The organism is Bacillus sp. Root920, assembly GCF_001429445.1.
In the GTDB taxonomy this organism is placed as follows: domain Bacteria; phylum Bacillota; class Bacilli; order Bacillales; family Bacillaceae; genus Bacillus; species Bacillus safensis.
The window spans coordinates 1-461,373 of sequence record NZ_LMJV01000007.1; the positions used below are offsets into that span (position 1 = coordinate 1).

At 41.6% G+C, this 461,373-nt stretch carries 498 protein-coding genes, 1 tRNA gene, 2 other RNA genes, 3 pseudogenes, 4 riboswitches and 1 other annotated feature (1 of these 509 only partly in view); of the genes and pseudogenes, 95 read left to right on the top strand and 409 right to left on the bottom strand.

Annotated features, from left to right (window positions below; translation table 11 throughout):
* Positions 1–2,812, top strand: a pseudogene (locus ASE42_RS19360) (beta strand repeat-containing protein); the annotation flags it as partial.
* 21 nt (positions 2,813–2,833) lie between these two features.
* Here the strand turns inward: ASE42_RS19360 and ASE42_RS11285 are convergent.
* From ASE42_RS11285 to ASE42_RS11325, 9 genes are all read right to left on the bottom strand, one after another.
* Positions 2,834–3,394: a CatB-related O-acetyltransferase gene (locus ASE42_RS11285; RefSeq protein WP_041117656.1), complete on the bottom strand. Its 561-nt coding sequence runs from the start codon at positions 3,392–3,394 to the stop codon at positions 2,834–2,836.
* A 64-nt stretch (positions 3,395–3,458) separates the two neighbouring features.
* Entirely contained in the window at positions 3,459–4,826 is a 1,368-nt protein-coding gene (locus ASE42_RS11290; RefSeq protein WP_029705978.1) for an MATE family efflux transporter, read from the bottom strand.
* 25 nt (positions 4,827–4,851) lie between these two features.
* Entirely contained in the window at positions 4,852–6,336 is a 1,485-nt protein-coding gene (dacB, locus tag ASE42_RS11295) for a D-alanyl-D-alanine carboxypeptidase/D-alanyl-D-alanine-endopeptidase (RefSeq protein WP_056767016.1), read from the bottom strand.
* 126 nt (positions 6,337–6,462) lie between these two features.
* The gene (locus ASE42_RS11300) at positions 6,463–7,437 is read right to left on the bottom strand and encodes a pectinesterase family protein (RefSeq protein WP_056767018.1); all 975 of its coding nucleotides are present in this window, start codon (positions 7,435–7,437) and stop codon (positions 6,463–6,465) included.
* Between the two features lie 89 nt (positions 7,438–7,526).
* Positions 7,527–8,228: a DUF421 domain-containing protein gene (locus ASE42_RS11305; RefSeq protein WP_024422641.1), complete on the bottom strand. Its 702-nt coding sequence runs from the start codon at positions 8,226–8,228 to the stop codon at positions 7,527–7,529.
* 66 nt (positions 8,229–8,294) lie between these two features.
* Positions 8,295–8,618: a nitrite reductase small subunit NirD gene (gene nirD / locus ASE42_RS11310; RefSeq protein WP_056767019.1), complete on the bottom strand. Its 324-nt coding sequence runs from the start codon at positions 8,616–8,618 to the stop codon at positions 8,295–8,297.
* A gap of 23 nt (positions 8,619–8,641) precedes the next feature.
* Positions 8,642–11,053 carry a nitrite reductase large subunit NirB gene (gene nirB, locus ASE42_RS11315; RefSeq protein ID WP_056767021.1) on the bottom strand — a complete coding sequence of 804 codons (2,412 nt, stop codon included), beginning with the start codon at positions 11,051–11,053 and terminating at the stop codon, positions 8,642–8,644.
* Between the two features lie 69 nt (positions 11,054–11,122).
* Positions 11,123–13,282 carry an assimilatory nitrate reductase catalytic subunit NasC gene (nasC, locus tag ASE42_RS11320; protein ID WP_056767023.1) on the bottom strand — a complete coding sequence of 720 codons (2,160 nt, stop codon included), beginning with the start codon at positions 13,280–13,282 and terminating at the stop codon, positions 11,123–11,125.
* Positions 13,279–15,528, bottom strand: coding sequence for an FAD-dependent oxidoreductase (locus ASE42_RS11325; RefSeq protein WP_056767025.1), 2,250 nt, complete (start codon positions 15,526–15,528; stop codon positions 13,279–13,281). The genes nasC and ASE42_RS11325 overlap by 4 nt, the downstream gene beginning before the upstream one ends.
* Before the next feature lie 171 nt (positions 15,529–15,699).
* Here ASE42_RS11325 and ASE42_RS11330 point away from each other — a divergent pair, with 171 nt between their 5' ends.
* A complete protein-coding gene (locus tag ASE42_RS11330) occupies positions 15,700–16,902 on the top strand; it encodes an MFS transporter (RefSeq protein ID WP_056767027.1) in 1,203 nt (400 codons plus the stop codon).
* Between the two features lie 60 nt (positions 16,903–16,962).
* On the opposite strand, the gene gltD is transcribed toward ASE42_RS11330, so the two are convergent.
* The gene (gene gltD, locus ASE42_RS11335; RefSeq protein WP_024428371.1) at positions 16,963–18,447 is read right to left on the bottom strand and encodes a glutamate synthase small subunit; all 1,485 of its coding nucleotides are present in this window, start codon (positions 18,445–18,447) and stop codon (positions 16,963–16,965) included.
* 16 nt (positions 18,448–18,463) lie between these two features.
* Complete coding sequence (gene gltB / locus ASE42_RS11340) at positions 18,464–23,035, bottom strand: glutamate synthase large subunit (RefSeq protein ID WP_056767029.1); 4,572 nt, start codon at positions 23,033–23,035, stop codon at positions 18,464–18,466.
* A 153-nt stretch (positions 23,036–23,188) separates the two neighbouring features.
* Between gltB and ASE42_RS11345 the strand changes: the two genes are divergently transcribed.
* The 3 genes from ASE42_RS11345 to ASE42_RS11355 all read left to right on the top strand — a co-directional run bounded on the left by ASE42_RS11345 (position 23,189) and on the right by ASE42_RS11355 (position 27,744).
* Entirely contained in the window at positions 23,189–24,091 is a 903-nt protein-coding gene (locus ASE42_RS11345) for a LysR family transcriptional regulator (protein WP_024422648.1), read from the top strand.
* Positions 24,092–24,185: 94 nt separating this feature from the next.
* Positions 24,186–25,922: an ABC transporter ATP-binding protein gene (locus tag ASE42_RS11350; RefSeq protein WP_056767031.1), complete on the top strand. Its 1,737-nt coding sequence runs from the start codon at positions 24,186–24,188 to the stop codon at positions 25,920–25,922.
* Complete coding sequence (locus tag ASE42_RS11355) at positions 25,915–27,744, top strand: ABC transporter ATP-binding protein (RefSeq protein WP_056767033.1); 1,830 nt, start codon at positions 25,915–25,917, stop codon at positions 27,742–27,744. Before ASE42_RS11350 ends, ASE42_RS11355 begins: the two co-directional genes overlap by 8 nt.
* 50 nt (positions 27,745–27,794) lie before the next feature.
* Here ASE42_RS11355 and ASE42_RS11360 read toward each other — a convergent pair whose 3' ends face one another.
* A complete protein-coding gene (locus ASE42_RS11360; RefSeq protein WP_056767035.1) occupies positions 27,795–28,622 on the bottom strand; it encodes a MerR family transcriptional regulator in 828 nt (275 codons plus the stop codon).
* Between the two features lie 87 nt (positions 28,623–28,709).
* On the opposite strand from ASE42_RS11360, the gene ASE42_RS11365 reads away from it, so the two are divergent.
* Positions 28,710–29,282 carry a GNAT family N-acetyltransferase gene (locus ASE42_RS11365; RefSeq protein WP_056767038.1) on the top strand — a complete coding sequence of 191 codons (573 nt, stop codon included), beginning with the start codon at positions 28,710–28,712 and terminating at the stop codon, positions 29,280–29,282.
* A gap of 67 nt (positions 29,283–29,349) precedes the next feature.
* Here ASE42_RS11365 and ASE42_RS11370 read toward each other — a convergent pair whose 3' ends face one another.
* The 3 genes from ASE42_RS11370 to proC (ASE42_RS11380) are packed head-to-tail and all read right to left on the bottom strand — an operon-like array spanning position 29,350 to position 32,580.
* Positions 29,350–30,618 (bottom strand): glutamate-5-semialdehyde dehydrogenase, encoded by a 1,269-nt coding sequence (locus ASE42_RS11370; protein WP_056767039.1) that lies wholly within the window; start codon positions 30,616–30,618, stop codon positions 29,350–29,352.
* 18 nt (positions 30,619–30,636) lie between these two features.
* On the bottom strand, positions 30,637–31,755 hold the full coding sequence (gene proB, locus ASE42_RS11375) for a glutamate 5-kinase (protein WP_024428364.1): 1,119 nt from the start codon (positions 31,753–31,755) through the stop codon (positions 30,637–30,639).
* A gap of 27 nt (positions 31,756–31,782) precedes the next feature.
* Positions 31,783–32,580, bottom strand: coding sequence for a pyrroline-5-carboxylate reductase (gene proC, locus ASE42_RS11380; protein WP_056767042.1), 798 nt, complete (start codon positions 32,578–32,580; stop codon positions 31,783–31,785).
* 470 nt (positions 32,581–33,050) lie between these two features.
* Here proC (ASE42_RS11380) and ASE42_RS11385 point away from each other — a divergent pair, with 470 nt between their 5' ends.
* Both ASE42_RS11385 and ASE42_RS11390 read left to right on the top strand, forming a co-directional pair.
* Positions 33,051–34,247, top strand: a complete 1,197-nt coding sequence (locus ASE42_RS11385) for a cytochrome P450 (RefSeq protein WP_025093141.1) — start codon at positions 33,051–33,053, stop codon at positions 34,245–34,247.
* 130 nt (positions 34,248–34,377) lie between these two features.
* A complete protein-coding gene (locus ASE42_RS11390; RefSeq protein ID WP_034621412.1) occupies positions 34,378–36,420 on the top strand; it encodes a molybdopterin oxidoreductase family protein in 2,043 nt (680 codons plus the stop codon).
* Positions 36,421–36,463: 43 nt separating this feature from the next.
* On the opposite strand, the gene ASE42_RS11395 is transcribed toward ASE42_RS11390, so the two are convergent.
* From ASE42_RS11395 to xylA, 3 genes are all read right to left on the bottom strand, one after another.
* Positions 36,464–37,150, bottom strand: coding sequence for a glycoside hydrolase family 11 protein (locus ASE42_RS11395; RefSeq protein WP_025093139.1), 687 nt, complete (start codon positions 37,148–37,150; stop codon positions 36,464–36,466).
* 87 nt (positions 37,151–37,237) lie between these two features.
* Positions 37,238–38,737 (bottom strand): xylulokinase, encoded by a 1,500-nt coding sequence (gene xylB / locus ASE42_RS11400; RefSeq protein WP_034621368.1) that lies wholly within the window; start codon positions 38,735–38,737, stop codon positions 37,238–37,240.
* A 35-nt stretch (positions 38,738–38,772) separates the two neighbouring features.
* A complete protein-coding gene (gene xylA, locus ASE42_RS11405) occupies positions 38,773–40,110 on the bottom strand; it encodes a xylose isomerase (protein WP_025093137.1) in 1,338 nt (445 codons plus the stop codon).
* A 210-nt stretch (positions 40,111–40,320) separates the two neighbouring features.
* Here xylA and ASE42_RS11410 point away from each other — a divergent pair, with 210 nt between their 5' ends.
* Positions 40,321–41,481, top strand: coding sequence for an ROK family transcriptional regulator (locus tag ASE42_RS11410; RefSeq protein ID WP_056767044.1), 1,161 nt, complete (start codon positions 40,321–40,323; stop codon positions 41,479–41,481).
* Positions 41,482–41,526: 45 nt separating this feature from the next.
* On the opposite strand, the gene ASE42_RS11415 is transcribed toward ASE42_RS11410, so the two are convergent.
* The 3 genes from ASE42_RS11415 to csaA all read right to left on the bottom strand — a co-directional run bounded on the left by ASE42_RS11415 (position 41,527) and on the right by csaA (position 45,396).
* Entirely contained in the window at positions 41,527–43,134 is a 1,608-nt protein-coding gene (locus tag ASE42_RS11415; protein WP_056767045.1) for a glycoside hydrolase family 43 protein, read from the bottom strand.
* Positions 43,135–43,158: 24 nt separating this feature from the next.
* Positions 43,159–44,550, bottom strand: a complete 1,392-nt coding sequence (locus ASE42_RS11420) for an MFS transporter (protein ID WP_024428356.1) — start codon at positions 44,548–44,550, stop codon at positions 43,159–43,161.
* Positions 44,551–45,063: 513 nt separating this feature from the next.
* Complete coding sequence (gene csaA / locus ASE42_RS11425) at positions 45,064–45,396, bottom strand: chaperone CsaA (RefSeq protein ID WP_025093134.1); 333 nt, start codon at positions 45,394–45,396, stop codon at positions 45,064–45,066.
* Positions 45,397–45,642: 246 nt separating this feature from the next.
* Here csaA and ASE42_RS11430 point away from each other — a divergent pair, with 246 nt between their 5' ends.
* Positions 45,643–46,122, top strand: a complete 480-nt coding sequence (locus ASE42_RS11430) for a hypothetical protein (protein ID WP_024422662.1) — start codon at positions 45,643–45,645, stop codon at positions 46,120–46,122.
* Here the strand turns inward: ASE42_RS11430 and ASE42_RS11435 are convergent.
* From ASE42_RS11435 to ASE42_RS11465, 7 genes are all read right to left on the bottom strand, one after another.
* On the bottom strand, positions 46,119–47,744 hold the full coding sequence (locus ASE42_RS11435; RefSeq protein ID WP_056767426.1) for a YndJ family protein: 1,626 nt from the start codon (positions 47,742–47,744) through the stop codon (positions 46,119–46,121). The two genes, ASE42_RS11430 and ASE42_RS11435, sit on opposite strands and share 4 nt — an antisense overlap.
* Positions 47,737–48,345, bottom strand: a complete 609-nt coding sequence (locus tag ASE42_RS11440; RefSeq protein WP_056767047.1) for a DUF4166 domain-containing protein — start codon at positions 48,343–48,345, stop codon at positions 47,737–47,739. Before ASE42_RS11440 ends, ASE42_RS11435 begins: the two co-directional genes overlap by 8 nt.
* Positions 48,308–49,189: a hypothetical protein gene (locus ASE42_RS11445; protein WP_056767050.1), complete on the bottom strand. Its 882-nt coding sequence runs from the start codon at positions 49,187–49,189 to the stop codon at positions 48,308–48,310. The genes ASE42_RS11440 and ASE42_RS11445 overlap by 38 nt, the downstream gene beginning before the upstream one ends.
* 148 nt (positions 49,190–49,337) lie before the next feature.
* Positions 49,338–49,910 carry a TetR/AcrR family transcriptional regulator gene (locus tag ASE42_RS11450; protein WP_056767051.1) on the bottom strand — a complete coding sequence of 191 codons (573 nt, stop codon included), beginning with the start codon at positions 49,908–49,910 and terminating at the stop codon, positions 49,338–49,340.
* Positions 49,911–49,913: 3 nt separating this feature from the next.
* Positions 49,914–50,633 carry an MBL fold metallo-hydrolase gene (locus tag ASE42_RS11455; protein ID WP_056767053.1) on the bottom strand — a complete coding sequence of 240 codons (720 nt, stop codon included), beginning with the start codon at positions 50,631–50,633 and terminating at the stop codon, positions 49,914–49,916.
* Positions 50,634–50,669: 36 nt separating this feature from the next.
* The gene (locus ASE42_RS11460; RefSeq protein WP_056767055.1) at positions 50,670–51,143 is read right to left on the bottom strand and encodes a GyrI-like domain-containing protein; all 474 of its coding nucleotides are present in this window, start codon (positions 51,141–51,143) and stop codon (positions 50,670–50,672) included.
* Positions 51,144–51,197: 54 nt separating this feature from the next.
* Positions 51,198–52,130, bottom strand: a complete 933-nt coding sequence (locus ASE42_RS11465) for a helix-turn-helix transcriptional regulator (protein ID WP_024428349.1) — start codon at positions 52,128–52,130, stop codon at positions 51,198–51,200.
* Between the two features lie 118 nt (positions 52,131–52,248).
* Here ASE42_RS11465 and ASE42_RS11470 point away from each other — a divergent pair, with 118 nt between their 5' ends.
* Entirely contained in the window at positions 52,249–52,773 is a 525-nt protein-coding gene (locus ASE42_RS11470) for a hypothetical protein (protein WP_024428348.1), read from the top strand.
* A gap of 31 nt (positions 52,774–52,804) precedes the next feature.
* Here the strand turns inward: ASE42_RS11470 and czrA are convergent, their stop codons facing one another.
* Positions 52,805–53,134, bottom strand: a complete 330-nt coding sequence (gene czrA, locus ASE42_RS11475) for a Zn(II)-responsive metalloregulatory transcriptional repressor CzrA (protein ID WP_024422670.1) — start codon at positions 53,132–53,134, stop codon at positions 52,805–52,807.
* A gap of 184 nt (positions 53,135–53,318) precedes the next feature.
* Here czrA and ASE42_RS11480 point away from each other — a divergent pair, with 184 nt between their 5' ends.
* Both ASE42_RS11480 and ASE42_RS11485 read left to right on the top strand, forming a co-directional pair.
* On the top strand, positions 53,319–54,644 hold the full coding sequence (locus ASE42_RS11480) for an APC family permease (RefSeq protein ID WP_025093128.1): 1,326 nt from the start codon (positions 53,319–53,321) through the stop codon (positions 54,642–54,644).
* Between the two features lie 97 nt (positions 54,645–54,741).
* On the top strand, positions 54,742–55,404 hold the full coding sequence (locus ASE42_RS11485) for a lysozyme family protein (protein WP_024422672.1): 663 nt from the start codon (positions 54,742–54,744) through the stop codon (positions 55,402–55,404).
* Between the two features lie 34 nt (positions 55,405–55,438).
* On the opposite strand, the gene prpB is transcribed toward ASE42_RS11485, so the two are convergent.
* From prpB to ASE42_RS11505, 4 genes are all read right to left on the bottom strand, one after another.
* A complete protein-coding gene (prpB, locus tag ASE42_RS11490) occupies positions 55,439–56,356 on the bottom strand; it encodes a methylisocitrate lyase (protein ID WP_034621354.1) in 918 nt (305 codons plus the stop codon).
* A 12-nt stretch (positions 56,357–56,368) separates the two neighbouring features.
* Positions 56,369–57,805 carry a bifunctional 2-methylcitrate dehydratase/aconitate hydratase gene (locus ASE42_RS11495; protein WP_034621351.1) on the bottom strand — a complete coding sequence of 479 codons (1,437 nt, stop codon included), beginning with the start codon at positions 57,803–57,805 and terminating at the stop codon, positions 56,369–56,371.
* A 2-nt stretch (positions 57,806–57,807) separates the two neighbouring features.
* Positions 57,808–58,950: a citrate synthase gene (gene mmgD / locus ASE42_RS11500; RefSeq protein ID WP_034621348.1), complete on the bottom strand. Its 1,143-nt coding sequence runs from the start codon at positions 58,948–58,950 to the stop codon at positions 57,808–57,810.
* Positions 58,951–59,118: 168 nt separating this feature from the next.
* Positions 59,119–59,658, bottom strand: a complete 540-nt coding sequence (locus ASE42_RS11505) for a DUF420 domain-containing protein (RefSeq protein ID WP_024422676.1) — start codon at positions 59,656–59,658, stop codon at positions 59,119–59,121.
* Between the two features lie 198 nt (positions 59,659–59,856).
* Here ASE42_RS11505 and ASE42_RS11510 point away from each other — a divergent pair, with 198 nt between their 5' ends.
* Positions 59,857–60,369 carry a GNAT family N-acetyltransferase gene (locus tag ASE42_RS11510; RefSeq protein ID WP_029708157.1) on the top strand — a complete coding sequence of 171 codons (513 nt, stop codon included), beginning with the start codon at positions 59,857–59,859 and terminating at the stop codon, positions 60,367–60,369.
* 153 nt (positions 60,370–60,522) lie between these two features.
* On the opposite strand, the gene ASE42_RS11515 is transcribed toward ASE42_RS11510, so the two are convergent.
* The 8 genes from ASE42_RS11515 to ASE42_RS11540 all read right to left on the bottom strand — a co-directional run bounded on the left by ASE42_RS11515 (position 60,523) and on the right by ASE42_RS11540 (position 66,264).
* Complete coding sequence (locus ASE42_RS11515) at positions 60,523–61,344, bottom strand: LysM peptidoglycan-binding and 3D domain-containing protein (RefSeq protein WP_024422678.1); 822 nt, start codon at positions 61,342–61,344, stop codon at positions 60,523–60,525.
* Positions 61,345–61,578: 234 nt separating this feature from the next.
* A complete protein-coding gene (gene recQ / locus ASE42_RS11520) occupies positions 61,579–63,381 on the bottom strand; it encodes a DNA helicase RecQ (protein WP_034621342.1) in 1,803 nt (600 codons plus the stop codon).
* Positions 63,382–63,514: 133 nt separating this feature from the next.
* Positions 63,515–63,700: non-coding RNA, 6S RNA (ssrS, locus tag ASE42_RS18670), on the bottom strand.
* A 132-nt stretch (positions 63,701–63,832) separates the two neighbouring features.
* Positions 63,833–64,333, bottom strand: coding sequence for a TraR/DksA family transcriptional regulator (locus ASE42_RS11525; protein ID WP_024422680.1), 501 nt, complete (start codon positions 64,331–64,333; stop codon positions 63,833–63,835).
* A gap of 91 nt (positions 64,334–64,424) precedes the next feature.
* A complete protein-coding gene (locus ASE42_RS11530; RefSeq protein ID WP_041109476.1) occupies positions 64,425–65,072 on the bottom strand; it encodes an SDR family oxidoreductase in 648 nt (215 codons plus the stop codon).
* Between the two features lie 175 nt (positions 65,073–65,247).
* On the bottom strand, positions 65,248–65,586 hold the full coding sequence (locus ASE42_RS11535) for a PH domain-containing protein (RefSeq protein WP_024422682.1): 339 nt from the start codon (positions 65,584–65,586) through the stop codon (positions 65,248–65,250).
* A 278-nt stretch (positions 65,587–65,864) separates the two neighbouring features.
* The gene (locus ASE42_RS18675; protein ID WP_075611524.1) at positions 65,865–66,002 is read right to left on the bottom strand and encodes a DUF4025 domain-containing protein; all 138 of its coding nucleotides are present in this window, start codon (positions 66,000–66,002) and stop codon (positions 65,865–65,867) included.
* Between the two features lie 49 nt (positions 66,003–66,051).
* Positions 66,052–66,264 carry a DUF6501 family protein gene (locus tag ASE42_RS11540; RefSeq protein WP_024428339.1) on the bottom strand — a complete coding sequence of 71 codons (213 nt, stop codon included), beginning with the start codon at positions 66,262–66,264 and terminating at the stop codon, positions 66,052–66,054.
* A 213-nt stretch (positions 66,265–66,477) separates the two neighbouring features.
* Between ASE42_RS11540 and ASE42_RS11545 the strand changes: the two genes are divergently transcribed.
* The 4 genes from ASE42_RS11545 (at position 66,478) to ASE42_RS11560 (ending at position 72,050) form a co-directional block, all read left to right on the top strand.
* Complete coding sequence (locus tag ASE42_RS11545; RefSeq protein WP_024422684.1) at positions 66,478–67,962, top strand: aldehyde dehydrogenase family protein; 1,485 nt, start codon at positions 66,478–66,480, stop codon at positions 67,960–67,962.
* Between the two features lie 299 nt (positions 67,963–68,261).
* The gene (locus ASE42_RS11550; protein ID WP_056767057.1) at positions 68,262–70,136 is read left to right on the top strand and encodes a prenyltransferase/squalene oxidase repeat-containing protein; all 1,875 of its coding nucleotides are present in this window, start codon (positions 68,262–68,264) and stop codon (positions 70,134–70,136) included.
* Positions 70,129–70,950, top strand: coding sequence for a superoxide dismutase (locus tag ASE42_RS11555; protein WP_056767059.1), 822 nt, complete (start codon positions 70,129–70,131; stop codon positions 70,948–70,950). The genes ASE42_RS11550 and ASE42_RS11555 overlap by 8 nt, the downstream gene beginning before the upstream one ends.
* A gap of 149 nt (positions 70,951–71,099) precedes the next feature.
* Positions 71,100–72,050 carry a bile acid:sodium symporter family protein gene (locus ASE42_RS11560; protein ID WP_024428336.1) on the top strand — a complete coding sequence of 317 codons (951 nt, stop codon included), beginning with the start codon at positions 71,100–71,102 and terminating at the stop codon, positions 72,048–72,050.
* A gap of 35 nt (positions 72,051–72,085) precedes the next feature.
* Here the strand turns inward: ASE42_RS11560 and odhB are convergent, their stop codons facing one another.
* The 7 genes from odhB to cdaS form a co-directional block, all read right to left on the bottom strand.
* Entirely contained in the window at positions 72,086–73,342 is a 1,257-nt protein-coding gene (gene odhB, locus ASE42_RS11565; protein WP_024422686.1) for a 2-oxoglutarate dehydrogenase complex dihydrolipoyllysine-residue succinyltransferase, read from the bottom strand.
* Positions 73,343–73,356: 14 nt separating this feature from the next.
* Positions 73,357–76,191 carry a 2-oxoglutarate dehydrogenase E1 component gene (gene sucA / locus ASE42_RS11570; protein WP_056767061.1) on the bottom strand — a complete coding sequence of 945 codons (2,835 nt, stop codon included), beginning with the start codon at positions 76,189–76,191 and terminating at the stop codon, positions 73,357–73,359.
* A 224-nt stretch (positions 76,192–76,415) separates the two neighbouring features.
* Positions 76,416–78,332: a vWA domain-containing protein gene (locus ASE42_RS11575; protein ID WP_025093121.1), complete on the bottom strand. Its 1,917-nt coding sequence runs from the start codon at positions 78,330–78,332 to the stop codon at positions 76,416–76,418.
* 11 nt (positions 78,333–78,343) lie between these two features.
* A complete protein-coding gene (locus tag ASE42_RS11580; protein WP_024428332.1) occupies positions 78,344–79,222 on the bottom strand; it encodes an ATP-binding protein in 879 nt (292 codons plus the stop codon).
* A gap of 89 nt (positions 79,223–79,311) precedes the next feature.
* Positions 79,312–79,890, bottom strand: coding sequence for a superoxide dismutase family protein (locus ASE42_RS11585; protein WP_056767063.1), 579 nt, complete (start codon positions 79,888–79,890; stop codon positions 79,312–79,314).
* A 78-nt stretch (positions 79,891–79,968) separates the two neighbouring features.
* Entirely contained in the window at positions 79,969–81,291 is a 1,323-nt protein-coding gene (locus ASE42_RS11590; RefSeq protein ID WP_024428330.1) for a LysM peptidoglycan-binding domain-containing protein, read from the bottom strand.
* Positions 81,292–81,695: 404 nt separating this feature from the next.
* A complete protein-coding gene (gene cdaS / locus ASE42_RS11595; RefSeq protein ID WP_024422691.1) occupies positions 81,696–82,322 on the bottom strand; it encodes a sporulation-specific diadenylate cyclase CdaS in 627 nt (208 codons plus the stop codon).
* Between the two features lie 82 nt (positions 82,323–82,404).
* Between cdaS and ASE42_RS19365 the strand changes: the two genes are divergently transcribed.
* Positions 82,405–82,530, top strand: a complete 126-nt coding sequence (locus ASE42_RS19365) for a hypothetical protein (protein WP_008359993.1) — start codon at positions 82,405–82,407, stop codon at positions 82,528–82,530.
* Positions 82,531–82,589: 59 nt separating this feature from the next.
* On the top strand, positions 82,590–83,951 hold the full coding sequence (locus ASE42_RS11600; RefSeq protein WP_056767065.1) for an MATE family efflux transporter: 1,362 nt from the start codon (positions 82,590–82,592) through the stop codon (positions 83,949–83,951).
* 45 nt (positions 83,952–83,996) lie between these two features.
* On the opposite strand, the gene bshB2 is transcribed toward ASE42_RS11600, so the two are convergent.
* The 4 genes from bshB2 to rarD all read right to left on the bottom strand — a co-directional run bounded on the left by bshB2 (position 83,997) and on the right by rarD (position 86,299).
* Positions 83,997–84,662 carry a bacillithiol biosynthesis deacetylase BshB2 gene (bshB2, locus tag ASE42_RS11605; RefSeq protein ID WP_024422693.1) on the bottom strand — a complete coding sequence of 222 codons (666 nt, stop codon included), beginning with the start codon at positions 84,660–84,662 and terminating at the stop codon, positions 83,997–83,999.
* Between the two features lie 18 nt (positions 84,663–84,680).
* Entirely contained in the window at positions 84,681–85,031 is a 351-nt protein-coding gene (locus ASE42_RS11610; RefSeq protein ID WP_008359999.1) for a YojF family protein, read from the bottom strand.
* Positions 85,028–85,309, bottom strand: coding sequence for a hypothetical protein (locus ASE42_RS11615; RefSeq protein WP_024428326.1), 282 nt, complete (start codon positions 85,307–85,309; stop codon positions 85,028–85,030). Before ASE42_RS11615 ends, ASE42_RS11610 begins: the two co-directional genes overlap by 4 nt.
* 78 nt (positions 85,310–85,387) lie before the next feature.
* The gene (rarD, locus tag ASE42_RS11620) at positions 85,388–86,299 is read right to left on the bottom strand and encodes an EamA family transporter RarD (RefSeq protein ID WP_048239421.1); all 912 of its coding nucleotides are present in this window, start codon (positions 86,297–86,299) and stop codon (positions 85,388–85,390) included.
* An 86-nt stretch (positions 86,300–86,385) separates the two neighbouring features.
* On the opposite strand from rarD, the gene ASE42_RS11625 reads away from it, so the two are divergent.
* Entirely contained in the window at positions 86,386–86,859 is a 474-nt protein-coding gene (locus tag ASE42_RS11625; RefSeq protein WP_056767067.1) for an Hsp20/alpha crystallin family protein, read from the top strand.
* A gap of 41 nt (positions 86,860–86,900) precedes the next feature.
* Here the strand turns inward: ASE42_RS11625 and ASE42_RS11630 are convergent, their stop codons facing one another.
* Entirely contained in the window at positions 86,901–87,119 is a 219-nt protein-coding gene (locus ASE42_RS11630; protein ID WP_024422697.1) for a hypothetical protein, read from the bottom strand.
* Between the two features lie 75 nt (positions 87,120–87,194).
* The gene (locus ASE42_RS11635; RefSeq protein WP_056767069.1) at positions 87,195–87,527 is read right to left on the bottom strand and encodes a winged helix-turn-helix transcriptional regulator; all 333 of its coding nucleotides are present in this window, start codon (positions 87,525–87,527) and stop codon (positions 87,195–87,197) included.
* 138 nt (positions 87,528–87,665) lie between these two features.
* Here ASE42_RS11635 and ASE42_RS11640 point away from each other — a divergent pair, with 138 nt between their 5' ends.
* From ASE42_RS11640 to ASE42_RS11650, 3 genes are all read left to right on the top strand, one after another.
* Positions 87,666–88,283, top strand: a complete 618-nt coding sequence (locus tag ASE42_RS11640) for a nitroreductase family protein (RefSeq protein WP_024428323.1) — start codon at positions 87,666–87,668, stop codon at positions 88,281–88,283.
* A gap of 238 nt (positions 88,284–88,521) precedes the next feature.
* Complete coding sequence (locus tag ASE42_RS11645; protein WP_024422700.1) at positions 88,522–88,725, top strand: DUF3311 domain-containing protein; 204 nt, start codon at positions 88,522–88,524, stop codon at positions 88,723–88,725.
* A complete protein-coding gene (locus ASE42_RS11650) occupies positions 88,725–90,218 on the top strand; it encodes a sodium:solute symporter family protein (protein ID WP_056767071.1) in 1,494 nt (497 codons plus the stop codon). The genes ASE42_RS11645 and ASE42_RS11650 overlap by 1 nt, the downstream gene beginning before the upstream one ends.
* A 40-nt stretch (positions 90,219–90,258) precedes the next feature.
* On the opposite strand, the gene ASE42_RS11655 is transcribed toward ASE42_RS11650, so the two are convergent.
* A complete protein-coding gene (locus ASE42_RS11655) occupies positions 90,259–91,644 on the bottom strand; it encodes a S41 family peptidase (protein WP_034621308.1) in 1,386 nt (461 codons plus the stop codon).
* 150 nt (positions 91,645–91,794) lie between these two features.
* Here ASE42_RS11655 and ASE42_RS11660 point away from each other — a divergent pair, with 150 nt between their 5' ends.
* A complete protein-coding gene (locus ASE42_RS11660; protein ID WP_024422703.1) occupies positions 91,795–92,493 on the top strand; it encodes a class I SAM-dependent methyltransferase in 699 nt (232 codons plus the stop codon).
* Positions 92,494–92,585: 92 nt separating this feature from the next.
* Positions 92,586–92,837, top strand: coding sequence for a hypothetical protein (locus ASE42_RS11665; protein WP_024422704.1), 252 nt, complete (start codon positions 92,586–92,588; stop codon positions 92,835–92,837).
* 50 nt (positions 92,838–92,887) lie between these two features.
* Here ASE42_RS11665 and ASE42_RS11670 read toward each other — a convergent pair whose 3' ends face one another.
* The 12 genes from ASE42_RS11670 to cgeC form a co-directional block, all read right to left on the bottom strand.
* Positions 92,888–93,718, bottom strand: a complete 831-nt coding sequence (locus ASE42_RS11670; protein WP_024422705.1) for a D-alanyl-D-alanine carboxypeptidase family protein — start codon at positions 93,716–93,718, stop codon at positions 92,888–92,890.
* Positions 93,719–93,786: 68 nt separating this feature from the next.
* Positions 93,787–94,482 (bottom strand): purine-nucleoside phosphorylase, encoded by a 696-nt coding sequence (deoD, locus tag ASE42_RS11675; protein WP_012010274.1) that lies wholly within the window; start codon positions 94,480–94,482, stop codon positions 93,787–93,789.
* A 112-nt stretch (positions 94,483–94,594) separates the two neighbouring features.
* Complete coding sequence (locus ASE42_RS11680) at positions 94,595–94,912, bottom strand: hypothetical protein (RefSeq protein WP_056767072.1); 318 nt, start codon at positions 94,910–94,912, stop codon at positions 94,595–94,597.
* A gap of 54 nt (positions 94,913–94,966) precedes the next feature.
* Complete coding sequence (locus ASE42_RS11685) at positions 94,967–95,575, bottom strand: phosphatase PAP2 family protein (protein ID WP_056767074.1); 609 nt, start codon at positions 95,573–95,575, stop codon at positions 94,967–94,969.
* Positions 95,576–95,625: 50 nt separating this feature from the next.
* Positions 95,626–95,796, bottom strand: a complete 171-nt coding sequence (locus tag ASE42_RS18685; RefSeq protein ID WP_065214722.1) for a YozD family protein — start codon at positions 95,794–95,796, stop codon at positions 95,626–95,628.
* Positions 95,797–96,046: 250 nt separating this feature from the next.
* Positions 96,047–96,727 carry a hypothetical protein gene (locus ASE42_RS11690; protein WP_024422708.1) on the bottom strand — a complete coding sequence of 227 codons (681 nt, stop codon included), beginning with the start codon at positions 96,725–96,727 and terminating at the stop codon, positions 96,047–96,049.
* A gap of 142 nt (positions 96,728–96,869) precedes the next feature.
* Complete coding sequence (locus ASE42_RS11695) at positions 96,870–97,094, bottom strand: YozE family protein (RefSeq protein ID WP_056767076.1); 225 nt, start codon at positions 97,092–97,094, stop codon at positions 96,870–96,872.
* A gap of 79 nt (positions 97,095–97,173) precedes the next feature.
* Positions 97,174–97,455, bottom strand: coding sequence for a YokU family protein (locus tag ASE42_RS11700; RefSeq protein ID WP_082580750.1), 282 nt, complete (start codon positions 97,453–97,455; stop codon positions 97,174–97,176).
* A gap of 2 nt (positions 97,456–97,457) precedes the next feature.
* The gene (gene ablA, locus ASE42_RS11705; protein WP_024428317.1) at positions 97,458–98,858 is read right to left on the bottom strand and encodes a lysine 2,3-aminomutase; all 1,401 of its coding nucleotides are present in this window, start codon (positions 98,856–98,858) and stop codon (positions 97,458–97,460) included.
* A 118-nt stretch (positions 98,859–98,976) separates the two neighbouring features.
* Positions 98,977–100,353, bottom strand: coding sequence for a sigma-54 interaction domain-containing protein (locus ASE42_RS11710; RefSeq protein WP_056767077.1), 1,377 nt, complete (start codon positions 100,351–100,353; stop codon positions 98,977–98,979).
* A 147-nt stretch (positions 100,354–100,500) separates the two neighbouring features.
* Positions 100,501–101,796, bottom strand: coding sequence for a glycosyltransferase family 2 protein (locus tag ASE42_RS11715; RefSeq protein ID WP_056767079.1), 1,296 nt, complete (start codon positions 101,794–101,796; stop codon positions 100,501–100,503).
* A gap of 17 nt (positions 101,797–101,813) precedes the next feature.
* Positions 101,814–102,134 (bottom strand): spore maturation protein CgeC, encoded by a 321-nt coding sequence (gene cgeC, locus ASE42_RS11720; RefSeq protein ID WP_024422713.1) that lies wholly within the window; start codon positions 102,132–102,134, stop codon positions 101,814–101,816.
* Between the two features lie 206 nt (positions 102,135–102,340).
* Here cgeC and ASE42_RS11725 point away from each other — a divergent pair, with 206 nt between their 5' ends.
* Entirely contained in the window at positions 102,341–102,742 is a 402-nt protein-coding gene (locus ASE42_RS11725; protein WP_024422714.1) for a hypothetical protein, read from the top strand.
* A 15-nt stretch (positions 102,743–102,757) separates the two neighbouring features.
* On the top strand, positions 102,758–103,720 hold the full coding sequence (locus tag ASE42_RS11730) for a DUF3880 domain-containing protein (RefSeq protein ID WP_056767081.1): 963 nt from the start codon (positions 102,758–102,760) through the stop codon (positions 103,718–103,720).
* Positions 103,721–103,939: 219 nt separating this feature from the next.
* On the opposite strand, the gene ASE42_RS11735 is transcribed toward ASE42_RS11730, so the two are convergent.
* The gene (locus ASE42_RS11735) at positions 103,940–104,662 is read right to left on the bottom strand and encodes a cytidylyltransferase domain-containing protein (protein WP_044335174.1); all 723 of its coding nucleotides are present in this window, start codon (positions 104,660–104,662) and stop codon (positions 103,940–103,942) included.
* 250 nt (positions 104,663–104,912) lie between these two features.
* Here ASE42_RS11735 and ASE42_RS11740 point away from each other — a divergent pair, with 250 nt between their 5' ends.
* Positions 104,913–105,941, top strand: coding sequence for an SDR family NAD(P)-dependent oxidoreductase (locus ASE42_RS11740; protein WP_041109529.1), 1,029 nt, complete (start codon positions 104,913–104,915; stop codon positions 105,939–105,941).
* Between the two features lie 51 nt (positions 105,942–105,992).
* On the opposite strand, the gene msrB is transcribed toward ASE42_RS11740, so the two are convergent.
* Entirely contained in the window at positions 105,993–106,424 is a 432-nt protein-coding gene (gene msrB / locus ASE42_RS11745; protein WP_056767083.1) for a peptide-methionine (R)-S-oxide reductase MsrB, read from the bottom strand.
* The gene (msrA, locus tag ASE42_RS11750; protein ID WP_056767086.1) at positions 106,424–106,957 is read right to left on the bottom strand and encodes a peptide-methionine (S)-S-oxide reductase MsrA; all 534 of its coding nucleotides are present in this window, start codon (positions 106,955–106,957) and stop codon (positions 106,424–106,426) included. Before msrA ends, msrB begins: the two co-directional genes overlap by 1 nt.
* A 138-nt stretch (positions 106,958–107,095) precedes the next feature.
* Between msrA and ASE42_RS11755 the strand changes: the two genes are divergently transcribed.
* From ASE42_RS11755 to ASE42_RS11765, 3 genes are all read left to right on the top strand, one after another.
* Entirely contained in the window at positions 107,096–107,527 is a 432-nt protein-coding gene (locus tag ASE42_RS11755) for a MarR family transcriptional regulator (protein WP_007500780.1), read from the top strand.
* Positions 107,528–107,581: 54 nt separating this feature from the next.
* On the top strand, positions 107,582–107,842 hold the full coding sequence (locus ASE42_RS11760; protein ID WP_024422721.1) for a hypothetical protein: 261 nt from the start codon (positions 107,582–107,584) through the stop codon (positions 107,840–107,842).
* A gap of 69 nt (positions 107,843–107,911) precedes the next feature.
* Positions 107,912–108,628: a DUF4397 domain-containing protein gene (locus ASE42_RS11765; protein ID WP_235183633.1), complete on the top strand. Its 717-nt coding sequence runs from the start codon at positions 107,912–107,914 to the stop codon at positions 108,626–108,628.
* A gap of 32 nt (positions 108,629–108,660) precedes the next feature.
* On the opposite strand, the gene ypmT is transcribed toward ASE42_RS11765, so the two are convergent.
* The 7 genes from ypmT to ilvA all read right to left on the bottom strand — a co-directional run bounded on the left by ypmT (position 108,661) and on the right by ilvA (position 113,491).
* Positions 108,661–108,858, bottom strand: coding sequence for a protein YpmT (gene ypmT / locus ASE42_RS11770; protein ID WP_024422723.1), 198 nt, complete (start codon positions 108,856–108,858; stop codon positions 108,661–108,663).
* Positions 108,859–108,882: 24 nt separating this feature from the next.
* Positions 108,883–109,449 carry a YpmS family protein gene (locus tag ASE42_RS11775; protein WP_024422724.1) on the bottom strand — a complete coding sequence of 189 codons (567 nt, stop codon included), beginning with the start codon at positions 109,447–109,449 and terminating at the stop codon, positions 108,883–108,885.
* 10 nt (positions 109,450–109,459) lie between these two features.
* Positions 109,460–110,221 carry an SGNH/GDSL hydrolase family protein gene (locus tag ASE42_RS11780; protein ID WP_041118143.1) on the bottom strand — a complete coding sequence of 254 codons (762 nt, stop codon included), beginning with the start codon at positions 110,219–110,221 and terminating at the stop codon, positions 109,460–109,462.
* A 69-nt stretch (positions 110,222–110,290) separates the two neighbouring features.
* The gene (locus tag ASE42_RS11785; RefSeq protein WP_056767088.1) at positions 110,291–110,881 is read right to left on the bottom strand and encodes an SCO family protein; all 591 of its coding nucleotides are present in this window, start codon (positions 110,879–110,881) and stop codon (positions 110,291–110,293) included.
* A 23-nt stretch (positions 110,882–110,904) separates the two neighbouring features.
* On the bottom strand, positions 110,905–111,747 hold the full coding sequence (locus tag ASE42_RS11790) for a DegV family protein (protein WP_024422727.1): 843 nt from the start codon (positions 111,745–111,747) through the stop codon (positions 110,905–110,907).
* Positions 111,748–111,934: 187 nt separating this feature from the next.
* Entirely contained in the window at positions 111,935–112,186 is a 252-nt protein-coding gene (locus tag ASE42_RS11795) for a YpmP family protein (RefSeq protein ID WP_024422728.1), read from the bottom strand.
* A 36-nt stretch (positions 112,187–112,222) separates the two neighbouring features.
* Positions 112,223–113,491, bottom strand: a complete 1,269-nt coding sequence (ilvA, locus tag ASE42_RS11800) for a threonine ammonia-lyase IlvA (protein WP_056767432.1) — start codon at positions 113,489–113,491, stop codon at positions 112,223–112,225.
* 180 nt (positions 113,492–113,671) lie between these two features.
* Between ilvA and ASE42_RS11805 the strand changes: the two genes are divergently transcribed.
* Together ASE42_RS11805 and trhA are read left to right on the top strand one after the other, a co-directional pair.
* Positions 113,672–114,625, top strand: a complete 954-nt coding sequence (locus ASE42_RS11805) for a sigma 54-interacting transcriptional regulator (RefSeq protein ID WP_056767090.1) — start codon at positions 113,672–113,674, stop codon at positions 114,623–114,625.
* A 14-nt stretch (positions 114,626–114,639) separates the two neighbouring features.
* Positions 114,640–115,278, top strand: a complete 639-nt coding sequence (gene trhA, locus ASE42_RS11810; RefSeq protein ID WP_056767092.1) for a PAQR family membrane homeostasis protein TrhA — start codon at positions 114,640–114,642, stop codon at positions 115,276–115,278.
* A 37-nt stretch (positions 115,279–115,315) separates the two neighbouring features.
* On the opposite strand, the gene ASE42_RS11815 is transcribed toward trhA, so the two are convergent.
* From ASE42_RS11815 to ASE42_RS11870, 12 genes are all read right to left on the bottom strand, one after another.
* Positions 115,316–115,939, bottom strand: a complete 624-nt coding sequence (locus tag ASE42_RS11815; RefSeq protein WP_056767094.1) for a lysophospholipid acyltransferase family protein — start codon at positions 115,937–115,939, stop codon at positions 115,316–115,318.
* A gap of 19 nt (positions 115,940–115,958) precedes the next feature.
* The gene (folA, locus tag ASE42_RS11820) at positions 115,959–116,444 is read right to left on the bottom strand and encodes a type 3 dihydrofolate reductase (protein WP_041109543.1); all 486 of its coding nucleotides are present in this window, start codon (positions 116,442–116,444) and stop codon (positions 115,959–115,961) included.
* A complete protein-coding gene (locus ASE42_RS11825) occupies positions 116,441–117,235 on the bottom strand; it encodes a thymidylate synthase (RefSeq protein WP_024422734.1) in 795 nt (264 codons plus the stop codon). The genes folA and ASE42_RS11825 overlap by 4 nt, the downstream gene beginning before the upstream one ends.
* A 103-nt stretch (positions 117,236–117,338) precedes the next feature.
* On the bottom strand, positions 117,339–117,866 hold the full coding sequence (locus ASE42_RS11830) for a phosphatidylglycerophosphatase A (protein WP_024428140.1): 528 nt from the start codon (positions 117,864–117,866) through the stop codon (positions 117,339–117,341).
* Between the two features lie 18 nt (positions 117,867–117,884).
* On the bottom strand, positions 117,885–118,502 hold the full coding sequence (locus ASE42_RS11835; RefSeq protein WP_034623509.1) for a YpjP family protein: 618 nt from the start codon (positions 118,500–118,502) through the stop codon (positions 117,885–117,887).
* A gap of 298 nt (positions 118,503–118,800) precedes the next feature.
* Positions 118,801–119,589 (bottom strand): class I SAM-dependent methyltransferase, encoded by a 789-nt coding sequence (locus ASE42_RS11840; RefSeq protein WP_041109546.1) that lies wholly within the window; start codon positions 119,587–119,589, stop codon positions 118,801–118,803.
* A 66-nt stretch (positions 119,590–119,655) separates the two neighbouring features.
* Positions 119,656–120,090: a BrxA/BrxB family bacilliredoxin gene (locus ASE42_RS11845; RefSeq protein ID WP_024422738.1), complete on the bottom strand. Its 435-nt coding sequence runs from the start codon at positions 120,088–120,090 to the stop codon at positions 119,656–119,658.
* Positions 120,091–120,171: 81 nt separating this feature from the next.
* Positions 120,172–121,848: a dihydroxy-acid dehydratase gene (gene ilvD / locus ASE42_RS11850; protein WP_024422739.1), complete on the bottom strand. Its 1,677-nt coding sequence runs from the start codon at positions 121,846–121,848 to the stop codon at positions 120,172–120,174.
* Positions 121,849–122,155: 307 nt separating this feature from the next.
* On the bottom strand, positions 122,156–123,292 hold the full coding sequence (locus ASE42_RS11855) for a conserved virulence factor C family protein (RefSeq protein ID WP_041109549.1): 1,137 nt from the start codon (positions 123,290–123,292) through the stop codon (positions 122,156–122,158).
* A gap of 30 nt (positions 123,293–123,322) precedes the next feature.
* Positions 123,323–123,934 carry an HD domain-containing protein gene (locus ASE42_RS11860; RefSeq protein WP_235566770.1) on the bottom strand — a complete coding sequence of 204 codons (612 nt, stop codon included), beginning with the start codon at positions 123,932–123,934 and terminating at the stop codon, positions 123,323–123,325.
* Between the two features lie 13 nt (positions 123,935–123,947).
* Positions 123,948–124,430 carry a glutathione peroxidase gene (locus tag ASE42_RS11865; protein WP_041109551.1) on the bottom strand — a complete coding sequence of 161 codons (483 nt, stop codon included), beginning with the start codon at positions 124,428–124,430 and terminating at the stop codon, positions 123,948–123,950.
* A gap of 74 nt (positions 124,431–124,504) precedes the next feature.
* Positions 124,505–126,187, bottom strand: a complete 1,683-nt coding sequence (locus ASE42_RS11870; RefSeq protein WP_056767096.1) for a formate--tetrahydrofolate ligase — start codon at positions 126,185–126,187, stop codon at positions 124,505–124,507.
* Between the two features lie 139 nt (positions 126,188–126,326).
* Between ASE42_RS11870 and metA the strand changes: the two genes are divergently transcribed.
* Together metA and ASE42_RS11880 are read left to right on the top strand one after the other, a co-directional pair.
* A complete protein-coding gene (metA, locus tag ASE42_RS11875; protein ID WP_024428133.1) occupies positions 126,327–127,235 on the top strand; it encodes a homoserine O-acetyltransferase MetA in 909 nt (302 codons plus the stop codon).
* A gap of 228 nt (positions 127,236–127,463) precedes the next feature.
* Entirely contained in the window at positions 127,464–128,615 is a 1,152-nt protein-coding gene (locus tag ASE42_RS11880; RefSeq protein ID WP_041109555.1) for a diglucosyl diacylglycerol synthase, read from the top strand.
* A 33-nt stretch (positions 128,616–128,648) separates the two neighbouring features.
* Here ASE42_RS11880 and ASE42_RS11885 read toward each other — a convergent pair whose 3' ends face one another.
* Complete coding sequence (locus ASE42_RS11885; RefSeq protein WP_024422745.1) at positions 128,649–129,350, bottom strand: AIM24 family protein; 702 nt, start codon at positions 129,348–129,350, stop codon at positions 128,649–128,651.
* A 261-nt stretch (positions 129,351–129,611) separates the two neighbouring features.
* Between ASE42_RS11885 and cspD the strand changes: the two genes are divergently transcribed.
* Entirely contained in the window at positions 129,612–129,812 is a 201-nt protein-coding gene (cspD, locus tag ASE42_RS11895; protein WP_024422747.1) for a cold-shock protein CspD, read from the top strand.
* 51 nt (positions 129,813–129,863) lie between these two features.
* On the opposite strand, the gene ASE42_RS11900 is transcribed toward cspD, so the two are convergent.
* The 3 genes from ASE42_RS11900 to ASE42_RS11910 form a co-directional block, all read right to left on the bottom strand.
* Positions 129,864–130,046 (bottom strand): hypothetical protein, encoded by a 183-nt coding sequence (locus tag ASE42_RS11900; protein ID WP_008346368.1) that lies wholly within the window; start codon positions 130,044–130,046, stop codon positions 129,864–129,866.
* 172 nt (positions 130,047–130,218) lie between these two features.
* Positions 130,219–130,401: a zinc-finger domain-containing protein gene (locus ASE42_RS11905; RefSeq protein WP_024422748.1), complete on the bottom strand. Its 183-nt coding sequence runs from the start codon at positions 130,399–130,401 to the stop codon at positions 130,219–130,221.
* 1 nt (position 130,402) lies between these two features.
* Positions 130,403–131,074 (bottom strand): ribonuclease H family protein, encoded by a 672-nt coding sequence (locus ASE42_RS11910; RefSeq protein WP_041109557.1) that lies wholly within the window; start codon positions 131,072–131,074, stop codon positions 130,403–130,405.
* Between the two features lie 94 nt (positions 131,075–131,168).
* Here ASE42_RS11910 and ASE42_RS11915 point away from each other — a divergent pair, with 94 nt between their 5' ends.
* From ASE42_RS11915 to ASE42_RS11925, 3 genes are read left to right on the top strand one after another with little or no spacing between them, the layout of a single operon-like run.
* Complete coding sequence (locus ASE42_RS11915; protein WP_024422750.1) at positions 131,169–131,858, top strand: queuosine precursor transporter; 690 nt, start codon at positions 131,169–131,171, stop codon at positions 131,856–131,858.
* A gap of 1 nt (position 131,859) precedes the next feature.
* The gene (locus ASE42_RS11920; protein WP_041109559.1) at positions 131,860–132,255 is read left to right on the top strand and encodes a reverse transcriptase-like protein; all 396 of its coding nucleotides are present in this window, start codon (positions 131,860–131,862) and stop codon (positions 132,253–132,255) included.
* Between the two features lie 42 nt (positions 132,256–132,297).
* A complete protein-coding gene (locus tag ASE42_RS11925; protein ID WP_003215584.1) occupies positions 132,298–132,423 on the top strand; it encodes a hypothetical protein in 126 nt (41 codons plus the stop codon).
* A 19-nt stretch (positions 132,424–132,442) separates the two neighbouring features.
* Here ASE42_RS11925 and ASE42_RS11930 read toward each other — a convergent pair whose 3' ends face one another.
* The 7 genes and pseudogenes from ASE42_RS11930 to ASE42_RS11955 all read right to left on the bottom strand — a co-directional run.
* Positions 132,443–133,330: a 5'-3' exonuclease gene (locus tag ASE42_RS11930; RefSeq protein ID WP_024428128.1), complete on the bottom strand. Its 888-nt coding sequence runs from the start codon at positions 133,328–133,330 to the stop codon at positions 132,443–132,445.
* 278 nt (positions 133,331–133,608) lie between these two features.
* Positions 133,609–133,872, bottom strand: a complete 264-nt coding sequence (locus ASE42_RS11935; protein WP_041109561.1) for a YpbS family protein — start codon at positions 133,870–133,872, stop codon at positions 133,609–133,611.
* Between the two features lie 41 nt (positions 133,873–133,913).
* Positions 133,914–137,510, bottom strand: a complete 3,597-nt coding sequence (locus ASE42_RS11940) for a dynamin family protein (protein WP_056767098.1) — start codon at positions 137,508–137,510, stop codon at positions 133,914–133,916.
* Positions 137,511–137,643: 133 nt separating this feature from the next.
* The gene (fbpC, locus tag ASE42_RS19370; protein ID WP_306299200.1) at positions 137,644–137,751 is read right to left on the bottom strand and encodes a Fur-regulated basic protein FbpC; all 108 of its coding nucleotides are present in this window, start codon (positions 137,749–137,751) and stop codon (positions 137,644–137,646) included.
* Between the two features lie 64 nt (positions 137,752–137,815).
* Positions 137,816–138,325 carry an isoprenylcysteine carboxyl methyltransferase family protein gene (locus tag ASE42_RS11945; protein WP_034623498.1) on the bottom strand — a complete coding sequence of 170 codons (510 nt, stop codon included), beginning with the start codon at positions 138,323–138,325 and terminating at the stop codon, positions 137,816–137,818.
* Complete coding sequence (locus tag ASE42_RS11950) at positions 138,322–139,422, bottom strand: type III polyketide synthase (protein ID WP_034623497.1); 1,101 nt, start codon at positions 139,420–139,422, stop codon at positions 138,322–138,324. Before ASE42_RS11950 ends, ASE42_RS11945 begins: the two co-directional genes overlap by 4 nt.
* 324 nt (positions 139,423–139,746) lie before the next feature.
* Positions 139,747–140,140 (bottom strand): annotated as a pseudogene (locus ASE42_RS11955) (hypothetical protein); the annotation flags it as partial.
* 267 nt (positions 140,141–140,407) lie between these two features.
* Between ASE42_RS11955 and ASE42_RS11960 the strand changes: the two are divergent.
* Positions 140,408–141,265: a polysaccharide deacetylase family protein gene (locus tag ASE42_RS11960; protein WP_025093086.1), complete on the top strand. Its 858-nt coding sequence runs from the start codon at positions 140,408–140,410 to the stop codon at positions 141,263–141,265.
* A 189-nt stretch (positions 141,266–141,454) separates the two neighbouring features.
* Here ASE42_RS11960 and pbuX read toward each other — a convergent pair whose 3' ends face one another.
* The 12 genes from pbuX to ASE42_RS12010 all read right to left on the bottom strand — a co-directional run bounded on the left by pbuX (position 141,455) and on the right by ASE42_RS12010 (position 154,413).
* Positions 141,455–142,774: a xanthine permease PbuX gene (gene pbuX, locus ASE42_RS11965; protein ID WP_034623494.1), complete on the bottom strand. Its 1,320-nt coding sequence runs from the start codon at positions 142,772–142,774 to the stop codon at positions 141,455–141,457.
* Positions 142,771–143,355 (bottom strand): xanthine phosphoribosyltransferase, encoded by a 585-nt coding sequence (gene xpt / locus ASE42_RS11970; protein ID WP_024422759.1) that lies wholly within the window; start codon positions 143,353–143,355, stop codon positions 142,771–142,773. Before xpt ends, pbuX begins: the two co-directional genes overlap by 4 nt.
* Positions 143,356–143,472: 117 nt before the next feature.
* Positions 143,473–143,572, bottom strand: a riboswitch (purine riboswitch).
* A gap of 136 nt (positions 143,573–143,708) precedes the next feature.
* Entirely contained in the window at positions 143,709–145,214 is a 1,506-nt protein-coding gene (locus ASE42_RS11975) for a carboxypeptidase M32 (RefSeq protein WP_025093083.1), read from the bottom strand.
* Between the two features lie 125 nt (positions 145,215–145,339).
* Complete coding sequence (locus ASE42_RS11980) at positions 145,340–147,277, bottom strand: ATP-dependent DNA helicase (protein ID WP_024422761.1); 1,938 nt, start codon at positions 147,275–147,277, stop codon at positions 145,340–145,342.
* A 75-nt stretch (positions 147,278–147,352) separates the two neighbouring features.
* Positions 147,353–147,550, bottom strand: coding sequence for a hypothetical protein (locus tag ASE42_RS11985; RefSeq protein WP_024422762.1), 198 nt, complete (start codon positions 147,548–147,550; stop codon positions 147,353–147,355).
* Positions 147,551–147,655: 105 nt separating this feature from the next.
* Complete coding sequence (locus ASE42_RS11990) at positions 147,656–148,810, bottom strand: THUMP domain-containing class I SAM-dependent RNA methyltransferase (RefSeq protein ID WP_056767100.1); 1,155 nt, start codon at positions 148,808–148,810, stop codon at positions 147,656–147,658.
* A 108-nt stretch (positions 148,811–148,918) separates the two neighbouring features.
* An RNA gene (gene rnpB / locus ASE42_RS18695) (RNase P RNA component class B) lies at positions 148,919–149,305 on the bottom strand.
* A 61-nt stretch (positions 149,306–149,366) separates the two neighbouring features.
* The gene (gpsB, locus tag ASE42_RS11995; RefSeq protein WP_012010336.1) at positions 149,367–149,672 is read right to left on the bottom strand and encodes a cell division regulator GpsB; all 306 of its coding nucleotides are present in this window, start codon (positions 149,670–149,672) and stop codon (positions 149,367–149,369) included.
* A 75-nt stretch (positions 149,673–149,747) separates the two neighbouring features.
* Positions 149,748–150,290 carry a DUF1273 domain-containing protein gene (locus ASE42_RS12000; RefSeq protein ID WP_056767102.1) on the bottom strand — a complete coding sequence of 181 codons (543 nt, stop codon included), beginning with the start codon at positions 150,288–150,290 and terminating at the stop codon, positions 149,748–149,750.
* A gap of 48 nt (positions 150,291–150,338) precedes the next feature.
* Positions 150,339–150,578 (bottom strand): CotD family spore coat protein, encoded by a 240-nt coding sequence (locus tag ASE42_RS18700; protein WP_073206049.1) that lies wholly within the window; start codon positions 150,576–150,578, stop codon positions 150,339–150,341.
* A 316-nt stretch (positions 150,579–150,894) separates the two neighbouring features.
* Entirely contained in the window at positions 150,895–152,142 is a 1,248-nt protein-coding gene (locus ASE42_RS12005; RefSeq protein WP_024422764.1) for a ribonuclease H-like domain-containing protein, read from the bottom strand.
* Between the two features lie 24 nt (positions 152,143–152,166).
* Positions 152,167–154,413, bottom strand: coding sequence for a DEAD/DEAH box helicase (locus ASE42_RS12010; protein ID WP_056767104.1), 2,247 nt, complete (start codon positions 154,411–154,413; stop codon positions 152,167–152,169).
* Between the two features lie 159 nt (positions 154,414–154,572).
* Here ASE42_RS12010 and ASE42_RS12015 point away from each other — a divergent pair, with 159 nt between their 5' ends.
* Entirely contained in the window at positions 154,573–155,691 is a 1,119-nt protein-coding gene (locus tag ASE42_RS12015) for an NADH-dependent flavin oxidoreductase (RefSeq protein ID WP_024428115.1), read from the top strand.
* A 54-nt stretch (positions 155,692–155,745) separates the two neighbouring features.
* Here ASE42_RS12015 and ASE42_RS12020 read toward each other — a convergent pair whose 3' ends face one another.
* On the bottom strand, positions 155,746–156,252 hold the full coding sequence (locus tag ASE42_RS12020) for a PTS glucose transporter subunit IIA (protein ID WP_024422767.1): 507 nt from the start codon (positions 156,250–156,252) through the stop codon (positions 155,746–155,748).
* Positions 156,253–156,421: 169 nt separating this feature from the next.
* Between ASE42_RS12020 and ASE42_RS12025 the strand changes: the two genes are divergently transcribed.
* Complete coding sequence (locus ASE42_RS12025; protein WP_056767106.1) at positions 156,422–156,841, top strand: Hsp20/alpha crystallin family protein; 420 nt, start codon at positions 156,422–156,424, stop codon at positions 156,839–156,841.
* Positions 156,842–156,860: 19 nt separating this feature from the next.
* Here ASE42_RS12025 and ASE42_RS12030 read toward each other — a convergent pair whose 3' ends face one another.
* From ASE42_RS12030 to ASE42_RS12040, 3 genes are all read right to left on the bottom strand, one after another.
* On the bottom strand, positions 156,861–157,322 hold the full coding sequence (locus ASE42_RS12030) for a YppG family protein (protein ID WP_024422769.1): 462 nt from the start codon (positions 157,320–157,322) through the stop codon (positions 156,861–156,863).
* A 108-nt stretch (positions 157,323–157,430) separates the two neighbouring features.
* A complete protein-coding gene (locus ASE42_RS12035) occupies positions 157,431–157,811 on the bottom strand; it encodes a YppE family protein (RefSeq protein ID WP_226340828.1) in 381 nt (126 codons plus the stop codon).
* A gap of 49 nt (positions 157,812–157,860) precedes the next feature.
* Complete coding sequence (locus ASE42_RS12040; RefSeq protein WP_223251001.1) at positions 157,861–158,094, bottom strand: DUF5446 family protein; 234 nt, start codon at positions 158,092–158,094, stop codon at positions 157,861–157,863.
* Positions 158,095–158,291: 197 nt separating this feature from the next.
* On the opposite strand from ASE42_RS12040, the gene sspM reads away from it, so the two are divergent.
* Positions 158,292–158,396, top strand: coding sequence for an acid-soluble spore protein SspM (gene sspM / locus ASE42_RS12045; RefSeq protein ID WP_024422772.1), 105 nt, complete (start codon positions 158,292–158,294; stop codon positions 158,394–158,396).
* A 24-nt stretch (positions 158,397–158,420) separates the two neighbouring features.
* On the opposite strand, the gene ASE42_RS12050 is transcribed toward sspM, so the two are convergent.
* Complete coding sequence (locus tag ASE42_RS12050) at positions 158,421–159,377, bottom strand: DUF2515 domain-containing protein (RefSeq protein ID WP_056767111.1); 957 nt, start codon at positions 159,375–159,377, stop codon at positions 158,421–158,423.
* 46 nt (positions 159,378–159,423) lie between these two features.
* Between ASE42_RS12050 and recU the strand changes: the two genes are divergently transcribed.
* Together recU and ASE42_RS12060 are read left to right on the top strand one after the other, a co-directional pair.
* Positions 159,424–160,059: a Holliday junction resolvase RecU gene (recU, locus tag ASE42_RS12055; protein WP_024428112.1), complete on the top strand. Its 636-nt coding sequence runs from the start codon at positions 159,424–159,426 to the stop codon at positions 160,057–160,059.
* A 19-nt stretch (positions 160,060–160,078) separates the two neighbouring features.
* Positions 160,079–162,796 (top strand): PBP1A family penicillin-binding protein, encoded by a 2,718-nt coding sequence (locus ASE42_RS12060; RefSeq protein WP_056767113.1) that lies wholly within the window; start codon positions 160,079–160,081, stop codon positions 162,794–162,796.
* A 36-nt stretch (positions 162,797–162,832) separates the two neighbouring features.
* Here the strand turns inward: ASE42_RS12060 and ASE42_RS12065 are convergent, their stop codons facing one another.
* From ASE42_RS12065 to ASE42_RS12140, 17 genes are all read right to left on the bottom strand, one after another.
* Positions 162,833–163,342 (bottom strand): YpoC family protein, encoded by a 510-nt coding sequence (locus ASE42_RS12065; RefSeq protein ID WP_025093074.1) that lies wholly within the window; start codon positions 163,340–163,342, stop codon positions 162,833–162,835.
* Positions 163,339–164,001 carry an endonuclease III gene (gene nth / locus ASE42_RS12070; RefSeq protein ID WP_024422776.1) on the bottom strand — a complete coding sequence of 221 codons (663 nt, stop codon included), beginning with the start codon at positions 163,999–164,001 and terminating at the stop codon, positions 163,339–163,341. The genes ASE42_RS12065 and nth overlap by 4 nt, the downstream gene beginning before the upstream one ends.
* A gap of 17 nt (positions 164,002–164,018) precedes the next feature.
* Positions 164,019–164,723, bottom strand: a complete 705-nt coding sequence (locus tag ASE42_RS12075) for a DnaD domain-containing protein (RefSeq protein WP_024422777.1) — start codon at positions 164,721–164,723, stop codon at positions 164,019–164,021.
* Between the two features lie 99 nt (positions 164,724–164,822).
* The gene (gene asnS, locus ASE42_RS12080) at positions 164,823–166,115 is read right to left on the bottom strand and encodes an asparagine--tRNA ligase (protein ID WP_024428109.1); all 1,293 of its coding nucleotides are present in this window, start codon (positions 166,113–166,115) and stop codon (positions 164,823–164,825) included.
* 114 nt (positions 166,116–166,229) lie between these two features.
* Entirely contained in the window at positions 166,230–166,715 is a 486-nt protein-coding gene (gene tseB / locus ASE42_RS12085) for a cell wall elongation/penicillin-binding protein regulator TseB (RefSeq protein WP_056767115.1), read from the bottom strand.
* A 12-nt stretch (positions 166,716–166,727) separates the two neighbouring features.
* Entirely contained in the window at positions 166,728–166,898 is a 171-nt protein-coding gene (locus tag ASE42_RS18705; RefSeq protein WP_065214698.1) for a YpmA family protein, read from the bottom strand.
* A 132-nt stretch (positions 166,899–167,030) separates the two neighbouring features.
* Positions 167,031–169,823 carry an ATP-dependent DNA helicase DinG gene (dinG, locus tag ASE42_RS12090; protein ID WP_056767117.1) on the bottom strand — a complete coding sequence of 931 codons (2,793 nt, stop codon included), beginning with the start codon at positions 169,821–169,823 and terminating at the stop codon, positions 167,031–167,033.
* A gap of 113 nt (positions 169,824–169,936) precedes the next feature.
* On the bottom strand, positions 169,937–170,320 hold the full coding sequence (gene panD / locus ASE42_RS12095; RefSeq protein WP_024422780.1) for an aspartate 1-decarboxylase: 384 nt from the start codon (positions 170,318–170,320) through the stop codon (positions 169,937–169,939).
* A complete protein-coding gene (gene panC, locus ASE42_RS12100) occupies positions 170,313–171,179 on the bottom strand; it encodes a pantoate--beta-alanine ligase (RefSeq protein ID WP_056767120.1) in 867 nt (288 codons plus the stop codon). Before panC ends, panD begins: the two co-directional genes overlap by 8 nt.
* Positions 171,176–172,015, bottom strand: coding sequence for a 3-methyl-2-oxobutanoate hydroxymethyltransferase (panB, locus tag ASE42_RS12105; RefSeq protein ID WP_024422781.1), 840 nt, complete (start codon positions 172,013–172,015; stop codon positions 171,176–171,178). The genes panC and panB overlap by 4 nt, the downstream gene beginning before the upstream one ends.
* A gap of 197 nt (positions 172,016–172,212) precedes the next feature.
* Positions 172,213–173,196 (bottom strand): biotin--[acetyl-CoA-carboxylase] ligase, encoded by a 984-nt coding sequence (locus ASE42_RS12110; RefSeq protein WP_056767122.1) that lies wholly within the window; start codon positions 173,194–173,196, stop codon positions 172,213–172,215.
* The gene (locus tag ASE42_RS12115; protein WP_056767124.1) at positions 173,169–174,371 is read right to left on the bottom strand and encodes a CCA tRNA nucleotidyltransferase; all 1,203 of its coding nucleotides are present in this window, start codon (positions 174,369–174,371) and stop codon (positions 173,169–173,171) included. The genes ASE42_RS12110 and ASE42_RS12115 overlap by 28 nt, the downstream gene beginning before the upstream one ends.
* Positions 174,364–175,509 (bottom strand): N-acetyl-alpha-D-glucosaminyl L-malate synthase BshA, encoded by a 1,146-nt coding sequence (gene bshA, locus ASE42_RS12120; RefSeq protein WP_024422784.1) that lies wholly within the window; start codon positions 175,507–175,509, stop codon positions 174,364–174,366. Before bshA ends, ASE42_RS12115 begins: the two co-directional genes overlap by 8 nt.
* A gap of 2 nt (positions 175,510–175,511) precedes the next feature.
* Complete coding sequence (gene bshB1 / locus ASE42_RS12125; RefSeq protein WP_034623468.1) at positions 175,512–176,216, bottom strand: bacillithiol biosynthesis deacetylase BshB1; 705 nt, start codon at positions 176,214–176,216, stop codon at positions 175,512–175,514.
* A complete protein-coding gene (gene mgsA, locus ASE42_RS12130) occupies positions 176,203–176,622 on the bottom strand; it encodes a methylglyoxal synthase (protein WP_024422786.1) in 420 nt (139 codons plus the stop codon). The genes bshB1 and mgsA overlap by 14 nt, the downstream gene beginning before the upstream one ends.
* Before the next feature lie 17 nt (positions 176,623–176,639).
* Entirely contained in the window at positions 176,640–177,443 is an 804-nt protein-coding gene (dapB, locus tag ASE42_RS12135; RefSeq protein ID WP_024422787.1) for a 4-hydroxy-tetrahydrodipicolinate reductase, read from the bottom strand.
* 5 nt (positions 177,444–177,448) lie between these two features.
* Positions 177,449–177,784: a nucleotide pyrophosphohydrolase gene (locus ASE42_RS12140; protein ID WP_024422788.1), complete on the bottom strand. Its 336-nt coding sequence runs from the start codon at positions 177,782–177,784 to the stop codon at positions 177,449–177,451.
* A gap of 137 nt (positions 177,785–177,921) precedes the next feature.
* Here ASE42_RS12140 and ASE42_RS12145 point away from each other — a divergent pair, with 137 nt between their 5' ends.
* The gene (locus ASE42_RS12145; RefSeq protein WP_024422789.1) at positions 177,922–178,794 is read left to right on the top strand and encodes a YitT family protein; all 873 of its coding nucleotides are present in this window, start codon (positions 177,922–177,924) and stop codon (positions 178,792–178,794) included.
* 30 nt (positions 178,795–178,824) lie between these two features.
* On the opposite strand, the gene ypjB is transcribed toward ASE42_RS12145, so the two are convergent.
* The 36 genes from ypjB to ASE42_RS12325 all read right to left on the bottom strand — a co-directional run bounded on the left by ypjB (position 178,825) and on the right by ASE42_RS12325 (position 210,504).
* Positions 178,825–179,628 (bottom strand): sporulation protein YpjB, encoded by an 804-nt coding sequence (gene ypjB / locus ASE42_RS12150; RefSeq protein WP_024422790.1) that lies wholly within the window; start codon positions 179,626–179,628, stop codon positions 178,825–178,827.
* A 65-nt stretch (positions 179,629–179,693) separates the two neighbouring features.
* Positions 179,694–180,287, bottom strand: coding sequence for a DUF1405 domain-containing protein (locus ASE42_RS12155; protein ID WP_024428102.1), 594 nt, complete (start codon positions 180,285–180,287; stop codon positions 179,694–179,696).
* 100 nt (positions 180,288–180,387) lie between these two features.
* On the bottom strand, positions 180,388–181,155 hold the full coding sequence (locus ASE42_RS12160; RefSeq protein WP_024422792.1) for a menaquinol-cytochrome c reductase cytochrome b/c subunit: 768 nt from the start codon (positions 181,153–181,155) through the stop codon (positions 180,388–180,390).
* Between the two features lie 41 nt (positions 181,156–181,196).
* Positions 181,197–181,871 carry a menaquinol-cytochrome c reductase cytochrome b subunit gene (gene qcrB, locus ASE42_RS12165; RefSeq protein WP_003215804.1) on the bottom strand — a complete coding sequence of 225 codons (675 nt, stop codon included), beginning with the start codon at positions 181,869–181,871 and terminating at the stop codon, positions 181,197–181,199.
* A 2-nt stretch (positions 181,872–181,873) separates the two neighbouring features.
* Positions 181,874–182,380 carry a ubiquinol-cytochrome c reductase iron-sulfur subunit gene (locus ASE42_RS12170; RefSeq protein ID WP_007500911.1) on the bottom strand — a complete coding sequence of 169 codons (507 nt, stop codon included), beginning with the start codon at positions 182,378–182,380 and terminating at the stop codon, positions 181,874–181,876.
* 144 nt (positions 182,381–182,524) lie between these two features.
* On the bottom strand, positions 182,525–182,971 hold the full coding sequence (locus ASE42_RS12175; RefSeq protein ID WP_056767126.1) for a YpiF family protein: 447 nt from the start codon (positions 182,969–182,971) through the stop codon (positions 182,525–182,527).
* Positions 182,972–183,032: 61 nt separating this feature from the next.
* A complete protein-coding gene (locus ASE42_RS12180; RefSeq protein ID WP_008344562.1) occupies positions 183,033–183,572 on the bottom strand; it encodes a ReoY family proteolytic degradation factor in 540 nt (179 codons plus the stop codon).
* A gap of 75 nt (positions 183,573–183,647) precedes the next feature.
* Positions 183,648–184,919: a tetratricopeptide repeat protein gene (locus ASE42_RS12185; RefSeq protein ID WP_056767128.1), complete on the bottom strand. Its 1,272-nt coding sequence runs from the start codon at positions 184,917–184,919 to the stop codon at positions 183,648–183,650.
* 280 nt (positions 184,920–185,199) lie between these two features.
* A complete protein-coding gene (aroA, locus tag ASE42_RS12190) occupies positions 185,200–186,486 on the bottom strand; it encodes a 3-phosphoshikimate 1-carboxyvinyltransferase (RefSeq protein WP_056767130.1) in 1,287 nt (428 codons plus the stop codon).
* Positions 186,487–186,496: 10 nt separating this feature from the next.
* Positions 186,497–187,612 carry a prephenate dehydrogenase gene (locus tag ASE42_RS12195; RefSeq protein ID WP_056767439.1) on the bottom strand — a complete coding sequence of 372 codons (1,116 nt, stop codon included), beginning with the start codon at positions 187,610–187,612 and terminating at the stop codon, positions 186,497–186,499.
* A gap of 114 nt (positions 187,613–187,726) precedes the next feature.
* Positions 187,727–188,824: a histidinol-phosphate transaminase gene (gene hisC / locus ASE42_RS12200; RefSeq protein WP_056767132.1), complete on the bottom strand. Its 1,098-nt coding sequence runs from the start codon at positions 188,822–188,824 to the stop codon at positions 187,727–187,729.
* An 11-nt stretch (positions 188,825–188,835) separates the two neighbouring features.
* The gene (gene trpA, locus ASE42_RS12205; protein WP_056767134.1) at positions 188,836–189,639 is read right to left on the bottom strand and encodes a tryptophan synthase subunit alpha; all 804 of its coding nucleotides are present in this window, start codon (positions 189,637–189,639) and stop codon (positions 188,836–188,838) included.
* Positions 189,636–190,835 carry a tryptophan synthase subunit beta gene (gene trpB / locus ASE42_RS12210; RefSeq protein ID WP_056767136.1) on the bottom strand — a complete coding sequence of 400 codons (1,200 nt, stop codon included), beginning with the start codon at positions 190,833–190,835 and terminating at the stop codon, positions 189,636–189,638. Before trpB ends, trpA begins: the two co-directional genes overlap by 4 nt.
* Complete coding sequence (locus tag ASE42_RS12215) at positions 190,816–191,484, bottom strand: phosphoribosylanthranilate isomerase (RefSeq protein ID WP_056767138.1); 669 nt, start codon at positions 191,482–191,484, stop codon at positions 190,816–190,818. The genes trpB and ASE42_RS12215 overlap by 20 nt, the downstream gene beginning before the upstream one ends.
* Positions 191,481–192,233, bottom strand: coding sequence for an indole-3-glycerol phosphate synthase TrpC (gene trpC / locus ASE42_RS12220; protein ID WP_025093058.1), 753 nt, complete (start codon positions 192,231–192,233; stop codon positions 191,481–191,483). Before trpC ends, ASE42_RS12215 begins: the two co-directional genes overlap by 4 nt.
* On the bottom strand, positions 192,226–193,248 hold the full coding sequence (gene trpD / locus ASE42_RS12225) for an anthranilate phosphoribosyltransferase (protein ID WP_056767140.1): 1,023 nt from the start codon (positions 193,246–193,248) through the stop codon (positions 192,226–192,228). The genes trpC and trpD overlap by 8 nt, the downstream gene beginning before the upstream one ends.
* Positions 193,220–194,767, bottom strand: coding sequence for an anthranilate synthase component I (trpE, locus tag ASE42_RS12230; RefSeq protein ID WP_041109626.1), 1,548 nt, complete (start codon positions 194,765–194,767; stop codon positions 193,220–193,222). Before trpE ends, trpD begins: the two co-directional genes overlap by 29 nt.
* Positions 194,768–194,998: 231 nt before the next feature.
* A complete protein-coding gene (gene aroH / locus ASE42_RS12235) occupies positions 194,999–195,382 on the bottom strand; it encodes a chorismate mutase (RefSeq protein WP_024422804.1) in 384 nt (127 codons plus the stop codon).
* The gene (gene aroB, locus ASE42_RS12240; RefSeq protein ID WP_041109628.1) at positions 195,379–196,470 is read right to left on the bottom strand and encodes a 3-dehydroquinate synthase; all 1,092 of its coding nucleotides are present in this window, start codon (positions 196,468–196,470) and stop codon (positions 195,379–195,381) included. The genes aroH and aroB overlap by 4 nt, the downstream gene beginning before the upstream one ends.
* Positions 196,470–197,642: a chorismate synthase gene (aroC, locus tag ASE42_RS12245; RefSeq protein WP_024422806.1), complete on the bottom strand. Its 1,173-nt coding sequence runs from the start codon at positions 197,640–197,642 to the stop codon at positions 196,470–196,472. The genes aroB and aroC overlap by 1 nt, the downstream gene beginning before the upstream one ends.
* 73 nt (positions 197,643–197,715) lie before the next feature.
* Complete coding sequence (locus ASE42_RS12250; protein ID WP_024422807.1) at positions 197,716–198,495, bottom strand: CheR family methyltransferase; 780 nt, start codon at positions 198,493–198,495, stop codon at positions 197,716–197,718.
* 145 nt (positions 198,496–198,640) lie between these two features.
* Positions 198,641–199,087, bottom strand: coding sequence for a nucleoside-diphosphate kinase (ndk, locus tag ASE42_RS12255; RefSeq protein ID WP_024422808.1), 447 nt, complete (start codon positions 199,085–199,087; stop codon positions 198,641–198,643).
* A gap of 129 nt (positions 199,088–199,216) precedes the next feature.
* Positions 199,217–200,179 (bottom strand): heptaprenyl diphosphate synthase component II, encoded by a 963-nt coding sequence (gene hepT, locus ASE42_RS12260; protein ID WP_041109630.1) that lies wholly within the window; start codon positions 200,177–200,179, stop codon positions 199,217–199,219.
* A 24-nt stretch (positions 200,180–200,203) separates the two neighbouring features.
* Entirely contained in the window at positions 200,204–200,908 is a 705-nt protein-coding gene (locus ASE42_RS12265; protein ID WP_024422810.1) for a demethylmenaquinone methyltransferase, read from the bottom strand.
* Positions 200,909–200,911: 3 nt separating this feature from the next.
* Complete coding sequence (locus ASE42_RS12270) at positions 200,912–201,679, bottom strand: heptaprenyl diphosphate synthase component 1 (RefSeq protein WP_041109632.1); 768 nt, start codon at positions 201,677–201,679, stop codon at positions 200,912–200,914.
* Positions 201,680–201,793: 114 nt separating this feature from the next.
* Entirely contained in the window at positions 201,794–202,024 is a 231-nt protein-coding gene (mtrB, locus tag ASE42_RS12275) for a trp RNA-binding attenuation protein MtrB (RefSeq protein WP_008344541.1), read from the bottom strand.
* Between the two features lie 24 nt (positions 202,025–202,048).
* The gene (gene folE, locus ASE42_RS12280; protein ID WP_003215789.1) at positions 202,049–202,618 is read right to left on the bottom strand and encodes a GTP cyclohydrolase I FolE; all 570 of its coding nucleotides are present in this window, start codon (positions 202,616–202,618) and stop codon (positions 202,049–202,051) included.
* Between the two features lie 190 nt (positions 202,619–202,808).
* Positions 202,809–203,087, bottom strand: coding sequence for a non-specific DNA-binding protein Hbs (gene hbs, locus ASE42_RS12285; protein WP_003215863.1), 279 nt, complete (start codon positions 203,085–203,087; stop codon positions 202,809–202,811).
* 373 nt (positions 203,088–203,460) lie between these two features.
* Complete coding sequence (gene spoIVA / locus ASE42_RS12290; RefSeq protein WP_008344534.1) at positions 203,461–204,939, bottom strand: stage IV sporulation protein A; 1,479 nt, start codon at positions 204,937–204,939, stop codon at positions 203,461–203,463.
* A 204-nt stretch (positions 204,940–205,143) separates the two neighbouring features.
* A complete protein-coding gene (locus ASE42_RS12295) occupies positions 205,144–205,869 on the bottom strand; it encodes a hypothetical protein (RefSeq protein ID WP_024428087.1) in 726 nt (241 codons plus the stop codon).
* Positions 205,870–205,887: 18 nt separating this feature from the next.
* Entirely contained in the window at positions 205,888–206,091 is a 204-nt protein-coding gene (locus ASE42_RS12300; protein ID WP_024422813.1) for a DUF2768 domain-containing protein, read from the bottom strand.
* A gap of 266 nt (positions 206,092–206,357) precedes the next feature.
* Positions 206,358–207,395, bottom strand: coding sequence for an NAD(P)H-dependent glycerol-3-phosphate dehydrogenase (locus ASE42_RS12305; RefSeq protein WP_056767143.1), 1,038 nt, complete (start codon positions 207,393–207,395; stop codon positions 206,358–206,360).
* 14 nt (positions 207,396–207,409) lie between these two features.
* Entirely contained in the window at positions 207,410–208,720 is a 1,311-nt protein-coding gene (gene der, locus ASE42_RS12310) for a ribosome biogenesis GTPase Der (RefSeq protein ID WP_056767145.1), read from the bottom strand.
* A 159-nt stretch (positions 208,721–208,879) separates the two neighbouring features.
* Entirely contained in the window at positions 208,880–209,074 is a 195-nt protein-coding gene (locus ASE42_RS12315) for a capping complex subunit for YIEGIA (protein ID WP_008344527.1), read from the bottom strand.
* A gap of 6 nt (positions 209,075–209,080) precedes the next feature.
* Complete coding sequence (locus ASE42_RS12320; protein WP_024422816.1) at positions 209,081–209,965, bottom strand: YIEGIA family protein; 885 nt, start codon at positions 209,963–209,965, stop codon at positions 209,081–209,083.
* Complete coding sequence (locus ASE42_RS12325; RefSeq protein WP_056767147.1) at positions 209,962–210,504, bottom strand: hypothetical protein; 543 nt, start codon at positions 210,502–210,504, stop codon at positions 209,962–209,964. Before ASE42_RS12325 ends, ASE42_RS12320 begins: the two co-directional genes overlap by 4 nt.
* Positions 210,505–210,684: 180 nt before the next feature.
* Here ASE42_RS12325 and ASE42_RS18715 point away from each other — a divergent pair, with 180 nt between their 5' ends.
* The gene (locus tag ASE42_RS18715) at positions 210,685–210,816 is read left to right on the top strand and encodes a YpzI family protein (protein ID WP_073206119.1); all 132 of its coding nucleotides are present in this window, start codon (positions 210,685–210,687) and stop codon (positions 210,814–210,816) included.
* A 217-nt stretch (positions 210,817–211,033) separates the two neighbouring features.
* On the opposite strand, the gene fni is transcribed toward ASE42_RS18715, so the two are convergent.
* The 17 genes from fni to ASE42_RS12410 all read right to left on the bottom strand — a co-directional run bounded on the left by fni (position 211,034) and on the right by ASE42_RS12410 (position 227,075).
* On the bottom strand, positions 211,034–212,089 hold the full coding sequence (gene fni / locus ASE42_RS12330) for a type 2 isopentenyl-diphosphate Delta-isomerase (RefSeq protein ID WP_056767149.1): 1,056 nt from the start codon (positions 212,087–212,089) through the stop codon (positions 211,034–211,036).
* Between the two features lie 14 nt (positions 212,090–212,103).
* Positions 212,104–213,255 carry a 30S ribosomal protein S1 gene (rpsA, locus tag ASE42_RS12335; RefSeq protein ID WP_056767151.1) on the bottom strand — a complete coding sequence of 384 codons (1,152 nt, stop codon included), beginning with the start codon at positions 213,253–213,255 and terminating at the stop codon, positions 212,104–212,106.
* Between the two features lie 223 nt (positions 213,256–213,478).
* On the bottom strand, positions 213,479–214,156 hold the full coding sequence (cmk, locus tag ASE42_RS12340) for a (d)CMP kinase (protein WP_056767153.1): 678 nt from the start codon (positions 214,154–214,156) through the stop codon (positions 213,479–213,481).
* 71 nt (positions 214,157–214,227) lie between these two features.
* Positions 214,228–214,410 carry a DUF5359 family protein gene (locus ASE42_RS12345; RefSeq protein WP_024422820.1) on the bottom strand — a complete coding sequence of 61 codons (183 nt, stop codon included), beginning with the start codon at positions 214,408–214,410 and terminating at the stop codon, positions 214,228–214,230.
* A gap of 63 nt (positions 214,411–214,473) precedes the next feature.
* A complete protein-coding gene (locus tag ASE42_RS12350) occupies positions 214,474–215,121 on the bottom strand; it encodes a flagellar brake protein (protein WP_056767155.1) in 648 nt (215 codons plus the stop codon).
* 102 nt (positions 215,122–215,223) lie between these two features.
* A complete protein-coding gene (gene ypeB / locus ASE42_RS12355) occupies positions 215,224–216,573 on the bottom strand; it encodes a germination protein YpeB (protein WP_056767156.1) in 1,350 nt (449 codons plus the stop codon).
* Between the two features lie 16 nt (positions 216,574–216,589).
* On the bottom strand, positions 216,590–217,501 hold the full coding sequence (gene sleB / locus ASE42_RS12360; RefSeq protein WP_056767158.1) for a spore cortex-lytic enzyme: 912 nt from the start codon (positions 217,499–217,501) through the stop codon (positions 216,590–216,592).
* Positions 217,502–217,635: 134 nt separating this feature from the next.
* The gene (prsW, locus tag ASE42_RS12365) at positions 217,636–218,292 is read right to left on the bottom strand and encodes a glutamic-type intramembrane protease PrsW (protein WP_024422824.1); all 657 of its coding nucleotides are present in this window, start codon (positions 218,290–218,292) and stop codon (positions 217,636–217,638) included.
* Between the two features lie 155 nt (positions 218,293–218,447).
* Positions 218,448–219,419, bottom strand: coding sequence for a YpdA family putative bacillithiol disulfide reductase (locus ASE42_RS12370; RefSeq protein WP_056767160.1), 972 nt, complete (start codon positions 219,417–219,419; stop codon positions 218,448–218,450).
* A gap of 124 nt (positions 219,420–219,543) precedes the next feature.
* Positions 219,544–220,818 carry a Glu/Leu/Phe/Val family dehydrogenase gene (locus ASE42_RS12375; RefSeq protein ID WP_007500982.1) on the bottom strand — a complete coding sequence of 425 codons (1,275 nt, stop codon included), beginning with the start codon at positions 220,816–220,818 and terminating at the stop codon, positions 219,544–219,546.
* Positions 220,819–221,014: 196 nt separating this feature from the next.
* The gene (locus ASE42_RS12380; protein WP_024428080.1) at positions 221,015–221,593 is read right to left on the bottom strand and encodes a genetic competence negative regulator; all 579 of its coding nucleotides are present in this window, start codon (positions 221,591–221,593) and stop codon (positions 221,015–221,017) included.
* A gap of 165 nt (positions 221,594–221,758) precedes the next feature.
* Positions 221,759–222,547, bottom strand: a complete 789-nt coding sequence (locus ASE42_RS12385; protein ID WP_024428079.1) for a metallophosphoesterase — start codon at positions 222,545–222,547, stop codon at positions 221,759–221,761.
* Between the two features lie 86 nt (positions 222,548–222,633).
* Positions 222,634–223,089 (bottom strand): DUF2663 family protein, encoded by a 456-nt coding sequence (locus ASE42_RS12390; protein WP_024428078.1) that lies wholly within the window; start codon positions 223,087–223,089, stop codon positions 222,634–222,636.
* Between the two features lie 64 nt (positions 223,090–223,153).
* Positions 223,154–223,939: a LysM peptidoglycan-binding domain-containing protein gene (locus tag ASE42_RS12395; RefSeq protein ID WP_056767162.1), complete on the bottom strand. Its 786-nt coding sequence runs from the start codon at positions 223,937–223,939 to the stop codon at positions 223,154–223,156.
* A complete protein-coding gene (locus ASE42_RS12400; protein ID WP_056767166.1) occupies positions 223,884–224,525 on the bottom strand; it encodes a CPBP family intramembrane glutamic endopeptidase in 642 nt (213 codons plus the stop codon). Before ASE42_RS12400 ends, ASE42_RS12395 begins: the two co-directional genes overlap by 56 nt.
* Positions 224,522–226,030, bottom strand: a complete 1,509-nt coding sequence (locus ASE42_RS12405; RefSeq protein ID WP_056767169.1) for a RecQ family ATP-dependent DNA helicase — start codon at positions 226,028–226,030, stop codon at positions 224,522–224,524. Before ASE42_RS12405 ends, ASE42_RS12400 begins: the two co-directional genes overlap by 4 nt.
* Positions 226,023–227,075, bottom strand: coding sequence for a helix-turn-helix domain-containing protein (locus ASE42_RS12410; protein WP_056767172.1), 1,053 nt, complete (start codon positions 227,073–227,075; stop codon positions 226,023–226,025). The genes ASE42_RS12405 and ASE42_RS12410 overlap by 8 nt, the downstream gene beginning before the upstream one ends.
* 267 nt (positions 227,076–227,342) lie before the next feature.
* On the opposite strand from ASE42_RS12410, the gene ASE42_RS12415 reads away from it, so the two are divergent.
* A complete protein-coding gene (locus ASE42_RS12415) occupies positions 227,343–227,591 on the top strand; it encodes a ferredoxin (protein ID WP_008361239.1) in 249 nt (82 codons plus the stop codon).
* Positions 227,592–227,625: 34 nt separating this feature from the next.
* Here the strand turns inward: ASE42_RS12415 and ASE42_RS12420 are convergent, their stop codons facing one another.
* Entirely contained in the window at positions 227,626–228,207 is a 582-nt protein-coding gene (locus tag ASE42_RS12420) for an ECF transporter S component (RefSeq protein ID WP_041109656.1), read from the bottom strand.
* Positions 228,208–228,351: 144 nt separating this feature from the next.
* A riboswitch (FMN riboswitch) is annotated at positions 228,352–228,482 on the bottom strand.
* A 287-nt stretch (positions 228,483–228,769) separates the two neighbouring features.
* Here ASE42_RS12420 and serA point away from each other — a divergent pair.
* The gene (gene serA, locus ASE42_RS12425) at positions 228,770–230,344 is read left to right on the top strand and encodes a phosphoglycerate dehydrogenase (RefSeq protein ID WP_024422834.1); all 1,575 of its coding nucleotides are present in this window, start codon (positions 228,770–228,772) and stop codon (positions 230,342–230,344) included.
* Between the two features lie 34 nt (positions 230,345–230,378).
* Here serA and ASE42_RS12430 read toward each other — a convergent pair whose 3' ends face one another.
* The 15 genes from ASE42_RS12430 to ASE42_RS12500 form a co-directional block, all read right to left on the bottom strand.
* Positions 230,379–231,026: a M23 family metallopeptidase gene (locus tag ASE42_RS12430; RefSeq protein WP_056767175.1), complete on the bottom strand. Its 648-nt coding sequence runs from the start codon at positions 231,024–231,026 to the stop codon at positions 230,379–230,381.
* 104 nt (positions 231,027–231,130) lie between these two features.
* Entirely contained in the window at positions 231,131–232,237 is a 1,107-nt protein-coding gene (locus ASE42_RS12435) for a hypothetical protein (protein ID WP_056767178.1), read from the bottom strand.
* Positions 232,149–232,757, bottom strand: a complete 609-nt coding sequence (sigX, locus tag ASE42_RS12440; protein ID WP_024422837.1) for an RNA polymerase sigma factor SigX — start codon at positions 232,755–232,757, stop codon at positions 232,149–232,151. The genes ASE42_RS12435 and sigX overlap by 89 nt, the downstream gene beginning before the upstream one ends.
* A 203-nt stretch (positions 232,758–232,960) precedes the next feature.
* Positions 232,961–234,742 (bottom strand): ATP-binding protein, encoded by a 1,782-nt coding sequence (locus tag ASE42_RS12445; protein ID WP_034623436.1) that lies wholly within the window; start codon positions 234,740–234,742, stop codon positions 232,961–232,963.
* On the bottom strand, positions 234,739–235,461 hold the full coding sequence (locus ASE42_RS12450) for a response regulator transcription factor (protein ID WP_003215596.1): 723 nt from the start codon (positions 235,459–235,461) through the stop codon (positions 234,739–234,741). Before ASE42_RS12450 ends, ASE42_RS12445 begins: the two co-directional genes overlap by 4 nt.
* 85 nt (positions 235,462–235,546) lie before the next feature.
* Entirely contained in the window at positions 235,547–236,725 is a 1,179-nt protein-coding gene (gene ccsB, locus ASE42_RS12455; protein ID WP_024428071.1) for a c-type cytochrome biogenesis protein CcsB, read from the bottom strand.
* Positions 236,709–238,388, bottom strand: a complete 1,680-nt coding sequence (locus ASE42_RS12460; protein ID WP_024422840.1) for a cytochrome c biogenesis protein ResB — start codon at positions 238,386–238,388, stop codon at positions 236,709–236,711. Before ASE42_RS12460 ends, ccsB begins: the two co-directional genes overlap by 17 nt.
* 1 nt (position 238,389) lies before the next feature.
* On the bottom strand, positions 238,390–238,920 hold the full coding sequence (resA, locus tag ASE42_RS12465; protein ID WP_024422841.1) for a thiol-disulfide oxidoreductase ResA: 531 nt from the start codon (positions 238,918–238,920) through the stop codon (positions 238,390–238,392).
* A gap of 90 nt (positions 238,921–239,010) precedes the next feature.
* Complete coding sequence (gene rluB, locus ASE42_RS12470; protein ID WP_024422842.1) at positions 239,011–239,745, bottom strand: 23S rRNA pseudouridine(2605) synthase RluB; 735 nt, start codon at positions 239,743–239,745, stop codon at positions 239,011–239,013.
* 135 nt (positions 239,746–239,880) lie between these two features.
* Positions 239,881–240,417 carry a spore maturation protein gene (locus ASE42_RS12475; protein ID WP_024422843.1) on the bottom strand — a complete coding sequence of 179 codons (537 nt, stop codon included), beginning with the start codon at positions 240,415–240,417 and terminating at the stop codon, positions 239,881–239,883.
* 4 nt (positions 240,418–240,421) lie between these two features.
* Positions 240,422–241,009 (bottom strand): nucleoside recognition domain-containing protein, encoded by a 588-nt coding sequence (locus ASE42_RS12480; protein WP_056767181.1) that lies wholly within the window; start codon positions 241,007–241,009, stop codon positions 240,422–240,424.
* Positions 240,997–242,148 carry a D-alanyl-D-alanine carboxypeptidase family protein gene (locus tag ASE42_RS12485; protein WP_039179629.1) on the bottom strand — a complete coding sequence of 384 codons (1,152 nt, stop codon included), beginning with the start codon at positions 242,146–242,148 and terminating at the stop codon, positions 240,997–240,999. The genes ASE42_RS12480 and ASE42_RS12485 overlap by 13 nt, the downstream gene beginning before the upstream one ends.
* A 113-nt stretch (positions 242,149–242,261) precedes the next feature.
* Positions 242,262–242,741: a YpuI family protein gene (locus ASE42_RS12490; protein WP_024422846.1), complete on the bottom strand. Its 480-nt coding sequence runs from the start codon at positions 242,739–242,741 to the stop codon at positions 242,262–242,264.
* Positions 242,742–242,854: 113 nt separating this feature from the next.
* Positions 242,855–243,448 carry an SMC-Scp complex subunit ScpB gene (gene scpB / locus ASE42_RS12495; RefSeq protein ID WP_056767184.1) on the bottom strand — a complete coding sequence of 198 codons (594 nt, stop codon included), beginning with the start codon at positions 243,446–243,448 and terminating at the stop codon, positions 242,855–242,857.
* On the bottom strand, positions 243,438–244,196 hold the full coding sequence (locus ASE42_RS12500; RefSeq protein ID WP_024422848.1) for a segregation/condensation protein A: 759 nt from the start codon (positions 244,194–244,196) through the stop codon (positions 243,438–243,440). The genes scpB and ASE42_RS12500 overlap by 11 nt, the downstream gene beginning before the upstream one ends.
* A 209-nt stretch (positions 244,197–244,405) precedes the next feature.
* Between ASE42_RS12500 and ASE42_RS18725 the strand changes: the two genes are divergently transcribed.
* Together ASE42_RS18725 and ASE42_RS12505 are read left to right on the top strand one after the other, a co-directional pair.
* Positions 244,406–244,498 carry a YjcZ family sporulation protein gene (locus tag ASE42_RS18725; protein WP_012010430.1) on the top strand — a complete coding sequence of 31 codons (93 nt, stop codon included), beginning with the start codon at positions 244,406–244,408 and terminating at the stop codon, positions 244,496–244,498.
* A gap of 90 nt (positions 244,499–244,588) precedes the next feature.
* Complete coding sequence (locus ASE42_RS12505) at positions 244,589–245,113, top strand: DUF309 domain-containing protein (RefSeq protein WP_056767187.1); 525 nt, start codon at positions 244,589–244,591, stop codon at positions 245,111–245,113.
* A 24-nt stretch (positions 245,114–245,137) separates the two neighbouring features.
* Here ASE42_RS12505 and ASE42_RS12510 read toward each other — a convergent pair whose 3' ends face one another.
* The 7 genes and pseudogenes from ASE42_RS12510 to ASE42_RS12540 form a co-directional block, all read right to left on the bottom strand.
* Positions 245,138–245,491: a GNAT family N-acetyltransferase gene (locus tag ASE42_RS12510; protein WP_024422850.1), complete on the bottom strand. Its 354-nt coding sequence runs from the start codon at positions 245,489–245,491 to the stop codon at positions 245,138–245,140.
* 113 nt (positions 245,492–245,604) lie between these two features.
* Positions 245,605–246,069 carry a 6,7-dimethyl-8-ribityllumazine synthase gene (gene ribE / locus ASE42_RS12515; protein WP_029706184.1) on the bottom strand — a complete coding sequence of 155 codons (465 nt, stop codon included), beginning with the start codon at positions 246,067–246,069 and terminating at the stop codon, positions 245,605–245,607.
* Positions 246,070–246,116: 47 nt separating this feature from the next.
* Positions 246,117–246,722: pseudogene (gene ribB, locus ASE42_RS12520) on the bottom strand (3,4-dihydroxy-2-butanone-4-phosphate synthase); the annotation flags it as partial.
* 11 nt (positions 246,723–246,733) lie between these two features.
* Positions 246,734–247,384, bottom strand: coding sequence for a riboflavin synthase (gene ribE, locus ASE42_RS12525; protein ID WP_056767189.1), 651 nt, complete (start codon positions 247,382–247,384; stop codon positions 246,734–246,736).
* A 253-nt stretch (positions 247,385–247,637) separates the two neighbouring features.
* Positions 247,638–247,779: riboswitch (FMN riboswitch) on the bottom strand.
* Between the two features lie 108 nt (positions 247,780–247,887).
* Positions 247,888–248,232 (bottom strand): hypothetical protein, encoded by a 345-nt coding sequence (locus ASE42_RS12530; protein ID WP_008344451.1) that lies wholly within the window; start codon positions 248,230–248,232, stop codon positions 247,888–247,890.
* Between the two features lie 229 nt (positions 248,233–248,461).
* Entirely contained in the window at positions 248,462–248,698 is a 237-nt protein-coding gene (locus ASE42_RS12535) for a DUF2164 domain-containing protein (RefSeq protein WP_024422853.1), read from the bottom strand.
* Positions 248,699–248,910: 212 nt separating this feature from the next.
* On the bottom strand, positions 248,911–249,492 hold the full coding sequence (locus ASE42_RS12540) for a TetR/AcrR family transcriptional regulator (RefSeq protein ID WP_056767192.1): 582 nt from the start codon (positions 249,490–249,492) through the stop codon (positions 248,911–248,913).
* A 272-nt stretch (positions 249,493–249,764) separates the two neighbouring features.
* Between ASE42_RS12540 and ASE42_RS12545 the strand changes: the two genes are divergently transcribed.
* Positions 249,765–251,018, top strand: coding sequence for an MFS transporter (locus ASE42_RS12545; RefSeq protein ID WP_056767195.1), 1,254 nt, complete (start codon positions 249,765–249,767; stop codon positions 251,016–251,018).
* Positions 251,019–251,046: 28 nt separating this feature from the next.
* Here the strand turns inward: ASE42_RS12545 and ASE42_RS12550 are convergent, their stop codons facing one another.
* Positions 251,047–251,484, bottom strand: coding sequence for a peptidylprolyl isomerase (locus ASE42_RS12550; protein ID WP_008359679.1), 438 nt, complete (start codon positions 251,482–251,484; stop codon positions 251,047–251,049).
* A gap of 322 nt (positions 251,485–251,806) precedes the next feature.
* On the opposite strand from ASE42_RS12550, the gene ASE42_RS12555 reads away from it, so the two are divergent.
* Positions 251,807–252,691 carry a DUF1002 domain-containing protein gene (locus tag ASE42_RS12555; protein ID WP_024422856.1) on the top strand — a complete coding sequence of 295 codons (885 nt, stop codon included), beginning with the start codon at positions 251,807–251,809 and terminating at the stop codon, positions 252,689–252,691.
* Positions 252,692–252,730: 39 nt separating this feature from the next.
* On the opposite strand, the gene lysA is transcribed toward ASE42_RS12555, so the two are convergent.
* The 23 genes from lysA to ASE42_RS12670 form a co-directional block, all read right to left on the bottom strand.
* Entirely contained in the window at positions 252,731–254,056 is a 1,326-nt protein-coding gene (gene lysA / locus ASE42_RS12560) for a diaminopimelate decarboxylase (RefSeq protein ID WP_056767198.1), read from the bottom strand.
* A 115-nt stretch (positions 254,057–254,171) separates the two neighbouring features.
* Positions 254,172–255,644, bottom strand: coding sequence for a spore germination protein (locus tag ASE42_RS12565; protein ID WP_029708045.1), 1,473 nt, complete (start codon positions 255,642–255,644; stop codon positions 254,172–254,174).
* Positions 255,598–256,206, bottom strand: a complete 609-nt coding sequence (locus ASE42_RS12570; RefSeq protein ID WP_024422859.1) for a stage V sporulation protein AE — start codon at positions 256,204–256,206, stop codon at positions 255,598–255,600. Before ASE42_RS12570 ends, ASE42_RS12565 begins: the two co-directional genes overlap by 47 nt.
* 6 nt (positions 256,207–256,212) lie before the next feature.
* Positions 256,213–256,563 carry a stage V sporulation protein AE gene (gene spoVAE, locus ASE42_RS12575; protein WP_007501045.1) on the bottom strand — a complete coding sequence of 117 codons (351 nt, stop codon included), beginning with the start codon at positions 256,561–256,563 and terminating at the stop codon, positions 256,213–256,215.
* Positions 256,563–257,579, bottom strand: a complete 1,017-nt coding sequence (gene spoVAD / locus ASE42_RS12580) for a stage V sporulation protein AD (protein WP_056767201.1) — start codon at positions 257,577–257,579, stop codon at positions 256,563–256,565. The genes spoVAE and spoVAD overlap by 1 nt, the downstream gene beginning before the upstream one ends.
* Positions 257,580–257,591: 12 nt before the next feature.
* Entirely contained in the window at positions 257,592–258,044 is a 453-nt protein-coding gene (spoVAC, locus tag ASE42_RS12585; protein ID WP_024422861.1) for a stage V sporulation protein AC, read from the bottom strand.
* Between the two features lie 20 nt (positions 258,045–258,064).
* Positions 258,065–258,481, bottom strand: coding sequence for a stage V sporulation protein AB (locus ASE42_RS12590; RefSeq protein ID WP_024422862.1), 417 nt, complete (start codon positions 258,479–258,481; stop codon positions 258,065–258,067).
* Positions 258,471–259,091 (bottom strand): stage V sporulation protein AA, encoded by a 621-nt coding sequence (locus ASE42_RS12595; protein ID WP_024422863.1) that lies wholly within the window; start codon positions 259,089–259,091, stop codon positions 258,471–258,473. Before ASE42_RS12595 ends, ASE42_RS12590 begins: the two co-directional genes overlap by 11 nt.
* Positions 259,092–259,205: 114 nt before the next feature.
* Positions 259,206–259,973: an RNA polymerase sporulation sigma factor SigF gene (gene sigF / locus ASE42_RS12600; protein ID WP_024422864.1), complete on the bottom strand. Its 768-nt coding sequence runs from the start codon at positions 259,971–259,973 to the stop codon at positions 259,206–259,208.
* Between the two features lie 13 nt (positions 259,974–259,986).
* Positions 259,987–260,427 carry an anti-sigma F factor gene (gene spoIIAB / locus ASE42_RS12605; RefSeq protein ID WP_024422865.1) on the bottom strand — a complete coding sequence of 147 codons (441 nt, stop codon included), beginning with the start codon at positions 260,425–260,427 and terminating at the stop codon, positions 259,987–259,989.
* Positions 260,424–260,777, bottom strand: coding sequence for an anti-sigma F factor antagonist (spoIIAA, locus tag ASE42_RS12610; RefSeq protein WP_024422866.1), 354 nt, complete (start codon positions 260,775–260,777; stop codon positions 260,424–260,426). The genes spoIIAB and spoIIAA overlap by 4 nt, the downstream gene beginning before the upstream one ends.
* 161 nt (positions 260,778–260,938) lie before the next feature.
* Positions 260,939–262,093, bottom strand: coding sequence for a D-alanyl-D-alanine carboxypeptidase family protein (locus ASE42_RS12615; RefSeq protein ID WP_370880883.1), 1,155 nt, complete (start codon positions 262,091–262,093; stop codon positions 260,939–260,941).
* 158 nt (positions 262,094–262,251) lie between these two features.
* Positions 262,252–263,064 (bottom strand): purine-nucleoside phosphorylase, encoded by an 813-nt coding sequence (locus tag ASE42_RS12620; protein ID WP_056767204.1) that lies wholly within the window; start codon positions 263,062–263,064, stop codon positions 262,252–262,254.
* An 11-nt stretch (positions 263,065–263,075) separates the two neighbouring features.
* Positions 263,076–264,260, bottom strand: coding sequence for a phosphopentomutase (gene deoB, locus ASE42_RS12625; protein ID WP_056767208.1), 1,185 nt, complete (start codon positions 264,258–264,260; stop codon positions 263,076–263,078).
* Positions 264,261–264,413: 153 nt separating this feature from the next.
* A complete protein-coding gene (gene xerD, locus ASE42_RS12630) occupies positions 264,414–265,304 on the bottom strand; it encodes a site-specific tyrosine recombinase XerD (protein ID WP_056767212.1) in 891 nt (296 codons plus the stop codon).
* 6 nt (positions 265,305–265,310) lie between these two features.
* Positions 265,311–265,538: a YqzK family protein gene (locus ASE42_RS12635; RefSeq protein WP_024428058.1), complete on the bottom strand. Its 228-nt coding sequence runs from the start codon at positions 265,536–265,538 to the stop codon at positions 265,311–265,313.
* A 117-nt stretch (positions 265,539–265,655) separates the two neighbouring features.
* Entirely contained in the window at positions 265,656–266,108 is a 453-nt protein-coding gene (gene fur, locus ASE42_RS12640; RefSeq protein ID WP_024422872.1) for a ferric iron uptake transcriptional regulator, read from the bottom strand.
* Between the two features lie 110 nt (positions 266,109–266,218).
* Positions 266,219–266,863, bottom strand: a complete 645-nt coding sequence (gene spoIIM, locus ASE42_RS12645) for a stage II sporulation protein M (RefSeq protein ID WP_024422873.1) — start codon at positions 266,861–266,863, stop codon at positions 266,219–266,221.
* 116 nt (positions 266,864–266,979) lie between these two features.
* Complete coding sequence (locus tag ASE42_RS12650; protein ID WP_082580756.1) at positions 266,980–268,110, bottom strand: S8 family peptidase; 1,131 nt, start codon at positions 268,108–268,110, stop codon at positions 266,980–266,982.
* Between the two features lie 110 nt (positions 268,111–268,220).
* Positions 268,221–268,442, bottom strand: a complete 222-nt coding sequence (locus ASE42_RS12655) for a hypothetical protein (RefSeq protein ID WP_024428056.1) — start codon at positions 268,440–268,442, stop codon at positions 268,221–268,223.
* Positions 268,443–268,510: 68 nt separating this feature from the next.
* Positions 268,511–268,963, bottom strand: a complete 453-nt coding sequence (locus ASE42_RS12660; RefSeq protein WP_056767217.1) for a GNAT family N-acetyltransferase — start codon at positions 268,961–268,963, stop codon at positions 268,511–268,513.
* The gene (locus ASE42_RS12665) at positions 268,950–270,131 is read right to left on the bottom strand and encodes a TIGR00375 family protein (protein WP_056767221.1); all 1,182 of its coding nucleotides are present in this window, start codon (positions 270,129–270,131) and stop codon (positions 268,950–268,952) included. Before ASE42_RS12665 ends, ASE42_RS12660 begins: the two co-directional genes overlap by 14 nt.
* On the bottom strand, positions 270,128–270,685 hold the full coding sequence (locus ASE42_RS12670; protein WP_046311676.1) for an NUDIX hydrolase: 558 nt from the start codon (positions 270,683–270,685) through the stop codon (positions 270,128–270,130). Before ASE42_RS12670 ends, ASE42_RS12665 begins: the two co-directional genes overlap by 4 nt.
* Before the next feature lie 168 nt (positions 270,686–270,853).
* Here ASE42_RS12670 and ASE42_RS12675 point away from each other — a divergent pair, with 168 nt between their 5' ends.
* Positions 270,854–271,777 (top strand): aldo/keto reductase, encoded by a 924-nt coding sequence (locus tag ASE42_RS12675; RefSeq protein ID WP_056767444.1) that lies wholly within the window; start codon positions 270,854–270,856, stop codon positions 271,775–271,777.
* A gap of 135 nt (positions 271,778–271,912) precedes the next feature.
* Here the strand turns inward: ASE42_RS12675 and ASE42_RS12680 are convergent, their stop codons facing one another.
* Complete coding sequence (locus ASE42_RS12680) at positions 271,913–272,317, bottom strand: antimicrobial peptide LCI (RefSeq protein WP_235566773.1); 405 nt, start codon at positions 272,315–272,317, stop codon at positions 271,913–271,915.
* A 194-nt stretch (positions 272,318–272,511) separates the two neighbouring features.
* Complete coding sequence (locus ASE42_RS12685) at positions 272,512–272,736, bottom strand: YqkE family protein (RefSeq protein WP_056767226.1); 225 nt, start codon at positions 272,734–272,736, stop codon at positions 272,512–272,514.
* Positions 272,737–272,859: 123 nt separating this feature from the next.
* Between ASE42_RS12685 and ASE42_RS12690 the strand changes: the two genes are divergently transcribed.
* The gene (locus ASE42_RS12690) at positions 272,860–273,786 is read left to right on the top strand and encodes an alpha/beta hydrolase (RefSeq protein ID WP_056767231.1); all 927 of its coding nucleotides are present in this window, start codon (positions 272,860–272,862) and stop codon (positions 273,784–273,786) included.
* Positions 273,787–273,812: 26 nt separating this feature from the next.
* Here the strand turns inward: ASE42_RS12690 and ASE42_RS12695 are convergent, their stop codons facing one another.
* From ASE42_RS12695 to ASE42_RS12715, 6 genes are all read right to left on the bottom strand, one after another.
* Positions 273,813–275,075 carry a tetratricopeptide repeat protein gene (locus ASE42_RS12695; RefSeq protein WP_024428051.1) on the bottom strand — a complete coding sequence of 421 codons (1,263 nt, stop codon included), beginning with the start codon at positions 275,073–275,075 and terminating at the stop codon, positions 273,813–273,815.
* Positions 275,076–275,203: 128 nt separating this feature from the next.
* A complete protein-coding gene (locus ASE42_RS18935; RefSeq protein WP_155762198.1) occupies positions 275,204–275,350 on the bottom strand; it encodes a hypothetical protein in 147 nt (48 codons plus the stop codon).
* 27 nt (positions 275,351–275,377) lie between these two features.
* A complete protein-coding gene (locus ASE42_RS12700; RefSeq protein WP_024422884.1) occupies positions 275,378–275,617 on the bottom strand; it encodes a YqkC family protein in 240 nt (79 codons plus the stop codon).
* Positions 275,618–275,629: 12 nt separating this feature from the next.
* The gene (locus ASE42_RS12705; RefSeq protein WP_025093021.1) at positions 275,630–275,956 is read right to left on the bottom strand and encodes an iron-sulfur cluster biosynthesis family protein; all 327 of its coding nucleotides are present in this window, start codon (positions 275,954–275,956) and stop codon (positions 275,630–275,632) included.
* A 79-nt stretch (positions 275,957–276,035) separates the two neighbouring features.
* Complete coding sequence (locus tag ASE42_RS12710; RefSeq protein ID WP_056767236.1) at positions 276,036–277,010, bottom strand: GNAT family N-acetyltransferase; 975 nt, start codon at positions 277,008–277,010, stop codon at positions 276,036–276,038.
* A complete protein-coding gene (locus ASE42_RS12715) occupies positions 277,007–277,486 on the bottom strand; it encodes a GNAT family N-acetyltransferase (RefSeq protein WP_024428048.1) in 480 nt (159 codons plus the stop codon). Before ASE42_RS12715 ends, ASE42_RS12710 begins: the two co-directional genes overlap by 4 nt.
* A 272-nt stretch (positions 277,487–277,758) precedes the next feature.
* On the opposite strand from ASE42_RS12715, the gene ASE42_RS12720 reads away from it, so the two are divergent.
* The 4 genes from ASE42_RS12720 (at position 277,759) to ASE42_RS12735 (ending at position 281,388) form a co-directional block, all read left to right on the top strand.
* On the top strand, positions 277,759–278,208 hold the full coding sequence (locus tag ASE42_RS12720) for a YfmQ family protein (RefSeq protein ID WP_024422888.1): 450 nt from the start codon (positions 277,759–277,761) through the stop codon (positions 278,206–278,208).
* Positions 278,209–278,360: 152 nt separating this feature from the next.
* Positions 278,361–279,593, top strand: a complete 1,233-nt coding sequence (locus ASE42_RS12725; protein ID WP_041109696.1) for a DNA polymerase IV — start codon at positions 278,361–278,363, stop codon at positions 279,591–279,593.
* A gap of 15 nt (positions 279,594–279,608) precedes the next feature.
* A complete protein-coding gene (locus ASE42_RS12730; protein WP_024428046.1) occupies positions 279,609–279,953 on the top strand; it encodes a YolD-like family protein in 345 nt (114 codons plus the stop codon).
* Positions 279,954–280,152: 199 nt separating this feature from the next.
* Positions 280,153–281,388 carry an MDR family MFS transporter gene (locus tag ASE42_RS12735; RefSeq protein WP_024428045.1) on the top strand — a complete coding sequence of 412 codons (1,236 nt, stop codon included), beginning with the start codon at positions 280,153–280,155 and terminating at the stop codon, positions 281,386–281,388.
* A gap of 33 nt (positions 281,389–281,421) precedes the next feature.
* Here the strand turns inward: ASE42_RS12735 and coaA are convergent, their stop codons facing one another.
* Positions 281,422–282,381: a type I pantothenate kinase gene (gene coaA / locus ASE42_RS12740; RefSeq protein WP_024428044.1), complete on the bottom strand. Its 960-nt coding sequence runs from the start codon at positions 282,379–282,381 to the stop codon at positions 281,422–281,424.
* Positions 282,382–282,570: 189 nt separating this feature from the next.
* Here coaA and ASE42_RS12745 point away from each other — a divergent pair, with 189 nt between their 5' ends.
* On the top strand, positions 282,571–283,899 hold the full coding sequence (locus ASE42_RS12745) for a CoA-disulfide reductase (RefSeq protein ID WP_056767240.1): 1,329 nt from the start codon (positions 282,571–282,573) through the stop codon (positions 283,897–283,899).
* 63 nt (positions 283,900–283,962) lie between these two features.
* On the opposite strand, the gene ASE42_RS12750 is transcribed toward ASE42_RS12745, so the two are convergent.
* Both ASE42_RS12750 and ASE42_RS12755 read right to left on the bottom strand, forming a co-directional pair.
* A complete protein-coding gene (locus tag ASE42_RS12750; RefSeq protein ID WP_056767243.1) occupies positions 283,963–284,739 on the bottom strand; it encodes an SDR family NAD(P)-dependent oxidoreductase in 777 nt (258 codons plus the stop codon).
* Between the two features lie 12 nt (positions 284,740–284,751).
* On the bottom strand, positions 284,752–285,702 hold the full coding sequence (locus ASE42_RS12755) for an MBL fold metallo-hydrolase (RefSeq protein WP_056767246.1): 951 nt from the start codon (positions 285,700–285,702) through the stop codon (positions 284,752–284,754).
* Positions 285,703–285,871: 169 nt separating this feature from the next.
* Positions 285,872–286,083, top strand: a binding site (T-box leader).
* Between the two features lie 41 nt (positions 286,084–286,124).
* On the opposite strand from ASE42_RS12755, the gene proC (ASE42_RS12760) reads away from it, so the two are divergent.
* Complete coding sequence (gene proC / locus ASE42_RS12760) at positions 286,125–286,952, top strand: pyrroline-5-carboxylate reductase (protein WP_024428040.1); 828 nt, start codon at positions 286,125–286,127, stop codon at positions 286,950–286,952.
* 35 nt (positions 286,953–286,987) lie between these two features.
* Here the strand turns inward: proC (ASE42_RS12760) and ASE42_RS12765 are convergent, their stop codons facing one another.
* Both ASE42_RS12765 and ASE42_RS12770 read right to left on the bottom strand, forming a co-directional pair.
* On the bottom strand, positions 286,988–287,467 hold the full coding sequence (locus ASE42_RS12765; RefSeq protein ID WP_056767249.1) for a DinB family protein: 480 nt from the start codon (positions 287,465–287,467) through the stop codon (positions 286,988–286,990).
* Positions 287,468–287,574: 107 nt separating this feature from the next.
* The gene (locus ASE42_RS12770; RefSeq protein WP_056767253.1) at positions 287,575–289,188 is read right to left on the bottom strand and encodes a M20/M25/M40 family metallo-hydrolase; all 1,614 of its coding nucleotides are present in this window, start codon (positions 289,186–289,188) and stop codon (positions 287,575–287,577) included.
* A gap of 140 nt (positions 289,189–289,328) precedes the next feature.
* Here ASE42_RS12770 and namA point away from each other — a divergent pair, with 140 nt between their 5' ends.
* Positions 289,329–290,345: an NADPH dehydrogenase NamA gene (gene namA / locus ASE42_RS12775; RefSeq protein WP_082580757.1), complete on the top strand. Its 1,017-nt coding sequence runs from the start codon at positions 289,329–289,331 to the stop codon at positions 290,343–290,345.
* A gap of 120 nt (positions 290,346–290,465) precedes the next feature.
* Entirely contained in the window at positions 290,466–291,230 is a 765-nt protein-coding gene (locus ASE42_RS12780; protein WP_024422899.1) for an alpha/beta fold hydrolase, read from the top strand.
* 46 nt (positions 291,231–291,276) lie between these two features.
* Here ASE42_RS12780 and ASE42_RS12785 read toward each other — a convergent pair whose 3' ends face one another.
* Together ASE42_RS12785 and rnz are read right to left on the bottom strand one after the other, a co-directional pair.
* Positions 291,277–292,584, bottom strand: coding sequence for an aminotransferase class I/II-fold pyridoxal phosphate-dependent enzyme (locus ASE42_RS12785; RefSeq protein ID WP_056767262.1), 1,308 nt, complete (start codon positions 292,582–292,584; stop codon positions 291,277–291,279).
* A 138-nt stretch (positions 292,585–292,722) separates the two neighbouring features.
* A complete protein-coding gene (gene rnz / locus ASE42_RS12790) occupies positions 292,723–293,652 on the bottom strand; it encodes a ribonuclease Z (RefSeq protein WP_056767266.1) in 930 nt (309 codons plus the stop codon).
* A gap of 221 nt (positions 293,653–293,873) precedes the next feature.
* Between rnz and zwf the strand changes: the two genes are divergently transcribed.
* A complete protein-coding gene (gene zwf, locus ASE42_RS12795) occupies positions 293,874–295,349 on the top strand; it encodes a glucose-6-phosphate dehydrogenase (protein ID WP_024422901.1) in 1,476 nt (491 codons plus the stop codon).
* A gap of 47 nt (positions 295,350–295,396) precedes the next feature.
* Here the strand turns inward: zwf and ASE42_RS12800 are convergent, their stop codons facing one another.
* The 10 genes from ASE42_RS12800 to ASE42_RS12845 all read right to left on the bottom strand — a co-directional run bounded on the left by ASE42_RS12800 (position 295,397) and on the right by ASE42_RS12845 (position 305,551).
* Positions 295,397–296,119 (bottom strand): GntR family transcriptional regulator, encoded by a 723-nt coding sequence (locus ASE42_RS12800; protein ID WP_024428032.1) that lies wholly within the window; start codon positions 296,117–296,119, stop codon positions 295,397–295,399.
* Between the two features lie 189 nt (positions 296,120–296,308).
* Entirely contained in the window at positions 296,309–297,715 is a 1,407-nt protein-coding gene (locus ASE42_RS12805; RefSeq protein ID WP_029706057.1) for a glycoside hydrolase family 1 protein, read from the bottom strand.
* Positions 297,699–299,045: a PTS cellobiose transporter subunit IIC gene (gene celB / locus ASE42_RS12810; protein ID WP_024428031.1), complete on the bottom strand. Its 1,347-nt coding sequence runs from the start codon at positions 299,043–299,045 to the stop codon at positions 297,699–297,701. Before celB ends, ASE42_RS12805 begins: the two co-directional genes overlap by 17 nt.
* Positions 299,046–299,070: 25 nt before the next feature.
* Positions 299,071–299,403 carry a PTS lactose/cellobiose transporter subunit IIA gene (locus tag ASE42_RS12815; protein WP_024422904.1) on the bottom strand — a complete coding sequence of 111 codons (333 nt, stop codon included), beginning with the start codon at positions 299,401–299,403 and terminating at the stop codon, positions 299,071–299,073.
* A gap of 3 nt (positions 299,404–299,406) precedes the next feature.
* Positions 299,407–299,718 (bottom strand): PTS sugar transporter subunit IIB, encoded by a 312-nt coding sequence (locus ASE42_RS12820; RefSeq protein ID WP_024422905.1) that lies wholly within the window; start codon positions 299,716–299,718, stop codon positions 299,407–299,409.
* A 140-nt stretch (positions 299,719–299,858) separates the two neighbouring features.
* A complete protein-coding gene (locus ASE42_RS12825) occupies positions 299,859–300,644 on the bottom strand; it encodes an SDR family oxidoreductase (protein WP_056767269.1) in 786 nt (261 codons plus the stop codon).
* A 12-nt stretch (positions 300,645–300,656) separates the two neighbouring features.
* Positions 300,657–301,505, bottom strand: a complete 849-nt coding sequence (locus ASE42_RS12830; protein WP_024428029.1) for a GRP family sugar transporter — start codon at positions 301,503–301,505, stop codon at positions 300,657–300,659.
* Positions 301,506–301,621: 116 nt separating this feature from the next.
* Positions 301,622–303,031: an NADP-dependent phosphogluconate dehydrogenase gene (gene gndA / locus ASE42_RS12835; RefSeq protein WP_024428028.1), complete on the bottom strand. Its 1,410-nt coding sequence runs from the start codon at positions 303,029–303,031 to the stop codon at positions 301,622–301,624.
* 98 nt (positions 303,032–303,129) lie between these two features.
* Positions 303,130–304,374: a DNA polymerase IV gene (locus tag ASE42_RS12840; RefSeq protein ID WP_024422908.1), complete on the bottom strand. Its 1,245-nt coding sequence runs from the start codon at positions 304,372–304,374 to the stop codon at positions 303,130–303,132.
* Positions 304,375–304,573: 199 nt separating this feature from the next.
* Positions 304,574–305,551, bottom strand: a complete 978-nt coding sequence (locus tag ASE42_RS12845) for a carbon-nitrogen hydrolase family protein (RefSeq protein WP_200956595.1) — start codon at positions 305,549–305,551, stop codon at positions 304,574–304,576.
* A gap of 165 nt (positions 305,552–305,716) precedes the next feature.
* On the opposite strand from ASE42_RS12845, the gene ASE42_RS12850 reads away from it, so the two are divergent.
* Entirely contained in the window at positions 305,717–305,998 is a 282-nt protein-coding gene (locus ASE42_RS12850; RefSeq protein WP_024422910.1) for a hypothetical protein, read from the top strand.
* A gap of 28 nt (positions 305,999–306,026) precedes the next feature.
* Positions 306,027–306,845 (top strand): membrane protein insertase YidC, encoded by an 819-nt coding sequence (locus ASE42_RS12855; RefSeq protein WP_056767272.1) that lies wholly within the window; start codon positions 306,027–306,029, stop codon positions 306,843–306,845.
* Positions 306,846–306,881: 36 nt separating this feature from the next.
* Here the strand turns inward: ASE42_RS12855 and ASE42_RS12860 are convergent, their stop codons facing one another.
* Genes ASE42_RS12860 through mce form a run of 4 tightly spaced genes read right to left on the bottom strand, consistent with a single transcriptional unit; the run spans position 306,882 to position 310,377 of the window.
* Positions 306,882–307,346, bottom strand: coding sequence for a chemotaxis protein CheW (locus ASE42_RS12860; protein WP_024422912.1), 465 nt, complete (start codon positions 307,344–307,346; stop codon positions 306,882–306,884).
* A gap of 14 nt (positions 307,347–307,360) precedes the next feature.
* The gene (locus tag ASE42_RS12865) at positions 307,361–308,482 is read right to left on the bottom strand and encodes a M20/M25/M40 family metallo-hydrolase (RefSeq protein WP_056767275.1); all 1,122 of its coding nucleotides are present in this window, start codon (positions 308,480–308,482) and stop codon (positions 307,361–307,363) included.
* Between the two features lie 16 nt (positions 308,483–308,498).
* Complete coding sequence (locus ASE42_RS12870) at positions 308,499–309,962, bottom strand: acyl-CoA carboxylase subunit beta (RefSeq protein ID WP_080652973.1); 1,464 nt, start codon at positions 309,960–309,962, stop codon at positions 308,499–308,501.
* The gene (gene mce, locus ASE42_RS12875; RefSeq protein WP_056767278.1) at positions 309,955–310,377 is read right to left on the bottom strand and encodes a methylmalonyl-CoA epimerase; all 423 of its coding nucleotides are present in this window, start codon (positions 310,375–310,377) and stop codon (positions 309,955–309,957) included. The genes ASE42_RS12870 and mce overlap by 8 nt, the downstream gene beginning before the upstream one ends.
* Before the next feature lie 101 nt (positions 310,378–310,478).
* On the opposite strand from mce, the gene prli42 reads away from it, so the two are divergent.
* Positions 310,479–310,571, top strand: coding sequence for a stressosome-associated protein Prli42 (prli42, locus tag ASE42_RS19375; RefSeq protein ID WP_149126490.1), 93 nt, complete (start codon positions 310,479–310,481; stop codon positions 310,569–310,571).
* A gap of 38 nt (positions 310,572–310,609) precedes the next feature.
* Here prli42 and ASE42_RS12880 read toward each other — a convergent pair whose 3' ends face one another.
* The 6 genes from ASE42_RS12880 to ASE42_RS12905 form a co-directional block, all read right to left on the bottom strand.
* Positions 310,610–311,119 carry a L,D-transpeptidase gene (locus ASE42_RS12880; protein WP_025093002.1) on the bottom strand — a complete coding sequence of 170 codons (510 nt, stop codon included), beginning with the start codon at positions 311,117–311,119 and terminating at the stop codon, positions 310,610–310,612.
* A gap of 52 nt (positions 311,120–311,171) precedes the next feature.
* On the bottom strand, positions 311,172–312,125 hold the full coding sequence (locus tag ASE42_RS12885; protein WP_025093001.1) for an aromatic acid exporter family protein: 954 nt from the start codon (positions 312,123–312,125) through the stop codon (positions 311,172–311,174).
* 120 nt (positions 312,126–312,245) lie between these two features.
* Complete coding sequence (locus tag ASE42_RS12890; protein ID WP_024422918.1) at positions 312,246–312,968, bottom strand: amino acid ABC transporter ATP-binding protein; 723 nt, start codon at positions 312,966–312,968, stop codon at positions 312,246–312,248.
* A complete protein-coding gene (locus tag ASE42_RS12895) occupies positions 312,961–313,617 on the bottom strand; it encodes an amino acid ABC transporter permease (protein ID WP_024422919.1) in 657 nt (218 codons plus the stop codon). Before ASE42_RS12895 ends, ASE42_RS12890 begins: the two co-directional genes overlap by 8 nt.
* Positions 313,618–313,731: 114 nt before the next feature.
* Positions 313,732–314,496: a transporter substrate-binding domain-containing protein gene (locus tag ASE42_RS12900; RefSeq protein ID WP_024422920.1), complete on the bottom strand. Its 765-nt coding sequence runs from the start codon at positions 314,494–314,496 to the stop codon at positions 313,732–313,734.
* Positions 314,497–314,691: 195 nt separating this feature from the next.
* Complete coding sequence (locus ASE42_RS12905) at positions 314,692–315,129, bottom strand: BrxA/BrxB family bacilliredoxin (protein WP_024428021.1); 438 nt, start codon at positions 315,127–315,129, stop codon at positions 314,692–314,694.
* A gap of 169 nt (positions 315,130–315,298) precedes the next feature.
* Between ASE42_RS12905 and ASE42_RS12910 the strand changes: the two genes are divergently transcribed.
* A complete protein-coding gene (locus tag ASE42_RS12910) occupies positions 315,299–316,192 on the top strand; it encodes a YegS/Rv2252/BmrU family lipid kinase (protein WP_056767281.1) in 894 nt (297 codons plus the stop codon).
* A gap of 14 nt (positions 316,193–316,206) precedes the next feature.
* On the opposite strand, the gene ASE42_RS12915 is transcribed toward ASE42_RS12910, so the two are convergent.
* From ASE42_RS12915 to ASE42_RS12955, 9 genes are all read right to left on the bottom strand, one after another.
* Positions 316,207–316,500: a YesK family protein gene (locus tag ASE42_RS12915; RefSeq protein ID WP_024428019.1), complete on the bottom strand. Its 294-nt coding sequence runs from the start codon at positions 316,498–316,500 to the stop codon at positions 316,207–316,209.
* A 66-nt stretch (positions 316,501–316,566) separates the two neighbouring features.
* Positions 316,567–317,823: a dihydrolipoamide acetyltransferase family protein gene (locus ASE42_RS12920; RefSeq protein ID WP_056767285.1), complete on the bottom strand. Its 1,257-nt coding sequence runs from the start codon at positions 317,821–317,823 to the stop codon at positions 316,567–316,569.
* A 19-nt stretch (positions 317,824–317,842) separates the two neighbouring features.
* A complete protein-coding gene (locus ASE42_RS12925) occupies positions 317,843–318,826 on the bottom strand; it encodes an alpha-ketoacid dehydrogenase subunit beta (RefSeq protein ID WP_056767288.1) in 984 nt (327 codons plus the stop codon).
* 12 nt (positions 318,827–318,838) lie between these two features.
* Positions 318,839–319,831: a thiamine pyrophosphate-dependent dehydrogenase E1 component subunit alpha gene (locus tag ASE42_RS12930; protein WP_056767291.1), complete on the bottom strand. Its 993-nt coding sequence runs from the start codon at positions 319,829–319,831 to the stop codon at positions 318,839–318,841.
* A 17-nt stretch (positions 319,832–319,848) separates the two neighbouring features.
* Entirely contained in the window at positions 319,849–321,273 is a 1,425-nt protein-coding gene (lpdA, locus tag ASE42_RS12935; protein WP_025092998.1) for a dihydrolipoyl dehydrogenase, read from the bottom strand.
* Positions 321,263–322,384, bottom strand: a complete 1,122-nt coding sequence (gene buk / locus ASE42_RS12940; RefSeq protein WP_024428016.1) for a butyrate kinase — start codon at positions 322,382–322,384, stop codon at positions 321,263–321,265. Before buk ends, lpdA begins: the two co-directional genes overlap by 11 nt.
* Positions 322,385–322,417: 33 nt before the next feature.
* On the bottom strand, positions 322,418–323,512 hold the full coding sequence (gene bcd, locus ASE42_RS12945; RefSeq protein ID WP_003215658.1) for a branched-chain amino acid dehydrogenase: 1,095 nt from the start codon (positions 323,510–323,512) through the stop codon (positions 322,418–322,420).
* Between the two features lie 26 nt (positions 323,513–323,538).
* Positions 323,539–324,432: a phosphate butyryltransferase gene (gene yqiS, locus ASE42_RS12950; RefSeq protein ID WP_024422929.1), complete on the bottom strand. Its 894-nt coding sequence runs from the start codon at positions 324,430–324,432 to the stop codon at positions 323,539–323,541.
* 124 nt (positions 324,433–324,556) lie between these two features.
* A complete protein-coding gene (locus ASE42_RS12955; RefSeq protein ID WP_056767294.1) occupies positions 324,557–326,629 on the bottom strand; it encodes a sigma-54 interaction domain-containing protein in 2,073 nt (690 codons plus the stop codon).
* A 149-nt stretch (positions 326,630–326,778) separates the two neighbouring features.
* Between ASE42_RS12955 and ASE42_RS12960 the strand changes: the two genes are divergently transcribed.
* Entirely contained in the window at positions 326,779–327,015 is a 237-nt protein-coding gene (locus ASE42_RS12960; RefSeq protein WP_024422931.1) for a DUF2627 domain-containing protein, read from the top strand.
* Positions 327,016–327,051: 36 nt separating this feature from the next.
* Here the strand turns inward: ASE42_RS12960 and ASE42_RS12965 are convergent, their stop codons facing one another.
* The 29 genes from ASE42_RS12965 to ASE42_RS13105 form a co-directional block, all read right to left on the bottom strand.
* On the bottom strand, positions 327,052–327,789 hold the full coding sequence (locus ASE42_RS12965) for a glycerophosphodiester phosphodiesterase (RefSeq protein WP_024422932.1): 738 nt from the start codon (positions 327,787–327,789) through the stop codon (positions 327,052–327,054).
* Between the two features lie 227 nt (positions 327,790–328,016).
* On the bottom strand, positions 328,017–329,117 hold the full coding sequence (locus ASE42_RS12970; protein WP_056767297.1) for a Rap family tetratricopeptide repeat protein: 1,101 nt from the start codon (positions 329,115–329,117) through the stop codon (positions 328,017–328,019).
* 456 nt (positions 329,118–329,573) lie between these two features.
* Positions 329,574–330,377 (bottom strand): sporulation transcription factor Spo0A, encoded by an 804-nt coding sequence (gene spo0A / locus ASE42_RS12975; RefSeq protein ID WP_024422935.1) that lies wholly within the window; start codon positions 330,375–330,377, stop codon positions 329,574–329,576.
* Between the two features lie 284 nt (positions 330,378–330,661).
* Entirely contained in the window at positions 330,662–331,939 is a 1,278-nt protein-coding gene (spoIVB, locus tag ASE42_RS12980) for a SpoIVB peptidase (RefSeq protein ID WP_025092993.1), read from the bottom strand.
* Positions 331,940–332,138: 199 nt separating this feature from the next.
* Positions 332,139–333,872: a DNA repair protein RecN gene (gene recN / locus ASE42_RS12985; protein WP_024428012.1), complete on the bottom strand. Its 1,734-nt coding sequence runs from the start codon at positions 333,870–333,872 to the stop codon at positions 332,139–332,141.
* Positions 333,873–333,905: 33 nt separating this feature from the next.
* Positions 333,906–334,355 carry a transcriptional regulator AhrC/ArgR gene (ahrC, locus tag ASE42_RS12990; protein WP_024422938.1) on the bottom strand — a complete coding sequence of 150 codons (450 nt, stop codon included), beginning with the start codon at positions 334,353–334,355 and terminating at the stop codon, positions 333,906–333,908.
* A gap of 159 nt (positions 334,356–334,514) precedes the next feature.
* Positions 334,515–335,369 carry a TlyA family RNA methyltransferase gene (locus ASE42_RS12995; RefSeq protein WP_024428011.1) on the bottom strand — a complete coding sequence of 285 codons (855 nt, stop codon included), beginning with the start codon at positions 335,367–335,369 and terminating at the stop codon, positions 334,515–334,517.
* Positions 335,366–337,267, bottom strand: a complete 1,902-nt coding sequence (gene dxs / locus ASE42_RS13000) for a 1-deoxy-D-xylulose-5-phosphate synthase (RefSeq protein ID WP_056767300.1) — start codon at positions 337,265–337,267, stop codon at positions 335,366–335,368. The genes ASE42_RS12995 and dxs overlap by 4 nt, the downstream gene beginning before the upstream one ends.
* Positions 337,268–337,417: 150 nt before the next feature.
* Complete coding sequence (locus ASE42_RS13005; protein ID WP_414730826.1) at positions 337,418–338,314, bottom strand: polyprenyl synthetase family protein; 897 nt, start codon at positions 338,312–338,314, stop codon at positions 337,418–337,420.
* The gene (locus ASE42_RS13010; RefSeq protein WP_003215880.1) at positions 338,298–338,558 is read right to left on the bottom strand and encodes an exodeoxyribonuclease VII small subunit; all 261 of its coding nucleotides are present in this window, start codon (positions 338,556–338,558) and stop codon (positions 338,298–338,300) included. The genes ASE42_RS13005 and ASE42_RS13010 overlap by 17 nt, the downstream gene beginning before the upstream one ends.
* Positions 338,555–339,901, bottom strand: a complete 1,347-nt coding sequence (gene xseA / locus ASE42_RS13015) for an exodeoxyribonuclease VII large subunit (protein ID WP_056767306.1) — start codon at positions 339,899–339,901, stop codon at positions 338,555–338,557. Before xseA ends, ASE42_RS13010 begins: the two co-directional genes overlap by 4 nt.
* Positions 339,902–339,971: 70 nt before the next feature.
* A complete protein-coding gene (folD, locus tag ASE42_RS13020) occupies positions 339,972–340,823 on the bottom strand; it encodes a bifunctional methylenetetrahydrofolate dehydrogenase/methenyltetrahydrofolate cyclohydrolase FolD (protein WP_024422943.1) in 852 nt (283 codons plus the stop codon).
* An 11-nt stretch (positions 340,824–340,834) separates the two neighbouring features.
* Positions 340,835–341,230, bottom strand: coding sequence for a transcription antitermination factor NusB (gene nusB, locus ASE42_RS13025; RefSeq protein WP_012010530.1), 396 nt, complete (start codon positions 341,228–341,230; stop codon positions 340,835–340,837).
* Positions 341,231–341,440: 210 nt separating this feature from the next.
* A complete protein-coding gene (locus ASE42_RS13030) occupies positions 341,441–341,848 on the bottom strand; it encodes an Asp23/Gls24 family envelope stress response protein (RefSeq protein WP_024422944.1) in 408 nt (135 codons plus the stop codon).
* 25 nt (positions 341,849–341,873) lie between these two features.
* Positions 341,874–343,223: an acetyl-CoA carboxylase biotin carboxylase subunit gene (gene accC, locus ASE42_RS13035; protein WP_024422945.1), complete on the bottom strand. Its 1,350-nt coding sequence runs from the start codon at positions 343,221–343,223 to the stop codon at positions 341,874–341,876.
* An 11-nt stretch (positions 343,224–343,234) separates the two neighbouring features.
* On the bottom strand, positions 343,235–343,717 hold the full coding sequence (gene accB, locus ASE42_RS13040) for an acetyl-CoA carboxylase biotin carboxyl carrier protein (RefSeq protein ID WP_024428007.1): 483 nt from the start codon (positions 343,715–343,717) through the stop codon (positions 343,235–343,237).
* A 194-nt stretch (positions 343,718–343,911) separates the two neighbouring features.
* A complete protein-coding gene (locus ASE42_RS13045; protein ID WP_024428006.1) occupies positions 343,912–344,544 on the bottom strand; it encodes a SpoIIIAH-like family protein in 633 nt (210 codons plus the stop codon).
* Positions 344,544–345,215, bottom strand: coding sequence for a stage III sporulation protein AG (gene spoIIIAG, locus ASE42_RS13050; protein WP_056767307.1), 672 nt, complete (start codon positions 345,213–345,215; stop codon positions 344,544–344,546). Before spoIIIAG ends, ASE42_RS13045 begins: the two co-directional genes overlap by 1 nt.
* Entirely contained in the window at positions 345,208–345,840 is a 633-nt protein-coding gene (gene spoIIIAF / locus ASE42_RS13055; RefSeq protein ID WP_024422949.1) for a stage III sporulation protein AF, read from the bottom strand. The genes spoIIIAG and spoIIIAF overlap by 8 nt, the downstream gene beginning before the upstream one ends.
* A gap of 14 nt (positions 345,841–345,854) precedes the next feature.
* Entirely contained in the window at positions 345,855–347,048 is a 1,194-nt protein-coding gene (gene spoIIIAE / locus ASE42_RS13060) for a stage III sporulation protein AE (RefSeq protein ID WP_024422950.1), read from the bottom strand.
* Between the two features lie 19 nt (positions 347,049–347,067).
* On the bottom strand, positions 347,068–347,481 hold the full coding sequence (spoIIIAD, locus tag ASE42_RS13065; RefSeq protein WP_087978339.1) for a stage III sporulation protein AD: 414 nt from the start codon (positions 347,479–347,481) through the stop codon (positions 347,068–347,070).
* Positions 347,478–347,684 (bottom strand): stage III sporulation protein AC, encoded by a 207-nt coding sequence (gene spoIIIAC, locus ASE42_RS13070; RefSeq protein ID WP_003153142.1) that lies wholly within the window; start codon positions 347,682–347,684, stop codon positions 347,478–347,480. The genes spoIIIAD and spoIIIAC overlap by 4 nt, the downstream gene beginning before the upstream one ends.
* 19 nt (positions 347,685–347,703) lie before the next feature.
* On the bottom strand, positions 347,704–348,219 hold the full coding sequence (gene spoIIIAB / locus ASE42_RS13075) for a stage III sporulation protein SpoIIIAB (RefSeq protein ID WP_024428003.1): 516 nt from the start codon (positions 348,217–348,219) through the stop codon (positions 347,704–347,706).
* Positions 348,213–349,136 carry a stage III sporulation protein AA gene (gene spoIIIAA / locus ASE42_RS13080; protein ID WP_025092985.1) on the bottom strand — a complete coding sequence of 308 codons (924 nt, stop codon included), beginning with the start codon at positions 349,134–349,136 and terminating at the stop codon, positions 348,213–348,215. Before spoIIIAA ends, spoIIIAB begins: the two co-directional genes overlap by 7 nt.
* A gap of 66 nt (positions 349,137–349,202) precedes the next feature.
* Entirely contained in the window at positions 349,203–349,484 is a 282-nt protein-coding gene (locus tag ASE42_RS13085) for a YqhV family protein (RefSeq protein WP_024422953.1), read from the bottom strand.
* A gap of 170 nt (positions 349,485–349,654) precedes the next feature.
* Complete coding sequence (efp, locus tag ASE42_RS13090; protein WP_024422954.1) at positions 349,655–350,212, bottom strand: elongation factor P; 558 nt, start codon at positions 350,210–350,212, stop codon at positions 349,655–349,657.
* A gap of 25 nt (positions 350,213–350,237) precedes the next feature.
* Positions 350,238–351,299: a M24 family metallopeptidase gene (locus ASE42_RS13095; protein WP_056767308.1), complete on the bottom strand. Its 1,062-nt coding sequence runs from the start codon at positions 351,297–351,299 to the stop codon at positions 350,238–350,240.
* Entirely contained in the window at positions 351,296–351,739 is a 444-nt protein-coding gene (aroQ, locus tag ASE42_RS13100) for a type II 3-dehydroquinate dehydratase (RefSeq protein ID WP_024422956.1), read from the bottom strand. Before aroQ ends, ASE42_RS13095 begins: the two co-directional genes overlap by 4 nt.
* 108 nt (positions 351,740–351,847) lie before the next feature.
* Positions 351,848–352,375 (bottom strand): YqhR family membrane protein, encoded by a 528-nt coding sequence (locus tag ASE42_RS13105; RefSeq protein ID WP_024422957.1) that lies wholly within the window; start codon positions 352,373–352,375, stop codon positions 351,848–351,850.
* Positions 352,376–352,597: 222 nt separating this feature from the next.
* Between ASE42_RS13105 and ASE42_RS13110 the strand changes: the two genes are divergently transcribed.
* Both ASE42_RS13110 and ASE42_RS13115 read left to right on the top strand, forming a co-directional pair.
* Positions 352,598–353,554, top strand: a complete 957-nt coding sequence (locus ASE42_RS13110) for a DUF1385 domain-containing protein (protein WP_056767309.1) — start codon at positions 352,598–352,600, stop codon at positions 353,552–353,554.
* A gap of 38 nt (positions 353,555–353,592) precedes the next feature.
* Positions 353,593–353,988 carry an SA1362 family protein gene (locus ASE42_RS13115; protein WP_024422959.1) on the top strand — a complete coding sequence of 132 codons (396 nt, stop codon included), beginning with the start codon at positions 353,593–353,595 and terminating at the stop codon, positions 353,986–353,988.
* On the opposite strand, the gene ASE42_RS13120 is transcribed toward ASE42_RS13115, so the two are convergent.
* From ASE42_RS13120 to ASE42_RS13130, 3 genes are all read right to left on the bottom strand, one after another.
* On the bottom strand, positions 353,985–354,860 hold the full coding sequence (locus tag ASE42_RS13120; protein WP_024422960.1) for a patatin-like phospholipase family protein: 876 nt from the start codon (positions 354,858–354,860) through the stop codon (positions 353,985–353,987). The genes ASE42_RS13115 and ASE42_RS13120 overlap by 4 nt on opposite strands.
* Positions 354,861–354,964: 104 nt before the next feature.
* Positions 354,965–355,399: a transcriptional regulator MntR gene (gene mntR, locus ASE42_RS13125; RefSeq protein ID WP_024422961.1), complete on the bottom strand. Its 435-nt coding sequence runs from the start codon at positions 355,397–355,399 to the stop codon at positions 354,965–354,967.
* 85 nt (positions 355,400–355,484) lie between these two features.
* Positions 355,485–356,321 (bottom strand): biotin/lipoate A/B protein ligase family protein, encoded by an 837-nt coding sequence (locus ASE42_RS13130; RefSeq protein ID WP_056767310.1) that lies wholly within the window; start codon positions 356,319–356,321, stop codon positions 355,485–355,487.
* Between the two features lie 219 nt (positions 356,322–356,540).
* On the opposite strand from ASE42_RS13130, the gene ASE42_RS13135 reads away from it, so the two are divergent.
* Positions 356,541–356,921, top strand: coding sequence for a rhodanese-like domain-containing protein (locus ASE42_RS13135; RefSeq protein WP_024422963.1), 381 nt, complete (start codon positions 356,541–356,543; stop codon positions 356,919–356,921).
* A 44-nt stretch (positions 356,922–356,965) separates the two neighbouring features.
* Here the strand turns inward: ASE42_RS13135 and gcvPB are convergent, their stop codons facing one another.
* The 3 genes from gcvPB to gcvT are packed head-to-tail and all read right to left on the bottom strand — an operon-like array spanning position 356,966 to position 360,879.
* Entirely contained in the window at positions 356,966–358,426 is a 1,461-nt protein-coding gene (gcvPB, locus tag ASE42_RS13140) for an aminomethyl-transferring glycine dehydrogenase subunit GcvPB (protein ID WP_056767313.1), read from the bottom strand.
* Positions 358,419–359,765: an aminomethyl-transferring glycine dehydrogenase subunit GcvPA gene (gcvPA, locus tag ASE42_RS13145; RefSeq protein ID WP_056767316.1), complete on the bottom strand. Its 1,347-nt coding sequence runs from the start codon at positions 359,763–359,765 to the stop codon at positions 358,419–358,421. Before gcvPA ends, gcvPB begins: the two co-directional genes overlap by 8 nt.
* Before the next feature lie 16 nt (positions 359,766–359,781).
* A complete protein-coding gene (gene gcvT, locus ASE42_RS13150) occupies positions 359,782–360,879 on the bottom strand; it encodes a glycine cleavage system aminomethyltransferase GcvT (protein ID WP_041117963.1) in 1,098 nt (365 codons plus the stop codon).
* A 201-nt stretch (positions 360,880–361,080) separates the two neighbouring features.
* A riboswitch (glycine riboswitch) is annotated at positions 361,081–361,187 on the bottom strand.
* Between the two features lie 253 nt (positions 361,188–361,440).
* On the opposite strand from gcvT, the gene ASE42_RS13155 reads away from it, so the two are divergent.
* From ASE42_RS13155 to sinR, 4 genes are all read left to right on the top strand, one after another.
* Positions 361,441–363,111 (top strand): DEAD/DEAH box helicase, encoded by a 1,671-nt coding sequence (locus tag ASE42_RS13155; RefSeq protein ID WP_025092978.1) that lies wholly within the window; start codon positions 361,441–361,443, stop codon positions 363,109–363,111.
* Positions 363,112–363,125: 14 nt separating this feature from the next.
* On the top strand, positions 363,126–363,923 hold the full coding sequence (locus tag ASE42_RS13160) for a YqhG family protein (RefSeq protein WP_024422968.1): 798 nt from the start codon (positions 363,126–363,128) through the stop codon (positions 363,921–363,923).
* A gap of 182 nt (positions 363,924–364,105) precedes the next feature.
* Positions 364,106–364,270 (top strand): anti-repressor SinI family protein, encoded by a 165-nt coding sequence (locus ASE42_RS18735; RefSeq protein WP_073206269.1) that lies wholly within the window; start codon positions 364,106–364,108, stop codon positions 364,268–364,270.
* Between the two features lie 33 nt (positions 364,271–364,303).
* Complete coding sequence (gene sinR, locus ASE42_RS13165) at positions 364,304–364,639, top strand: transcriptional regulator SinR (RefSeq protein ID WP_024422969.1); 336 nt, start codon at positions 364,304–364,306, stop codon at positions 364,637–364,639.
* A 67-nt stretch (positions 364,640–364,706) separates the two neighbouring features.
* Here sinR and tasA read toward each other — a convergent pair whose 3' ends face one another.
* The 3 genes from tasA to tapA are packed head-to-tail and all read right to left on the bottom strand — an operon-like array spanning position 364,707 to position 366,714.
* The gene (gene tasA / locus ASE42_RS13170; RefSeq protein ID WP_024422970.1) at positions 364,707–365,507 is read right to left on the bottom strand and encodes a biofilm matrix protein TasA; all 801 of its coding nucleotides are present in this window, start codon (positions 365,505–365,507) and stop codon (positions 364,707–364,709) included.
* Positions 365,508–365,561: 54 nt separating this feature from the next.
* Positions 365,562–366,134 carry a signal peptidase I SipW gene (gene sipW / locus ASE42_RS13175; protein WP_056767319.1) on the bottom strand — a complete coding sequence of 191 codons (573 nt, stop codon included), beginning with the start codon at positions 366,132–366,134 and terminating at the stop codon, positions 365,562–365,564.
* A 52-nt stretch (positions 366,135–366,186) separates the two neighbouring features.
* Positions 366,187–366,714: an amyloid fiber anchoring/assembly protein TapA gene (gene tapA, locus ASE42_RS13180; RefSeq protein WP_056767322.1), complete on the bottom strand. Its 528-nt coding sequence runs from the start codon at positions 366,712–366,714 to the stop codon at positions 366,187–366,189.
* A gap of 299 nt (positions 366,715–367,013) precedes the next feature.
* Here tapA and ASE42_RS13185 point away from each other — a divergent pair, with 299 nt between their 5' ends.
* Positions 367,014–367,292, top strand: coding sequence for a DUF3889 domain-containing protein (locus ASE42_RS13185; protein WP_171464609.1), 279 nt, complete (start codon positions 367,014–367,016; stop codon positions 367,290–367,292).
* 34 nt (positions 367,293–367,326) lie between these two features.
* On the opposite strand, the gene ASE42_RS13190 is transcribed toward ASE42_RS13185, so the two are convergent.
* The 9 genes from ASE42_RS13190 to ASE42_RS13230 all read right to left on the bottom strand — a co-directional run bounded on the left by ASE42_RS13190 (position 367,327) and on the right by ASE42_RS13230 (position 372,590).
* On the bottom strand, positions 367,327–367,521 hold the full coding sequence (locus ASE42_RS13190) for a YqzE family protein (protein ID WP_056767455.1): 195 nt from the start codon (positions 367,519–367,521) through the stop codon (positions 367,327–367,329).
* 59 nt (positions 367,522–367,580) lie between these two features.
* Entirely contained in the window at positions 367,581–367,964 is a 384-nt protein-coding gene (locus tag ASE42_RS13195; protein WP_044334107.1) for a competence type IV pilus minor pilin ComGG, read from the bottom strand.
* Complete coding sequence (gene comGF, locus ASE42_RS13200; RefSeq protein ID WP_321164570.1) at positions 367,961–368,488, bottom strand: competence type IV pilus minor pilin ComGF; 528 nt, start codon at positions 368,486–368,488, stop codon at positions 367,961–367,963. Before comGF ends, ASE42_RS13195 begins: the two co-directional genes overlap by 4 nt.
* On the bottom strand, positions 368,400–368,714 hold the full coding sequence (gene comGE / locus ASE42_RS13205; protein WP_024427988.1) for a competence type IV pilus minor pilin ComGE: 315 nt from the start codon (positions 368,712–368,714) through the stop codon (positions 368,400–368,402). The genes comGF and comGE overlap by 89 nt, the downstream gene beginning before the upstream one ends.
* A complete protein-coding gene (gene comGD, locus ASE42_RS13210; protein ID WP_044334110.1) occupies positions 368,698–369,144 on the bottom strand; it encodes a competence type IV pilus minor pilin ComGD in 447 nt (148 codons plus the stop codon). The genes comGE and comGD overlap by 17 nt, the downstream gene beginning before the upstream one ends.
* The gene (gene comGC / locus ASE42_RS13215) at positions 369,137–369,430 is read right to left on the bottom strand and encodes a competence type IV pilus major pilin ComGC (RefSeq protein WP_024422977.1); all 294 of its coding nucleotides are present in this window, start codon (positions 369,428–369,430) and stop codon (positions 369,137–369,139) included. The genes comGD and comGC overlap by 8 nt, the downstream gene beginning before the upstream one ends.
* 16 nt (positions 369,431–369,446) lie before the next feature.
* Positions 369,447–370,487 carry a competence type IV pilus assembly protein ComGB gene (gene comGB / locus ASE42_RS13220; protein WP_034621603.1) on the bottom strand — a complete coding sequence of 347 codons (1,041 nt, stop codon included), beginning with the start codon at positions 370,485–370,487 and terminating at the stop codon, positions 369,447–369,449.
* Positions 370,468–371,538, bottom strand: a complete 1,071-nt coding sequence (gene comGA, locus ASE42_RS13225; RefSeq protein ID WP_056767329.1) for a competence type IV pilus ATPase ComGA — start codon at positions 371,536–371,538, stop codon at positions 370,468–370,470. The genes comGB and comGA overlap by 20 nt, the downstream gene beginning before the upstream one ends.
* 176 nt (positions 371,539–371,714) lie before the next feature.
* Complete coding sequence (locus ASE42_RS13230) at positions 371,715–372,590, bottom strand: STAS domain-containing protein (protein WP_056767330.1); 876 nt, start codon at positions 372,588–372,590, stop codon at positions 371,715–371,717.
* A gap of 97 nt (positions 372,591–372,687) precedes the next feature.
* On the opposite strand from ASE42_RS13230, the gene ASE42_RS13235 reads away from it, so the two are divergent.
* Positions 372,688–372,758 (top strand) — tRNA-Gln (locus tag ASE42_RS13235).
* Positions 372,759–372,813: 55 nt separating this feature from the next.
* On the opposite strand, the gene ASE42_RS13240 is transcribed toward ASE42_RS13235, so the two are convergent.
* Positions 372,814–373,194 carry a Spx/MgsR family RNA polymerase-binding regulatory protein gene (locus ASE42_RS13240; RefSeq protein WP_007501232.1) on the bottom strand — a complete coding sequence of 127 codons (381 nt, stop codon included), beginning with the start codon at positions 373,192–373,194 and terminating at the stop codon, positions 372,814–372,816.
* 212 nt (positions 373,195–373,406) lie between these two features.
* Between ASE42_RS13240 and ASE42_RS13245 the strand changes: the two genes are divergently transcribed.
* Positions 373,407–373,649 (top strand): DUF2626 domain-containing protein, encoded by a 243-nt coding sequence (locus ASE42_RS13245; protein ID WP_003217440.1) that lies wholly within the window; start codon positions 373,407–373,409, stop codon positions 373,647–373,649.
* Positions 373,650–373,696: 47 nt separating this feature from the next.
* On the opposite strand, the gene ASE42_RS13250 is transcribed toward ASE42_RS13245, so the two are convergent.
* Positions 373,697–374,335: an MBL fold metallo-hydrolase gene (locus tag ASE42_RS13250; protein WP_056767335.1), complete on the bottom strand. Its 639-nt coding sequence runs from the start codon at positions 374,333–374,335 to the stop codon at positions 373,697–373,699.
* Between the two features lie 157 nt (positions 374,336–374,492).
* Between ASE42_RS13250 and ASE42_RS18740 the strand changes: the two genes are divergently transcribed.
* Complete coding sequence (locus ASE42_RS18740) at positions 374,493–374,666, top strand: DUF2759 domain-containing protein (RefSeq protein ID WP_003217333.1); 174 nt, start codon at positions 374,493–374,495, stop codon at positions 374,664–374,666.
* A gap of 25 nt (positions 374,667–374,691) precedes the next feature.
* On the opposite strand, the gene ASE42_RS13255 is transcribed toward ASE42_RS18740, so the two are convergent.
* The 11 genes from ASE42_RS13255 to rpmG all read right to left on the bottom strand — a co-directional run bounded on the left by ASE42_RS13255 (position 374,692) and on the right by rpmG (position 384,321).
* Complete coding sequence (locus tag ASE42_RS13255; RefSeq protein WP_024427984.1) at positions 374,692–375,006, bottom strand: MTH1187 family thiamine-binding protein; 315 nt, start codon at positions 375,004–375,006, stop codon at positions 374,692–374,694.
* Between the two features lie 76 nt (positions 375,007–375,082).
* The gene (locus ASE42_RS13260) at positions 375,083–376,336 is read right to left on the bottom strand and encodes an MFS transporter (protein ID WP_056767338.1); all 1,254 of its coding nucleotides are present in this window, start codon (positions 376,334–376,336) and stop codon (positions 375,083–375,085) included.
* Between the two features lie 155 nt (positions 376,337–376,491).
* On the bottom strand, positions 376,492–377,616 hold the full coding sequence (locus ASE42_RS13265) for a M14 family metallocarboxypeptidase (protein ID WP_056767341.1): 1,125 nt from the start codon (positions 377,614–377,616) through the stop codon (positions 376,492–376,494).
* An 85-nt stretch (positions 377,617–377,701) separates the two neighbouring features.
* Positions 377,702–379,621 (bottom strand): LTA synthase family protein, encoded by a 1,920-nt coding sequence (locus ASE42_RS13270; protein ID WP_056767345.1) that lies wholly within the window; start codon positions 379,619–379,621, stop codon positions 377,702–377,704.
* Positions 379,622–379,834: 213 nt separating this feature from the next.
* Positions 379,835–380,788: an ROK family glucokinase gene (locus ASE42_RS13275; RefSeq protein WP_025092968.1), complete on the bottom strand. Its 954-nt coding sequence runs from the start codon at positions 380,786–380,788 to the stop codon at positions 379,835–379,837.
* A 13-nt stretch (positions 380,789–380,801) separates the two neighbouring features.
* On the bottom strand, positions 380,802–381,005 hold the full coding sequence (locus ASE42_RS13280) for a YqgQ family protein (RefSeq protein ID WP_008342322.1): 204 nt from the start codon (positions 381,003–381,005) through the stop codon (positions 380,802–380,804).
* A 70-nt stretch (positions 381,006–381,075) separates the two neighbouring features.
* Positions 381,076–382,614, bottom strand: coding sequence for a rhomboid family intramembrane serine protease (locus ASE42_RS13285; protein ID WP_056767348.1), 1,539 nt, complete (start codon positions 382,612–382,614; stop codon positions 381,076–381,078).
* Between the two features lie 86 nt (positions 382,615–382,700).
* On the bottom strand, positions 382,701–382,874 hold the full coding sequence (locus ASE42_RS18985) for a hypothetical protein (protein ID WP_162176177.1): 174 nt from the start codon (positions 382,872–382,874) through the stop codon (positions 382,701–382,703).
* A gap of 71 nt (positions 382,875–382,945) precedes the next feature.
* Positions 382,946–383,506, bottom strand: coding sequence for a hypothetical protein (locus tag ASE42_RS13290; protein WP_235566778.1), 561 nt, complete (start codon positions 383,504–383,506; stop codon positions 382,946–382,948).
* A 56-nt stretch (positions 383,507–383,562) separates the two neighbouring features.
* A complete protein-coding gene (locus ASE42_RS13295) occupies positions 383,563–384,123 on the bottom strand; it encodes a 5-formyltetrahydrofolate cyclo-ligase (RefSeq protein ID WP_056767350.1) in 561 nt (186 codons plus the stop codon).
* A gap of 48 nt (positions 384,124–384,171) precedes the next feature.
* Positions 384,172–384,321: a 50S ribosomal protein L33 gene (gene rpmG, locus ASE42_RS13300; RefSeq protein WP_008360061.1), complete on the bottom strand. Its 150-nt coding sequence runs from the start codon at positions 384,319–384,321 to the stop codon at positions 384,172–384,174.
* Positions 384,322–384,734: 413 nt separating this feature from the next.
* Between rpmG and ASE42_RS13305 the strand changes: the two genes are divergently transcribed.
* Together ASE42_RS13305 and ASE42_RS13310 are read left to right on the top strand one after the other, a co-directional pair.
* Complete coding sequence (locus tag ASE42_RS13305) at positions 384,735–385,082, top strand: hypothetical protein (RefSeq protein WP_024422989.1); 348 nt, start codon at positions 384,735–384,737, stop codon at positions 385,080–385,082.
* The gene (locus tag ASE42_RS13310; protein WP_024422990.1) at positions 385,079–385,579 is read left to right on the top strand and encodes an endolytic transglycosylase MltG; all 501 of its coding nucleotides are present in this window, start codon (positions 385,079–385,081) and stop codon (positions 385,577–385,579) included. The genes ASE42_RS13305 and ASE42_RS13310 overlap by 4 nt, the downstream gene beginning before the upstream one ends.
* Before the next feature lie 41 nt (positions 385,580–385,620).
* Here ASE42_RS13310 and pstB (ASE42_RS13315) read toward each other — a convergent pair whose 3' ends face one another.
* The 9 genes from pstB (ASE42_RS13315) to ASE42_RS13360 form a co-directional block, all read right to left on the bottom strand.
* A complete protein-coding gene (gene pstB / locus ASE42_RS13315; protein ID WP_024422991.1) occupies positions 385,621–386,403 on the bottom strand; it encodes a phosphate ABC transporter ATP-binding protein PstB in 783 nt (260 codons plus the stop codon).
* A 15-nt stretch (positions 386,404–386,418) separates the two neighbouring features.
* Positions 386,419–387,231, bottom strand: coding sequence for a phosphate ABC transporter ATP-binding protein PstB (pstB, locus tag ASE42_RS13320; RefSeq protein ID WP_024422992.1), 813 nt, complete (start codon positions 387,229–387,231; stop codon positions 386,419–386,421).
* Between the two features lie 23 nt (positions 387,232–387,254).
* Entirely contained in the window at positions 387,255–388,139 is an 885-nt protein-coding gene (gene pstA, locus ASE42_RS13325; protein WP_025092964.1) for a phosphate ABC transporter permease PstA, read from the bottom strand.
* The gene (pstC, locus tag ASE42_RS13330; protein ID WP_024422994.1) at positions 388,139–389,065 is read right to left on the bottom strand and encodes a phosphate ABC transporter permease subunit PstC; all 927 of its coding nucleotides are present in this window, start codon (positions 389,063–389,065) and stop codon (positions 388,139–388,141) included. The genes pstA and pstC overlap by 1 nt, the downstream gene beginning before the upstream one ends.
* A 79-nt stretch (positions 389,066–389,144) precedes the next feature.
* Entirely contained in the window at positions 389,145–390,062 is a 918-nt protein-coding gene (locus ASE42_RS13335) for a phosphate ABC transporter substrate-binding protein (protein ID WP_024422995.1), read from the bottom strand.
* A gap of 214 nt (positions 390,063–390,276) precedes the next feature.
* Entirely contained in the window at positions 390,277–392,412 is a 2,136-nt protein-coding gene (locus tag ASE42_RS13340; protein WP_024427976.1) for a peptidoglycan D,D-transpeptidase FtsI family protein, read from the bottom strand.
* A 122-nt stretch (positions 392,413–392,534) separates the two neighbouring features.
* On the bottom strand, positions 392,535–393,821 hold the full coding sequence (locus ASE42_RS13345) for an MFS transporter (protein WP_041106889.1): 1,287 nt from the start codon (positions 393,819–393,821) through the stop codon (positions 392,535–392,537).
* Positions 393,822–393,943: 122 nt separating this feature from the next.
* Positions 393,944–394,552: a superoxide dismutase SodA gene (gene sodA / locus ASE42_RS13350; RefSeq protein ID WP_007501264.1), complete on the bottom strand. Its 609-nt coding sequence runs from the start codon at positions 394,550–394,552 to the stop codon at positions 393,944–393,946.
* 181 nt (positions 394,553–394,733) lie between these two features.
* Complete coding sequence (locus tag ASE42_RS13360; protein WP_024427974.1) at positions 394,734–395,219, bottom strand: DUF456 domain-containing protein; 486 nt, start codon at positions 395,217–395,219, stop codon at positions 394,734–394,736.
* A gap of 145 nt (positions 395,220–395,364) precedes the next feature.
* Here ASE42_RS13360 and ASE42_RS13365 point away from each other — a divergent pair, with 145 nt between their 5' ends.
* Positions 395,365–396,123: a DUF1189 domain-containing protein gene (locus ASE42_RS13365; RefSeq protein ID WP_025092961.1), complete on the top strand. Its 759-nt coding sequence runs from the start codon at positions 395,365–395,367 to the stop codon at positions 396,121–396,123.
* 56 nt (positions 396,124–396,179) lie between these two features.
* Here the strand turns inward: ASE42_RS13365 and ASE42_RS13370 are convergent, their stop codons facing one another.
* Complete coding sequence (locus tag ASE42_RS13370; protein WP_056767353.1) at positions 396,180–396,725, bottom strand: GNAT family N-acetyltransferase; 546 nt, start codon at positions 396,723–396,725, stop codon at positions 396,180–396,182.
* Between the two features lie 197 nt (positions 396,726–396,922).
* Between ASE42_RS13370 and ASE42_RS13375 the strand changes: the two genes are divergently transcribed.
* The gene (locus tag ASE42_RS13375) at positions 396,923–397,225 is read left to right on the top strand and encodes a hypothetical protein (RefSeq protein WP_056767356.1); all 303 of its coding nucleotides are present in this window, start codon (positions 396,923–396,925) and stop codon (positions 397,223–397,225) included.
* A 105-nt stretch (positions 397,226–397,330) separates the two neighbouring features.
* Complete coding sequence (ispG, locus tag ASE42_RS13380) at positions 397,331–398,446, top strand: flavodoxin-dependent (E)-4-hydroxy-3-methylbut-2-enyl-diphosphate synthase (protein ID WP_024423001.1); 1,116 nt, start codon at positions 397,331–397,333, stop codon at positions 398,444–398,446.
* A gap of 43 nt (positions 398,447–398,489) precedes the next feature.
* On the opposite strand, the gene ASE42_RS13385 is transcribed toward ispG, so the two are convergent.
* The gene (locus tag ASE42_RS13385) at positions 398,490–398,852 is read right to left on the bottom strand and encodes a DUF308 domain-containing protein (RefSeq protein WP_025092959.1); all 363 of its coding nucleotides are present in this window, start codon (positions 398,850–398,852) and stop codon (positions 398,490–398,492) included.
* A gap of 139 nt (positions 398,853–398,991) precedes the next feature.
* Here ASE42_RS13385 and ASE42_RS13390 point away from each other — a divergent pair, with 139 nt between their 5' ends.
* Positions 398,992–399,570: a 5' nucleotidase, NT5C type gene (locus tag ASE42_RS13390; RefSeq protein ID WP_056767359.1), complete on the top strand. Its 579-nt coding sequence runs from the start codon at positions 398,992–398,994 to the stop codon at positions 399,568–399,570.
* 66 nt (positions 399,571–399,636) lie between these two features.
* On the opposite strand, the gene ASE42_RS13395 is transcribed toward ASE42_RS13390, so the two are convergent.
* The 5 genes from ASE42_RS13395 to ASE42_RS13415 all read right to left on the bottom strand — a co-directional run bounded on the left by ASE42_RS13395 (position 399,637) and on the right by ASE42_RS13415 (position 403,733).
* Entirely contained in the window at positions 399,637–400,554 is a 918-nt protein-coding gene (locus tag ASE42_RS13395) for an ROK family protein (protein ID WP_056767362.1), read from the bottom strand.
* 119 nt (positions 400,555–400,673) lie between these two features.
* Positions 400,674–401,102, bottom strand: coding sequence for a Fur family transcriptional regulator (locus ASE42_RS13400; RefSeq protein ID WP_003217433.1), 429 nt, complete (start codon positions 401,100–401,102; stop codon positions 400,674–400,676).
* Positions 401,080–401,940: a metal ABC transporter permease gene (locus tag ASE42_RS13405; RefSeq protein WP_024423005.1), complete on the bottom strand. Its 861-nt coding sequence runs from the start codon at positions 401,938–401,940 to the stop codon at positions 401,080–401,082. The genes ASE42_RS13400 and ASE42_RS13405 overlap by 23 nt, the downstream gene beginning before the upstream one ends.
* A complete protein-coding gene (locus ASE42_RS13410; RefSeq protein WP_024423006.1) occupies positions 401,940–402,716 on the bottom strand; it encodes a metal ABC transporter ATP-binding protein in 777 nt (258 codons plus the stop codon). Before ASE42_RS13410 ends, ASE42_RS13405 begins: the two co-directional genes overlap by 1 nt.
* A gap of 135 nt (positions 402,717–402,851) precedes the next feature.
* Entirely contained in the window at positions 402,852–403,733 is an 882-nt protein-coding gene (locus ASE42_RS13415; RefSeq protein WP_024427967.1) for a YitT family protein, read from the bottom strand.
* Between the two features lie 140 nt (positions 403,734–403,873).
* Between ASE42_RS13415 and ASE42_RS13420 the strand changes: the two genes are divergently transcribed.
* Positions 403,874–404,128: a DUF2624 domain-containing protein gene (locus ASE42_RS13420; protein ID WP_024423008.1), complete on the top strand. Its 255-nt coding sequence runs from the start codon at positions 403,874–403,876 to the stop codon at positions 404,126–404,128.
* A gap of 48 nt (positions 404,129–404,176) precedes the next feature.
* Here ASE42_RS13420 and ASE42_RS13425 read toward each other — a convergent pair whose 3' ends face one another.
* Positions 404,177–405,070, bottom strand: a complete 894-nt coding sequence (locus ASE42_RS13425) for a deoxyribonuclease IV (RefSeq protein ID WP_056767365.1) — start codon at positions 405,068–405,070, stop codon at positions 404,177–404,179.
* A gap of 9 nt (positions 405,071–405,079) precedes the next feature.
* On the bottom strand, positions 405,080–406,399 hold the full coding sequence (locus ASE42_RS13430; protein ID WP_024423009.1) for a DEAD/DEAH box helicase: 1,320 nt from the start codon (positions 406,397–406,399) through the stop codon (positions 405,080–405,082).
* 155 nt (positions 406,400–406,554) lie between these two features.
* Between ASE42_RS13430 and vrrA the strand changes: the two genes are divergently transcribed.
* Both vrrA and ASE42_RS13440 read left to right on the top strand, forming a co-directional pair.
* The gene (gene vrrA / locus ASE42_RS13435) at positions 406,555–407,259 is read left to right on the top strand and encodes a VrrA/YqfQ family protein (protein WP_025092954.1); all 705 of its coding nucleotides are present in this window, start codon (positions 406,555–406,557) and stop codon (positions 407,257–407,259) included.
* Between the two features lie 157 nt (positions 407,260–407,416).
* Positions 407,417–408,361: a 4-hydroxy-3-methylbut-2-enyl diphosphate reductase gene (locus tag ASE42_RS13440; RefSeq protein ID WP_024423011.1), complete on the top strand. Its 945-nt coding sequence runs from the start codon at positions 407,417–407,419 to the stop codon at positions 408,359–408,361.
* A 38-nt stretch (positions 408,362–408,399) separates the two neighbouring features.
* Here ASE42_RS13440 and ASE42_RS13445 read toward each other — a convergent pair whose 3' ends face one another.
* The 25 genes from ASE42_RS13445 to rpsU all read right to left on the bottom strand — a co-directional run bounded on the left by ASE42_RS13445 (position 408,400) and on the right by rpsU (position 431,752).
* Positions 408,400–409,521: a Nif3-like dinuclear metal center hexameric protein gene (locus ASE42_RS13445; RefSeq protein ID WP_056767368.1), complete on the bottom strand. Its 1,122-nt coding sequence runs from the start codon at positions 409,519–409,521 to the stop codon at positions 408,400–408,402.
* Positions 409,514–410,230 carry a tRNA (adenine(22)-N(1))-methyltransferase gene (locus tag ASE42_RS13450; protein ID WP_056767372.1) on the bottom strand — a complete coding sequence of 239 codons (717 nt, stop codon included), beginning with the start codon at positions 410,228–410,230 and terminating at the stop codon, positions 409,514–409,516. The genes ASE42_RS13445 and ASE42_RS13450 overlap by 8 nt, the downstream gene beginning before the upstream one ends.
* A gap of 120 nt (positions 410,231–410,350) precedes the next feature.
* Positions 410,351–410,710 (bottom strand): cytochrome c550, encoded by a 360-nt coding sequence (gene cccA, locus ASE42_RS13455; protein ID WP_024423014.1) that lies wholly within the window; start codon positions 410,708–410,710, stop codon positions 410,351–410,353.
* A 301-nt stretch (positions 410,711–411,011) separates the two neighbouring features.
* Positions 411,012–412,133, bottom strand: a complete 1,122-nt coding sequence (rpoD, locus tag ASE42_RS13460) for an RNA polymerase sigma factor RpoD (protein WP_008342392.1) — start codon at positions 412,131–412,133, stop codon at positions 411,012–411,014.
* A 206-nt stretch (positions 412,134–412,339) separates the two neighbouring features.
* The gene (dnaG, locus tag ASE42_RS13465) at positions 412,340–414,169 is read right to left on the bottom strand and encodes a DNA primase (RefSeq protein ID WP_056767377.1); all 1,830 of its coding nucleotides are present in this window, start codon (positions 414,167–414,169) and stop codon (positions 412,340–412,342) included.
* A gap of 33 nt (positions 414,170–414,202) precedes the next feature.
* On the bottom strand, positions 414,203–414,703 hold the full coding sequence (locus tag ASE42_RS13470; RefSeq protein WP_024423016.1) for a YaiI/YqxD family protein: 501 nt from the start codon (positions 414,701–414,703) through the stop codon (positions 414,203–414,205).
* Between the two features lie 261 nt (positions 414,704–414,964).
* Positions 414,965–415,786, bottom strand: coding sequence for a pyruvate, water dikinase regulatory protein (locus ASE42_RS13475; RefSeq protein ID WP_008342399.1), 822 nt, complete (start codon positions 415,784–415,786; stop codon positions 414,965–414,967).
* A gap of 25 nt (positions 415,787–415,811) precedes the next feature.
* The gene (locus ASE42_RS13480) at positions 415,812–416,450 is read right to left on the bottom strand and encodes a helix-turn-helix transcriptional regulator (protein ID WP_024423017.1); all 639 of its coding nucleotides are present in this window, start codon (positions 416,448–416,450) and stop codon (positions 415,812–415,814) included.
* A gap of 167 nt (positions 416,451–416,617) precedes the next feature.
* The gene (glyS, locus tag ASE42_RS13485; protein ID WP_056767379.1) at positions 416,618–418,663 is read right to left on the bottom strand and encodes a glycine--tRNA ligase subunit beta; all 2,046 of its coding nucleotides are present in this window, start codon (positions 418,661–418,663) and stop codon (positions 416,618–416,620) included.
* Positions 418,656–419,543 (bottom strand): glycine--tRNA ligase subunit alpha, encoded by an 888-nt coding sequence (gene glyQ / locus ASE42_RS13490; protein WP_012010611.1) that lies wholly within the window; start codon positions 419,541–419,543, stop codon positions 418,656–418,658. Before glyQ ends, glyS begins: the two co-directional genes overlap by 8 nt.
* A gap of 329 nt (positions 419,544–419,872) precedes the next feature.
* Positions 419,873–420,643: a DNA repair protein RecO gene (gene recO, locus ASE42_RS13495; RefSeq protein WP_024423019.1), complete on the bottom strand. Its 771-nt coding sequence runs from the start codon at positions 420,641–420,643 to the stop codon at positions 419,873–419,875.
* Positions 420,644–420,678: 35 nt separating this feature from the next.
* The gene (locus ASE42_RS18745) at positions 420,679–420,822 is read right to left on the bottom strand and encodes a YqzL family protein (RefSeq protein ID WP_003217288.1); all 144 of its coding nucleotides are present in this window, start codon (positions 420,820–420,822) and stop codon (positions 420,679–420,681) included.
* Between the two features lie 148 nt (positions 420,823–420,970).
* Positions 420,971–421,876, bottom strand: coding sequence for a GTPase Era (gene era, locus ASE42_RS13500; RefSeq protein ID WP_007501305.1), 906 nt, complete (start codon positions 421,874–421,876; stop codon positions 420,971–420,973).
* Positions 421,869–422,267: a cytidine deaminase gene (locus ASE42_RS13505; protein ID WP_008356263.1), complete on the bottom strand. Its 399-nt coding sequence runs from the start codon at positions 422,265–422,267 to the stop codon at positions 421,869–421,871. The genes era and ASE42_RS13505 overlap by 8 nt, the downstream gene beginning before the upstream one ends.
* 113 nt (positions 422,268–422,380) lie before the next feature.
* Positions 422,381–422,767 carry a diacylglycerol kinase family protein gene (locus ASE42_RS13510; protein WP_024423020.1) on the bottom strand — a complete coding sequence of 129 codons (387 nt, stop codon included), beginning with the start codon at positions 422,765–422,767 and terminating at the stop codon, positions 422,381–422,383.
* Complete coding sequence (ybeY, locus tag ASE42_RS13515) at positions 422,745–423,224, bottom strand: rRNA maturation RNase YbeY (RefSeq protein ID WP_024423021.1); 480 nt, start codon at positions 423,222–423,224, stop codon at positions 422,745–422,747. Before ybeY ends, ASE42_RS13510 begins: the two co-directional genes overlap by 23 nt.
* A complete protein-coding gene (locus ASE42_RS13520) occupies positions 423,225–425,336 on the bottom strand; it encodes an HD family phosphohydrolase (RefSeq protein WP_370880885.1) in 2,112 nt (703 codons plus the stop codon).
* A 114-nt stretch (positions 425,337–425,450) separates the two neighbouring features.
* Positions 425,451–426,410, bottom strand: coding sequence for a PhoH family protein (locus ASE42_RS13525; protein WP_024423023.1), 960 nt, complete (start codon positions 426,408–426,410; stop codon positions 425,451–425,453).
* 3 nt (positions 426,411–426,413) lie between these two features.
* The gene (yqfD, locus tag ASE42_RS13530) at positions 426,414–427,604 is read right to left on the bottom strand and encodes a sporulation protein YqfD (protein ID WP_024427959.1); all 1,191 of its coding nucleotides are present in this window, start codon (positions 427,602–427,604) and stop codon (positions 426,414–426,416) included.
* 18 nt (positions 427,605–427,622) lie between these two features.
* Positions 427,623–427,904, bottom strand: a complete 282-nt coding sequence (gene yqfC / locus ASE42_RS13535; RefSeq protein ID WP_012010618.1) for a sporulation protein YqfC — start codon at positions 427,902–427,904, stop codon at positions 427,623–427,625.
* 206 nt (positions 427,905–428,110) lie between these two features.
* Positions 428,111–428,608, bottom strand: a complete 498-nt coding sequence (locus ASE42_RS13540) for a hypothetical protein (protein ID WP_024427958.1) — start codon at positions 428,606–428,608, stop codon at positions 428,111–428,113.
* Positions 428,609–428,639: 31 nt separating this feature from the next.
* Entirely contained in the window at positions 428,640–429,632 is a 993-nt protein-coding gene (floA, locus tag ASE42_RS13545) for a flotillin-like protein FloA (protein WP_024423026.1), read from the bottom strand.
* A 27-nt stretch (positions 429,633–429,659) separates the two neighbouring features.
* Positions 429,660–430,973, bottom strand: coding sequence for an NfeD family protein (locus ASE42_RS13550; protein ID WP_056767381.1), 1,314 nt, complete (start codon positions 430,971–430,973; stop codon positions 429,660–429,662).
* Between the two features lie 141 nt (positions 430,974–431,114).
* Positions 431,115–431,564: a GatB/YqeY domain-containing protein gene (locus ASE42_RS13555; RefSeq protein ID WP_024423028.1), complete on the bottom strand. Its 450-nt coding sequence runs from the start codon at positions 431,562–431,564 to the stop codon at positions 431,115–431,117.
* Positions 431,565–431,578: 14 nt separating this feature from the next.
* Positions 431,579–431,752, bottom strand: coding sequence for a 30S ribosomal protein S21 (gene rpsU / locus ASE42_RS13560; RefSeq protein WP_003152957.1), 174 nt, complete (start codon positions 431,750–431,752; stop codon positions 431,579–431,581).
* 182 nt (positions 431,753–431,934) lie between these two features.
* Here rpsU and ASE42_RS13565 point away from each other — a divergent pair, with 182 nt between their 5' ends.
* Positions 431,935–432,864: a Na/Pi symporter gene (locus ASE42_RS13565; RefSeq protein WP_024423029.1), complete on the top strand. Its 930-nt coding sequence runs from the start codon at positions 431,935–431,937 to the stop codon at positions 432,862–432,864.
* Positions 432,865–432,905: 41 nt separating this feature from the next.
* Here ASE42_RS13565 and mtaB read toward each other — a convergent pair whose 3' ends face one another.
* From mtaB to gpr, 12 genes are all read right to left on the bottom strand, one after another.
* A complete protein-coding gene (mtaB, locus tag ASE42_RS13570) occupies positions 432,906–434,264 on the bottom strand; it encodes a tRNA (N(6)-L-threonylcarbamoyladenosine(37)-C(2))-methylthiotransferase MtaB (RefSeq protein WP_024423030.1) in 1,359 nt (452 codons plus the stop codon).
* Positions 434,264–435,034 carry a 16S rRNA (uracil(1498)-N(3))-methyltransferase gene (locus ASE42_RS13575; protein ID WP_024427953.1) on the bottom strand — a complete coding sequence of 257 codons (771 nt, stop codon included), beginning with the start codon at positions 435,032–435,034 and terminating at the stop codon, positions 434,264–434,266. Before ASE42_RS13575 ends, mtaB begins: the two co-directional genes overlap by 1 nt.
* A 23-nt stretch (positions 435,035–435,057) precedes the next feature.
* The gene (gene prmA / locus ASE42_RS13580; protein ID WP_056767384.1) at positions 435,058–435,993 is read right to left on the bottom strand and encodes a 50S ribosomal protein L11 methyltransferase; all 936 of its coding nucleotides are present in this window, start codon (positions 435,991–435,993) and stop codon (positions 435,058–435,060) included.
* Positions 435,994–436,015: 22 nt separating this feature from the next.
* Positions 436,016–437,149, bottom strand: coding sequence for a molecular chaperone DnaJ (dnaJ, locus tag ASE42_RS13585; protein WP_024423033.1), 1,134 nt, complete (start codon positions 437,147–437,149; stop codon positions 436,016–436,018).
* A gap of 165 nt (positions 437,150–437,314) precedes the next feature.
* Positions 437,315–439,153 carry a molecular chaperone DnaK gene (dnaK, locus tag ASE42_RS13590; RefSeq protein WP_024423034.1) on the bottom strand — a complete coding sequence of 613 codons (1,839 nt, stop codon included), beginning with the start codon at positions 439,151–439,153 and terminating at the stop codon, positions 437,315–437,317.
* A gap of 24 nt (positions 439,154–439,177) precedes the next feature.
* Positions 439,178–439,735 carry a nucleotide exchange factor GrpE gene (gene grpE / locus ASE42_RS13595; RefSeq protein WP_024423035.1) on the bottom strand — a complete coding sequence of 186 codons (558 nt, stop codon included), beginning with the start codon at positions 439,733–439,735 and terminating at the stop codon, positions 439,178–439,180.
* 63 nt (positions 439,736–439,798) lie between these two features.
* Positions 439,799–440,830, bottom strand: a complete 1,032-nt coding sequence (gene hrcA, locus ASE42_RS13600) for a heat-inducible transcriptional repressor HrcA (protein ID WP_003217350.1) — start codon at positions 440,828–440,830, stop codon at positions 439,799–439,801.
* A gap of 81 nt (positions 440,831–440,911) precedes the next feature.
* Positions 440,912–442,051 carry a radical SAM family heme chaperone HemW gene (gene hemW / locus ASE42_RS13605; RefSeq protein ID WP_024423037.1) on the bottom strand — a complete coding sequence of 380 codons (1,140 nt, stop codon included), beginning with the start codon at positions 442,049–442,051 and terminating at the stop codon, positions 440,912–440,914.
* Positions 442,052–442,165: 114 nt separating this feature from the next.
* Positions 442,166–444,004, bottom strand: coding sequence for a translation elongation factor 4 (gene lepA, locus ASE42_RS13610; protein WP_056767387.1), 1,839 nt, complete (start codon positions 444,002–444,004; stop codon positions 442,166–442,168).
* 141 nt (positions 444,005–444,145) lie between these two features.
* A complete protein-coding gene (locus ASE42_RS13615; protein ID WP_034622832.1) occupies positions 444,146–444,478 on the bottom strand; it encodes a YqxA family protein in 333 nt (110 codons plus the stop codon).
* A gap of 13 nt (positions 444,479–444,491) precedes the next feature.
* Positions 444,492–445,700 carry a stage II sporulation protein P gene (locus ASE42_RS13620; RefSeq protein WP_025092944.1) on the bottom strand — a complete coding sequence of 403 codons (1,209 nt, stop codon included), beginning with the start codon at positions 445,698–445,700 and terminating at the stop codon, positions 444,492–444,494.
* Between the two features lie 66 nt (positions 445,701–445,766).
* Positions 445,767–446,882 (bottom strand): GPR endopeptidase, encoded by a 1,116-nt coding sequence (gene gpr / locus ASE42_RS13625; protein WP_024423041.1) that lies wholly within the window; start codon positions 446,880–446,882, stop codon positions 445,767–445,769.
* A gap of 198 nt (positions 446,883–447,080) precedes the next feature.
* Here gpr and rpsT point away from each other — a divergent pair, with 198 nt between their 5' ends.
* A complete protein-coding gene (gene rpsT / locus ASE42_RS13630) occupies positions 447,081–447,347 on the top strand; it encodes a 30S ribosomal protein S20 (protein WP_024423042.1) in 267 nt (88 codons plus the stop codon).
* A 134-nt stretch (positions 447,348–447,481) separates the two neighbouring features.
* Here the strand turns inward: rpsT and holA are convergent, their stop codons facing one another.
* Entirely contained in the window at positions 447,482–448,501 is a 1,020-nt protein-coding gene (holA, locus tag ASE42_RS13635; protein ID WP_024423043.1) for a DNA polymerase III subunit delta, read from the bottom strand.
* A 236-nt stretch (positions 448,502–448,737) separates the two neighbouring features.
* On the opposite strand from holA, the gene ASE42_RS18750 reads away from it, so the two are divergent.
* Positions 448,738–448,872, top strand: a complete 135-nt coding sequence (locus tag ASE42_RS18750) for a YqzM family protein (protein ID WP_012010638.1) — start codon at positions 448,738–448,740, stop codon at positions 448,870–448,872.
* Positions 448,873–448,911: 39 nt separating this feature from the next.
* Here ASE42_RS18750 and ASE42_RS13640 read toward each other — a convergent pair whose 3' ends face one another.
* The 3 genes from ASE42_RS13640 to ASE42_RS13650 all read right to left on the bottom strand — a co-directional run bounded on the left by ASE42_RS13640 (position 448,912) and on the right by ASE42_RS13650 (position 452,496).
* The gene (locus tag ASE42_RS13640) at positions 448,912–451,239 is read right to left on the bottom strand and encodes a DNA internalization-related competence protein ComEC/Rec2 (RefSeq protein ID WP_056767390.1); all 2,328 of its coding nucleotides are present in this window, start codon (positions 451,237–451,239) and stop codon (positions 448,912–448,914) included.
* Positions 451,232–451,801 carry a ComE operon protein 2 gene (locus ASE42_RS13645; protein ID WP_024423045.1) on the bottom strand — a complete coding sequence of 190 codons (570 nt, stop codon included), beginning with the start codon at positions 451,799–451,801 and terminating at the stop codon, positions 451,232–451,234. The genes ASE42_RS13640 and ASE42_RS13645 overlap by 8 nt, the downstream gene beginning before the upstream one ends.
* Positions 451,802–451,866: 65 nt before the next feature.
* Positions 451,867–452,496 carry a helix-hairpin-helix domain-containing protein gene (locus ASE42_RS13650; RefSeq protein WP_056767394.1) on the bottom strand — a complete coding sequence of 210 codons (630 nt, stop codon included), beginning with the start codon at positions 452,494–452,496 and terminating at the stop codon, positions 451,867–451,869.
* A gap of 90 nt (positions 452,497–452,586) precedes the next feature.
* Between ASE42_RS13650 and comER the strand changes: the two genes are divergently transcribed.
* Entirely contained in the window at positions 452,587–453,435 is an 849-nt protein-coding gene (comER, locus tag ASE42_RS13655; RefSeq protein WP_024423047.1) for a late competence protein ComER, read from the top strand.
* Positions 453,436–453,483: 48 nt separating this feature from the next.
* Here the strand turns inward: comER and ASE42_RS13660 are convergent, their stop codons facing one another.
* From ASE42_RS13660 to ASE42_RS13695, 8 genes are read right to left on the bottom strand one after another with little or no spacing between them, the layout of a single operon-like run.
* Positions 453,484–454,227, bottom strand: coding sequence for a class I SAM-dependent DNA methyltransferase (locus ASE42_RS13660; RefSeq protein ID WP_041106941.1), 744 nt, complete (start codon positions 454,225–454,227; stop codon positions 453,484–453,486).
* The gene (rsfS, locus tag ASE42_RS13665; RefSeq protein WP_003217467.1) at positions 454,224–454,580 is read right to left on the bottom strand and encodes a ribosome silencing factor; all 357 of its coding nucleotides are present in this window, start codon (positions 454,578–454,580) and stop codon (positions 454,224–454,226) included. Before rsfS ends, ASE42_RS13660 begins: the two co-directional genes overlap by 4 nt.
* A gap of 13 nt (positions 454,581–454,593) precedes the next feature.
* Positions 454,594–455,157 (bottom strand): bis(5'-nucleosyl)-tetraphosphatase (symmetrical) YqeK, encoded by a 564-nt coding sequence (gene yqeK, locus ASE42_RS13670; protein WP_025092939.1) that lies wholly within the window; start codon positions 455,155–455,157, stop codon positions 454,594–454,596.
* The gene (locus ASE42_RS13675) at positions 455,147–455,716 is read right to left on the bottom strand and encodes a nicotinate-nucleotide adenylyltransferase (protein ID WP_034622820.1); all 570 of its coding nucleotides are present in this window, start codon (positions 455,714–455,716) and stop codon (positions 455,147–455,149) included. The genes yqeK and ASE42_RS13675 overlap by 11 nt, the downstream gene beginning before the upstream one ends.
* 13 nt (positions 455,717–455,729) lie before the next feature.
* Positions 455,730–456,020 carry a ribosome assembly RNA-binding protein YhbY gene (gene yhbY / locus ASE42_RS13680; RefSeq protein WP_008342507.1) on the bottom strand — a complete coding sequence of 97 codons (291 nt, stop codon included), beginning with the start codon at positions 456,018–456,020 and terminating at the stop codon, positions 455,730–455,732.
* Positions 456,014–456,856 carry a shikimate dehydrogenase gene (gene aroE / locus ASE42_RS13685; protein WP_056767398.1) on the bottom strand — a complete coding sequence of 281 codons (843 nt, stop codon included), beginning with the start codon at positions 456,854–456,856 and terminating at the stop codon, positions 456,014–456,016. Before aroE ends, yhbY begins: the two co-directional genes overlap by 7 nt.
* A 21-nt stretch (positions 456,857–456,877) precedes the next feature.
* The gene (gene yqeH, locus ASE42_RS13690) at positions 456,878–457,978 is read right to left on the bottom strand and encodes a ribosome biogenesis GTPase YqeH (RefSeq protein WP_056767402.1); all 1,101 of its coding nucleotides are present in this window, start codon (positions 457,976–457,978) and stop codon (positions 456,878–456,880) included.
* 2 nt (positions 457,979–457,980) lie between these two features.
* Complete coding sequence (locus ASE42_RS13695) at positions 457,981–458,502, bottom strand: YqeG family HAD IIIA-type phosphatase (protein WP_008356191.1); 522 nt, start codon at positions 458,500–458,502, stop codon at positions 457,981–457,983.
* A gap of 361 nt (positions 458,503–458,863) precedes the next feature.
* Between ASE42_RS13695 and ASE42_RS13700 the strand changes: the two genes are divergently transcribed.
* Positions 458,864–459,004 carry a sporulation histidine kinase inhibitor Sda gene (locus tag ASE42_RS13700; protein ID WP_003217327.1) on the top strand — a complete coding sequence of 47 codons (141 nt, stop codon included), beginning with the start codon at positions 458,864–458,866 and terminating at the stop codon, positions 459,002–459,004.
* Between the two features lie 135 nt (positions 459,005–459,139).
* On the opposite strand, the gene ASE42_RS19100 is transcribed toward ASE42_RS13700, so the two are convergent.
* From ASE42_RS19100 to ASE42_RS13715, 4 genes are all read right to left on the bottom strand, one after another.
* On the bottom strand, positions 459,140–459,289 hold the full coding sequence (locus tag ASE42_RS19100) for a hypothetical protein (protein WP_162842499.1): 150 nt from the start codon (positions 459,287–459,289) through the stop codon (positions 459,140–459,142).
* 78 nt (positions 459,290–459,367) lie between these two features.
* Positions 459,368–460,096 (bottom strand): SGNH/GDSL hydrolase family protein, encoded by a 729-nt coding sequence (locus ASE42_RS13705; protein ID WP_192929534.1) that lies wholly within the window; start codon positions 460,094–460,096, stop codon positions 459,368–459,370.
* Positions 460,097–460,180: 84 nt separating this feature from the next.
* Complete coding sequence (locus ASE42_RS13710; RefSeq protein ID WP_025092934.1) at positions 460,181–460,921, bottom strand: polysaccharide deacetylase family protein; 741 nt, start codon at positions 460,919–460,921, stop codon at positions 460,181–460,183.
* Positions 460,922–461,089: 168 nt separating this feature from the next.
* On the bottom strand, positions 461,090–461,373 hold the final stretch of the coding sequence (locus tag ASE42_RS13715; RefSeq protein ID WP_024427938.1) for a tetratricopeptide repeat protein. The gene runs 838 nt beyond the window's last position; only the last 284 of its 1,122 coding nucleotides appear in the window; the start codon falls outside the window, past its right edge — the gene reads right to left on this strand; it ends in the stop codon at positions 461,090–461,092.

Here is a 461,373-nt window from a genome sequence, read left to right on the forward strand (position 1 = left end):
GGTATCACTGGACCAACAGGGCCTACCGGCGCTACAGGCAGCACTGGACCAACGGGTCCTACCGGCGCTACGGGGATCACTGGTTCAACAGGGCCTACCGGCGCCACAGGGATCACCGGATTAACTGGGCCTACTGGTGCAACGGGGATTACTGGATCAACAGGGCCTACCGGTGCGACGGGGATTACTGGATCTACTGGTGATACGGGTGCCACTGGTATCACTGGACTAACAGGTCCTACCGGCGCTACAGGGATCACTGGAGATACCGGACCTACTGGTGCAACTGGGATCACTGGATCAACAGGTCCTACTGGTGCGACGGGGATCACTGGTCCTACCGGCGCTACAGGGATCACTGGAGATACCGGACCTACTGGTGCRACKGGGATCACYGGATCAACAGGTCCTACTGGTGCGACGGGGATCACTGGATCAACTGGTGATACGGGTGCCACTGGTATCACTGGTTCAACAGGTCCTACCGGCGCKACGGGGATCACTGGGGCTACTGGAGATACGGGCGCTACAGGGATCACTGGTTCAACAGGTCCTACTGGTGCGACGGGGATCACTTCAACTGGTGATACGGGTGCCACTGGTATCACTGGTTCAACAGGTCCTACCGGCGCGACGGGGATCACTGGGGCTACTGGAGATACGGGCGCTACAGGTATCACTGGTTCAACAGGTCCTACCGGCGCGACAGGGATTACTGGATCAACAGGGCCTACCGGTGCGACGGGGATCACCGGAACAACTGGAGATACGGGTGCTACAGGCAGCACTGGACCAACAGGTCCTACCGGCGCGACAGGGATCACTGGAGATACCGGACCTACTGGTGCAACTGGKATCACTGGTTCAACAGGTCCTACTGGTGCGACGGGGATCACTGGATCAACTGGTGATACGGGTGCTACAGGCAGCACTGGACCAACAGGTCCTACCGGCGCGTACCGGCGCTACGGGGATCACTGGGGCTACTGGAGATACGGGCGCTACAGGKATCACTGGTTCAACAGGTCCTACTGGTGCGACGGGGATCACCGGATCAACTGGTGATACGGGTGCTACAGGTATCACTGGGGCTACAGGACCTACCGGCGCGACGGGGATCACTGGGGCTACTGGAGATACGGGTGCTACAGGCAGCACTGGACCAACAGGTCCTACCGGCGCTACGGGGATCACTGGGGCTACTGGAGATACGGGCGCTACAGGGATCACTGGTTCAACAGGTCCTACTTCAACTGGTGATACGGGTGCCACTGGTATCACTGGTTCAACAGGTCCTACCGGCGCGACGGGGATCACTGGGGCTACTGGAGATACGGGCGCTACAGGKATCACTGGTTCAACAGGTCCTACCGGCGCTACAGGGATTACTGGATCAACAGGGCCTACCGGTGCGACGGGGATCACCGGATCAACTGGTGATACGGGGGCTACAGGGATCACTGGGGCTACAGGACCTACCGGCGCGACGGGGATCACTGGGGCTACTGGAGATACGGGCGCTACAGGGATCACTGGTTCAACAGGTCCTACTGGTGCGACGGGGATCACTGGAACAGGTCCTACCGGCGCGACGGGGATCACTGGGGCTACTGGAGATACGGGCGCTACAGGGATCACTGGTTCAACAGGTCCTACTGGTGCGACGGGGATCACCGGATCAACTGGAGATACGGGGGCTACAGGGATCACTGGGGCTACAGGACCTACYGGTGCGACGGGGATTACTGGATCTACTGGAGATACGGGGGCTACAGGCAGCACTGGACCAACAGGTCCTACCGGCGCTACAGGGATTACCGGATCAACTGGACCTACTGGTGCRACKGGGATTACTGGATCWACTGGTGACACTGGACCAACAGGTCCTACCGGCGCTACAGGGATTACCGGATCAACTGGACCTACTGGTGCAACTGGGATTACTGGATCAACTGGTGATACGGGTGCCACTGGGATCACTGGACCAACAGGTCCTACCGGCGCTACAGGGATCACTGGATCAACTGGACCTACCGGGGCTACAGGTATCACTGGATCAACTGGACCTACCGGCGCCACAGGGATCACCGGATTAACCGGACCTACCGGGGCTACGGGGATCACTGGATCAACTGGAGATACGGGTGCCACTGGGATCACTGGACCAACAGGTCCTACCGGCGCTACAGGGATCACTGGATCAACTGGTCCTACTGGTGCAACTGGGATCACCGGATTAACCGGACCTACCGGGGCTACGGGGATCACTGGGTCAACTGGACCTACTGGGGCTACAGGGATCACTGGTTCAACAGGTCCTACCGGCGCCACTGGTATCACTGGGGCTACAGGACCTACTGGTGCAACGGGAATCACCGGGGCTACTGGAACAGGTGGTTTTACAGATACTGCACTTTATGCTGCTAATAGTTCTGGACCTACCATTGTTACTGTAGCCGGTGGAACGAATATTCCTCTGCCAAACTTTCAAAACATTACTGGTTTTACGGCAAACGGCACAAGCACTGTTTTTACCGTTCTGCAAACTGGTAAATATTATATTACGTATCAAGTCAACACCACTACAGCTCTTTTGATTAGTACACGTTTGCTATTAAATGGAGCAACTACTATTTCTGGTTCTGTTCAAGCACCTGTTATCTCAACTTCATTAATCAACAACACTGTTATTGTTAATTTAACAGCTGGTAATACCATCTCACTGCAGTTTTTTGGGGCAGTTGTCACAGCTATTTTAGTTGGCGGGGGCGGTGCTGCAGGTGCTACCTTGACCATCATACGGCTCAGCTAAAAATAAAAAAGAAAGGCTTTCTCAGCCTTTCTTTTTTATATCTTCTATTACAGTTATACAACGTTCAATATCATGAGATTGTAAAAGTTGAAAAATAGATTGGATGATTGAAAACTCCAAATTCCACCATTCTAATAACTGCAGTTTTTCGATTATTTCGGATGAAAATCGATATTTCATGAGCTGCTGGGGATTTCCTGCGGCAATTGCATATGGCGGCACATCTTTTGTGATCACACTATTTGCCCCGATCACGGCCCCGTTTCCTATACATACTCCTGACATAATCGTTGCACCATATCCAATCCATACGTCATGTCCAATATGAACATCCCCCTTCGATTTGGGATGTCCTTTAATATGAGCAGCTTCTTTAAAAATTTGATTAAACGGATACGTTGTGACCCAATCAGTACGGTGTTCCCCGCCTAGAAAAATTTTCACCTCGTTTGCAATGGAACAAAACTTCCCAATATGTAATGTCGTTCCTTCCCCCCAAGTCAACACTTGGAAATCTGGCCCGGCATAAGAAAAGTCACCAATATTGTGCGAGCTCAGTTCACTTCTTTGATTCAAAAACATAGAAGATTCGGCCTCCTTAAAAGTGAGAGATCTTCGTATGTATATGCTGCCTCACACCTTTACATTATGATTGAACAAGCGAGACAATTTGTTTTTTCTTCCATACGAGCTGATAGTAGCTGTATTGGAGGAGTAAGTTCACAAAAAAAGCAGCTGGGTAGCCAATCCATATTCCTTTAATGCCAAGAGATGTATAGTGTGATAGCACATAAGCGACTGGTACTTCTACAAGCCAAATGGAACAAATACTAAAGATCGTCGGCCAAAGAACCGTCCCGCTTGCTCTCATTGTGGCTGCAACAATTTGGGCCGTTCCAAAAATGAGATAGCTCCATAGTGTAATGACGACCAAACTATAGGCAATGTCTATCGTCTTAGGATCTGTTAAAAAGATAGATAAAATCTGCGGTGCAAAAATATAAACGAAAATAATGATACATCCGCCTATGGCAAAGTTAAGACCTAACCCAATTTTAATGACATCTTTCAGTCGATTCATATTTCCTGCACCAATGAATTGTGCTGCAAAGATCGAGACCGCAATACCAAGACTCACTGCCGGCATCTGCACATAACTTACGACTTGATTGACAACACCATAGGCAGCTGTCGCCTGTGATCCATAATCGTTAACGAAAGAAATAACGGCAATTTCTGATAAAGAAATGAGGATCATATTAATGCTTGATGGGATACTAAGCTTTAATAACGTTTTTAATAGATCCCCTTTCATCAATAAATGCTTTCTCACCGATGCATCAATGCGAAGCGGATGCTTTGTCTTATATAAGTAGATATGTAGAATGATAAACGTCACAATTGTTGAAATCACAGAAGCATACGCAGCGCCGTATAAGCCGAACGCCGGCAGTCCCAGCCAGCCAAATAATAAAATGGGCAGCATCAAAATATTCGTTGCCGTACTAATCATTAAAAAATAAAAAGGTGTTTTCGAATCCCCTGTTCCCCTCAAGAAGGTCGTATAAACAAAATAAAGAAATAAGATCGGCATTGAGATGAATAGAATTCTGGCATATGCCGCACTTTCCTCCACGATATTAGCGGGTGTTCCCATGAGGTTTAAGATATCAGTTGCGAAAAAACCTCCAATGATCGCTAAAGATACTCCGATTAAAAAAGTGAATGAAAGCGTTGTGCCAATAATTTCTTTTAATTTCTGTTCATTTTTTGCTCCATACGCTTGTCCAATAAGGATCGAGCTTCCCGATCCAATGCCAATGGAAAAAGAAACGAGTAAAAAGAAAAGCGGAAAGAATGCAGAAATGGCAGCTACTGCATCCTCTCCAATCCATCTTCCGACAAGAACAATTGACACTAATTGTCCGATCGATTGCAAAATATTACTTAGCAAAAGCGGGATGAGAAAAATGGACATGGTTTTTACTAAAGATTGATTATTATCTAACGTCATGATGGTTCTCCTTCTCTCTCTAAATCTAAAGATTCTCAGCTAGTATGCTGACAATACGGTCTTCTATCTCTTTCCCTTTTTCGTCATCAACAAGGTGATTTAATAAAATGGAAAAAGCGAGCGTTTTTCCGCCCTGCGTGTCAATATATCCAGAAAGTGTGCTAACCGTTGTTAACGACCCTGTTTTTGCACGTACTTTTTCTAGTGTAGCTGGTTCCTTCAATCTGTTCCTTAACGTTCCCCCCACCATTCGTTCACTTGCCCCTGCTAAAGGGAGCGCATGTTCATAGGTTTTAAACCATTTTTCCTTTTGAATGTTTGTCAAAAATAAAGTGAACTGGTTAGCAGAGACAAGGTTAATAGGTGATATCCCCGATCCGTCACGCAGCACTGCAAGCGAAGGATCAACGCCAAACGCAGGAAGCCGTTCATTCATGACGTCCAGCCCAGCTTCAAAGCTCCCTTTGTTCTTCACTTTTTTGCCTAGTTCCTTTAGCAAAATTTCTGCATGGGTATTGTTGCTTAATTTCATCATAGGAACAAGCAGCTCTGATAATGGCATCGATGTATGGGAGGCAATTTTTTTGGCTTTTTTAGGAACTTGTTTTGATTTCAGCGGTCCCTTTACTTGAATCCCTTCCGCCTTTAACGCTCGTTTCATTAAGTCTAAAGCATAGGCGGCCGGATCCCATAAAGCTACCCATTGTTTAGATGAGCTTGCTTTAACCGGAATGGTTCCAGTCAACGTTATCTTGTTGGTTCCGTGAGAGCGCTTAAAAGAAATTTTCTTTTTTCCGCCTTCTGGAACTGTTTTCACTTGATTGATGACTTGAGCGACATCCGTCTTCGGGATCATATCATAGGCGGCTTTCTGTCCTGCTTTTTTTCCTGGCTTTACTTCGAGAATCACGGTCCCTGCATCATAATCTTGATTCGGTGAAGCCGTGAGAGCAGAAATTTGTGCCCCGTAATATTGATCCTCATCACTCCAAGGCAGGTCAATCGAGTATCTCGTGTCATCAAACCAAGTGTCATCTGCCGCAAGCTGTCCGCGAATGGTATGTATTCCGGCCTTTTTGACCTGTTTGGCGAGTGCTGCAAAATCCTCCTCTAATAAAGTTGGATCGCCGGTGCCACGAAGATAAAGGCTGCCATGTAGCGTTTTCTTTTGAATGGAACCATCCATCCAGATGTCTGTAGGGAATGTGTGTGTTTCTCCAAGTATATCAAGTGCGATGGCTGATGTGAGCAGTTTCGTATTAGAAGCAGGAGTGAGACGAATATCGGCTTGATGTTCATAAAGAAGAGATGTGTCAGAAGTATCGCGGACGCTGATGCCAGAGATCGCGCCCTCTAAATCAGGTGCTGTTCGTATGAATTCGTCTAAAGCTGTGATCCAATGAAGGGAATCGTCACGAGCTTTGAGTTGTTCATCTTTCGCTGAAAAAGGGAGAAATAAAATCGACAGGATACATATTTGTAAAAACATGAGCTGTGAAAAACGCTTCACGCAATCCCTCCTTTTTGTTGCAGCCAATTTTAGAAGAATATGTTCATTATACACAAAAGAACGTTTGTTCTCAAAGGTTTTTTAAACAGAAAAGTCAGCTTTCTTTGACGAAAACTGACAAGCCCTTTACCTCTTTTCTGGATTCCAGCCATCGGCTCCGCCAAGAACAGCCTGAACTGTGATTTGACTTGCTTCATTTTGGGTTAAAATGGTTGACCATTTTACGCGGTTTGCTGGGCTGCTTCCTGCTCCTGTCGATCCAAATTCTTTGTACCTGGCCGTTCTTTCGTTGTCACGGTTATCCCAGTTATGCCATCCCTCCGCTTTTATATGGTCATCCATTTTTGTATGGAGGAATGTCACAGCCGAATAAGGTCTCCACGGACGTCCTAAATAAACCGATTGCGCAGCTGCCGTTCCCTTTTTCAACGTAGAATCTATGAATACATAGCCGTACCTTTGTGCTTCTGTTGTGGATGCTGCAGTAATATACCCATTTCCAAGACTTTTTATTTCAGCTCTTTTAAACACAGCTGTGGCTGATCCAAAAATAAAATCGACCGTGCCTTCAATATAGCAGTTTTCGTAATATTGCCGCCCTGTGCCTGTTGCATAAAGTGTATCTTGATAGCCTAACACACGTATTTGTTTGAACACAGCCCGGTCGCCAGACACATACAGCGCAACTGCCTGACCCGCATGTCTGCCAGCTGTATTTTGAAAAGTGATATTTTCTGCATAAAAATCGTTTGCACGAATCATTGTGCTTGAGCTGTTTGTTGTACTGCCGGTGCTTGCATTTGTATCATCATACGTAAGAATCGTTTTGTGCTGGTTTTCGCCAATAAAGGATACGTGTGGTTTATTTTGCGGAAGCAATATTTTTTCTTTATATACGCCATTTTTAATATAGATCGTTGCCGGTTGTTGATTGTTTGCTGGAATCGCATCAATGGCAGACTGAACGGTGCGGTATGTCCCGCTTCCCTTTTGATCAACGACAAGGACACGGTTATGCCCAGCTTCTGCTGCTTGAAGTGAAGCTGGGTCAAAAAGAAAGAAAGACAAGACCATGACCATCCATATGTTTCTAAGTTTCATCACATATCTCCCCCCTCATTTTGTGAACGTTTTCATCAAACATTCTTTTTGATCCTATTCCGTACACGCACAAAAAAACACCCACGTTTTTATGTTGTGGATGTTTTTTTAGACTTTTCATATTGCATCGCATAAATCCCTTCATTTTCAATCCATTCACAAAATAGAACGTCTCGATAAGAGGAAATATGCTGCTTTTTTAATTGCTCATTCAGCCAGGATTCATCAAAGCCGGCTTCTTGAAGATCTTTTTTTAAAATTTCGCCGTCAATAATAAACGTTCTAGGCAATTTCACTTCTTTTCCCTTCACGTTCACATCTTCGGCTGTGGCTGGGGCGTATTTCATTTTCGGAAGAACGCTGACAGAGCCGTCCGTTTCCAAAATAGCATATTCAATTTCATTCAGGGCAAAATGACCTTTTGCGCGAACCAGTGTCTGCAGCTGATTGATATCAAGCATATTTTTCTTCAACCGGTTGTAGTGAATCTTCCCCTTATCAATCACAAGAGTAGGTCTTCCTTCTAAAAAAGCGCGAATGGATTTAAAGCGCTGTGAAAGCCATTCAACTGTATAAATGAGAACGCCCCATACTGCAACAGCAAATAAAATGTGCTGAATCCTGACTTCCGGATCAAAAATAGCGTTTCCGACCATTTCGCCTAAAATTAGTGCAGAAATGAAATCAAACGGTGTGATTTGTGCAAATTGTGTTTTCCCTAATAATTTTGTAATAAAAAATAAAGCGAAGAATCCGATTAAGAGTTCAATCAAAATATTAACGAACGGCACAAAGATTCCTTCCTTTCTTGCTGCATTTATATACAGCATATACATGAAAGGAAGGATCTAAACCATTTATGAAGGCAATAAAATAAAGACATTGTCCCCTTCAACGAATGTTTCATATGTTTTAACGCATCCGTGATCTGGTGCTTGTACGTTTCCTGATGAAAGATCAATTTTCCAATCATGCATTGGACAGAAAACGTGATTGCCGCTGACCATGCCTTCAGCCAGAACGCCGCCTTTATGAGGACAGCGATTTTCAATGGCTTTGAACTGCTTATTAGAGGTTTGAAAAACAGCTAATTCAAGTGGACCGGCTTCAACTGTTTTCCCTAGCTGGAGCGGAAAATCTGATAGGGTGCCAATGTGAACTTTAACAACTGAAACTGTCATATGATCTCATCCCTTCAATTGATTTATACGGAAGCCGTCGCTTTTTGAAATAATTGTCTCGTGTCTTTTTGGCTCTCGCGAAGCTCCTGCCAAGGCTCTTCATATGTTGAAAGCGCAATGTCCATTCTTTCGATTAAGGCTGCTCGTTTTTCATCATCTAGGAGTACTGATTGAATATGCTCTAACCCAAGTCGCTCAACCCAAGCAGAGGTTCTTTCTAAATAATTTGCCGTTTCTCTGTAATATTGAAGGTATGCTGCGGCCATTTGCTCTACTTCTTCTGCTGTACTGACCTTCATTAATAAATCTCCAGCCCGCAGGTGTGTGCCGCCATTTCCGCCGGCGTACAATTCAAACCCTCCATCTATCCCCACGATACCGAGGTCTTTAATTCCGGACTCTGCACAGTTTCTTGGACAAGCAGAGACGGCCATTTTTACTTTATGAGGTGTCGCAAGACCTTCAAATTTCTTTTCAAGTGCAATTCCAAGAGCCATGGAGTCCTGCGTGCCGAACCTGCAAAATTGTTCTCCAACACATGTTTTAACTGTTCTTAAAGATTTCCCATATGCATAACCCGATGGCATATCTAGATCCGCCCACACTTTTGGTAAATCTTCTTTTTTGACACCTAGAAGATCGATACGCTGACCGCCAGTCATTTTCACAAGCGGTATTTCATATTTGTCGACGACATCGGCTATTTTCCTCAAGTCATTTGCATTGGTGACGCCGCCGTACATTCGCGGAACAACTGAATAGGTACCATCGTTTTGAATATTGGCATGCATGCGTTCATTTACAAAGCGTGAGCTCTTTTCATCTTTGTATTCAAGTGGATAAAGCATGCCTAAATAATAATTCAGTGCAGGTCGGCATTTTGAACAGCCCTCTTCTGTATTCCAGTCAAGTACATTCATCACTTCTTTGACATGCTGCAAGCCTTTTTCTTTGATTTCATAAATGACTTCATCTCGTGAAAGAGTGGTGCAGGCGCAGATGGTTTCTTTTTGGGCTGTCCGGCTTGCATCCTCACCTAGCGTATGCCAAAGAATCTCTTCGACAACAGGCTGACAGCCTCCGCAAGATCGTGAGGCACTTGTACATTGCTTGACTTCCTGAAACGTTGTTAAGCCTTCTTTCTGAATGGCTTCTACAATCTGCCCTTTTGACACGCCATTACAGCCGCAAACGATATGGTCGTTTGCCATGCTGTCAATCGTGCTTTCTTGCGCCGGATCATTGGAGGTTAAGACAGATACCTTCTCCATATCCGACATATCTATTCCTTCTTTAATGTACGAGAATAAACGAGGTCCGTCGCTTGTTTCTCCAAACATGACGGCGCCTACTAATCGGTTTTGCTGGAAGACGAGTTTTTGATAGATGCCTTTTTGTTCGTCAAAAATTTTAATCGCCTTTTTCTCATCGTTTTCAATAAAATCACCAGCTGAAAACACATCAACTCCTGATACTTTCAGCTGTGTTGACAGAACAGAGCCTTCATATGGAGCAGGGTTCAAGCCGCATACATGCTTGGCAAGTACAGTCGCTTGATCGTATAAAGGAGCAACTAATCCGTACGTTTGTCCCCTGTGTTCCACACATTCTCCGACGGCATAAATGCCCGGGACACTCGTTTCCATAAAATCATTGACGATAATCCCACGGTTCACTTCAAGCCCGCTTATTTCTGCAAGCATTTTACTCGGTTTAATTCCCGCAGCCATGACAACTAGGTCTGCCTCAAGTGTAGTGCCGTCTGAAAATAATAAACCTTCTACTCTTGTATCTCCTAAAATCTCATTTGTCTGTTTTCCAAGCAGGAATTTCATCCCCTGTTCTTCTAATGCTTTTTGAAGAAGCTGTCCTGCAATAGGGTCTAGCTGGCGTTCCATTAAATGAGAGCCGAGGTGAATGACATTCACTTCCATGCCTAAGTTTAATAGACCGCGTGCTGCTTCAAGCCCAAGGAGTCCGCCTCCGATGACTGCTGCTTTTTTGTACATATTAGAGGCATTGACCATTTCCTCAGTGTCTTGCAATGTACGAAAAGCCGTTACGCCTTTTTTATCACTCCCTGGAATTGGCAGGATAAATGGAAGTGACCCTGTTGCTAAAATCAATCGGTCATAATATACGGTCCGTCCTTGATCACTGGTGACTGTTTGGTTCTCTGTATCGATCTTCACAATGGTCTCGTTTGTAAACAGCTGAATATCATGCTTTTGATACCAGTTCCAATCGTTTAACGTAATATCTTCGACTTTCGTATCCCCTTGAAGCACTTTCGATAAAAGAATTCGGTTATAGTTAGGATGCGGTTCAGTCCCAAATACCGTCATGTCGAATCGTTCGCCGTCTGTTTTTAAAATGTTTTCAAGGCTTCGAATGCCGGCCATACCGTTCCCTACTAATACGAGTTTTTCTTTCATGAAAAAACACCCCTCATGTGATCATTTTTTAGAAAGTACCACACTCTAAACATAGATGGAAAATACATGTTAAAATTTCTCACATAGTTTTTCATTCACGTAGGCTGACAGCTGTACAGGACAATATTTAAAGCCTGGCATTTTACTGTACGGATCTAGTTGATCATCAATTAATTGATTAATTGATTGATGTTTGCTCCAGTGAAATGGAACAAATACGGTATCTTTTCGAATGGTGTCTGATATGCGGCATCTGATGATAACACTTCCTCTTTTTGACTTGATGGTCACGAGCTCCCCGTGCTGAAGTCCATACGTTTTCGCTGTATCAGGATGAAGCTCTGCATATGCTTCAAACTGTCTGGCAACAAGAGAGGTGCTCCTTCTTGTTTGAACGCCTGTTTGGTAATGAGCCATCACCCTGCCGGTCGTTAAATAAAGAGGGTATTCTTGACTGACGGGTTCCTTTGCAGCCTTTTTATCGTGTGTGACGACGGCAAACTTCGCTAAACTGTCAGAATGTGAGAATGCATGTTCAAATAATCTTTCAGTTCCCGGGTCTTCTAAATGAGTACAAGGCCACTTTATGCCTTGTTCCTTCCTCAGCCTTTCATAGGTTATGCCTGAATAATCAGCCTTTGCACCTTTCGTTACGGCTCTTAATTCCTCAAAGATCTCTTCTGCGGATGAAAAGGAAAAATGGCTGCCTTTGCCTAATACAGCTGCTATTTCACAAATGATTTGCCAATCGTGCTTTCTTTGGTGTTTAAGTGGATATGTTGCTTCTCTAAGCGTAACGCGCCCCTCTACGTTTGTCACGGTACCTTCATCCTCTAAATATGACGAAGCAGGTAAAATTACATCTGCCAGCGCAGCTGTCTCAGACATAAATAAATCAACGGCAACAAAAAAGGACAAGTTCTTGATGGCTTGCTGAATCAAGTGCGCATTTGGCCCTGACTGGACAGGATTTGAGCACATTAAAAAGAGCGCTTTGATTTCACCTGCCTGCATTTTTTCAAACATTTCAAAAGCAGACACACCCTTTCCTGGAAGTTCCTTTTCATCAATGTTCCATCGTTCAGCCATTTCTTTTCTGTGAGCAGGATTTGAGATATCTCGATATCCTGGAAGCTGATCTGCTTTTTGCCCATGCTCTCTTGCTCCCTGGCCATTTCCCTGGCCGGTTATTGCGCCATAGCCGCATCCAAAGCGGCCGATCTTCCCAGTAACAAGCAGAATATTCAGGAAATTACGGACAGAGGCTGTACCGTCTATTTGCTGCTCAATGCCTCTTGCTGTAAAAATCATGCCTGTCTTTTCTTGCGCGAATTTCCGTGCTATTTTCTGCATCACATCAATCGTCACGCCAGTTTGCTCAGCAATGTCTGGCAAGGAGATGCGTGAGGTGTGCTCCTTTAGTTCTTGGAAACCTGATGTTCGTTGATGAATAAATGATTCATCGATTAAATGCTCATGCAGCATGATGTGCAATATGCCGTTTGCCAGTGCGGCATCAGACCCTGGTTTGAGGCTGACATGTAAATCGGCTAATTGGGCTGTCGGAGTTTTTCGCGGATCAATGACGATGAGAAAAGCGCCATTGTTTTTTGCCTCTTCTATGTAGGGCAGGAAGGTTGGCTGACATTCCGCTATATTCGTTCCAACCAATATCAACACCCGTGCATGCTTGATGTCGCTTAAAGGAAAGCTCAGACCACGGTCAAGTCCGAATGTTTGATTTGCGGCAGTTGCTGCCGAAGACATACATAGTCTGCCGTTATAATCGATGTATTTCGTTTTCAGCGCCACTCTTGCAAATTTCCCGAGTAAGTACGCTTCCTCATTTGTAATTGATGCGCTTCCGTACACACTGATCACATCATGGCCATGTGACAGCTGAAGGGATTCTATGTTTGTTTTGATTTCTTCGAGAGCCTCCTGCCATGTCGCTTTTACAAATTGTCCGTTTCTTTTGATCAGCGGGTGATTCAGGCGATCTTTATGAAGCGCGTGCTGGTGGGCATGCTGTCCTTTCATACAAAGTCTTCCGTGCGTAGTTGGATTGTGTACACCAATCGTTTGGTAACGTGTTCGCCCTTCCACATGCTGCTCGATTAATTGCATTTTGCACTGCATACTGCAAAAAGGACATTGGGCTGGGAAGACTCGCTTTTGTTCTTCCTGCTTTGATTTTTGCTGGGCATATTGTAAAAAAGATTGACTCATACCTTCACATCCTTATGTCTTACATTTCCTTGTCTGCTTTGGTCAAATTGCGCACAGAGGTCTTCTCTTATTTCCTCATCAAGTAACTTTTCTCGAATAGAAATGTTTCCTTGCCGTGACAGCCAATCGCCAATAGATTCTTGAAAGTAAGCATTTTTTCTATACTCTTCAAGCAGCGCTTTTAAAAAAGAAATAAGCTCACTTGAATGAGCCAAGGTGTAAAAAAGCTGGCCTCCTATATAAATGTTCCATTCACCCAGCTGCTTTTTCAGACAGATATCATCAATTGGAGCAAGTTTACACGTGCAAGAAGCACCGGTGATATGAATGGAGGTGACAGCTGGTAAAAGTGTATCTTCCACTTGTCTTTCCAGCTCCATCACAAGTGACGTGACAGCTGGATCGTCACAGTCGCATGAAAGGATATGAGATAGTCTTCTTTTCTCATTAGGCATAATTGGCCAATGATTTTTGACGATTTGTGCCGCCTGTTTTGACACACCGATGAGCCGTATTCGTTTATGCCTTGTCAGCTCTGCCTGCTCAATCAGCCCGTTCTCTAACAAAGACGTAATGATTTTCAAAAAATCCAGATCAAGCCGGCCCCCATATAATTGAGGAATCAACACGTCTTCCTGTTCAGCAGCGCCAATTTTTTCCACCGATCTTTGGAATTGCTCGAGATAGTATTGAATGGCCGGCCGGCAGATACCGCAGCCGTGATTCGTTTTCCATTGAAAATGTCTTCTTATTTCTTTAGCATTCACCTGCTGCTGCTTTTGAATAAACGAAAAAATGGTCTGCTCCTCTACTTCTGTACATGGACAAAAAAAGGCCTGCGATTCCGTTTGTTCATGTGATGGTAACTGGCAGCAAGCACGGACGAGCTCTTGACAGCCGCCGCACCCAGTTGCTGCTCCTGTCTTTTTTTTCACCTCGTCTAAGTTTGTCAGCTGATGAACCGAAATGCTTTTTAAAATCGTCCCTTTTGTAACGGTTTGACATTGGCAGACGAGGTCTTCCATTTTTAATGAATCTAGTGGGGATGATGGCTTTTCATGAAGGGCTTTCATGACCACACTTTTATCACGTCCCACTTTTACATCTTGCAAAAGCTGATCGGCATTCCCCAGCTCTCCGACGAATAAAATACCTGCCAGCGCCTGACGTTCAAAGACGAATTTTTTATACACCTCTTGCTCTTCATCTAAATAAGTCACAGCTGACATAAACGGAGAATGATGTTCAATACATCCAGCAGAATAAATCGGCAAATCAGGTACTTTTAATTTTGTTGAGTAAATGGGCTTTGGTGTATGTGTGATTTTTTCTCCTAAAAGATGCTTAGCGAGCACGCTTGCTTGTTCATAAATGGGCTGAACAAGGCCATGCACCATCCCTTGGTGCTCTGCACATTCTCCAATCGCATAAATATTCGGGATATTAGTCTCCATCACGTCATTGACAACAATGGCTTTTCTCGTGTGTATGCCATGATTCTCTGCAAGCTGTATATTCGGACGGATACCTGTTGTAAAAACAACAAGATCAGCATCCACGATGTCTCCATTTTTCAATAGAACGCCTTCTACCCTCTCACCGCCTAAGCATGCAATGGTATGGGCATTTGTTTTCACCTGAATGCCTTTTCTTATGAATTTTCGCTGTAATAATCCGGCTGCTGTTTCATCTAATTGGCGCTGCATCAGCCGCTCCGTATGATGAATGATGGTCGTTTCAAGCCCCGCCATCTGCAGACCAGCTGCTACCTCCACACCAAGCACGCCGCCTCCGATCACTGCTGCTTGTTGATAATGCACCGCATCGGCACAAATGGCCTCATAATCATCAATTGTCCGAAAAGCGTATATCCCTTTTTTGGACACACCCTGAATAGGAAGAAAATTTGGCGATGAACCCGTTGCAATGACGAGCTTGTCATAGGGAATTTCCCGGCGCGCATCTGTCATGACACACTTTCGATTTGTATCGATATGTACAACTGATTCTCCTTTGTACAATGTGATGTCATGTGCGGTGTACCATTCTTTTTCCTTTAGTTGAATTTCAGCTAATGATTCGCTTTTTTGTAAAATCGACGAAAGTTTTATGCGATTGTAGGCAGAGTGCTTCTCTTTTCCAATGACTGTTATGGCATAATGTTCTGGCTGCTTTTGAATGATCTCTTCGATACATTTCATACTCGCCATGCCGTTTCCGATAAACACAAGTTTGCGTTTTGCCATCTGAAATCAACCTTTCTAAGCCTCTTGCTCGAGCACATTGTATGGATTGATTATGGCACACACTTGTAAAAAAGTGTTTATTCATGTCAATTTTTCTCACATAATACTTTCATTACATAAGTGAACTCGCTATCTTTAAGTCAGAAAATTCAAAAATAGAGGAGGCGTTTTATGAAACTCTCAGAATTAAAATCAAGTGGTCATCCTAAGACATTGTTTGGTTCCTTTTTATATTTTGATGTGAGCTTTATGATTTGGGTTTTGTTAGGGGCGCTGGGTGCTTTTATTGCACAAGATTTTGCTTTATCAACCGTAGAGAAAGGCATGATTGTGGCCATTCCAATTCTATCTGGTTCTTTTTTTCGGATTGTGCTTGGTTTATTCACCGATCGAATAGGACCTAAAAAGACCGCAGTGATAGGAATGCTTTTAACGACCATTCCGCTTATTTGGGGGTTTATCGCTGGTACAACCCTTTCAGAGCTTGTACTGATTGGGATTTTGCTTGGAGTAGCAGGAGCAAGTTTTGCTGTTGCTTTGCCAATGGCAAGCCGCTGGTATCCTCCTCACTTACAAGGAGTAGCCATGGGGATTGCAGGCGCCGGGAATAGTGGAACACTAATCTCCACCTTATTTGGTCCAAGGCTTGCGGAGATTTACGGGTGGCATGCCGTAATGGGGCTCGCTCTGATTCCGTTAAGTCTTGTCTTTTTGTTTTTTATTTTCACTGCAAAAGATGCACTAAATCAGCCCGCTCCTCAGCCGATTCGGTCGTACTTTTCAGTATTTCAAGTGAAATCGACATGGTTTTTCTGTTTGCTTTATGCGATCACATTCGGAGGGTTTGTCGGGCTTTCCAGTTTCCTCAGTATTTTCTTTGTGGATCAATATGGGGTTTCGAAGATTCATGCTGGTGATTTTGTGACACTTTGTGTGGCGGCAGGCAGCTTCTTTCGGCCTGTGGGCGGTCTCATTGCCGATAAAATAGGCGGAATGAAAGTACTGCTTGGATTATTCGGAATCATCGGCATCTGCTTAGGAGGCGTGAGCAGTCTTCCAGCTTTACCTGTGGTCATTGCGCTTTTATTTGTGGGGATGATGTGCCTTGGGATGGGAAATGGCGCTGTTTTTCAGCTGGTGCCTCAAGTATTTCATAAAGAAATTGGGATTGTGACCGGAATTGTTGGGGCTGCTGGAGGCATTGGCGGATTCTTTTTACCTAATATTCTTGGCAGTTTAAAAGAATTGACTGGCTCATATACGTTTGGCTTTTTGACCATTTCCCTTTTTGTTCTGATTGTCTTCCTCTGTTTAGTCGTATCGCAGCTTAAACGTAAAAAAGTGTTGATCAACCGTACCATTTCTGAATCATAAAAAGCCATGACCACACGTTGGTCATGGCTTTTCTTTATATTGTAACACCCTTTGTTTGACCTATTTTGGCAGAACCGAACTCCCCATTAAATAACGGTCTACCTCGTGCGCCACTTGTCTGCCTTCATTAATCGCCCAGACAATCAAGCTTTGCCCGCGTCTTGCATCTCCCGCTGCAAATACGCCTTCTACATTTGTTGTATATTCCCCATATTTTGCGTCAATGCGATTGTTTTTGCTGTCCACGCCAAAGTGTTTCACAAGCGGCTGTTCAGTTCCCTCAAAACCAATTGCAATAAAGACGAGCTGAGCAGGCCATACCTTTTCTGTCCCTGGAATTTCATGAAATTCAAACTTCCCTTGTTCGTTTTTCACCTTTTCCATTTGAATGGTATGAAGCTCTTTTAATTTTCCATTTTTATCTGCCACAATTTTTGTGGTTTGAATTGAATATTGACGCGGATCTTCTCCGAATTTTGCTTGTGCTTCTTCATAAGCATAATCCAGCGAGAAGACATAAGGCTGTTCTGGCCACATGTTATCCCCTACACGTGTATCCGGAAGCTTTGGATGCTTCCCGAATTGAACAACACTTTTTGCTTTTTGGCGAAGTGCAGTTGCAACGCAGTCCGCACCTGTATCTCCTCCGCCAATCACAATCACGTCTTTTCCTTTTGCATCAATGAAGTTTTTGTCTTTAAATCCTGAATCAAGCATGCTTTTCGTTGCGAGGGTTAAATAATCCATCGCAAGGTGAATTCCTTTTGCTTCCCGGCCTTCAATCAACAGATCACGCTGCTTTTGTGCACCTGTACAAAGGATAACTGCATCAAACTGCTCTTTCAGTTCGTCGGCAGTTATATCTACGCCGATTTCTGTGTTCGTCACAAAGTCAATGCCTTCTTGTCTGAGAAGTTTGACTCTTCGCTCGACCACTTCTTTGTCGAGCTTCATATTCGGAATCCCGTATGTCAGCAGTCCGCCAAGACGGTCAGAACGCTCGAACACTGTGACAGCGTGCCCTGCTTGGTTTAATTGATCAGCACTTGCAAGTCCTGCTGGGCCTGAGCCGACAATGGCAATTTTCTTCCCTGTACGGCTTGAAGGGATTCTTGGTGTGATCCATCCATTTTCAAAACCTTTATCAATGATCGTGCGTTCGATATTTTTAATCGAAACAGCCGGATCATTGATAGCGACTGTACATGACCCTTCACAAGGTGCAGGACATACTCTCCCAGTAAACTCTGGGAAATTATTTGTTTTTTGCAGTCTTTCGAGTGCTTCCTTCCATCTCCCGCGATAGACAAGATCATTCCATTCTGGAATTAAGTTGTAGATCGGGCAGCCAGACACGCCGCCCCTGATCTCCATCCCAATTTGACAAAACGGTGTTCCGCAATCCATACATCTAGCGCCCTGCTTTTTCAATACGTCATCTGTATAAGGAGCTGAATATTCTTTCCAGTCATTTTGACGAGTGAGAGGGTCACGTTCATTTGGCTTTTCTCTTTTATAATCCATAAAACCTGTTGCTTTGCCCATTGTCCTCTCCCCTTTCTTAATGAGCGAGGGCTGCTTTTTGCCCGTTTGCCGTTTCTTGATTTTTCGGTTTTGTGTTTGCTTCAAAGGCAAACATCACCGCTTCTTCATGACTGAGGCCCGCTTGTTTTTGTTCTTCAATACTTTGAAGCATCATTTTGTAATTTCTCGGAATGACTTTGATGAATTGATCCTTTTCTTGCTCCCAGTTTTCAAGAAGTGCTGCTGCTTTTGAGCTGTTTGTATAATCAAGGTGTTCCTTGATCATTTGCTTTACTTCTAGTTCTTCTTCATGATCTGTGAGCTTTTCAAACATGATCATTTCCATATTGCACATTCTTTTGAACTGTTTTGCATCCGATGTATGGATGTAAGCCACACCGCCAGACATACCTGCACCAAAGTTTTTCCCAACGTCTCCTAAAATAACGACACGTCCGCCAGTCATGTATTCACAGCCGTGATCTCCAATTCCTTCAACAACCACATGTACACCTGAATTACGAACAGCAAATCGTTCACCAGCACGCCCGTTAATATAAGCTTTTCCGCTAGTTGCACCGTAAAATGCAACGTTTCCTACAATGACGTTTTCATGTCCATTTTGTACAAAATGATCAGACGTTTTAACAGCAATTTTGCCTCCTGAGAGTCCTTTGCCGATATAGTCATTTGAATCACCTGTTAAATAGAGAGACATGCCCTTTGGCACAAATGCGCCAAAGCTTTGTCCAGCTGAACCAGTGAATCTGAGTGTGATCGTATCCTCTGGCAAGCCCTCTTCCCCGTAGCGCTTAGACACTTCACTGCCAGTAATGGTTCCGGCCACACGGTTGATATTGCGAATGTTCAATGATAGATCAACCGGTGTTTGATGATTCAGCGCTTCTTGCACATAAGGAAGGATTTCATTCATATCCAGCGATTCGTCAATTTTATGATTTTGCGGTGTTCTGAATGTCCGCGCTCCTTCTGGCTGATAAAGCAGTGTTTCAAGGTTTAGCTGGCCTGCTTTCCAGTGAGCTTTTGCTCGTTCACTGACCGCTAGGACGTCCGTACGTCCGATTAATTCATCCATTGATGTAAAGCCAAGTTCCGCTAAGATTTCTCTTACTTCTTCTGCAATAAACATCATGAAGTTCACAATGTGATCAGGGTTACCCATGAACTTTTTGCGAAGCTCTGGATTTTGTGTGGCAACACCGACTGGGCAAGTATCTAAATGACATGCTCTCATCATCACGCAGCCCAGCACGACAAGTGGAGCTGTCGCAAAGCCGTATTCTTCTGCTCCTAAAATCGCAGCCATCACAACGTCGCGGCCAGTCATTAACTTTCCGTCTGTTTCAAGAACGACTCTTTCGCGAAGACCATTTAACACAAGAGTTTGATGCGCCTCTGCCAATCCAAGCTCCCAAGGAAGCCCTGTATGTTTAATACTTGTTTTCGGTGAAGCTCCTGTACCGCCATCATAACCACTGATAACAATGACGTCCGCAGTTCCTTTTGCTACACCTGCTGCAATCGTGCCAACGCCGGCTTTAGATACAAGCTTGACACTGATGCGTGCATCACGGTTCGCGTTTTTCAAATCATGAATCAGCTGTGACAAATCCTCAATGGAATAAATATCATGATGCGGCGGTGGTGAAATCAATCCGACACCTGGCGTAGAACCACGTACATCGGCCACCCAAGGATACACTTTATTTCCTGGCAGCTGTCCGCCTTCTCCAGGTTTTGCTCCTTGCGCCATTTTAATTTGCAGTTCATCTGCATTGACCAAGTAATGACTTTTCACACCAAATCGGCCAGAAGCGATTTGTTTAATCGCACTTCTGCGGTCATCACCGTGTTCATCTACTGTAAAGCGGGCAGGATCTTCTCCGCCTTCTCCGCTGTTACTTTTACCGCCAATTCGGTTCATCGCAATCGCAAGTGCCTCATGCGCTTCTTTACTTAAAGATCCAAATGACATGGCACCTGTCTTAAAGCGGCGCACGATGGATTCAGCAGATTCAACCTCTTCCAGACGAACCGGCTTTTGTTTTGGCTGAAATGCAAACAGGTTTCTGAGGAAGCCGATTCTTTCTTCATCCGCTGCTTTTGTATATTGTTTAAATAGATCGTAATCTTCATTACGGCATGCCCACTGGAGCGTATGGATCGTTTTTGGGTTAAAGGCATGATGCTCTCCATTTTTTCTCCACTGGAATTCACTGCCTGATTCAAGTGTCTGGTCAGTTGCTGCTTGATACCCTGCTTCATGGCGAAGTTTTGCCTCATGAGCAATGGTGTCAAGATCAATCCCGCCAAGCTGAGAAGCTGTTCCTGTGAAATACGCTTGAATGACGTCTTCACTAATCCCAACTGCTTCAAAGATTTGTGCGCCTCTATAGCTCTGCACAGTGGAAATCCCCACTTTGGACATGACTTTGACGACACCTTCTGTCACGCTTTTACCAAACTTTGTAACAGCTTCATCAAAGCTGATCGAAATCGCTTCGTCTGCAATCAGCTGTTTGTACGTTTCATAGACAAGGTAAGGGTGAATCGCATCTGCGCCGTAGCCAATTAGTGCGGCAAAATGATGGACCTCTCTCACCTCTCCAGATTCAACGATCAGACTGACCTTTGTCCGTAGACCTTGACGCACAAGATGCTGATGAAGTGCACTTAGCGCAAGAAGTGGTGGAATCGGTACTTTTTGTGCTGTCATTTCACGGTCTGAAAGGATTAATAAAGAGACACCTTCTCTGATCGCTTTTTCCGCCTCTTCAAACATCGCATCCAGTCCGCGCTTTAAATCATCGGTGAAAAGTGTATGGATTGTTTTGCTTTTAAAGGCATTATGAACAATCGTTTTCAAGCCGTTAAATTGTCCGCTCGTTAAGACCGGTGTATAAAGTTTAATTCTTCGGCATGAATATTCATTCGGATGTAAAATATCGCCTTCGGCACCTAACCAAGTCATGGTTGATGTCACGAGCTGCTCACGAATGGCATCAATCGGCGGGTTCGTGACTTGTGCAAACAGCTGCTTAAAATAATGAAAAAGAGACTGCGCACGATCTGATAACACAGCAAGCGGTGTGTCACTTCCCATTGAACCGATTGGGTCCTTGCCTTCCTCTAGTAAAGGAATTAAATACTTTTGAATGTCTTCATACGTATAATGGAACGCACGCTGACGCGTCAATAAATCGTCCATTATACTAGAATTTTCTGAATTTTCTTCTGAGCGATTGACGTGGACCATTTCTTCATCGAGCCATTTTTGATAAGGAAGTTCATTCGCAATGGTCGATTTCACTTCTTCGTCAGAAATAATTCGTCCTTCTTCTAGATCAATGAGCAGCATTTTACCAGGCTCAAGACGATCTTTATACTTCACATCTTCTTCATTTGTGTCAATTACGCCAACCTCAGAAGAGAAAATGATATGATCATCATTCGTGACATAATATCTTGCCGGTCTCAATCCGTTTCGGTCTAAGATCGCCCCGATTTGTTTCCCGTCCGTAAAGGAAATGGCTGTTGGTCCATCCCACGGCTCCATGAGAGAACTATGGTATTCATAAAATGCCCGTTTCTCTTTCGACATGTGCGTGTTTTCCGTCCAAGGCTCAGGAATCAGCATCATTGCTGTATGAGCAGGTGTACGGCCTGCAAGCACAAAGAATTCAAAGGCATTGTCTAAAATGGATGAATCACTTCCGTCTGCATTCAGCACTGGCAAAATCTTGTCTAAATCGTCTCCGAAGGCTTCAGATACGAATTGTTGTTCTCTTGCTCTCATCCAATTGATGTTTCCTCTTAATGTGTTGATTTCTCCGTTGTGAATTAAGTAACGGTTTGGATGGGCTCTTTCCCATGTAGGAAATGTATTTGTACTAAATCTTGAATGAACAAGTGAAAATGCAGAAACAAATGTTTCATCCTGTAGATCAAGATAAAAAGCATCGACTTGATCTGATGTTAAAAGCCCCTTGTATACGATGGTTTGACTCGACAGGCTGACAAAGTAAAATTGCTTTTCCTCTCTTGTTCCCCAGTTCTCAGCCTGCTTACGGATGACATATAATTTTCGTTCAAATGACAAACGATCTGTGATGTTGCCGTTTGCTCCGATAAAGACCTGTCTCACAACAGGACAGCTCTTCGCTGCGACAGTACCAATTTTTCCTGGATCGACAGGAACCGTTCTCCAGCCAATTAATGTTTGACCTTCTTGTTTAATGAACCCGTTGATTTTCTGTTCGATGGCTTGACGCGTTTTTTCGTCATCATCTTTTGAAAAGAAGACCATTCCTACCCCGTAACGGCCTTTTTCAGGAAGTGCAAATTCTTTGCAGTTCTTTCTAAAGAAAGCGTCTGGCAGCTGTACCATTAAACCGGCACCATCACCTGTATACGGATCACTGCCTTGCCCGCCGCGATGATCAAGCTGGCACAGCATTTGTAATCCCTTTTTGACGATGCTATGTGTCGCCTCCCCTTTTAAATGGGCGTACAGTCCGATTCCACATGCATCATGTTCAAATTCAGGACGGTAGAGACCTTGTGGTTGTGGTAGTTGATTATAAGTCATCGTTTCTCTCCCCCGTTTAAAAGATCCGTTTTTTCACAGTAATAAAATCTCACAAACTCTGTAACTTATTTTAAGTTTTCAAATTGATATAAACAATATATAATTTAGATCAAAACAATCTCTTTTTGAGATAGATGGGTGTGAAGTGCAAAAATGGAGCTTCGTCAGTTACGTTATTTTGTAGAAGTCGCAGACCGTGAACACGTGTCAGAAGCGGCTGAAAACTTACATGTTGCCCAATCTGCCATCAGCCGGCAGATTGCGAATTTAGAAGAAGAGCTTGGAGTGGCCTTATTCGAACGAGAAGGACGAAATATCAAATTAACGAAGATCGGCAGACAATTTTTAGATCATGTCAGAACTGCACTCAAAGCCATTGATTATGCGAAAGAGCAAATTGATGAATACTTAGACCCGCACAAAGGAACGGTGAATATTGGCTTTCCTACAAGTCTAGCAAGCCAAGTGCTCCCTTCTGTCATCTCCGCCTTTAAGCAGGAATATCCAGAGGTCGATTTTTTACTTCGTCAAGGGTCCTATAAATTTCTCATTGAAGCGGTCAAAAACCGAGATATCGATCTCGCCTTTTTAGGACCCGTACCGACAAACGATTCTCAAATAGAAGGAAATATTTTGTTTTCCGAAAGCATTTATGCCCTTTTACCGGTTAGCCACCCCTTTAGCGGACAAAGGAGTATTCATTTAAGTGATTTAAGAAGGGATCATTTCGTGTTATTTCCTGAAGGGTATGTGCTGAGACAAATTGCGGTTGATGCTTGCAAGCAGGCAGGCTATGAGCCTACCATTTCATCTGAAGGAGAAGATTTGGATGCGATTAAAGGTCTCGTCTCGGCAGGTATGGGTGTTACCTTATTACCCGAAAGCGCCTTTTATGAAACAACACCCCGATTTACAGTGAAAATTCCAATCGATTTTCCTCAAGTGAGACGAACGGTTGGCATTATTGCATCTAAAACGCGCGAAATGTCTCCTTCTGCCCATGATTTTTATGTGTTTGTGAAGGATTTCTTTTCTAAAATTGAACAATATAAATAATTCATTAAAAGAAGACATTTCATTTGTAGAAATAATCCCTCTTTGTATATGATGGGTTACAGAACAAAAGACTATATGGAAGAAAGGTATTCGTATGAAATCAATTTTATCGTTTTTAAAGCCGTATCGGCTGTCCGTTGTGTCCATTGTCATTCTCACCTTTTTAAGCAGTATGCTCCAGCTGTATTTACCGACGTTAACAGCAGATATCGTTGATGTCGGTATCGTCCAGGGAGATATTGCTTACATATGGAAGGTTGGCGGCTGGATGGTGGCTTGTTCTTTACTCGCCATTTTGCTCACCATTTGGAAGTCTTACTTGTCATCAAAGACAGCACTTGGCTTCGGCCGTGATATGAGAAGACAGCTGTTTGTGCATGTCGAACAATTTTCATTAGAAGAATTTCAAAAGATCGGCACATCTTCCTTTATTACTAGATCAACAAATGATGTGAAACAAGTCCAAGATGTGACGATTATGATTTTACAAATGATGACGCGAGCCCCGCTCATGCTTGTGGGCGGAATTATTTTGGCAGTTTCCAGGGATGCTGTCCTGTCTCTTATCTTTTTAGCGGCCCTCCCCCTTCTTGGCGGATTCATCTATTTGGTGTCAAGAAAAGCCATCCCTCTATTCGGCCAGCTTCAGAAAAAAACAGACCGGCTGAATTTAATTATGCGGGAATCTCTTTCAGGCATCCGCGTTATTCGTGCGTTTAACCGTGTGGATGATGAAAAGGAGCGATTCCAAGAAGCCAACACGTCCTATAAGGACACTGGTCTTAAAGTCAACCGATTAATGGCTTACTTGTTTCCATTTATGCTGATCATCATGAACTTCACGAATATCGGTATTGTCTGGCTTGGTGCAAACCGAATTGATGCCGGAGAAATGGAAGTTGGGAATCTCATTGCCTTCATTCAATATGCGATGATGATTTTAATGGCACTGATTATGCTGTCGATGAGCTTTATTATGGTCCCAAGAGCACAAGCATCAGCTAAACGCATGAATGAAGTGTTAAACATGGAACCAAAGATTAAAGATAAAGAAGAATCTATGACTGAGCTTCACGAGCCCGCTCAATCCATTCGCTTTGAGGATGTGTCATTTTATTACTCAAATGCTGAGAAACCAGCCGTTCAAGGTATCACGTTTGAAGCCAAAACTGGTGAAACGACAGCCATTATCGGAAGTACGGGTTCTGGAAAAACAACACTTCTCCAGCTGATGACGCGCTTTTATGAAGTGTCAGAAGGCCGGATTACACTAGATGGTGTAGACATTAGAGAACTACCTCAGGAAAAACTGAGAAACCAAATGGGCTATGTCTCTCAAAAAGCTGTTTTATTCAGCGGAACCATTGCCGAGAATGTACGCTTTGGCAAACAGGATGCAAGCGATGAAGACATCTGGCAGGCGCTGCGAACTGCGCAGGCCGAAGAATTTGTTTTGCAAAAAGATGACGGAATTGATGCAGAAATTGATCAAGGTGGTTCCAATCTATCCGGCGGCCAAAAGCAGCGACTTTCCATTGCAAGGGCGCTAGTGAGAAGACCATCATTCTATCTGTTTGACGATAGCTTTTCAGCACTTGATTACAAGACAGATGCGAAGCTGCGGGCATCATTAGAAGCAGAAAAAGCTCATGCAGCCCTCATCATTGTGGCTCAACGAATCAGTACAGTGAAGCATAGTGATAAAATCATTGTACTTGATGAAGGGAAAATCGCAGGTATTGGAACACATGAACAATTATTAAAGGACAATCTTGTATACCAAGAGATTGTCGCCTCTCAGGAAGGTCAGGAGGTGAGCGAGGATGAGTAAGAAAATGTCTTCCGGCATGGGCCATAAAGGCGGCCACCCTAAAGGGCCAGCCGCAAAACCGAAGGAATTTAAGAAAACACTGCTACGTTTGACAGGCTACTTAAAACCAAGGAAATTTCAGCTGATCATCGTCTTTATTGCAGCGATTGGTTCAACTGTCTTTAACGTCATTAGTCCAAAGCTGCTTGGGGATGCTACCTCTTCCCTATTTGACAGCTTTACGAATGGAACAGCCGTTCAATTTGACGTCATTTCACGAATTCTTTTACTGCTTGTCGTGCTGTACGTCGTTGCCTCCCTCTTTTCATTCGTTCAGCAATATGTCATGGCTGGTGTCTCTCAACAGACCATTGCTGAATTACGGCAGGAAGCAAATGACAAGCTCACACGTCTCCCCCTTCGTTATTTTGATAAAACAACCCACGGGGACACGCTAAGCCGTGTGATGAATGATATCGATAATATTAATACATCGCTTCAGCAGGCGCTCACCCAAGTGATTACATCTGTGATTACAGTCATTGGGATTGTCGTCATGATGCTCTTCATCAGTCCGCTGCTTACATTGCTTGTTTGTTTGACGCTGCCACTCAGCCTGTTTGCGATTCGCGGTATTACGTCATTTTCTCAAAAGCATTTTAAAGCGCAGCAAAAAGAGCTTGGCACGATCAATGGACATATCAATGAGATGTTCACAGGACATCAGACAGTTCGTGCGTATGGCTACGAAAAGAAAGCAATCGATACATTTGATGAATTAAACGAAAAGCTGTATGAATCTTCAAGGAAAGCGCAGTTCATTTCTGGTTTAATGATGCCAATGATGACCTTTATCGGGAACCTTGGCTATGTGGCAGTCAGTGTAGCCGGCGGGATTCTTGTCATTAACGGGAATATTCGTGTCGGGGATGTGCAGGCGTTTATCCAATACACACAGCAAATGTCTCAGCCGCTTGTGCAAGCATCAAGCGTCGCAAACTTAGTTCAATCAGCGATCGCGTCTGCTGAAAGGGTGTTTGAAATCCTTGATGAGGAAGAAGAAAGCACCGAAGAAGATGCGGCAATTGATCTTGCATCACTCTCAGGCGATGTGAGCTTTGAACAAGTTCAATTCGGATATGAAAAAGGTCATCCGATTATTAAAGATTTGAATTTAGATGTGCAAGAAGGACAGACGGTTGCCATTGTCGGACCAACAGGCGCGGGAAAAACGACCATCATTAATCTTTTAATGCGTTTTTACGAATTAGATCAAGGCTCCATACGCATTGGCGGTGTCAAAACAACTGACCTCAGCCGTCAGCAAGTACGAGAATTATTTGCGATGGTTCTTCAAGATACATGGCTCTTTGAAGGAACGATTTACGACAACATTGCCTATGGCAGGCAGCACGTTTCCAAAGAGGATGTCATCAAAGCCGCCAAACATGCCTATGCAGATGATTTCATCCGCACGCTTCCAGATGGATATGACACACTGTTAACAGAAGATGCAGGCAACCTGTCTCAAGGTCAGCGCCAGCTGTTAACCATCGCCCGTGCCATTTTATCTGATCCAAAGATCTTGATATTAGATGAAGCAACAAGCAGTGTGGATACACGGACAGAGATGCATATTCAAAAAGCAATGAATGAATTGATGAAAGGCAGAACGAGCTTCGTGATTGCACACAGACTTTCAACAATCAAGGATGCAGACCTTATTTTAGTCATGAAGGATGGAAGCATCATTGAAAAAGGATCGCACAGCGAACTTTTAAAACAAAAAGGCTTCTATGCAGACTTATATATGAGTCAATTTGCCGAAAATCAAGTGGGATAACATCAAAAAAAGAGGATAGACACGCATGTCACATGCTGTCTATCCTCTTTTCAATTGCCATCTGCTCGATTCTTCACTTTTACACTGAGCTTCGTTATATATTCTGCTTCATCTTTAGACATGAGCGAATGTAGTAAATACTCCTCAAATACATCTCCATCCAGCATCATGCCCTCTTTCTCGATTTCATCTAACAAATGCGAATAAGCAGATTCGATCTCATCAAATGTTCCTTGATCATACATCACCGCATAGAGCCCGCCAGGTTTTTTGACTGCCCCCGGGCCATCCATTCGGCAGAACAGCTGATCTGACTGATGATAGTGCCGCTTACGGAACTGCTCCTTTTTTAAGACAGAACCATTTGCCGCAGCCCCTTTTATGCCAACTCCCTTTAAAAATTCCCCTACAATACGTGATATTTCTTCTACAGGTGTATTGAAGTCGATCGGGTTTGATGCACTTAGTACAACAGGTTCTTCTGGCAGCTCTTGAAACAGGACCTCGCCTATTTTCACATTTGCTAATTCATGTGTCGTCTCCATCACCCGCATAAGAAAAGCTTGGATGTCTTGAAGCTTTTCAATCTCTTGTTTGACCTTTTTTATTTGGTCGGCCGCTAGGCTTTGCAGTCTCTCGCGGGAAGGTTCTGTGAAATATTGTTTTAACTCTTTGATCGGAAATTGAACAGCCCGCAAGGATTGAATCGCAATAAAATGGTCAAATTGCTCAAGTGTATAGTAACGGTATCCATTTTCGTGAACACCAGCCGGCTTAAATAAATCGATTTTATCATAATACAGAAGCGTATCTTTTTTGACATCAAATAGCTTGGCAAATTCTCCAGTAAAAAACGTTTTTTGCACATCATTGATCATGATGAAGGCTCCTTCCTTGACTATGGAGTAACTCCATCCTTTATTATAACATCCAGAAACATCACTACGCATGGAAAGGATAAAAAAATGAACAAAATAACTCAACATGAAGTAACATTAGCACAAGCAAATAAAGAGGACTTCCCTTCAATGAAAAAAGAGCTCCAAAAAGCTTTTACAGCTGGTGTGATCGATGCATTTGGCGATGCGCATGATGGACCAATTCCTCCAGATGAAGTGATTGATGAATCTTTTCATTCGAATGAACACATTGTTTATCATATTATGCTAAATGGTGAAAAGGCAGGAGGCGTTGTGATCAAAATCAACCAAGAGACACATCACAACTCGGTTGATTTGCTATACATTTCATCATCCTTTCACGGCCAGGGCATTGGTCAGGCAGCATGGAAAGCCATCGAGGCGCAATATCCAGAAACGATTGTATGGGAGGTTGTGACTCCATACTTTGAAAAACGCAACATTCATTTTTATGTCAATAAGTGCGGCTTTCAAATAGTTGAATTTTATCACTTACACCATCCAGATCCAAACGCACCTCATGAAGCACATCAAGGCAATGAACCTTTAGCACCTGAGGAATTTGAATTTTTTAAATTTGAGAAGATCATGAAGAACAATTGTGCAAACGTAGGATAACGTGTATTTCTTTTAAATAAAGTTAAAAACACTACCTCATAAAAAAGGTAGTGTTTCTTGAATCTTTCTAGCTTCTAATCTGACCGTCACCACACAGAAGCAGCTTAGTTGTCGTGAGTGCAGGAAGTCCCATTGGCCCTCTGGCGTGCAGCTTTTGCGTGGAGATGCCGATTTCAGCTCCATAGCCAAGTGCACCGCCGTCTGTAAAGCGAGTCGATGCGTTATGATAAACAGCCGCCGCATCGACTTCGTTTAGAAACGTGAGTGCATTTTTTTCATCTTCTGTCACGATCGCTTCTGAATGTTTTGTGCCATACTGATCGATATGGCTGATCGCTTCGTCAATTGAATCGACTACCTTTACTGCAAGATCCAGACTTAAATACTCATCTGTCCAATCCACTTCTCCAGCAGGAACCGCGTTTGAAAAGTAAGACTCTGCTGCCTGGTCGCCATGTACAGTGACACGATGCTCCTGCAAAGCTTCATTTAATGAGGCTGCATTCTCTTTCAGCCATTCGCGATGAATGATCAGCGTCTCAAGTGCATTACATACAGCCGGACGATTCGTTTTTGCATTGATCACAATTTCAATGGCTTTTTTCACATTTGCGGTTTGATCAATAAAGACATGACAGTTCCCTGTCCCTGTTTCAAGCACTGGGATAGTGGATTCTTCTACCACTGTTTTGATTAAAGAGGCTCCGCCTCGCGGAATTAAAACATCGATCCACTCTTTTAGTTGAAACATCGCCTGAACGGATGAACGATCTGTTTGTTCAATTAATTGCACCGCATCACGAGGAATCTTTGTTTGATCCAATGCTTCATGGATCACACTGACAATGGCTTTGTTGGAAGAAATAGCGGAGGAACCGCCTTTTAAAATCACTGAGTTGCCTGCCTTTAAGGCAAGGCCTGCTGCATCGACAGTGACGTTCGGTCTCGCTTCATAGATCATCCCGATCACACCGAGCGGTACTCTTCGGCTTTTTACGTGTAAGCCGTTATCAAGAGTCCATTCATCCAATATTTCTCCAACAGGATCTGTTAATCTCGTCACGAGCCGCAAACTTTCAGCAAACTCATGAATTCTTTCTTCATTTAACATTAATCGATCCAAGAGTGCCTCTGTGAAGCCCTTTTCTTTGCCAGCATCTAAATCCTTTTGATTCTCCTGTAAAATAAAGCGGCTGTTTTGCTCTAATGCTTCTGCCATTTTAAGAAGCGCGTCATTCTTTTCCTCTGTTTGAAGTAAACTTAGTTTTTTTGAAACATGCTTTGCTTTTTTCGCTTTTTCTTTGACCGATGTGACAACTTCAGCTGTCAGTGTCATGGAATTCCTCCCTTTTGGTTAACAAACTGGAATCGATAAATCTAAATGACAAACAAATGCTTCAAGATCGACGACATGCACGATTTCATCTTGTAACAAATCACTCTTACGTGCGAGTTCATCTGACGCATAATTCACAATGCCAAGACCTATTTCTCTTCCATCTTGATCTAAAATACGGACCACATCGCCTTTTTTAAACGAACCTTTTACGTTGACAATCCCATCAGAATCAAGGCTTCCCTCTCGGTGCATGAGGAATTCCTGTGTTTTCTCTTGAACCACGATCTCACCCTTTGGTCCAGAATGAAAGGCAATCCACTGCTTCTTATAATTGAGCGGCGCTACATTTTCGTCAGCGGTAAAATAAGTACCGTCCTCTGTCCCATTGATGGCTTTGTCTAAAATGTCAGGCGTATCTGCTTTTCCTAAAAAGCCGTTGATCCCTGCGGCCATTGATATTTTAAACGCATCGAGCTTTGATTTCATTCCGCCTGTACCTACGCTGCTGCCAGCGTCTCCAGCAGCTGCTTCGATGTCTTCTGTGATGTCTGTCACTTCAAGAATTCTCTTTGCATTTGGATTTGTATGAGGATTATCTTCATACAAGCCATCAATATCAGATAAAATGGCAAGGAAATCCGCATCAATGAGTCCAGCTACTTTTGCAGACAATGTATCGTTGTCTCCAAACTTCAACCGATTGATCGTCACTGTATCATTTTCATTAATAATTGGGATGATGCCTCGATCTAATAACACGTTCATTGTGTTACGCACATTTTGATAGCGCGTTTCATCAGAAAAATCACTTCTTGTAATTAAGAGCTGTGAGGCAATATAACCGTGTGATAAAAATAAAGTAGAATATGATTCCATTAAAAGCCCTTGCCCAATTGAGGCAGATGCCTGCTTTTCCGGCAGTGTTTTGGGTCTATCAATAAATCCTAGTTTTCGGTAACCAGCTGCAACCGCACCAGATGAAACCAAAATGACTTCATGTCCTTCATCTTTGAGTTTCACAATTTGATTGACGAGGTTTTCTAGTTTTTTCAAACTAATCTCACCTTGAAAGCTAGTAAGAGAGCTGCTTCCGATTTTCACAACAATTCGTTTTCTCTCTTTATCTGCGTACACCTAATCACTCCTGTACCTGAGCTCTATTTATATAGATACTTTTTGTTTTTGCTGATTGCTTATCTCTTTTGATCGATTGGCAGCATGCTTGACAGCCTGCTTGATCGCTTCTCCTCCGCCAAAATCATCTAATGCATTGAGTCCTGCAGCAGTTGTTCCATTTGGTGACGTAATTTTCTCTCTTAGGACAGAAGGATTTTCCTCTGTTTTTTGCAGCATTTTTGCCGCACCGAGGAGTGTCTGCGCGCCAATTTGGCGAGACAATTCCTTTGATAAACCTGCCTCTTCTCCTGCTTCTTCGATTCTTTCCATTAAGAAATAAAAGTAGGCGGGCCCGCTTCCAGCAATTCCAGTAAAAATATCCATTTGCTCTTCCTGAATGGTATAGACTTCGCCCATTTCAGATAAAAGAGCCTGGCTTATGCTCATATGGTCGTTTTTCACGTAACGTCCAGCAGATAAAGCAGTCGCTGATGCTCCGATCGTACTTGATGTATTTGGCATGACCCTCATAACAGGCTGGCCTTCATGCAGCATGTCTTCAATATACGATAGCTTAACACCTGCAAGGACAGACATGATGAGCTGATCTGGCTGAATACGAGGTTTTAATGATTCAAGGGCTGCTTCAGCATCCTTTGGCTTCATGGCCAGGATCAACATATCCATTTCTTCAAAAGGAAATGAATCCATTGCGGCTGTTTGGATTCCGTATCGTTTCGTTAGTTCATTCAATCGAAGTTGATTTTGTCTGTTTGTTGCGTAAATTTGGTCTAGCGGCATCTGTCCTGATCGCACAATCCCTGCAATCATTCCTTCCGCCATAGAACCTGCTCCAATGAAAGCAACTTTCTTTTGATCAATGATATTGATCCTCTCCCTTGTTCGCTTTTTGTTCGTGTTTTTCGCACGTTAGTAATCGTAACATGATGAGAAATCGTGTCAAGAAAGAGCCAGCGCTTTTCAAAAGTCCCGAATGCATGGCCGGCAGCTTGCTGCAAGTATGTTAGCCGTGTTTTTCAAATACAGTAATTTAGATCAAAAGAACTATGTTCATTTGAATCATAGGACCCTTTCGTTCGACTGGATTCACCAATTTATTTTTGGTTTCGGTGACTTCAATTCTATTTTTCAGAAAGCGCTCTCATTTTAATGACTTTCTATTTTCCTATATAGTGAATGTGCTTGAATCTTTCGATTAGACTATTGACATATTTTAGAAAACATGTCCGTTGAAATGATATTTTACTGGTGATACCGTGAAAGAGAAATCATGTGAAAAAGGAGCGTTCATAATGAAAGTGAAAGAAAACTATGTCAATGTGATTCCAATGAAAGAAATCCGTTCTACCGATGACCTTCTTTTCCCATTCCCTATTTACAATGAGCTGCGTGCAGAGAGTGATATTAGATATGATGAGACAAGAAAGTGTTGGGATCTCTTTCGATATTCGGATATCCAGTCTGTTCTAAAACAGCCTAAAGTGTTCTCTTCACAGCGAGGAAGAAGCACGTCTAAAACAAGTATTTTAACGATGGATCCTCCAAAACATACAAAGATGAGAGCGCTTGTGAATAAAGCGTTCACCCCAAAAGCGATCAAGCAATTAGAAGATAAGATCAAAGACTTGACACATGATCTATTAAATCAAGTTAAGGACCAACGTACGTTTGATATTGTGCAAGATTTAGCAGCTCCCCTGCCAGTGATGATCATCGCTGAGCTTCTCGGTGCAGAGGTGCAGGACAGAGAGCTGATTAAAAAACATTCTGATGCCCTTGTGGCAGGTGCTAAGGATGAATCAAAAGAAGCCATTCAGGCTGTTGTAGATATGCAGAAACGCGCTGAAGAGGAGCTGTCCGTTTATTTTGCTCATTTGATCAAAAAACGAAAAGAAACACCAGCCGATGACTTGATCTCGCTTCTCATTCAAGCGGAAATTGATGGAGAGCGTTTAACGGAAAATGAACTGCTTGGCTTTTGTATTCTACTACTCGTTGCAGGCAATGAGACAACGACCAATTTAATAACCAATGCCGTACGACTGCTGACAGAGCAGCCGCATATCGCTGAATCAGTTCGGCAGGACCCCTCTCTTATTCCTCAATTGACTGAGGAAACGTTACGGTATTATCCCCCTGTTCAAGCCATTGGCCGAATCGCTGCAGAAGATGTTGAAATTGCAGGCGCGCACATTGAAAAAGGAGACTATCTCATCAGCTGGGTTGCTTCAGCAAATCGGGATGAACAGAAATTTGAAGATCCAGATACGTTCCGGCTTGACCGAAAATCAAATCCACATATGAGCTTTGGGTTTGGCATCCACTTTTGTCTCGGTGCACCGCTTGCCCGGCTTGAAAGCAACATTGCGCTTGACGTTTTACTCCATACGTTTCAAGACATCACCTGCGCTACAGATCAGCTAAAACCTATTCAAAGCACGTTTGTTTTTGGGGTAAAAGAATTTCCTGTACAAGTCACCCGTTTTTAAAAGTCCCTTTTCAGGGGCTTTTTTTCATTTTCTTCAATTCATCATCTCTTTCTTACCTTCCTCCTCCGAACATGCTAAAATAAAATCCATACAAAGTGATAACGGAATGCAGAAAGGAAGCCGAAAACTCATGACCGATTATACAGCGATGAAAGACGGAATATTCAAATCAGTTTGTTCGTTAGATTGCCCGGATCAGTGCGGTCTTTTAATACATAAAGAAAATGGAAAGATCGTGAAAGTGCAGGGAGATCCGGACCACCCTGTCACACAAGGAAACATTTGCAACAAAGTGCGTAATGTCACAGCCCGTTTATATGATGAAAAAAGGCTGACCACTCCTTTAAAACGTGTTGGCCAAAAAGGCGAAGGTCAGTTTGCACCGATTACGTGGGAAGAAGCCATTGAAACCATTCGGCAAAAATGGACAAAGCTGATCGAAGAAAAAGGACCAGAAAGCATTCTGCCTTACAGCTTCTATGGAAACATGGGCAATCTCAACGCAGAAGGAATGGACCGCCGCTTTTTTTATCGTCTTGGTTCAAGTCAGTTAGACCGAACGATCTGTCAGTCTGCGGGAACGACTGGCTATAAATATACAATGGGTGCAAGCATTGGGACAGATCCTGAAGAAACCATTCATACGAAACTATTTATCTTTTGGGGCATCAATGCCGTATCGACAAATATGCACCAAATCACCTTGGCACAAAAAGCACGAAAGCAAGGAGCGAAGATTGTCGTAATTGATGTTCACAAGAACCAAACCGGCCGGATGGCAGATTGGTTCATTCCGCTTCGGCCTGGTACTGACAGTGCACTTGCCCTTGGCATCATGCACGTCCTTTTTAAAGAGGAACGTACAGATGAAGCCTTTTTAGAGGCTTACACGGTCGGCCATAAGGAGCTGCGCGAGCATGTAAAGCAGTATGATCCAGACACAGTTGAGCGGATCACGGGTGTTCCTAAAGGCGATATCATTACACTTGCAAGAATGTACGCTGAGACATCGCCCTCTCTCATTCGGATTGGGAATGGTTTACAGCACCATGATAATGGCGGGATGAGTATTAGAACCATTTCCTGCCTCCCTGCCCTGACTGGTCAATGGCTGCACAAGGGCGGCGGAGCGATGAAATCAAACTCTTCTTTTCTCAGTTATAATGAAACAGCTCTTCAGCGGCCGGATTTATTAAAAGAACGCACACCTAGATCATTTAATATGAATCAACTGGGCAGCGTGCTGACAAGCGCAGAGCCTTCCGTTGATTCTCTCTTTATCTACTCGTGCAACCCAGCGGTTGTGACACCTGAAGCGAATAAAGTCAGAGAAGGTTTGCTGAGAGAGGATTTATTTACAGTGGTTCATGATTTATTCCTGACAGAAACAGCGGCGTATGCAGACATTGTCCTGCCAGCGACATCAGCCTTTGAAAACGAGGATTTTTATACATCGTACTGGCATCATTATATTCAAATTCAGGAGCCTGTGATAGAACGCTACGGAGAAAGCAAATCAAATACTGAAGTATTCCGCCTGCTTGCCCATGCGATGGGCTTTGAAGATGAAGCCTTCCGCGAGACAGATGCTGAACTGATGGAACAAGCTCTTCATCATCCAGAAAATCCGCATTATGAGGACATTTCATACGAAGCATTAAAAGAAAAGAAATGGATCAAAGCGAAACGTGGACCTTTCCAGGAATTAAAGCTTCAAACCCCAAGCGGGAAAATTGAGCTTTATTCTGAACAAATGAAAAAAGACGGGTATCCAGCACTTCCAACCTATGTGCCCCTTTATCAGGAAAGCGATTATCCGCTTACCTTTATACCGGGACCGAACCATAATTTTCTGAATTCCACCTTCTCACTTCATGAAAAGCATCAAAAGCTAGAGAAATTTCCGAAGCTTCACATGAATGAACAGGATGCAAAGGAAAGAAAAATTGAAGATGGTGATATGGTACGTGTGTTGAACGACCGAGGAGAGTGTGAGCTTGTCGTGTCAGTCGGTCAAAATGTATTATCTGGTGTTGTGGTCAGTCAAGGATTATGGGCAGATCAAAAAGGCAAAAAGCATTTAGTGAATGGATTAACACCTGATCGATTGGCAGATATGGGCGGCGGCGCGACGTTCTTTTCTGGCAGAGTGGAAGTTGAAAAATTATCATAGAAAAAGTAAAAGCCAGCAAAAACTGCTGGCTTTTTATAAGCTTTTATCGTCCAATAAACAGCTGGTTGGTCATCACATTCGCACTTCCGCTGCTCTGGTAGCCTTCTACAGTAAATGCTGTTTCATACATTTTACCCATTGGCATGCCTAAGCTTTCCCATTTATTAAAATGCGCACTGACGGAGACCGTTCCGCTTGTACGTTTTGTTTGACGTACACTCCAATATTGCTTGAAGGTCGCGATCCCGATAATGGAAGGCTGATTAACGCGGGTCGTTTCATAAATGTCATATGTGCCTCCATCTGCATAAAATGATCCTTTATACGCTCCTGTTGGACGATATGTGCCCCATGAATCAACAATGTAGTATTCTGCTAATGGAGATTGTGTCCAGCCATAGACACATAAATAGGAATTCCCGCCTGGGTTAAAGTTTGCGTTGTAATTGATGGAGATGTTGCCAAGCTGATGATGAGTTTTAGTGGAATCAAACTTCTTTCCTTTCCGAAATAAAGCATTTCCGATACTGTTCCAGCCTGCAGTAAATGCCCCGCCGTTATTGAGTGTCATTGAGGTGTTTCCATAATCCTTCCATAATTCATAATCGTATCCGCTATGTGTACCCATTTCATTATTATAAATCGTTTTCGCATCAGCTGGCACAGCCGTCAGTGTCAGCACAAATCCAATACACACCACAAACAAAAGCCTCAATCTTTTCAAATTCATTTTCCATCCCTCTCCTTTTTTCATCCGTATTGTTCTGTCATCCCTAAGGTGAAAAACCCATCACCTCCTTTCATGCAGCCTTCTCAGTTAGATGGAACGATACTGCTTTAACCCGGCATGGATATCTTTTGTTTGTGTATAAATCCTTTGATACAAATGAAATAGATCAGCATATACTTCCGCATGCTGCTGCTCTGGCTCATAAACAGCGGCTTGATGGATCAATTGATTAGCACATACTTCAAGTGACGGATACCATCCGCAGCCAACCGCAGCAAGCATGGCTGCACCTAAAGCAGGCCCTTGTTCATTGTCTAACTGGATGACTTCAGCCTGAAAAATGTCTGCTTGCATTTGAAGCCAAGTCCGGCTTCTCGCACCGCCGCCAATGGACACAATAGAATCTATGTTTTTTCCTGCCTGCCGGAATAATGCGATAGATTCATTTAGCGAAAAGGTAATTCCCTCTAACACAGCTCTGACAACATGTGCCCTTTCATGCCTGCTGTCTAATCCAATCAAGCTGCCGCGAATGATCGAATCCGCATGAGGTGTTCTTTCCCCGACTAAATAGGGAGTAAAGAGCAATCCTTTCGCTCCTGGCGCTACATGAGCCGCACCTTCTAAAAGTGATTGAAACGATTCCTCAGGAGCCAGTAAGTGTTTTGCCCAGTTAAGACTATATCCTGCTGAGAGGGTGACACCCATTGTGTAAAAAGCGTCTTTTTTTGCATGATGAAACAAATGTAAATTCCCTTGAAGCTCCCTTTTATGATCCTCTTCGTAGGAGAGAATCACCCCAGATGTGCCGATGCTGCATAACGTGCGGTCAGAGGACAAGATGCCAGCACCAATTGCTCCGCAAGCATTATCTGCCCCGCCGGCAAAAACCTTCGCGCCTTCTTTCATCCCAACATCACGTGCAATGTGCGGCAAAAGTGTACCAACCTCCGCCTCTGATGTGACAAGCGGCGGGCAAATATGAGGAGAAATATCAAATGCCTGACAAATCTCCTCACTCCACGTCTGTTCACCGATATTTAACAGCAAAGTGCCCGCCGCATCAGAATAATCCATATGGACAGCGCCTGTTAAACGAAATCTGACATAATCTTTTGGGAGTAAAAACATGTCGATTTGCTGATCAATATGTGGTTCATGTTCCTTTACCCATAATAATTTTGGCAGTGTGAATCCTTCTAACGCCTGGTTTTTTGTGATCTTTTGCAGCCGGTCTCCCAGCTTTTTTGTGATGTGAGCACATTGTGCTGTCGTTCGTGTATCATTCCATAAAATTGCAGGGCGGAGCACTTCGCGAGATTCATTTAATAGAACTAATCCATGCATCTGGCCGGAAAAGCTGATGCCTTCAACTTGTCTTGAATGAACAGGCTGCTTTGCCATCAGTTCTTTCATCACAGCCATTGTCTGGTTTACCCAATCCTCGGGGTGCTGCTCACAATATCCAGGCTTCTCTTGAATGAGGCGGTACGGCTTAGAGGCTTCGCAGCACACCTTCCCGCTCTCATCCACTAATATCGCCTTGACCCCGCTCGTTCCAAGATCAATTCCCATCACATATTTCATGTTTTCACTCCTTCAAAACAGGTCAGCCCCTTCAATTAATCTTCTAACAAGTATTGATTTAAACGGGCTTTCAGCTGTTCCTCTCTTCCCGATTCGTTTCTGATTAAAGGATGTTTCAGCGCATATTCTTCTAATGTATGAAAGTTTGCCTTCCCTTCTGAAATGTCACGGCCAATTCCTTCAGAAAAGCTGCGATACCGGTGCTTTATCACATCCTCAAACACACGGTCTTCTATGAGTCTATGAGCGACCCGCAGTCCTTTTGCGAATGCATCCATCCCAGCAATATGAGCATATAAAATATCTTCAAGTTCAAAGGAAGCTCTTCTCACTTTTGCATCAAAATTAAGACCGCCAGACCCTAGACCGCCATTTTGCAAAATTTCATACATGGCAAGAGTTGTGGCATACAGATCGGTTGGAAATTCATCTGTGTCCCATCCAAGAAGCGAATTACCTTGGTTTGCATCAACAGAACCGAGCAGCCCATGTATTCTTGCGACACGTAATTCATGCTCAAACGTATGGCCGGCCAGTGTCGCATGATTGGCCTCGATATTTAATTTAAAATGGGAATCTAATCCGTATTGTTTTAAAAAGGCGATGGATGTCGCTGCATCTGTGTCGTATTGATGAGTGGTTGGCTCCTTTGGCTTTGGTTCGATTAAAAATTGGCCAGTGTACCCAATTTCTTTTGCATAATCAACAGCCATATGCAAGAAAGCCGCCATGTGATCAAGCTCTCTTTTCATATCTGTATTGAGCAGCGTATCGTACCCTTCTCGTCCACCCCAGAAAACATAATTTTCTGCACCGAGTTCTTTGGCGGTTTCGATGCCTTTTTTAACCTGTGCGGCCGCATAGGCAAAGACATCTGCATGACAAGAAGTCGCAGCACCGTGTACAAATCTAGGATGCTTGAACATATTGGCCGTGTTCCACAGCAGCTTTACTCCGCTTTGCTTCATGTATTCTTTCATTCTTTCTAAAATGATGTCTAATTGTTGATTGGTCTCTTGAAGCGTCTCCCCCTCTGGCGCGATGTCACGGTCATGGAATGAAAAATACGGAACATCTAATAGGTCAAAAAGCTGAAAAGCGACTTCCAATCTAGCTTTTGCTAAATCCATTCCGCTATAGGTGTCCCAGGCTCTTTGCATCGTCCCAGTTCCAAACATGTCTGTTCCATCAGCCGTCAATGTATGCCAATAAGCGACTGAAAAACGCAGGTGGTCTTTCATTGTTTTTCCACCAATCACTTCGCTTGGATTATAGTATTGAAAAGCGAGTGGATTTTTTGATTGTTTTCCTTCATATTGAATTTTGCCGATTCCTTCTAGACTGTATAATGTTTTCATATTTGATTTGGCCATTCTTCATTCCTCCTGAGTACACTTTGTAAGTTGATACAACAAACTAATGATCAATCTATAAAAAAATCACTTTGAATTTTCCATATTTTTTAGTTTTTTAAAAATATTTTCGTTATAATAAAGTTAAAATCATCTATCTTACTGAATACATGCCGAAAAAAGCAGCTCTTCTCAACTTAATCTAAAGACGAAACAAATGGAGTGGATAACGTGGATATCGCTGATCAGAACTTTGTCAAAAAAATAAATCAAAAACTTTTATTAAAAGAAATTCTCCAGCATGCGCCCATTTCGAGAGCAAAATTATCTGAACGCACTGGATTAAATAAATCGACTGTTTCTTCTCAAGTAAGTACGTTAATGAAAGAACATCTCGTCTATGAGATCGGTCAAGGTGAGTCTAGCGGCGGGAGAAGACCGGTTTTACTGATGTTTAATAAACGTGCTGGCTGTTCCATCGGAATCGATGTCGGCGTTGATTACGTCAATGGCATATTAACTGACCTTGAAGGGTCTATTCTTTACGAAGAGCAGATCAAGCTCCCACCCAGCTCTCCTGAGGTGACGATACGTAAATTAATTGAATTAATACAGCAGCTCATCACACAAATGCCCTCTTCCCCATACGGGCTCATTGGCATTGGCCTATGCATACATGGTTTAGTGAATGCAGGTGAACAAATCGTGTTTACGCCTCATTCAAAATGGAAAAATGTTGATCTAAAAACCACGCTCCAAGAGAAATTCCAAGTACCGATCTTCATTGAAAATGAAGCAAATGCCGGTGCATATGGAGAAAAAATCTTTGGTGCCGCTAAACATTATGACCATTTGATCTATGCAAGCATCGGCACTGGCATCGGGATTGGAATCATCATCAATCATCATTTATACAGAGGAGCGTATGGCTTTTCTGGTGAAATGGGACATATGACGATCGATTTTAACGGACCAACATGCAGCTGCGGGAACCGTGGGTGCTGGGAATTGTATGCTTCTGAGAAAGCCTTGTTTCAGTCTCTTCAAACAGATGATCAGCACATCTCCCATCAAGATCTGGAACAGCTGGCCAAGTTAAATGATATGAAAACGCTCAATGCCCTGCGCAACTTTGGCTTTTACCTTGGTGTCGGTCTCACAAATGTCCTGCATACCTTTAACCCGCAAGCCATTATTTTAAGAAACAAAGTGATCGAATCACATCAGGCGGTTCTACATGTGATTAAGGAGGAGGTATCCTCGCGAATGGATACGCAATTCAGCTCACATGTAGAGCTGCTCCCTTCATCATTAGGACACAATGCACCAGTATTGGGGATGACATCTCTTGTCATAGAAGCTTTTCTGCAAGATGCCACCCTCACAACCTGATCTATATATTTTTCAAAAAGAGGCAGCTCGTAGCGAGTTGTCTTTTTATTCGTCTGTTTCCTCATAGCGAAAATAGTGAAAATCAGCAGGAAGACACTCGCCGCTCGTATCTTGGCACTGCATACCGACAAATGCCCCTGTAAAAAAACCTCCACCTCGAATGAAATCATCGGATAAATGGATGGATTCAAGCGGTACATCAATTTCCTTCCACTCTTTCTGATCAAATGAATAAGAATATTTATATGTCTCTTTCCGAACGGTCACTTTTAAATAGACATAAGTGACCTCGTCAGGAATGATGATTTTATGTGCCAATGGCTGAGAAAAGGCAAGGTTTTGACAAACAGATAGTTCCAGCGTGCGGCCAAGTTCCTCATCATTTGTCACCTGGAGTGCTGTCCAGTTTTCCGTATTATAATAATTCACAAGACCTGCGGCTTGCTGAAAGTTTTCTGGGAAGAACGAAACAGCTGTCTCTGCTTCAAAATAAAAGCTTTGCCAGCGTCTTGCAACAAATGCTTGGGTAAACTTAGACGTTAAAGATTCGCGGCCGAATAACCTTAAATGCTGAGGTTTCTCTGTTAACGAACCAATCTGATCGGTAAACGGAATTCTTAATGTTTGGAAGTGTCTATTTAGTGTTGATTCTTTAAATTCATCGACTGTATGATAGGTTGGTGCAAAAACCTTTTCTTCGATCTTTGGCGCTTCAACCTCTAGCGTCCCCTCTTTTCCGCCTACAACATAAGGCCATCCATCCTTCCATTCAAGCTTTTGGATCGCTGTTTCTCTTCCTAAAGGGCACCACCCTCTCTGTTGAAAAATCGATTCCTTGCTGGATTGAATCGGGCGGCCAGTGAGATGAGCGAGATACCATTCATTTGTATGCGTTTGAACGATTGAAGCATGCCCGCATTTTTGAAGCGGATGTTCAGGCACATGGAAGGCACTTAAAATCGGGTTATCAGGATGAACCTCATAAGGCCCTTCAATATGCGAGGACCGGGCGATCGTTGCTGCATGCTCATACCGGGTACCTCCTTCTGCCGTTAATAAATAGTAGTAGTCACCGATATGATACAGATGCGGCGCTTCTGTCAGTTTAATCGGTGTGCCTTTAAAAATGACCTTCCTTTGACCGATGAGCTTCTTTTCAGCCACACTATATTCCTGCAAGGCAATACCTGCAAAGGAATGATGCTTTTCCCTATGATCCCACAGCATATTTAAGACGTATTTCTTCCCGCTGTGATCATGGAATAAAGATGGATCAAAGCCAGAGCTGTTGAGCAGGATCGGTTCACTCCAATCGCCGTCCACCTCGCTTGCCGTGACCAAATAATTATGACCGTCTTTAAATGGGCCATCCACTACTTTGATATCTGAATAAATAAGCCAAAACTGCCCATCAGCATAGCTTAAGCACGGCGCCCATACCCCGCCAGAGTCAGGATTCCCCTTCATATCCAGCTGCGACGTTTTTTGCAATGGACGCGCAGCAAGACGCCAATGGACGAGATCCTTTGAATGATAAATTTGCACCCCTGGAAACCATTCAAATGTAGAGACGGCCATATAATAATCTTCTCCTACACGGCAAATACTTGGATCAGGATTAAACCCTTTGAGCACTGGGTTGGTAATCTTCATTGAACTTCCTCCTCTTTCAGAGACCTACATTTTAAAATCGTCCATATGATCGATATACACTTTGTCTCTATTCTCAAGCTCCCGTACGACTTTTTTATGTTTTTCTTCGTCTAGGTTATAAAAATTAATATCCACCATCGCTAAAATCAGTAAGCATACAGGAATCACCGTTGTCGTGATTAAAATGCCCAGTAATGCTTCTGGTGTTTGCATTTGGTTCGCAACATAGCCAAAGCGATCGAGTACAAGCCCTGGCACAATCCCGCCTAATGCCATCCCAAATTTAAAGAAGAATCCGATGATGGCATAGATGAGCCCGCCCATCCTTTTTCCTGTTTTATATTCGCCATATTCAACGGTTTCAGGAATAAGCGCCCACATGTAAGCACCGGCTGTAATACTTCCTGCAGCTGCAACGAGCCTAAAAATCAGTATTAAAGTGATTTGACTCGGCGGTATCACAAGTAATGCAAGAAGACCTACGATATTCAGCAATAATGAATAATTCAGCAGCTTTTTCTTTCCTAACAGCTTGTGCAGTTTTGGAATAAACGGCAGCACCATTAAAGCTGGCAGACTGCCAATGAGTCCGTACCATTTCACTAAATCTTCTCTGCCGAGGTTATACGTCACATAATAGATCCCAACAGAGTTACTGATCGAGTTCACGCCAAAAATAATAATAAAGAAAATGCTTAATACAACAAGCGGACGATTGACACGTAACTGCACAAAGATATCACTGAACTTAATTTTTTCCTCCGGCTTTTGAAGCGTGACACGTTCATTCGTGCTTTTAAAACAGAAAATAAGTAATGCACCGCCAAGAACGCCGAGAAAAGCCATCGTCATCTGCCAGCCGAGGGCTGTATTTCCTGTTTTATCGCTCAAAAAAGTCGCAAGAAAAGGAACAAAAAAAGCAACAACTAGACCTCCGAGATTAGCAAAAAGCATACGAACAGACGTAATACTGACAACCTCTTGGTTATTTCTTGTCATTGCGGATGTTAAAGCACCATAAGGAACATTGATGAATGTGTATGTAAGCGATAAACCAACATACGTGATGTAGGCATAAACGAGTTTACCCATTTCAGAAAGATCAGGTGTTGTAAAGCAAAGGATAGCAAGTACCACAAAAGGAAACGCACCGAATAACAAGTAAGGTCTAAACCTGCCAAAACGGCTGTTCGTTCGATCCACCAATGCACCAATAAACGGATCTGCAAGCGCATCAATGGCGCGAACAACTAAAAACATCGTTCCTGCTGCCGCCGCTGATAAACCATACACATCTGTATAAAAAAATAATAGATACGTAGAGACAGTTGCATAAATTAAGTTACATGCGAAATCTCCTGAAGCATATCCCACTTTTTCAGACATACGAATCTTTTTTAAATTCTCACTTACCATGAGCTTTCTCCCTTCTTCTCTTAGCCTCTTCTAATGAACAGATGATGGAGGGCAGCAGCAGTCAATACAAAGAATATAAAGCGCTTTCAATTTGTTGTAAAAATGAAGCTGAACATCTGATCCTTTCAGCTTAGCCCACATACACAGCAAATGATTTGAATGACGGAATCATCCCCTTTAATGACCGGATCATCACTTGGAATTCATCTTAGTTTATCGACTAAACAAACTAAGATGAATTCATTTTATAAAATCTGATCTGACTTTTCAATATTTTTTGAAAAAATAATCCAAATAATTGATTTCTTGTCATTTTTCTGCTGAAATGACGTGAAAAACTGAAGTAAAGCATTTAATGGTTGCAATTCCGATCACCTCATGCTATATTAATCAAGCGATGAGCTGAATTGTGTAAGTCGGGTAACATGTCTCCTTGAGACACACACGAATGTGGCGTGTGGTTATTCCGCCTCAATACGCAAAAGACATCTTCTCAGGAAGATGTCTTTTTTATTACCCTATTTTTGTTCCATTTTCGACAGGCTCATCTGTGGCTAGTAAAACCACGTCTTCTTTTGATGGCATGCCCCCTAAGACAAGCACTTCTGATTTGAATCCTGCAATTCTTCTTGGCGGAAAATTGACGACTGCTACGATTTGTCTGCCAATGATATTCTCAGCTGTATACCGTTTTGTCAGCTGAGCACTGGATTGCTTTAGACCAACCTCTTCACCAAAATCAATCTTGAGTTTTAATGCAGGTACTCTTGCCTCTGCAAAGAATTCTGCTTCAATGATCGTCCCAACACGAATATCTAACGCCAAAAACTGTTCAATATCTGCCATCTGATTCTCTCCTCTTCATTCAAGGGTAGGTTCATTTACTAGAGTTATCTATTGTTTTTTTCATTGTAGCACATTCATTTCGTAAAAAAAGTGAGTCAAAAAGCCGATTCATCGCAAAAACTTCCCTTTAGTTTACATAATGTTTTTATCGTCATGTATTAAATATTTGCATCCTGAAAATGAATTCAGTAAAATGGCAAATAATCCTACTGCTTCCTCCCAAATATATTGGGGAGGGGTTAACACTTGTTTACATTATCAGATATGTGGACATTTTGCTGGTCGTTTTTCGTCATTCTTCCTATCGTTGCCATCTTGCATCAGCTTGGCCATATTATGGTCGCATGGATGTTTGGCGCAAAGGTTTCTTTTGCTCTTGGCAGAGGCAAAAAAGTATTGAAAATAGGTGTTGTTGAAATTAGACGAATCTATTTTCTAGATGCATTTTGCCATTATGAAGAAATGAGGAAAAATAACCGATTCTCGCATATTCTTGTCTACCTAGGCGGATCATTATGCAACCTGCTCAGTGTTCTCATACTGAATACAATGATCGCCAATGATATCCTGCCAGAACATCAATTTTTCTATCAATTTGCTTACTTCTCTGTCTACTATGTATTTTTTGCACTGCTGCCAGTCCAGTATGCAGATCATCATCCGAGTGATGGGCAAGCGATTGTGAACATCATTCGGCACGGTGAACCATGTGACATCATTGATTAACAGGATGGCTTCCCGCTGTCAATTTGATAATGAATCGTTAAAAAGGGAATACCGAATAGCTTCATTTGATGAACTGCTGTGAGACTTTTATCTGTCTCCGGCTTCATATGAAAGCTTTCTTCCATTGGCAGTTTCATGGTGATAAAAGGTGTATGCAAATACAATCCTTCGTCACCGGTACTGCCTTTTGGACATGCACTTTTTAAGAGAAAGTCTTCATTTTCATTAAAAGGTTTTAAAATGGCGGTCATCTGAGAATATGGAAGCGGCAGCGCAATATTCATATAGCCCGCAGCTGCATCGTGATGATGAGCATAAAGTGCAAAAAAAACCTGCTCCCCTTTTTCGTTATAACGGATCCACGCCCTGACATTCTTTCGCCCTTCTTTAGGATGTTGAAATGTAGTCAGACGCCCCTTCATTTCATACGGGATACAAGATGTCCCCAAATAGAGCTGGCCTATTTTCTTAAAAACTGGCTGAAGTAAAAAAACAAACGGCCTCACCCACCAATGAAAACAGACTGCTGCTTTTAACGTAAACGCCATCGGGTTCTCATAAAACCTTCGAATCACAGGTGACACCCTATCAGCTGAAAATGTCGTTCCATTTAAATCATCAAGTGAATCGACTAAACCAAGGTTCTCTCGATCATGCATTCTTTCCTTTTGAAAAGAGATCAAATGAAAACGGCCATGCACTTTTGATATCGGAAAGTCCTTCTGCTTCAATTGATCCTTTGGCCCTTCGATCAGCCATCCAATCAAACCTGGTAAAATAACAAAAAAGGCATTAATACTGCCATGAAACCAAATCATCTGATCAATGCTGATGTAGGTCACGCGCATGAGCATGCCAGCGGAATAAAGAAGAGATAGCACGATCGTTCCCATTAAGACGCAGCTAGAAAACACAATCAGCACTTTTGCCACAGACGATCGAAACCTTGTTTTCATACAAAGAATACCGTACAAGTAGAGTGCAATGACATATAGCGTAACGCTGAACGTATCAAATAGACGGGAGAAGCTAATCCCAACAGCAATCATCACAGGCGACAGCAAAATCACCCAGCCTGCCGCTTTGTATAAAGCTGTCTCTTTTTCTCGCTGTCTCCCTAATAATCCATAGAAAAGCGGGATAAAAAAAGCCGAGTAATGAAAATGAATAGCGGTCAAAAGCACGATGATTGGTGAAAAGGTCATCACCTGTATATCTGCCGTGTACAGCCAAAACCAAAGCCCTCCTAAAGCGAGATACATCCATGCACCATCGATGATCAATTCATGAAGCGGAAAGATTCCCCTTTTCAGCAAACGAGTACAGCCATATAACGCCAAAAGAATCGTATACAAAAACCATCCCGATGCAAACAAGGCAGAATGATAGATGAATGCAGCCGTTGCACAAAGAGCAGCTAATGGAAAGGTTTTCATTAAAAAGCCGAGCAGTATCCCCGGCTTACTCTCCCTCTCTTCCTTCACAAAAAAGGCTAAAATTGCAGGAAGGAAAAACAGAATGGCGATCAGTAAAAATAACTCTGCTACCGGACCTGTCATCAAGCGGGTGGCGATAAAACAGCACATGAAGACGAGGCTTGATATCAAATGCCATTTATTCATCATGAGACATCACCCTTTCAGTAAACCGGCCTTTATATGTAAAAAGGGTCCCAAACAATCGGTTTTTCACATGCACATCAATGGTATACACACCCGCGTGCTCGTCGTAGCCTTCTGTGACATCTGACACACCGTAAAGCCATGAAGGCAGCGGCCACTCACGTCCTAACATCAACAGCTTCTGCCGGCCGGATTGAATGCGAAGGAACCCATGCTTTGTTACTGTAAAATGAAGCTCTGACATAAGAAGTCTAGGCTTTCCAAAATAGTCTAGTACTTTATGACTCTTCTGATCAATGATCATATCTGCATCAAAGTGCCGTTCCTTCTTTGGGAAATAAAACGTACGAAACCAGTGCATGCCTTCCTCTCTCTTATTTGTCATAAAGGGTTTATTCACAATCCGGAAAGGAATGTTTTTTCCTCTCTCAGGGAAAAAACAGCGAAACAGTGGACCAATTTTGAAGAAAAATCGAATGAGCCTCGTTCCGCCGCCTATTTCCTCCATGGTGCCTTCAGCGGTAAATGCACGATTGTATCTTTCTTTTAATTTTGGGTGCAGCTTATCGTAATCCTTTACTTGATGACGATGAACGACCATGTCTACCTCCCCTTTTTCGTTTGATCGAAAATACGTCTATACAATCTTTTAAATTAATCATTCCTGCAATGGATAGGATCAAAAATGCACTCATCACAAGCGGCTCATGGAGTGTCGTTTGGGGGGATAGGATCCCGATACAAAGCATCAGCAGCAGAAACACACTTTGAAGAATGAACAAATATTTCTTTGATAGCTTAGGTATCAGCCATGATACGCCTATAAGGGCATAAAACAACCGAAATCCGGTGCTATGATCCAAAGCAGAATGTGAAAAAGGGATAACCGCTTGACACAGCCAGACGATGGCAAACAGCAAACAAATTCCATAATGGGCAAGTGTTCTCTCCAGTAACAACCGAGGGTGCGTACCCTTTTCAAGCCACGTCTTTAGTGCGCCAAAACTAAAGGCCGTCATAAACCCCATCATCGGGCGAAAAAGAAATCGATCTGCCCACGCCCATCCTTTTCCTTCTTTCGGTTCATAATCAAATTGCGTTTGAAACACAATATGATCGTTCGTTTTCACATATTTCCAATAGCCGCCGCCTTCTTTGATAAAAGACAATGGGTGTGACGATTTGAATTTAAGCGAGGATGCCCGTTCATTCCGTTCATCCATCATTCTAGTTCGATATGCTCCTGTCCCTGTGACACTTACCCCAAAACCAAGATGCTTTTCATACAAAAAAGTTTGGGGCTGTTCATCTTGGGGTCCATTTAATGAAATGGTTGAAAAGCGCAAATCCCACTGTTCATGAAGCTTTGGATTTTGCGTATATTCCCATACTTTCTCTAAAGGTGCATGAATGGTTGTTTCCACATAAACAGGCTTTCTTTTCATCTGCCTCTACTCCTCTATGTGAATTATTTCACATAATAAGCATACCATGTTTCACAAAACTGTCAAATCTTTATTCGTTTTTCTCGCTAAAAAATTGTGCCAGACGGACGCTCCTTTATGATATCGATTTGCTATAAAAAAAGACCTGTCAAATAGACAGATCTTCTTTTTGCAATACACCTGTGATATAGAGCCGAACCGCATAGCTCACACTTTCTTCAAGCTGTTCTTTTCGTTGAAATCCCTTTTTATTAGAAATATCACCGAAGCCGTGCAGTAAGCTTCTCAGTCCTCTGACGACATGCGTCATTTCCTCTTCCTTTACACCAAAGCGTGACATAATGGATTGAACAAACTGAACAAGGCGCTCTGCTGCAAGTCGTACTTCTTTTTCGTTCATATGTGAAAAGGCAGCTTCATAAAGACCGGGGTGTGTTCGGACAAATTGCACATATTGTCTGGCAAAGGCTAAAACAGCTGCTTCTTTTTCTAGCCCCTCTGTGACTTGCATCCCTTCCTCACAAAGCATGGAGAGCCCCTTTACTGCGAGTGCTGCCTGAATCTCATGAAGGCCGGATACATGATTATAAAGAGAAGGCGGCCTGATATTCAGCCTTTTAGACAATGTAGCAATGGTCAAAGCGGAGAAGCCCTCTTCATCAACAAATGCAGCCGCTGTATCCATAATTTTTTCTTGTGTAATTCCCATTCTTGGAGACACGGTTTACTGCCCTCCTTTTTTTAGCTGGTGCTGTCTTTTTTTAACGGCAGCTTGAAGCTTTTCATGAGGCTCTATGATAAGGTCACCATGTCCTGCAGCAAGACAGGATATGCGCAGCGCTAGTAATTTTTCAGCGCTTTTTAATGCGGTTTCTGCATCCCATGTGGCAAATGCCGGGAACGGGAAGCTCCACCGAAACTCACCCGTAACCGATAAGCCGCCTTTTGTCACAAGTGCATCCCCTGCAATGACAACTCCTGACCTTTCATCGTATAAAGAAATGCTGCCGGGTGTATGCCCTGGTGTTGCAATCACTTTGAGCGGCCCAATCTCATCTCCTTCTTTGACAAGCACATCTGGTTTTGTATGGATATTTTTCATAAAACTGCCTTTAATTTTTTGCTGAGGTTCATCAGGGAGCAAGGAAAAATCACCTTCAAAAAGGCGTGCATCACGTTTTGATAAATAGACAACTGCCTCTGGAAAAGCCTTCTTCACCTCATCTAATGCGCCGATATGATCCATATGGCTATGAGTGAGAATAATCTTATGAATTGGTTTGTTCTTTTTACGGGCAAATTCGATGATCGAGTTCGCCGCCATTTTTAAAGCAGCATCAATTAAGATGAGTCCTTCCTCTTCCTCAAAGACATAGCAATTTACCGGAAATAATCGCGGCATCAATGTAAGCTGGTGCAGACGGTCAAAAGTTGTTAATCTCATGATTGTCCTCCTAAAACTAATATCGTTAGTTTTATATTAACTAATGGTATTAGTTTTAGCAATCATTTTTTCATCAACCGCAATATAAATATCAATTTGCGCTTCTTTTGGATCAATAGATCTTTCATCATACCATTCAAAATCACCTGTATAAGTGCGGTATTGACGCTGATCCCACGTCCAAATCTTGTGCCATGTTTCAAGCACGACCTCTTCAATCGGTCCTTTTCTCGTTTGAAATCTTGCGTAGGTGGACGCAGGAATCTCTTTTACATGTTCGATCTGCTGATCCGCAAATTGCCCAGCTGTAAATAAATAAGAACCATGTTCATCTTTTTCATAATCTGAATACAGCCCTATGACTGGAGCTTGTCCCCCATAAAGCTGCTGCGCAAAAAAATCCTGCCAAAGCGGTGCAATCTTCCGCTCTTTTGTTTTCTCTATTTCATTTGTTGTTCGAACAGACAACCCTTTGACCCATTGTTTCTCTAATGTGACGATATCGTACATACATTCTCATCTCCTTTTCTCCCATCATATAAAAAGAAACCTGACAACAGTGTGTCAAGTTTCTAATCGCTTCATAAATTGTTTTAATTGGAGATCAAATGCTTCCTTGATGTGCTGAGGTGAAACAATGTCGACGTCCGGTCCTAAATGGAATAGGAAACTGTGCAGCCAATCATCTTGCGGCACAGTCAATGCTGCCAGATAGGTCCCGTCTGAACATATGATCAATTCGTTCTCATCCACCCATTCCTTCACTTTGCCAACTGATGCTTCCGTTAACCTGAGCGTGAGGGTTGTGACTGAAGGTTCTTCATGCCAAGAGTCATTCCAAGGCTTCTCTTCATTTTTGATTCTTTTCGGCCTGAAATATGCTGAAATGGTGATGAGGTCTGTCATTCTGGTCAGCTTGAATAGACGAAAATCATGTTTCACACAACAAAACGCATACAAGTACCAATGCCTTCCTTTTAAGACAAGCGTATAAGGCTCCACTTTACGTGGAAGTGTTTCACCTTTTGCGTTGCGATAAGTGAATTGAATGAATTGATGCGCGGAAGCAGCTGTATGGATCAGCTGAAGCTTCTTTTCTGCCTGGCTGTCTTTCCCCCATGAGCTTAAATCAATAAAGACATGGTGCTGTTTCTCGCTTTCATCACTTTGTGGCGGAATGAGAGATTTGATTTTTTTCAGTACATGTTCACTTTCTTTAAAGGAGTATGCACTCGTCATGCTTTCAAGGGCAGTTAAAATAAGCTCAATGTCATCATCGGTAAATAATTTTTTCTCTAAACGATAGTCGTCAACAAGCGAAATGCCACCGCCTGCTCCTTGTGTTGTCACAATAGGAATCCCGGCTTGATTGATGGTCTCAATATCGCGATAAATCGTCCTTACGCTCACTTCGTGAAGTTCAGCAAGGTCTTTCGCTTGTATTTGCTTTTTGCTAATGAGCAGCATCACAATAGACAAAATACGATCGATTTTCATGCCTTTTCCTCTTTTTCATAAATGTAGGTTTTGATTTGATAAAAAATGAAAGAATGGTAAAGATAAGGAACAGCCAGCATTCGTTTACATCCCTGCACATGCAGGAGGAGGTTGCATCATGACACATCACGTGTGGCAGTTATTCATAATTGGGGGCATTATGCTGATCTGCATCATCTTTCGAATGAATCGAATGAGACGCTATCAGCTTGTGCGCCCGATCAGTCTTTTGATGAGAATGTATGTATTTGGACTCACTGCCCTTATTCTCTTATTAGAAGGCTGGCAAAATCACAGCATTTTCATCTATGCCGCTATTGGTATGCTCTTTGGAAGCAGTCTGGCCGTTCATGCCTATGAGACGATCCGCATGAAAGAAGAAAATGGCCGTCTTTACGTGAAAACGAGTAAATGGATTGAAAGCTTCATTTTATGTTTATTTTTATCTCGACTTAGTTTTAAGCTGGGTGAGCTGACGAACCATTCGCTCACAAAGATTGGTGTCGTTGAACTGTATCAGCATATTGTGAGTGATGATGCCATGACCATGCTCAGCTTTTTTCTGTTAGCTGCTTACTATGTCGTTTTTTCTTATCAAATGATGAAAGCAGGTAAACGATCAACACGTATGCATCATGCGTAAAAACCTTCCTACTCATATAGGAAGGTTTTTATTAGTCATGCTGTGCATGATGAATCATTTGTTCAAGTACTTCCATCACATGCTGATCTTCAGGACTGTAAAAGATCGATGTCCCTGCTCGTCTAGATTTCACGAGACGAAGGTTTTTTAAAAAGCGCAGCTGATGAGAAACTGTTGATTGCATGAGATTCAGCGTTTCTGCGATATCATTTACCGAGTATTCACCTTGAGACAAGAGGTGCAGAATACGAATACGTGTCGGATCAGATAAGGCTTTAAACGTTTGGGAGACAAGAAATAAACTTTCTTCATCCAGCTCCATCCGTTCCTGTTCTTGATTTGTATTCAGTTCTTCCTTCATTTCGCTTCACCTTTCTTGTTAGTCAAATCACGACTTATTCTATGTATCATCATATACTAAAACGTCCGGCGTGCAAAGCGGGCACACTTTAAACAAAAGATTTATTCAAATAGCATTGACACTTGGTAGCATTCTTTTTAAAATGAGCATTATTTATTCATTTTTAGAGGAGCTGATAGGCAAATTGACTGAAGAGCCAAGACTAAAACGCAGCCTGACTGTCTTTCCACTTGTTGTGATCGGGCTTGCTTATATGGATCCACTTGTCGTATTTGATTCATACGGCATTGTTGCTCAGCTGACGAAAGGACACGTCGCTGCAGCTTATATATTTACGTTGCTGGCATTACTATTGACAGCGCTTAGCTATGGGAATATGGTGAAGGCTTTTCCAAAAGCAGGATCTGCTTATACATATGCACAAAAAAGTATTCATCCTCATGTCGGCTTCCTTGTGGGCTGGACACTCTTACTGGATTATTTATTTCTGCCTATGGTGAATTTTGCGATTGGAAGTGCTTATTTAACCGCAGCCTTTCCTGATGTACCTCATTACATTTGGATCATCATACTTGCTATCGCCATAACGACTGTCAATGTCATCGGTATACGGCTTACAGCCAACATTACGGCGCTGTTTGTGACATTTCAGGTCATTGTCGCCGTCACCTTTGTTGGATTTGTTATTTATGGGCTCACGCAAAACGCTGGCAGTGGAGAGTTATTGTCAGCCCGGCCTTTTTATTCAGCGAGCTTAGATCCAGCGCTTATTTTTTCAGGAGCGACCATTTTATGTTTCTCCTTTCTAGGATTTGATGCCATTTCCACTATGTCTGAGGAAACCATTAAACCAAAAAAGACGATTCCGCTTGCCATTTTCTTAACAGTTGCGATTGGAGGCGTACTGTTTACTTTGACGTCTTATTTTTTGCAGCAGGTGTTTCCAAATTTTCAGCAGTTCAAACATCCTGATGCAGCCTCACTTGAAATTGCAGAATTTGTGGGCGGCGCATTTCTCCACTCGTTCTTTTTAGCCGGCACAATGGTCGCTGTCATTTCTTCCTCCTTATCGTCACATGCGAGTGCAGCAAGGCTTTTATATGCAATGGGAAGAGATCAATCGTTACCAAAGCGTTTCTTCGGGTATATTCATCCGAGATTAAAAACCCCTGTTTTTAATATTTTGTTAATCGGAGCTTTCTCATTAACCGCAGTCGTTGGCGAACTTGAAGTCATTTATTCCTTTATCAGCTTCGGCGCCTTAATTGGATTTACCTTTGTGAATTTGTCTGTTTTTGCGTACTTTTTCGTCAAACAAAAACAAAGAGGTGTACTGAATACATTGAGATATGCCGTGATCCCTCTATGCGGGACGGCGTTTTGCATTTGGCTGTTAACGAGCATCAGTACAAATGCATTAATCATTGGCTTGATTTGGCTAATTATCGGTTTTGTTTATTTCTGCTTCAGGCTGAAAACAAGATCTGAATTTACGTTTGGATATGATTGATTATAAGGTTTTCACTTGGTATCCTGCACAGGATATGGCATAATGAAAAGGCTGTACTTCCCTTTTAAAAGCGGGGCAAAACAGGGGTGAACTGACCTTGAAAAAGAAAAAAACAGGATGTTTTGCCATTTCAGGCTGTTTCACGATTTTTCTCTTTGTTTTCGTATTAGCAGCCATTGCCATCTCCTTTAATCAAAAGGAGTTAAAAAAGCTGCCGATTGATACGGAATCAATTGTTTTGTCGAGATTGGATGATTACAAACCGCTTGTAGAAACAGAGTTAAGAGATCAAGATTTAGATCAGTATACCGGGTTAATCCTCGGTATGATGTATCAAGAATCAAAAGGCAGGGGCGGAGATCCAATGCAGGCCTCTGAATCTCTTGGTTTGAAACGAAATGAAATCAATGACCCTGAGAAAAGCATTAAACAAGGAGTCCATCATTTTTCGACTATGTACAAGCATGGGAAGAAAAAAGGCGTTGATTTGGAAACCATTATTCAAAGCTATAACATGGGAATCGGCTATATTGATTTTGTTGCAAAAAACGGGGGAAAACATTCCGAGAAACTGGCAAAGCAATACTCCAAAAAGCAAGTGAAACGAAACCCCGAGGTCTATACGTGCGGCGGCAATAAAGATAACTTCCGCTATCCGTATTGCTACGGTGACTTCACTTACGCTGAAAAAGTAAAAGAAAAAACGAAAACAGTTGAAGAAAAGATGAAATTGGCTTCTTCATCCACACCATCATCGTAAAAAAAGCACTTCCGTCAAGGAAGTGCTTTTCATTTTATCGCTGTTCTTTCCCAATTTCCGGGAGGATCGTTTTTGCTAAATGCTGGTCCATTTCCTCATATTCATCATAATGAATCGTTTCATACAGCTCTTTTCTCGTTTGCATATCCCCAAGTATCCCCTGCTGCGTTCCCTTTTCCATGATTTCTGTAAATAAACGCTCATACGCTTTTGCAGCAACTCTAAGTGATGACACAGGGTAAATGACCATTTGAAAGCCAAATATAGAAAATTCATCTGCATGATAATAAGGCGTCTTGCCAAACTCCGTCATGTTTGCAAGGAGCGGACCTTTAATATGGTTTGACGCATGCGTGAAGTCCTCTGCTGTAATGAGTGCCTCAGGAAAAATAGCATCAGCTCCTGCTTCTACGTAAAGATTGGCCCGGCGGATGACATCCTCCATTCCATTTACGGACTTTGCATCGGTTCTCGCAATCACCAAAAGCGTTGGTGCCGCTTGTTTGATGGCTTTGATTTTTGCGACCATTTCTTCTACTGGAACGAGTGATTTCCCGTTTAAATGCCCGCATTTTTTCGGCATTTGCTGATCTTCAATTTGAACAGCTGCCACTTTGCTCTCAACCATTTCTTTTGCCGCTCTTGCTGCATTTAAAACACCGCCATAACCTGTGTCCATATCGACCAAAAGCGGCAGCTGGGAAGCTCGAATAATCTCCTTCGCTTTTTCAGCCATTTCTGTTGAATGGATCATGCCGAGGTCTGGCAGTCCTTTGCTGGCACAAAAAGCGGCACCTGATAAATAGAGCCCTTGAAAGCCCATTTTTTTCGCATAGAGCGCAGACATTCCATCGTGAACGCCTGTAATTTGAAATAAAGCTGATTTGTTCATTTGTTCTTTAAAGGCTGCGGCTAAATCAGCCTGACTTCTTTCTTCATTCACGATCCACACGCTAGCTCCCCCTTATATGACGAATAAGTCCATAAATGCTGGTACTGTTGTTGTTTTTAATTGATTTGGATTTTGGCAGAGTGACACAATTTGATCCACTTGCTTTTGTGGAAACCTTGTCTTTAAATGATAGACCCATTTCTTTTCAAGCAGCGGAATGCCTTCCTCTCTTCTTCTGCGGTGACCGAGCGGGTATTCAATTTCAATTCGGTCTGTCATCGTCCCGTCTTTAAAGAAAATTTGTACACAGTTTGCAATCGATCTCTTTTTCGGATCTAAATAATCCTCTGTGTAACGTTTATCCTCTTTCACAATCATTCGGTCACGAAGACGATCAATGGCTGGATTTTGCGCCGTTTCTTCTTCATAATGGTCAGCTGTTAGTTCACCATAGATCAGTCCAATAGCTGTAATATACTGCAAGCAATGATCACGGTCTGCCGGATTATAAAGCGGACCTTTCTTATCAATAATCCGAATCGCTGACTCATGTGTCGTAATCTCTACCCGGTCAATTTCATCTAAACGATCTTTTACAGCGTCATGCAGCATCACAGCCGCCTCTGCAGCTGTCTGTGCATGAAACTCAGCAGGATAAGCAATTTTGAAAAGAACATTTTCTATGACGTATGATCCAAGGGGCTGGGCGAGCGTAAGTGGTTTTCCTTTCATAAGAACATCTTCAAAGCCCCACTTCTCTGCACTGAGAGGCGTTTGATAACCCATTTCCCCTTTACGTGTCATCATTGCCAGCCTCACTCCGCGGCTTGTTGCATCCCCTGCTGCCCATGATTTCCTCGATCCTGTGTTTGGGGCGTGGCGATACGTCCTAAGCGGGGAATTATCAACAAACGCTTGTGATAACACATGCTGGACCTCTTCCTTTGTTCCGCCAAGCATTGCACACACAACTGCACTTGTTGCCACTTTGACAAATAACACATGGTCCAATCCATTTCGATTTAGACAATTTTCTAAAGCAAGGACACCTTGAATTTCATGTGCCTTGACGATTGCATGCAGTACGTCATTCATCGTTAGCGGCTCTTCTCCGTTTGCAAGGCGTGTTCTGCTGATATAATCACTTACAGCTAATATTCCGCCTAAGTTATCTGACGGATGCCCCCACTCCTGTGCAAGCCACGTGTCATTATAATCTAACCAGCGGATCATACAGCCAATATCAAAAGCCGCTTGAACAGGATCTAGCACAAATGAAGTGCCTGGAACTCTTGCTCCGTTAGGCACAACAGTTCCAGGTACGATAGGTCCAAGGTGCTTCGTACATTCTGGAAAATTAAGAGCCAGCATTCCGCACCCGAGCGTGTCTATGAGCACATACCGCGCGGTTTCAATGGCCTCTTTGCTTGTAATTTCTCCGTCTACTGCATAGGCAGCGATTTCTTCTAATAGCTGATCTGTTTGATTGGCGACTGCTGTTTTGTTCATGTTCATTCCCCCGTTTTTCCATCATCATTTGAAACCTTTAATCCTCTTGGCCCTAAATACCGGACTCTCGGTCTAAAAATGCGATTATGCAAATGCTGTTCAATAACATGTGCGGCTAATCCGCTAGCTCTTGCAGCAAAGAAAATGGGTGTATAAAGTGAAATAGGAATTCCGAGCACGTAATAAATCGGTGCAGCATAATAATCAAGATTTGGATAAAGGTTTTTCTGCTCTTTCATGTATGCCTCTCCTGCTACACACATGTCATATAGCGTTGTATCTCCCTTTGATTCAGTAAGCGTTTTCAATGAACGTTTTAAAAGAGCGGCTCGCGGGTCCATTTTTCTCATGTATACTCTGTGGCCAAAGCCCATCATTTTTTCTTTTGCAGCTAATTTTCGTTCAATGAGCGCAAGAAATCCTTCTGTTGTTTTTCCTTCAAGAAGCATGTGCATGACAGCTTCATTTGCTCCTCCGTGGAGGTCACCTTTTAATGAAGAGATCGCTCCAGTAAATGCACCGTACATGTCAGAATGCGTGGATGCAATCACTCTAGCCGCAAACGTTGAATTCGGCAGCTCATGTTCGCTATATAATGTGAGTGTTTGGTCAAAAGCGGTAATTTCGTCTTGTGTCGGGGTGCGTCCAGTTAGCATGGATAAAAAGTTTTCAGTGTAGGATTTGGTCTGATCTGGAGAAATAGCGGCGTCTTTTGTGAGAATATAATAGCTTCCAGCAACAATGGCCGGCAGCTGTCCTAGTAATCGAACTGCACGCCTTTCTTGGCACGCTTCAGATCGATCATGTAATGCGTCATCATACCCTGCAAGAGCAGATAAACACGTTCTCATCGCATCCATAGGGTGAGTGGTTTTTGGAAGATTCGTTAATATGGTTTGAATGGTTGGATGTAAGTTCGTTTGTGAGGATATATCTTGCTGAAATTGGTGATATTCCATCTTATCTGGTAATCTTCCATAAATAAGCAGATAGGCTGTTTCTAAATATGTCTTGTTTTGTGCCAGCTCAATGAGGTCGTACCCGCGAATCACAATTTCCTCTTGCTCCACATCTAAGTATGATATGGACGTTTCGCTTGCCACAATGTCTTCAAGCCCCGGTTTATACTGCAATTGTTCAGTCATCATATAACCCCCGTTTCGTCCAATTGTTGATCTCCAAACGAGCAAACGGCCAGAAATGATGTGAATCTATAGATGGGAAGATACCGTGCTAGTCGGATATCCAATTTCCATTCTATCCAAAGCACTTCATCTTGTAAATAAAAGAACGTATGTCCAGTTGGACATACGTTAGCTGTAATATGGAGAAATCATGATATAGACAATGACGCCAGTGAGACTAACATAGAGCCAAAGCGGCATCGTCCAGCGGGCAATTTTACGGTGGCGCTCGACCTGCATCTGTGCGCCTCTAAATAGTGTAATCAATGCAAGTGGTACAATAATTGCTGAAAGCACAATATGTGTAATCAAAATAAAGAAGTAAATTGGACGGATGATCCCTTCTCCGCCGAAGTGTGTATCAGCTGCCATTGAATGATATGTCACATAGGAAATTAAAAAGACAAGTGTTGTTGAAAATGCAGCAAAGATAAATCGTCTATGTGCTTTAATGTTCTTTTGTTTAATCATAATGAGTGCTGAAAGTAAGAAGATAAACGTAAAGCTGTTCATCACGGCATTCAGTAACGGCAGAAATGTAATGTCCAGATGACTAAATTTATCTGTTTTTGGCATTAAAAATAATAAAGCGATTAATCCGTTTATGGCAATTGTTAAAATGACAACAATGCCGGTGAAATTTTTCGGTTTTTGATTCTGTTCGTTCATGTTTGAAAACCTCTCTTTATTAGTTCCGACTAAGAGTATGTTATTTAACTTTCTCTATAAAGTCAATGAATTCGCTGTCTTCGTCGAATTTTAGACAAACTTGCCGATTACTGGCGTTCTAACGGGTTGAAAGATTCATCCACTTCCTTTAAAATTGGAATTTATGTGATTTTTATCATTTCTTATATGAAAGGAGTAATGGACTTGTCAATCTTACAGGAAACACCCAAAGATGTGAAGGCGTTAGAGCAAGAATTACAGCAATTGCAGTTCCAAATGTATCGAATGCAAGAAAATATGAAAGATATTTCGAAAAAGGCAAAGATCATTGGCATTGATCAGGCGAAAGAAGATGAATGGATGATTGTCTCTGCCATTGAAAATGCTGATACATGTAAAATCATGCTGACCGATTGTGAAAAAGCTTTTCGCGGACAATCTGATTTTTCCTTAATTGCTGAATATCCTGAAGAAGGAAAGATTCATATTGCCGATATTAAAGGACCTCCCGATAATGGATACGGTTCAATCTGTATGAAGCATTTAAAAGAAATCGCAAGAGAGCAGAACATCCCAGTCATCACAGGTGACCTCGTCAAAAGAGATTGGAATCACGTGGACCGATTGATTCACTTTTATGAAAAGCACCAATTTGATGTCCAAATCAATTGGAAAGAACAAAGCGGAGAAATTTATTGGGTGGACAGCTAACGACAAAAAAACAGCGTGTATGATGGAATATACGCTGTTTTTTGTCGAAAATGCAAATTTTTCTGAAAAATGTGTGTTTTTTTGACCAAAAAAAGGGTACAATAAAAGCATCAGGCCGCCACCTGATGCTTTCTTCCAAAAAACAATAAGTTACTAGTTAAGTACTTTCACTTTGACTGATTTTACGCCCCAATTTTTTGCTTGGGATTTGCTTGGTACATGAACATCAATTTTGTTACCTTTAATTGCGCCGCCAGTATCTGCTGCGATGGCTTCACCGTAGCCTTCAACATAAACCTTACTTCCTAATGGAATGACATTAGGATCTACTGCAATCACCTTCGCATTTGGGTTTTTGTTTAAGTTTACCCCTGTTGCAGTGATACCTGAGATGCCACCATCATTTGCTGTATAAGCCGTAGCCGTTACAGTCATTTCTTTTTGTACACTTTGACTAGCAGAAGATGATTCTGCTTTAGCTGTTTCCTGTTTAGGAGCAGCTTTTTTCGGTGCTTCCTGTTTTGGAGCAGCTTTTTGTGTTGTTTGCTCTTTTTGGACAGGCTCCTGTTTTTGTACAGGCTCTGAGCTTACCGGAGCTGAGCTTTGACCAGCAACACTTAGTGTTGAACCAATCATAATTATATCTGAGTTTAAGTTATTCCAAGACTTAATATCGCTAATTGACACATTGAATTTTTGAGCGATTTTCCAGAGGCTGTCCCCCTTCTGGACTTTATACTGCTCCTGAGTTTTCTCTTTTGAAGAGATTGTCAATTTATCACCTACATAAATCATGTCTGTAGATAAATTGTTCCAACCCTTTAGGTCCTTTAGAGACACATCATTTTTTTGAGAGATTCCCCAAAGTGTATCACCTTTCTTCACAGTGATTTCCTTTGCAGAAGCTTGCTGTGCTCCAAATGCTGTTGTAGAGATTGCTGCAACAGCAACCAAGGACATAATAGTCTTCTTCATAAAGTAAATCCTCCCTTGTTAGCTTTTTATGGCGGCTAACGAGTGCTATCGTAACATATGTAAATGTCAATTCAATAACAAAACGATATGTTTTAGATTACAGTTCCTTTACATGAAACATCTCTCTCCATTGGTAAATCAGACCACAAAACAGCTCGATTACCCGCCATATCAAGGTTTTGAAAGGATCAGAAACCTCCTGTTGAAAACGTGTCCAAACGCAGCGAAAAAAATTTATTTTTCTTCTTCAACCTTTTTATTTTTCTCTTTTTCTATAAATAAACGGATTTCTTCTAAAAAAACATCCCCGTATTTCTCTCTTTTTTGAGCGCCTATTCCCTTAATATGGAGAAGTTCTTCTTCTGTTTTAGGCTGAACGGCTGACATTTCCTTCAAGGTTTGATCAGAAAATACAACAAATGGCGGAACGCCCTGCTCTCTTGCCAGCTTCATTCTCACCGCTCTCAGCTGCTCAAATAATGCATCGTTTTCTTGAATCGCCTCTCTTTTAACTGCCTGCTTTTTATACACAGCCTCTTGCCCGACTAACACTTTCTTTCCTTTATGTGTCACTTTTAATGTTGGATAAGCTCCTTCAGACATGTGCAAATACTCTTCGGTAATTAAAAATTCGATGAAATCACTGATTTGCTGGGCGGATTGCTGCTTCATTAAAGCGTATGTAGGAAGACGGTCGAAACCGAGGTCAAGCACTTTTTTATTTTTAGAGCCTGCCAGTACTTGAGCAATCATCATTTTTCCAAAGCGCTCGTTCATTCTAACCGTACACGATAAAACCATTTGCGCTTCTCGAGTGACCTCTTCACGCTCTCTTTCATCAAGGCAATTACTGCATTTTTGGCAAGGGGCACTTGCTGATTGATCAAAGTAGTCCATCACAAATTGCTGCAGACATTGCTCAGTGTGACAGTAATCGACCATTTGTCTAAGTTTAAGCAGCTCATGCTGAAAGCGCACTTCATCTTCTGTTGACTGTTCAATGAGGAATCGCTGCATTCGTACGCCCTGCGGCGAAAACAGTAAAATGCATTCACTTTGGAGCCCGTCTCTGCCGGCGCGTCCAGCCTCTTGATAGTAGCTTTCAATATCCCTTGGAATTTGATGATGTATCACAAAACGGACATTTGACTTATTAATTCCCATGCCAAATGCAGATGTAGCCACCATAACCTGGATGTCATCATTTAAAAACAGGTTTTGCTGCTCTTCTCTCACATCATCATCTAACCCGCCATGATAAATGCCCGCTTTGATCTTTTGTTTCTTTAGCCGATTGTAAATATTTTCGGCTTCTTTTCTTGTAGCAGTATAGATAATGCCGGACTCAAGCTTATTTTTCTTCATATAATGTGTGATAAAGCGGTCACTATTTTCTCCTTTGACCACCTGAAAAGATAAATTTTCTCTAGCAAAACCAGTAAAAATGGTTTCTTCTTCGTTCATGCCAAGCTGTTCACATATATCTCGGTGAACCTTTTTCGTGGCTGTAGCCGTTAATGCGACAATCACTGGCCTTTTTGTCAGCCGATTTAAGCATTCTTGAATAAAGCGGTAGCTCGGCCTAAAATCATGCCCCCACTCAGATATACAGTGTGCTTCATCAATTGCAATTAAAGGGATCGTTAACCGATCAAGCAGCTGAAAAAAACGTTCATTTTGTAAACGTTCAGGTGTGATATAAAGCAGCTGATATTCCCCATCTTCACATTTTTTCAGCCTTTTATTCATTTCAGCTGCGGAAAGTGTGCTGTTTAAAAAGGACGATCGTATGCCCATCTCATTTAGTGCATCGACTTGATCTTTCATTAAAGAAATTAGCGGGGATACAACGATCGTTGTTCCTTCCATCATCAGGGCAGGAATCTGGTAGCAAACCGATTTCCCCCCGCCTGTCGGCATAATACAGACGGTATCCTTCTGTTTGTTTACAATCGATTCAATGGCTTGCTTCTGTCCCTGCCTAAAGGCGTCAAAGCCAAAGTATTGTTTCAGGAGTGCTTCTGCTTGTTCTAACATCCAATTCCCTCTCCGTCTTTTGTTTTGTCTATTTTAACATACATTCATGCCTCTTCCGGCTGACTGTGCAATTTCGTTTTTTCACAAAATAAAAAGCCATTTTCCAAAATGGAAAATGGCTTGAATCATCCTAGGAAAAGCTGCGGATGCCGTAATCTAAGTAAGAAAGTTTTAAACCACCACTCCTCAAAGTGGGTGTTTGCAGAAACGTTCCTGTCTTCCTCGCTAAGGAGGCATGACATTCCGGCTTCAATATAAAACTCCCTATTACAGCTTAAAGGTTAAAACTTAATTAACATTACGCGCATCGCAGCCTTTAAACTATATTACACGAAAGTTTATTAAATTTCAAGAGATCTTTTTTCTATGAAATACTCATGTATACAAGTTATTTGTTCATGTGTACATAAGAAAAAATTATTCTGAAAAAATTTAACCTTCGCTTATGATCCTATTTTTCCTCATCTACATCAGCATCTTGCTCTTCCTCTAATCTTTCATACGTATCTGAATGCATCTGATCCATTGTTTCTCTATTTGTTAAATCGCGCATTTGATCGGAGAATGAACGGTCAAATTCGTTTGGATCTTGAGTGGTTTCTTCATTTTTCTTTGCATCTATTGAATAACGTGTATATGGAACTGCTTTTAAACGCTCGTATGGAATCTCTTTTCCCGTTTTCTCACATATCCCATATGTTCCGTCTTCCATTCGTTTCAGTGCTGCATCGATTTCACCTTCAAGCTGATCATCGACCTGATCCAGCGTTTGTTCTGTCATACGGTCTAAATAGATGCTCCCATGATCAGCGATATGATTCCCAACACCATTTGAAATCTCACTCGATTCAACGAGCATCGATTCTTCTTTCTTTTTTGATCCCTTCACATCTTCTTTTAATTGAATCAATCTTTCGTATAAATCAGCTTGTTGTTCTTTCGTTAAGCCCACGGTCAATCACTCCTTTCTCATTACCTTCCCGCTGAAAGAGAAAAGAAAACATCAAAAAAGCCGCCGCCTCTTTGGCAGCAGCTTTCTTTTCTTACAGATGACGAAGTGCTTCTTCTACTGATTTTTCGCCTTTCATCAAGTCAAAGGACTTATTTTTCACATTGGATTCTGTTAAACTCTCCACAAGAACAATGGCTACGTCCTCTCTTGAAATCTCGATGTTTTGATCATCTGGAATATGTTCGGCAGCTTCAATCTTTCCTGTCTTCTCCTCATGTAGCAGGGCACCTGGGCGGACAATCGTATAGGAAAGACCAGACTGTTTTAAGTGCTCATCAGCTTTTCTTTTTGCTTCATAATAAGTTTCCATACTTCCTTGCCCTTTTCCTTGATTCGGATCATCTGCATTATAGGCACTAAGCATAACAAAATGCTGTATGTTTTCTTTTTTCGCTGTATCAACGAGGCGTTTTGCCCCTTCTTGATCGACCGCAATGGTCTTATCTGCACCTGTTTTTGAGCCTGAACCAGCTGCAAAGATGACAGCGTCTGCTTGTTTCACAGCATCTGTCACATCTTTTTCAAGATCACCGATGACAGGTGCTGCACCAAGTTCTTTTAGTGCATCAGCTTGTTTTTCATCTCGAATGAGAGCAAGCGGCTCATGTCCTTTTTCTTTTAAATAACGAACGACAAGTCTGCCTGTATGTCCATTTGCTCCTGCAACTAATACTTTCATTGTTCATTCTCCTTTCTGTATCTGTTTCATCTTTATCCTTTTTTGCTATCATTCAAACACTTAAGCAGAAAAAAGCCCTTCTCATCAGATGGGAAGGACTTAGCAATGTGCGATCTATAAAAATAAGAACGAAGAATGAGAAAAGTGCATATGATCTATGTAATCGCAAGATTGATCAGCAAAGATGTTTTGTCAAAATGGCTTGCACATCACTCAAATCCGTCTCTTTGGAAAAGTCGAGTTCAAATACTTTTGAGCTTGTGACAAGCAGCATACCTGTGTCCTGATCAAACACGCCAGCTTCTTGTATGGCAAAACTTTCAATTGATCGATACGGCAAGGAGACCCTGACTTTCTTCTTAGAAAATACGCGGTTATCGCCAAAGATCAGTCGTTTATTGGTAAAGCAAATTTGGTCGTGACGCAGTCTGTAAACAGCCTCAATTCTTTCCCCTTCAATCAATAAGGATTCGAATTTCTTATCATTTTGTTTACTGACAGAAAAAATACCCACGTAAACCCCCTCTTCCTGCATCAAATTCCTTTATGACAAAACGGCCACACGGCTCTGTGGGTACGTTTTATTCTCACTTATAGAATACGCTATAAATGGTTGTTATTCCATTACGAATAGATTAAATTTCATTTAACTTTTTCTTTTTGATCCGATGCTCTTTCCTCTACTTATTTAGACAGTTAAACCAGGAAAAAAGTTTCAGTTCTTTTCGAGAAAAATGCTGAATCATTCCAATAAAAAAACAGTGATTATGCCAAATCACTGTTTTTAAATAACTATTCGTCTTTTGGTGTATCAATCGTTCCCTCGGCATACACATCGGAAATCTGTTCAAGCGTAATCGCCATATCAGCGTCCTCGTGTTCATGCCATGCATTTTGATTTTTCTGCTCGTCATTTTGCTGCTTTTTCATCATCATCACCCTTTACTGTTTTTCTTAGTATGAGTGATGACCCTCAAAATCATTCAGCTGAAATATCTTCGAAATACTCCTTGTAATACCCGCCTACTTTACCCGTATTGTCTACGACAAACAGGAATTCTTCTGTTTCATTTTTCACTTCATATGTTCTTCCAACCGTTAATGCCCGGTCGACCATATATTTTTTCGCATTTGTATGTACACATTTTACTTGTTTTAACGTTTGAGCCGTTTGCCAGTTTTGATGGATCATGATTTAAAAACTCCTTTTTTCATCTATACATTTATTGTAGCCAAATTTTCGCGAAATGCAATGAGTGTTATGGATTGCTTTCAAACAGGTCGTGTAATATGATAATTGTATACGTTTACATCTTTGTGCGTATACAATTTAAGTTGCATGTCCGCTTTTCCCACCTAGAACTCGCAGAAAACAATCCATATCTTTAAGGAGGTTTGTTTATTTATGAGCTCTACAACACTTCAAATTAGTTCAAAACTCGAATCTTTTCTCCAAGGGACGAAAAAACTCTACATTAATGGTCAGTTTGTCACAAGTCACGATAACAAAACCTTTGCTACTCCTAACCCAGCCACAGGCGAAACCCTTATTGATGTTTATGAAGCAGGTGCAAAAGATATTGATGAGGCCGTAAAAGCTGCAAAAAAAGCCTTTCATGGTCCTTGGCGCTCAATGTCTGCCGCTGAACGCGCCCGCCTCATGTTCAAGCTTGCTGATTTAATGGAGGAAAATCAGGAAGAGCTTGCACAGCTAGAAACTTTAGATAACGGAAAACCAATTAATGAAACAACAAATGCAGATATCCCCCTCGCTATTGAGCACATGCGCTATTATGCGGGCTGGACGACAAAAATGAATGGACAAACCATTCCTGTCAGTCAAGGATATTTTAATTATACCCGCCATGAGCCGGTTGGGGTTGTAGGACAAATCATCCCATGGAACTTCCCGCTGCTCATGGCTATGTGGAAAATGGGCGCCGCACTTGCAACAGGGTGCACCATCGTTTTAAAGCCAGCCGAACAAACTCCACTCTCTGCTCTTTACTTAGCAGAATTAGTGGACAAAGCCGGCTTCCCAGAAGGCGTGATTAACATCGTTCCTGGATTTGGCGAAACAGCCGGAGAAGCCTTAACTGATCATCCTGACGTGAACAAGCTGGCCTTCACAGGGTCAACAAGTGTTGGGAAATTAATTATGGAGAAAGCGGCTAAAACCATTAAGAGGGTCACATTAGAGCTTGGCGGAAAATCACCGAATATTATTTTACCTGATGCCGATTTAAAGAAAGCCATTCCAGGTGCTTTAAATGGCGTCATGTTTAACCAAGGTCAAGTATGCTGCGCAGGGTCCAGAGTCTTTGTTCACCGGAGCCAATATGATGAAGTGGTCGATCAAATGGCCAAATATGCAGGATCCCTTAAACAAGGCGCTGGTCTTCATCAAGATACGCAAATTGGACCTCTTGTAAGTAAAGAACAGCACGAACGCGTGTTAGGCTATATTGAAAAAGGTAAATCCGAAGGGGCAACAGCCGTTGTCGGGGGCGATTGCCCTTATGAGGCTGGCTATTTCGTCTCCCCTACTATTTTTAAAGATGTAGAAGATGAAATGACCATTGCCAAAGAAGAAATCTTTGGACCTGTCTTATCTGCCATTCCTTACGATTCCATTGATGAAGTGGTCGAACGAGCCAACCAGTCTGAATATGGATTAGCAGCAGGACTATGGACAGAAAACTTAAAGCATGCCCATGATATCGCTGCACGTCTTGAAGCAGGAACAATTTGGGTCAACTGCTATAATGTCTTTGATGCCGCCTCCCCGTTTGGAGGATATAAGCAATCAGGTCTTGGCAGAGAAATGGGATCATATGCCCTTAACAACTATACAGAAGTCAAAAGTGTATGGATTAATCTCCAAGACTAATAACGTCAAGAAAGCCGTGACCCTGTCATCGGCTCAGATCGTTGACAAAGTGCTAAAATGATTTTTATTTTAGCACTTTGTCTTCTTTTCAGCGTGATAGAAAACCTTTGCAGTCTAGGAAGGACGAGCACTGGCGCGGAGCGAATTGACATTCGTGAGCACCAGCGCGCAGACCTGACACCGAATGCGAGGGTTTGTCTACACGCTGAGCCGGTGACCCTGTCATCGGCTTTTTTTGTGTTTGCATGTGACAGGCCGGCTCCTGAATATAGTATGAAAGGAAAGGAGCATGGCCGCATATGCAAGATTTTAAATTGAAAGTAAACGAATTTATTGAAGAATTGCACATAGAAATGCAGCGAAGACAACGAGAAGATGGTGCCTTTGTTTTCTGCTTTGAAGGTCCTATGATGACAAATGCTTTTTTGATTATGCTGTTAAAGGCTGTCGGCGATTCGGATCAGGCTTTGGTTCATCAATTAGCAGAAGCGATACGTGAAAAACAAAATGAGGATGGGTCTTTTTCTTTGTATCATGATCAAACGGGACATGTAACAGCTACTGTGCAGGGCTATTGCGGAATGCTCGTTTCAGGCAGGTTTCAACAAGATGAGCCTCATATGGAAAAAGCAGCGCAATATATTCGATCAAAAGGCGGATTAAAGAACGTTCACTTTATGACAAAGTGGATGCTCGCCGTCAACGGCATGCACCCTTGGCCGTACTTCTATGCACCACTTTCCTTTTTACTCATCCCTACATACTTTCCGCTGCACTTCTATCATCTTAGTGCATATGCAAGAATTCACTTTGTGCCAATGATGATTGCACTCAACAAACGATATACCTCTCATGAGAAATTCCCAAGCCTAGCACACCTTGATGCAAACATGACTAAAAATCCATTTGACTGGTTTATGGCAAGAGAAGAACGTTCCACTCATCACTTTCTGACTTACATGCGATCGTATACAGCACTTGACAGCCGGCTGGACTTTTTCGGATATGAAGCAGCAAAGCGATATATGTTTGACCGCCTCGAAAAAGATGGCACACTGTACAGCTATTTAAGTGCAAGTATTTTTATGGTCTATGCACTTATGAGTCTTGGGTACTCGCCGGGACATCATCTCATATTAAAAGCAGTCAAAGGCATGAAAAAGCTAGTCACTGACTGTCAGGGCAGAATGTATGCAGAAAATTCCACATCCACAGTTTGGGATACAGCGCTTGTCAGTTATGCTTCTCAAAAAGCTGGCAAAAAACAAGAAGATCCAGTCATCACAAAGTCTTTCTCATACTTATTGAACCGGCAGCAAATGAAGAAAGCAGATTGGGCGATTCATAACCGGCATGCTGCTCCGGGAGGCTTTGGTTTTTCAGATATCAATACGAATAACCCTGATTGTGATGATACGCAAATTGTATTAAAAGCCATTCCGAAAACATACGCACCAGTTCAGTGGAAGCGAGGATTTCATTGGCTTCTTTCCATGCAAAACCGTGACGGCGGGTTCTCTGCCTTTGAAAAAAATCAAGATCACTTCCTGCTTCGACATCTGCCGCTTGAATCTGCGGAGGATGCAGCAATTGATCCATCGACTCCCGATATTACAGGCCGTGTGCTTCATCTCATTGGTCTTGAAGAGAAAAACATGTCACCCCCAATTCACAGACAAAAAGATCAATGTGTTAAGTGGCTCCTAGATCATCAAGAGAAAAATGGATCATGGTTTGGCAGATGGGGTGTTTGCTATATTTATGGAACGTGGGCAGCATTAACAGGACTAAAAGCTGCCGGCATCCCCTCCACCCATCCTGCTGTCCAAAAAGCATACCGATTTTTAAAGCAGATTCAACGAGAAGATGGCAGCTTCGGAGAATCGTGTAAAAGTGCAGAGGTAAAAACGTATGTCCCTCTTCCGTTTGGCACAGTGGTTCAGACGGCTTGGGCAGCAGAGGCACTTTTACAATATGAGAAGCCAGATGACAAAACGATTTTAAAAGCCATCTCATTTTTGATCCATCATCAGCACACGAGTGAAGCCGTGCACTATCCAGTAGGCATTGGCCTGCCAAAGCAATTTTACATCACTTATCATAGCTACCCATTTGTCTTTCCGATGATGGCTTGTTCCACATTTTTAGAAGAAATGAGGCGTAAGAATGAATAAGGAAGAGTACCGTTTGCAGCTCAAAGAGTGGCTTAGCTCCATTCAACCCGCGATTCAAGATGACAACATCCGTAAGAAAGTAGACCATTTATGGTTTTCAATGGATGATGAACATTCCAGTGAACAAGAGTGGTACGAACTGGCAGAACGTATTGCTGAGGACATGAACCCACAAGAAGACATGCGAGAGGTAGCAGCTGGAAGTCACAAGTTACCTCCTCTCCCTTACCGGTATGATGCACTAGAACCGTTTATATCAAAAGAAATTATGTATTTGCATCACCAGAAGCATCATCAATCATATGTAGATGGTTTGAACCAAGCTGAGCTTGCATTAAAAAATGCAAGAAGAACCAATGATTTTAAAATGATCAAACATTGGGAACGGGAGCTTGCCTTCAATGGTGCGGGGCACTATTTACATTGTATTTTTTGGTTTTCCATGAGTCCTTCAGGAAAACGAAAGCCCACTGGACAAATGCTTCGTCTCATTGAACAATCGTTTGACAGCTATGATGCATTTAAATCTCAATTTTCAGCAGCGGCCAAACAAGTAGAGGGTGTTGGCTGGGCCATTCTCGTATGGGCGCCCAGATCTCAGCGATTAGAGATTTTACAAGCAGAACGCCATCAATTTTTGTCACAATGGGACGTGATCCCCCTTCTAGCCCTTGATGTATGGGAGCACGCCTACTACCTTCAATATCTGAATGAAAAAGCGAAATACGTCGATCGTTGGTGGAATGTAGTCGACTGGCGTGAGCCAGAAGCTAGGCTTAAGCAAGCACAGCAAGTGAAATGGACCCCTTTTTAAGACGATGCTCCATATAGGCTAATGCTTATATGGGGTATTTTTAGTTTACATAATTTTATTATTAACACCTTTATAAAGAATGGGTTGTTTTTTCAGAAAATTCGTTTAAAATAGGAAAGATATGTGAGGAAAGTGAGATGAAGCAATGAATGAACATTCTTTTAACCATTAGTCAATTTGCAGGAAGAACCTTTGCAATCTGGGTCATTATCTTTGCATGTCTTGGATTTGCTTTTCCTGACGTATTTTCTCAGATTGGACCGTATATCCCTTTTTTACTAGGTGTCATTATGTTTGGGATGGGGCTTACGTTATCTGGTGAAGATTTTAAGGAGCTTTTTCGTAAACCTCTCTATGTGTTAATTGGGGTTTTGGCGCAGTACACACTCATGCCGCTGATCGCCTTTCTATTAGCTTACGGATTACGGCTGCCGTCTGAAATTGCAGTAGGCGTTATTCTTGTGGGCTGCTGCCCAGGCGGTACAGCATCCAATGTCATGACCTTCCTTGCAAAAGGCAATATGGCATTATCCGTAGCGGTCACAACTATATCGACCCTTCTTGCTCCCTTTTTAACGCCTCTCTTTATCTATATTTTTGCAAGATCATGGTTACCTGTATCACCGGAGGCATTATTTTTGTCGATTGTCCAAGTTGTGCTAATTCCTATTATCTTAGGGGTTATCGTTAAGGTATTTTTCAAAAAACAAGTAAACTATGCAGTTCAAGCATTGCCGCTTGTATCTGTTGCTGGAATTGTGTTGATCATTGCAGCGGTTGTCAGTGCAAATAAAGAGCAGATTCTTCAATCTGGATTGCTGATATTTGCCGTTGTTATATTACATAATGGACTTGGTCTCTTATTTGGTTACCTGATCGCAAAGTGGTGCAGAATGGATATCCCTTCTCGTAGAGCGATCTCGATCGAAGTAGGCATGCAAAACTCCGGGCTCGGTGCAGCGCTAGCAACAGCACACTTCTCACCGCTCGCAGCCGTACCAAGTGCGATTTTTAGTGTGTGGCATAATTTATCTGGTTCCTGGCTTGCGACGTATTGGTCAAAACGAGGACAACATGACAGTGAAAAGAAAAAAAGCTAGCCCCTGTTAGGGTGCTAGCTTTTTATAATTGAAGATTATCCTTCAAGTAATAGCTGCTCAGGATCTTCAAGCAGATTTTTAATCGTAACGAGGAATCCAACTGCTTCTTTACCATCGACAATGCGGTGGTCGTAAGAAAGAGCTAAATACATCATCGGACGGTTTTCAAAACGTTCTTCATCAATCGCTACCGGACGAAGCTGAATTTTATGCATCCCTAAAATTCCAACTTGCGGGCTGTTTAAAATCGGAGTTGAAAGCAGAGAACCAAATGTTCCGCCGTTTGTGATCGTGAATGATCCACCTTGTAACTCATTAAGAGACAATTTGTTATCTCTTGCTTTTTTCGCAAGATGACCAATTTCTTTTTCAATCCCCGCAAATGACAATCTGTCTGCATCACGGACAACCGGTACGACAAGTCCTTCGTTTGCAGCAACAGCGATGCCGATGTCATAGAATTTCTTCAAGACAAGCTCATCACCTTGAATTTCTGCGTTAAGCAGCGGATATTTCTTCAGTGCTGCTACAACTGCTTTTGTAAAGAAGGACATGAAGCCAAGCTTGACATCATTTTGTTCTAGGAAGGCATCTTTACGACGCTTTCTTAAATCCATTACTGCTGTCATATCGACTTCATTAAATGTCGTCAGCATCGCAGCCGTTTGTTGAACTTCAACTAAACGTTTTGCAATTGTTTGTCTGCGGCGTGACATTCTTTCACGTTCAATAGGCTTTCCTGGTTGTTCAGTTTGCACCGCAGCATTTGCTTTTGGCGCGGCTTTCGGTGCACTTGCAGGTGCTTCATTCTTTTGATAAGAAGCGACATCCTGCTTTCGTACCCTGCCCAGCGGATCTACGGTTGGAATCTCAGATAAGTCTAACCCCTTCTCTCTCGCTAATTTTCTAGCTGCAGGAGAAGCGATGGTTCTGCCATTACCAGCTTTCGGCTCTTCTTTCACTGCTTCTTCTTTTTGAGCAGCTGCCGGTTCTTCTTTCGAAGCTGGTGCAGAAGCTTGCTCAGGTGCTGGAGCTGCGGACTCGCTTCCGCCAGCTTCACCTGCTGCAATCGTTCCGATGACCTCTCCAACTTGTACAGTGTCACCAGAATCTTTCAGCACTTCTTTTAATACACCAGATTCTTCAGCAGTCAGTTCGACATTGACTTTATCTGTTTCAAGTTCTAGCAGGTACTCCCCCTGCTCCACATAATCGCCCGGCTGCTTTAGCCATTGAGCAATCGTTCCTTCCGAGATTGATTCCGCTAATTCAGGTACTTTAATTTCCGCCATTTTTCATTTCCCCCTTAGTTTTTGCGAGTCAAGCTATCAGATACAATTCGTTCTTGTTCTTTTTTATGCACAGTTGGATCACCCTCAGCCGTACTTGAACGTCTTCTTCGGCCGATGTAACGTACTTTTACTTTTTCAGGCGCAATTTCACGTAAATATGGCTCAATGTATCCCCAAGCTCCCATATTTTGCGGTTCTTCTTGCACCCATACGATTTCTTCTAAGTTTGTCAGCTTTGTTAAAATTCCTTTAATATCTTTGGCTGGGAACGGATATAGCTGTTCCACTCTTGCAACGTGAAGCCAATCCTTCGGCTCTTCCATTTGAGTAAAACGATCACTAATATCAATGGATACCTTCCCGCTAGATAGCACGAGACGCGATACTTTTTCGTGATCATGTACAAGACCTGGCTGTTCAAGAATTGGACGGAACTGTCCATCTGTTAATTCCTGGACTTCAGACAATGTGTTCGGGTTACGAAGCAGACTCTTCGGTGTCATAATGACAAGCGGACGAATCTCTTCACGAAGCAGCATTTTCGCCTGTCTTCTAAGAATATGGAAATATTGCGCTGCACTTGTCAGGTTCGCAACTGTCCAGTTATTCTCAGCAGCTGATTGCAGGAAACGCTCTGTTCTTCCACTTGAATGCTCAGGACCTTGTCCTTCATATCCATGCGGCAGCAGCATGACTAAACCTGATTTTTGTCCCCATTTTGCACGGCCAGCTGAGATAAATTGATCGAAATACACTTGAGCCGCATTTGCGAAGTCTCCGAATTGAGCTTCCCAAATCACTAACGTTTCAGGAGAATAGACATTATAACCATATTCAAACCCGATGACTGAGCCTTCTGACAGTGGACTGTTATGAACTGTAAACGAAGCATTCGCATCACTTAGTTCATGAAGAGCAATAAATTCATCTCCCGTTTGACTGTCGTGAAGAACAAGGTTTCTTTGAGCAAAAGTACCACGCTCTGAATCCTGTCCGGTCATTCGAATTGGCGTACCGTCTTTTAATATAGATGCAAATGCGAGTGCTTCCCCAAGTGACCATTCTACTTTACGGTCATCTGTAAACACTTTTGCACGTTTTTCAAGGATCCGCTTCAGCTTACCAAATACTTGGAAATCATTCGGCCAGCTGATCAATTCTTCATTCAGCTTTCGCAATACATCAAATTCTACTGATGTATCCACTGCTGGGAAGCCGTTTGATACAGGCTCTGGCAGTTCGATTTCTTGAATCGTATGCTCTTTCTTTGAAGGCACCTTTTTATAAGCTTCTTCTATTTTTGCCGTCACAGCCTGCTCGATTTCTTCACGCTGCTCTTTTGTCAAAAGACCTTCTGAGACAAGTTTATCTGCAAAGATATTCTTGACCGTTTTGTGCTTTCTGACCGCATCGTACAGCATTGGCTGAGTTGTAGAAGGCTCATCCATTTCGTTATGACCGTATCTGCGGTAACCGATCAAGTCAATCAGGAAATCCTTCTTGAAGCGTTTGCGGTATTCTACTGCTAGCTGAACAGCCGCTAAACACGCTTCTGGATCATCTGCATTGACGTGAACAATAGGGATCTCAAATCCTTTTGCAAGGTCACTCGCATATTTCGTCGAGCGGGATTCATTGCTTTCTGTTGTAAACCCGATCATATTATTGGCAATAATATGGATGGTTCCGCCCACTTGATAGCCTACAAGTTGGCTTAAATTTAATGTTTCTGCCACAATTCCTTCTCCAGGGAATGCTGCATCCCCATGAATTAAGATGGCTAACGCTTTTTCAACGTCTTGAACTGGGTAGCCTTTTTGAGTACGTGATTCCTGAGCGGCACGCGTGCTTCCTTCAATGATTGGATCAATGAACTCCAAGTGACTTGGGTTATTAGCAAGCGTGACTCTCGCACTCTTTGTATCTTCGTCTTTAATTTGACGGTCAGCTCCAAGATGGTACTTAACATCCCCTGTCCATCCGTAGCTGATGCCAATAGAGCCTTCTGATGGAACGAGCTCTTTATTTGGCGCATGCTGGAATTCTGAGAAAATGATCTCATATGGCTTTCCTAACACATGTGCTAATACATTTAAACGGCCTCTGTGTGCCATTCCAATGTTAATATTTGAAGTCCCTTGTGTAACAGACTCTGAAATAATTTCATCAAGTACTGGGACAAGTGCGTCTAAACCTTCTATAGAGAAGCGCTTTTGCCCAACAAATGTTTTATGAAGAAACTGCTCGAACTGCTCAACTTCTGTTAATCTCTTGAATACAGAAACTAGTTTATCTGCTGGTTTTTTCTTAAATAGTTCACCAGATTCGATTGATTTTGAGAGCCAGTTTCGCTCTTCGAAGTCATGCACGTGATCAAACTCAAATGAAATGGTACGTTTATACGTATTTCTCAAATGGTTAATGGCTTCTATGCCGTTTGAAATGTGTTTTGGTGCATCCGGACTAATAATAGATATCGGAATATTCTTGACATCTTCTTCTGTTAAACCGTACTCCTTTAAAGGAAACAGCTCTTGTAATTCCTTTTCTTTGCGAAGAGGATTGACGGAAGCATTTAAATGGCCATACGTTCTGATGTCTTCTGCCAGTTTAACGACTGATGCTATCTTTTGGATTTGTTCAGAAGTAACTATGCTATTTTCTTTTTTCCCAATTTCCTCCTTCATTTCACTCGGTGGTGCACCAAGTTCATCAAATATGCCTCTTAGATCTTCATCAACACTAGTAGGATCCTGGACATACTGATCGTAGAGCTCGAGCACATAGCCGAGGTTCGGACCATGAAATTCTTCCCAACTCAACGGTTGTTTCACATCATTTTGAAACATTTTGAACACTACCCCCAACTTTGATCATCAAGTGATTGAACACTATCTCGATATAACTTCCAGAACACAATGACCAAATTTATGTAATAAAACGCTTCCAATAATATTCTACCACTGTTTTGGATTACTTTCTACATTCTTTGTTCAATTAAAGATAAAAAATTCACAGAAAAACAAAAAATTTAAATCATTCCGAAAAATAATTTGAAGAAAGGGGCAAAAGCTTATGCCCCAATGCTTTTATGCAGCAGTTTCTTCAGTAATGGATATAAAACATCTGGCAATGTATCGACATCTGGTACAAAAATGCTGAACTTGCCGTACATATCTTGAATGGTTTTCATCTGCGCTTCTTCTATCGGCGAATTGGATAAAAACACATTGATCACCTCAATGCCCTTTTTCCTCGCTTCAAGAACTGCTTCATGCGTATCGACAATCCCATTTTGTTCGTAGCTGAACGCAGCTGGCTCTCCGTCTGAAAAGACAATCAGAAACTTTTGTTCTTCTCTTCTCTTTAAAATCATCTTTGTCATTTGGCGAATCGCATAGCCATCCCGGTTATCCTCTTCTGGCTCAAGAGACATAATAGAAGGCCCTGCGTCAAATAGAGAATCTTTAAACGACACAACTGTGTTGAAGTAGTTTGGCTGGCTTGTTTCTGTTGCGTCGTTTGTATCTTCCCAAAACCCAACAATTTGATGTGGGACTTGCACGGATTTTAACGCTTCATGAAAGAGAACAATGCCTTTTTTCGTCTCATCCATCTTGTCAAACATGCTCGCTGAACAGTCTACTAATAAGGTGAAAACAGCATCAATCTGAGAAGACGGTGCCTGTTTTTTATAGAAAAGACGCGGGTTAGACTCTGTAAAGTAGCGAATCAGCTTTTTACTGAGACGTCCTGCATGAAGGTCTGTTTTAGGCCATGATTTTTTATGTTCAAGTGTTTTTTGGATCATTTGTTTTAAGCGTTTCTGATAAGGCTCAATTTCCTTCGCATGCTGCTTGTATACATCGATTTGTTCTGGCTTAGGAGGATCTGGTGAAATCATGACTGGAAAAGCATATTTGTTTTCTTTTCCATTCTCATAACCATCTGCTCCGCTTTCTTCACCTTCAGCCTCTTCCAGCGCTTCAAGCTTTGAATAATCTTTTCGGTGTGTTTGCTTTGCAGAGCCTTGGACAGTTCCGAGTGCCTGATCTCCGTCATCACCTTCTCTTGCCGCATCCTTACCAAGATCACTTTTTCCGCCGTGCTCTAAATCAAATTGAAGGAAGCTTTTGGATGGCGCTTCGGTTTCTCGATGCCACACTTCCATATACTCTTGGTGAATGTCTTCATCGCCTTCTTTTTCTCGGTCGACTTTAATGTCCTCACTTAATGTAGGTTTTCTTTTTAAGTCATGGAACAGCGGTTCTTTTGCCGCTTGTTCATAGTCCAATTCAGGGAAGAAAAAGTACGTATTCAGCATATCCTTTTCAAGGAGTTCATCGAAGCCTTCCATCAATTCTTTGACAATAGCTGCGATGTCTGCTGTTGAACCCGCATCATACACACGTTCAAGACTTGACTCAATAAACGGAATCATCGGGTTGATCTGCTCATGAAGAGGCGGAATCTCTTCGAGCGGAGAATCAGCTGTCAGCTTCACATAAATCGCACAAAAGAGTGCATCTGTTAAAATACTTCGTTCTTGGTTAATCGTTAATTGTGTCTTAAAGTGACGCCGGTACAGCTCTCTTCTTCGTTTAAATACCTTTTTTGTTCCTGGGCGGTCATGTTTAATCCGCTCTTCGATCCGGATATCTTCAAACAGCATAAACAATTGTTTACATACATCAGGAATGGATAATGTATGAGCAAAGCGAATGATCTCCTGAAATACCGTAAGATCACTATAAACCGTGCCTACTGCACGAAGGAACACATCACTTTTCAGCCCTGCTAGCATATCTTCTTGTTTACGATCATCCCAAAAATGACTGATGAAAATTTTCTTTTCAAACGGTTCATAGTAGGACTGTACACCGTATTCAAGCTCGACATCATCACTTTTTGCTAACGTTTTGGCTAAATCCGTTAATTCCATAAATAAAAATGAATCGATTCTGCTGTCATTAAATTTGATGAATTTCAAAAGTCAGAACCTCACTCGAATAATGTTTGAGCGATATTTCTTACCGCTGCTTTTTCCCGGTCATCTTCCAGCTTTTCAACAATGCCTCGTTCAACGGCACGAAGCGGTGGGATGTATTGCGCAAGATCACAAGTATCTAGGAGTGCGCGGATGGATGCTGCTTCTTCACTCACCTGTCCGTTATGAGCTTGTGTAATGAGATCTGATGAGAGCTGAACGAATTGATCAATTAACCGCTCATCCTTTAAAACAGATTGAGATTGCAGTACATCTTTCAGGATACCGCCGCCAATATATGGAACGTCAATGACAACAAAACGGTTTTTTAACGCTTCATTTAGAGGTACTGTGCCGACATATCCTTCATTGATTGCCGCAATGACGCCAAAGCCTTCTTCTGCTCGAACAACCTCACCTGTAAATGGGTTTGTCATCATTTTTCTGTAGTCGAGTACACCATTTAAAATAGGGAGTGTTTCTGGCTTCGCCATGTTGATTTCATCAATATATAAAAGATGGCCCTTTTTCATTGCTTTTGTCACAGGTCCTTCAATGAATTCAATCGAAGCCACCTGACCATCATTGTGAATGGTTTTATAGCCAATCAAGCTTTCAGCATCAAGATCAACCGAGCAGTTCACACTGTGCATCGGCTGCTGAAAGAAAGCGGATAATGTTTCTGCTAGTTTTGTTTTACCTGAGCCGGTCGGCCCCTTTAAAAGAACGTTTTTTCCTAGTGCTAATGCAATCATGGCATCTTGAATGATAGAAGTATCCTGTGATTCATAGCCGCCTGTTCCAATAAGTGGACGAAATTCTTCTTCCAGCACTTTTGCTTTTGCTTCAATCATTGCTTGAATTTCTTCTGGGAGTGATTGTTCGTTAAACATGTATGATTAATTCCTCTCTTCGATCATTTTCCTCACCAAGTATACTAAAAAAACCTTTATGCACTCAATACATAAAGGTTAGACTTCTGTTATTTTACCATTTCTTTTGTGATCGATCCGCAAGCAATGCGTTTCCCTGAATTTCCAGAAGGGTTACTTAAATAATCATCTGCTTCTGCATGAATGATAAAGCTTCGCCCATTTTGATCGATTAATTGATTCGGGCCTCCCTTTAACGTCACATCCGGTACGTTCACAACCACATCAATTTGTCCATCTGCTCCTACCTCTAAATTAGGCATATCTCCAGCATGGTGCCCCTTTGGATTGTCAAAACCATGCTCTCTATGGGTTGGATTAAAGTGAGCTCCTGCCGTTTCAAAATCTGGCGTTTCACATATTCCTGTTTCATGAATATGAAAACCGTGGGGACCTGGCGGCAGCCCTTTCGCTTTCACATGCAGATCCAGCCCATTTTCTGAGGACTCTCTTATTTCAATGCTTCCTATTTTTTGCCCGCTTTCGTTTATGAGTGACGTCGTGACTGGTGATTGTTTAGGTGCTGAAACTTCGCTTGTTTCTTCTGTCGTTTCTTTTTTCGGCGGTGCATGACATGCTGACGCAGCAAAGACCAAACATATCATGATCATCCACACTGACTTTTTCATTTATGACTGCCCCCTTTTGTTATCAGTATGGACAATCACAGCAGCGGGCAAACAAAAAAAGCCGAAAATCGGCTTTTTTTAGAAGAAACGTTTTGCACCTAAGTAGGCTTTTTTCCAATATGGGTTGCTTAAGTTCGAGATCCCTACTCCATTGTCACTTGCATGAAGGAAATCTCCTCCGCCAAGGTATAGTCCCATATGAGAAGGGCCTGCTTTGTACGTTGTAAAATAAACAAAATCTCCAACTTGTGGTGTGCTTACAGGAGTCATCATATTCCAGTAGCCAGCTGTGCTTAATCTGGATACAGATGAAACTTTGTTAATAAGATAGTAAACAAAGCCGCTGCAGTCAAATCCTGCTGGTGTATTACCGCCCCATCTGTAAGGAACGCCTGTCAGCTTTTTCCCCTCTTGAATCATTGTCGTGATCTTTGCATTCATTGGTACATCATTTTTGTTATTGTCGACTGGCTTTGTTGAACCGTTAGACGTAGAGCCATTCGATCCAGTTGAGCCGGAAGCTGCACCATTAATTTTTAATACTTGTCCAATTCTAAGCACATCACTTTTTAAGTTGTTGGCTGTGCGGATTGATTGAACCTGTACTTTGAATTGATTCGCAATTTTCCATAACGAATCGCCTGATTTTACAGTATAAGAGGTTGTTTTCCCGCTAGAAGACTGGTTACTGTTTGAATTGCTTGGTGTAGTAGGTTTTGACTGACTTGGTTTTGATGCAGCCGTTCCTTTTACTTTCAATACTTGATTCGGATAAATCATATCAGATTTTAGTCCGTTCAATGTTTTGATTTCACCAATCGACATATTTAGCGAATTCGCAATTTTCCAAAGTGAATCCCCTAATTTAACCTTGTATGTACTTGAAGATGATGAACTATTTGAGTTCGTTGTCTTGTTGCTTGAGCTGGAATTTGAAGATGAGTTTGAATTTGATGACTGGCTTCCGCTCGTCTTCGTGCTGCCAGATACCTTTAGCTTTTGACCAGGACGAATCAGGTCGCTGTTTAAGCTGTTTAGGCTCTTTAAGCTTGCAACTGACATTTTATGATTTTTTGCAATCAGCCATAAAGAATCGCCAAGCTTTACAGTATAGCTGGAAGTCGTTGAAGCACTTGATTTCTTTGCTTTTGACCCTGTTGATGAACTGGATTTCTTGCTTTTTTCACCAGGAATTTTTAAGCTTTGCCCTGCAAAAATCATTGTCGTTTTTAATTGATTAAGAGATTGAAGCTCCGAAATAGTTGTATTGTACTGTTCGGCAATCTTCCAAAGTGAGTCACCGCTTTTCACCTTGATCGTCTGTGCTTCTGCCGGTGCAGCAAACACAGCTGAGCCAGCGATCGCTGAAACTGTAAGGCCGGTTACTACTTTTTTCTTCATAGAGGAATCTCCGCCTTTCGTGATTTTGTCCATTAAGACGTATGTACTAGTTTTGAGTTTAGCATTTAATGGTTCTGCTTCTCTTGCACTATTTTATCTTTATTTCTATTATATTACTCGACATGAAGACGTTGGGCAATAACAAATAGGCTAAAGCAGCCAACTCAAAATGCTAAAAAACAAAGCCATATCGTTTCTATCGGCTGTTTGTTGTATTTATAAACATTTTTTAAGGAATTTTTAAGTTGACGTTTAGAAATTTGTCAAAACAAGCACACTGCTAGTTTCATAGTTCTATTCTACATGACAAATTTTTCTGTATCAAATGACTTTTTACTTAATTGGTCGATTTTTCTCCGCAAATAAAAAAGCATCCTTCCGAATGAAGAATGCAGCGTTCGTTTTTATTTTCTTATTTCCGGATCTTTTACGGTAAGCGGGTAAAGCACGCCTTCTTTCGCAAACGACATTTTTCCCGTTTCTTCTGATACGACAAGAACAAGTGCATCTGTCATACCAGAGAGTCCGATCGCTGCCCTGTGCCTTGTGCCAAGCGAAGGACTCACTTTTTTCGATGTAAGCGGCAGCACATTTGCAGCAGAAACAAGTGTATTTTCTTTGACTAAAAGAGCACCGTCATGCAGTGGATTTCCCGGGTAGAAAATGCTTTCTATTAAGGAAGCGCTAATTTTCGCATGAAGGTTTGTCCCTTTTTGAATAAAATCCTCAACCTCATCGCGTCTTTGGATCACAATGAGTGCTCCATGCTTTTGTTTTGATAAATTCTCAATGGCTAAAGAAAATTGAGCAAATCCTGGTGTGAATTCTTCCATATACGCTTGTAGATAAAACGACGAGGCCTCTGCATGCATTTCATTAAACTGATCATGCAATGCTTCGAGATCACAAAGTAAACACTGCTCTGTTTCATCAAGAGAATCAATGATGTCACTTGCATCCTTCATAATGTTCATTAAATGTGTTCTCATCCCGGCTTTAAATATCACTTCTTCGTTCGTCCGATGGATCATCTGATCTTTTCCCTCCTTCTTTCGCTTGTTGTTATAAAATAGCAAATTGTGCACATTCTATTTGTATGGAGGTGAGCTTAATATGACCATTCAGAAAATCATCCAATATGCTTGCAGCATTTTAGGTGTTGTCAGTCTTTCTTTTATTTATGCCCAAATGTTTAAAAAAACGAAGCCATCTAAGAAAAATAATCCGACGGAGAATTGATTTTTTTACATAGCATGATATAATTCCTCTCGTTATTTCTGTTCAGAGAGGAACTTATGATGAGAGAAACGAATAGCATTCGAGCAAAGCTGACACTATTTTTAACCATTTTGATTCCGATTTTAATCACCCAAGCAGGTCTTTCGCTTATTACCTTTTTAGATACGGTGATGTCTGGAAAAGTGAGTGCAGAAGACCTTGCGGGTGTTGCGATCGGTTCTAGTATTTGGACACCTGTTTATACGGGACTTGCCGGGATTTTGATGGCCGTTACTCCGATTGTGGCTCAGCTGATGGGCGCTGGGCATAAAGATGATGTTCCCCGGGCTGTCTTTCAGGCGATTTATTTATCCTTTCTTTTAAGTATCGCTGTGATTGTCATTGGTACGATCAGCGTTCCTTACATACTAGGAGGACTTGGACTCGAGCACTCTGTAGAGGATATTGCCCGGCATTTTCTCAGCTTTCTTGCTTTTGGCATCATTCCGCTGTTTGGTTATTCGGTGCTAAGGTCATTTATTGATGCATTAGGGAAAACACGTGTGACAATGTTCATCACGCTCACAGCACTTCCTATTAACTTTGTTTTAAATTACGTATTGATTTTTGGGAATTTTGGCTTTCCAAAGCTTGGCGGCGCGGGTGCCGGTCTTGCATCTGCAATGACGTATTGGGCGATTTTCATCATGAGTATTTTTATTGTCATTAAAACAGAACCATTTGCCTCATTTCGTTTGTTTCAAAAACTGCCCCGAATGAATATCTCCCGTATAGGGCAAATACTGAAAATTGGCCTTCCTATCGGGTTTGCGATCTTTTTTGAAACGAGTATCTTTGCAGCAGTGACGCTATTAATGGGGCACTTTGATACTATTACTATCGCCAGTCACCAAGCAGCGATGAACTTTGCTTCTATTCTTTATATTTTACCGCTTAGTATCTCAATGGCATTAACGATCGTTGTTGGGTTTGAAGCGGGGGCTAAGAGGTATAAAGACGCGCAAAGCTACAGCTATATCGGCATTGGAACGGCGGTATTATTCTCATTATGTACGGCGGCCCTCATCTTGCTATTCAGACCAGAGATCGCTGGTTTATATACAGCTGAATCAGCTGTTTTACAAATGACACAGCACTTTTTGATTTACGCGATCTTTTTCCAGCTGTCAGATGCGATTGCTGCACCCATTCAAGGGGCTCTGCGCGGCTATAAAGATGTGAATTATACGCTGATTGCTGCTTTTGTCTCTTACTGGGTCATTGGTCTTCCTGCCGGTTATCTCATTGGCACATATACCTCCTTTGGGGCGTTTGGTTATTGGATCGGACTGATTGCCGGGCTTGCCGCAGGCGCCATCGTCCTCTTTATCCGTCTCAGATTGATTCAAAAACGTCAACTCAGGCATGTATCGAATCACTAAATACAACACAAAAAAGCAGCTGACATAGATCAGCTGCTTTTTTGTTTAGTCATTCCATTGATACGTCCAGAAAATTTCTTCATCAAACCATTTTTGGACAACTGGTTCTTTGTTTTTCAGCTTTTGTTCAAGCTCTCTCAACATGCCCTCTGTTTGCGTTCTATGCGCTCTCAGTGCATTTAATTTGATATCTGCAACATCTGTAATATCAATCACAATATCCGCATGTCCAAGGACTTCTTCTCTATTTTTCGTAATGGCCATGCAGTATGTGACAGGACGGTCTTCTTTTTTCTTGCGGTAAAGAGCACGAATCACAGCTTCACCTGTCGCATCATGATCAGGATGTACACCGTGTCCTGGATAAAACGTCACAATGAGTGTCGGTTTGACTTCATCAATGATGGTTTCCATCACATCTGCTAAATACTCGTCGTCTTCAAATTCCAATGTTTTATCACGCAGGCCAAGCATACGTAAGTCTGTGATATCCATTTCTTTGCAGGCATTGATTAATTCCTGTTTTCTTAATTCAGGAAGTGTTTCACGGTTCGCATATGTCGGGCTTCCCATATTTCTGCCCATTTCTCCAAGTGTCCCGCATGCATATGTGACGGGAATTCCGCGTTTTCTGCTTTGTGCAATGAGACCAGCAACCCCAAAAGATTCATCATCGGGGTGAGGCAGCATCACTAGTACATGTTCGTTCATGACTTGTCACCCTTTCTTCTACACCTGAAATGGTGTTTCACTAATTTGTAATGAGATCGCTAGTTTGCCGTCTGGCAAGTGTCCAGCTAATAGCAGGCGGCCTTGGTCATCAAACACATAATCGGTTAATCCTTCTGCGTAAATCCAGCCATCTTCTGTTTTCATTCCAACTCGGTATGGACCTTGTCCTTTTATTTTCGCCTGTGAATAGACGACTTTCGCATTGCGGATATACGCCACAACCGTCATATTTTGTTCATTTACATGAGCTGAATAAGAACCAGTTGTCGTTTCAAGATGAACGAAGACTGGACGATTTAAAAACGATTCAAGATGTGCAGTGACATCTTCCGTTTGAATTGGTTTCATGAGTGGTTCCTTCCTTCATTTTGAATTAATTCTCGCAGCTTTTTCGTATGTAAGCTGATCAGCTGCAGCTGATGATCATGCTTAAGCTCACTTTCTAAAATTCTCTCCACAGCAAGCACATACTTTTGGTGTAATGATTTCCTTGCCCGCGGATGTGTTCGTGCATCAAGTAAATCATCACATATGGCCTCGTGTAAAGAAGACATATCATCAACATCAAGCTGACGATTTTTCCATAAAGATTGATAGGCGGCTGCAAGCTCATGAGCTGACGACATATGATCACCTCTACAGTTTTGGTAACAATTTATTATGACATGATCCGCCTGCAAAAAAAAGCAAATTGCTCGTTTGGCTTAATGAGAATTCGCTGTTTTTTTCATGCGTAATTGAGAGGTGGTAAACAGTAAAATCGCCACCCAAATACAAAGGAATGTCACAATTTTAGCTGCGGATAAGTGTTCGTGATAGACAAACAGCCCTAAAAACAGCGTAATTGTCGGTGCAATGTATTGCAAAATGCCCACTTGATAAAGTGGAATTCTTTTTGCGCCTTCTGAGAATAAAAGAAGCGGCACGGCTGTAAAAACGCCTGCAAAAAATAAGAGACCGAGCGACCCGAAGCTGTTAGGATTCATAGTCACGACAGGTTCTTTTAAGAAAAATAATAAGTACACAAGTGCAGCCGGTGCGAGAAGCAGCGTTTCAATCGTCAAACCAATCGCGCTCGTGAAGCTCATCCTTTTTTTAATCAAACCATAAAAGCCGAAGCTAAGAGCTAATAAGAAAGCAACGACAGGAAATGACCCGTATTGAACTGTTGAAAGGATCACACCAAATGCGGCAATGAGGATGGCAATGGTTTGCAATTTATTTAGTCGTTCTTTTAAGAAAATAATGCCTAATAGAACGGATACAAGCGGATTAATATAGTACCCTAAACTTGCTTCTAGCATAAGACCATGATTGACTGCCCAAATGTAAACATACCAGTTGACCGAAATTAAAATAGCAGATAAAAGTAATGAAAAAAATGCTTTACCATCCAGTATGAGACCCTTCACTGTCTGCATTGCTGGGCGGACTTGTTTTAAATACAAAAGAATACCGCACATAAACACAAATGACCATAAAATTCTGTGCGCTAAAATTTCGCCTGACGAAATATGCTCCATCAGCTTCCAATATAACGGGAATAAGCCCCAGAGTGTAAAAGATGCTGCCGTGTAGAGAACACCTTTTGATTGCTGTTCGTTCAATGTAACCATCCCTTTCTAAATCTAACGTATATTATAGCACGCACGCAGGCGAATGGGCATATACTAATTCAGGGCATTTAGAAAGGATGATTCACATGTTTGACTGGAACCGATTATTCCCTTTTCAAAAGCAGTTCTCAAAAGAAGCCTTAAAGAATTCAGATCCTAAAGACGTTGAGCAGTATGTCAATCAAGTCATGGAAAGTGTATTCGGCTCCAATTATCCTGCTCAGTTCCCATTTCAGGACCCCCTTTCTCAAAATCAAAAAACGAGAGAAACTGATGCCGAAAAAGAAAAAGAGCCAGAAGTCGAAGTGTTCGAGACGACTGATCATGTGTTTGTCAAATTTGAACTTGCTCGTCCGAACACAGAAAAAGTCAAAATCAAACATACAGCCAATCTGCTGTTTATTGATCATTTTCCTGAAGAAGGGACGCAGAAGAAAGTCGTTCTCCCTGCTGCTGTGAAACGAAAAGGAACGAAGGCGTCGTATCAAGACGGTATATTGGAAATTATGTTTTTAAAGCATGATGATCCAGGAATTTCTGAAATTGATATTCCATTATAAAAAGCCTGCTTTAAGAACGGAAGCAGGCTTACTCTTTTTTCTTAATAGTATGGTGGATATCCGCCGCCATATGGTGGTGGAGCAGGCGGTGGTGGCGGCGGGTAATATGGACGGGGATAATTAAAAATCGCACTTCCTAGAAATCCGCCAAGCAGTCCGCCGACTAAAGGAGCGCCAAAACCAAAAAACAAAGGGACTCTGGATTCATATGGCGGAATGCCAGGGGCGCCGCCTCGAAAATACGGAGTATGAGGGTACATGCATTTCTCCTCCTTTGTCATGTGCCTAACATCAGCATATTCATCAGGAGTCAAAATGTTTGGGCAAACCTGAAACTAGGCTTGCTCCTTTTTCCCGTGTGAGTCTGTATACTCGCCTGCCCACCGAGATACCTCATGAAACACATCATGTAACGCATTCCCTTTTTCAGTTAAACTGTAAATGACTTTGACAGGCGTCTCAGGCAGGACGGTACGCTCTATAATCCCTTCTTGCTCGAGCTCTTTTAAACGCTCTAAGAGCATTTTTTGACTGATCGACGGGATCGTGTCTGTGAGGTCTTTAAAACGCTTTGGTCCATCAAGCAATACATGTATAATGAGACCGTTCCACCTTTTGCCTAGGAGTAAAAAAGCTTGCTGAATGTGTGGACATAATTGGAATTCCATAAATTTCAGCCTTTCTTTTCATGATTGTTTGACAAACTAACGGTGTACAATTTAAAATAACTCTAGTTACAATAAGTAAGTTTCTCACTTTTTAGTTATTGTACCATATTATTTGCAAAAACGGGAGGAAATATCCATATGGCGACCGATCAAAAAACAATTGACATCTTAAAACAAAGAGCTTCAGTAAAAGAGTATGATACTTCTCATGAAATGACAAAAGAAGAGTTAACAGAGCTTCTTGAAATCACAACAAAAGCACCATCTGCTTGGAACCTTCAGCATTGGCATTTCACTGTTTTCCATAGTGCTGAAGCAAAAGCAAAATTACTTCCAATCGCTTACAACCAAAAGCAAGTATCACAGGCATCAGCTGTTATTGCAGTTCTAGGTGACCTTGAAGCTAACCAAAATGGCGAAAAAATCTACAGTGAGCTGGCAGAACAAGGTTTCATTACTGAAGACATTAAAGAAACATTGATGACTCAAATCAATGGCGCATACCAAAGCGAGCAATATGCACGCGAAGCAGCGTATTCAAATGCTTCATTAGCTGCTATGCAATTAATGATTGCGGCCAAAGCAATGGGCTATGATACATGTGCAATGGGTGGTTTCAGTAAAGACGCGTACATCAAAGAATTCAATGTAAGCGGCCGCTACGAGCCGGTTATGCTGATTTCAGTTGGTAAAGCAGCGAAAGAAGCTCATAAAAGCAACCGTTTCGACATCGAAGAAGTTTCTGATTTCCTTTAAAAATTGGCAAAGCCTCAGCCTTTATGCTGGGGCTTTTTTATTGGCTTTAAATATTATTTCTACATACTTTCTTTCACCTTCCCCCTCTTTACAACTTCACTCTTTCTCCTTTTTCAAGAATGAAAGCGTTATATTAGTATGATATTCACTAAAATGATTGTTTTTTCTGAAAATGGTCTTGTGATCTAATCTGACAACTGCTATTATTATGAAATTACAAAATATTCAGGAGGAAATCATGAACAAAAAATTGATGCTGGCACTACTAATCGCGATTCCATTCATCGGACAGCTCGCATTGCTGCCTTTTGCGAACCGCATTCATCCATTTGTCATCGGCCTGCCCTTTTTCCACTTCTGGCTCTTGCTATGGATTGTACTCACACCAATTTGCACATTTATCATTTATAAGATGCAACATTCAAATGGAGGAACTGACTAATGCAAGGAAATTTAACAGCTTTATTGATTACTGCAAGTATTATTTTCATCGTCGTGGTCATCGGATTTGCCGCTGGTCGTGACAAATCATCAAGACAGTCAGTAGAAGAATGGTCTGTCGGCGGAAGAAAATTTGGCGGACTGCTCGTCTGGTTCCTCGTTGGCGCAGATTTATATACAGCTTATACCTTTTTAGGGCTTACAAGTACAGCCTATACAGCTGGAAGCGTCGCTTTTTTCGCTATTCCTTATTCAGTCTTAGCTTATTTTATTGCTTATTTCTTTTTACCGAAACTATGGACGGTTGCGAAAAATCACAACCTTACAACACTTGCCGATTATGCACGTGAGCGGTTTGACAGCAAGCTGTTATCCAGTTTGATTGCGATTGTTGGAGTACTTATGCTGATTCCTTATATTTGTCTTCAGCTGAGCGGAATTCAAGATACGTTAACTGTCGCTGGAACTAATTATATTAATGTGAATGCAGTAGTTATTATTTCATTTATTTTAGTCGCACTTTATACATTTTTTAGTGGTATTAAAGGTCCTACATATACAGCCATTATTAAGGATATTCTCGTTTGGGTGATCATGCTGTTTATGGTCGTTTCACTGCCAATTATTCATTTTAACGGCTGGACACCGATGATGAACACGTTAGCCAAAGAAGCACCTCAGCTTCTAACCATCCCTGAAAGCGGTCCTAAGGGAATTTTATGGTTCATTACTGCTTCAGGCGTTTCTGCTCTTGCTTTGTTTATGTGGGCACACGCCGCAACTGGGGTTTTTACAGCCAAAAGCGCAGATGCCATCCGTAAAAACAGCATGTTTTTGCCTCTTTATAATATTGTATTGATTTTGGTCATCTTCCTTGGATTTATTGCTTTTTTAGTCTTACCAGAAGATACAAATCCAAGATTTGCTCTTCTTCATTTAATTCAAACATCATATGGCGGCGTGATGCAGGGGCTCGCTTATTCAACGATTGCACTGGCTTCCCTCATTCCATGCTCCATCATGGCCATTGGCGCATCAAATTTATTTGCCAATAATTTATACCGTGACTTAATTCATCCGAATGTGTCACCTAAAAGATTGACCATCATTACACGTTCGATGGTGTTTATCGTCATCGGACTCGCTCTTTTATTCGGGATGCTGTTCCCAACTGCACTTGTCACGCTTCAGCTCATTGGTGTTTCAGGAATGGTTCAAATCTTCCCAGCTATTGCCATCAGCTTGTTCTGGAAAAAACAATCGAGAGAAGCAACGATTGCCGGGTTAGTCGTTGGAATCATCGTTACCTTTACAGCCAATATCTCACAAGTTACGTTTGGTCTTTACGAAGGTTTTCTTGGTTTACTAGCAAACGTCGTCGTCATCTTGATTTTGAATCCATTCTTCCAAAACAAGGTCACATCCAATTCTGTCATGAATGATCTATTTGAAAAGGATCATGAAAAAACAGAAGCGATCACAAACGAAGTGTAAGGATAAGAAAAAGCAGTCCCCTGATGAGGACTGCTTTTTTTTATTTCATTTCTTTTTTCAAGACTTCAATGGCTTTTTTCATTTGTGTATCGTTGTTCTTTAGCTTATCTTGGATCTTTGTCATCAGAACGGTCGTTGTATCTCCTGTCAGAATACCGTCTGCCTTGAGATCGTTGTCTGTTTGGAAGTTTTTGACGATAGACTGGAATGCTTGATCGTACTCACCGTTTGCTTTTGCTTTGTAGCCAAGCGCTTGGAACATTTTTTGAGCTGCTTTGACTTCATCTCCATTGTCATTTAGCTCATATGATTTTTTCGGGCTTAAGTACGGCAGCTTTGCATAACTTGGGAGAGCTGCTTTCACCTGTGGTTCGATACCTTTTTTGTGAATCCAAGAACCGTCTGGTGTCAGCCATTTTGCAATGGTTAACTTGACACTAGAACCATCATTATAGTTTTGCGCATTTTGAACAGTTCCTTTGCCAAACGTCTTTTCACCCACAATTTGAATGCCTGAAGATTGGTGCAGAGCCGCCGCCATGATTTCAGCAGCGCTGGCTGAACCGCCATTTACAAGGACAACTGCCGGCTGATGGACTTTGCGTTCTTTTTCAGCCTTGTACACTTGTTTCTTCCCTTTTTCTTCAACCTGCATGATGACTTTCCCTTTATCAATAAAGTCATTGCTCATTTCAATGGCTTCTGTCATGATGCCGCCTGGATTATCTCTCAGGTCAATGACAAAACCTTTTGCCCCTTTTTTCTCAAGGTCATCAATTGCTTTATCCAGCTCTTTCGATGTGGTTTCAGCAAAGGACGTAATTTGGATTTCTCCTATTTTGTCTTTTGTGAGTTTTGCATACACCGTTTCAAGTGGAATCGTGTCTCTTGTGATGGTCACATCTACATTGCCGACTCCTTGACGGTTAAGATGCAGCTTAACATCCGTTCCTTTTTTCCCTCTAATGAGAGAGACTGCTTTATTGACCGACATTCCTTTGGTGCTTTTTCCATTCACTTTTAAAATATGATCATGCGGTTTCAAACCAGCTTTTTCAGCAGGAGAGCCTTTAATCGGCGCAACAATTAAAATTTGTCCATCCTTCTCTTCAACTTGTGCACCAATTCCTTCAAATGAAGAAGAAATGGTATTGTTAAATCCTTCGGCTTCCTCCTGATCCATATATGTAGAGTATGGATCATCAAGTGATGCAATCATTCCTTGGATCGCACCATCTACTAGTTTTTGATCATCCGTTTTTTCGTAATACTCATCCTTTACCTTCGTATACGCAGCCATGAGTTTACTAAACTTCTCGTCTCCTGAGACGCTGACAGCACCTTGTTTTGTGATCACAAATGTAATCGCTGAGGACAGTGCAGCAGTCACGAGAATGGCTACCACGAACTTCATTTGTTTTTTCAAAAAAACACCACCTTTATCTCCTTTCATTATTATCAAGGACGAGGCTTCATCCGTCAACCAAAGGATCAACTTCTATTTGAAAAGATAAGCCATTTGCCCCTCTATTGCATAATCTTTAGAGAGGAACAGGATAAGGAAAGAAGGGATTATATGAGTGATTATGTAGAAATGCTTGCTTATTTTGGCGTATCAGGTGCCCATCCTGGCGGAATTGAGTTAACAAAAACGATGATTGAGCATATAAAACTGCCGCCTCATGCACGAATACTGGACGCTGGATGCGGTACAGGACAGACCGCCGCCTATTTAGGAAATATTGGTTATCAGGTGGAGGCCATTGATACGCATCCATTGATGATTGAAAAGGCGAACCTGCGATTCAAACGGGAGGAACTGCCGATCCGTGCTTTAGAGGCATCCATTGAGCAGCTGCCCTTTCCAGATCAAGCGTTCTCTCTACTCATCAGTGAATCTGTTTTAAGCTTTACCAAGCTGCCTGATGCACTAGCTGAAATCAAACGTGTGCTTGCTCCTGGCAGTCAACTGATTGCAAATGAAGCTGTGTTAAAAGCCCCTCTTACGCCTGAAGAGCTGGCAGCTGTTCGAAATTTTTACGGCTTTCACTCGCTCTTGTCGCTTGAAGAATGGAAGGAGCAGTTAACAGCAGCAGGCTTCCGTGACATTCAGATTCTTTCATTCGATGAACATATGGTGCAGGAGGAACCGACAGAGATGGAATTATCTGAACACATACCGCCTTCTCTTTACGAGACACTGCAAACACACTACGATCTCATTCAAGCACACCGAAAGCAGCTAAGCCACATTCTATTTGAATGTACCGTATAAAATGAGCGAATCTCCTATATGTTTTGTCCAAACTCTATGAAGTCTCTCGCATAGGATAAGAGTGAAAAGAGTTTGTCATAAGGAGGAAAAACATGGAGCGCTACTACAAGCTTTGTCAGCAGCACATGGGGAAAGTCGCTAGAATTACTGACCGTAATGGCAGAGTACACGTCGGACGCATTGAGCGTGTGACAAACCGCAAAGTTTATATTCGTCCAGTCGGCGGGTCTCGCGGAGGCTTTGGCTTTGGCTATTGGGGCGGATATTATGGCTGGGGTGCAGCGTATGGCATCGGCCTCGGTTTCATTACCGGCTTCGCATTAGCAGGATTGTTCTTTTTTTAAAAGAAGAATAAGAGAAGGCCTCCCGAATAGCTGGGAGGCCTTTAACTTGTTTAGATTTTCTTTACTTTGTTCATGTATTCTTCAAATGTTAAATCATGATCATGCATCGCTTTTGCGGCTTCTTTTCCCACATAGCGCAGATGCCACGGCTCATATTCGTATTTCGTAATGTCTTCTTTTCCTTTTGGATAACGGATGATAAAGCCATATTTATAGGCGTTTTTAGCCACCCATTTGCCATCTGGTGTTTCACCAAACTTTTCAGAGATCTCAAAACCGGCACTTTTCGAGGAAATGTCCATAGCTAAACCTGTTTGATGTTCACTTTCGCCTGGTAAAGCGACTGCTTCTTGTGCTTTTTCTTTGCCTTTTAATTTGACCTCACTATCAAAAATGACTTTTTGACGGTCATAGGAGCGATAGCCAGATACTGCAGCAAGCTCGAAGTTTTCCTTTTTTGCACCTTTGAATAACTTCTCAAGCGCTTCCGCTGCTTCTTTGCGAATATATCGCTTTTCAATATCTTCCGAAAAAGAGAATTCTACTTTTGGTACAACGAGATCAGAAGGTTTATAGGTTCCTGGTAATGCATATTCTTTGTTGACAAGTGCTAGCACATTTTCAGGATTTTGAATGGTTTTCAGACCGCTCACAACCTTGATGTCATTGAAATATTCACTCTTTAACGTCAGCTCTTGATTCGATGAATCTGCCTTATCGTTTGAGTTGTGCTGGGGAGATGAACTTGCTGCGTTTTTTTGTTCGTTTGTTTTGTTTGATTCAGATGTACCGCTTTTTTGATCCAGCAACTGGCAGCCTGATAGCGCGGCTGTCAAACCAAGAATCGATGCGATTGAGAGTATTTTGTAGCTTTTCTTCATGACATACCTTCCTTTTGCTCTTCTAAAAAAATAAAGATGCGCTACATTGTAGCACACCCTTTATACTATTATAAAACAGAGTCTAGCGCAATTAAGATCATTTCATCAAACGTTGTTTGACGCTCTTCAGCCGTTGTTTCTTCTCCTGTAAGAACGTGGTCACTCACAGTCAAAATGGATAACGCTTTTCGATCAAATTTTGCTGCAAGAGAATAAAGAGCGGTTGTCTCCATTTCGATCGCTAGGATACCATATTGAGCCATGAGCTCAAGTGGTTTTTCATTGTAAAATTGGTCTGCTGTAAATACATTTCCGACACGTACAGCGACATTTTTTGCTTCTGCCGTGTCGTAGGCTTTCTTGAGCAGGCCAAAATCAGCACATGGCGCATAATCAATCGGTCCAAATGCCACACGATTCATTTGTGAATCTGTTGATGATGTCTGGGCTAAAATGACGTCACGTACATTGACATCCCTTTTGATAGCTCCGCAAGATCCAACGCGAATTAAGTTTTGAACATCATAGCTTTGAATGAGTTCATTCACATAAATTGAAATAGACGGTACGCCCATTCCAGTGCCCTGTACAGAAACACGTTTCCCTTTATAGGTTCCAGTGTAGCCATACATTCCGCGCACTTCGTTATAGCACTCAACATCTTCTAAATATGTATCTGCAATATATTTCGCACGAAGCGGATCGCCTGGAAGCAATACCGTTTCTGCAATTTGTCCTTTTTCTGCTCCAATATGTACACTCATTTTTTAGCCTCCACTTACGTTTACTATGTATTTTATCCTATTTATTATAAACGATCGAGCTTAAAAAGGAAAATACCAGCTGGGTCTCAAGCTGGCATCATTCATGATCTATTTAACTTATCGTCATTAGTCGTTCACTGCGTTTCCACCCTGCCGGAGAGAGCTGATAATAGCACTTCCCCTTTTTCTTATCATCAATCACAACAATATCACCTGTTGTGATAAACCGCGCATTGTAATCATTAGGGACTGTATCATGTACATTAAATGTCGAGAATGCTTTTTCCAGTACATCAAGGTGTGTTCTGCCGCCAATCTTTGTCCGGTACACAGGCTGATGCCCGCTTGCAGCGCCATATTCAGGTGTCTGATAAATGGTTAAGTGAAATGCTGAAGGTTTCTTTTGAAAAAATCTCAACGTCAATTGCATTCAAATCCCTCCCCTTTTATATAAAATTGGCTGGGATCTGTCAATTTCCTTCTTCTATTTTTGTCGAATGACAGGCAATCTTTCGTCAATCTTTTTACAAATGAGAAATAGAGCGAGTCCTATCGCAAAGCCTCCTGCAACATCTGTCAAATAATGCACCCCGATATACATCCGGCTGATGCCAATGGCCAGAACGCAAAGCCCTGTGATCAAATAGACGATTTTTTGTCTTTCTTTCAGCCATGGGATCATTTCAACTAATAGATAAGCAATAAAAGGGTAGATTGTGGCTGCATTCATCGAATGTCCGCTCGGAAAGCTGTAATACGCTTCAACTACAAGGTGATCAAAGGCCGGACGCTCTCTAGCAAACAGCCCCTTTAATTCATGATTGATTGTTTTTTCTGTGAGATATAATAGAAAAAGCATCATGATAGAGTAGTAGCGCTTATACATAAACAAGACCACACTAAAAATGAGCATGATTGGAACGAGCAGCGCGCTGATGCCTAAGTCCGTCAAAGCGAGCATGACATCATTTAAAAAAGGGAATCTGATGCTTTCAAACCATAAGATGATCTGGTTGTCCAAATCTTGAAAAGCCCCAGATACCATGAGCGCAGCAATGGCGCCAAATAAAATGAAAAGAAATAGGATGTACACGCGAAGGATTCCCCTCCCTCTCTCTTCAGAATCTCTTCAAAGTATAGAGCCTACCACGCCTCTTCTTCAACTATCATTGCTTTTTTCAGCATATATTCAAATGTAATGTCAGCCAGCTCAAATGTTTCAAGCTCAGCAGGTATGTACCCTCTTTTGATCAGCTCCACGTAGAAGAACTCCGCAATTTCCTCTGTATCAATCACCAAATCTGCTTCTTTCATTGCATTCCGCCTCCTTTTTTATGATGTATGAACGCCGGCTGTTTTTTATTACAGTTTGTCATAATGGCTCATTCCATACATATAAATGCAGTAAACAAAAAGAAAAGGGGCTTGAAAGAATGAAATGGTTAAGCATATTAGATGGAGAAACTTTTGATCAGGTGATGGGCCGTATCTTGAGGGGATGGTTTTATGTGATTGCATTTTTCTGTGTGCCTTATTTTTTATTCGTGTTAGGACAAGTCTTTCTTTAACCAAAATGTTCGTGTAAACTTTCCAAAATAAAATCCATCATATCCTTATATTCTGGATCTTTGAAAAATTCATAGAGAATTTTATAATCGTTATAAATATCAAGAAGCTCATCCACTATAGATACAGCCAGAAATTCAAGTGAAGATTCGCTTTCTTGTTTCTCTTCTAGCTGCAATAGAGCCGTTTGGACCATATCTTCTTCTAACTCTTTTGAGGTTTCTCCGACGTAATGCACAAAAAGAAGCTGATGAACAAACTGGTCCATCTCATATTTTCTTAGGACAAGCGTTAAATCTTCCTCTTCTGTTTCCAGCCACTCTCCGTCTTTCAGCCTCGTGAGTTCGTAAATGACATCTTCCCAGCCATCTTCAAGGTAGCGCCAAATTTCAGTCCGATGGCCGATGATTTTAAATAGCTCTTTTCCGTAATCTTTTACATATACAACATCGCCAATGAGGAACTCATATTCAATGTCCAGCTTTTCTGTATCGACAATCACTCCGCTATACTCATCGTAAAGCTGAAGTGATGTTTCAAAATAAAGCACCTCATTATGATTGACCTCATATAAATAGTGCTGGTCAATTTGATGGACTTTTGTAATCGTTCCGACTGTGCCGTACATGACAACGACGACAATATCCCCTACTTGATATTTTGGTGCTTTCGCCTTCATTCTGTCTCCCCCTTGCCCGACTTTTGGTCTTAACGTATCGTATGCCGGCGCAAGGAATTCTGCATGGGCAACCACACCATGCAAAACGCCATTTTATTTCTCATGAAAAAACCGCTTCTCCATTCGGATAAGCGGTTGTGTGTTATTTTTTTTTGACTTCTACTTCGTATTGCTCAAACGCTTCGTCAAATGTTGTCATTGAGCTTAAATAATCACCATTTAATTCTAAATAAGCGCACAGCTCATGATAATCTGTGGAAGCTTTAGGAAAGCTGTGATCCTCATACGCAGTATTTGCGAAATGGCTGATTTCATCTTTCGGTTTTGGATGTCTGAACTTCATTAAATAATGGTAAAACGACTTCACCTGTTTTTCCCTCCGCGACACACTATTTTGTTGTTATATTATACAGCAATTTGATGACTTGTATAGGCGGAGGTACAACTTATGATGAAAAGTCAAAGTAATTTCGCTTTAATAACCGCTCCATGCTCATTAATTCCTCGTAGGAGATTTTTTCTGGAAGTTTTGTCTGATCCACTAAAATTAATTGATCCTCAATCTCTTTGACCGTCTCATCTTTTTGATAGATCATCCCGCAGTGCGTGCAGGAAATGGACGGCGTTTCGATGATTTCAATTGATTGTGTGCCCGTGATCAGTTCCCAATAGACTGTTGTCTGCTCCGCATTTGCTTTGTTTTCCTCACACCAATCACATGTCATCAAGGCTATTTCTCCTCCTTTACGGTTTGTTCTTTTTTGAGCTGCGCTTGATATTTCTTCTCTTTTAATTCATCTCGTTTTTCACGTTTGTTTTTAAGTGTGTCGTGCTCAGGATTTGTCTCATATGCTTCTCTACGTTTCATTCGGCTTAAATTCTCAGGCGTAAACGATCTCGCTTCATCCTCAAATAGTGCGGTAATACCAATTGCCGGTTCTTGTTTCTCTTCATAAATTTCATTAAAATACGCATCTGCCTGGCCTGCGACGTAATGCTCTGGTTCTGGATAAGAGGTGATGACACCTTCAAAGTTACGAAGGACGACTTTGTCAGGGCTTTGCGATAATAAATAATTTGGCTGTAAGGCAATTTTCCCTCCGCCTCCTGGCGCATCTACAACAAAGCTTGGTACTGCGTAACCACTCGTATGTCCTCTTAAGCCCTCAATGATTTCAAGCCCTTTTGATACCGGCGTTCTAAAGTGGCCAATGCCCTCAGATAAATCACATTGATAAATATAATATGGTCTGACCCGAATCTTCACAAGATCGTGCATCAGCTTCTTCATAATCGGCACACTGTCGTTAATACCTGCAAGGATGACGGCCTGATTCCCTACAGGAACGCCGGCATTCACAAGACGTTCGCACGCTTCTTTTGCTTCTTTTGTGATTTCAATACTTGTATTGAAATGGGTGTTCAGCCAAACTGGGTGATATTTTTTCAAAATCTCGCACAGCTCATCTGTAATACGCTGCGGAAAGACAACCGGCGCGCGGGTTCCAATCCGAATGATCTCAACGTGCGGAATATCTCGTAAGTTTTTCAAAATGTATTCAAGCACTTGATCATTGATTAAAAGCCCATCTCCGCCAGAAATTAACACGTCCCGCACCTCAGGTGTTTCTCTAATATATCCAATTGCAGCATCTAACTGCTTTTTCGGCACACCCATACCAATCTGGCCGGAAAAACGTCTTCTCGTACAATAACGGCAGTACATGGAGCACTGATTTGTCACAAGAAACAGCACACGATCTGGATATCGGTGCGTGAGCCCTGGGACAGGTGAGTCCTCATCTTCATGCAGCGGGTCTTCCAGATCATATTTTGTTTTATGAAGCTCTTCTGCAATTGGCACAGATTGCATACGTATTGGACATCTTGGATCGTCTGGATTCATCAGTGAGGCATAGTAGGGTGTAATGTTGAGTGGAATGGTTTTGGTGGAAATCTTCACCCCTTCTCGTTCCTCTTCTGTTAAGTTTACGATTTTTTCTAAATCCTCAAGCGTTTTCACGGTATGCGTCAGCTGCCAAATCCAGTCGTTCCACTTTTCCTCAGGTACATCCTTCCAAAGCTCAATGTCCTTCCAGTGACGTGCCGGTTCATACAATTTCTGATTCATATCCATTCCCCCTATCAGCATTCACTTTATACTATGCAAGTTATGTGCCAACATGGGAAAATGCCCCTATTCTTTACAAAAGGAGCTTTTACCCGTCATATTCAATTGGATGTTGTGCCTATATTTCGGCATCTGCATATTTCTTTAATTTATATTGCAGCGTTTGTCGAGGGATTTTTAAAGCAGCGGCGGTTTTTTTAATATTCCCATTATGCTGATGTAAAGCTTCTTGAATCAATGTTTGTTCAAATGAAGACACTTGATTTTTTAAGGAGAATTCAGATGTTTCTTTTTCCAGCTTTTGCTCACGTAAATGAGCCGGAAGGTATAAAGGGATGATCTCTTCCGCTTCCTTTGGCATCATCAACACAGCATGTTCTATTGTATGTTTTAATTCTCTGACATTCCCAGGCCAGTGGTGCGCCATAAACAATCGTTCCGTTTCTTCAGAAAGGCGTGTAACGTTTTTTGAAAACTGCTGATGATAGGTTTGAATGAAGTGGCGGGATAGCAGCGTGATATCTTGCTTTCTTTCACGAAGCGGCGGGATATGAAAAGATGATACATGCAGTCTATAAAATAAATCTTCTCTTAAAATTTGCTTTTTCACTGCTTCGAATGGGTCCATATTGAGCGCAGTAATGAGCCGAACATCCACTTGAATGGACTTTGCATCACCAATGCGGCGGACAACGCCATCTTCTAACACACGTAATAATTTCGTCTGCAGCGTGAGCGGCATCGCTTGCAGCTCATCAAGAAAAAGTGTGCCCCCATCAGCTAATTCGAAAAGTCCCTTGCGATCAAGCGCGCCCGTATAGCTCCCTTTGACAGATCCGAACAATAAACTTTCAAGTAATGATTCTGGGAGTGCTGCGCAGTTTTGCGGAATGAACACTTGATTTTTTCGATCAGATTCATGGACAATGGCTTGAACGAGCACTTCTTTTCCTGTCCCTGTTTCCCCGTAGACAACAACTGATGATGGATAAGCAGCTGCTTTTTTTGCCCTTTCAAGCATTTCTTTTAAAAGCGGATCATTTGTTAAAAATGAAGCAAAATCATGCATTTGTACGGCCTCAGCCGCATCTTGTGTCCGCTTTTTTTGACCTAAACGATTGGAAAGGGCTGACAGCTTTGAAACATCTTTTGCGACTTCGACCGCGCCTATTAACTCGTTATCTTCGATAATAGGCAATGTCGTGTTCACTGTTTCAATCCTTTCTCCATTTTTATTCAAATAGGTTTGCAGCGAATGATAAATGGGCTTTCCTGTTCGCAACACATGCATGAGCGTACTTGTTTTTTCAGTTAAAGAGGGATACACATCAAGGATGTACTTGCCAATCACCTCTTCTTTTTGTAAAGAGTCAAACTTAGCGGCATTATGATTGTAAAAAATCGTCATCCCTCGATCATCTACAACGTGAATGGCTTCATCAATAGCTTCTAAAATCAATTCAAACCAATCTGCTCTTTCGACAACCTTCCCCATTCTTTCCCCCCTCACTTTCAGTGCCAAAAAACCGGCATCAATTGCCAAGTTTTCAGCGGCTTGATCGTTTCTTAAAGGTTCCTGTCCTTTTCATGTTTCGCTTTTTCCTTTCTACTTCCTGCAATCATTGCGAAAAAAGCACCCCTCTTATGAGGAGTGCTTTCGTCCGGATGTTTGATAAAGAGACATATCGAATTCTTGCAGCGATTCCCTATACAGCGGCACAATCGGCTTTCCTTCCTGAAAAAACGCAAATTGGGATGGGTACAGCTTAATCGGCTGATGATAAAAAGCAAATCGCTTCACGACCTCAGGATCAATTCGGCAAAAGGTATGATGCACAAGTAAATAAACATCTTGTTTCCATTTAAACAGGCGCCTGTTTGGCGGACTGAAAACTGGAGAAGCTTGAATGATGCTGCCATCCTCAAATGCCTGGAGCTGATCATTTGAAATCGTATAGATCTCCTTTGGGTGAAACTGAAAATATTGCACGTCACGTTTTGAAGCAAACCGTCTTTTTTTCTGATCTTCAATATAAAAGAACGTTTTCCCATAATCTGCGGTGACAACTGTATAATTGGGTACTGCCAGCTTCTCTTTCATTTCATATTTCATCTCACATAACAGTGGAACACGGATCGCACGCCTGTTCTTTTCATTGATCCAGCGTTTTTCAATTCCATGAAGTTTCCCGTCTGCGATTTGATAATAATCTCCTTCTTTTTCAATGACCGTTCCGTCAATTAAATCATACGGCATACTCGAAAACAGATGATGAAAGGAATGAGGCGTTTTATACGTTGTATCCAGTACATCTTTTAATGGAAAAAACGCAGCGAAGTGATTCAGCCTCATCCAAAATACAGAATCTGCATGATGCCAGTGCTTTGGCTCATCGTCCCAATATTGTCCGTATTTTTCATAAATCAGTGGAAGCAAGCAGCTTCTGTGCATGACCGAACAATGGTCCACTTGAAAGGACGCATGCTCTAAGATTTGATCTGCTTCTCGAATAAAACTCATCGTTTCCACTAAATGCTGATCAACATGCACGACCCGCTGCGAGGAATACACAATATCTATGTGAGGCATCGACCGAAAAACATCCACCATTTTAAGCAAACGATCTTTATGGTACACGGTATCATCGGTTAAATAACAAATGAGCTCACCTGTTATACGGGTTAATGCTTCATTAATAAGCGTCGCATATCGTGCGGTTAACAGCCGTTTTGCCGGATGAACTGTGTGCGAATACAGCTGAATGCGTTCATCACTTAAATAGGGCTGGATCTTTTGAATGGTGCCCTCTTCTGAGCCATCATCCATAATCAAAAGCTCCCAATGCGGATACGTTTGATCTACCATACTCTTTAGCACACGATCAATGAAATCTGGTTTATTGTAGCTTGTTAAAATCACCGATACTTTCATGATCATTATCCTTTTTGATTAGATTAAAAAGCCCCCCAGCTGACAATGTTCACATAAGGAACACTCACTCTTAGCTGATTTGTCGCGTTTTTAAAGACTGCAACCGTATCAAACAATTGCACGACAACCACGTTTTGAAGTACATCTCCATTGACTAAATGAACACGCGGCACTGGAATGCCAAGCTCAAGCCATGGACGAAGTAATTCTTTGATGTCTGACACATTCTCTTCCCCACTTTCTTCTAAAAGACGAAGAAGAAGTAAAATCAAGATAACTTCAAGCACTCCTTCCGACTCTAGTAATTCTTCGTTCCAACCATCTAATAATTGTTCAAATTCCATTCATAATCCCTCTCTCTTCACATTTAATCTTTACTAGAGTATGAGCGCCACTTCATTTAGCCTCAGCATTTGAAAACATTTTTAAAAATGTGTGAAGTGATTAAATGAAAAAAAGATCAGGAATCAGCGTTCTGCTTATGCCAAAAAAAATGAACGGCATATACATAGGGGTGAGTTTGAATTGATGAAGAAAGGATGGGGAAAAAATGAGCGAAAAGCGTGCTGAATTAAAAAAGGAACTATTGAAAGTGTTTTTCAAGCCAATTACTCATGCATTAACAGCTAATCTCGAAGAAGGAGGAGTTCAAATGGAAGAAAAATTGAACGATTTATTAAGTGAAGTGGCAGCTGAGGCATCACCTTCAGATTCTGCTACAACACTCGATGTATCTCAGCCAGCAAGATGGATCTTTGCAAGACTTGCACCAGGAACAGTCATTAGCATTGTCACTGACTCAGGAGATTTAATTGGGCCAGTTCAATTTGTATCATTCGATGCTTCAACAGGTGTTGTATTTGTTACACAAGAAAGCTCTGTCACACCTACAGGCTCAGCAACGACTCTATTAGATGTAGATAAAGTTGAAAGTGTTACATTCACATCTTAATGTGAGAGGATCATCATGAAGCTTCTTTATATCAGTTCTGGCTACGGCGGAATCTATCACATGTTTGATCAATGGGTAGAAGAAAGCTTCATTGATTCCCCCTTTTCATGTGTAAAGATTGATAGAGAATCTCTACCCACTAACATGCACAAAATCCGGACATTTTCTCCGGATTTTGTTTTGATGATGATCGGTGATCATGTTCCGAAAGATGTACTTCATCAATTCAAACAAGAAAAAATCCCGATTGTTCTTTGGATGACAGAAGATCCCTTTTATACAGATGTGTCAGCTGCTTGCGCACATGAAGCTCAGCTTATATTAACGATTGATGAAGGGGTTTTGCCATTTTATAAACAATTAGGCGCTCTAAATACGCACTACTTTCCCATTCCGGCAAATACACGTGTCTTTCAGAAAAATGAATCGCCAGAAGAGATGTGCGCGTATGACATTGCTCTCATTGGCTACCCTTATCCCAACCGCATCAAAGCCATTGATACACTCTTGCAGCAAAACAAATGGCGTATTCTCGTTGCAGGTAAGGAATGGCACCGTCACTTAAATAAATCACGGAGACATTATCGTGATTTCACACTGATAACGAATTGGCTGAGTCCTCAGCAAATGGCGGACATCTATCAACAGACAGCAATTGTTCTGAATCCGCATAGGCCGGCTCAATTTGCGTATAACAAAAACAAAGCCATGATTCAAAATATGAGCCTCAATAACAGAGCATTTGACATTGCTGCAACTGGAAGTTTTCAATTGACGGATCTACATCCACCGCCTGCTTTTTCAAGCTTTGCTTTTTACAAAGATGAGGATGATTTGATAAAACAGGTGGAATACTATGGATCAAATGCAGGTGAAAGAAAGGCGGCCGCACTGAACAACTATGAGCAAGCCGTTCGCTGGAATACATTTGATACGATGCCACAAAGGCTTTATGACATTGTAAAAAGCGCCCTATAACTGGGCGCTTTCAAATTGTTGACAATGTTCTTGATTTTAGCCCTTTGTCTTCTTTTCAGCGTGATAGAAAGCCTTTGCAGTGTAGGAAGGGCGAGTACCGGAGCGGAGCGAATTTGACATTCGTGAGCACCGGAGCGCAGACCTGACACCGAATGCGAGGGTTTGTCTACACGCTGAAAGCGCCCTATGACTGGGCGCTTTTTCTCGTTGAATGCCAGCTTATGCATGATCTTCCGCATCTCGGCGAGCTAATAAGATTTTCTCTGCCTCTTTCCGGTCTGCCTCCTGTTTCACCACAAGCGACTGCGTGTGATCCATCATATATGCTCCGACAGATCCTTCTAAAAAGGAATGAATGCATTCTTTGGCATAATGAGCATGAAAAGCATATATTGCACCATTTAGCCGGCCATACGTATATGGCTGCTCATGCTTTGGCATGAAAAAGTAATGATTGTCCTTATATAAAGTAGCTTCATTGTTTTCATGCAGTGTCCAAGTTTCATTTGGGTTTTCTAACGCCTCTGTAAAAGATGCGGTGCAGTCATATCCCCCTTCCACTAAAAGCTGCAAGCACTTCTCGATATCTGCCGGCTGTCTTAGAGGAGACGATGGATGCAGATACAGCACAATATCAAAGGTTTTTCCCTCCCGCTCTAAATAAGCAAGCGCATGCTTCACAGCTAACAGTGACGGCGTTTGTTCTGTTACATGTGTGCTTGGCAGTTCAATCACATTTGCTCCGTAGTGAGATGAAATGATTTGCGTATTGACATCCTCTGAGGAGACGATGACTTCATCTAATTCAATCATTTGCAAAAGCGGCTGAATGGTCCAATAGATAAGCGGCCTCTCAGCCAATATGCGTATGTGTTCATCATGCCGGCCGTCGTGACTTCTAAATGCAGGTATCATGGCTAAAATACGATTTCCCCTATACATGTCTTCTCTTCTCCCCTCGCGCACAGCTCCCTACAATTTTCTTCTCTGCCCGAGCTGACCGCAGTACTGAAGTATTCAGGTCTCTCGTTTTTCTAGTTGATCTCTTTTCTCTCCATATTCTATTAAGACGACAAGCAGATGGTTATAATTTGTTCACCTAATTTATACATGAAGTGGTTCTTTTCCTCAAACGAATGCCGCTCTTTCACATATGATGCAAAGTAGAGAAATGAGAGTTGGGGGATTAGATATGTCCAAACAGATAGAAACGACTTTGAAGACCTTTTTTCGTGACAAAACGATATTGGTTACAGGCGGTACGGGGTCAATCGGCCGGCAAATCGTGAATAAATTAACAAGTTGCTCTCCAAAGAAGATAATCGTCTTCAGTAAAGATGACAGCAAACAATACATGATGAAAAATGAGTACGCAGATCATCCAGAGGTCGTATTCGCTTTAGGAGATGTCCGGGATGCAAGCCGCGTGAGACAGCTCGTCAAGGGTGTGGATATCATTTTCCATGCAGCGGCCTTAAAACAAGTACCCACTTGTGAAGATAATCCGTTCGAAGCCGTTCAAACGAATATCATCGGCGGGCAGCACGTCATTGAAGCCGCTCTCGAACATGAAGTGAGTCATGTCGTCAACATTTCAACTGACAAAGCGGTTTCTCCAACGAATGCCATGGGTGCAACAAAATTGATTTCAGAAAAACTATTTTTCCAAGCAAACGAAAGTATTCCAAATCAAAAAACCAGGTTTTGCTCTGTACGCTTTGGCAATGTGCTTGGATCTAGAGGTTCCGTTATTCCGATCATGCTCCAGCAGCTATTAAATGAAAAACCTTTGACCGTGACTGATCCTCATATGACACGTTTTTTTATGTCCATTGAAGAGGCTGTTTCCCTCACACTTCAAGCAGCAATCATGATGAAAGGCGGCGAAACCTTCATTCTCAAGATGGAGTCCTTACAACTTGCCGATCTCCTAAAAGCGTTTCATGAATATGCCGCTCAAATCAATGCTAAATCTCCGGATATTCTTGTAGTCGGAAAAAGACCTGGCGAAAAGCTTCACGAGGAGCTCACATTTCCGCACGAAGCAGATGCACTGTTTGAACATGAACAATTTTATGCCATTTTACCGAGACCACATTTGCACCCTGCCTTTCAAAAAGTCGACTTAACGAATTACACCTCAAAAGAAGCACCGCTCATTACAAAAGAAAAGCTGTTCCATATCATCGAACAATTACATCATACACATCATAAAAAATAAAAAATCGTCACACGGAAGCAGCTGCTTTCCATGTGACGATTTTTAAATGGATCAATCAAATAGATGTTTAAAATCTCCGTAGCCTTCTTTTTCAAGATCATCCTTTGGGATAAACTTTAAAGCGGCTGAGTTAATACAATACCGAAGACCGTTTGGCCCTGGTCCATCAGGAAAAACATGACCTAGATGAGAATCAGCTGTTTTACTGCGAACCTCTGTCCGCACCATTCCATGACTCGTATCAACTTTCTCTGCTACTTCTTCCTCTTCAAGCGGTTTTGTAAAACTTGGCCATCCGCAGTGGGCATCAAACTTATCTAAAGAAGAAAAAAGCGGCTTTCCTGAAATGATATCCACATAGATACCTTCTTCTTTATGATCCCAAAATTCATTTTGAAATGGCGGCTCTGTGCCATTATTTTGCGTGACTTCGTACTGCATGCGGTTTAATTCTTTTATACGCTTTTCTTTTTCATTTGCCATTATTTATCACTCCAATGGGACTCAATAAAACCGGCTCTGCCCGAACCGACATGATATCGTTCGTAGTGCATTTTGTTTTTCTTATAATAATGCTGATGATAATCCTCTGCTGGATAAAAAGGACCTGCGTCTAAAATTTCTGTAACGATTGGCTTTTTGAAAATCCCGCTTTGGCTCAGCTGCTCTTTCGATGCTTCTGCAAGCTTTCGCTGCTCGTCATGATGAACATAAATACCTGTACGGTAAGATTCCCCTCTATCGCCAAATTGCCCGCCATCGTCTGTTGGGTCTATTTGCTGCCAATACAGCTCTAGCAGCTTCTCATATGGAAACACGTCAGGATCAAACGTGATTTGAACCGCTTCTCTATGTCCCGTTGTATTTGTACATACTTCCTCATAGGTCGGATTCACTGTATGTCCGCCAGTATACCCTGATTCAACTTTGATAATGCCCGGCTGTTCATCAAAAGGTTTAACCATACACCAGAAGCAGCCTCCTGCAAATGTGGCTAATTCTTGTTTTTCAGACATATTAGTGCCCCCTTCATTTAAAAAATGGTATCATCATATTATAACATGATAAAAAATAATGAAAATGATACGACTTGTATACCTAAAATAAAAGAAAGCATTCTGTCGTATCTTTAAAATATAATGGGGGTTTAATGATTGGAACAAAGAAAACAAATGATGTACGAAATGGACACTTTACTGAGAACCGTATTTAAGCAGATCCGTTATGAAATTAACAGCCTGCTCGAAAACGAATTATCTCGGAATGAATTTCTTATTTTAAATCTGCTGCGTGAGCAAGGTGCAAAAAAAGTAACGGAATTCGCTTCCATTCTTGGAGTGTCAGCAAGTCATATTACCGCTGTGACTGACACACTCGTAGAAAAAGGCTGGATCACCCGTATCCGCTCAAAAGAGGACCGCCGCATCATCAAAATCCACTTAACCGATAAGGGTAAGGAAATTACTGAGCATTTTGAGAAAAAGAAAACGGAATACTTTATGGAGCGATTTGAATCATTTGATGACGAAGAACTAAAAACCATGATCAAATTATTTAAAAAGCTGGATAAAAGTCAAAAGGATTAAGCATAGATTTTAGCGCTCAGGACATGCTACGGATAAAAAGAGGTGGAATGAACCATGACAAGCCCTTATCTTTGTCCAAACTGTAAAACAAACAGAACGCGCTTTAATCTCATTGAGCAGCTTTCAGAACCTGTCAAGCTAGATCCAGCAACAGGAGCAGTTGTCGAAAGATACGAAGGAGAACAGCTGTCTCCTTTTCACTTGAGCTATCAAGGTCCTCAAATGAAAGTCCAGTGCGGCGTTTGTGGTTTAATTGAGGATGAAAAAACGTTCATTAAACTAGCTGAATATCATCAATATTCTTCTCCTTCTTAACATGCCGGCCTGACGGAATACGTCAGGCTTTTTTCTATGCTTCTTTTGCCTATACAGATCGCCTTTTTCATGCATACGCTACAAAAAACACCATTGTATGAGAAAGAAGGGATTGATGACATGCAGCAGCTCTTTTATCATGACTTTCCATATCGACCATTCGCTGACACCTACGAGCATCTTCAAAGCAGCCCTTCATCAAAAGCCTTTATTCGATTATTTCACGCTGCACCAGATCTAAGTGAGCTCGCTGTTTATGTGAACCGGAAGCAGGTAATGAAACCAATGCCTTACAGCCATTTGACCGCTTATATGGAGTGGGATGAGGGAATGTATGAAATAGAAGTATTCAAACTGGCTACAAATGAGAGAATTCTTCATTCCCGCATCCGATTTAAGAGCGGCGAGGTCTACACATTATGTATCACAGGTGCCCGTGCAGGCTTTGCACTGCTGACTGAGCAGCAGGCTACTTTGATCAAACAAGAAGACCTGTCAGCACTTGCATTTGTACAGCTGTCTCCGGACCTTCCTTCTATAGATATATATGAACGAGACCAAGGGATCATATCGAAGGAGCTTGATTATGTAAACAGCACCCACATTCATCATTTCTCCCCGAACAAATATCATTTTGAATTGAAAGCCGCGGGCACTCAAAGTGTACTGCTTGATATCCCAAAAGTTCATCTGCAAACAAAGCGTGCATACCTGATTCTGCTTCATGGTTTTGCTAACGGAGATCCTGAACTTATGGCAAAGGTGGTCTTGTCTCGGCAACTATAAAAAAGAGCCTTTCCTAAAATGGAAAAGGCTCCTTACGAGACATCTTCAGCTTTTTCTTGCTTTTGAAAATCAAAAGCAAGAATCATTGTGCCAAGAAATAATGCACAGTAGGCAATATTTAAGTAAAACTGATCGATATTTTCTGCTTTTAAAGCATTGGCAGCTGTTATGCCGAAGTACGCAGCAAATAAAAACGACAGTAAACTAAAATATTGATAGACTCGCTTCATGATAACACTCCTGACTCACACGTTCTATTGCTTTGGATGATAATATGAAAATTCAATTTCATCGTTCTGTAGATCAATTTTGTTCGCTTTCACATACATATCATTCGTCAGCGGCATTTCTGAAAGACGCACTTCAACCGTTTTTTGATCCGGTTTTACATGAACGAACTCTGGCAGCTCATAGAACTGACCCATGTAGCTTAAAACAAAACTAATCGGAATGCTCAATTGTCCAATTGAAAAGTCATCCACTTTCAAAAGCACATCACCATTATCTTCAACAGTTGGCGTAAATGAGACGTTTGCATCAATCGTTGAAGAGAAAGCTTTAATTGCGCCTGTTACTTTCACATCTTGATCGATTGCTACATGAAAGTCTGGCATATCATTTGATCCTTGATTTTTCAAATAATCATTCACAAAGCTGGTGAGTGATTCCTTTGAGCTGGATATATTAAAAGCATATTCGCTTTTCACTTCTTTGGTTGAAGCGGATTGACCGCCTGGCAGCAGCATCAAAATACCGCAGCCAATCACAATCAATAGATTGATTGCAAGTAAAATAAAAAATAAGCTTTTCCATTTTTTCATCTGTTTCACCCTATTCCTTCGGCAGTCCTTCTTTTTTCACTTCGGAGAATAAACGATTTGCCATAAGAGAGTACCCCTTTTGGTTTGGGTGGAAATCATCTTCTGCCAGTAATTTTTCATCAGAACCTTCTTCAAATAAATCTGCTACATTGACCATATCCGCATTGCCGTCTTTTTTGAGTTCCTTTTTGGCAGCGGCATTCCAGTCTTGAACGACTTCATCAATATCTCGCAGCTCAGACAAACTGAATTTAAAAGGATTGTACATGCTGACATACATGATTTTCGCATGAGCATTCTGTTCTCTCAGTTGAGCAAGAATGGTTTTAAAGCGCTCTTCAAAAGGACCCTGCTCTTTTTGAAAAGGAGCAAACGTCAAATTAAGCACATTTTGACGGACAACATGCATGAGATCATTCCCGCCGATCGTAAAGAAAATATAGTCAGCGTCTTTCAGTCCGTCCTGCACCTTTTTTTCTTTTAATCTTTTTAATAAATCTACTGTTCTACTGCCTTTAATGGCATAGTTTTTTAATGTGACAGACTGCACGCCGTCCACTGCTTCTATCTTGTCACGGGTAATGCCTGCATAGCCTTTTTTATCTTGATCTCCGATTCCTTCTGTTAAGGAATCTCCAACCGCTGCGATGGTAATATGTTCTTTTACTTTTGGTGTGTCTTCTAGTTTATCCTTTATGCCAGCCTCTTGCGCGGAACATGCAGAAAGAACAAAAGCTAGAGACATCACAATCAAAATCAAACGAGCCTTCAAACGATGATGTCCCTCCTTTTTCTGATTAAAAAAGTGTATCATGTTTTCGCCCATTTGAACATCCTTATGCTAGCTTCGGTTCAGCGTTTTGATGTCCTTGATGATGTCATCATAAGGTGTGTTTTGCACCCCATCATAGTTTTTCATCACTTTCCCATCTTGATTGACAAGGAAAAACAGGGACTGATGAATCACTTGGTCTTCATCTTCAGGTTTTTTTACAATGGTTTTAAAACTTTTCATTGCGAATTTTTCAATTTCTGACTGTGAATACCCAGTGAGAAAATCCCAATTTTTAAAGGACAATGGATAGGCTTTTGCAAATTCCTTTAGCTTTTTCGGTGAATCGACCTCTGGGTCCACGCTAAAGGAAATGATATGCGCATCCAATTTTTCTTCTGTTAACCGTTTTTGCAGCTCTGTCATATGAGCAGTCATCGGCGGACAAATCGTTTCACAGCTTGTGAAAATAAAATCAGCTACCCATACTTTCCCCTTCAAATCATCCAATGACACCTTTTGGCCATCTTGGTTTTCAAACTCAAACGGCTCTATTTGATAATTTAAAGCATCCTTGATTTGTCCATTTGAACATGAGACTAAAAGAAGCACGCTTACCATCATAAGCGCACCAAGTAAGGCTCCCCTTTTTCTATACATGATATGTCCATCCCCTTTTTCTATCAATCGGTATAAAAAGTAAAGCCTATTGCGCCCTTTCCAGTATGACACGAAATAATCGGTGTTGTGTAGGCGATGTCAATCAGTGCTTCAGGTGTGTGATCAAGCAGCGCTTTTTTTAGCTTTTCAGCGAGTTCTAATGCATCTGCATGTGCGATCCCAATGGCTTGAACTGTTTTTCCCTTCACCGCCTGTACATACTGTTTTGTCAGATGGCGGACAAGCGCAGAGTAGCTTCTCACATTCGCTTCTGGCGTATATACCCCGTCTGTTAAGCTGGCAATAGGTTTGATGTGAAGAAGTGAGCCGATGAGCGCCTTTCCTCTTCCAATTCTGCCGCCTTTGACGAGATTTTCTAATGTATCGATCGTGACATATAGCTTTGTTTGATGACGGATTTTATCTAATTCTGTGATAATATCTTCACGGCTTGCACCCTTTTTGGCTAGTTCTGCTGCTTTGATGACTTGAAATCCTAATCCATAGGAAATAAAATTCGAATCAATCACCGTGATATTTCCATCTACCATTTTCGAAGCGCTTTCAGCAGTTTGAACAGTACCACTCATTCCACCAGTTAAATGGATACTGATCACTTCGCTTCCATCTGCCGTAAGCTTTTCATATAATTCGACGAATTGACCGATCGCAGGTTGAGACGTTTTCGGCAGTTCCTCAGCGGCCTCCATTTTTTCAATAAATTCATCTGGCTGTATATTCACTCGGTCAATATAATCAACTCCAGAAATGGAGATATTGAGCGGAATCACGTGAATGGAAAGATCATTGATTTTTTCTTGCGGAAGGTCCACAGTTGAATCTGTTACAATTTTAATTTGTTTCACTATCGTCTCATCCTTGCTGTCTTAGTCTTTACTTATGATATTACCTTATTTCCTGCACACTTGAAAACAACTGACCTAACGTTTTTGAAATTGTCACATTTTCTTCTTGTCATGAAAAAAATCCTTGCCAAACTGAGCAGCTACCATTTCAAAATGGCTGCTTCCCCCTTTTGACAAAGATTTCTGCTTACGCATTGTGTTTCAATGTAGGCTCCTGATAGATCTGTTCATATGTGCTCCACTTGACGTTACGTTTCACATCCTCTCTGAAAGAGTACACAGCTCTCTTTCCTTTAGATACATAGACTTTTTTCAAGAAAGCTTCAAGTCTAAAGGTGAGCATGAAACGATACGTCTCATCTCCCTTTAGAACAGGGACTTCTGTTACCTTGATCTGAGCTCCATCCATCCGTCTAAAACATATTGTTTTGAGCAGCACAAACGATCAATCCTCTTTTCCAATTATCTGTTAAGCCTAAATAAATAGGTGGAATAAATCTTGATCTTTATTCACTTCAACATAGTGGAAGCCTTTTTTATCCATCCGCTCAATCAGCGCTGCATAGTCATCTCTTTCTTTCAATTCGATGCCGACTAGCGCAGGACCTTTGCTTCGGTTATTCTTTTTCGTATATTCAAAGCGTGAGATATCATCATTTGGCCCTAACACTTCATCTAAAAATTCACGAAGCGCTCCTGCTCTTTGCGGAAAATTGACAATAAAGTAATGTTGAAGCCCTTCATAGATCATCGAGCGTTCTTTGATTTCCTGCATTCTGCCGATGTCATTATTTCCTCCACTGACAATACAGACAACATTTTTCCCTTTGATCTCCTCGCGATGAGCATCTAATGCTGCGATCGGCAATGCGCCAGCCGGTTCTGCTACAATCGCACATTGATTATACAGCTCTAAAATCGTTGTACATACTTTCCCTTCTGGTACAAGACTGATTTTATCGACAACAGACTGAAGCGATGTAAACGTCTTTTCGCCAATTCGCTGAACCGCTGCTCCGTCTACAAACTTATCAATCGAATCAAGTGTCACAACCTTGCCCTTCTCATGCGAGGCATGCAGTGAAGCTGCGCCAAGCGGTTCGACTGCAATGATTTCGGTTTCTGGTGAGATATTTTTGATATATGTACCAACACCAGATAACAGACCTCCACCTCCGACACTTGCAAATAAAAAGTGAGGCTCCACTTCGATATCATTTAAGATTTCGACAGCAGTCGTTCCTTGTCCTGCCATCACATCCAGATCATCAAACGGATGGATAAATTCGCGCTTCTCTTCATCTCCGCATTTTACGGCTTCATGATACGAATCATCAAACGTATCTCCGGTTAAGATAATTTCAACATATTCTTTTCCGAACAGCTCCACTTGTGATACTTTTTGCCTTGGCGTCGTAGCAGGCATAAAGATTTTCCCGTGGATGCCTAAATATTTACAAGAATAGGCAACACCCTGCGCGTGATTTCCAGCACTTGCACAGACAATGCCATTTTCTAGTTTATCTTTTGGAAGCTGGCTCATTTTATTAAAAGCGCCTCTTAATTTAAAGGAACGAACTACTTGAAGATCCTCTCTTTTTAAGTAGACATTGCATTCATATCGTTCAGAAAGTCGCTCATTTTTTTGAAGTGGTGTATGAATGACTACATCCTTCAAATTTTGATGGGCTTTTAAGATGTCTTTCACTTGAATTAGCGTATTTTCTTTGAGCAACGGTTTCATGTACAAGATCCTTTCTCTTTAACCTTATTTAATTTGTCATTATAACATGAATATTCAAAAAATAAATCAATAGATCACGATCCATCATAAATTTTATAAACTTTTTCGTTTTCCTGTACATTTGTTTTAATTGGGTGTTACAATTGAACCAATTAGAACCACAAAGAAAGGAATCACCCTATGGCTACACATTCGTTTACTTCTATATATGGAGATCATCAAGACATCAAGCATGCAATTCATCTGGCAAAACAATTTTCGAAAAACGAGCAGCCTGTCTTGATAACAGGAGACATCGGCACAGGCAAAACGCTATTCGCCCAAGAAATGGCGAACGCATCACTGACACACATGTATTGCCCCATCTTGAATGAAGAAATCTTACAGAAAGCCTTCACAGAAAAAAACAATCAAATTCTTTATTTAGATGAGATCGGTGCATTAAGTATTTCTATGCAGCACCAGGTCATTCATTTTCTAGAAACGTCACCTGCAACAAAAGTAATCGCTTCTTCGTCTTTATCAATAGAGGCACTCAGGGTTTCTTCTACCTTTTTACCCGAGCTGTTTTATCGTCTGAATGTTCTTCATTTGGCCCTTCCAGCTTTAGCCGAACGAAAAACAGATATTCCTGTGTTAACAAATGCTTTCTTTCAAAAGCTGAACATGGCACCTGATATTGATCCAAGTGTTTGGGAAGCCTTGCAGCAGTATCCATTTGAAGGAAATGTCCAAGAACTCAAAAATATTGTTCATTACGCTGCGTCCATACTCGAGGGCCAAACGGTATTTTTACATCATTTACCGCCCTTTGTGTTAGCACCTCTTCCCTCAGCCGTAAAAGGAAAAAAGGAAGAACACCAGCTCACACTAATGGAAAAACAAGAGTTTGTTTTCTTGCTGGAAGCCATTAAATCTCTCAATGAAAAAGGAGAAGCAGCCAGCAGGCGCATCTTGTCTGAATTAAGCAAACAAGGAGACATCCCGCTGACCCCTCAGCAGGTGCGAAACCGCTTAGATGATCTTGAGAAAAAAGCATACGTGACAAAAGGAAAAGGCAGGGCCGGAACGAAGATTACACTTGAAGGTCTTTCATTCCTGAAGTCGCTTGATGGTTATATACCGGTTCAATAAAAGGAGGACATCCATTGTTTACTGTAAAAGAAGAAATTGCAAACGCCATTACACATGGCATTGGTGTTATTTTATCCATCCCAGCTATTGTGTTTCTCGTCTTATTCGCTGTTCAATACGGCACCGCCACAGACATTATCAGCTTTTCGATATTTGGTGTATCCATGCTGCTGCTCTATTTAAGCTCAACCCTGCTTCATAGCATTCGGCACAAAAAAACAAAAGATATTTTTGAAATTCTCGACCACTCGGCTATTTATGTATTGATTGCTGGTACATATACACCCTTTTTACTTGGACCACTAAAAGGTGCACTGGGTTATACACTCCTTGCGATTGTATGGGCGCTTGCTGCTGGTGGGATTGTCTTTAAAATCTTTTTCGTCAAACGCTTTATTATCGTATCTACCCTTGTCTATTTATTAATGGGCTGGATGATCATCATTGCCATCAAACCGCTTTATATCCAATTAACAGGTGCAGGATTTGGCCTCTTACTGTTAGGCGGCATTTTATATTCAGTCGGCACCATCTTTTATATTTGGCGGAAAATCCCCTATCATCATGCAATTTGGCACAGCTTTGTTCTCGGCGGCAGCGCCTCGATGTTCTTCTGTATTTTATTCTATTGTGTGAACGTTCCTGCTGCATAGAAAAAACCAGCATCCACTATTCGGATGCTGGTTTTTTCTATGCACGTTTTTGTGCGTAATCACTGATCATGACAGGAGCTTTAATATGAATATCGACATTAACAGGACGCAGTCTTTTCACGATCTTCCCAGTTAAAAGACGATCCGTTCCGCTAGTTTCAATCGGTACAAGCGGACAATCGTATTCTTCAGCAAGTGCTTCTGCAATGTGACGATACGCTTCTGAAAGCAATAGACTCTGCCCAGACATGATTCTTTCCTTTGCTTCTTCTAATAAGACCTCATCCGTTTGATTCTGATGGATAACCGCCATTTTTTTCAGCCATTGTTTTAAAATCGGATACCGAAAGAGCTTCGGCTTTGCCATAAAAGCAAATGGCTTCTCAAGGTGGCCGATCAATAATGTCGTCGTGACTGGATTCAGCTCTTTTGTGACATAAATAACCGGGCCATCTGGCAGCTTCTTTTGCTGATGAATGGTCATGACTGATCCTGATTGATCAATACATCCCCGGGCAAACCTTTTTGCATGCTCATGAATGAGATGCATTCGTTTCGTATAGGAAATGCGTGGATCCGTTAATTCATGATCGTACAAATGCCTCATACTTTTTAAAAAGGATACAACAACATAAATCGTTAAAAACCAATAACGAAACAACCGTACTCCTCCTACTCACTTATCCTTTTTTGTCATAGACGACAAATTCATAATTGTAGGGGTTCTTTTCGTCACGATGGCCTTTTTCGCGTGATACAATCGTCCATTCATCTTCATTGTAATAAGGGAAATAGCGGTCTCCTTCAAACGCATGGTGAATGTGCGTGATATAGAGACGATCCGCATATGGCATCATTTCTTCATACAGCTTAGACCCGCCAATGATAAATAGCTCTGTCTCGCTTTCCGCAATTGCCAAAATGTCAGCAATTGAATGAACAACCTCGCATCCTTCTGCTTTAAAAGAAGAACTTGTGGTCAGCACAATGTTTCGGCGGTTAGGCAGCGCTCGTCCAATCGATTCAAAGGTTTTTCTGCCCATGACAATCGTATGACCGCCTGTGACTTTTTTAAAATACGCTAAATCTGCTGGTAAATGCCAAGGCATTTGATTATCTTGACCAATGACTCTATCTTCTCCTGTCGCCGCAATCATGGAAATCATACACTGACTTCTCCTTTAATATGCGGATGCGGATCATAGTTCTCAAGCACAAAATCATCAAACGTAAAATCAAAAATGCTCTTTACATCTCTTGTAATACGAAGCGTAGGAAGCGTGCGTTCCTCGCGCTCTAGCTGCATTTTCACCTGTGGAAGATGATTTTGGTAAATATGAGCATCTCCGAGTGTATGAATAAACTCTCCTGGCTCAAGATTTGTGACTTTGGCAATCATCATCGTTAGAAGAGCATATGAAGCGATATTAAATGGCACGCCTAAAAAGATATCTGCCGATCTTTGATATAGCTGGCAGGAAAGCTTCCCGTTTGATACGTAAAATTGAAACAGACAATGACAAGGAGGCAGCGCCATTTGATCAATTTCCCCCGGGTTCCAAGCACTGACGATCAGTCGTCTTGAATTCGGGTTGTGCTCAATATCATGAATCAGCTTTGCGATCTGATCCACTGTTTCGCCGTCTCCGCTCGCCCATGATCTCCACTGTGCACCGTACACACGGCCCAGCTCTCCATTTTCATCTGCCCATTCGTTCCAAATCCGGACACCATTTTCTTGAAGATATTTGACATTTGTATCACCTTTTAAAAACCAAAGCAACTCATGAATGATTGATTTCAGGTGTAATTTCTTTGTGGTTAAAAGAGGAAACCCTTCCTGTAAATCAAATCTCATCTGGTAACCGAACGTGCTGATTGTACCTGTACCCGTTCTGTCACCTTTTTCATCCCCGTGCTGTAATACATGACGGCATAACTCTTTGTATTGTTTCATTTTTTTCATCCTTTATTTATGTTCTTGTTGTAGTTTACCTTATTTCAGCTTTTCTTGAAACCAAAAAAACATGCCTGCATGATGAGCAGACATGTTTTTCTTTTTATGCTTGATTCACTCGTTCCTGCTCTTCATCCTTAATATCTTGGTGTGAGTGAGCAATACGGCTTGCAGCTGCTGCGGCAAGTGCAGCGACTAGGTCATCAAGGAAAGTATGCACTTCACCTGGACGGCCTTCATCTAATTCACGAATAATACCAAATTTCTCTTTATCTAAATAACCGAAGTTGGTCAAACCGATTGATCCATATACATTGACAATGGAAAGCGGAATAATCTCATCAATTCCATATAGCGGCTCATCTGTTTCAACTAAGTGCTGTAAAGGTTCTGGCAAAAGCTTTTTTTCTGCCAGCTGATCAAGGGCAAGTCCTGTTAAAACTGCATGGACAATTTCTCTTTTATTCAGCACTTTTTCAACATTTTCAATACAGACACTAAGTGGAAGGTTTGGATGATATTTTTCTTGGAGCTTCAGCACAATGTGTGCGATATCTTCAATTTTCACTCCGCGATCGTTTAACATTTGTTTTGTAATCTGCACCATTTCGTTCATTGTATATTTTTTCAATTGGCATGACATCTCCTTCTAGTGGCTCATCCAGCTCGGCGGGGTGTTTTTGTCCCAGTAAATATTACCGAGTTCGTGATGCGTCTGGAATCCATCTTCTGCTGTATGGTAATGAAAGTTAAACCAATATCCGCTGTGAGGCGGCTGATCTCTTCTGACATGAAAACGGAGCAAATCTTCTCCGGTCTTGCGGTTGTAAATGTGGAAGATTTTTTCGCCATTTCCGCTTGAAGGCTGATCAGTTATCACAACATCTTGAAATTTTTCGTCATCTTTGAAATTTGTTAAATAGTCGGTTAACACTTGTTCAATCTTCGGCTGAATCTCTTCTCTGTACTCGTCCTCAATGACAGGTGTGATTTTACGGCCAAATTTGAGAAAGGATTGATTTTCTGCACTTGACAGCACCTCTTGCTTATATTGCTCAAAGGGGTCTATCTGCTCTTTGCTTTCCTCTTGCGTTAGTTCCCAGCTGCGCAATTCATCTGATGTATCATAAACAGCTGTATAAGGCGTTTTATCAGATGAAGAAAGTTCAGAGGGCTTGTCTGTCATCAAAGCCGACGGAGGAGAGACTAAACCAAAAGTTGCAATCGTAAAGAGCACAACAAGCGTTTTTCTCATCCACATCTTCATGATATCTAATTCCTTCCATAAGTTATCATACTGCTATTCTAGCATATAATGAATTTTCAGTCATTCAATTTGGCCACCGATTTGAGACTTTCTTTTTTATAATAAAACGTTTACAATGGCAGTAAGGGCGACTAAAATTTGGGAGGAATGGGTATGCTTGAAGGTTTTTTTATTACGGCTTCCTTGCTGACATTATTTTATTTTGTCTATATGGAGATTACAGATTAAAAGCCCTGAATAAGGGCTTTTTTAGATGATTGACAAGGAATTAAAAAGAATTGTCTGCACACCTGAACCTTTAGCGAGGGCTTTTTTCTTTCTCAATATATCCATAATGAAATTGGGCGGTTTTTCGTTTTAAAACGTGAAATTGATAGGAGTCTGCTAGAAATCGGGTACTTTTCCAATGATCTTTTAAAACCACTCTTTTTCTCGCCACTCTCAGTGCTTCTTGGACGGCTGTTTCGTGGTCAAAGTGGTGCTCTGCCGCATGACGGAGCGGTGCGATACTTGCAGATTCTTGAATCGTCTCCTCAAACATCGGGTCAAAATAGACGACATCAAATGATTCATCAGAGAGCTTTTTTAGCTGCTCGATACTGTCTCCACTTACAACAGATATCCGCTTCATCGCTTCATCGGCCTCTCTTACCCCTGTCTCCCATGTGTTTAGTCCTTCTCGCACTAGCAATGCTGTCATCGGATTCTTTTCGATACCGACGACCCTTCCATCCGTACCTACTCGCAGGCTTGCTGTAATGGCATCTGATCCTAAGCCAAGCGTACAATCTAAAAAGGAATCGCCCGGCTGAAGCTGCGTGGCTTCGATTAAAGGATCCTTTTCTCCGCGCATGAGCCGCTTCACCCTGAACATCGCTGAGCTTGGATGGAAGAAGAACTTTTCACCATTTGGCTGATACCATTCGAATCTTTCTTTCCCCACAACAAGGACGTCTCCTCGTTTCATCGCAAGCTGCTTGACGGATTGTTTGCGCCTTTCTACATATTCACCATGTAAATCCTCTGCAAGGGCTTTTGCTGTTTCAATTGTTTGTTCATTTGCTCTAAAGCTTGTTGTGATAAGCATGCGGTTCCTCCATCATGATCAAGAAAAAATGCCCTGATTTGATCACAGGACATTTCAACATGTGTATTAGCAATGTTTTTCGAATGCAGATAAGACGTTGTTCATGATGTCTTCCATTTCATGACCTTCAATTTCGTCACGCGGAATAAAATGAACGAGTTCATTTCCTTTTAAAAGTGCCATAGATGGAGACGATGGCTCTTCGCCTGTGAAGTATTCTCTCATTTTTGCCGTTGCTTCCCTGTCCTGACCAGCAAAAACTGTGACAATTCGATCTGGTGTTTTTTCTGCCTTCATCACAGCTTGAGTAGCAGCTGGGCGTGCTAAGCCGGCAGCGCACCCGCATACAGAATTGACAACTACAAATGTCGTTCCTTCTGCTTCTTGCATCGTTTGTTCTACTTCTTCTTCCGTTGTTAGTTCTTGAAATCCTGCACTTGTCAGCTCTTGACGCATCGGTACAACGAGCTGGCGCATGTATTCTTCATATGCCATTGACATAAAAAAGCCCCCTCTATAATCCTTATGTTGTGAATAAAGGATACTATAGAGAGAGCCAATTTTCAAATGTTCGATATCAGATTAAATTTTCATGATTCCGCCTGTATTGGCTGATGTCACAAGTTTTGAATATCTAGCAAGATAACCCGTTTTTACTTTTGGCTCAAAGCCTTTCCAGTTTGCTTTTCTTCTTTCCCATTCTTCCTCAGGAACATCTACGCTTAAAATACGCTGCTCGATATCGACAACGACATGGTCACCATTTTCAACAAAGGCAAGCGGGCCGCCCTCAGCTGCCTCTGGAGAGACGTGTCCAATAGACAATCCGCGAGAAGCGCCGGAAAAACGTCCGTCTGTAATTAAAGCAACCTTTGGTCCAAGTCCCATGCCGACGATTTGTGAAGTAGGTGCAAGCATTTCAGGCATGCCAGGTCCGCCTTTAGGTCCTTCGTAGCGAATGATGACAACATGTCCTGCTTCTACTTTTCTATTAATGATACCTTCAAGGGCTTCTTCCTGGGATTCAAATACGATCGCAGGCCCCTCGTGGCGTGTGATCCCGTCTTGTACCCCGCCCGTTTTAATGATGGCTCCATCTGGCGCAAGGTTTCCAAATAAAACGGCTAAGCCGCCTTTTTCAGTAAATGGCTTGTCAATTGGATAAATGACGTTATAATCTTTTACCTCATGCCCCGCAATGTTCTCGCCAAGCGTTTTCGCAGTGACGGTCATTGTATCTAAATGAAGAGCTCCTTCTTTTTTAGACAATTCATTTAGTGCCGCTGTAACGCCGCCTGCTTCATGTAAATCCTCAATATAAACGTCTGAAGCTGGAGCAAGTTTTGATAAATGAGGCACACGTTCTGCTACTTCATTGATACGTTCAAGTGAATATTCAACACCTGCTTCATTCGCAATCGCCAATGTGTGAAGAACGGTATTGGTTGAACCACCAAGTGCCATATCTAATGCAAATGCATTATCAATTGCTTTTTCAGTGACAATATCCCGTGGTTTAATATCTTTTTTGATGAGCTCCATGAGTTGTTTTGCAGACTTCTTCGCAAATTCTCTTCGTTCTGGTGATGTCGCCAAAATCGTTCCATTTCCAGGAAGAGCAATCCCGAGTGCTTCCGCTAAACAGTTCATTGAGTTAGCTGTAAACATACCTGAACAAGATCCGCAGGTTGGACAGCCAAACTGCTCTAATTCATTTAATTCCTCTTCATTGATTTTACCTGACTGGTATGCACCAACGCCTTCAAACACAGAAGAAAGAGAAATTTTTCTGCCATCACTTGTTCTACCCGCTTCCATCGGTCCCCCGCTCACAAAGACAGTCGGGATATTCACGCGCATCGCTGCCATCATCATTCCTGGTGTGATTTTATCGCAGTTAGGAATACAAACCATTCCATCAAACCAATGAGCAGATACGACGGTTTCTACAGAGTCAGCAATGATTTCACGGCTTGGCAATGAATATCTCATCCCGATATGACCCATGGCAATTCCATCATCGACGCCAATCGTATTGAATTCAAATGGAACCCCGCCAGCTTCACGAATGGCTTCTTTCACAATCTTCCCGAATTCCTGAAGATGGACATGTCCTGGGACAATATCAATATAGGAATTACATACGGCAATAAATGGCTTGCCGAAATCCTCATCCTTTACCCCCGCCGCTCTTAGTAAGCTTCGGTGAGGTGCTCTGTCGATTCCCTGTTTAATCATATTACTGCGTAGTTCTGCCATCTGTTTAAAAAGCCTCCTATACTACAAGTCTTGTTGACTGCATGATTTTGAGTTGATTTTATTTTACAAATTTTCTGTTTATTTAGCCACCTATGAATGACTGATGACTAACATGGCTGCTGAAGCAAGCGCTCAGCAAGGTTCGTGTCATAAAATCTGACCTCCAATATTCTATATTGGTACTACTATATAGAGTTTTTTCGCATATTTCAACAATATTCAAAATAATTTTTCTAAAAAAATTTTTCTGTCTATCGTTTTTAGAAAAACAAGCTGCTTTTCATTGGCAGCTTGTTCATCTTTCTCATCATTCTGATGCATTCTTTCTACTTTCTGTCATTTGCTTCCACACAGAGCCTTTTGCTTCTTCTCCATGCTCAATGCGCTCAATCGCCATTTTCACTTGAAGACTGACTTCAAACTCAGGGTCTTGCTCTGCTTCTTTTAATGCTTCAAGTGCCGTTTCGTCCCCTTCTTCATAAAGGAACATAGCTGCACGCCAGCGGACAAGCTTACTCGGGTCCTTTAATGCTGCGATCATGGCATCGATAGCACTAGGGTCACCTAGGTCAGAAATACAGTCGCCAGCCGTTCTGCGGACCGTCACTGTTTTGTCTTCGAGCCCTTTATATAAAATAGGCAGAATGGCAGGATCTTCAATCATGCCAGCATTCACAACGGCTTGTCTGCGAATAGACGTTTTGGGATCCTCCATTGCTTTCATTAAAACAGGTATATCCTTTAGCTCTGGCTGCATTTGCTCTAAATGGGCAAAACGTTTTTTCCAATCTTCCTCTTGCAGCATGTCTTCTGTTACATCATATGCCTTTCGGTTCACCTGTCTATCTACAGCTTCCTGCCCTTCTTTAACCGCCTCTGTTAAGCGGGCTAAACGCTCATCATCATAGGCTGCTTGCAGCTCTTCTGTGACTTCCTGACCGATATCAGCAAATTCTCCAAAACGAACGCCGTGTTCTTTCCACACACGTTCAAACACGACATTGTCTGAGCTGCTTCTAAGCTTTAAAATGGCTGCTTGAAAACGTTCAGGCATGCCAAACCGCTCTTCTCTTTCACCGTCTGACAGTTTGACCTGCATTGGAATCCCATTAAACATTTGGACAAACACTTTCACTTCACCAAATGTGTCATCGCCTGACTGCGATCCTTCCTGAAGACCTTCTGTTTCTTGTCCAAAGGCTTCTCTGACCTGTTGTAAAATTCCCTGCCAGTCAAACTTTGCATTTCGCTCAACCGCTAAGAAATCTGCAACATGATAAACCCCTTTTACACCTTCAATGCTTAAAATACGCTTGATCATTTCTGGCGCTTCGTCTTTTTGATCCTTTTTGTAGTTGTTGCTTTTACCACCGGCAAGTGCTTCTGTCAAAATAACCTTCATGGTATTCGGACTTGGCGTTGGTTCTATTGCTGTTATTTTCATTGATATATCCTCCTTACATACATAAAGACCCTACTCATCTGTAAGGCCGCATTCTTCTTTCCACTTCTTGATAAATAAACTCATCAATTCATGCCGCTCATCAGCAAGCTGCTTTCCTGCATGAGTGTTCATCAAGTCTTTTAATTTGAGCAGTTTTTCTTCCATATGCTTTAGCACAGAGCCCTGCTGCATGTCCTCTGTATAATGAGGCTCACCTGTTGCGCCAGCATACGTAAACACTCTAGCGATACCGCTTGCTCCTATCGCATCCAGCCTATCCGCATCTTGAACTATGGCCCCTTCTAACGTCATTGGCCTAAACTGCTTATGCCGATGACGAAAAGACATCGTTGTAATGATGTCCATGATATAGCGGATATCCCGCGGGTCCAATTCCCACAAAAGGAGCTGGTTCTCAAGCTGCTTTTCAGTGACCTTCCATTCACTTGACAGCTTTTCATCAATGACATCATGTACAATCGCCGCCATTTCGATGATAAAAAGAGAGCCGCCTTCCTGATTTGCAATACGAACGGCAAGCTGACGCACACGAGTAACATGAGCCGCATCGTGTCCAGTCGGTTCATTCTTCAGCCTGTCTGAAACAAAGGAGGCAGCTGCCTCCAATTGTTTTCGCTGCATGACTGTCAGCATCTTATTTGTTAAGCAGAGCAATGATTGAGCTTTCTAATTCTTTTGGTGGTGTTTTCGGCGAGAATCGTTCAATAACTTCTCCGTCTTGGTCCACGATAAATTTTGTGAAATTCCATTTCACTGTTTTTGTCCCAAGCACACCTTTCGCTTCACTTGTTAAATGCTTGAACAGCGGGTGCGCCTCTTCGCCATTGACATCTACTTTCGCAAACATAGGGAAGGTCACTCCATAATTCAAAGAACAGAATTCTTGAATGGCTTCTTCTCCTTCTGGCTCTTGGTTCATAAATTGGTTACACGGAAATCCTAAAATTTCAAGGCCCTTTTCATGATATTGATCATATAGCTCTTGTAATTGTTTAAATTGAGGAGTCAGCCCACATTTGCTTGCTGTATTTACAATAATGAGCACTTTTCCTTTATAATCTGCCATCGATTGTTCCTGACCATTAATGGTCTTGACCTGAATATCATAAATTGACATCTCATAGCCTCCTAGGATTCACTTTTTCCTATCGTAACATGCTTCTTTTAGAAAATCGCTTTTTATGCTCCCGTTTAAAAGAGTCCTGTCACACTGCCGTCTTCTAATAAATCCATTTCGAGAGCCGCAGGTTTTTTAGGTAAGCCAGGCATTGTCAAAATGCTTCCGGTTAAGGCTACAATAAACCCTGCTCCTACAGATGGTTTTAACTCTCGAATCGTAATGGTAAAGCCTTTAGGTCTGCCGATTAAAGCTGGATCATCCGAAAGAGAATATTGTGTTTTTGCCATACAAACCGGCAAATGAGCCCAGCCGTTTTCCTCAATGGCAGCCAGCTGCTTTCTTGCTTTAGTTGTGAGCGTGACCCCATCTGCCCCGTAAACCACTTTGGCCACTTTAGATAACTTTTCTTCGATGGAATCGTTCTCTTCATACAAATAGGTAAAGTTGTTCTTTTTCTTTTCAATGAGTGCTGCTAGTTCCTCGGCAAGAGCTGTCCCGCCTTCTCCTCCTTCTTCCCATACATTCACGGCTTTGACTGGATGGCCATGTTTGCCGCACCAATCTTCTATCGCTTGAATCTCTTCTTTTGTATCCGTTATAAACCGGTTTACCGCCACAATATATGGAAGACCAAAAGCTTGCACGGTTTCAATATGCTTTTCTAAATTATGTATACCTTCTAATACGGCGTGTGCATTCTCTTCTTTGAGTTCGGTTTTCTTCATTCCGCCATGCATCTTTAATGCTCTCACTGTCGCCACAATGACAACTGCACCAGGTTTGAAATCACCAGCTCTTGTTTTAATGTGCAGGAACTTTTCTGCTCCAAGATCTGCTCCGAATCCAGCTTCTGTTACGACATAATCAGCTAATTTTGCTGCCATTTTGGTTGCAATTAAACTATTGCATCCATGTGCAATATTAGCAAAAGGACCGCCATGGACAAGGGCTGGGGTTCCTTCAATCGTTTGAACAAGGTTCGGTTTGAGTGCATCTTTTAAAAGTAACGTCAGAACACCTTCATATCCAAGTGCTCCCACAGTGACTGGCTCTCCTTCTTGATTATAGGCAACAACAATAGAAGAAAGACGTTTTTTTAAGTCGTTTAAGTCTTCTGCTAAACAGAGGATCGCCATCATTTCAGAAGCCACTGTAATATCAAATCCGTCTTCTCTAGGATACCCATTTAACTGACCGCCAAGTCCGACAACGACCTGTCTTAATGCACGATCGTTTAAATCAAGCACCCGCTTCCACACAATACGGCGCGTGTCGATGCCGAGTTCATTTCCGTGATGGATATGGTTATCAATAAATGCAGATAGGGTGTTATGTGCAGATGTAATGGCATGAAAATCTCCTGTGAAATGAAGATTGATTTCTTCCATTGGCAGCACCTGTGAATATCCTCCGCCCGCTGCTCCGCCTTTAATCCCCATTGTAGGACCTAATGATGGCTCACGCATCGCAATGATCGCTTTTTTGCCAATTTTTTCGAAGGCTTGACCAAGGCCGACAGTTACGGTGGATTTCCCCTCACCTGCTGGCGTAGGGTTAATCGAAGTGACAAGAATCACGTGTCCTTCTTTTTGTTTCTTTAAACGGTCAAAAATAGTCAAAGAAATTTTCGCTTTTGTGAAACCATAGCATTCTAATTCTTCGTCATGTATTTGCAGCTTTGCTGCGATGTCTTGAATCGGTCTCAGCTTAGCCTTTTGGGCAATGTCAATATCTGATAAATGCTTTGTGATCATAACAAAACGGCCTCCTTTTTTTACAGAAACAGCATTCTTTTTTGCTCTATTTTTCATTGTAACATAATTGAAACATTGAAATATCGCCAGAAAGTTCCTATAATGAAGTGAAATTAGCTTTGGTTCAGGGGGTGGCGAGTTGCCTATTAACATACCAGTTCATCTGCCGGCAAAACAAATACTAGAGAGCGAAAATATTTTCGTCATGGATGAGACAAGGGCATTCAAGCAAGATATCCGTCCTTTGAATATCGTGATCTTAAATTTAATGCCAAAAAAAATACAAACTGAAACGCAGCTGCTGAGAATGCTCGGAAATTCTCCTTTACAAGTGTACTTTACGTTTTTGATTCCAAGTACACATACACCGAAGAATACGTCGAGAGAGCATCTAGATGAATTTTATACGACCTTTGAATCGATTCGCCATAAAAAATTTGATGGAATGATCATCACTGGCGCACCAATCGAGCACTTACCTTTTGAAGAAGTTTCTTATTGGAAAGAACTGCAGGACATTTTGGACTGGAGTAAAACCAATGTGACGTCTACCCTTCATATTTGCTGGGGTGCACAGGCAGGTTTATATCACCATTACGGGATTGAAAAAATCAAGCTTCCCGAGAAAAAATTTGGCGTATTTGAGCATATTGTGAAAGAGAAAAAAGAAAGATTAGTCAGAGGTTTTGATGAAGTATACTATGTCCCACATTCTAGGCATACAGATATTAATACAGAACAATTAAAAAACACGCCGAATTTGAAAGTCTTGAGTATGTCTGAAGAAGCGGGTGTTTGTTTAATTGTTTCAGATGATGATAAACAAGTATTTTTAACTGGACATCCTGAATATGATACAGATACATTGATGCAGGAATATGAAAGAGATTTGTTGAAACATGATACAGTCCAAAAACCTGTCCACTATTTTATAGAAGATGGTGACACATTAATTCCAGTAAATCGCTGGAAAGCCCATGCAACCTTATTGTTTATGAATTGGCTTAATTATTATGTTTATCAAGAAACACCATACGTTTGGGAATAAAATAGACTGTGGTCTGATGATAAATCGTCAAAATGTGTTAAAATACAAATGGCTCTGTCTTCCATTATCAATTGAATCTGTTTGTTTTTTAAAATTAGTTTAATTCTTTCGTAACGAATGATATGCTCTAACTGTTTATATGTTATCTTTATGTATATGTAGACCTATGAGATTAATAGTTTTCGTACGAAGTTTTGTTGTTGTTGATTACATTTGAGGTGAATATTCTTGAATACCAATAAAAAAATATTAATCTTGACCGCAAATTATGGAAATGGACATATGCAGGTAGCAAAAACACTGTATGATGAATGCAAATCCCAAGGGTTTGAACATGTTGTAGTTTCTAATTTGTATCAAGAATCGAATCCCATTGTGTCAGAAGTGACTCAATATTTATACTTGAAGAGCTTTTCCATTGGGAAACAATTTTATCGCTTGTTTTATTACGGTGTAGATAAAATTTACAATAAACGCAAATTTAACATTTATTTAAAAATGGGAAATAAGCGTCTCGATGAATTAATTCAGTTACACAATCCGGACATCATCATTATTACATTCCCAATGATTGTGGTACCAGAATACCGAAACAAAACAGGTAAAGTGATTCCGACTTTTAATGTCATGACAGATTTTTGTCTCCATAAGATTTGGGTACATGAAAACATCGACCGATACTATGTTGCAACCGATTATGTGAAACAAAAATTAGTGGAAATCGGCACACATCCAAGCGATGTCAAGGTGACAGGTATTCCTATTAGACCACAGTTTGAAGCAGACGTGCCAAAATCGATGATCTATAAGAAATATGGATTATCATCAGATAAAAAAGTTCTTCTCATCATGGCCGGTGCTCACGGTGTACTAAAAAATGTGAAGGAATTATGTGAGGCGCTGCTTCTCGACAGTGAAGTACAAATTGTTGTTGTATGCGGAAAGAACGCCGCGCTGAAACAATCGCTTAGCGTTCTTGAACAAGCACACCCAGATCAATTGAAGGCGCTTGGATATGTGGAACAAATTGATGAATTGTTCAGAGTAACAGATTGTATGATTACAAAACCAGGCGGCATTACTTTAACAGAAGCAACTGCAATCGGTGTCCCGGTCATTCTTTACAAGCCTGTCCCTGGACAAGAAAAGGAAAATGCTCTTTTCTTTGAGGATTATGGCGCTGCCATTGTCATTAACAGACATGAAGACATTTTAGAATCTGTGACCAGCTTACTGCAGGATGAAGAAAAATTAGAAACAATGAAACAAAACATGAAAAAACTGCACTTAAAACAATCTTCCCAAACCATTTTGGAAGATATCGTCGAGCAGTCAGATCTCATCATGAATAACAAAACTTATGCTCGCGCATTATCATAAAAAGGTGTCCGTCATTGACGGACACCTTTTTCTTCACCCTTGATTTCCATTTGTTGTGTATACTTCTTCAAACGGCTGAACGACAACAAAGCCGCTTCCGGTAAACTTCATTTGAATGGACTCTCCGCTTCCCCTGCCAATAAAAGTTTTAAAGGAAACATCTGTCACAAATTCAGTTTTTAAATCCCCTGACCACGCAACAGTCGCATTCGGATCTGTATAAACAGAGTCACCCGGCTGAACAATGAGTGTCAGCGGCTCATAATGACTTGTGATTGCTACTAAGCCCGGCCCTTCTAATTTGACATTAAATAATCCACCTGCAAGCATGCCAGACACTTTTTTCATCAATTTGATATCCCAGCGGACAGATGGTTCAAACGCGAGCAGATCGTTTCCATTCACAAAAATGGATTCTCCTTGAGCCAAACGAAGAATCGAGATTTTTTTACCTTGATCTGCCACATATAATTTCCCATCACCTGTCGCCTTCATTAGTGAGGTGCCTTCTCCTGAGAGCATTTTTTTGAACATTTTTGAGACGCCGTGCTCAAAAACACCTTCACGTTCAAATTTGATTTTCCCTCGATAGGAAACCATGGAACCCGTTTTTGCCCAAATCGTGTCAGTCAAATTAATTTCTAAAAGTCTTGATGTTTCAAGTTCGAAGACACCTTCTCCTTTATCTTCTTGCTGCGTATTCTGAACAAATTCTTCAAGTGTATAACGATTCATGATTGCACCTCTTTCTGTATTTTTTTTATATACGGACAAGCTGCACGTGAGGTTCCGAAAAGAACGTTTTATATTTCACTGTTATTCACCAAAAAACAAAAAAATCAAACATTCTGCTCAAAATTTGGCTCGCCTGCTTGACGCTTTACTTTTGATGGTGTATAGTGGAACCATCATTTAACAACTGCAAAGTCGTTAGGTGATGAAAATTTTTTTTAGTATGCCAAAAGGTGTGCTACAGTACTAGGAGGAAAAAGCAATATGCAAAACGGTAAAGTAAAATGGTTCAATAATGAAAAAGGTTTCGGCTTCATTGAAGTTGAAGGCGGAGACGATGTATTCGTTCACTTCACAGCTATCGAAGGTGACGGCTACAAGTCTTTAGAAGAAGGACAAGAAGTTTCTTTTGAAATCGTTGAAGGTAATCGTGGACCTCAAGCTGCAAACGTAACAAAACTTTAATCAACTAAATCAATGATGAAACGACAAAATAAAGAGAGGCTTATGCCTCTCTTATTTGATTTTCAGCTGAATTTCAATGGCTAAAATATTTTGTTTCAGTCGTTGTTCAATTTCAGAAATATCTTTTTCGAGAAAAGGTCTTCCCTTCTTTGCTACATCTACTAGCTGCTCTAGATCGCTGTATACCTCTTGAAATGTTCGATGTAATACCGTTTCGAAATCCTTATTATCCATGCCGGCCTTCCCCTTTTCCTCTATTATCCGTCACTTAGTCAAAAAGTAACTCAACCAAAACTTTCTATAGTTATATCGGCTCATTTTTCAGAATATGTTCTTTTTTTACACATTCTATCCGTTTTTTTTCATGAGCGGATGTTTGAGCAGGGAAAACCGGGGCGGCAGCCGCTTACTTTTTAAGCAGCGTCTGTCCGTATTCTTTTATTTTCTCTCCTACTGTGCATTGCTGAATACAAAAGGAGTGGGCGTATTTTTTTCCATATTCTTTTCGAAAGTGCTTCTTAATCAAACAATCTGAACAATACGTGTCTTGGAGATCCGTCAATTCTTGTACTGCTGTTTTTTTATCCACATTATTCAGCTCCGTCTGCTTCTAATTTCAATTTACTTTCAATTGGAACGTCTGCAAGCATCTGCCTTGCAAGCTGATCCGCTTCTGCATTTTGTTTACGATCGATGACTTCATAGGTTGGCGTTAGCCTCAGCTCTTTTAAAGCCTCTTCAATCCGGTCGAGCCATTTGTTATGTATATCATCATAACAAGGCCATTCTCCTTTTAATTGATTCATGACAACAAGTGAATCGCCTCTAATCGTGACAGAATTTCTGCTTGCTCCAAGGTCTTTTAAAGCTTTGACTGCCTCAAATAAAGCCGCATACTCTGCTTCATTATTGGTGATTCCTTTGAAGGGCTGATTTTTTCTCAAACGATAAGCATCTTCTCCGAGCTTATAGTAGACGACAACCCCAAGACCAGAGTCGCCTGTTTCTTTGTGAAAACTTGCATCAAAATAGACCTGAAGCTGATCAGGTTCAAGCTTTAGTTCTTCATTTAGCTTTTCAAGTTCTTTAATAGACCACATCGCCCCTTTTTCATCTTCAAATGATAGGAGGGACTGTGGTTCTTTTTTATCGATATGTTTGGCTAAAATCAAGGCCTCTTCTAGCTCCATCCAATCTTCTTGGAAAAAAGCAATGGACCCAATCGATTTCACTTTCATTGTATAGTGTGCTCTTAATTTCATTGATCACATCGCCTTCCCGTGCTTTTAAGGTAAACATACGTTATGCTATAATCAAAAAGTTACATTTTACAATGAGAAAGGAAGTTCATGTCACTTGTTTAATGAAGGTATTTGGATCTTATTTGCGATCATTAATTTTATCATTGTTCTTCTATTTTATAAAGGATTTGGCAAGATGGGCCTTTTCGTCTGGATTGGCTTTGCGACGGTTGCTGCAAATTTACAAGTGGTCAAAACCGTTGAATTGTTTGGCTTAACAGCAACACTTGGAAACATTTTATACGGCAGTGTATTCTTTGCAACGGACGTATTGAATGAAAAATATGGACAAAATGAAGCGAGAAAAGCTGTCTGGATTGGTTTTGCCACCCTTTTAACACTAACCGTTGTCATGCAGGAGGCTTTACTTTTCCATCCCGCTCCATCTGACATTTCTCAAACATCGCTGGAAACCATATTTGGCTTTATGCCAAGGGTCGCTCTTGGCAGTCTTGCTGCTTATATCATCAGTCAAATGTTAGATGTTTATGTATATTCGTTTATTCGCCGGATATTTCCTTCTGATGGTGCGCTCTGGGTGCGCAACGCTGGAAGTACGATGATCAGCCAGCTGCTTGATACACTGATCTTCACAACGATTGCCTTTCTTGGGACCTATCCATTTCATGTATGGATCGAAATCTTCATCACGACTTATGTGATTAAATTTATCGTCGCCGCGATTGCGACACCATACGCGTATGCAGCGAAAAAAATGGTTCCGCTTGATGAAAGGGTGAAATAAATTGCCAGCTGAAATATACATTGATGGTGCTAGCGCAGGTAATCCGGGTCCTTCTGGCATCGGTATTTTCATTAAATATGATGGAAAGGCAGAATCTTTCTCGATTCCTCTTGGATCAATGAGCAATCACGAAGCAGAATTTTCCGCTCTCATTGAAGGGATGAAAATCTGCGTAGAAAAAGGACTGCGATCCGTTTCGTTTCGAACAGATTCACAGGTAGTTGACCGTGCGGCCAATGCAGGATTTGCTAAAAATCCAGCCTTTCAGCATTTTATAAAAGAGATGATCGAGCTTCAAAGCCAGTTTGATTTATTTTTCATTAAGTGGATTCCAAGCAAGGAAAATCAAGTAGCTGATCAGCTCGCTAGAAAAGCGATTCACCTTTCTAAAGGATGAATCGCTTTTTTTCGGTTATGCTAATGTATGAGGTGATACTGATTGGATAAAGAAAATAAAGGTCGTGTCACAAATGGGACAACCCCTCAAGGTGATGCGCAAACAAAAGATAAGCAGCCACTATCTCAGCTCGAAAATAGAGCGAAGAAAAGCAACACAAAAAGATGAATTTAGAGATCAGCTTAGCTTAGCTGATCTCTATTTTACTTAACCGATTTACCATCGGTTCAATTCCTTTGATTTGATGGTATCGCAGCATGGCAGCAGCCCGTTCTTGATTGATGTTCACCTTCGTCTCATCAATTGGACAGCTCAGCGGGACATCACATTTGATCTCTGCCAATAGACGGGAAAGCTTCAAATCTTCTAATCCTGCTTGCATTTTCTTTTGCTGCGCAGCCGTTAGTTCATGAACATTTTCTAATAATCCGTCAATGGTTTGATATGTTTGAATAAATTTTAATGCTGTTTTTTCTCCGATTCCTTTGACGCCTGGGTAATTGTCACTTGAATCCCCCATAAGTGCTTTCATATCGATCAGCGCCTTTGGAGAGATACCCATTTCCTCTTCAAATAAGGCTTTTGTATAATGTTTATAGTTCCCGATTCCTTTTTGCATTAAAGCAACCGTCACTTGTTCATTCAATATCTGCAGCAAATCTCTGTCCCCAGTTAGGACAGTCACACGTGCTTCATTCTGATAGACTGCCGCCAGCGTGCCGATACAATCATCTGCCTCAAAGCCCTTTATACCAACGTTTACAATTCCTAGTTCTTCTGTCGCTTCTTTTGCTAAATCAAATTGCGGAATGAGCTCGACAGGTGCCTCTCCTCGATTTGCTTTATAATCTTGAAACAATTCATTTCGGTATGTTTGGCTTCCCATATCCCAGCAGCAAACAATATGGGTTGGCTCAAATGTCTGAACAGCGGTTAATAAATGCTTCAAATAGCCATTTACTCCATTCGTCGGGACACCGTGATCATTTATCATAAAATTTCGATGGACAGCCGTTGCATAAAACGATCTGAATAGAAGCGCCATGCCATCAACAAGCAATACGTGTTTATTCATTCTTATAAACTCCCTTTTTCAAAACAATACTCCTATTCTATCATAGAACATAGAATTCGACATAAAAAAGGCGCCTTCTTCTTTTGGAAAAGAAGTGGCACCTGGGGATTACTTTTGACCGTATTGCATTTTTTTCGATTCTGCTTCTGCGTAGGACGGCATCTCTTTTTGTTTAGGGTTACGCTCATCCTGCTTTTTTGCATGCTGCTTTTTTTCCATCATCATTCCCCTTTCTCGGTTCACTTGTTAAGATGACCAAAAAAAGAGAAAGTTACTCTTTACTTCTGTTTTCGTTCGACATACTCCCTGACCATATCAATTGTGACATGCTTACGCAGAGGAACAATTCCGCCTCGTGCAAGCTCATTCATCTTCGAGGTAATCGCATTGATCTCGTCAGTTGTAAATGGTTCGTTTTGCTCACACTTGAAAACAGCAGTCTCTATTGCCTGCTCTCTTTTCTGCTCAAGCGCAAGAAACGACTTGATATGAGCATTCTGTTTTTGTGAATGTGCGGAAATCTCTTCGTGTACGCTCGTCATTTTTTATCAACTGCTTTCTTTTTTATATAGTCTATCATGAATCAAATGGTTTTCAACTGGTTCTTCCATTCATTTGTTTGTTTGTATACTTGTTCTATCATCGCCTGCTCTTTCGCATCTGTCGTCAAGCTCATGATAAATGTTTGTTTTTGTTCACTCAGCTGCTTGAGCGCTTCTGTTTCATATCTTTCAGTAAAGGTCTTCACCATCATATCGTATCTGCTCTGTAGTTCTTCTTTTTCTTTATCTGCCCATTTCGTCGTTAACTGGAAAAGAACATCTCGAATCGCTTCAATAAACGCTGCCTTCCCGTTCTGTTCAAAGAAAGCTTTCGCTGATTTTTGCTTCTTTAAGAGCGGCTCAAACGGCATCAGGTCCGCTTCCACTTCAATTTGTTTCAGCTCTGCATTTTTCTCATCTGGCGGCGACAGCCGGAGAGAAAAGTAAGGATCTTCTGCACACGCAGCCTGTAATCCTTTCTCCCACTCCTCTTTGAAGTATTGAGTGATAAACGATTCCATTCGAATATCAAGCGCTTTTATCTCCTGTACAAATTCAAATTCATAATCCTTTAACGCCTGTTCCAGCGCTTTTTTCAACTCCTGTCTGAAGTCCCCTTGAGATATTCCAGGATAAAAGGCTGTCTTTAACAGATCATTTGCATAAAGTGACAAGCGCTGAACAATGTGGTAAAGCTGTTCGTGCAAATCCTTTTTCACACTTTCTGTCACTAGCTTAGATCGTTTAATATGACTCATTTGATCAACGATCGCTTCATAGGATGTGTTTATCTTTTTCTTTTCTGCTTGCTTTTCATCTTCCGACTGATGCAGCGTCTCATGCAGCTTCTCAACTGTTCTACATAATGTACTAGCTTCAAAATACAGAAGCTCAATCGCATCTTTCGTTAATTCTTCCTCAATAAAATAGTCGAGCTGTGTTCTAAGCTGTGCATACTGGTTATAAGGCGACTGTCCCTTTCCTTCGATCTCTTCCTTACTGGATACGTGATGAAGGTTTGGATGCCGGATGCCTTCTTTTGTGAGCTCGTTTTTCACATAGTCAAAGACGGTTTCAAGCTCTGTTTGATCCTTTGCGAGGTCAGCTGCATTGATAATAAAAAACATTTTATCCATGCTAAATGAATCTTTTACAAGCCCGAGTTTACGTAAAAATGACCGGTCTGCTTTTGAGAAAGAATGCTGGTAGTAAGTTAAATAAAGAAGGGCATCAGCATCCTTCATATATTGAAAGGCAATCTCTGTGTGACGTTTATTCATACTGCTGGCGCCTGGTGTATCAACAATCGTCAGTCCTTTATCTGTTAAAGGTGTGCTTAAATAGACCGTCACTTCCTTCACCACACAAGAAACAGCCTCTTCTGCCACATATGGCTTTAATTCTTGCAGGGTGACATTGAGCGGTGTTTGTTTTTGAATGGAATCACGGAACTTTTCATGAGCGTTTAAAAAATGGTCAACAATGATGCGGTGATCCTGTTCAAGCTCTCTTTTTTTCAGTGTTCGCTCGAGTTTCGCTTGAAACGTATCTCCCTTTTCTTCTGTTATAGAATAACCGAGAATTTGATCGAGCTCCTCTAATATTTCCTGCTCGGTTTTGAACACTACTTTCACACTTTCATGCGGATGGTCTTCTGTCGGCCGCGTCAGCTTATTGATCGTGGCCGTCGTTGGTGTAGGAGATGATGGCAGCACCTTTCTCCCAACAAGGGCGTTGGCAAACGAAGATTTCCCCGAACTAAAAGCACCGAATAAGGCGAGTGTAAATTCCTTCGCTTGCAGCCGCTTTGTTCGTTTTTCAAAGGACTTTCTTTGAGACCCAAGCGCGTTTAATGGCATTAAAATTTGAGAAAGCTGCTCAAACTGGTCAATCGACTGCGCTGTCGGGATATGCTGTGATTGTCGCATTTGATCAAGCTTTATCTGCTGCTGATTTTCTTTTTCGCTTTCTTCCGTATGAGTTGATGTTTGATTCTGATTTAGCTCGTCATGCTGCATCCGATGTTTTTTCACATAAAACCAATCTTCTTCGATCTGCTCATTTGTTCCGTTTTGCCATATATCCCAGACATGCTCAATATCTTTTCTGATTTGATCATTTTTTCCCATGCATTGCTCCAGCGCTTGGAGCTCCTGTGCTGCCTGGGCCCATTTATCTTGCTGCTTTCCCTTTTCATTCAGGAGCTGGGTTTTCAGCATCTCGGTCATTTGTTCAATCAATGGTATTGCTTTCTGTTTCGTCTGTCTTTTCAGTGCTTCACCAGCATCTTTTGCATATTGCAAAACATATTCATTTGAAAATGTCGCACCGTGATGGATCACGTTTTCAAGCAGTGATTCTTCTACAGGCGTTTCAAACGCCATCACTTGATTTAATAATTCTTCACCAAGCTGATGCTTCTTGACTTCTTTTTTGAGCAGCTCAGCAATATGCCAGTCTACTTCTGCTTTCATTCTTGCTTTGACATCTGCTAAGAACTCATTCGCCCGCTTTTCTTTTTCCTGCTCGGTTTTATTTTTAGCGAACAGCAGACCTACCTTAAAGCCAGGTGCTTTCGATTCAATATAATCACTTGCTAGCTCTCTCATTTTAAATGGGGTTAGATTTGCATTTTTTAAAATGTTCTCGACTTCAGAAGACACTTCATCTGCTAACTGTTTTGCTCCATTTTCAATGAAGCTGCTTCTCGCTTCAAGTTCCTTCACTTCTTTTCTTTTTTCTTGAAGCTGTAAATCAAGATCCTCTTCCTGCAGCTCTTCTTTTAATGAGTCAATATGTTCTTTTAAAACATGCTCTATTTTCTGCTCGGTATAGGCGCGAAGCGATGCTTTCGGCAATGTTTGTAATTCTTGCAGTTTCTCAATCAAACGAATCATTTCGTTTCTTGGATGCGACTCATCAGTCACAGATGTAAAGTATAGATGTTCTTCTTCAATGCCTTCTTTTTGAAGCATATCAACTACTTGATTTTTGTAGTCTTCAAACGCTGTCTCATGTTCATCATGTCGATCGACTTGATTGACGATGAAATAAAGATTTGGCACTTTCTCTTTAATGGAGCGAATGAAACGAATGTTTTCCTCCGAATGAACATGGTTGTAATGAAGGACATAAAAAAGAGCATCTGCTTGGTGAAGAATAGACGCAGCAGATAAAAAGTGAGCATGATCCGTTGAATCAATTCCGGGCGTATCAATCACTGCCACCTTTTCTTCCAGTCCTCGATAGTCCCCGCTAATTTCCACCATTTCAATCTGTTCTCCATCCTTACAAAAACGCTGAACTGCTTCTTTGTCATAAGAACCGCTCATTTTTGCAAAACGACCATCTGAAGTGTGAAGCTTTACTTCACTCTCCCCTTTTCTCACGACGACCAAGTTTGCACTTGTTGGGATTGGGCTCGTTGGCAGGATGTGATCATGAAGCAGATGATTCACAAGTGACGACTTCCCAGCAGAATAGTGACCGGTAAATGCGATATACACTTCTTCTTCTGCTTCCTTTTTGATAATCGATGCTAGTTTGGCTGCGCGTTCATGATCATCCCTTTTGAGAAGACTTTGATATAAAGCACCTGTAGTTTGAACGAGCGAATCTCGAATAGACAAGTCTTTCATGACGATAAACCCCTTTGTTTTTAGAAAAGTCAGTTATGTATGTGATACCATTTTACACAAAATGAAGAGATTTTTCTTCTGATCTGAGGAAATAAAAAAAATCTGCTGCCCGATCAGTCACAATTGACTGCGATCAGGAAGCAGATTTTTTAGAAACACCTTTTAATACGAAGCCAATTAATAGGCTGTATACACAGACCGTACCGAGTAAGAAAACCATTGTCATGTGATCACCGTCCATCCTTCGTGATTGAGAATGCTTATCATTAATGAAAGTGTATCACAATTGATAATGATTTTCAATATTAATTTAACAAATACTGATTGAGCGCTTTCTCTTCTGTTTGAATTCTCACAGCCATCATCCATGCATTTAAACATGTGAACAAAATGGCGGTAAAATAAGCATTAAACAAAAGCGGGATCAGCATAAGTTCAATCGCCACCACTACATAGTTAGGATGCTTTAACCAGCGATAAGGTCCTTTTTTCACCATCATCGCATTTGGTACAACTAAAATCTTTGTATTCCAATACGTCCCAAGAGAACATAATGCCCAGTATCGAATCACCTGTGTGGCCAGCAGGAAAACGAGAAGCACAAGAAAATAGCGCGACGGCGGCCTATTTAACCCCCATACCTCAACCATAAGTGAGAGAAAAAAGCCCGCATGCATAGCGACCATATAAGGATAATGACTAGCACCAAATTCAATGGCACCGATCGCTTTTACTTTCTTTTCATTTCTTTTAGCCACAAGCATTTCAATAAGCCGCTGACAAACGAAGAAACCAATGACGAGCCAAATGATCATGATAAGACCTCCTCCCATTTCATGAGCAGCAGCTCTGAGGAAAAGCCCGGACCAAGCGCTCCGCAAAGACCCATATCTCCCGCTTCAGCAGATTGATGTTCAAGATAATGTTTGATCACATACAAAACTGTGGCAGAGGACATATTTCCGTGTTGTTTAAGCACCTCTTTTGATGAAAAAAGTTGATCCTCTTGTAAGGATAGACTTTCAATATAGGCGTCAATCACTTTTTTTCCTCCAGGATGAGCAAGAAAAACTGATAGATCTTCTGCCGAATACCCTTGCTGCTCTAAAAATTGATCAACCTGCTCTTTTAACCAGCCGGAAATAATGGAAGGAATGTCACGGGAGAAAATAACCCGAAAGCCGTCACTTGTAAATTCCCAGCCCATCACATCCTCAGACTCTTTCATTGTGACGGATTGTGTACCAATCACTTTAGGGACTGTTTTGAGATGGGTATATTCTGATACACCTTTTTCTCCAGTTAAGAGTACCGCGGCTGTCCCGTCTCCGAACAAAGATGTCCCGATTAAATTGCTTTTTGATTGATCTTGCGGCTGGAAAGTTAAACTGCACAGTTCACAGGCGACAACCAGAACCTTTGCTTCTGGAAATGCCCTTATGTATTCGTAAGCCCGGGACAACCCTGCCGCTCCGCCCCCGCACCCTAATCCCCAGATCGGTACTCGTTTCGTATAAGGCGAAAAAGGAAGAACATTCATCAGTTTTGCATCAAGACTTGGTGTCGAAAGTCCGGTGCTTGAAATAAAAAACAATGCATCGATCTCATCAAACGGAATCGGTTTTTTCAGGAACGCCTTCTCATGGAGACAGTGTATGACCGCTTCTTTTGCATGAGCCAATGCTTTTTCCAAATAGAGATTGTTTTTCTCCTCAAAAGAGTGGTGCGTCTGATACCATTCAATTGGCTGCACAAACTGTCTGCTCTCGATTTCTCCGTTTTGAAAAGCTCTGAGCAGCCGGTCGATATCTTTAAACGATCGTTTAAATTGGGATCTAGCAAAATCAGCCGCCTTTTTCTGATCCACATGATGTTTTGGCAGACTCGTTCCAACAGAAAGAATGTACGCCATCGGCTTCACCTCTTTTTTCGATTAATATCCCCTATCGAAAAAAGGATATACATACCAAAACGTCACAATTCAGTCAAAATATTTTCCTCCGGCTAACTTTTTGTCTTGACGACAATTGATAAATATTGGATAATATAGGTGAAAACATGATGTAGTTTTCCTCCTTCACAGGTTCGTTCTAAGCCAAGCGAACCTGCTTTTTTATGCAAAAAAACACTTCTAAAAGAGAAGTGTTCAGACCGTAGAACCCTCCCCTTTACTTTAAATAAAAGTGGGGTTTTCACTATAATTATAAAGGGTTTACGCTGGACATAGTGTTTTCCATGTATGATTTTGACTTTGTGTACAGTTATCTAGAAAAGAACAAGTTTTACAAACCTCTGAACCGGACACATATTGTTTAAATCCTTCTCTAGTCCGTTGTACGGTAAGAGAGAATTTGCCGATATGGGCACAATTTGCGTCCATACACGCATTCATTCTTTTTAGAATAATCTGCTGCTATTCTCGGACGAATGTAAGGCTTGACAGGTTTATCTCTTGATCTATAAAAAGTTAGCTCTGATTCAGTTGTACTGACTTTGATTTCTTTTGTTTCTTCTTTATTTTGTAGTGGTAAGAACTTTTCTCTATGATTTTTGAGATTAATCGCCTCTGTCTCCACTTTCCACATGAGCACCCTTTTTTCAATGAAATCGTCATTATACAACACTTTCATAAGGAATCTTCCTTTCGCTTCGAATTAATGGTCAAATCTGCTGCTATCTTAGCGTATAAATATTAACGTTTCGATCATTATTCGGAATGATTTTATTTAAACATGAATGGATCACCTTTTTTTGCTGATCAACACAAAGTAACAACCATATAAAAAGGATTTTTTCCACTATATACTTAATCAATATGAGTACCAAGAAAAACAGTGAAAAAAGAAAGGATCTACAACATGGTTCGGCTCTAAATTTCATTGACTGGAGTGATTGTAATGAAAAAGGTTTCCCAAAAAAAGACACCCTACAACACGATACTTCTCTCAAAGGTAATTGGTTTAGTGCTTCTTACACTGTTTCTCTTTTTTATCTGGGATATGTCTAAACCCCATTTGCAGGCGACAAATGGGCAAGCAAAAAATGTTGCCAGCAGTGACTTCCGTGACACAAGCATCAGTCTGAAAGCAAAAGATCAGTCTACAAGAACATTGGATACACATTTTAAGACCAATCCAAACCAACAGGCAACGAATAAAACGGTCTTTTTAACATTTGATGATGGTCCTTCTGCTACATCAAATCAGCTGTTAAATGTATTAAAAGCACATCACGTGAAGGCGACGTTCTTCATGCTTGGACCGCAAATCCAAGCACACCAATCAACTGTGAAAAGACTTTATCAAGAAGGACATCAATTAGGTCTTCATGGCATGACGCATGATATAAACCTCTTTTATCAGAACAGCGAGTCTCCCGCAAATGAAATGAGAGAAGCTCAGCGTATTCTTGCCTCTGTTACAGGCGTCTACAGCCGTCTTGTAAGAACCCCCTTTGGCAGTGTTCCAAATTTAACATATCATCAAAAAGTACGTTTAAACCAAAATGGCTTTATTTACTGGGACTGGACGATTGATAGCCTTGACTGGAGATATAAAAACTCACAATATGTTCCAGAGGTATTGAATCAATTGCAAATGTTTGAGAAAAATAAACCATGGGAACCAAAAGTTATATTAATGCATGATCAACCCTCTACCACAAACTATTTAGACAGCCTGATTACACAGCTAAAAGCAAGGGGCTATACATTTGCAGTCATTAACGAAACAATGCCGCCGGTACAACATGAATAGTGCTAATCACAAAAAGCCCGTATCCAAGAGATGCGGGCTTTCAGCTTGTAGACAAACCCTCACACGCTCCTTTCTAGGATCCTAGGACTTCAAAGGTTTTTTATCAAGCTAAAAAGAAGACAAAGAGCTAAAATAAAAGGTCATTTTAGCTCTTTGTCCATCATCTGAACCCTTCTCCAAGAGAGGGGTTTACATAACAGATTGCTTAGGCTCTTCTGCCAGGTCATGCCCGGCTTCTTTTTTAAAAGGAATCATGTGATAAATAATATGAAGCAAAATAGCGGTAAAGCTTCCGGCCACAATGCCGTTACTTGTTAATAATTTAATCGAATCTGGCAGATGCTCAAACATTTGCGGTACGACAGTAACTCCTAAGCCGATTCCCACGGAGCAAGCGACGATCAGTAAGTTCTCCTGCTTTGCAAAGTCCACGCGCGAGAGCATTTTAATACCGTATGCAATGACCATGCCAAACATGGCAACCATTGCACCGCCAAGAACTGATTTTGGAATAATCGTCGTAAAGGCAGCGATTTTAGGAAAAAGACCAAATAACATGAGCAATGCCCCTGTGACGACAATGACTTGGTTTTTCTTAACGCCTGTTAACTGGATCAATCCAACATTTTGCGAGTAGGCTGTATACGGAAAAGCATTAAAGATTCCGCCTAATAACACAGCAATCCCCTCTGCCCGATAGCCTTTAGCCAAATCCTTCTCTTTTAATGACCGGTTTGTTAAATCACCTAATGCGAAATAAACGCCTGTTGATTCAACTAATGACACAATCGCAACTAACGTCATGGTCATGATTGGTGCAAATTCAAAGGTCGGCATCCCAAAATAAAATGGCTCAATCATACGGAAAACCTGAGCGTTTGCCACCTCAGCTGTTTCCACTTTCCCCATAAACGCAGCAACTGCTGTCCCAAGAAGAATACCGATTAAAATGGCGATCGCCTTCATAAATCCTTTCGTGAATCGATAGAGCAGTACAATGATAAACAGTACAAGGAAAGCGAGTCCTAGATTTTCAAAAGAACCATAGTCTGCACTTCCTTCTCCTCCTGCCATATTGTTCATTGCTACAGGAATGAGGGTGATACCAATAATGGTGACGACAGAGCCTGTTACAACAGGCGGGAAAAATTTCACAAGCTTCCCAAAGAAAAATGAAAGAAGAATGATAATACATCCAGAAGCGATAATACTTCCATAGATAGACGAAATTCCATACTTAGAGCCAATCGCAATCATAGGCGAAACCGCAGTAAATGTACAGCCTAATACAACAGGCAGACCGATCCCAAAGAAGCGGTTTTTCCATACTTGAAGCAATGTGGCAGCCCCGCACATGAAAATATCCGCCGAGATTAAGTAAGTCAGCTGTGCAGGCGTGAGCCCGAGGGCATCTCCAACAATGAGCGGTACAAGAACAGCACCGGCATACATCGCCAGCACATGCTGAATACCCAGTGAGAGCGTTTTAACTTTTTTAGCGGCACTCATGATTGTACCTCCCGTACAAACGTGACTTTCCCTTCCTCAAGTGATTCAATACGTGCGAGCGACTCAACGCGGTAGCCCATTTGCACAAGCGCATTTCTTCCAGGTTGGAATGATTTTTCAATGACAATACCAAAACCGGCTACTTTCGCCTTCGCCTGCTTTGCAATCGCAGCAAGTCCTTTCGCAGCTTCACCATTCGCTAAAAAGTCGTCGATGATTAACACACAATCATTTTCACTAAGATGCGTATTTGAGACAGCAATCGTGCTTTCTACTTTTTTTGTAAAAGAGTACACACTGGCTGTTAATAGGTTATCCGTTAATGTGAGTGATTGACGTTTTCTTGCAAACACAACAGGTACTTGAAGAGCAAGCCCAGCCATCACAGCAGGTGCGATGCCAGAAGATTCAATTGTGATGATTTTTGTAATGCCATCATGTTTAAATAATCTAGCAAACTCTTGCCCGATCTCATGCATTAACACAGGATCGATTTGATGATTTAAAAAAGCATCTACCTTTAACACTTGATTTGACAGAACGATTCCTTCGTTCTCAATTTTTTGACGTAACAATTCCATCATTCTTCCCCCTAGCATATTGGCAAACATTCAATTTTTGGCATAAAAAAAGCATTGCTGTCCATGAGGAGCAAGCAATGCGAAAACGATCAACGGATCTTCAGCTCAAACAAGAGCTGTTTCATTTTGCTCACTCATAGTCGGACCGTATCGGTGTCCGGTAGAAACTTGCGTGCCATCATCACGCGATTATATGAGTGTTATAGTGTTCAAATTATAACAAGATTTCAGACGCTTGGAAAGCACTTTTCTTGAAAAATACCGAACTTAAATAATAGATCAGAACAAAATGTTCGTTTTTAGAATATTCAAGCATCAAAAAAGCACCCCTCTCATGAAAGGGTGCCCTTCTTTTATGATAAATACAGTTTCGTATATTTATCCGTTAAGTAGTCGATTAAATATTGAACATTTAATTCTTCGCCTGTTGCATCTTGAATGATTTCAGATGGCTTTTTCCGTTTACCATGCTGGTGAACATGTTCCGTCAGCCATTCTTTTATCGGTGCAAAAGACCCAGTTTGAATGAGCTCATCAAAATTTGGTAAATCTTTGATCATTTGCTGCTTTAATTGCGCTGCATACATATAACCAAGGGCATATGAAGGGAAATAGCCAAAGCTTCCATCAGACCAGTGAACATCCTGCAAGATACCGAGTGCATCATTAGGAGGCGTAATACCAAGATACGCTTGATATTTTTCATTCCAAAGTGCAGGCAAATCTTCAACTGCTACTTCTTCATTGAAAATCGCTTTCTCAATTTCATAGCGGATGATAATGTGAAGCGGATATGTCAGTTCATCGGCTTCAATTCGAATGTAAGTCGGCTTCGATTCATTCACTGCATGCACAAAGTCTTCTAAAGAAACATCTTTAAATTGCTCAGGAGAAGCTTCTTGCAGCTTTTGATAATACGTTTTCCAGAAATCTTCGTGTCTGCCGATAAAGTTCTCAAAGAAAAGAGACTGTGATTCATGGATACCCATCGAAGTCCCATCACATAAAAGTGTTCCGCTCAGTGCTTCATCAATGTTTTGCTCATAAATCGCATGACCACATTCATGAATCGTGCCAAAGATCGCCATTCGAAAATCATGCTCATCATAACGGGTCGTCACACGTACGTCACCTCTGCTTAACGTTACAGCAAAAGGATGGACTGTTGTATCAAGGCGGCCTGCGTCAAAGTCATATCCTAATTCTTTTAAGAAAAAGAGACTCAATTCCTTTTGTTTATCGATTGGGAAGCTTTTCGATAAAAATGAAGTATCCGGCTTATTAGGTGAGGCTTCGATTTTTTTCACTAGAGGAACAATAGCGTCACGAAGTGCACCAAATTTTTGATCAAGCTGTTCAACCGTCATATCTGGCTCATAGTTATTGAGCAGCACATCATAAGGCGTTTTTTTCACGCCCCAATATTGGATGAAACGCTTGTTAAAGTCAATAAGCTGTTTTAAGTATGGTGCAAAGAGTGAAAAGTCTGATTTCTCCCTTGCTTCTACCCATACATGCTCCGCTTTTGATTGCAAAATCGAGTATTCTTTAAATTCTTCTTTCGGAATTTTACTGTTTTCATCATACTCTTTTTGTGATAATTCGAGCGCCTTCTGTGTATCTTTTGACAGCTCATCTCGATGTTTGTTTAATGCGAGAAGAAGATCTCTCATTTCATCAGAAGTCTTCATATTAAAAATATCACTTGATAATTGACCGATCGTTTCAGCTCTAAAATCCGCACTTTTTTTAGGTGCTTGTGTTCTAGAGTCCCAATAAAGTAAATGGAGCGCCTCTGTATAATGGGCGATTTTCCCTAGTAATTGATAAAACGCTTTCTCAGTTGCTTCAAGACTCATGCGTTTGTTCCCCCAATCAATAAAATATGTATGTACGTTTCAAGGCTACTTCAATGAATGTTCTTTTGTCAATGAAAAAGGAGGATACACCGTGGTATCCTCCTCATTTGCAAGTTTTCACCTATTTAAGATGTGATGATGGGCTTCACTGGCAGGACGGATTCAATTTTACTTTGAAGCTTAGTATCTTCCTGACGATCAAAGTAAATATGAATGCTTCCTGCGTCTTGGCTTGTCCGGATCAGTCTTCCGATCCCTTGGCGTAAGCGAAGCAGCATATACGGAAGGTCAACTTCAGCATGTGCATCCTTTGCTTCATTCCTTTTCGCTTCAAATACTGGATCATGCGGCGGATAAGGAAGTCCCCAGATGATCACATTCGTTAATGATTCACCTGGAATATCAAGCCCTTCCCACAGATGAACTGAGCATAACACGGATGTCTCATCAGCTTGGAACTTTTGAACAATCGTGCTGATTTCCTCGTCTCCCTCAAAATATACGTCAAACGGCAGTGATTCATTTGCTGCTTCAAGTTGTTTTCTAAAGAAATGAAGTTCATCAAATGAAGGGAAGAGAATCAGAGATCGTCCTCCATTTTCTTTCAGCTGAGTCATCACTTGCTGTGCTTTTGCCTCTTGCTCAGCGAGCTGCTGAATTCCATGGAAATAAATCTTCATTTGTTCATCGTAATCATACGGCGAAGCGACACTCATTGATAAGTAATCTTTAATCCCAAGACTTTCAGCTAAATAATCAAAGGATTGATTCTCAGACAATGTAGCGGAAGAGAAAATATATGGTCTTTTTTGAGAGAATACTTTTTCGCCAAGTACCTCTGCGACCGTCTTCGGCATCACAACAAATGTTGTATCTAATTCCTGTTTTTCCAGCCAGCTAATGGCATTTTTTTGATAAAGCGATAAAGAATACGCCATTTGTTCAATGTATTCTTCCACAACAGATAATTCGTATTGATCGATCGTATACATCTCAGATTCAAACACGAGCGCTTCTCCGATTTTTTCAAGCAAGTCACACAATTCACTTGCAGAACGCTTCACCTCATCGACACGCCCAATTTCAAGCCGGTGCGAGCCTTTGACTTCTTTGGCATGCGTTTTTAAGAGATAAAAGAACTCATCGTTTGTTGCAAGTGCATCTTCAACAAGCTCTGCAAATTCTTCGCGTATGTCGTTTTGCAAAAGACGTTCCAAAAATGTTTCGAGCGTTGATTGCTTCACTCGGTACGTTAACGCTTTTTGTGCGGCAAACTCGAGAAGATGTCCCTCATCAAATACGACGGAGCTATGCTCAGGAAGCAGCGGAAGCTGACCCTCACGTTTCCGGGATTCCTTCGTCCACACATGCTCCATGTAAAAATCATGTGAACAGATGATGAGATCTGTCGCTTTCCGGTAATGATCTCTTGATAAATTCAGACCGCAGCGATGACGCATATCGCACGTCAGGCAGTCCTGAAACGAGTCATAGCCAATTCGTGACCATTCATCATTTGATAACTCTGGATACTCTTTTCGATCGCCATACGGATAAAAGGTTTGCATGCCATGTGATTCATGAACAAATGAAGGCAGTGATTCATAAATATCGAGCCACTTTTCATCATCTTCACGCTGCATCGTTTTCTCCAGCTTTTTTAAGCATAAATATTGATCATGCGATTTACTTAATCTCGCATCTATTTGAATATCAAGGTGATTGGCAATTTTATAGATATCACCTTCTTGTTTAACGAGCTGTTCAATTAACGTTTCGTCTGCACATGCAATAATCGCAGGCTTCCCTGTATACCTTGCATATGTGACGGCAAATAATAAATAGACGATGGTTTTGCCTGTGCCTACCCCAGCTTCGGCAAACATCACACTTTTTTCTTTAAAGGCTCTTTCTAGTTGAAAAGCCATAAATATTTGTTCATCTCGAAGATCAAAGCCCTTTTCTGGCAAAATGTCATAAAACACATCACCAATCCAGTTGCCCAGTTCTTCGTAAAAATTGTGTTCTTTTGATAATGAAAAAGGCAAACGAGATGCTGTCACCTGCTTCAACCCCCAACTTTTGAATCATTCAGACATTCAATAGTACCATTTACGCTGGGGAAAAACAATCTTTTTTTATGAGCGCAGGCGATGCTGATAGCTTTCCTTCATTAAAAATGCATGCTCAGAACGTTCTATGTATGCCTGAGCCAGCGCCAAATCTTCAATGGCTGCCGTAAGCTGAGCAGATTGTCCACCTTCATGCCCTTCAATTTCTTGAGCAGTCGAAGCGAGTGCTTTTTGGATTAACTGAATTTGATCATAATGAATCATGAAGACACCTCTTTTTTTAAAATCAAGTTCAGTTTATTCCGTCTTGCTGAGAGTTATACCTTTTCAGCATAAAAAAGCCGCACCTTCTTTCGGTGCGGCTCTTTATTACGATTCAGTTGATTGCTTTCTAGGCGGGCGTTTTCCCCAATATTGATAATAGTCTGTTTTGATAAATCCGTTAAACAGTTTTCTCTTTTTCGTCGCTTTTCTTCCGAAGCACTCTTCGAATTTTTCGTGTGACGTCAAGATGTAAATGGACCATGTATCTAGGTTCTTAAACGCTTCACCCATTCCTTGATACATTTTTTCAACTGCTGGTTTATCACTCAGTCGTTCACCATAAGGAGGATTTCCGACAATCACACCGTACTCTTCTTTTGTTTGAAAGTCTTTTACTTGCATTTGTTTAAACTCAATCAGTTCACTCAGTCCTGCTTCTTCTGCATTCATTTTTGCGATATCTACCATACGATGGTCGATGTCACTTGCAATAATGCGGAGCGGCTGATCATAGTTTGCTTTTTCTTCTACTTCCACACGCGCTTTGTTCCATACGTCTTCACCGATCCATTCCCATGATTCAGACGCAAAATCCCGGTTAAATCCTGGGGCAATGTTTTGTCCTATCATCGCTGCTTCAATGGCGATTGTTCCTGATCCGCAGAAAGGATCAACAAACGGACGGTCAGGTGTCCAGTTCGTTAATAAGACGAGCGCAGCAGCAAGCGTTTCTTTAATAGGTGCTCCGCCTTGATCCATGCGGTATCCGCGTTTATGAAGACCTACACCAGATGTATCAAGCGTAAGAACCGCTTTATCTTTTAAAAGAGCGATCTCGATTTTATATTCAGGTCCCGTTTCTTCAAGCCATTCAGACTGAATGTTGTAGGAGGATTTAAGCTTTTGCGCAATGGCTTTTTTGACGATGCGCTGGCAGTCCGGCACACTGGCAAGCTGAGATTTAACAGATTTCCCGATGACAGGAAACGTACTGTTTTTTGGTAAAAAAGCGGCCCAGTCAATCGCTTTCGTCCGTTCAAAAAGCTCATCAAATGTTTTAGCCGAAAATTCAGCAACTTGTACCTTGATCCGGTCTGCTGTACGCAGCCAAAGGTTTGCACGGCAAATCGCAAGAGCATCCCCCTTGAAAATCACTTTTCCGTTGTCGACTGTGCACTCATAGCCAAGGTCTCTTACTTCTTTTGCAACAATTGCTTCAATTCCCATTGGAGCTGTTGCGATGAGTGTATAGGTTTTCATTGATTTATCACCTGTTTTCTCGTCCTTTTATGTATTCAAGATAAAAGCTCTCCATATGTTGAAATAGGAGAGCTTTGTTTCATCATGTTTATTATAACGGATTTAACGTTCTGTAAGCCATGTTTTGTTCCATCGTACTGCAAACGGCAAATGCCTCGTACTCAGGTGGTAATCATCTATCTACAGAATTCTCTGTCCTTCTCTCCGTTTGGTTCCTTTGAGAAAGTTCCCCTACCAAGTTTGGGTTTCTCGCTCGAGGGGTTTACCGCGTTCCACTCTCACCATTTCTAGTGAGACTTCGTCACTGTGGCACTTTCAAGGATACTTTGCCATATCCTAAAAAGGACGTAGGCATTTTTCCTGCCGTCAGCCTTTCCCAGGCTGCCCTGGCTTATTTTTTCGCCAGGCACGAACACTACGGGCATCTCAGCACCGTGCGAGCATGGACTTTCCTCTGCAATGCCCTAAATAGCATTACAGCGATTACCCGAACGTTAATCAATAAGCGTTATTATAAACGACAATGACATCTGACACAAGCTTTTTTCAGCAACACTCAATCATAAAGTTTGCTGCCGAAAACGTGTTTCTCAAGGTTCGATAGTCTTTTTAAAATATCAAAGTTTGTTGTATTAGACTGTGCAGGCTGTCTTTTCCCTTGTTCAACAGCTTCTTCAAGCTGTTTTGACAAGTGGAGGTTTTCTTGTTGAAGTTTTTCGATTTCTTGGTTGAATGTCTCATAGTCTTTAATGACCATATCTAAAAATTTATCGACTTCTTCTTGTTTGTACCCTCTGACACCTGTTTTAAATTCTTTTTCTAAAATTTCTTTCGCAGAAAGCTTTACTTTATCAGCAAGCATCTTTTTCACCTCATATCGTGAATTCATAGTATATTTTTTCAGAAATACGTGACGTTGTCAAATTTTCTCTTGCTTTTAATCAAAAAACGGATCTTCCGCCTCAACCTGCGCTCTTAGATCATCCATCGTGATGTACATAATCGGGTAATCGGTATAGGCTTCCGCCTCCCTGATCATATACTTCGGCGATCCCTCATGCTCGGGATCATATAAGACGAGAAGACCATCTGTTTTTTCAATAAAAAAGCGGTTCTTTTGTTTAAATTGTGCCGGACTTTCGTACGGTCTATGCGTGACACTTTCTACAAAATCGGCCTGTGCAAGAATTCCTTCATACAACACTTTGTTTTGTTCATTCCAGCGCTCTTCCTGTTCATAAAATGGCGTAATGACTGCAAGTTTTAACGCTGGATATTCCTCCTGAAGCTCAAACACCACTTCGGCTGTCCAAATTTCTGCCCCAAGCTGGCCTGATATGAGAACCCATTCCAGACCTTCTTCGATAAGGGCTGTCAGCCTTTTTTGAAGCTCCGCTTTTATGTATTGAAGTGCAGGCTCGTCTTGTTTGAATATCCCAAGCTCAAACGGCTTGTACCCTGTGACAGCAATAATTTTCATTTTTTCACCTGCTTTTAAAAAATGGGACTTATAAAAGTCCCATTCACTTTATCTGTTACAGCAAGGTCCACCGCAGTTAAAGTGTTGATGTGTTGTCGGGTCCACCTGAGAAAACGTATGCGGGAAGTAGTGAACATGTTTGAAATTATGGTGGTGAACATTTGTCACATGCTGCGGGTGGATATGCGGCACAATTGTTGTTGACTCGCTGTGTGTACAGCAATGATTCGTCGGATGAACAATTGGCTGTGTAACATTCGGATGGCAATGATGGTGATGATGGTACATGTAGCATTCCCCTCTCCTTTATTTTCTTACATTAACAATGTATGAATTAAGAGGTGTACATGTACTAATGCATTAACCTATTTTAAAAGTTGGCAAGAAAAATATCTTTATAGTTTGAAAACACAAAAGCGACCAAAATGACCACAAGAAAAAACAAGTAGAAAAGACCCTTATACATGCTATACGCTCCTCATTCAATATCTAACGTTATTTTACAGGATTCGCGGACTTTCTACAATAAAAGTGCTAAACAATTTTTATTTTCGGCCGAGAGCCGAACGTTGTCATTTTTTGCGCTTTCCCGGGTAATAATATTTCATTGCCCAGCTTTTCTCAATAGCCGTTTTTTTCGTTTCTCAAGCTCTTTTGTGTCTCGCTCGCTTAACGATGAGAAAGATAATAAAGATTCCGTGATGGAAAGAGCTGACCTTGCATCTTTTTGGCGATGCTCTTTACACTTCGCAAGCTCTATACCCGCTTTTAATGCTAAATGGACATCACTTGATTCAAATAATGTTTCCCAAATTCGAACTGCTTCATCCCACTCGTTTAGCCGTTTATATTGTAAGGAGAGATCAAAAGCCGCCTGATTGGCATGTTCAAAATCAGCACCTGTTAATTCCCGCAAATGCTTCGTAGCTTCCTGTACATCACGATGCGCAAGATGCCACCTAGCCAGCGCGTATTTCTCATCGTGCTCCTTTACTGCATCCATAGATAGAATTTTTTTGGATAGATGAATGTAGAGGCTGATTAACGAAAGGACGTCTAATTCATTATGAGTCAAAATCCCTTCAATGAGCTTCGGATTTTGTTCCTTTAAAAAGTGAAAATAGATCATCGGTGCCAAAAAACCCGGTGTGTCTCCTTCCCGGTGAACGTGCAGCTCTTCTTTTTCAACCACAGACAGCGCCATTCGTTCATATTTATGCTTCCACAACCGTCTTGACCCATGCAGAAGATCAAAGTGGCCAAACTCTGGAAGCGCAGGGATTTGATCTCGCAGCAAAGTATGTCTCGTTTTCACTTGCGGCCAATCGAATGATTTTCCATTATATGTAACGAGTGATTCTACGTTCACTTCATCGAGAAAGCTTTTATAAAGAGCCGCTTCATTTCCCGGATTTGTGAGCAGGTGCTGTTTCACCACTACTTTGTCAGCAAAGACCCGCGCATGTCCTAGCAAGAAGATCATATTTCCCGTTCCGCCAGATAATCCAGTTGTTTCTGTATCAAAGAAAAACAGTTCATGCGGCTTGTAACCTTTAGCCGATAGAGAATGCTGGATGCTGCTTTTGTTCCATGCCTCGATGATCTTTGGCAGTTCCGCAAACGAGTAGAGTCCATGCTTATCATCTAATGAATAGGTGACTTCTCGAATGAGACAAAAAGAATCCTCAAAGTGATAAGGAGCTGCTCCCAATTGCTCCCATTCCTTTAAAAATGGAATGTTATCGGCCGTCACAGGCTGAGGTTGCCCTTCCACTGCTTTTTGCCTTTTTTCGTTTGGCTGGTTGTGCGATAGGTGCTTCTTCATTCGATTTAATTTCCCTTTTAAAGACATGAGTAGGTATCTTCCTCCTTCCCCTTAAAATACAGACATCAATTCAACAATGCTGCTTTTTCCGCTCACCTCTTTCATTTCCATGCCAATGCAGGATGGACAGCCGTTCTCACAGCGGCACCGCTCTATCAGCTGAATGGCTGCACCTGCTATTTCATCGAAACGAGCTTGGACTTCTTTGCTTAAACCGATTCCGCCAGGGTAGTGGTCATATAAAAAGACTGTCGGTTTACCGGTATGTGCCGCTTTAATTTGTGAAACAACATGAATATCTGAGCGGTCACACATCACAAAAGCAGGTACAATGTGCTGAAGAACATTTGCGATGCCAAGCAGCAGCTGTTCAAGTGTCTTCTCTTCAAATCTCCGCTCTGCCTCGTGTAATTCAAACCAAGCCGCACTCGTATGAATTTCTTCTTCCGGTAAGTGAATCGGTCCAGACCCGATATTTTCACCAGTACTGAGCCGGATTTTTTTGAAAATTGTTGGCATTGCGTTGACAGTCACATCACCGTAGTGAACAGATACTGCTTCTTTCTCTGTTGTCTGATCGATTTCCAGTACCTTGAGCTGAACAGCTAAATTCGCATCTGTATAGTATTCTACATCTACTTGTTTCACATAAGCCTTCAAATGCTCGTAATCTAGCTTTTCTACTTGATACTGAACCCCTTCATGTAAATAAATCGCCTCATCATGAAGCAGTGTCATTGCACTGAATCGATCCATCTCTCCAATAATCCGAACATTCGCTACGTCGGATTGATCCACAATTACCACATTTTCTTGGCTTGCAGACCGCAGGCTGATGCCATGCGCTGGGAACGATTGATCTGACCAATAATACCGGTTCCCGCTAAAATGAAGAACCCCTTCCTCATGTAAGTATTGCAAAATGTCCTCTACTTCCATGCCGCCAAACTGTTCATCCGTCCGAAATGGCAGCTCGTAGGAAGCACATTTTAGATGATCCACTAAAATAATGAGATTTTCAGGATTGATTCTGGCTGCTTCAGGCGGTCTATTAAAGAAATATTCAGGGTGTCGGACAATATATTGATCAAGGGGTGAGGAACTTGCCACCATGATAATGAGCGCCTCCTCATGACGCCTTCCAGCACGTCCTGCCTGCTGCCATGTACTCGCTACACTGCCAGGATACCCCGTCATAATGCATACCTTTAGCTGACCTATATCTACCCCTAATTCTAGTGCGTTCGTGCTCACGACACCTAGAATGTCTCCTTCTCTTAACCCCTTTTCAATCACGCGCCGCTCTTTTGGCAAATAGCCTCCGCGATACCCGCGAATCGATTTTGGACCAATTTCTTTTTTCACAAGCTCTTGAATATGACTTAAAATCACTTCTACTCGTACTCTGCTTCTAGCAAAAACGATCGTTTGAATTTTTTCTTTTAAAAATGTTTTAGCCAATTGGTTGACGACAGTGGCAGCGCTTTGTCTAATATTTAATGGTTTATTCACCACCGGCGGGTTATAAAACACAAAATTCTTTTTACCGCTAGGCGCTCCGTTTCGTTCAATAAGATGCACTTTGCTCCCTGTGAGCTGCTGCGCCAGCTCTTTTGGATTTGCAATCGTTGCGGAAGTACAAATGAAAATCGGATCACTTCCATAAAATGCACAAATACGTTTTAACCTGCGAATCACATTAGCCACATGACTGCCAAAAACGCCTCGATATGTATGAAGCTCATCAATGACAATATACTTCAAATTCTCAAATAAACTGACCCATTTCGTATGATGAGGCAAAATAGCTGAATGCAGCATATCTGGGTTTGTGATGACAATATGTCCTGCTTGTCTGACTCGCTGCCGAATGGCCGGGGAGGTGTCCCCGTCATATGTTTCACTATGAATCGGAACATCCATCTCGTGGATGATCTCGTTAAGTTCACTCTTTTGATCCTGTGCGAGCGCTTTTGTTGGAAATAAATAAAGAGAGCGGTTTGTCTGGTCTTCTGCAATCGACTGAAGAACAGGCAGATTGTAGCAAAGCGTTTTACCTGAAGCTGTTGGTGTAACCGTTACTACATGCTCACCATTCATTACTCGTTCAAAGGCTTCTTTTTGATGAATATACAGCTCTTTCACGCCTCGTTTTTCAAGCGCCTTTTTTAGCCTGTCGTCCACTCTTTCAGGAACGGGTGAGGTCTGTGCAGGCTTTGCTTCAATTTCATGCCAATGTTCTACCTGTTCGTCTTTCTTTAATTCTTCTATCAGTTCGTTCATTGTTTTCTTTTTCATATTGCGTCCACCTCTCATTCTAGTGTACCGAATATTTGTTTGCATGACTAGGCGGCAATTTTTTGATGCGGACTTATGAGCAAATACTTTGAACTGTTGTAACAGTATCTATTACACTTCTAAAGTGAAATGATTTTATCAAGGAAGAAGATGATCAGATTGAAAAACGAATTTAAGCCTTTATTTGAACCATTTACGTTTCCAGGAGGCGCCTCTATTGATGGCCGGTTAGTGGTTGCTCCAATGACACACTTCGGTTCTCATGACGACGGCACCATTTCAAAAGACGAAATTGACTTCATTACAGCTAGATCAAGTGAAATGGGCATGGTCATTACAGCATGTGCGAATGTGACTCCAGATGGGAAGGCATTTGAAGGACAGCCTTCTATCGCAAGAGATGAAGATATCCCTGGCCTGAAAAAACTGGCTTCAGCTATCCAGGCAAAAGGAACAAAAGCCATCATTCAAATTCATCACGGCGGCTCTCAGGCTCTCCCTCATTTAGTTCCAAACGGTGATGTGGTTGCGCCAAGTGATGTGTTTAAAGATGGAAAACAAATTGCACGCGCTTTAAAAGAAGAGGAAATTACGCATATTATCGACTCCTTTAAAGAAGCGGCAAGACGAGCGGTTCAAGCAGGGTTTGACGGCGTGGAAATTCACGGGGCAAACGGTTATTTATTACAGCAATTTTACTCACCGCATAGCAATCAGCGTACAGATCAATGGGGAGGAAACGAAGAAAAACGTCTAGCTTTCCCTATTGCTGTTGTAGATGCAGTTAAAGAGGCCATCAAAGAGCATGCGGCTAAACCGTTTATCTTTGGATACCGGTTATCTCCTGAAGAACCAGAAACTCCTGGTTTAACAATGACAGAGACGTTTACATTAGTGGATGTTCTCAAAACAAAAAGCCTCGATTATTTGCATATCTCTTTAATGGAGATTGGCTCTAAAGCAAGACGAGGCGCAGATTCTAATAAGACACGTATGGAACTGCTAAAAGAACGCTGCGGCGATGCTCTTCCGCTTATTGGAGTAGGCAGCGTCATTACAGCTGAAGATGCACTCCATGCTTACAATCAAGGAATTCCTCTCATCGCTGTCGCACGAGAGCTGATCGTCGACCCAGATTGGGCAAAGAAAATTAAAGAAGGCAGAGAACAAGAGATTGAAACCGTCATTAAACGCAGCCAAAAAGACAAGTATCTTATTCCAGAAGGATTGTGGTCTGTCATGGAAGCGAGTCAAGGCTGGGTTCCAATGGAGGATTAATGTTCTCACCTCAATAAAAAACTACCCTATCAATGGGTAGTTTTTTTTCATGAACTATTTCATTTTCACTGTAAAGAGCTTGGACGTCTGCTTTTCTACAGAGCCTTTTGGTTCTTTATCAAGTCGTTCGATAAGGTCACCGTTCATAATCACAATCGGTGTCACTGTACTTGACGCTTTCTCTTCAATCAGTTCTAAATCACACGTAATAAGAGGATCCCCGATTTTCACCTTATCCCCTTCTTTCATGTGCGCTTCAAATCCTTCACCATTTAACCCAACTGTTTCAAGTCCGATATGAATCAGAAGCTCAAGCCCCGAGAGTGTTCGAATGCCAATTGCATGTTTTGTATGGAAGAGCTGAATGATTTCACCCTCTACTGGTGACACAATCGTCCCACTTTTTGGTTTTACTGCTACGCCGTCTCCCATCATCTTTTGAGAAAAGACGGGATCTGGTACATCAGTCATATCCATTAACTCTCCATCAACTGGAGAATAAATGACTTCTTCCTTTACATCATCTTGGTTTTTTCCGAAACCGAATAATTTTTTCAGCAATGTCAATTTGCTCCCTTCAAGCTTTGCTTCCTAAATCTATTTCGTGTATGAAACTTTACGCCCATACACCTTGCTTCATTCAACACTATTTAATCATAATTTTTTCCTCTCATCAATTGATAACCGCCTGAGCCCCCTCTGCATAGGCTGTAGATGAGAGGTGATTCAGATGAAACATGAAGGCGAAAAAAAACATGAAATGCTGGCAAATGAAGATATGCTATATGAAGCGATTGAACAATTTTTTGCATCCTCCCCGTTTCACGAGATATTAAATAGTGCAGAGGCACTCATGACCACATCGCATTCACTTGCATCCATTACGACCAATGTGACAGAGGATGAACAGAATGTGTATATCGAGATTCAATTTCCAGACCATTTTGTCGAAGGAGACATTGCGCTAGAAGTAAAAGCCCAATATTTACACTTATCAGTACAGGAAAAAATCAAAACGAATACGACTACCTCGTATTCAAGTTTTACTAAAACGATTTTAATGCCGGCAAAAATAGATGAGACAAAAATGAAGAGTGTGTGGAAAGATCAATCGCTTCATGTGTCTGCGCCAAAGCAAACAACCCAATAGTTCAATCTATTGGGTTTAGCTATGCTTTAAAAATGCTTGTAAATCCTTTCGCCAATGAGCCTACTTGATTCATTGTACTCATCATTTGGCCAGCTGTATCAAACATTTTGTTAAAATCGTATTGCCCATTCGTCTTTTTGAATTGTGACAGCACACTTTTAAATTGAGATGGCTGCTGTTTTTGCGGCCTTGGCAATGGATAAGGGTTCATAGGCGGCTGCATGGGCATCATGCCTGGAGGCGGCTGCATTTGGGGTGGATTCATCGCTTCAGGCGGCTGCATAAGCGGCACGTTTTCTTGGTATCCATAAGGCGGCTGATAAACAGTAGATGGTGCCTGATTCATTCCCCCTCCACCTTGATACGGCGGCATGAAATAGTCTGGAGGCTGCGGAGGCTGCTGCTGCATCTCTGGATACGGAAAAGGCCTTTGCTTGAATTGATTGAATTCATAAGGCTGCTGGTTTGAATAAGGGAACATCTATCTCGCTCCTCTCGCTCTCAACACATATTGATGTCACTCATATATTATGACCAAGAGCAGAAGATGTGCCTAAAGAAGCCATAAGAAAAACGCAGCATCATGTCTTTAGCTGCGCTTTTTGATTTCTTCTATTAAAAGGTTCAGAGTGTAAACCACTGACTCAACTAAATTTTTTACACGGGGTGCGTGCTGTTTACCAAAATAAGATTGCAGGACAACCTCTTTACCATTTTCTTTTACGGCTTCAAGCTGTTCTTGGTGTAAATATCTAGGTTTGGCCTGCTCAATAAACGAGATCGCAGCGGTGAGCCACTCCTCCATTTTCTGATCAAATGTAACAACGGCCGGCTGAATATCCGTATAAAAATCATACGATGGGTATTCCTCTTCAGCCTTTCCCTTTTGGTACTGCTTATACGCTTCTTCGATCCATATTCTCAAGTTTTGTGTATGTTCAAGTAATGTTTGATTATCCAAAGTGTTCACCTCTATGAACCATCCTATCAAACGTTTACCTATTGCTCAAATAGAAAAGCTATCCGGCGTGATATGCCGGTCTTGCTGCCAGTTTATACTCGGCTGCATGAAGCTTCACTTCACAGTCCTTTACTTCTGATTCAAGCCGGTCAATTATTTGTTCTTGCTCTTCTATCGCTGCACGTTTCGTCTGCTTCACAGCAAGAGACAGCTCTTCCTCCACCGCATCAATTTTTCGCTCGATTTCCTCTAACAACTGCATAATGGATTCTTTTGATACAAATTCGCTCATCATCAGATTCCTCCTTTATTGTCTCTCGTTACATTCTCTTTTCTTTCTCCCCCTCCTTCACACATGACAAAACTAGAAGCAAATCGCCAATCTAAGTGTAGATGAGCGCTATTTCTTCCTTTTCGACAGATGCTTGTCCTTCTTTGTATGATTGCGTCCGATTGTGTAAATTCTAAGGACAAAAGGAGGTAGATTTCATGAAAAAGCAGCCAGCACCAAAAGAGCAAAAGCCAAAAGGGAAAGAAAACAGTCCAGATCAGCTTGATAAAAAGCTCGGCGGTCCTAATCGTCCATCAACGTAAAAAAAAGCAGGCACCCCCTGCTTTTTATTTATGCAAAAAATAGTGCTCTAATGAGAAAAGAAAACGAAGCTGTCTTTTTTTATGGAAATACCAGTCGGTCAGATCAATCTGCTTTGGCAGCGGCTCTGCCTCAAATAAAGATGGACTCAATTTCTTTTGAAACCAATCTTCCCTTTGATCGTCTAATGAATGTGTCATCACCGGATAAACCGTCCGAAGAAAAGGTGTTGACCTTCTAGCGATCCCTAAAAACGGCTCAAAATCAAACCGAGACCCCGTATGCGGAACGGTATGCAAAAAATGATAAAAATCCGAAAACAAATCGGCTCGAAATAATAGTTTCGCTAGTTTTTTACCTAATGTAATGCGCTCCTTTACATTGGAAAACTTCCGTATGGTTATGCCGTACAAATGCCCGTCCACCGTTGGAAAAACAACGGTTTGGAAATGTCCCCACTCGCTGAAAAGATATTGAATCGAGTGAAAAACATTCTTTTTCAGAAGAGGATTTTGTATAATAGGAGATTGTATAGTATATTGTTCATTTATGATGAGTGCATATAGCAGACGCTCTGTGTCACGCTTTAGCCAGAAACGTTCCCACTCAGCGCTCATAAACCGAGACACGGAGAAATAAGGCAGCAGATGAAACAAAGGTTTACTGCATCGCTTAGACCATTCATACAAAAGAAGCTGAGGGTAAGCATCCGAAAAGATCAGCCAATTCGCTCTTTCATATGCTGTGAAAAAAAGGTGCCCCTGCTGATCCGTTAAACCTGGATGGAAGAGCTCGCCCTTTAAATCCGTCATGGACCACCCAGCATTTCTCGAGACAAAGGAAGCGAGCAGCGACCATTTCATCTCTGGATGCCGGTCATAAAAGCGCTTGTAAGCATTTGTCCTCGTCAGGTTGTCTTTATTTTTTGCTTTCGTTTCACGCAAAATTTGCTGAGTGATGATGTGCTCTTCTTGGGACAACATGGTGATCTCTCCAATACAAAATGCATTAAAAGGAGGCTGAAACTTGATGATTCGGTATCCAAACGGAAAATCGTATCAGCCCATTCAACAAATTGGGACAAAAAAAAGAATCAGCGGCGAATCCTCTTATAGTAACCGCGGGATGACGCTTGAGGCTGATTTAAATGAAACGAACCAATACTATTTGGTCAACGGGATCGCAGTCATTCATAAAAAGCCTACCCCAGTTCAAATTGTGAATGTGGATTACCCAAAAAGAAGTGCTGCTGTCATTAAAGAAGCCTATTTTAAACAATCATCCACAACAGACTATAACGGGGTGTACAAAGGCCGCTATATCGATTTTGAAGCAAAGGAAACCAAAAGCACTACCTCGTTTCCGCTCAAAAATTTCCACGACCATCAAATTGAGCATATGAAACAGGTTGAAAAGCAAGGCGGCATTTGTTTCGTTATTATATCCGCTTTTGGCTCCGTTTATTATTTGCCCGCTTCAGATCTCTTTTACTTCTGGGAGCGGCAGAAGAAAAACGGCCGTAAATCCATTAGCAAAGACGAATTAATGGAAGCTGGCCACATAATGACACTTGGATATTCGCCAAGAATTGATTATATTAAAGTAGTGGAGACACTTCATTTTTCGGATGAAAGCAATCAGCAATTACGTTCGAAAAAGGTTTAACACGAAAGGTTGAGATGTGATGTCTGATCAATTTACAAGTCGTGAACAGCGACGTAAAGCAAGTCAAGTTAACAATAAGAAGCAAAAGAACAAAAAAGGCAAAAAGAAAGCAGGTCTATTTAAAAAAATATTTTTATCTTTACTCGTGATCGGTCTACTTTGTTTAGTTGCCGGAATCACAACTTTTGCCGTTTTTGCATCAAGCGCTCCTTCTATTGATGATAGTAAGCTTAAAACACCATACTCTTCAAAGCTTTATGATAAAGACAAGAAAGTGTTTGCAGAAGTTGGTGCAGAAAAAAGAACGTATGTCTCGATAAAAGATATACCCGATGTGGTAAAAGACGCATTTATTGCGACTGAAGATGCACGTTTTTATAAGCACCACGGGATTGATCCAATCCGTATTGGCGGTGCCCTTGTCGCAAACGTTGAGGACGGCTTTGGTGCTGAGGGCGGAAGTACCATTACACAACAGGTTGTGAAAAACTCCCTCCTAACCAATCAAAAGACGTTAAAACGGAAAGTACAGGAAGTATGGCTCTCGATTCAGCTTGAGCAAAAATACTCTAAAGATGAAATTTTAGAAATGTATTTAAACCGGATTTTCTTCTCTCCTTATGCTTATGGAGTTGGGAAAGCAGCTGAACAATTTTTCGGAGTCACAGATTTAAATAAACTAACCGTTGCACAAGCTGCTACACTTGCAGGTATGCCGCAGAGTCCTTCTGCTTATAACCCAGTGAAACATCCCGAGGCAGCGGAAAAACGCCGTAATATCGTTTTAAGCCTTATGAAAAAACAAGGCTACATTTCAGAAAAAGAATATGACGTTGCAAAAGCAACCCCTGTCAGTAAGACAGTTGTTTCAGCTAGTAAATATAAGAGCCAAAACTCTAGTAAGTACTCTGCCTACATTGAAGAAGTGATGGAAGAAGTACAGAAAAAAGCCAAAGTGGATGCATCAACTGATGGATTAAAAATCTATACTTCCCTTGATCGAAATGCACAGGATCATCTAAATGATATCATCAATGGAGATTCAGTTGGATTTACGAAAGGGATGCAGGCGGGTGTGACCCTGCTTGATACGAAAAATGGTGAAATTCGCGCCATTGGCGGTGGACGTGATGTACCAGCCGGCGGCTTTAATTATGCGACGGATGCAAAACGCCAGCCAGGGTCCACAATCAAACCGATCTTAGATTACGGCCCAGTCATTGAAAACAAAAAATGGTCAACATATCAGCAAATTGATGATGCACCGTATACGTACTCAAACGGTACGCCGATTAATAACTTTGACAGAAGACACTTAGGGAAAATGTCGATGAGAAGTGCTTTGGCACAATCACGTAACATTCCTGCCCTAAAAGCTTTCCAAGAAGCTGGTACAGACAATGCCGTTCAATTCGCTAATAACTTAGGTATGGACTTACCTTCTGACATTCCAGAGTCCTACTCAATCGGTGGATTTGACGATGGTGTCTCCTCCCTGAAGATGGCTGGAGCATTTAGTGCATTCGGTAATAACGGATACTATAACGAACCGCATGCTGTCACGTCTGTTGAATTTAATGACGGTACAAAACTTGACCTTACGCCGGACTCAAAAGCAGCAATGAGTGATTATACAGCATTTATGATCACAGATATGCTGAAAACTGCTGTCCAATCTGGAACTGGTACACTTGCACAAGTACCGAACGTTCAAGTAGCTGGTAAAACAGGTACAACGAACTTTATAGAAAAAGATATTAAGACACACAATATCCCTTCTGGCGGTGCAAAAGATTCGTGGTTTGTCGGTTATACGCCGCAATATACAGCAGCCGTTTGGACTGGAATCGGTAATTCAAAAGATGCAGACGGCAAAGTATGGCTGAATGAAAACGAGCAGCGTGTTGCCAAAATTGTCTTCCAGCGATTAATTTCTCAAATTGATGATGGAAGCGGCTCATTTGAAAAACCAGACAGTGTCGTTGAAGCTACGGTTGAAAAAGGATCCGATCCTGCAAAATTAGCCGGACCGAATACACCAAGTGACAAGAAGACAACAGAATACTTTGTAAAAGGTACGGTTCCAACAAAAGTGTCTGACACTTTTGAGAAAAAAGAAGCCGATAAGCCTTCTGACTTAAAAGCGGTGTATGATGAAGAGAAAAAATCCATCACACTGACTTGGGGCTATTCTGACGACGCTGATGCTACATTTAATGTCAAGCAAGCAGTTGATAATGGCGGCTATAAAGATATTCAAAACAGCTCTGCTAAAGAAGCGGTCATCTCTGATGTGAAGCCTGGCTCCACTTATAAATTCCAAGTGACAGCCACTGTAGATGATGTCACAAGTAAAGCGGCTTCTACCTTCCTCACCATTAAGGATGACGCAGATGAGGAAGAAAAAGCGGATGATGAGAATAAAGAAGAAGAAGAACCGCAGCAGCCTGACGACGAACAGACAGACCAAACTGACAATAACAAAAATCAGCCCCCTGGCACTGATGAGCAAAAGCCTGATGACAAAAAAGATCAAGATAAGGATAAGGATCAAGACCAAGGTGGAAATACAGAAAACGGAAATAATGGTTCTTCAGAAAATGGCTCAGACAGTACAAATGGGAACAGCAGCAACTCGCAAACTGATAATAAAGATAAAAAGAAAGATGATGAGAAAGCCAACTCTCAAAGTTCCAATTCGCAATCAAATGCTACTTCTCGAAAAGAAGATGAATAATGAAAAAGCACTTGCCTCCTATGGCAAGTGCTTTTTTTAACGCTGCTGTCTGATTTTTTTTAATGCTTCATATTTTCCATACTGCTTTTTTAATTCCGTGTATAGCTCGTCCAATTGAATAAAGCAGTGATATTGAGTTGGTTTTAGCAAAATGAACTCTAAACGTTCCGTCCAATTAATCGGAGCAACAGGAAATGTCTCTTGCTTGATATGTTCCCATTCAAACGTTTGGACACTCTCCCCTTTGATCCAGTAAAACATCGCAATCATACTGACGATTCCTTGCAGCATATCATCTTCTTCACAGCGGGATTTTCTTGTTTGGAAACGAGGAAGCATTTTTTCTTTTAATTCGTCCCACAGCTCAAACATCACAGGAACAAATCCTTCCGTTTCCTGCCATGGAAACTCGTCTGTTAAAACTTCTGAAGATAGATCATATGCGAGCGGATTGGCTCTCAGTATATCTACTCGATCACCTTTAATCTCTACCTTTTTTTCTTTTAGCTTTTCGACATATGAGGTGAAAACAGCTGCCCCGCTCATGCCAGCTTCACCAATCCTTTTTTCAGCCTCTTCTGCCCTTCTCTGCACATATCAAGAAGTGGACACGATTCGCACTGCGGCCGCTGCGCCTTACAATGATATCTTCCAAAAAAGATTAGACGGTGATGCGTCACAGACCAATCTTCTTTTGGCACCTTTTTCATCAAGGTTTGCTCTACTTCAAGCACAGAATCCTTCCAGCGGCAGATGCCTAGACGCTTGCTGACTCGTTCTACATGTGTATCTACTGCTATTGCCGGTACTCCAAAAGCGACTGAAACGACGACATTTGCTGTTTTCCGGCCAACCCCAGGAAGCTTAACAAGCTCGTCCCGGTCCTTTGGTACTTCACCGCCATATTCTTCAATCAGCATTTTGCTCAACTTTTGAATGTTTTTAGCCTTATTTCGATAAAGACCAATCGAGCGAATATCTTGCTGGAGTTCTTCAAGCGGTACACTTAAATAGTCTTCTGGTGTTTTATATTTTTGAAATAACGTTTTGGTGACCTTGTTTACAAGCACGTCCGTACATTGAGCAGAGAGCGCAACAGCAATCACAAGCTCAAATGGGTTGGCATGAACAAGCTCACACTCAGCCTCTGGAAACATATCTCCTATAATATCTAAACACTCATTGATTTGTTTTTTTGATAACATGCCTTCTCCTTTATTGGTTATTGTTCCAGCCAATTATAAAAAGGAACTTGTCGTTTATAAGTGGACGTCTCTTCATTTGAAGGTGGCGTTTTCTGCTGAGAACGGAAGTGCTGGCTATGTTCTTTTGCTTCTTTCGCTGTTTTCAGCCCTTTCTTTTTCCACTCAAATAAAATTCGATCAATATAACGGAAATTTAATTTCCCTGATAAAACGGCTTCTCTTAGTGCTAGCCGAATCATCTCAGCATCATGATGGTCTTGATCCATCCAGATCGAAAGTGTTTCTCCTTCAAGAGGTGACAGCGGTCTGCCGAATTCATCTTCAAATAAAGCATATAAAGATTTTTCAGCCTGCACCTGTTGTTTTTGAACTTCTTTCGCCTGTTTTGTTTCTAAAAAGTCATACAGCACGCCCCATAAAGGTTCTACTGAGTAACGGTCATGCTGAATACCAGACCTGTCTTCAAATGGCTGAATCGAGATAAATCCTTTTTGAATCAGATGCTGAACCATATACGCGCACTCTTCCGCTGAAATGGTCATCCCTTGAGAAAGCTCTTCAAATGTTTGAAAGAAAACGCCTTGTTCTTCATTCATTTTAATCTTGAGCATCACCATCATCTGTGATTCATTCAGTCCTAACTGCTCATAATGAGCAATCAGCAAATTAGGCAAACTTGTCGACCCCATTTGCTGCATATTAATAAATTGCTGCCTATTCATCGGATACACCTCTTCACTTTAAGTATATCACGTTTTATTTCACGTGCCTCTCTAAAAAGACGTTTGAAAAAGCCTCCATTTGTTGGAGGCTTTCACGTCTTAAGGGTATAAACGGTTTAATAATCTTGGGAAAGGAATGGTTTCACGCACATGCGGCGCTCCGCTAATCCAAGCAACTGTACGTTCAAGTCCAAGACCAAAACCTGAATGCGGTACAGAACCGTATTGTCTTAATTCTGTATACCATTTGTAAGTTTCTTGATCAAGCCCATGTTCTTTCAATCTTGCTTCAAGAAGCTCTAAATCATGAACACGCTCAGAACCGCCAATAATCTCTCCGTAGCCTTCTGGTGCAATCAAGTCTGCACAAAGGACAACATCTTCACGATCCGGTGCTGGCTGCATATAAAACGGTTTTAATGATGTTGGGTAATGAGTGATAAACACTGGTTTATCATAGCTTTCGGCGATCGCTGTTTCGTGAGGCGCACCGAAGTCATCTCCCCATTCGATATCATCAAAGCCTTTTTCCTGCAAGAATTTTATCGCTTCATCGTAAGTGATGCGCGGGAATGGTGCTTTGATATTTTCTAATTTTGCTGTATCACGGCCTAGCGTTTGCAGCTCCACTTTACAGTTTTCAAGTACACTTTGTACAACATGAGACACATAATTTTCTTGATACTCAAGGTTTTCATTGAATTCGACAAAAGCCATCTCCGGCTCGATCATCCAAAACTCAATTAAATGACGTTTTGTTTTAGATTTTTCAGCTCTAAATGTTGGGCCAAATGAGAATACTTTTCCGAGTGCCATTGCTGCAGCTTCCATGTAAAGCTGGCCACTTTGAGAAAGGTATGCATCTTCATCAAAATATTTCGTAGCAAACAGTTCCGTTGTGCCTTCAGGTGCACTTCCAGTTAAAATTGGCGGATCTACTTTCACGAAACCTTCTTGATGGAAGTATTCATATGTAGCACGAATAATTTCGTTACGGATTTTCATAATGGCATGCTGTTTTTTAGAACGAAGCCATAAATGACGGTGATCCATTAAGAATTCTGTTCCATGCTCTTTTGGTGTAATTGGATAATCTGTCGCTTCATGAATCACTTCAATGGATTTCACTTGCAATTCAAAACCTAGCGGTGAACGCTCATCTTTTGTCACTTGACCTGTTACATAGACAGATGTTTCTTGAGTGACTGATTTCGCAAGCTTAAAGACTTCCTCTTCCACTTCTGCTTTTACTACGACTCCTTGAATAAAGCCTGTCCCGTCACGCAGCTGCAAAAATGCAATTTTTCCGCTTGAACGTTTATTGGCAATCCATGCGCCGATTGTTACTTCTTGATCGACGTGTTTGAACACTTGATTAATCGTTGTTTTCAACATAATTCCCTCCAAAGCCAGAAAGAAACTCACCTTTAGACAGGTGTGAATCTTTTTTCATACATTTTATTATAACCGTTCTAAATCAGCATGGTCAACGCAAGACAGGAGAAACTACGGTGTTAAATTTTTTTCCACGTGTCCTGTCGAGAAGTCGACATAGCTGAAGCTATATTGATTGTTTTCATTTAAGTATGTCACTTCCCAAAGAAGTACGTCACCTTCTCTCGCTAATTTGACTTCTTTTAGCTTAGAGACCGTGTTCTCCTTTTGAACGGCTTGTACTGCTTGATTCGAGGTAATGCCTTCTTTTGCTTTTTTTGCGATCACTTTTTCTTTTTTGCTGGCAGGAACCCAAACGTAGATCGTTTCATTCTGTTTGTTTTTCCCTTCAACAATAAATTGTTTTTCTTTCCCGACAAAGGTTTCCACTTGCTCCACTTGTACGATGTTTGCTTGTTCTTTTGCTCGTTCGATCGCTGCTTCATGCCCTTGTTCTCTTTGTCCCATGGCAATTTGATAAATCCACGTAAAGCTGATGATGCCAATAAGCAGAACGAGAGCCACTACAGATGAAATAATCCAGACTATTTTTTTCATGTCAAGCTTCCCCTATGTGCGATATATCGTAAATACCGCTTGATTTTGGTCTTCTTGATCTAATGCTAATCCAAACATGAGATCTTCTCTTTTAAGCGTTCTGTTCAATAAATCAACGATTTTGTATAGGTCTTCTGAATGCTTAATTTGAACAGTTGAAAGTACCTCTATTTTACTTTCCACTTCTAATTCCTCCTCGGTACGTAAATATTGTTAGTCATACTTTTCTGCACGGGAACCGATACTATTTTTACAACGGAACACAAAAAGCCGTTACGATAAATTAACTCCAAACCCACACCAGCTAAAGGCCGCTTATGACAGCGGCTTTTCGTTGTTAAGGTTTTCTATATACGCCTCAAGTGACTCTTTTGACATCTCGTGAACCGGCGCATGAGGGAGTGATTCTAAAAATAGTTTTCCATATGAAGCTGTTTTCACTCGGCGGTCTAAAATCAGCAATGTGCCTATGTCTTTTTCAGAGCGCAGCAAGCGTCCAGCTCCTTGCTTAAAGGTTAACACAGCTTCTGGTAAAGCGACGGCTTTAAACGGATTCTTCCCTTGTTTTTTAGCTGCATCACATTTGGCTTCAATGAGAGGAGAATCAGGCGGCCTGAACGGAAGACGTGCCATGATGACTGTTGTCAGCTCTGAGCCTGGAAAATCAACACCTTCCCAAAAACTACCCGTACCAAGTAAAATAGCTTGTTTTGCTAATTTGAACATTTTCGTTAATTTTACGGGGCTTCCGCCTGTCAAACCTTGAGCAAAAAGGGCTGACTGCATCCCTTCTGTTTTTAGCTCTTCATAGACTGCTTTTAACATCTCATGTGAATTAAACAAAACCAATATTTTTGCATGCTGCTGCTTTTCCATAACCTTAATATATTGCGCAGCCTGCTTTACATAATCTCGTTCATCACGGTTTGTAATCGGCGGCATGTCTGCTGGAACAATGACCTTAAGCTGTTTTTCAAGTTCAAAAGGTGAATCAATTTGCACAAGATGAGGGTAAAAATCTTGCAGGCCAAACCGTTCCAAGCAATAATCAAAGCGGTGATTGATGGTGAGTGTCCCTGATGTGAGGACAACACTCTTTTTGTTCATAAAGAAACGATCAGCCAAAAGCTCCCCAGTATCTAACGGCTGTGCATGCATAAAGACTGCGTTTTTGGCACCTTTTGCATCAATTTCAATCCAAACCGTTTCATCGTTTTTCGGTTCAAAGATAAACCGGTACAGTGTACTGCAAAAAGTATGCATAAACGACATGACTTGGTCGTATTCCTCTGCTTCAAAGGCAAAGTGTTCTGTCAGCTGATCACTTTTTTGAAGAAGCTCATTTTTTTGCTGTTCATACAGTTTCTCACAAGCAATTAACAAGGAACAAAGCTTACTTGCCGTTTCTTTAATCCGTTTCCACTGAGCATGCTTTGAATGATGACGTACTCTATGAATGAGACGATTGATGTCGGCTTTTGGTTTTGTCCTTTTCACAAATGAATGGACGGTGCTAAAGAAAGCGTCACTTTCCATTTGAAGCTGATTGAGATACTCATCCATTTCAATAAAGGTGTCTGTCTGTAACCCTGCATGATGAAATCTCTTTTTCAGTTTCTTTAACAGTCCGCCTTGCAAGGAGCCAAGCTGCGTTAATTTCGCGTGAAGCTGGATATAAGACGCACTATCCCCTAGTGTTTCATTGGCTGTTTTCTCAAATTGATGGGCTTCGTCTATCACATATACGTCAGCATGCTGAAAGATAGACGATGCCTCCGTTTGTGATAAAAGCAGACGATGATTCGTTAAAATTATATCAGCTGTTCTTGCCCTTTTTTTGGCGCGCTCATAAAAGCAATACTCTTTAAAACGGCGCTTTTTCGATGTAAACGGCATATGCACACAAGAAATGCGGTCTTTTATATTGGCAGCTCCTGACGGTAAATTCAGTTCAGATAAATCACCTGTTTCTGTTACAAGGAGCCACATTAAAATTTGCGCCTTCGTTAAGACGACATCATAGTTATCATCTTCCTCATGAAGCACATGCTCAAACTTATCTAAACAAATGTAATGCGCCCGACCTTTAAATACACAGGCAGCAGGCTCAAACGGAAGCAATTGATTCAACATCGGCACATCGCGCTGAAGCATTTGCTGCTGCAAAAGTATGGAATATGTACTAATAATGACAGGTTTTCCTGATTTCCTCGCTTCTAGAGCAGCTGGGATGAGGTAAGCGAGCGTTTTTCCAATACCCGGTGCCGCTTCAATTAATGCATAGGCTCTTTCATGAAACACGTCTCTCACTTTATTCATCATCGTAAGCTGGCCTTCTCTTACCTCATAGCCTTCTACCGTTTGCGGAAGCTTCTTTTTGATTTCCTCAAACAGCTGTTCATCATCTTCACTTACTGAATGTGTCGCCCTGCTGATAGGATTGGTGACATTTTTTACAGCAAAAGAGCCGACTTCCACTAAAGAATCTTCCCAGCTAGCATGGCTTGTTTCAAGCTGCTTAATTAAAAGTCCTATATCACTTAGGAGATAAGAGGATAATCTGCGCAGCTGCTTCAGCACATTTTTCGGTGTATGTTTTAATTGATGTAATAAAGTTAAAAATAACATGGCAGTAACTTCCGCATCACTATCCGCCCTATGCGGGTGGTCATGTGGAAGCATGAGCTCTTCACTTAATTCAGTGAGCTTATAACCTTCAAGCTCAGGATAAAGAATTCTAGAGATCTCAACTGTATCAATTGCTAGCACATCCAGCTCATTTTTCCCGCATGCTTTTAGTTCATCATTTAAAAAATTCAAGTCAAAATGAACATTGTGCGCAACAAAATAAGCACCCTGTATGAGATCATACACCTCTTGGGCAATGTCCTCAAAAAACACCGCATCGTCAACCATGTGCTGCTGAATGCCTGTCAGCTGTTCAATAAATCCTGGGATTGCTTTTCCCGGGTTCACATATTTTGAATACCGTTCGACAATTTGTCCATTTTCAATGACCACCGCAGCTATTTGAATGATTTTATCACCCTTTTTAGGTGAATTCCCGGTGGTTTCAATATCAACGACAACAAACCTTTGATCGGTCATAAAATGGACACCTCAATTCCTCGTTTCACCCTAAAGTGAAACACGCTCTGGACAAAATAGATGAAACAGAACAGCCTCTCTTCTGAAACTGTTCTGTTTCCACGGAGCCTGCGTTATAAAATCGTTCTCGCAGGCTCTTGTCCAATCATTTGTTCAATTTGATTTTGTTTATTTAACACGACCACTTTTGGTGTATGTGTCTTAGCTTCTTCTTCTGACAGCATCCCATAAGCGATAATAATGACCTCATCCCCTGGCTGAACCAATCTCGCCGCCGCCCCATTTAGACAAATGACACCGCTCTTTCTTTCGCCGGGAATAATATATGTTTCAAGTCTCGCGCCATTATGATTATTGACAATTTGTACTTTCTCATTTGCCATCATACCTGCCGCATCAAGTAAATCTTCGTCAATTGTAATACTTCCTACATAATGTAAGTTTGCTTCTGTTACCGTTGCTTTATGAAGCTTAGATGTCATAAAGGTTCTATACATGTTTTTCACCGCTTTCAGGAACATGGAAAATCACATTATCAATCAGTCTTGCCCGTGAGAATTTCACCGCAACCGCCATAATGACTTGACCTGCTAACTGCTGAAGCGGCTCAAGTTCTGGATAAGAATAGATCTCAATATAATCAATTTCTCCGCACGTCTGAACAAGTTCCTCTTCAATCAGCTGATACACACGACTGACATCACGTTCACCGTTTTCAACAGCTGACCGTCCTTTTTTTAATGCGCGGTATAAAGCGGGTGCTTCTTGTCTTTCTTTTTCTGACAAGTACACATTCCTTGAGCTTTTCGCTAAACCGTCTTCTTCTCTGACTGTCGGTACAGATACAAGGTGAAGATCAAAGAAGAAATCCTTGATCATCGCATCGATCACAGCGACTTGCTGTGCATCCTTTAGTCCAAAGTAGACATTTGTTGGTGACACAAGATGAAACAGCTTTGTGAGCACAGTGACAACGCCGTCAAAATGTCCTGGACGTTTTTTTCCGCATAAGACATCTGTCCGCTTTTGAACCGTCATCGTAATAGATGGTTCATTTTGGTACATTTCCTTCACATCAGGTGTAAATAAAATATCCACCCCTGCTGCTTCTGCCAGACGCTGGTCTCTTTCCATATCCCTTGGATAGGATTCAAAGTCTTCATTTGGTCCAAATTGCAACGGATTGACAAAAATACTCATCACGACAATGTCATTTTGACTTCTTGCCTCTTTCGCAAGCGTCAGATGTCCTTCATGAAGAAAACCCATCGTTGGGACAAAGCCGATGGAATGCTGTTTTTCTTGATGCTGCTTGATTAATTCTTTTAGCTCGTGAATATGGGTGACAACATTCATTTTTTGATTCCCCCATATAAGCCATCAAGGACTTCTTCTTTGATATGAAACGTGTGCATGTCCTCTGGAAATGTGCGTGCTTTTACTTCTTTCGTATATTGAATGAGCGCTTCTTCTAAAACAGTATCAATTTGCGCGTATTGTTTCACAAACTTAGGTGTTCTAGACACCCCGTATCCTACCACATCATGGTAAACGAGAACTTGTCCGTCTGCCTCAGCTCCTGCACCAATTCCGATCACAGGAATCTTCAGCATGTCGGTAATTCGTTTTGTCAGTTCGCCAGGTACGCATTCCAGCACAAGAGCGATTGCACCGGCTTCCTCACATTTCAAGCTGTCTTCAATCAATTTTTGAGCACTTTCGTGGTCTTTTCCTTGCACTTTATATCCGCCAAGTACACCAACTGATTGAGGTGTGAGGCCTAAATGACTGACGACAGGAATTCCGCCTCTTGTTAAAGCTTGAATGGATTCAAATACTCCATCTCCGCCTTCTAGCTTTAAGGCATCGGCACCACTTTCTTGCATGATGCGTGCAGCATTTTTCATTGTTTCTTCTAACGAATAATGGTAAGACATAAATGGCATATCAGTCACAACAAATGTGTCTTTTGCGCCTCTTTTCACTGCTTTTGTGTGATGGATCATATCATCCATCGTGACTTGAACTGTGGAATCTAGTCCAAGTACAACCATCCCAAGTGAATCACCAACTAAGATCATGTCGACTTCCGCTTTTTCCGCTTGCTTTGCAGCTGGATAGTCGTATGCGGTCAGCATCACAATAGGTTCGTTTTGTTCTTTCATTTTGAAAAAATCTAGCTTTGTCTTCATTTGTTCCTCCTCATTCTGGAGAGGAGATGGCTTGCCTCACATCACATGCTTTGATTTCTCATGTGCGGCGAATCATCCCTCTGTCCAAGTCCCTTAGGATCAAGGCAGAAATTTATCGAATTTTTCTTCCTAACAGGTACAGTTCTTTGCAGATACTGCCCACACGAAGTATATCAAAAATGTGCCGGGTGTTCCACTCAAGTTGACTTGATCTCAATGTCTGCGGAGTAGATTTTTTGGATACCGTCCTCCGTTTCAAGCAATAAAACACCTTCTTCATTGATGCCAAGCGCCTTCCCCGTATATTGCCCATTGACGGTGCGGGCAACAATATGTTGACCGATCGTCATCGCAAACGATTCCCATAATTGTTTAATGGGCGCAAATCCTTGCTTCATATAATCATCATATCTTTTTTCAAAAGTGGACATGATCTGTTGTATAAGTGCAGCACGATCCACTTTTTCATTCAGTTCCATCCGCAGACTTGTGGCGACATCCTTTAGTTCTTCCGGAAAGTCATCAGCTGTTTGGTTCACATTTATGCCCGGTCCAATAATGACCGCATGAACCTGGTCAGCTTCTGCTTTTAATTCAGTCAGAATGCCAACGACCTTTTTTCCATTCAACAAAATATCGTTTGGCCATTTAATAGATGGACTGAGTCCTGTTTGCTGCGCAATTGCTTCTGCGATGGCTACAGATGCCAAAAGCGTCATTTGCGGCGCTTTATGCAGCGGAATTTCAGGCCGGAGAATGAGACTCATCCAAACGCCTGTCCCATGTGGTGAATGCCACGTTCTTTGAAGACGCCCTTTTCCGTTTGTCTGATGATCACTGACAACGATCGTGCCGTGGGGCGCACCTTCATTTACAAGATCATGGGCAATCAGCTGAGTTGAAGCGACTTCTTTCTGAAAGTAAATATGCCTGCCGAAGCTCTCTGTTTCAAGACCAAACAGAATTTCGTCCTCACTAATTTTGTCCGGTTTACGAAGCAGACGGTATCCTTTTCTTCTAACTGCTTCTACCTCATACCCCTCTTTTCGCAAGTCCTCCATATGCTTCCACACAGCTGTTCGGGAACAGCCAAGTTCATCACAAATCTGCTGACTTGAGACAAAATCCTCACTGGATGCTGTAAATAGTTCAATTAATCGTTTTCTAATTGCGGATCGCATGCTTTAAGCCACTCCTCTATGGCTTCTTTTCGGTTTTCTAAACGGTTTTGCAAAACGGCTTTTTTCACAAAATTGAGCTCCTCTGCAATCCATTTCCCAGACGACTTTTGCCGAAAGGCCATTAAATCTTTTCCTGAAACAGCGAGGTCTTGGAGCTTTTTAATCGGCAGTGCATCATAAGAACGCTTCGCTGCCTCCAGCTCATCAAAGAAAATGCGGCGCTCATGTTTTAGCTGTGTGATCTTCAAACTAGATAAGAGCACGTGTTCACCAGCTTCAAACATGTTTTCCGCATCCCAGTCACAATCAACGTATTTACTAATGGCTACTGCTTCTTTCAAAAGCTTGGTTGACAGCTTCCATTCTTTTAAGAAGGCCGCAGCCTCCGCTTCATCTAGGCCGAGCAAATGGATGCAAGCCCCCCATACCTCTTCTAGTCCATCCAGTAAGTAATATGGAAAGGCTTGAAAGGATTCATGAAGACGCTCCTCTTTGAGACCTGGCAATTCTTCATATAAATTGGTTGAAATGAGTACTTGAATGGCCTGCTCACAATGACGGCCTTTTAAAAGCTTCTCCATTTCAATCTTTTTGCGCTCAACTGATATGTTGGCAAGCAGATGCTTATCCTTTTTCATAGCTTCAGCCGTTTCATCAGCGAGTTCAAAGCCAAGCTGGCTTAAAAAACGGACAGCTCTCATCATGCGAAGCGCATCTTCTTGAAAGCGGCACGCAGGATCTCCAACAGTTTGAATTCGTTTCCGCTTAATATCCTGTTTACCACCTACATGATCAATAATTTCTCCATTTATATCCATGGCCATTGCATTAATCGTTAAATCTCTTCTTAAAAGATCTTCCTTAAGCGACGTAATAAACGCCACTTCTTTCGGTCTGCGAAAATCTTCATATTCTGATTCCGTTCGAAACGTCGTGACCTCATAGCTGACACCATCATGCAACACAATGACAGTGCCATGCTCCTTACCGACATCTACTGTTTTTTCAAATAAAGACTCAACCTTATCAGGTGTTGCATCTGTCGCAATATCGATATCACCGATTTCCCGTCCTAATAGAACATCTCTCACCGCTCCGCCAACAAAGTAAGCCTGATGCCCATGTTCGTGCAGTGTATGTAATATAGGGATCGCATGTGTGAATGGTTCATTCATCTTCATCATCACCTTCGATCAATTCTAGGTAAAGCTTCTCATATTCACTCACAATCTTATCAGAGGAGAAATGAGCCTGAACACTAGACTGAGCTGCCGCTGACACTTTTTCATGAAGCGCTTCGTCTTTCAGCAGAGACACTGCGTGCTTTGCTGCTCCGTCTATATCGCCGAGCGGGACAAGAAAACCTGTTTCTCCATGTGTAATGACCTCTGGAATACCGCCGACATCCGTACCGATACAAGGAACACCGCACGCCATTGCTTCAAGAAGCACAAGCCCAAAGCTCTCCTTCTCTGAAAGAAGCAGCTTCAAATCACTTATTGAATATAGCTCCTCAACCTTCTCTTGCTTGCCTAAAAATAACACGCGGTCTGTCAGTCCTAATTTTTTCACGAGTTCACATACAACCGATTTCTCAGGACCATCACCAATGAGCAGCAGCTTTGCCTGCACCTGTTCAGCAATCTTTTGAAACACATGAATCACGTCATGCACCCGTTTCACCTTTCGAAAGTTTGATACATGAATGATGACCTTTTCGTTCGGTAAAAGACCATAATGTGTCTTTAGCAAATCGTGATCTTCACGCAAATACACCCGTTCATCTACAAAATTATGAATCGTATCAATCTTTTTATCTGGTTTGATGAGATCGTATGTCTGCGCAGCTAATGAATGCGATACCGCTGTTACGCGATCCGATGATTCGATGGCGAACCGAATCACTTCTTTTAATGATGGATCATAGCCTAAAACCGTAATATCCGTTCCATGAAGCGTCGTAACGACTTTCACAGAGTGTCCAGTCATTTGTTTGGCTAGAAACGCACAGACAGCGTGCGGGACTGCATAATGCGCATGAATAATATCAAGCTTTTCTCGTTTTGCGACTTCTGCCAATTTACTTGCCAGCGCAAGGTCATAAGGCGGATATTGAAAAACTGCATATTGATTCACATCCACCTCATGAAAATAAATATTCGGATATACTTTATTAAGCCTAAACGGAATGCTAGAGGTAATGAAATGAACATCGTGCCCTTTTTCAGCTAAACGTTTTCCAAGCTCCGTGGCTATAATGCCTGAGCCGCCGACACTTGGATAACAAGTAATTCCGACCTTCAGTTTTTTCATAATTACCCCCCAAGTAAGTCATCGTCCAACAAAAGTGGTTTCTTTGTGATAAACCCTTCTGCATAAGCTTTGTTGACTTCTCTTCCATACATAGACTCTCTCATTTTGACAAAATCAATATAACCGTTCACAAGAGGTGTCTCTACTGAGTTTGCCGATTTAACAAATTGGCTTTTATACGCATGCAGGCTATCAATTTTTTGGTGCATTTCCTCAGAAATATCGATCACAAAATCTGGACGATGGTGCCCATTAATCATGTAATAATACATTTGAGTTATTTTATGCGCTGGCTGCTTGTATGAATCTTCAAATTTATGTATACCTGCAGAAAAAGCGGCCTCTTCTACAAGTGAGCCCGCATGGCCATGATCTGGATGCCGATCTTGGTGGTACGGAGCGAAAATCAGTTTCGGTTTGTAAGTTCGAATCACGCCCGCAATTTCCTTCATCGCTTCATCATTTAGATACAGCCCTCTATCTGGCAGTGTGAGCTGGATTCTCGCTCTGACACCTAAAATAGCGGCGGCGGCTTTTGCTTCTTCTTTGCGGCTCTCTACTGTTCCATTTGAAGATAATTCGGCCTGGGTCAAGTCGCAAATCCCGACGCGCGCCCCTTTTTTTACGTATTTTGCAATCGTTCCGCCCATTCCGATCTCTACATCATCGCTATGGGCACCGAATGCAAGGATATCAAGTCGTTTCATTTGTTCCTCCGTTTTTTGCTACATCTCGAAAATCAAACGTACCTTTATTTAAATTCCTGACTAAAATTTCAGCAGTTCCCATATTGGTGGCTAATGGAATGGTATACACATCGCAAAGCCGGATGAGTGCAGATACATCCGGTTCATGCGGCTGCGCAGTTAGCGGGTCTCTAAAAAAGAGCACAAGATCCATTGCATTATCAGCAATTAAAGCACCGATCTGCTGATCTCCCCCAAGTGGTCCTGATTGGAAACGATGAATGGGAAGCCCCGTCGCTTCTTTCACTCTCAAACCTGTTGTCCCTGTTGCGTAAAGTGTATGATCTGCCAAAATATCACGGTACGCAGTGGTAAACTGAATCATGTCACTTTTTTTCTTATCATGAGCGATTAAAGCAATGTTCATCAGGAATCCACTCCTTATTAGTCGATGATATTTTCTAAACCATAAACGAGCTGATCAATGTGCATGACCTGCTCTACTGAAAGTTTCACGCCTGACATAAAGGATGCACGGTTATAAGAATCATGACGAATGGTGAGCGTCTGTCCGTCCATTCCAAACAGCACTTCTTGATGTGCAATCATGCCAGGAAGTCTCACGCTGTGCAGACGGATACCATCATAATCTGCTCCTCGTGCACCTTCGATTAATTCTTTCTCTTCTGGATGTCCCTGTTTTTTGCTTTCTCTTACTTCTGCAATCATTTCAGCCGTTTTTAAGCCCGTACCGCTTGGGGCATCTAGTTTTTTATCATGGTGAAGCTCAATGATTTCAACGTCAGGAAAATAATTCGCTGCCATTTTGGCAAATTTCATCATTAAGACCGCACCGACAGCAAAGTTTGGTGCAATAATACAGCCTATGCCCTTTTCTTCTGTTAATTGCTGAAGCTCTTTTAGGTCATCTTCTGAAAATCCAGTTGTTCCGACGACTGGACGCACGCCATGTTCAAGTGCTTTTTTTGTATGTACTTTCCCGATTTCTGGTGTTGTTAAATCAATTAATACATCTGGTGTTGTTTCTGAAAGACACACATCAATATCCGTATAAATTGGCGCATGAGATGTCGTATGAATCACATCAGATAATTTTTTTCCTTCATGCGCGTGATCAAGTGCTGCCACCAGCTCAAAATGGCCTGTTTCTTCCGCCAGCTTCACAGCCTCTATCCCCATTCTTCCTCTTGCTCCAGCGATTACTACTTTGATGGTTTCGTTCGTCATCGTCTCTACTTCCCTTCTTTTTTCGTCCAGCGGTCTTTATCTCTTGTGTTGAATTTATGCATCACACGATCATGTGCTTCTTCTAGTGAAATATCAAGTGAATTAGCAAGGCATGTTAACACAAACAAAACATCGCCAATTTCTTCTTCCATGCTTTTTTCTGTTTCCGTTGTTTTTTTCGGCTTTTCTCCATAGTAATGGTTAACCTCTCTTGCCAGCTCCCCTAATTCTTCTGTCAGGCGGGCCATCATGGCAAGCGGGCTGAAATAGCCTTCTTTAAATTGTCCTATGTAATCATCTACTTCTTGCTGCACGTGACGCAGCGTTTTTTCTTTCGTCATGAAGCTCATCCTCCTATCCATCTCTTACATGTTAGCGAAATCATAAATATTTGACAAATGTTTAAGACTCAGTTTGCTTGTTTCTCTCCCATACCATATAATATTATCGCTGTCTAAGCAAAAAAAGGAGTGGTCTCTTGCTAAAAGAAATTCGTCTTAAAAATATCGTATTTATTTTAATAGGATCTGCGATTTTTTCTTTCGGTCTTGTTCATTTTAATATGCAGAACAATTTGGCGGAAGGCGGATTTACAGGTATTACACTGCTTTTATATTTTCTATTTCACATTGACCCATCTATTTCAAACCTTGTCTTAAACATTCCGATCTTTTTTATAGGCTGGAAAATGCTCGGCAGAACGATGTTTACTTATACAATTGTAGGAACAGTGAGTCTTTCTGTCTTTCTTGCCATCTTCCAGCGCTTTCAAATACATATGCCTCTCCAGCACGATTTAGCCTTAGCCGCCCTCTTTGCAGGTGTATTTATCGGAACAGGCCTCGGAATCATCTTTAAATTCGGCGGTACAACAGGCGGTGTGGACATCATTGCAAGACTGATCAACAAGCATTATCAGGTGGCAATGGGACGAACAATGTTCATCTTCGACGCATGCGTCATTACCATCTCTTTGACCTACTTAAATTATAAAGAAGCGATGTATACACTTGTCGCAGTGTTTGTTGCTGCGAAGGTCATTGACTTCATGCAAGAAGGCGCTTACGCTGCCAAAGGCGCCATGATTATCTCTGAAAAAGATGACATCATTCAAAAGAAAATCACAGATGAAATGGAGCGCGGTGTCACCATCTTAAAAGGGGTCGGTTCCTATACGAAACAGGAGCGCAACGTTCTTTATTGCGTCGTTCCGAAAAACGAGCTTGTCCACCTTAAAAGCGTCGTGACCTCAGTCGATCCTCATGCGTTTGTATCTGTCAGTGACGTGCATGATGTACTCGGTGAAGGCTTTACATTAGATGAACACAAAAAGCCGCTCAATCCGCATTAAAAAAGAAGCACCAGTTTTGGGCTTCTTTTTTTATGATTTAGGATAATCAGCCTGACGTTTTTGCTTCTTTTCTTTTTCTGCACGATATTTCCGAAATCCAACATACGTTAACGTTAATAAAATGATACTCCCGGTTGTTAAGATGACCCATAAAAGCGATGGATCCGCTTCATCTTCATCGACGTGAGCAAACACACTCGATAAATCCTCTTCCAGCTTCGTGAGACGTTCAAGCTTTGTCCCACTTGATGCTTTTAAAAATTCACCTTGCTCAATCACTTCCATGTGCTGCTTAATCGTCTGCAGCTTTTCAGGCGAAATATCAATGGTTAAACTTGGATAGATCATATCGTATAAAGAAACCAGCTCATTCCAAGTTTCATAAAATGTCGTCGATTCTGGATCTTTTACTTCTTTTTTCAAAGTAGGAAAAGAGCCCATAATAGGCTTCTCCAGCGAACCCCAAAGAGGCTCAGAATCCGACTGGATCGCATCAAGCAGCATTCTAAATTGAGAGGCATAACGAAGCTTTTCGCGCTCATTCAATTCTTCCTGCGGCAGCCCTTTTATCATATCTTGATAGCCAAGTGTAATTTGCCGAATCTGCGTATTCGTCAAAGTTCCACGCCAATTCTCAGCTTTAAATGTCTTTTCAACATACAATGCGACTTGTAACGCCTCATCATATTTAGCTTGTCTCGTTAATTGAAAGATGGAATCTGATAGTTCCGTTAATTCTTGCAGCGTGTTAGCAGCTGTTTCCTCACCTTTGACAACTGCTGGCTGTAATACGAGAAAAAATAATAGAATCATCGCGATTGGCTTTCGTTTCATGCAAGTCCCTCCTAGCCCTTCTCCTTACAGCGTATGAAGAAAAGGACAAGGTTAGACCAACATTGTTAAGGGAGTTCAAGCTTGACCGATTTTTTCGATAGAACGAGATAATACGAAACAAGAAGAACCGCAATACTTAGCCAAAACGTCACGTAGCCGATCTCGTTTGAGTAAGCAGACAGCATAGAATAACGGGGCATCATACCAAATACATAATCAATTACATCATTATGTAAGATCCAAATGCCTGCTACCACGAGATGACGCATTTGAAAACGATAATATGGCGCAAACAATACAGCCTGAACCGCCATCGCAAAGTGAGACCCAATCAGCATGTATCCTTCCCACGGAAAATCATCGACAGATAAAAGCACAAAGATATTCATTCCTACCGCCCATAACCCATATTTAATCAAGGTCACAAGAGCAAGTGCTTCAAAATAAGGAGCATTTCGTTTCATCAAAAACGCAAGTAATACAAATAAAAAGAAAAAGCTGGCCGTTGGACTGTCTGGTACAAAAGCTAAAAAGACAGCCGGTGTCTCTACGAGCTGCGGAATATACCAATAGTAGCCGTACACAGTGCCAAGGAAATTGATCATAAGCACCAGCACAAGCATGTAGCGCGTCGCTAGCAAATATTGAATCCATCTCATATGTCTCTTCACTCACGATCTGTTAAAATCAGAAAAAAGCTGACAGCGCCAGCTTTTTCTCTTTTGAGTATATCCTTGTACTTGCATTTAAACAACTGAATTATTTTGATTTGACCTCAGATAAATATTTAGAGAGCTTCTCAAGTTCTTCATCACTGCCTTTAAAGACACCCTTCGGCATGTTGCCTTTTCCTTCTACAGCGATTTTAGCGATCTCCTCAGGCGAAAGACCGTTGTCAACAAGTGACGGTCCGGCTGCTCCGCCCTGCATGTTATCCCCGTGGCAGGAGATACATGTCTGCTCTTGATAAATTTTATACTCTTCAGCTGAAGTATCAATCTCTGCTTCTTTCTTAATCTCACCTTGTTTTGCCGCTGCTTCCCAATCATGAGTTGCAACAGACTCCCACGTTAAATATGTTGCTGCGCCGACTGCAAGAATCATCATCCCGACTGCAATTGGTCTTCTATACGGTCTGCGTTCTGGACCTGAATCAAGAAATGGTGCGAGCAAAAGTGCACCAAACGCAATTCCAGGCATAATCATCGCGCCGACGACAGTGAAGTTTCCTGCAGCAAATTCATATTTTAATAACTGGTACAAAAATAGGAAATACCAGTCTGGCAGCGGAATATAGCCAGTATCTGTTGGATCAGCCATCCGCTCAAGCGGAGGCGCATGAACAACAGTTAGGACAAGAAAGCCAATTAAAAAAACGGCACCTACAAGCCATTCCTTTAAAAGAAAGTTCGGCCAAAAGGCTTCTGTTTTTCCCGGATATTCGGAATAGTCTTTAGGTATGTTAGGTTTTCTTTCTGCCGGTATTCTGGAATCTCCGACAAACTTCATCCCTTTTCCCCTATGCAAAGTCATCCCCTCCTCATTGAACATTCATCAAACGCAGCATTTTATAGCGGTCCAGAAATTCCTTGCTTACGAATCATAATAAAGTGGGCAGCCATCAGCCCAAATAATGCCGCTGGCAAGAAAAAGACATGGATAGCGAAAAATCTCGTCAGCGTTTGTGCCCCTACAATGTCAGGATGACCTGCAAGCAGCGTTTTGATCTCTTTACCAATGAAAGGTGTTGCTTCTGCTATTTGAAGACCAACCTTCGTCGCAAACAGCGCCTTCATATCCCATGGTAAAAGATAACCTGTAAAACCAAGTCCAAGCATCACAAAGAAAATGAGCACACCAACAATCCAGTTCAGCTCTCTAGGCTTTTTATACGCCCCTTGGAAAAAGACCCTTAGCGTATGTAAAAACATCATCACGATGACTAAACTCGCACCCCAGTGGTGCATCCCTCTGACAATCTGGCCAAATGCCACTTCATTTTGCAAATAATAGACAGATTCCCAGGCATTTTTAATATCCGGCACGTAATACATCGTTAAAAACATGCCCGAAAGGACTTGAATGACTGTCACAAAAAACGTTAAACCGCCAAAACAATACACAAAAGCGGAGAAATGATGTGCTGGGTTGACGTGCTCTGGCACCTCGTGATCCGCAATATCTCTCCATATTGGTGTAATGTCCAGCCGCTCATCTACCCAATCGTAAATCTTGTTAAGCATCGTTACCCTTCCCCTTTCGGCACAGCTTTTCCAAGATAGAGGTATCCGTCCTTCACTTGCTGCTTATAATGGTCAAGCGGTGCAAGCGGTGGAGTTCCGGGTACGTTTGTACCATCCTTGTCGTACAGCCCATAATGGCACGGGCAGAAAAATTTGTTTGGATTTTTCGGATCACTGTTCCAGTTCACTGTACATCCTAAATGTTTACAGATTGGCGATAAAGCGACAATTTCATCCCCTTCTTTGTACACCCATGCTGACCTAGATTCCTTTGACTCGTACCATGCATCTACTTGATCAATTTTAAAGTCAAAGCGCTTCGGTTCCTTTGTCAGTTCATCTACACTGACAACTTGAACCATATCCTGATCCTCTGTTCCTTTTAGCACAGGGTCAAGCGCAAAGCGAACCATAGGCATGAGCATTCCAGCGGCCATAAATCCCCCCACGCCGGTCAACGTGTAATTCAAAAATTGACGCCTGGACACTCCATGTCTCTTCTCGCTCATTTTTTTCTCCCCCCCTCAGGTCGTCAGCTACTTTATAACTGAATTAGAAAAAATTTCATAAAACTAGGACACCCTCATAATATATCAATCTATTCACAAGGTCAACATTCTAAAAAGCTATGTACAATGCAAATGTAAGGGTTTTTATGAAGGGTTCCATTTTTGTAACAAAAAGTTCAAAATTTGTTCTACACTGTCTTGAATGACTTTTTGCTTTAATTCAACCTTCAAATGCTCCAGCGGAACCGGCTTGAGCAAAAATAGCGATTCACTGATCTCAGTATGCTCTTTCCACTGGTGATCAGATGTGATCAATACGACATGCTGAAAATGATCCTTGAGCGACTGCTTCATTATGAGTATATCTTCTTGTTTCCGGTCACTCACTTCCAAATATGTATGTGGCGGAAAAAGAAAAACCCGCCCTTTTAACTGTCTTTCAAGTTCATCTGCTACAAGAATAGTAAACTCTCCTAAAGACACGGTTTGTTTCATTTGATCCGCATCAATCCCAACTAATGGAATGATAGCGGTATCAATGTAAGCTTTAGATTGCAAAAAGCGATCCGCGTCCTCTGATTGAAACCTCATCAATTTCCCCTCTTTCATGACATAAGCCCTGCCTGTGTAGGGCAAGGCTTATTCGTTCAGTTTATGACAATAGGCTTAATTCTTTTGCCAGCTTATTAAATGTTTCTTGATCATGACGGTCAAGTGCTTCATCTATCTCTTTCATGAGCCGTTCTTTTTGGAAAGTTGCGATTGAATGCTCAAGCACTTTCTCAGCAAGATCCTTATCTTTTTCGTTCTCATAAAGATCCTTTGGAATATGAGGATTTGTTTCAAGAACAGCTGCATATTCCGGCGAACGATAAGCAGAACGGAAATTCAATTGAATAAACAAATCCTGCTGTTTATTCAAACGAATATCATGAAATGACTTTTCAGCATCTGTCGTCATGATGTTTTCTTTATAAAATCTAAAGGGAACTTCATCCACACAGTGTGTTGACATGATGATTCCCCTTGGGCAAAATTCTGCTTGCTCTACAAAATGAACCTTTTCCATCAAAGAGTCGTGACTCATTAAATAATTTAATATCCAAACACACTCTCTTCGCTTTAGCTGATAATGGTTTAAGAACCACCGGATAAATTCCTTTTTTTCATTGACAGAAACAGGGGTCTGCATGTTATTCCCTCCTCTATCGTAAATTAAATTGCTATACATGAATTATTCAACAAACCAGTTCTTCATTCCTGCAAACTATAAGGAAATTTCGTCTTCAATTCTTAAAATCGTTTCTTCAATTTCTTCATTCGTGCCATCTTTCTCTAGAACTTTGCGTAATAACGGCAATGCTTCTTTTTGTCTGCCCTCTTCTAAAAGGAACGAAGCGTATTCATATAAAAAGTCACGCTCCTCATCAAAATCAGGCAGGGCAAGCTTGAAATACTCGGCAGCTTCTTTGTATTCTTCTCGCCCGACAGAAGCAGATGCAGCATACCAATTCCATTTTGGATCATCTTCCCCAAAGCTTTTAACCTCTTTAATAACATCCAGAATTTCATCAAACAGCTCTTCATTTAAATAGATCGCCAGCAATGTTTGAACTGCTTCAATATAACCCGGATCGAGAGCAAGTGCTTCTTGAAGCAGTTTTTTCGCATCTTCTGAATCCCCATTTTTCAAATCAATCTTAGCACCATATAAATATAATTCTTTGTTATACTCATCAACTTTAATACCCTCTTTTACTACTTCTAAAGCCTCGTGATATAGTCCTTCTTCCTCATAACTTTTCGCTAAAGGCATATAAAGTGACGAATAGGACGGATCAATATCTTTCAGTTCTGTAAGCTGCTGAATGGCTGTTTTCGTTCTGCCAGCCCTCATTGCTGTAAATCCGTAGCCAAAAAGAGTATTTGGGTCTGCTTGATCTTTTACTGCCTTTTCGTACCATTCAAGTGCATCCTCAAATTCTCCAGCTGTGCTGAGCGATTCAGCGAGCCGCTGATACACATTGACACCGCCAACCTCATGCTGCTGATCTGCCACTTTGTAGAAATAATCGGCCGCTTTTTTTGAAAGGCCTTGAGAAAAATACAACTCACCTAATGCAAAATCGATGATGGCTTCATTCGGAAGTAGTTCTTTCGCTTTTAAAAGCTTTTGTTCACTGACTTCAAATAGTCCTTGCATTTGATACAAATCTGCCATTAACAATAAACTCTCTGGGTACGCATCATCATCTTCAGGAATCGTTTCTAATACTGAAATCGCCTTCTCTTCTTCATCAGAGTCAATCAACAGCTCTGCATAAAAACATGTTAAACCTGTTTCCTCTGGATATAAATCATGTAAATCACTGATGAGATGCCGTGCTTTATCGATATCTCCCCAATCATAATATAATTGAGCCGCTTGCGCCTTTTCTTCATCATGCAAATGCTTCTCTGCTTGAGCAAGTGTTTGGAGTCCTTTTTCAGTCTCACCCGCCTCAACTAATTTTATGGCTTCTTGTAATGAACTATTCAAATCAAACCGTTCCTTTCTGTTTCCAAAAACCTAAACTATTGTTACTTCATATCATAATCGACAGGTACACATCCAGCAAATATGTTGCTCTTTTAAAATGAACCCATTTTTGTGTTTTAAAGACTGTTTTTCATTTCATCCTATACGAAACTGATGATTTGTAAACTGCAGACACTATTTTCATCGGACAAAATGTTTTTTTTCAAGGTTTCACCTTGAGACAAGCTATGCTATATTTCTGACAAATATGCAAAAGGAAAGAAAAAGCCTGAGGACCTCCTCAGACTGTTTTCGTTAAATATTCAATGTGTTCAAAGAAATTCGGGTATGAGACACGAACAGCATCTGTATCTTCAATCTCAATTGCTTGCTTTGTCACACATGCGGCAATTCCCAGCATCATACCGATACGGTGATCTCCGTAGCTTGAGACGACTGCGCCGCCTTGAAGCGTTGTTTTACCATGAATCTTCATACCATCATCTGTTGCTTCAATATCAGCACCGAGTTTTTTAAGTTCTGATACGACTGTATCAATTCGATTGGTTTCTTTAACTTTTAACTCAGCAGCATCTTTAATGATCGTTGTTCCTTCTGCTTGGGTCGCAAGAAGCGCAATAATCGGAATTTCATCGATGAGTCTTGAAATCATGTCACCAGAAATTTCAATCCCTTTTAATGATGAAGTAGAAATCGTTAAATCACCATACGGTTCTCCGCCTTTGGCATCTACTTCATTGATCTCAAGGTTTGCACCCATAAGTTTCAGCACATCAATAATACCTGTTCTTGTTTTGTTTAGCCCGACATTTTTTAAGACAATCCGGCTGTTAGGAACGATTGATCCAGCTACAAGGAAAAATGCAGCTGAAGAGATGTCTCCAGGAACAAATATATCTGTTGCTGTTAATGTCTGGCCGCCTTCAATGGAAACACTTTGTTCATCTTCATCTAGTTTTACACCAAACATAGAGAGCATTCTTTCTGTATGATCTCTTGATTTATGTGGTTCAGTTAATGTTGTTGTACCCTCTGCTTGCAGCCCAGCTAAAAGGACAGCCGACTTAATTTGTGCACTTGCCACCGGAGACTCATAAGAGATGCCTTTTAAATGACCGCCACGAATAGACAGTGGTGTATACTCGCCATTTGCTCTGCCGTCTATTTTGGCTCCTAGTTGTTTCAGCGGATCCGTCACACGTTTCATTGGTCTTTTGGCAATACTCTCATCACCAATTAGTGTACTGTGAAACTCACAACCAGCTAATATTCCCATCATTAATCGAATGGTTGTACCAGAATTGCCAACATCGAGAATGTCAGACGGCTCCTTGAGCTCTTTCAGTCCTTTACCATGAATGACAACATCTGTCCCTTTTTGTTCAATTTCAACGCCCATCTTTCTAAAGCAATCAATCGTACTTAAACAGTCAGCTCCAGGAAGAAAGTTTTTCACTACTGTGGTCCCTTCAGCAATTGCACCAAACATCACTGATCTATGTGAAATAGATTTATCACCTGGGATATGAATTTCTCCATTCATAGGAGCATTTTTATGAATTTTCATGTTTGTCACCTCAGTCAGCATAAAATGTATCGTAATTCGCTCTATTTTTTATACAGATTTCTGCACGCTTGCGGTCGTCGTCTGTTTGAAAACTAATGCGTAAAATCCCATTAATGTCTTCCCGCGTCTCAATAATACGGATATTTGTAATACTAATATTTTCACTTGCTAGATGCCCTGTAATCTCCGAAATGACCCCAGGGTGATCCGGAACATCGACATACAGATCATAAAAAGCAGGAATGGCTCCTTTTTTCCTTAGAGGCAGTCCATCACGATATTCCTTTGCATCTTGAAAATAAGAGAACAATCCTTCAGCATCTTCTTGCTCTACGAAGGTTTCAATGCGGTTAATCTCTTTTTTCCATTCATGAAAACGGTCTAAAATCTTGTGTTTATTGTGCAGCAGGATATCCCTCCACATTGCAGGATTGCTTGAAGCAATTCGTGTGATATCACGAAAGCCTCCAGCAGCAAACCGTTTAACAAGTGGGAATTGTTCTTCAAAATGATGTGCTTGATGCACAAGGCTGGCTGCAACAATATGAGGAAAATGGCTAATTACACTTGTCACAGCATCATGTTCTTCTGGTGTCATCTCGATGAAATGAGCATTTGTCCCCTTTAACAAATCCATCAACCGATCAACAGCTTGGCGGTTTGTTTCCTTTGCAGGCGTTAAAATGTAGAACGCATTTTCAAATAAGAAGTCTTTTGCTGCAATAACACCTGACTTATGAGAGCCTGCCATTGGATGTCCACCAATAAATTGGTACTGCTCAGGCAGCGCTTTTTCAGCAAAATGGACGACCTTTTGCTTTGTGCTGCCGACATCAGTGATTGTGAGCTCTCTTTCAATTCCAGAGTCTGCAATATCACTAAGCATCTTTACTGTTTGCTGGACAGGTGTTGCCAAAATAATGGTCGAAGATTCTTTTAAACCAGCCAGAAACGAATCAGCTGTTGCATCAATAATTCCCAGCTTTGTTGCAGCAACCATTTGCTCTTTGGAAACATCAAATCCTACAATTTTTTTATGAGGATACTCTTTTTTAATCGAGAGTGCAATGGATCCCCCAATTAAACCGAGTCCAGCGATTAATATTGTTTCGTTTGCATCATTCATATTCATCACCTGATTTTTCACGAAAATTAAACAACCTATTTCAACAGCTTATATGTATTGAGGTTGGTACAATGAAAGCCATATCCTGCCTTAGGATATGACTTTATGGTTATGCTACGCACGAATGCCTTGCAGTAAATCGGCAAGTGTACTTAGAATGTCTTCATTTTGCTCTTTTGTTCCGACGGTAATACGTAAAGAAGTCGGAAAACCAAGTGCTTTCCCGGAACGAACAATGTAACCTTTTTTCAATAATGCATTGAACAATTCATCTGCATCTCTTTTAAAATCAATCAGCACAAAGTTTGTTTGAGATGGATAGATATATAGTCCAAAACGGTCTGCAAAATCTTGATATTGCTTGAGACCTGCTTCGTTTTTTTGTCTGCATAATTGTATGAAATCTTGATCTTTGATCGCTGCACGAGCAGCTGCCTGAGCGATACGGCTGGTATTAAACGGCTCTCTCGCTGGTTCAATGGCAGTAATCAGCTCTTCTGATGCAATTCCGTAGCCTACTCGAAGCGCTGCAAGTCCATATGCTTTAGAAAACGTTCGAAGGACAATGACATTTTGATAATTGTGTAATAAAGATAAACTGTTTGGAAAATCTTCCGCACGAACGTATTCAAAATACGCTTCATCTAGAACAACAAGCACGTGAGCTGGCACTTCGTCTAAAAACGCCACAATCTCAGATTCTGACAAATGATTTCCTGTCGGGTTATTTGGATTACATACCCAGACAACCTTCGTGTTTTCATCGATCGCATCCAGCATGCCCTTCAGATCGTGAGCTCCTCCTTCTAAAAGAGGCACTTCTCGAATTTCAGCATGTTCAATCACTGCATTGTGACGGTATTGCGGAAAAGATGGAGATGGGATGACGGTATTTGTATGTTGGTCAAGGAAAGCTCTCGCAATAATTTGCACAAGTTCATCTGAGCCGTTCCCGAAAATTAATTGTTTTTCACTTACTTGAAGAAACTCAGCAAGCTCCGTTCTTAAACTTGCGCTGTATCCATCAGGATAAATCGCTAAATGTTCGAGCTCAGCTTGTATTGCCTCTCTTGCATGTACAGAACATCCAAAAGGGTTTTCATTTGAAGCCAATTTCACAATTTTGTCTAATTGATATTCTTTTTTGACCTCTTCAATTGGTTTCCCAGGTTGATACGGTTTTAGCTGTTTTAATTGATCTTTGATTTGCAAAATGTTTCACCTCATTTGAATGAATAGAGGGGACTAAATGTTTTTGCATATGTTTCAAATTCTCTTAAAGCCTCTTGACTTGTATCACTTGCCAGCAATTGTTCTTGAAGCTCTTCAATTTTTTTCACAAGTGCACTTCCGACAACAACACCGTCACTCAGTTTATTCATTGAGTCTACCTGCTCTCTTGTTGAGATGCCAAAACCGACCGCAACCGGTATGTGACTCAGCTGTTTCACTTGTTGAATAAAATCTGTAATTGACGCGTCAAAGGATTGTCTGACACCTGTTACACCAAGAGATGAAACACAATACACAAAACCTTCTGCCTGCTCTACAATGTTTACTAATCGTTCCTTGCTTGTTGGTGCAACGAGTGAAATATATGAAATGTCATGTGTTTGACAGTTCTTTTGCAGCTCGCTGCTCTCTTCAAACGGCAAGTCGGGTGTTAAGAGTCCCGAAATATGATTTTTGCGCAGTAAAGCGAAAAAGTATTCTGTGTCTAATTGTAACACAGGATTATAATACGTAAATAGAATTACAGGAATTTTTACACCGTTTTTTTTCATCTTCCCTGCTAATTCTATCGCTTTTACGATATTCATGCCATGATTTAGAGCTCTTTTGGAGGCTCTTTGAATGACAGGACCGTCTGCTAATGGATCGGAATAAGGAACACCGAGTTCAATCGCATGTGCACCGGCAGCTTGAAGGGAGATAGCTAAATCAATCGTGATGTCTTCTGACGGATCTCCAGCTGTGATAAATGGGATAAATAATTTTTCGCCTTGCTCTAATTGAAATCTAATCATTTTGTTTTCCCCTCACTTTCGAGCACGTTCATTAATGTATGCACATCCTTATCGCCTCTTCCTGACAGGCAGACAAGGACGATTTCGTCTTCATTCATCGTCTTGCTTACCTCAAACGCTTTGGCTAGCGCATGTGCAGATTCAATTGCTGGCAGAATTCCTTCTTTTTCAGTCAGCAGCTTTAGTGCATCTAGTGCTTCTTGATCTGTCGCACTCATATATTGAACCCGCCCGCTCGCATGTAAATATGCGTGTTCTGGTCCAATTCCCGGATAATCTAAACCAGCGGAAATAGAATATGGCTCAATAATTTGGCCAAATTCATCTTGAATTAAATATGTCAAAGACCCGTGGATCACACCTTTGGTTCCTTTCGTGATGGTTGCAGCATGGAGCGGCGTATCGATTCCTTTTCCAGCTGCCTCTACACCAATGATATCTACTTCTTCATCTAAAAATGCCCGGTACATTCCAATGGCATTACTTCCACCGCCAACACAGGCAATGACTTTATGAGGAAGCCTTCCTTCTTTTTCAAGCAGCTGCTCTTTTGCTTCATCACCAATCATGCGCTGGAACTCGCTGACGATTTGAGGATACGGATGAGGGCCTACAACGGAGCCAATCATATAAAAATGATCACTGCAGTGCTGAACCCAATAGCGGATGGCTTCGTTGGTTGCATCTTTTAGTGTGCCATTTCCGCTTGTGACAGGTATGACTTCAGCGCCCAGCAGTTTCATTCGAAAGACATTGAGTGATTGTCTTTCCACATCTTCTTTTCCCATAAATACCGTGCAGGATAACCCGAACTTTGCGGCCACCGTTGCAGCAGCTACTCCGTGCTGGCCCGCGCCTGTTTCTGCGATGATGTTTGATTTCCCCATTTTTTTCGCAAGCAGGGCCTGACCAAGCGCATTGTTAATTTTATGAGCACCCGTGTGGTTTAAATCTTCTCTTTTTAAATAGATTTTTGCCCCGCCGAGGTATGCTGATAATTGGTCAGCATATGTAAGCGCAGTTGGTCTGCCCGAATAGTTTCGAAGTAGTGAAACATATTCTGCTTGAAAAGCAGGGTCTTCTTTTAATTCACGAAATGCCTGCTCGATTTCTGCAAGTGGCTGCATGAGCGTTTCCGGGACAAATTTCCCTCCGAATTCTCCGTATCTGCCAATCTCATTTGGATATGCGTACATCATTTAACATCCTTTCTTCGAGCGCTTCGATCTTAGCGCTGCTTTTCTTTCCGTTTTCTTCTATTCCGCTTGAAAGATCGATCGCTTCTGGACCATAGGCAAGGAGCTCTGCTATCGTTTCTGGTGTGATGCCGCCTGCAATTATGCAAGTTTTCTCCAGCCGTTTTGCATGCTGAACGTATGCAGGCACCGCCTCCCAAGCAAAAGCTGTTCCAGAGCCGCCTCTCATCCCTTTTACTTTCGCATCAATAAGGAAGCCATCGACAACAGGCGCAAATGCCGTCATTTTTTCAAGCGTGTTTGTAATATTGGATTCGTGGTGGAACACTTTCCAAACGACAGCCCCTGTTTGTTGTTTGATTTCTTTAGCGTCATCCTGCGTTTCATCTCCATGAAGCTGTACGATATCTAAAGGTATATGTTTTGTGATCTCACACACTTTTTCGATCTTTTCATTTACAAATACACCGGCAATTTTTTTCTCACACTTTGTTTGGATGAGCCATTGTTTCACTTGATCTGGCTGGACTTGTCTTTTACTTGGAGCAAAAATAAATCCAATGGCATCTGCGTGAGATTGCGCAATACATTCCACATCATCTTGTGATACTGCCCCGCAATATTTTACATAAGGCTTCACCCTGTTCATTCTCCAAACAATGTCTGAACAGCTTTTTCTTGTGATTGTTCTCTCATTAATGATTCTCCTACAAGAACTGCACCCGCTCCATGTTTCTTCACAAAGGCCAGATCATCAAATGTTTGAATACCGCTCTCACTCACTAGTAAAACATCTTTTGGAACAAGGGGTGCGATCTCTTTTGTTTGTTCGACTGTTGTTGTAAATGTATTTAAATTCCGGTTGTTCACTCCAATGATTTCAGGAGTGAACAACTTCAAAATATTTTCCAGTGTATCTGCTGCATGTACTTCGACAAGGACATCAAGGCCTTTCTCTTTCGCTTCAGCATAGAGTTCTTGCAGCTTTTGCGGCTCAAGTACTTCTCCAATTAATAAAATGGCATCTGCCCCTATACGTCTTGACTCTTCTACCTGTATGGAGTCAATGATGAAATCTTTTCTTAGAATTGGACGATCTACGTGTTTTTTAATGAGGGATAAGTATTCGTTTTTCCCTTGAAAGAACGGTTCATCCGTTAAAACAGATAAGCAATCAGCGTTTGATTTTTCGTAAGCTTTTGCTGTTTGTAAAGGATCAAAATTCGGTTGAATGATTCCTTTGGAAGGAGACGCTTTTTTCACCTCCGCAATGAGACCAATTGAGCGATGAGGATTCATGAGTGCTTCTTTAAATGATCGTCTTTCAAAGTGTCCATCTACTGGTAACTGCAATGTTTGAATATGTTCTTTTTTGCGAGCAATGATTTGATTAAGCATAGATCTCTTCCTCTCTCGTTTTTTGTTTTAAACGAGCCAATTGTTCTTTGGCTGCGCCGTTTTTAATCGTTTCAATCGCTTTTAATGTCCCGGCCATGAGGCTTTCTGACTTCCCTGCGACATATAAAGCCGCTCCAGCATTCAGGGCTGTAATATGAAGCGGCGCCCCTTCTGTTTGATGATTCAATATATTCTGAATCAATTTGGCGCTCTCTTCCGGTGATTGGACCTGAATATCTGATAAATATCCTTTTTGCAGCCCAAAGTCTTCTGGGTTTAGTGTATATTCTGTCATGACATCTTTTTTGAGTTCAATCACATATGAATTTGCTGTAATCGTTAATTCATCCAGTCCATCTTCTCCGCAAACAAACAGCACATGTTCTGGCTCTAACGGTGCAAGGGCTTCTGCCATTAATTTTGCCTTTTCCTTTGAGTAGACACCGATGATTTGCTTTTTGGCTTGCATTGGGTGGCAAAGCGGGCCTAAGAGATTAAATACCGTCCGGAAGCCGAGCTGCTTGCGGACTGCGGCTACTTGTTTCATAGATGAATGATACAATGGTGCAAATAAAAAGCCCATGTTTTTCTCTTGTATTTGTCTTCTTGTTTCTTCTGGTGTGGATTGAATATGAATCCCAAGACACTCTAGTACATCGGCACTCCCGCTTTTAGAAGAAACTGATCGATTTCCGTGTTTGGCGATTTTGGCTCCAGCAGCGGAAGCGACAATGGCAGCGGCAGTTGATATATTAAAGGTGGAGAGTCCATCGCCTCCTGTGCCGCAAGTATCTACTACATCAAGCGCTCGTTCCATTGGTGCTGCATTTTGCCGCATAGCTTTCACAAAACCCGTCATTTCTTCAGCGGTTTCTCCTCTATGCGCTAAAATCGAGAGACTCGCAGCGACTTCAGCATCTGTTAAAAAGCCGCTCATCATATCATGCATGAGTTTATTTGCTTCATTTTCTGATAGAAAGCCTCCATTAACAAGAGCTGATAGTCGGTGATTCATCCTGCACACTCTCCTTTTCTGAGAAAATATGTTCCGCAAGCTGAATGGCTTTCAGAAGTGCTCCTGCCTTGTTACAAGTCTCTTCCCATTCATTTTCTGGGACAGAATCAGCCACAATGCCGGCGCCTGCTTGTATAGAAGCGGTCTGATTTTTGACGCTCATCGTACGAATCGTAATACAAGAGTCGATATTGCCGTCGAATCCAATATAAGCAATACAGCCGCCATACGTTTCCCTTGGCTCAGGCTCCATTTCATTTAATAATTGCATCGCTCTTATTTTCGGGGCACCTGTTAATGTGCCTGCTGGGAATGCGGACATGAGCGCATCAACTGGATGTGTATCCCGCTTTAGCTTTCCTGTCACAATGGAGATGATGTGCATGACATGAGAGAAGTTCACTACTTTTGTAAAGGTTGGTACGGACACACTGCCGTATTCTGCCACACGGCCTACATCATTTCTGGCAAGATCCACTAACATGTAATGCTCGGCTTTTTCCTTTTCATCTTCAAGCAGCTCTCTTGCTAGTTCAGCATCCTCTTCTCTTGTTGTTCCTCGTTTTCTAGTGCCAGCAATAGGATGAATTTCTAAATGCCCATTTTTGGCATGGATTAATCGTTCTGGCGAGCTGCCGACTAAATCACGATCTTTTAATTTCATAAAATACATATAAGGAGATGGATTCACAATCCGAAGCACGCGGTATAACTCAAATGAACTCACTGATACAGGGATATCAAATCGCTGCGAGAGTACGCCTTGAAAAATGTCACCCGCTCGAATGTATTCTTTGATTTTTTCTACATCCTTTAAAAATTGCGCTTTTTCATAGGTTGACGTCACATGTTCAAAGGATGGCGGCTCATTCATATTCCCTGATAAAATCAGTTCTTTCATATCAACCTTTGAATGGAGCTTGTGAATCATCTGTTCAAGCTGTTTTTGATTTTCTTTGTAAGCTCGAATTTTTTCGTCTTCTGTTTCATGTCCGGCCAGCTGAGTGTATTGGATAAAATGAACATGATTTGTTTCATGATCAAAGGCAATCATCGTTTGGCAGACAAATAATGTGCAATTTTCTGTCGTCGATGCGCTTCGGTGAGGCCTGACAGAAGGTTCAATGTTTGGGATCAGATCGTAGCTTAAGTACCCAACAGCCCCGCCTGTAAATGGGATATCAATATCTGGCGTTTTGATTTGATATTGCTCTTTCATCCAATCCAGCAGTTCTTTCAGCTCTTGCTTTTGCATGACTTCCTGCCCCGCAGCGTCACGTGCAACGTATTTGTTTTGGTCATCATGTAAGGTTAAAAATGGGTGCAATCCAATGAAGGAATATCTCGACCAGCTGGAAGACTCATCTTTGCTTTCTAGCAAATACACAATATCTTGTTTGAGTTTTTCAACAATTTGAATCGGTGAGAGCGTATCGACTGTAATGGTTTCAACAATTGGGATCGTTTTGTAGGACTCACTGTCCTTTAAAAATTGAGTCAGGTTTGATTGGGAATTCATAAGCACACTCCTTAAATGGGATTAAGGAGAATGAGGGGACATATAGAGGGTTTGTATGAGTATACGAAATAAGCCTAAAAGAGGGTTGCTCTTTTAGGCAGTATGATTAAATAGAAGTATCGTATCTCTGCTCAACTCTACTCATCTCAACTACCCTAGTCTCATTCTCATCTTCTCTAAGCTTGCAATGCCGTTTACACCTGTGTGTAAACTTCGGCTGTTCATATCGTATTATAATTCCTTGTTTTTTGTCAACTGTAAATCAGGGCGAAGCGTCACAGCTTCTTCCAAGTATACATGCTGTATGTCTTCCTGCTTTGTATCTGTCTGGACAGTCATTAAGACACGAATACATTGCTTTAAACCGCCATCAATGTCCAGTTCCTGCATGCAAGTAACCGGTACATATGTCCATCCTTCAAACTGACGAAGTGCTTTTGCCGGAAAAACGGAGTGAATATCTTGTGTAGCTGAAATCAAGATCTGCACGACACGTTCTGGATCTACTTGGTTTCTTGAAATGATCGCTTCTAGCAGCTGTTTCGTTTTGTTTAACACTTCTGTTTCTGTATCTTCTATCACAGTTGTAGCCCCACGTATCCCGCGAAACATCATAGACATCCCTCCTCCCGTTTCCATTCTTCGAGCCAGTAGTGCAGCTCACCTTTTGTGAAAGACTGTAAGGTGACGTCTCCAACCTGTTTTAATAAAACAAATTGAACACTGCCGCCTCTTGCTTTTTTATCACCAATCATCCGGTCAACAAATGTTTTCGTGGAAATATCTTGTGTGACTTGTACAGGGAATCCAAGCTCTTTCATCCACTCTTTTAGTTCCAAACGATTAAGGCTGAGCCCCAGCTGCTTTTCGCTCACATACAGCGCAAACTGCATGCCGATTGCAATGGCATCTCCGTGCGTGATGGCGCCATATCCATACTCTGCTTCAATGGCATGCCCCAGTGTATGGCCTAAATTCAAAAATGCACGCACACCTTGTTCTTTTTCATCTTCTTGAACGATTGACGCTTTGACTTGAATGCCTTGATACAGCATATGTGCCAGCTCGCTTTTTGATAAATCCGTCAAAGAACGAATGGACATGAGTTCTGATAAAAATTCTTCACTTGAAATCAGTGCATGTTTGATGACTTCTGCAAAGCCTGATCTTCGTTCAATTTGAGATAGTGTCTCAAGCATACTAGTATCATAGATCACAGCTTTCGGCTGATGAAACGCACCGATTAAATTTTTACCGAGCGGATGGTTGATCCCTGTTTTCCCGCCAACTGCACTATCATGTGCCAGGAGCGTCGTCGGCACTTGGATAAAATCAATGCCTCTCATATAAGTGGCAGCAGCAAAGCCAGCCAAATCTCCAATCACGCCGCCTCCCAGCGCAATGATGCAGGAGGAACGATCAAGCTGAAATTGAATGGCTTTCGTATGAATATGCTCAAATTCGGCAAAGGATTTCGACTGCTCTCCGCTCGGCACAACCACTTTGTTCACTGGCCACTTCTGCTGAAGTAAGCGAACCATCTCATCACCATAAATGGCATCAACAGCTGCATCTGTGACGATTAAGAGCTTCGTATAGGAATGCCCAGTGGAAGTTATCAAGTCGACGATATTGCGTTTAATCCCATCACCGATAAATACAGGATAAGTGGCTGAAGACGTCTTAACTTCCAGTGTTTTCATTAAAATTCCCTCTGAAGCTGGCGCATTTTCTCAACATTTTCTTTAATGCGGTCGATTTGGTCAAGGCCAAACTGCTCCACAACTGCATTGGCAATTTCCCATGCAACGACTGCTTCTGCAACAACACTTGCAGCAGGAACAGCACAGCTGTCAGATCGTTCAATACTTGCAGAGAAAGGTTCTTTTGTTTCAATGTCAACGCTTTGAAGCGGCTTATAAAGCGTTGGGATTGGTTTCATAACCCCTCTTACGACAATTGGCATACCCGTTGACATTCCGCCTTCAAGACCACCTAGGCGATTTGTTTTTCTCGTATAGCCCTTTTCTTCATCCCAGATGATTTCATCATGGACCTCACTGCCATTTTTAGAGGCTGCCTCGAAGCCAATACCGAATTCAACCCCTTTAAAAGCGTTGATACTAAGTACAGCGCCAGCAAGCTTGCTGTCCAATTTACGGTCGTAATGAACATAGCTGCCAACCCCAACGGGCATCCCTTCAACGATGACTTCAACAATTCCGCCAATTGAATCGCCGTTTTTCTTCGCTTCATCAATTGCATCCATCATTTTCTGACCTGCTTCACTGTCATAGCAGCGAACAGGTGATTCTTCTGTTACCTTCTGCAAATCTTCAATAGACTCATATGCTGTATGAGCTGCTTTTACTCCACCAATTTCAAGGACGTGACCAGCCACTTTGATTCCAAGGTGAGCCAAAATTTGTTTCGCTACTGCACCTGCTGCTACACGAACCGTTGTCTCGCGGGCTGATGAGCGCTCTAATACGTTTCTCATATCACGGTGTCCATATTTGATCGCCCCATTTAAATCCGCATGTCCTGGTCTTGGACGGGAGATTTGACGCTTCATTTCACTTTCTTCTTCTTCCGTGATCGGCTCTGCCCCCATCACCTTTGTCCAATGCTTCCAGTCGTTGTTTTCAACAACAAGTGCGATTGGGGAACCTAATGTTCTCCCGTGGCGAACACCACTTAACACTTTCGCCTGGTCTTTTTCAATCTGCATTCTTCTTCCGCGGCCATGACCTTTTTGTCTTCTAGCCAATTCATAATTGATGTCATCCTGCTCTATGTAAAGTCCCGCTGGAACTCCTTCAATAATTGTGGTCAGTTGTGGACCATGTGATTCACCTGCTGTTAAGTACCTCATGACTCAATCTCCCTTCATCGCATTAACGCTTTTAAGTAAAAATATAATAACACACTTGCTACTAAAAAGTCAGCTACATACCCTTCTTTTGATAAAAGAAAGTATCAGCAGATGTCAGTCCAAACTTTTCTGGATGAAAAATTTGCTCTGTAGAACCAACAAATAATACGCCATTTTGTTTTAAACTGCTGCTCATTTTTAAGTAAATTTCTTCTTTTGCCTCTTCAGTAAAGTAAATCAGTACATTTCGGCAGACGATGAGGTCAAGCTGTTTTTCATATGGATCTGCTAAAAGGTTGTGCTTCTTAAATTGAATATGCTTTCGAACCTCATCCTTCACAGTGTAAAATGAAGAATCTTCTTTTGTGAAATATTTTTGCTTGATATGATCTGGCACCTCTTGCAGAGAGCGTTCATGGTATCTGCCTTTTTGAGCTGACTGCAGAACTTTATCATCAATATCAGTTGCAATAATTTGGAAGTCTTTCACAAGAGGATGGCTTGACAGCAGCATGGAGAGTGTATATGGCTCCTCTCCTGTCGAACATGCTGCACTCCAAATCTTTAAGGTGCCGCCATTTTTCGAAAGCAGCGGCAGGATTTTTTGATCAAGTACTTCCCAGCGCTGATAGTTTCGGTAAAATTCTGATACATTAATCGTCATGCGGTCCATCGTCTCATCTAATAATGCTCTGTCCTTTTCAAGCGCGGCCGCGAATGCTTCAAAATCTTTATATCCTTTTTTATCATAAAGTGATGTTAATCTCCGTTTCATTTGTGCTTCTTTATATAAATTTAGATCAACCCCGGTTAGTTTTTTCCATTTTCCAACAAATACTTGATATGGATCCATCAATGTCCTCTCCTGTCTCATCTATCTTTGTCCTAGTATAGCTGTTTTTATCGAAAATTTGTATCTTCTCATGCGAAATTTCGTGTAGAAAGTTCAATATAAAAAAAGCCAAAGTGCTCATTAGATGAACACCTTGGCTTGAATCTTAATAAATCCAGCTTGAGATGGTTTGATCCCAGCTTGTGAGTTCTTCTTGTTTGAAGAATAAGTTAATTTCTCTTTCAGCACTTTCTGGTGAGTCTGACCCATGGATAATGTTTTTCCCAACAGTCAATCCATAGTCTCCTCTTATTGTGCCTGGAAGCGCTTCCTTTGGATTTGTTTTGCCGATAATCTGTCTTGTCACGTCTACTACCTGTTCACCTTGCCATACCATTGCAAATACAGGTCCTGACGTAATAAAGTCAACCAATTCCCCGAAAAACGGTTTTTCTTTATGCTCTCCGTAATGGGTTTCTGCTACTTCCTTTGGAATACTCATTAGTTTTGCACCAACAAGCTGAAGCCCCTTTTTTTCGAATCTTGACACAATGTCACCGATTAATTGTCTTTCCACACCATCAGGTTTGACCATAAGAAATGTTTTGTCCATATACGTTTTCCACCCCGTCGTTATGTATGTATAGGCTTACATTGTTACAAAGTGATCGTATCATTTTTTTTTATAATAATCAATTTTTGACAAAAAATTTCACAAAAAAACCAATCAACATCACGTTGATTAGAATTTTCGTTTCCCAATATATTTTGCAATGGAGGCGAGTGACGTTCTCGCACGTCCTCGAGGAAGTTTGTCGAGCTGTTCAAAAGCTTTTTTCAAATACATTTCACTCACTCGCATCGAGCGGTCGATCGCATCTGTTTGTTTGAGGCTTTCAATGACAGGCTTCAGCTGCTTCTCCGTCGTTTCACTATTGATCAGCTTCAATTGACCTTCTAGTGTCGGATTTTTCAGTGCATATAAGACTGGGAGTGTGACATTCCCTTGTAAAAGGTCTCCTCCGACAGGCTTGCCCAGCTCTTCTTCAGTTGATGTGAAATCAAGGACATCATCAATGATTTGATAAGACATGCCGACATAGTATCCAAACCAATAGAGGGCTTTATGTGTTTTTTCATCTGTACCTGCTGCAATGGCGCCTAATTGACAGCTGCCTGCAATGAGCAAGGCTGTTTTTCGTTTGATTCTTCTTAAATATGTACGGAGGTTTTGTTCCATATTATATTTATCTTTCACTTGCTCTATCTCACCAAGACAAAGCTCGACGACCATTTTTGACAAAATTTCATGTGCCATTGGGTGATTGATTTTTGTCATGTATTCAAGTGATCTCGCAAACATATAATCCCCTGTGTACATGGCAATTCTGTTATCCCATTTTGCCTTTATCGTTGGTTTGCCTCTTCTCAGCTCTGCATCATCAATAACATCATCGTGAACAAGTGATGCCATATGAATCAGCTCGAGGGCAACGGCAACATATTTAATTTTATTAATGTCATAGTCACCAAACATGCCTGAAAGGAGAACAAAAACGGGGCGGATTCGTTTTCCGCCCGCTTGCAGCAAATGAAGACCTGCTTCACTTAATAATGCATAATCAGAGCGAACTGTTTGTTCAAGCTCTTTTTCAATTATATCGATATCATGATTTAAAAAAGAGATCATTGCTTTTAGTTTCATTATCTTCACCCAAATATCGTTTATTCAAAGCTTCTTTCCGATATGTGTTGCTGCTACACCGCCTGTAAATGGATGATACGAGACATCAGACAACCCGGCCTCTTCGAATAGAGCCGCCAGCTCTTTCATACCAGGGAACGTTTTGGCTGATTCTTGAAGCCATGAATACTCCTGATAACTTTTGGCAAACAGTTTACCAAAGAGCGGCATAATGTATTTGAAATAGATGTAGTAGCCCTGTTTAAAACCGATCATCTCAGGCTGTGAAGTCTCAAGACAGACGACCATTCCGCCAGGCTTCACTACTCTTGTCATTTCCTTTAACACCGTTAAATAATCAGGAACGTTTCTAAGTCCAAAACCAATGGTGACATAATCAAATGAGTTATCCTCAAAAGGGAGCTCCATCGCATTGCCATGAAGCAATTCAATTTGTTTGTAGCCCCCAGTCTTCACCTTCGTTTCTCCAACACTCAGCATGTTTTTACTAAAATCAAGGCCTTTGACCTCGCCTTTTTCCCCAACAGCATCTGCAAGCGCAATTGTCCAATCGGCTGTCCCGCAGCATACATCTAATGCTTTAGACCCTTTTTGCACATTCATAAGTTTCATTGTTTTATCGCGCCATTTTTTATGCTGTTTAAAGCTGATGACAGAGTTCATTTGATCATAGTTTTTATAAATTTTTTCAAATACACCGTGTACTCGCTGTTCTTTTGATTGCTGCATGACTTACCCTTCTTCCACTTTCTGATGGTACGCAGGCTCATTTTTCATATGATCCAAGCGATTTAATAGCTCTTTTTGAACGACCGGAAATGACACAAGATGCTCCTTGATCGGTCGTTTGGCCTTTTCATAGCCTTCATTCTCAAAATTGTCAAAACATGAATAGGCGTCCGTATAACGATCGTTCAAAAAAAGTTTTAAATGTTTGTCATTTTCTGCTTGTTTCATGAAGCGTTTATAAACAAGAAAACGACTTGCAATCTCATTCCAATGCGTTAATTGAAAGTGCTCAGAAATCCTTTGGAAAAGCGCAGATTCAACTGTAGCTACACTTTTGTAAAAGTGCGCTGCATCTTGAATGGACCGGTCATACAGTCTAATTTTATGTTCATTGATCTCTTTGATCGCCGTAGCGAGCGTGCGGATCATATAAATGTCTTTCATGTCAGAGAGAAGAGAATAATAGAGACCGCTGAAATAGTCTCCTGCCAGGATGGTCAGCTGACGATTTTTGAATTCGTCTTGCTTGATGGCTGCAGCAGTTGTGACTTCGTCATGGGTATCAAGGGCAATTTGCACAAGCATCGCCGTTAAAATATAATTTTCTTTTTTCTCTGCATCAATTTGAGCTTCTTCAAACATTGCATGAAAAAGAAGGAGCTTATCTTCATCGATGAGTGGTGCGCGTAAATGCTTCGCCAAATAAGGATGAGAAAGCTTTTTATTTAATTTTATATTTAGATTAGATAAAATTCCGTAGATGTCTTGCAAAGATATCACCCTTGTCCCAAAAATTACAGTTTCATATGTAGACCTGCACATTGTATAGAGATTTATTATACCATATCAGCTCTCACTTTTATGCTATCAAGTGCTACAAGTTCTTTATTTCTTTGCTTCGCTTTGAATTTCGCCGAAGCTTGTTTGAATGACAGCATCGCCTCTTACTTTGATCGCTGACGTATGCTCAGTAAATTGTGCAATGATCACTTCACCTTTATCGAGTTTCTCGGAATGGTGAAATCTTGTATCAGAGCCTCTTGTTAGGCCGATGACGTTTACACCATTATCAATGGCTTTAATCACCACAAAATCAGATGCTTTATTTTCACTCATTTTGTTCACCTTCCATCTATTGAATTAGTCGTTTTTAATAAAGGAAAGCACTTCTGCTCTTGCGGCTGCATCATTTGCAAATGTGCCGCGGACGGCTGAGGTCACTGTTTTAGCGCCTGGCTTTTTCACTCCGCGCATCGTCATACACATATGCTCTGCTTCAACGACAATCATCACGCCATGCGGATTAAGTGTTTCCACCATACTATCTGCAATGGTTGATGTAATGCGTTCCTGAAGCTGCGGGCGTTTAGCCACGGCTTCTACAGCTCTTGCCAGCTTACTAAGTCCCGTTACTTTTCCTCCGCGCGGAATATAAGCAACATGGGCTTTCCCGTAGAAAGGCACAAGGTGGTGTTCACACATTGAATGGAAAGCAATATCTTTTACAAGGACGAGTTCTTCGTGGTCTTCGCCAAAAATGGTTTTAAAATGTTCTTTTGGATCTTCATTTAATCCCGAGAACACTTCTTCATACATTTTTGCGACTCGTTTTGGGGTATCAAGAAGTCCTTCACGATCCGGATCTTCTCCGATTGCTTTTAATATATCGCGTACCGCGTGTTCAATTAATTCTTTATTTATTTCACTCATGTATTATATCCTCCAAAGGCGATTACATTTCATTCAGATTCTAGCACACTTCAGATCCTAAAAGCAAAGGAGAGCGTTCTAAACGAACCTTTTGATTCAAAAGGAAAAGCCCCTTATGAAAGGGGCTTTTCTAGACCAGTGTGAAACTGTATATGTATAACTCCTTCAACAGGATCATTACACATAACGATTATTTACCTGCCACCGCGTCTTTAAGTGCTTTACCTGGTTTGAAAGCAGGTACTTTGCTTGCAGGGATTTCGATCTCTGCACCAGTTTGTGGGTTACGTCCTTTACGAGCTGAACGCTCACGTACTTCAAAGTTACCAAAACCAATAAGTTGGATTTTGTCACCATTTTTAAGTGCATCTAAAATTGTATCAAAAACAGAATCAACTGCTTTTGTCGCGTCTTTTTTAGATAACTCGCTTGCTTCAGCAACCGCGTTAATAAGTTCTGTCTTGTTCATGCCTTTCACCTCCTCCCAAAAATATGCATTCAGTAGATTGTTATCATTTCTTCACAATTCATCTTCTTTCTATACCCTTTTTCAGAAAAAAAGAGCGTCTAGAAAGCGTTATACATGGCTTTTCATTAGAAAACATCTCTTTGAAGGAATGTTTGTCCAACAAAGTGAAGATTTTCTGTAAGTAGATTAACACATATGAAATACCATATCAAGCATTTTAAAGGGAAGAATCCTTATTCGTCAAGGATTAAGGGCACTTTTGCGAACGAATATTCCTAATTTCAGCCTGAATCTGACTAATCTTTATACAATTGTCTTTTTATGACTCATTCTACACGCAAAAAAAGACCCCATCAATGAGAGGTCTCACTTACTATAAAATAATCGCGATCAAACCGCCTGATCCTTCGTTAATGATTCTTTCAAGCGTTTCCTTCAGCTTATATCTTGCGTTTTCCGGCATGAGAGACAGCTTTGCTTGAATGCCTTCTCTGACAAGGGAGCTGAGGGAACGGCCAAATATATCTGAATTCCAGATCGAAAGCGGATCATCTTCAAAGTCTTGCATTAAGTAGCGGACGAGCTCTTCACTTTGTTTTTCTGTTCCGATAATCGGTGCAAATTCGCTCTCTACATCTACTTTGATCATATGAATAGATGGAGCGACCGCTTTTAATCTCACGCCGAATCTTGATCCCTGCCTAATGATTTCTGGCTCATCTAAACTCATATCTGATAGCGCTGGCGCTGCAATCCCGTAACCAGTCTGCTTCACCATTTTTAATGCGTCTGATACTTGATCATATTCTGTCTTAGCATGAGCAAAGTCTTGCATGAGCTCTAGAAGATGGTCTTTTCCTCTAATTTCTACACCAACCACTTCTTTTAAAATATGATCATATAGATCATCTGGCGCATACAGGTCAATCTCCGCAATCCCCTGACCCATTTCAATTCCTGCTAAACCCGCTCTTTCGATAAAATCAAATTCACTGAATTGACCAACGACACGGTCGACATCTCTTAATCTTTTAATATCCTTTACAGTTTCCTTTACTGAATCCTGATAGCTCTCTCTCAGCCAGTGATCTTCTTTTAGCACCATCACCCAGCTTGGCAGGTTCACATTCACCTCTAGAACTGGGAATTCATATAATGCTTCACGAAGAACGCTGAGTACGTCTTGCTCTCTCATACTTTCTACGCTCATGGCGAGTACTGGAATATCATACTTTTGGCTAAGTTCCTGCCGGAGCGCTTCTGTTTCAGGATGATATGGCCTCACAGAGTTAATGACCATAATAAACGGCTTTCCAACCTCTTTGAGTTCATCAATTACACGTTCTTCAGATTCAATATAATCATGTCTTGGAATTTCTCCAATGGAACCATCTGTTGTAATGACTACACCTATTGTTGAATGCTCTTGAATGACCTTGCGTGTACCAATTTCCGCTGCTTCATGAAACGGGATTGGCTCTTCATACCACGGCGTATTGATCATTCTTGGGCCATTTTCATCTTCATACCCGCGCGCACCAGGGACAGTGTATCCCACACAATCGACAAGTCTGATGTTGACATCAAGGCCGTCACTCACGTGAATTGATGCTGCTTGATTCGGTACAAATTTTGGCTCTGTGGTCATAATGGTTTTTCCTGCTGCGCTTTGCGGCAATTCATCCTGTGCTCTTGCACGATCTGCCTCATTATTGATATTCGGGAGCACCACGAGCTCCATAAACTTTTTAATAAACGTAGATTTCCCTGTACGAACAGCGCCAACGACTCCTAAATATATATCGCCTCCTGTTCGTTCAGCGATATCCTTGAAAATATCGACTTTTTCCAAGTGATCCCCTCCCGGACTTGCTATCCTCGTTTTCAAATTAAATACTCTATTCTTCAATCAAACTGTGCTTGAAAGGTGTCTGGACAATATATGTGTATGACGTTGTCCTATTTGAATATGACACCTTTTTGTTTTGAGAGTAAGTTTAGCCATAAAAAAACCTTTCTCCTCATTTATATGCAGAGGAAAAAGGTTCATTCTTGTTTATGACGTCTTTTTTTCTAAAAAGGCAGGCTCACCTTTTTTGTTGATGGTATATGGGACAGAAAACGCGGGTACAAACGGGGTTTCCTGCCAATATACATCTTGAATGTTTTCACCTGGTTTCAGCTTTTGCTTCGTATTCTTCAAAATGTGAGCAAAATCACTGCGGTAGTCCACATAGATGTCACCGTTTGATGAAATCAGTAATGGGAGGGAATTCCCTGTCACAGGACTTATCACCGCAGGCGGCGATTTTAATCCTAGTTTTTTTTCATTTAACGTATATAAATTGGCTGATACGACTTTGCCGTATGGCGGATATGTATGTTCATCTTGATACATCTTGATTCTAAGCCGTAATTCATTGATGGTCTGTGTCATTTTGACATCAAGCAGTTTCACAGTGGGTTTCTTTTCGACGTCTGTGAGGACATAAATATATTCGCCCCCGCCTTCATAAGATGTAGACGGTACATCGTGTAAATATCTTGGTGACAAGCGCTTAAAGTCGATGACATATTTCTGATAAACCGGCGTGTCTGCTTCTTTCGTTTCTATAGGCAAAAGACCATTTGTTGCTTTTTGAAATTCCTCAATCGCTGTCTGTACACTTTGCAGCTGCTCTTCGTATGGCACCCGGTTCTCAGCTTTGCGATTTTCTGGATACAGACATCCTGTTAATAAAATAAGTGCTAACAGTGTGACACTGACTTTTGCTTTGATCATCACATTCTTCCTTTTTCTTTATTCATTGACCGGTCCGCTAAAGACAACTAAAAACACAATGATACCTGATATCAGCATCAAGCTGTATGCAACGGTCGAGGCCGTTATTTTAAGAAATTTGCTTTTCAGCTTAAACCTGCTGAGATAAATGGTTACTACGGCTAAAAACATGAGCCCCATTGAACCAAGCGCAAACCACATCTTGATTAAAGCAAAACTCATCGTGCCTGTCCCCCTTCAAAACGAACGAATTGTAAGCGTTTATATTTCATTTTAAACCAAAAATAAGGTAAATATCAATCATTTTTCCAATCATTCAGAAAAAAGCGCATAAAAAAACTGAAGCAAAGAGGGGGACTCTGCTTCAGTCATTGGATCGACTATTTTCCTCATTCTGTAGAGGCAAAGCTCTATTCAAACTTCATTGCTATGTTATGCAAGTCTTCCCCTTCTTGCATCCTCTACATGCCTAAGTTCAGTCTTTCCTTTTATTTTGTTTGGTTTTCAAACATGTTCACAAGGTCTTCCATCTCATGTGTTTTCACACGTGCCATCAATGATTCTACAGCATCGTCCACCTTTTTCCCTTCAAACAGGACGCCGTAAAGAGCCTTTGTGATCGGCATGCTGACCTTGTATTCTTTGGAGAGCTGATAAGCGCCTTTTGTTGTGCGGACGCCTTCGACAACCATGCCCATTTTTTCAAGCACTTCTTCGAGCTTATATCCTTTACCGAGTAAATTCCCGCAGCGCCAGTTACGCGAATGAACACTTGTACATGTCACGATCAAATCGCCAACGCCTGTTAATCCAGCAAATGTAAGGGGATTCCCTCCCATTTTTGTGCCAAGACGTGCGATTTCAGCAAGTCCTCTTGTGATAAGCGCCGCTTTTGCATTGTCACCATATCCAAGTCCGTCTGTAATACCAGCCGCAAGAGCAATGATATTTTTCAATGCGCCGCCAATTTCCACCCCAATCACATCAGGGTTTGTGTACACTCTAAAATGATTGTTCATGAACAAATCTTGAACAAATTGAGCTGCTTCAATGTTTTCTGACGAGACAGTGACAGTTGTCGGATGACGCAGACCTACTTCTTCTGCATGACTCGGTCCTGATAGGACAACGACAGCCTCTCTTTTCTCAGATGGGACTTCTTGTTCAATCATTTGAGAAATTCTAAGAAGTGTATCTGGTTCAATTCCCTTACTGACATGGACAAATGGCACCTTCGATGAGATCAGCTCATTTGCCTGCTTCAATACCTCACGAATGGCCTTTGTTGGCACAGCGACAATAACCGCCTCTGTCCCCTCTAAAGCCTGCTTCATATCGGTTGTCGCCTGAATAGACGCTGGCAGTTCGACATTTGGCAAGTAATCATGATTTTCATGTTTCTCATTGATTTGATCAATGAGCTCTTGTCTATGTCCCCACATGTGTACATCATGATGATTATCAGCTAATACAAGCGCAAGAGCTGTCCCCCAGCTGCCTGCTCCAAGTACTGAAATTTTCTTCATCCTGCTCACCCTTTTTATTTTCTCGCTCTCGCAAATATTTTAATCGGTGTTCCTTCAAAACCAAATGCATCTCGAATGCGGTTTTCTAGGAAACGCTCATAAGAAAAGTGCATAAGCTCTGGATCGTTGACAAACACAACGAAGGAAGGAGGCTTAATGGCCACCTGTGTTGCATAGTAAATCTTTAGGCGCTGTCCGTTATGGGTCGGCGTTGGATTCATCGCCACCGCATCCATGATGATATCATTTAAAATATTGGTTTGAACGCGCATTGCATGGTTTTCGCTTGCTGTGATAATGGACGGCATTAATGTATGAATTCTCTTTTTCGTAAGAGCAGACATAAACAAGACAGCTGCATAATCAAGGAATTGAAAATGCTCGCGGATGTTTTGCTCAAATTCCTTCATCGTACGCTCATCTTTTTCAACAGCATCCCATTTGTTCACAATGATGACAACTGCTTTACCAGCTTCGTGTGCATATCCAGCAATTCGTTTATCCTGCTCAATAATGCCTTCCTCGCCGTCAAGTACAACAGCGACAACGTCAGAGCGGTCAATGGCTTTTAATGCACGAAGTACACTGTATTTCTCTGTTGTTTCATATACTTTCCCTTTTTTCCTCATACCTGCTGTATCAACAATGACAAAGTCACGCTGATTGTACGTAAACATCGTATCGACAGCATCTCTTGTTGTACCAGCGATGTTGCTGACAATGACGCGGTCTTCTCCGAGCATCGCATTCACTAAAGAAGATTTCCCTACATTGGGACGGCCAATTAAGCAGAACTGGACAACTTCTTCATCATATTGCGTATCCGGTAAATTCTTAAAATGTTCTGCCACTGCATCAAGCAGATCACCAAGACCTAATCCGTGTGTTCCAGAAATCGGATACGGCTCGCCAAATCCGAGTGCATAAAAGTCATACACGTCGCTTCTCATTTCAGGGTTGTCCAGTTTATTGACAGCAAGTACAACTGGCTTTTTCGTGCGATATAAAATTTTTGCGACTTCTTCATCCGCAGATGTCACGCCATCTCGGCCATTCACCATAAAGATAATGACATCCGCTTCGTCCATTGCGATTTCTGCCTGATGGCGAATTTGCGCCAAGAATGGCTCATCTCCAATATCAATTCCACCAGTATCTATTAAATTAAAGTCATAATTTAACCATTCAGCAGAGCTATAGATTCGATCTCTTGTTACACCAGGTGTGTCTTCTACAATCGATATTCTTTCGCCTGCGATTCGATTAAAAATTGTAGATTTTCCAACGTTGGGCCTTCCAACAATGGCTACGACAGGTTTACCCATAGTACCCTTCCTTTCAATCCAGCCGCGATTCAATATGTTCATCATCATGTTTCAACCGGGATTTATAATTTTCATTCAGTTTTATGAAATAAACCCTTCAAACATGAAGGGTTCAACTTATATATTATATCAATTTTTAATCAGACCACAATGAATAACTTAAAAATGTTTGACAATCAAGTAAAGATCTTCTCCAATGCCGTGTGCAATTCCATCTAAAATGGCCTCTAAATTCATGGCATACATGTCGAGCTCTTCTTTATTTTCACAGAAAAAAACCGCTGTTCCGCCAATGACCCGCTCTTTATTAGTTGTTGCCACAGCCAATATAAATTGTTCAATGGTGTTCGCCATGCCCTATTACCTCACTTTCTTTTTAATGAAATCTGTCGGCATTCTTATGGCATTTTCTAAAATAGGCACCTCTTCTAATACACGGACAGCCAAATCTTCACGCTGCCATTGCGGTAAAATGAACACACCAAGTGTACCGGTATTCAGATCACGTTTTGCGAGCGGACAGAGCGATGGTTCACCAGAATCGCGGTACACGCCAAGCACGTTCGATAAATCAAATAAAATGGCTTGCCGCTGCCCAAGGTTAGCAATCGTTGTAGCAGAGTTGAAATTTTTCGGCGTCAAAATAAAACCCATCCCATGCTCTAAAATGAGCTTTTGCTTTTCGGGCAGCCCGATATTCATAATGTATATATCATTCACATAAAGCCCTGCCCCATCAAAGCGAAGTTCCCCTTTTTGAATGCTGACGATATCCTTTAATTGACTGCCTGACATTAATAGCTTTGCCATGAAAAAACAAAGAATACCGACTACTGTTCCAACAACAAGCGAGAAGAAAATACAGGCTGTCGTTGTAATAAGTGCAGTGAGAATCGCAATATAATTTCGACTTTCAAAGGCAATGGCAATGCCTTCTATATATGTACTGCCTCGTGAGACAAGCTCATACGAATCCATTTGGGTTAACGTATTTCTTTCCATATTTCGGACATCTCGAAATTGCGTGGCTGCCAAAGTGAGAAAGGTAATCGCTGTAAATTCCTCCTGAATTAGTGCAGGCATAATGATCGCACCTAATCCTGACGCAATAAAACCAAGTGCAATGTGAATCACTTGTCCATGAATATACGTAGGGTATTGCCGGTAATCCGTTCTTAACATGTAAAGTCTGGCCGCCATCCCAAAGATGACACCAATAATCACAGGAAACGTATAATCTGTCATGTTGATTTTGCAGCCCCTTTTACTGATTTTCTTGATGAACGGGCGTTCAAGAGCTTTTCAAACTGATCGACACCTAATAGGAAGACGGCTCCTTGTACAACGAAGGAAAGAAAAGAGAGATCCCCTATGACAATTGATGATGTGAGGCGGTGAATCGTCAGCGCATAAAGGGCTTCGCCGAGACATACTGACATCATCCATAAGGTGATTCTTTCCGTTAACGGCTGTCCATATGTCATACACATTAAGATCAGCAGGGCAAATACGACCCAATCCACCTTTATTATCGTGAACCAAACAGGGTCATATAATGCAAATATCATAAAAAAGGCATACGCGCTCACCATCGAGCCCAATTGCATGATTCTCATCATTCGGTAACTAGGCCTGAATATGACGAAAGCAGCACATGCATATAAAAAAGTCATCAAGAAACCCGCATTGATGCTTATATCTAAAACGGATATCATAACATGACTGAATATAATATGGACAAGTACACAAATGCCCAGCACGCTGCGCCACAAACTTTTTCCCATGATAAATGTCACCATAATCCAAACGAACCATATAGACCAATAATAGTACAAAGCCTCCAACGCCTCATCACCTCAATTACATTATGGGAAAATCTCCAATTTTTAAACATGCGGATCGTTACCGGCTTTGTATGAAATAAACAAGAGGTGACACCCTAATAACCTGAGGAGGGATACATGATGGGAAAAGATAGACAGGAAAAGCGTTTAAAGGCGTCAAGAAGAGTGGAATCTGACCGCGATCAATCCATTCATCATAAGGGTGCAACAGCATTAGAAGGTCCAGAAAGCGCTCGAAAAAGAAATCAATAAAAAAAAGGCATGTGATCATCACATGCCTTAGATTTGTTGACAAAGGGCTAAAATGATGTTTATTTTAGTCCTTTGTCTTCTTTTCAGCGTGATAGAAAACCTTTGCAGCCCTAGGAAGGACGAGTACCGGAGCGGAGCGAATTGTACATTCGTGAGCACCGGCACGCAGGACTGACGCCGAATGCGAGGGTTTGTCTACGCGCTGAGGCATGTGATATCACATGCCTCTCTTACTATAGTACGTTGTGTCAACGCCTCTTTCTTTGAGCCAATGACTTGTTTCCCCCGAGATCACAACTTGAGCCTGTCTCAGTTCTTCAATCGTCTTCACACCAAGCACTGTCATCATCATCTTGATATCTTCTTGAAGTTCCATGATATTTGCGATGAGGCCGCTTTCTCCTCCACTGGTCAATGATTTTAAGAAAAATCCAGCTAGACCAGCAGCAGATGCGCCAAGAGCCATTGATTTGGTTACATCAAGAGCATCTTGAATACCTCCCGAGGCTAAAATCGTTTGATTCGGAAAGGCTGTATGTACTTCAGCAAGACTCGCTGCAGTTGGAATTCCCCATTGATCAAAATAACGAAGTGCTTTTTGGCGGCGGAGATTTTCAATCTTAGAAAAGTTCGTTCCACCAAATCCGCCTACATCAACGGCTGCAACCCCAGCATGGAATAACTTTCCTGCCGTCTCCTTACTCATGCCAAATCCGACTTCTTTTACAACAACAGGCACACCAACAGATTCAACGATAGCTGCAATCCGCTCAAGCGCCCCCCTGAAATCGCGATCGCCTTCAGGCATGACAATCTCTTGGATGACATTCAGATGAATTTGGAGCATATTTGCCTCGAGCATGTTGACTGCTTCTTGAGCTTGCTTCATTGTCGCTTCACTGCCTAAATTCGCAAATACAATTCCATCCGGATTGACTTTACGAACGACTTCATATGTTCGTCTTTCTTCTTTATCTTTCAGTGCAGCCATTTGTGATCCAACTGCTACTGGGATGTTGGTCTCCTTCGCTGCGATCGATAAAGAGCGGTTGATCTCATAGGTGGATTCTCCGCCTCCGCCAGTCATTGCATTGATAAAAATTGGCGAACCGAAAGTCAGTCCGCCAATTGTCGTATGTGTATCAATTTGTGATGTCGCAAGATCTGGTAAACTGGCGTGAACGAAGGAAACATCATCTAAACCTGTTGCTGCATGCTGGCCAGTGGACAACGCATGCTCAATATGCTGCTTCTTTCTTTCTGCTCGCGTCAATTTTGATCACCAAATTATTTTAGTTTATTGAGTTTATCGCCGATCAGGTCACCAAGCTGGAAGCCGCTTGTATTTTCTTCTTTCGCCTGATATTGACGATAATCCTCTTCGATTTGTTTTTCAGGATTTTCTTCTAAATCACGGATGCTTAGTGAAATGCGCTCTTCGTCTTCATTCACATCAAGCACTTTCACTTTCACAGTCTGCCCTTCTTCAAGGACTTCTTGCGGCGTGCCGATATGTTTATGAGAGATTTGGGAAATATGCACAAGCCCTTCTACACCTGGCAGAATTTCAACAAATGCACCAAAGCTCACAAGACGTTGAACGGTTCCTTCAAGCACATCACCTTGTTTTACCTTTTCACCAATTTGGCTCCAAGGTCCTGGTAATGTTTCTTTAATAGATAGTGAGATACGTTCGTTATCACGATCAACAGCAAGTACTTTGACCTTGACTTCCTGTCCTTCTTCTACTACGTCAGATGGCTTTTCAACATGCGCATGGGATAGTTGAGAAATGTGAACTAATCCATCAATGCCGCCAATGTCAACAAATGCACCAAAATCAGTAAGCCTCTGCACTTTACCATCAATCACACTGCCTACTTCAAGCTTTTGCAGGAAGTCTTGCTTTTTGTCTAATTGCTCTTGCTCAACGACTGCACGGTGCGAGAGAATCACGCGATTTTTTTCGCGGTCAAGTTCTACCACGACAAGTGAGAGTGTTTTCCCTTTGTAATCTGTGAAGTCTTCTACATAGTGTGCTTCTACAAGAGATGCAGGAATAAATCCGCGCACACCAATGTCAACGACAAGACCACCTTTTACAACGTCTTTTACTTCAGCTTCAAATACTTCTTTTGTGTCAAACTTTTTCTCTAGGTCTTCCCAAGCGCGGTCTGCATCAACAGCACGTTTAGATAAAATCAAAGCATCGTCTTCGACCTTTGTTACTTTAAGCTCTAACTCGTCGCCATCTTTCACGACATCTGATGCTTTTTCAACGTGAAGACTTGATAATTCACTGATTGGGATGATACCAGGTTGTTTCACATTGACGATATCTACATTGACATGCTTGTCCTCAACTTTAGAAACAATCCCTTTCACTACATCTCCAACCTCTGGTACCTGAACATCGATTTGATTCATTTCCTCTGTCATTTCGATAACCTCCTTGGTCCAAACCTACACAGCTTAGTTAAAACGACTGGGCGAATATGTGTCTTAAGCATGATGATTGCCAGCCGAATATGTATTATAGAAACATTCAAATCAATATAATTGCTTGAATGATCAATAAAAATAGTATTAGTATAAACTTCTAATAAAAGACCTTGTTTGTCAAGAGATAAACCTCTAACTTATAAAAGTTTTCTAAAATTTCTTACTGTTTCTCCACGCGGTCTGCTGCATCTAAAATTTTCACTGCCACCTCTTGAATAGAAAGGGAAGTGGTGTCAATTTCAATGGCGTCATCTGCTTTCTTCAAAGGTGAAACTTCGCGCTCAGAATCAAGCTTATCGCGTCTTGCAATCTCTTCGATCAGCTGATCGTAATTGACATCGTAGCCTTTTTTCTGATTCTCTTCAAAGCGGCGTTTTGCTCTTTCTTCTACTGATGCAAGCAAGAAAATTTTCACTTCAGCATCTGGAAGTACGTGAGTGCCTATGTCTCTTCCGTCCATAACGACGCCGCCTCGTTTGCCAAGCTCTTGCTGCCTGCGGACCATTTCTTCCCGAACAGCTCTGTGCTTTGCAACAACCGATACTTGGTTGCTTACGCGGTCTGTGCGAATATCCTCTGTGACATCCGTATTGTTTAGATGGACTTTTTGACCCTCGTCTGTTGTTACTAGTTCAATGACCGTTTTTTTCAGTAATGAATCAAGTGCCTGTTCGTCTTCAAGATCTACACCTTGATTGAGTGCCGCAAGTGTAATCGCGCGGTACATAGCACCTGTATCAATATAAATATATGATTTTTTGGCTGCGACAATTTTTGCCACAGTGCTTTTGCCTGCTGCTGCAGGACCGTCAATTGCAATAGATAATTTCTTTTTCATAATACCTCTCCTTGATTGAATCTCCCTTATGAATTGTAACACGATCACCGCTCAAACGGGGGAATTTTCTATCAATCCTTCTGCTTAAACGTTTCAATCCATTCTTCAATGCTCATGTTGTTCACACCCTCATACTGCACGACTTTTGACAAAAAAAGTTCTCCTTTCGTCAAATGAAGTGTGATCTGAACAGTGAGCAATAAAACAAGCTGAATGAGCACCACTTTCAATAACCATCTTTCCATTGTCTTCATACAAAAAGCCTCCACGCTAGATTCTTTCCTCTCTAGTATGGAAGCTTTTTACACCCTTTATTCTTATGCTTTTTTCACACGTGTTAAAAGCTGCTGCTGGAAGCAGTATTTCATGATGTGCTGCTGGTGCTCATTTGTGATCTCTGAAAACTCCATGATCGCTCTTTTTTTGCCAGACTGTTCATCTTCATATACTCGATTCATCTCTGCAACCGCTTTTATTTTCACGGGCTCTTTTAGGGGAAGTTCAAACTCTGTGACCACTTCTCCATATTCTTTCAATGACACGCCCTCAGGAACAGAGATTGCTACGCCGCCAGCACTCATATTTACAATAAACGTCTCAAAGGCCTCTTCGTCCGTTTGCATGATAGTAGCTTTGACCATCGTATCCACTCTCAGATATTCTCTTCGCTGAAGGCGAATCATTTCTTCTTTTGGCGGAATGGAAATGACAATCATCGGAATATCTTCTTTTCTTTTTCCGATGACTTCGCTTGTACATTTGTATGGAATTTGGTTTTCGTCAAAAAAGAAGACGGTGATTTCTGTTTGCTGGTTTAAGTAGATGGTGCGTCCCGTTTCTTGATCAGCTGGATAATTAATGCAAATATCATCGTTATTATTTTCCAAAACCTTCGATTTTGCTGTTTTCACTTCTTTGTTCTCATTGACATATTCGATTGTGATTGCATCCCCTATTTGTAACATTCCTCATCACTCTTTTCATCTGTGAAATCGTATCCTCTCCTATATTAAACCATGTCTAAAACAAAAGGAAAAGACTTATTAGCCTTTTCCTCGTTTCCTTTTCTATAGGTCTTTATATATAGGTTCTGCGTTTTTTAGTTTATCTACTCGTTCTTCTTTTCCATTATCTGCATTAATGAACATGCGATACGTATCGTTTTTTATCGTTCCGAGGAACTCATAGCACAGAACTTCCTCTGACATATCATTTTGCACAATCGCTAAATGAGTATCTTCGATCTTTACATGCTGATTTAATGTTTTCTTCGCTTCTTTTTGCGAGATTTTAGGTGCTTTAATGTCGCGTGTTTTATGATTCGTTAAGTAATCCTTCGCTGAAAACCCAACAACCTCACCATCGTCCAATGCGACTTTCATGCGTATACTATCTGGATAAAGCAGAACATTTTTCTGAAGAGGAACATAGGTAAATACACCGATATTATCAAATTGTGCACTTTCATCTAAATGGAACGATTCTGTGTCAAACCCTTGCTTCTTTAGGAAGCTGAGTGCTTTTTCTGATGCCTCATTCAAACTGATTTTCTGTTTTTTCACGTCACGATTCTGAAGAAGGTAGACTGGGTGTCCTCCTTTTTCAGTTAAGTCTAGATAAAAGTTTGCATGGCTGTCTGGATCAGACATCGATAAGCTGTACACGTCGCGATTGGTTTTGCTGCCGCTTTTTCTCACTTTAAAATGTTGATTATGGTCGGGTGTGAATTGCTGTGCAATGCGGATCGCTTCTTTTTTTGAAATCTTATCGCCTTTTAAATGATTGTAGCCTTGTGTTTCTTTTTCTGTGGACACATTTGTAGGCCCAAGATCGACATCTGCAAATGCATCTGCATTTCTCTCGACTGTTTTCAGCCCGTCAATGATGGTGTTGTCGTTCTTTCGATCGCCGTCAGCGAGCGCCATTTCAACATCCATCCATTTTAAGTTTTTATTAAGTACGAGGTGCTGCACTTGTCTAAGTTCGTTTTGGATATCTGACGCTTGATTATATAGAGCTGTAATGGTTTTGTGCGTATCTTTATTTAATGGTTCATCTGATAAAGATTTGACTGATGATTTGTAGCTAAAATCTCCGACATTCGCCAGGAATTCTTCCGTTTTATTAAAAGGCATCAATGTAAGCGGGAGCTGGCTGACATTGTTATGCGCTTCTGATGACATTCTCCATACATCAGCAAGTGCTGGTGAGATGGATGTTTGGCTGTTCATCGCAAGTGTTGCGCCCAGTTTGTCATGCAGCTGATCCACCTGATACGTTAAATCATGGAATGCTCTTTGGTAGTTGTTCTCAGCATGAAGCAGTACGGCGTCTTTTTCTTGATGTTCTTTATAGCCCCAATAACCTGTTGAGATGACAGCAATTCCTAAAATAGCAATCAATATTCCTCTGATCATTTATTTACACCTCTTTTTATTCGCAGAATATATGTTTCCCGATTCGTTTAATTTGTGGTCTTCCCCAAATCCATGGACTTGTTGCTGTATCAGGATTAAAGTAATAGATGGCGCTCTCAGATGGATCCCAGCCATTGATTGCATCAAATACAGCTTTTTTTGCCGTTTCATCTGGCGTCATATAAAATTGCCCATCTGCTACAGCAGTAAACGCAAGCGGTTCAAAAATGACTCCTGCGATCGTATTTGGAAAGGTCGGATTGTTCAAACGGTTTAAGATAACGGCCGCGATGGCCACCTGTCCTTCATACGGCTCACCTCTTGCTTCACTGTACACAGCTTGCGACAAGAGCTGAATGTCATTACTAGAAAAACCACCAGGCATGTTGGCTGCTGTCTGTTTTGGTGTTTGATTTCCCTGCTGGCTGCCTGACTGATTGCCAGACTTCCCAGATGATCCACCTTGACTTTTTTGATTTTCGTTTGTACCTTGGGCTGTCTTTTTTTGCGAGCTTCTTTGCGCAGGAGCCTTTGTTTGCTGATCAAGAGGCTTCCCGCCATAATGGGTAAACTGGTTCCCTTCCTGCAGCTGCTTTTGAACAAACTCTTTGTAGTATTTCGTCTTTTGAACTAATAAGCTTTTTGTTTTCTCACCTACAAGTCCATCGACCTTCTTCATGCCAAATTGGCTTTGAAAGTTGCGAACGGCCCAGTACGTCCCCCAGCCATAGACGCCATCGATTTTGCCATTGTAAAAACCATTGTATTGGAGCCGCGCTTGCAGCTCGACTACATCTTCTCCTGTTGCCCCGCGCTGGATGACTTGGGCGGTGAAGGCTTCACTTTTACTGACTGTCAAAAGTGAAGACGCAAGAAGAACGATTGAGAAGATAAGAACAATTTGTTTCATGAAACGAGCTTTATCCATATTTGATCCTCCTGTACTTTTGATGTTTGAATATATGTTTCTTCCGATCCCTATTTTTATACATTCAACACAGGAGAGAATTGGATGGAAAAGACAAAAAAACGCCCTATAAACAAATAGGACGTTTTCCAAAATTAAATTTGCACCATTTTTACCGCACGGGCTTTTTTTGCTTTCCTTAAACCAAACCACCATAAAAAAATCATGAACGGCACCATGATATATCCCCAGTTTTTCATCCCTAATAGAATGAAATCATACAGGCCGTGAAACAGCACAGGGAGCGTTAAAGAAAGGATCAGCCATTTGCGCTGCTCTTTTTTATCAGAGAAGCGGGCTTTTCCGATATAAAAACCCATCACAACACCAAATAATGCGTGACTTGATACAGGTAATAAAGCACGGGTAAACGCATATTCGACCCCGTGACCGACTAAGTAAAGGATATTTTCAAGTGTTGCAAAACCAAGTGAGACACTCGTTCCATACACAATTCCGTCATAGTGTTCGTCAAACTGGGCATGTGCATAAACGCTGACCATTAAAATAAACCATTTTAATGATTCCTCTAAAAAACCCGACGTCACAAATGAAATCAAGATAGGGTTTGTTGCGATATTTTCCTCTTGAAGGACATATTGAATAAACATGGTTGGAAACACAAGTATGACACCTAGCATAAAAGATCTGATGACCATGTGAACCGGCTCATTGTCGTACTGATCTTTCAAATAAAAATAACTTAAAAGTGCGATGCCGGGAGCTAAACCTGCTGAGATGATTGCGATCATAACCAGACCTCTTTCCCTACATTATCCTTCATTATCGTACCATGATTTACCCTTTTTTTATATGACTCGGGCCCATTTTTCTAAAAATATCTTTCTATATAATCCCAATTTATATAAAAAAGAACCGAACCCCTTTGAAGGATTCAGTTCATTTTTTATCCGTTGATTCTTTTGTTGATTTCTTCTGCAATGAGTCCGCCATGAAATCTTCCATTTTCAATGAAAATTTCATTGGCATTATTTCCAGCAGCAATGACTCCCGCAATGAAAATACCTTCAACATTCGTTTCCATCGTCTGTTCATCAAATGCTGGACGGCCTGATTCTGGATCAATCGTGACACCCATTTTTTCTAAGAAAGAATGATCTGGGTGATAGCCAGTCATAGCAAATACATAGTCACTTTTCACTCGATCCGTTTGATTTTCCTGGTTTGTAAAGATCACATCTTCTTCTGTGATTTCTTTCACCTGCGCACCAAACTCCATTCGAATTGTTCCATTACGGACAAGCGCTTCAAACTCTGGTAGTATCCAAGGCTTGATGCTGGATGAATATTCAGTTCCTCTATACAGCACAGTGACTCTGCTTCCGCATTTCACAAGTTCTAGCGCAGCATCCACACTGGAGTTCTTTCCGCCGATCACCGTCACATCTTTATCAAAATATGGATGTCCTTCTTTAAAATAGTGATATACGTGGGGAAGGTCTTCTCCTTTGACGTTCATATAGTTTGGATGATCATAGTAGCCAGTCGCAATGACGACGTAATCACATGAATAGTTGTCTTTTGATGTATTTACCGTAAAACGGCCATCTTGTTTCGTCACGGCGTTTACTTTTTCAAAAGCATGTACACGCAGTTTTTTTCGTCTGACGACCTCTCGGTAATAAGAAAGTGCCTGAATACGAACGGGCTTACGATTCTCAGTAATAAAAGCGACATCACCGATTTCAAGCTTTTCACTTGTACTAAAAAAGGTTTGATGTGTTGGGTAATGATAAATACTGTTCACGACATTCCCCTTTTCAATCACAAGTGCATCAATCCCAATTTGCTTGAATGCGATAGCAGCTGATAACCCGCATGGGCCGCCTCCTATTATGATCGCTTTTTCTTGTTTCATTTGTTCCACTCCTGTCATTTCACTGCAATAACAATTGCTGGGCTGTTTGATTCTTTGTTCCATTCCATAAAAAAATCTCCTATTTAAGGATAGGAGATTTTAAGGCGCGATGCAAATCAGCCGCTTAAATCCAGCCTCTGAATCGAGAAGCTTCAGCCATTTTACGTACACCGACCATATATGCAGCAAGACGCATATCAATTCGGCGGTTTTGCGCCATTTCATAAATATTATTAAATGATTTCACCATCATATCTTCTAAACGAGTTTCAACTTCTTCTTCAGTCCAGTAAAACCCTTGGTTATTCTGAACCCATTCAAAGTAAGAAACAGTTACACCACCCGCACTCGCAAGCACGTCTGGAACAAGCAGTACACCACGATCTGAAAGAATTTTGGTTCCTTCCAGTGTCGTTGGACCATTTGCTGCTTCTACGACAATTTTGGCTTTAATGTTTGCCGCATTATCTTCTGTGATTTGGTTTTCAATGGCTGCAGGTACTAAGATATCACAATCCAGCTCAAGCAGCTCTTGGTTTGTAATTGTATCGTTAAATAGTTTAGTGACGGTTCCAAAGCTGTCACGTCGGTCAAGCAAGTAGTCAATGTCTAGACCATCTTCATCGTATAATCCGCCGTATGCATCTGAAATCCCTACGATTTTTGCTCCAGCATCATACATGAATTTAGCTAAGTAGCTTCCTGCATTTCCGAATCCCTGTACGACAACACGAGCTCCGTTAATGTCAATTCCTTTTTTCTTCGCCGCTTCTTTGATGCAGATCGTCACACCTTTTGCTGTTGCAGTATCACGTCCGTGTGATCCTCCAAGAACAATTGGTTTTCCTGTAATAAATCCTGGCGAGTTAAATTCATCAATTCTAGAATATTCATCCATCATCCATGCCATAATTTGAGAGTTCGTAAACACGTCTGGTGCTGGAACATCTTTTGTTGGTCCAACGATTTGACTGATGGCGCGAACATAGCCGCGGCTTAGTTTTTCAAGCTCTCTGAATGACATTTCTCTTGGATCACAGATAATACCGCCTTTTCCTCCGCCATAAGGAAGATCCACAATTCCACATTTTAAACTCATCCAAATTGAAAGCGCTTTTACTTCTTTTTCCGTAACGTTCGGGTGGAAACGGATTCCGCCTTTTGTTGGACCGACAGCATCATTGTGCTGTGCACGGTAACCAGTGAAAATTTTCACCGATCCATCGTCCATACGTACTGGAATTTTGACCGTTAATAGACGAATTGGCTCCTTCAGCAATTCATACACTTCCTGCGGATACCCTAATTTGTCAAGCGCTTTATGTATGACGGTTTGAGTTGACTTTAAAACATCTAGCTTATCTTCTGCGTTATGAGCGGCGTTTTGATCGGCTGCCATTAAAATAAACCCCCTAGAAATCTTTCATGATCTACTGCTCCCTTTCAAGCAATAGTATACACCTTCGTACTGGTAAAGCAAAGGTAAAAAGCGTTTTTTATCAAAATAAAATATCAGCGTTTATAAATATAAAAAAGGATATAAAAAAATACTGTTGTTTCATCACAACAGTATTAAATATAATAGAAAAAAGTGATTAAAAATACATTTGAATCGTTTTCACAGCATCTTCTTGCATGATCACTTTTCCATATTCTTTTAGCCGGTGAATGGTGAGTGTCGTAGGTGAACCAAACTCTGCTAAAATCGAAATGACTGTATCAGCAGATAATTCTCCAACATCATCCAGGCTGAGATAATATTGACCTTCATAATGGTAAACTGTACCCCCTAAAAGTCCAATACGACTTAAACTATGGGACAGTTGAATCACATCTTCAAACGAGGCAAATTGATAGAGCACATGCTTACTCTCGTCGAGCTTGACTTGCATCTCAATGTAATCTTCATCAAACTCATCATCAGCATCTTCCTGCTGACTCTTTGTGACAATGACGACCATCCCCTGCGCCTGAAGAGAAAATACTTCAACAGCAATCGGTCCATTCGCTTCAAAACCGAGCTCCTGATTCGCTTCGTTCATCATGTCTTTAAACAGCTGATGGACTTTGAACGAATCTTTCCAAAGGTCTTCTTTCGTAAGACCTCGGTCTGTCAGGTCATCTAGTGTGAGAAAAATTTTGATTTTATTATAATTCAGACGCTCCAGTCGCATAACGTTCCCTCCTGCCTCTTCTAAACACACATCATACTGTAGTATATGAGATGATGAGTCATAGGTTCTTAATTTTGTATTCAGTTTACACTGTGTCAAGACGGAAGACAAGCATGAAGCTATGCTTACGGTGACTTTTATGGAAAATATTGAGGGTGCCGCAAGTTAACGCGTTTTTAGAGGCATTAAATAGATCAGATGGGTTTCTGGTTCTGCTCCGAGACGCATGGGAATTTTTGTGGTCCCGTAGCCATTACTAATGAGAAAGAACGCACCTTTGACCTGGCCTGTTCTTCCTTTTTCATATGGACCAAATTTCCCAATTCGGATCTGTCCCCCATGCGTATGACCGCTCAGGACAAGGTCGATTCCCTCTTCTTCACTCATCAAATGATGCACATCTGGATTGTGTGATAAGAGAATATTGACATCATCTTTTACAAACTCAGGCCGTATGGCTTCATAATCTGCTTTTTCAAGCCGAATATCATCAATTCCTCCGATTTTGATTCGCTGGCCTTCGAAATTCCATACAGCCGTTTCATTTTGCAAAGTCGTGACATCGTATGCATGAAGAATTTCTTTAAACCTTTGCTGGTGCAGCTCATGATCATTATTTCCCCAAACAAAATAAACCGGCGCAATTCTTGATAAACGTTTCACATTTTCTTCAATCCTTGCGTAGGGCACACCTTTTTCTGCTAAATCTCCGCCAATCATAATCACATCTGGCTCTTCCTGTCTGATTTCTGCTAATAAAGTGTCACTGATGAGACGTCTGTGTGTATCAGAAATAAAGAAAATGACAGCAGGCCGGTCTGATTGAAGTGTTTCTATTGTAAAATAATGCTTTTTGATGTTGTTTTGTTTTGCCGTTTTCACCATTTTTGCCGTTACACACACACCTGTTGTAACAGCCGCAATGGCGGCAGTAAATCCGATGGCATATTTCATCACAAATGGCTCCCTTACGTATCTTTCTTTCATAAGACGCTTGAAAGAAAAAAGACGTTTCAACTGTTAAACGTCTTTTTTCTCATTTATTTACTTTCATAATAGAGATTAATGTCATACTGCTTCTGCATATAGTGAAAAACCGTCTCGCGCTCTTTCCACTGATTTGACTGCGGCCATAAATCTGTGCTTTTTTGTATAATTTCACATCTAAGCCGATGATATTCATCCTCAGCCTTTTCTTCTTTTTTCTTATAGTAATAAGATGCGTAAAAAGCAAAGACCTCGGCCATGGTCCAAAACAGAAATACTTCATGACCAAGCAGTGTGGCAATCATGGCTTCCGGCTGAAGCGAGCCGCCTCCCGCATTTGCCGTGATCACAAAATAAAACAAAAGAATGGCCAGCGATAGAAGGGCTGTCCATTGCCATCTTCTGCACTGCTTGGCAAAACCCTCATATTTATGCTTTCTTTTGATCAATGTTTCCATCATCTTCTGTGTCGGCTGATCCATATATCGGCTGATTGCGTGTAATGTCATCACATACACCCTGTCCCTTTTTTCTACATATGTATGTGCGTGCTTCTCCATTCATGTCAGGTGATTAGTTTTCTAGTGGAATATTCAGCACTTGACCACTGTATACGCTGTTACCTTTTAAGTGATTATAGGCTCTAATTTTCTCTTCACCCGAACGGTTTTTGTAATACTTCATTGAAATTCGATACAGGTTTTCCTCTGGACCAACAGTGTGCTGCACAACACGGACTGGCTTTTCTTCCTGCCTCTTTTTCTCTTCGGCTTCTTTTCTTTTTTTCTCTTCCTGTTGCTTTTGCAAGGCTAGCTGCTGCTGTTCACGCTTTTTGGCAGCTTCAGCTCTCTCGCGTTCTTTTTCTTTCGCTGCTTGTTCACGCTCTTCTTTTTCTTTAGCAGCTTTTTCTTTTTTCTTCTGTTCAGCTTTTTCTTTCGATCGCTGTTTTTCTTCCTCTTTCTTTTGCTTCTCATCATCAGACGCATCTGCTTTATCAGCGCTTGAGTCATTTTTTGTTTCGGCAAGTGCTGACGGGACTGGGTCTGTGTCAGCACTTGATGTAGAATCAATATTATATACATCTTGATTATTATTATGGTTGATTTCCTTTGATGTGTAGTAAATCAAAAGGAAGAACACCGTGACGACAATAATAGGAAAGATAATAGCCAGTGTTGTAAACAATGGATTGCGCACCTTTTTCGTGCGCTGCTTTTTATATTCATGGAAATCTTCTCGTGTAGGAAAGTGAGAGTCATCTGAAGGCTCAACTTCTTCTTCAAAAATCTTCTCAACATCATCGTCATGGATGTTGGTCAGCTGCTCCTTCTTTCTCTTCATTCTCGACATTTCTTCCATGTTCATCCCTCCCCCTATATTTCAAACGAATTTGACAAGCAAAGACTAAGTCAATGACAAAATGGGTCATGACAGGAACAAATAAATTCCCCGTCCACTCGTATAAAAGTCCTAAAAAAATACTAATAGAAACCACAAGGATAAACAAGAGTATTTTTGATAAGTAGCGAAAGTGAAGGAGCGCAAACACAATACTGGCAATTTCCAGTCCAAATTGCTGTTGGACGATCCCTCGGAATAGAATTTCCTCTGAAAAGGCGATGAGCAGTGTTAACCAAACAATATGCGGGATGCTGCGGTTTTTGAACATTTTTTCATTTAATCCGCCATCATCATACATATGAGCAGGAAACACCTTCATGACAATCGCATCCACAATGATCACAACCGCAGCGCCGCCAATTCCATAAGTCAGTATCCGCGCATCTTGGATCTCCCAAAGAGATGTGAAATCTGTCCAATGATCAAACATAAATATACCTAGTAAAAAGGAAATGACCAGCATCAGCAGCTGCGTGAAATACAGCTGTTCTACTACTTGTCGATCGGTTAATTTTTCGATGATCCGGCGATGTTGTTCAATCAATGCTGCGCCTCTTTTGTCAGATGAAACATACGATTCAGCACGGTCTTCCAGTGTTTCATTTCATTCAGCTCCAATGGTTGATCTTTTTTTTCATAATCAGACAGGTCAAGTCCGCAAGAAGAGCAGCAGCTGCCAGAGGATGCGCTCTCTGTTTGATCAAGCTGTTCGTAAAAGTATGATAACAGAGATTGTCTAAAGCAGCCATGATCTGTGATCCGCTCCTTAAATTGCCACACTTTTCTCAGTTTTTCTGTTTGTCTGTCCTGCAATTTCTCTTTCAGTTTCATCAGGAGCACACGCGGCTCGTCAGACTGATACATCCTGTAATAATGGATCAGCATTCTTGCACGTGTCTCCTGAAGCCCTGATTCCATCAATTGTTCACGTAATTTCTTTTCATCATTTGTCTGCATTTGTATCAGCCTTGCTAAGAAGAAATCAATTTCTGGCTCATCAAAGCCCTCTGCTTGTATTAAATGCTGTTGAATGTCCGCATCCTCTTCTGTATATAAAAGAATGCTGACACTCTTTTTCCCGTCCCGACCTGCTCTTCCAATTTCCTGCATAAATGCTTCAATTGACTGCGGCGGGCTCATATGAATAACAAATCGTATATCGGCTTTATCAATTCCCATTCCAAAAGCACTTGTACAACAAATAAGATCAAGCTGTCCGCTGATAAATTGCTGCTGAATAAGCATACGGTCTCCTGCATCCATCCCGCCATGGTAATACTCTACACGCTGATGGGTTTTTTGTTTCATAATGAGCGCCATATCTTCTGTCATTTGCCGGGTTGGACAATAAATCAGACCGGGGCCTTGCAGATATTCAACAAGCTCAATAGCCCGTTTTTCTTTTGCTTCTTTCGTTTCGTGCGCTTCTTTGACTAATGCGATGTTTGGCCGGTTGACAGAATGGATATGAAAGTCTGGATGCTGCAATCTTAACGTTTGTACGGTATCTTTTAGCGTTTGTTTTGTTGCAGTTGCCGTCAGTGCTAAGGCGACAGGATGACCTAACGCTTCTCTCCATTCTCCCAGCTTGGAATATTCCGGACGGAAATCATGCCCCCATTCGGATATACAATGGGCTTCATCGACGACGAACAGACCAATATGCATCGATTTGAGCTGTTCTAGCAGCACCTCTGACATTAATGCCTCAGGGGCGACGAATAAAAATTTATATGATGGCAAATGCCGAATGATATGTCGTCTCTCCTGAAAAGACAATGTGCTGTTCAGTGCCGCCACTCGTTTTTCTCCGCGCATTTTCATTCGTTCGACTTGATCCTCCATAAGCGATAACAGCGGCGAAATTATGAGAACTAATCCATCTGCCATATAGCCGGGAATTTGATAGCAGATGGATTTCCCGCCGCCAGTAGGCAGCATGGCCACCGTATCCTTTTGATTCAGTACACTTTGAATAATGTCCTCTTGACCCGTTTTAAATGAGTCGTAACCAAAATATCGCATGAGCGTCTGATGAAGCTTATCCATTTGCTTTCACCATCCTTGTCAGAGCCAATCGTATTTGAAAATAAGTAAATGGATGTTCGAGTTTTTCTTTAATCAGCTTCATCTTATTTGTTTGAAGCTCTCTGGCTACTGCATGAATGGCCTGCTGCTGTTCTTCGCTCACATACGGCTCTATTGAGAAGCTCGGTTCATGTATGGAAAGCTCGACAATATGGTCTTCGATCGTTGCCTTTTTTAAAGAGCGAATGTGAGCAATTTGATCAATATCAAATCCTTTTTGCACAAGCTCGAGCGTTTTGTGCGTAGAGGTTGTCAGCACGCGTTTGAATTCAAGGTCACCTACGAGCTTTTGCATGAGCTGCGCCTCACCTTTTTGGGCAGCATGAATAAAATAATGGAGGACATTCCAAAAAAGCAGGTACACATACCACACATCTTCTTTTAGCCACTCTGCCATTTGCTGATACGTACGCCCAATTCTTTCATTTGAGGTCAATGAATAAACAAATATCAGCGCCTCTTGATCACTTATACGGCTAAGGAGCTTTTCGAGTTCATGATGCAGCTCTTCCGAAAGCATATTCTTCTCGTGATGCTGTTTTAAGAAGGATTTCGTCCAGCTTTGTACAGATACATCTCTTTGTATTGGGACATATTGATGCGATCCAGCCAGATGGTGAGACAGCACTTGTACAAGTAACGAGAGCCTCATCCATAACACCTTTGCTTTATCATGATATTTGGCACCATGAAAATAAGCGGGCATCGGTTTTTCTGAGAAATACTGGTTTAGCATTTGCTGTCCTGCATCTGTAACAATGAATGTCTCCCCTGTTTTTTTGATGTAGTGCTTTTCGTCAAGCTTTATAGTAGAGCGATTCAGCTGATCCCTCGTAAACCCCGGGTAACAGCCGAAATACTTTGAAAGCTGAAACAAACTGGCATCCTGTATGGTTTGTGATGATTTTTTTCCTTTAAAAAGATGGTAGACAGCACTTATGGAGCGTTCGCCGTTCAATTTATATACGCTGTCCATTAACATGACATCCAAGTAATGAAGAGTCATTCGCCAAAGCACCTGTCTTCCTGACAAAATTCGAATATTTTCTCCCTTTATTTTAACAGATTTCATAGAAGAAGAAATGTTTAAACTCAATTTGTGGGGGAAAGTTATGAACAAACCCTTATGTGATAAGCATTCTCAATCACTTTACAGTTGAAATGTGAAATTAAAATCATTACAATAAGGTTTGAGGAAATTGTTTTTTATCGGTGAAACTAAAAAGGTTAGACCATTTGTTCCATCGAACAATCTGGGAGGTATTTTTTTAACATGGCAAAATATACAATTGTAGACAAAGACACATGTATTGCTTGCGGCGCATGCGGTGCAGCTGCTCCAGACATTTATGATTATGATGATGAAGGCATTGCATTTGTTACGCTTGATGACAACCAAGGGACTGTAGAAGTTCCAGAAGTACTTGAAGAAGATATGCTTGATGCATTTGAAGGATGTCCAACAGATTCTATCAAAGTTGCGGACGAATCTTTCGATGGTGACCCGCTTAAGCATGAATAGTATAAAAGCCCCTTATGCAGGGGCTTTTTTTATATTAACTATTTTGAAGTCGGCGTTTATTTTCAAACCATGGACGCATTTTCACAAAAATGAGGCTAAACACGATGGTAATGATGATTCCTTTAATAAAGTTAAATGGTAAGATCCCTGCTGTAATGGTCGTCTTGAGCGCATGATCAGATAGTTCTGGCGCGTTTAAGAACCATGTGTAAGCTGGCAGGAATAAGAAGTAATTTAAAATACTCATCATCACAGTCATAAGCAATGTACCCGCGATCATAGACCATGCCATCCCTTTTGCTGATTTGATTTTTTTAAACATAAAGGCGACTGGCAAGATAAATAGTGTGCCTGCAATGAAGTTCGCGACTTGCCCAACTGGAACGCCGGACATACTGCCTTGAATGAGGTAATGCAGTACATTTTTTAATGCCTCAACTGCAATCCCTGCACCCGGTCCATAAATTAAAATTGCAATAATTGCCGGGATATCACTAAAATCAATTTTCAAATACGCTGGAAGACCCGGGAAAGGAAAATCCAATAAAATTAACACAAACGAAATACTGCTGAGCATACTGGTAACAACTAAACGCTTTACTTTACTTTGATTCAATATTCTCTCTCCTTTTCGATCAAATCTTTCGAAAAGAGGATTGTTCCATTTTAGCCACAAAAAAACCGCCCTTGAAAACAGGAGCGGGGAAATTGGGCTAGACAAATAAACGTGTGAACATCAATGTTTTCAACGTTTATGAACCTCCATCTTCTCCCATCCAGACTATACTGTCGGCTTCGGAATCACACCGAATCCTGCCAAAAAGGCTCGCGGGCTTAGAGACTATGCTCATCACCGCCGGTAGGGAATTGCACCCTGCCCCGAAGATTGATCATTATTCAATTCGACATCATTATATATGATATATGAGCATTTGTACAGATAAAAATCCTGAGCAAATTCATCAGTTTTAAGAAATCGTAAAAAACACAAAAATTCTAATGACAAATGCGCAAAAATTGGTTATCTTTTGTTTAAAGGTGTTCATTCTTTATAAAGACACAAAGAAATGTTCGTGTTTTCTTTTTCACTTTACTGCTTTAATTTGATTGACACAGTGAAAAGGAATATGGTAAATTATCAGATATTTATGACGTTTATTTTAGGAGGAAATCTAACGATGTTTCGAGTATTAGTCTCAGATAAGATGAGCAATGATGGTCTTCTACCACTTTTAGAATCAGATTTTGTTGAAATTGTCCAAAAAAATGTAGCAGAAGCAGAAGATGAATTACACACGTTTGATGCCTTACTTGTCAGAAGTGCCACAAAAGTAACAAAAGAGCTTTATGAAAAAATGACTTCATTAAAAATTGTCGGCCGTGCCGGTGTCGGAGTAGACAATATTGACATTGATGAAGCGACCAAGCATGGCGTCATTGTAATCAATGCACCAAACGGTAATACGATCTCGACAGCTGAGCATACGTTCGCTATGATTTCATCACTTATGCGTCATATTCCGCAGGCCAATATTTCTGTCAAATCAAAAGAATGGAACAGAGGTGCATATGTTGGTGCTGAGCTTTACGGAAAATCTCTTGGGATTGTCGGTTTAGGCAGAATCGGAAGTGAAATCGCCCAGCGTGCAAGAGCATTTGGCATGACAGTCAACGTGTTTGACCCATTTCTCACAAAAGAACGTGCAGAAAAAATTGGCGTCAATGCGAAATCACTTGATGAAGTACTCGAAGTATCAGATATTATTACTGTACATACGCCATTAACAAAAGAAACAAGAGGACTTCTCAATAAAGAAACGATTGCAAAAACGAAAAAAGGTGTTCGCCTTGTAAACTGTGCGCGCGGCGGCATTATTGACGAAGCTGACCTTCTTGAGGCACTTGAAAGCGGCCATGTCGCAGGAGCTGCACTCGATGTATTCGAGGTAGAACCTCCAACTGATAATCCGCTTGTGGATCATCCACACGTCATTGCAACTCCGCATCTTGGTGCCTCTACAAAAGAAGCACAATTAAATGTAGCGGCGCAAGTATCTGAAGAAGTCCTTCAATTTGCAAAAGGCCTTCCTGTCATGTCATCTATTAATCTACCAGCGATGACAAAAGACGAGTTCAAAAAGATTCAGCCTTATCATCAATTTGCAGGAAAACTTGGACGTCTTGTCTCTCAATCCATGAGAGAACCTGTAAAAGAAGTAGGCATTTCTTATGAAGGCTCTATTTCAAAACTCGAAACATCATTTATCACAAAGAGTCTCCTGTCAGGCTTTTTAAAAGAGCGTGTTGATTCGACTGTGAATGAAGTAAATGCTGGAATGGTCGCAAAAGAACGAGGCATTAGCTTTAGTGAAAAAATTTCTTCCAGCGAATCTGGTTACGAGAACAGTATTTCTATTGAAGTCAAAGGTGATCTTTCAACCTTTACTCTTAAAGCGACTTACATTCCGCATTTAGGGGAACGCGTAGTTTCTATTAATGGCTTTAATATTGATTTTTACCCAGATGGACACCTTGTCTACATCCAGCATACAGATGCACCTGGTGTGATTGGAAAGGTTGGACAGATTTTAGGCGACCATGATGTCAACATCGCAACAATGCAGGTGGGACGGAAAGAAAAAGGCGGCGAAGCCATTATGATGCTTTCTTTCGACAAGCATCTAGAGGACGAAATTGTGAAAAAATTAACTGAAGTGCAGGATATTCTTTCTGTCCGCCTGATTGACTTATAAAAAACAGTGATAAACCTCATGCTTTGCATGAGGTTTATTTTGTTGAAACCATTAAACGGTCTCCTGTTCGAATGAGGTGAGTGGTCAGCTCATTGATCTTTTTCAATTGTTCCACAGTCATTTCATGCGCCTTTGCTATCGACCAAAGGGTATCCCCTTGTTTAATGACATATGTATTTTTTTCATGTCCATTTACATGAAGAGCCGGCTCTCGGAAGCGTTCCACAGCAATCATTTTGAGCGGATCTATCGCATCCTCTTTGCTCACTGACCAATTGCCACGATGTACTTCAAAATGCAAATGTGTGCCTCTGGAGGCCCCTGTGTTGCCAATTATACCAATCGGCTGTCCCGCTTGTACATGGTCACCCTTTTTCACAAAACGCTCGTGTAAATGAGCATAGACAGTTTCGTATCCGTTTGGATGCTGAATAAATACAACTTCTCCATATGTAGCCGATACATACGAACGCGTGACCACACCTTCACTTGCAGCAAAAATGGATTCTCCTTCTGGCGCAGCTATATCTAATCCCTTATGCGAGCCGCCCCTTGTCCCAAACAAGTCAGTGACTTCTCCTTTCACTGGTTCCACCCATTCGGTTGCCTTCTGTGCATGGGCAAATGGCGCTAAGATCAAGAGCAAAAAACAGCTGGCACCTATGAAGCAATACCTTTTCATCAGTGACTCCCCTTCTTTGAGGTTCTTTTCATGACAGCTTAGTATACAGCAAGAAGACCATTTTCTATACATCAAAAAAGAACGCAATGAAATGCTTGCGTCCTTTAACGTTCTTTGATGACAACTGGATTCGGCAGAGCCGGCACCTCTATTGGTTCATTTAATTCATATGGTCCTACTTGATCTGTTCCTGCATATTGAATGGTGACATCTGTAAAACCAAAATCTTTCGCTGTGAGCAGCAGACCTTCAATGAGTAGAGTATGATCAATTGAGTCCGATAATTGCGCTGATGCTCCAAACGTGATGGTTACATGCTTACCTTTTGATGTCACTTCTTTAATGGGTTCTTCTTTAATTAATGGTTCAAGTCCAGAATCACTCGTGCGTTTCATGGCCTCTACCGCATCTTCATAAGTAGAATAATGTGTTTTTGAGGGCACCAAAAAAGTCCCGCTCTTATTTTCTAACACGTAATAAGCTTTCTTCGTTTGTTTATCAATTGATATCGTGCCAAAGCTGCTAGTCCCTAATTGAAGATGAGAACCTTTAACTGACCTGACCTCCACTTGTTTATACCTGCTCCATTTGAGCGTTTCTTTTACCATATCTTTAAATCGATTGGCTTCCTTTATCGTATCAAGGGACAAATCATTTTTTAACTGAAAAACAAGTGTATTCCCATTTTCACGAAGGTCCACCATCTCAAGATAAGATTGAAGAGGCTTTGTCATTTCAGGCAGCTGCACCTGTTCATATGTGTTCATCATTTCCTGCAAATGGCCATGTTCATTCTCTTTTTCAATACTTATGGGAACCACTTGAGATGTCGATTCATCTATGTATGCAACCGTCATATACTTTTGCTTGTCTTCATGAGAAACAACGTGTGTGGTACCATTTGCCTGTTTGACCGGCTCTAATGTGGCATTTGCCTGTCCTTTGTCAGCACTTGATTCCATTTTCATCTGTTGATGCTGTTCTTGAACAGCCGGCTGAAATAAATGAGGAGAAATTAAAAACGCCATAAATAAAACCACAACGGTTGCCACCGCTGGACCGATCCATTTGACACTTTTCTTTTTCTTCCCGCTTGCCATCAGCACCTGCTGGTATATCTGCTTAGATGAACGGTTGTCCTCCACCTTTGGAAGCTGACTTAGTAACACCTTGATTCGTTCTTCGCTCCAATCGGACCTGTTCGTTTTCATTCACTAGCTCCTCCTTCAAAAGCTCCATATGTTTTCGGAGCACTTTCAGGCCTCGGTGCTGCGTTGTTTTGACTTTGCTTTCCGAGAACTTTAGCGCCTTTGCCGTCTCCATGATTGAGTAGCCCTGGATAAACCTTAAAATGATGACAGCTCTTTGATCAATCGTGCAGTGATCAAGCGCGGCATAAATTTCTTTAGTATTTTCATCCTGTACAGCCAGTTCGTCTGGGAGCAAGTCTGGGTCTTTTACATCCTGCTTATCCCAATCAAACGTGCCGAGTACCCGTTGTCTAATGGTTTGCTGCTTGCGAAACCAGTCAATCGCCACATGCCTTGCAATTGAAAACAGCCATGTTTTCTCGCTGCTTCTTCCTTCAAAAGTTTTATATGAGTGAAGTACCCGAATGTAAACCTCCTGTACGAGATCCTCTGCCTGATTTTTATCTTTAACCATGTAAAATAAAAACTGGTACAAATCTTGATGGTACGAATCATATATTTTTTGAAAGGTTTCATGCATAGGAAACCCCTCCGTTCACTTATTTTTGTCGAGTGACTCTTATAAAACGTTACATTACAACTTTATGACAAATATATTACAAGTTCGACAGTTTGGAAAGGGCTTTTTGTTTAACTTCTCCTTAAAAATTTGAAAATAGAAAAAACACTTCATTTTCTTTACGAAAAGAAGTGTTTCTCATGTAACAAGATTCTTCGTCAAGATTAGACGAGTTCCTGCTTTTTTCTCGGAATATAGAATGTGAAGTGTGTACCTGCACCCGCTTTGCTATGAGCATGTATAGAGCCTTGATGTGCCTCGACGATGTTCTTCACAATCGCAAGGCCAAGTCCAGTACCAGAACGTCCTCTTGTCCTTGCTTTATCGGCTTTATAGAAGCGTTCGAAAATAAAGGGCAGATCCTCTTCGGGAATTCCGCTCCCCGAATCTTTTACATCCATTTTCAGTCCGTTCTCCACCGATTGAACCGAGAAGTGAACCTCGCCGCCCTCTGGTGTATGACGAATGGCATTATCAATGAGATTCGTAAACACTTGCTCAATCTTATCTGGATCGAATACAAAGTTCGGTTCATCGACTTGAATATCATACGTAAGGTCGATTTGTTTTTCTTTCGCAATCCCGAGAAACTTGCGGTAGATCTTCTCTGTCAGCTCTTCCGTATCTGTTGATTCAAGATTAAGTGTAATATGACCTGCTTCCATTCTCGCTAGATCTAGAAGGTCATTCACAAGACGTCCCATTCGCAGTGATTCATCATAGATAATTTGCGCAATCTCTTTCTTTTCCTCTTCTGATCCTGCAATATCATCTACAATTGCCTCACTGTACCCTTGCAGCATGGCAATTGGTGTACGAAGTTCATGACTGACATTGGCAATGAAATCTTTTCTCAGCTTATCAAGTCTTCGTTCCTCCGTCATATCACGAAGGACTGCAACTGCTCCCCTGACATCCTGCTGATTATACAGCGGAGACATGAGAAGAACCCAGGTACGCCCTTGCAGCGTAACTTCGATCATTTGCTCTTTTTCTGTACTGACAGCTGTATGAAATAGCTCGCGCGCTTCTGGCGGCAGTTCATCTCCATCTTTGATCTTCATATTTTGCTCATAATACCATGCCTGTAAAAATCGTTCTGCTGGAGGATTTGTCATCAAGATCGTTCCATCAATATTGATGGTGATGACGCCATCAGCCATACTGCTTAAAATATTAGATAAATGTTCTTTTTCTTGATTTAAGGCTGTGATATGGAATTTAAGCTGCTTCCCCATTTGATTAAAGGCGATCGCCAGTTCTCCAATTTCATCTTGCGTTAAAATAGGAATCTTTGTATCAAATTTCCCTTTCGCCAAATCTTGTGCACCCTCTCTCATCTTTCTGAGAGGATAGGTGACACGTGTTGACAAGAAGAAAGCGAATATAGTGGTCAGTACAATCGCAATTCCGGCGGCTAAAAAGATGTAGCGTGTCGTATGTTTCGTTGTTTGTTCTACAGCGAGGAGTGACTGAGAAAGAAAGACCATGCCTTTTTTTCCGTTCGCCTCATATGGAACACCGACTACAATCCGTTCATCTTTTTGATTGCCTGCATCAGGTTCTGCACGTTTACTGATTTTTTTACGATCTTTCAGTGCTTGATTTAAATCGCTGTCTGCTTCAATTTGTTTCTTTGTAATCGCAGGAAGCTTCCCGTCTTTTTCAGACGAATACCACTCTAGCCCGTCCTCTTGGATGATCGCAATACTTGTCAATTTGTCAGCGAGCTCTGATGTAATCGACCTTGCAAGCGATTGATCCTCATGGCTTTCTAAAATGACCGCTACTTTGTTTGCCATTTGTGTTAAATCAGATTTTGCTTCTTCTACATGATAATTTTCAATGAACTCTAAAAGAAGCACAGTTAAAATAGATAAAACGATCAGGACGAGGAAAAGAATGGTTAACCATAGCTTTCCTACAACACTTTTCCACAGTTTCATTCAGCGCCGACCTCAAATTTGTACCCGACACCCCATACAGTTACGATTTTTTTCGCTGCTTCTGGTGACACTTTATTCAGTTTTTCACGAAGTCGTTTGACATGCGTATCAACTGTTCGTAAGTCTCCAAAGAATTCATATTGCCATACTTCTTTTAGCAGCTTTTCTCTGTCATAGACCTTATCTGGTGTTTTTGCAAGGAAATATAAAAGCTCATATTCCTTCGGCGTGAGGCTGACTTCTTTGCCATCAGCCGTCACTCTATGTGCATCATGGTCAATAGAAAGATGAGAAAACACAAGAACATCCTTTGTTGTTGTCCCAGTATTCAAATAAGACGTTTGAGACGATCTTCTGAGCAATGCCTTTACACGTAAAACCACTTCACGCGGGCTGAAAGGTTTGACAATGTAGTCATCCGTTCCTGCCTCAAATCCTTGAACGCGGTTGGCTTCTTCTCCTTTTGCCGTCAGCATAATGATTGGAGTCGCTTTTTTGTCTCGAATTTGATTACACACTTCGATTCCATCTGTACCAGGCATCATTAAATCGAGCAAAATGAGGTCGTAATCGGTTTGAAGCCCTTTTTGAATCGCCTCATCTCCATTTTCCGCTTCATCGATTTCATAATTCTCACGTTCTAAATACATTTTTAAAAGGCGGCGAATTCTTGCCTCATCATCTACGACTAATATTTTCGTTTGAGTTGTGTGTTCCATTAGACAGTCCTCCTGCTTTCTCCGTTGTTACATTCATTTTAACAAAAAGCCGAATTGAATCATAAAAGTTGGCTTTTCCTTGTGATTATGCGTAAGAATGAAGCCCCGCAATGACAAGGTTGACAAAGATGAGATTAAACATAATAATGGCGAAGCCGATCACAGCAAGCCATGCGGACTTTTCACCATGCCAGCCCCGCGACAAGCGAAGATGAAGATAGGCAGCATAAAAGAGAAACGTAATCAATGCCCATACTTCCTTCGGGTCCCAGCCCCAAAACCTAGTCCATGCAATTTGCGCCCAGATCATGGCAAAAATCAACCCGCCTAACGCAAATACAGGGAAACCAATCGAAACCGCCCTATACCCAATTTCATCAACTAAATCTAAGTTCACCTGTTTCACTAGCGGTTGAAGCAGTGCGCTCAGCCGTTTGCGAATGATCAATCGAATGAGTCCGTATATGATCAGCCCTACGCCAAATGACCATAACACCGTATTGACCTTTCTACCTGAAAAAACAGGCGGCAGCTCGACAAACGGTTCCAAACGATCTTCCGTCACAAGCTCCCCTTTATGAGGTCCGACAAGAGCTGGCAGCTCATAGACCATCTCACTTTTTTCTTTATTTTTATCGATCCAATTAAATGTCGCTTCATATCCTGTCATTCTAAAGATAGACGTAACAGCGATAAATGCAAGTGTGACCACAATCATAAACATGACAAGCTCTAAACCAAACGTCTTCTTCCCTGGCTTTGTTTGATCCACATGCTTTAATAGAAAGATGACACCTGCCACAAAGCTGATGGCTAAAATGGCTTGGCCAAGTGCTGCTGTTGTCACGTGAATATAAAGCCAATTACTTTGAAGTGAAGGAATCAGCGGTGAAATATCTGATGGGAACATACTTGCATAGGCAATAATCAATAAAGCGATTGGAAGTGTGAATAAACCAAGTACAGATACTTGATACACAAAATATAAAATGATGAATGCAAGCACCAGCATCATGCCAAAAGCCGTTGTGAACTCAAACAAATTACTGACTGGTGCATGGCCAGATGCGATCCATCTTGAAATAAAATAGCCCAACTGGCTCAAAAAACCGATGATGGTAAGCGTAATGCCAATGAGTGCCGCCTTATTCCTGCGCGGTCCTTCCTCTTTCTTTTTTCCCTTAATGGCACCACCAAAAAAAGGAACTGCCGCTAAATAAAATAGAAAAGCTGCAAATAACAGATTTTCACTGACTGCCGCCATCTAATCCTTCCCCCTTGCTTTTGCTGATACTTGTTGTATCAGGCAGTTCTTTTTGATCAACTGGCTGTTTGATGCCACTGCCGTTCAGTAACACTCCAATATCGGACTTTAAGCCGAACCAGTTTTTGTTTGTATGTCCTGCCACCAATACTTTTCCATCCTTTGCCGACAGCCAGATTCTTCTATGCTGCCAATACATCCCCTGCACGACACCAATCATGAAGATGATTCCGCCTACTATGAGCACGCCAAGTGTTAAATCCTTTCTAACTGTTAACCCTGTAACGTTTTTCGTTTCAACCCGATCAAACTTCATTTTATATAGATTGTTATCAGAACCCTCTACTGTCTCTTGAATGGCGACAAAGCTTTTTTCACCTTTAGGTTTTTCAGGAGAAATCATTTCAAACACGAAAGCAGGATTATTCGGATTCCTTGTTTTCGTACTCGGCGTTCCATCATCGTCAAAATAAAAATCAGGCAGATAGCTCATCACCTTGACTTTGTAACCGCTACCAAGATCATATTCTGACTTAGGCTCCAGCAGATTAATCTTCACTGTACCGAAAGATTTTTCTGTATCTTTACGAATCAGCTGAAAGACCATTTGATCGAGTTCATTTTGCTTAAAATCTACTTGATATAATGAGAAATTGTCAAACTTGAGCGGTTCATTCACTTTGATATCGTGTTCTGTTACCTGCTTCAGCTTGGGCTTTTCACCAAATACAACTTCTCCTTCACGTTTGTATAAAATAGCATCCGTTTTATAGCTTTTCACCACTTGACCGTCGCCAGCTTTTTCAATGGCATTCTCAAACACTTCTTTTTCATTTCCAGTTTCATAGCGATCAATTGAAAACGCATTATTTTTCAAAAAGTATTGACCATCCGTACCTGGAATTGGTGCAGTTTCCCCTTCTCTGACCCAAAGCGTTTCATCCACGTACATGCCCGGGACAAACCGGAGCATCGCTCCAATGAGAAAGATGATTAGTCCAATGTGATTGACGTAAGGTCCCCAGCGTGAAAAACGTCCTTTTTCGGCTAAAATATGCCCATTTTCTTCTCGCACACGGTAACGCTTTTGTTTCATTGCTCTTATGATGCCTTCATATGTATGCTGATCTAATGTTTTGTCTGTCTCGCTAAACAGACGCTGTCTTCTCATAAAGCCTTCTTTTTTGATAACCCCTTGGTTTTTGAGTGCTCGATAAAGAGGAATAACGCGGTCGAGACTGCAAATGACAAGGGAGATTCCGATTGATGCGACAAGAGCTAAAAACCACCAAGAATTATAAAGATCATGAAATCCAAGTGTGTAATACAGCTTGCCAAACGATCCATATTGCTCTTCATAATACGTGGAAGCAGATGCACCTGGCGGAATAAATCGCTCCTGCGGAAAAATCGTTCCAAGCGAAGAAGCGAGCAGTGTAATGACAATCAGCCACACACCCACTTTAACGGAAGAAAAAAAGTTCCATACTTTATCAACAATCGTTTTGTTGTATGTTTGCGAGCGTCTTGCACTGCCGTCATATCTCATATCAAGCAGCTTTGAAGAGTTTTTCTCTTTAGCCGCAATGGGATTCCCGCATGATTCACATAGAACAGTACCGATTGGATTAATATGTCCACACTCGCACTTTACCTCTTTCATTCTATGACCCCTTTGGTTTAATCAAATTCATATATTCATAGACATTACGTTCTGTCATCGTTCCCTTTATGACTTTGATTACCTTGCCTTCAGGACTGATTAAAAATGTGGTTGGCAGCGGCGTAATATCATATGCCTCTGTCACTTGACGATCTTTGTCCATGGCAACAGGAAAATTCACGCCATAGGACTCCATAAAATTTTTCACGGCAATCTTGGATTCCGCAACATTGACTGCAACAATTTCCACACCGCGATCCTTGAACACTTCATATTGATTCGCCATATAAGGAAATTCCTGTTTACACGGACCACACCATGTACCCCAAAAATTAAGAAAGACACCTTTGCCTTTTAAGTCCTTTAACTCAATCCGATCCCCATCGACAGATTGAAGGACAAAGTTTGGCGCAATAGATCCTTCTTTGACTCGATCCTGTTTGGCAAATACTGAGTTATACATTGTATAACATAGTGCAGCAAGCATCACGAGGAGAATGCCCGTCCGTATGAAAAACCGTCTTTTTTTCATCTGAAGTACCCCTTCCCCATAGACATTCAGGTAAATTATAGCATTCTCCTTCTTTTGATGCTTCTTCATTTTTTGAAGTTTATGTGAAAATTAAAAAGCGCTTTTCCCATGATCGGCAATTGCTCTCAGGCGCTTTACTTCATGCGGAGACAATTCTCTGCGGTCTCCTGGTCTCATACCTTCAATATGAAGGAACGAATACTGCTCCCTTTTTAGCTTTAACACATCATGTCCAATCGCTTCAAACATGCGGCGCACCTGTCTGTTTCTGCCTTCGTGAATGGTTAATTGAACAATACAAGTTTGTTTTCGTTTATCAATAGAAAGCATTTTCGCACGAGCAGGTGCTGTTTTTTTATGATCTAACATGATCCCTTTTTCTAGCTTTCTAAGCAGTTCCTTTGATGGAATGCCTTTTAGCTTCGCTGCATACGTTTTATCAATTTCGTATTTCGGGTGCATGAGCTTATGGGCAAATTCCCCATCATTTGTAATCAAAATCAAACCGCTCGTATCATAATCTAACCGCCCGATTGGATAAAGGCGCTGCGGGACATCATCAAAGAAATCTGTGACGACCTTGCGTCCTTTATCATCCTCGGCAGCCGAAATGACGCCGCGCGGTTTATAAAGCATAAAGTAAACCGGTTCTTCTCTTTCAAGCTTTAATCCATTGACTTCAATTTTATCTGAAGAGCCCACCTTCACTCCGAGCTCTGTCACTGTTTGACCATTAACGGTAACTCGTCCTTCTTTAATTAATTCTTCAGCCTTTCGTCTTGAAGCGACGCCGGCATGTGCAATTACTTTCTGTAAACGTTCCATTTGTCTTTCACCTCATGTACTATCTTACTTGCTTGACTTAAAACAAACAAGCATTCGTGGAAAATTAAGCGTTTCGTCTGTCTAATTTCAGCTAAAAAGCGATTTTCCATCCATGAAATACAAAAAAGCGCCTGATTAGGCGCCGCTAAATAACAAACTGACGATAATCACAGAGGCAATGACACCAATGAGATCTGCTAGCAAACCTACTTTCAGCGCATCTCCCATTTTTTTAATCCCGACTGCTCCAAAATAGACCGTTAAAATGTAAAGGGTGGTGTCTGTTGACCCTTGCATGACAGCTGCAAGCTGGCCAATAAAAGAATCTGGGCCGTACGTCGCTATTAAGTCAGATGTCATTCCGAGTGCAGCCGTTCCTGATATCGGGCGAATAAACGCAAGCGGCACGACTTCTGGCGGGAAACCAATCGCTGTAAAGACTGGTTTTAATAGTCCCATAACAAAATCAAGCGCACCTGATGCACGAAATATCGTAATGGCTACAAGCATACCGACTAAATAGGGAATGATTGAAAAGGCAATTTGAATGCCCTCTTTTCCTCCCTCCACAAATGTTTCATAGGTTGGTACCTTTTTAATGGTTCCAGCAATCAAAATTCCTGCGATGATCAGTGGAATCAAAGCAAGTGACAGCCAGTTAATAAATGCCACAAGATCACCCCCGCCTGCTTCTGCGATAGTGGAAATAACGATCGATGATAATTGCACCGATTCCTGAAATGAGTGTTGCTAAAATGGTTGGCCCTACAATGTCTGTTGGCTGATCTGCCCCATAGGTCATTCTTATTGCAATGATGGTTGTTGGGACAAGTGTGATAGAGGATGTGTTGACCGCTAGAAATGTAATCATAGACCGGCTTGCCTCATTTTTTCCGCCGTTTAATGCTTTCATCTGCTCCATCGCCTTAATTCCAAGAGGTGTAGCGGCATTCCCGAGACCAAAGAAATTCGCCATGAGATTGGATAAAATATATCCCATCGCAGGATGATTAGGCGGAATATCCGGGAATAGCTTTGAAATAAAGGGCCGGCACAATTTACTAAAGAAATTTAACAGCCCTGCCTCTTCGGCAATCTTCATGAGCCCGAGCCAAAAAACGAGAACACTAATCAAACCAATTGAAATAGTAACCGCTTCTTTTGAGCCTTTAAATACAGCCTCGTTCACTTCCTGCATCGTTCCATTAAACATCGCATAGACAAGACCGATGACAGTGAGAAATACCCAAATTAGATTGACCATGAAGATCCGCCTATAGATGTCTGAAAGACAGACTTAAACATTTCTTGAAAGCTTTTTTGAGGCATGCGGTTTCGTTTATTTTCATAAAAAATCGGTAATTGCTCAATCACCTGTCCATCTAATAAAATCGTCATTTTTCCAACAACATCTGGGATGGCTTCGGCGTTTTTTTTCCATTTCTTTTTAGGGGTGAGCATTTCCGTTTCAATTTTGACAAGTTTTTTCTCATCTTCATTTAAAAAATAGTCCACATCACGCTTGATAAACGCTTTTTTTTCGTAAAAGGTCCCTTTTAACGAAGCAAGCCTTCCTTTTTCAGCAAGCACATACGTTTTATAGTGATCAAATGCATATTCAAACATAGAAATATGATCCTTCCAGTCGTCAGGTGCATTAATGGTCACAGCGATCAGCTGAGCATCACCCTTTGCAGCGGTGGAGACAAGTGTTCGTTTTGCAAGCTTTGTATATCCTGTTTTCCCTCCAGTGGAATATTCGTATAAACCGGTAAGCAGCTTGTTTTTATTTTTCCAATAGCCTTCCATTGTCTTCGCTTTATAGAAAGTTGTACCGGCAATTTTTTGATATTGTTTATGTTTCATCGCGTATTTTGTTAAGATCGCCATGTCATAGGCTGATGAATAATGATTTTTATGATCATCGAGTCCGTGCGGATTTTGAAAATTCGTATTCTCCATTCCTAGTTCAGCTGCCTTTTGATTCATCATAAAGATAAATCCTTCTAAGCTGCCGCCAACATGCTCTGCAATGGCAACAGCTGCATCATTTCCAGAACGCAGCATGAGCCCGTACGTCAAATCTTCTAAGCTCACCTTCTGCCCTTCCTTTAAATAAATGGATGAACCCTCCGCCTGAATCGCACGTTTTGATACTTTGACGGTATCTTTCATTTTTCCTGATTCAATGGCTAATACAGCCGTCATGATTTTTGTAATACTGGCGATTCTTCTTTTTTCGTGCTCGTCCTTTCCAAATAGGACTCTGCCTGACTGTCCATCTATTAAAATGGCGCTTCTTGCACTCACTGATAATGAAATGTCTGCTTTGGCATGTGAGGAAAAAGGCAGTAAGAGTGTAAATAGAAGAAGGACTGCTGTTCCAATTTTTAAATAGGGCATGTTCATTCACGTCCTTGTCCGTTTTGTACAAGTGTATGCTCAGCTGAAAAAGTTATGATGCCTCGTCCATAAAAAAAAGCGCCTCTACATATAGAGGCGCTTCTTCAAATTGCTTATACCATTTTCACTTGCTGATGAGAAGTCGTATATTCCAGCTCTTCTCTCATCGCTAAAAAGTCTTTTTCTAATGAAGAAAATAATTGTTTCATATCAGCGGATACTTCATGGTGAAAAACAATGCTGCTTTTTCCTGTATAGGCCGAACGGCTGTCTTCATACCATGTATCCTTTTTAGGCGTGAAAAATTCTTCAATACATTGATGATAAATACGGTGGAGCATCTGCTGTGCGGCTTGCTGCGGGAATGTCTGCTGCTGGCCCATTTTCCTGCAAACTGCTGCTGCATCCTCGCTGTACACTGCAAGCTTCCGTAATGTACTCAATATGTCACAATAATAGGCTTCCGCTTCGGGGTTTAATCGTTTCAAGCTTGATAAGGTGGTTTCGTTCAGAAAACCATTCATTTCAATTGCAACCTTTGATAAAAAGACGCCTGCTTGATCAACTTGAGCCTTTACATTCATATGTGCCATTTGTTTCGTGTTTACCTTCCCCTCATGGCTTTGTCACCATTTTATCTGTCATCAAAAGATTTTAGACCTAAAATCTTTTTTATATTTTATCATACATTTTTCATTCTTTTGAACTATTTTATGTCTTCAAATGTTTGATTGAAGTTTTCAAAAAATAGATCGGCCTCTTCTTGTACTCCATCTGCTTCTACATTCTCTGGAAGCGGCGGTAATTCATCTAAAGCTTTTAAGCCAAATTGCTCTAAAAAGGTAGGGGTTGTCCCATAAAGAATCGCTCGTCCCGGACCATCGGCACGTCCTACTTCACAGAGCAGCGCTTTGGCTACTAAACTATGAAGTACCCGCTCTGATTTGACTCCTCTGATCTCCTCTACCTCACTGCGTGTAATCGGCTGTTTATAAGAAACAATGGCAAGCACCTCCAGCGCTGCCTGCGACAAACCCTTGGATGGTGTCTCAACTAATTTTTTTAAATACATGCTGTATTCTTTTTTCGTCAGCAGCATATATGAATCTGCATATTCAATGAGCTCAATCCCTCGTTCTTGTTTTTGATATTCTTCCTTTACGGAAGACATAATGTCGAGTAATACCGACTCATCTATTTCAAGAACAGACATGAGCTGTTTTCTTGTTAAGCCTTCGTCACCTGCTGCATACAGCAGCGCTTCTAAGATGGCTTTCCAATTCACGATATCAAGCGTCATGAATCGTTTCACTCCCTATGATATAAATGTCTTCAAAGTTCCCTTCCTGCTCTAGCATGATTTGATGACTTTTCATCAATTCGAGAACAGCAAGAAACGTCACGACAAGGTGTTCCTTTTGATCATGTTGAAATAGAGTCATGAAATTGGTCCGCTTTTTTGTTTTTCTTAAATGGTTCATAATCTCATTCATTTTGTCTTCAATCGGGATTTCTTGTCTTGTAATCTTTGATGGTGCTGGTTTCGTTATTTTCTTTCGATTTAATACCTTTTGGAACGCACCTAACATATCATACACCGTTACGTGTAAATTTGTGTCCTTCGCTTCTGATTCTTTTGCAAATTCGCTTAAATCACTCGGTGGTTTTGTAAAGGCATTTTGCCTTTCTTCTTCGCGTTCCTTTAGTTCTTGTGCTGCATTTTTATACTTGCGGTATTCAATCAATTTGCCAATCAGCTCTTCTCGAGGGTCTTCTTCCTCTTCGAGCAGGTCTTCATCAAACAGCTCTTCCTCTTGTTTCGGAAGAAGCATTCTGCTTTTAATACTCAGGAGGGTTGCAGCCATGACCAAATATTCACTCGCAACATCGAGCTCAAGCTCCCTCATCGTGTGGACATATAATAAATACTGCTCCGTAATTTTAGCGACGGGAATATCATAAATATCAATTTCCAACCGGTTAATTAAATGTAAAAGCAAGTCCAAAGGACCCTCGAACGAATCTATTTTCACCTGATATTCCAGCATCTTTTTCTCACCATTTCTACTGTCTTCTAAGTACCGTTTCACCGGCTAACCTTTAGTATAAGACAGGATAAAGCTCTCGTCCAATATAATTTCGGCCATGATGCCTTAGGCAAATCGAGAAAAACTGTGGATCCGCCCATACCAATAAGGGCATTTATACATAGAATACCATTGTAATCAGAACTGATGAAAAAGGAGGCCGTATCATTATGGGAGATGGCTATAACTTCGGCGGAGGATTCGCGCTAATTGTCGTGCTTTTCATCTTGCTGATCATCGTTGGCGCGGCTTGGGTTTATTAAAGAAACAGAGCGTCCTTTTCACTAAAGGGACGCTCTTTCTTCTTTTCTTTTCGATATGTTAGACTGAGAGTGGAAAAGGAGATGACCGCTGTGTATCCTGAAGCGTACGTGGCTTTTTTACACGAATTTCATTCGACAAGAGATTATTTTGAGTGTCATGAAATTTTAGAGGAATATTGGAAGGAAGATCCCCCAGAGCAGCGCAAAGAATATTGGGTCGGGCTCATTCAGCTCGCTGTTGCCTTGTATCATCAAAGACGGGGAAATGGAAAAGGAGCAAAACGGCTTATTTCTAACAGTCTTCATTTGTTAGAAGCAAACCGTTCAGTATTATCGAATCTCGGTCTAGATGATGAGGCATTTCTGATGCTTCTGAGAACGCTGAAAAAGAAAATGGATGAAGATATGCCCTATGAAAGTGTGATGCTGCCAATCAAAGATGAAGCACTTCTTTCTTTATGCCAAGAAATGGCCCAAAAAGAAGGACTGCTCTTTGGACAGGAAAGCAACTTATCCCATACATTTTTAATCGAAAAACATAGACTCCGTGACCGGACAGAAGTTTTGCTGGAACGAAAAAAGCAGATTGAACGTAAAAAAAGCAGAGGACTGTAGCCTCTGCTTTTACATGTGTGATATTTAATTTGATTCGCTGTGACACTTATGAAAGAAGCCTTGCGTTAATTCATTTGGAATGAGTGTTTTGGTTTTAAATATTTCTTCCACGGCTAAAACCATTTCCTTGCCGATTCCTTGATCACGATGGGATGGATTCACACTAATATGCTCAATTTGTACTTGGTCGTCTGTTTTCAACACACCAATAGCACCTACAATATCCTCGCCATCTTTCCATAGGAACAGCTGCCGATCTTCATCCATTTCATATGACTTCATCGTCTGCTGAAGCTGTTTGACGTCTTTCTCACCCGGCATAAAGGACAGAAGTCCCATGGCAATTTTTTCAAAAGACCTCTTGTAACGAATTAACATATATACCCCTCAATATTCAAATTATCCTAATTTCCAGCAAATGTCTTATGATTCATTTGCTCATCACACATTATAAACATTTTTATACCGTTTTTAAACTCTTTTTCACTAAATTAAGAGAACGTTCGATTGAGATTCGCCATTTCAATAGCAGCTGCAGCCGATTCGCTGCCTTTATTTCCTGCTTTTGTACCAGCTCTTTCAATGGCTTGTTCAATCGATTCTGTTGTGAGTACACCAAAGATAATCGGTACCCCTGTTGACATAGCACTCTGAGCAATTCCTTTAGCAGCTTCATTACAAACATAATCATAGTGAGTCGTTGCGCCTCTGATCACGGTTCCAAGTGTGATGACTGCATCATATTTTTTGGTTTCTGCTAATTTTTTTGCCATGTACGGGATTTCAAAAGCGCCTGGTACCCACACAACATCGATATCATCACCATTTGCTCCGTGTCTTAGTAATGTATCTTCTGCTCCATCTAACAGTTTACTTGTAATAAAATCATTGAATCTCGCTACAACGATTGCAAATTTTAGTCCTTCTGCTACTACATGACCTTGTATTGTATTCATATGTTGATCATCCTTTTTTGTGATTTTTATTTTGTTTCAATAGCGGCTGTTCGATTGTTGTTTAAATATGTCTGTAATGCTTCGATTGTCAGCATCTTTAAATCATGCTGTTTTTGGATCTCCTTTAGTTCAGGGACGCGCGCCATTGATCCATCTGCATTCATAATTTCACATATGACACCCGCTGGCTCTGAGCCTGCCAGTTTAGCAAGATCAACCGCCGCCTCTGTATGACCCGGTCTTTCTAGTACGCCGCCCTCTTTTGCAATAAGCGGAAAAACATGTCCTGGACGGGCAAACTCTTCTGGTTTTGCGTCTTTATTTAACATGGCCAGCATGGTCGTGGAACGCTCAAAAGCACTAATACCAGTCGTCGTTGTCACATGGTCGATGCTTACTGTAAATGCTGTATGGTGTGCATCCGTATTATGTTCAACCATTGGATGCAGATTCAGGTGTTGGGCGATCGACGCATGGACTGGCGTACAAATGAGGCCTCTTCCATGTAATGCCATGAAGTTAATCACCTTAGGTGTGGCATACTCAGCAAGTGCCACAAAGTCTCCTTCATTTTCTCTGTCTTCATCATCCACTACGATAATGATTTCTCCTTGTTTTAGGGCATTTACTGCCTCATCAACGGAATGATACATACAATCGCCTCCTAGAATCCGTGCTCTTTTAGAAATGATGGGGTCAATCGAGATGGCTGTTTTTCGCTCTGCTCTTTTGTTAAAAAACGATAAATGTATTTACCGATCATGTCACACTCTATATTCACGATATCCCCCATAGATTTAGTCGGGAAAATAGTTCCTTCAAGCGTGTGAGGAATAATAGAAACTGTGACATGTGAATCTCGCAAATCGAAAATGGTCAAGCTGACACCATCTATTGCGATCGAACCCTTTTGGGTGAGCATATCTGTGAGGGTTTTGTTCATTTTTAAATCATAGTAAATGGCATTACTCTTCTTTTCTATCCGGGTAATGACAGCCGTTCCATCAACATGGCCTGAGACAAAATGGCCGCCAAATCGTCCATTTGAGGACATGGCTCGCTCTAAATTCACTGGACTGCCTTGTGTCAGCTGATCCAGCGATGTCGCTTTGACCGTCTCTGGCATCACATCTGCCGCGAACTGTTCTTTTGTGAAGCTTGTGACTGTGAGACATACTCCATTAATGGCGATACTGTCTCCGAGTTGAACATCTTCCAGCACACGGCTGCATGTAATGACAATTTCCATGGCATCTGCTGACTTTTTACTTAATGACTGAACGGTGCCAACTTCTTCAATTATCCCCGTAAACATGTGATCCTCCCTTTCGTTTCATTTGTATTTCTCACTTTTAAAAAAAGCGATGTTAGGGACATGTGATCGATTGAGCACCTTCGTCGCTTTTTATGGTCCATACAAGGTAGATGAGGGATCACCTAATAAACACTGCATGCAGTCTATTAACGACAAAATCATACAGAAAGCCCCGGAAAAAATTCCGGGGCTGTGGTTTTTTTGCATCAGAAATAAGACTATGATCAACAAATATTTTTCGTTCATAGCTTTCTTTATCCTTCTCCCATCCAGACTTTCACTGTCGGCTTCAGCTTTTCACTGAATCAACCGTTAATAAATTAACGGGTCACGGGCTGTAAAGCATTTGCTTTATTACCGTCGGTCGGGATTTTCACCCTGCCCCGAAGGATACAATCGATATTTAGCTGTCCTTAGGGGCTATTATAGCGATCCTTGTTGTCAAATGCAACAATCAAGATTTCTTCACACAAAAAAAGCCTCCTTATAGGAAAGGAGACATGTTAATTAACGACTTTTACTACTTTTATCAGTCCATCTATTCTTTTTTCATTACTAAAGTAGGCTTTAATACGATCGCCTTTTTTCAGATCAGCCACATCATCTTCAAATTTCTTACCATTAAAAATGATTTTTGTGCCATTCTTCGCTTGACCGTAATATTCATCTCCATCAATTTTCGTAATGGTATATTCATAGATGGTATAATCTTTATCATTATTTGTTAAGCTTTCGCCAATGGCTGTTGGCACATCTTCAATTTTCATGCCATTCATGTATAAATAACCTGCGCCTAAACAAAGCAGTAAAACAAATAAGATCGCAATTTTTAATTTAATTTTCCCCATATTTAGAACCTCCATCATCTGCACTTCGCCTATTTGTATGTTTTATTCCTTCTTTTATTGAAATAAAACCAAAAAAGCTGATTTTCATTAATGGTTACTTATATAACGATTTAGATGGCTCTTTGGTTCCACCTCTTAATCATTACATATGATACGAATATGCGTTCTTTATTAAGGGGGTCTTTTTCCTGTTTATTAGTTCGTAACACACCATACTGCAAGCTTTTCATTATATTCTTTTTTCGAGTGCAAATAAGTCTTCCTCTAACAATTGTGACCGCTGAACAGCGATGCTGCGGCTGTCGCGAACCCCTTGATTATAGTAGTAGCTTCCAAGGTTTTTTGTGATAAATTCTAGTATATTAATGGCTGCTAATTCACCAATCTCTTCTTCTCGTTCTTCAGCAAAATAACGCTGAATGGCCATCGTCATTTGATTTTTCTCTTCTTTTGTGAGTGGTTTCAAAGTATCCCCTTCTTTCTTTCCAATTTCTTCATTTGCATCTGATATGCTGGCACCCCGCGAATACGAATGTTTGTTCTCCTATCATATCATAAAAATACATTCTGTGCATGACTGCCCTATAAGAAAAAGCGTATTTTGATGTAATGGATCAAATACGCTTTCACTATGCTGTATGATTTTTTCATGGAAGCTGTCATAGCGTGTTGTCCATTTTATTTTAAAATGGATAGGATCGTCGCTACAGAATGATCTACAAATGAACGCTCTGGACGTGACTTCATGAGGACGGTAAGCCCGATGAAAGAAACGACCAGTGTCTGTGCTAAGGCTTTAGCATTCAAGCTGCTTTCAAGCTCACCCGAGCGAATACCTTGCACAATCTTTTCTTCAAATATGACCGAAAGATACATCTGATGCTCTCTTGTCAGAATTTCAAATTTCTCTTCGTGTGGAGCAAGTTCCACTATCGTATTAATGCAAAAACAGCCTTTACTCGGGCCATCTCTATATTCCTCTTCCACTACATCTGTAAATAAAATATGAAATGCTTTCTTTACAGATTGATTGTTTTGAAGTTTTGTTCGAATACGGGCTGCATGCTGCTTTGTATATTTACGTAATGCAGCCTCAAATAACTCCTCTTTATCTCCAAAGGCTGAGTATAAGCTTGGCCGCTGTATTCCCATTTTTGCAGTCAAATCGCTTAACGTTGTAGCTCTATACCCCTTTTCCCAAAAAAGCACCATTGCATCATCCAACGCTTTTTCCTCATCAAACTCACGCTGTCGAACCATCCTCAATTCCTCTTTTCAACAATAAAATCATTTCACCAAAACAATTATTCATTTATTTGTAAGGATATCATTTTTTATTACCAATCAGTACATTATAATTTTATTTTATTCATGTAAAATTGTCAAACTGTCTTTCTTTAATCAAGATCAACTTAGAATAACTGGATGAAACTCTTGACTTTAAAATATTTTATTGGTTATCATTAACAGGAATCATTTTATACCGATCGATATATTATACTTTTTAGTATAAAAAGGAGAGGATGCAATGAATGGTTAAAGATAAAATGACTCCAAGAGATCATCCTGATATGAATTTTCGATTAAAACCTGAATCAAAGATGAGTCACTATATGGCACTACTTTTTGCAGCAGCGTGCGGGATGGCTGTTGCAAACATATACTTCGCACAACCGTTACTAGATTCACTGGCAGACGAGTTCGGTATCACGTATTCATCCATTGGTATTATCATTACGATTACTCAGCTTTGTTATACGGCGGGGCTGCTACTGATAGTACCGCTTGGTGATCTGTTGAATCGACGACGGCTCATTATCGGTCAGATGCTTTTATCTGTGCTTGCCCTCATTCTAGTCGGCATCGCTCCTATCGTCACCGTCTTATTTCTAGGATTAGCAGTGGTCGGACTGCTCGCTGTAGTCACTCAGGTACTCGTTGCGTTTGCAGCAAGTTGGGCTGCTCCAGAAGAACGCGGCCGTATAGTCGGCTTGGTGCAAAGTGGAATCGTAACCGGCATTCTTCTCGCTCGAACCTTTGCTGGTGTATTAACCGATTTTGCTGGCTGGAGGTCTGTTTATCTTGTTTCTGCCGTCATCATGCTTATCCTAACTGGCGTATTGTTCCGAGTGCTCCCGCGTGATGACAGCAAAAGAGAGTCATTATCCTATGCTCATCTGCTTCGTTCAATGTTTGTATTGTTCATACAAGAACGAATCCTGCGCATCCGTGGGATTTTGGCTCTTCTGATTTTTATCGTCTTTGGTACGTTATGGACTTCACTCGTACTGCCTCTCAGTACTGCGCCATACTCTCTTTCACATACTGCAATTGGCGCATTTGGTCTTGCTGGAGCAGCCGGAGCGTTAGGGGCTGCTCGGGCTGGCAGCCTTGCTGATCGAGGTTTTGGACAGTTCACAACTGGTATAGCCCTTGTCCTATTATTCATTTCATGGTTTTTCATCAGTTTGACTGAACATTCACTTATTGCATTAGTCATTGGCATTATCATTCTTGACCTATCTGTGCAGGCAGTACACGTAACGAATCAGACTATGATTTTCACAGTGCGGCCTGAGGCGAGAAGCCGGCTTACGGCCGCTTACATGATTTTTTACTCCATCGGCAGTGCGACCGGTTCAATTGTTTCAACCAGTATATACGCGACCTATGGCTGGGGCGGAGTATGTCTCTTTGGTGCCTCTATCAGCGCTTTAGCCATTTTGTATTGGTTCATCACCTACCGCCTAACGAAACAAATCACAGGAGGCTCACAAACAAAATAAAAAACACCGCGATAAGCGGTGTTTTAGATTAAGCATCTACAACTTCAACTTTTTCCATGCCTTGCCCTTGCTCCATATCAAGTACAGCCTCGATACCAGATGTTACCTTGCCAAAAACCGTGTGAACACCGTTTAAGTGCGGCTGCGGGTCATGTACGATAAAGAATTGACTGCCGCCTGTGTCTTTACCAGCATGTGCCATTGATAATGAACCTCTTTCGTGCTGATGTGGATTTCCTTCTGTTTCACATTTAATTGTGTAACCAGGACCACCCGTTCCATTACCGTTTGGGTCGCCGCCTTGGCTGACGAAGCCTGGTATCACGCGGTGGAATTTTAATCCATCGTAGAAGCCTTCATTCGCTAATTTTTCAAAGTTTGCTACTGTACCTGGAGCAGCCTCTGGGTAAAGTTCAAACTCAATTTTCTTTCCATTCGTTAATTGTATGTATCCTTTTTTCGCCATTTTTCACATTCTCCTTTCAGGTTAAACAACGCTCATTATAGCACATTTTCGGTGATGTTAAACATCCCCTGCTCTTCGATTGTCATTTACCTCTTAGCTGATGATTGATAAAATAGGGTTGCTTGATTCTTTTTTCCTAATAAAATGATATTTGACTGAATGACATGTCTTCATTTATCGGAACAGGAACACATCTTAAAAAGAAAATTGAAACGTCAAGCCAATTTGTTACGTCTATATGATGGAGTGCACTACTTTACGTGTACTCAAAAGCTAAAGTTTCTCTTGAAAGGGGAACGCTTTCGACTTGAAGGAGGTCAACATGTTTAAAAAAATGATGCTTGGTATGATGGCAGCGCTCCTTTTCCTAATTGGTGCGCCAAAAGTCAGCTTAGCGGATGCAGCTGTCGGCGATGTCATCGTCACACTCGGGCAAGACTTAACACCGGCTGATCGCCAGAAGGTGCTTGACGAGTTGAATCCACCTGAAAATGCGACAAAAATTGAAGTAACCAATAAAGAAGAGCACGAATATTTAGGAAAATACATCCCTCGTTCTTCTATCGGGACGAGAGCATTATCATCTTCATCAATCACCATTGAAAAATCAGGTACTGGCCTGACTGTGGATACACACAACATCAAGACCATTACAGATGAGATGTATTTAAATGCTTTAATGACAGCAGGTGTCAAAGATGCCAAGGTTGTCGTGACTGCTCCATTTGAAGTATCTGGTACAGCCGCACTGACGGGCTTACTAAAAGCGTATGAGGTGTCAAGCGACAAAGCCATTCCAGAAGATGTGAAGCAGGTGGCAAACGAAGAGCTTGTGACAACTTCTAAATTGGGTGACTCTATCGGGAAAGATAACGCTTCTGCCCTTATTGCAAAAATCAAAGATGACATTGCAAAAAACGGTGTCCCTAAAACCACAAAAGAAGTAGAAGAAAAAGTGGATCAGGCTGCTTCTGATTTGAACTTAAATCTGACGCAGGATCAAAAAGATCAGCTTGTCTCGCTATTTGATAAAATGAAAAACATCAATATCGATTGGAATCAAGTAGGATCTCAAATTGATAAAGCAAAAGACAAGATTACTAAATTCATAGAATCGGATGAAGGGAAAAACCTTCTTCAAAAGATTTGGGATTTCTTTGTCTCCATTTGGAATGCGATCGTTTCTGTATTCACTGGAGGAAAATAATTCATGAAAAAAAGCTGCCTGAACACCAGGCGGCTTTTTTTAAGTAGATGATTTCACTTTTGATTGATACGGTAAATCAAGTTTCACAATGTCCTCATATGTTTCACGCTCAACCACAAGCTGCGCTTCCCCGTCTTCTACAAACACAACAGCTGGGCGCGGGATACGGTTATAGTTGTTTGACATACTATAGCCGTAAGCTCCGGTACAAAAGACAGCTAATAAATCCCCTTGTGATAATTCTGGCAGATCGATATCCCAAATGAGCATATCTCCGCTTTCACAGCATTTACCAGCAATTGAAACCGTTTGATCATGCGTTTGGCTCATTTTGTTGGCACTTGCCGCTTCATATTTCGCTTGATATAAAGCTGGACGAATGTTGTCACTCATTCCACCATCTACTGCAACATAATCACGGATGCCAGGTACATGTTTTGATGATCCGATCGTATAAAGAGTCGTCCCTGCATCTCCTACAAGGGAACGGCCTGGTTCTATCCAAATCTCTGGCATATCGAACTCGTAGCGGGCCACGTTCTCTTTCACAGCTTGGATAATTTTTTCGACATATTCTGTCGCAGGAAGTGGTTCATCCTCTTCTGTATAACGAATCCCAAAGCCGCCGCCTAAGTTTAATACTGTAGAAATAAAACCAAATGATTCTCTCCATTCATCCAGCTTCAAAAAGATTTTATCGGCTGCAAGGACAAAACCAGCCGTATCAAAAATTTGTGAACCAATATGACAATGAACACCTAAAAGCTCGATCACTTCTGACCCAAGCACTTGTTTCACCGCTTCATCTGCTTGTCCATTGTGAAGATCAAAGCCAAATTTTGAATCCTCTTGACCTGTCGTAATGTAATCATGCGTATGCGCTTCGACACCAGGCGTGATGCGGAGCAATACTTTCACTTTTTTTGACAGCTCTTGACCAAGCTGTTCAATGAGCTTCATTTCATAAAAATTATCCACAACAATACAGCCGATCCCGTGCTCTAAAGCCATTTTTAATTCTTCTCTGCTTTTATTATTGCCATGGAAATGAATTTTTTCTACTGGGAATCCAGCGCAAATGGCTGTGTGAAGCTCACCGCCTGATACGACATCAAGAGATAATCCTTCTTCTTTGGCAAGCTGAAACATGGCGATGGAGGAAAATGCTTTACTCGCATATGCTACCTGTGCCGTTAATTCTTCTTCTATAAATGCTTTTTGAAAGCTTTTTGCGCGCTCCCGTATTAAAGCCACATCATATACATAAAGTGGTGTCCCATACGTTTCAGCTAAAGAAACAGCATCAACACCACCAATTTCTAAATGACCGAGTTCATTTTGTCTGCAAGTGCCGTGTAAATACAATGTCATTCCCTCTTTCTCCGCTTCGGCTGAAAAAAGGCAGCTGCGTGAGCTGCCTTTTGCCGTGTCTCAAAGTTAAAAATACAATATCACAATCTTCAGCCACTTTCAATGAGCGTTAAGAATTTGGCGGAATTTTTGATCTGTTTTGAGGGTGAACGATGCTCGGCCTTACTTTTGAGCCAGGAACAGACGTCCGAATCAGCACTTGCCACAAAGCCTTTCCATTGAAAGGAATGAATGGCCACATATAAGGCGTCTGTAATGAACGAATGGATGTTAAATAAATGATTAACAACGTAAAACCAATGATGAGTCCATTCAGCTTAAAGATTGCCACTAGTGCTAGGATGATGAGCCTTACAATCTTATTGGCGACACTCAGCTCATAGCTTGGCGTTGTAAAGGTACCGATCGCTGCCAGCGAGACGTATAAGATGACCTCTGGTGTAAATAAACCGACATCAATAGCGATTTGTCCAATTAAAACAGCCGCGATCAACCCCATGGCGGTCGATAATGCGGTTGGCGTATGAATGGCTGCCATCCTTAAAAATTCCACCCCAAAATCAGCAAGAAATACTTGGAGAATGACAGGGATATGAGAAGGTTTGTTAAACCCAATATAGCTTAAATTGTCAGGCAGGAGATTTGGTTCGAGAATAAAAAGAAACCAAATCGGCAAAAGAAAGGTAGAACATAAAATGCCTAAAAAGCGTACCCATCTTAGGAACGTACCAACGGCAGGCGCCTGGCGGTATTCTTCTGCATGCTGAACGTGGTGAAAAATAGTGGTTGGTGTAATGATGACACTAGGGGATGTATCCGTAATGATGATGACATGCCCTTCTAATATGTGGTTAGCGGCGACATCCGGACGCTCGGTGTAACGCACTAGCGGAAAGGGATTATATCCTTGCTTAATTATAAATTCTTCAATCGTTTTATCAGACATCGTCAGCCCATCGACTTTGATTCCTGATACTTCTTTTTCTATAATATCTACTAAGTCAGGGTCTGCAATATCTTCAATATAGCAAACACAAACATCCGCTTTTGAACGTTCGCCTACTTTGAGCATTTTGTATCTCAGCTTTTCATCCCGCACTCTTCTTCGAATAAGTGCTGTATTCACAATAATGTTCTCAACAAAGCCGTCCCTTGCTCCCCTGACCACCTTTTCTGTATCCGGCTCTTCAGGCATTCTGCCAGGATAGCTTCTAACATCAATGATAAAGGCGTAGTTTTCACCTTCTACAACGACTGCTACAAGCCCAGACAGTACTTGATCCACTGCTTCATCCAGCGTTTCTACCTTGGAGACCTGCTGATTGACGAGGCGGTTCTCGACTACATGTGCAAGATCATCGGATTCAGGTTCGTTGTCATTGATTTCGATTAGCTCTTTTAATAAGTAGATAATATACTGTGTATCACACAATCCGTTTACATAGTAAAGCTGGATTTCCTGATCGTGTATATAAATTTTCCGAACACCAAGGTCAAAGCTGAGACCCATTCCGACATTTTCCTTGAAGTAATCTTCATTTTTCTTCGGGTCTCGGTACACGTTTACCTTGTCTTTCTTCATGGAAACCACTCCTTTCTAATATTAATTCCACTGCTTTCATCGTGATTGGAGATCCCTTGCTCAGATCATCTTTCCGTCCCATCTTGCCAATATCTCCAATCCCGACAACTAACGGAAGATTGAGGGAGTCAAGACAATACACTGTATCACCGCTCATTTTATGGGGCTCCATTTCGGGAAGACCGTGTTTGTCGACACCGTATTCTGTCAGTTCACCTTCCCTGTCAATGGAGACATGGACCTTTGTCCATTCGGCTTGGTGCGTTTTGGATGCCACTGCAATCGCTCCAATGACTTCGATTTCAGGGTGGCGCGCCACATGTTTCATCGCTGTCTCGCCTGTTCCTTCACCTGTCAGTCCAGAATCATCGAACATCACAAAGACTGGATCATACGGCGTTTTTAAAATCATCTGAACAAGTTCAGGTCCTGTCCGTTTGCTTGGATTTCCTTTTGAGCTGGAAATACATCGTCCGCCAACGTTTTTAGCGGCAAGCTCAATGGTTTTGGCAGCATATATATCTCCGTCTGTCACTAAAATGACTTTCCGTCTTTGCCCCATATTCGGTTATCCTTTCGGTTTAAAGATAAGTGCGATAATAAATGAAAATAAAATCGCAGCTGATATTCCAGCAGAGGTTAATTCAAAGATACCGATACCGATGCCGATGAATCCGTGCACATCTGCCTGATGCATGGCCCCATGAAGCAAGCTATGACCAAAGCTGACAATTGGTACGGTTGCGCCCGCGCCTGCAAATTCAATAAATTTATCATAAATACCGAATCCGTCTAAAATGGTACCTGCCACAACAAAAGTAGTCATGACATGTGCAGGCGTGAGTTTGAGTACATCTAGCAAAAGCTGGCCAATGACGCAAATAAGTCCGCCTGCCACAAAAGCGATAAGATAATCCATTAGCTCTCTCCTCCTGCACGCTCAAATACGACACCGTGCGCAATGGTTGGAATGGTCTCTTTTTGCTGAACCATCATTGGGCTGAGTAACGCCCCGGTTGCCACAACGAGTACTCTTTGCAGATTCCCTGCTTTCATTTCCTTAAAAATATGACTAAATGTCACAACAGCTGAACAAGCACAGCCGCTGCCTCCAGCGAATACGTTTTGGTCGGGTGTATAGATGATTAAACCGCAATCATCGTGCTTTCGCCCAAGCTGAATGCCTTCTTCTTTCAAGAGATCCTTTAAGATCGGTGAACCAATGCCTGATAAATCTCCAGTTAAAATCAAATCGTAATCATCTACTGTTCTGCCTAAGTCTTCTAAATGCTGCTTGATGGTATCTGCCGCTGCTGGTGCCATGGCCGATCCCATATCAAATGGATCTGTAATGCCAAGATCCATGACCCTGCCTACCGTTGCGCTCGTAATTTGAATTTGAGAGGGCTCTTGGCTGATAATAACGGCTCCGCCACCAGTTACTGTACTTGTTGCTGTATCTGGCTTTTGTCCCCCGTATTCTGTCGGATTACGAAATTGGCGTTCTGCAGTCGCATTGTGACTGCTTGTTGCTGCGATGGCTCTATTTGCAAAGCCTCCATCAATGAGTGCTGACGCAATGGCGACCGATTCCATTGAAGTCGAGCATGCCCCAAACAAGCAGAGAAACGGGATCTTCAGCTCTCTTGCCACATAGTTTGCTGTGACGTTCTGGTTGAGTAAATCTCCAGCCAGCAAAAGATCAATATCGCTTTTTTGCAAATTTGCTTTTGATAAAGCGGTTGATATCGCATCATCCATGAGCTTCCTTTCAGCCATTTCCCAGTTTTTTTGATCACAGTGCATTTCATCGTACGTTTTATCAATTAAATGACCAATCGGACCTTCTTTTTCTTTTGGTCCTGCAGCAGTTCCTTCTGCATTGACATAAAGCTTGTGCTCAAATACCCAAGATTGTTTACCTGTTAGTTTCACCTTTCATTCCTCCTACGAAAACATCTTTTCCAAGACGTATCGAATGATCCCTACGACATATGCCGAAACGACACCAAATACAATGACGTTCCCAGCGAGTTTAAACATATTTGTGGCAACACCTAAAACAAGCCCTTCACTTTTATGCTCAAGGGCAGCACTTGTCATACTGTTAGCAAAGCCTGTCACCGGGACAGCTGATCCGGCTCCAGCAAACTGGCCGATTCTATCGTAAATACCGATACCCGTTAATAGAGAAGAAATTAAAATGAGGGTCGCCACTGTCGGGTTCCCTGCTGTCTTTTCGTTAAAATCAAAAAAGTGGATATAGAAATGTTGCAGCCCCTCACCTATCAGACAGATTAAACCGCCAACTAAAAACGCCTTAATGCAGTTGAGGACATAAGGAGGTTTGGGCTGATACGTTTTCACCTTAGATGGATAGTTCTCTTTTAAACTCGACACGTGTTGTTCCCTCCAATTGATTAAATATAAATAAGCCAATGAAATAGTGAACCAAATACCTTTCCTAAGACGATGGCCATGAGCAGCAAAACAATTTTCCCGTCCATTCCAATTCTTTTCGTTAATATAGGAAGTACATTTAATACTTCAGTGAGTGCAGCTGCAAGCATGCCGACGAAGATGCCTGATAAAAGACCGACCGGCATCGCCAGCCATTTGGTTAAATGAAGATGTATTTGACTTAAGGTGGCCCAGCCGCCAACAACCGCCCCGCTAATAACAGCCGCCTCGTACCCTTGTATGAAGCGCTGCGTTTTGGTTAATTGCATTAAGCGGGGAATGATGCCAAGCACTGTAAGAAAAGCCACAAATCCTGCTCCGACCGTTAAACCGCCGCCAAGTCCAACGAGTACGACAAAAAGCCACTTACCGATCATGGATATCCTTCAATGTTTCTTTATTTTCATTGAGTGCGACATAATGATCGAGATCGAGCTGATATTTAAACATTTCCACTTCGAGCGGACTTGGTTCTTCATTTAAACGCTTTTTAAATACATGATTGAAAAACAAAATCATGCCAAAACCGAGTCCAAAGCTATATGGAATTTGTAATAAATACGGATGCTCAACCGTTTTCCCTGTGATCATTTCATATAGGCGGATATGAACGAGACGCATACTGACATCCTCGTGGAAATTCATAATGGCAAGCGCCGCTCCAACAAATAATAGGAGCCATACAAACACAAATAAAACGGGAGAAAGCTGGCGTTTGCCTGTATCAATTTCAACAATGGCCTCAGAGCCGCCAACGGTTTGAATGTCGATATCTGGCCACGTTTTTTTGATCGTTTTGACGACATGCATGATATCAAGAACGGCGATGTGACGATCCTTTTTGCTGACATGATACACCGGCATTTTACTAAGCTTTTGCACAGCAAACTCATCACCAGTGATTTGGGCGATATCCTCTAAATAAATGAGCTGATCAATACCGGTCTTGATTCGATGGCGCAGCCGAATAAAGATTTGTCCGTCCATCCAAGTCACTTCCTATACGATGGGTTAAAAATAGTATGTGGTGAAAAATGGTTCTCATACTGATAGAACTTGATTTACCGGTAATTACCACACAAAAAAAGCCAGCCGAATTGGCTAGCTGTCTTTTTGATCCATTTGCATTTGGATTTGTTTTAAAATTTTCTTTTCAAGCCGTGAGACTTGTACTTGTGAAATGCCAAGTCTCTCTGCAACCTCAGATTGTGTCTGGTCTTTATAATACCTTAAATACACAATGAGTTTTTCCCGTTCTTCTAATTCCTTGATCGCTTCTTTCAATGCGATTTTGTCAAACCATCTTTCCTCAGAATGATCGGCAATTTGATCAAGCAATGTAATCGGATCCCCATCATTTTCATATACCGTTTCATGAATGGATGAAGGGGAGCGCACCGCTTCTTGGGCCAGGACGACATCCTCTGGTGTGATATCAAGGTATTCGGCAATTTCCTGAACGGTCGGCATTCTTCCATGAGACTTAGACAATTCATCCCTTGCCCGCCGTATTTTATTTCCAAGTTCCTTTAATGACCGGCTGACTTTGACCGTTCCATCATCCCGAATGAATCGCTGAATCTCGCCAATGATCATGGGGACGGCGTACGTTGAAAACTTTACATCATATGACAAATCAAATTTATCAACAGATTTCAGCAGTCCAATACAGCCAATCTGAAACAAATCATCTGGTTCATATCCCCTATTTAAAAAGCGCTGAACAACGGACCAAACAAGACGCATGTTTTTTTCTACGAGGAGGTCTCTTGCTTGCTGATCACCGTCTTGGCTTTTTTTGATGAGCTCTTTGACTTCATCATTTGACAGCTGGGCTTTTTTAGCTTGCTTTTTTACCTCCACATCCATATGAGCAGCTCCTTTAATTACAAAGCGCTTTGCTTTTTGATAGATGCTTTGTTAAACGGATGGTCGTGCCCATTTCTGGAGATGAGTCCACCATGACATCATCCATAAAATTCTCCATGATGGTAAAGCCCATTCCAGAGCGCTCTAAGTCTGGTTTTGTGGTGAAAAGCGGCTGTCTTGCTTCCTCAAGATCTGTAATACCCATCCCTTCGTCACGGATGGTGAGGTAAACGACATGATCATCTAATGTGACATGGATGTGCACCTTGCCATCTGGATTCCCATCATAGCCATGGATGATGGAGTTTGTCACTGCCTCAGATACGACGGTCTTGATTTCTGTTAATTCATCTAAAGTCGGATCAAGCTGAGCGATAAATGCCGCGACTGTCACCCTCGCAAATGATTCATTTTGGCTTAATGCCGAAAAAGTCAGGTTCATTTCATTTCTCATGATGCCACCCCCAATGTTTGCAAAGCCGTTTGCTCAGAAGGCTCCATCCGAATGATTTTAAACAAGCCAGACATATCAAATAACCGGTTCACTGCTGGCGAGATGGCACAGACGACCATTTCCCCGCCAAGCTGCTTAATTTCCTTATATCTTCCTAAAATCACTCCGAGTCCTGAGCTGTCCATAAACGATAAATCAGCCAGATTCAGCACAATGTGGCGAATGTCCTCTGTTTCCAAATAATTCGTCACCTTTTGTCTCAATGTTTCTGCGGAGTGATGATCGAGCTCTCCTGTTAACCGAATGCAAAGTACGCTCTCTTTTACTTGAAAATCAATACCAAGGCTCATTTTTTATTCCTCCTTGCTCTAATTTCGGATAATGAATGTTTCTCTTTTATATGAAGTAAATCCTTCACCATGACAAAACTAGTGACCATTCGTCACATTTAGATGTTCTTTTCTTTTTCCTCATAGCAAAAAGACTGCCAATTACAGCAGCCTTTCGCCTTTTATTTCCATTTTACAAAATCAGCCATCGCCCGTTTGAAGAAAGTCCAAACGCTTGCCTTTTCCATTCCTTCTTTTGCTTCTACAGGACTTTCATGCAGCACTTTTCCATCTTTTTTCAAGACGATCGTACCAAGTTCCGTTCCTTTTGAAAATGGAGCCTTGACATCATGAGACAATTTGATTTCTTTTTTGATCTGATCCACATTTTCGCCTTTTTTCGTTAAAAGGGAGATCGGTTCAGAAGTAACGAGCTGAATGTTTTTCTTTTTCCCTTTGCTCACTTTGACCTCCGCCACATCTTGCCCTCTTTTGTAAAGCGGATGAGTCGTATATTGACTAAATGCGTAATCTAACATTTTGACTACCTGAGCGTTTCTGTCTTTCGGCGTGCTTGCGCCGAAGACAACTGCAATGACGCGCATGTTACCTTTTTTAGCAGATGCAGTTAAACAGTATTTCGCTTCACCTGTAAAACCTGTTTTCACCCCATCGACCCCTGGATAAAATTTAATTAGACGGTTTGTGTTGACAAGCCAGAATTTTTTATCTGTGTTTTGCCGTAGATAGTCTTCGTAGACACCTGTGAATTTGGTGATTTGTTCATATTTCAACAGCTCTTTTGCCATTATTGCCATATCGTGAGCTGTGCTGTAATGGTCTTTTTCAGGAAGTCCTGTTGGGTTTTGAAAGACTGTTGAGGTGAGGCCAAGCTCTTTCGCTCTTTTGTTCATCTGCTCTACGAACTGTTCTTCAGATCCTGCAATATGCTCTGCCATGGCAACTGAAGCATCATTTCCTGAAGCAATCGCAATGCCTTTCAGCATTTCTTTCACGGTCATTTCTTCTCCTGGTTCAAGGAAAATTTGTGACCCTCCCATGGACGCTGCATAGTCGCTCGTTCTGACCTTGTCTGTCATTTTCAGTTTACCCTGATCAATGGCTTCCATGATGAGAAGCATCGTCATGATTTTGGTCATACTTGCGGGTGCAAGCTTTTCATCGCTGTTTTTGTTGTAAAGCACCTTTCCTGTGTCTCGTTCTATTAAGATCGCTGATTTGGCTTCGTGTGCCAATTCTGATGTTTGTTTTTCTCCTGGTTTTTCAATCTTTTCTTTTGCTATCGCTGATGGTGAAACCATTGAGATAAGGATCATTAAAATAAACAATGCACATATATGACGTTTCAAGTGGCAGACCTCCATTATCGTAATCCTTTCTATTTTTTCCTCATACAGGCTGTTTTATTCAGAGATCGTATGATTACAAATAAAAAAGCCTTCTGCTTGGGTAGCAGAAGGCTTCTGGACACATGCTATGAAAGTTGTTTGACAATATCTTTTACTAAATCAAGAAAACTTGCTTTCACTTTTTCCGTTACTTCGATCACTTCATCATGAGACAGCGGCTGATCCAAAATACCAGATGCCGCATTGGAAATGCATGAAATACCAAGCACTTTCATTCCTGCATGACGCGCAACAATAACTTCTGGAACAGTCGACATGCCAACAGCATCTGCTCCAAGTGTTCTTAAGAAACGAACTTCAGCAGGTGTTTCATATGAAGGGCCTGTCATCCCTGCATAAACCCCTTGCTGTACAGATATGCCTAAACGCTGGGCTGTTTCTTCTGCAAGTGCCAGCAATTCTTTATCGTACGGTGCAGACATATCAGGGAAACGAACACCTTGACTGTCATTTGGGCCAATTAATGGATTGGTCCCCATCATATTGATATGATCTGTGATTAGCATGAGATCTCCTGGACGGAATGACGTATTCACTCCGCCGGCTGCATTTGTGACAATGCATGTGTCAATGCCAATTTCTTTCATCACACGGACAGGAAACGTCACTTGCTTCATATCATATCCTTCATAGAAATGAAAACGTCCTTGCATCGCGCAAACGACAGTGCCTTTCAGCGTTCCGATCACGAGCTGCCCTGCATGTCCCTCTACTGTTGAAACAGGGAATCCAGGAATATCTTCATATTTTATTTTGATTGGATTTTCAATCTCATCTGCTAAAATGCCAAGCCCTGATCCTAAAATCAATCCAACTGTTGGTACATATGTCGATGCTTGTTTAATGTATGCCGCCGCTTCTGAAAACTGTGCTCCCACGAGATTTCCCCCTATTTGAGTTTAGATAAAAAGCTTGTTCCGTATTTTGGCATCGCTATCTTGAAATTATCTGCAACGGTTGCCCCAAGATCAGCAAACGTTTTTGCTGTTGGCAGTTCATTTGCTTCCTGATGCTTTTTGCTGTAAGCAATGAGCGGAACATATTCTCTTGTATGATCTGTTCCGTGATGAACAGGGTCATTTCCATGATCTGCTGTGATCACAAGAAGATCATCCTCTTTCAACAGGTCAAACACTTCAGGAAGACGTGCGTCAAATTCCTCTAGTGCTTTTCCATAACCCTCTGGATCTCTTCTATGTCCGTAAAGAGCGTCAAAATCAACAAGGTTTAAAAAGCTGAGTCCTGTAAAGTCTGTTTTAAGTGTATCGACCAGCTTGTCCATTCCATCCATGTTTGATTTTGTTCTAAGAGATGATGTGATTCCTTCGCCGTCATAAATATCAGAGATTTTTCCGATCGCAATGACATCGAGTCCATCATCTTTCAGTTCATTCATGACTGTACGGTCAAATGGTTTTAACGCATAGTCATGACGGTTTGGCGTTCTAATAAATGCGCCAGGCTCTCCGACAAACGGACGAGCGATAATCCGTCCAACCATATATTTTTCATCTAATGTAAGTTCACGGGCAATTTCACAAATACGGTAAAGCTCATCTAATGGCACAACTTCTTCGTGCGCAGCAATTTGCAGCACAGAATCCGCAGATGTATAAACGATTAAATCACCTGTTTTCATGTGCTCTTCGCCAAGCTCATCTAAAATTTCCGTACCAGACGCTGGTTTATTGCCAATAATACCTCTGCCTGTTTTTTCTTTTAGTTCATTTAATAGTTCATCTGGGAATCCGTCTGGAAAGACTTTGAACGGTGTGTCTATGTAAAGACCCATGATTTCCCAGTGTCCTGTCATTGTGTCTTTACCATTTGATGCTTCTTGCATTTTTCCATAATACGCAAGCGGTTTTTCATCCGCTGGAATTCCTTTGATTTCTTTAATATGACTCAGCCCAAGCTTCGCCATATTCGGCATATGAAGCCCGTTCATTTTTTCAGCAATATGTCCAAGTGTATCTGCACCTACATCATTAAAATCAGCAGCATCTGGTGCTTCCCCAATTCCTACTGAATCCATGACGACGAGGAAAATACGTTTATACTGATAATCAGGCATTAAAAAGCGCCTCCTTCAATATTCTTGTCTTTTGACCTTACAAACAGTGAGAGGTCAGACATCTCAAGTATAAACCGTTTACAAGCCAGTTGACAACCATAAACGGTGTAAACATGAAAAAGCATGACACCCGTTCACTGTGTCATGCTTTACTTATGCCCTTGGATGGAATTTGTGATACACATCTTTCAGTCTTGTTTTCGTCACATGTGTGTAAATTTGTGTTGTTGAGATATCGGCATGTCCGAGCATCTCTTGTACGGCTCTTAAGTCCGCACCGTTTTCAAGCAGGTGTGTAGCAAATGAATGTCTGAGCGTATGAGGCGTCAGTTCCTTTTGAATCCCTGCTTCGATGGCTCGTTTTTTTAAGTTCTTCCAGAAGCCCTGGCGCGACATTTTTTTCCCGTGATGATTGAGAAATAGGGCATCGGACGGCTGTTTTTTTAACAGCTTGCTTCTTCCCTTTTCAAGATATTCTTCAATCGCGCTTGCAGCAGCTTCACCGATTGGCACAATACGCTCTTTTCTTCCTTTTCCAAAACAGCGGACAAAGCCCATTGTGAGGTGTACATCGGCAAGGGTCAGATCCAGCATTTCACTGACGCGAATGCCTGTTGCATATAAGAGCTCAAGCATCGCTTTGTCTCGGTAGTCAAAGGGAGTGTGCTGATTTGGTGTATCAAGCAGCTTTTCGACCTCCCCTAATGATAAAACTTTCGGTAAAGTCCGCTCTGTTTTTTGCGTTTCAATATTCCAGGACGGGTCATCCGTTGTCACTTTTTCCCGAAGCAGAAATTGATGAAAGGAACGGATCGATGATAGATGCCGTACAGATGTTTTGCTCGATTTCCCTTCCTCTTTTAGCTGCTTTAAATAATGAATGATATGCAGGCGCGTGACATCATTGATATCCGTCAGCTGTTCATGTGTCATTAAAAAAGACAAGTAGTTCTGTAAATCTCTTTTATAAGAAACAATGGTATTTTCAGAGAGTCCTCTCTCTACGGTCATAAAATGAATAAAGTCGGATAATTGATCGTTCAATGATTTCTACTCCCCGTTTTGATAAAAATAAATCAATCGATCTTGCCAGTTGTCTTGATTCGGCTGATCCATTTCCATCACTTTAATTGCTGCACCCTCTGGTTTATCATAACGATGGTAGCTTTCATATTCTGAATTTATCCATATCATAGCATAATAGAACAGGACGGTAAAACCAGTGAACAAGATAAATACTTTGATCACTTCACCTGTTGTTTTGAGCCATTTTCGCATGATCTTCAAGTCCTTTCTCACCTTCTCATTACTTCAGCATATGCCAGGTGGGACAAGGAATATACAGCGAAAATGCAAAAAACCTCTTCATCTTAAATGAAAAGGTTCCAATTCGGATTATTTGCCGGATTCATCATCATGACACCGGTGGCAAATGCCGTGAAATGTCAATCTATGATCCTTAATTTTAAATTTCCAGTCACGTTCAATAATCTCTTCGACATCTTCTAATAAATCTTCTTCTATCTCATCGACTGTTCCGCATTCCATGCAGACAAGATGATGATGGAAGTGAGCGGCTCCTTCTTTGCGAAGATCATATCGCGAAACGCCGTCTCCAAAGTTAATTTTATCAACAACTTTCAGTTCAGTGAGCAATTCTAACGTCCGATAAACAGTAGCAAGACCAATTTCAGGAGACTTCTCTTTTACGAGGAGGTATACATCTTCTGCACTTAAATGGTCTTCTTCATTCTCAAGCAGTACTCTTACTGTGGCTTCACGCTGTGGCGTGAGCTTGTAGCTGGAAGAATGAAGCTGTTTCTTAATTCGATCAATCCTATTTTCCATTGACTTTCCCTCCTACGCCACATTACTTGATCATTATATCAAATGATGTGCTGAGAGCCAACTATAATCATTTTAAATTGATAAATAAATTGATTATTAATTAATAACAATTATAAAAGAACACCTGCCAGCTTTTTCATCAGCATGAATGATATGTACGATTCAAAAAAAGACGAAAGTGCAGCAAGCGCTAAAATCATCAGCAGAACTGATGCATACCGGCCAAACCACTGGACGGGTGCTTGACTGATGGTTTTTTTCATGAAGAGCTGTCCAATGAGACGGATGGAAAACGCAATCGCACAAGTGCCAATCACTAAATAGGCTGGAATGAGCAAAATGTTTTGCGGAAGCACCGATACGAACGAGAGAAAAAATCCACTCAGCCCCATTTGATTCACGAGAAAACCAACAGTAAACCCCACAACAATTCCTTTTAAAAAGATCATAAGAAAGATAAGCGGCAGACCAACGATGGAGATTCCCAGAATCCACATAAGGCCTAAATATTTCATATGATGCAGGAAGCTTTGTAAAAACATTTCTTTTGATTCTGCTGCTTTCTCATTTGTCAGCTGACCAAAAAATTGATTTAAATAATAGAATAAATCCTCTTTCTGGCTGAATGTCATGCTATTGACAATGATGGCACCGAAGATCACACCCATTAAAAAGAGTACAGAGACAAATAAATAAATCGAGAGATGATCTTTTACGTGCTGAAGAAGATGCTCCTTCCAAGACTTTTTCCGCATGTGTCTTCCTCCCAAATCGTAAGGTTACTAGATTCTATGAGAGAGATTACGAAACATGACAGTTTTATCGAAAGAAAAAAGAGAAAGCAGCCTGCTCACTGCTTTCTCTTTTTCATTTATCGTGCGGCTTTTTGTACGTTCACAAGCCCGGCACCATAATAAAAAGGTTCTCCAAGCTTTGTCGCCGTTTTTGACAATCTCTCGCGCACTTCATCGTTTGTCAGATTCGGATGTTTTGATAGAATAACAGCCGCAGCGCCCGCTACATGCGGTGATGCCATTGACGTTCCGCTCATGTAGCCGTATTCGTTATGAGGAATGGTGCTCAGCGTTGAAACGCCTGGTGCTGAGACTTCGATTTCCTCGCCAACAGATGAATCAAAGGCTCTTTGCTTTTTTTGGTCAACAGAGGCAACCGCCATCACTGAGCTGTATTTAGCCGGATAGTCAATCGTATTGAGAGAGCCATAGCTTCCTTCATTCCCTGCAGAAGCCACAATGAGAATCCCTTTATCATACGCTCGATCTACCGCTTCTTTCAGCGCCTCAGATTCACTTGCTCCCCCCATACTAATATTGATGACATCCATGTCATTCTCAATGGCCCATTCAATCCCTTTTATGATCCAGCTATAGTAGCCGTCACCATTTTCATCTGCCACCTTGACAGCATAGATAGAAGCTTTTGGCGCAACACCAACGACACCTACCTTATTATCTAATGCGGCAATTGTGCCTGCCACATGCGTTCCATGTTCATGCGGATCAACAAGCGGATCAGACTCTGCCGGTACAAAGCTCACCCCGCCGGTGACATGTAAATCCTCATGTTTACCGTCGATGCCGCTGTCAAGAACGGCTACTTTGACATTCTGTCCAGCGTATCCTTGTTTATGTACCTTTTGTGCTTTGATGCTTTTGATGCCGTATGGAACAGTTTGACCGCTAGTTTTTGCTTTTTGGTCTTCCTCGATGAAGGTCACTTCTTTTGCTTCATTCAGTTTCTTTTTCGAAGTCTCATTCAATGACACTTTCATCATATCTATTTGCTCTATGGATTCTTTCACATGCCCGCCAGCTTCTTCTACAAGCTGTTTTTGTGTTTTGTCTTGAACGGAAGAAGAAAAGCCGATCATGTACTCTTTTTTTGCTTGCTCCTTTGCAGAAATATCTGACGCGCCAAACATGACCGATGCCACAAGCACACTTGTCATACAAAGCCCTGCTCCAAATGACTTGACGTTCACGATACTCACTCTCCCTTTCGTTTCTTTTTGTCATTTAACTACATTTTTAGACAAAAAGAAACGACCGTTTGTCCTATTTTTTAAAATTTTCCATTTATTTGATCTAGTTGTCACAAAAAAGCAAAATAAAAATGCTTATGATCCTCTTGATAGTGATCATAAGCATTTCGTCCTTTATGTTTTTTCATCATATGCTGCAAGGCTTCTTGTTTTGTTTTTGTCTTCCTTTCGTGTGTGCTAAAATGCGGCATGTTTCCTCTCGACAGTTCTGGATTTCGGCTGTGCTGCCTTTGGATATGCTCTCGTTTTTTCTTTGCTTTGCTTTTTCCCATTTGGCAAAACCCCTTTCGTTGACGTTATGATACACGATGTTTCATAAAAAAGATAGACGTATACACGTCTATCTTTCTGTTTTCACCATATCAAGATGCGGAATCCCATCTTCATCATAAACATCTGAGACGGCCTTGAAACCAAATGATTCGTAAAATGACTTCAGGTAGGCTTGCGCCTGTATTTTGACACTTGTTTCACCTAGTTCACTAAGCTTTTCTAAAGCCTTGATGAGCAGCAGCTTTCCATAGCCTTTTTTCCGGCCGGCCTGCGTCACAAGAATGCGGCCGATGGACGCCTCTTTGTACATGATCCCGTTTTGGAAAATTCGGCAATACGCCACAATGACGCCGTTCTCTTTTGCGATGAGATGAAGCGCTTCTTGGTCCCTGTGATCAATTTCAGGGTAAGGGCATGTTTGTTCTACAACAAACACGTTGACTCTTTCCATGAGAATCAAGTAAAGATCCTCTTTTGACAATTGTTCAAACGTTTGACATGTCCATTTAATGTGACTCATGATTGATATCCACCTTACCGTACACTCCGCCTCCACCAGCGATGAGTCCGACTTCGCCCTTCCTTGCTTTGATGATGTAGCCCGCTGTCTTTTCTGGCAGAACGGCTTTTAGTTCTTGTTCTGTTGCTTGATGTAAAATATTCATCTCTGTGTGAAACACGGCTTTTAGCTTCTCCAGTGTTTTAGGCCCAACTCCCGGAATAAACTGAAGCGGAAGCTGATGAACATAAGGAGGTCTCGTTCTTTTTTCACTTCCTTGGTCAGCAAGCTCTTTTAAACGTTCACTTACTCCTTTTGTCATCCGTGTATGTCCGCATACATGGCACTCTTTTTGATCTGGTGCGTGAGTTCTAACCCCGCATTTCTCGCAGGTCGTATGATAATACTTCCCAAGCCGCGGAGCAAGCCCATAATTTCCTGTGACAGCTCTACCATCTTTTTCTTCAAGGGCTAGCTTGAATTCGGCAAAAGAGGCATGATCCATTTTGATTTTTGTATATTCCCGCGCGATTTTCCCTAAAGAATGAGCATCTGAATTCGTTAAAAAGGGATACCGGTTCAGCTCACTCAACTGGGACGCCATTGACGTATCACAGCTAAGACCAAGCTCAACAGCATCAATAAGATCAGGATCAAATACTTCCGTTAAAGAAGTGTTCACCCCTTTGCCGTATAGACTTTTATGCGGCGTAAAAATATGAGCAGGAATAAACAATCCTCCTAGCTCCTTTACTTTGCGCTGAAGTGTTTTCCCATCAACATAGAGGCGCTGTGAACTCAAATGCACATTTTTCATATGAAGCGAAAGCCATGCGGAGAACTCAGACATTTTGTGTAATGTGGGCATAAATGCCAGCACATGAATCGGACCCTTTGAATGGTCATCATTGATCTCTAATTCACTGCCTAAAAGCAGCACTGTCGGTCCAAATGATAGACCGCCGTCATTTAGTTCCGTGTACCGGCCTTCCTCTACACCCTCTATTAACTCTTCTAAGACTTCTGGAGATTGTGCATCAATCACACCAATCATCCCCATCCCTTTACTTTCTGCTGCTTCAATGAGAATTTGGTCAATTGTCAATGACCTTGCACCTGTAATTTTGACAGCTCTGCCTGTTCTTGTTCTGCCAATATGAATATGGATGTCAGCAAAAAATTCCTTCATTTTGTTGACTCAAGTACCTCTTGCAGTTGTAAGTATTGAATGGCATAGGCTGTTTTTGCATCGTAAATATGCTGCTTTTCAATGAGGTGCAAGGCTTCTTCTAATGAAACTTCCATTACTTCGACAAATTCATCTTCATCCAGCTCTCTTTTTTCTTCAAGCGGAACTAGCTGATCTGCTAGATAAATGTGAACAATTTCATCTGCAAAACCAGGTGATGTATAAAAGGCCGTCAGCTTTTGAAGCTGCTGAGTTGTATATCCTGTTTCTTCTTCTAATTCTCTTAATGCTGTATGTGCCGGCTCTTCCCCTTTTTCTAGTTTTCCAGCCGGAATTTCAACGATGGCTCTCTCTAGTGCTTTACGGTATTGTTTGACCAAGATGATTTTATTTTCGTCTGTACGTGCAATGACAGCTACTGCACCAGGATGTTTAATGATTTCTCGTTTGCCTTGTTTTCCGTTCGGCAATTCTACATCTTCAAGTACCAAATCAATGATTTTTCCGTTGTATAATTCTTTCGACGATAATGTTTTTTCTTCAAAGTCCTTCAATTTTGTCAGCTCCTCGTTCTACTTTCACTTTTTACTTCATTTATTTTAACATAGATGATTTAAGAGAAGCGAAAAGCAGAACGCTTGCTTCAATGCGCCATTTGAAATCACCTAGCTTGAATTCCTGATTTTTTTCACTTAATGTGAAAGGATAGGAGTGTGATGGAATTGAAAAAAAGACGAATTGGCACCTCAGATCTTTTAGTGAGCGAGGCGGCACTAGGATGCATGTCTCTTGGGACTGAAAAAGAAAAAGCGCTCTCTTTATTAGATGAGGCCATTGATCTCGGAATTAACTATTTGGATACAGCCGATTTATATGATTTTGGGACAAATGAGGAAATTGTTGGGGAAGCCATCAAAAATAGACGGCAGGATTTGATTTTGGCGACAAAAGGCGGCAACCGCTTTGAAAAAGGCAAACCAGGCTGGGACTGGGACCCTTCAAAGGCGTACATAAAGGAAGCAGTAAAACAAAGCCTCAAGCGGCTTCAAACAGATTATATTGATTTATATCAATTGCACGGAGGCACGATTGATGACCCCATTGATGAAACCATTGAGGCTTTTGAAGAATTAGTAGAGGAAGGCGTTATTCGCTATTATGGCATTTCATCTATCCGCCCAAATGTCATTAAGGAATATGCCAAAAAGTCCAATATCGTAAGCGTGATGATGCAATATAGCTTACTCGACCGCCGCCCGGAAGAATGGTTCTCTCTTCTTGAAGAACAAAGCATTAGCGTCGTCGCAAGAGGTCCTTTAGCGAAAGGATTATTAACTGAAAAACCACTTTCTCAAGCAAGTGCAGCGATTCAAAAAAACGGCTATCTTCAATATTCATTTGAAGAGCTCCAGCAGATCATTCCTTCTTTAAAGAAAGTCGCTTATGACCTGTCCCTCACCGAACTGTCCATTCAATATGTACTGAAACATTCTGCGGTCAGTTCCGTTGTATTTGGCGCGAGCTCGGTGGATCAGTTAAAAGAAAACATAGCAGCAGCAAATGCACGTTCTTTAAGTGACCAAGAAGTCAAAGCATTAACTTACTATACAAAACCATCTGTGTATGAAACGCACCGGTTCAAATAACAAAAAAGATCATATGATGTAATCTCTCAGATTGTAGAAAAACTCATGTTTTTCTACAATCTTTTTATTTTAGCGTATGTATGATACTAGTGTTTCTCTATTAAAAATGAGGAGGGGCTAAAAGCCCCATTGTCCTTATCTTGCACTTTCATAATATGCATAATTTCCAGATTTGCCTTTAAGATAAAATGAAGTACCAAAGCGACTGAAACTATTTGCAAAAGAACCATTATCTGAATACATACATAGTCGATTACTTGCGCCTTTAAAAGGGGTTACAGAACAATCTACAATTGAAGTAGCCTTTGTACTCAAATCAGCATTCGTTAAATCATTTGTAGCAAGAGCTTGTCCAGAAACAGGTAAAAGCAATCCTAAAGATAAAGCGACTCCAGCCATTGTTTTTCTCAATTTCATGTGAATCATCTCCATTCCCAAATTTTGTAATACACCTTCGTTATAAGGAGAATGATCCTCTATCAAAAGGGTCTTAATGACCATATTTTCAATAAAAAGGAATTTAAATAATTCAATACTCACCTTTTTACTTCTATCTTAAACATAAGTTATGGGATTTCGTTTCGTTTGACTGTAGATATCATACTGTCACAATTCTGAAATGAAGTGATGTGAAGGGGGAAGAAGTGCTTTTCTCTTTAAGCACTTCTATGTTTCTGCTGTGGATCTATCTTAAAATGATGGTATGAAAAAAGAGAGCATCATCGCCCTCTTTTTTAGCTTTTATACTTTCTCCAGTCTAAATGGCTTTCATCTAGCAGCTCTGAAAAGCTTTTGTTTTTTTCTTTTTCTTTCTGCTGCCGAAGGAGGTCTTGTCGTTTTTGTTCTTCTCTTTTTTCTGTTTCGACGGCAAGGTTCTGCTTCATTTGAAGAAGCTTCTGTTTGACATCATCGTTTATGCCGTCCTTTAATTTCACTTGATCTTGTTTGGTCTTTTTCATTGTGCCTCTCTCCTTTTGACTTAGTGTATCATCCGTTTTATTTTCTGAGCAAGAGGCACGCCAATCTCCCAAGATGTGGTATGATCGTCATAGAAAAAACTCCGGAAAGGAAGAATCGGCTAGATGAAGAAATGGATCGCTATATTTGCCTTCATATTATGTCCACTCGCTGCAATCGGCATTTTTTTCACCAATAAAATGATGTATATTCGAAAATTAACGGATGAAGAGCTCATCAAACGAGAATCAGATGGAGGCCATTATCATCATGAGGAATTTCAACAGCTTAAAAAAGAGAAAGTGTGTATTCCTTCAGCATTTGGTTATGATCTCCATGGCTATTTTGTGCCGTATCCACATACAACACGCACAATCGTCCTTTGCCACGGTGTTACAGTCAGTTTGATTAACTCCGTTAAGTATATGAAATTATTCCAAAAGCTCGGATGGAATGTGATGCTTTATGATCATAGGAGACATGGAATGAGCGGCGGGAAAACCACAAGTTATGGATATTATGAAAAAGAAGATCTAGCAAAGATCGTAAAGTGGCTCAGACAAAAACTCGGAGAAAGTGCCATCATTGGGATACACGGAGAATCAATGGGTGCAGTCACGACCTTGTTATATGCTGCAAAGCCGGAAGCAAACGCCAATTTTTACATAGCAGACTGCCCTTTTGCTTCTTTTGAGGACCAGCTTCTTTATCGATTAAAAACAGATTTTCGCCTTTCAGGAGAGTGGATTCTTCCACTAAGTGATCAAGTGTTAAAATGGCGGGATGGATACCGCATCCGGCAAGTTTCCCCTCTTGATGTGATTGATCAGGTGAAAGAACCTGTACTTTTTATTCATAGCCGCCATGACGACTATATCCCCTGTGAGCAAAGTCAGCAGTTATATGCACGAAAAAAGGGTGACAAACAGTTATTTATTGCGCCACACGGTGCGCATGCAATGTCTTTTAGCGAAAATAAGGAAGCTTATGAGCAAGAAATTCAAGCATTTCTTCAAAAATTTGAATTGAATGAAAATAAAAGAGGAGAATGAACAGCAGTTCGTCCCCTCTTTTTGAGCTAACTTATACGATAGTCACCACTGTTGTATGGTGTCTGCCCGCAAGCTCCATATGGCTCTCTTCCGATTGCTGCTGACTCATGACCGATAATCCTGCAGTTGCTGCCAATAAAAGAACTATCAAACTCGTTTTCATATAAATGACCCCCATTTTGGATTTTTGATATGGCTTGAATTTTCCTTTCGTAAAACCGGGTAGATACTTCAAACAGTCCAAGCTCATTGTAATAATGAGCCGCATCAAGTGCCAATTCCTCAATATCTGGGTATAAGCGCTTGTCCTCGAGCAGGTCTAATGTATCGTCTATGATTGTTATGTCTGCATCAACGTATAATGCTTTTAAGAACTGAAATTTACAGATGTAAATTTCATCTTCTAATTCACAGGCCTTCATAATACCTTGTTGATAGAGGGTTAACGACTCTTCTATTTGTTTTTGTTTAAACAGGATTTGTGTCAGCATAAATAGTGGGTCTAGAGAGCGATTAAGATGGGTTAAATTCTCCTTTTCAAACACTTCAATAGAGTCTTTCAGATAACGGCTTGCTTCCGCAAGATCGTTCATTTGATAATAACAGTTACCTAAGTTGAAAAGGGCCGAACCTATGACTCGAGGGTTTCCAATTGAGCGTGCTCGCTTTAGAGCATTTTTAAAGTAGGGCAATGCATGTTCATAGCATTTCAAATCATCATAGTTTGCACCAATGACAAATTCACAGTGGATGATTCTCAGCGTATACGTTCTGTAGGCAGAATACGTATCTAACGCTTGCAAGGCATAGTGCATCGAAAAGTGGGTTTGTTTCATGTGGTAGTAAATTTCTGCTAATTTAAAGTAAAATTCTGCTCTTTCTATATCATCTGATATGAGATTGAGCTTTTTTTCTGCTGAGCGGTAATAAGCAATGGCACTTAAATAGTTTCTCTGTTCAAATTCAAACATTCCTGTGAAAAAATGAACATAGTATTCAAGCATATCCGTTAATTTCGTTTGTGAATGTTCAATCGTTTCTAGCAAATTCTTAATCTCTTCATCATTCGAGGCTTTCTTTGCCGGTTCAAAATATTCAAGCATCACCTTGTGGCGAAAATCCATCAGCTGGTAAAACAATAACAAGTTTTGATCCTGCTCCATCTCCAGGATTTCCTGCTCGATCTCCGCCTTCAGTTTCTCTGCTTTCATCACATGAAAACCGCAAATCTGCCTATACCATTCGTTTATTTTGATTCCAACCTGAGGCGATGACAGCTTGAGCTTCAATTCACTTTAGCACCTCCCTTCTCATATACGATACATGTTGTATTCTATCACATTTCCTCGAATGGAAGAAATATGAAATGTCATTTTTCGCAAAGTTTTCGGTATCCCGCAATTAACGCTACAAATGCCTATTTTTCGGCATTTACAGCCATTATTTTTTTATTTCCAGCTTGCTCATTTTGTCGAATTGTTTGTTGAAAAACGGCTTTTTCCGTTCCCAAAAGATCATTTTCCGGATTAGACAGCCATGCGGTTTGATGAGATGATGAACGCACGAAAAAAACCCTTCCGAAAAAGGGCTTTTATAATACATCTGTTACTTGGTCCATATTCTCTTTGATCCAATTGACAGCTAATTCGAGCGTTGGAAATTCTTCTGTTTCAAATGTGACTTCATCTTGAAGAAGCCAAACATCCTTTTTCACCGAATCCATTCCACCTATTGACCAGTGCAAAAGGCTATAGGGATGATTGTTATTTAAAAACGACACCCATGTTTTATTTTGTGCCGTATTTTGTATCACTTTTAGCTTTTGATCCACTACATTTCCACCTTACTTTACAAGTATACCCATTCTCGGGCTGAGTATTTGTTGAGGACTTTTCAACATGAGTGTGTTGGCTTTTTCGTTAAAATCAATCGTCATTTCCTCGTCAAAAAAGACCTTTTGTGCTGTGTGTATGTACAGCTTAAAGAGCTGATTATGCTTGAGTTCTTCCCATTCGCCTGTTCTTTCACCTGTGAGCCAAATCATTGGGACACCGCTTACCGCACAGCCGCACCCATCTGAATCATATCGAAGGAGCAGTTCTTTTGATTCATGCCCTGCTTGTTGTTTTGTAAGGAACGCTGCTGCTGGTTCTGTTATATGAATATACATGCCGAACATCCTTTTTTCGTTGATTGTTACATTGTAACATATCAGTCATCAATTAAACATGTTCACGCCCTGTTAGCTCTTATGTCTGATCATTTGTCTTTAACTGGTCTGACCAATTGTACGCTTCTTGTTCAATTTCTTTAATGAGCTCATCTTTTCCTTTGATATAACTTGCCATATCTTCAGGATAGGCTTTTGCCAATTGACGCTTTTTATCTGCATAGGCTTTGGCACGATCAGGTGCAGCTTTTAAATAATCTCGGAACACCAAATGCCTTTTTATATCATCATGTCCGGCTTCATAGGCGTGAACGTGATGTGTTCGGTTCAAGCCGCCTTTTCTAAAAAAACGTCTTCCCTTGAGTCCATTTTCTCCGAGCGGTTCATATCCAAGCTGGCGAAACAGGGGGTTACACTCATCTAAGGTGCTGATATGCTTCACCTCTAGCAAGATATCAATAATTGGCTTAGCCGCCATTCCTATGACTGACGTACTGCCAATATGGTGGCCATATACCCAGTTGTCGCCAACTATCTTTTTCAGCTTGTCATGCTCATCTTGAAATTGTTTTGGCCAGCTCGATTGGTATTCAATCACTTCCACCTTTCGAAGCATCAAACGTTCCATCTTTGTTAACATCAGCTTGTTTTCCACCTGCAAACGGGCCTTCTGTTTAAACCCTAGTTTTTCATAAAGCTTGATTGCTGGTGTATTTGCCTCTGCTGTTGTGAGCTCGACTGTTTTTTGATACTGGATAATGGATTGCAGGAGCGCTGTCCCGATTCCTTGATTGACATGTTGTGGGTGCACAGCTAACCGGCTGAGGATGATCCGATCATCATGCAGTTCATATGAAGCGATTCCTAACAAATGCCCCTCTTTTTCAAAGCCTATGAAAATCTCATCTGTTTCTATTATGTCTTGAATTGTTTCTTTTAAGGGCGGTAAATCTTGATAGCCAATTTGTTCTGCCTCCCGCTGATATGCAGCCAATTGGATATGTAACAGCTCTTTCGCTTGTTCTTCATTTTTTTGATCCAGTCTGATGATCATGCTTTCGCCTCCAGCTTTTTCACAAATAGCACCCGGTCTTCATGAATGCCGTCGTAATCTGAAAAAACTGAAATACCATCCACTGTTTTATCTCCCTTTTCTATCTGAAAACCGAGCTTTGTATGGTAAGCAATCGAGACTTTATTGACAGGAGCTGTAATAGCCTTAATCGTTGTTCTTCCTTCCTTTTCAGCCGCTTCATAAAACGCTTGATAGAGAATTTTGCCAATCTTCAATTTCCGGTGGTCTGGATGTACCCCAACAAAGTGAATATACGCTTCATCTGAATGCGATTGCGATAAAAAACCGACTAGAAAGCCGATCAGTTCACCTTTTTCAACAACGACAAAACTTGTTTGCTGAAAATGTTCGAAAAATAGCTTTGGCAATTTCGCGCGTAAATCTCTGCCTCCCCACCAGCTTTGAATGACGGATGTGACCGCATAAAAATCTGACGGCTTTACTTGACGTATCATGATGGCCTCGCCCCTTTTTATTTTTAGCTGTACCGTTTCACAAAAATCAACTGTTTCAATAGTCTACCTGTCTGATCAATTGTTTGTAAAGGTGATGTATCAGCCTTTTTTCCCTTCAGCTTTGTTGGTTCTTCGTTCTTTCGCTGTCATCTCCTTTAAAATCTTCACACTTATTTCAAAAAGTTCACTTTTTGTGCGAAAGTTTTATTCTTTTGTTATGTTAAGATGGATCATATAGGAAATGGAACAAACGTTTATTGGAGATGATGATATTGGTTTGGATTGTTACTTCACTTGTTGTGTTTAGTCTTTTAAAGCTGCTTGTCACTTCGCTGCCTTCGGGTGTTGTTGAACGCCTTTTTAGTCGTTATGCGGTGCATGCAAAAGTAACAAGTGATCAAACAACGATGACGTTTCAAGGACGTCCACTCGATGATCAGCAAACATCCGAAATTATTCAACATTTTAATGATGCGATCTTTATTGAACGCTATTATATTTATCCTGGTGACGAAGAGCGTTTTCTTCATCCGCAGGAAGGGCCGGCGCCGCTTACCATGCAAACAAAGCTTGGCAAGCATGATGTAACCCTTTATCTGTATCATTACGATGACCACGTGGATGTGGTGCGGCAGTTTACCCATAAGCCTAAGAAAAAACTAACGGCCTATCGTTTGCGTTCTGAGCCGCTCCAAACATCCAACAACTTGGCACATGCTTAAAACGACTCATTTTCCCCAGATGAGACGAAGTGGAGACACTTCGTCTTTTTTGTATGGATTTACACTCTTCTCTTTGAATGATTTACCAGTATCAATTTCACCTTCGGGCGGTTAAAATGTATACAGAACATACGTTCTAAGAGGTGAAAATCATGAATGAACGAGCCATTCTGCTTGTGGATATGCAGTCGTTTTATGCGTCAGTCGAAAAAGTGGAGGCTCCCCATTTGAAGGATGTGCCGCTCATCGTCTCAGGAGATCCCGAGCGACGGAGCGGGGTCGTACTTGCGGCCTGCCCGCTCGCTAAAAAACGGGGCGTACAAAATGCATCAAGATTATGGGAAGCACAGGAGAAATGCCCTGAAGCCGTCGTCGTACGTCCACGTATGCAGCGCTACCTTGATGTCTCTGTCATGATGACAGAACTGCTTGAACAATACACGGATCTTGTCGAACCCTATTCAATTGATGAACAGTTTCTCGATATTACGGGAAGTGTGACACTACTCGGTTCGCCCCGCGAGATCGCTCAAAATATACAAACGACCATTATGAACCAGACAGGCATTTACGCACGTGTTGGCATTGGTCCTAATAAAGTGCTCGCTAAAATGGCCTGTGATCATTTTGCTAAAAAAAACAAATCTGGCATCTATGAACTTCGTGCAGACCGGGTTGCGGATGATTTATGGCCGCTTCCGATTGGAAAATTATTTGGTGTCGGCAAACGGATGGAGCATCATTTAAAACGAATGGGCATCAGTACCATCGGGACACTTGCTGCTTATCCGTTAGACCGGCTAAAAAAACGCTGGGGAATCAACGGGGAGCTTCTGCAGCGAACAGCTTTAGGACACGATCCCTCCCCGGTCACTCTTCACACACATGATCAGCAAAAAGCGGTTGGGCATCATATGACCCTTCCCCATGATTATGCGTCTTTTGAGGACATCAAAGTCGCCATTCTTGAATTGAGTGAAGAAGTGGCAAGACGTGCGCGCTTTAAGCATTATGTTGGACAAACGGTGGCTGTTGGCATAAGAGGCGCTGATTTTTCTCATCCGACTGGATTTCATAGACAAATCAAGCTCCATTCACCCACACAGTACGGGAGAGATATTGCAGACGCAGCCATTCAGCTATGCCAGCAGCACTGGGACGGCGAGCCCATTCGCAGTGTAGGCATTACTCTCTCGCAGCTGCAGCCTGACAGCCACTATCAGCTGAGTTTATTTGATCACCATTTCAAAAAAGACAGACTCAGCAAAGTATTTGATGCGATCCATATGAAGTATGGACCTGCTGCACTCTTGCACGCCTCGTCACTAACAAGCGCAGGGCAGGCGTATCACCGCGCCGAAAAAATTGGTGGACATTACAAATAACGGAGGCGAACAGCCATGAATCCCAATAAATTAACACCTGGATACAACATCATGTGGGAATCAAGCCGAATGATGCTCCCAGAGCACCGTGAACAGCTGCTTGCTCAAAAACGAAAGAAAAAAGAATACACACCTCCTCCGCTGAGCACTGATCAGCTAGAGGAAATGAATTTTTTGATCACACAGTCGATTACAGAGGACCAAGCGATTTGCGTAACATATGCTGCAGCAGGTATGAAACAGCAGTTTTGGGGCTGGGTGAAAACCATTCATTATGAAACGCAGCGCATAAAAATCGTCAATGATGAAGATGTTCTCCACCTGTCCTTGCAGCAAATTGTCGCGATTGATCTTGATTAAATTGTCTTTAAATGACCATACGAATCAGAAGATCTAAAAGACTAGAAGCATCGGCAGAAAAAAACATGCTCTCCAAATTTGCGAGCTATTCGGGCCTCCTCTGCCATATGACGGATGTCTCCTCCATCAAATTGTGTATTTAATTTGCACAATTTTTCATGTATGATTGGAACATCTTAACACTCAGGGGAGAAACATCATGAAAAATAACTTACGTACTTTACATCCACTTAGTTGGACGATCATCATCGGCACCATATTCGGCCGAATGGCGACGTCCATGAGCATTCCTTTTTTGGCCGTTTATTTGACCCAAGTCAAAGGGGCTTCAGCTTCTTCAGCTGGGTTAATCATTGCCGTGAGCTCCCTTATTGGGATCGTGGCGAGTTTTTACGGCGGCTATGTTTCTGACCGAATCGGCAGGAAAAAGGTCATGCTTCTATCCATCTTCGGCTGGACACTTGTCTTTGTTGGCTTTGCGTTTGCAGATGCCATTTGGGTCTTCTTTCTCATGAACGCTTTAAATGGACTGTGCCGGGCACTGTTTGAACCGACGTCTAAGGCACTCTTATCTGATGTCACCCCATCAAGTATTCGGTTGTTTGTTTTTAATTTACGGTATACGGCCATTAATATCGGGGTGATCTTCGGCCCGCTGCTTGGCTTATATCTCGGGTCATCGAAAACAACGTTTCCATTTCTTGTCGCTGCCTTCATTTATTTGTTATATGGATTAACACTGGCCTGGCAATTTCAGAAGCATCCAGTTGCTGCTCCAGAAAGTACGAAACAAATCAGCGTCAAAAAAGCCCTTTCCATTATCCAAAAAGATACGGTCTTTAGTATCATCCTCATCGGCGTTACCTTATGTTCGTTCGGGTATTCGCATTTAAGCTCAACGCTGCCTCAATACTTATCAGCGTCACCTATGATTGAGGATGGTCCTAAACTGTTTGGATATCTTTTATCTTTAAATGCAGTGGTTGTCATTGTCGTACAATATCCGCTCATCATGATTGCGAAGCGCTACTCCACCATTTTGTCGCTGACCACCGGGAATATTCTTCTTGCCGGCAGTTTGTTTGCCATTGCTTTTTCACAAAGTCTCGGCATGCTTGCTTTCATCATTGTCGTGTTTACGATTGGGGAGGTTCTGCTGTTTGCGATGATGGATCTTTTTGTAGACAATATTGCAAAGCCTGAAGTGAAAGGATCGTACTTTGGGGCGATGGGATTTTCTCAGCTCGGCAGTGTCATCGGACCATTTGTCGGCGGACTGTGCATTGACTATTTTGGCGCAGCCCATCCCCTCTCCATTTTTACGGTCTTGTCAATGATCACCATCGCAGGCGTTCCATTCTTACTCATTGGATATTACCGTCTAAAAAAGCGATCGGCAGCAGCCATAGCTGTTAAAGTAAGTGGAGATCATTAAAAAAACCGCTCTCTCGTTTGAGCGGTTTTTTCTTTATACCCGGCGGATGGCGATCTCTTCCACCTTGTGCTGATCCCCTTTTTTCAAAATGAGATCAGCCCGATATTTTGTCGGTAAAATATTTTGATATAAATTAGGGCGGTTCACGGTATTCCAAATGGTGCTTGCCATTTGATCTGCCTCTTCATCCGTCAAATCTTTATATTGATGAAAGAAGGATTCAGGGTCTTGGAAGGCTGTTTCTCTTAACAAACGAAATCGTTCTTTATACCATGATTGAATTTGCGTTTCAGCGGCGTCTACATAAATCGAAAAATCAAAGAAATCGGATACAAACACACGCGGTTCATCCTTCAGATCATCCAGCGCTGGTGATTGGAGCACATTGATTCCTTCAATAATGACAATATCCGCATCCTCTACTGTTTCATACACCCCTTCAAGCCGGTCATAGGTCAGATGCGAATATACCGGGGCATGCACAGTTTGTTTACCTGATTTTAATTCATTCAAAAAAGACAGCAGGGCTTTGACATCATAGCTTTCCGGGAAGCCTTTCTTTTCCATCAGCCCTCGATCCTTTAATTCTTTTTGAGGATATAAAAAGCCATCTGTTGTCACAAGACTCACCTTCAGCCCATCTCCAAGCCTAGATAAAAGCGTTTCAATGATACGAGCCGTTGTGCTTTTCCCGACAGCTACACTTCCAGCAATCCCAATTAAAAAGGGAATTTTGGCATGATGCGGGTAGTTTAAAAAGGCATTCACATGCTGGTTTTTTTGTTTTTCTGCAAAGACATGTAATGTCAGAAAACGAATAAGCGGTATGTAAATATCTCGAACTTCTTCAAGCGATAAATAGTCATTTAACCCTTGCAGCGCTCTTGCTTCCTCTTCTGAAACAGATACCGGCATATATTCTCCAAGAGCTGCCCAGGCCTCTCTCGTATGGCGCGTGTATAGCGTATTAAAATCTAGTCGCGTGTCACTCAAAGTCTTTCCCACCAATCTTCACTAAACTCGTAACCCAAAAAGACGATAATCCGATTGTAGCTTAAAATGAAGGCGCTGTCTTTATTTTTCAACGAAAGTTTGCTTGTTTTGCGAAAAAAAAGCATTAAAAAAAGGAATATGAGGGTAAATAAGAGTATTCAGTACGATAGATAGAAGGGAGCACACTAAATGAAATATGTGATGATTGGCGGAGATGCAGCTGGAATGAGCTGCGCTATGCAAATATATAGAGAGGATCCAAATGCATACATTGTCGCTTTTGAAAAAGGAGAGATTTTCTCATATGGACAGTGCGGACTCCCCTACTTGATCGGCGGTCTCATTGATGATCACAGAAAGCTGATCGCACGCAGTGCTGAAACCTTTCGTGAGAAATATGGAATTGACGCCAGATGCTTACACGAAGTGACCTCCATTGACCCAGAGCAAAAAACAGTGTCGGGTCATCATACGAAAACAAAAGAACCCTTTACAGAATGCTACGACCGCCTCTTAATTGCGACAGGAGCAAGCCCTGTCACACTGGATTTAGACAGCCAGCCATTAGAAGGCGTACACGTATTAAAAACCATCCCGCATGCGCTGTCCATTTTAGACCATTTAAAAAAGGACATCACACATGTCACGATCATTGGCGGTGGATATATCGGCCTTGAAATGGCTGAAAATTTAAAAGCGCTCGGAAAAAACGTACATATCATTCAGCGGGGAGCAGCACTCGGCGCGGGCTTTGACTCCGATATGGCAAAATACCTTAAAGAAGAGGCTGACGCCAAGGGCATTCACGTATCGCTTGGAGAAACGGTACAGCAATTAGAAGGCAAGTCACATGTCACAGCTGTTATCACAGACAAACAAACCATTCAAACAGATATGGTCATCATGGCCATCGGTGTCACTCCGCAAACCTCCTTTTTACATAATACCGGAATCAAGCGTCTTCAAAATGGCGCTATTGCAGTCAATGAATACATGCAAACCAATATAAAAGACATTTATGCTGCCGGTGATTGCGCTGCAACCTATCACCGCATCAAAAAATCACTGGATTATATTCCGCTCGGCACAACTGCGAATAAACAAGGGAGAATCGCAGGCTTTCATATGACAGGGACAAACCGGGCGTTTCAAGGCGTGACTGGAACAGCCGTCATGAAATTTATGGACGTGACAGCGGGACGAACAGGCTTATCAGAAAAAGAAGCAAAAGAGGCGGACATTCCTTTCTCCGTCATCACCATTGATAGTACAGATCACGCGAAGTATTACCCAGAAGCGCAGAAAATGAAAGTGAAACTGATTTACAGAAGCGATGACCATACTTTGCTTGGTGCCCAAATCATCGGCAGAAACGGTGTAGATAAACGGATCGATATCGTGGCGGCTGCCCTTTACCAAGAGCTGACCATAACAGATCTTGAAGATTTAGATATTAGCTATGCACCGCCGTTTAACAGTGTATGGGACCCGCTTCAGCAAGCGGCAAGACGGATATAGAAAGTGTCACAATGAAGCCATACCTCAAAAAAAGAAACCAGTTCAAAACTGGTTTCTTTTTTATTATTTTTTCATCATCGCTTTTCGTGCTGCTTTTTCAAATAAAAATGGGAATAACTGATACAATTTGCTGCCAGCATTCATCCAGCCAGGCAGATTAATCTCTCTCTTTTTCGTCATCATGGCAGATACGACCTTCCCTGCCACCTTGTCCGCACTCAGCATCATAAAATCAACGTTCTTCACATATTCACCGCTGCGGTCAGCGATGGTAAAGAAGTCTGTGGCAATTGGTCCTGGGTTGACCGTCGTCAAGTGAATGCCTGAGTCTGCCAGCTCCATTCGGAGGCTGTTTGAAAACCCAAGAACGGCATGCTTTGATGCGGAATAAATCGCTGATTTGGGTGTCGCAATCTTTCCTGCCTGGGATGCGATATTGATAATATGTCCCTGCCCTCTTTGTTTCATCTCAGGGATGACCTTTTTCGTGCAGGCGATTAAGCCAAACACATTCACCTCAAACATCGACACCATTTCCTCTATGGAGGCATCTTCGACGAGATCGAATACGCCAAAGCCGGCATTGTTGACCAAAATATCGACCGGCCCCACTTCTTCATACGCGCGATCAATGTCCTCAAGCTGGCTGACATCTAGCTGAGCGATGTGACACACCCCGCCAGCACTCATAATTTTTTCTTTCACACTAGTAAGCTTTTCCACTCGTCTTGCTGAAATAATGACCTCTGCGCCTTCTTCTGCTGCCAAGCACGCCATTTTTTCACCAATGCCCCCAGATGCGCCAGTAATCCAAATCCTTTTTCCTGTCAATCGCCCCATGTGTCTCACTCCTTAGTTTGCTCTGTAATAGACGATTCCGTCTTTTTGCATTTCTTCAATTCGCCCAGCCTCTAAGAGCACATCCAGCTGCCCGACTGTCTCAGACATCGTTAAAAACAAGGCCTCTTCATACATCACAGGAAATAGCTTGCGGCAAAGATGAAAGGCCGTCATTTCTTTTTGTTTAAGCAGCTGATACATCGTATTTGCTCGTTTCTCTTGTTTTTTAAATCTTTCTTCAATCAATTCATGGTGGGACGTGATGAGCTGACCGTGTCCTGGATAAATCGTCTTGATTGGCAGACGCAATAACCGATTGAGTGATGCTTTATATTGAAGCAGTGATTTTTGACGTTCCTCGCCCTTATACGGTGCTTCCATTAACGGATTTGAAGAAATGGTCGTCAAAAGCAGGTCGCCGCCAATAAAATTCCCCGTTCTTTCATCTAAAAAAGAAAGATGAGATTGTGCGTGTCCGGGTGTTTCCATCACAAAGAAGTGTTCATGCCCGCTTAAACGATCACCTTCTTTTATGATCTCATCTACATGTGAAGTACAAGAATATGTATAAGATTGCTTCACCATTTTTTCACACTCATTTTGCCGAAGCGGGACACCTAACTGCTGAAAAAAAGGAATCATAAAGTCCACTTGGCGCTGCTTAAACACTGGATCCTGACTAATATACGGCTCATTTAGCTGGTGTCCGATTACACGGACATGAGGTTTCATCAGATTTAACAGACCGACATGATCTGCATGATGATGGGTCAGCACCACCTGATCAATATCGTCTATCGATAAACGATGTTCCTTTAATTGCGTGACAAAAGCATGCTCTGCCTCTTCTGTCATCGGCCCGCAATCAACTAAGGTTACGGCCTCTCCTTTTAATACATATGCATACACATCCCCAACAGCAAACGGCGTGGGGATGGATAATTGAATGATGTCTTCTTTCACTTTTATACGTCATCTCCTGCTTTTTGACTCATGATTGTGGGTACTTAAGCCTTCTTACTTCATTGTATCTTGCAAAAGGCAGACTGTCATGCGGTTTAGACGGGCAATTTTTTTAACTGCCCCTATTGACATAAACTTGTCCATCGTTGCATAATGAACAACAAATATATGATGCGCGATGACAAGGATTAGTAAGCAAAATAATGATGCAAGAGAGTGAGGTCCGCCGGCTGAAAGACTTCACCATCCTCTTATTTGCTGAACCTGCCCTTTGAGCTGTTAGGCAAACCTAAACGTTTCCCGCGTTAAGGGACTAGAGCTGAGTATGCATGTTTGCATGCTAATTGAGGGTGGTACCGCGAAAAACCTTTCGTCCTTTTCAGGCGAGAGGTTTTTTTATTTTCTACAAGGAGGAGCAGCTTATGAGTAAAATTGGATTTATCGGTGCAGGCTCAATGGCAGAGTCTATGATCAAAGGTTTATTAAAAAGCGGCATGATGTCGAATGAAGATATCATTGTGACAAACAAAACGAATGAAAAACGATTAGAGGAATTACAGGCGCGTTATGGGGTCAAAACGGATTTCGCTCGGTCCTTTATTTATGAAGAAGCGGATATTCTCGTTTTTGCCTTAAAACCGAAGGATGCAGAAAGCGGAATTTCTGAAGTCCGTCCTCATTTACATGGACAGCTGATCATTTCTATTTTAGCGGGTATTTCTATTGAAACGATTCAACACTATGCTGGCGGAAAGAGTGCAGTCGTTCGTGCGATGCCAAATACATCAGCGGCGATTCAGCAGTCAGCAACTGGTATTGCCGTAAGTCATGAAGTGACAGAGGAGCAAAAGAAAAAGGCCGTCGAGCTGTTTGAAACGATCGGGCATGTCACAGTATTAGATGAATCGCAGCTAAATGCTGTGACAGCCATCGCAGGCAGCGGCCCTGCCTTCATTTATCATTTGATTGAAGGAATGGAGCGAGGTGCCTCAGAACTTGGAATGGACCAAGCAACTGCGAAATTACTCATTTGCCAAATGATTGCGGGCGCCGCTAATATGCTTCAAGACAGCGGAAAAGAGCCGGCCGAACTGCGCAAAGAAATCACAAGTGAAGGCGGAACAACAGAAGCCGGCCTGAACACACTGGCTGCCTATCAATTTGAAGAGGCCGTTGTCGATTGTGTCAAAACAGCCACTAAACGCGCAGCAGAATTAAACGAAATGTTTTCAGCAAGTACGTATAAATGAAATTGAAAAGCACCTGTTTTGATGACAGGTGCTTTTCACTGCCTCATTGACATGATGGCTTTGATTTGATCCAGATGATGTTGTTCATGTAAAGCGATGGTTTCAGCTAATACTTGGACGGTCATCACTCCTTCTTCCGGATGCAGACCGGATTGTTCCCATATATCTTTTTCTAATAGCCGAAGCGTGTTGTTTCTTCTCTCTTTCATCCGTTTGATCAATGCTTTGATCTCCTCTGCGTTATACCATTCATACGCTCTTTCTTTCACATACCTTTCAGGATCATATGATTGAAAGGGCGTGTGATGATCTGATATCGCCTGTTCTATCCGCTCTGACCAGACTTCTTCTGTGTCATACAAATGCCCGGTGAGCTGCTTGATTGACCATTTCTCCTCCCCTAAAGATCGATCCAGTGTATAATCATCACAAGCCTCCACTAGCTTCTCTAGTTCACTCATACTTTCCTGAAGCGATGTGATGATGTCTGTTTTTGTTAATTTCCCAGTTTCCATTTAATTTTCTTACCCCCCTTCAAATAAATATAAGTCTTCTTTAATATCATTTTCTATTTATTAAATAGAAGCCCTATCATCAAGATAGAGCTCTTCATTACATCTACTTATTTTTTCTCTAATAAAGCATGAATCGTTGATTCTAGCAATTCTGGCAAAATGCCAAAAGAGAACGGGACGTGCAGCCGCTCTGTCCATTTGTGCGGGTCCTTTCCTAGTGGACCTACGTTGATGACTGGAACGTAAAGGGCTTCCTTTTCTCCTTGCGGTAAAGAATAGCCTTTTTGGTAAAGCGGCATATTGGTTGTATAATGACCTACTTCCTGCTTCTCGAGCTGTAAGTAACTTAAATCAGACAATCCCGGGAAATATTTCACTTCCTCTACTTCAAGTCCATATACCTCTTTTGCCTCTTTTTGAATCTTCTTGAATGTCTTCTGAATATGCGGATCTTCTGTTGAGGACACAGAAGGGTAAAATGGCGGACTATAAAATAGAACAATCAGCGGGCCTTCTTCCTTACATAGCGTCGTCAGCTCCGAGACAATTTTCGTTGAAAAATCTCGATCTCCAAGTTCACCTCGGTTGGCGAATGCATAGTTGACAATGCGCTCGACTTCCTGTTCACCAGAGCGTTCTGCGGCTTTTTGATACAGCTCGTGATACGTAAGAACCGTCACCTGAGTGTCAATTGGAGTAAAGTGTTTAAAGCGCTGAAAGTCCGCTGTTTTTTGCTGAAGATTGGCCTCGATTTGGTCTGCTGCTTGTTTCGCAGTTTCATAGAGAAGTCCGTGCAGTTCTTCACTTGAACGTTTCATCATGAGCACATTAAATAAAGATACGGCTGTGTGAGGTGTTTGAACGGAATAGGCTTCTTTCAAGTCCTTTTGCATTAAGTTCGTTGGAGGCGGCGTTACTTCACCATCTACTTCCTCACAATAATCACTATTGAGCTCTAACAGCCGGTTTAGTTCAGATACCATAAAATTCGCATTTAATCCTGAGAAAGGCTCTCCTACATGTGTTTCAATCCCTTTACAGAAAAATCCGGCTAATACCTTTCCTATACTGCCTGTATACATATAATGATGTTCATCCCCTGGATACTTTTCAAACATCGGCTCACTGTTTAAACACGCGGTATAGTCAAGATCATGTTTTTCTCTAAGCTCTTTTAATTTCGGCACAGCCTCAAGCATTCCTTGTGAATTCACTTCTTCATCAGGAACTGTGACGAGCAGGACATTTCCATCAAATGTTCCTGTCATCGCTCTTTCCAGCATAGAAAGCTGCACGGTGAGACCTGCTTTCATATCCATGGCCCCTCTTCCAAACAGCCAGTCGCCTGAAGCAAGGTCCTCTCTTGCCCTCTTTGGAAGAAGCTCACTTTTTTGCGAAAAGGAAGCCATTAACTCTTCAGGCTTGCATGCCATGTTTTGAAATTCGCCGTAATCTTCTGTATCGACTACATCAAAGTGACTAAGAAGCAGCACGGTACGCCGCAGCGTACTGCGCTTCACAAGTGCCGTTAAATAATACCGGCCATCTTTCATCGGATGCAAAGCCAAATGATCAGGGTTCTGCTCAAAATAAGGCCGCTCCCTTAGCAAATAATATAAATATTCCGCTAACGCGACTTCTCCTGTTGTACCTGATATGCTTTCATACTGCATAAGAGCTGTCAGGAGCTCCCTTAGTTCACTCTCTGTTTGCCATTTCATCCGTTCTCCCCCTTTGATGTCTCTATCTCTCCATTATACAAAAACGTGTATAAAAGCTATATTCTTTGAGCACCTTTTATGACGAAAGTTTGAATGGCTGTTATAATCGGCTATACAATTCCATGAGGAGGCGAAGGTATTTGGAAACAAAACTCTTTTCACCTTGGACATTAAAAGGTGTTACACTGAAAAACCGCATCGTGATGTCCCCGATGTGTATGTATTCATCCTATGACCGTGATGGGAAATTACAGCCTTTCCACTTCACACATTATATTTCCCGTGCACAAGGTCAGGCTGGTCTCATCATGGTGGAAGCAAGTGCTGTATCTCCTGAGGGAAGAATTAGTGATCAAGACCTCGGTATTTGGAGCGATGAGCACATCGAAGGATTCGCTTCATTAAACGAACAAATCAAAGCGTACGGAACGAAGACAGCCATCCAGCTAGCCCATGCAGGACGTAAGGCTGAACTTGATGGAGACATTCTTGCACCATCAAGCATCCCATTTGATGAAACATCTAAAACCCCTGTCGAGATGTCTGTTGATCAAATCAAAGATACCGTTCAGGCGTTTCAGGATGCAGCTGTACGGGCAAAAAAAGCGGGTTTTGACATCATTGAAATTCATGGTGCACATGGCTATTTAATCAATGAATTTCTTTCACCGCTGGCGAATCACCGAACAGACGACTATGGCGGTTCACCAGAGAACCGTTATCGTTTCTTAAGAGAAGTCGTAGACGCAGTCAACGCCGTATGGGACGGACCTTTATTTGTCCGTGTGTCAGCTTCTGATTACACGACAAAAGGACTTGATATTGCAGATTATATTGGGATTGCCACTTGGCTCAAAGAGCAAGGTGTCGACTTAATTGATGTCAGCTCAGGTGCTGTCGTGCAGGCGAAAATCAACACATTCCCCGGCTACCAAGTAACATTCGCAGAGAAAATAAAAGAAAGTGCCGGCATTCAAACAGCAGCTGTCGGTCTGATTACATCTGGTGTACAGGCAGAGGAGATTTTACAAAATCAGCGTGCGGATTTGATCTTTATTGGCAGAGAATTTTTACGGGATCCATACTTCCCGAAAACAGCTGCTCAAGAGCTCCGTACATCCATCGAAAGCCCGCGTCAATATGATCGCGCTTGGTAAAAGCTCTTAGGAAAAAAGGTGTCTATTTTTCGAAATAGGCATCTTTTTTGTTTTTAAGAGAAACATATCTGCCTTTTGTGCCGTCTTTTAGCTAAAGAACCACTTAGAGGAGATGGAAGAATGAATTCGGCAATGATTGAAAAAATGTATCATATAGATGGACACCACTTTTATACAAAACATCGTCAAGGCAAAAGGCAAGCCACGATTATCTTTGAAGCAGGCTACGGCATTTCTAGTGACACGTGGTCGAATATGGCACGTGATATTGACCCAGAGCTTGGGGTTTTCTTATACGACCGTTTAGGAAATGGAAAGAGCAGTGAGAGCGGTGAAGGAAGAACCTTGCATGACCTCGCTGATGATTTAGATGCACTGCTGAAAGAAGCCAATATTCAGCCGCCATTTCTTATTGTCGCTCACTCATTTGGCTCTCTTGTCAGCCGGTTATGGGCAAGCCGCAGAGGAGATGATGTCATTGGTATGGTGCTGTTAGACCCGGCAAGTGAGGAGCAAGAGCAGGTGATCCTGCCGCTTTTATCAAAGGAAGAACGCACTTCATATATGGCGCAGTTTACAGCAGAATGTACGCATGAGGACTTTCAGCAAATGCTAAGCACAATCAAAGAGGAGCAAACCCATTATGGAATGATGCCGCTTCTTGTCATTTCATCAGGTAAGAGCCGATTGTTTCACCCAGCTCATGAAGCTTGGCTCAGACTTCATAAACGCATGCTGTCTTTGTCATCCCAAAGCGGATGGATTCAGGCGCAAAACAGCTCGCACTATATTCATCATGATGAACCGCATATTGTACAGCTTGCTATCTATGATGTATGGTGCGCAGCCAAGCAACCTGTCTCCTATTATCAAACGGCTAATTAAAATAAAAAACTCCTTGACCCGTTATGAGTCAAGGAGTTTCCTTTATTTATGCCGTTGGAGCAGATTGACTTTTTTCTGAAAGCAGCTTTTCAATACTGACAAGCTGAACACATAATGTAAAGATGTCAATCGCTTGCTCTAGTTCTTCAAGAGCCGGGAATGTTGGTGCAATGCGAATGTTACGATCAAGCGGATCTTTTCCATATGGGTATGTTGCACCTGCACCTGTCATTGTGACACCTGCTTCTTTTGCTTTTTGTACAACAGCTTTTGCACAATGATCAAGTGTATTTAAACTAATGAAATATCCACCATTTGGCTTGTGCCATTCAGCAATGTCTTTCCCTCCAAGTTTTTCGTCAAGAATGGAAAGAACGAGATCAAATTTTGGCTTAATGATCGCTGCATGCTTTTTCATATGTTCCTTCAAACCTTCTGGATTTTGGAAGAAACGAAGATGTCTTAGTTGATTAATTTTGTCTGGTCCGATCGTTTGAATCGATAATTGCTTTTGAGTGAAGCTTACATTGTCAGGGCTAGACGCCATCAGTGCAACACCTGAGCCTGGGAATGTAATTTTAGATGTAGACGCAAACATAAATACACGGTTCGGGTATCCTGCCTCTTCAATTGCTTGAAAAATATCTTTTAACGTATCAGGTGTATCCGTTAGATGGTGGACTGCATATGCATCATCCCAAAAAATGCGGAAGTCGTCTGCTTTTGTTTTCATTGAAGCTAGGCGGTCAACGACTTCATCTGAATACGTAATGCCGTCTGGATTGCTATATTTAGGTACACACCAAATGCCTTTAATCGCTTCATCTTCTGCGACCAATTTTTCTACCTGATCCATATCAGGTCCATCAGCCTTCATATCGACCGTGATCATCTCTATGTTAAATAGCTCACAAATGGCAAAATGACGGTCATACCCTGGGCTTGGTGCAAGGAACTTTACCTTTGGCAGCTCTCCCCAAGGTGTTTTGCTGTCACATACGCCGTGAGTCATCGCACGTGCAATGGTATCATGCATCATATTCAGGCTTGAGTTACCGCCGATGATGATTTGTTCTGGTTTTAAATTGAGTACTTCTGCAAAAAATTTCTTCGTTTCAGGAAGGCCTGTCAAGCCGCCATAGTTTCGCACATCTGTGCCATCTTCAGCTGTCATTGCATCCTTTGATGTCACAACATCGAGCATGCCCATAGACAAATCGAGCTGTTTTGGTGAAGGCTTCCCTCTAGACATGTCTAAGTGCAAGTTTTTACTTTTGTAAGTTTCATACTCATTTTGTAGTGCCACATATAGGTCATTCAATTCTGCTTCACTTAATGCTGTAAAACCGCTCATCTTTGATTGTGCCTCCCGTATTCTTCATAGTTTAATTCGTCATTTGTTTTTCTTCACCATTTTACCACTACCTGAAAAAGAGCGTCATCATAAATATCAAAAAAATCACACAACTTTTTTTGACGATTCATCCAATTTTTACAGGGTGCGTTCAATGGGGAAAGAAGAGAAATCATGTGCAGCTTCTGTCAGCGGGAATATATCGCGGGCTTCTTTCAACAGTTGTTTCAGTGCCTCTTCTCCTTGGTACCGTGCACTTATATGGGTCAAAATGAGCCTTTTTGCGCCTGCTTCCTCTGCTGTTTTCGCTGCTTGTTCTGTTGTACTGTGATAATAATTGTAAGCTAAATCTGCATCTTCTTTACCGAATGTTGCTTCATGGACTAACACATCCGCATTTTTGGCAAGCCTTGTTATATTCTCGCACAAACGGGTATCTCCTGAAAATGCAACGATTCTCCCTTTTTTAGGGGGTTCCAAATAATCGGTTCCATCAATGGTTCTTCCATCTTCGAGTGTCACGGTTTCCCCATTTTTCAACTTCTGATACAAAGGTCCAGGTTTTACACCGATTTCTTTTAGGTCTTCGGCTTTTAATGAACCAGGCATATCTTTTTCCACAACCCGATAGCCGTAAGCTGGAATCCCGTGAGAGACTCTTCTTGCTTCTACTTGAAAGGTATCGTCTTCAAACACGACCCCTTCATCTATTTCTATGATATGCAGCGGATATGTCAAATGCGTTTGCGAGGCTGAAAGTGCTGCGTTCACAAAGGCCTTAATGCCCTTTGGTCCATAGATCGTCAATTCATCCTCTCCGCCTTGAAAGGATCTGCTGCCAAGGAGTCCCGGAAGGCCATATACATGATCACCGTGCATATGTGTGATAAATATTTTCTCGATCTTTCTCGGTTTAATCGTTGTATGTAAGATTTGGTGCTGCGTTGCTTCTCCGCAATCAAAAAGCCACACTGCATTTCTTTCTTCTAAAAGCTTTAGCGCTGTGCAAGTGACGTTTCTTGTTTTTGCAGGAATGCCTGCACCTGTTCCTAAAAAGAGCAGTTCCATTACTTTTCCTCCTAAAGCCGGTATACAATATCTTCATTCATATAGAATACATGAAGACAAGGTAAATGTGAATTCAGCGGAATTTTTGAAAAAAGTGAAACGAGAGCAGAAAAAGTCGAATCAAATGTTTGCTTTACGAACAATGAAGCTTTAAAATAAAGAAAATGTACATACATTCTCGGTTTTTACAACAATGCTACGAATAAAGTGAGGTACTTCTCGTGAATACAGAAACTAACAACCCTAAAGCAGTCATTGTCATTTTTGGCGCAACAGGAGACCTTGCCAAACGCAAGCTCTACCCTTCTATACATAGACTTTATCATAGCGGAAAGCTAGGTGATCAATTCGCTGTTGTCGGAGTTGGACGCCGTCCATGGTCTCATGAGGACCTCAGAGCTGTGGTAAAGGAATCTGTTTCTTCTGATGATGCAGAAGCGAAAACAGAAGAATTCATTTCACATTTCTATTATCACGATTTTGACGTATCAAGCCCTGCTTCCTATCAAGCGCTTAACACGCTTCTAACAGGTCTTGAAGATACGTACAGTATTCCAAATAACCGCATGTTCTATTTAGCTATGGCACCGGAATTCTTCGGAACGATTGCGAAGTTCCTAAAGAGTGAGGGCGTATCAGAAACAACCGGCTGGTCACGACTTGTCATTGAAAAGCCATTTGGGCATGATCTGCCAAGTGCCAAAACATTAAATGAAGAAATTCGTGATGCATTCACAGAAGATCAAATTTATCGTATTGACCACTACCTTGGTAAACAAATGGTTCAAAACATTGAGGTCATCCGCTTTGCGAATGCTATCTTTGAACCGCTTTGGACAAACCGCTATATCTCAAACATTCAAATTACATCCAGTGAATCATTAGGGGTTGAAGACCGGGCTCGATATTACGAAAATTCTGGTGCACTAAGAGATATGGTCCAAAACCATATGCTTCAAATGGTTGCCCTTTTAGCAATGGAGCCGCCAATTAAACTCAATACAGAGGAAATCCGCAGCGAAAAACGGAAAGTATTGCGCGCTCTTCGTCCTTTTTCTAAAGATGAGGTCGATCAATTCTTTGTCCGCGGACAGTATGATACTGGTACGATTGATGGCAGCGAGGTTCCTTCTTATCTGAAAGAGCAAAATGTTGACCCGAACTCAAACACAGAAACATTTGTGGCAGGGAAACTGCTGATTGATAACTTTAGATGGGCCGGGGTGCCATTTTACATTCGGACAGGAAAACGGTTAGAAAAGAAATCTACTCAAATCGTAGTTCAATTTAAAGACATTCCAATGAACCTATACTATGGAAACGGAAATGCCATGCATCCAAACTTACTCGTCATTCATATTCAGCCAGATGAAGGCATCACCCTTCACCTGAATGCTCGCAAGCTCGATGGCGGCACGTATGCGAAACCGATTAAGCTTGACTACCAAACAAACTATAACGACATCATGAATACACCAGAAGCATATGAAAAGCTGATTCATGACTGCTTGCTAGGCGATGCAACAAACTTTGCTCACTGGGACGAGGTGGCACTTTCTTGGAACTTCGTTGATCCGATTTCTGAGAAATGGGCAGAAAGCAAAACATTAAAACCAAACTATCCTGCTGGTTCTATGGGACCGAAAGAAGCTGATGAGCTTCTAGAAAAAGATGGATACCATTGGTGGAATATATAAAATCAAATGAAAAAAGAGCAGTCTCCCTTGGGGGTTCTGCTCTTTTTTTAACGTCCTGTTTTCGTGATTTCAACCGTTGAAAAGTCAAATTTATCATAGCGATGATGGCTAAATGAGTATTCAAACGGCTGCCCTGCGTTTAAATAAGCAACCTGCTCGACTTCAAGCACAGGATCTGTTGGGTCACACCCTAAATACTGCTGATCCAGCTGATCTGATTTAGCCGCCCTAATTTTCTTGTGCGCACCTGCTATTTTTAAATGAAGCTCATTTGAAATGTAGCCATAGATAGAACCCAGTAGAACTTCTTCATCTATGCCCTTAATGAGATTGACAGGCATAAACGTTTTTTCTAATACGTAAGGCTCTTCATCCACAAGACGGAGCCGGATGATATCATAAACAGGTGTGGTTGAGTCAATAGATAGATGGGCTGCCACCTCTTCGCTTGGAAAATGGACATCAAAATGAATGATTTGAGTCGTGACGTTTTTATCCGCCATGACCTTTGTGAACCCTTTATTTTCATGGCCTGATACATTGATTGCCCCTTGATTGAGCGCTGCCTTTACAATAAATGTACCGTGGCCTCTTTTTCTAAAGAGCAGACCTTCTGCAACGAGAAGATCAAGCGCACGTTTCATTGTCATTCTGCTGCATTGAAATTCGGCGGCAAGCGAGTTTTCATCTGGAATGGGTTGATCTTCTGGATAATAGGCTGTTCCTATTCGTTTTCTGATTTCTTCTGAAATGAGTTCGTACTTCTTCATCTCACACCACCAACTGACTTGTTTTTTCATAGCGCTTTATTCTAGAAGGAAATATGGCGTTTTTTAGCCTTCCTCTCATTTTACACTAAGGGATGTGAGCTTAAAAGGTGCCAGCCATTTTTGTTTCATCCACTTACCGTCACATAAGAAAAATACTTGTTCTTTTCAAGGAAAGAGCAAGTATTTTGATTAAAAACCGTTATTCTTTGAAACGGATTGAAACCAGTATCCGCTTTTCTTAATCGTTCGTTTCCCGTCTTTTTGAAGATCAACTGAGACAAATCCATAACGATTTTTATATGCATTCGACCAGGACCAGTTGTCCATAAAGGTCCATAGATGATAGCCTTTCACATTGCTTCCTTCTTGAATGGCTTGATGCACCCATTTGAGATGCTCAGAAATAAAGTCAATGCGGTAATCGTCATGAATCATTCCTTCTTCATCCTTAAACCGCTCTTCTCCTTCGACGCCCATTCCATTTTCAGATATAAAGCATTCAATATTATCATAGTCTGTTTGGACTTTTTTCAATATGTCGTAAATGCCCTTTTCATAGATTTCCCAGCCTCGGTACACATTCATTTTTCTTCCCGGCATCTCAAAAGAATCAAAATAATGGTTTGGCATAAATGGTGCTTGAGGATGCGGCATATGCTCTTTCGCTTTCACTCTTCTTGGCTGATAATAGTTGATGCCTAGAAGATCAATCGTATTCTCTCGAATGAGCTCAAGGTCCCCTTCTTCCATACTTGGCATAAAGCCTTCTTTCTTTAAGACTTCTACTAGCTTTTCCGGGAAATGCCCCTTCACCGCAGGATCTAAGAAGGAACGGTTAAAGAAAGCATCGGCCATCTCTGCTGCTTCTACATCGCGCGGATGCTGGCTTCGCGGGTACGAAGGAGTCAGGTTTAGGATGATGCCAATCTTACCGCCTTGCTGCAGCTTTTTATAAGCCGCAATCGCCTTCGCATTTGATAAAAGTTCATGAAAACCGACCTGTACAGCCTTTTGGAAATCAACTTCGTTTGGATAATGAAAGCTATACATATATCCGCCTTCTACAGGAACAATCGGTTCGTTATGGGTAAACCATTTTTTCACCCGGTCGCCAAATAATTGGAAGCATAATGTTGCATAGCTCACATAATCATCGACCACCTGTCTGTTCACCCAGCCGCCTTTCTCCTGCAGCGCCATTGGCATATCGAAATGGTACAGGTTCACAAATGGCTCGATATCATGTGCAATCAGTTCATTGATCACATCATTATAAAAAGACACCGCTTCTTCATTCACAGCACCTGTTCCTTCTGGTAAAAGGCGTGACCATGAAATCGACAACCGAAATGAATTGTGGCCAATTTCTTTCATGAGACGGATATCCTCTTTATATTTTCGATAAAATTGAGATGTCACGTCCGGTCCTACGCCATCAAAAAAACGAGTTGGCTCTTGTTCAAACCAATGATCCCAAATGTTCGGTCCCTTTCCATCGCCGGGGACGCTCCCTTCTGTTTGCGTCGCAGAAGCAGAAGATCCCCACCAGAAACCTTCTGGAAATGTATATGATTGCTTGTTAGTTTCCATCGACATGTATTGAGTCTCCTTCACCTTTGATGTTTGCTGCCTTCGTTTTTTCTGTTGTCGTTATTTTTTCATTTTTCACATTCATACGGTCAATAAATTTCAGGAACGGGAACCAAATGACAAACACAATCATCAGGTTAAACAACTGAAGCAGTCCGCCCGCTAGTGAATTTGTTGCCATCATTCCGCTAATAAAGATCGGCACTGTCCATGGGATATTCACGCCTGTCGGCGGCGGTACAATCCCTGATGCCATCGCAAAATAAGTAATACATGTAATGACCATTGGCGCCAAAATCCACGGAATGAGAATAAGCGGATTCATGACAATCGGTAAACCAAAGATAATCGGTTCATTGACGTTAAATAATCCTGGTCCTAAGCCAAGCTTGGCTACTTGTTTTAATTGCTTACTTTTCAGGAAAATTAAAATCGTAAACACAACAGCAAGCGTCATACCGGTTCCACCCATTCCAACCGTATAGATTTCAATAAACTGCTTGCTGATGATATTAGGAACCTCACCTGTTTTTGTGTAGCTCTCTAGGTTTTGAATGGACAATGTATTCCAAATCGGATCCATGACAGAGTTGATAATAATTTGGCCATGAAGCCCAAAGAACCAAAGAATTTGTATAAAGAAAACAGCGATCAACGTCGGAATAATACCGCTTCCAAGACCGACAAGCGGCGCCTGAATGGCATGATAAATCAAATCATGCATATTTGTTTTGAAGCCTTGTGTAATGATGATATTAATGAGCAAAAAGGTTGTAAGTGTCAAAGTAGCCGGGATCAGTGCAGCAAAAGACTTGGAAACAGCTGGCGGAACCCCTTGCGGCATATTGATCACAAATTTCTTTTGGACAAAATAACGATAAATTTCAGCAGACAAAAAGCCTGTGATCATTCCTAGGAACATCCCCTTTGCACCTAAACGATCAACTGGGATAACGCCTGCAATCGTTGCACCGCCTTCTTGTTCTAGTAAAAACGGAGTTAGAAGCAAGAAAGAGGCTAAAGCAATCACGCCGCCAAAGACAGCTTCTACATCATAGCTTTTTGATAAATAGTAGCCAATCCCAAATACAACAAACACACTCATAATGCTGATGGTCGCACTTGGTGCGATATTCAGTGCAGACTGGACGCCCTCCAGTACGGTTTTACTCATGATTCTATCTAAAAATGGCAAATTCATCAGCACAACCATAATGGAACCAAAGATGGTGAGCGGGAACGCAAGCATAAAGGCATCACGTAATACGCCTAAATATCGGTTGTTGTTCAATCTCCCAGCAATCGGAACCAAAATGGCACTTATTTTATCAAACATTGGTTTCCCCCCTTGTTTACACCCTTTATTGTTTAAGCGATTGGAATATCGGCAGAAGCTCTCCCACAAGCTCCTTGATGGTAATGGTCGACATTAAATGATCTTCAGCGTGCATGAGCAATAGGGAAAAGGATGTTGTTTCTCCTCCTGCCTCTTTCTGCACGAGTTGAAAATGGATGTCATGTGCAAGCCGTAAATCTTCTTCCGCTTCTTTCATATGACTAAAAGCTTCTTCTTCTAGACCTTCTCGATATTGTTTCAGAGCCTGAAGCAATTTGCTGCGTGCATTCCCGCTGTGTAAGATCAATTGAAAGCTCACTTGTTCCTCCGTGAGCCCTTCCAGTGTTTTCTTTTCCATCCTTTAAGATTCCCCCATCAATGTAAGTGCCTGTTCATATGCTTTTTGTCCATCGGCAAGCCCGTATGCCTGCATATCAATGACCTCTACCTCAATCCCGTATTTTGTTGCTTCTTTTTGGAGGTCTCCTTTTAAAAAGCTCATTTGCGGTCCGATTAACACAACATCTGCATTCGCCATTTCTTTTTTTGCTTGATCTTGACCAACTGCCCAAATTTCTGCTTCGTCCCCAATTGAATCGGCATGTGCTTTCATTTTTGTCACTAGTAAACTCGTAGACATTCCCGAACTGCATGCTAATAAAATACGTTTCATTTCTCTCACCCCATTGTTGTAATAAAAGCGCTTCCAATTAATATTATATATTTTTATTTTTAAATGTCTAGACATTTAATTTCATTTGTCTGTATTTAATATAAAAAAGAGCGTACAATACGCTCTTTTTCTTAATTATCTTATCCTTTTCCTGCCTGGAACCCAGGATACTTTGTCATGCCGCCGTCTACATATAACGTCAGGCCTGTGACATAGCTCGCCTCTTTTGATGCCAGCCAGACAGCGCATGCTGCCACTTCTTCTGGTTTTCCAATATAGCCGATTGGAATCAGCTCAATCACGCCTTTTTTCAATGCTGGATCATCGAATTTCTCCGCATTAATCGGGGTATCAATAGCGCCTGGTGCAATGCTGTTTACACGGATTTTTTTAGGGGCATATTCAAGCGCCAATGTTTCTGTCAAAAGCTTTGCGCCTCCTTTACTAGCTGCATAATGGACAAAATGAGGCCAAGGAATTTGCTGATGAACCGACGACATATTAATGATCGAGCCTTCTATTCCATGATCCGTCATATACTTCAGTGCATCACGGCACCCTAGAAACATGCCTGTTAAATTGGTAGACATTACTTTGTTCCAATTATCCAGCGTCATTTCTGTAGAGGGTACTTCATTTTCAATGCCTGCGTTATTGATCATCACATCAAGACTGCCGAATGTATCAACGGCTTTATCAATCATCGCCTGCATATCCTCTTCCTTTGATACGTCTCCCTTGATTTTCACAGCCTTTCCGCCATGTTTTTGAATTTCTGCAATGGTATCATCTGGATTTTCTTTATCAGAGAAGTAATTAATCACCACATTGGCTTTTTCTTGTCCAAATCGGCGGGCCATCGCTTGACCAATCCCTGTACCTGCACCTGTAATCAGAACTGTTTTTCCTTCTAAATCTGGATACATTCGTGTAACCTCCTATTTTGTAAAGCCTAGCAGCACACCGCCTGCAATAATCATCAAGCAGCCTGCAATGACAAAGCTTTTTCTAGATGCTTTCTCTTTTAATAAGTAAATGCCGCCTAGTGTTGAGATGACAATCCCTGTTTGTGACATCGAAAAGCTGACGGCTACGCCGATTAATGGAATGGCCAAAAGCAGACCAAGATTTCCTGTTGACCAAACAAGACCGGCAATGATATTTCTAAACGTATATTTACTAAATGGGTCCTGCTTTAAACTAATCGCTAAGGATGAAAGCAGCATGCCGACGGATTGCGGGACAAGTGCAGACCAGCCATCAATATCAAACCATCTTAAAATGACGACATATCCGACGTAGCCAACGGTTGAGATGAGCAGAATAATGATCCCTTTTTTAAAATTGCCTCTGCCATTCCCGCCGCCATTCTTTTTTTGACCGAGCGATGTCATGACAACCCCTGCAATGATCAGTAAAATGGCGCAAGAACCAATGAGTATGACCGTCATCGTCTGCCATTCTTTGAAGACCATGACGCCAAATAGCGTTGTGCTCACAAGCTGCATGCCCGTTGATAAAGGAACCGCTTTAGACACACCGAGAAAAGCAACACTTGAAAGCTGATTCATTTGTCCAATACTCCAGAAGATGCCTGAAATGACGGAAACCGCAAAAATAAGCGGTGTCAGCTCTGGCATTTTGATGAAAAAGGCAGCAATCGAAAATAAAAACGCGCCGAGCGTAATGCCAAGGGTTTGCTGATACGCATTCCCGCCTAGTTTGACACTGATGAGAACAATACTTCCCCAAAATATCGCTGGGAGAAGTGCATATAAGATGCCCACTTCTATCCCTACTTTCTTGTCTTTTTTACATAGCATCCCTCTTTTTCACATTTTTAGCCGAAAAGATGCAAACAAAAAAACCTTACCAAAGGTAAGGTTTTTCAGTCGTTCTCTGTTTATTTCATCCATTCAGTATGGAATACGCCTTCTTTATCTGTACGCTCATACGTATGTGCACCGAAATAGTCACGCTGTGCTTGAATTAAATTCGCTGGAAGGACAGCTGTGCGATAGCTATCAAAGTAAGCAAGTGCACTTGAGAATGAAGGAACAGGAACTCCTTGTTCCACTGCAAGTGAAATGACTTTACGAAGTGATGATTGATAGTTTTGAGCAATATCCTTAAAGTATGGATCAAGCAATAGGTTTTTCAGTTCAGGATTACGGTCATATGCTTCTTTAATTTGTTGTAAGAAGGCTGCACGAATGATACATCCGCCGCGGAAGATCATCGCAATTTCACCGTATTTTAAATCCCAGTTATATTCATCAGACGCTGCTTTCATTTGAGCAAAGCCTTGTGCGTAAGAGCAGATTTTACTCATGAATAGGGCTTTTCTAACTGCTTCGATCAGCTCTTGTTTATTCTCAGCTGATTGCGCCGGCTCTGGACCTTCGATCAATTGACTTGCTTCCACACGTTCATCTTTCATTGCTGAAATGTAGCGCGCAAAAACAGACTCAGTAATGATTGGAAGCGGGACACCTAGATCAAGTGAGCTTTTGCTTGTCCATTTTCCAGTTCCTTTTTGACCAGCTTTATCTAAGATCACATCCACAAGCGGCTGGTTTGTTTCCTCATCCACTTTTGTGAAAATGTCAGCTGTAATTTCGATTAAATAGCTGTCAAGCTCGCCTTTATTCCACTCTGAGAATACTTCATGAAGCTCCCCTGCTGACAATCCAGCAACATGCTTCAAGATAAAGTATGATTCAGAGATCAATTGCATATCTCCGTACTCGATACCGTTATGAACCATTTTGACATAATGTCCTGCTCCATCTGGGCCGATATACGTTGTACAAGGCTCGCCATCTACTTTCGCAGAGATCGCTTCTAAAATTGGTTTTACTAGCTCATGCGCTTCTTTTTGACCGCCTGGCATAATGGAAGGACCTTTTAGCGCGCCTTCTTCACCGCCGGAAACACCTGTACCAATGAAGTGAATACCACTTTCTGCAAGCTCTTGGTTACGTCTTTGTGTATCCTTGTAATATGTATTTCCACCATCAATTAAAATGTCACCTTTCTCTAGGTGAGGAAGTAATGATTGAATGGTTGCATCTGTTGCTGCACCAGCTTTTACCATTAAAAGAATTTTACGCGGTGTTTCAAGCGACTGAACAAATTCTTCGATGCTGTATGTGCCAACAACGTTTTTTCCTTCTGCTTCTTGAAGAAACTCTTCTGTTTTGCTGCTAGATCTGTTATAAACGGATACGGAGAAACCGCGGCTTTCAATATTGAGGGCAAGGTTTTTCCCCATAACGGCTAGTCCAACCACACCGATTTGTTGTTTTGACATAATTCTGACGTCCCTTCTAACACACTATATTGATTACTGCTGAAATGATGTACCCTTTGAAATTACCACAACATCACCTCTTTTATCAAGTTTTCAGGCTAGTCATTTCCTCTTTCGTCCTGAAAAAAATCTTTATTAAAACTTGTCCCGCTTGTTTTGCTCTCTTTTTCCTTAATGGTGATCCCTCTTTGCACCAATGACTTTCCATATTTTTCTTTCAGTCCATCTAAAATGGTTTGGAGAGGCTCTTCTTTTGCATCTTCTGTATATGAAAATAAATCAAGCTGTTTAACAGCTGCTTTTCGTTCGACAAGGTCTGTCCCCGTCACACCTAAGAGCCTCACTGGCTGATCATTCCAATGTTTAAGGAATAACTGCTTTGCCGCTTCAAATATGTCTTCCTTTCGATCCGTTGGATTTGTGAGCATGACACTTCGCGTGATATTTTTCCAGCTTGCATACCGAATCATGATGAGCAGCCGGTTCGCCATCACTTCTTTTCTCCTTAACCTTGCACTCACAGATTGTGACAGCTTATCAATTAACGTGACAAGTTCATCTGAATCATCCGAATCATGAGGAAGAGTAGATGAATTGCCGACGGATTTAAATTCGTATATTCTTTCTGGGTCTACGATGCCGTCATGTTCACCATTCGCCTTTTGCTTTAATCTCGGTCCATTAATGCCAAGCAATTCTTTTAGCGTATACTCATTCGCTTTCGCTAAATCTTCAATGGTATGAATTCCGATTTTTTTTAATTTCTCTGCCGTTTTTTGTCCAACCCCGTGCATATCACCAGCAGGGAGCGGCCAGAGCATGTTCGGAACATCTCGTTTACGCAATATGGTGATGCCCATTGGCTTTTTCCAATTTGACGCCATTTTCGCTAAAAATTTATTCGGTGCAATGCCGATACTTGAAGGAAGCATCAGCTCCTCTACAAGCCTTGTTTGAATATCATGAGCCGTTTTTACCGCATGCTCGGCATATGGCGTATGTGTTAAATCAATATAGCCCTCATCAATCGATACAGGTTCGACTAAATCACTGTATTCTCTTAGTATTGTAAACATCTCTTGTGAGGAGCTGCGGTACCGGTCAAAGTTCGGTGTGCGGACAATGAGTCCCGGACATAACCGCTTCGCCTCCCACAAGGGCATCGGGGGCTTCACACCTAGTGCTCTTGCCTCGTAGCTGCACGTCACAACAATCCCTTTACGCTCTTTTGCATTTCCGCTGATGGCTAATGGTTTCCCTCGCAAAGAAGGATCATACGCCATTTCTACATTGGCATAAAAAGCATTCATGTCTATATGAAAAATAATATTTGACATTGGCATAACCCCATTTTCTTGTCTACCTGTATTTTGATCAGCTGATTCCTAATAAATCAAACATGATTGCTCTCTTATGTTCAATTATACATTGATTTATTTCATCTTTCCTTAAAAAAACCTTCTCTAAAAAAGAGAAGGCCAGACTGTTAACAAAGGGCTAAAATGATCTTGATTTTAGCCCTTTGTCTTCTTTTCAGCGTGATCAAAAAATGTCCTCATATGTGAATACTTCATTTTTTTGATGATGTAAATGTTTTACCACCGGATTGGGCTGCTGATGAAAATTCATACTCAAACTTTGATTGGAGTAGTGTCCAGCCGGATCAATATAATACTTGTAATCAATGACTCTTTCTACATCAATTTCAGCGTAAGCAATTCCTTCCGTTTCAGCAGGAACCATATCACTGATCGGTTCTCCGTCCGGCCCGTAAATGCACGTATGCCCGCTCTTAAATGTTTCAAAGTAATCTCTTTGCTCCTGCGTTAAACAAATCATCTCTTTCATTTCTTCCGTATATATAGATGATGTCATCAGCACAAATGTCTGTGTCGCGATGGCATAATATCTGCTTGAAATTTCATCGTCAAAATAACCTGGCCAAGAGGCTACATGTACTTGCTCATTTTGAGCATTCATCGCCATAAGATCAAGCGGGACTTGATGCTCCCAGCACATCAATCCGCCAAGGTTTCCAATGTCAGTTTGAAAGACCGGCATCATACTTCCATTTCCATCCCCCCAAATGAGTCTTTCTGCTACAGAAGCTCTCATTTTCCGGTGTTTTCCTATTAAATCCCCATTTGGATTAAACCAAAGCTGAGCTAAATAGAGAGAGCCGCCATCTTTTTCACTGCATGATATACAAACGTACGTTTCATTTCTTTTTGCAGCCTCACTGATTTTTTGAATGGCTAAGCTAGGGATTTCAACTGCATTTTTATATAATTCATGATAGAACTTTCTCGTATATTCTGGATGACCAATAAAAGCAAACCAAGGATAACCAGGTAAAAATGCTTCTGGGAATGCCACAAGCTTTGCACCATTTGAAGCTGCCTCGTCGATCAGTTCACATGATTTCTCAACGGTTGCTTCCAAATTTAAGTAGACAGGTGCTGCTTGTACGGCAGCTGCTCGAAACTTTGGATAAATACTTGTCATATTCAAAACCTCCATTTCTTTTCATCCCCCTCATTATAGGATAGGAAATATGAAGTTTGGATGACAATTACTATTTTATACAAAATAAGGAATTTTATTTAATGGAGAATACACACGGTTCTGTTAGACATTTAACCATGTGTATAGTACACTGTGAGTAATGAAATGGATGTGATAATCATGATTATTGATACATTCAATGAAGTCTTTTTCCTTGTTGAATTCTTTACGATTATTCTTCCAGCGCTGACGGCCATCGGCATTGCGTTTTTGCTAAAAGACTGCCGTATGAACGAACATCTTGGTGGACATCGTTTGGAAGAGTTGGACGCATCTTGCTTGAATCGAACAGACTTTCTGTTTATCATATATGATCGCATTACAACTTGGATTAGTAAAGTCATTCGAATGAAACGATCATCTAATGATGATGAAGACCATTCGCTTCCTCTCACTAATTAAATTTTTTTAATCATGAGGAGGAAACGAATTGAAACGTTTATTGACTGTTTTTACGACTTTTTGTTTGATGATGATTGCGTCACCTGCATTTGCAGCGAGTGCGCAAACGAATACGAGCTCTGATGGGTTTTTCCATCATTATTTTGTTCAGCCTTTTTCTGAGCTGATCATTTGGCTTGCGAACTTTTTCCATGATGATTATGGTTTATCCATTATGTTTGTCACCTTGATTGTCCGCCTGCTGATTTTCCCGCTTTTTGCGAACCAATTTAAGAAGCAACGAGTCATGCAGGAAAAAATGGCACTGGTGAAACCTCAGATTGACCAAATACAAAGCAAACTGAAGAAAACAAAAGATCCTGAAAAACAAAAAGAACTGCAAATGGAAATGATGAAAGTATATAAAGAGAACAATGTGAACCCGCTGGCAATGGGCTGTCTGCCGATGCTGATTCAAATTCCAATTGTTTTTGGCTTTTACTCAGCGATTCGCTCAACACCTGAGATCGCAACTCATACGTTCTTATGGTTTAACTTGGGACAAACCGATTTATTGGTGGCAGTCTTTGCAGGGGCTATGTATTTCTTGCAATTTTATGTCACTCAAAAATATGCGAAGCAATCAGGCACCCAGACAGAGGCTGCGCTGAAGCAAGCGAAAGTAATGGGCATGATTTTCCCAATCATGATGCTGTTTCTTTCAATCAATGCACCCGCTGCTCTTCCTTTATACTGGATGACAAGCGGACTATTACTCACGATTCAAACGATTATTTTAAATGTCATGTACCAAAAATCAAAAACGAAAGCTGCGGCTAACGAACAAGCCAAACCAGCTGCTGAATAAAAATAAACCCCTTATCTTTAGATAAGGGGTTTTTCATTATGCCAATTCTTCTTTCAACCGGTCTGGCAATTGATCGAGGTCCTCAATTTTCCCAAGGAACTTATTTGGGTCCACTTGTAAAATCATTTTGTTTTCTCTCTCCACAACGCCGAAGAAATATTCAGATGCCTTCGTGTTCATATGAAATGGCTTGATCTCGCTTTGCTCGATATCGATAATATCTTTTGCATCTGAGACAAGACAGCCAATCATTTGATCGTTTACTTCAAATAGCAGCACCTTGGACTGCTCGTTCACATCAAGAGGCTTTCCGTGAAGCATCACGCCTGTGTCACTGACAGGAATGACCTCTCCTCTTAATGACATCAGTCCTTTAATTTCTTTTGGAAGGTTCGATACTTCTTGTAAGTAAGGGACCTTTTCAATCGAACGAATATGCTCTACACTGATGCCAAACTCCTCTTGCCCCACCTGAAAAATAATAATCTTTTGCGTGCTCACAGAGTCTCCTGCCTTTACGATGGATTTGTCGTTTCTTCGATAATGGCGAGAACCATTTCAGCTGTTTTGACTAATTCTTCAATCGGCATTTTCTCATTTTTCGTATGAATATCTTCATATCCAACAGCTAGGTTGACAGTTGGGACGCCGTTGCCTGCAATGACGTTTGCATCACTACCTCCGCCGCTCGTCTGCAGTTCTGAAGGACGGCCAATTTTTGCTGCCGCTTTTTTCGCCACTTCTACGACTTGATCGCCGTGTGAGAATTTGAAGCCTGGATACATGATGTCAATTTGTACATCGGCACTTCCGCCCATTTCTTTAGCTGTTTTTTCAAAGGCTTCTTTCATCTTCGCTACTTGAGCTTCCATTTTTGCTGGTTCTAAAGAGCGTGCTTCCGCCAAAATATCGACTTGATCGCACACAATATTCGTTTGTGTTCCGCCTTCAAAACGGCCGATATTCGCCGTTGTTTCTTCATCAATCCGGCCAAGCGGCATGCTGGCAATTGCTTTTGATGCAATGGTAATCGCAGACACGCCTTTTTCTGGCGCGACGCCTGCGTGAGCGGTTTTTCCGTAAATCGTTGCGCGTACTTTTGCCTGTGTTGGTGCAGCTACAATAATCGTACCAACCTTGCCATCTGAATCAAGGGCATAGCCGTATTTCGCTGTCATCAAATTCGGATCTAACGCTTTTGCTCCAACAAGTCCTGATTCCTCGCCTGCTGTGATCACAAATTCAATTGTTCCATGCGGTAAACTTTTCTCTTTCAGCACGCGGATCGCCTCAAACATAGCAGCAAGTCCTGTTTTATCGTCAGCACCAAGAATCGTTGTTCCATCTGTTTTCACATAGCCGTCCTCAATGACTGGTTTTACGCCATTCCCTGGTACAACTGTATCCATATGAGAAGTGAAATAAATTGTATCTGCCTCTTGATTCCCTTCTAAAGTACAGACAAGATTGCCTGCACCGTGGCCTGTTGCCGCTTTTGAATCGTCTTCAATCACTTTTAGACCAAGCTGCGAGAATTTTTCTTTTAATACTTCAACAATTTTCTCTTCGTGTTTTGTTTCTGAATCAATCTGAACTAATTCTAAAAATTCGTCTAGTAGGCGTTTTTCATTGATCATGATGATGCTCCTCCTCTTATAGCGGCATGTTGCCATGCTTTTTTAACGGTCTATCTTCTTCCTTACTGCGAAGCACATCAAATGAGCGGATCAATCGCTCTCTCGTTTCAGCTGGCATAAAAATATCGTCTATCAGACCTGCCTGAGCCGCTTTCCATACACTTGGTTTGTTTTCAGACTTGCGCGAAGCAGGATGAACGATTTCGTCTGCGAACGTTTTCCCCATGACATCAATTTCGGCTTCTGGCCATGCATAAACAAAGTCAGCGCCTAAGCCCTTGCTATTCATCGCGACATATGCACCGCCAAACGCCTTTCTTAAAATCACAGTGATTTTTGGAACGGTTGCTTCAGCGTACGCATATAAAAGCTTTGCCCCATGGCGGATAATTCCCGCATGCTCGGCTTTTTCTCCTGGTAAAAAACCAGGGACGTCCACAAGGGTTAAGATTGGAATATGAAACGCATCACAAAATCGAATAAACCTGGCCGCTTTATCGGCAGCGTCAAGATCAAGGCTGCCTGCCAGCACCTTTGGCTGATTGGCAACAACACCAATGGAGGCTCCTTGTAATCTGGCAAAACCTGTGACAATATTTTTTGAGAAACAAGGCTGCGTTTCAAAGAATGAGTCTGGATCGGTTATCGCTGTCACCACTTGTTTGACATCATAAGTTCGTGATGGATCCTTTGGCAAGATGCTGCCTGGATCGGCGGTATCATGCTTTCGCGTCCCAGCGCGTGTGACAGCCTGCTGTTTCGTTTGTATGTACGTTAAAAGAGTTCGAACCGCTTCTAACACGTCCTTCTCATCTTTCCCAGTATAGTGCACATTCCCGCTCGTCTGATGCTGAACACTTGCACCGCCAAGACGGTCAGGACAGACCGTTTCTCCTGTTGCCTTTTCTATTACTTTCGGACCAGTTAAAAACATATGAGCTGTTTGCTCTGTCATGAAGACAAAATCAGTCAATGCAGGAGAATAAACTGCACCTCCAGCACATGAACCTAAAATAACAGATATTTGCGGGATTCGACCAGAGTACAGCACATTCCGTTTAAAAATCTGTCCGTATCCTTCTAATGATACCACACCCTCTTGAATTCTCGCACCACCTGAGTCTTTTAGACCGATGACCGGCATCTGATTTTTAGCTGCCAGATCCATTAAAGAGGCAATTTTTTTCGCATGCATTTCGCCTAATGAGCCCCCATATACGGTTGCATCTTGTGCATAAACACAGACAGGCTTACCGTGAATGAGTCCCGTTCCAATGACGACGCCGTCACCAACATGCTCTGACAGACCGCCTGTTGCAAATGACTGAATTTCCATCAAGCTGCCCTCGTCAAGAAGTTCATGCAGCCGCTCTCGAACCGTCAGCTTTCCTTTGCTTCTGTGAGCCGCTGCTCGTTTTTCGCCGCCGCCCATTAACGCTTTATTCCGCCATTCAGACAAGTCATTGAACGATTCATTCATCGCAATATTTCTCTCCTTTCAAGGACCCGCACAATTCAAATAACACACCTGACGTTTCTTTAGGTGAAATAAAGGCAATCTGCTTTCCGCTGGCGCCCATCTGTGCTTTTTTTTGGAGAAGCTGCACGCCAAGGTGATCGAGACGGCTAAGATCAGCCTGAATGTCATCTGACTTTAACGCTATATGATGAAGGCCCTCTCCTCTTTTTGTTAAAAAGGTATGTAGTTTACTGCCGGCTGAGATGGGCTCAATTAATTCAATGTGCAGATCATCAAGTGAAGCGAAGGACGCTTTAATCTCCTGCTCAGGAATCTCTTGTATGTCTGAAAAATGCCAGTTAAATAGCTGATGAAGCGTTTGAGATGTTTCTTTAATAGAAAAGACGGCAATGGCAATATGATCGATTTGGTTCATCCGTTCACTTCCTTTGCTGATCACTTGTCGCATATGAAAAAACCAGATAAAATAAAGACAAGTGCGCTTGTCGCAAAAATCTTCGGTTATAGGGGTGCGATATGTCTCAAAAATTCATGAAATTTATGGTATTGCTTATGATTAGCCTGCTGTTAGTTTCTTCACTTTTAGCAGGAGCAGCAGCCTTTTTATAAGGTTTGAATAAAAGCAGACAAGCAGGTGATTCGCGATATCAACGAATGGCCTGTTTGTCTTTGGCAAGCTTTTCAAAGGAATCGCTTGATGTTGTAATCCATACCTTGGTGCCAATTGGAAGCTGATCAAACAAAAGCTCTACATCATGATTATGAAGCCTTACACAGCCTGCTGTGATAAATTTCCCAATCGATGTTTCGTCACTCGTTCCGTGAATTCCGTAGGTTCTGCCATCTGTTCCTCGTGCATCAAATCCAATCCATCTTCGCCCAAGAGGGTTATTCTTTGCACCCCCTTCAATATTCTTTCTTCTATAATAGGGATCTTTCGCTTTGATCATAATCGTAAATTCACCTTCTGGCGTTAAATCGGTTGTTTTTCCTGTTGAAGCAGGATATACTTTTTGAATTTTCCCTTGATCAATAAAGGCAAGTTCATTCGTTTGTTTATTAATAATGACAAACGGGTCACCTGGAAGCGGGTTTTGTCCAAGCGGCCAGATAGGTGAAAGGGACATGGTCAGTACGGTATAAAATAAAAGACGCATAGGCTCCTCCTTTTTCATTAGATTGACCAATGAAGGAGGAACTCATGCGTCTCTATTCTTTCATCCCTTTAAAATAGCTTTTCAGTACTAAATATTGTTCCATTTCACCGAGGAAATGAAAAAGTGCCGCTCTTGCCTCAAATTCTTCTCTTGTTTGCGGGAGCGGAAGTGCATCGAACTCTTCTTTCATATCAATGAGACGTCTTAAAAACTTATGCGCTGTGTTCCCTGGGTGAATATGTTCGCGTAAGTCTCTAATGTATTCTGCAATGATTTGTCCATGCTCCGTTGTGACGGAAATCGACGTAATTTTGGGCAGCACACGCTCAATGATTTCAAATTGCTTTTGTCTCATGTTGAAATAATGGTAATACAGGTTTTCATGTCTTAATACATGGTTTTCAACATCACGATATGCAAGAGCTTTCGCTTCTTTGATCAATTGATGTGTCTCTGGTATTTCTTTTCCTGTCCAGTCTTGTTTCCCTGTCATTAAGTATTGCTCGATTTCCTCAAAGATTTTAGCAAAGTTGGCTTCAATCTGTTCGCTGTAGCGTTTAAGTTTTTTATCAACACTTGGCATATAGAGGTTCATAATCAGCGCTACCCCAACACCAATGGTAATCAGCAGCAGCTCGTTCCAGATGAGGTGCAGGGTAATCCCGCCAGACATGTATAAATGGAGAATGATGACTGAACTTGTGACAATCCCTTCTTTAATTCGAAGGAAAACCGTTGTCGGAATAAAGACAAGCAGCATCAAACCGATCACAAAAGGATGATACCCAATCAGATCGAAAAATAAATAAGAAAATAAAATAGCAAGACTGCATGCTGCAAAGCGGGCTCCCGATGCTAAGAGGGATCTTTTCTTTGTCACCTGAATACACAGGATCGTAATAATCCCGGCAGCTGAATAATTTTGCAAGCCAAGCAATTGTGCAATATAAATAGCGATCGCTGTTCCTAATGCTGTTTTCAGCGTTCGGTAGCCGATTTTAAACATGATGTGATTCACTCTTTTCTGTCTTGTTTCCATTCACTTTTGTGAAATGATGAACTTTTTTTACTTTCCCCATTATAATCAAAAAAAGAAGGAGATGTTAAGTCTCCTTCTCTTATTTCTTTATAATATTTTTTGTAAAAAGTCTTTTGCGCGCTGTGAAGACGGTGATTCAAAAAATTGTACAGGGTTTGCATCCTCTACAATTTTCCCATCATCCATAAAGATCACGCGGTCAGCCACTTCTTTTGCAAAGCCCATTTCATGTGTGACGATGACGAGTGTCATTCCAGATTGAGCCAGCTCTTTCATGACTTCTAATACTTCTTTGACCATTTCTGGATCTAGAGCAGACGTTGGTTCGTCAAACAGCATAATGTCTGGTGTCATCGCAAGCGCACGCGCAATCGCTACACGCTGCTTTTGACCGCCTGACAGACGGTTCGGGAAATCATCTTTTTTCTCTAAAAGCCCTACCTTTTTGAGCAGGTCTTCAGCTTGTTTGATGCTGTCTTCCTTCGATTGATTCTTCACATTCATTGGCGCATACGTGATATTTTCCAGCACCGTTTTATGCGGGAAGAGATGGAAATGCTGAAACACCATTCCGATGTTCTCACGCACTTTTAGTGCATTCGTTTTTGGATTGGTGATTTCGGTGTCCTTAATCGTAATGACACCAGAAGTCGGCTTTTCAAGTAAATTCATGCAGCGGAGGAACGTCGATTTTCCTGAACCAGATGGTCCAATAACTGCAACAACTTCCCCTTCTTTAATGGTGGTGTCAATCCCCTTTAAAACTTCGTTTTTACCAAAAGATTTTGTGAGTTTCTCTATTTTAATCATTTGATTTTAACTTCCTTTCCACCGATTTGCCGACAAAGGTGAGAACAAGCACGATGACATAATAGATAAGACCCGCAAAAATAAGCGGTTCAAGATAATTATACGTGACGGCCCCTGCTTGATAGGCTCGTCTCATGACATCACCCAGTCCGATGACTGTTACAATCGCTGATTCTTTTGTCAGTGTAATCGTCTCATTCACAAGTGCAGGTGAAATATTTTTAAACGCCTGCGGAAGCAATAAGTCCTTCATCATTTTAGCATAAGGGATGCCTAAAGCAACGGCTGCTTCTTTTTGACCTTTATCAATGGCATTAATACCCGCACGAATAATTTCAGATACGTATGCCGCCGAGTTGAGTGAAAATGCCGCTACAGCAGCCCAGTATTGGTCGATTTGAAACCCAAGAAGCTGAGGCAGACCAAAATAAATAATGAGCAATTGAAGCACAAGCGGTGTGCCTCGGAAAATTGACGTATAAAAATCTGCAAGCCAAATGAGCGGTTTAAACACACTAATTTTACAAAGCGTTAATAAAATTCCTAAGATAAATCCAAGTAAAAGGGATACCACTACTATAGAAAGCGTGACCTTAAGTCCTTCTAGAATAAAGGGCATCTGAGGTATTACATCTTTAAAATCAAACATGACATTCTCCTTTTTTCTGCCTTCATACAAAACAGGAAAAAAGTTCAACATGAGTTGAACTTTTCAGCGCTTTTCTACTTGATTTTCTGGAATGACGCTGATCCTTTTCCTGACTTACTTTTCATCAGCAAACCATTTTTTAATTAATTTATCAAGTTCGCCATTATCTTTCATTTCTTTTAATGATTTATTAAATTTCGCTGTTAAGTCGCTGTTTTTCTTGAATGCAATGGCTGAACCTTCGTTTGAGCTGTTCAATCCAAATGCTTGGAAGTCTTTTTCCTTTTTCAAGTAACCAGCAGCTACTTTATCTTCAATAATTGCTGCATCAAAACGGCCTGCTTTAATCTCTTGAATGATATCAGAAATTTTATTACGGTCTTCAACTGTTAGGTTATATTTCTTTTGCAGTCCATTTGCTTCATCCTGTTGAATGGAACCTAATTGAACGCCGACTGTTTTGTCTTTTAAATCTTTCTCTGCCTTAATACCGCTAGATTTCTTTGATACAACCAAGTTTTTAGCATTGTAATAAACATCAGAGAAATCAACTTGCTTTTTACGTTTTTCTGTAGGTGTCATTCCTGCAAGGACAATATCAGCTTTGTTTGTTTTAAGGGCTGATACAAGGCTGGCAAAGTCCATATCTTGAATTTCTAGCTTGTAGCCGTTCTTTTTCGCTAGTGCTGTTGCAAGATCTACATCAAAACCGACAATTTTATCTCCGTCTTTTGATTCAAATGGCGGATAATCTGCTGATGTCGCCATAACGAGTGTCTTGTCATCTCCTGATGCGTTTGAATTATTAGAAGAAGTTCCGCATGCTGCGAGTGCAGCTGCAAGACCAGCTGTCATAAGTAATAATAACCACTTTTTCATATGATGATGCCTCCCAGTATTTAAAATCATGTAATGATTTGAATATTTATTCACTATAATGTATTTTAAACACTTTCTTTTTAAGATGCAATAGTATTTTGCTAAAATTATTTTGATTCTATTGTCTTATAAAACAAAAAACAGACCGATCTAAAGACCGGACTGCTTTATATTTATTCATTCAAACGTCATATGTTAGATTTCTTCGCAATGCTCATCAAAAGCGGCTTGTAGTTTTGAAACGACTTCCATTGGTTCGTGCCCTTCAATTTCATGACGCTCGACCATTTTGATGATTTTTCCATCTTTTAATAAGGCGAAAGATGGTGAAGATGGCGGGAAGCCTTCAAAGTATTCACGCGCTCTTGCTGTTGCCTCTTTGTCCTGCCCAGCAAATACTGTCAGCAATTGATCTGGACGCTTATCATAATGAACAGAATAGCCGGCAGCTGGTCTTGCAATACCGCCTGCACAGCCGCATACTGAATTCACCATGACAAGTGCCGTTCCTTTTTTAGTCAGTGCTTCGTCTACTTCTTCAGCTGATGTGAGCTCAGTGTAGCCTGCCTGCTTAATTTCTTCTCTCGCTTGTTTCACAATATCATTCATAAATAAATTAAAATCAATATTCAAGTTCGTCCACTCCTTTTGCGTACCATAACCATTTTAACTCCATCATATCAAGGAAAACGCCTGCGGGCAAATGTGTTGTCTTTTCCTTCGCGTCTTTTTCCGAACATCGTTTATGAGCTGTCAAATTGGGGAAAAGTGATGATAAAGAGACGAAAGGGAGAACTGCGTGATGGCACAATTTAAAAAAGCGATGCTCATTTATAATGGAAATGCCGGACAAAAAAACATGGAAAAAACACTCGGTCAAACAGTGCCTCTTCTTTCTCTACATATTGATGAACTCATTTTGAAACCAACAAAGCAGCCAAATGATGCTTATGATTTCTGCCGTCAAATTGATGAGACGGTGGAATTGCTCATCATATTAGGCGGAGACGGTACCGTGCATGAATGCATGAACGGCATTGGCAGCTTAGAAAAAAGACCCGCTGTAGCGATATTACCAGGCGGGACATGCAATGATTTTTCTAGAACACTAGGTATTCCTCAACAAATGCAGAAAGCCGCTCAAATGATTGTAGACGGCAAAGAGAAAAAGGTCGACTTAATCAAAGCAGAAGATCGATACGTGTTAAACTTTTGGGGAATTGGGCTGATCGCAGACACGTCCAACAATATTAACGACAAGGAAAAAGCCGTACTCGGCAAAATCAGTTACTTCACAAGTGCGCTGCGCACCTTGCAGCAAACAGATCCTTTTCACGTACGTATTGAGACAGAAGAGGAAAGCTGGGATGAGGAGGCCGTCATCGTTCTTGTCATGAATGGACATTTTATCGGTACAAATAGAATTGATTTGCCTCATGCAGCCATTGATGATGGAAAAGCAGAAATTTTAATTTGTAGAAATACGAGTTTCTCTGCTTTAAAAGAAATCTTCTCAATGAACCGGGAAGAGCTGGAGGATTTCACCGGCGATCTGTCTCTCATTCAAGCGTCCAGTATTCAAATCCACACAAAAGAGGAAATGGATGCTGATACAGATGGTGAAGTTTATATGACAGCCCCTTCTTCTTTAGAAGTGTTAAAACAGCATTTGACCTTTATTGTTCCAGCAGAATAAAAAAATGCCCGACATCATTTTGATTCGGGCGTTTTTTTGATATATCGTCTGTATAAATATTCAAGTGCATATCCGAGAAGCGTCCCGGCGAGAAGTGATATTCCTAAAAAGCTATTGGCTGCTCCTTTAAATCCGCCGACAATCAGCAGACAGTACACGATTTGAATGATTGAAACGATCGATATGATAAGCAGTAATCGTTCAGGATGATTGCGTGATTTAGAAATATACCGCAGAAAAGCGAATGCAATCGCTGTGATAAACATGAGACCAATCGTTAGAAAAGCAAAAAAATCTAGTCCAGACATATCATCGCTCCTTTCTCCTAGATGTGGAAATCCCCCTCTCATGCCGGGAGGGGGAAAATTGTTGTTTTAATAAACAGATGTCTGCTCGTCAATGCCTTCAAGGATTTGTTTAATTCGCTGAAGGAATCTGCCGCATACAAGCCCATCTAGTACTCTGTGATCTAATGAAAGACAAAGATTGACCATGTCTCTTGCCGCAAGCATTCCGTTTACTATCATTGGACGCTTCACGATCGATTCTACTTGTAAAATCGCCGCTTGCGGATAATTAATGATTCCCATTGATTGTACCGAACCAAATGATCCCGTGTTGTTGACAGTGAAGGTACCGCCTTCCATATCACTTTGCTTAAGCGTCCCTTGTCTCACCTTAGACGCCAGCTCATGAATTTCTTTGGCAATGCCCTTAATGGTCTTTTCATCCGCATCCTTAATGACTGGAACAAAAAGAGCGTCATCTGTAGCGACAGCAATCGAAACATTGATTGCTTTCTTTTGCACAATTTTATCTCCGGCCCACATGCTGTTCATTTCAGGGAATTCCTTTAAGGCCTGAGCCACTGCTTTAACAAAGAACGCAAAGAACGTCAAGTTAAAGCCTTCTTTTGCTTTAAACTGATCCTTCAGCTGATTTCTTCTTGTCACTAGATTTGTCACATCGACTTCCATCATCGTCCATGCATGCGGAATTTCATGTTTGCTTCTCAGCATATTGGCTGCAATTGCCTGACGGATCGGCGTGACTGGCAGCTCAACATCACCAGGCATAGAAGGGACGGCAGGTGCCGCTTTTGCTTGAGATGGCTGCGCAGGCTCCGGTTGAACAGCACGTTCATTGACAGGTGCTGTCTTCTCTTTGACGCCGCCGTTTTCAATGAGCTGCAGCAAATCTTTTCTAGTGATTCGGCCGCCTTCTCCTGTACCTTGAACAGCCGCTAAATCAATGCTATGCTCATCTGCTAAACGAAGAACGGCTGGAGAATAACGTTTCTTTTGACTTTGATTCTCATTTGTTTGATCTGCTTCAGGCGCTTCGCTTAGCTCAGGTGCTGCTTCTTCTTTCTCGCTCTGCTGCTCGCTTCCTTCTATCTCAATTTCACAGAACACTTCTCCTACTTGCAGCGTTTCGCCTTCCTCAGCCGATAGCTTTGTAATCGTTCCTGTAAAAGATGACGGAACTTCTGCATTCACTTTATCTGTCATGACTTCCGCAATCGGATCGTATTTATTCACATGATCGCCAGGTGAAACGAGCCATTTGCTAATGGTTCCTTCTGTTACACTTTCACCTAGCTGAGGCATTTTCATTTGTTCAATTGCCACTTTGAAACCCTCCTCTTTCTTAAAACGCCGCCAGCCCTCTCATTTCAGCTTCTACCTTATCCGGGTTGACCATGAAAAATTTCTCCATTGTCGGCGCATAAGGCATTGCCGGAATATCTGGTCCAGCAAGACGTTTGATTGGTGCGTCTAAATCAAATAAGCAATGCTCCGAAATGATTGCCGCAACCTCACTCATGATGCTGCCTTCTTTTGTATCTTCCGTTAACAGAAGCACTTTCCCTGTTTTAGAAGCCGCTTCTATAATCGCTTCCTGATCAAGCGGGTACACTGTTCTCAAATCGAGAATATGAGCGGAAATGCCGTCTTTTGCAAGGCGGTCTGCTGCTTGCAGCGCAAAATGGACACAAAGGCCATATGTAATGACCGTGATATCATCGCCTTCACGCTTCACATCTGCTTTTCCAATCGGAAGAGTGTAATCCTCTTCAGGCACTTCTCCTTTAATCAGGCGGTATGCACGTTTATGTTCAAAGAACAATACAGGATCTGGATCACGCACTGCAGCCTTTAAAAGACCTTTGACATCATAAGGTGTAGAAGGCATCACAATCTTCAAACCAGGCTGGTTAGCAAAAATAGCTTCGACCGATTGTGAATGATAAAGTGCCCCGTGTACTCCGCCCCCGTAAGGTGCGCGGATGACCATTGGACAGCTCCAATCATTATTTGATCGGTATCTAATTTTTGCAGCCTCTGAAATGATTTGGTTGATTGCAGGCATAATAAAATCCGCAAATTGCATTTCTGCAATTGGGCGCATTCCATACATCGCTGCCCCAATACCTACACCCGCAATGGCTGATTCTGCAAGAGGTGTATCCATGACGCGCGCTTCTCCGAATTGCTCGTAAAGACCCGCTGTCGCTTTAAATACGCCGCCTTTTTTCCCGACATCCTCTCCGAGCACAAACACTTTCGGATCTCGCTCCATTTCTTCTTTCATCGCCAGTGTAATAGCATCTATATATGACATAACAGGCATTTTTCTTCCCCCTTACTCCGCATACACGTAACGAAGTGCGCTTTCTGCATCAGCATAAGCCGCGTTTTCCGCTTCATCAGTAGCTTCGTTTACGATTTGCATGATTTCTTTTGTCATCTCTTCTTTCATTTCAGAAGTCATGACGTTTCCTTCGATTAAATACGTTTCATATTGGATGAGCGGATCTTTCTTTCTTGCTTCGAGCACTTCTTCTTTTTCTCGATAGCTTGAATCATCGTCATCACTTGAATGCGCAGTTAAACGGTAAGAGATTGTTTCAATCAATGTCGGGCCTTCGCCTCTAGCCGCACGGTCTCTTGCTTCTTTGACAGCGGCATATACTTCAAGCGGATCATTTCCATCTACAGTGACACCAGGCATCCCATATCCAACCGCACGATCTGAAATGCGTTCACAGGCTACTTGTTTGTCATATGGCACGGAAATCGCATACTTATTGTTTTCACACATGAAAATAACAGGCAGTTTATGAACAGCAGCAAAGTTTGCGCCTTCGTGGAAATCACCTTGGTTTGATGAGCCTTCACCGAACGTGACAAAGCTGACAAAGTTTTTCTGCTCTAATCGTCCAGCAAGGGCAATTCCCACCGCGTGAGGAACCTGCGTTGTTACAGGTGAAGATCCGGTCACAATTCGATTTGCTCTTTGCCCAAAATGCCCCGGCATTTGTCTTCCGCCTGAGTTTGGATCGTCTTGTTTTGCGAAACCAGACATCATTAAATCTTTTGCTGTCATCCCAAAAGCAAGGACAACCCCCATATCACGATAGTAAGGTAAGACGTAATCTTCTTCTCTATTAAGAGCAAATGCAGCGCCGACTTGCTGCGCTTCCTGCCCTTGACAAGAAATAACGAATGGAATTTTCCCGGAACGGTTTAAAAGCCACATCCGTTCATCGATTTTTCTTGCTAGAAGCATTGTTCTGTATATCTCAATTGCTTGTTCATCTGATAATCCTAATTCCTGATGACGCATGTTACTCATCATGTTTCCCTCCTTGATTAAAAATGGATCGCCTTCCCGTCAACAGCAAGGGCTGCCTCGCCAATCGCCTCTGATAAGGTCGGATGCGGGTGTATCGTCTGCCCCACTTCCCACGGGGTTGCATCAAGTACTTTGGCTAATCCAGCTTCAGATATCATATCTGTTACATGAGGACCAATCATATGAATTCCTAAAATATCATCTGTCTTTTGATCGGCAATGATTTTGACGAATCCATCAGACTCCCCGTACACAAGTGCTTTTCCAATCGCCATAAATGGAAATTTCCCTATTTTGACTTCAAAGCCCTGCTCTTTTGCCGCCTGTTCAGTGAGTCCAACACTAGCGGTTTCTGGGTGAGAGTAAACACATTTAGATACGAGCGTCTCATCGAGCGGCTTTGGATCTTTCCCAGCCATATGTTCTACAGCAATCATCCCTTCGTGAGAAGCGACATGTGCCAGCTGAAGCCCGCCAATGACATCTCCTATTGCGTAAATATGTGATTCTTTCGTTTGATAATGTTCATTTACGACAATGCCTTGTTTTTCGGTTTGGATATCCGTGTTTTCAAGACCTATGCCTTCGATATTAGGTACTCTGCCGACTGAAAGAAGGAGTTTTTCCGCTTCAAAGGTCTGAATGTCTCCATCCTTTTCCGCTTGAATTGTCACGAGATTTTCCTGCTTTTCTACGCTATCTGGCAGTACCTTCGCATTAGTCACAAAAGTGATGCCTTTTTTAGATAATAGCTTTTCCATTTCTTTAGAAATGTCATGATCCTCTGTTGGCAAAATGCGGTCTGCAAACTCAAGCACAGTGACGTTCACACCAAAATCATTGAGCATGGAAGCCCACTCGATTCCGATCACTCCGCCCCCCACAATTAGCATTGACTGCGGAAGCTCTGGCAGTTCAAGTGCATCATCTGAAGTGAGGATGTGTGTTCCATCTGCTTCAAGCCCTGGAAGCACACGCGGTCTTGATCCTGTCGCGATGATGACCTGCTTTGGAATGAGCATTTCATTTTCCTCTCCATTTGCCATTTCTACGGAGATCGTTCCTGGCATTGGCGAAAAGATAGATGGGCCAAGAATACGGCCGATCCCTTCATATACATCAATTTTTCCTTGTTTCATTAAATGTTTGACGCCGCCTGCTAGTTTTTCAACGATCTCTGTTTTTCTTTTCTGCACATTGGCAAATTGCAAGGCAACGCCTCCTGCCTCAACACCAAAATCAGCTGCGCGTTTGACGGTTTGATAAACTTCTGCACTTCTGAGCAGCGCTTTAGACGGGATGCAGCCTTTATGAAGACATGTTCCGCCGAGCTTTTCTTTTTCTACAACTGCTGTTTTCAATCCAAGCTGTGAGGCACGGATGGCCGCTACATAGCCGCCTGTGCCTCCACCAAGAATGACGAGGTCATATTCAGTTGCCATGACTTGTCACTCCTTTCTTTTCCTGTTGATCATTTGGGTATTCTTTCGGTGATTCTTCTTCTTTTAAAATACGAAGCGCACCTTCTGCTAACGATTGCAGCTCATTTTCACCTGGAAACACGACAACATCTGAAATCCAGTCAATATAGCCGCGAATACTTGACGTAATTTGTTTGCTGTATGCAAGTCCGCCTGTTAATACAATGACGTCAACTGCTCCTTTTAAGACAGCGCTAGCGGCACCAATTTCCTTGGCAATCTGATAGCACATTGCTTCATAAATGAGCGCCGCCCGCTCATCACCCGCTTCAATCATGCGTTCCACTTTCACAGCGTCTGTCGTGCCAAGATAACCCGCAAGCCCGCCTTCACCAATAATGCGTTTGAGCATTTCTTCTTGGGTATACTCCCCCGAAAAACAAAGATTCACAAGATCACCTGTCGGCAAGGTTCCCGCACGCTCTGGGCTGAAAGGACCTTCGCCATGCAGACCGTTATTCACATCGATGACTTTTCCTTTTTCATGAACACCAATGGTGATACCGCCGCCCATATGAGTAATAATCATGTTCAAATCTTCGTAACTTTTTCCAAAAGAAGCCGCTGTTTTTCTTGCGACTGCTTTTTGATTTAATGCGTGAAAAATGCTTTTTCTTTCGATCGTTGGCAGCCCTGAAATACGAGCAATTGGTTTTAGTTCATCCACTACAACTGGATCGACAATAAAAGCCGGGATATTCAGGCCAAGTGCAATTTCTCTCGCGATGATTCCACCGAGATTGGATGCGTGCTGGCCGGCATATCCTTCTTTCAGGTCTTCCACCATTTGCTCATTGACTTCATATGTGCCTCCTTCAATCGGACGAAGGAGACCGCCGCGCGCACAGACTGCATCAAACTTTGAGATATTCATCCCCTGTTCATGCAGTGTTTTCAAAATGGTTTCTTTACGGAATGAAAATTGATCAATGATATGAGGAAACTGCTTTAATTCCTCATCTGTATGTCTAAGTGTCGTTTCAAAAATAGACCGTTCATTATGAAACACACCGATTTTTGTTGAAGTAGAGCCAGGATTAATCGTGAGAATACGCCATTCTTTTGTCAGCAAAAACAAAACCTCCGTTTCAACTCATTCTTCAAATTAGCGACGGCTTAAAATATGTTGACCATTTTGCAAGAATTGACTTCTTGATTTGCGCATTCTTTCAATTCGCTCTTCAGCCAATCGGTCTGCCGCTTTATAAGTTGGAATGGCATCACGGTTTGAAATTTCAATCACACGTTCAATATTTTGATAAATGCCTTCGACTTTTTTCATCGCACGATCTGCATTATAGCCATAAAGCTCATCAGCCACGTTAATCACACCGCCTGCATTGATCACATAGTCAGGTGCATATACAATTCCCATCTCATGGATAAGGTCTCCGTGATGCGTTTCTCTTAGCTGGTTATTTGCAGCACCTGCAATCACCTTTGCTTTTAACTTAGGAATGGTCACATCGTTAATGGTTGCACCAAGTGCGCACGGTGCATAAATATCACATGCTTGATCGTAAATATCGTCAGGGTCGACTGCTTTTGCCCCAAAGTCTTCAACAGCTCGTTTGACAGAGTCTTTGTTGATATCTGTGACAATGAGCTGCGCGCCTTCTTCATGCAGATGTTTACACAAGTTGTAAGCGACATTTCCTACGCCTTGGACGGCAATTGTTTTTCCTTCTAATGAATCGGTCCCAAATGCAGCTTTGGCAGCGGCTTTCATCCCTTTGTATACACCGTAAGCAGTGACCGGAGACGGATTTCCAGAAGAACCAAATGCAGGAGAGATCCCTGTGACAAAATCGGTTTCTTCATGAATGAGATCCATGTCTTCTACCGTTGTACCGACATCTTCTGCTGTAATATAGCGGCCATTCAGCCCTTGAATATAACGTCCAAATGCACGGAACATTTCTTCATTTTTGTCTTTTCTCGGATCACCGATGATGACCGTTTTTCCGCCGCCAAGATTAAGTCCTGCTGCCGCGTTTTTATAAGTCATTCCTCTCGCTAGACGCAGTGCATCCTCAATGGCTGCTTCTTCGTTTTCATACGTCCACATTCTCGTTCCGCCTAGTGCCGGCCCAAGTGTTGTATCATGAATCGCAATAATCGCTTTTAAGCCAGACTGCTCATCCTGACAAAATACAAGCTGTTCATAATCGTATCGTTCCATATATTTAAAAAGTTCCATCGTGTTATTCCTCCTATTACTTCCGCTTAATTTGATGTACAGATGGCAAGCGCAATTGAATAAAGCTTACTTTCGGCTGAATCAGACCGGCTTGTTAAAGCAATCGGCGCCTTCGCTCCTGCCACCACAGCTCCCACCTTCGCATGTGCAAAGTAGATGAGAGATTTATAAAGAATGTTTCCTGCCTCAATTGTTGGCACAAGCAAAATATCTGCATGGCCGGCTACATCACTCGTAATATTTTTATGAGAAGCTGCCGTTTGAGAAATGGCATTATCTAAAGCAAGAGGCCCATCAATCAGGCATCCAGAAATTTGCCCCCGCCGGTTCATTTGCGCAAGACTTGCCGCAGTTAAAGTTGAATCCATTGCCGGATTCACGACCTCCACCGCAGAGAGCACTGCAACCTTTGGCATGTCGTTTCCGACAGCTTGTGCTACTTGAACAGAGTTGATCGTAATCTCTTTCAGCATATTTAAATCGGGCGCGATGTTCATCGCAGAATCCGTGACATAAATAAAGCGGTCAAAGCCCGGTACTTCAAATGCCGCAACATGTGATAGGACACTGGTCGTCCTGAGCCCATATTCTTTATTCAGTACCGCTTTTAAAAGAACGGCTGTCGGGACATGCCCCTTCATCAAAATATCTGCATGCTTCTCGCTCACTGCTTGAACGGCAATTTTGGCAGATTCTTCGGGAGAATCTGAATGAATAATATCTATCCAGTCCTCATTGATTTCATGCTGCTTCACTAGCTCCTTCAGGTTGCGTTTGTTCCCAACCAGGAGAAAGCGAGCGACCTTTCGCTTAATTGCCATCTTGATGGCATGAAGCACTTCTTCGTCTTCTGCATGAGCCACAGCCGCCGTTTTATTCTGCAGCTGGGCGGCTTTCATAATCAGATCGTCAAGCTTCATATATGCCCACCTTTCCTTGTGCTCGGTTCATGTTTTATATGCAAGTTCCGTGCCAGTTTGAAATGCAGTGAATATGAGGCAATTCGCATGACATTCGTGCAATCTTTTGCAGATTACATGCATTTTATTGCATGCTATCTTTTGCAAGTTGATATTTGTCCATTTTATAGTAAAGGTTCCGAATGCTGATCCCTAATGTTTTCGCTGTTTTCGTGCGATTGAATTGATGCTTTTCAAGGGTTTGTTTAATCAGCTGCGCTTCAAATGCCTCAACAGCATCCGAAAGCGTCTCCCCCTCAAATTGACTGACAGTCAGTTCCTGCTGCTCTTTTTCTTCCTGATCTTCTGACTCCATGAAAGAAATATGCCCTTCATCAATCCATTCTTCTTGCGGGTTCAAAAAGATCATGGCTCGTCCAAGTACATTTTCAAGCTCTCTTACGTTTCCTGGCCACTTATATGATCGCAGTCTATTAAGTGCCTGTTCCGTTAACCCGCTCACGTTCCGTCCATAGTCTAAATTGATCTTTTGGATGAGACGTTTGCTTAACGAGTCAATATCCTCAAGGCGCTGCCTTAGCGGCGGGATGGAGATCGGGTATCTGTTCATTCGATAATATAAATCTTCTCTGAACTTTCCTTCCGCCATCGCTTTTTCAATATTGACATTTGTCGCCGTGATCACACGAACATCGACCGGTATAGCCTTTGTTCCGCCTACCCTTACTATTTCTTTCTCCTGCATCACACGAAGCAGCTTCGCCTGTGTACTTGGCGTCATTTCGCCAATTTCATCTAAAAAAATGCTGCCTTGATTCGCCTCTTCAAACAGCCCTTTTTTCCCGCCTCGCCTTGCACCAGAAAACGCTCCTTCTTCATAGCCAAAAAGCTCTGACTCTAAAAGGGTCTCAGATAAGGCTGCACAGTTGACCCGTACAAAGCGATTATATTTCCGGTCACTTTCATTATGAATAGCGTGCGCAAACAGCTCTTTTCCAGTACCTGATTCTCCCCGGAGTAAAATGGTGGCTGGCGTTTTCGCGCCTAGCTTCGCCTGCTCAAGCGCCACAAGCATTTGCTCACTCTCTCCAATGATATCTTCAAATGTGTACTTTGCTTCAAGTGTACGGATGAGCTGCCTTGCTTTATTTAATTCATTTGTGAGTGATTGAATTTCTGATACGTCATGAATGACCCCGACACTGCCTTTTAAAATGCCATCAACAATGACTGGCGCTACGTTGACAATCACATCTTTTTTATTCGATCCGACTTTCATTCTGACGCCTCGAACGGGTCTCCTTGTTTCAAGTACCTTCAAATGCATGCTTTCTCCTTCAGAAATATCTGCACCTGCTGGTTTCCCCACAACTTCTTTATCTGTTAATCCAGTCATTTTCGTATAAGCCCGGTTGATTAAGATCCCTTTTCCCTGCTCATCCACAACTGATATGGCTTCATCCGACGATTGAATGATCGCCTCCAGCATCGTTCGCACTTCTTTAAGATTGGTTACTTCCTCCGCAAGCTCAACGGCATCTGTAATATCTTTAAAGATGGATAAAGCACCTAGCATTCTCCCCGCGTCATCAATAATTGGCAAACGCGTTGTCACAATTTGTATTTGCTGATTCAAAAATTGTTTTTGATTAAATTCTGGCTCTCTCGATCTTAAAATGTCGGGAAGCTTTGTATTTGGGATTACTTCTCGTATATGACGGCCAATCGCATCTTTTTGCGAACATCCAACCATTTTGGCCGCTGATCGATTAAACAGGACGACTTCTTCATTCATGTTTATAAAAATCATCCCGTCGTTCGTTGCATTAAAAATGCGGTCATGCTTATAGGTTTGTTCCTTTAATATTTGGATCAGCTGCTGTTTTTCTGACATTAATTCTGATATCACGTAAGCCATTGAACTTGGAACAATGACTGCGTGCTCTGGCTTTTTTTCAATCAGTTCTTTCAGCACTGCTGAACTGCCTGTTGTTTCAATGATGATATCAATGTCATCTTTTATGTATTCTTTCCAATCCGTTGTCGTATCAATTCCATTCTTTTTCGCTTCTACCATCCCCGGTGCCTCAAGATCAAGGTCGGCGATCGCAATGATTTGAATCATATTTGTTTTCAGCAATGTTTCAAGCAATGCTGATCCACCCTGTCCTGCACCGACAATCAAGACTCTCTGCATCCCGTTACCCCTTTATATGAAAAAATTTGCACACCATATTTTTCCGTTGCAAAAAATTGCACAACTCTTATATTACCACGTTTTCCTTTCTTGACAAAATATTTTTTGAATTAGACAATGGAAGTAAATGACGTTTAAGGGGACATTTGATGGGGAGAATACTTGCACTAGTGATTATTTTAATACCTGGCGCGCTTGCAGCACTTGGGATTAAGCTGCTGCGTGACACTGTTTTCGGCATCATCATTGCACCATTTCCATATTTATGGCTGCAAGGAATTGCAGGGTTGTTATTTTTAGGGGGAGGTCTTTATGTAGTGGCTGGCTTTATTTTATATAGAGACCGTAAACGAAATAAAGTGACTGCTCGCTTTAAGCAGAGATAAAACGTGAAAAAAGACCCGCTGATTTAGAGCAGGTCTTTATTTCATTTCTTCTCTTATTTTCACGGCTCGGTCAGGAAAATCAGTAAAAATGCCATCGACACCTAAGGAAAACATGTTTTTCATTTGCTTTTCACTATTTACTGTAAACGGCCTGATCACTTGCTGAGATGCATGGAGAGCTGCCACAACCTCTTTGGTCACGCCGGCACCCTTGATATTTGGATGGTAGCCCCTTGCTGGTACTGTTTTTATATACATCTCCGGCTGATGAATCACATCCATTGTGAGAACCGCAAGTTCAACATGCGGCATCAGTTTGTGAAAAAGAGCTAAACTGCCGTGATGAAACGATGAAACAAGTACACGGTCTTCTATTTGAAAATGCTCGATTTGTTTTTTTACTTTCTCTTCGATACCCGGATATCGATAAATGGAGTTTTTTAGTTCAATATTGATGATCAATGATGATTGCTGCGTCACTAGCTCTAATACTTCCTCCAAAAGAGGAATGGATACAGCACCGGTTTCTTCGTAGAAAGAATGACTCGCATCTCCCGCTTTTAATTCTTCATATGTATGGTCTTTCACTAAACCTTTCATGTTCGTTGTTCTGTTCAGTTTCTCATCGTGAATGACAGCAAGTCTGCCGTCTTTCGTCAGCTGAACATCCAGCTCAATTCCGTCAGCTCCCGAATGGAGTGCATGCTCGAAGGCTATCATGGTGTTTTCAGGATAAATGCCTTTAAAGCCTCTGTGTGCAAAAATTTTCGTCATAGGTCACCTCTAAATATGATGCTTCCTTACATTATGACGTGTCTTTTTTCGTTTTTCCAGTTTTGAGCGCTAAAAAAAACCTCTTCTGATTCATACGAAGAGGTTGACAGATAAATTCGATCACGTAATCGCTCTGATGGCTTGCTCTGTCGTCTCTGCGTCAAGAGCAAAAAGGGAAGAAACAACTGCGACTGCTGTAACAACGGTTACACCTAACAACAACTTTTTCATAAGATAACCTCCACTTTCTTTTGAAGTATTTGTGCATCGAATTTCTTTTCAAGAAAACGAATGGCATTTTGATAATCATTTCGTTCCTTGAAGTATTTCGATATTTGTTCAGACAAATCCTCAAGCTCCACATATAATCTATTTTTTTCTATGTAGTCTAATTTTTCTGAGAATACGTCTGCTGCCCCACTATTCTCGCACATCAAATCTAAAATTTCAAATTTTACTATATATTCATTATTTTGGATATCACAACTATACAAAATACCCTCTTTAATATATCCCCTCGCCTCTTGATCTCCTAAATGAACCAAAGCATTGGCCAGAACATATAAAGATTGGATGTAATAATGGCTATTGTCACGGTGAATTTGAATGCCCATTCCTTTTTTGGCATAATGTGCGCTTTTTTCATAATCATGCTTTGCATAATAAAGAACCGCTAAATTGTGATAGCATTTCCCAATCAGCACTTCATTGTTAATGCGCTTACTTTTCTCAAGTGCTTCTTTATACTTTTTCTCTGCTTCATCGAATTGGAACAAATCAATGCAATTACTTGCATGTAAAATTAAGCTGTCAATCGCCTGCGCTGTGTACTCTTCATGCGCTTTGAATGTATCGATGGCTTTTTTAATATGATTAATGGATATGAAATTTTGTTTCAGTTCGTAATAGATCGAAGCAACCTTATGGTGAAAAGTTCCTACTTCCAGGTCTTCATTCACACGTTTTAGCCGCTGTTCTGCAATTTTGTAAAAGCTAATGGCTTCATCATACTTTTTCACATATGCAGCATATTGGCCTTTGTAAAAGTAAAAATAAAAATTAATAATGTCATCTGCCTTCTCATCGAGCGTTCCGACACTTTTCATAATTTGATTGGCTTTTTCGATATTTCCAAGTAACATTTCATGTCTGCCGTCAACAAGCTGATAATAAAGGAGAACTTCACGGTCTTCATCTGTATTTTTTAGCAAATTCTGAATTTTCTCTTTATAGACAGCAGATTTTTCTAAGTCATTCTGAGAAATGACCCTCGTCCACTTGCTAATTTCGTTCGCTACCTCAGCAGAGTGGATTTTCAGCTTTCCCATAACCTCACCCTCTTCTTTTCATTATTATAGCATAGTAAAAGAATGTGAAAATTATTAAATTCGACAATGGGAATATTCAGTTCAAATGGCACAATCTCTAAGAAGCCAGTGACTTTAAAACGCCAACCAATCAGGTCAATAGAAATAGAACTTTCGATCTCGTTTGCTTAAATTACCAAATTCATAAGACCTTTTCCTCTCATCCTTTTTCTTACGAATGAGCGTTTTCTTCTTCTATTTTGAAGAATTCATGATCGATTGGCGCAGCTGATTACCACTACTTTATGTCTTTTTTATTTTTTTCATGCTTTATTTTTCATTTTATTCTGAAAATAAAGCAGCCCGTTTGTCCAATTTAAACATTAAGATGATTTTATCAACCTAACCAATTTTTGACAACATGTTTCAAAATAAAAAAACGTCTCAATGAAGAAACGTTTTTTCATGAAAAAGATACTAGCTTGCTCTATGCTCTAAACGCAGACGATCAGCTACCATGGCAATAAATTCTGAATTGGTTGGTTTCGCTTTTGACATGCTGACAGTATAACCAAAGAGTGAGGAAATGGAATCAATGTTTCCTCTGCTCCATGCGACTTCAATGGCATGACGAATCGCTCGTTCTACCCTGCTGGCAGTCGTGTTAAATTTCTTTGCAATGTCTGGGTACAACACTTTAGTGATGCTTCCGAGAAGCTCAATGTCATTGTACACCATAGAAATTGCTTCTCTTAAGTATAAATAGCCTTTAATATGAGCGGGCACGCCAATCTCATGAATAATGGTCGTAATGCTCGCATCTAAGTTTTTACGTTTCGGTTCAGGTTTGTTACGAAGAACACTGTTTTGGATTGATGAAGAGCGATGGGTAACTTGTGTGCCGTTTCCACTGACTTGACGAATATGACCTACTAGGTTTTCCATATCAAATGGCTTTAAAATGAAATAGGATGCGCCCAAATCAACTGCTTTTTTCGTGACATCTTCTTGTCCAAATGCCGTTAGCATAATCACACTTGGCTGTTTTGTCATTTCATTGTTTTCACGGAGGCGTTCTAGTACAGCAAGACCGTCTAAATGAGGCATAATAATGTCTAAGAGGAGAACGTCGGGCTCTTTATCTTTAAATAATGTCAGGCATTCCTGACCATTATACGCCACGCCAAGTACTTCCATATCTTCCTGTCCCTCAATATACTCTGTCAAAAGGCCAACAAGCTCTCGATTGTCATCAGCTACACACACTTTAATTTTCTCCACGTTCTTTCCTCCCCAATGTCGATTCCTTTAGTCTTTTGCATTTCTCTTCTGAGTGTTCAATTCGACAAAACCATGCTATCCCCTTTAAAAAACTTTAATTTTCCGAATAATAGAGCATTATCTAGCTTTTTCTACGTTTTTCTTAACGAATCGACGATTATTGCAATTTGACAACATGCTTTTTTCCATTTTGTCGAAAAATCTCTTTTTCCTTATTTTATAACATGATGGAAGAGAAAGAAAGGGTAGAAAAAAACTGCCGGAAGATTCGCGGCAGTTTATAATCAGCTTGCTTTTTTGTTTTTTTGATAAAGGTCGATTCCTGCTTCTGACAGCATCCATTCAATGTGTACGCCGTACCCGCTAGTCGGATCATTGACGAATACGTGTGTGACAGCTCCAATGACTTTGCCATTTTGGATGATGGGGCTTCCGCTCATACCTTGGACGATTCCGCCCGTTTTGCTTAAGAGCCTCTCATCTGTTACCTTCAATACCATTCCTTTAGTTGCTGGGAATTTCTGCGGTGTTGTGCTGACGATTTTAATATCAAACTTCTCCACTTTATCATGATCCACAACGGTTAAAATTTCTGCTGGGCCTTCTTTTACTTCATTTGATAAAGCGACTGGAAGTGGTTTATCTGCTACATGATTTTCAAGCTTTTCGGTTAACGTACCAAAGATACCAAAAGGGCTGTTGCGGGAGATATCTCCTATTGTTTTTCTTTCGGAAGAGAATCTCGCCAATTTTTCTCCAGGATTGCCTCCTGTGCCTTTTTCAATCGATGTCACGGTTGATCTAACAATTTCACCATTGTCGACAACAATTGGTTTTTTTGTATCCATGTCAGAAATCACATGCCCAAGGGCACCATATTTTTTAGATGAAGGTTCAAAAAAGGTCATCGTGCCGATTCCTGCTGCAGAATCACGAATGTAAAGACCAATTCGATAGATGCCTTCACTTGCATCTTTTGCGGGTGTTAATGTTGTTTGAAAGGTTTTATGATCTCTCTTTATGAGCAAACGAAGCGTTTCACCCGTTTTCCCTGCTTTCTGAATAAATGGGGTGAGGTCATTCATTTTCTCCATTTTTTGACCATTGATTTCAATGATCATATCCCCTGATTGAATGCCTGCGGCTTCACCTGGTGATTTTTTGCCGTCTGCTGTTGTGATTTGATGAAAACCTACAACGAGAACTCCTACAGAGTGGAGCTTGACGCCAATGGATTGACCTCCAGGAATGACTTTTAATTCAGGGAGAACGTCAACTTTTGTTTTCTTAATAGGAAATCCTTTAAAATCATAAACAATTTCGGCTTTTCCCGCCTTTTGTCCTGTAATATCCAGCTGATTCTTTTTCTCTGAAAGGCTAAAGGCTGGTGAAGAAGCATTGGCTGACGCTTCAATCGATGTGTCAATTGAGTGCTTCTGTTTTTCAAATACAGCAACATTTGTTGGAATGCTGATGTATTCCTTCACTATGCTCATAAACCCTGTACTTATTAAAGAAACAAGGAGAATCACACCAATGGCTTTTCTCATCTTTTCGGGCATTCATTTTTCACTCTCCTCGCTCCTTACCCACACCAGAACACTCATGTTTTGGCTACATCTTTACTTTTGCCTTCTTCGAGAGGATTTATAACCGGCAGCTTTAGAAAATGATTGGATAAATTGATAAAAGAAAAAGACGATTTTATGGGTATATACGCCGGCTTTTACACAACATAAAAAAAGGCAGCTGATGATTCAGCTACCCTGTTGTTTTGACATCATTTGCTTGGTGCAATAGTTCTTTTGCATGCTGTTTTGTCAGCTCAGTCACTTCCACACCAGCAATCATCCGGCCAATTTCACTCACTTTTTCTTCATGACTTAATGGTTTGACACTCGTCAGTGTTCTGCCCGCTTTCGAGCGTTTCGAAATGAAGAGATGTGTGTCAGCCATTGCGGCTACTTGAGGCAGGTGTGTAATGCAGAGCACTTGTGATCCAGACGCAACTTTGTAAATTTTCTCAGCAATGGCTTGTGCCACTCTGCCGCTGACGCCTGTATCAACTTCATCGAAAATAATGGATGTGACGTCTTGTTTAGCTGAGAAAATACTCTTCACAGCGAGCATGACACGTGAAATTTCTCCACCTGAGGCTACTTTCGATAAAGATTTCATCGGTTCGCCTGTATTTGTAGAAATGACAAATTGTGCTTGGTCGATTCCATTTTTCCCGAGCTGGACAGGTTTTCCGTCTAATAGCGGACAATCGGTGCTGCCAAATGGCGCATATCGAACAGAAAAAGCTGTGTCAAATGATGACTTCTCCATATACAAATCCTTGAGCTCTGTTTGGATTTGCTTCGCTAGCTTTTTGGCCCATTTTTTACGCAGCTCCGAAACGTTAAGTGCTTCGAGCAGGGCATCACGACTCATCGCATCTAATTTATTTTTGAGCGTCTGCAGATGGCTGTCTCGATTTTGGATTTGATCTATTTCTTCTTCAATCTTCGCCGCATACTCCAAAATTTCCTCAACGGTTGTGCCGTATTTTCGTTTTAGCTGCTTCATTTCATTCAGCCTGGATTCAATAAAATCAAGACGAGCCGGGTCGAATTCTAATTGATCCAGCATGCTTCGCATTTGGAAGGTTGAATCCTCTAATAAGTAGTAGGAGTTCGACACTTGTTCAGATAGCTTTTTCAAATCATCGTTGATCTCAGACACCTGATCAAGCTCGCTTGAGGACATACCAACCCAATCTAGTCCTCCTTGCTCATTACGCAAGGCGTTATACGCGTTTTGGAGTGAAGAATAGATTTTTTCGTAGTTGCTGATTTGATGACGTTCTTCCTGAAGCTTCTCATCTTCTCCCGGCTCTAATTGTGCCGCCTCAATCTCCTCTAGCTGAAATTGCAGTAAATCTAAGCGGTGCACCATTTCCTGCTCATTCTCAGACAGCTGCCTTAGCTTTTGGGCCGTCTTCATATATTGATCATATGCTTCTTGATACTGCAAGAGAGCCGGTGCAATGTCTTCTGCTCCAAATTGATCGAGCAAATGCAGATGATTTTCATCTTCCATGAGCAGCTGGTTATCGTGCTGTCCATGTATATCAAGCAAAAGCCGTCCTACTTCCCGTAAAAGTGAGATGGTGACAAGCTTTCCATTAATCCGGCAAATGCTTTTCCCGCTGTTATTAATATCACGGCGGAGGATCATCATTTCATCTGATGCGTCAATTCCCTGCTCTTCGCATAGAGCAAATACAGGGTGATCGGCTGGTACAAGAAAAAGCCCTTCCAGCTCTGCCTTTTTTTCACCGTAGCGGACAAATTCAGAGGATCCTCTTCCTCCCACGAGAAGTGAGACAGCGTCAATCATGATGGATTTTCCGGCACCTGTTTCCCCCGTTAGAACCGTGAGTCCTTTTTCAAATGAAACCGTTAACTCTTCAATGATTGCAAAGTTTTTAATGGTTAGTTCTGCTAACACTCATTTGACACCTCTTTTAGTAAACCTGATTCTTTATAGAAGCTCTAAAATTTTGCTCGAAACTGTCTCTGTATCATCTGGGGTGCGGCAAATGATTAAAATCGTATCATCCCCGCAAATCGTTCCCATAATTTCTTCCCAATCTAAATTATCCATTAAAGCACCAATCGCCTGAGCATTACCCGGCATTGTTTTCAGAACAATTAAATGACTGGCAGCATCCATTTTAATAAATGCATCCATTAGGGACCGCTTAAGCTTTGACAGCGGATTAAACCGCTGATCTGCAGGAAGACTGTATTTATATGTTCCATTGTTCGTCGGAACTTTCACTAAATGCAACTCTTTAATATCCCTAGAAACGGTCGCTTGTGTGATGTTATATCCATCGGCTTTCAAAATATCGACCAATTCATCTTGTGTTTCAATTTCTTGGCTTGCAATGATTTCTCTTATTTTAATATGCCTTTGACCTTTATTCATATTTGACCCCCCTAGGCGTTTCATTCTCAGTTTGTCTTTACGTTCTATGTTATATGATGCACACTTCAAAAAACAAGCATTACGTGAGATACGGCCAATTCTTGTCTTTTGACCATGTAAAAAGGAATAATAGCGAGCTATTATTCCTTTTGTATCATCTCATGTGTCAGCCGGCTCAGGGCTGTTTTTCTTTTCTTTCAATACGGAATGGGCTTCCTTGACGACCTTCTCAAGTTCTGAAGCAGGGAGTGCCGCATTTTCTTCTTGATCAGGATGAAGCACTAAATGAAACAGAAATTCAATATTTCCATCTCCACCAGTGATAGGCGAAAATGATACATCCTTTACATCATAGCCTTCTTTTGCAGCAAATTGATTCATCTCTTCTAGTACACCAAGGTGGACAGACGGCTCACGTACGATGCCTTTTTTCCCAACAAGCTCTCTGCCTGCTTCAAATTGAGGCTTGACGAGCGCAATACAGTCACCACCCGGAACAAGAATATGCTTTAAAGCCGGCAGAATGAGTTTGAGTGAGATAAAAGATACATCAATCGATGCCACTTCTGGCAATCCTTCAGTAAAATCAGCTGGAACGGAATGGCGGAAATTGGTGCGCTCCATGACGATGACCCTGTCATCCTGCCTTAATTTCCACGCAAGCTGATTGTAGCCAACGTCTACAGCATATGATTTGACTGCTCCATTTTGAAGAGCACAATCTGTAAATCCGCCTGTTGATGAGCCAATATCAATCAGCAATTTCCCTTCAACTGTCAGATCAAATTCTTTAAGCGCTTTTTCAAGCTTTAACCCGCCGCGGCTTACGTATTTGAGAGGGTTCCCCTTCACTGTAAGCGGCGTATCACGAGCAATTTTCTCGCCTGGTTTATCCAAACGGGTTTCATTTGAGTAAACGATCCCTGCCATGATGGCACGCTTTGCTTTCTCTCTTGTTTCCATTAGTCCTTGTTCGACTAATAAAACGTCAAGTCGTTCTTTCTTTGATGTCATGATCCAATTCCTTTTCTTGGTGCTGCTGGAAGCAGGTCACGTAAAGTCTCAGCAACCTGTGCTTTCGTCAGTCCAATTTCTTCAAGCAGGGCATCAACACTTCCATGCTCAATAAATTGATCTGGGATACCCATACGTTCTACTTTGATATGTGATGCTTTCTTGTCGTGTAAATATTCTAATACGCTGCTGCCAAACCCGCCTTGAAGCACAGCTTCTTCAATCGTTAAAATCGGAATCCCTTCAGAAAGAATGTCATGTAGCATCACTTCATCAAGCGGCTTAATAAACCGAGCGTTGACGACACGAATTGATTTCCCTTCTTTTTGAAGCTCCTCAGCTGCTTGCAGCGCCATTTTAATCGTCGTTCCGAATGTTAAGATGACGGCATCCTTCCCTGGACGAAGAACCTCCCAAGACCCAATCGGAATGGTTTTCAGCTGTTCATCCATTTTCACACCAAGGCCATTTCCGCGCGGGAAACGCATGGCAATAGGACCGTCATCATACTGAATGGCTGTATTGACCATGTGCTGGCCTTCATTTTCATCCTTCGGCATCATGAGCACCATATTCGGCATATGACGCATGAAGGCAATATCAAACACACCTTGATGCGTTTCTCCATCTGCACCGACAAGACCCGCACGGTCAATTCCGATAAATACATTGAGGTTTTGGCGGCAAATATCATGCAGCACTTGATCATAAGCTCTTTGCAGGAATGTTGAATAGATCGCTAAAAATGGCTTCATATCCTGCGTCGCAAGCCCAGCTGCCATTGTGGCTGCATGCTGCTCAGCAATTCCTACATCAAACATTCGCTCTGGAAATTCCTTTGCAAAGCCTTCAAGTTTTGAGCCAACAGGCATCGCAGGCGTGATGGCGACAATTCGCTCATCTTTCCGCGCAAGCTTTCTGACTGTTTCACTGACAAGACCACTCCATGACGGTGCAGCAGCTGCTGGTTTTACAAAATCACCTGTATCAATTTTGTATGGACCTGTGCCGTGCCAAGTCCCGATTTTATCGGATTCTGCCGGCTGATAGCCTTTTCCTTTTTTCGTGATGACATGCAGCAGGACAGGACCTTTTGTTTTCTTTGCATATTCAAGGTTTTCAAAAAGATCTTCATAAGAATGTCCATCAACAGGACCTAAGTAAGTGAATCCCATTTCCTCAAAGAACATGCCAGACACTAGTAAATACTTGAGGCTGTCTTTAATACGCTCTGCTGTGGCAGCAAGCTTTCCGCCTACAGCTGGGATCCGCTTAAATAAATACTCGAGCTCGTCCTTTACCCATTGGTACTTGCCTGCTGTGCGCAGTCTGCCAAGCATGGTGTGAATTGCACCGACGTTTGGTGCAATACTCATTTCATTATCGTTTAAGATAACGATCATGTCTTTCTTTTCATCACCGATATGATTCAGAGCTTCAAGCGCCATACCTCCGGTTAATGCACCATCTCCGATAATCGGCAGGATATATTCATCTGTCCCTTTAATATCCCGCGCCGCCGCCATACCCATCGCGCCAGATAATGACGTTGAGCTGTGGCCTGTTTCCCAAACATCATGCTCACTTTCATTTCGTTTAGGAAAACCGCAAAGTCCTTTATATTGACGAAGTGTATCAAACTCCGCCCCTCTTCCAGTTAACAGCTTGTGAACATAAGACTGATGTCCAACATCCCAAAGGAATTTGTCTTTCGGGCTGTCAAATACTTTATGAAGGGCAACCGTGAGTTCAACGACACCCAGGTTTGGACCGATATGCCCGCCAGAGTTAGCCAAGGACTCAATTAAAAACATGCGAATGTCAGCACTAAGCTCCTCTAATTCTGCATTTGACATTCCTTTTAGAAACGTTGGATTTTTTATTGATAAAAGATCCAATCAGGATCAACTCGCTTTCAACAAAATTTCTATCTACATATATAATGCCTTATTCCTATGAAAACCAAGCGGGAATAAGAGTTGTCTCATCATGATAAACTGTTTACAGTTTACCACAATTGCTCGAAGACCCTCAAATCTATGCTGTTTTTAATGATCTCTTGAGGCGATCAGATCACATAACTCATGCAGCAATTGCTGCTCTAATTCAAGATTTGAGACAATTTCTTTTGCACGTGTGATGTGCTCGTGCAGCTTTTCTTTTGCTCCTGTAAGCGTTAATAAAGAAGGATATGTCGACTTTTCATTCGCTGTATCAGAGCCGACTCGTTTTCCTATTTTTTCTTCGCTTCCTTCGAGGTCTAAAATGTCATCACGGATTTGAAAAGCAATGCCAATATGATAACTGAATTCTCTTAGTTTTTCGATATCCTCATCTGATGCTCCTGCCAGCATTGCACCTGCTGTGACGCTGAATGAGAGAAGCTTTCCTGTTTTCCGGGCATGAATGGATTCTAGTTCAGCAAGCGGGACTTGTTTTTGCTCTGCTTCCATGTCATCAAATTGACCGCCAACCATTCCTAGTGCACCTGCTGACCGCACAAGCTCATCTACGATTCTAAGCTTTTGGTCAGGAGAGACGCTGCTAGATAGCTGCGATGTAATGAGGCGGAAGCTTTCCGTTAAAAGTGCATCACCAGCGAGAACCGCTGTTGCTTCCCCGTATACTTTATGGTTAGTCGGCTTTCCTCTGCGAAGGTCATCATCGTCCATGCAAGGAAGGTCGTCATGTATCAATGAATACGTATGAATCATTTCTACAGCACAGCCAACCGGTATGCCATCTTCTTCGTTTTTTCCGTAAGCATGTAATAAAGCAAGAACGAGAACAGGGCGAAGTCTTTTCCCTCCAGCTTCAAGAGAGTAAAGCATCGAAGATTTTAGTTCTTCTGGAATCTTCAATTCCTGAACATATGTAAATAAATACTCTTCAATGGCCTGTTTTCGTGTTGTTAAAAAATCCTGCAAATTACTTGTCACCAGCATCTGCCTCCTTCACCGAGAAAGGAGCCAGTTCACCGTCCTCTTTTAAAATGAAATCCATCTGCTTTTCAACGTGCTGTAATTTTTCATGGCAAAGCTTTGAAAGTGTCATGCCTTCTTGGAAATAATGAATGGCTTGCTCAAGTGGTACATCTCCTTCTTCGAGCTTCCCAACGATCTCCTCAAGACCTTTCATCGCTTCTTCAAATGTCATTTGTTCTTCTTTTTGTTTATTTGATTCTGTCATGATGATTGCCCCTCCTTCTCAATAACCTCACAAATCAGACGTCCATCCTTCATGGTGATAGCCAATTGATCCTTCGTATCGACTTGGTTCACACTTTTAATCAGTTCATTGTCTTTATAGGCTAAACTGTAGCCTCTTTCCATCACTTGAAGTGGATTTAATGCATTTAGTTTACCAAGAACAGATTGGAACTGCGAATGAATTGTTTTCATTTGCACATTCATGCTGCGGATGAGCTGTTCTGTTTCATTGGTGTGGCGTTTTTTCGCCTGCAGCAGCTGCTCTTTTGGATGAAGCGGCTTCAGCCTGTATGTCTGGCGGTCTAGTTGACTGCGTTTTTGTTCAATTTGTCTCGTCAGCTGTTTTTGAAAACGGTCAAATACCAAATCGAATTGCTGCTCTTTTTGCTCCTGCAATCGTTTTGGAAAACGGAAGGCATAAGAGGATTGCAGCGCCACAAGACGGTCTTTCGCTTGTGATGTTCGGTTCTTCACGGCCCTTGTAAGCCGAATGTCGATGGATTTGATTCGTTCTATTAAATCGGCTGTGCTTGGAACAGCGAGCTCGGCTGCTCCTGTTGGTGTGGGTGCTCTCATGTCTGCAGTGAAATCACTGATCGTAAAGTCCGTTTCATGCCCCACTGCAGAAATGATTGGAATGTCTGATGCGAAGATTGCTCTTGCGACAGCTTCTTCATTAAAGGCCCAAAGTTCTTCGATCGAACCGCCTCCTCTTCCGACAATCAAGACATCACAGATCTGTTTTTCATTTGCTTCTTTGATCCGCTCTACGATTGAACGGACGGCATTTTCACCTTGGACAAGCGCCGGAAGCACAATGATTTTCGCCTGCTGATAACGCCGGTTAATCGTTGTGATGACATCTCGAACAGCCGCTCCTGTTGGGGATGTAATGACACCAACAACCTCTGGATATTCAGGAATTGGTTTTTTATAGCGCGCATCAAATAAGCCTTCACTTGCCAGCTTTTTCTTCAGCTCTTCATAAGCGAGATGAAGAGCACCAACACCATCAGGCTGCATTTCTTTTGCATATAATTGATAGTTGCCGCTTGGTTCATATACTTGAATCCCGCCGCGTACAAACACTTTCATTCCGCTTTTTGGTGAAAAAGGCAGCTTTGCTGCGGAACGCTGGAACATGACAGCTTGCATGCGTGCGTTTTCGTCTTTTAAGGTGAAGTACACATGACCTCTTGAATGAATCTTCACATTGGATAACTCACCTTTGATCCAAATATCTTCTAAATGCGGATCAACATCAAATTTTCTTTTTATGTATTTTGTAAGGGCTGTGACCGTCACAAAGGCTTTTTCACTCATGACGTATTCCTCCTCTTCAAAAACGCACATTCATCCACCGGCAGCATGCGGGTGGATGAATGGATAAAGCTTATGCTAATGTACGTTTTGCTGATTTAACCGTATTGTGTGCAAGCATCGTAATCGTCATTGGACCGACTCCGCCAGGGACTGGTGTGATGTAAGAAGCTTTTTCTTTCGCTTCTTCAAAATCAACATCCCCAACAAGCTTCCCAGTATCTAAACGATTGACTCCTACATCGATGACAATTGCACCTTCTTTGATTTGGTCAGCTTTTATAAAGTTTGCTCGACCGACGGCAACAACTAAAATGTCCGCTTTTAATGTATGTTCTGAAATATTCGCCGTTCTTGAATGGCAGTAAGTAACCGTTGCATTTTCGTTTAATAGCAATTGTCCCACTGGTTTGCCGACAATATTGCTGCGCCCTACAACAACCACTTCTTTTCCAGAAAGACTGACACCCGTTTTGTTCAGTAATTCAACAATGCCTGCTGGTGTACAAGGTAGGAATGTATCTTCTCCAAGCAGCATTTTCCCGATATTTAATGGATGGAAACCATCTACATCTTTCTCAGGTGAAATACGTTCAATAACGGCTTTTTCAGAAATATGTTTTGGCAGTGGAAGTTGAACAAGAATCCCGTGGAATTGATCGTTCGCATTGTACTGATCAATCAGCTGAAGCAATTCTTCTTCTGTTAAAGAAGCATCTAAATGATCAAGCTGAAAGTGCATGCCCATTGCTTCTGCTGCTTTTTTCTTCCCGCGTACGTAAGAAAGTGAAGCCGGATCATCACCGATTAGAATAACGGCAAGACCAGGTGTGACTCCTTTTTGTTTTAGCTCTTCTACTTCTTTTGCTAATTGTTCACGTTTTTCTTTTGCTGTTTCTTTCCCATCGATGATTGTTGCTGTCATGTCGAATCCTCCTATTGCTGCTTTAGGTCGTTTTTAATGTTCGAAAGTACACCATTTACAAATTTCGGTGCTTTATCATCGCCGAATAATTTGGCGAGTTCAATCGCTTCATTCATTGAGACACTAACTGGGATGTCTTCTTGATACACCATCTCGTACACAGACAGCCTTAAAATGGCTCTGTCTACGTTTGCAATACGATCGAGTTTCCAATTCACTAGATGCTGTGAGATCATGTCATCAAGCTTGTCCTTTTGTTCAAGCACACCGAAAACCAGTTCCTCGAAAAAAGGATCTGATTCTTGTTCATCCAGCGCATGTGTAATGGCCTCTTTCGGATCAATATTGCTCACATCAATTTGAAATAATGTTTGTAGCGCCTTTTCTCTTGCAGTTCTTCTTTTCATTATTTACTCCTTTAACCACTTTATCCGCTTGTCGTTAAGCCATACAGAGATCATAACATATTTTGACCGTGGTCGCACCAAGATCCATGCGAGCTGTGACGAAAAACGAATCAATCCACGCGTCACGTTATCAATATTCGGAAATTACTCAAAAATGGGCTTTAAAAAACCAAAGAGGCAATGCCTCCTTGGTTTCACTTGAACCCTATTTTACATTTCTTGATCTACTTCAGCCTCAGGTGCTTTTGTTTCAAATTGAATGCCAACGACATGAATGTTAATTTCATTAATCGTTAAGGCAGTCATGTTCAAAAGGGTTTGACGGATATTTTCTTGTACAGCAGTGGATACCTTTGGAATGGATAGGCCAAATTCAACCACACAATACACATCGATTGTGATGCCTTCATCAGAGACATCTACTTTTACACCTTTACGGTGATTTTTCTTACCAAAGCGTTCTGCTACATCAGCAGCGAAATTGCCGCGCATTTCGGCAATGCCTTCGACTTCTGAAGCGGCGATCCCAGCAATGACTTCAATCACTTCTGGTGCAATTTGCACTTTTCCCAATTGATCTTCATCAAGGTTCATTTCAAGCAAATTGTTTTCTGACACGATCATTCACCTCCGAAAGCTGTGATTATTTCATGATTTGGTATGTTTCTAAAAACTTCGTATTAAAGTTACCGCTCACAAATGTTTCATGCTCGAGCAATCTAAGGTGGAATGGAATCGTTGTGTAGACTCCTTCAATGACGAATTCTTGAAGCGCACGTTTCATTTTCGCAATCGCTTCTTCTCTCGTCTTACCATATGTAATCACTTTTGCAATCATGCTGTCATAATATGGCGGAATCACATAGCCCGGATAAGCGGCAGAATCAACACGTACACCTAAACCGCCTGGCGGAAGATACATTTTAATTTCACCAGCTGAAGGCATGAAGTTTTTCTCTGGGTTCTCTGCATTGATGCGGCATTCGATCGCCCAGCCTTCATATACGACATCCTCTTGTGTAAGAGAAAGCTTCTCACCTGATGCAACCTTGATCTGTTCTTTGATCAAGTCTACACCTGTGACCATTTCTGTCACAGGATGCTCTACTTGAATACGAGTATTCATTTCCATGAAGTAGAACTTCTCTTCATTATAATCATAAATGAATTCGACTGTTCCAGCACCTGTGTATTCAACAGCTTCTGCTGCTTTTACAGCTGCTTCACCCATTTGCTCACGAATGTCTGCATTTAGTGCTGGTGATGGCGTTTCTTCAAGAAGCTTTTGCATTCTTCTTTGGATCGAGCAATCACGCTCTCCTAAATGAATCGTATTGCCATGCTGATCTGCAAGCACTTGAATTTCCACATGTCTAAAGTCTTCAATGAACTTTTCTAAATAGACACCAGGGTTCCCAAAGTTTTGCGCCGCTTCCTGCTGCGTGATGGTGACTCCGTTAATAAGCTCTTCTTCTGTACGAGCCACACGGATCCCTTTACCGCCTCCGCCTGCAGTTGCTTTAATAATCACAGGATACCCAATACTAGCTGCTGTTGAAACAGCATCATCAAGATCTTTTACAATTCCTTGAGAACCAGGGACGATCGGAACGCCTGCATTCTTCATTGTTTCTCGCGCGACATCTTTCGTTCCCATTTTGGAAATCGCTGACGCAGTTGGTCCAACAAAGATTACATTACATTCCTCGCAAAGCTCTGCAAAGTCTGCATTTTCTGCTAAAAAGCCGTATCCTGGATGGATGGCATCTGTCCCTGTTAATTTTGCTACGCTGACAATATTCGTGACATTTAAATAACTATCTTTAGAAGCAGTCGGTCCGATGCAATATGCTTCATCAGCCATTTGTACATGCAGCGCATCGCGATCCGCTTCAGAAAATACCGCAACAGTTTCAATTCCAAGCTCTTTACAAGCGCGGATAATTCTAACTGCGATTTCTCCTCTGTTTGCAATTAATAGCTTTTTAATCATGATCGTACTCCTTACTCTGCTTTCACTAGAAAGAGGGGTTGTCCGAATTCTACAAGCTGACCGTTTTCAGCTAATACTTCGACGATTTCACCTTTTACTTCTGCTTCGATTTCATTAAACAGTTTCATCGCTTCCACGATACATACAACAGTGTTTTCCTTCACCTTGGAACCTGTTGTCACGTATGGATCTGCTTCTGGTGAAGAGGAAGCATAAAATGTACCAACCATTGGGGATGTGATTTTATGCAGATTTTCAGACGCAGCTGCCTCTTGTGCAGGGGCTTCGGTCTGAGCTGGAGCTTGTGCTTTAGGAGCTTGTTGAGCTGGAGCTGCTTGGACTGGAGCCACTGGTGCTTGTGCCGCAACTTGCTGAACGACTTCTTTATTTTTCTTCAGTTTGATTTTTGCACCTTCGTTTTCGTACGTAAACTCATCGATAGTAGAGTCGTCAATTAATTTAATCAGTTCATGAATTTCTTCGATTTTTAACATGGATTTGCACCCCTATGTATGGATTTATCTTTTTATTATAGGCTAGTACTAAAAGTACATACTATAACCATCTTACAGGAGGATTTCGATGAATTCAACTACTATTGTGGTGAAGCGCCTCGCGTAAGTACCTTGGAGAGGGCGTCAAGCCGCATCAAAAAACGCCCTTTTCCGCAAAGGGCGCCAGTTCATTTTTATTGATTAGTGGGCTCAAAAGTGACAGCTACGTTATCAAGACCTCTCATTTCTTTTGTGACCATATCAATAATATCGGCCGCTTGAGATTTTGATTTTTTATCAGAACGAACCGTGATGCTCACTTTATCCCCTTCAGCACTTACGAGCGCATCTTTATAGCCTTTTGTTTTGATCAATGTCTCAAGCTGACGCTCAGTTCCTTCTGCTTCACTGAGCGCAGTCATTTGATCGTATGCTTCACTTTTTTCTTGCGCTGTTGCATCGTCACTGGAGACAATTTCGTTGTATTCTTCGCGCTGCTTGCTTCGTTTATCTTCAAGCTCTAGTCTGTATGTTGTAAAAAGCTCATCGTCTGTTTGCTCTGACACAGCCTTTCCTTCTTCACCGCTTGTTTCGATATCCTCTTGTTTGCCGTTTGTTTCTTTGTCAGTGGATTTCTTATCAGCGCCTTTTTCCATGCCTTTGTCCGTCCCTTTTTCTGTTTCAACCTTTTTCTCTTCAGTGCCTTTTGATTTCGTATCTTCTACTGTCACTGCATTTTCACCCTGTGGAGACATGATATAGTACACACTTAATACGACAACTAAACTTAGCATCGTTAATAGCCAAACCGTTTGTTTTTTTAACATCATTCCGAATCCTCCTTGATTTTTTTAGGGGCAACAGCCACTCTATGGGTCGGTACATCAAGCACTCGTGTAACCGCTTCAATGATGGTTTTCTTTATTTGAACGTTGTCTACTCCTTGAGCAACAACGAGGACACCTCGGATTTCTGGTTTTTTCGTTTGAACAACGACTGGTGTTTCTTCATTGCCATTTTTGATGATGACGACTTCTTCTTCTTTTGTTTGATCGGTGACACTTCGTACGCCGCCTTCTTTATCTGTTTCCTCGGTCGTTGTACTTTTATTGGATTTGTTTTTTTCAAACACTTTTAAAGACGTTGCATCTACATTGACCACAATGGATACATCCTCAACGCCGATGATGGTCTCTAAAATTTCTTTCAGCTGATTTTCGTATTCTTGCTCCACGTCCTCAATTGAATTTTTTGGTTTACCTGAGGATGCCGGTTTGAATACCTCCTGCTCTTCTGAGGATGTTTTTTTAGAAGCAGGAACCGCAGCTTGTTGTTTGCTTGATGGCGGTGACAAGATCTGACTGACTAACATGAAAGATACGCCGATAATGAATACAAGCAGCAAGTAATGGTGCTTCGTTAATTTGGGTTTCCCTTCACCTTTTTCAGGCGGCTGGAAGAATGATTTCAGCTTTTGTTTCCAGTCCTTGTTATTCATGATCTGCTGCGTCACCTCCCTCAATGTTCAGCGCGATGTGCTCAGGACTCGTATTCCAAACATCAGCAAGTGTCTCTTTCACCCTCGTGATCTCTTTGCTAGAAGATCCAGCGCTTTCCTCCTTTTGCTTGGAGAGATCAATGTCCACCTTTGCCACCGTTTCTACAGCATCACCTGTGAGCGGGGAAAGAACTGCTTTGATGCGAAATTGATCCGCCTCCATATTCTGATCCAGATGCTCCTCATCAGCCAGCACTTCTACGTGTTTCATTACATAGCTCTCCTTCTCCAGTGGCTCCTTTGCGCTTTTTTCTAGTTGGACAGCCATTTGCTTTAAAATATATGCACGCTGAGAGGCTTGTATTTCTTTTTTTTCTAAATTCATCTGATTTTTTATTTCTTCTGACTGCGCTTCTTCCTTCCCTTTCATCAATTCTGAAAAAATTTGATCAGGATCTGCTCGAAATAAAGCAAAAATCGGATTGAGCATCACCACGATGAGCAGCAGGCTGACGACCATTTTTGCATACTTTTGCATGCTCGAATTGGGAAGCAGAAGATCAATAACAATCGCAAATAAGATAAAAAGAATAATACTTGTGATCCATTCCGTGAGAAAACTCAAAAGGTGTCCCCTCCTTACTTCATCATCATGGTCAGGTTACCCGCAGTGATGATGACGGTAATGCTTAAAAAGAACATGAGCGACACTACAGCAAGTGCGGCAAATATATACAGCACACTTTTTGAAATGACATCAAGACAGCTGATGATAGGTCCGCCCCCTAACGGCTGAAGGATGGCAGCAGCAAGCTTATAGATAAGGGCTAACGAAAGCACTTTAATCGCCGGGAAAGCGGCAATTGAAATCAAAATGGCGACCCCAACTAGTCCGACTGTATTTTTGAGTAAAACAGAGGCGCTGATCACGGTATCGGTCGCATCTGTAAACATTCTGCCTAGGACAGGGATGAAGTTTCCGGTAATGAATTTGGCTGTACGAAGAGCGATTCCATCCGTAACGGCCGCAGATGCACCCTGAACGGAAATGACGCCGAGAAAAACGGTTAAAAAAACGGCAAGCCCGCCAATTGCCACATTTCTTAACAGCTGGGCAAGCTGGGTGACCTTGTATTGTTCGGTCAGCGTACTGATAATGCTCAATATTGCAGATAAAAAGATGAGCGGGAGAACGACATACTGAATGAAAACACCGCTCGTGTTCATTAAAAATATAATAACGGGATGAAAGAATCCGGCTGAGACAAGCCCGCCTGATGAAGCAATAAGCGCTAGTAAAAGAGGAATAAGAGCAAGAATAAAACTGGTCATCGTTTGAATGGCTTCTGTGGCATAGGAAATCGCCACATGAAAGCTGTTAAGTGCAATAATAATCAGCACCATATAAACAAGAGCATATGCGACTTTGCTGACGGTACTTTGTTCAAAGGCATTTTGTAAAAGCTGCAAAAGCGAACAAAAGATGGTGAGTAAAATCAGAGTACCTAGAAGCTTTCCGTTTGCAATGACCTCGTGAAACAGATAATGTACAAAGGCTTTCAGCCATGTTTGGGGAGACAGCTCTTTATCGCCGTCAATCATTTCCTTCACTGTGCCCTTTTGGCTTTCTGGCAAAAAGCCGCCATACTCGTCCAAAATGGTTTCCCAAAAGTCACTGATGGAATGAAGCTCAAGTGCATCAGCCTGTCCATTCGCCACTTCCTGTGCTGCTGGCTGTTCATTAGATAAAGGTTCTTTTTCTTCTGCCCCTGCATGCGGAGCAATCAGCCAAAAGAAAAGCATCAATCCCATTACAGCGGTCACCCGTTTCATTGTCATCACCTCTTTTCATTTACGTCATGGACGGGATCATTCCTAAGATCGTCTCAATGATGACTGTTAAAATTGGGACTGCCATCACCAAGATGAGAATCTTGCCGCCTAGCTCTATTTTGGATGCAATGGCGCCTTGTCCAGCATCCTTCGTCAGCTGAGCGCCAAATTCCGCAATATAGGCAATGCCAATGATCTTCAATATGGTTTCAACATACTTCATATTGACGCCGGCACTTGCTGCAATTTTTTCAATCATCGAGATAATGGCATAGATTTGATCAATTAAATAAAGAAAAATGACACATCCGGTAAAAACAACAAGCATAAAGGCGAAGGTTGGCTTTTGTTCTTTGACGATTAATGCTAAAAAAGTAGCGATTAAACCAAGTCCAACAATTTGTATGATTTCGATTTGTAAGCCCTCCCCTATCCTTGAAATAGAAATACGGCTTTAATCTTTTTAAACAAATCGTCTACAATGGTTGCCACCATAAACAAAATGTAGATAAACCCAAGCAGCGTCACCCACTGAGCGTACTCTTTCTTCCCCATTTGGTCTAAAATCGTATGGAGAAAGGCCACGACGATGCCTACTCCGGCAATTTGAAAAATGACGTTTACATCAACGCCCATGCTCTCGACTCCCTTCCTCTCACATCAATAAAAGAATCAGTAGTAATCCGCTTAAAAATCCGAGGCTTCTGACCATTTTTTCATTTTTCGCTTGGGCGATTTCAGCTTCTTTCTCCTCTGATTCCAAATGGCCTAAAGCAAGCTTGATATACTTTTGCTGAGAAGTGACATCATGCTGGCCAAGTGTTTCTCCAAAGTGCTTCAACGCCTCATATTCGCCTTTTTTCAATACGGTTTTTTTCCAAACATCTTCAAGACTTTCGTTCCATGCATGGCGTGCAGAAAAGGTCCCCACTTTCAGCTTTTCTGCAAATTGTTCAAACAGCTGATTCACAGGTGGACCTACCTGCGCTGCAATTTGCTCTGCCGCCCGTGCTAAAGGGGTTTGACCATACATAATTTCAGCTTCAAGAGACTGGAGAGCAAACCGCAGCTGCCGAATTTGTTTAGGTCTGTCGCTATATCGTTTGGCAAACTCGAAGCCTCCCCAAGTCGTTGCCGCGACAATGAAAATAGCGCCAATGAGCTTTAACATACGTCCACTCCCCGCCTCCATTTCATCTCTTGGCCGTCCCCACCGTACATTCGCCCGATCGTGCCAGGCCCATTGTTTCGATTTAATTCAACATATCGTTCAAACACACGAAGCTCCCATAACGGTTTAAAAGAAGGTCGTTTATATACATCTTCAAGTGAATAGCCATGAGCTGAGACGATGATGTTGACTCCGGCATGAATCGCTTCTAAAAGTGCCTCTACATCCTCACTTTTTCCGATTTCATCGACAATCATGACCTCTGGGCTCATAGACCGAATCATCATCATCAATCCTTCAGCCTTTGGACACGCATCGAGTACATCAATCCGGTGGCCAAAATGGTGCTGCGGCACCCCTCTTATACATCCGGCAATTTCAGAACGCTCATCAATAATGCCTGTTTTTCTAGGAGGGATTGTCTTTGTGCCTGTACTAGCAAGACGTGCTATATCCCGGAGCAATGTGGTTTTCCCCGTTTGCGGGGGGCCGATGATGAGTGTATTGTGCCAGTGCTCTTCATATAAATAAGGAAGAAAAGGAAGCGCAATCCCGATTTTTTCTTTGGCAATGCGGATATTAAATGAAGAGATATCTCTTAACCCTTTGACAAATCCGTTTTCAACGATCACCTTCCCAGCAAGTCCTACCCGGTGTCCGCCAGATATCGTGATATAGCCCTGTTTTAGCTCTTCCTCAAGTGTGTACATGCTGTAATTGCTCAGCCTGCCTAATAGCTGAGACGCATCTTCCCAGGTGGTGCGATAAGAAAGGAAACGTGGTTTTCCTCCCTGCATTAATTCAATAGGACGATCCGTGCGAATGCGGATTTCTTCTATTTGCGCCCATTCTGCCTCTTTTAGCAGCCTGAGTTCTTGTCCAATCGAGTGCGGGAGAATATCCAACAAACTCCGCAACGAATTCCCCTCCTTTTTTTCTTCTCTAAAATGTATGATGTGAGCCGTTAATTATGCCAAGCCGTTTCACTTATAGATCCCAACAAGAATAAACACGACACCAATGAAAATGAACACGAGCTTTGCATAGGATAGCTGCCCGGCAATTTGATAGATTCCAATCGTCATCGTGATAATAAAAATGAGCGGCCCGATGATTGCCAATATACTATTGATGACTACCGCTTTCCGTACATCATTTGTGATTAAAATAAGGATGGCTGCCGTCAGTTCAATGGCGGCAGATAAGAACCTCATGCCTGCCATTGCAGCGACTGACGGGTGTAGACCTGGGAGAAATTGTTTCATATAGAACCTCCAGCTTTTTTTACACTATATGCTTGACCAGCTGGAAGTAGTCTTGTTTTTCAGGAAGGAAGAGAGATGAATGAGAGAATTGAGAGAAGGCCTGCCTTGAGGAGTCATTTTTCCAATAAAAAAAGACTGTAAACACGAGGTTTACAGTCTTATTTCGTTCATTACGCTCTTGAAACGTATGAGCCGTCAGAAGTATTAATCACTAGTTTATCTCCTTGGTTCACAAAGAAAGGAACGTTGACGATTAAACCAGTTTCAGTTTTTGCAGGTTTTGAGCCGCCTGATGTTGTGTCACCTTTAATACCAGGCTCTGTTTCTACTACTTCTAGTTCTACTGTGTTTGGAAGTTCTACTCCAAGAGTTTCAGCACCGTACATCACGATTTGAACAGACATATTTTCAAGCAAATATTTCAGCTCATCTTTAATTTGTGCTTCACTTAGTTCAAGCTGCTCATAAGAACTTGTATCCATGAAGACATGCTGATCGCCATTTGCATACAAGTATTGCATTGTTTTTGTTTCGATTTGTGCTTTCGCTACTTTTTCGCCTGCGCGGAATGTTTTTTCTTGAATGGCACCTGTACGCAGGTTACGCAGTTTCGAACGAACAAACGCTGCGCCTTTCCCTGGTTTTACGTGCTGAAAATCCACTACTCGCCAAATACCGCCGTCCACTTCAATTGTCAGGCCAGTACGAAAATCGTTTACTGAAATCATTTTGTCATCCTCCTACATTTCACCATCATAATATGATAAGTTCTTTCGGTGAGTGGGTCAATCGTTTATTGCCGTCAGCTGTCAGGACAATATCATCCTCAATTCTCACGCCGCCGACATCTGGCAAGTAAATCCCCGGCTCAACTGTGACGACCATTCCCTCTTCTAAGACGACCTCTGATCGTGAGGAAAGGCCTGGCGCTTCATGTACTTCCATACCTAGCCCGTGCCCGGTTGAATGCCCGAAGTATTGACCATAGCCATACTTTTCAATGATGTCTCGTGTGATGCGATCAGCTTCTTTTCCTGTTAAGCCTGGCTTGATTCTATCCACACCAGCGTTTTCTGCTTCTAATACGATATGATAAATTTCCTTTAGCTTGTCGCTTGGTGTTCCGACAGCAATCGTTCTTGTCATATCAGAACAATAGCCTTTATAGTAAGCACCAAAATCGAGTGTCACTAAATCACCAGATTCAATCACCTTTTCACTCGCTCTTCCGTGAGGCAGGCTTGAACGAACACCTGAGGCAACTATCATATCGAATGAAGATCCTTCAGCACCTTCTTTTCTCATGAAAAATTCAAGCTCGTTCATGACAGCAATTTCCGTCAGGCCCGGCTTGATGTAAGTGAGAATATGATCAAAGGCGTGATCTGCAATCTTCGCAGCTTCCTCTAATATCTTAATCTCTTCACTAGACTTAATCAAGCGCAACTTTTCAACTGATTCAGAGACTGGAACAAGCTCTATACCGCCTGCTTTGGCTGCGTACTGCTGATACGCGGCAAATGTCATATGGTTTTGTTCGAACCCAAGGCGTTTCACTCCAAATTCCTTTGCCGTTTGAGCAGCCGTTTCCACAATGTTTCCTTTATGTTCAATGATGTCATAGCCTTTGACTTGAGCCTTCGCTTGCTCTGTATAGCGGAAGTCCGTGATAAAAGCTGCCCGGTCCTTTGAAACGACAGCAAGACCGGCTGATCCGGTAAAGCTGGTCATATACTGTAAATTAAAACTGCTCGTAATGACAAGGCCATCGATCTCTAATTCACTTAATAGTGCTCTTAGTTTTTCAAGTTTCATGATACTGCTCCCCCTTCACTGACTAAATAACGAATCGCCAATTTATACCCTTCTAAGCCAAGCCCAACGATTTGTCCTTGGCATACAGGAGCAAGTACAGAATGATGGCGGAATTCCTCTCTCTTATGAACATTTGTGATATGTACTTCAATGACTGATAAAGAAATACTTGCAATGGCATCTCTCAGCGCATAGCTGTAGTGGGTAAATGCACCCGGGTTAAACACGACACCATCGTATTGATCTTCTGCTTCATGGAGCGCATCAATCAAATCCCCTTCGTGATTTGATTGAAAGAACGTTAATTGGATGTTTGCTCGTTCTGCGAACTGGAACAAATCCGTCTCTAAATCTGTCAGCGTCTTACTTCCATAAACAGCAGGCTCTCTTTTGCCAAGCCTATTTAAATTGGGTCCATTCAGTACAAGAAAATGAGGCATATGACCACTCCTTCACCCTAATTCAATCTATATCGAGATCTGTTTCTTTTTCCTTAGAAACCTTTCGTTTCCAAAAATATTTTATCATATGAATAGGCGATTTACACTTTATTCTGTCTTTTTCCCGAGTGCCCTTGCAAGCTTCTGACTTGTCAATTCATTATATTCAAACGAAATGCTGTACCCGACAAACATGCCATATAAAATATATAGGCAAAATGTCGTGACAACGGTGCTTTGCTGCAACTCTTGTACTTGCTTTACATCTGGGAAAATGGGATTAAATACGTAAAAAACGAGCAGCCATAAAAGCCCGCCATATACTAAACCCATCCAAAAGCCTTTAATCCTTTTTAAAAGCCCAAAATAAATAAAGGCGGCTCCAATCGATAAAACTCCTAACAGCACAATACTGATAAAAGTACCAAGTCCTCCCTTTTTCCATTCTCCAAGCACAAATGGCTGAAGCAGCATATTGGGACTCACCTCTGAAAAATGAAACACATAGGCCAGAAACCCGATAAAGCCCCAAAAAACACCGCCGACAAAGCCTGTAGCAGCTGCCCTTGCCACCAGTGATGTCGTTTGCACGGACTGATTTTTTTCTTCTTGGTTTTTCTTTTCATCACGTTTCATTTGTGAACACCTCCAGCAAGTAGTATGTCCAAAATGTCATAAAAAAAAGGATTTCCATGCATGAGTGTAAAATTTTTAAAACAGGGTATACTGGCTAAAAAGAGGTAGATAGAATTCTAGTAGATAATCGACCTGTGCGCTAGTGATTTCCCCTCATTTCCTGTACAATAAAGGTATAAGGAAATGCATGTAAATTACAGGAAACAGGCAGGTTGATGAAATATGTCCAATCAAACAAAACCTCCAGCTTATGGAGGGCAGGCAGTTGTCGAAGGTGTCATGTTCGGAGGTAAGAAGAACTATGTGACAGCGATTCGGCGAAAGGACCAGTCCATTGAGTTTTTGAAGCTTCCCCAGACCTCCAATAAACGAACCGCCTTTCTCAAGAAAATCCCCTTTGTCAGGGGTGTTGCTGCACTTGTTGAAGCAAGCGCAAACGGCAGTAAGCACTTAAACTTCTCCAGTGAGCGATATGACTTAGATCCTTCTGAAGATCATACTCTTGAAAAGGAACAAAAAGGCTCGAAATTATCCATGATCTTCGGCATTGCTGTGATCGGAGTTCTCTCTCTACTCTTTAGTAAATTTGTCTTTACCCTGGTACCTGTCTTTTTAGCAGAGCTTGTTCGTCCCATCTTTTCAGGGAATTTCGCACAAATCGCAGTTGAAACATTCTTCAAATTGGTCCTTTTATTAGGCTATATTTACTTTATTTCCATGACCCCTTTAATTAAAAGAGTATTTCAATATCATGGGGCAGAACATAAAGTCATAAACTGCTATGAACAGAACCTTGACATCACAGTGGAAAATGTCCAAAAGCAATCCCGTCTGCATTATCGATGCGGCAGCAGCTTTATTTTATTCACTGTCATTGTCGGGATGTTCGTCTATTTACTCGTACCGACAGATCCTTTATGGGTGAGAGTTCTGAACCGCTTGGCACTTATTCCGGTTGTTCTGGGCATTTCATTTGAAGTGCTTCAATTCACGAACAAACTCCGAGAAGTGCCTGTGCTTAAAGCGCTTGGCTATCCTGGCCTTTGGCTGCAATTGCTCACAACAAAAGAACCTTCTGACGATCAAGTCGAGGTAGCCATTGCAAGTTTTAATGAACTTCTTCGTTTAGAGGAAGTATCTCTGAAACAAGCGTCAGATTCTGCTCATCAAGTGATCTAACTTATAAATCCGGTAAATTCCTTCGGAGGTGGACAGTTATGAATCGCCGAGTACATCCTGCTTTTACCATTATTTTCGCTTTAGGTGTTTTGGGATTTGTGTACTTACTCACAACGAACCCAGGCAGACTTTTTACCATGCTGCTGTCTGTTGTGATCATTGGAGCGGTTTTGTTTTTCCTATTTAGATGGCTGATGAATCGAAGAACTGGAACAGAGGGCAATCTTTATCGTAAAGCAGTCAAACAATCAAAACGTCGCTACCAGCAGCCTAAACCAAAAACGAAAAGCCAGATGAAAAATCGGGTCACTCATTTGCGAAGCGTGCCGACTGACCACAAGTCTAAGCCCGTCCTTCTCAAAAAGAAAAGCCAAACACATTTGACTGTGATTGAAGGCAAGAAAAACAAAAAGAAGAATCGCGCCTTATTTTAAAATGTCCAGCTTTTTAAAAATTGCTCGGCCTTCTGTCTGCCTAGATCGACGAGCGCCTTTTTCTTTTCTGTCATGAGTTGAAAATCAGTGGCAATGACGTGTTCTACAGGAATAAAAATAATATGACGTTCGTGTTTTGTGGCGATATGTCTTTCGTCATGAGCACCACGCATCGTTTCAAAAAGAGCGCCAAACAGTTCAAACGCATTGCGGATGGAGTGTTGAGGGCGTTCTTTTTCGTTTGGCGTTAATGTAACACCGACGAACGGTCTTTTTTTCTCTTCAGCAAACAGCCAAATTGGAAAATTGCTCAGCACTCCTCCATCTACAATGGTACAAATGCCTTTTGAAGACTTCAGTTTGACAGGTTCGAAAAAATACGGCAGGCTGCAGCTCATTCGAATAGCCCTCGCCACGGAAAACCGTTCTGGATTTAATCCATATGAAGGAAGGTCGTCTGGCAGAACAAGGATTTTTCCATTCGTTAAATCGGACGCAACGATTTTCAGCGAATCTTTTTTGAGGTCTCCAAACACGGTGACCCCTTTTCGTTTTAGCACATCGGTCAGCCATTTTTCCAGCCGGTCTCCTTTATAAAGACCGAGACGCCAGTAAATGGATACCCACCTGAGCATTTTAAAGGGGATGAATTGACATCTCCTATCAAGCAATTGATGCTCATCCATTTCATCTAAAAGCGTGCGAATTTCCTGGCTTGTAAAACCTGCTGCGATGAGTGAAGCAATGATTGCGCCAGCACTTGTACCAGCAAGACGGACAAATTGAAATCCTCTCGCTTCAAGCGCTTCATAGGCACCTGCAAGCGCTGCCCCCTTAATGCCTCCACCTGAGAACACACCATCTATCTTCATCAAGGAGCCCCCTTTGATTTCACGCTAATAATAGTGTAGGAGCTTTTGCTTTCAATTAGAACTTTAATCAAAAAGGACACCCATGCTGAGGGTGTCCTTTTTGATTAAGATTCTTGATTTGTTTGTTCGTTTTTCTTTTGAATCGCTTTCAGCTGAACAGATCGCTCATCGTTTTCTTCAAAAAATTGAACGAGATCGCCGATGCGGTCAATGCTGTTCCAGCTGAGATGATGTTCAATGCCTTCTACATCATCATAAATTTTCTCTTCATCTACACCAATGATTCTTAAAAATTGCTCTAGCAGTTCATGTCTGTATACGAGACGTTTTCCAATTTTTTTGCCTTTCGGGGTTAAAATTAGACCACGATACTTCTCATAAATGAGGTATTCATCTTTATCTAGCTTCTGAACCATTTTTGTTACAGAGGAGGGATGGACAGCGAGTGCTTCTGCAATATCAGAGACTCTGGCATATCCTTTATCTTCTATCAGCATATAAATTTGTTCAATGTAATCTTCCATACTAGGTGTAGTCATAAAACCCCTCCATAATGCACCTTTACTTAATAATCAACCCAATTCTACACCATCGTTCATTAAAAAACAAGGAGTGTCCTTCGGCTTAACGCTTGTAATTCCAATCATCTGAGGCATATTTCGTTTTTGCGAGATGATGGATAAACGCTAATTCTTCATCTGTCAGCTCATAAGGTTCAAGCTCAATATTTAATCCTTTTTCAAACCCTCTTTTAAACGCAGCACGCGCATCGTCTATTGTACATGTTCGGTCTGAGATTTCATTGATGGCAACCGCTTTGTTTTTAAAGCTTCGCTGCATCCGCTCTCTCACCCGGTCGTTTGGATAAAGGAACAAATCGAACAATTTGTCCTCATCAAGGTCAATTAAAATAGATCCATGCTGGAGAATGACACCTTTTTGTCTCGTCTGAGCACTGCCCGCTACCTTTCTGCCTTCTACAACAAGCTCGTACCAAGAAGGGGCATCAAAGCATACAGATGATCTTGGATTCTTTAAGCTTTCCTTTTCTTTATCTGTACGAGGAATGGCAAAATACGCATCGAGTCCCAGCTCTTTAAAGCCCTCTAAAATGCCTTCTGAAATAACGCGGTACGCCTCTGTCACCGTCGCTGGCATTTCTGGATGTTCCTCTGACACAATCACGCTGTAGGTCAGCTCCTGGTCATGAAGTACTCCCCGTCCTCCGGTTGGTCTGCGGACAAATCCAAGACCATATCGCTTGACGGCTTCTAGGTTGATTTCTTTTTCAACGTTCTGAAAATACCCAACAGATAATGTCGCCGGATTCCATCCATAAAAGCGGATAACAGGCGGGATGAGCTTCTCGCTATGCCAATAAAGCAAGGCTTCGTCCATTGCCATGTTAAAGGCAGGATCTTGGTTTCCTGAATCAATGAAACACCATTTCTCTTTTTGCATATAAAATCCCTTCTCTTTTACGTAGTCAATGTTAGATGATGGTGGTGACCACCGGTTTTCTCTCTTCATCAGTCTATCAAATAGGGACGGAATTGAAAATAATTCTTACCATTTATGATGACAAGTTTCTTATGCTTTACTATAATAGTATTTGTCTAAAACGTACCATCAGACAGGCTACTGTGCTGATGCTCAAGAAGGAGTCGAGTTGTATTGTCAATGTTCAACTATATCGTCCTCTCACTTTGTGGACTTTTCGTTCTTTATTCCATCGGCAGCTACATTTATCAACAGCGCATTATGAAAACGCTGACGGAAGAAGAATTTATTAAAGGTTACCGCAAAGCCCAGCTCATTGATGTGAGAGAGCCAAATGAGTTTGAAGGCGGACATATTTTAGGGGCAAGAAATATCCCCCTTTCCCAACTAAAGCAGCGTAAAAATGAAATACGTCCTGACAAGCCTGTTTATCTCTATTGTCAAAATAATTTTAGAAGCGGAAAAGCAGCCCAAACTTTACGTAAAAACGGCTGCCGTGAGATTTATAATTTAAAAGGCGGCTTTAAAAAATGGGGCGGCCGCATTAAAACGAAGAACTAACTAAAAAGACTCTGGGAGCATGATTCCCCCTGAGTCTTTTTTCTTTATTTTCTTTCAAAAACGAGAACTGGATTCCGTGCGGCCTTTGTTTCATCCATACGTTTGACAACCGTTGTATGCGGCGCTTCCTGCACCACTTCAGGATTCTCTTCTGCTTCTTTCGCTATCTGAATCATTGCTTCGATGAATGCATCAAGTGTTTCTTTTGATTCTGTTTCAGTCGGTTCAATCATGATACATTCCTCTACATTGAGCGGGAAGTAGATCGTTGGCGGATGGTAGCCGAAATCAAGTAATCGTTTGGCAATATCCAGTGTCCGCACACCTAATTTTTTCTGACGTTTACCTGAAAGGACAAATTCATGCTTACAGTGACGATCAAACGGCAAATCATAATGAGCACTTAAGCGGCGCATCATATAGTTCGCATTTAACACGGCATTATCGGTTACAGCCTTTAAACCGTCTGGCCCCATAGAGCGGATGTACGCATAAGCTCTGACGTTAATGCCAAAGTTGCCATAGAATGGCTTCACGCGCCCAATTGATTCTGGACGGTCATGATCAAAGTAAAAACAGCCTTCCTTCTTCACAAGCACCGGCTTTGGCAAATAAGGAATTAATTCCTTTTTAACGCCAACAGGACCTGAGCCAGGACCTCCGCCTCCGTGCGGGCCTGTAAAGGTTTTATGAAGATTTAAGTGGACAACGTCAAATCCCATATCTCCTGGTCTTGCTCTGCTTAAAACAGCGTTCAAGTTGGCTCCGTCATAATAAAGCTTACCGCCCGCTCCGTGAACGATTTCAGCCATTTCTAAAATATTTTCTTCAAAGAGGCCTAGTGTATTCGGGTTTGTAAGCATTAAAGCAGCTGTTTCTTCATTAACAACGCGGCGTAAATCTTCTAAATCAACAAGCCCGTTTTCGTCAGATGCGACGGTAATGGTTTCAAATCCAGCGACTGTCGCAGATGCCGGGTTCGTTCCATGAGCAGAATCAGGCACAATGACTTTTGTACGCTGATGATCTCCTCTTGCTTCATGATACGCACGGATCATCATAAGTCCCGTCCATTCGCCATGTGCTCCTGCCGCAGGCTGTAATGTCACAGCGTCCATTCCCGTAATTTCTTCAAGATGTTCACCTAGATCGTATAGTAATTCTAATGCACCTTGCACAGTGTCTGCCTCTTGTAGCGGATGGACCTGTGAGAACCCTGCAAGGCGTGCAACCTTTTCATTAATCTTTGGATTATATTTCATCGTACAAGAGCCAAGAGGATAAAATCCGGAATCGACCCCATGATTGCGTCTTGATAATGCTGTATAATGGCGCATAATATCAAGCTCAGATACTTCAGGAAGCTCAGCATCTTCATCACGGATATACGTCTCATCAAATAAAGACGGGATCTCCTGTTCAGGTACATCTAAATCAGGCAGACTGTACCCTATTCTTCCTTCTTTAGATAATTCAAAAATAAGCGGCTGATCTTGTTTATTCATGGCGATCCCCCAATTCCTTGATAAACGTATCAATTTCTTCTTTTGTTCTTAGCTCTGTCACGGCTACAAGCATGTGCTGCTGAAGCTCTGGGTAGTCTAGCCCCAAGTCGTAGCCGCCGATGATTCCTTTTTCAAGCAATCGTTTATTGGCTTCTTTCACAGGCTCCTGTAACTTGATCACAAATTCATTAAAATGAGCCCCTTCTACATCCGCCTGCAGTCCATATTTTTCTGCCTGTTTCTTGGCATAGTGGGCTTTTTGCACGTTTTGATAGGCGATATCTTTTATGCCTGTTTTCCCTAGTGCCGTCATGGCAACAGAAGCAGCTAATGCATTTAATGCTTGGTTTGAGCAAATATTTGACGTCGCTTTATCTCTTCGAATGTGCTGCTCACGCGCTTGAAGGGTCAGAACAAATCCACGAACACCATTTTCATCTTCTGTCTGCCCGACTAAACGACCTGGCACTTTTCTCATCAACTTTTTCGTCACAGCAAAATATCCGCAGTGAGGTCCGCCAAATGCAGCCGGGATGCCGAACGGCTGCGCATCACCAACGACAATATCTGCCCCGAGTTTTCCAGGCGGTGTTAATAGCCCGAGTGCGAGGGGATTGCTAGAGACAATGAACAGGCTTTTTCCTTTATGTGCAATGGGTTCGATATCTTTTAACGGCTCTACGACACCAAAAAAGTTTGGATATTGCACAAGAACTGCTGCTGTATTATCGCAGACCGCCTTTTCCAATGCAGCTAAATCTGTCTGCCCTTTTTTCGCAGGCACTTCAACAACTTCAATGTTTTGTCCTTTGGCGTATGTTTTCAGCACCGCTCTTGATTCAGGGTGAACCGTTTCAGAAACCACCACTTTTTTCTTCTTTGTGTGTCCCGCAGCAAGCATTGCCGCTTCAGCTAGTGCCGTCCCGCCATCATACATCGAGGAGTTGGCTAGATCCATACCAGTCAGCTCAGCAATCATTGTTTGAAATTCAAAGATCGCTTGCAATTCACCTTGCGAAATCTCCGGCTGATAAGGTGTATACGCTGTATAAAATTCAGAGCGTGAGATCACATGATCGACAATGACAGGCTGGTAATGATCATATACACCAGCACCAAGAAACGATGCATAGGAAACTGTATCTTTATTCTTTGCAGCTAGTCGGGATAATTCCCTGACAAGCGCTGTTTCAGATGCGGCTTCTTTGATGTTGTATGCTCCTTTGAATCTAACTTTCTCTGGGATATCTGAAAAAAGCTCATCAATCGACTGAACGCCGATGACATCCAGCATTTCTTTTTGATCTTGCTCTGTTTGCGGCAAATACCTGTGCTTCATCCTCTATTCCCCCTCGTTATTTGGCTCTTTTATAAAATGGTGTTGCGACGATTTTGGCTTTTAGACGTTTTTTTCGAACTTGTACTTCCACCTCTGATCCAAGCTCCGCCTCTGAGGTTTCGATCAAAGCAAGCCCGACATTTTTCTTTAATGTTGGGGATTGAGTGCCCGTTGTGACAATCCCAACCTGCTTTTCTCCTGAAAAGACTGGATAATCTGTACGCGGAATCCCTTTATCAATCATTTCAATGCCGACAAGCTTTCGCTTCAGTCCCTCTTCTTTTTGTTTTTTAAGTGCAGCTTTTCCGATAAAATCAGCTTCTTTATCCGTTTTGACAGCAAAACCAATTCCGCCTTCTAATGGAGAGATATCCTTTGTCAGCTCCTGGCCATAAAGCGGAAGTCTTGCTTCAAATCTTAAGGTGTCACGTGCACCGAGTCCGCATGGAATGAGTCCTTTTGGCTGCCCCGCTTCTAATAAAGCTGACCAAAGGTGAACCGCATCTTCTGACTGGCAGTAGATTTCAAAGCCATCTTCCCCTGTGTAGCCTGTTCTGGAAACGAGCACTTCTTTATTTGCGACCTCAGCTTTTGATAAAAACGTAAATGGCTTAAGCGATGTCACCTCTTCACCCGCCACCTCTTTGATGATGTCAGCTGCAAGAGGTCCTTGAAGCGCTAGCAAGGCGATTTGATCAGACATATTTTTGATCAATACATCATCCTTCTCTTGGTGCTTCAAAAGCCAATCCACGTCTTTATCGATATTTGATGCATTGATGACAAGCAAATAGTGATTCTTTTCTTTTTGGTAGACGAGCAGGTCATCTACCGTTCCGCCATCTTCATAACACATGGCTGTATATAGTGCCTTACCGTCTGTCAGCTTAGACACATCATTGGTTAATAACCTTTGTAAAAATGGAAGGGCATCTTGACCTTTGACGTCCACCTCACCCATGTGAGACACATCAAAAAGCCCTGCTTTTGTTCGAACAGCTTCATGTTCTTCTTTAATGGAAGAAAATTGGACAGGTAATTCCCAGCCCCCGAAGTCAATGGTTTTTGCGCCAAACGTTTCATACGCATGAAAAAGCGGTGTTCGTTTCAACATCAATCGTTTCCCCCTTTTTTCTCACAGTGCAAATGCAAGCTGAATTTTCAGAAAAAAATCACAGCAAAAAAGGACAGAGCGCTCCCTTTTATCAAAAAGAAGTCTCTGTCCTTGCACCTGAAAGTTTACAGCACAATATCATTGTGCGTTTTCCCCTTTGGTGGTTTGCTAAAACCCTTAAGCAAACACTCTCCAGAGTTGCGTCCGGTAAGAGTACTTTTGCCTGAGAGATTCACTGAATCATTCAGCTTGCTCCTTCGGCGCCTGCCAGTGCAAAATAACCGCCAAGTCTCTCCCCATACCATCATCCGCTCATATTTTTCACATTTATTGGACATACTATCAAAATGGGTGACTTATTTTCTAGATCACTTATCAACATCCTACCATTAGAAATGGATGAAGAGCAACAGAAAAATCATTAACATTTTTAAAATAACCCTTCGATATCGTTCGCTTTTATTCATATATCTAGTCTTTTAGAGACCTCCAAAAAAATGAAGCGTTTAAAAACAGAACAATTTTATCAGATCCTACTAGAAAGAAAGGCAGGCGACCACATTGAATATTCAAACGATTTTTGATCAGGAATGGGCAAATGAATTTCAGCAGCGGCTTTCAGCAGACGGCCCTTGGGCAAACTGGGATATGTATCGTTTAGCGACGCAGGTTCAAAAAGTCACAGCCATTGATTCATTCGAGGGACTGCAAGCTCCCGCGCACCTGCCTGCATTCACACCTTTAAAGCACCAGCTCGAAGTAGCCAGAAGAGTCGTAGAAGAAATGAATGGGAAAGCCATTCTAGCAGATGAAGTGGGACTTGGAAAAACCGTAGAAGCAGGACTCATTATCAAAGAATACATGATTCGTGGACTTGCCAAAAAGATTCTCATTCTCGTCCCCGCCTCCCTTGTGTCTCAGTGGGTACAGGAGCTGCGGACGAAATTTTATATTGATGCTGTTGAACAAAAAAAGAGCTATGTGTGGGAGCAGTGTGACGTTGTCGTTTCCTCTATTGACACAGCCAAAAGACAGCCGCATCGAGACACGATTTTATCGATTGCCTACGATATGGTCATTATCGATGAAGCACACAAACTGAAAAACAATAAAACGAAAAACTATGAATTTGTGAGAAACCTGAATAAGAAGTTCTGCCTGCTGCTGACAGCCACACCTATTCAAAACCGGATCGGAGAAATATTTAATCTTGTTTCCCTTCTGAAGCCAGGCCACCTAGGAAATGAACATCAATTTAAAGATATCTTTGCCAAAAAGGACTTGCAGCTTGAAGACCATGACCGATTAAAACAGCTCGTCAATAAAGTGATGATTCGAAACCGAAGACAAGACACAGGCATCGAGTGGACAAAACGGCATGTCAAAACGATTTCCATTGATTTCTCTCCGACAGAACAAGCATTGTATGATGAAATCTGTAAGCTGAAAGAGAATCCGTCTTATACAAAGCATATGTTTTCCATTATGACCTTGGAACGAGAATGCTGTTCAAGCCGTGAAGCAGTTTATATGACGATTAAAAAAATGCAGGAAGAAGAAAAGCATATTCTCGGATCTTCTGCTATAACGCAAATCATGGAGAAAATCAATCAAGTGGAGCAAAACTCAAAGGCGCTTGAAGTGGTCAAACTCATTCAGCAGTTAAATGAGAAGGTCATTATTTTCACCGAATACCGCGCCACACAAATTTATTTACAATGGTTTCTACAGCAAAATGGCATCAGCTCTGTTCCATTTCGGGGCGGCTTTAAGCGGGGCAAAAAAGATTGGATGAAAGATTTATTCAGAGAACGGGCGCAAGTGTTAATTGCGACAGAAGCTGGCGGCGAAGGGATCAACCTTCAGTTTTGTAACCAAATCATTAACTACGACCTCCCGTGGAACCCGATGCGTTTAGAACAGAGAATTGGACGTATCCACCGCCTTGGCCAAGAGCGAGATGTCCACATTTACAATATGGCAACGAGCGGAACAGTTGAAGAGCATATTTTAAAGCTTTTATATGAAAAAATTCAGCTGTTTGAAAACGTCATAGGCGATTTAGATGATATTTTAACAAGAGTTGATATTAAAGATGTCGAAACAGAATTGCATCAAATCCTCTTCCAGCATGAACCAGGCGGAGACATGAAAAAGAAATTAACCCAGTTTGCTTCTTATTTAACTGAAGCACAAACACCACTTTTAGAAAAAAGACAGCAAGGCTCATAAAGGAGAGTTGATCAATGGAGCAGCATGACATTCACACCTTTCTTCTCCGTTTTTTCAAGGCGAATCAATGCAGCATATTAGAAGAAAGTGCAGGACATATGACCGTACAGCTGACAATTGAAATGGATAAATTGATTATGAACCGTCCTTTTTATTGGCACTGGCTTGAAAAAACTGGCGGTGTACCTGAACCGCGGCAATTGACTTTCATCACAGATCAAAAAAAAGCGGGTGATACGATCAGTGGTGAATTTATCCATTTCGGCTCCCCCCGGTTATTTCAAATATTTGAGGCGGTCAAAGAGCAGGGCCGTTTTATCAGGCTTTATGAACGAGTCAGCCCGCTCACGAACAACCAGATCGCCCTTGAGCCATGGCTTGGTCTCAATGTAAAAATTTCTTACCTTGCAGACCGGAAGAAGGATAAGCTTTTATCATTAGGCCTTCATCTCATTCGCGGAGAAGTCATTGAACAATTTCAAGAGAAGCTGGAAGCTCGTGAGCTGTCGTCTCAAATTCCCGATTATTGCTTTACGATGAGCACAATGATTAAGCCAGAGAGCGGAATCAAACGGCTCTACAGCCTTATGGAGCATTATGCCCATGAGGAGCCGGACGACTGGGCAGTGCGCGCCGTTCAAAAATGGAAGGAAGACTTCGAACTTTTAAACCAATTTTATGAAGGGACTTCAGACACATCTGTAGAATATGAAATAGAAAGACAAGCACTCAAAACTTTATACGAACCAAAAATCAGTCTTACGATTGAAAATGGCGGACTTTTTTACTTACAGCAAAAAAGAGGAGGTTGACTCATGGTCCCCTCCCCTTTTATGTGACATACGATTTTCGATCAGTCTAAAGCTAAGTTTGTCTGTTTGTATTGGGCGGAAACATGACGCAAGCAAACTATGAGGTCTTACCACCTATGTCTTTCCATTTCATGCGTTAAGTGCCTGAAATACATGATTCAGTATTTTAGGAGGGTATTTGTATGGAAAAGAAAACGAACAAATTAGACAGTGAATGGGTTCAATTATTACGCGAAGCTCGCAAGGCAGGACTAACAGTTGAAGAAGTCCGTCATTTCCTCAAATCAAATGAAAAGTCCTCTGAGTCTCCCCCTCTGGTAAGAAGTCATTCTATCAAACCTTTCTGAATGTGCTATAATATCGAAAGGAAGGTGATGACATTGATTGGCCAGCGTATTAAACAATACCGCAATGAAAAAGGCTACTCACTATCAGAACTGGCCGAAAAGGCTGGGGTAGCGAAGTCTTATTTAAGCTCAATAGAAAGAAACTTGCAAACAAACCCCTCCATTCAATTTCTTGAAAAAGTCTCCGCTGTTCTGGACGTCTCGGTTCATACACTTTTAAACGAAAAAGATGAAACCGAATACGATGGTCAATTAGATAGTGAATGGGAAAAACTAGTTCGAGATGCAATGACATCAGGGGTTTCGAAAAAGCAATTTCGTGAATTTTTAGATTATCAAATCTGGAGAAAAAAGCAAGAAGAGGAGTAAAGCGCACGTTTTAGCGCATACTCCTCCAATTGCTATGCAGACCTTGATATCAGCCTAAAGACTGGCTTTATTTTTTATCTTCGCTGTGTGCTTTTTCGTTTTCTTTCACGTAGCCTTTTTCATCCGTATGCTTTTTTGGATTGATCGTTAAACCATTCCACTGAGTCGCTTCGAAGGAAAGATCAATTTGAATCGCATCGCCTTGGTATTTATTTTGGATATAGTGACCAGCTTTATCCTTCGTCTGGTCATTGATAAATTCAATGATCATTTCCATTTTATCGTAATCAAACGGATTCTTTGGAATGCCGTCATACTCTGGAGCCACTGTTCCATCAACAGTTGCTACATTAATTTTCCCACTTTCATGTAAAAACTTCTCATCGACGGCATGACGAAGCTTTTCAAATGCGGTCTGATCCTGTTTTGACGTTAATTGATGCAAGTCAAGCAGGTTTGCATGGTCTAAAATAATATTTTTCGGATAACCATTTCCACCTTCGGCTCCAACCGTAAGAACACTCACCTGAAACTGGCTGAGAAATTCTTCAGCTGTATTTTTACCGCCATTCTTCGCGGAAGATCCATCTGTAAACTGGCTGTAATCAAGACTCATCAGCACTTGGTTTATCGCTAGTGATCCCTTATTATCAAAATGAAATTCTTTCTTGATCCGATCACCAGGTTTTAAGTTCGAAAGGTTGATGGCGCCGGAGTTCTCTTTAGCAGATAAATCCAGCTCTCCTGTCGAGTAGACCGCGTTTGCCTTTTCAATATCATTAAACGCCGCCCATGTTCCCCCGCCAATTAATGCAAGACCTAAAGCCCCTGATAATACACCTAAACGAATTGATTTCTTCATTGCCATGAATAAACCCCCTAATATATTGTTTTATTGAAACCTGATTAGGTTACAAACGATTTAAGCTTGTTCCTCTGAGATATGTACATCAGCCGTGTGTCTACGATGTTTTGCTGCGCCCACAAAATGAATGGTTGAATAAACGAGCAGCATGACACCTGGTATAATAAGGAGCAAAGCAGTTCCAGCTGATGTCCCTGCATACGAAAGAAGCTTTCCTGCATAAGGAATGTTCACTCCCATATACTGCGCAGTTATCTGATCCGCTTTTACCAGCGTACCGTCCTGATACATATTATTGTCACCCTTCGTCTCAAACGCTTTATTTGCACCCTTTCCCTTCACCCCAACAATTCGGTGGGTCACAAAGGACTGATCCTGCTTTGTTTGAAACGTAATAATATCTCCTTTTTTGAGCGTCTCAGGTGAGGCGACCTGTTTTACAACAATCAGTGACCCAGCTGAAAATTCTGGTTCCATCGAACCTGATAATACTTGCTTCAATTGATAACCGAAAATCTGAGGTTCTCCTCCTGTTGTTCTTGATGACAACACGACAATAATAGAGGCTATCATCACCGTGAACACCATCACATAAAGAATACTCCCAGACATTTTCATCCATTTTTTCATAACCCCTTCTCCCCTTCGCCTATCATTTTTTCACTTTAAAAGACAGCTCCATTTAGGACGCCTTTTCTTGACACTTTGAGAGCTCCATCGGTTTAGACCAAAAGTACGCCTGATCAGATGCGCCAAACCCTTTAGGATAATAGATTTTAAATGCATAGCTTCCATTTGTTTTTGCTTTATCTGTCGTGACAGTCGCTGTTTCTTGCGACAACAGGGACTTTATGGAGCCCTTTTCAAGAATATGACCATCTTGTAATGGCTTCTGACCATTTCCTATTTTATGTAATTCCCACTTCCATTCAGAGTACGCAATAGGCTGTCCACTATTTTTTAGTGTCATGCTCAGCTTTTGAGGTGCGCAGACTGTTCCTTCGATCATCGTTTGATCGATAAGCTCCAATTGACTTTCATCCCATTTTTTAGGCTGACAATGCTGATCTGTCTGTTCAAAATTTTCACATGTTTTCATGACAAAGTTTTTGTGCTCAACATCGTTAAAAGAAGCATTCGTTGGTGTCATGAGGGAAGACGTCAAAATCAAACAAATGGCACAAAAGAGTACAAAGAGCGACTGTTTCATTCATTCCTTCAACTCCTTGAACAACTGTTCTTTAAAAAGAACGATTATATACAGTATAAGGAAATACCTATAAAACCCAAAACGTCAAATTAGTCCATTTTGTTCTTAAACAAGAACAATTACGAGAAAATTCTCCCATTTTCTCATTTTTTCACCATATTCAATATTTTTTTGTGTGACATTTGTACTTCTTAAAACTTACATAAAAATGTAGGATTTGGTCAGGATATGAAGAGGTGAGGTGATGTTAAGTGAAATATGGAAAAATCATAATCATGCTCAGTTTACTGCTGAGTTCTATGATTCTAGAGGTCAAACCCGTTGATGCGAGAGGTTTGACTGCCGCCGCAGATCAATGGGAAACGCGGGCAGTCAAAGAAGCAAAAAAAAGATACCCGCTAACGCAAGTATTATTTAAACAAAAAGTATGGGACCGCCACCGCGATAAGGAATCTGTGAAACAGTATCATATTACGTTAAAAGACCATACAAAGGAATTTGGGGTATTCGTCACCATTTCCTATAACCCTTACTCAAACAAGGTGAATAAAGTGATTGTTGTGGAGGAATACAGCTAAAGTGGCATAAAAAAACCGCCTGCTGGGCGGCTTTTTACTTTCGTCGATGGCGCTGGCGTTCTTTAAGCATCATGGATAAGCCAAACGGCAGAACCCCAAATAAACGCTGTGAAAACGGCGGTTTCGTTTCTATTTTTTCTTGTTTGTGTTCCTTCCGTTCGTCACGTGGTGTATTCATATATTTAATGATTTCCTGCGTCATATATTTTACATAGTCATTTGTTTTCAAGCACATTCACCTCTTCTTCCTTCAAGTCTTTCCAGGAAGAGGATGATTTTATACACTGGCTAATCAGGATTTGCCCATCTCATGATTTCACCGGTCTTCCAATCCAGCATCAGTTCACGCTCATCGAATAAACCATCTTTTGTTTTCACCTTCACCAAAACAAGGACAAGTTTTTTCTTAAGATCGCATTTCATCCGCTTCAGTGTCACACGGCCTTCTTCAGTATCAATATGGGTTTTCTGTTTCGCACAAATACGTTCTACTGTGCTGGCAGCTTCACTCACACCCACCCTAAAAAGCTGCTGTTTTTTATAAAAGGAAATCGTCAGCTCTGCACTTTTCAGTTCTTTTTGAAACCCCATCGTTATCGCCCCTAGGATCAAGAGAAAAAATAAAATCGCCGCAAGTACATGCGGATAGATAAAACCTTCCTCTCTTTTCACGATTTACGAACCACTCCTTTATATGTGAAAAAAACGGCTTCATACACTTTACCAGATCCATCTGTGACTTTCAGGATGGCTCTATGCTGACTCGTTCTCACGTGAAATTGTTTCACCTTATGCAATAAAGGAAGGTGGCCAGCTTGATCCATTCGTTTTCGAAGCATCTCTTGATATGGCTCAATTGTTACCACTCGCCCTTGATCAGAAATATACTCTAACGCTTTTCCATCTTTCACTGATTTCACAGCATCGGCACGACTTAATTCCTCATCTAATTGCAGAACAGTCTGTTTCCACTCCATTTGGGAAAATCCGTTGATGTCTTCAAATGGACGAGCTTTCTCCGCTGCTGAAAAGATCAGCCCACAGCCAAAAGAAAGAAATAGAAAGAGCTGCAACTGCCACAAAGCTTGTAAAAGGGTAAAAGCTTTGTCATCGCTCCACATGCTGAAAGCATATGGTCTCTTTTTTTTGTACTTTATATGAAACACATCCCTTCTGTTTACGCCAATTGAAAACATATGTGATCTCGCCTCTCTTCTTTTTGATGGAAGATGTTGTCCCATTTATAAACGCTTCATTCATCTCTTCATGTAAAACCTGATAAGCTTCAAGCTTGGCTCTCACTTCCTTTTTCCCCATCATGAGTTTTTCATAGGCTGGCATGAGCACTAGAGCAGCAAATAGAAAGAGATGACAGGCAAACAGTGTTTCAAACGTACTAAATCCTCTATTGTTTTTGAACATGGATTCGCCCGCTTCCTAAATAAATCGTCAGTTTATACGTTTGACTGCCAAATTCGACAATGAAAGATCCACCGCTGCTTGGATGTCCGTTTGCATTAAAATAGATACCTTGCGAGAATGTAGAAGTTTTGATGCTGCCCTTTTTATGTTGATATGAAGCAATGACTTCGTTACTCTTTTGATCTATTACCTGATAAGATACATGCGGCGGATGGATCCCAACATGTACACGTGTTTTTTTGATAAATGCAGTATATGATGCCAATTGAATATCTTGTTTCATGATGTTTACTTGTCTTTTGGCTTCAGCGTTTTCTATTATTTTTGGGATTTTCCCTCCCATGATCGACAATACAATCGATAAAACAAGTAAGATCATCAGCTGTTCAATCAGGGTAAAACCCTTCTCATGTAAAAATAATTTATTCATGCTTCACGTTGCCGTTTTGAATGACAATCGCTTTTCCATTAGGACAAGTTAATCCCTTTTTGACATAACCTTCTTTTTCTAATTCAGCTAAAGATGGCGTCTTCCCATCATGCTCCAATTCATATGCCATCACTTGTGTGCTGACCATTGATTTAAGCCCTTCACAGCCCTTTGCCTGAATCGCTTGGTGATGACGTGTGATATTCGGTATGGTAATGAGTAAAAGAATGGATATTACGAGCATGACTATTAACATTTCTAACAGGGTAAATCCTTTATCATTCATGTCTCTGTCCTCCTTCTTACACTTGCTCCATTAGTTGATACATTGGTAAAAGAATAGATAAATACACGATGAGTATAAGAAGTGCTGTTACCCCATAAATAACTGGCTGCAGCCAAGAAATCCATTTTTCAATTTTTAGCTCTGCATTCTCTAATAGAAATTGGCTGTACGTGTACATTTCTCTCGCAAGCATTCCGCTGGCTTCACCATGCTTGATAATGGCCGCAAAATGTTTTTCGAAAAAAGGAGACACGCTTACTTGATGGGCCATGCTTTCTCCTTTTCTTAACTCTTCCATCATTTGTTCACCTATTTCTTGAAGAAAAGGCAGGTAGCTTTGCTGTTTAAAAGCTTGCAAACCTTCGTACATCGATAATCCAGCTTGAAGCAGTCCGCTGAGCTGAAGAGAAAAAAGGTACGTATGCATCAGCTGCATCCCTTTATATAAAAAAGGCAGCTTACTCATCACCCTCAATTTCTCAAGGGTCGACTTTTTCCTAAAAAAAACAGCATAATATCCAATAAGAGAGATACACAGACAACTAGTGATGAGCAGAAAAGCATGAAGGAATTGAAATAGTCCAAACATCCCTTGAATCAGCCAAGACATGCGGGTATCCATTGATGAGTACAAAACAGAAAATTGAGGAATGATCATTTGCTGAACGAGTACCAGCACGACCAAAACCGTGAAGATAAGGAAAAGCGGGTAACGTAACATACGTTTAAACGTGTCTAACTGTTTGATTTTTTTCTCTAAAAAACGGGCGCTTTGTTCTAAAGCACGGGCTAGACTGCCATGCTTCTCAGAAAAACATAGTATAGCGATGACTTCCCGCTGAAAATGGAGTCTCTCCAGCACTACATAAAAAGGCTCGCCTTCGTGCAGCCACTGAATACCTAGTTTTAATTGCTGCCGCTGTTGTTTTGATAACTGGATATTCACCATCACTAATGCCTCAATCAATGTATATCCAGCCTGAATTAATTGAGCCAGTTTTGATAGGCATTCAGCTTGATCCTTTTTAGACCATACTTTAGAGGCTCGCTTCTTCATAAACCCAGCGATGGTAAGTGTTTTTTGATAAATAGCCGAGTGCCACTCCTTTACGAATTAATCTTTGCAGTGTTTCATATGACGAGTGAGCATATTCTCCTTTAGCCTCCTTGATACACTCACCAAGCTCTTTTCCGAACAGCAGTTCAAATACATTTGTTCGTCTGATCGGTCGATTTAATTTACAGTAAAGCTGACATCTTTCTCCGCAAAAAGGACAGGTGAGCTCGATTAATCGCTGGGCAGCAATCGCAACCATGGTTTGTTCGAGTTCATTCATCGTGACACCAAATTCAAGCATGCGGTAAAGGGCTCCTTTTGCATTTTTTGCATGGAGCGTACTCAATACTAAATGGCCTGTCAGTGCTGCTCTAATCGCCGTTCTGGCCGTTTCAGCATCTCTTATTTCTCCTAGCACAATCACATCTGGATCATGTCTTAATATAGCGCGTAATCCAGCGGCATACGTGATGCCGGCTTTTTCATTCACTTGAACCTGCAGCACTTCTTCATTCCTTGTTTCGACAGGATCTTCAAGGGTAATAATATTTCGGTTAAAATTCTTTTTTGCAAACTGGATCAGTGAATATAGTGTTGTTGTTTTCCCTGAATTGGTTGGCCCAGTAAATAAAATGAGTCCATGCGAGTGGTTTAAAAAGGATAATAATCTGGCTGAGGCTTTCGGAAATAATGATAGATGTTTTATTTTCGGAACATGATCCTGCGGTAAAATTCTAATCACCAAGCTCTCATCATTCACTGTCGGCAAGGTAGACATCCGAATAAATACTTGACCTTTTCTTAGCATCACAGCTAGTGAGCCATTTTGCGGCCTCCTTTTTTCCCCGATATCCATAGAAGATAAAAACTTAAAATGTGCAATAAGCCGCTCTCCGCTTTTTTTATCAATCGTTCGCTGCTGGATTAAATCTGAATCAACACGAAATGACACCGAAGCTTCCTTTTCTTTTGGCACAATATGCATATCAGAAGCCCTCATGCGGCATGCTTCTTCTAGCAGCTCTTGCCTTAAATATTCAATCCCATACAAGTGGATCACTCCTTTCTGTGATCACATTGTAGAATGGCGGAACGTGAATGACAAAAGAGCAATTTATGATTTTCATGACTAATAAATGATGAAAACCCTCAACTCATGATGCATTACATCATTTTTTAGAAAAGAGCATATAAAAAACCTGACTTTTACAAGTACAGGTTTTTTGGTCATGATGTGGCTTCTTGCGGCTGCTCTTCAAAGATACGAAATCCTCTTTTTTCTAACGCTTTTGCAAGGCTATGCTCAGTATTTACTTTTGAGAAATCAATGCCGAGTTTCACTACAGTTTGAGCGATCTCTGGGCGGATGCCTGAAATAATCGTCTCAATTCCTAGCAGCTTCGCACTATCGACCACTTTAAACAGCTGATAGGCCACCATCGTATCAACAACGGGAACACCAGAAATATCAATAAATAAGTGCGTTAGACGCAATCTTGAAGCCTGTTCTAGTACGGATTCCAGAATGATTTTGGCCCGGTACGTATCGATCTCTCCAATCAGCGGCAAAATCCCGATTTCCTTTGATACTGGAATAACAGGTGCACTCAGTTCTTGAATCATCTCTCTTTGTGCATTCAACTGACTGATTGTCACGCGGTCATATTCTTCTGATAAGCGCTCAATCATATCATCAAATGTGGCGTGAAAGTGCTGATTCCACTGACACACATCTTGCAGCGTCACTTCAAGCTCTGTTTCTTGGGTGAATGTCTCAATTCTCGAACAGAAAATGTGGCGGAAAATCTTAAACTGTCCAATGATTTCATATAGCGGCACCTCGTGCACTGCTCGATCACGTGCAATATCAACAGACCACTTTTTCAAATGGTTTTCTACTTTGTCAGACAGTGTCACAAGCGTGGCTGCAATGGTTTGAATAAACGCTGTGTTCTGTTCCTTCAGCTTCTTTTCCGTTTCCTCTGAAGCATGTTTAGAATATAATGAGCCTTCTTCTGTTCTTGTTTTTAGCCATTCTTCGGTCATGACAGGGGCTTCTTTTAGGATAAATTCGTATAATTGCTTTGATTTTTCATTTTTCATTTATTTCTTTCGCTCCTTTTTCACTAAAACTCGTGACATACAACTTTTATGTATAAATGACCGCAGATGGTGAACAATAACATTACACGTTTGATATTGGGCTATAGCCAAGTGGTAAGGCAATGGACTTTGACTCCGTGATCGTTGGTTCGAACCCAGCTAGCCCAGTTCAGCACAAAAACGAAGACGGCTGAAGCTTGTTTCAGCTGATCTTCGTTTTTTATTAAGAAACCGATTGATGAATCGCTTTCTTCTTTGATATTTTCATGAGTTCTCCTGGATTATAGCCGACCACTAATTTATTCCCATCAATGATGATTGGTCTCCGGAGCAGCTTTGGTTTTTCAATGAGAAGCTGTAAGACCTCGTTTACTTTTAAGTCATTAATATTTAAATTTAAGCTTTTAAAAGCCTGACTTCGTGTGGCTAAAATTTCATCCATTCCTTCTGTTGTTAAAGAAAGAATCTTTTTTAATTCATCTAGGGTTGGCGTTTCTCTGAAAAGGTGACGCTCTTTAAAATCAATTTGATTCGCCTTTAACCAATGTTTTGTTTTGCGGCAAGACGTGCAGCTCGGGTATGAATAAAAAGTAATGTCACTCATTAGTCTTCCTCCTTAGGTCGTTAACCTTTTCTCTTATGGAGTAAGTACCCTCATGCTTTTCAGCATAAACACTTTTTCATCATTTTTTCAAAAAAATTTTTTCTACATTCAAAATAAATTGTTCACATGATGTCAAAAATGTAAATGTTTACATAACAAGTGATGATCAGCTATAATATGAATCAAAGGGGTTTTTAAGGGGAGGGAAAGAAATGAATCGCATGTTCCGCGTGCTTGGCTTTTGGACGGGTATTTTTGCTGTGATGTTCTATTTAGGACATATGAAAGATGCATCGCTGCTGTTCTTCGGTCAAACCGTTCTTTTTGTATTTTTATCCTACTTGAATTTATCCGAAAGAATGTATATTTACATTTTCGGAGCGTACTTGACGATTTTCTTTGCCGGATTTACATATTATTCGATTTTCATCATGGTTCCCGGTACCGGACATTAATTGAAAAAAGCATCTCTTTTAAAGAGATGCTTTTTTCATGCCTGCAATTAAAGAGAAAAACCATTAATAAACGGATTTTGCTCCTGCTCCGTCAGCACAGTCGTTTCCCCGCCATGTCCGCTTAAAACAAGAGTTGATTCTGGCAATGACAATAATTTTTGATGGATTGATTGTAGCAGCACTTCCTGACTGCCGCCTACTAAATCTGTTCTCCCGATGCCGCCTTCAAATAGCGTGTCACCAGAAATAACAAAGCCCTCTTCCGACGAATAGTAAGACACACTGCCTGGTGAATGGCCAGGTGTATGGAACATTTCTAATGTAAACGACCCAATTTGAAGCGTTCCTTCTGACGTAATCAATTTTTCAGCTTCTTTGACCGTAATTCCATTCCCAATCAATCGAGCTGAACCGTTTAATTCAGCGTTCGTGAGCCATTCTTTTTCATTTTCGTGTACATACAGCGGCACTCCCCACTCTTCGCGCACCTCATCTGCCGCGCCAATATGATCAAAATGAGCATGTGTCAATAAGACAGCAAGTGGTGTAAGCTGTTTTTCTTTTACATAGGAAATCAGCTTTTGCGCTTCACCGCCTGGATCAAAAATTAAGCATTCTCCCTGCTCATTTTTCCAAATATATGCGTTCGCTTGTACATAGCCTAGTGGCATTCTTCTCCAATTCATTTTCATCACCTACTTTATTCATTCTTTTTTATTATGAAGGCTATTCAATAAAAATTCAAACAATCGTCAACTGGAATCTACTCGACAAGCTTTATGAAAACGGTTAAAATGAAAAGAAAGGAAATCAAGGGGATTGATGACAAAGGGGGACTTTCACATGATGCTCGTCATTATTTTTGGTCTAGTCACGATTTTAGCTGCGCTCGGCATCTATCGCTCACTAAAAAAAGTGAACGTACTTGCCATCGCTTTTGCAGGCGCTACATTTTTGGTTTTTGGATGGTTCACTGTCATGACCATCATCTATAGCGGTTATCCAACTGCACATTAAAAAGCCTGCATTTAGCAGGCTTTTTTTATTGATTTAAATGCTTATTCACGCTTTCTAATTTGCTTGTAAGTGTTGTGGTTTGATCCCGTCTGTCATCGATGCGAATATTGGTCGCTACTCGGTGCAATCCCTTTTCAAAAGGGGCTTCATGAATACGCTGAATGACCTCAAATAAAACGGATAATTCGCCTTCAATTAACGTATTCATCGGTGTTAATTGATATTTGATTTTTCCTTCTTGTTGAAAGCCTTCTAAAATTCTTTGTACATCTGCTACGTAAGCACTGACACTTGGTGTTTCAGTGCCTATCGGAATGATGGTGACGTCTGCTATAGCCATAATTTTTCCCCTTTCCATTAAATTCTCATGTTTTCTCGTCCTCATTGTAACCTATCCTCATTCAATCATGCCATGCTTACGTTGCGTTTACGGCAGGTTTGTCTCGTTCTATTGTCAACTCCGCTCTCTCTACCTTCCCGATCTTTGTAAACAGAAGCAGGCATATACCTGAAACAGCTTCAATGATGCCGCCAGCCGCAATGACATACCCAGATCCAAACAGGGTTGCCATATAACCGCCAATGAGGGCGCCTAACGGAATCATCAAGTAGGAAATCATGTTAATGATCGCATACACTTGCGGCTGATCCTCTGCCTTCACTGACAATTGAATCATCGTATGTTCGGGTACGTTAACTGCACTAATGGCTGCTCCTAAAGCAAAAGCTGATATAAACACAAGTGGTAACAATGCGTTCATACCTGTGATAAAGAAGGCGATTCCATCAACAATCCCAGCACCTATAAACAGCAATCCATACCGATTCACTTTTATCTTTGTCAAAACAAACCCCATCAAAAATGCGCCTAGTGCGGTTGTGACTTTGATGAATGAATAGACGACCGGTCCACTATGTAAGTCTTCCGTTAAATAAATAACAGACAATGCTTCCCATGGTGCCGCAGCAAAGTTTGAGCAGACACAAAAAATCGCTAATGGAAACAAAATATGATGGCTTCTAACAAGTGAAAAACCTCGAATTAATCTTTTGCCGTAAGATAACCCTTTTTTGGCTTTATCGATGATGACTTCTGTTTGATATGAAATCATGAACACCAATAAAGCGGACAAAAGGTAAAGAGGAATGATCACAAGCATTGTATAACCTACGCCTACAAATGCAATCATGACACCACAAATCGTGACCGTCACAAGTCTTACTACATGACTTGCTGATTGGATCGTTGCATTCGCTTTTTGTATGAGGTCCTCATGAACAAGCTTTGGGATAATCGATACAGATGCCGGTTCATAAGAGCCTCCTGTCGCCGAATGCAGCAGCATACAGCCAATGATGAGGACTAATGGTGTGAAACCATAAAAGTAACTAACCACGATCACAAGGATAATCGCTCCTCGTGTTAAATCAGCAAAACACATCCAAAATTTCAATTGATGCGGCTTCATCATAGGCGTAATAAATGGTCCAACAATCGCTTGAGGAACAAAGCTGACTGCAATAAAAAAAGCTGTCCCTATGGCCCCTTTCCCTCCTAGTACTAAAAGCCACAAGATGGTGTTGAAAGATAAACTATCAGCCGTAATTTTGCACATTTTAGAAACAAATAAATAAGTAAAATTTCTTTTCCACAGGCTTTGAGCACTCAATAGTCGACATCTCCCTAAATCATATCCCTTTTTTTTACATCCATATCTTTCACAATAGCTTACTAGGAAGCCTTCGTCAATTGCTTCAACATTGTTTTTATTGACCATAAGCAATTGATTTTCTCAAAATATGAAAAAGCACCAGACAGGTGCTTTTAACACTTACACGCTTCCCACAAAAGCCGCTTTGTTTTTTCATAGATCGAATCAAATTGATCCATGGAAAGAGGATTTTTCCCTAGACCAAGCTCGACTGTATAGCCCTCACTATGAAATTGATAAATAAACCAATCGCGATAGCCTGCATAGCTGTCGAGATATTGGATCGGTTTGTAACCGCTCACTAGTTCGAATCGTTTGACCGTTTCTTTTGAGAGGGCTGGCTCATGGCCAAGAAACCCCCAATAGATCTCTTCTCCTTGTGTATGAAGGGCGATCAGCCGGTCAAATCGTTTTCGCAACGCAAGATTGGCCATCGCTTTCGCTTCTGGTTCTGTTAATGGCTCGCGCCCAGGATAATCCCGGTAGGACGGTGCCTTCGACTGATGACGATAGTACTCGATCTCCCAATAAGCAGGGAATTGATTGTTTAAATCCACCCCTCGAATATTTGCTTTCCATTCCCGGTAATCGGAATATCCCTTGTTTAGCAGTGTGAATTCTTCACGATGAAGACCTAGTGACTCCGGTCCATTACGAACCAAATCCACTCCATCTGGATTGACCATTGGCACGATGGATAAAGCGGTGGTCTGCAGGATATGAACCGCTTCATAATGTCTTGCCTGTACCGGATCTGACGCTGCTAAGCAAAGCGATTTCAACCATTTTAATAAAACAGACGTCGTGATCCATTCATTTGCATGAAATGAGGCATTGAGATGAATAGAATGTAAATGCTGAACAGGCTCTGTTCGGATCTCATAAATAGGTGTATCAAGCACTGAATGGCCAATGACGCTGATATGAAGAAAAGGAAATACGGCTTTCAAGCGGCTCAGCTCTTCTTCTAATCGAGCGCTATCATATTCAAATGTTCCATTAATCCAATCATCGGATTGCTGCAGTCTGTAAGGTGCAATAAATCTCTGCACATCACCTATCGAATCAAATACATGGACTCCTTCTGGAAGTCTATATCCCGGTAAAAGAAGGTTATCAGTGCTTGATTGATTAGATAAATGAAAAGCAGCTTTGCCAATACCAAGCTGCTTTGCCACAGCATCCCTCCCTGCTTCATCCAGCTGCCATTCAATTTTTCCAAACGACGTTGTCTTCATTTACATCCCTCCTCTCATACTATATGAGCCGTCAGACAAAAAAAGAAAACCTCTGCTTCTAAAATAGCAGAGGTTTTTTCATCTATTAGGACGCCTTTTTCAGCTCCGTTTCACCTTCTTTTTTGGATGGTGAATGGTCCGGGCTGTTTCGATCATAAAATCTAAGGAGATCTCCGTAGATGATTTGATCAGAGAATTGAAGCTCCTGCTTCGCTTTCTCTTCATAAGACTGACACACATTTTTATCATCTGCTGGCTCGCCTGTCTCTTTATTGTAGCAAACACCATCTGTAAAAATGCTGTCCTTCGTAATAAAGCTTCCATCACGGAGTACTGTAAAGTCATTCGTATCTTTTGATAAAAGGTCATGACCAAATTGAATTTGTTTACTTGTATCAATCCCTAGAAGATTGAGTACAGTTGGACGGATATCGACCTGACCGCCTACCGTATCAATTTCTTTTGGATGTTGATCCGTTACCCCTGGAATGTGTACAACAAACGGGACTTTTTGAAGCTGCACTTCTTCAAATGGCGTAATCTCTTTATTTAAGAATTGTCCCATGGCTTCGTTATGGTTTTCAGAAATTCCGTAGTGATCCCCATACAAAACAAAAATGGAGTTATCGTATAACCCAGCTTCCTTCATCTTTTTAAAGAAAAGCTTAAGGGCTTCATCTTGATAACGCACTGTAGGGAAGTACTTGTTCAGTGTTTTGCTCTTTGAATCATATTCATCAATGAGCTTATCTTCCTCATCTAAATCAAAAGGGAAATGGTTCGTTAATGTAATCAATCTCGTATAGAAAGGCTGCGGGATCGATTTCATTAATTCAGCGGACTGCTCAAAGAACGGACCATCTTTCAGTCCCCAGCCAACTGAGTTTTCTTCATTCACATCAAATGATTTAATATCAAAGAACTTATCGTAGCCAAAGCTATCGTAGATAAGGTCACGGTTCCAGAAGCTTTTGTTATTCGCATGAATAACAGAAGAGTGGTAGCCCTCATCCTTTAACAGCTCAGGTGTCGCTGTAAACTCATTACTTGGATTTGTGAAGAACACAGCCCCTCTTCCAAGTGGATAAAGAGAATTATCTACAATAAACTCTGAATCAGATGTTTTCCCTTGACCTGTTTGGTGATAAAAATTAGTAAAGTTATAGCTCTTCTTGATCAATTTGTTTAAAAACGGAGTAATTTCTTTCCCGTTTAATTTTTCATTGATCACGAAACTCTGTGTCGATTCAAGTGATATAAGAATGACATTTCGTCCTTTTGCCTGACCAAATGTCTTTTCATTACGGTCCGTTTGATTTGCGCTTACATAGTTTTCAATTTCAGTTAAGCTATTGCTGTCAGCAAGAGCTCGTTGGGCGGACTGCTTCGATTGCAATACCCCATCATAAATATGGAAGTTATATAAGCTGATATTTTTCACCAGCATCTCACGGTCAAATGAGCGAGTAAGCAGTTCTGGTCTTTCTGTTTCAGCTAAACCAAGGTTAAAGAAAAATGTAGCTACCACAAATAAGTAATATGCTGCTCGTTCTTTTCGTGAAACGGTGACATCTGTTCTAAAGGAAGGCTGTTTTTTATAGAGCCAAATTAAAATGATGATATCAACAAACATCAGTAAATCGACTGGTTCAATTAAAGAGGTAATACTGGACCCGAGGTCACCCATATTGTTTGTTTGAAATAGGACGGGGATGGTTAGAAAATCACTATAGAATCGATAAAACACAATGTTGGCTAACAAAACGAATGTTAGGATAAAGCTTGTCACGATGATATATCGATTGCGATTTTTTTCTTTGAAAAATAAACCGATACCGAAGATAAACAAGAGAAAGCTAAGCGGATTAATAAACAGGATAAACTCCTGCATGAAATTTTCAATTTTAATATTGAAGCTAGATTTATAGATAACATAGGTTTTGACCCACATCAGCAATGTCGCAATCAGTAAAAATGAAATCGCCTTTAATCTATTCTTTCGCATTGTAACCTCCTTATGCTAAGCGCGCACCCAGGCTCTAGATATACCCTAATTATTGGTGCTTCTAGAAAAATAACTAAAGTATATCTTATCCTGTATATGATGGAAAATCAATGTCTTTTTCCTCATGACAAACTTATGAATATGCTAAACATCCAATTTCATGCCTATCTATCGCTTTTTTTAATAAAAATGACATCATTATGACTTTTTTGTTCAAGACAGCCATTTGGTTTTTGCCATCCATGCACCGCCGATAACACCCGCATCGTTTCCGAGTGATGCAATTACCACTTCAACATCGTCAGCGCAAGGCGGGAAAGCATGTTGTTTCACAATGCGCTCTACTTTACTGCGAAGAAGCTCACCTGCTTTTGAAACACCGCCGCCAATTACAATTTTTGTTGGGTTTAAAGCACTAGCAAGATTCGCTAGGACAAGTCCAAGATGTGTCGTCACTTCTTCTACGACACGCATTGCAAGATCATCTCCGTTTTCTGCCGCTTCAAATACATTCTTTGCCGATAGCGAAGCGAGCTTGCCAAGTGAAGATGTATGCTGCTCGGTTTCTAATTTATCCTTTGCAATCCGGACGATGCCAGTTGCAGATGCGATCGTTTCAATACAGCCTGTTCTTCCGCAGTTACACGGTGCTCCTTGAAATGGAACGGCACAAATATGGCCAATTTCTCCGCCAGCACCTGTCTCCCCTTGAACAACTTCACCGTTGACGATGATGCCGCCGCCAACCCCTGTTCCAAGTGTGACCATCAGGATATTTTTTGCGCCATCGCCTGCACCCTTCCACATTTCACCGAGTGCAGCAATATTCGCATCATTTTCAATGACAGATGGAAGTCCCGTCTCTGCCTCTAGGTGATCTTTCAAGGGGTAGTTTGTCCAGCCCAGATTCGTTGTTTTATAGACGATGCCAGATACTTTATCTACTGGTCCAGGTGCACCCATTCCGATCCCAATAAGTGCTGATTTCGGCATACTGATCTCAACCAGTTTATGGTCAATTGATTTGGCAATATCGACTGTAATCGTCTGCCCGGATTTATCCGTAGGAATCTCCCACTTATGCTGAATTTCACCATATAGATTAATGAACGCAAGCTTAATTGTCGTACCGCCAAGATCAATACCTACAAACCAATCCCCTGTCATATGCCCTCCACCTTCACATTGTTTTTCGATTTAATTTGGCTAGCTCCATTTGAAGAATCGTCATTGCGTTTGACCATTCGGTCCGGTCAATGATGCCCGATGTATACATTTCCTTCAATTCGTCTGCCATAAATTCTAATTCTACTTCACGATCTCCGAAATACACATAATTTCCAAATCTCATGAGCAGCTGCTGTACATCATATAACGTTTTCATTGTTTCCACCATTTCTTTTCATCAACAGATAGGATAAGCGTATTCATAAATGCGCTTTCAGTCAAGTCATTCAACGTGTTTGACTATTTTCGATATATTGTTTCAGCTTTAAAAATTGATCATTTTGAGGATCTTGTTTTAACGCTTTCGCTAATAGATCCTCTGCTTTCGCTGTCTCTCCTTTTTCTACGTATAAAAGCGATAAATGATACAGTTTATTTGGATCATCTGGATCTTTTTCAAGCGACTTTTGTAAAAATTGAATAGCCTTATCAAGTTGGCCCTGCTGCGCTTCCGATAGTGCATAGATATGAAGTGCCTCAGCTGATGCATCTTTATCGTGCACATATTCCTCTAGTCGTTCACTTGCTTCGCTATACTTTTTCTCATCAAATAAACTTGCTGCCTCACTTGTTGCCGCTGCTTGCTTTTGATCGTCAGAATGAAACCCTGTATACAATCCAAAACCGCCAATAAAGAGCAAAGCAGCACTCGCAAGTAGCATTTTAACAGGCTGGATCTGTTTAGGCAGACGGACAGCTAATGCGGTGAAAAAACCGCCAACCAGGCCGCCAAGATGCCCTGCATTATCAATACCTGATACAGTGAAGCCTATTCCTAGGTTGATGAGGATAATGACAATAATATTTGTCCCCATCGTCCGAAAGAAAAGCTTTCGGTTTGAGATGGCTAAATATAACAGTGCGCCTAAGCAGCCAAAGATCGCGCCAGATGCGCCTGCTGCAATTGCCGTATTAAACACAAAGCTCGCTATAGAGCCAAAAATGCCGGAAATCAAATAGATGAGCAAAAATCTTCCCGACCCATAAATTCTCTCAACAGCCGCTCCAACGGACCAAAGAGCAAAAGTATTAAAGAGTAAGTGCGTCAAGCCAATATGTAAAAACATTGGTGTCATCAGGCGCCACCATTCACCCTCTAAAATCAGCACATTATTTTTAGCACCAAATGCTGTTAAAGTTGCGGTATTGGTACTTCCGCCTGACAGCTCAAGTAAAAGAAACATCACCACTTGGACAGCAATCAGCAAGTAGGTAAAAATGGGTCTCCCATTTTGAAACACGGCCCGTTCTCGTTCTCGCTGCTTTTCCTGATCATCAAATGCCTGAAGCACGTTCCTTTTCAGCTGCATTGCATCCTCAGCTGTATCTTCCTTCGCTTCTTCTACATCTACTGCAAGCGATGTATTCAGCCATTTTTGCAGTTCGTTTACATCGTTTTGAAGCGTGTCTGCATTGAGTAATACAGGAGTAACTGTCACCTTATTCTCTTTTTGCGGCTGACCGTTTAGGTCTTCCCAATCATCTACTGGAACATCAGTTGTAAATTGCAGCTGCAGGAGATGAAGAGATCGTTTACGCATAGCTTCTCTCAGCTGATTGATCCGATATGTTTGCTCCTCGATATCTCGAACGATCTCCTGCCTGAAATTCACATCTTTTCTATATAGACGGATAAGATCATAACCTGAGTTTCGTGGTGCTTCAAAAAATATTTCATCTTCTGGGTACGGACTTTGAATCATCTCGTATCCTTTTTGTCTAAGTTCATCAACAACTCGCCAAAATAAACTATCTATGACATTCATACATTCGCGCTCCATTTTTTACATTATTATAGCAAGAATCGTTCTTATCCGCATTTCTAAACAAAAAAATCCCGGCTTTTGCGGGATTAGAATGCTTGGCGAATAAATTTCGTCCGAAAATATGGGATTTTCATCAGCCATTTAATCAAAAAGTGCCGGACTTGATTTTGCCCTAAAACCAAATTCATGAGCCGATAACGATTTTGCACGAGAACGAATGCAAACAGTGTGAACACAATGCTCCAAATCATTTTATTCATCATATTCCCTCCTATGTTCGTATCGTGGCTTAAATAGGATTTGTTTATGCATGAACCATCGTTTTTATCGCTTAAAAGGTTCCTTTCATAAGCAGGCCTTCACAATCTAATCCCTTGTTCTTTTGATTGAATATAATAGACCTCTCCGCACTCTGATTGATCATAAGAAACGTCAAATTGAGAAGGTCGATTAAATCCTTGAAAGTATGAGGCAGCTTACAATTCCGCTCTAACTCCTCCACCTTGTGCGGGAAGTAACTGCCGTATGGATTTGGTGTATGAACATATCCAGCGTCTAAACCAGGGTCATGTTCGTGAATACAAATCCAAGTTTGGTATGGCTTTTCAAGGCTTTCAAGCTGTTTTAGCCGCCTATGATATAAAGCGATATGAGCTTTGATATGCTCTCTTCTTATTTTTAAGCTATTTTCCCCGACTCCAAAAAAAATCAAGGTGCGTATGCCAAAAATAAAACCATGAATCACGATCAAGTCACAAGTATTCACTTCCTCCCACATATTACGGAAGTATCTTTTCTTTCCACGAAATTTTTTCAAAACATATCCCTCGTCAGCTAAAATGCCTTTTAATGAAGAATGTTGATCGCTATCGTGCATGTGACTTTTGATCATAAGCAAGCACCTTCGCTCAACACAAAAAGCCCGTTCATATATATAAGCAGCGGACTTTATTTTAGATATATGGTACCTTTCTCACTGACCATGATTGAGACCGGGATGTCGTGCGTTTCAGCCGGAATATGCTTGGTTTGCTGTACTGTTAAACAAAGGGCAAGTGTTTCGCCGTGATAGTCAGCTAAGTAGCGGTCATAATAGCCGCCCCCATATCCGATACGGTAGCCTTGTCGATCGAAGCACACACCAGGCACAATGATCAAATCGATAGATTCTTTAGATGCAGCGGCCGATGTCAGAGGATCTGGCTCCAATAGCCCAAAGTAGCGGGAGATCATTTTCGTTTCTGGTGTATATTCATAAAACGTCATCTCTTTTGTTTCTGGAAAACAGGTGGGTACACATACTGTTTTCCCCTCCCGCCATGCTTTTTCAATGAGAGGCATTGTCGGTACCTCTTTTCCTCTAGACATGGTAAGTGCAACCGTATTCGCTTGTTTCCATGCTGGCAGTTGAAACAAGCGCTCATGAAGTAAAGCGGTGCTTCGCTTGAATTCTTCGGCACTCATCTGGTCCAGCTTGGCTAATGTTTGAAGGCGAAGTTCCTTTTTCACAAAGATCATCTCCCATCATAAAAAAACAGCAGGAAAATTCCCTGCTGCTTACTTTGTTTCACGATGTAAAGTTTGTTTTTTATCACGTGAGCAATACTTTTTGAATTCAACGCGATCTGGATTGTTTCGCTTATTCTTTTTAGTAATATAGTTACGCTCACCGCATTCAGTGCAAGCTAGAGTAATATTTACGCGCATGTTTTTCCCTCCAAACTAAAATCAATTCACATTCAGACCTAACTATAATACCACTTCTAGCTTAGGAATGCTAGAATGTTTTTTCACCAATTTGATTTTCAGTGCAATCCATCCGCGTTCTGATCCATATCGCACGGTCATTTCATGAAAAATAGCCTGCTCCCCTATAAAACCTCAATCTTTGTCGTACTGTATACATGAGAAGCCCTCTTTTATTTTGACAGCGAGCAAGATTTTCATACTCGTTTTTCATATAAAAAGAAAAAAGATGAAAAAAAGGTGATTTTTTCAGCAATTCCTTTTGAAACTAGCTTTTTTATGGTATAAAAAAGAAGGGTCGAAAACTGTCTGAAACAATCATGAAAGCCTTTTATGGCTTTCAGCATTAAAATATGAATAAAAGGTGATGAAACATGGAAATTGCAATTATCGGATTGCTTGTTGTCAGTATCGTACTGATCGCATTCTCATATTTTCAAAGAGAGCCGATTAAAGAAGTCGAGCAGGAACTTGAAACACTTCAACTATCTGCAATGCAAGAAATCTATAAACTGAAAAAGAAAATGAAGGTTCTTGAAGAAGAATTGCTTGAAACAAACATTGTCGTCCGCAAACATTCAGAAATTGATCCATCTATCGCAAGACAAATCATTTCAAAGCATCAAAATGGCATGTCTCCTGAGGCCATTGCGCGCGCTGAGCATGTATCTGTAGATGAGGTCAACATGATCATTAAAGACAATGAGAAGGTGCTTGTATGACGAAAAAAAGCATCCAAACGTTTGCGGCAGGTATGATTCTTGCAACTGGTGTTCTGGCGATCGTTTTTTTCCTCACTGGAAAAGATGAAGCGGCGGCTGATACAACCACAAAAGAAACGCTCGCAGCGAAAGTAACAGACACCGATGTGAAAAACTATTTAGACTCTAAAAAAGAAGTCTCTGTCAGCCGTGAAACATATCAGCAGCTTCTTGATTATAAAGAAAAAGCACTGAAAGCAAATGAAGACGGCGATTCTAAAAATGATAAAGAAACATCGGACAAGCCTAAAGGCAAATCGGTCAAATTTGTTATTAAAAACGGGATGAGTACAAGTGATGTTTCAGACATGCTTGAAAAGGACGGAATCATCAACTCGTCTAAAGATTTTAATGATTACGTGATTGACGCCGGCTACCATAAAGAAATTCGTGCAGGCAAGTTCAATTTAAAAACAGGGATGACATTCAAACAAATCGTCAAAGCCTTAACAAAATAACAACAATACCCCCTGGCGGCGCTGACCTCCAGGGGGTTTTATTATCCAAATCGACCAGATATATAATCATTTGTTCTTTGATCATTTGGCTCTGAGAACATCACATTCGTATCATTGACCTCAACAAGCTCTCCCATTAAAAAGAAGGCTGTTCTATCTGATACCCTCGCCGCTTGCTGCATGTTATGCGTCACAATGGCAATCGTGTATTTCTCTTTTAATTTCATAATCAATTCTTCAATCTTTAATGTTGAGACAGGATCAAGTGCTGATGTTGGTTCATCCATTAGTAAAATGTCTGGGCTCGTAGCAATAGCTCTTGCGATACAAAGACGCTGCTGCTGACCGCCGGAAAGACCTAATGCTGGTGCATTTAATCGATCTTTCACTTCATCCCAAAGGGCAACATCACGAAGCGCTTTTTCAGCGATTTCTTTCAATTGCTGCTTGCTCTTCACGCCATGAATTCTTGGTCCGTAGACGACATTATCAAAGATAGACTGAGGGAATGGGTTTCCTTTTTGAAAGACCATCCCGACGTTTTTACGCAGTTCCACTAGATCAACGCGGCCTTTTAAAATATTGTCGCCGTTATACATCATATCCCCGGTGATTTTCACACCTGGCACTGTTTTGACCATAAGATTTAAGGTCTTGATAAACGTTGACTTTCCGCAGCCTGACGGACCGATAATTGCTGTGACTTCATGCTCTTTAATGTCTAAATCAATATGCTTCAGTGCGTGATGCTGTCCGTACCAAAGGTTCATATCATTCACACGAAACACTTCTTTTTTTGCTGTTTCAGTTGCTACTGCATTCATCAAAATCCACCCGCCTTATCCAAATCGACCATTGATATAGTCTTCTGTTTTTTGCTGCGCAGGACGTGTAAAGATACGTTCAGTGGCATCATATTCTACTAGATCACCGTTCAGGAAAAAGGCCGTATGATCAGATACACGTAACGCTTGCTGCATGTTGTGTGTCACAATGACGATCGAATAATCATTTTTCAAATCTGATAATAACTCTTCAATTTTTGCATTTGAGATCGGGTCTAGGGCAGATGCTGGTTCATCTAATAAAAGAACGCTGGGCTTCATCGCAAGTGTACGCGCAATACAAAGGCGCTGCTGCTGACCGCCGGATAGTGACAAAGCCGAGCGGTGCAGACGATCTTTGACTTCATCCCACAGCGCTGCTTTTGTTAAGCTTTCCTCTACTGCATCATCAAGTACTGATTTTCTTTTTTCACCCGCATACTTTAACGCATGGGTAATGTTATTGTAGATCGATTTAGGAAATGGGTTTGGTTTTTGGAAAACCATGCCGATTTCTCTTCTTAAATTCACCACATTAATGCGGTCATCCAAAATATTGAGTCCTTCGTACATGATCGCACCTTCACTTCTCGCACCTGGGATCAAGTCGTTCATGCGGTTAATGCTGCGTAAAAAGGTTGATTTCCCGCAGCCAGATGGGCCGATTAATGCGGTAATTGCGTTCTTCTCAATTTCAAATGAAATGTGATTGACCGCTCTTTTTTCACCATAATAAATGCTTAAATCCTGCACCTGTAAAATCTGTTCCGCTTGAAGTGGAGCCTTTTTTGCTGCAATCTCTTTTTTTTCTGCTAGCATTTGAACCATATCCCCTTCACACCTCTCTCACATTATTTTGACGTAAGCTTTTTATGAATAAATGAACCAAGCCATCTAGCTGCTAAGTTAAATACTAAAACTGAAAGCACAAGTACGGCTGATGCACCATTTGCAATGGCCTCTGCATCTGGAATGATTCCTTGTGTATTGACGTTCCATATATGAACGGCTAATGTTTCTGCCGGTCTAAAAATATTCAGCGGTGACGTATCAGAAAATGGACTCCAGTTTGTAAAATCAAGACGCGGTGTGGTGAGACCTGCTGTGAAAAGAAGCGCTGCTGCCTCCCCAAAGACTCTTCCTGATGCTAAAATCGCACCGGTAATAATAGAAGGAATCGCACCTGGAATCAGGACTGTCTTCACTGTATGCCATTTCGTCACACCGAGCGCAAGTGATGCTTCCTTTTGATCCTTCGGTACAGAGCGAAGCGCGTCTTCTGTCACCCTGACCATCACTGGCAAGTTAAACACCGTGAGCGCAAGAGCTCCTCCGATGATCGTATAGCCCCAGCCTGTTAAATTGACAAACATGAGTAAACCAAACATACCAATGACAATAGAAGGAAGTGAAGACAACACTTCGATACATGTGCGAATAAAATCAGTGACTTTGTTTTGAGGCGCATATTCAGCCATGTACACTCCACCGCCGACACCAAGTGGTACTGTGATCAGCATTGTTATAAACAAAATGTAAAACGAGTTAAACAGCTGATCCCTAATACCGCCGCCAGAGCCAATTGCACTTGAGCGGGTTGTCAAAAAGTCAAAATTTAATTCTTTTGCACCGTTGAAGATGATATAAGAAAACAAACCAACTAGGATCGCCGTAATAATGGCGGCACATAATCCAAAAACAAACGTGGCAAAACGATCGGTCATTTTGCTATTCATTAAATCTTCCTCCTAGACGACAAGTATCTGATAATGAGTATGAACATAAACGATACAACTAGAAGGACAAGACCCATTGACCAAAGTGTATTGTTTTCAACACTTCCATACGTTGTGTGACCCATGTTTAACGTAATAATGGTTGTTAATGTACCAGCTGTATCCATAATGCTCTCTGGTAAATTACGCGTGTTTCCAATGACCATCTGAACGGCAAGGGCTTCACCAAATGCTCTTGCCATTCCAAGAACGACTGCTGTCATTAATGTTGGAAGAGCTGCCGGTACAAGCACACGTCTAATCGTTTGCCATCTTGTAGCGCCAAGTGCATAGGATCCCTCACGTAAGCTTTTTGGAAGGGAAGCCATTGCATCAGTTGCAATAGATGTAACGGTTGGCAGAATCATAATAGACAGGACAATCGTTCCTGCTAACACGCTATGCCCTGAGCCACTTGACTTGAAATGTCCGATAAACGGCACCAATACTGTAAGACCTATGAATCCGTAAACAACGGATGGAATCCCTACAAGCAATTCAATGACTGGCTGGAGAATTTTCCGGCCCCATGCAGGTGCAATTTCTGTCATAAAGATCGCTCCTGCGATGCCTAGCGGCGCTGCAATAAGTGCCGATAGAAGCGTGACGGCGATCGATCCAAAGATAAAAGGAAATGCGCCGTACTCCGGGTTTTCTGCTGTTGGGTTCCAATTGATACTGGTTAAGAACTCAATTGGGCTTACACCATTTACGATGAAAGATTGTAAACCCTTAATGCCAAGGAATATTGTGATGGCGATGGATACTGCAATCATTAAGAATGCGCAGAATTTCACCAAAATACTTCCTCTTACTTCATCCATTTGCCTATTTTTCTTCGAGCTGATCAGCCGATCGCTCGCTTCTGTATGTTCTATCTGCTTCATCTTTTTCTACACTCCTATGAATGTCATAAAAGGAAAAGTGAAATGCTCCACTTTTCCTTCATCAGCAATTCAAGACCTCTTACTTATCCGATTGTTTGCCTGTTGCGTCTCTTTCTACTTTCATATTAGAGACTGAGATGTAGCCTTGGTCTTTGACGATTTCTTTTTGTACTTCGTCACTCATAAGGTAATCTAAGAATTGTTTTGCTAGACCTTCCGGCTCACCTTTTGTATAAGAGTGCTCGTATGCCCAAATTGTATATTTACCGCTTTCTACATTGCTTTCTTCTGGTTTCACACCATCAATGCTAAGCGGTGTAATTTTGTCATCTGTTAAATAAGAGAATGCTAGGTATCCAATTGCACCTGGTGTTTCTGCAATCAGCTTTTTCACTGTGTTTGAAGAATCTTCTGTGATTCCTTCTGCAGGTGTTGCACCATCAAGTGCATATTTCACAAATGTTGCACGTGTTCCTGAAGAATCAGGTCTGTTAACAAGCGTGATTTTTTGGTCTTTCCCGCCAAGCTCTTTCCAGTTTTTGATTTTACCAGTGAAGATTTTTTTCAATTCGTCCTTTGTGATGTCTTTGACACCCACTTCAGGGTTTACAGCTGCGGCCATTCCAACAACTGCTACTTTGTGGTCTTTTAAAGCTTTTGCGTCGACGCCGTCTTTCTCTTCAGCGAATACATCTGAGTTACCAATCTGTACAGATCCTTCTGAAACTTGAGAAAGTCCTGTTCCTGAACCGCCGGCTTGTACTTGAATATCGGCTTTTGGATGTTTATCCATGAATTTTTCTGCTGCCGCAAGAACTAAAGGCTGCATCGCAGATGATCCTGAGATGGTAATGGAACCTGATGCCTCATCTTTGTTTGAAGCATTTCCTTTACTGTCTTTTGAATCTCCGCTTGAGCTGCTGTTTCCGCATGCTGTGACGAATGCTAACAATGCGATAGTAAGGAAAGTAAGCAGCCATAATTTGTTCTTTTTCATTTCAAGAATACCCCCTGAATAATTTGTCCTACGAGTAATACATTAAAGGTTCTTTATTAATTTCGTTTAAATGGAATGTTAAGGTTTTGTAAATGTCGAAGTTTTGTAGAGAAATTGCGGCGTTTTTTATGAATTTTGTCAATTTATATCGGAATTTTTGAAGAAAACGTAAAAAAACGCCCACAAAAAGTGAGCGTTTTTACCTATGAAAGGTCTAGTTATTTGTTTCTGCTTCATTTTCAATTTTGTTTTTATTTTTCGCCTGTGTATCATTGCTTTCCTGTTTTGATTTCAGTTCAAAGTACTTATCTAATACTTGTTCACCAATATCGTTTGTAATTGGATAGCGCTGGTTGTAGTCTTGATACACCCATGGCACGACAACGGAAATAGCCACTTCTGGATTATCAGCAGGCGCATACGCAACAAGAGTTGTGTTATACGTCGGTGTACCGCGCTTGCTTTTAATTGGACCGTCATAGAATGATTGAGCGGTTCCTGTTTTGCCAGCTGGATTATACTTTTTGTTGCCAAAGTTTGAATAGGCTGTCCCTCTTGGGTTCTGCATCACAAGCTTGAAGCCTTGCTGGACACGCTTGATTTCATCACTTGTCATGTCTAGCTTATTCAATACATCCGGTTTGACGGATTCCGTCACAGCTCCAATACCGCGCTGCGGGTCTGGCTCTCTCACTTCTTTAACAAGCTGCGGACGTAAACGATATCCCCCATTTGCAATGGTTGAAACGTATTGCGCCATTTGCAGCGGTGTAAACGTATCATACTGTCCAATCGCATAGTCAAGTAAGAGCCCCGATTGTGTAGACGTTCCTCTGTAGCCCGTTGCTTCGTTTGGCAGGTCAATACCTGTTTTGACGCCAAGACCAAATTTACTGAAATTGTAGCGGAACGTATCAAATGCTTTCGGATCAATTGGGAGCGCCTGATTCTTACGATATTCGCTTTTCCCAATGGCGATTGCGGTTTTGAACATATATACGTTTGATGAACGCTCTAGTGCTGTTAAATCATTAATGAGTCCCATATTTTGATAGGATTTCTTTGGCGGCGACTGGGCGATATAGAGAGGTTCATCGTATTGGGTACTTCCAATATGAATAGCGCCTGTTTTATATCCAGTCAGTACAGTTGCCCCTTTTACGGCTGATCCCATCGCATATGAGGATGTCATCGTTCCTAATGCGTAGTCATCGAATTTGTATTTTCCGTTTTTGTTTGAAATCTGCTTACCCGCAACAGAGAGAACCTCTCCATTTCTCGGGTCCATCATGACAACAAATGCGCGGTCAAGAAGCTCAGTTCCCCCTCTTTGTTTCGCACTTCTCAAGTTCTTTTCAATAATTTTTTCAACCGCTTTTTGCAGCTGAATATCAATTGTCAGCACAAGGTCTTTCCCGCTCTTACCTTCTGTTAACACTTTAGAGCTTGTGACATTGCCCTGTTTATCAGTTGTACTCTGTTCTTTTTCCTTTTGGCCCTGCAGGACATCTTCATATTGATATTCGAGATAGCTTTTTCCTACACGGTCATTTCGGCTGTAGCCGAGTGATAGATAATGCTCAAGAAGTGACTGCGGAAGACCTTCATCACTCGAAGACACACTGCCGAGCATACTGCGGAGCAGTCCTTTATACGGATAGCTGCGTGACCAGTCTGTCGTCACATCAACACCTGGAAGCTCGTCCAAATGCTCAGAGACGTAAGCAATTTCGCTTGGCTTTACATCTTCATTTTTAATAAATTGAGGCGTAAGTGCATAGCCTCCATCCATCTGCCTTTTAATGGCAAGCACTTGTAAATCTTTTTTCGTCAGTTGATTTAATTCCTTGTCTGTGATGCGTTTTAGCTGAAGCTCATATAGTTTATCATCAGAGACCTTATCGTCACCCTTTAATTCTGATTCCTTTTGAACAAGCTTTTTCGCTTCATTTGGATGCGTTAAGATCCAGAAATCTTTTTTGTCACGATCTGTGATTTTTTTCGTACTCACATGAATCATATCCGCTAATTTCGATGCCACTTTGAGCCGCTCTTCTTGTGAAGTCGTCGAGGTTCTCGTATATGTAATGGCATTCAGCGCTTTATTGCTGACAATCGTATTGTAGTTTCGATCATAAATTTTTCCGCGCGGAGCAGATGAGCTGACATTCACATCCTCTTGTTTTTCTGCCTGCTTTTTATAATCTTCTCCATTGACAATTTGCACAAATCCGAGCCTAACGACAACGCCGGTAAAAATAATAAAGGCAGCTAAAAATAATAAATTCAGCCGGATCGGAAGTGTTTTGCGCCCTTCCTTCGCGTCTTTTTTGTTTTTCTTGTTTCTCATCACATCACCTTTTCTATCAAGAAAGAAATGGCACCCCTTTTTGTGTATAAAAGGTGCCATCATCATTTTAGCGGTTTTTCTATCATTTATCTAGAAATTTGATGTTCCATAGGTAAGAAATTTTACCTTTCTCCCTTAATAAGGTTCGTTTGAGAAACTGGCTTTTGACCGTCAGCCTCTTTCATATCAGCTGTTTTTTCTTTCAAATGAATATCTTTTACAAAGTAATAAATAAGAGTGTGTCCCGCTCCGAGCACAACAAGTGATGCAGGGATTCCGAGCTCATCACCTAGTAAGGTGACAGACAGCAGGAACAAAACAATCGAACAAATACGGCCGGCATTTAAAAATAGCTCTCTGACCACAATATATTCAATTCGGGCCTTTCTGGCGTACCTTGCATGGCCAATGACATCATATGTTAAGGATACATAAGGAACAAGCAGGAGCGGATATCCTATTGCAATGGCTACCGCATACATCAGAAGTGATACATAGGACAAGTGGAAAACGATTAAAAACAAGGCGCCGTATAAAATCAGCCCGCCAAGCATGATGGCCTTCTTCCGCCACTTTTTCTTAATCAAACGTGTAGCGAAGAAATAAGCAAAAAAGGCAACACCTGAATTCACTAAACCAAACGTCCCGAGAGCAAGCTCACTGTTTGTTGCAATAAACACAAAGACACTGATTAAGAAGACAAAGACCCCTTCACGAAGCCCTTGAAAAAAGTGAGCTGTTGTAATCCTACGCCAATTCTCGTCTGCATGACGTTCTTTCCAAATTTGTTTGATCATAAATTTGCCTTTAGACTGCCTTCTTTTGAGGAAAAAGCTCATCACAACCGCTAGTGAAAACAAAAAAAGCGATAATGTGAAAATGACTGTGTAGCCTGTATCATCCTTTAACTGAGAAATGACAATCCCCGCAATGAGAGGACCGATCATGCCGGCAGTTGAGGAAAGCACACCGAGAAATCCATTAAAGAAGTCTCTTGTTTCAGGCTCGGTGATCTCAAAGGTGAGTACGTTAAAAGCAAGCCAGTAAAAACCATAGCCGATCCCAAGGACACTTCCCAACAAAACAAGCCGTGCGGCCGCTTGTTCTCCTGCCATTAAGACAATTAAATAAAAAGCGGCTAAAAAGATGACACCGAAACGAAGGACAAACGCCCGGTCTATTTTTTTTGCGAGCCGGCCAGCGAATAAAAACGTAATGGGCTGAAGCACCACAATGGCCAAGTTATAAATCGCAAGATCCGTGAATTTCCCAGACTGTTTCCATAAGTACACATTTACAAACGTATTCGAAAGCGCAATGGCAAGTGCGTATAACCCGCCAATCGTGAGGAGGAGCAATAAATCTTTTGTAACATCCATGTCCCCGAACATTTTCTTTAATCTGCTCATACCATTCATTCTCCTTTTCTACACAATAGTCTGTCTCATCAAAAGGCAGATATGTAAAAAAAGGAGGGAAAATATAAAAAGACCTGCTTCTCTAAAGAGCAGGTCTTTTCAAATCAAATGATTTATTTAGCTTCGCTGTAAAGGCGAGCTACTTCATCCCAGTTCACAACATTCCAGAATGCTGAAATGTAATCAGGACGACGGTTTTGGTAGTTTAGGTAGTAAGCATGCTCCCAAACGTCTAGTCCTAGAATTGGCGTTTTTCCTTCAGTTAAAGGAGAATCTTGGTTTGGCGTGCTTGTGATTTCAAGTTTTCCGTTGTTCACAACAAGCCATGCCCAACCAGAACCAAAGCGTCCTGCAGCTGCTGCAGCGAAATCAGATTTGAATTTTTCAAATCCGCCTAATTCTTTTTCGATTGCATCTGCAAGTTCACCAGTTGGTGCGCCGCCACCGTTTGGTGAAAGAAGCGTCCAGAATAATGAGTGGTTCGCATGTCCTCCGCCATTGTTACGTACAGCTGTACGAATGTTTTCAGGCACTGAGTTTAAGTTAGCCACTAGCTCTTCAATTGATTGATCTTCAAGAGCTGATACACCTTCGATTGCTTTGTTTAAGTTTGTTACATATGTGTTGTGGTGTTTTGTGTGGTGAATCGTCATTGTTTCCTTGTCGATATGTGGTTCTAATGCATCGTAAGCATATGGTAATTCTGGAAGTTTAAAAGCCATGGTTAAATTCCTCCTTAAAATGTATGTACTGAAATGCTTCCTCTGTAAGTCAGCAATTCACCCTACTCAAAGAGTATCAAAAGAAACAGCTTGTTTCAACGTTATTGCTCATGTTCTGAAACATTTCAGTGTTTATTTTGTATTTAGCCCTTTTGAAAAAGTTTTAAACACCCTTTTTCACTTAGCGAAGGACATAAAATAAAAAGATCCCCAGCATCAGCGCTTGAATCAATCCTTTTGCAAAAACACCTGATACAAAACCAATTAATGAGCCTAATCCGACTTTCACACTCGTTTTCAGATCTTTTTGATGAACAAGTAGCTCTGCAATGACACTCCCAAGAAATGGACCAATAATAATTCCTGCAATGGGTATCACAAAAGGACCAGCTAATAACCCAATGGTGCTTCCCCAAATAGCTGCCTTGCTGCCGCCAAAGCGCTTTACCCCAATAAGGTTTGAGACATAATCTGCCGCAAATAAGACGGCAGTAAACATGGCTTGAATGAGCCAGAACGTCAGGGTAAGCGGCTCGAAGCTAAAGAAGAAGCCATATAGAATAAATCCGAGAACCATAAAGACCACACTCGGGATAATTGGATAAACCAGTCCAACAAACGCAATGATAAATGCACAGCCAATCAGTATCCAATACAGAATGTCCAAGACCCTGCCGCCTCCTTTTTATATGCTGTATACATTATGCCTCATTCCCTCTATCTTAACCAGTAATGAAGGCCATACTTGTACTTGATGGATAGACATTGATACAATATGAGAAATAGAAAAGAATGTAGGAAGTGAATAGGTATTGAACGTATTTAATCTATTGTTAAAAGGAATTTATTCACCAAAAGATATTGCGAAAGCCCGTTTTACAGGGATCGGTAAAGCCATTTTATTCATTTTTATCCTCTCAATTATCGCAGCAGTTCCTCAGGGGTATCATATGAGCCAAGAGATCTCGAATGCGATGTCAGGATTTCAGCATGTGATCAAAAAAGATTTACCCGACTTTTCAATCGAAAAAGGAAAGCTTCAAGCGGATCAAAGTGAACCAATAGAAAAAGAAGAAAACGGCATCACGATCATCTTTGATCCTGCTGAAAAAATAAAAGCAAGTGAGCTTGAATCAAAGCAAACGGCTATCGCTTTGTTAAAGGAAAAAGCAGTGATTGCCATTGATGGACAAATGACAGATATTCCATACCAGCTCCTTGGTGGAACGCTGACAAAAGATGAACTCGCCCGCGTCACAAATCAGAACCAAGCGATTATCATCCCTGTCATCTGTGTACTGCTATATCTATCAACTGCGGCTCTCATGTTTATCAGCGCAACATTCCTTGCGATGCTTGGTACATTTATTAAACGAATGCAGCAAAAAGAGCTGTCCTTCCAAATGCTTTGGAAGCTCTCTGCTTATTCACTCACATTAACAACGGTCTTTTTCGCCATCATGAGTGCATTAAACACGCCTGTTGCAAACTCATTTTTATTAAATTGGGTCATTAACTTTATCTTTTTATATCTTGTTGTTAAAGAAATTCCTGCAAAAAAAAGCAAATGATCCATCCAACAATGAAAGCTCCCCCGGCTCGGAGGAGCTTTTTATGTATATTCATGCTAGGACTCATCTGGATGGATGATCGCAAACAAATAGTGATCCTCCCACACTCCATTAATCTTTACTTTTTTACGATTTAGTCCCTCATTTTCAAAACCTGTCTTTTCAAGTACACGAATGGAACCTTTATTACTTGGCTTTACTCCAGCCTCAATACGATGGAGATTCAACTCAAAAAAGGCATAGTCAATGATTAAACGAATGGCTTCTGTCATATATCCATTTCCGCCCTGCCTTTGATCGAGTACATACCCAAGCCAAGCACCTTCTATCGGACCTCTTACGACAGAACTTAATGAGATCGTCCCAATTAAAGCATCGGTTTCATTTAAGAAAATACCATGCATGTAAGATTCATCTTGTGCAATTCTTTGCCTACTCCGCTGAATTCGTTCAATTTGACGAGGTAACGTGAAGAAATCATCTTTGACCAAAGGTGTAAATTCCTGAAAATATGAGCGATTCTCAAGCTCTAATGTTAAAAGTGATTCTGCATCATTTTCTGTTAGTGTTCTTACATATATATGCTGACTAACTTTCTTCATTAAATCTCCCCCTTTCTTATTTTATCATAACCGTCATATGAGCTTGCTCTCCTATTTACACCAACGACCCAAGCAGTTTTATTACAAGACATACTAGAACGAACTAGAACCACCCTTTCCAGCTTTTCTCCTCTTTTTGGTTCTATCATTTCAGGACATGCATAGACTGAAGTAAACTCTTAAAAGCGGTGAGTAAAATGCGGCGAATTCTTTTTTTACTAATCAGTTTGTTTGTCCTCTTTATTATCTTTTTTGATTTGAAAAATGGAACCATCCCTGTTGAGGAAAACCCAGCTGTCCCAGCAAGTGCGTTTCAAACAGCTGAGAAAAAGGCTTATAAGAATGTCACTGTTAAACAAGGTGAAACAGTCCTCTCCATCGTACATACAAGCAAGCCACTTGATGATGTCATTAAGGATTTCGAGGAGCTGAATCAAGGTGTTAAAGCGAACGAAATCAGGGCAGGCAGCACGTATAAGTTTCCTGTCTATAAGAGATAAAACGTTAATTCCTTGTCATTCATACAAAGAGACTGTTACAATATGAACTGTAAAACACGACGTACACGGCAAAGAATTGCTTGTACACTAAGGAGCGATTGACAAGTGAGTGAAGTCACACATCGTACTAAAACGCGTCCCGTCAAAGTGGGACCTTTAACTATAGGTGGAAATAATGAGGTTGTCATTCAAAGTATGGCAACAACCAAAACACATGATGTCGAAGCGACAGTCGCTGAAATTAAACGTTTAGAAGAGGCAGGCTGTCAAATCGTGCGTGTCGCATGTCCAGATGAGCGTGCAGCAAATGCAATTGCGGACATTAAAAAACAAATTAACATCCCGCTTGTTGTGGATATTCATTTTGACTACAAGCTTGCACTGAAAGCGATTGAAGCAGGCGCAGACAAAATCCGAATCAATCCAGGAAACATCGGAAGAAGAGAAAAAGTCGAAGCTGTTGTCAAAGCAGCAAAAGAAAAAGGCATTCCAATCCGTATTGGCGTAAACGCTGGTTCATTAGAGAAAAAAATTCTCGATAAATACGGCTATCCAACAGCAGATGGTATGGTCGAAAGTGCACTGCATCACATTAAAATTCTAGAAGACCTAGACTTTCATGACATCATCGTCAGTATGAAAGCATCTGATGTAAACCTTGCAATTGAAGCATACGAAAAAGCGGCTAAAGCCTTTGATTATCCTCTTCACCTTGGGATTACAGAATCAGGTACGTTATTTGCAGGTACAGTCAAAAGTGCAGCTGGACTTGGCGCTATTTTGAATATGGGGATTGGGAACACCCTCCGTATTTCATTAAGTGCTGACCCAGTTGAGGAAGTAAAAGTAGCACGTGAATTGTTGAAATCATTTGGTCTTGCATCAAATGCAGCAACACTGATCTCCTGCCCAACTTGTGGACGAATTGAAATTGACCTCATCAGCATTGCAAATGAAGTCGAAGAATATATTTCTAAAATCAAAGCACCGATTAAAGTAGCAGTTCTCGGCTGCGCTGTTAACGGTCCAGGTGAAGCACGTGAAGCGGACATCGGAATCGCAGGCGCTAGAGGCGAAGGCTTATTGTTCCGTAAAGGTGAAATTGTTCGTAAAGTACCGGAAGAAACAATGGTCGAAGAACTGAAAAAAGAAATCGATAAAATCGCTGAAGAACATTATGCGAAAATGGAAGCTGAAAAAGAAAAACAAGCGAATGCCTAACAAAAAACGCCTGACGTCATAGTCAGGCGTTTTTCTGTTCTTATTAAAAGAACGGGGTGATAAATATGCCTAGGATGACGGAAACAATTCCGATCCCAATTGACCACGCGCCAAGCGCATGTGCTCCTTTTCTTCTTGCAATATAACCAACGACGATTGCCGCTACCCCTAATAGCACCGGCAAGACAAATAATGAGATAATCGCAATCGCGAGTGCTGTATAGCCTATCCCTTTACTGCCTGATTCGTCACCTGCTTGGTCACGTCCTCGTCTATCTTCTCGATCTCTTGAAGCTTGATATGGCTCTGCAATTTCAGCAGCTGTTTCCTCTAAATAGCCATCATCATTACTAAAGTGTGTGTCGATTTCACGATCATTTCTTCTGAAATCCTCGTCTCTTTCCATGATCAATTCCCCCTTTTGGTTAATAGAAAGGAGCTTTTTTAGTATGAGCAAAAATGTCTGTTTCATGATTGCTAAAACTTGCTGGAATTGTGAATTGATTATGTTACACTTTAAGAGTATAAAAATGAGGAGTGTGGGCATGTTACGTTTAGGAATTGATATTGATGGTACAGTGACGGCACAGGACACCTTTGTTCCCTACTTAAATGAGTCGTTCCAATGTGCCATGACACTAGATGATATGACAGAGTATGATTTGACGAAGCTTTTAAAAATTTCTCAAGAAGAATTTTGGGGCTGGATGGATCAGCACGAGCCTCTTATTTATAAACAGGCAAAGCCTGCTGAGGGTGCAAAAGAGATCCTCGACGAAATGAAGCAGCAGCACAGACTGATTTATATTACCGCAAGAAGGCAGCAGCATTCGGATATCACCTACAAGTGGTTTCAAGAACATGATGTGCACTATGATGCTATTGAGCTGGTTGGCGGTCATCATAAGCTGGAAGCCGTTCAAAAGCACAAAATTGATGTATTTTTTGAAGACCATCATGGCAATGCCACAATGATTGCAAAAGAGGCTGACATCCCGGTTATACTTTTTAACTCCCCTTATAACCAGATGCCAATTGACGACAGAATTATACGCGTAAACAACTGGCAGGAAGCATCTAAGTGGATCAAACAATATGAGCAGCATCTGCAAACTGCTTATTAATGTAACTGAGCGAGCACCGAAGCGGAACAAACACGAGGATTTGTCTACACGCTGAAGCCGATACATTTAATGTATCGGCTTTTTTGATGGAGCAAGCTGCCCTTCTTTCATGAGGAAATGGTAAAGTGCCCCCTTCATGCCTGCCTGATTTAAGTAGTAGCAAGTTTCCAGCTTCACCTGAATGTTCTTCCACGCATGCAGTGTATGTAAATGTTTTTCAATATTTTGTAATAAATTTGGTCTTGCACTTACGCCTCCGCCAATGAGGATTTTCTCCGGGTTAAGAACAGTCGCTACATTGTAAACGCCAATGGCTATTCGCTTGTACCATTGATCTACCAGCTTCTCAATGGCCGGATCATGCTTCGCCTTTTCAAAAATTTCTTGACCGTCTATTTGAGTACTTTGCGGTATTCCTTGCTTTTCTTTATAGCTCCGAATTAATCCAGCCGTTGAAGCGCTGCTGTTAAGAGTTGTAAACTGGCCATTTTCCGTCTCTGTCAGCATCATGCCGAATTCACCACCGCGGAAGGATGCACCGCGCACAAGCTGACCATTAGCAAAAATACCTCCGCCGACACCAGTGCCAATTGTCATACAAATAAAGCTGTCACAATCTTTCGCATGACCGCTGTATTTTTCTGCGAGAGCTGCACAGTTCGCATCATTTTCCACTTCTACACGAAGAGACGTTTTCTCTTCTAAAAGTGTTTTTACATTTTGACCATTTAAGGCGATGATGGCGCCTGCAAATTCTGTATAACCTGATTCACTGTCCACAAAGCCTGGTAGACTGATGGCGATACCGCTGACATTCGTCACCCTTTGATATTCCTTGACCACATCTGCCATGGCTTTTAAAAACGGTTCAAGCTGCCGGCAGTTCGTCTGATAGTCACCGCTAGAGACCAGCTTTCCATCCTGATCCATTAATCCATGTTTCGTTCTCGTCCCGCCTACATCAAACACGACGTAATAGGCCACTTTTACCCCTCCCTTTACTTCAAAATGTAGTACCTTGATCTCATTTTAATGAAACAGCCTCCCTTTGTAAAACGTTTTCAAAAGACAAAACAAAAAAGCCAGCTCCATGGCTGGCTTTTTCATGAGTGAACTTCCTTCGGTTCGCAAGAAGGACACGTTCCATATATTTCAAATTTATGTCCGCTAATATGATAATCCTCTAAATCGGCGTCTAGCTTGTCCATAGGGCAGGCATCGATCTCTTTTGTTTTCCCGCATGTAAGACAAATAAAGTGATGGTGATGATGGGAAAATGAACATTTAAAACGGAATAATTTCTCACCTGACAATTCCGTTGTTTCTAATATTCCAAGGTCTTCATATAGTGACAAGTTTCGATAAATTGTATCAAAGCTGAGACCCGGGTAGTCTTCACTTAGTGCCGTCAGCACATTTTTAGCGGTCAAGTATTTATCAGAATCAGAAAACAATTGAAGCATGTCTTCACGTTTGCTTGTATATTTGTAGCCTTTTTCCTTTAATAAATCAAGCGCTTCTTGTACGTTCATGTTGATTCCCCCTTCTGAATTTCCCAATACTAATACACCCGATTAAAATCAAGATGGACAGCATCACAATGGTTCCGCCTGGCGCTAAATCAAGATAATAGCTTAAAATCAATCCGGCCAATACAGACAATTCACCAAACAAGATCGAAAGGAAAATCGCCTGTTTGAATCCTTTGGCAATGCGGATACTTGCCGCAACAGGAAGCGTCATGAGCGCCGATACAAGCAGTGTACCGACGATACGCATCGATGCCGCAATGACAAGTGCAACAACTAAGATAAAAATAAAATGAATCCATTTTGCTGAAATACCAGAAGCCTTTGCATGCTCTTCATCAAAAGAAAGCAGAAACAATTCTTTATATAAAAGCACAACAACTAACACAACAACGAGTGAGATCCCTACTATAATCCAAAGATCAAGTCTTGAAACCGCACTGACACTTCCGAATAAATAACTAAACAAATCTGTATTAAAGCCATTCGCTAGTGAAATGAAGATGACGGAAATCCCAATACCACCTGATAAGATGATGGGAATGGCAAGCTCCTGATAATGCTTATACACGGAGCGCAAGCGTTCAATAAACAATGAACCTGCAACAGAAAAAGCCATCCCTAAGTAGAGCGGGCTTACCCCTGTCAAAAGGCCAAACTTTTTATCAAGAAATAAACTTGCGGCAATACCGGCAAGTGATACGTGACTGAGGGCATCTGCAATAAGCGAAAGCCTTCTTACGACAATAAATACACCAAGTAAGGGCGCAATAAAACCAATCAGTAATCCTGCGATAAACGCATTTTGTAAAAATTCATAATGAAAAAATGGAAATAGCATTATTCATGTCCCCCATGATGGTGATGATCGTGATGAATCACTTGAATGTCATGCCCGTAAAATTGGGATAGCGCCTGATCATCCATTGAATCAAACGCTTCTGCATCCCCGTGGAAATGCAGTGTCTGATTTAAACAAGCCACATGGGTGACTTTATCAGAAACGGTGCCAACGTCGTGTGTGACGAGAATTAATGACATTCCTTTTTCTTTGTTTAATGTTTCGAGCAGCTGATAAAAGCCTTCTACTGTCCGCTGGTCTACTCCAACCGTGGGCTCATCCAAAATGAGCAGCTTCGGCTGACTGACAAGCGCACGGGCAATAAATGCACGCTGCTGCTGCCCGCCAGAAAGCTCACCGATGTTTTGATGCTTTAAATCCTGTATGCCAACTGAGCGAATGGCATCTTCCACTTGCCATTTATCCTGTTTGCTCATTCGTTTAAACAAACCAATTTTTGCGGTCAGTCCGCTTGCGACGACCTCATATACAGAAGCAGGGAAACCTGTATTAAAGCTATTCGCCTTTTGAGAAACAAATCCAATTTGATCCCAGTCTCTAAATTTTGAGACAGGCGTGCCAAATAGCTTTAATTCACCCTGTTGCGGTTTAATGAGCCCAAGCAGGCATTTTAATAAGGTTGTTTTACCAGAACCATTCGGTCCAACAAGTGCTAGAAAGTTTCCTTCCTCTACTGTTAAATGAATGTGATCAATGACATTTCGCTGTCCATACGAGTACGAAATGTCCTTCATTTCAATAATTGGCTTTGCCATGAATCTTTCCACCTTTAATCAATATAAAAAGAATGATTACGATTTATACAACAAAAAGAAAATGGCTTTTGCCATTTTCTCTGTCCATACATACATTTCATTATATAAAAGAAAGATAAAAAAGTAAAATAAAAGCTAATGAATGGCTGTTTTGAACTTACCGCCTTTTGTTTCATGCGTATCCATAATCGTGATAAATGCTTGGTCATCAATTTCAAATACAATGGATTTCAGCTTTGTAATTTCAAGCCTTGTGACAACGGCGTAGATGACATCTTTTTCTTCATCTGTATAGCCGCCTTTTCCTCTCAGCTTTGTCGTTCCCCTGCCGAGTCGATGCAGAATCGCATCTGAAATTTCATCATAATAGTCTGATACGATAATGACAGCTTTTGTTTCATCAAGCCCTTGAATGACAGCATCAATTGTTTTCATTGCCAAATAATATGTCATGACAGAATACATAGCCTGCTCTGGTCCAAAAACAAAGCCCGCCCAAATAAAAATGAACACATTGACGATCATGACAAACTCACCGACGGAGAAAGGAATTTTTTTCGTCAGAAGAATTCCCAAGATCTCTGTTCCATCCATTGAACCTCCATTACGGATGACAAGTCCAACACCAAATCCAAGTAATAGTCCGCCAAATACAGTGGCTAAGATCGGCTGTGTTGTAAATGCCTCCACATGATGAAGTGAAGATTCAATCACGGCTAAGCTGACAATCCCAATCACAGTGGAAATCAGAAAGGTTTTCCCAATATGCTTGTATCCTGATATCATAAATGGAATATTTAAAATGACAACAATCGTCGCAAAATTAATAAACGGGTTATCTGTAAAGAGATAATCCAAAATAAGCGAAATGCCGATGATGCCTCCATCAATAATATTGTTTGGCACTAAAAATAATTCAATGCTGACTGCTGCACATGCAGCCCCTACTAGAATCAGAAAAATTCTCAAAATAAAATGAGGCACTGATTCCTTTCTATGCTGTTTACTATTTGCCATACGTTCTCCCTTCTACACAAGTTAAATTTTCAATGAACATTTTATCCACTTTACTATTTTATCATTTCACAGAATAAAATAAAATTTTTTGCACATTTTCCGTTTTCGCCCATACATTGTTACAGAGGGGAGGAATGGAATTGATTTTAATTCAAAAAATTGTCCTGCAGCGGCTCAATCAGATCACAGCAAATGATCTGTTAAGGTATGCGAAACAGTATGGCGTCAGTTTAACGTCTCATCAAGCTGCTGAGGTGGCCAAACTCATGAACGGGAAAAACATCAATATTTTTAATGACTCAGAGCGTAACCGGCTTCTTAAGCAAGTGGAAGCGATTACTTCTAAACAGACAGCACAGACTGTGAATGATTTATTTAACCAGTTTACAAGTTAAGCAAAAAAGGGCCGCATTTAGCGGCACCTCAACTTGTTGCATCCTTTTTTACTGACCCGTAATTTTATCTAGTAAGCCTTCATCAAATTGCTTTTCTTTCAGCATGGCAATTTCGAATTTGTAAGGTGGTTTTTTGTTCTTTTTATCTTCACCTACATAAGGCGTTTCTAGAATTTTCGGCACATCTTGAAGCTGCGGATGATGCACAATATAGCTCAGTGCATCGAAACCAATTTCACCAAAACCGATATTTTCATGTCGGTCTTTTCTTGCTCCTTGCACGTTTTTACTGTCATTAATATGAAGAACTTTGATTCGGTCAATACCAACAATTCGATCAAATTCTTCTAATACACCATCAAAGTCACTCACAATCGAATAACCAGCATCGTGCGTGTGACACGTATCAAAGCAGACAGAAAGAGCTTCGTTATGTGTCACTCCGTCGATAATTTGGGCAAGCTCTTCAAAGCTTCTTCCGCACTCTGATCCTTTTCCCGCCATTGTTTCAAGTGCAATTTGAACCTCTTGACCTTTTACAATGACTTCGTTTAAACCTTCAATGATTTTTTGAATTCCTGCTTCTGCTCCTGCTCCGACATGCGCACCCGGGTGGAGAACAATTTGTCTTGCTCCCAGCGCTTCCGTACGCTCAATCTCAGAGCGAAGGAAGTCTACACCAAGCTCAAATGTCGCTGGATTCACTGTATTTCCAATATTGATAATATACGGAGCATGCACGACGATATCCGTCATGCCATGCTCTTTCATATGCGCTTGTCCAGCTTCAATATTGAGGTCTTCAATTTTTTTACGGCGCGTATTTTGCGGTGCACCTGTATAAATCATAAACGTATTCGAACCATAAGAGGCAGCTTCCTCACTCGCTGCAAGAAGCATATGTTTTCCGCTCATGGATACATGTGAACCAATCTTTAACAATGTTTCCCCCTACTTTCCATTACGCTTTGACTTTCTACGTTCCTGTCTTTTGATTTTATCCATCTCACGTGTCATTTTCTTTTTATATCCAGGTTTGACGGCTTTCGGTTTTCTCACAAGACGTTTTGCTTTTTCTTCAATTTCATTTGGGGCTTTTTTACGTCTTTGACGCTTCAGACGGTCATCTGCATCTCGCCATTCACCATGAACAATGGTTTTGTTTTCAAACACAACGCCCATTTTCTCAATTTGAATGAGTGCATCCTCATCAGCCAGCTCATAAATGGTCATGGCAATTCCAGATGAACCCGCACGAGCTGTTCTTCCAACGCGGTGCACATAAAAATCAAGATCAGATGGAAGTTCATAGTTAATCACGTGGCTGACGCCTTTAATGTCAATCCCGCGAGCTGCAAGATCAGATGCCACAATATAAGTGAACTCCAAATCTTCAATTTGTTTCATGACTTTTTTACGTTCGCGCGGCGTCAATCCGCCATGGAGCACACCGATTTTCATTCCTTTTTCTTGTAGGAACGATGCGATTTCATCAACAGTTGTTTTTGTATTGGCAAAAATGATCCCTAAATATGGCTGTACATTCGTCACCATTTCATGGAGCAATTTTAATTTATCACGCTGTTTAGACGGAACTAAAATATGCTGAATGTTTTCAGCTGTAATCCGTCTTGGTTCAACATGTGCATACTTTGGATTGTCCATATATTTTTTCAGGAAAGGCTTTAGTTTTTCTGGGATGGTTGCAGAGAACACAAGCATTTGCAGCTGTTCTGGCATTTGTGCACCGATACGGTCCACATCTTCTAAAAATCCCATATCCAACATTAAATCAGCCTCATCAATAACAAGAGAGGTCGCTTTGTAAACATTCAGCGCCTGCTCATGAATGAGGTCAGCAATACGTCCAGGTGTACCGACCACCAAATGCGGCTGGTTTTTTAGCTTTTGAATTGATTTCTGCTTGTCCGTTCCGCCAATGTAAAGCTTTGCTTTGATCTCTTCTTCTGGAGAAGCATTCTTTAAAATCGTTTGAGCTTCTTTGAAAATTTGATTGGCTAATTCTCTTGTAGGTGCAGTAATCACCACTTGTACCTGTTCTTTGCTTGGATCAATTGAATGAATCAGCGGCAGTAAGTAGGCATGAGTTTTTCCTGTTCCGGTTTGTGACTGGCCAATCACGCTTTCTCCTTTTAAAACAGCAGGGATGATTCTTTTTTGAATATCAGTCGGCTCATAAAAGCCTAGTTCATGAATAGCATCTATAATAAAAGGCTTTAATTCATATGTCGTAAATTTTGTTTCTTTCATGTTTTCACTCCTTAAGGCAATGCCTTTTTGCTCATCTCCTCATTATAGCTGATTTTCAGTAAAAAAACCATGTCCGCTTTTCCTACAGGAAACCAATTGGTGCTTCCTTGCATAACCTATGAAGAGAAAGAGAATGCAGTAAGGGAGGTACAAGTATGTTAGGGCAAAGGCCTATGGGCGATTTTCAGCCGCGCCGTCCCTCACGCCGGCACCTTGGAAATGGCGGACAGCCCGGAATATTTCAAAGAGGGCAGCAGCCTCCTATCCAACAGCCTTTTCAAGGGCAAGGCAATCCATTTCAGCAAATGATGCCTCGCTCCCCATCTGTACAGGGAGGCGGTTTACCCGGGATGGGCGGAATTCCAGGAGGTGAGAGCCGTGCACTAGGCGGCGGAGCAGGAATTAAAGGCATGCTCTCTAAATTTCTTCCTGGCGCAGGAGGAGCTGGAGTCTCTGGAGGTGGTGCGGGATTACAAGGAATCCAGAGCTTCACAAATCCTGCGACCCTCTCAAGCATGTTAGGAAATGTTCAAAAAGTGCTCGGGATGGCGCAGCAATTTACGCCAATGATTCAGCAATACGGTCCTTTAGTGAGAAATTTGCCGGCGATGATTAAACTGTACAGCCAGCTTGGCAGTGCGGATGATGATGAAGAAAGTGCAAATGATGCTGATGCAGAATCAACGGAGACTAGCGCGGAAACAGAAGTGCACGAGGAAGAAGCACAAACTGACGAAATAGAAAAAAATAAAGAACCAGAAGACATCCTCGTCAAAAAAACAGCACCTCACACATCACCTGCTCCTGAAGCAAAACCGAAAAAAAGATCTGGCAGCTCTGTTCCAAAACTATATGTCTAGTGATCTTTTAACGGCGAAGTGTTCACTGCGTATAACAATCTTTGATATATACGCTTACTTTGGCTATAATGGAAGCAAGAGAATGATAAAAAGCCGTTTTTTACGGCTTTTTATATTGTTCTTCTCTAGCAGCACTTCCCTACAGGAGGACGAATAAATGAATGTAATTAAAATATCGCCGCGTGGCTATTGCTATGGCGTTGTAGATGCAATGGTCATTGCTAAAAATGCCGCACTTGATAAGAACTTGCCACGCCCAATTTATATATTAGGTATGATTGTGCACAACAAACATGTCACTGATGCCTTCGAAGAAGATGGTATTTACACACTGGACGGACCAAACCGCTTAGACATTTTAAAGCAGGTTGAAAGTGGAACAGTCATTTTCACAGCTCACGGCGTTTCTCCTGAGGTTCGTCAAATCGCAGAAGAAAAAGGCCTTGTCGCCATTGATGCGACCTGTCCCGATGTAACGAAAACACACGAACTCATTTCAGAGAAAACAGCCGATGGCTATGACATTATTTATATTGGGAAAAAGGGTCATCCTGAGCCAGAAGGAGCTGTCGGAGTAGCCCCTGACAAGGTACATCTTGTCGAAACAGAAGCTGACATTGAGGCACTCGATTTAACATCAGAAAAACTGCTCATCACGAACCAAACGACGATGTCTCAATGGGATGTCCACGACCTGATGGAGCTGATTAAAGAGAAATACCCTCACGTCGAGTATCATCAAGAAATTTGCCTTGCGACACAGGTGCGTCAGGAAGCTGTATCGCAGCAAGCTGGCCAAGCCGATTTAACCATTGTTGTCGGCGATCCAAAAAGTAATAACTCTAACCGTCTAGCACAAGTGTCAATGGAGATTGCCGGAACGCAGGCTTACCGTATTGGCGACTTAAGTGAACTCAAGCTGGAATGGCTGCAGGGCGTCAAAACCGTTGCCGTTACTGCTGGTGCTTCAACACCAACACCTATTACAAAGGAAGTCATTCGTTTCTTAGAAAACTATGAACCAGATGATGAAACAACTTGGAAGATTGAACGAACCGTTCCTCTTTCTAAAATTTTACCTCGCGTCAAAACAAAGAAATAAGAAAAACGTCAGAGCATATCCGCTCTGACGTTTTTTGTTTACATAAATTGAAATGGGTTTGTGTTTGATTCAGAAACAAAGAGCTGTACGTCATATTTTTTATCCGCACATAGCGATTGAAGCTTCGCCTTTACGCCCTCTTTCATAATCTTTTCAGCATAATGTCCTGGGTCCACAACGTTCAGCCCTAGCATCATGGCATCGTGCGCAACATGGAAATAAAGGTCTCCTGTCACATACACATCTGCACCCATTCTTTTCGCTTGATGGATATATTTATTTCCGTCTCCGCCAAGCACCGCCACTTTTTTCACAACAGCGTTTTGGTCTCCTACAAAACGAGCACCATTCACATCTAGCTTCGTTTTCACAAATTGTGTGAAATCTCTCAGTGTCATTGGCTCATTTAGCTCTCCAATACGGCCAAGACCTTTTTGAATAGGAGTAAGATCTGTCGTGTGTACACTATAGGCGACTTCTTCATAAGGATGTGCTTTGATCATTTCGCGAATCACTTGTTTTTCTATACTTGCTGGGAAAATGGTTTCAATCCGCACTTCTTTCACAAATTCTAATTGACCCGACTCACCAATAAACGGCTTAGCTTCTTCTGATGGCAGAAAGCTGCCTGTCCCTTCATTTGAAAACGCACAATGGCTGTAATTGCCGATATGGCCGGCGCCCCCATTTCCTAAAGCTGTCCGGATGGCCTCTTCAAATTCCTCTGGGACATACAGAGCAAGCTGTTTGATTGGATCTTCGTATGTCGGCACTAACACTCTTGTTTCTTCAAGCTCTAAGGCCTCAGCAAGCAGGTCATTGACTCCGCCATCAGCTACGTCTAAATTCGTATGTGCCACATATACCGCAATATCATGTTTGATGCATTTTTCAATGATCCGTCCAGCCGGCTGATCCGTCGCTACATGTTTTAATGGTCGAAAAATCGGCGGATGGTGAGCAATAATAAGATCCACTTTTCGCTCGATCGCCTCATCTACTACATTCTCTAATACATCCAAGGTGATCATCACATTGGTTACTTTTTTATTTAAAGTCCCAATCTGAAGACCAATTTTATCCCCTTCCATGGCGTATACCTTTGGTGAGAATTGTTCAAACAATTGGATGATTTCATGCCCGTTTACTGTTTTAGCCAACAGTCAAAACCTCCTTTAGCATCTTTATTTTCGCATTCAGCTCTTCAAGGCGTTCTTTATTTTCTTCTGTCCGCGCCGCCTGCTGAATTTGACTTTCTATCTTCTCCATATGCTGAAGCTCTTGCATCCACTTGCGCTGGAAAACGTCATTTTGCTCTTTCGCAAGAAACGGACCAACCAGCATGCCTGCTTCAAGTGACATTCCTTTATAGGCTTTATCTTTATCGCCTTTTTCAGCGATGATGATTTCGTATATTTTGCCGTCCTCTTCTAAAATGACTTCATCTATCAATTCATACCCCTCTTGATAAAGCCATAAACGAATATGGTGGGCATGGATATTCGGCTGAAGAATGAGCCGCTCATGGCCGGCGAGCTTATGCCTTCCTTCATTTAGAATGCTTGCGATGAGGGCCCCGCCCATACCTGCAATCGTCACTGCATTCACTTCGCCTTTTTCAATGACTTCAAGGCCATTTCCTTTTCTGACCGATATCTGTTCATTTAATTCAAGTCTATGTACTTGCTGCTGCGCCGATTGAAGCGGTCCACCAGTAATTTCACCAGCAATGGCTTTCACTGCTTTTTGATGCAGAATCGCATAGCATGGCAAATAGGCATGGTCTGAGCCGATATCAGCGAAGACTGCCTCATCTGGTAAAAAGTCCGCGACTTTTTTTAATCGTTTCGATAAATTCATTTCATTCATACGTATCACTACTTTTCTTTAATGTTCATACTTGTCTATCTTATATAAATTATGGACTTTTTAAAAGTCGTTTTCAAATGAAAAAAGCTCTTCTTTTGAAAAAGAGCTTTTTGTGTAAGATTATTTAATTTTAGACACCCATTCCGCCATTTCATCGAGCTTTTCATTTGGAATCAGCCCGCCTGGCATCCCGTTGCCGCCTTCTTGAATTTTCTTCTTGATGTCAGCTACTTCAAGCTTGTCTCCAACACCTTTTAATGCAGGACCTGCGCCGCCTTCATAGTTTTCCCCGTGACAGCTTATGCAGTTCTGCTTATACAATTCTTCCGGCGTTGCATTTGCTGTCTCTTCTTGCTTTTGCTCTTTGCCCCCAGAGGCAATTTTTTCTTCATCTTTCAGCCCCTTCATTGATAAGAAAAAAGTGAGTCCAATACCTAAAATGGCAATCAATAAAAATGGTATAAGTGGATTCCGTTTCATTTCTTTCATCCTCCCCTTTGTGAAAACCCCTTTGAGACTATGCAAACAATTCTAATTCTACTTTAATTTTACAAAAAGTAAACGAATTATGATACAAAACTTTGGTCAAGTTCACAGATTAGACAAAAATGATTCAAGATGAGAAATGAAGCCTTCAGCACATTTAGATGTATTTTTTATACATCTTTTTTCTAAGAACGTTGCAAATTCATTTGTTATTCAGTAAAATATAATCAGATTGAAAAAAGCGTTTTCATTTTTGATAAGAAAGAACGGATCTCTTTCAAGATCCGTCCGGTTTCTACTCTAAGAAGTCTTTTAATCGTTTACTTCTGCTTGGGTGTCTTAATTTACGAAGAGCTTTCGCTTCAATTTGTCTGATACGCTCTCTTGTTACGCCGAACACCTTTCCAACCTCTTCTAACGTGCGAGTTCTTCCGTCGTCTAGTCCGAAACGTAGTCTTAGCACATTTTCTTCACGGTCCGTCAGCGTGTCTAATACATCTTCAAGCTGCTCTTTTAAGAGTTCGTACGCAGCGTGGTCAGATGGAGATGTCGCCTCTTGGTCTTCGATAAAATCACCAAGATGCGAGTCATCTTCTTCACCAATAGGTGTTTCTAAAGATACAGGCTCTTGCGCAATTTTAAGAATCTCTCTTACCTTTTCTGGAGTTAAATCCATGTCTTCAGCAATTTCCTCAGGCGTTGGTTCTCTGCCTAGGTCTTGCAGAAGCTGTCTTTGAACACGGATCAATTTATTAATCGTTTCGACCATATGAACCGGGATCCGGATTGTTCTCGCCTGATCGGCAATCGCACGTGTGATCGCCTGTCTAATCCACCAAGTCGCATATGTTGAGAATTTATATCCTTTGCGGTAATCAAACTTCTCAACAGCCTTCATCAGACCCATGTTTCCTTCTTGAATCAAGTCAAGGAACAGCATACCACGACCGACATAGCGTTTCGCAATGCTGACAACGAGACGAAGGTTTGCTTCCGCTAATCTTCTTTTTGATTCCTCATCGCCCTCTTCGATCTTTTGAGCATACGTAATTTCTTCTTTAGCAGATAACAAATTGACGCGTCCGATTTCTTTTAAGTACATACGAACAGGATCATTGATTTTGACACCTGGTGGTACGCTTAAATCATTCAGGTCAAATTCTTCTTCTGCTTTAGCCAGCTGCTGAACATTTGGGTCCTCTGTCTCTTCGTTTTCACTAATGAGCTCTACACCCTGTTCGCCTAAGTATTCATAGTATTCATCCATTTGGTCTGATTCAATTTCAAAGCTAGACATACGCTCTGCAATTTCTTCGTATGTTAAAACGCCCCGTTTTTTACCCGTTTCAGTGAGCTTATCTCTCACCTGTTCAAAGGTTAATTCAGTTTCGGTTTCGTGGGCTTGTTTATCAGCCATTATGGATCCCTCCTTCCAAAGCTTGCAACGAATTCTAAAGTAACTTGCGATTTACTTCCGCCCTGCTTTTCTCTCTCTATCAAACAGATGACGAAGCAAATAGGAAATAAAATAAATAATGATGAAGGCAAGATGCTTGCGGTCTTATGCTCCTCCCGTAAAGGATTCATTGCCAGCCGTAAGTCCTGTCATTAATAATAGACGTATTACTTCAGCGAACGGTTCAACTGAATAATTTCTTTTGCAAGTGTTGCCGCTTTGAAGAAATCTTTTTGCCTCTCCGCTTCTGCACGTTCTAGTTCTTTTTCCTTTATCATTGACAAATTCCGATGATTCAACACTTTTTTTACATAATCACTTAATTCAGCTTCACTTAGTTCGTCTCCGACTTGAATCATCAATATATCCGTCAACAGCTGATTCATGACATCATCTTCTATCCTGTTCATCAGGTGCTGCGGCGTTGGTTCTTTGCCTTCTTCATACAAGGCATAAATGTACGTTGCCAGCGCCCTGTGCGAATCTATATTAAATTCAATCCCGACTCTGTCAAGTACTTTGCGGATCACGTCATCGCTTTTTAACATATGAGCAAGCAGCATTCGCTCTGCATTTTCATATGCCGGCCGCAGACGCTTTCTTCTCACTTGTGTTGACAGATGTGCACGCCGTTTTTCAAGCCCGTTTTCTTCCTGCGTGCTTTTGGTTTCTTGCCGCTGCTGTTTTTCAAACAGCTCCAGTTGTTCTTTTAATGAATCAAGTGAGATCGAAAACTCCCCAGCAAGCTGTTTCATGTAAATCTCTTGCTCCAAAGAGCCGTTTAACCGGCTGATTTCTCGGAGAACCTGCTTCATATAAGTAAGACGGTCTCCTTCGTCTGATAAGTTTTTTCCTCTTCGGAAAAAATTCATCTTAAACGTCATTAATGTCACACTTGCATCTATGATGTCATTCCTAAATTTCTCGCCGCCATATTTACGAATGTAATCATCTGGATCAAGTCCATCTGGTATCATGGCAACGCGAACTTTACATCCTCTTTTTCCAAGCAAATCTGATGCTTTCATGGTCGCTTCGTATCCGGCCGTATCAGAGTCATAGCAAAGGATGATCTCTTCTACGTTCCGCCTGAGAAGCTTTACGTGCTCTTCTGTAAGAGACGTACCCATTGTTGCAACACTTTCACCGACACCTGATGTAACAGCTGAGATGACGTCTGCAAATCCTTCAAAAAGAACTGCCCGTTCGCGTTTGCGAATATGCATACGTGCGTCATGAAAGTGATAAAGCAACTTACTTTTATGAAAAAGCGGCGTTTCAGGACTATTCATATATTTAGGCTGCTGATCACCAAGCGATCTTCCGGAAAAAGCGATGACCGTTCCATGATGATCATGAATGGGAAACATGACACGATCTCTAAAGCGGTCAAAAAAGCCTGTGCCGTTTTCACGTTGAATCAAAAGACCAGCCTTCTCCATCATCACGGGATCAAATCCTCGTTTTTCTAAAAACTTGGTCACGAAATCCCAAGAATCAAGAGCATACCCGATCTCAAACTTGGCAATTGTTTCATCCGTAAAGCCTCTGGACCGTAAATAATCGAGTGCGTTTTGACCTTCCTTTGTATTTACCAGCAAATGGTGGTAAAATTTCTTAAGAAGCTCATGGGCCTCAATCATTTTATGATCTGCAGTGTCCTCTTGCTGAGATGAACTCATCTGAGCATTCGCCACCTGATCAGGCAGATCAATATGGTACTTATCAGCCACATGTGAAACGGCTTCAATAAATGAGTAGCCTTCCATTTGTCTGAGGAACGAAAACACGTTGCCTCCTGCACCACAGCCAAAACAATGGAAGATTTGCTTATCTGCTGAAACAGAGAATGAAGGAGTATTTTCACCATGGAATGGACAAAGACCGAAGTAATTTCGACCTTGCTTTCTAAGCTGTACGTATTCTCCAATCACTTCGACAATGTCTGCGTTTTTTTGGATCTGCTCCAAAAGTTCATCTGGTATACGTTTGCTCATCCTAATAACACTCCGTCGTACATTATTCGCCTTTTAATTTAAAAATCCTTCATGATTCGACAGGATTTTTTGTAGTTGCGCCATAAATCGCTTCTTATCCTCTTCTAAAAGCTTTTTGGGACCTTTTCCGTATACACCTTTTCTTCGCTGTTTGCTGGAAACATGCCTGCGTTCCAAATCAAAATCAATTGTTTCGTTTGTGTACATTCGTCCTCTTTCAGACAGAACAATGACCTGTCTCGGAAGCAGTAAGGAGGCAAGACCAATATCTTGGGTGACGACAATATCATGTGCGGCAGCTGAGTTTGCAATGACTAAATCCGCTGCTTCCTTATGTGTATCAACAAACCGCCAATCTTCAAGTGGAGATCTTTTGGTTTGAAAATGCTCATATGAAGCAATGAACGTCACTGGTACTTGAAATTGAGATGCGACAGAAAGGATTTCGTCTTTTACAGGACAAGCATCTGCATCGACATAAATCGTCCTCTCTTTTTTACGTTCATTCAGGTGACTAATTCTCCATCCCTCCACCTTATTCCTGCTTTAGAGAAGCAAAAAGACCATACTTTTCCCCTATAAAGCAATCAACAGTAAAACTCATTTTGTCGAAAAGTTATGTTCAGAATCACTTGACTTCTGCCAATATTAGTTTATTCGTTCTTGACTTAACTTAAACCTAAAATCAATCATTTTATCACAATTTTTTATTATAATACAAATGCAGCAAATATGCCATTGTTTTTGTTTACCCGTTTCCCACCATAGGAAAAACCCAGGAGGAGCATCCTGAGTTTATTCGGAACCTCTTTTGGTCAGCATTTGATGAATGACATTTGCCGTTTCCTCAACTGCTTTATTCGATACATCAACGACTTGACAGTTAATGCGGTCAACCACTTTTTCAAAATACTCTAGTTCCTCTTTAATCCGCTCAATGTTCGCATAAATAGCGCGATCATTTAAACCAAGAGATTTTAAACGCTCTTTGCGAATATGATTTAGTTTGTCTGGACTAATTTTCAAACCGATACATTTCTTCGGATCAACTGAAAATAACTCTTCTGGCGGATCAACTTCAGGTACAATTGGCACGTTCGCTACCTTCAGCCGTTTATGTGCCAAATATTGAGATAATGGTGTCTTAGACGTGCGTGATACACCAATGAGTACAATATCAGCCTTTAGAATACCTCTAGGGTCTCTGCCGTCATCGTATTTCACAGCGAACTCGATGGCTTCTACCTTTTTAAAATAGTCCTCATCTAATTGACGTACACGACCCGGCTCATGTTTCGCTTCATTTCCATATGCCGTCTCCATTTTATCAATGAGCGGACCGATGATGTCATAATAAACGACACCGTTTGCTTCTGCTTCCTCGATTAAGAATTGGCGCATTTCTGGCACAACAAGAGTAAAGCAGACGATCCCATTATCTGCTTTCGCCAGTGAAATGACTTCTTTAATCGTACCAACATCCTCTACATACGGGATTCTTCTAATATTTGAATGGTCTGATGAGCCGCCATCAAATTGGCTAAGTGCCGCTTTGACCACGAGCTCTGCCGTTTCTCCAACTGAATCTGATACCACAAAAATTACGCGATTACTCATAACATCCCCTCGCAGTCTTCTGTCATTAGATTATTTCGTTCTCCGATAAGCTGACAAGTATTTTCGTCATGTTTGTTTTCGTAATTCTTCCGACCACTTCAAAACCTTTATCCGTATCTTTTATCACAGGAAGTGCATCTATTTGCTTTTCAATCAAGTGCTTCGCCACATCCATAATGAAATCTTCCTTGCGGCAAACGGTAATGTTCGGCATTCTTGTCATAATAATATGGACAGGGATAGATGGAAGCTCCTGTTTCCCTATACTTGCACGGAGGAGGTCTTTTCTTGATAACACGCCTGTTAAAATAGAGTGATCGTCCACAACGAATAATGTGCCCACATCCTCTAAAAACATCGTACAAATCGCATCATAAACCGAAACATTCTCATGTATCACCACTGGAATGGATTGAAAGTCTTTCACTTGAAGTTTTTTCAGCTTATCTGCGAGAAGCTGCGTGCCTGTTTTTCCTGTGAAAAAGTAGCCGACCCTTGGTCTTGCTTCTAAAAAGCCTGACATTGTTAAAATGGCTAAATCCGGTCTGAGGGTCGCCCTTGTTAAGTTCAGCCGATCGGCGATATGCTCTCCAGTGATCGGACCATTCTCTTTGACAATCTGTAAAATCTGCTCTTGCCGTTTATTTAACTCGATTGTACTCACCACCTTTAAATAGAGAGAGCGAAATCTTTATTTTATGTATATCATTTTCATAACTCATCATATTATAGCGCATCTTTGTCCGAATGAAACAAAAATCCACTCAAAAACCGTGAATTAAATGAGTAAAAAACGATTGCCCTTCGGAAAAGGCAACCGTTCTTAGGTATTTATTTTACAATTAAATTGTTCATATTCGCAAATGATTGAATGACTTTGGCTAGTTTGACCATTTGTGCCAAACGATTTCGCTTCAGTTTTTCATCATCCGCATGAACCATTGTATGATCGAAATAATGAACAATCGGTGTTTTTAACGTATCCAGCGCCTCTAGTGCCAAGCTGTATTGTCCTGCTGCTACATGTTCCTTTACAGCTTTCTCTACTTGCTGATACGCCTCAAACAGCTTTTGCTCATGTTCATTTTCAAACAGTTCAGGCTGAATCTCTGCGTCTTCCCCTTTTTTACTGATTGAAATGACGCGCCCCAATGCTTCAGCCGTTTCTTTGAAGCTTTCTTGTTTCACACTCTCTTCAAGAACAGCTGCTTTTTTGACGACTGCATATGGCTCAATATTTTCAACATCCAGCACTGCATCAACAACATCATGGCGGATATGCTCTGCTTGAAGAACATATTTTAAACGATGCGTTAAAAATTCAATCAGAGCAGCTTCATGTTCTGCCTTTACTTGAGCAAGGGCTAACAGCTCTTTAAATGAAATATTCCAATGACGGTCGAGCAGGATTTGAACGATACCGCTCGCTTGTCTTCTAAGACCATAAGGGTCTTGAGAACCGGTTGGGATCACATCAATTGAGAAGAATGAACAAATAGAATCAAGCTTATCTGCTACTGCCACAATCGCACCAATCAAAGTGGATGGCGCCTCGTCACCAGCAAAGCGCGGCATATAGTGCTCGTTGATGCTTCTTGCTACTTCTTCATGTTCACCAAGAGCTCTTGCATATTTCTCACCCATGATTCCTTGTAATTCTGGGAATTCATAGACCATTTGAGTCACAAGGTCAAACTTCGAAATACTTGCTGCTCTCGCCACACGTTTAGTGGTTTCGTCATCTGCTCCGACATGCGCCGCTAGACGAGTTGCAATGTCTGTCACTCTCTTCAGCTTGTCGCCGATTGTTCCAATATTCTCATGGAATACCACTTTATCAAGCTTTTTAATATTGTCTTCAATCACTAGTTTTTCGTCTTCTTTATAGAAGAATGCAGCATCTGATAAACGCGCACGAAGTACTTTTTCATTCCCTCTTGCGACATTTTCCAGCGCCTCACTGTTTCCATTTCTGACTGTAATAAAGTGCGGTAATAATTCCCCTTGCTCATTTTTCACAGGGAAGTAGCGCTGATGCTCTTTCATTGTCGTCACCAATACTTCTTCCGGCAATGCAAGAAACTCTTCTTCAAAGGAACCAGACAGCACAGTTGGATATTCTACAAGATCGTTCACTTCTTCTAAAAGTTCAGGATCAACAGGAATGACCCAGCCTTTTTCTGTAGATAGCGCATCTAGCTGTTCAGTAATGAATTGTTTTCTTTTCTCTGAGTCTGCAATCACAAATTGATCGCGCAATGTTTGTTCATAGGAAGCAGGTGTGTCAATGCTGGCTGTCGTTCCAAGGAAACGGTGTCCTCTAGTCTCACGGCCGCTTTTCACCCCAGCAATTTCAACAGGTACAATCTCTTTTCCAAATAAACAAACAATCCATTTAATCGGACGGATATAGCGTAAATCCTCGCTTCCCCATCTCATGTTCTTTGGAAAGCTTAATGAAGCAGCGATTTCACCTAACGCTGGCAGAAGGTCTTTGACTTGCTTTCCTTCTTGAAATTTTTGGACATGGACATAATCCACTCCTTTGATCTCTTTGAAATAGAGATCATCTGTTGAAGCACCTTGTCCTCTGGCAAAGCCTTCAGCTGCTTTTGTCCAATTGCCTTCAGCATCTTGGGCAATTTTTTTAGCCGGGCCTTTTGCTTCTTCTTTGATGTCTTCTTGTTTTTCTGCGACACCTTTTACAAGTACAGCAAGACGTCTTGGTGAGTTGAATAAAGCAGTCTCTTCAAATGAAATATTTTGCGTTTCAAACCATGCTTTTACTTTCTCACCTAGCTGTTTTGTACTCTCTGGCATGAAACGAGCCGGCATCTCTTCTAAGCCGATTTCAAGTAATACATCTTGTTTATTCATGAGAAGCCGCCTCCTCTTTTAGCATAGGGAATCCCAGTTTTTCGCGTTCTTCATAATAGGTTTTGGCTACTTTTCTTGCTAACTGACGCACTCTTCCGATATAGCCAGTTCGCTCAGTCACAGAAATAGCGCCCTTTGCATCGAGCAGGTTAAACGTATGAGAGCATTTGAGGACATAATCATATGCCGGGTGAACAAGCCCTTTGTCCATTTGGCTATGTGCTTCTTTCTCATAGGTTGTAAATAGCTCGAACAGCATGTCAGTATTAGATGTTTCAAATGTATAAACAGAGTGTTCGTATTCAGCCATTAAGAATAAATCTCTGACCGTAAATCCGTCTGTCCATTCAAGATCGAAGACATTTTCTTTGTCCTGGATGTAAGAAGCAAGACGTTCAATACCGTATGTGATTTCAACAGAAACGGGCTTACATTCTAAGCCGCCGACTTGTTGGAAATACGTGAACTGCGTAATTTCCATCCCATCAAGCCATACTTCCCAGCCAAGTCCTGCACAGCCAAGAGATGGATTTTCCCAGTTGTCTTCCACAAAACGAATATCATGTTTCAGCGGGTCAATGCCAAGTGCCTTCAATGATTCAAGATATAGCTCTTGAATATTGTCAGGTGATGGCTTAATGATCACTTGAAATTGGTGATGCTGATACAATCTATTTGGGTTTTCTCCATATCTGCCATCAGCCGGGCGTCTTGAAGGCTCTACATATGCTACCTTCCACGGCTCTGGGCCGATGCTTCTGAGGAACGTGTATGGACTCATCGTTCCGGCACCTTTTTCTGTGTCATACGCCTGCATTAATACGCAGCCTTCATTTGACCAATGCTTTTGCAGCGTCAAAATCATGTCTTGAATATTCAATGATCGCACCTCCATCTTTTCTAGACCAACCGCTATGTATGGCGGGTGGGATTAGAACCTTGTAAGAGAACACAAAAACTCCCGTCTCTATGCTCGCAAGGTTCTTGCAAACATAGGGACGAGAGTTTTTTCCCGCGGTTCCACCCTATTTGCTGGTGTCGTAGCACCCAGCCGCTTTGTTTTACGTTGCTCAAGAATGCCTTTCGTTACGCCTCCATCCTTAGCTCACACCGCCCTAAGGTCGCTTTTATGGATTTTACGTAAGTACTTCTTTCTGTCAATGCAACATATTTTATCTTAGATGATCTTACAAAAAGTCATGGGAGATGTCAACTTTTGTTTTCGTCACCCATTAGCTTTTTCATGGATTCCATCTGATTCATGAATTTTTTTGATTTTAAATAGAGGCCGGAATATTCGTCATAGTAGTGATCAAGCACTTGACGAATTTCTTGTTTCGTCTGCTGTTTCACATCAACCTGACCAAGCCTTGATAAATCAAAATAATGAAACAAACGGAGCAGCCTTGCAGCTGCGGGGGATAAGGGCAGTTTATATGGATCTTTCGAAAAGCAATTTTGGCAAATGAAGCCGTTATCTCTTATCGAGAAATGGAACTGCCCTTCTTTTTGACCACAGTGGACACATTGATCAAGTTCAGGCTTCATCCCCATCACTGATAACATTTTGACCTCTACGATAAATAAAATAATATCAGCATCTGTGCCTTCGTTGAGATGACGCAGAGATTGAAGCAGAAGCTCAAACAAATAAGGGTTTGGCTTTTTTTCTTCTGTCCCTTTATCCATCAATTCCGTCATATATGCGGCATATGCGGTCAGAAATAAGTCTTCCCGAATGGCCCGCATACTTTCAATCATTTCGCCTTGCTGGAGCGTTCCAAGTCCTGTTGATGATTGGATGAGAAAGGTGCCGTATAAAAACGGCTGGCTTATGGCTGACAGGCGGCTGTTTGATTTTTTAGCGCCTCTGGCCATCACACCAATTTTTCCATGTTCTCTAGTGAGCAGCGTGACAATTTTGTTTGTTTCGCCATAATCTGTTGTTCTAAGGACGATTCCTTCACTTTTAATGAGCATTTGTCTACACTCCGAGCGCTGGAGGGGGCCAAGAATTATAAGATTGGAAAATCAAATCGTGCTATTTCTTCTTCAAGTACATCGGGTCTTTCCAGGTTCTCCTTTTCTAACTCTTTGAAAAGCAGATACGTGTCAACGCTTCCTGTTTGTGAAAATACGTTCCATGTAAAATTCAACATAAAAACCCCACCTTTCTTTATTAGAAGCAGCAACGCTACATCCAACATATTAATTTTATCTTGACCAGGCTACCTCCATTTCATGATAAACAATTTTTACTAATCGAACCGCACCATTGTCAGATTTGCTGACAAATGCAGCGATTTTTTAATATTCGTCTTCTCTAAATCCGAAGTCACGCAGGTGAGTGGATTTATTACGCCAGTCCTTCTGAACTTTGACCCAAAGCTCTAAATACACTTTTGAGCCTAGAAGTGCTTCAATGTCTCTGCGCGCTTTTTGTCCCACTTCTTTTAACAAGCTGCCTCGTTTACCAATGACGATCCCTTTTTGCGAATCACGTTCTACGACAATGGTCGCCGCGACATGGATCTTGCCATTTTCATCTGGCTTAATCGATTCAATCGCAACCGCAATACTGTGCGGAATCTCTTCTCTCGTTAAATGCAGCACTTTTTCACGAATTAATTCAGAAATAATAAACCGTTCTGGATGATCTGTTACTTGATCTGCCGGATAAAATTGAGGGCCCTCTGGAAGATAACCTTCAATCTGCTGAAGAAGCGTGTCGATATTGTTTCCTTCAAGAGCTGAAATGGGCACAATTTCCTTGAATGGATAACGTGTGCGGTATTCATCAATTAAAAGGAACAGTTCATCTGGATGAATTTGGTCAATTTTATTGACGACTAGGAACACCGGTGTAGATGTTTGCTTTAGTCGTTCAATGATGAATTCATCACCTTTGCCATAGCCTTCCTGTGCGTTGATCATAAACAAGATCAGGTCGACTTCCTTCAGTGTATTTTGAGCCACCCTCATCATAAAATCACCAAGCTTATGCTTAGGTTTATGAATCCCCGGTGTATCGATAAAGATCGTTTGTGATGTGTTTGTTGTCAGAACACCTTGCACTTTGTTTCGCGTCGTTTGGGGCTTATCGCTCATGATGGCGATCTTTTGTCCAATGACACGATTAAGAAAAGTTGATTTCCCTACATTTGGTCTTCCAATAATTGATACAAATCCTGATTTGAAGCTTTCGTTAGTCATTTAAATCCTCCGGTGAAAATGCGCCTGGCAATAGTTCGTTTACTGTTGTTTCGTATATATGTCCTTTTAAGTTCGTTAGAATCACTGGCATATCAGGTGCACATAGCTCTGAAATGACCTGTCTGCATGCGCCGCACGGCGAAACAGGCCGGTCTGTATCAGCCACCACTGCTAACATTTGAAAAGATGTAATGCCTTCTGAATAGGCTTTAAAAAGTGCTGTCCTTTCCGCACAATTACACATACCATATGCTGCATTTTCAATGTTGCAGCCGCCATACACTTTTCCATCATTCGACAGTAATGCTGCACCGACTTTGAATTTAGAATAGGGTACATATGCAAAATCTCTTGCTTTGATTGCTTCTGAAATCAACTCTTGTTTGTTCATTCCTAGTTCCCACTTTCAGAAGAAATGGTACCACTGTCACATTTATATTTTACATAATTCACGTGACATTTTCACGCCCATTTCTAAAAATGTTAATAAATAGTAATATTGTTCTATTGCATGATCTTCGGTAAGAAGATGATCAACCCAATCATAACCGAAATCGCGGCGTAAACGCAAACAGCGCCTGCCGCAGCGTCCTTCGCTCTCTCTGCAAGCGGGTGTCTTTCTTCTGTCATCAGATCCACTGTATGTTCAATGGCTGTATTGACAAGTTCAAGCGCAAACATCCCCCCGCAAAGAAGAAGAACGATCAGCCATTCAAATGGGTCAATGCGGAACCAAAAGCCGCAGATCACCACGATGATGGCTGCGACTGTGTGAAATCGAAAATTCCGTTCATTCAAGAAAGTTCGCCATATTCCTCTAAATGCATAGTAAAAACTCCGAAAAAAACGGGCGAGCGGCCTTCTTTTCTTACGATGATCTCGAAAGGCCATAATCATCCAAAATTTTTGTCTGTTTGGCGAACATTTCTTTTTCATCTTCCTCTGTCATATGATCGTACCCGAGCAAATGGAGGAAGCCATGAATCGTTAAGAATCCAAGCTCTCTCATAAAGGAATGTCCATATTCCTCTGCCTGCTCTTTCGTTCGATCCACACTAATGATAATGTCACCAAGTACAGGCGGGATATCATCCGCTCCTATGATTTCAATCTCCCCTTCTCCTTCTTCCTCAAGTGCAAAGGAGATCACATCCGTTGGTGCGTCTTTTCCGCGGTATTCTTTATTGATTTGATGAATCTCTTCATTCGAAACGATCGTCACTGATACTTCCGCTTGATCCTTGACCTCAAGTTCGTCCGCAGCAAACTGAAGAAGCTTTTCCACTTCTTCAAGCTGCTCTTTTGATACTTGTCCTGTTTCATCTATTAAATCGATTAACAATGTCATTTACTTCACCTTCTGCTTCGGGGCATCTGGATATTCAATCCGAGAATGGAAAATCCCCTTTAATGTTGTACAAATCGTTTGGCTGATAATATTTAATTCTTTAAATGTGAGGTCACACTCACTAAATTGCCCGTCCTGCATTTTATCTGAAATAATGCCTTTGACAAGCTTTTCAATCCGCTCTGGATTTGGATTATGCATGGAACGAACCGCCGCTTCAACGCTGTCAGCCACAGAAATAATCGCTGCTTCTTTTGACTGCGGCTTTGGACCAGGGTAACGGAATTCTTCTTCTGTCACCTGATCATCACGCTCTTTCGCCTTATAGTAAAAGAACTTTAAAAGAGACTTCCCGTGATGCTGTTCGGCAATGTCGACAAGTTCTTCAGGAAACTTCTTTTCTCTCAGCATATCAGCGCCATCTGTCGTATGGGCAATAATAATATTTTTACTCAGCTGAGGAGAAAGCTTGTCATGCGGATTATCAATGTTCATTTGGTTTTCGATAAAGTATTGCGGTCTTTTCGTTTTCCCAATGTCATGATAATAAGCGCCGACCCTTGCTAAAAGACCATTTGCGCCGACTGCTTCACATGCAGCATCCGCTAAATTCGCCACCATGACACTATGATGATATGTACCTGGTGTCTCGGTTAAAATCTTTTTGAGCAGCGGATGATTTGGATTGGATAATTCAATCAGTTTCATTGTGGAAAGAATACCAAACATGCTCTCAAAAACAGGCATTAACCCAATGACCAAGATAGATGATGCAAACCCTGACACAATTGCCATCATGAGGTTCACACCGATTTCAAGCCCTGATGGTGAAGAGTTTTGGATCAGTGTAATGGATAAAACCACAAGTACATTCACCAAAGCCACCAAAAGTCCGGCCTGCAATATTTTTGATCTTGCATTATGTTTTCTTAAAAATAAAATACCAGCCATCCCGCTCACAAGATAATAAGCGCAGATCACATAGTTAAAGACGCCGGTTACTCCTTGATTAAACATCATACTGCCGCAAAGAGCAAATACAAGACCGGAGAAGATCGCTAACCGCTCATTAATGAGCAGCTTGATCAGCATCGTGCCAAGTGCCACTGGCACGACATAGCCTATCGTCGTATACTTCGTTTCCTGGAAGAGGCTGAACACTTCCATGATAATTAATATAATCGTGAAAATAAGCGAGTAAAGCAGTAATGACTTATTCTTATGGACAAGCGATTTTTTCCTCGATTCAAGGGAATGAATAATCGCTGCTAAGAAAAGTCCAATTAATATGAGAAGACCACTTACAGGCTTAAATAAATTTGAGCTGTTTAACAGACCCGTCAGTTCTAATTTGCGATAAACTTCCCGGTCGATGAGCTCTCCTTCTTCAACTAAGATTTGCCCCTGCTTAATTTGCACAGGCTGAATATTGTCAGCCGCTTCCTGTCTTTTCTTTTCTGTTGCCACTGGGTCAAATACATAGTTTGGAATGATCGCAAATTCACCGATTTCTGTCGCTGCATTTAAGTATTTTGATGGAATTGAATTGTTTTTAAGCTCTGTTTTGACTTGTTTTTTCTCATCTTGTAATTTCGCTGCTGTGATTTCTTTACTCATCAGTGAATTCACCACTGTGATGATGGAATCCTTAGTAAATGAGAGATTTTCATCACTTGCCTGGAGCAGTGCTTTGATGGATTGATCCGAAACAGCCTCCTGCATATCTGTTGTGAGCTTTTCTTTGACACGCTTGACCATTTCTTGATCTGATGGCGCGTTCTCTTTATCATCAGCTGCTTTCTTCTCTTCTTTAATGGCTTCAAAGAGGGATGAGATGAGGTCTACGCGATTATCAGAATACGCTTTTTTGAGCGTATATTGATCTTCTACCTGATCTGTTGCTTCTTGTTTCTTTTCTTCTGTCGCTTCTTGATCATCAACGGTTGACGGAGAATAGATGGTCTGTTCGCTCACTGAAAATAAATCTAAGTCGAGCGATTCAGGCTTTACATGGAAGAAGAGCACCACGAATAAAATGGCTGCTAAACCAGCGTACAGCAAAACATTTAAATAACGTGAGCGCTCCATTTTCTGAGGTTCTTTTTTAGACAGCATTCTTTTGCGCTTACTGCCTTTTTGATTCTTTCTCAAGGAAAGTACCTCCTTTTTTACTTTAAACCACGATCGAAACAAAATGACCCGATGAAGACGATCGGGTCACTCAGTTCATTTTTGCTTTTCGTATGCGCCAATGATCTTCGCCACAAGCGGGTGTCTGACCACATCTGTCTGGTCTAATTCAATAAATGAGATGCCCTTGATCTCTGCAAGCATGTCCTTTGCAGCCGCAAGACCTGACTGCATGCCCTTTGGCAGATCAATCTGTGTAATATCTCCTGTAATGACCATTTTAGAGCCAAACCCAAGTCTCGTCAAAAACATTTTCATTTGGGCAGGTGTTGTATTCTGCGCTTCATCTAAAATCACAAATGCATCATCAAGCGTCCGGCCTCTCATATAGGCAAGGGGCGCTATTTCAATCACGCCGCGCTCGATTAAACGTTCCGTATGATCACTGCCAAGCACATCATGCAGGGCATCATATAGTGGTCTTAAATAAGGATCTACTTTTTCCTTTAGATCACCTGGTAAAAAGCCAAGGCTCTCTCCTGCTTCAACAGCTGGTCTTGTCAGGATAATCCGTTTTACATGTCCATTTTTCAGTGAATGGACCGCATTGACGACTGCCAAATACGTCTTCCCTGTACCAGCGGGTCCAATTCCAAAGACCAGGTCATCTTTTTTCATCGCCGCAGCATATTCCCGCTGGCCGATTGTTTTCACCCTGATCGATTTTCCTTTGGCATTTTTCGTAATTTCATCTTCATACATATTTTCAAAATAATTCAGCTTGTTTTTTTGCGCCATTTTAATGGCATAAACGACATCCCGTTCAGATATCTCAATTCCTTTACGGATGAGATGTAAAAGAGATGTGATCAAACGGCTTACTGTATCTCTTGATGCTTCCTCACCAGAAACATACACTTTTTCTCCACGCGTAATAATGGAGACGTTCAGCTCGTTTTCCATTAGTTTCAGATAAGCATCTTGATTGCCAAATAAAGCAATCGCTTCGTTTGGGCTATCCAATTTTTGTTGAATCTCAAGTAAATGTTCTGTCATTCTCTAGTCTCCCTGAACAATAGGTGTTGGTTGAACAATATCTTCTATTACTTGGTAAAGGATGATTAACTTAACTTTACCATTCCCTGTTGTCTCGTGCAAAACTTTTTCACTTTTCACCTCTCCTGTTTGACCTAGCTTCTCTTCTAATTCTTTTTTACCCATTTTAATCCCTGCTTGAACCGCTTCTTTATTTGTGTATTCTCGATTTATTTTCTCACTTTCGCGTGTAATTTCCTTTTCATAAGAGAATGGGAGCTGCATGTTTAAAAAATGAAGCGGATGAACTTCTGTTTCTGTTTTTGGCTGCTTAAAATCATCCTTTTTAAAAGAAAAGCCCCAAAATGGCAGTGAGCCTCCAAATGCGGAGAGCTTGTGCTTTGTCTTCATTTTACCCGTAAAGACGTCAAAAGATGTTCGAAGAGGGACAGAAACTTCAGAACGATACCACGTTTCACCATAGATTTTCGCTTTGGCTCCTACCGTTTTTTGCTGATCTTCGCTGCCAATGAGTCCAGAGACAAGCATCTGTCCTTTCTTTACATGTTCATCAACCGCGGCAAGCGGCTCTCCTTTTTCCACATACATTCTCGTGATGACCGCCTTTTTCTTGGCAACGATATGCTGAGGACTCGTGTATTTCTCTTTTTCAGGTTCATTTTTTTCCACAACTTTCATTTGAAAGGTTGTGCCGTTTAGTTCAACGCCAACCCATGTGATGCTTGGAATATTGGTTGTCAGGGATTTTTGAATTTTTTCAGGTGTTCCCATTAGAAATTGAAAACGTCCTTTTTGCACCCCGATGTCATCTAAATGCTTTCTCATTTGATGTTCAGTTTCTGGATTGGCTCCTTTAATATCAATTTTCCATACCATGTTTGAAAGCGCCAATATCGTCACTAGAAAGCATACAATCCCAAGGGTAAATCCGATATTCTTCCTTGACCATAGGAGTAGAAATGGAAAGCCCTTTTTTTGATGAAATGAACATGTCACGTCATGATGTCTGCGTACCTTTCTGAAGGCATGTACATCTGATAAGCGAATAAATAAGCGCACGCTGTCTTGACGGCGGCTCACTTGAAACATTGTGATCCCCTGCCTCGTGCACTCATTAATGAGCCGCTCAATGCCATTTCCTTTGATCTCCACTTCCACTCTGCCAATAAAATAGGCGAACCATTTATTCTTCACGCTTCTCCCCTCCGTCAGTTAAGAATCAATATAACGGACCTCATCGATTTTCCCTTCCAATAAAATCTCTTCTGGCAAAATCGTTTTAATCACAAAATCTTTCCCTGAAATAATGCATTGTCCCTGTTTGAGCATCAGCCTTACCTCTTGATCACTGAAAAGCAAAAGCCCTTTATGGTTCTCTATGTAAATGTGGAGTCTGCCAACCATCGTAATACGGGGAAGATCCATCATCACGTCTGGAGGGATTTCAAGTGTTCTTGTCAGCCATGCTTTAAGTCGATTTTTTCTTTTTCCCATTCAATAAGAACCCCTTCCCACCTCATGTGTATGAGATCAAACTGAAAGATGGTGAGACTGATGAGAAAGCCTCTATATCATCCTATTCCTCAGGGGTTCATATCATGCTAATGAATCCCGTAAAACAGCCCTTTCAGCATTTTCTTTAAGAAAAATCGTCATCAGGCAAAAAAAGCCCCCCTTTATGAAAAAGGGGGCTTTCTTCTTTATCTTTTATATGGCCGTTTCATCGTTCTGTGCGGCTTTTTCGCGCGCGGCTCTCCAAATACTTCTCCAAGGATCATTCCTTGAACAATTGTATCTTGGTTCAGCTTCTCAATGAATTTTGGCCTCATTTCAGCAGATGCAGCCTTTGGCCTTGTCAGCTCTCTTTCAAGCGATTGGAACTCTTTGTTCAGCTCGTTTTTTCTTTCTTCCATTTCGGCAAGTGTAGCCGTATAGCGATCTTGTAAGGACTGAGAAGTTTTTTTCTTCATCCCGCCATGATCATGTACATCGCCGAAATCATCCAGCTGATCGGTCACGACTGGATCTGGACTTGTTTGCTTTGTTTGCTTTTGGGGCACCTGCTTACGCTGAGGAGCGGGCTTCTTTTGCTGATTCTGCTCTTCGTTCTCCTCTTGTTTGCCGATCTTCCCAAAGACGGCAGAGATGATACCGATGATAATCGCAATTAGTAGCGGATTTTCAAATAAAATGTCCAATGGGCTCCCTCCTTAAAGCGTGAGAGGATGCTTATTTGTTTTCATTATCAGATGGACCTTTTGTCATTTTGCCAAATGAATCTCTCATATCCGTATCAGCATCGATATTCTTAATGTTCATGTAGTCCATGACACCAATATTGCCTTCACGTAATGCTTCAGCCATTGCAAGTGGTACTTCAGCCTCTGCTTCAACGACTTTCGCGCGCATTTCTTCAACTTTCGCACGCATCTCTTGTTCTTGTGCAACAGCCATTGCGCGGCGTTCTTCTGCTTTCGCCTGTGCAATGTTTTTGTCTGCTTCTGCTTGGTCTGTTTGCAGAATTGCCCCGATGTTCTTACCGATATCAACATCTGCGATATCAATCGAGAGAATTTCAAATGCAGTACCTGAATCTAATCCTTTACCAAGAACCGTTTGAGAAATCATATCAGGATTCTCAAGAACCTTTTTATGATTATCTGATGAACCGATTGTAGAGACAATCCCTTCACCTACACGGGCAATAATTGTTTCTTCCCCTGCACCACCGACAAGTCGGTCGATGTTTGCACGAACTGTAATACGTGCTTTTGCTTTGACTTCAATCCCGTCCATCGCAACACCAGAGATAAATGGTGTTTCAATGACTTTAGGATTTACACTCATTTGAACTGCTTCAAGTACATCACGGCCTGCTAGGTCGATGGCTGCACAGCGGGCAAAGTTCAATTCGATATTCGCGCGTTGAGCTGCAATTAATGCGTTCACAACTCGGTCCACGTTACCACCTGCAAGATAGTGGCTCTCCAGCTGGTTAATCGTCACATCAAGACCTGCTTTATGTGCTTTGATGAGCGGGTTGACCACTCGGTTTGGAATCACTCGGCGCAGTCTCATTCCTACAAGTGTAAAAATGCTCACTTTTACGCCAGCCGCTAGGGCAGAAATCCACAGCATCACCGGTACAAAGGTGAAAAAGATCGATAGAACAATCAAACCTGCTGCGATAATCACAAATAATAGTAAAGTAGATGGATCCATTTTATTCCTCCTCTAAAATCAGTATATCTATACTTTCCTCACGACAATGCGTGAGCCTTCCGCTTTCACAATTTTTACTTGTTCATCTTTATCGATAAATGCACCTTCTGACACAACATCAATGCGCTCATCTCCGAGTACGATCGTACCAGATGGACGAAGTGCAGTGGCTGTCACTGCGATTTGCCCAACAAGATCTTCTCTTGTTTCATTTGAGACATAACCGCTTTCCTTATTGGTTGAATCGGTTAAAATGAACTTTTTAAAGAATTTCATACGTTTCCCCAACACCTTTGTCAATAAAATAACTGCTATGATTGAAACAGCAGTGGCAATCAAGATGGAAATCGCCATTTCTGTAAAGCTTCCAGCTGCTAAAAATAAGCTGACAACGACACAGATCAATCCAATGACACCTACGATTCCCCCTGGCAAAAACAATTCCAAAATGATGAGTGCAATCCCTGCTAAAAACAGGAACAACGTCTCATATCCTGCAAAACCTGCCACGAGATGACCATAAAAGAATAGAAGAAGCGCTGTCACTCCCATGGTGCCCGGGACCCCAAAGCCAGGAGAATAGAGCTCAACAACTAACCCTAAACTTGCAATGGATAAAAGGATTGGAATGACAATTGGGTGCGTAAGAAAACGCGCAACCTTTTCAGCAAAGCTCACTTCATCGTATTGAACAGAAGCATCTTTTAATTTCAGCTTCTGAAGCAACTCATCCATATTTTTTGCTTCTCCTTCTGCATAACCGAATTTAAGCGCCCGTTCTGTGTTGAAGGTGAGCAATTCTCCTTTTGGTGCACCGGCTTCTTTTGCGTCTATATCTATATCCGCCATGGCAAGAGCATACTTTGGATCACGCCCCTGCTTTTCGGCAGCATCACTCATTTCAGCAAGCCATAGAGATTCAGATTTTTGATCGGCAGCATTGCCTTCTCCATCGATGATCGCAGCAGCCCCCATCTTTCCATTCGGGGTCATATAAATTTGATCGGCATTTAGCGCGATGAAGGCCCCGGCTGAAAGCGCTCTATGATTGACAAACGCTGTCACTGGGATATCGGAAGCACGAATCGTATCTGCGATCTCAAGCGCTGCATCGACTGCACCACCTGGTGTATTGATGTCGAGAATAATATGCTTCGCCCGCTCCGACTTTGCCTGCTCAAACGATCGTTCAATGAATTTAGAAAGTCCTTTTTCTACTGTATCTTCAATTGGGATAACATGAACTTTCTGATCTGCTGATTTCGCGGTCAATTGAACCCCTAATAACAAGCATATTATAAAACAACTGAAGAGAGCAATAGAAATTTTTATTTTTTTCATCTATTTGGTGATCCCTCCTCTCTTTCTTCCATTTTACCGTTCCTTTACATACGTTACAAATGTATCATAGGTTTCATTTTTATATGACAGAATCACGAGGGCATAAAAAAAGTACCCTTCTAACAATAGAAGGATACTTTTTTATTGAGACAGCTGCTCGCTGACAAGTCTGTTAATGACAGCTCCATCAGCTTTACCTTTTACTTTTGGCATAATAGCGCTCATGACTTTACCCATATCAGCCTTCGAGGAAGCACCTGTTTCAGTAATCGTTTCTTTCACGATCGTTTGCAGTTCTTCTTCAGAAAGCTGTTCAGGTAAATAAACGTCTAATATGTCAATCTCTTTTTGAACTTTATCTACTAAATCTAAGCGATTAGCTTTCGAAAATTCATGGAGGGAGTCTTTACGTTGCTTAATCTCGCGGGAAAGGACGGTTAGTTCCTCATCGCCGGTCAAACTGTCTTTCTTAAGCTTAATTGCTTCATTTTGCAGCGAAGCCTTTACCATACGAATGACAACAAGCTTGTCTTTCTCACGGTTTTTCATCATAAGCTTCATATCAGAATTTAATTGCTCAAGAAGACTCATAAAATCCACCCTCTTTAGAATTTACGTTTTCTAGCAGCTTCAGACTTTTTCTTGCGCTTTACGCTAGGCTTTTCATAAAATTCACGCTTTCTTGCTTCTTGCAATGTTCCAGTTTTGGATACACTGCGTTTAAAGCGACGAAGAGCATCTTCAAGCGATTCGTTTTTTCTAACGACCGTTTTTGACATTCTCTTTCCCTCCCTCCGAATACACCAATCGACTGCATTAAAAAAAGATATACATGCAAAACATGTACCTAGACATTATAATATAAGCCCAGTGTGAGGTCAACTAAGTGATTTGGAAATATATTTTCGTCATGAGCAGGTAGACAAGTCCATATATTCATTGGTAAGAGGAGGACTTTTCTATGATGGCGATCATTTATTTTTGTGCACTTATTTTCATTTTTTTATGGTCAATGGGCTTGCTGAGAAAAGGATTAATGGCGCTTGCGTCGTCTCGTATTGAGAAATCACTTCTTCTCTTTACAGATCACCCGGTCAAAGCATTCTTGGTCAGCATTGTGTTTACAGGGGTTCTACAAAGCAGTTCTGCTTTTATGGTTATCGTCATTGGCTTTGTCAGTACTGGCATTCTCTCTTTTAAAAAATCGATCCCAATGATTCTTGGAACCAATATCGGCTCCACGTTTACGACAGAATTTATCGCCATTAAAATGGACGTATTCATGTGGGTTTTGATCATAGCCGGTCTTGTATTTATCCTTTTTGGCAGGACATCTTTTAGACATGCAGGTAAAAGTTTATTTGGGCTCGGGATGATCTTTTTTTGCATACAAGGCTTTTCAAAAATTGCAGGGATGATGACAAGCCAGCCTGAGACATTGCGTTTTCTTGAAATGATGCAGCATTCAGACTGGACAGCGCTGCTTTCGGGTACCATTTTCACAGCAATTGTTCATTCGAGCTCAGTCTGTATCGGTATTTTAATGGGATTTATGAATGAGGGAACTGTGGCACTTCAGGAAGGTATCAGCTTTGTGTTGGGGTCCAATATTGGGACATGTATTACGGCTGTGATGGCTGCGATATCCGGCGGCTACGCAGCACGTCAAACGGCTTATGCACACGTCGTGTTTAATGTGCTTGGGGTTCTTTTATGCCTGCCGTTTCTCGCCCTGATCACAGAGGTTGTCGCCCTTCTCGCAAGCTCTCCTGCCCAGCAGATTGCGCATTTCAGCCTGCTGTTTAATGTGGCAAGCTCTCTCCTCTTCTTTCCGTTCATTCGCCCTTTTCACGGATTGATCTTGTGTCTCATGCCGAATCAGTCAAAATAAAAGAAACCGGCTTGCCCTTTTGGCTGCCGGTTTTTTATCTATTATGAGGTCATTCTCACTTTGTCTGGCTGCACATCATCGCTGATGCGAACGAATTGTCCTTCGTTATAAGGATAGCCCGCTTTCGTAATTTTCACTTTGACCAGACGGCCGATCATGTCCTCTGTCCCTTCAAAAACAACTTTCATGTAGTTATCTGTATAACCAACATAAAGATTGTGGTTTCCTTCTTGTTCTTTGAAGGATTCTTCCGGAATAATTTCTAGCACATCACCTTCGTATGCTGATGCATACTCTTTCGCAAGCTGGTCAGAAAGAGCGATCAAACGGTGGACACGTTCGTTTTTCACATTTTCATCCACTTGATCTTCCATTCTTGCAGCCGGGGTACCTGTACGTTTGCTGTAAGGGAATACATGCAGCTCAGAGAATTGATGGTCTTTGACAAAATTGTACGTTTCCAAGAACTCTTCTTCTGTTTCCCCAGGGAATCCAACGATTACATCAGAGGTAACAGCAAGACCCGGCAATGCTTTTTTCAGCTTTGTTAAACGCTCTGCAAAGAATTCCATCGTATATTTACGGCGCATTCTTTTCAGCACAGTATTTGAGCCAGATTGAAGCGGGATGTGTAAGTGTCTGACAATTTTATCTGACTGATCAAGCACTTCAATCACTTCATCTGTAATTTGACTTGCTTCAATAGATGAAATACGGATTCGTTTCAAGCCAATAACACGTTCATCTAATTCTCTCAGAAGCTTTGCAAAGTTATAATCCTTTAAGTCTTCTCCGTATCCGCCTGTGTGAATACCTGTAAGCACAATTTCTTTATAGCCCGCATCAACAAGCTGCTGCGCTTGATTGATGACCTCTTCTGGATCACGAGAACGAAGAAGGCCGCGCGCCCAAGGAATAATGCAGAATGTACAGAAATTGTTACAGCCTTCTTGGATTTTTAATGAAGCGCGCGTTCTGTCTGTGAAGGCAGGAACATCAAGTTCTTCAAACACACGTGCTTTCATGATATTGCCAACCCCGTTGATCGGCTGTCTTTCTCTGCGGTATTCTTCAATATAGCCTAGTAATTTATGTCTGTCCTGTGTTCCAACCACAATATCAACACCAGGAATCGCCATGATTTCTGCTGGTGATGTTTGCGCATAGCAGCCTGTTACACAAATGACACCATCCGGGTTATGACGAATGGCTCTTCTAATGACTTGGCGGCTTTTCTTATCGCCTGTATTCGTGACCGTACATGTATTAATGACATATACGTCTGCTTTTGATTCATACTCTTTTCTTTCATAGCCAGCTTCTTTAAACAGCTGCCAGATCGCCTCTGTTTCATAGTGGTTGACCTTACAGCCAAGTGTATGGAACGCTACTGTTCCCATCATGATTCACCTCTTAATAACTCTGTTTGATAAGATATAGCAGAAAGCGCATATAAAGGAGCAGTTTCTGTTCTTAAAATGCGTGGTCCAAGCCCGCAAATGACTGCACCAAGCGTTTCAAGCTCTTCAATCTCCTTTTCTGCCAAACCGCCTTCAGGGCCAAAAACCACTAGCAAGGTTTGTCCGCCTTTCATCTGTTGAAGCACAGTTTGAAAGCGGCTTTGCTCTCCTTCTTTCGATGATTCTTCGTATGCAACGACACATTTATCGAATTCACCAGCTAATTGCGTCAGCTCTTTAAACGTTGATACTGAATAAACACGGGGAATGATATTCCGGTAGGACTGCTCGGCTGCTTCTTTCGCGATTTTCTCCCAGCGCTCTCGTTTTTTATGTGACTTTTTTTGGTCAAGCTTTGTAATAGAACGAGCCGCTTGAAACGGGATAAAAGCACTTGCGCCAAGCTCTGTGCCTTTTTGGATAATGAGCTCAAGCTTATCTCCTTTTGGAAGACCGCTTGCAATCGTCACCCTAATCGGAAGTTCTCTGTCCTGATTTGTCCAGCTTTCAAGGTGACAAATCACTTCTTCCTTTGTTATTGTATCAATTTTACTGAGCGCTTCAAAGCCGTCTGTCGTTAAACAAAGGATTTCCTGCCCTGCTTTCATCCGCATGACATTGGAAAGATGATGTACATCTTCACCTTTTATAACGATGGCTCCCTTTAACGTCACTTCTTCTTTCGTGAGGTCGATAAAATATCGTTGCATACGTGTCCTGACACCTACTCGCTTTATTTTTTCGCTATAATGCTGACCCAATCTTCCATTGACAGCACTTCAACAATGTCAAAACCTGCTTCTTCTAATGCTGTTTTGACCTGTAATTTCTTTTGTCCAATGATGCCTGATGTAATGAAATAGCCATCTTTCTTCAATAGGTCATAGGCTTGATCTGTAAAGCGCAAAATCACTTCTGCCAGAATGTTGGCGACAATCACATCACGCTCACCTGAAATTCCATCAAGCAAATTGTTTTGTTTGACCGTCACTTGGTCACTTACACCATTTAGTTTGATGTTTTGCTTCGCACTTTCTACCGCAACGGTGTCGAGATCAAAGGCTTGAATGTCCTTTGCACCAAGCATTGCTGCTGCCACACTTAAAATTCCAGAGCCTGTTCCAACATCAATCACCGTATCGTTTTCCTTCACGTAGCGCTCAAGCGCCTGAATGCAAAGGACGGTTGTTGGATGCGTACCTGTTCCAAATGCCATTCCAGGATCCATTTCAATAATCAGTTCATCAGAATGAACCGGTGTATATTCTTCCCACGTTGGAACGATGGTGAATTTTTCAGAGATTTTCACAGGATGATAGTATTTCTTCCAGGCGGTGGCCCATTCTTCTTCATTTACTTCACAAATTGACAGTGTATTGCGTCCAAGGTCAATATCGTATAGAAGAAGATTGTTGATGGCTTCTTTGATCTCATCTACCGTTTCCATCAAAAAGCTGTTCATTGGAAGATAGGCTTTCACAATGACACCTTCATCCGGATAGTCATTCGGATCGAGCTGGTAGATCTCACCGTATACATTTTCACGTTCCTTGACTAAATCAAGCGGGTCCTCAATCACGACACCACTTGCACCTGCTTCATGCAAAATATTGGTGATCGGTTCCACCGCTTCATTTGTTGTATGGACGCTAATTTCTGACCACTTCAATACTACCAACTCCTTATCCGTCTTACTCGCCTTTAAATGCGCGTTTTACCTTATCGAAAAAGCTCATTTCTTGTTCGTCTGGTTTATTTCCGCTCACTTCAGCAAATTTTCTAATGATATCTTTTTGATTGTCTGTTAAATTTGTCGGTGTGACAACACGTACAACGATATGCTGATCGCCTTGGCCGTAGCCGCGTACATTTTTCACGCCTTTTCCTTTGAGTCTAAACTTCGTGCCAGTTTGAGTGCCAGCAGGAACTTTTAATTTTACTTTTCCGTGTAATGTCGGCACTTCAATTTCGTCACCTAGTGCAGCTTGGGCAAAGGTGAGCGGCATCTCGCAGTAAATGTCATCTCCATCACGTTCGAAGAATTCATGCGCACGCACATGGAACACAACGAATAGATCGCCTGGAGGTCCTCCATTTACACCTGGTTCACCTTGGCCAGACACTCTGAGCTGCTGGCCATCATCAACACCTGCAGGAATCGTCACGTTAATTTTCTTACGCTTACGCACTTTGCCAGAGCCGCCGCATGTTGAACATTTATGGTCAATTTGTTTCCCTGTTCCGCTGCAGTAGTTACATACTCTGCGGTTGACCACTTTACCAAACGGAGTGGATTGCTCAACATTTAATTGACCAGAACCGCCGCAATGTGAACAGGTTTTTGCCTGCGTACCAGGCTTTGCACCTGATCCATGACATGTTTCACAAGTTTCTTCACGAGGGATTTCAATGGTTGCTTCTTTTCCAAATGCCGCTTCTTCAAACGAAAGCGTCATTGTATATTGCAGGTCCGCTCCTTGGCGCGGTGCATTTGGATCTCTTCTTCTGGCCCCGCCGCCAAAAATACTAGAGAAGATGTCATCAAAGCCGCCGAAGCCGCCAAAGTCTCCTCCTCCGCCAAAACCGCCGCCGCCAAAGCCTTGGTTCGGATCGGTATGACCGAACTGGTCATAATGCGAACGTTTTTGATCATCAGAAAGGGTTTCATAGGCTTCTTTTACTTCTTTGAATTTCTCATCTGAGCCAGCTTCTTTATTAATATCAGGGTGATACTTTTTTGAAAGCTTGCGGTATGCCTTTTTGATTTCGTCCTTTGAGGCGCTCTTACTTACGCCAAGCACTTCATAGTAATCACGCTTACTCATCTCTTCACACTCCCGATTTTCTCACATAAATACGATTGTATCATTTTGATTTAACCTTTTTCAATTCCTTTCATCGTTGAAAAGAAAAAAAGTCAAAGCCAAGAGATCCTGACTTTGACTTTCTGACGAGTACGTTTCAGCAGTCTTTTTCAAAAGTAAAGGTGATTATTTTTTCTCTTGATCGTCGTTTACTTCTTCGTATTCTGCATCCACTACATTGTCATCTGCTTTTTGAGCACCTTCAGCGCCTTCTTGCTGAGCTTGTGCTTGTTTTGCAGCTTCTTCATAGAGCTTTGTCGTTAATTCTTGAACGATTGTTTGCAGCTCATCTTTTTTCGCTTTGATGTCTTCAAACTCGCCTTTTTCGATCGCAGCTTTTAGCGCATCTTTCGCGTCATTTGCTTTTTTCACTTGCTCTTCATCGATTTTGCCTTCTAGATCTTTTAATGTTTTTTCAGTTGTAAACACTAATTGATCTGCTTCGTTGCGCACTTCGATTTCTTCTTTTTTCTTCGCATCTGCTTCAGCATTTTCTTCTGCTTCTTTTACCATTTTTTCGATCTCATCATCAGAAAGACCTGAAGAAGATTTGATTGTGATGTTTTGCTCTTTGCCTGTACCCATATCTTTCGCACGTACGTTGACAATACCGTTTTTATCGATATCAAAAGATACTTCGATTTGCGGTACGCCGCGTGGTGCTGGCGGGATATCAGTCAATTGGAAGCGGCCTAATGTTTTGTTATCTGCAGCCATTGGGCGCTCACCTTGCAGGACATGGATATCTACAGCTGTTTGGTTGTCAGCAGCTGTTGAGAATACTTGAGATTTACTTGTTGGAATTGTTGTATTGCGTTCAATCAGCTTCGTGAATACGCCGCCCATTGTTTCAATTCCTAAAGAAAGTGGTGTTACGTCAAGAAGAACAACGTCTTTGACATCCCCTGTGATCACTCCACCTTGGATCGCTGCACCAAGTGCAACTACTTCATCAGGGTTTACACCTTTATGAGGCTCTTTGCCTGTTTCTTTTTTGATTGCTTCTTGTACTGCAGGAATACGAGTTGATCCACCAACAAGGATGACTTTATCAATCTCGCTAGCAGATAAACCAGCATCTTTCAGTGCTTGACGTACAGGTGTCATTGTACGCTCTACAAGATCTGCAGAAAGCTCTTCGAATTTAGCACGTGTTAACGTTAATTCAAGGTGAAGAGGTCCTGCTTCTCCAGCTGTGATAAATGGCAGTGAGATTTGTGTAGAAGATACACCAGAAAGATCTTTTTTCGCTTTTTCAGCAGCATCTTTTAAACGCTGAAGCGCCATTTTATCTTTAGAAAGGTCAATGCCATTTTCTTTTTTGAATTCAGCCACTAGGTGATCAATGATAACTTGGTCAAAATCGTCTCCACCTAGACGGTTGTCCCCAGCAGTTGAGCGCACTTCAAAGACGCCGTCTCCAAGCTCAAGGATCGATACGTCAAATGTACCGCCGCCAAGGTCGTATACAAGAATCGTTTGATCTTCTTCTGTTTTATCTAAACCATACGCAAGTGCAGCTGCTGTTGGTTCGTTGATGATACGTTCTACTTCAAGACCAGCAATTTTCCCAGCATCTTTCGTTGCTTGACGTTCTGCATCGTTGAAGTAAGCAGGAACTGTGATAACAGCTTTTGTTACTTCTTCGCCAAGATAGCCTTCAGCGTAAGATTTAAGGTGCTGAAGAATAATCGCAGAGATTTCCTGCGGTGTATAGTTCTTGCCTTCAACTTCTACTTTATAATCAGTACCCATATGTCTTTTAACAGACATGATCGTGTTCGGGTTTGTAATTGATTGACGTTTTGCTACTTCACCCACTTGGCGCTCTCCGTTTTTAAAAGCGACAACAGATGGTGTTGTACGTGCTCCTTCAGCGTTAGCAATGACTTTTGGCTCGCCGCCTTCAAGTACTGCAACACATGAGTTTGTTGTTCCTAAGTCAATCCCAATGATTTTACTCATATTCGATGACCTCCCATTATGTAGTTATTGATTTACTTTTACCATTGATGGACGAATAACTCGGTCTTTGAGTTTATAGCCCTTTTGCAATTCTTCTACAACGATATTTGAATCGTAGTTTTCATCTTCAACTTGCATGACGGCTTGATGAAGGTTTGGATCGAACTCTTTGCCGACAGCTTCAATTGGTTCAACGCCTTCATTTTTCAACGCTTCTACCAGCTGGCGGTAAACCATTTGCATTCCTTCTAACAAACTTTTCGTCTGCTCATTGTCTGGATCAATTCCAAGCGCTCTTTCAAAGTTATCAAGAGCTGGGAGAAGATCACTGACAACATGTTGAGAACGATATTTTTGCACGGTCTCCACTTCAGTTCGAGCACGGCGTTTATAGTTTTCAAAATCTGCTTGAACACGCAGAATTTTGTTTTCTTTTTCATCAAGAAGCTGCTGCAATTCATCGATTTTTTCTTGGAAGGCAGACTGTTCATCATTTGTTACTTCCTCAGTATCTGCTTGAACTGCTTCTTCTTGTGCTTCAACCTCTGCTTCTTGCTCAGGTGTCTGTTTTTCTTCTGACATTGTGTTCACCTCCCTCAAAAGATTCAAAAATACGAAGGGGCTGTGCCCCTATCTTTTATCACCCTACTCATCATACAAATTGGAAAGTGCGTTTGACAAGTCTTTTGATACATGATGCAAGAGACTGACAACCCTGCCATAATCCATACGGGTTGGACCAATGACGGCAATGGAGCCGAGTGATTTTTGATCAATCGAATAAGTAGCTGTGATTAAGCTGCAGTTCTCCATCGCTTCCAAATTGTTTTCTGAACCGATTTTAATAGTGATTCCTTGCTGATTTGGATGAAACAGCTGCATGACATCATTCTTTTGCTCAATAAGCATCATGAGTGAACGGATGCGGTCAATGTCATGAAACTCCGGCTGATTCAACATATTAATCTTCCCGCCAAAGAAAAGTTTTGATTCATTTTGAGTCGATGTAAATGTATTGCCGAGCGCATCTAAAATATGATCATAATCTTTTAAATGCGTACGAAGAAGCATCACAACTTCTTTATACATTCTGTCCTTCAGCTGATCCATCGGGACTCCGGCTAGGCGGCTGTTTAAAATATTCATCAGCTTCTCAATATCGGAGACATCGAGATGCTCAGAGAAGGTAATGGTTTTGTTTTCAACATGTCCGCTGTCTGTAATCATAATCGCCACTGCTTTGTTTGGCTGAACAGGGACAAGCTGAATTTGCTTTAATCGATTTTCACTTAGCTTCGGACCAAGCACAATCGATGTATAGTTTGTGAGATCTGATAAAATTTCCGCCGATTTTTGAACTGTCTTTTCCAGCTCAAAAATTTTCTCCTGAAAGGCCGACTGGATGAGTACTAGCTCTTTAGACGACAGTTTTCGCGGAGAGAGCAAATGATCTACATAATAACGATATCCTTTTTCGGAAGGAATTCTTCCTGATGAAGAATGGGTCTTTTCAATAAAACCAAGTTCCTCCAAATCAGCCATTTCGTTTCTAATCGTCGCAGAGCTGAATGTAATGTCTTCTTTTTTAGAAAGAGTCCTTGATCCAACTGGCTGCGCCGAACGAATAAAGTCATTAATGATGACTTGCAGAATCAAAAGCTGACGATTTGTTAACATCATCATCACCCCTGTTAGCACTCTCTTTCAACGAGTGCTAATTGTATAAACAAAATTACCAAACTCAAATTAAAATGTCAATTATAACTCACCGAGAAACGCTTGAAATACTTCATTGCCTAACAATTTCCCTTTTCTTGTTAAACGTATCCCCTTGTCATCTTTTACAATGAGGCCTTTTTCTTCTAAATCTTCAAGAACAGTGGAAAAAAGTGCTTCTGGTGCAGCACCATATTTCGCTTGGAAATCAGCGCTTTTCACCCCTTCGATTTTTCGAAGACCTAAAAACATTTCTTCTTCTATTTGCTCTGCTTTTGTGACCTGATGTGTTTCCTTATACGGGAACCCTGTTTGGTCAATCAGCTCCAAATAATGTTTCACCGGCCCTGCGTTCACATTTCGGATGCCATCTACATACCCGTGTGCGCCTGCACCAAAACCGAAGTAATCTTCATTGCTCCAATAGGTCAGGTTATGCTGGCTTTCAAAGCCAGGTTTGGCGTAATTGCTAATTTCGTACTGCTTTAATCCATGGCGCTCCATTTCATCCATCACAAGCTCATACATTTCAGCCTCACGTTCTTGCGGCGGTAAATGAAGTTTTCCTTTTTGCATTAAGTTATAAAAAACGGTTTTCGGCTCGACAATGAGTGAGTAAACCGAATAATGCTCTGCCCCCAGCGAGAAAGCCGTCTCAAGTGAATTCATCACATGATGCTTTTCTTGATGCGGCAAGCCAAACATAAGATCGAGGCTAATATTGTCAAATCCAACCGCTCTAGCTCGCTCAAAGGATGTAAGGACATCCTTCTTTTGATGAACTCGTCCAATTTTCTTGAGCAAATCGTCTTCAAAAGTTTGAACGCCAAAACTCAGACGATTCACGCCGGCTGCTTTAAGCACATGCAGTTTCTCAAGCGATAATTCATCTGGGTTTGCTTCTACTGCAAATTCAATCAGATTTTTTGTCGGCTTTAATACGCTGTGAATGCTGTTCATGAGCTTATCTAGCTGACTGACAGTCAGTGATGTCGGGGTTCCCCCGCCAATAAAAATTGTCTTTAGTTCCTGCTCGCCTTTTTGCTCGATCGTGTGCTGCATCTCTTTCTCAAGAGCCGCTAAGTATTCGTCGACTGGCTGCGTTTTGATGAAAAATTTATTGAAATCACAATAGTGGCAAATATGCTCACAAAATGGAATGTGAATGTATGCTGCTTTCATTAGATGACACCTTCTTTACAGGTAAAGAGCCGCAGTTTATCGCTGCGGCGTCTTTGTTTGTTATCGACTATAAACGTCAAGGCAGACATTGTAAAGCAGGTAGCCTTGAGGATGTTATTTTTTTGGTGTGCTGTCGTCCATCTTCAGCACAGCCATAAATGCTTCTTGCGGGACTTCAACAGAGCCCACTTGCTTCATGCGCTTTTTCCCTTCTTTTTGCTTCTCAAGAAGCTTTCTTTTCCGGGAAATGTCTCCACCATAACATTTAGCAAGTACGTTTTTACGCATCGCTTTAATGGTGGAACGAGCAACGATTTTTTGACCGATCGCTGCTTGAACCGGCACTTCAAAGTGCTGGCGTGGAATCAATTCTTTTAGCTTTTCTACGATGATCTTGCCTCGTTCATATGCATAATCGCGGTGAACAATAAAGGAAAGGGCATCGATTTTTTCGCCATTCAGCATAATATCCATCTTCACCAGCGTCGAAGGACGATAGCCAATCAGCTCATAATCAAAGGACGCATAGCCTTTTGTGTTGGACTTTAGCTGATCAAAGAATTCGTATACGATCTCTGCCAAAGGAATTTCGTACACAATGCTCACGCGGTTCGCATCAAGATACTGCATATCAATGAAATTCCCGCGCTTTCCTTGGCAAAGCTCCATCACAGAGCCTACATAGTCATTCGGCACCATCATTGTTGCTTTTACATACGGTTCTTCAATTCGCTCAATCTTTTGCGGATCAGGCAGATTGGACGGGTTATCTACGACAATTTTTTCTCCATCTGTCATATATACATCATAAATAACACTTGGCGCTGTCGTAATCAGATCAATTTTAAATTCACGTTCAATCCGTTCCTGAATGATTTCCATATGAAGCATTCCAAGGAAGCCGCAGCGGAAACCGAAGCCAAGTGCTTGGGATGTCTCTGCCTCATATTGAAGTGAAGAATCATTTAATTCAAGCTTTTCTAACGCTTCACGTAAGTCGTTGTATTTCGCTGTATCAATTGGATAAAGTCCGCAGTATACCATTGGGTTTAGCTTTCTGTATCCTGGAAGTGCTTCTTTCGCAGGGTTTTCCGCGCTTGTAATCGTATCCCCTACACGTGTATCACCGACATTTTTAATCGCAGCGGTTAAGTAGCCAACATCTCCAACGGTGAGTTCGTCTGTTGGCATGGCTTTTGGTGTGAAAACGCCAACTTCAAGTACTTCAAATTCTTTCCCCGTCGCCATCATTTTAATTTTCTGACCCGGTCTGACGGTTCCTTCGACAATTCGTATGTACGCAATAACGCCGCGATACGCATCGTAAAGAGAATCAAAAATAAGGGCTTGAAGTGGTGCTTCTGGATCTCCAGCGGGAGCCGGCACCTTTTCAACGATTTGTTCTAAAATATCCTCGATTCCAATACCCGCCTTAGCAGAGGTGAGAACAGCTTCAGACGCATCCAACCCGATGACATCTTCAATTTCTTCTCTTACACGCTCAGGCTCTGCACTTGGCAGATCGATTTTGTTGATAATCGGAAGAATTTCTAAGTTGTTATCAAGAGCTAAATAAACGTTCGCAAGTGTCTGTGCTTCAATTCCTTGTGCTGCATCTACTACAAGAATCGCACCCTCACAGGCAGCTAGGCTTCGAGATACCTCATAGGTGAAGTCGACATGCCCTGGTGTATCAATCAGGTGCATGATATATTCTTCCCCATCCTTCGCCTTATAATTCAGCTGGACAGAGTTTAATTTAATCGTTATGCCGCGTTCACGCTCTAAATCCATGGAATCAAGCAATTGTTCTTTCATTTCCCGTTGAGTAATCGCCGCTGTTTTTTCCAAAATACGGTCCGCCAATGTGGATTTCCCATGGTCAATATGGGCGATAATGGAGAAATTTCGAATTCTTGATTGCCGCTCTAATCGTTTTTCTTTATCTGTCACAATCTATCACTCCTACTATAAAACGCGGGTTGCGCTAGGTTAGATTATATCAATAGGGCTGTAAAGATTCAATCGAAATCAAGAAAAGCCGCTTATCGGTCAGCGGCTTTGATCAAAAGGGTGATATCTCATGAAATTCGTTTATTTCCCATTCACCCAATCATAAAGAGAACGGGCTGCATGTGTCATGCCATCAGACAGGGCTTTTCCTGCCTTGGAAAAGGCATTAAAGCCCTCTATTTCCTCCAGCTGTTTTTGTTTTTCGGCAAGATCCTTTTCTGTAACAGCCGTTCCTAAGATAGAAGCTTCCTTCTCTTCATTGTCGTTTATTTGAATGGAGAAAGCTCCTTTTAATTGCGGATCATGGTAGCCCTTCATTTGCAGCATGCCATTATTCGCTTGCTGCATTCCTAAAAAGACACCAAACAGCAAGACCAATCCTAAAATAATGGTTTTTCCAATAAATGAGCCCATCCCCGTCACCACCTTAAGAGCGTTTTTTCTCATCCTTTGCTTTGCCGTCCACCTTTTCCGCGTCCCAGAAAATGTCGCTGAATACATCAGCTGCCGCATTGGATGCATTTCTTAATTCTTCCATATTATTATCTACTCCGCCAAATTCTAAAAGAAGGGCTTTGTCGGATAAATCTTGATTATAGATTCCATTATCGCCAATTTCTCCTTTGGCAAACACACCGACACTAAGACCTTTATATTTTTTCTCCATCAAATGGTGGAACTCTGTCGCAAGCTTTAAGTTTTTCTCATAGCTTTGATTCTTCTTCCCAACAACAAACGCAATTCTCGCATATTTCTTCCCTTTGATTTCGACAGTCGTATCTTTCTTTCTTCTTGAGTCCCGGTGAATATCAATTAAATAATCGAGGTCATCATTTTTCGCTAAGGCTTCTTTCACGACCAATCTTGATTCATTGTAAGACTGCGGATATTTTAATCCTTTTTTCACCAGTCTTTTTTCAATTTCCGTTTTGTCGACTGTATTACCGATTCCTTGCTGATCAAGCGCCTTTCCAAACATGTCGCCGACAAGGGTGACATTCACTTTTGAGTGCCGTGCATTATTTGGATTCGTTTCTCCTTTTAAAAATGGTAAATATGATTCCGTATTATGTGTGTGGTAAATGTACACAGCTTTTCGTTTTCCTGTTGACCGGTCCGGTTCTTTGGCAGGCTTTTTCGGCGTATCATCATCGAGCTTGTCCAGCTCAGCCAAATTTGCTTCTTTTTCATCTTGGATCACTTCACTAGGCGGCGGCGATTCCATCGGCATATTGGTATAGTCTGTTCCTTCACCCGCTAAGATGATTTTTGTATCAAAATGTTCAAAGCCTGGGAGCTCTCTTCCTAGGAAACTGCGCGGGTCTTCTAAATTAATACTGGTTGCAAGCTTCAGTGACAGCCCAGAGAAATGAAATCCTTTTTGATCTTCTGGAACTGCTGAGGCGAAATATTGGTTTTCCATGCCCATTAATGTGGCAAAAAATGCGCCAGAGAGCTCATCTGCTACACCATATAACGAGGCTTGCGGCCTCAGCTCGGGTTTTAAAGAGGTCAAAGCCCCTGACATCACAAATACCACAACAAGAGAGGCAATAAATAAGAAGATGCTTTTTACTACTTTCGTTCCATTAATCGCAACGACCAACTGTCGAGGACGGCGGGGTCTTTTTTTCATGATTTACTCCCTCCAGCACGCTTTCTAGTAATTACACTATGAGCGAGCTAGAGAAAGTAGAACCGATTAATGATTATATGAACCCATATTATCTTGAGTGATTTTTTGATGAAGCGCTGTGTTTAATCCGTTGGCAAGTACGTTTGCCATATCATCAATGAATGTATCGACTTCCTTAGGCGTGACCATTAAATTTTGCCCCAGGGGCGCAAGCACTTCGTGGATCAGCTGCCTTTTTTCTTCTTCAGGAAGGGTTCCTACGATACCTAAGAATGACTGACGCGTTTCTTCATCTGGCAAGTCTTCTTCGTTAAGTACTTTTTTCTTCCCGAATGTCAAACCAGCCGGCACAAGAGAGCGGGATGGTCTATCATCTTTTAGTTCTCTACCAAAATGCTTTAAGACATAATCAATTGTGTCACTAGCAATCGTTACTGCATCCACCACTGTCGGAACGCCAATCGCAATCACTGGAATGCCCAATGTTTCTTTGCTTAATTCTTTTCGCTTATTCCCTACACCAGAGCCGGGATGGATACCTGTATCAGAAATTTGAATGGTTGTATTCACTCGTTCTACTGCTCGAGCAGCAAGGGCATCGACCGCAATGACAAAATCAGGCTTAGACCGCTCGATCACGCCTTGGATAATGTCACTTGTTTCAATACCGGTCAGTCCCATCACCCCTGGAGACAAAGAGGAAACCGGGCGATAGCCTTCCTGAACATTTTCCGGCTGCAATTCAAAGAGATGGCGGGTTACAAGCAGGTTTTCAACTGTGAGAGGACCTAATGCATCTGGCGTAACATTCCAGTTTCCCAGCCCCACTACAAGGCAGCTTGCATCAGCCTGAATGCCTCGGTCTTTTAAAAACTGAGCAAAATGATGGGCAAAGACTTCAACGACTTTTTCTTGCATCTCAGAGTCTTTCTCCCGAATGCCTTGTGCCTCAAACGTCAAGTATGTCCCTGCCTTTTTGCCGGTCAGCTCCTCCCCTTCTTTCGTGATTTCCACAGTACGTATGCGGATGCCTTGCTCTTCTTTTTCCTTTTCGACAATCCCTTGGATCCCGTCCTTTTTGACGACATTCGGATCGTTCTCTTGTTCTAGTATCTCTTTTGTTTCAACAGCGAGGTCTGTCCGGATTTGATAAACGCTTAAATCGAGTTTCTGTTTCTCCATAAAAAGACTCCTTCCACCAAGTAATTAACAGTAGTCTTTCCATCTCTTGAAAGAAACATTCGAGCACGTCATCAATGAAAAATACTTTACATTTATATTGCATTCTAAAGGTGTGTTTGATAGAATACAATTTGTTCTATTGTGAAGATTTAACCTTAAGACAATTGTGTTTAGGTTGTATCTTAGGAGGTGAAACACATGCCAAATATTAAATCAGCGATCAAACGTACAAAAACGAATAACGAACGCCGTGCACATAACGTAACAATCAAGTCTGCGATGCGTACTGCGATTAAACAAGTTGAAGTTTCTGTAGCTAACAACGATGCTGAGCAAGCAAAAGCTGCTCTTGCTTCTGCTGCAAAACGCATTGACAAAGCCGTTAAAACTGGTCTTGTACACAAAAACGCAGCTGCGCGTTACAAATCAAGACTTGCTAAACAAGTAAACGGACTTTCTGCATAATGCTTGCAACGCCTCAGTGATGGGGCACCTGTTTAACTGTACGTCCGTCCTGACCGGCCGAGCCTTAAGGACAGACTGGCAATTATACATCTAAACAAAAACGACCCTCTTTTTAGAAGGTCGTTTTTTTATATTCAAGCGCCTAACAAACGAAGCAGGAACAATTCTAACAGCAGCTGCTTGTCCTTTTTACCCGTTTTCATTTCGTAATCAATCGTTGAAAGCTCTTTGACGATCTGCTTGAGCTCTTCTTCTGAAAACAGTCTTGCCTGATCCATCGCAAGTTTGACCCGGAATGGATGGACTTTTAGATTTGAAGCAATTTGTTTTTGTCCATAGCCTTGCTGAGCGAAGTACTTCGTCTGCAAAATCAATCGAAATTGAGTTGAAATGAGTGCTAATATTTTAATGGGTTCCTCATTTTGCTTCAGCAGGTCATAAAACATCTGCATGGCCTCAGAGCGGCGTCTGTTTACAATTTGATTAATCAGCTCGAAAATATTTTGCTCTAAGCTTCTTGCAACGAGCTGATTGACATCCGCTAACTCAATTTCTTCCCGCTCTCCAATATATGTACTTAGCTTCCGAACCTCTTGGAATAGAGAGGAGAGACTCCCGCCGCATAGCATCACAAGCTGCTCAGCCGCTTCAGATGTAATCGCCTTTCCTTCTGTCTTCACCAGTGTGATGGTGAAATCAGTTGTTTCTTTTGGGTTTAACTCTTTCGCCTCAACGACAGCAGCTTTCTTTTTTAGCAATTTGGTGATTTTTTTACGCTCATCCAGCTTTTCATATGGTGCCAATAACACGAGAATGGTATAGGGCGCTGGCTTTTCTAAATAAGCTTCTAATACAGAAAGCTCATGCTCAATCTTTTCCTTTTTCTTTTCAGCTGTAAGAAAATAAGGATTCTTGATCACGACGAGACGTCTTTCTCCCATAAACGGAAATGTTTCTGCATCCGTTACAGCCTGTTCAAGCGGTACTTCTTCCATATCGAAGACGGAGTAATTAAAATCCTTCGTTTCTTCGTCTACTACAGCTTGTCTCAATTTAGCAGCGGTTTCTTGCAGTAAATATGTTTCTTTCCCATATAAGCAATAAACGGGATGGATATCCCCTCGTTTTAAATTGTTCCATACATCAAAGACCATCAATTGAATCCCTCTCTTTCACTTCCTCCTCTATCCTAAAGTGTGTGAAGACATTAGTAAAGAGGAAGCTGAAAGTGCCGCCTCCTCATTTATAGTAAACGTCCGGCGCAAGCTCCCGGGTCAGCCTGCTGTCAGACGATATTCATAAAATGATCATAAAATGGAAAACGGTTACTTTACCTTCTAGCAATTCCAAATGAGTTCAAGTATACTAAAATTAGCCAGGAGGGATGAAAATGAATGAATTTGAAAAAAATGTTCAAAGCAAGCGGAATGATGTGACCGACTCAGCCGTTGGTTTTATCGTCACATTCGGATTTTTCGCCTCAATGTTTATTTTGGCAACCATTATACACCTCGTTGGATCTTAACTTCATGAAGGTTACATGACTGCCGTTTTGGCAGTTTTTTTATTGAGTTTGTAAGATATCATATGGAGGGTGTGTGTAAAACGTTCCTTCCTCATTGAGAAATTCATATGTCACGCTCCCGTTGATATCTGTACGATACACCTTCATTTGCTGGTCCTTTAATTTCTTCAAAACTTCCTGATGTGGATGCTGATAACGATTGCGTTCACCTGCTGAAATGAGTGCATGTGAGGGCTTGAGATGCTGAAGCCATTCTTCGCTTGTTGACCCTTTACTCCCGTGATGTCCAACCTTTAAGATATCTGCCCGCAGATGAGGAAAGGCTTCTATAATGTCTCGCTCCCCTTCTTGTTCAAGATCTCCAGTGAGCATAAACCGCTTCCCGCCTAGAGTAAATGTCAAAACGAGTGAATCATTATTCTTAGTTGTTACCCGATCACGCGAAGGATGAAGGACCTTAAATATTTGCTCTCCAATCTGAAGCTGATCTCCTCTCTCTAATTCATCAATCATGATCCCTTGATCAGCTGCTTCTTTTAACAGCTCCGCATCCTCTGGACTCCGTGCAAAGCCTTTTGGAATAGCCAGCCGCTTTACTTTATTTCGTTTGATTAAACGAGCTGCTTCTCCCATATGGTCTTGATCCGCATGTGTAAGAATAAGAACATCAAGTTTTGCTATACCTTTAGAATGCAGAAATGGGATCAGCGTTTGATCACCGATCGAAGACACTTTACGCCTTTTTTTCCACGATTCTTCTTCAAAAGAAAGTCTGCCTCCTGTATCCACAAGCAAGTGCCCCTTTCGATAGGGCAGCTGAATAAACAAACTATCCCCCTGTCCTACATCCAGCATCATCACTTCCCCTTTTTCGAAAAAATTCGGGGTGAAATAGTGTGCACTCAAGACACCAATAAGAAAAAGGATCGGCAGTGCATAGGATTTCACAGAAGTTTTGCACTCCATCACAAATAACAGAACAATTAACGCGCTCACCTCAAGAAGGATATGCCACCAAGCAGACTTCATAAAAATCAAGTTGAATTCATCAAAAACAGCCATATAGGCTGATAATTGATGACTAAGCTGAATCACCGAATCAAGCAGCTGAAACAATGTTTGTCCAAGCGGAAGATAAATGGTAGTGAGAATAAAAAAGAGTAAGGATAGCGGCATAACGACCGTCGTATATAAAGGAACAAATATCATGTTCAAAGGTACGCTCAGTAAAGAGAATTGGTGAAAATGATATAAAAGAACAGGAAGTGAAGCAAGCTGTGCAATAAAGGAAATCAGGAATAATTGCATGACTGAACTTTTTGCTTTTGATAAAATCCTAGTCGATAACAAAATAAAAAACGTGACCGCGAATGAAAGCTGAAATCCGATATCAAATAAATAAAGAGGATGAATTGCTAATAAGAGTAAAAACGTTGCACTTAATACCACAGCAGAAGGCTGTTTCATTTCTTTTGGCAGACTAGTCATCACTAAATAGATTCCTGCCATGAGGCAAGCTCTTAAAACAGATGGTGCAGCACCTGTCAAACAAGCATAAATAGGAAGAAAGCATAATAGAAGAATACGTGCTGTCTCTCTTGTCACGCCCGCACGAAGGAGACACCAAAATAAACATGCAAGAAGCGTTTGTACATGCAATCCTGAGATCGCTAGTAAATGAATAATGCCAAGCATTTGATAATCTCTTAATGTGTCAGGGTCTATCAACTCACGATCGCCAAAAATAAGTGCCTGTACAATGCCAACAGAGTGTTTAGGCACATGATCTTCTAAAAATTTCAACCCCTTTTGCCTTATCACTTGAAGATAATAGGAAGAACTATCTTTTTTTGTACAGTTTTTGATCGACTGTGGCAGAAAAATGGCGTCAATGCCTTTTGATTTTAAAAATTGATCGTATTGAAACCCGTTAGGAATGGTTGCGTGCTTTGCTGGACGAACATCACCTGTCATGTGACAGCTCATACCAGGTTCTACCTCTTTTAATGCCTCTTTTTCACGCTCTGTTTGAATTGTATAAAAAGTGGCTAGTTGTTCATGGTCTGTTGAAACAGTCGCTGAAAAACGATTGCCATCTGTTTTCGGAATACTTTCAATCACAACGGAACCAGATAGGAATTTTTCTAGCACGGGTTGATCCGTTTCAAGAGACTCATGAATCATAAAAATGAGTATATAGACAGCACCGCATAGGCTGACCATTAAAAAGAGCTGAGGCATTTTTTTCAGTAGGCTGAGAAGTAATATGATGAGAAGAAAGAGAAGGAAATACATATGAAGATGATATGCAGCCAGAGCAATTCCAACAGCTGCTGAAATTGCCCCAAACGGCAAATATTTAAACATAGGAAGTAAATAATTGATTCGCCTTCTCATGCATATCGCGAATTTCTGTTTCGCTAAGTCCTGATTCACTCAGCTTCCCAATTAAATCTGCAACAAAGGCCAATTTTTCTTGATTTTTTAAGTCGATGATCATTTCATCTAATTCAACTTGCTCTGTTTGAACACCCGCCTGCTCGAATAAATCAATCGCATATGGATGATTTTTATAATCCTTTGCATAGTACACTGTTCGTATGCCCGCTTGAATGATGGCTTTACAGCACTGTAAACAAGGAAAATGTGTGACATATATTTCAGCATCAGCTGTAGGTGCACCAAATTTGGCACATTGTAAAATAGCATTCATTTCCGCATGGATGGTGCGAACACAGTGATGATCAATGACATAGCACCCTACATCCGCACAATGAACATCACCGGCAATGGAGCCATTATACCCCCCTGCAATGATGCGCTTGTCCCTTACGATGGTCGCCCCAACAGCTAACCGCTCACAGGTGCTTCGTAAAGCAAGCAAATGGCTTTGTGCCATAAAATATTGATTCCATGAAATTCTTTCCACGAGCTGATCCCTCCAGAATGATGGTTGATATTAAGTGTACATGCCTTTCTTCTCTACCGTCAATTCTACTTCACGGTCAATTGACTTTTCAGCCGTTCAATCGTCTTTTCCCCAAAACCTGAAATATTCCGCAAGTCTTCAATTTGTTGAAATTCTCCGTGTTCCTCTCTATACGAAATGATGGCTTCTGCTTTAGCTGGTCCTATGCCGTTAATGGTTTGCAATTCGGCTGCATCGGCCTGATTGACATTCACACCTTCACTCTTTTCAACGCCCGTTGATGCGTCAGCTGATGCTGTTTGCGTCTCTCTTTCCGCTTCCCCCTGCTTCCGAACATAAATCATCATACTATCCTCTAATTTAGCTGCTTGGTTGATTTCAATCGAGTCTGCTTTGCTGGTAAAGCCTCCTGCCCTTTGAATCGCTTCCTCTACCCGAGCATCAGATTGAAACGTATAAACACCTGGCTTCCTTACAGCTCCTTTGACCTCTACAAAAATCGTCGATGGCTCTTTTTCTGTCTTTTCTTGTTTGTCTTCTAATGTGACTTCTATGTCTTTATTTTCCTTCAATACACTTGGCTCTCTGCTGCCCTCTCCTTTTCCAGTGAAAAAGAAGAAACTGAAGATGATCACGACTATGAGTCCAGCGGCGATATAAAGACTGTATTTTTTTAATGAAATGAGTCGTTTCACTTATTCACGCTTCTTTCAATCATATTTTTCTACTGCTCAACATACTGTTTAGAAGATAACAGATCCTATGCGTCTAAGGAGGGAGAACGTTTGAATATAGGGTTAATCGGTACAGGAAACATGGGTACCATACTTACTGAGGCATTTATTGAATCAAAGGCAGTCAATCCCTCATCGATTACCATTACAAACCGAACCATTGAAAAAGCGTTCAATATAAAAAAGAACCATCCAGAGCTTGAAGTAACGAAACAGCTTTCAGGGGCTGTCACGAATAAAGATTTCATTTTTGTTTGTGTCAAACCACTTGATATTTATCCACTTTTAAAAGAGCTGAGCCCTCTTTTAACGGAGCAGCAAACCATTGTCATCATTACAAGTCCGGTTCATCCTGAACAGCTTCAGGATATCGTTCCTTGTCAAACAGCCAGGCTGATTCCAAGCATTACAAACCGCGCTTTATCAGGCGCATCACTTTTAACTTTTGGTTCATCATGCAATGCCGCGACGAAAACTGCGTTAAGACAGTTAGCTTCGTGCATTTCAACACCAATTGAGATCCATCATTCAATTACTAGAGCGGCTTCCGATATTGTCAGCTGCGGACCTGCTTTTATCAGTTTTCTCGTTCAGAAAATGATTGAAGCAGCCGTAGAAGAAACGGATATTTCTAAAGAAGAAGCCACCACCTTATCAGAGGATATGCTTGTTGGTCTTGGCCGTTTGATTGAAAAAAGAGTCTATACCCTTCCGACACTGCAAGACAAAGTATGTGTGAAAGGCGGCGTCACTGGTGAAGGCATTAAAGCACTTGAAGCAGGTGTGCAAGATATGTTTCACCGTCTCTTTCAAAACACTCATGAAAAATTCGATGAAGATCTAGAAGCAGTTGCGCATCAATATCCGCCAAGTGTGTTCACTGATGATCGCAGAAATTAATCATCTTTGCAACAAGCGAAAAAAGGGTTTTAAAAAACCATCGTTCTATTAAACGATGGTTTTTGGTTTCTTAGCTGAGATGAAATATCTTTCGGCGAATTCACCGGGGGCTTCATTTGTAAAATCAGCAGTCACTTCTATTTGTTCAAAGCCAGCGGACTCAAGGAACGCTGCATATGTTTCAAATGGAAATGTGCGCTGTTCATGTGTCTCATCATAACGCTGATACATGTCTCCGTCTTTTACAAAAAAGCTTAAATCATGTATGACCGAATACATGTCATCCCCTTTATCACTCTGCCAAATATAGCTGATCTCTTCATCCTGATCTGCATAAGTCGAACCTGGGAATACCTCTTCCATTTTATAAGGCGTATGAACATCAAAAAGTAAAACTCCATCTGCCTCTAAAAGCTGAAACATGTTTTTAAAGGTTTTTTTGACGTCATTTTCGTTTTTTAAGTAATTCAAGGAATCACAGCAAATAACGGCTGCCTGGAAGGCTTGCTCAAAGCCCGTAACTTCTCTCATATCTTGATGTAAAAATTGAATCGACTGCTTTTTCGCCTGCGCTTTTTGCTGCGCAAAGGCCAGCATTTCTTCACTGAGGTCAATTCCTGTGACCTTGTGGCCCTTTTCAGCTAACCGAAGAGAAATCTCTCCAGTTCCACAGCCTACATCGATGATGGCAGCATTCGGCTTCATATACTGCTGGATCCACTGAACCCATTCATCATAAGGTGCATGTGTCATGAGCTCGTCATACACACCTGCAAACCCTTGATAAATCATGAGTTAATGCCAAGTGAAAGCGTTTCTCTCGGCGCATCTCCCCATAGCTTTTCTAGATTGTAGTATCCTCTTTCTTCTTTGTGGAACACATGAGCAATGACATCACCTAGGTCAATCAATACCCATCTTGCTTCATCAAAGCCTTCCATCTTTTTCACTTCGATTCCGCTTTCCTCTGCAAGATGTTTTACTTCTCTTGCAATGGCTTGCACTTGTTTATCAGAATTCCCGTGACAAATGAGAAAATAATCTGCAACAAGTGAGATTCCTTGCATATTAAGGGCAATAATATCCTCAGCCCGTTTATCATCGCATGCTCCTGCTGCGACGTTTAAAATTGATGATGAATCCATCCAAAATTCCTCCTTAGTTGTTCTTATGCACAAGCGAGTTGTAAGTAGCAAGCGTATCTGGAAAAACTGGCTGATTCTTTTTCATTAGAAAACTGATGGTGTTTTTTAATGATTGGATCAGTGCACGATCTAGATCATTTTCTGCTAATTCCCTTACTTCTTCGACACCAGGGAAATGACGTCCTGGTTCAATATAATCTGCGACATAAATGACTTTTTCAAGTAAGCTCATGTCTGGTCTGCCGGAAGTATGAAATTCAATAGCTGTTAACACATCTTGATCGTCAATTCCAGCTTCTTTTTTGACCAAATAGGCACCAACCGGGGCGTGCCAAAGCTCGGGCGAATATTCAAGCAATAAAGGGTTCATCTGTTCTTTTTGGATAATCCCCTTCATTTCTTCTTTTGGTCTAAATTTCGCATAATCATGAAAAATAGCGGCGATCTCTGCTTTTTTCACATCTGCACCGAACCGTTCCGCTAATGAAATGGCTGTCTCCATGACTCCGAGTGTATGTGTATATCTATGCTCTGTTAACTGCTCTTTGACACAGTTCAATGCTTCTTCACGATTCATATAAATGATGCTCCTTTATATAACGCTCAACAGCTTTCGGAATCAAATAATCGACAGGGTTCCCCTGCTCTATTCGCTGCCTAATCAATGTCGATGATACATCAAAAGCTGGAACATCTGCAAATAAAAGAGGATATGCCGTACTTCCAACGTAACCCGGCCTTTTCATCCCAATAAAGGTGATCATTTGAAGCAAATCATCGATCCGATGCCATTTTGGCAAATACTCGACCATGTCCGCTCCTATCATAAAAAAGAACTGATCTTCTGGATGACGCTTCTTTAACAGATTCACTGTATCTACCGTATAAGACGGACCCTCCCGCTCCATTTCAATAAGCTCGAGCCGAAAATATGGATTTGATTGAATCGCCGCCTCCACCATTTTTATGCGGTGATGACTATCTGCTCGTTTCCGTCCTGTTTTATGAGGAGGCATATGGTTTGGGATAAACCAAATTTCATCAAGCCCAACTTGAATCCGCACCTCACTTGCCATCAGCAAATGCCCATTATGGGGAGGATCAAACGTACCGCCGAACAACCCTATTTTTTTCATATCGCATCCACCTTTACGGCAGCTTAATTTGTTTATTTTCCTTAGATTCTTTGTAAAGGACAATCACATTTCCGATCGTTTGAACGAGCTCAGCCTTTGCACCTTTTACAAGTGCTTTCGCAACTTCCGTTTTGTCCTCGTCACAATTTTGCAATACGCTGACCTTTAATAGTTCTCTTGCTTCAAGCGCCTCGGAAATTTGCTTGACCATATTGTCATTTACCCCGCCTTTTCCAACTTGAAAAATAGGTGATAAATGATGTGCTTGTGCACGTAAAAAACGTTTTTGCTTACCTTTTAACATGGTGTTCCTCCTAATTTCTCTATGACAATTGACTTCATTTTTCCGGCGTCAGGCGTAATGCCTGTCCACAGTTCAAAGGCTCTTACTGCTTGTCCGACAAACATGCCAACCCCATCCACTGTTTTCAAGCCTAAACCTGCTGCTTCCCTAAGCAGTTTTGTTTCTATTGGATTATACACAATATCACAAACGACCGCTGTTTTTTTTGCGTTCGCTAAAGAAATCGGGGTTTCTTCAACATTCGGATACATGCCGATCGAGGTCGTATGGATGATGACATTATATTCCCCAAGCCGCTCTTCTGCTGCATTTAATGTGATTGCTTGAGATGTGATTTTTCCCTCTGCACTTTCAATTAAAGCTTCAGCTTTTTCAATGGTGCGGTTCGTAATATCAAAGCTCTTCGGTGCATACTGAGCAATTGTCGTATAAATCGCTCTTGCCGCTCCGCCAGCACCAATCAAGAGAAATGACAGCTCTGATAACGGCTGATCCAAGGCTTCAAGCAATGAATGAAGAAAACCTTCTCCATCTGTATTGTACCCAACGAGCTGATCCCCTTCGCGCCGCACCGTATTGACGGCACCGAGCCGTTCAGCTGTCACATCAATTTTGTCAAGGTACTTCATGATTTCTACCTTGTGCGGAACAGTGACGTTAATGCCGCTGATTCCTAACGCCTTCATGCCGCTAATCGCATCTTTCAGGTCATCATTTTCTACTTGAAAGCCATGATAATGTCCATCAATTCCAGCGTCCTTTAGTGCTGCATTATGAATATCCGGAGACATTGAGTGGCCAACAGGGTTACCGATTACTCCGTATAAAGGTTTCAAGGTCTCTCCCCCTTTGAACATTTAAATTAACGAACGTCTCATAAACACATGAACGCCTTTTGGCGCATAAACTTTGATTTGCTTGCCCGCATCATTTGCAGTAACCCAGCCTAAACCTGAAAAGACGATGTCCATTTTTGGCTGATCAATGGTAAAGTTATGCGGAACGAGCGGCGGGAAATCTTCCATTCCCTCTTTTGATGGCGGTGACAGCAGTTCCCCTGCATGTTTTTCATATAAATCATCTGCGTTCTCCAGCTTTGTCCGGTGAATGTTCAGCTCATTTGGCATATAGCAGACAAATGATGTTCTGCCGCCTTTTACATAATCAAATCGAGCCAGTCCACCAAAATAAAGCGTTTGTGCTTCGTTTAATTGGAACGTTCTCGGTTTCAATTCTTTTTTCGGCGTTAAAATCTTTAAGTCATTTTTGCTGACATAGTGCGCCATTTGATGGCGGTTAATGATGCCCGGCGTATCGAATAAAGCAGACCCGTCATCAAGCGGGATTTCAATCGCATCAAGTGTAGTACCTGGATATTGGGATGTAGTAATGACGTTCTCTTCGCCAGATACTTCTTTGATGATTCGATTGATAAATGTTGATTTTCCAACATTCGTACAGCCGACGACATAGACATTTCTTCCCTCGCGGTAATGATCGATCGCTTCCATCACCTCAGGCACACCCTGGCCTCTGCTTGCACTGATCAAGAAAACATCGATAGGGTTTAATCCGTTTTCCTTTGCTTCCCGTTTCATCCAATGAATTAGACGATCTTTTTTCACGGATTTCGGTAAAATATCCACTTTGTTGCCGACAAGTAAAATCGGATTACCGCCGACAATACGGTTCAGCCCATTGATCCAGCTTCCGTTAAAGTCAAAAATATCAACGACCTTCACAATGAGAGAATCTGTCTCTCCAATGCTGTGCAATATATTTAAAAAGTCGTCCTCTGTTAAAGAAACATCTTGAATCTCATTGTAGTTCTTTAACCTAAAACAGCGCTGACAGATCACATCTTCTTTCAATAGAGATGCTGCCGGCGCATATCCTAATTGATCTTTATCTTCCGTCTGAATGGCTACACCGCAGCCAATACAAACAACCTTTTCCATTATTACTCTTCCTCCCACTGAATGTGGCCCTTACGCTTTAAGGCTCCTAAAATTCTGCGTTCAATCTGCCTGTTAAACTTTGTGAAAAATCCGTCCGAGGCAGCAACAGGAACGACCAAAATCGTATGGAAGCCATGACGATTCCCGCCAAGAACATCTGTCATGAGCTGATCCCCAATGACAACCACATCTTCTTTTTTCAACTGCATATCAGCGACTGCCTTATTAAAGGCTCTTCCCATAGGCTTTCTCGCTTTATAAATAAACGGGATATGAACCGGTTCAGAAAAAAGCTTGACCCTTTTTTCATTATTGTTTGATACAATCGTCACTTGTATCCCGTGATCTTTCATTTCTTGAAACCATTCAATTAAGCGCGGTGTCGCACTTGGACGGTCCCATTCTACTAGTGTGTTATCTAGATCGGTAATAATTCCTTTTACATTTCGTTCTTTTAATTTTTGCGGCGAAATGTGGAAAATACTTTTCACAAATTCATCCGGTAAGAAATACTTCTTTAGCACAATTTGCACCCTTTCTTCCATTGGTTTTCAGCGATTGTGTCGAATCAAATCACAATTTGTCTGTCTATCGAATACAATGAAAAAGTTTTCGACATATGATGAGGACCTTCAACAGGTGTGGATAATTTTACACACATTATCCACCTATATTTCATCATGCTTTCATTCAATTATAAACACTCTACCCACAAGTTATCCACTTAACCATGTGGATAACAGAACGATTGTTCTTGTTTCCCATTCATGGTAGATTAAAGGTACTTCAAAGACAGTCGATCAACCTATGATGATATGTCTTTTCCTCAAATTTTATGCCAACTTTTTCAGGGGAGGTGTTTTTCCCATCATATGGGTTTCTAGTATGAAAAAGCTGTCAGATGATTTACTTATAGAATCGTATTATAAAGCAAATGAAATGAACTTAAATCGCGACTTCATTGAATTAATTGAGACAGAAATGAAAAGACGTTCGCTCGGGCATATGCTCTCTGTTTCCTCTTAATTCCATATCACAGGAACCATGCCTCCCGAGCACTCTCCTTTTTTAAACTCAGGTGACTGATATTATATCACTTGCGCTATAGGCTTACTACTATTTTCCGTAAAAAACACCCCTTCTGATGAAAGAAGAGGTGTCTTAATTGCAAGGCTGTTCATTCCAAAACCATAACCCTCCGCCTACGACTAAAATGACCACAAGGAACACAACAAGAAAAGCGTAACCGATTCCTGCTCCTTGTGCTGGATAAGGCGAACACGCAGGGTAAGGATAAGGACATCCCCACATATCAGTTACCTCCTTCTAGGAAGATATACTGTTAGACTATGCTGGATGGATGGTCTTGTTTAGGCAGATAGCCATCATTTAAAAATGTTTGATGACATCACGCTCTTTGATTTCGTTATAAATAATTCTCGCCCCTTTTGGTGTCATATGATTGCCAGAAGGGTCGATCAAACCTGACTGAATCAGGGCATGATCACTATCTTCTCCAGCTTCTCGGATGAAAGCTTTCCAGTTGTCGACAAGCGGTACCTGCTCATCCTTCGCTACTTCTCTTGTGATGTCATTATAAGAGTTTTGCCAAGCTCTTGCCCCGCCTCTTTCGGCAAAATAAGATGACTTATATCTGGAGTAATAATACAAGCCCTTTTTCCCGCCTTCTACAACAGGCACACAGGTCATGAGAATCGGGGTAATGCCTTCTTTTCTACTTTCAGAAATGAAGTAGGTTAAATTTTCTTTAAACCGTTTTTTCGTCACTCGGGGATGTTTCCCGTCTAAAATCGCCGCATCATTCGTACCGAACATGATGAGGACGTAAGTTGGTTTCTGTTTTAAAATATCCTGCTCAAAGCGCAGTTTCGCGTCTTCAGTCGTCTGCCCGCCAATGCCTGCATTCTTCACTTGAATTTGGCCGCGCTCGACGTTTTTCATGAGATTCACCCATTTTTCAGATGTTGGATAATCTCGAAAGTCCCAGTTTGATCCTCTTGTATTGCTGTCACCAAATGCAATGACGCTTTCTTGTACTGGCTTAGAGCACCCAGCAGCAACACATAATAGGATGAAAAGGAAAACATATTTCTTCACAACATTCACCTCCAAAAGCCCTCTTCATATAGTAAACGACAAGACTTTTGGTTTCAATGAATGAATGTTTTTGACGAATGCTGCCTATTGCATCTGAACAGGCATATATGCTTTGTCGTGGTGCAGCAGTTCACTTACTTTTACAAATTCATAGCCCCTCTTCTTCAACTCAGGAATCACTTGTTTCAATGCTTCTACCGTTTGCTTGCGATTTCCCCCGCCATCATGTAAAAGGATAATATCGCCGCCTTGAATATGATCAATAATTCGGCTTGCAATTTTACGTGCGCCTGGTCTTGACCAGTCCTTCGGATCTTGCGTAAAGGACCACATGACCACATCGTACCCTTGCTTTGACAGAATGCGGAATGATTTCATTGTTAAGCGTCCACCAGGAGGGCGAAATAATAAGGGACCACCAGGCTGGAGTGAAGCGATATGAGCCGCTGATTCTTTTAATTCCCGCTTGATCTCCTTTGACGACAAAAGGTCAAAATACGTATGATTCATCGTATGATTGCCGAGTTCATTCCCTTCGTCCACAATCCGTTCTGCGATCATTGGATAAGCATGGATTCTGCTTCCTATCACAAAAAAGCTTGCATTCACTTGATGCTCCTTCAGCACATCTAATATTTGATTTGTATACACTGGATGAGGTCCATCATCAAAGGTGATCGCAATCTTTTTCCGTTCCGCTCTCATGTCCCAAAAGGCACGTCCCGTTTTTTCAAGATCGACTCGTTTTAATGTATGTGCCTCTACTTCATTAGGAACAAAAGCACATAGCAGCCATATACACATCAAGATATGCAGCCCTCTCATTCGACCGCCTCCTCCACCGAACTTCATTACCGATAAATTGCCCGCTTTCGCATCAATTCATGCAAGCTTCATAGTGATATCTGCTTCTTTTTCAAATAAAAAAAGCCGGCCATATCGGCCCGCTCTTTGTTTCACGTTTGGTTTCTCTCTTCAACTGTCGAACGTTGCTTAGAATTCATACAGACACTCTCCTTCTTGGATTTGATTTTGAGCCCATAATAATTTCTGATAATACTGGTTGGACTTTTTGTATTGTTGAGAGGCTTCTAAGGCTGTCGCAATTTCTAGTGAGATATCCTCTATATAAGAGTATAGGCTAAGTTTTTCCAAATAATCAATGGTTTTTTGCAGTTGATCTTCATTGATTTCCTGAACATATAAAGCATCCAGATACTCAAACATATGACAGAACAGCTGGTCTTCATGCTTCTTTGCAGCCAATTTCCCATCTT

Bases quoted from the DNA above. Each gene is read 5' to 3' on its own strand.
- ASE42_RS11325 (WP_056767025.1), bottom strand. From the start codon at position 15,528: ATGGCAAAACGCAAACTTGTGTTTATCGGAAACGGCATGGCGAGTATG.
- ASE42_RS11515 (WP_024422678.1), bottom strand. From the start codon at position 61,344: ATGAAGAAGACTATTATGTCCTTGGTTGCTGTTGCAGCAATCTCTACA.
- ndk (WP_024422808.1), bottom strand. From the start codon at position 199,087: ATGGACAAAACATTTCTTATGGTCAAACCTGATGGTGTGGAAAGACAA.
- rarD (WP_048239421.1), bottom strand. From the start codon at position 86,299: ATGGTTACATTGAACGAACAGCAATCAAAAGGTGTTCTCTACACGGCA.
- ASE42_RS13675 (WP_034622820.1), bottom strand. From the start codon at position 455,716: ATGAAAAAAATAGGGTTGTTCGGCGGTACGTTTGATCCTCCCCATAAT.
- ASE42_RS12300 (WP_024422813.1), bottom strand. From the start codon at position 206,091: ATGAGTTTTGCTTTAATCAAGATGTGGTTTGCGCTTGGTTCAATGGGG.
- ASE42_RS12615 (WP_370880883.1), bottom strand. From the start codon at position 262,093: ATGATCCTTATCTCAATGGTTTCACCATCAGCGATAGCAAAAGAAAAG.
- folA (WP_041109543.1), bottom strand. From the start codon at position 116,444: ATGATTTCCATGATTGCGGCGACAGGAGAAGATAGAGTCATTGGTCAA.
- tasA (WP_024422970.1), bottom strand. From the start codon at position 365,507: ATGGCAATGAAGAAATCAATTCGTTTAGGTGTATTATCAGGGGCTTTA.
- vrrA (WP_025092954.1), top strand. From the start codon at position 406,555: ATGTTAGGGCAAAGGCCTATGGGCGATTTTCAGCCGCGCCGTCCCTCA.
- ASE42_RS12715 (WP_024428048.1), bottom strand. From the start codon at position 277,486: ATGATACGTCAAGTAAAGCCGTCAGATTTTTATGCGGTCACATCCGTC.
- nirB (WP_056767021.1), bottom strand. From the start codon at position 11,053: ATGAAAGAAAAACTCGTATTAGTAGGGAACGGTATGGCCGGCATTCGA.
- ASE42_RS13375 (WP_056767356.1), top strand. From the start codon at position 396,923: ATGCGGCGAATTCTTTTTTTACTAATCAGTTTGTTTGTCCTCTTTATT.
- ASE42_RS12865 (WP_056767275.1), bottom strand. From the start codon at position 308,482: ATGATCAATGAAAAACGCCTACTAGACGAATTTTTAGAATTAGTTCAG.
- floA (WP_024423026.1), bottom strand. From the start codon at position 429,632: ATGGATCCATCTACTTTACTATTATTTGTGATTATCGCAGCAGGTTTG.
- mmgD (WP_034621348.1), bottom strand. From the start codon at position 58,950: ATGACTGAACAATTGCAGTATAAACCGGGGCTTGAAGACATTGTGGCA.
- ASE42_RS12710 (WP_056767236.1), bottom strand. From the start codon at position 277,010: ATGATCATCAGACTGGATCAAAAAAATGAAGAACAAGCGAAAGAGCTG.
- ASE42_RS11385 (WP_025093141.1), top strand. From the start codon at position 33,051: ATGAAAGTGAAAGAAAACTATGTCAATGTGATTCCAATGAAAGAAATC.
- ASE42_RS12685 (WP_056767226.1), bottom strand. From the start codon at position 272,736: ATGAAAAAGACCAAACAAGATCAAGTGAAATTAAAGGACGGCATAAAC.
- ASE42_RS13085 (WP_024422953.1), bottom strand. From the start codon at position 349,484: ATGAAACAATTTCTCCCAGGTCTACACCCGTCAGTCGCTGCAATGGCA.
- ASE42_RS13710 (WP_025092934.1), bottom strand. From the start codon at position 460,921: ATGAGAGGGCTGCATATCTTGATGTGTATATGGCTGCTATGTGCTTTT.
- xpt (WP_024422759.1), bottom strand. From the start codon at position 143,355: ATGGAATTGTTACGTCAAAAAATTGAGAACGAAGGAATCGTTCTGTCA.
- ahrC (WP_024422938.1), bottom strand. From the start codon at position 334,355: ATGAATAAAGGTCAAAGGCATATTAAAATAAGAGAAATCATTGCAAGC.
- gcvT (WP_041117963.1), bottom strand. From the start codon at position 360,879: ATGTTGAAACGAACACCGCTTTTTCATGCGTATGAAACGTTTGGCGCA.
- ASE42_RS13385 (WP_025092959.1), bottom strand. From the start codon at position 398,852: ATGGAAAGAGACGAGGATTTCAGAAGAAATGATCGTGAAATCGACACA.
- ASE42_RS11680 (WP_056767072.1), bottom strand. From the start codon at position 94,912: ATGCAATTGACGTTGAGATTTTTTCAAAAGAAACCTTCAGCATTTCAC.
- ASE42_RS13185 (WP_171464609.1), top strand. From the start codon at position 367,014: ATGATTCTAGAGGTCAAACCCGTTGATGCGAGAGGTTTGACTGCCGCC.
- xylA (WP_025093137.1), bottom strand. From the start codon at position 40,110: ATGGCCAAATCAAATATGAAAACATTATACAGTCTAGAAGGAATCGGC.
- pbuX (WP_034623494.1), bottom strand. From the start codon at position 142,774: ATGAGTGCCGCTAAAAAAGTTAAAACGCTCTCACTGGGTATTCAGCAT.
- ASE42_RS12655 (WP_024428056.1), bottom strand. From the start codon at position 268,442: ATGGGAAAAAGCAAAGCAAAGAAAAAACGAGAGCATATCCAAAGGCAG.
- aroQ (WP_024422956.1), bottom strand. From the start codon at position 351,739: ATGCCTCATTTTCTTGTACTGAATGGACCCAATTTAAATAGGCTTGGC.
- ASE42_RS12735 (WP_024428045.1), top strand. From the start codon at position 280,153: ATGAAAAATAACTTACGTACTTTACATCCACTTAGTTGGACGATCATC.
- ASE42_RS13700 (WP_003217327.1), top strand. From the start codon at position 458,864: ATGAAAAAGCTGTCAGATGATTTACTTATAGAATCGTATTATAAAGCA.
- comGE (WP_024427988.1), bottom strand. From the start codon at position 368,714: ATGTTCAAAAACAATAGAGGATTTAGTACGTTTGAAACACTGTTTGCC.
- ASE42_RS13010 (WP_003215880.1), bottom strand. From the start codon at position 338,558: ATGACAGAATCAAATAAACAAAAAGAAGAACAAATGACATTTGAAGAA.
- mgsA (WP_024422786.1), bottom strand. From the start codon at position 176,622: ATGAACATTGCTTTAATCGCTCATGATAAGAAAAAAAGTGACATGATT.
- yqeK (WP_025092939.1), bottom strand. From the start codon at position 455,157: ATGAATCGTGAAGAAGCATTGAACTGTGTCAAAGAGCAGTTAACAGAG.
- ASE42_RS12540 (WP_056767192.1), bottom strand. From the start codon at position 249,492: ATGGTTCGACAGCGTGAGTTTGATGAGGAAAAAGCGTTGGATGATGCA.
- ASE42_RS11930 (WP_024428128.1), bottom strand. From the start codon at position 133,330: ATGAATAAACACGTATTGCTTGTTGATGGCATGGCGCTTCTATTCAGA.
- ASE42_RS19100 (WP_162842499.1), bottom strand. From the start codon at position 459,289: ATGTGGGGATGTCCTTATCCTTACCCTGCGTGTTCGCCTTATCCAGCA.
- ASE42_RS12500 (WP_024422848.1), bottom strand. From the start codon at position 244,196: ATGCTGGAATATCAGGTGAAAATAGATTCGTTCGAGGGTCCTTTGGAC.
- ASE42_RS13440 (WP_024423011.1), top strand. From the start codon at position 407,417: ATGAATGTAATTAAAATATCGCCGCGTGGCTATTGCTATGGCGTTGTA.
- dnaG (WP_056767377.1), bottom strand. From the start codon at position 414,169: ATGAGCAAACGTATACCAGATGAACTTTTGGAGCAGATCCAAAAAAAC.
- mtaB (WP_024423030.1), bottom strand. From the start codon at position 434,264: ATGGGAACAGTAGCGTTCCATACACTTGGCTGTAAGGTCAACCACTAT.
- aroC (WP_024422806.1), bottom strand. From the start codon at position 197,642: ATGAGGTACTTAACAGCAGGTGAATCACATGGTCCACAACTGACCACA.
- ASE42_RS11775 (WP_024422724.1), bottom strand. From the start codon at position 109,449: ATGAAAAAATGGAAAAGCTTATTTTTTATTTTACTTGCAATCAATCTA.
- aroB (WP_041109628.1), bottom strand. From the start codon at position 196,470: ATGAAAACACTGGAAGTTAAGACGTCTTCAGCCACTTATCCTGTATTT.
- ASE42_RS11735 (WP_044335174.1), bottom strand. From the start codon at position 104,662: ATGTATAGGGGAAATCGTATTTTAGCCATGATACCTGCATTTAGAAGT.
- ASE42_RS18685 (WP_065214722.1), bottom strand. From the start codon at position 95,796: ATGAAAGAAGCAGATTTGGTGATTGATACAGAGGAAATTGCGGAGTTC.
- ASE42_RS13615 (WP_034622832.1), bottom strand. From the start codon at position 444,478: ATGGGCTCATTTATTGGAAAAACCATTATTTTAGGATTGGTCTTGCTG.
- ASE42_RS13405 (WP_024423005.1), bottom strand. From the start codon at position 401,940: ATGCTATTTCCATTTTTTCATTATGAATTTTTACAAAATGCGTTTATC.
- ASE42_RS12730 (WP_024428046.1), top strand. From the start codon at position 279,609: ATGAATCCCAATAAATTAACACCTGGATACAACATCATGTGGGAATCA.
- cmk (WP_056767153.1), bottom strand. From the start codon at position 214,156: ATGAAAAAGAAATTATCTATTGCAATTGACGGTCCTGCAGCAGCAGGC.
- ASE42_RS11945 (WP_034623498.1), bottom strand. From the start codon at position 138,325: ATGATCATTTGGCTCGTCATTGGTTTCTTCGTTTGTCAGCGGCTTATT.
- ASE42_RS18725 (WP_012010430.1), top strand. From the start codon at position 244,406: ATGGGAGATGGCTATAACTTCGGCGGAGGATTCGCGCTAATTGTCGTG.
- ASE42_RS11690 (WP_024422708.1), bottom strand. From the start codon at position 96,727: ATGAAGGCGAAAGCACCAAAATATCAAGTAGGGGATATTGTCGTCGTT.
- pstB (WP_024422992.1), bottom strand. From the start codon at position 387,231: ATGGTTCAAATGCTAGCAGAAAAAAAAGAGATTGCAGCAAAAAAGGCT.
- ASE42_RS11495 (WP_034621351.1), bottom strand. From the start codon at position 57,805: ATGAACAAAACAGCAGTCGCCAATCAAACAGATCAGCTATTAGAAGAA.
- ASE42_RS12595 (WP_024422863.1), bottom strand. From the start codon at position 259,091: ATGGACGGACAAATCTTTATTCGGCTGCGCCATCGAATCAAGACCGGT.
- ASE42_RS12960 (WP_024422931.1), top strand. From the start codon at position 326,779: ATGGGGAGAATACTTGCACTAGTGATTATTTTAATACCTGGCGCGCTT.
- ASE42_RS11370 (WP_056767039.1), bottom strand. From the start codon at position 30,618: ATGACACTGACAGCTGAAGTTGTCACATCGGTCAAAGAAAAAGCGAAA.
- ASE42_RS13575 (WP_024427953.1), bottom strand. From the start codon at position 435,034: ATGCAACGATATTTTATCGACCTCACGAAAGAAGAAGTGACGTTAAAG.
- pstC (WP_024422994.1), bottom strand. From the start codon at position 389,065: ATGAAGCAGATAGAACATACAGAAGCGAGCGATCGGCTGATCAGCTCG.
- ASE42_RS11360 (WP_056767035.1), bottom strand. From the start codon at position 28,622: ATGATCAATGATGTGCAAAAAACGTTTTTTACTGGAGAATTTGCCAAG.
- ASE42_RS12390 (WP_024428078.1), bottom strand. From the start codon at position 223,089: ATGACATTACACGCAATCAGCCGATATATGGATCAGCCGACACAGAAG.
- ASE42_RS12010 (WP_056767104.1), bottom strand. From the start codon at position 154,413: ATGAAAAAGAAAACAATGAACGAACTGATAGAAGAATTAAAGAAAGAC.
- ASE42_RS12765 (WP_056767249.1), bottom strand. From the start codon at position 287,467: ATGGAAACTGGGAAATTAACAAAAACAGACATCATCACATCGCTTCAG.
- sodA (WP_007501264.1), bottom strand. From the start codon at position 394,552: ATGGCTTTTAAACTTCCAGAATTACCATATGCTTACGATGCATTAGAA.
- scpB (WP_056767184.1), bottom strand. From the start codon at position 243,448: ATGACGCTTGATATCGTGAATTGGAAAGCCATCTTAGAAGCGCTGCTG.
- ASE42_RS13340 (WP_024427976.1), bottom strand. From the start codon at position 392,412: ATGAGAAACAAGAAAAACAAAAAAGACGCGAAGGAAGGGCGCAAAACA.
- ASE42_RS12325 (WP_056767147.1), bottom strand. From the start codon at position 210,504: ATGGGAAAAAGTTTGTGGCGCAGCGTGCTGGGCATTTGTGTACTTGTC.
- ASE42_RS12915 (WP_024428019.1), bottom strand. From the start codon at position 316,500: ATGTCTGGACTAGATTTTTTTGCTTTTCTAACGATTGGTCTCATGTTT.
- sipW (WP_056767319.1), bottom strand. From the start codon at position 366,134: ATGAAAAAATGGATGAAAATGTCTGGGAGTATTCTTTATGTGATGGTG.
- ASE42_RS11860 (WP_235566770.1), bottom strand. From the start codon at position 123,934: ATGCAGCGAAAACAATTGGAGGCAGCTGCCTCCTTTGTTTCAGACAGG.
- ASE42_RS11390 (WP_034621412.1), top strand. From the start codon at position 34,378: ATGACCGATTATACAGCGATGAAAGACGGAATATTCAAATCAGTTTGT.
- gcvPB (WP_056767313.1), bottom strand. From the start codon at position 358,426: ATGAATAAACAAGATCAGCCGCTTATTTTTGAATTATCTAAAGAAGGA.
- ASE42_RS12180 (WP_008344562.1), bottom strand. From the start codon at position 183,572: ATGCAGACCCCTGTTTCTGTCAATGAAAAAAAGGAATTTATCCGGTGG.
- ASE42_RS11365 (WP_056767038.1), top strand. From the start codon at position 28,710: ATGAACAAAATAACTCAACATGAAGTAACATTAGCACAAGCAAATAAA.
- ASE42_RS12195 (WP_056767439.1), bottom strand. From the start codon at position 187,612: ATGAATGATGCAAACGAAACAATATTAATCGCTGGACTCGGTTTAATT.
- ASE42_RS12295 (WP_024428087.1), bottom strand. From the start codon at position 205,869: ATGATCAAAGCAAAAGTCAGTGTCACACTGTTAGCACTTATTTTATTA.
- spoIIIAE (WP_024422950.1), bottom strand. From the start codon at position 347,048: ATGAAACGGGTGACCGCTGTAATGGGATTGATGCTTTTCTTTTGGCTG.
- dnaJ (WP_024423033.1), bottom strand. From the start codon at position 437,149: ATGAGTAAGCGTGATTACTATGAAGTGCTTGGCGTAAGTAAGAGCGCC.
- ASE42_RS13525 (WP_024423023.1), bottom strand. From the start codon at position 426,410: ATGACAGAACATTTACTTGAGATTCAACAAAAATTGGATAGCCCAAAC.
- spoIIAA (WP_024422866.1), bottom strand. From the start codon at position 260,777: ATGAGCCTTGGTATTGATTTTCAAGTAAAAGAGAGCGTACTTTGCATT.
- ilvD (WP_024422739.1), bottom strand. From the start codon at position 121,848: ATGGCAGAACTACGCAGTAATATGATTAAACAGGGAATCGACAGAGCA.
- ASE42_RS11865 (WP_041109551.1), bottom strand. From the start codon at position 124,430: ATGTCAATTTATGATATTCAGGTCAAGACCATTAATGGTCAGGAACAA.
- ASE42_RS13245 (WP_003217440.1), top strand. From the start codon at position 373,407: ATGAATCGCATGTTCCGCGTGCTTGGCTTTTGGACGGGTATTTTTGCT.
- spoIVB (WP_025092993.1), bottom strand. From the start codon at position 331,939: ATGCCCGAAAAGATGAGAAAAGCCATTGGTGTGATTCTCCTTGTTTCT.
- proC (WP_056767042.1), bottom strand. From the start codon at position 32,580: ATGGCGGAAGGAATGATTGCAGGGATTGTGCGATCAGGACAGATGCCG.
- ASE42_RS11350 (WP_056767031.1), top strand. From the start codon at position 24,186: ATGAAATCAATTTTATCGTTTTTAAAGCCGTATCGGCTGTCCGTTGTG.
- ASE42_RS11395 (WP_025093139.1), bottom strand. From the start codon at position 37,150: ATGAATTTGAAAAGATTGAGGCTTTTGTTTGTGGTGTGTATTGGATTT.
- ASE42_RS11910 (WP_041109557.1), bottom strand. From the start codon at position 131,074: ATGAAATTAAGAGCACACTATACAATGAAAGTGAAATCGATTGGGTCC.
- ASE42_RS12815 (WP_024422904.1), bottom strand. From the start codon at position 299,403: ATGGAAAAGAAAACACTGGAAGGGCTCACGGAGGAACAAGTGAGCTTT.
- ASE42_RS12250 (WP_024422807.1), bottom strand. From the start codon at position 198,495: ATGGATCCATATCAAGTATTTGTTGGAAAATGGAAAAAACTAACCGGG.
- ASE42_RS11870 (WP_056767096.1), bottom strand. From the start codon at position 126,187: ATGATCACAAAGCATTTATCAGATATTGACATTGCCCAAAAGGCTAAG.
- deoD (WP_012010274.1), bottom strand. From the start codon at position 94,482: ATGAGTGTACATATTGGAGCAGAAAAAGGACAAATTGCAGAAACGGTA.
- trpC (WP_025093058.1), bottom strand. From the start codon at position 192,233: ATGCTTAATCAAATCATTGCTCGCAAAAAAGAACATATTCAAACATTG.
- ASE42_RS12705 (WP_025093021.1), bottom strand. From the start codon at position 275,956: ATGTATATTCATATAACAGAACCAGCAGCAGCGTTCCTTACAAAACAA.
- cdaS (WP_024422691.1), bottom strand. From the start codon at position 82,322: ATGATCCATCGGACGAACGAAGAAGTGATATTTAAAGCCGGGATGAGA.
- ASE42_RS13505 (WP_008356263.1), bottom strand. From the start codon at position 422,267: ATGAACAAACAAGAGTTGATTTCAGAAGCAATCAAAGCAAGAGATTTT.
- ASE42_RS12480 (WP_056767181.1), bottom strand. From the start codon at position 241,009: ATGGTCAATCTAATTTGGGTATTTCTCACTGTCATCGGTCTTGTCTAT.
- odhB (WP_024422686.1), bottom strand. From the start codon at position 73,342: ATGGCGGAAATTAAAGTACCTGAATTAGCGGAATCAATCTCGGAAGGA.
- ASE42_RS11855 (WP_041109549.1), bottom strand. From the start codon at position 123,292: ATGAAAATAACAGCAATAGAACCAACGCCAAGTCCGAATACCATGAAG.
- ASE42_RS11710 (WP_056767077.1), bottom strand. From the start codon at position 100,353: ATGGGGAAGGTTGTCGAAAGAGCAGATTGGTTTGAATTGATTTTAGAA.
- ASE42_RS12590 (WP_024422862.1), bottom strand. From the start codon at position 258,481: ATGATCGGTAAGTGGCTTTTTGTCGTACTCGTTGGACTTGGCGGCGGT.
- folE (WP_003215789.1), bottom strand. From the start codon at position 202,618: ATGAGTGAAATAAATAAAGAATTAATTGAACACGCGGTACGCGATATA.
- ASE42_RS12895 (WP_024422919.1), bottom strand. From the start codon at position 313,617: ATGTTTGATTTTAAAGATGTAATACCTCAGATGCCCTTTATTCTAGAA.
- gpsB (WP_012010336.1), bottom strand. From the start codon at position 149,672: ATGCTTGCTGATAAAGTAAAGCTTTCTGCGAAAGAAATTTTAGAAAAA.
- trpD (WP_056767140.1), bottom strand. From the start codon at position 193,248: ATGAATCACCGACTATCAGCTCTTGTTAATGGAGGCTTTCTATCAGAA.
- ASE42_RS13660 (WP_041106941.1), bottom strand. From the start codon at position 454,227: ATGATTTATCAAGGGTTTGCAGGTGTGTATGACGAGCTCATGACACAT.
- ASE42_RS19365 (WP_008359993.1), top strand. From the start codon at position 82,405: ATGACCATTCAGAAAATCATCCAATATGCTTGCAGCATTTTAGGTGTT.
- nirD (WP_056767019.1), bottom strand. From the start codon at position 8,618: ATGACAGTTTCAGTTGTTAAAGTTCACATTGGCACCCTATCAGATTTT.
- ASE42_RS12025 (WP_056767106.1), top strand. From the start codon at position 156,422: ATGAAACATGAAGGCGAAAAAAAACATGAAATGCTGGCAAATGAAGAT.
- ASE42_RS12780 (WP_024422899.1), top strand. From the start codon at position 290,466: ATGAATTCGGCAATGATTGAAAAAATGTATCATATAGATGGACACCAC.
- ASE42_RS11670 (WP_024422705.1), bottom strand. From the start codon at position 93,718: ATGAAGAAAAGCTACAAAATACTCTCAATCGCATCGATTCTTGGTTTG.
- pstB (WP_024422991.1), bottom strand. From the start codon at position 386,403: ATGAATGCAGTAGCAACTGAAACAGCAAAAAAAGAAGTGTTTCGTGTG.
- ASE42_RS13555 (WP_024423028.1), bottom strand. From the start codon at position 431,564: ATGAGTCTTCTTGAGCAATTAAATTCTGATATGAAGCTTATGATGAAA.
- hemW (WP_024423037.1), bottom strand. From the start codon at position 442,051: ATGAAAGCAGCATACATTCACATTCCATTTTGTGAGCATATTTGCCAC.
- ASE42_RS13105 (WP_024422957.1), bottom strand. From the start codon at position 352,375: ATGAAACGTGATGAAAAGAAAAACCAAGAAGAAAAAAATCAGTCCGTG.
- ASE42_RS12485 (WP_039179629.1), bottom strand. From the start codon at position 242,148: ATGCCCTATTTAAAAATTGGAACAGCAGTCCTTCTTCTATTTACACTC.
- rnz (WP_056767266.1), bottom strand. From the start codon at position 293,652: ATGGAACTGCTCTTTTTAGGAACAGGTGCAGGCATTCCTGCAAAAACA.
- ASE42_RS11330 (WP_056767027.1), top strand. From the start codon at position 15,700: ATGAAACTCTCAGAATTAAAATCAAGTGGTCATCCTAAGACATTGTTT.
- ASE42_RS13120 (WP_024422960.1), bottom strand. From the start codon at position 354,860: ATGAAGATAGATGGTGTGTTCTCAGGTGGAGGCATTAAGGGGGCAGCG.
- ASE42_RS11715 (WP_056767079.1), bottom strand. From the start codon at position 101,796: ATGATCATGAAAGTATCGGTGATTTTAACAAGCTACAATAAACCAGAT.
- ASE42_RS18735 (WP_073206269.1), top strand. From the start codon at position 364,106: ATGGAAAAGAAAACGAACAAATTAGACAGTGAATGGGTTCAATTATTA.
- ASE42_RS12840 (WP_024422908.1), bottom strand. From the start codon at position 304,374: ATGCCAATGTCAAATATTATTTTTCATATAGACATGAATGCTTTTTAT.
- ASE42_RS13475 (WP_008342399.1), bottom strand. From the start codon at position 415,786: ATGAGTAATCGCGTAATTTTTGTGGTATCAGATTCAGTTGGAGAAACG.
- yqfC (WP_012010618.1), bottom strand. From the start codon at position 427,904: ATGGGAAAAAGAAAAAATCGACTTAAAGCATGGCTGACAAGAACACTT.
- yqiS (WP_024422929.1), bottom strand. From the start codon at position 324,432: ATGAAGCTTGACGATCTGATTATGAAAGCCGCCCAGCTGCAGAATAAA.
- fbpC (WP_306299200.1), bottom strand. From the start codon at position 137,751: ATGGACGGTGATCACATGACAATGGTTTTCTTACTCGGTACGGTCTGT.
- tseB (WP_056767115.1), bottom strand. From the start codon at position 166,715: ATGAAAAAAATAGTCTGGATTATTTCATCTGTAGTGGCTCTCGTTCTG.
- ASE42_RS11725 (WP_024422714.1), top strand. From the start codon at position 102,341: ATGAGCGAAAAGCGTGCTGAATTAAAAAAGGAACTATTGAAAGTGTTT.
- ASE42_RS12415 (WP_008361239.1), top strand. From the start codon at position 227,343: ATGGCAAAATATACAATTGTAGACAAAGACACATGTATTGCTTGCGGC.
- ASE42_RS12635 (WP_024428058.1), bottom strand. From the start codon at position 265,538: ATGCGAAAATGGCTCAAAACAACAGGTGAAGTGATCAAAGTATTTATC.
- bshB2 (WP_024422693.1), bottom strand. From the start codon at position 84,662: ATGAACGAACATGTACTAGTGATGCTGCCTCACCCCGATGATGAATCT.
- panB (WP_024422781.1), bottom strand. From the start codon at position 172,015: ATGAAGACAAAGCTAGATTTTTTCAAAATGAAAGAACAAAACGAACCT.
- gpr (WP_024423041.1), bottom strand. From the start codon at position 446,882: ATGGAGAAACAGAAACTCGATTTAAGCGTTTATCAAATCCGGACAGAC.
- ASE42_RS12305 (WP_056767143.1), bottom strand. From the start codon at position 207,395: ATGAAGAAAATTTCAGTACTTGGAGCAGGCAGCTGGGGGACAGCTCTT.
- glyS (WP_056767379.1), bottom strand. From the start codon at position 418,663: ATGAATAAACAAGATGTATTACTTGAAATCGGCTTAGAAGAGATGCCG.
- ASE42_RS11300 (WP_056767018.1), bottom strand. From the start codon at position 7,437: ATGAAACTTAGAAACATATGGATGGTCATGGTCTTGTCTTTCTTTCTT.
- ASE42_RS12565 (WP_029708045.1), bottom strand. From the start codon at position 255,644: ATGAAGAAAGACAAGGTAAACGTGTACCGAGACCCGAAGAAAAATGAA.
- ASE42_RS12820 (WP_024422905.1), bottom strand. From the start codon at position 299,718: ATGAAACGTATTTTATTAGCATGCAGTTCGGGAATGTCTACGAGTTTA.
- ASE42_RS13640 (WP_056767390.1), bottom strand. From the start codon at position 451,239: ATGTTTAAATATTTGCCGTTTGGGGCAATTTCAGCAGCTGTTGGAATT.
- ASE42_RS11630 (WP_024422697.1), bottom strand. From the start codon at position 87,119: ATGTACCCTCATACTCCGTATTTTCGAGGCGGCGCCCCTGGCATTCCG.
- qcrB (WP_003215804.1), bottom strand. From the start codon at position 181,871: ATGCTTAACAAGATTTACGATTGGGTAGATGAGCGGCTGGACATTACA.
- ASE42_RS13095 (WP_056767308.1), bottom strand. From the start codon at position 351,299: ATGAAACTTGAAAAACTAAGAGCACTATTAAGTGAATTAGAGATCGAT.
- ASE42_RS11740 (WP_041109529.1), top strand. From the start codon at position 104,913: ATGTCCAAACAGATAGAAACGACTTTGAAGACCTTTTTTCGTGACAAA.
- cccA (WP_024423014.1), bottom strand. From the start codon at position 410,710: ATGAAACGGAATCCACTTATACCATTTTTATTGATTGCCATTTTAGGT.
- spoVAE (WP_007501045.1), bottom strand. From the start codon at position 256,563: ATGGATTATCTTATCGCTTTTGTGGCAGGCGGACTTATTTGCGTCATT.
- ASE42_RS11660 (WP_024422703.1), top strand. From the start codon at position 91,795: ATGAGTGATTATGTAGAAATGCTTGCTTATTTTGGCGTATCAGGTGCC.
- rluB (WP_024422842.1), bottom strand. From the start codon at position 239,745: ATGGAACGTTTACAGAAAGTAATTGCACATGCCGGCGTCGCTTCAAGA.
- ASE42_RS12315 (WP_008344527.1), bottom strand. From the start codon at position 209,074: ATGGCGAACACCATTGAACAATTTATATTGGCTGTGGCAACAACTAAT.
- ASE42_RS11290 (WP_029705978.1), bottom strand. From the start codon at position 4,826: ATGACGTTAGATAATAATCAATCTTTAGTAAAAACCATGTCCATTTTT.
- ASE42_RS12040 (WP_223251001.1), bottom strand. From the start codon at position 158,094: ATGAGCGAATTTGTATCAAAAGAATCCATTATGCAGTTGTTAGAGGAA.
- ASE42_RS12665 (WP_056767221.1), bottom strand. From the start codon at position 270,131: ATGAAGGAATTTTTTGCTGACATCCATATTCATATTGGCAGAACAAGA.
- ASE42_RS11665 (WP_024422704.1), top strand. From the start codon at position 92,586: ATGGAGCGCTACTACAAGCTTTGTCAGCAGCACATGGGGAAAGTCGCT.
- ASE42_RS12435 (WP_056767178.1), bottom strand. From the start codon at position 232,237: ATGAAAACGAACAGGTCCGATTGGAGCGAAGAACGAATCAAGGTGTTA.
- ASE42_RS18700 (WP_073206049.1), bottom strand. From the start codon at position 150,578: ATGTACCATCATCACCATCATTGCCATCCGAATGTTACACAGCCAATT.
- recO (WP_024423019.1), bottom strand. From the start codon at position 420,643: ATGCTCATTAAAAGTGAAGGAATCGTCCTTAGAACAACAGATTATGGC.
- ASE42_RS13110 (WP_056767309.1), top strand. From the start codon at position 352,598: ATGTCCAATCAAACAAAACCTCCAGCTTATGGAGGGCAGGCAGTTGTC.
- nasC (WP_056767023.1), bottom strand. From the start codon at position 13,282: ATGAGTCAATCTTTTTTACAATATGCCCAGCAAAAATCAAAGCAGGAA.
- ASE42_RS12430 (WP_056767175.1), bottom strand. From the start codon at position 231,026: ATGAAAAGGTATTGCTTCATAGGTGCCAGCTGTTTTTTGCTCTTGATC.
- ASE42_RS12660 (WP_056767217.1), bottom strand. From the start codon at position 268,963: ATGAGTCACATTAAATGGACATGTCAAACGTTTGAACAATTGTCAAAA.
- ASE42_RS11470 (WP_024428348.1), top strand. From the start codon at position 52,249: ATGACACATCACGTGTGGCAGTTATTCATAATTGGGGGCATTATGCTG.
- ASE42_RS12000 (WP_056767102.1), bottom strand. From the start codon at position 150,290: ATGAAAATTATTGCTGTCACAGGGTACAAGCCGTTTGAGCTTGGGATA.
- ASE42_RS12115 (WP_056767124.1), bottom strand. From the start codon at position 174,371: ATGAATGAACCATTCACACATGCGATCCCTATATTACATACACTGCAC.
- ASE42_RS11840 (WP_041109546.1), bottom strand. From the start codon at position 119,589: ATGCTTATCACAACAAGCTTTAGAGCAAATGAACAAACAATTGAAACA.
- ASE42_RS11465 (WP_024428349.1), bottom strand. From the start codon at position 52,130: ATGAAAATCGATCGTATTTTGTCTATTGTGATGCTGCTCATTAGCAAA.
- holA (WP_024423043.1), bottom strand. From the start codon at position 448,501: ATGGTCTTTGATGTATGGAACAATTTAAAACGAGGGGATATCCATCCC.
- ASE42_RS13275 (WP_025092968.1), bottom strand. From the start codon at position 380,788: ATGACAGGGGATTGGTTTGTAGGTATTGATCTTGGCGGTACGACAATT.
- ASE42_RS12215 (WP_056767138.1), bottom strand. From the start codon at position 191,484: ATGAACAGGGTGAAGCCTTATGTAAAATATTGCGGGGCAGTATCACAA.
- ASE42_RS13305 (WP_024422989.1), top strand. From the start codon at position 384,735: ATGGAAATTGCAATTATCGGATTGCTTGTTGTCAGTATCGTACTGATC.
- ASE42_RS12345 (WP_024422820.1), bottom strand. From the start codon at position 214,410: ATGAAGACAATGGAAAGATGGTTATTGAAAGTGGTGCTCATTCAGCTT.
- gltB (WP_056767029.1), bottom strand. From the start codon at position 23,035: ATGACTTATAATCAACTACCACAACCACAAGGTCTCTACCGTCCTGAA.
- ASE42_RS12445 (WP_034623436.1), bottom strand. From the start codon at position 234,742: ATGAAACTGTGGAAAAGTGTTGTAGGAAAGCTATGGTTAACCATTCTT.
- sigX (WP_024422837.1), bottom strand. From the start codon at position 232,757: ATGCATGAAACCTTTCAAAAAATATATGATTCGTACCATCAAGATTTG.
- ccsB (WP_024428071.1), bottom strand. From the start codon at position 236,725: ATGGCGGCAGTCAGTGAAAATCTGTTATTTGCAGCTTTTCTATTTTAT.
- ASE42_RS11455 (WP_056767053.1), bottom strand. From the start codon at position 50,633: ATGAGATTAACAACTTTTGACCGTCTGCACCAGCTTACATTGATGCCG.
- ASE42_RS11540 (WP_024428339.1), bottom strand. From the start codon at position 66,264: ATGATCCATCAAAACTGGCAAACGGCTCAAACGTTAAAACAAGTAAAA.
- pstA (WP_025092964.1), bottom strand. From the start codon at position 388,139: ATGAATAGCAAAATGACCGATCGTTTTGCCACGTTTGTTTTTGGATTA.
- grpE (WP_024423035.1), bottom strand. From the start codon at position 439,735: ATGTCAGAAGAAAAACAGACACCTGAGCAAGAAGCAGAGGTTGAAGCA.
- dnaK (WP_024423034.1), bottom strand. From the start codon at position 439,153: ATGAGTAAAATCATTGGGATTGACTTAGGAACAACAAACTCATGTGTT.
- ASE42_RS18985 (WP_162176177.1), bottom strand. From the start codon at position 382,874: ATGAATAAAATGATTTGGAGCATTGTGTTCACACTGTTTGCATTCGTT.
- ASE42_RS13400 (WP_003217433.1), bottom strand. From the start codon at position 401,102: ATGAACGTACAAGAAGCGCTTGATTTATTAAAGGAAAAAGGCTACAAA.
- ASE42_RS13450 (WP_056767372.1), bottom strand. From the start codon at position 410,230: ATGAATGAAATGAATTTATCGAAACGATTAAAAAAAGTCGCGGACTTT.
- cgeC (WP_024422713.1), bottom strand. From the start codon at position 102,134: ATGGAATTTGAACAATTATTAGATGGTTGGAACGAAGAATTACTAGAG.
- gndA (WP_024428028.1), bottom strand. From the start codon at position 303,031: ATGTCAAAACAACAAATCGGTGTGGTTGGACTAGCCGTTATGGGGAAA.
- ASE42_RS12140 (WP_024422788.1), bottom strand. From the start codon at position 177,784: ATGACGAAAGAAAAAACGCTGCGTCACGTGCAGCAAGAAGTAGATGAT.
- ASE42_RS11415 (WP_056767045.1), bottom strand. From the start codon at position 43,134: ATGAAGATTACCAACCCAGTGCTCAAAGGGTTTAATCCTGATCCAAGT.
- ASE42_RS12395 (WP_056767162.1), bottom strand. From the start codon at position 223,939: ATGGAAGAAATGTCGAGAATGAAGAGAAAGAAGGAGCAGCTGACCAAC.
- rpsT (WP_024423042.1), top strand. From the start codon at position 447,081: ATGCCAAATATTAAATCAGCGATCAAACGTACAAAAACGAATAACGAA.
- ASE42_RS11960 (WP_025093086.1), top strand. From the start codon at position 140,408: ATGAAAAAGGTTTCCCAAAAAAAGACACCCTACAACACGATACTTCTC.
- ASE42_RS12510 (WP_024422850.1), bottom strand. From the start codon at position 245,491: ATGTTAATTCGTTACAAGAGGTCTTTTGAAAAAATTGCCATGGGACTT.
- bcd (WP_003215658.1), bottom strand. From the start codon at position 323,512: ATGGAACTTTTTAAATATATGGAACGATACGATTATGAACAGCTTGTA.
- prsW (WP_024422824.1), bottom strand. From the start codon at position 218,292: ATGATCGCAATCATCTCAGCAGGTTTAGCTCCCGGCATCGCACTTTTA.
- ypmT (WP_024422723.1), bottom strand. From the start codon at position 108,858: ATGAAGCGAGTCTATCAATATTTTAGTTTACTGTCGTTTTTATTTGCT.
- ASE42_RS13550 (WP_056767381.1), bottom strand. From the start codon at position 430,973: ATGAAAAAAATAAAAATTTCTATTGCTCTCTTCAGTTGTTTTATAATA.
- sucA (WP_056767061.1), bottom strand. From the start codon at position 76,191: ATGTTTCAAAATGATGTGAAACAACCGTTGAGTTGGGAAGAATTTCAT.
- rpsU (WP_003152957.1), bottom strand. From the start codon at position 431,752: ATGTCAAAAACGGTCGTTAGAAAAAACGAATCGCTTGAAGATGCTCTT.
- ASE42_RS13130 (WP_056767310.1), bottom strand. From the start codon at position 356,321: ATGCAAAAAGAGAAATGGTGTTTCATTGATTCAGGAAACCAAGATCCT.
- ASE42_RS12750 (WP_056767243.1), bottom strand. From the start codon at position 284,739: ATGGGGCGATTGACAGGAAAAAGGATTTGGATTACTGGCGCATCTGGG.
- ASE42_RS11600 (WP_056767065.1), top strand. From the start codon at position 82,590: ATGAGAGAAACGAATAGCATTCGAGCAAAGCTGACACTATTTTTAACC.
- ASE42_RS12850 (WP_024422910.1), top strand. From the start codon at position 305,717: ATGATTATTGATACATTCAATGAAGTCTTTTTCCTTGTTGAATTCTTT.
- rpsA (WP_056767151.1), bottom strand. From the start codon at position 213,255: ATGACAGAGGAAATGAATCAAATCGATGTTCAGGTACCAGAGGTTGGA.
- ASE42_RS13280 (WP_008342322.1), bottom strand. From the start codon at position 381,005: ATGAAAACGTTATATGATGTACAGCAGCTGCTCATGAGATTTGGAAAT.
- ASE42_RS12955 (WP_056767294.1), bottom strand. From the start codon at position 326,629: ATGCAGAGAGTCTTGATTGTCGGTGCAGGACAGGGTGGATCAGCATTG.
- recU (WP_024428112.1), top strand. From the start codon at position 159,424: ATGATTCGGTATCCAAACGGAAAATCGTATCAGCCCATTCAACAAATT.
- celB (WP_024428031.1), bottom strand. From the start codon at position 299,045: ATGTTTGATAAAATAAGTGCCATTTTGGTTCCGATTGCTGGGAGATTG.
- hepT (WP_041109630.1), bottom strand. From the start codon at position 200,179: ATGAAACTAAAAGCAATGATCTCTTTTTTAAATCATGATATCGATATA.
- sspM (WP_024422772.1), top strand. From the start codon at position 158,292: ATGAAAAAGCAGCCAGCACCAAAAGAGCAAAAGCCAAAAGGGAAAGAA.
- recQ (WP_034621342.1), bottom strand. From the start codon at position 63,381: ATGTTAGAACAAGCAGAAGCACTCCTGAAACAATACTTTGGCTTTGAC.
- ypeB (WP_056767156.1), bottom strand. From the start codon at position 216,573: ATGATCAGAGGAATATTGATTGCTATTTTAGGAATTGCTGTCATCTCA.
- spoIIIAC (WP_003153142.1), bottom strand. From the start codon at position 347,684: ATGGGCGTTGATGTAAACGTCATTTTTCAAATTGCCGGAGTAGGCATC.
- ASE42_RS12350 (WP_056767155.1), bottom strand. From the start codon at position 215,121: ATGTTACAAATAGGGGATGCAATCACAATCGAATATGTCAATGAGAAC.
- ASE42_RS12870 (WP_080652973.1), bottom strand. From the start codon at position 309,962: ATGAATGAATCGTTCAATGACTTGTCTGAATGGCGGAATAAAGCGTTA.
- ASE42_RS11545 (WP_024422684.1), top strand. From the start codon at position 66,478: ATGAGCTCTACAACACTTCAAATTAGTTCAAAACTCGAATCTTTTCTC.
- ASE42_RS12825 (WP_056767269.1), bottom strand. From the start codon at position 300,644: ATGTATCCAGATTTAGAAGGAAAAACAGTTCTGATTACAGGTGCAGGT.
- ASE42_RS11640 (WP_024428323.1), top strand. From the start codon at position 87,666: ATGGCGACCGATCAAAAAACAATTGACATCTTAAAACAAAGAGCTTCA.
- ASE42_RS13410 (WP_024423006.1), bottom strand. From the start codon at position 402,716: ATGGCAAAGCCAATTATTGAAATGAAGGACATTTCGTACTCGTATGGA.
- hrcA (WP_003217350.1), bottom strand. From the start codon at position 440,830: ATGTTAACAAATCGTCAGCTTTTGATTCTGCAAGTCATCATTAATGAC.
- ASE42_RS13270 (WP_056767345.1), bottom strand. From the start codon at position 379,621: ATGCGAAAGAATAGATTAAAGGCGATTTCATTTTTACTGATTGCGACA.
- ASE42_RS11730 (WP_056767081.1), top strand. From the start codon at position 102,758: ATGAAGCTTCTTTATATCAGTTCTGGCTACGGCGGAATCTATCACATG.
- ASE42_RS12785 (WP_056767262.1), bottom strand. From the start codon at position 292,584: ATGAGCGGTTTTACAGCATTAAGTGAAGCAGAATTGAATGACCTATAT.
- ASE42_RS11285 (WP_041117656.1), bottom strand. From the start codon at position 3,394: ATGTTTTTGAATCAAAGAAGTGAACTGAGCTCGCACAATATTGGTGAC.
- spoIIIAG (WP_056767307.1), bottom strand. From the start codon at position 345,215: ATGAATAACAAGGACTGGAAACAAAAGCTGAAATCATTCTTCCAGCCG.
- panD (WP_024422780.1), bottom strand. From the start codon at position 170,320: ATGTATAGAACCTTTATGACATCTAAGCTTCATAAAGCAACGGTAACA.
- comGF (WP_321164570.1), bottom strand. From the start codon at position 368,488: ATGTTTTCAATTGGCGTAAACAGAAGGGATGTGTTTCATATAAAGTAC.
- nusB (WP_012010530.1), bottom strand. From the start codon at position 341,230: ATGAAAAGAAGAACTGCAAGAGAAAAGGCGCTACAAACATTATTTCAA.
- ASE42_RS13310 (WP_024422990.1), top strand. From the start codon at position 385,079: ATGACGAAAAAAAGCATCCAAACGTTTGCGGCAGGTATGATTCTTGCA.
- rsfS (WP_003217467.1), bottom strand. From the start codon at position 454,580: ATGGATTCATCATCAATTTTAAACGTCGCAGCAGGAGCATGCGATGAT.
- ASE42_RS12890 (WP_024422918.1), bottom strand. From the start codon at position 312,968: ATGATTAAAATAGAGAAACTCACAAAATCTTTTGGTAAAAACGAAGTT.
- rpoD (WP_008342392.1), bottom strand. From the start codon at position 412,133: ATGGCTGATAAACAAGCCCACGAAACCGAAACTGAATTAACCTTTGAA.
- mce (WP_056767278.1), bottom strand. From the start codon at position 310,377: ATGAACCAAATCGATCATATTGCCATTGCCGTCTTTTCTATTAAAGAA.
- ASE42_RS11420 (WP_024428356.1), bottom strand. From the start codon at position 44,550: ATGGTAAGTGAGAATTTAAAAAAGATTCGTATGTCTGAAAAAGTGGGA.
- ASE42_RS12995 (WP_024428011.1), bottom strand. From the start codon at position 335,369: ATGACATCAAAGAAAGAACGACTTGACGTTTTATTAGTCGAACAAGGA.
- ASE42_RS13265 (WP_056767341.1), bottom strand. From the start codon at position 377,616: ATGAAGACAACGTCGTTTGGAAAAATTGAATGGCAGCTGGATGAAGCA.
- ASE42_RS12175 (WP_056767126.1), bottom strand. From the start codon at position 182,971: ATGAGGTTTCAATCAGAGGACGCGGATCGCTTTTTGCAATCTAAAGCT.
- czrA (WP_024422670.1), bottom strand. From the start codon at position 53,134: ATGAAGGAAGAACTGAATACAAATCAAGAACAGGAACGGATGGAGCTG.
- ASE42_RS12800 (WP_024428032.1), bottom strand. From the start codon at position 296,119: ATGAAGAAGTACGAACTCATTTCAGAAGAAATCAGAAAACGAATAGGA.
- ASE42_RS12380 (WP_024428080.1), bottom strand. From the start codon at position 221,593: ATGCGACTGGAGCGTCTGAATTATAATAAAATCAAAATTTTTCTCACA.
- spoIIIAB (WP_024428003.1), bottom strand. From the start codon at position 348,219: ATGTTAAAGCTCATTGGCGCTATTTTCATTGTCGCGGCAACGACTTGG.
- ASE42_RS11760 (WP_024422721.1), top strand. From the start codon at position 107,582: ATGACAAGCCCTTATCTTTGTCCAAACTGTAAAACAAACAGAACGCGC.
- ASE42_RS11885 (WP_024422745.1), bottom strand. From the start codon at position 129,350: ATGAATCGTTATACACTTGAAGAATTTGTTCAGAATACGCAGCAAGAA.
- ASE42_RS13335 (WP_024422995.1), bottom strand. From the start codon at position 390,062: ATGAAAAAGAACAAATTATGGCTGCTTACTTTCCTTACTATCGCATTG.
- ASE42_RS11935 (WP_041109561.1), bottom strand. From the start codon at position 133,872: ATGACGAGCGTACACGAAGAGATTTCCGCACATTCACAAAAACAGAAT.
- ASE42_RS13285 (WP_056767348.1), bottom strand. From the start codon at position 382,614: ATGAATGTCATAGATAGTTTATTTTGGCGAGTTGTTGATGAACTTAGA.
- ASE42_RS12530 (WP_008344451.1), bottom strand. From the start codon at position 248,232: ATGGGGAAAATTAAATTAAAAATTGCGATCTTATTTGTTTTACTGCTT.
- ASE42_RS11550 (WP_056767057.1), top strand. From the start codon at position 68,262: ATGCAAGATTTTAAATTGAAAGTAAACGAATTTATTGAAGAATTGCAC.
- resA (WP_024422841.1), bottom strand. From the start codon at position 238,920: ATGAAAAAAAGACGGTTTTTCATACGGACGGGCATTCTCCTCGTGATG.
- ASE42_RS11590 (WP_024428330.1), bottom strand. From the start codon at position 81,291: ATGAAGAAAAAAGTAGTAACCGGCCTTACAGTTTCAGCGATCGCTGGC.
- ASE42_RS18675 (WP_075611524.1), bottom strand. From the start codon at position 66,002: ATGAAAAAGCAGCAAAATGACGAGCAGAAAAATCAAAATGCATGGCAT.
- ASE42_RS11510 (WP_029708157.1), top strand. From the start codon at position 59,857: ATGGACTTGTCAATCTTACAGGAAACACCCAAAGATGTGAAGGCGTTA.
- ASE42_RS12460 (WP_024422840.1), bottom strand. From the start codon at position 238,388: ATGAAAGAGGTAAAGTGCGAGTGTGGACATATTAATCCAATCGGTACT.
- ASE42_RS11625 (WP_056767067.1), top strand. From the start codon at position 86,386: ATGTTTGACTGGAACCGATTATTCCCTTTTCAAAAGCAGTTCTCAAAA.
- mtrB (WP_008344541.1), bottom strand. From the start codon at position 202,024: ATGAGTGAAAATAAAGCATCTGATTTTGTGGTGATTAAAGCCATTGAT.
- ASE42_RS12320 (WP_024422816.1), bottom strand. From the start codon at position 209,965: ATGACAGATTATACGTTTCCTGTGATTATTGGTGTCATCTTTGGGATG.
- ASE42_RS13250 (WP_056767335.1), bottom strand. From the start codon at position 374,335: ATGAATTGGAGAAGAATGCCACTAGGCTATGTACAAGCGAACGCATAT.
- ASE42_RS11445 (WP_056767050.1), bottom strand. From the start codon at position 49,189: ATGAAAAGAAAGCCTGTTTATGTGGAAACAACCATTCATGCACCTTTA.
- ASE42_RS12265 (WP_024422810.1), bottom strand. From the start codon at position 200,908: ATGCAGCAATCAAAAGAACAGCGAGTACACGGTGTATTTGAAAAAATT.
- ASE42_RS13565 (WP_024423029.1), top strand. From the start codon at position 431,935: ATGATGGCGATCATTTATTTTTGTGCACTTATTTTCATTTTTTTATGG.
- ASE42_RS11435 (WP_056767426.1), bottom strand. From the start codon at position 47,744: ATGAATAAATGGCATTTGATATCAAGCCTCGTCTTCATGTGCTGTTTT.
- ASE42_RS11440 (WP_056767047.1), bottom strand. From the start codon at position 48,345: ATGGTCGTTCATCGTCATCAAGTAAAGGATTACGATAAGCTGCACCCA.
- ASE42_RS11555 (WP_056767059.1), top strand. From the start codon at position 70,129: ATGAATAAGGAAGAGTACCGTTTGCAGCTCAAAGAGTGGCTTAGCTCC.
- ASE42_RS12490 (WP_024422846.1), bottom strand. From the start codon at position 242,741: ATGGCACATATGAATGTAAAGGCTCAAGTTGATCAAGCAGGCGTCTTT.
- ablA (WP_024428317.1), bottom strand. From the start codon at position 98,858: ATGAATCAGAAATTGTATGAACCGGCACGTCACTGGAAGGACATTGAG.
- ASE42_RS12805 (WP_029706057.1), bottom strand. From the start codon at position 297,715: ATGTCGATGGAAACTAACAAGCAATCATATACATTTCCAGAAGGTTTC.
- prli42 (WP_149126490.1), top strand. From the start codon at position 310,479: ATGTCTCAAAAATTCATGAAATTTATGGTATTGCTTATGATTAGCCTG.
- ribE (WP_029706184.1), bottom strand. From the start codon at position 246,069: ATGAATACAATACAAGGTCATGTAGTAGCAGAAGGACTAAAATTTGCA.
- gltD (WP_024428371.1), bottom strand. From the start codon at position 18,447: ATGGGCAAAGCAACAGGTTTTATGGATTATAAAAGAGAAAAGCCAAAT.
- ASE42_RS12925 (WP_056767288.1), bottom strand. From the start codon at position 318,826: ATGCCTGTTATGTCATATATAGATGCTATTACACTGGCGATGAAAGAA.
- gcvPA (WP_056767316.1), bottom strand. From the start codon at position 359,765: ATGAAGCACAGGTATTTGCCGCAAACAGAGCAAGATCAAAAAGAAATG.
- ASE42_RS13510 (WP_024423020.1), bottom strand. From the start codon at position 422,767: ATGGCCTTTCGAGATCATCGTAAGAAAAGAAGGCCGCTCGCCCGTTTT.
- ASE42_RS11975 (WP_025093083.1), bottom strand. From the start codon at position 145,214: ATGAGTCTTGAAGCAACTGAGAAAGCGTTTTATCAATTACTAGGGAAA.
- ASE42_RS18740 (WP_003217333.1), top strand. From the start codon at position 374,493: ATGATGCTCGTCATTATTTTTGGTCTAGTCACGATTTTAGCTGCGCTC.
- msrA (WP_056767086.1), bottom strand. From the start codon at position 106,957: ATGTCTGAAAAACAAGAATTAGCCACATTTGCAGGAGGCTGCTTCTGG.
- ASE42_RS12030 (WP_024422769.1), bottom strand. From the start codon at position 157,322: ATGTTCCCTTATTCAAACCAGCAGCCTTATGAATTCAATCAATTCAAG.
- panC (WP_056767120.1), bottom strand. From the start codon at position 171,179: ATGAATGTTGTCACCCATATTCACGAGCTAAAAGAATTAATCAAGCAG.
- ASE42_RS12900 (WP_024422920.1), bottom strand. From the start codon at position 314,496: ATGAAAAAGTGGTTATTATTACTTATGACAGCTGGTCTTGCAGCTGCA.
- ASE42_RS11645 (WP_024422700.1), top strand. From the start codon at position 88,522: ATGAACAAAAAATTGATGCTGGCACTACTAATCGCGATTCCATTCATC.
- ASE42_RS13160 (WP_024422968.1), top strand. From the start codon at position 363,126: ATGGAGCAGCATGACATTCACACCTTTCTTCTCCGTTTTTTCAAGGCG.
- era (WP_007501305.1), bottom strand. From the start codon at position 421,876: ATGACTAACGAAAGCTTCAAATCAGGATTTGTATCAATTATTGGAAGA.
- ASE42_RS12375 (WP_007500982.1), bottom strand. From the start codon at position 220,818: ATGGCAGCCGATCAAAACGCCGCTCATAACGCAGAAGATAAGCTAGAT.
- ASE42_RS13045 (WP_024428006.1), bottom strand. From the start codon at position 344,544: ATGTTAAAAAAACAAACGGTTTGGCTATTAACGATGCTAAGTTTAGTT.
- ASE42_RS13290 (WP_235566778.1), bottom strand. From the start codon at position 383,506: ATGATCAAAAGTCACATGCACGATAGCGATCAACATTCTTCATTAAAA.
- ASE42_RS12155 (WP_024428102.1), bottom strand. From the start codon at position 180,287: ATGAGATGGATTCAATATTTGCTAGCGACGCGCTACATGCTTGTGCTG.
- ASE42_RS12690 (WP_056767231.1), top strand. From the start codon at position 272,860: ATGAAGAAATGGATCGCTATATTTGCCTTCATATTATGTCCACTCGCT.
- ASE42_RS11835 (WP_034623509.1), bottom strand. From the start codon at position 118,502: ATGAAGATGTGGATGAGAAAAACGCTTGTTGTGCTCTTTACGATTGCA.
- ASE42_RS12880 (WP_025093002.1), bottom strand. From the start codon at position 311,119: ATGCGTCTTTTATTTTATACCGTACTGACCATGTCCCTTTCACCTATC.
- ASE42_RS13370 (WP_056767353.1), bottom strand. From the start codon at position 396,725: ATGAAGAAAGTTAGTCAGCATATATATGTAAGAACACTAACAGAAAAT.
- ASE42_RS11635 (WP_056767069.1), bottom strand. From the start codon at position 87,527: ATGGAATTCCAATTATGTCCACACATTCAGCAAGCTTTTTTACTCCTA.
- aroH (WP_024422804.1), bottom strand. From the start codon at position 195,382: ATGATGTTTCGCGGGATACGTGGGGCTACAACTGTGATAGAAGATACA.
- trpA (WP_056767134.1), bottom strand. From the start codon at position 189,639: ATGATTAGATTTCAATTAGAGCAAGGCGAAAAATTATTTATCCCATTT.
- ASE42_RS12410 (WP_056767172.1), bottom strand. From the start codon at position 227,075: ATGACTCTTCATTACTTGGATGTCATGTTAATGGACAGCGTATATAAA.
- fur (WP_024422872.1), bottom strand. From the start codon at position 266,108: ATGGAAAATAGGATTGATCGAATTAAGAAACAGCTTCATTCTTCCAGC.
- ASE42_RS11650 (WP_056767071.1), top strand. From the start codon at position 88,725: ATGCAAGGAAATTTAACAGCTTTATTGATTACTGCAAGTATTATTTTC.
- ASE42_RS11460 (WP_056767055.1), bottom strand. From the start codon at position 51,143: ATGTACGATATCGTCACATTAGAGAAACAATGGGTCAAAGGGTTGTCT.
- yhbY (WP_008342507.1), bottom strand. From the start codon at position 456,020: ATGTTAAAAGGTAAGCAAAAACGTTTTTTACGTGCACAAGCACATCAT.
- cspD (WP_024422747.1), top strand. From the start codon at position 129,612: ATGCAAAACGGTAAAGTAAAATGGTTCAATAATGAAAAAGGTTTCGGC.
- ASE42_RS11585 (WP_056767063.1), bottom strand. From the start codon at position 79,890: ATGAAAAAGTCAGTGTGGATGATCATGATATGTTTGGTCTTTGCTGCG.
- ASE42_RS13620 (WP_025092944.1), bottom strand. From the start codon at position 445,700: ATGAAAAAAAGACCCCGCCGTCCTCGACAGTTGGTCGTTGCGATTAAT.
- bshB1 (WP_034623468.1), bottom strand. From the start codon at position 176,216: ATGAAACGACTTGATATCCTTGCATTCGGTGCCCATAGCGATGATGTA.
- ASE42_RS12450 (WP_003215596.1), bottom strand. From the start codon at position 235,461: ATGGAACACACAACTCAAACGAAAATATTAGTCGTAGATGATGAGGCA.
- ASE42_RS13390 (WP_056767359.1), top strand. From the start codon at position 398,992: ATGTTACGTTTAGGAATTGATATTGATGGTACAGTGACGGCACAGGAC.
- ASE42_RS12060 (WP_056767113.1), top strand. From the start codon at position 160,079: ATGTCTGATCAATTTACAAGTCGTGAACAGCGACGTAAAGCAAGTCAA.
- ASE42_RS12385 (WP_024428079.1), bottom strand. From the start codon at position 222,547: ATGAAATATGCCATCGGATTTACTGCCGCCATTGCGGCTGTTACAACA.
- ASE42_RS11345 (WP_024422648.1), top strand. From the start codon at position 23,189: ATGGAGCTTCGTCAGTTACGTTATTTTGTAGAAGTCGCAGACCGTGAA.
- deoB (WP_056767208.1), bottom strand. From the start codon at position 264,260: ATGCCTGATTATCAGTATAAACGTATTTTCCTCGTCGTCATGGATTCA.
- lpdA (WP_025092998.1), bottom strand. From the start codon at position 321,273: ATGGCAACTGAATATGACCTCGTCATTCTTGGTGGAGGCACAGGCGGC.
- csaA (WP_025093134.1), bottom strand. From the start codon at position 45,396: ATGGCAGATATTGAACAGTTTTTGGCGTTAGATATTCGTGTTGGGACG.
- sigF (WP_024422864.1), bottom strand. From the start codon at position 259,973: ATGGATGTGGAGGTAAAAAAGCAAGCTAAAAAAGCCCAGCTGTCAAAT.
- ASE42_RS11845 (WP_024422738.1), bottom strand. From the start codon at position 120,090: ATGTCAATGGCATATGAAGAATACATGCGCCAGCTCGTTGTACCGATG.
- dapB (WP_024422787.1), bottom strand. From the start codon at position 177,443: ATGACGAACGAAACCATCAAAGTAGTAATCGCTGGAGCAAGAGGAAGA.
- ilvA (WP_056767432.1), bottom strand. From the start codon at position 113,491: ATGAAACCGTTGCTCAAAGAAAATACGCTAATTCAAGTGAAAGACATC.
- trpE (WP_041109626.1), bottom strand. From the start codon at position 194,767: ATGAATTCCCAATCAAACCTGACTCAATTTTTAAAGGACAGTGAGTCC.
- ASE42_RS12770 (WP_056767253.1), bottom strand. From the start codon at position 289,188: ATGAAATGGCAAACAGAGAGTGAACTAAGGGAGCTCCTGACAGCTCTT.
- ASE42_RS11610 (WP_008359999.1), bottom strand. From the start codon at position 85,031: ATGAAACCAATTCAAACGGAAGATGTCACTGCACATCTTGAATCGTTT.
- ASE42_RS12545 (WP_056767195.1), top strand. From the start codon at position 249,765: ATGGTTAAAGATAAAATGACTCCAAGAGATCATCCTGATATGAATTTT.
- comGD (WP_044334110.1), bottom strand. From the start codon at position 369,144: ATGAATAAATTATTTTTACATGAGAAGGGTTTTACCCTGATTGAACAG.
- rpmG (WP_008360061.1), bottom strand. From the start codon at position 384,321: ATGCGCGTAAATATTACTCTAGCTTGCACTGAATGCGGTGAGCGTAAC.
- ASE42_RS13255 (WP_024427984.1), bottom strand. From the start codon at position 375,006: ATGGCTATAGCAGACGTCACCATCATTCCGATAGGCACTGAAACACCA.
- ASE42_RS11805 (WP_056767090.1), top strand. From the start codon at position 113,672: ATGGCTACACATTCGTTTACTTCTATATATGGAGATCATCAAGACATC.
- ASE42_RS11355 (WP_056767033.1), top strand. From the start codon at position 25,915: ATGAGTAAGAAAATGTCTTCCGGCATGGGCCATAAAGGCGGCCACCCT.
- ASE42_RS12065 (WP_025093074.1), bottom strand. From the start codon at position 163,342: ATGAGCGGGGCAGCTGTTTTCACCTCATATGTCGAAAAGCTAAAAGAA.
- ybeY (WP_024423021.1), bottom strand. From the start codon at position 423,224: ATGACATTGTTAATCGATTTAATAGATGAAACAGGACAAGTATCAAAA.
- ASE42_RS11985 (WP_024422762.1), bottom strand. From the start codon at position 147,550: ATGATTCATTATGATCAAATTCAGTTAATCCAAAAAGCACTCGCTTCG.
- ASE42_RS13005 (WP_414730826.1), bottom strand. From the start codon at position 338,314: ATGCTGGTGACAAGTAATTTGCAGGATTTTTTAACAACACGAAAACAG.
- ASE42_RS11900 (WP_008346368.1), bottom strand. From the start codon at position 130,046: ATGGATAATAAGGATTTCGAAACGGTATTACATCGAACATTTCAAGAG.
- ASE42_RS18750 (WP_012010638.1), top strand. From the start codon at position 448,738: ATGAATGAATTTGAAAAAAATGTTCAAAGCAAGCGGAATGATGTGACC.
- ASE42_RS11560 (WP_024428336.1), top strand. From the start codon at position 71,100: ATGAACATTCTTTTAACCATTAGTCAATTTGCAGGAAGAACCTTTGCA.
- ASE42_RS12170 (WP_007500911.1), bottom strand. From the start codon at position 182,380: ATGAGCGAGAAGAGACATGGAGTGTCCAGGCGTCAATTTTTGAATTAC.
- ASE42_RS12005 (WP_024422764.1), bottom strand. From the start codon at position 152,142: ATGTCTTTAAAAGGGAAATTAAATCGAATGAAGAAGCACCTATCGCAC.
- spoIIAB (WP_024422865.1), bottom strand. From the start codon at position 260,427: ATGAGAAATGAAATGAACCTGACTTTTTCGGCATTAAGCCAAAATGAA.
- aroA (WP_056767130.1), bottom strand. From the start codon at position 186,486: ATGAAAATTCATAAAAATGCTCCTATGAATGGAGAAATTCATATCCCA.
- ASE42_RS11950 (WP_034623497.1), bottom strand. From the start codon at position 139,422: ATGGCGTACATTCTTTCTGTTGGAACGAGTCTGCCAAAACATCATGTG.
- xylB (WP_034621368.1), bottom strand. From the start codon at position 38,737: ATGAAATATGTGATGGGAATTGATCTTGGAACGAGCGGGGTCAAGGCG.
- spoIIM (WP_024422873.1), bottom strand. From the start codon at position 266,863: ATGCGGAAAAAGTCTTGGAAGGAGCATCTTCTTCAGCACGTAAAAGAT.
- ASE42_RS13135 (WP_024422963.1), top strand. From the start codon at position 356,541: ATGTTCAACTATATCGTCCTCTCACTTTGTGGACTTTTCGTTCTTTAT.
- ASE42_RS12110 (WP_056767122.1), bottom strand. From the start codon at position 173,196: ATGCGATCCGCAATTAGAAAACGATTAATTGAACTATTTACAGCATCC.
- der (WP_056767145.1), bottom strand. From the start codon at position 208,720: ATGGGTAAACCTGTCGTAGCCATTGTTGGAAGGCCCAACGTTGGAAAA.
- ASE42_RS12970 (WP_056767297.1), bottom strand. From the start codon at position 329,117: ATGGGAAAGCTGAAAATCCACTCTGCTGAGGTAGCGAACGAAATTAGC.
- ypjB (WP_024422790.1), bottom strand. From the start codon at position 179,628: ATGAAACGAAAGCCAATCGCGATGATTCTATTATTTTTTCTCGTATTA.
- msrB (WP_056767083.1), bottom strand. From the start codon at position 106,424: ATGGCAAATGAAAAAGAAAAGCGTATAAAAGAATTAAACCGCATGCAG.
- ASE42_RS13430 (WP_024423009.1), bottom strand. From the start codon at position 406,399: ATGAAAGAAACAAAATTTACGACATATGAATTAAAGCCTTTTATTATA.
- ASE42_RS12965 (WP_024422932.1), bottom strand. From the start codon at position 327,789: ATGACGAAAATTTTTGCACACAGAGGCTTTAAAGGCATTTATCCTGAA.
- ASE42_RS11505 (WP_024422676.1), bottom strand. From the start codon at position 59,658: ATGAACGAACAGAATCAAAAACCGAAAAATTTCACCGGCATTGTTGTC.
- efp (WP_024422954.1), bottom strand. From the start codon at position 350,212: ATGATTTCAGTAAACGATTTTCGTACTGGCCTGACAATTGAAGTGGAC.
- ASE42_RS12910 (WP_056767281.1), top strand. From the start codon at position 315,299: ATGGCACAATTTAAAAAAGCGATGCTCATTTATAATGGAAATGCCGGA.
- ASE42_RS12930 (WP_056767291.1), bottom strand. From the start codon at position 319,831: ATGAGTAACATGCGTCATCAGGAATTAGGATTATCAGATGAACAAGCA.
- folD (WP_024422943.1), bottom strand. From the start codon at position 340,823: ATGACAGCAACAATCATCGATGGGAAAGAAACAGCAAAAGAAAAACGT.
- yqeH (WP_056767402.1), bottom strand. From the start codon at position 457,978: ATGGAAAAGGTTGTTTGTATTGGCTGCGGTGTAGCCATTCAGACGGAA.
- comGB (WP_034621603.1), bottom strand. From the start codon at position 370,487: ATGAAGAAGCGAGCCTCTAAAGTATGGTCTAAAAAGGATCAAGCTGAA.
- ASE42_RS13415 (WP_024427967.1), bottom strand. From the start codon at position 403,733: ATGGCAAATAGTAAACAGCATAGAAAGGAATCAGTGCCTCATTTTATT.
- ASE42_RS12075 (WP_024422777.1), bottom strand. From the start codon at position 164,723: ATGAATAGGCAGCAATTTATTAATATGCAGCAAATGGGGTCGACAAGT.
- ASE42_RS12405 (WP_056767169.1), bottom strand. From the start codon at position 226,030: ATGGATAAGCTTCATCAGACGCTCATGCGATATTTTGGTTACGACTCA.
- ASE42_RS11580 (WP_024428332.1), bottom strand. From the start codon at position 79,222: ATGTTTAACGAACAATCACTCCCAGAAGAAATTCAAGCAATGATTGAA.
- ASE42_RS11530 (WP_041109476.1), bottom strand. From the start codon at position 65,072: ATGAAAGTATTAGTTGCAGGAGCAAATGGACATACAGGCAGACTTGTC.
- proC (WP_024428040.1), top strand. From the start codon at position 286,125: ATGAGTAAAATTGGATTTATCGGTGCAGGCTCAATGGCAGAGTCTATG.
- ASE42_RS12570 (WP_024422859.1), bottom strand. From the start codon at position 256,206: ATGGGGCAAAGACGGAAAGTCATTTTAGTGACAGACGGAGATATATAT.
- ASE42_RS11785 (WP_056767088.1), bottom strand. From the start codon at position 110,881: ATGTATAGAAAAAGGGGAGCCTTACTTGGTGCGCTTATGATGGTAAGC.
- ASE42_RS12050 (WP_056767111.1), bottom strand. From the start codon at position 159,377: ATGTTGTCCCAAGAAGAGCACATCATCACTCAGCAAATTTTGCGTGAA.
- accB (WP_024428007.1), bottom strand. From the start codon at position 343,717: ATGTTAAAAATCGAAGAAATTCATGAACTGATTAAATTAATTGACGAC.
- ASE42_RS11765 (WP_235183633.1), top strand. From the start codon at position 107,912: ATGCATACGCTACAAAAAACACCATTGTATGAGAAAGAAGGGATTGAT.
- ASE42_RS13115 (WP_024422959.1), top strand. From the start codon at position 353,593: ATGAATCGCCGAGTACATCCTGCTTTTACCATTATTTTCGCTTTAGGT.
- xseA (WP_056767306.1), bottom strand. From the start codon at position 339,901: ATGAGTGAAAAAGCCTTTGTGACGGTCACAGCCCTTACAAAATACATA.
- ASE42_RS12745 (WP_056767240.1), top strand. From the start codon at position 282,571: ATGAAATATGTGATGATTGGCGGAGATGCAGCTGGAATGAGCTGCGCT.
- comGC (WP_024422977.1), bottom strand. From the start codon at position 369,430: ATGAATGATAAAGGATTTACCCTGTTAGAAATGTTAATAGTCATGCTC.
- hbs (WP_003215863.1), bottom strand. From the start codon at position 203,087: ATGAACAAGACAGAACTTATTAACGCGGTTGCTGAAGCAAGCGAGTTA.
- dinG (WP_056767117.1), bottom strand. From the start codon at position 169,823: ATGACCGATCAAAGGTTTGTTGTCGTTGATATTGAAACCACCGGGAAT.
- ASE42_RS13345 (WP_041106889.1), bottom strand. From the start codon at position 393,821: ATGAGCAGATTAAAGAAAATGTTCGGGGACATGGATGTTACAAAAGAT.
- ASE42_RS11615 (WP_024428326.1), bottom strand. From the start codon at position 85,309: ATGTCGTCAGCTCATGAGCTTGCAGCCGCCTATCAATCTTTATGGAAA.
- accC (WP_024422945.1), bottom strand. From the start codon at position 343,223: ATGATTAAAAAGCTATTAATTGCAAACAGAGGAGAAATCGCAGTTAGA.
- ASE42_RS11940 (WP_056767098.1), bottom strand. From the start codon at position 137,510: ATGAAAGACTTGTCTATTCGAGATTCGCTCGTTCAAACTACAGGTGCT.
- nth (WP_024422776.1), bottom strand. From the start codon at position 164,001: ATGTTATCAAAAAAACAAATCAATGAGTGTTTAGATATTATAGGAGAT.
- sleB (WP_056767158.1), bottom strand. From the start codon at position 217,501: ATGGATAAAGCTCGTTTCATGAAACAAATTGTTCTTATCTTCTCAATC.
- ribE (WP_056767189.1), bottom strand. From the start codon at position 247,384: ATGTTTACGGGGATAATTGAAGAAGTTGGCACCGTTCAGTCATTAAGT.
- ASE42_RS12555 (WP_024422856.1), top strand. From the start codon at position 251,807: ATGTTTAAAAAAATGATGCTTGGTATGATGGCAGCGCTCCTTTTCCTA.
- ASE42_RS11825 (WP_024422734.1), bottom strand. From the start codon at position 117,235: ATGAAACAATACAAAGAGTTATGCCGTCATGTATTACAGCACGGGGAT.
- ASE42_RS18745 (WP_003217288.1), bottom strand. From the start codon at position 420,822: ATGTTGAATTTTACATGGAACGTATTTTCACAAACAGGAAGCGTTGAC.
- serA (WP_024422834.1), top strand. From the start codon at position 228,770: ATGTTTCGAGTATTAGTCTCAGATAAGATGAGCAATGATGGTCTTCTA.
- ASE42_RS13230 (WP_056767330.1), bottom strand. From the start codon at position 372,590: ATGAAAAATGAAAAATCAAAGCAATTATACGAATTTATCCTAAAAGAA.
- ASE42_RS18715 (WP_073206119.1), top strand. From the start codon at position 210,685: ATGGGAAAAGATAGACAGGAAAAGCGTTTAAAGGCGTCAAGAAGAGTG.
- ASE42_RS12885 (WP_025093001.1), bottom strand. From the start codon at position 312,125: ATGTTTAAAATCGGCTACCGAACGCTGAAAACAGCATTAGGAACAGCG.
- ASE42_RS12550 (WP_008359679.1), bottom strand. From the start codon at position 251,484: ATGGCGAAAAAAGGATACATACAATTAACGAATGGAAAGAAAATTGAG.
- tapA (WP_056767322.1), bottom strand. From the start codon at position 366,714: ATGAAACAGTCGCTCTTTGTACTCTTTTGTGCCATTTGTTTGATTTTG.
- ASE42_RS12845 (WP_200956595.1), bottom strand. From the start codon at position 305,551: ATGGAGGTTTTGAATATGACAAGTATTTATCCAAAGTTTCGAGCAGCT.
- trpB (WP_056767136.1), bottom strand. From the start codon at position 190,835: ATGTACGCATATCCAAATGAGATTGGCAGATACGGAGAATTCGGAGGG.
- ASE42_RS12370 (WP_056767160.1), bottom strand. From the start codon at position 219,419: ATGAAACAAGAAAAAGCGATCATAATAGGAGGCGGCCCATGCGGGTTA.
- mntR (WP_024422961.1), bottom strand. From the start codon at position 355,399: ATGACTACACCTAGTATGGAAGATTACATTGAACAAATTTATATGCTG.
- ASE42_RS13240 (WP_007501232.1), bottom strand. From the start codon at position 373,194: ATGAGTGACATTACTTTTTATTCATACCCGAGCTGCACGTCTTGCCGC.
- ASE42_RS11990 (WP_056767100.1), bottom strand. From the start codon at position 148,810: ATGAAAACCTATACACTCATCGCAACAGCTCCAATGGGAATTGAAGCA.
- bshA (WP_024422784.1), bottom strand. From the start codon at position 175,509: ATGAAAAAACTGAAGGTCGGAATTACTTGTTATCCAAGTGTCGGCGGC.
- ASE42_RS12725 (WP_041109696.1), top strand. From the start codon at position 278,361: ATGAATGAACGAGCCATTCTGCTTGTGGATATGCAGTCGTTTTATGCG.